Here is a 461,373-nt window from a genome sequence, read left to right on the forward strand (position 1 = left end):
TTTATTGCATTCGGAACAGCCGTCGCACAGGTCGCACTCTCCGCTCTTTTTATCGGAGCATCCGCACCCTTTTCGCTTGTTCCACCGGTAGATGGAAAACAGCGTGTAAACGAATGCCGCCGCGATGATGATTGCCGTAATGATTCCCTGCATATTTACCGTTTTTTATAGCCAGCTTCCTATCTGGTAAACGACAAAAGACAATAACCATGCTAAGCCCGTCGAATAGACGACCGAAAGCACGGCCCATTTGCGACCGGCTTCGCGGCGTATGGCTACGATGGCCGCGATGCAGGGGACGTAAAGCAGGATGAATAACATCAGCGTGTAGGCTACCAGCGGCGAGTAGACCGGTTGTCCCGCCTTGTCGCCTTGCGTGTATACCTGTTTTTGCAGGTTCTCGGCCAGCGAAGCGTCGTCGTCCCCGCTGTTGCTCAACACGGCCATCGTACTGACGACGATCTCCTTGGCCGCCAGTCCGCTGAACAGGCTGATTCCGATCTGCCAGTCGAAGCCGAGCGGCCGGATCGCCGGCTCGATGAAACGACCGATTTTTCCGATATAGGACTGCTTTTGGTGTTCGGCATGGCGGATGTCGTTCAGTTCCTGCAGTTTTGCTTGCTCGTCTTCGGGCGACAGGCCGGAAGAGGCTATTTCGGCCGCCACTCGGTCGTAATCGACCGAATATTCCACGTTGCGCGGATAGTATCCGAGGGCCCAGATGATGATTGACGCAGTCAGGATGACCGTTCCCATTTTCCGTAGGTACTGCGATCCTTTGCTCCACATGTGGCGGACTACGTTGCGGGTCGTCGGTATCCGGTACGGCGGAAGTTCCATAACGAACGGAGCCTCCGCCTTTGCGAACAGCAGTTTTTTGAACAGGATGGACGACCCGATGGCGATCAGGATGCCGATCAGGTAGATCGAGAACAGCACCAGTCCCTGGTTCGACGGGAAAAAGGCCGAGATCAGCAGGACGTAGACCGGCAGCCGGGCGCTGCACGACATGAACGGGATGATCAGCATGGTCATCAGCCGGTCTTTTCTGCTTTCGAGCGTGCGCGTGGCCATGATGGCCGGAACGTTGCAGCCGAAACCCATCAGCAGCGGAATGAACGATTTGCCGTGCAATCCGATCTTGTGCATCAGCTTGTCCATGATGAAAGCCGCCCGCGCCATATAGCCGGTGTCTTCCATCAGCGAGATGAAAAAGAACAGGATCAGGATGTTCGGCAGGAAGACGATCACGCCCCCCACTCCGCTGATGATCCCGTTGACGATCAGCTCGCGCAAAGGGCCTTCCCGCATGATTCCGCCGATGAAGTCCCCTAACCATTCGACGCCGGTTTCCAGCCATCCGGCCGGGACGCCGCCGAGCGAAAAGGTCGTTTGGAACATGATCCACATGATCAGCAGGAAAATCGGGAGTCCCCAGACCTTGTGGGTCATGATCCGGTCGACGCGGTCGTCGGGCCGGTTTTTACGCAGGTTGATGCCCTGGCAGGTCTCTTCGAGCGCTCCGGCGATGAACCCGAATTTGGCGTCCGTAATGATCGTTTCGACGCAGTCTTTGTACTGGCGTTCGAGTTTCTGCCGTTCATGTTCCGCCACGGCGCTTATCTCGGCGAAGTTGGCGGCCGGTTCGACCACTTCGTATCCGTTTTTATCGTTACAAAGCAGTTTGATCGCCAGATAGCGCGACGAATAGCGGGCAACCAGGTCGGTATTTTTCCAGATCTCGTCTTGCAGCAGCCGGATGCTGTGTTCGATGTCTTTCCCGTAATTGATGTGGATATGCCGCACGATCGGTTCGTTGTCTTCGAACACGTCGATCACGGTTTTGAACAGTTCCCGGATTCCTTCGCCGCGGGAGGCGACGGTCGGCACGATCGGGATTCCGATCATCCGGCCCAGATTACGGTAGTCCAGTTTCAGACCCGACTTTTCGAGCTCGTCGTACATGTTCAGCGCGATCACGACCTTCAAGTCCATGTCGATCAGTTGCGTGGTCAGGAACAGGTTGCGTTCGAGGTTCGAGGCGTCCAGCACGTTGATAACCACGTCGGGCATGGCGTCGAGAATGTGCCGGCGCACGTAAAGTTCTTCGGGCGTGTATTCGGTGATCGAATAGGTGCCAGGCAGGTCGAACAGGTTGAACGTGTAGCCGTCCTGCCGGAAAACGGCCTGTTTGGCGTCGACCGTCACGCCGCTGTAATTGCCGACCCGTTCGTGGGAGCCGGACGCGACGTTGAACAGCGATGTCTTGCCCGAATTCGGATTGCCGACCAGCGCGACGTTGATGGTTCGGCCCGTTACGTGCTGAAAACGGTTGACCGATTCGTCCCGGAACGTTCCGCCGGACGGAAGTCCCGACCCCGCCGTTCCGCCGCTCGGCAGCGAAACTTCGATCAGTTCCGCCTCGCTTTTGCGCAGGGCGATGCGGTAACCCATGATTTCGTATTCGATGGGATCCGACAGCGGGGCGTTTTTGATGACCCGCACCGTTTTGCCGCGAACGAATCCCATTTCTGTGATCCGGTTGCGAAAAGAGCCGTGTCCGAACACTTTGGTGATGACCCCTTCTTCCGACGTCTTCAGTTCCGACAGGCGTTTATTTATGATTTCTTTTTCCATTTATCGTCAGACCGGGAAATTTTTTCCGGGCAAAGGTACGCAACCGGAGGATTCCGGAAAATACCTGAAGCCGGGGAAAAAGGCTTCCCTCGTACCTCGAATCGGTTATGACTGCCGCTGCAAAGATAAAACAGTATCCCGGTTGTTCTACCGGACGAAACGGAAAAAGGCGAAAAAAGTGTATGTACGGAGCGCTCCGTATGCTCCGTAAAATGATAATAATACTCCGTAAAATGATTTTTCGGGACAAATCGTCGGGCCTTTCGGCAAAAAAATCGTATTATTGTATTTGGTAAGGCGTGTGGTTTTGCATGCCGCCGGAGATAACTTTAACCTAATTTTACTGAACGAAGAGATGAGTAAGAAACGTTTTGTCGGCCTGCTGTTGATCGGGGCCTTGTTGTTTGTTTCGCAGTCGCATGCCCAAGATGCGGTGCCGTTGTCCGTCGCGCCGAAAGAGTCGAAGGGTTTTGTGATGAAAGAGGTCGAAAAGGGAGTGTTCGAGGTGACGACCGCTCCGAACGACGCGGTGATTGAGTTCGCTCCGCTGAAAGAGCAGTTGCCGGAAGATGTGGCGGTGCTGAGTTTCGATTATTTCTGCGCTTCGGGCATGGAGTTCATGGTCGTGACGGTCAATAACGACCGGTCGCGCATCGAGGAGAACATGATCCGCCTGCCGATCGCCGAAGGATGGAGCACTTTCTCGGTCGATGTGTCCGATAAACTCAAACAGCTTAAAAGCCCCAATGATTTTCTGAGCTTGCTGATCGTTCCGAATGCGGCCAAACCGACCACCATGCGGATCAAGTCGCCGCGCCTGAGGGCTTATACCGAAAAAGAGATCGCTCAGAACCGGCAGAAAGCCGAACGGGAAGCACGCGAGAAAAGACTGAACCACGATATCGACGTTTACCTTAAGAAAGATCACCCGTGCCAGGTGACCGACGTGAAAGTGACCGACGAAGGCGTCGAAGTGGCCGGTAATATCAAAGGAATGCCGGGCGACGTTTATTTGTGCGAAGTGCCGATGTTCGGCGACCTGACCGATCTGACTTTCATTACCGAAAAGAAAATCGATAAGCCGACGAACTTCAAGCTGAAATTCGACCGCTATGCGCAGGTTGACGGGCGGCAGTACGACCGCCTCTATTCGCGCTGGGTGCTGGCCCAGAAGTCGCAGAAGGGATATCTGATCTGTTCGCACGGGCGTTATGCCGACGACGTGAAGGCTCAGTACGATCTGCCGCACGAGGTGGTGGCTACCAAAAAAGGGATCGGCGGTTTCCACGACGGTCCGTACGCTTCCGATGCGGACAGCCTGCAGGCGACCAGCATTACGGTCAATATATGGCTCGGCTTTATGCGCTTGACTCCGTCCGACAATTCGATTCCGTTCGAATACAACGGCAAAACTTATTATGCCGATAAGAAAACCATCGACGGATTCGACAAGACGCTGCAATTCGCGGCTTCGAAAAACATGATCGTCAGCGCGATCATTCTGGTGGCTCCGGAGCGCGCTTTTGCCGACAAAGCCGCCGGTAAACTGTTCGAACATCCGGATTTCGATCCGGCGGGTATCTATACGATGCCGAACATGACGACGCTCGAATCGCTGAACCTTTACGCCGCCGCGATCGATTTCCTCGCTTCGCGCTACAACCGCCCGGACAAGAAGTACGGCCGCATCCACCACTGGATCGCCCACAACGAAGTCGATGCCGGTTGGGTGTGGACCAATGCCGGGATCAAAACGCCGCTGCGGTTCATGGATATTTACGTCAAGTCGATGCGTTTGCTCTATTATACGGCTCGCAAATATAACCCGCATGCCGAAGTGTTGATTACGCTGACCCACTACTGGCAGTCGCGCCACAACGAGTATTGCTACCCGTCGGCCCAGTTGCTCGACCTGCTGCTCGATTACACCGAGGCCGAAGGCGATTTCAAATGGGGCGTGGCACACCATCCTTATCCGCAATCGTTGTTCGAACCGAAAGCGTGGCTCGATACCGAAGCGACGTTCGATTACAATACGCCGCTGATCACGTTCAAGAACCTCGAAGTGCTCGACGCATGGATCAAGCAGCCGCGCGCGCTCTATAAAGGCAAGGAGAAACGTACGCTTTATCTGTCTGAACAGAATCCCAATTCGAAAGATTACTCTGAAGAAGCGCTGCTGGAACAGGCTGCCGGAATGGCTTATGCGTTGAAGAAGCTCGAAGCCTGCGACGGAATCGACGCTTATCAGATGCACGGCTGGTTCGACCAGCGCGGCGAAGGAGGTCTCAGGATCGGTATCCGTCGCTTCCCGGACGATAAGGACGATCCGTCGGGACGCAAACCGGCCTGGTTCGTATTCCAGGCTTTCGGCACCGACCGGGAAGAAGAGGCATTCGAATTCGCTAAGAAAATCATCGGCATCGACAGTTGGGATCAGATTATTTACAAAGAACCGATCGCCATGCCGACCCAATCGAAATAGATTGTAATTGAATCATCCGCCGGTATCCTCGCCTATTTCGGGCGGGGATTCGGCGGATAAATAAGAATCCGGTTTTGATAAATTTGAATACGATGTTTACTGTTAAGATTTCGCGGGCGGCTCTGTTCGCGGCCTTCGGTCTGCTGTCGGGAAGCGTTTCCGCGCAAACGGCAGGTCAGGCTGCCGGATGCGGCGGCCGCGACCTGCAGGCCGATACGTGGGTGGCTACCGATGCGCTAGGACGGACGCTGCCCGGTTATGCGGAGTGCGGTCCGCGTAAAACGAACCGCACGGTGGCGATGTTCTATTTCGTAACCCACAACCAGAACGGGGCGAAAGACGGTCCTTATAACGTGACCGAGATACTGAAGGCCGATCCGGTGAACCCGAAATGGGGCGGCGGCGTCCATTACTGGGGAGAGCCGGAAGCGGGTTACTACATCATGAAGGACGAGTGGATCATCCGCCGTCATGCGCGGATGCTCTCCGACGCGGGTGTCGATCTGATCGTTCTCGACAATACGAACGACAATATTTACAAAGATGTTTTCGTCTTCATCGCCGAAGTGTTCCGCAAGATGCGTTCCGAGGGCGAGACCACGCCGCAGATCGCCTGCCTGGCCAGCCAGAATTCGGTGCAGCAGCTCTGGGATCAGATCTACAGCCGGGGGTTGTATGCCGATCTGTGGTTCCGCTGGAAAGGCAAGCCGTTGCTGATGTTCGGGCAGCATATCATCGGCGGGCGCCAGCAAATGGACGATGTCCGTTTCCCGAAAGAGATCCGGGATTTTTTCACGATCCGACAAAGCTGGGCGTGGACGACGCTCCGGTGGTACGACGACGGACATGACGAGTGGCCATGGGTGGACCATTATCCGCAGTCGGTCGGCTGGCACGAGTCGCCCGACCGGGCCGAGTACGTGCCGGTGGCATCCGCGCAGCATCCGCTGTCGAATATCGGACGGAGTTTCCGCGACGGCGTGGAGCCGGAACACGACCGGTACGATGCGACGACCGATACCGATAAGGGGCTTTATTTCGATCAGCAGTGGCAGCGTGCGTTGGAGGTCGATCCGGAATTTATATTCGTGACCGGCTGGAACGAATGGACGGCCGGACAGATGAACCGGACGAATCCGGATTACGCCGAGGAGATGAAGAAATGGGACTTTTTCCCCGGAGCCAAATGCGGCAAAGGCGGCCGCGAAGTCAAAATGGGCGAAGGCTATTTCATCGACCAGTACAACCAGGAGTTCAGCCGAGACATCGAACCGATGAAGGGCGGCCATACCGACAACTATTACTACCAGTTGATCGCCAATGTCCGGAAGTACAAAGGGGTTGCCAAGCCCGAACCGGCCGGCGAACCGGTAACGATCGACCTGAACGGCGGTTTCGACCAGTGGCGGCAGGTCAAAAAGACTTATTACGATCATGCGGGCGATACGTATCACCGCGACAGTCCGGGTAATTTCGCCGCCGGGCCGTATGTGAATGCGACTGGGCGCAACGACATTATCGAGTCGAAGGTGGCGCGTGACGATAAGTATGTCTATTTCTACGTAAAAACGGCGCAGCCGCTTACTCCGCATACCGATCCGTATTGGATGTTGCTGTTTATCGATACCGACAGGCAGCATGCGACCGGATGGGAAGGCTACGACCTGCTTGTTAACGACGGTTTCCGAAGCGGTAAGAGCATGGTCAAAACCTACGATAAGACCGGATGGAGGAAAAGCCGCGAAGCAGCCTATCGCTACCAGGGTAACGAGCTGATGGTGAGCGTTCCGCGTAGCTGTTTCGGGCCCGGAAAACTGGCTTTCGATTTCCATTGGGCCGACGGCATCCAAAAGTTGGGGGATATCGACGAGTTCCTGCTCAATGGCGATCAGGCCCCGTCGCGCCGCGCGAATTACCGGTATGAAGAGGATTAACGATAACTTGAAACGATATGAAAAGAATGTTTTTCCCGGCCGTTCTGGCGGCGTTGTCCGTCGCGGTTTTTACGGCCCGTAGCGCGACGGCTGCCGACGGCAGTCTGACTCCGCATTTCAAGCAGAGCAGCTATGTCAACGAGTCGGTGACGCTCGAAAACAAGTATGTCACGATGAATTTTTTCAAACGGATCAAAGGCTGGGGCTGGGGTGAAATTCTGACGCCCGAAGGCAAGCTGATGGCCGTGATGGATCATCTGGGCGAACTGATGATCCGCGACCAGGACATCCCGATGCGTTTCGAGGCCGATTCGGTGTCCCGGGTCAGGACGGACGACGGCGAAAGCCTCGTATTCAACGTCAAATCGGTGGTCGTGCGCGAGATGTTGAAAGGCACTTCGTTCGACAACTGGATGCACTATCCGTACGGCGAGCCGGCCATTACCGGAACGGTGACGATTACCGTCGCTCCGGATTCTCCTTTCGTCAAACTGAAATACGATCTGACGGCGACCGGTAATTACTACCTGCGCTACCTGCGCGGCCCGTGGCTGAAGGTGGGCGAATCGTCGTTCGGGACGAAGAAGGACGATGCGATCCTGCCGGGCGTGGACTGGGCGATCGGCGACGAGTGGACGAGCGGTTCTGACTTTTTCAAAGACCCGTGGGCGCTGCGCGTCGCCCCACACCCCAACAAGGTGTCTGTGCCGTTGATGGCGATCAGTTATGAGGGGGACGGTATCGGACTGGCATGGGACCCGAATGCGGTAGCGGCGCGTTGGTTCAACTACCGCACGCAGCATCCGCAGCCGGTGTTCGCCTCGCCGAATTTCGTCGATCGGATGAATAACCAGTTGATGGGACTGATGATTCCGGACGCTTCGGTCGAAGGACACGAGAACGAAATTTATTCGCAGATCGCGCCGGAACTGCGGATCGGCGAGAAGATCGAATTCGACGCCGAACTGTGGCTCAGCAAAGGGAACAGCGTCGACGTGGTAACCGATTGGGTGAAACGCCACGGCCTGCCCGAACCTTCGGCTCCGAAATGGGATTACCGCAAGGCGCTCGATCTGATGGCCGGCGCTTATAATACGAACCTGTGGCACGAGGGGCATGGTTTCGGCGTGGTGCAGCGCTCGATCGACGAAGCCGGCCCGAACGTTCCGGGATTTTTGAGGCGTTACATGAACGAGAATAAAAAATCGCAGGTAGTTAAAGAATTGCAGGCCAAGATCGAATCGTTACAGCCCAAAGAAGTTCCCATGGTTAAGATCGAAACGCCCGAACAGAAGAAGGCCCGCCAAGTAAAACATGGGGACGAAATTCTGGCAATCCAGCGTGCCGACGGTTCGTTCGCTTTCGAACCGGACGGACGACACTACCGCAAGGACGATTTCAAGGTAGCGACCTCTTTCGTAGAGCCGATGGGACTCGACGGGGCTACGGCGCTCGACATTACGATTCTGCCGGCGATGGAACTGTTGCAAATCGGGAAGGAAACCGGCGAACAGCGTTTCCTGGACGCGGGTAAAAAGGCGATCGACTTCTGCATGTCGATGACGCGCCCCGAGGGCGGCGACTTCTGGGAAACCCCGTTGCATGCGGCCAACCTGTTCGCCGCGGGACATGCCGCCATCGCCAACTACAAGGCGTTCGAGCAGTTCGGCGATCCGAAATACAAGGAAAAAGCGGTTTACTGGATGCGTACGATCCTGCCTTTCACGCACCTGTGGGAGCCGGAGGAGATTCCGATGCTGTACAATACCAAACCGGTGCTCAGTTCGAGCGACTGGTACTTCGCCAACTGGGTGCGCGACCATGTGCAGTGGGAGGTGCTCGCCGTGTTCGCTCAGTCGATTGCCAACGGCATCCGCTGGGAGGAGGTCGATCCGGAGATCGACTGGATGAAGTTCCACCGCGGTATTACCAATGCGGCGATCCGTTGGATGAATGTGCATACCGACGACAACTGGCGTCCGCACAATATTCCGGAGACGTACGACCGTTACAAAGAGGGTGCGTTCGACTATTGTTTCCCCGATACGCACAATGCGACGACGGGCAACTACGGCGGTATGTTTATTCCTCCTTCCGCTATCGCGGACAACATCTACTACCTGTTGGACCGCGAAGCCGAGGCGGCAAAAGGTAAAAAGTAGTTATTCGGAAAATTTCATTGCGGGAAGCCTGTTGAACGGCAGGCTCCCGCTTTTTTAATAAAATGCGAGATGAATTATCGTAAAATCGTATCGGCTGTCGCCTTGCTGTGGTGTACGGCCGGGTTTGCCGCCGGATCGGAACCGGCTGCCTGCGTACGGCCGATGATGGGAACCGGGGCGGCCGGATGCGTCGTGCCGGTGGCGGCAGCTCCGTTTGGAATGGTGCAGTTGGGGCCGGATACTTATTTCACCGCTTCCGGCTACCACTACGACCATCCGTTGATCTACGGTTTCAGCCACACCCATAAATCGGGCGGCGGCGGAACCGATTATCAGGACATCATGTTCTTTCCGGTTACGGATGCCGTATGGACGCAGCAGCAGGTTTGTCCCGACCGCGTCGGCAGCCGTTATTCGCACGAGCAGGAGTTTATCGAACCGGGGTATTACCGGATCAGGCTCGATTCGGACGTGGATGCCGAACTGACGGCTACGGCTCGCTGCGGGATGCACCGCTACACGTATCCGGAAGGGGCGATGCGGCAGTTGATCATCGACTTGAAACACGGCTGCGAGCATTCGACGACCATTTTCGCCGACGAAGATTTCGATACCGTCAAAATCTCGCGGCTGGAATGGGTCGACGACCGTACGGTGCGGGGATACCGGGTTTCGAACGGCTGGGCGCCGGAACAGCACGTCTATTTCTACGCCGAATTTTCAGAGCCGATCGTTTCGTGCCGTCTTTTCGATCATAAGCATTTTCGGGACGGCGTCCGTGAGTTGGAAGGTACCGACGTGCGGGCCGTGCTGCGTTTCGGAGGGAAGGCGGGAAAACCGGTCGTCGTCCGTGTGGGCATCTCCCCGGTCAGTATGGACGGCGCGCGGCAGAATCTGAGGGCCGAGATCAAAGGATGGAATTTCGATAAAGTCCGGAAAACGACTTATCGGGACTGGAACGAAGCCCTGTCGGCTGTCCGGATCGCCGATGCCGATTCGCCGCAGAAGGAGGTGTTTTATACGAGTCTCTATTTCGCGATGCTCTACCCGATGCTCTATTCCGATGTGACGGGCGAATACCGCAGTTCCGACTCGAAGGTATATAAGGGCGATTTCCGTTATTTCGCCGGCGTGCTGGGCCTTTGGGATACGTTCCGGGCGCAGAACCCGTTGATCGCGATTCTCAGGCCGGACGTGACCCGCGATCTGATGAAAACCTTGCTGGAGCACTACCGCCACTGCGGTCAACTGCCGATCTGGACGCTGGCCGGCGTCGAGAACATGTGCATGATCGGTTATCACTCGATGCCGCTGGTTGCCGACGCTTATTGCAAAGGGATTCGCGGTTACGATGCGGAAGCGCTTTACGAGGCGATGAAAGCGTCGGCCAACCGCGATACGTTCGGTTATTTTCTGAAAGCGTTCCGCGGGACGCGTTATTACAAGCAGTACGAGTACGTGCCGTGCGATCTGGAGGTGACTTCCGTTTCGAAGACCCTCGAATATTGCTACGACGACTGGTGCATCGCTCAGATGGCGCGGATGCTCGGGCACCGGGACGACTACGACTATTACATCGGCCGGGCCGGCTGGTATAAGAATCTTTTCGATCAGAATCTGAACTTTATGCGCGGCAGGAATTCCGACGGCAGTTGGCGGACGCCGTTCGATCCGTTCCATTCGAACCACTACCGGCCGGACGACGATTTCTGCGAAGGCACTTCGTGGCAGTGGACTTTCTTCGTGCCTCACGACGGCAAGGGGCTGATGAATCTGTTCGGCGGCCGCGATCCGTTCGTCGCCAAACTCGATTCGCTGTTTACGGTCAGCTCCGAGATACACGGCGACAACCCAGCGCCCGATATTACCGGCTTGATCGGACAGTATGCGCAAGGCAACGAGCCGGGGCATCACACCCTTTACATGTACAATTATGCCGGACAACCGTGGAAAGGGCAAAAACGGATCAGCGACGTGATCTACACGCTGTACGATACTTCTCCCGAAGGGATCTGCGGCAACGACGATACCGGTCAGATGTCGGCGTGGTACGTGATGAGTTCGATGGGGTTCTATCCCGTTACCCACGGTCGGGGCGTTTATTTTATCGGAACGCCGATTTTCGGGGAGATGTCGGTAAAGCATCCGAACGGGGTGTTGACGATCCGGGCGAACGGCGTATCGCGCGAAAATTGCTATATTCAGTCCGTAACGCTGAATGGCGCACCGTATTCGAAGAATTGGCTGCGACACGAAGACCTGTTCGGCGGCAATGCGACGCTGGCGTTCGAGATGGGGCCCGAACCGAATAAAAACTGGGGCAGTTCTCCGGAAGACCTGCCGCAGTCGATGTGCGACGAAACCTTTGAAAACTGACAGGGATGAGACGGATCAATTGTTTATTGGGAGTTTTGCTGTGCATTTTCGGCGCGCAGCAGGCATTCGGGTTCGCCCGGCCGGAGAAGGAGTATCGGATTTTCCAGTTTCCGCGGACGGCTATTCCGCGTATCGACGGCGATTTTTCGGATTGGGACATGGTGCCCGATTCCTATGCGATTGGATTGTCGGAGTTGTACGATACGCATGGCGGACGCGGTGAGAACCTCGATCCGAAGGAGTTCGACCTGACCGTCAAGGTCGGTTGGGTGAACGGGGAGAACCGGCTCTATTTCTATGTGGAGGCTTACGACGATAGCTGGGACTTTACCGATCCGGGTTTGCGGCAGGATATTTTCGAATTGGTGGTCGACGGCGACGCGTCCGGCGGTCCGTTTATCAAGGAAGACAACGGCAATATCAACAAGCTGCCGGTTGCTGACCTGCATTTCAAGGGACATGGCGCCCATGCGCAGAATTACCACATTTTCACGCCGGTGCAGCACGGGAAAGACTGGGCGATGGTATGGGGTTCTACGCCGTGGATCAAGGATTTCCCGTATGCCAACGTCGCGTACGACTATGATTTCGGGCCGGGTGAATCCGGTGTGCTGAAAATGGAGTTCTGGATCACGCCGTTCGATTACGCGGCGGTCGAAGGGCCCGGTCGTTCGGTCGTTTCGCAGTTGACCGAGAACGAGTTGATCGGAATGTCGTGGTGTATGATCGATTTCGATGTGGATCGGCCGAAAGCCGATCCGGTGATGTGTCTGTCGCACGATTTCCGGATGATCCGCGACGCTTCGTTCCTAAACGCTTTCCGGCTGATGCCGCTGGAAGAGACGCTGCGGCCGAAAATCGCTGCCGACTGGGCGTTTACCGAAGTCGACCGCGACCGGCGGATCGTGCTGTTCGAAGATCGTTCGACCGGAGAGATCGCCCGCCGGGAGTGGGACTTCGGCGATGGAACGAAATCCTCCGAGGAATATCCGCTGCACCGTTATGCCAAAGCCGGCGAATGGACGGTGACGCTGACCGTCGAAGGCCCGGACGGGCAAGACCGCCGCATCAAGGTGTGGGAGGTGGTGACTCGGTAAGGGCAGATTGCCGTACTATTCTATTGATAAACGGATCGGGGAAGTTCATCGAACTTCCCCGATCCGTTTATTTGAATATTTTTATTCAATTAGCTGATTTTGCCTTGATTATCGTTTGGAAGCGTCGCGCCGTGTTTTCTGCGGGCGCAATTGCAAAACCGGCATCGCCGTAAACCTGTATGTGACGCGAGGATTGGACATAGGATGGTTCAATATCGCTTGTTTCGAAGCAGTAAATGCAGCTCTTTGCGGCCGGTATTCGCATCGGTCTGTTCCTGTCGGATTTCGAAACCTTCCCGGAGGTAAAAGCGTACGGCCCGTTTGTTTTCGGCGTATACGCTCAGTTCCAGCGTCGGATATTGCGCTGCGGCCCATTGCAGCAGGCGGCGTCCGATACCTTGTCCCTGCCGGTCGGGATGGACGAATAGGGCCGCGACATAGTTTTCGACCAGCGAGACGAATCCGCAGACGCTTTCCGCCGATTCGTCCTGGTAGACGAACGTGCGGGAGTCGGGCAGGTAACGGGTTCTCATTTCGTCCAACTTCCCTTCCCAATAGCTGCGCGGCACGAAGTCGTGTGCCGCGACGGAGCTTCGCAGCCATATTTCTAGTACGGTGTCCGTATCTTCCGGTTCGAGCGGTCGTATCATGTTGCGGGAAAATGAAAAAGGTGTTCAACATGTTTTGTTGGACACCTTTTTTGTATAAATTCATAAAACGTCCGGCGAAACCGGCCGATGCCGCCGCCGGATCGGAAACGTCTATTTTGCAGAGTCCGTCGTCTGTGCCGGAGCGGCTGCGTCCTGTCCGGCTGCCGGCAATGCCTGCGGCATCAGGTTTTCGTTGCTTTCCAGCGATTGTTCCAGCGCTCTTTCGACGCCGCTTTTGCTCGACGAAATGCTGGCCGACGGCATGGTCATCGTTGCGATCAGGCTCAGTACTACGATGGAAATAGCCAGCCCCCAGGTGAATTTTTCGAGAAAGTCGGCGGTCTGACGCACGCCCATGACCTGGTTCGATGCTCCGAAATTGGCAGCCATGCCGCTTTTGGGGTTCTGAGCCAAAACGGCAAGAATTAACAGGATGCTTGCTATCAGGATCAATACGATGCAGAAAATATACATTACTAATATGGGTTTAAACGTTTATAATTGGTCAGTTAATCGGATTCGCTGTCGCCGAGCCCGGTAAGAATCTCGGCAAAATAAACACTTTTTTCCGGATATAGCAAACTTAATCTGGTATAAATTTCTCTGGCTTTGGAATAAAATCCCTGTTTTGCATAGATTTCGGCCAGTTCTTCGGAAATCAGGTCGGGGTCTTCGGTGACGGATTCCCGGGACAGATCCTCCCCGGGGAGCGTTCCCGTCGCCGGGGAACGGCGGGAAGGGGTTTCCTGCAGGAATTTTTCGATGACTTCGAACGGGTCCCGCGTAGCTGCCGTTTCGTTTTTTTTCAGTAAAAAATCCGGCAACGGCCGGAACTGTTGTCGCAACCGGAGAGCAGGCGTGATTGTTCCTCCCCGTTGCCATAGAAGTAGTTGCGCGGCGACGAACCACGGGTAGCGGCCGGCCGCCTCTTCGGGCGGATCGCAAAGGAGCGGAGCGGTTCGGGATGCCGTTTCGTCGTTCATCTGCAGGCGGATTACTGCCAATTCGATACGGCAGCGTTGAAAATATCTTCTACCAACTGATCCACGATTTCCGGAATCAGTGTAGGTTCGACTTCCTGCAACAGTTTGCTGCTCTCGTAGGTGGAGAAAGCCGAAAAAGTTTTGTCGAAGTTCAGGGACGGGTCGACAGCGTTGGTGAACCGTACCCGTACGGTGATCGTCAGGTTATTGAGTACTGCGTACTCATCCCCGGAAATGGCCGCCGGCGTCGACGCGTAATTCGTGATTTCGCCTTCGAAATTCAGGTCGCCGTTTTCGGGCACCTGGATCAGTTTCGTCTGGCGCGCGAAACGTTCCTGCAGCGCATCCGTTAGCGTCGAGCTGAGGATCGGGGCAACCAACAGCGCATTGTTCGGGAAGCGGGCGATGCTGATCGTTTTCATTTCGGGCGACAGCGAAGCCCCCGAAAAGGAGTAACTCACGCTGCACGTACCCAACAGTAGCGGGCATACGAGCAGGATGATGTATTTCAGTCTGTTTTTCATGGCGTTTTCCATTTCCCTGCCGGCCATTTCCGGGATTACGGGATTTCGTCGATTCCTAATTCTTTGATTTTCCGGTACAGCGTGCGTTCCGAGATGAAGAGTTCGCGGGCCGCGTCTCTGCGTTTCCCATTATGACGTTTCAAAGCCCGGATTATTGCCTCTTTCTGCGCTTTTTCTTTGGTCATCTCTTCCTTCGGGCCGTCGTCCACGACCTCTTCGGTGTCGGTGTAAAGCGCCTCGGCAGCCGGAGATTTGACGGCCGGTGCGATCGGGTAGCTGCCGCGAGGCAGCAACCCGGCGATATCGCTTTTGGGAGCGTCGTACGATTTCTCGGCCAGTAGTTCGGCGACCATTCGTTTCATTTCGCTCATGTCGCTGCGCAGATCGAACAGAATTTTGTACAGTAGTTCTCTTTCGGTATTCACCTCGCTGGCCGGGGCGCTGCCGCTCATGACCATCGGAATGGTGTTCGGCGCGGAATCCGGCAGGTATTTTTTGATGATCTCGCCGGTAATCAGACGGGTTTCCTCGACGGCGGAGATCTGTTCCGCCACGTTTTTCAGTTGCCGGATGTTGCCGGGCCAGCGGTAGTTCTCGAGCAGGTGCCGCGCCTCGTCGTCGAGGGTGATGACGGGCATCCGGTATTGCGTGGCAATATCCGTGGCGAACTTCCTGAATAGTAGCGTGATGTCTCCTTTGCGCTCCCTGAGCGGCGGGATGGTGATGGGCACCGTGTTCAGCCGGTAGTACAGGTCTTCCCGAAAGCGTCCGTTGGAGACCGCTTCGCGCAGGTTGATGTTGGTCGCGGCGACTACCCGCACATTGGTTTTGGCGGACTTCGACGCTCCCACCCGCATAAATTCGCCGGTTTGCAGTACCCGGAGCAGGCGCACCTGGGTCGTATGCGGCAGTTCCGCCACTTCGTCCAGGAAAATGGTTCCTCCGTCGGCTTCCTCGAAGTAGCCTTTCCTGCTTTCGGTAGCTCCGGTGAAGGCTCCCTTTTCGTGGCCGAAAAGTTCCGAATCGATCGTGCCTTCCGGAATGGCTCCGCAGTTCACGGCAATGTAGTTTCCGTGTTTGCGGGCGCTGTTCGCATGAATGATCTGCGGAAAGAACTCCTTGCCTACCCCGCTTTCGCCGGTCACCAGTACCGAAAGATCGGTCGAAGCGACCCGCAGGGCTATTTCGAGGGCGCAGTTCAGACTTTCGTCGTTACCGATGATCCCGAAGCGTTGTTTTATGGTCGTTAACTCCATTTTCGTTTAAGTAAGTAGCCTGTGCCGGATTGTCCGGAAAGGAGTGCCGGCGCAGGTGTTTTTCGTACGGACTAATCGTTGTCCGGAGCGGGCGCGCTTTGTACGGTCGCGGTATCGGTCTGTGCAGGCAGGATGATCGACTGGATGTCGGGGCCTTCGCGACTTACCAGAAAACCGAAGATCATCACGGCGAGCGCGATGATGGCGGTGATGATCGCGATGACGATAAAACCGTCCGCTTTCGATCTCTTTTGAACCGGCCGTCCGGGCTGCTGCGGCCTGCGCGGATAACCGGGCTGTTGCGGCCTCTGGTTCATCGGAGGCCGGTTGCCTGCGTTCGGCATCGGCGGTTGATAGGGCTGTTGCGGAGCGCGGTTGGGAACTTGCTGCGCCGGCGGCGTCTGCCGAACCGGATTGCCCGGATGCGGCGGCGTCTGTTGTTGTACGGGACGTTGTTGCGTCGGCTGCGGCACGGACCGTCTGGGCGGGATGCCGGATTGAGGTTGCGGCGCGGCAGCCGTCCGTTGCTCTGTCGCCGGCTTCTGCGGGACGGCCGGTTGCGGTTTTTCGACCGGAGGGATGGTCGTAGGCGCCGGGCGCTGTTGCCGTGCTGCTGCCGGAGGCGAGGATACGGGTGCGGCGGCAACCGGAGGGGGCGCAGGGATGGCCTGCGCTGCCTTTTGTCCGGAATCCAGGTAATAGATGCTGTTCGAATCGATTTTCAGGGTTCCGATACCTTCTATAATATAAGCGCCGCGCGCGGCGATGTTCTTTTTGATTTCGGCGGTAAATTCCTCGATCGCAGCCTGTGCGTCGCCCGGATTCAGGCCGTATGCCGAACCGATCAGTTGGATCAGCACCCCGTCGTCTTTTTTCAGGAACGGAACGAATGCAACGGTTCCGTCGTCCTTGTGGAGGAACGCGCCGAACTGAGGAACGACCAGTCTCTTGTTGGTTTTCAGGTAGTCCGCTATAATTTTGTTGACCATGGCTCGCAGTCGTTAGATTTGATTTCCAAAAATAGGGCTTTTTCGGAATAGAAACAACTCCCGGACGTATTTTCGTTCGTTCGGGATGGGTATTCGTCGGAAAAAAATAAAAGCGAAAATCAAAATAAATTCGGCCGAGTTGTTGTTTTTGTTGAAAAGAATTGTCTTCTTTGCGTCCTATAAGTTAAATGTAGCTTCGTTACTTCGCAGTTTATCGGATGAAGTAGCGGGGGCGGATTGGTCTTAAACAGGTTGTTTGAAGATGAAGAATAAGTATATCGATCTGATCGAGCAGACGTTCGAATTTCCTCAGGATGAGTTTTCCGTGGTCGACAACGAGCTGAATTTTCACGAAGTGCCGCTGATGGATGTGATCAAACAGTACGGGACGCCGCTGAAGGTGACCTATCTGCCCAAGATCACGTCGCAGATACAGCGGGCCAAGCGATTGTTCAATGTGGCGATGGCCAAAGTGGATTACCGGGGGAATTACAACTATTGCTATTGCACGAAAAGTTCCCACTTCTCATTCGTGCTGGAAGAGGCGCTGAAGAACGACATTAACCTCGAAACCTCGTCGGCTTATGACATTCATATCATCGACGCGCTGTACGACGGCGGGATTATCGACAAGAATATCTTTATCATCTGCAACGGTTTCAAGCGTCCGCAGTATGTCGAGAATATTGCGGCGCTGGTCAATAACGGTTTCGAAAATACGATTCCGATCGTCGATAACAAAGAGGAGCTCGATCTGCTGGACGCCGCTATTCACACCGAATGCAAGATCGGTATCCGGATCGCGTCGGAAGAGGAGCCGAAATTTGATTTTTATACTTCGCGTCTCGGTATTCGTTACAACGACATCGTGGAGTATTATAAGACCAAGATCCGCAGCAATAAGAAGTTCAAGCTGAAAATGCTTCACTTCTTTATCAATACCGGGATCAAAGATACGGCTTACTACTGGAACGAACTGAGCAAATGTCTGAGCGTTTACTGCGAGCTGAAAAAAATCTGCCCCGAACTCGATTCGCTGAACATCGGAGGGGGGTTCCCGATCAAAAATTCGCTGGGCTTCAATTATGATTACGAGTACATGACCGAGGAAATCGTCGCTCAGATCAAGAATATATGCAACCTGGCCGAGGTCGAGGAGCCGAACTTGTTTACCGAATTCGGGTCGTTCACGGTGGGCGAAAGCGGCGCGACCCTCTTTTCGATCATCAACCAGAAGCAGCAGAACGACCGGGAGAGCTGGTATATGATCGATAGTTCCTTTATGACCACGCTACCGGATATCTGGGGGATCAACCAGCGGTACATTCTGTTGGCTATCAATAATTGGGACAAGGAGTACCAGCGGGTGTTTCTCGGCGGCCTGACTTGCGACAGCGAGGATTATTACAACGGAGAGTCGCATTCCAACGCGATCTTTCTGCCGAAGCTGAACGGCGGACCGCAATACATCGGGTTTTTCCATACCGGAGCTTACCAGGAGTCGCTGGGCGGGTTCGGCGGAATCCAGCATTGCCTGATTCCGGCTCCGAAGCACATTATCATCGACCGCGAAAAGGGCGATAACGAGTATTACACCCGCCTGTTCGCCAAGGAGCAGAGTTACCGTTCGATGATGCGGATATTAGGGTATTAGCCGTCCTGGCGCATACGGGGTCAAAAGCAGGAGTCCGGTGCGCCTCTTTGTCCCGGAGAGGCGCTTCTGCGGGTCATCATCGAGATAAAACGATATGAATCATTTTTGAAAGGACGCAGAAATATACCTCGATGCCGATCGTTAGTTAATTTTTCCAACCGCTTTCTGATACTCCAGCCATCTCAGATAGCAGTTTATCCGTGCTTCCACCTGTGTCTGCATGGCTTGTTGCCACAAGGTCTGCGCTTCAAGATAGTCGGACAGCGTTTCCACGCCTTTCTCATATTGCAGTCGGCTCGCACGCAGGTTCTCCTCCGCTGAGACAACGGACGATTCCGCTAACCTCTTTTCAAGGAATGCTTCGTCAAGGTTGTTGAACGACTGGGTCATCTCAAGCGTAAGCCGTTCGTTAGTATCTTCGCGTTCGGCTTGAACCTGTGTGTATTGCGCCTTGGCTGATTTGATCTTGTTGGTGCGGTGTCCGAAATCGAAAATAGGTATGGAGACTTGCACGCCGACAAGAAAGTTCCAACTGTCGAGCAGTTTTCTCCCATTTAGCTCAATGCCGTTCAAGTAGCCGTATTGACCGACCAATCCCACTTGTGGCAGATGCTCGCTTCTTGCTACGGCGATTTTCTGTTTAGCCAATTCGTTTTGCTGTTCAAGCATCAAGTATTCGGGACGGTTGGATATGCCGTCGTCCTGCATATAACCGGCATTCGTTTCAGGTAAAGAGCTATCTGTTTCTATCTTGTCCGTCAATGGGCGACCTATGTAGTGGCACAGATTCATCATGGCAAGTCGATGCCCGTTTTCCGCACGGCGCAAGTCCAGTTCGCTTTCATTCAACTTTACCTTCACTTTCAGCACGTCGTTCTGCGATTTCATACCATGCTTGCGGGCACTTTCCACGGTACGCATCAGTTCCGTCAATAGCTCATTATAGGACTCCGCAACCAGCACCAGTTCTTTGGCGCGCACCACTCCGGCGTATGCACGTGACGTTTCCACGACCACTTCCGATTCCGTCAGTCTTTTGTTCTGCCGGGCTATTTCATCGCCGATCTTTGCCATGCGGTAGCTTGTCCGTATTTTCCCGCCCATGTAAACGGGCTGTTCCACTTTGACACCTCCGCTGTATATCCAGCCGAGGTCGTATGCAAGGTCGATGCCCGGAAACAAGGCAGACTGTCCTGTAGGGATTCCATCCGCACCTAATACAGGCAGTTGTCCCATACCGCTTGAATAGGAACCGTCGGCAGTAGAATAAAGAGCGTTTCCTGTCAATGATAATGACGGGAGAAACAGAGCCTTGGTACTGCGCTTTTCAAACAGGGAAGCCTGTAATTGCTGCTCGGAGACTTCCATCCTTTTATTGTTTTCTTTTGCCAACCGGATGCATTCATCCAGTGTCAGAACCGTTTGCGAATAGCATGCAAACGGTAATACGGCGAATATGTATATAAATAATCGTTTCATTTTATCTTGATTTTGAAGAACATGGCGTAAAGGATAGGCACAAAGAACAGCGTAGCCAGTGTGGAGAAGAGCAAGCCGCCCATGATGGTAGCAGCCATAGAGCCGAACATAGCGTCGCTCAACAGCGGTATCATGCCGAGAATGGTAGTAAGCGAAGCCATCATCACAGGACGCAAACGGCTTTCCGAACTGGATACAAGAGCTTCGGCCGGTGCGATGCCGGCACTTATCTGTTCCCCGATTTCATCCATCAGCACGATGCAATTTTTCATCATCATGCCGACCAGTCCCAATGCCCCGACAATGGCGCAGAACGTGAATGACTGTCCGCTTAGAAGCATGGCTCCGACGATACCGATGGCAAGCAATGGGACGCAGCAAAGTATGATTGCAGGCTTGCGGTAATCCTTGAACAGCATGATAAGGATGGCAATCATCAGGACGATACCCAACGGCACGTTTTTGAACAAGTAGTGCATGGTTTGCGTACTGGCATCTTTTTCGCCTTTCCATTGTAGTTGGTATCCTTCGGGAAGTTTTATCTGTTCGATCCTTTCGGCAATGGTTGCGCGTGCCTTTTCTGTTTCAATGCCAGGCGAAGGCGAACACATGACTGTCTGGGCACGCTGTCCATTGTAACGCGGAACGATGGGGTCTTCCCATTCCATGCTAATCCCCTTGCCGATTTGCTTCAACGGTGTCGTCTGCATGACCGATTCGATGAGGTCACTGCGGTCTGCCGTTCCTGATTTTATTTTCAGCAAAGCTTCTTCATCCAACACGCTGCTTATATTGGGCATCATTGAGAACAAAGGAACATTCTCCAGATTGTCCATTTTCTCTCCGTCCTCTCCTGTACATTTCAGATAAATCGTGTTCTTGTGTATGCCGTCATAGAAATTGCCAACGGGTATGCCTCCGGCTGCTGTCAGTACGGAAGTGGAAATATCTTGCCTGCTCAACCCGGAGCGGCGTGCGGACGATTGGTCGTAGTCTATCGTCAATAACGGCATGGACGGTTCCCAGTCTGTCGTGACCAAGCAGACTTCGGGGGTCTGTTCCATAATCATGCGTGCGGAATCCGCTAACGCATGGAGTACGGCAGGGTCGGGTCCTGTGAACAGGGCCTCGATGGGATACTTCTTGTACATGATGTTGTACTGTTTCAACTTGACGTAGGCATCGGGATACCGCTTCAGAAGTTCCCGTTGAATTTCATCCATGTTTTCCACCAGCGCGTCGGGGGACTCGAAGTCGATAATCAGTTCGCCGTACGACAATGAGGGCGTGGCGATGCTGCGTACCAGATTGTAACGGGCGGGCGTACCGCCGATGGCGGTCGTTACGTTGCGTATCTCCGGGCGGCTTTTCAAATAAACCCTGATTTCTTCCAACTCGCTCGCCACCTGTGTGGAGTTCGTACCTTCCGGCAGTTTGTATTCCATATAGAGCTGGTCGTACACCATGTCTGGGAAAAAGCCGTGGCGCATGAACCGATAGCCGTATGCGCTTAACAGGACGAGCGCGACCGCGATGAGCACAGAGGATACGCGATGACGCAGCCCGAAATTCAAGGCTGCACGCAGCCAGCCATATACCCGACCGTTGTATAACGATTCCTCTTTTTTGCCGGGCGCGTCGGCTTTCAGCCAACCGTTTGCCATCAAAGGCACATGCACGAGTGCCAGTATCCAACTCAACAACAACGACACGGCAAGGACGATGAACAGGTCTCTCACGTATACGCCCGCCGTATCGGGAGAAAGGAAGACGGGCAGGAAGGCAAGGATGGCAATCAAAGTTGCCCCCAGAAGCGGCATGGCCGTCCTTTTACCTATGGAAGTCATCGCTTCCATGCGCGGCTTGCCCCGTTTCAGGTCTATCAGGATGCCGTCAATTATCACGATGGCATTGTCTACCAGCATTCCCATTGCGAGAATAAAAGCAGCCAGCGATACCCGTTGCATGGAACCGTCCATCATGCCCAATAACAAGAATGAGCCGATAACCGTGACAATAAGGCTCGTGCCTATGATAACACCGCTTTTGAAGCCCATGACGAGCATCAATATCGCCACGACGATAACGACCGATTCTATCAGGTTGATGAAGAAAGTGGCAAGGGCATCTGTCACTCGTTCCGGCTGGTAGAACACGCGATGGTATTCTACTCCTGCCGGGAAATGCTCCGCTTTCAATTCCTCAAGCCGCCGTTCAACTTGTTTGCCTACTTTCACGATGTCCGTACCCGAAGCGGCGGCAACGGCAATGCCCAAAGACGGCTCGCCGTTATAAGCCATCGAGTTGCGTACCGGAGTGACATAGTCATTACCTACTTTGGCAATATCTCCCAAGCGGAGTTGGTCATCCTCATGGCCCTGTATAATCATATTGCGAATTTGCTCTACCTTGCGGAATTTGTCATTGACAGTCACGCGCACGCGTTTTGGCCCGTTGTCGTAATATCCGGTATAATAGATGCCATTCTGCCCTTGCAGCGTGGTGAGTACCTCCGCAGGCGAAACGCCCAATGTCGCCATACGTTCAGGCAGCATCTCAATGTTGATGCACTCCTCTCGTTCTCCGTATATAGTGACACGTCCCACGTCTTCAATGTTTGTCAACTCCCGCTGGATCAATCGGGCATAGTCGGATAGTTTGCGCTCGTCCGTTCCGTCACCGGTCAGGGCGTAGAACATGCCGTATACCAATCCGAAATCGTCTTGCACCTTGACCGACGTGCCTTCCGGAAGTCCGGCTCCGGCATCGGAAACTTTGCGCCGCAACATGTCCCAGCACTGCTCGATTTCGTTTTCCGGAACCGTGGTCTTCATTTCGACCTGGAGGATGGTTAAATCATTATACGACCAACTGCATACGTTGTTCACTTCACCGATGGTGCGTATGTTTTTTTCCAACGGTTCGGTGACTTCCATTTCCATCTCGTGTGCGGAAGCTCCGGGCCGGGTCGCCACGACCATCGCCATTTTCACCTTGATTTCCGGATCTTCCAGCTTGCTCATGTCGTATGCGGAATAGAGCCCGCCGACCAGCAAGACGACAATAAGAAAATAAACCAGTTTCTTGTTGTCGAAAGCCCATTTTCCTACATCCATCACAATAAGCCTCCTACATTCGTTTCAGATTCATCAGCCATAGGCTTTACCTTTTGGCTGTCCGTCAGTTTATGTACTCCAGCAGTCACGACAAGTTCCCCATCAGAAAGCCCTTGCGCAATGATTGCCTTGCCATTGGTATGGAGTTGCTTGACGGATACGGCACGTAATCTTATCACTCCGTCCTTCTTATTATAAACCCAGACGCAACTTTTCCCGTCTTTCTTGAATAATGCGGAAGACGGTATTTCCGTCTTCCCGCTCGCGGTATCGCTTATCACCATATCTACCATCGTATTCATTCCGGGCGAAGGCTGGGGCGACATGTCCTGCGGAATGGAAAGACGTACTGTGTACAATTGATTGGCATTGGCTTTCGGTGCTATGCTAATCAAGCGGAGCGGGACTTTCTGGTTCGGCATGAAATCAAATGAAGCATAGAACGATTCCATCTTGTTGCGATGAATATAAGTAGACGCCGGGATATTGATTTCTATTTCTTGCTTACCCCCTGATACAATCGTGACAATAGGCATACCTGCTGCCACGACCGTTGGCGGATCAAACAAGCGTTTCTGAATATACCCATTGAAAGGAGCATATATTTTTGTGTCAGCTAATTGGTTTTGGGCATTTTCATATTTTGCGGCAATCTGCTGTAAGCCAAATCGTGCCTTGTCATATGCATCGGCTGTGCTTACGCTGTCCGCATAGAGTGCTATTACACGTTCGGCTTCCGATTTTACGTTCATATACTCCGCCTTGATAGCGTCCAATTGCACTTGATAATCACGCGGGTCTATTTCCGCTACAAGCTGACCTTTGCTTACCCTGCTGCCTTCCTCGACATAGACGTTCATCAATGTTCCACTGATCTTGAAAGCCATGTTCACTTCTTCCGCAGCCTTCACACGTCCGGGAAATTCTTGAACCGATGTAGCACCGGCGTTTTCAACCATGAAGAGCCGGACATTTGCCGTGTCCGTTTCCTCCGTCTGCTTACTGTGGCACGAGCTGTTCAGCAATAACAGTCCCATGAACAGACATGTTATAACATAATTTTTTCTCATATATGAATTGTCCTTAATTGCGGCTATAAAATTATGCAAATCAAAAATGGCGCGCAAGAGCAAAATTGAGCGAAAATTGTATGATATGTTCGATTTACGGAAGATTCATAGCGAAATATGAGTTTGTTTTGTTTGTTTTTTTATCTTTGCCGAGGTTTAGATATACAAAATAAATGAGTACAATTGAAGATTCCAATATCGAGTTATTCGATATAGACAGCAAAAATATAAAGCAAAGAAATCCTTTCAGCTATCTTAATCAAAATGGATTCCTGCTTTGTAAAAGAGGAAAAATTTCTCTTATAATGGACGAACGGCTATACAATGTGGAAAAAGGCGATTTGTACATATATCCGGCATTCTCGCTGACACAAATCCATAGTGTCAGCGATGACCTACAGGGAGTGGCGGGAACGGCGGATTTCAATTTCATATTTTCCTCGCTCGATTCCATATCCGACACTCAAAGTCATATTTATATACGTTTCCATCCTCTTGTTTCTTTGACGGTTGAACAATTGCAACGTATAGAGGAAATCATTTGGTTTGTCCGTAAAAGGAAAAATATCCAGACCCAATTGGGGACACAAATCGTGTTATCGCTTGTTCAAGCCTTTTGTTACGAAGTGATAGATGCCTATATAACCAACAAATCGATGCAGTCTATGAAGCAGACTCGCAAGGACAAGACTTTCCAGAACTTTCTCGTTTCACTGTATCAGAATTTCCATATTCACAGAAATGTACAGTTTTATGCAAAGCAACAAGGCCTTACGCCCCGCTATTTCACGACATTAATTCATAAGGTATCGGGCAAGACACCATCTCAATGGATTACGACGTTCGTCATCATAGAAGCCAAACGTTTATTGTCCAATCCTAAGATAAGCATCAAGGAAACATCATGCAAATTACATTTTACCGACCAGTCTTTTTTCGGGCGCTATTTTAAGTTGTATGCAGGCTGTTCTCCGTCTGAATATAAAAACGCTACATTTAAGAGGAATTGTAGTATGGATTTGTAGATGTCCAAATATAAACCGATAGGTACAAGAAACAAGAATTTGCCGGCAAGAGTATTCAGCGAATGAGAATGACAACGGGCAGGTTTCGACGCCTGCCCGTTTCTTTGTTCGGTTCAGTTCAGAAGCCTGTCCTTTCGGTTTTGAGGAACAGCTCGAAGTCGGTGATGAATGCGGGAGCAAGCTCTTCCAAGGCAATGGCGCTGACTTTATAGCGTTCTTCGATGGAACTCCGCGAGGTGTTTATACACGGTGCAGTATTTCCAATAACTGTGCAGACTTTTGAGCTTGCCCGCCTGCTTCTGGTAATCCTCGTTGTGCTGACGGAATATCGCTAACAAGGTTTCATGGTTCATACCTAACGTCGAAAATCCTTTATCCGAACCGAAGTAGCGGGATAGTAATGCAACTCCGGTCTCACTTGGCTTTTCAAAGGTTTCGCTTGGCTTCTTTGTCCTCGCAGTCTGTGTTTTCTCTAAACCCTTTGTTTACAACCTTCTTGCCTCTTTCAGCCTACTATCTCGTTTTTTTCCGTACCTTTGTCCTAAATCACTAACCCGTTTGTATGCAGATTTTCCGAAAAGTTCTGGTCGTTTTTTTATTGCTGGGAACCGCCGCTGCCTTGCAGGCGCAGGAACTTTCTTCGCGGCAAACCGCAACGAACGATTCTCTGAAATTGCGAAGGGATGAAAAAGGAGGAGTCGCCGGTATGGCCGATCCGCAGAAAACTTCGGCGTCTTTCCCGTCCGTCAAGCAACTAACCGGATCGTTACAGCAAGAGTCGGCGTCCGATATCGATGCGTTTCAGGATACCGTCTCCCGTCACAAAAAGAATTTCATCGCCCGCATCATCGATTATTACGGCCGGTCGAACGTGGACCGCACCTTCGAAAAGAAGCTCGACTGGAGCATAGCGCCCGGTCCGAATTATTCATCGGACGTGGGTTTCGGTATCGGATTCCTGATAGCCGGCCTGTATCGGCTGGATCGAACGGATTCGACGACGATGCCTTCCAATTTTGCCGTTTACGGAAACGTAACGACCCAGAAGTTCGCCTTGCTGCGTGTCAGCGGCACCAATATTTTCAAGCAGAATCGTTATCGTGTCTCTTATTCCGGGGCGATGGTCTATTTTCCCGGCGCTTTTTACGGCGTGGGTTACGACGCCGGAAAAGCGGGATACGTGCAGGAGCTGACCACGACGATGTATAAAGTCCGTGCGAGCGGCGGCGTTCGGATCGCGCCGAAGGCTTACGCCGGGATGACTTTCAGTCTGGACTATACGGGAGCCAAATCGAAAAAGTCCTCCGCTACCGAACGGTCGTTCCTCTATTACGAATCGGTGGTGGATAAGGTGCTCCAGGAGTCGGGCGGTACGATCGGCGGGGCGCAGGAGGCTTACGACCGTCTCGACGCGCAGGAAAAAGCGGTTTTCAACGGTTATTCCTACGGAGACGGGAAACGGTTGTACGATGCGTGGCGCAACGGTTATTACGATCCCGCGAAAGCCGATCCGTTCGACAACTATGTCGGATCGACCGGCGAAAATCCCAATGCGATGAATGTCGGTTTGGGGGCCTTCTTGCAATACGATTCGCGCGATGTGCTGACCAGTCCGTACAAAGGTATTTTCTTTAATCTGGATATCAAATATTTCCCGAGATGGCTCGGCAATTCGCTGCATACGTTCGGGAAGATACAGGTTACCTTCGACTGGTATCGGAAAACGTGGAAAGGGTGCGTGTTGGCTTACGACCTTTACGGGAATTTTACGATGGGAGTGCCGTCCTGGCACATGTATTCGTCGCTGGGCGGCATGGAGCGCATGCGCGGTTATTACGAAGGGCGCTACCGCGACCGGAACTGCGTGATGACGCAGATCGAATTGCGCCAGCGGGTTTACCGTCGCCACGGGGTGGCCGCGTGGATCGGTGCGGGTAACGTTTGGGGCGTCGATTCTTTTGCCTGGAATCATACGCTTTGCAGTTTCGGCGTCGGTTACCGTTTCGAATTTAAAAAGCGGATGAACATCCGGTTGGATTACGGTTGGGGCGCACACGGCAATCCGAATTTCCACTGGGATAAAAAAAGGTGTACGGCTTTCCTGTTTACCGCATCGGAAGCATTCTGATCCGGCGGAATATGCGCGGGCGAGATTCGTAAATACGATCCCCGGGAAACGGAATCCTGTTTCCCGGGGATCGTCGGTATTGCGGCGCGGCGCGCCCGGCGGGACGACCGGTTTCCGTCTACGGAACGGAGTTATCGGCCCGCGTCTTTTTCCATTTCGGCAGTCAGCTTGGCTTTCCATTCGTCCGGCATTTCGAAAGAGTGCTGCTCGTCGAAATTGTAAGCCACCATGACGGCCGTGCATTCGGTCTTGATCTGTTCAGTCTCGGAGTTGATGAGCTGGTGGTGCAGCGTGAAGCTTTTGTTACCCACCCGGATGATTCGGGTGCGTACGGCGATCGGCTCGTCGCGGCGGGTCTGGACGAGGTAGTTCGTCTGGCTTGCAACGATGATCAGTCCGGCCGTTTTCCAGTACGGAGTCAGGCCGAGCACCTGCTTGTAAAAGTCGCACTTCCCGAGGTCGAAATAGTGCTGTTGATTGACGTTGTTGACGTGCCCCAGTACGTCGATGTCGGCGAAGCGCATTTGTATTTGTGTCTCTATCATAGGCTTTATGGTCTGATGATTTCAATTTCTCCGTTCACGCCGACCTTGACGATCGACGATGCTTTTCCGGTGGGACGACCTTCCCACGCGCGGTCGATCACCAGATCGACGCCGTCGACGATCTCCTTTGCGATTTCGCTGAACGACATTGGGGACGGTTTGCCCGAAATATTGGCCGAAGTAGAAACGAGCGGTCGATTCAGTTTGTGAATCAGTTTGTTGCAAAATTCGTGATCCGGAATACGGATTCCCAGCGTCCCTTCGTCCGGAATCAGATTCGGGGCGACGGCGCAGGCTCCGGGCAGGATCAGCGTCAGCGGTTTGTCGGCTACTTCGTACAACTGCCACGCCACTTCGGGCACTTTTTGGATGTATAGCGATACTTTGTCGATCTGGTCGAGCAGTACGAGCATACTCTTTTTGTTGACGCTCTGTTTGAGGTCGTAGATGCGCGCGACTGCCTGTTCGTTGGTCGCGTCGCATCCGATCCCCCAGACCGTATCGGTCGGATAGAGGATGACCCCCCCCCTTCGGAGGACTTCCAGCGCCTGATAAATCGGATCTTCAGCCATGTTTTACATAATTTGGAATCGCACAAAAGTACGCTTTTTTTTGTCTATTTTTAAAAAAGAGTATAGCTTTGTACCTCTAAAAAATGAAAACGAACAAAACATATTATGGGAAGAGCATTTGAGTATCGAAAAGCACGCAAACTGAAAAGATGGGGCAACATGGCCCGTACTTTTACCAAACTGGGAAAGGAAATCGCGATTGCCGTGAAGGCCGGAGGGCCTGATCCGGCGGGTAATACCCACCTCAGAGTGCTGATTCAGAATGCAAAAGCCGCCAATATGCCGAAAGAGAACGTCGAACGCGCGATCAAACGGGCCACGTCGAAAGAGATGGGCGACTACAAAGAGATGGTGTACGAAGGATACGCTCCGTTCGGGATCGCGATGATTGTCGAGACGGCGACCGACAATACGACGCGTACCGTAGCCAACGTTCGCAGTTATTTCAACAAGCTCGGCGGTTCGCTCGGGACTTCGGGATCGGTGTCGTTTATGTTCGATCACAAGTGCGTTTTCAAAACTCCGGTGAAAGAAGGGATGGATATCGAAGAGCTGGAACTCGAACTGATCGATTGCGGCGTGGACGAGGTGTTCGTCGATGGTGAGGAAGTGGTGATCTACGGGGCGTTCGAATCGTACGGAGCCATTCAGAAGTACCTGGAGGATAACGGTTACGAGATTATCAGCGGGGAGTTCGAGCGAATCCCGACCGACACGAAGGAGGTGACCGAGGAGCAGCGCGCTACGGTCGAGAAACTGATCGAGAAACTGGAAGAGGACGAAGATGTGGCGAACGTTTACCACAATATGAAAGAGGCCGAAGGCGGCGAGGAGGAGTAGCTTTCCGGTTTTGGCGAAAGAGACGACGAAAAACGGTTGCGGATTTCGATCCGCGACCGTTTTTTGTTGTGATTTTCAGTTTTTATGACCAACTTGCGGCAACCGGAGGATTTTCGCTTTTACGGATTTTTTGGAAGAAGCGGTACTTCGGTATTAACGGATCATACGATGAGGATGTCGAAAATAATCTCTTGTCTGGCGATGCTTTCGGTGACGGCATGCGCTTGCAGCCCTTTACAGGGAGAGAATGTGAAAAAGGTGGATATTTGCGTTTACGGCGGAACCTCGGCCGGCGTCATAGCCGCCTATACGGCCCGGCAGGCCGGGAAGAGCGTTCTGCTGATCGAGCCGGGGCGTCATCTGGGCGGAATGAGTTCCGGAGGGCTGGGATATACCGATATCGGGAACAAATACGTCATCCGGGGCCTGGCGCTCGATTTCTACCGTCGGCTGGGCCGGCATTACGGCAAGCTCGAACAATGGATTTTCGAACCGAAAGAAGCGGAAGCCGTTTTCAACGAGTACATCCGTCGGGCGGATGTGGAGGTGTGGTACGACAGCCGGATCGTCCGGGCGGCCAACCGGGGCGGAGTGATCCGGAATATCACGCTCGAAAACTCCGTTTCGCCGCGGTCGTCGCCCCGTAGAACGGTACGCGCAAAGGTATTTATCGATTGCAGTTACGAAGGGGATCTGATGGCGCGCGCCGGGGTTTCCTACACCGTCGGTCGGGAAGGTAATGAACGGTACGGCGAAACCTACAACGGGGCGCAGCGGATGAACGGCCACCAGTTTCCCGACGGGATCGACCCGTATATCGTCAGAGGGGACAGCGCCAGCGGATTGCTGTACGGCATCAATCCCGATCCGATCCTGCCCGACGGGACGGGGAACAAAAAAGTGCAGGCCTATAATTTCCGCATCGCGCTTACCGATCGTCCGGAGAACCGGGTTGAAATCACCCGCCCGGACAACTACGATCCGCAGCGGTACGAGTTGCTGGTACGGTTGAAGGAGAAGCTTCCGTGGAAAACGCCTTACGATGTTTTTATCTGGAGCAGAATGCCGAACGGCAAGACGGATATCAATAATTCCGGCGGTTTTTCGACCGACGTGATCGGTGAAAACTGGAACTATCCGGAAGCGGATTACCCGGAGCGCGAACGGATTCGAAAATTCCACGAGGACTACACGAAAGGGCTTCTCTATTTTATCGGACACGATCCGCGCGTCCCCGACTCCATCCGCCGGGAGATGCTGCGGTGGGGATACCCGAAGGACGAATATACGGATAACGGGCACTGGACGCACCAGATGTACGTACGCGAAGCGCGGCGTATGATCGGCCCCGTCGTGATGACCCAGCACCATTGCCTGGGCGAGGAGACGGTGACCGACGGCATCGGCTGGGCCGCCTATACGATGGATTCGCACAATTGCGACCGCCACGTCGTGAACGGCATGGTCAAGAACGAGGGTAATGTCGAGATCGGAGGGTTCGGCCCCTACCCCGTTTCGTACCGGGCCGTTACGCCGCGGGCCGAAGAAGCCCGGAACCTGCTGGTTCCGGTATGTCTGTCCGCATCGCACATCGCTTACGGTTCGATCCGCATGGAGCCGGTATTCATGGTGTTGGCGCAGTCGTCGGCCATAGCGGCCTGTCAGGCGATCGACCGGTGCGGAGGCTGCGTGCAGCGTGTCGACGTTGCGGCCGTGATGGATGAATTTGCGGGCAATCCGCTGGCGGATGGTAGCCAGCCCGAACTGTTCGTCGATAACAGCGATGCCGAAAACGTCGTCGTCAGCGGCGATTGGAAAACGGAGAAAAACGCCTGGTCGGCCTACGGGCCGGATTTCCTGTCGGACGATTCGAAGGGGACATCTCCCAAATCGTTGCGATACGTGCCGCGGCTTCCGGCCGGAAACGAATACGACATTTATGTCTACTTCCCGAAAGTGGGCGGAGCGACTACGCATACTTCGATCCGGGTTTTCGACGGAGCGCAGCGGTACGACCGGAGGATCCGGTCGTCGGACGTGGTCGTCGAAGGACAGACCGGCGGCGAATGGGTGCGTATCGGCCGCTATCGGCTGCCCGAAGGTAGGAAAGGGTATGTGGAGATTTCGAACGAAGAGGCGGACGGCATAGTCGTCGCGGATGCCGTATTGTTCATTCCGGCCCGGTCGGAGAACTGATCCCTTGCTTCCTAATAAAAACCGCGGCGCATCTGAAAAATAGATGCGCCGCGGTTTTGTTCGCCGGTAAGTTTACGCCAGGCCGTCCTCTTTTTTCTGGCGTTCGTAGGAGCCGATGATCAGCCGGATCGGCTGGTCGTGTCCGAAATAATTCCATACCCAGCCCCAGAATACTTTCAGCTTGCCCTGGATGCCGAGCAGGAACATGATGTGGATCGTCGACCAGACGACCCATGCGGCAAAACCGCCGAAACGGATCTTTTTCCATTCGACGAAAGCCCTGTTGCGGCCGACGGTTGCCATGACGCCGTAATTGCAGTAGCGGAACGGTTTCATCGGGCGTCCTTTGAGTCCGGCCAGCAGGTTTTTCCCCAGACGTTTTCCCTGGGAAATTCCGACGCGGGCCAGTTGCGGGTGTCCGTTCGGATACTCCGCGTCGTCGTGCATCGCGGCGATGTCGCCGATGGCGAAAACGTCGTCGTACTCTTTGACCCGGTTGAAAGCGTCCACGCCGATCCGTCCGCCGCGTTCTTTGGTTTGCTGTTCGAGGCCCGGAACGGCGCTGCACCGGATGCCGCTCGTCCAGATCAAGTTCTGGGTCGGGATGCTCTCCCCGTCGTCGAAGATCGCGCAGCCGTCGACATAATCGGTCACTTTTCGGTTCAGCATCACTTTGACGCCTTTGCTCTTCAGGGTTTTCAGCGCTTCAGCAGAGGTCTGTTCCGACATGGAAGAGAGCAGGCGTCCCAGTCCTTCGATCAGGTAGATGCTCATGTGCGACATGTCCAGCCGCGGGTAATCCCTCGGCATCACGTAACGTCTCATTTCGGATAGCGCTCCGGCGATTTCGACCCCCGAAGCGCCTCCGCCCACGATCACCACGTTCAGCCGCGAGATGCGTTCGGCGTCGGAAGAGGCCGTTACGGCGATCTCGAAATTGCGGAGTACCCGGTTGCGGATATTCAGCGCGTCGGTGATGTTGGACATTGCCAGTGCGGTGCGCTTGATGTTTTCGATCCCGAAAAAGTTCGGAACGCAGCCCGTGGAGATGACCAGGTAGTCGTAGCGGATGTCTCCGACCGTGGTGTACAATCGCTTTGCAGTCGCGTCGACGCGTTCGATATAGGCCATCCGGAAGTAGAAGTCGTTCCATCCGTGGAACATTTTCCGGAACGGGAATGCGATATCGCCGACATTCAGCGCCGAACTGGCCACCTGGTACAGCAGCGGCTTGAACATGTGGTAATTGTGTTTATCGACCAGCACGACCTGCATACCGCTGCGGCGCAGGGTACGGATCAATGCGAGGCCGGCGAATCCGCCGCCCACGATGACGATGCGTTTTTTGTCGGTATCGGGAATGTTCGATGACATAGTTTTGGTGTTTAACGTTTGACAATGGCGGTAACAACCTATCCGGCAAATAGAATACCGAAAATGCAAAATGAGCCGGTTTTATGAATAATTTACCGGGAAGGGACGGCCCTACCCGATTTTTTTCAGCCCGAGTTCGGCGGCCTGCCGTTCCATGTAGGCGTAAGCCTGGTCGTAGTCGTTGGCGATCACGCCGTCCAGAATGGCGTCTTTGATGGCGCTCTTCAACTCGCCGACCGCCCGGCAGGGTTTCAGTCCGTAAATCTGCATGATTAGCTCGCCCGAGATCGGTGGCTGGAAATTACGGATCCGGTCTTTCTCCTCGATTTCGCGCAGTTTGACTCGTACCAGCTCGAAATTTTGTAAGTAACGTTTGACCTTGGCGTCGTTGGCCGAAGTGATGTCGGCTTCGCAGAGGGTCATCAGGTCGTCGATGTCGTCGCCCGCTTCGAACAGCAGCCGCCGTACGGCCGAGTCGGTTACGACGTCTTCGGCGAGGATGATCGGCCGCAGGTGCAAAAAAACCAGTTTCTGGACATACTTCATCTTCTCGTTCATCGGCAGTTTCAACTCCCGGAAGATCGCCGCGACCATTTTCGATCCGACGACTTCGTGCCCGTGGAACGTCCATCCCGTTTTCGGGTCGTAGGCTTTGGTTCTCGGTTTGCCGATGTCGTGCAGCAGCGCCGCCCAACGCAGCCAGAGTTTGTCGGTATGACGGGCTATGTTGTCGAGCACTTTGAGCGTATGCACGAAGTTGTCTTTGTGGGCGTGTTTCCCGACCCGTTCGACGCCTTTAAGCCGCGACAATTCCGGAAAGATCAGCGGCAGTAACCCGCAGCGGTCGAACAGGTCGAATCCGATCGACGGAACCGGCGACAGTAGGATCTTGTTCAGTTCGGTTACGATGCGTTCTTTCGAGACGATCGAAATCCGCTCGCGGTTGCGTTCGATCGCGTCGAAAGTTTCCGGTTCGATGTCGAAACCCAGTTGGGCGGCGAAACGTACGGCCCGGATCATCCGCAACGGATCGTCCGAGAACGTCGTGTCCGGATCGCACGGGGTTCTGATCAGCAGTCGCTCCAAGTCGCCCGTTCCGTCGAACGGGTCGATCAACTGCCCGAACGTATCGCCGTTCAGCGAGAAAGCCATCGCATTGATCGTAAAGTCGCGCCGTAGCTGGTCGTCTTCGATCGTCCCGTTTTCGACGATCGGTTTGCGCGAGTCGGCACGGTAGGACTCCTTGCGGGCCCCGACGAACTCCACTTCCCACTTCCCGCAGCGCAGCATCGCAGTTCCGAAGTTCTTAAAGACCGATACCCGGCTGCCGATCTGTCGGCCCAGCGTTTCGGCCACGTCGATTCCGCTGCCGGTTACCACGACGTCGATATCGGTGCAGGGACGCCGCAAGAAGTAGTCGCGGACATAGCCGCCGATCACGAAGGCCTGTAAGCCTTTGGCGTCGGCGATCGCTCCGATTTGTTTGAAAAGGGGATGTCGCAGCGCGTCGTTCATCGTTACCGAAGTTGTTTCAGGTAGAGCTGGATCGTATTTTCGAACCCGAGGTAGATGGCGTCGGCGACCAGCGCATGGCCGATCGACACTTCGAGCAGGTTCGGAATGTTTTCAGCGAAATATTTCAGGTTTTCGAGGTTCAGGTCATGACCTCCGTTGACGCCGAGACCGCAGCGTGCCGCTTCGCGAGCCGTTTCGACGAACGGGGCGATCGCCGCTTCGCGGTCGGCGGCGTAGTTCTTCGCGTAGGGTTCGGTGTAAAGTTCCACGCGGTCGGCTCCGGCTTCGGCTGCGGCCGGGATCATTTCGGGCCGTGCGTCGACGAATATCGAGGTGCGAATGCCGGAGGCTTTGAACCGGGCGATCACTTCTTTCAGAAAGGCTTTGTGCGTGACGGTATCCCAGCCGGCGTTCGACGTGATCGCGTTGTGCGCGTCGGGCACCAGCGTTACTTGGGTCGGGCGGACATCGAGTACCAGATCGACGAAACGGTCGATCGGGTTTCCTTCGATGTTGAATTCGGTCGTAAGCACCGGTTTCAGGTCGTAAACGTCCCGGTAGCGGATGTGTCGTTCATCCGGCCGAGGGTGCACGGTGATCCCTTGGGCGCCGAATCGTTCGGCGTTCAGCGCCGCTTCGACGACGTTCGGAATGTCCCCCCCGCGGGAATTGCGCAGGGTGGCGATCTTATTTATGTTAACGCTTAGCTTTGTCATATTTTTCGCTATTTTTGTGGGCATAAAGTTACAACACTTTTTTGAGTAATTGGAAATCGGATGAATATAGTTTTGTACAGCCGTGCTCAGCCGTCTTTTTCGGCAGAGGATTTGGACTTGCTGATCAATGCGTTGGACGAAACCGGGATGTCCTACCGGATGAACAAAGACTTTGCCGGACTGATCGGGGCGAAGACCGGCCGGACGTTCGGTGCGGAGCAGATTTACCGGGACAGCGCCGGTATCGGGGACGACGCGCGCGTGATGGTCAGCTACGGCGGTGACGGGACTTTTCTGGATGCCGTGCGGTTGCTCGATAACCGTCCGGTCCCGATCGTCGGGATCAATTCGGGACGTCTGGGTTTTCTGGCGAATATAACGAAAGAAAACATGAAGCAGGCGTTCGCCGATATAAAGGCGGGCGACTACACGGTGGCTCCGCGTTCGCTGATCCATGCCGAGGGTGAGTTTACGCAGCAGCCCGGGTTTCCGTATGCGTTCAATGAGTTTACGATCCAGCGGCATGGGCCGAATATGATCTCGACCGAGGTGTATGTCAACGACGAGATGATCGCTACTTACTGGGGCGACGGCGTGTTGGTTTCCACGCCTTCCGGTTCGACGGCCTATTCGCTGAGCGTCGGCGGGCCGGTGGTGGCGCCCGATTGCCGGTGTTTTTTGATTTCGCCGATCGCGCCGCACAACCTGACGATGCGCTCGGTGGTGATTCCGGACAGCAGCGTGATTACGCTGAGGGTGTCGAGCCGTGAAACCGATTTTGCCGTTTCGCTTGACAATCAGAACTACACGGCGCCCAATGGAGTGACCTTCCGGGTGTCGAAGGCCGAAAAGTCGATTTTTTTGGTGCATTTCCAAAATATATCTTTTTACGATACGTTAAGAAATAAAATGATGTGGGGGATCGACAGCCGGGATCTGGTCAAATAGCGTCGACGCTTTCGGAATCCCGTTGTTATTTTGACGGAAATCCCGGTAATAGTGTTATATTTGCACTCTACATTTTAAAACGAACAGATGGATAATCTCGATCCGGAAAATATACCCCGACACGTGGCCATTATCATGGACGGCAACGGCCGGTGGGCGGAAGAACGCGGACAGGGGCGGGTATATGGCCACATCAACGGCGTGGAGAGTATGCGCAAAGCGATTCGCGCGGCTGTCCGTCGTGGAGTGAAGTTCCTGACCGTTTACGCCTTCTCTACCGAGAATTGGGGGCGTCCGAAAGAGGAGGTGCAGGCGCTGATGGAGTTGTTGTGCACGTCCCTGTCGAACGAAACCGCCGAACTGAAGAGTCAGGGCGTGCGGATGCGGTTCATCGGGGATGTGGAAGCGCTGGCCGAAGATGTGCGTGCGGCGATTGCGCGCAGCGAGAAAGAGACGCACCGGAACGAGAAACTGACCCTGGTCGTTGCGGTCAATTACAGTTCGCGGTGGGAGATTACCCGGATGGCGCAGAAAATAGCCGTGCAGGTACGCGACGAAGGATTGCAGATTCACGAAATTACGGATCGTACCGTGGCCGACAACCTGGTTACGGCGGGGATTCCCGATCCCGACCTGCTGATCCGTACCAGCGGAGAGCAACGCCTGAGTAATTTTTTGTTGTGGCAGTTGTCTTACAGCGAGTTGTATTTTACGGAAACCTATTGGCCCGATTTTGACGAGTCTGAATTCGATAAGGCGATCGCGGAGTATCAGAAGCGGGAGCGCAGATACGGAATATTGATGAAAAAATAACCCTTGTTACACCAGTACAGGAAAAAATGAGAAATAAATTAAGGAACCTGGCAATAGCTTTACTGTTTATATTGACAAATGTTTCCGTTTTTGCTCAACCCGACGACTCGACGAAGCAGACTCAAACTCCGCCGATGATTGATTTCAAATCTACTCCCAAAGCATATATTATCAATAATATAACCGTAAGCGGAGCCACCTACCGCGATCCGCAGTTCATTTCGGCCATGACCGGTCTGGTCAAGGGCGATACGATCATGTTGCCCAGCGAGTACATTTCCAATTCCATCAAGAAAATGTGGGGACAAGGAGTCTTCTCGGATATCCAGATGCTGGTGTCTCCCGTCGGCGATAGCGTGAATGTCGAAGTGGTGCTGAAAGACCGCCCCCGAGTGTATAATTGGAATGTGGAAGGTATCCGCAAGGGGCAGAAATCCGATTTGTTCGAAACCTTGAATCTGAAAAAGGGCCGTGAATTGTCCGATTTTATCCTGAACAGTTCGAAAGAGGCGATTCGAAAATATTTCCGGGAAAAAGGGTTTTATAATACGGAGGTGAGCTACCGCGTGGAAAACGACTCGACGCTGGAGAATGTGGTGAACGTGACGTTTGTGATCAACCGCAACCGACGGGTGAAGATCGGCGATATCGTCTTCGATGGGAACGAAGCGATTTCGGACAGGCAGTTGCGCGGCGCGATGAAAAAGACGCACCGCAAGAGCATCAACTTCCTGCGGGGAGCGAAACTGAAGGAGAAAGAGTATGAAACGGACAAAGAAAATGTAATCGACTATTACAATTCGAAGGGGTATCGCAACGCCACGATCATCAGCGATTCGATCTATCCGATCAGCGACAACCGGATCGGGATCGCGATCAAGGTGGAAGAGGGAAACAAATTCTACTACCGGAACGTAACCTGGACGGGTAACGACGTCTACGATACCAAACAGTTGAACGACATGCTGGGAATCCGCCGGGGAGAAACCTATGACAAAAAGTCGCTGTATAAACGGTTGGGAATCGGTAAGGAGGATAACCCGGAGGATATGTCTTCGGTGAACTCGCTGTATCAGAACAACGGTTATCTGTTCTCCAAGATCGATCCGGGCGAAGAGGTCGTCGGCGAGGATTCGATCGATATCAATGTCAAGATATACGAAGGTAAACAGGCCAAAATCAACGAAGTGGACGTGTCCGGAAACCGGAAGGTGAACGACAACGTGATTCGCCGCGAACTGTACGTGCGTCCCGGCGAATTGTACAACCGTTCGTTGCTGATGGCGACGATCCGGCAGTTGAACCAGATGGGGCATTTCGACCCCGAAAAGATGTTGCCGGACGTTCAACCGGTAGAAAATTCCACCGAACTGGTCGATATCGCGTTCCCGCTCGAAGAGGTGGCCAACGACAAATTCGAGATATCCGGCGGTTGGGGAAGCGGCATGTTCGTCGGTTCGATCGGCGTTCAGTTGAACAACATTGCGATCAAGAATTTCTTTAAGAAAGGTGCCTGGAGACCTTTCCCGCAGGGGCAGGGACAGTCGCTGGCCGTCCGGGCGCAGAGTAACGGTTCGTATTACAAGGCCTTCTCGGTGAACTTTACCGAGCCGTGGCTGGGCGGAAAGAAGCCGAATTCGTTTACGCTCGGACTCTTCTATTCCAACGAGACGAATGCTTACTACGCATGGCAGTCCGGCACCAAGCACTTCCGTACGATGGGCGTTTCGGTCGGCTGGGGACGGAGGCTCAAGTGGCCCGACAGGAACTTCTCGCTGTACCACGAGCTCAGCTACCAGGCCTATAATCTGAAAGACTGGACGTCGTTCATCGTGGAAAACGGCACTTCCAATATTATCGCGTTGAAAACCGTTTTCAGCCGCAATACGGTCGATTCGCCGATCTATCCGCGTACCGGTTCGGAGTTCTCCGTTTCGCTGGCTCTGACTCCCCCCTACTCGCTGTTTCAGAAAAATATCGATTATTCCGATCCCAATTTGCCGGATCGTAAACGGTATAAATGGATCGAATATCATAAATGGCAGCTCAAAGCGCAGTGGTTCTACCCGCTGACCAACAATAACAAGCTGGTGTTTATGGCCAAAGCCGAAATGGGTTACCTGGGATCGTACAACAAGAACAAACCTTCTCCGTTCGAAGGGTTCGATGTCGGCGGCGACGGTATGTCGGGGTATAATGTGTACGGTGTGGATATTATCGGACTGCGCGGATACGAGGATGGCGCCCTGACCCCCTATTCGTATACGACGGACGGACGAACCGATTATGCGCGGGCATACAATAAATATACGATGGAGATACGTTATCCCATTATACTGAAGCCGAATTCGAATATCTATGGTCTGGTATTTGCGGAAGGTGGAAACGCTTTCAGGTCGTGGCAGGAGTTCGATCCTTTCCTGATAAAACGTTCTGTGGGCGTGGGGCTTAGGATTTTTATGCCGATCGTCGGATTGCTGGGTATCGACTGGGGATACGGTTTCGACAGGGCCGTGGGAGCGAGCCACCGCAGCGGAAGCCAGGTGCATTTTATGATCGGTCAACAGTTCTAATTTAAATTATCAGGCTATGAAAAAGTTCGTGGTATTGTTTGCACTCGTATTCTGCGCGGCAAGCGGCGCATGGGCGCAAAGTTATGTATTCGTGAATTCCGAGACGATTTTCAAGTCGCAGGCCGACTACAATAGTGCGATCAAGCAACTGGACGATCTGTCCGCGGAATATCAGAAAAATATCGACGATGCGTATGCGGAGTTGGACGAGACGTTCAACAACTATGCTGCACAGCGGGGATATCTGTCCGAGACGAGCCGCCAGAACCGGGAGGAACAAATCGTCAACCGGGAAAAAGAGATTAAAAAATATCAGCAGGACGTTTTCGGTCCCGAAGGCGAGCTGATGAAAAAACGTATCGAGTTGATCAAACCGATCCAGGAGCGGGTTTTCGCCGCGATCAATAAGTACGCCGAAACCAACAATCTGGGAATGGTGGTCGACCGGGCGAATAATCAGACCCTGCTCTACTATCAGCCGGCGTTGGACAAAACCGATGAAATTATCAAAATGTTAAACAACAATTAAAACTTAATGTGAATTTTATGAAAACGATTCTCAAATTAACCTTGGTTGCGACGCTGTTGGTAGCGGGGAGCAGTGCTTACGCTCAGAAGTTCGGCTATATCAAGATGGACGACCTGATCTCTCTGATGCCGGAGAACGATTCGGCAATGGTCAAACTACAGGCTTTACAGAAAGAACTGTCGGAGCAATTGGAAGCCGTCCAGGTCGAATTCAATACGAAGGCGCTCGATTATCAGAAAAATGCCGCTACGCTTTCCGATGCGGTGAAAGAGATGAGGCAGAAGGAACTGGACGGCGTTCAGCAGCGTTACCAGGAACTGAGCCAGCTCGCTACGCAGCAATTTCAGAAAGCGCAGATGGATCTGTTCGATCCGGTGCTGAAGAAGGCGCAGGCTGCGATCGACAAAGTAAGCAAGGAAAACAGTTTCACGCTGGTGTTCAATACGGCCAACGAACCGCTGGCTTATTACAACGCGGCAACGGTAACCGACATCCTTCCTCTGTTGAAAAAGGAATTGAACCTGAAAGACAAGCCGACTACTCCGGTGACCGACGCGGCGGCGCCTACGGCTCCCGCGACCCCGGCAGCGAAATAACCGGATTTATAAAATACAAAAAGGCTCCTCGAAGAGGAGCCTTTTTTATGCCGGTATGCCGCGCGGCGGGTTATCTTACCCATTCGGTCCATTTACGGTCGTCGTCCGATCCGGATTTTACGATGGTTTCGATGAACTGCATGCCGCGGATTCCGTCGTTCACATCCGGAAAATCCGTCCATTCCGGCCGGGGCGCTTCCCCGCTCCGCCGGGCCCGCACGGTACGTGCGAAATTCCGGTAAATGTTCGCAAAGGCTTCGATGTAACCTTCGGGATGTCCGCCGGGCGTGCGGGTGTTGGCTTTTGCAGCGGCTCCCATGTAAGCATTCCCGGTACGTACGACCTCCATCGGTCGGTCGTTCCATTTGACGTACAGCGTATTCGGTTCCATCTGTGCCCATTCGATGCCGCCTTTTTCGCCATAGATCCGGATCGTCAGCGGATTTTCTTCACCGGCGGCTACCTGGGTTGCGACCAGCACGCCGGTGGCGCCTCCGTCGAAACGGAGCAGTGCCGCGCCGTCGTCGTCGAGCAGGCGTCCTTCCACGACTGTACGCAGGTCGGCGCAGAGCGATGTGCATCGCTGCCCGGAGATGTATTCGGCCAGTTGCAGGGCATGAGTGCCGATATCTCCCATCGTCCCCGCTTTTCCGGAGCGGGACGGATCGGTGCGCCATCCGGCGTTTGAGGCGGGGTCGAGTTCGACGCGCGTGGAGAGCCATCCCTGCGTATATTCGACGAATATTTTCCGGATTTTCCCGAAATCGCCGCGGGCGAAACGTTCGCGCGCTTCTTTGACGCCCGGATAACCGGAATAAGTATGGGTCAGCGCAAGGGTACGGCCGGTTTGTTCGACCTTGTCCCTGAGCCGGTAAGCTTCTTCGAGCGAAAAGGTGATCGGTTTGTCGAGTACGACGTCGAAGCCATGTTCCATAGCCATCGCGGCCGGCCCGAAATGCAGTTGGTTCGGAGTGACGATCGATACGAAATCCATGCGCCGTTCTTCCGGCAGCGCGGCTTCGCGCTCGATCATCTGTTGGTAAGAAGTGTATATCCGGTCGTCCGGTAAGAAATATTCCCGGCCGGAAGCCAGTGAAACTTCCGGTTTGCTGCTGAAGCATCCGCAAACCAGTTCGATCTGGTTGTCCATCAGCGCGGCGGCCCGGTGGATCGCACCGATAAAAGCGCCTTTCCCGCCGCCGATCATGCCCATTCTCAGTTTTCGGTTTATCATGATTGTGCTTTTAAGTTGGTTTGTAACAAAAATAGTAAAATATCCGGTTTATGCGGAATCCGTTCCCGAACGTGCCGCGTAAAAGTTACATTACAGTAATTTGCGGCTATAAAAAACGCCGGCTGAACAGCCGGCGTTTTTCGGGTATCGCTTGTTTTGCAGTCGTTATCTCTTTCTGGCCATTTGTTCCCGTTGTTTCATCATCTCTTCGTACCGTTGCTGGAACTTGCTCAACTTGCGCGGTTTTTTGGCATTTTCTTTCATCCGGTGGTGCAGTTTGTCCTCGTTTACGATGTAACGGAACGCATAGGTTTGCCCGATCGTAATGATGTTGCTGACCAGATAGTAGTAACTCAGGCCGCTGGAGTAATTATTGAACCAGAACAGCAGCATCAGCGGCATCAGGTACAGCATCATGAATTTCATGCCGGCCATCTGCGGGCCTGCTCCGGCCGTCTGCGCGTAGTTGATCTTCGACGAAATGAATACCGATACGGCCATCAGCAACGCGAACAGGCTGACATGGTCGCCGTAGAACGGAATGTTGAATGGCAGATGCAGGATGCTGTCGTACGACGAAAGGTCGTCGGCCCACAGGAACGATTTTCCGCGCAGTTCGATCGACGCCGGGAAAAAGCGGAACATGGCGATCAGGATCGGGAACTGGATCAGCATCGGAATACAGCCCCCCATCGGGTTGACTCCGGCACTTTTGTACAGCGCCATCATCGCCTGCTGTTTCTTCATCGCGTCTTCCTGTTTCGGGTACTTCTCGTTGAGCTTGTCCATTTCCGGTTTCAGCAGGCGCATTTTGGCGGTCGAAAGGTAGGACTTGTAGGTCAACGGCGAGATGATGATTTTGATGAAGATCGTCAGCAGCAAGATGATCAATCCGTAATTCGAAATGTATTTACCCAGGAAATCGAACGTCGGGATTACCAGCCAGCGGTTCACCCAACCGATGATCCAGCCTCCGAGCGGAACCAACTTTTGCAGGTGCAGGTCGTCGTATTTTTTCAGCGTCGAGTATTTGTTCGGGCCGAAATAGAAACTGAAATCGTAATGGTCTGTCTGCGGCGTATAAGGGACGGCCAGTTGCGTATGGAACGTTTTGATCTCGCGGGCGGTAGGCGCAAAGGTCGTGAATTTGACCGAGCCGTTCTGGAAATCGTCTCCGGCGATCAGGATCGACGAGAAGAACTGCTGCTTGAATGCCACCCATTTGATCTTGGAATTGATCGTCTCCTCTTTCGTTTCGTTGGAGATGCCGAGTTCCTCGATGCCGTCGTCGCCCGGGTAATTATAGGCGATCGTCGTGTAACGGTTCTCGTTTTCGAACCCTTTTTCGTTCTGGGGGCCGACATTCTGCCACGTGATTTCCATGTCGCCCTGGTTCGGCGACAAGATTTGCTGCATACCGACGAAACGCACGTCGAAGTCGATCATGTAGTTGTCCTTGCGGATCGTGTAAACGTAATCCACATAGGCGGCCGAATCCACCGGCAACCGCAGGACGAATTCCTTTTGCTCCTGCCCTGCCCCGAAAGTCAGGTCGGTCGCCTCGGCGGGGGTGAAGTAGTAATCCCCTGTTCGTATCTGGGCGTCGTTGTATCCCTGTTTGATGAAGAACGACAGATCGAATACCGAAGTCGTGTCGGCGAACAGCACCAGAGGCTGTCCCCCGTAGGTTTTGTAATCTTTCAACTCGACCGAAGCGACGCGTCCGCCTTTGTTCGAAAAGCGGATTTTCATCAGGTCGTTCTCGACCGTATAGAAAGTTTCGGTTCCTTTGGTCGCTTGAAAAAGAGAGCTCCCGAGGTGGCGTTCGAGGGCTTGTTCGGCTTGCGCCGTCCGGAGGCTGTCGCCCGCTGGCGAGTTCGTCACGGTGATCTTTTCCACTTTCTGCGTTTGCTGAACGGCTGCCGCATTGGCGGCGTTCAGCGAATCGACGAGCGTTTTGGCTTCGTCGAACTGCGACTGCTGTTTACTGTTGTACCACGAAAAACTGAAGAGTATGACACCGATGATCAGTAGGCCCAGTAGCGTTTTCTTATCCATGTTTTGACGTCTTCTGTTTTATTTACAACTGTTGCTTTCGCAATATTTTTCGGCAGCCTTTACGAACGATACGAACAGCGGATGCGGGTGCAGTGCCGTACTTTTATATTCGGGGTGGTACTGCACGCCGATAAACCACGGATGGTTTTCCAGTTCGACGATCTCGACCAGGTTCGTATCCGGATTTACGCCGACCGGTTTGAGGCCTGCTTGGACGAACTCGTCCAGGTAGTCGTTATTGAATTCGTAACGGTGGCGATGGCGTTCGACGATCTCGGCTTTCCCGTATGCCGCATAGACTTTCGTGCCTTTTTGCAGGGCGCAAGGGTATCCTCCCAGCCGCATTGTGCCGCCTTTTTCGGTCACGCCCTTCTGTTCTTCCATCAGGTCGATCACCGGATGCGTCGTGCTGTCCATCTCGGTCGAATTCGCATCGGCGTATCCGAGCACGTTGCGGGCGAATTCGATTACGCTGCACTGCATTCCAAGGCAGATCCCGAAGAACGGGATTTTCTGTTCGCGGGCGTAACGCACCGCTTCGATTTTTCCTTCGATGCCGCGGTGCCCGAAACCGGGCGCTACCAGAATGCCGCACATGCCTTTCAGTTGCGCGGCGATGTTCTCTTTGGTGATCTTTTCAGAATTTACGTATTGCAGTTTCACCTTCGTATGGTTTGCGGCCCCGGCGTGTATGAACGATTCGACGATCGATTTGTAGGCGTCAGGCAGTTCGGTGTATTTGCCGACCAACGCGATGTTGACCTTTTTCTGCGGATGCTTGACCTTTTCGACGAATTCGATCCAGGCTTTCAGGTCGGGCTCTCCGTTGTCCGGCAGCCGTAGTTTATCGAGCACCACCAGATCGAGTTTCTGGTTCAGCATCATCAGCGGCACTTCGTAAATCGTCGGTACGTCGATCGATTCGACGACCGCATTGACGTCCACGTTGCAAAACAGCGCCACTTTGCGCCGGATGTCGTTGGTCAGGTGCTTTTCGGTGCGCAGTACCAGCGCGTCGGGCTGCAGGCCGTTTTCGAGCAACTGCTTGACCGAATGCTGGGTCGGCTTGGTCTTGAGTTCGCCGGACGCGGCCATGTACGGAATCAGGGTCAGGTGCACGACCAGCGAGTTGTTCGCTCCCAGTTCGTAGCGGAGCTGCCGGACGGCTTCGATGTACGGCAGCGATTCGATGTCGCCGACCGTGCCGCCGATCTCGGTGATGATAACGTCGTATATTTTCTTGGCGCTCAGCAACTTGATTCGCCGTTTGATTTCGTCGGTGATGTGCGGGATGACCTGCACGGTCTTGCCGAGGAATTCGCCGCGCCGTTCTTTGTTGATAACGCTCTGGTAGATGCGTCCGGTGGTGACGTTGTTGGCCTGTGAAGTCGGGATGTTCGTGAAACGTTCGTAGTGCCCGAGGTCGAGGTCGGTCTCGGCGCCGTCTTCGGTGACGTAGCATTCTCCGTGTTCATAGGGATTCAGCGTTCCCGGATCGACGTTGATGTACGGATCCAGCTTCTGGATCGCTACTTTATAGCCCCGGGCTTGCAACAGCCGCGCGAGGGATGCGGAGATAATCCCCTTTCCCAGCGAAGAGGCGACGCCTCCGGTGACAAAGATAAATTTCGTTTTGTTCGTGTTACTCACAGCCATGTTTTTACTCTCCCTGCTTATCTATCATGTTAATCTTTTCAATCGTGGTTGCCATTTCCTCTTTCGCCTTGGCGATCTTCTCGTTGACGTCACGGATCATGGCCTCGGCGTTCTTGCTTTTCGAGAAGAAGCCGATGTTGTTTTCCAGCAGCGCGATGTCCGCTTCGAGTTGTTTCATCTTGTTGTACAGTCGTTCGCGTTCGTGGCGCAGGCGGCGGTCGTTGGCGTTGTCTGCCGCCAGGTTTTGGATTTTGCCTTTGAAGCGTTCCAGATGACGCTCTTTTTCATTGCCGCGCAACTTGGCGAAAGCGGCATCGACCAACTGACGCCATTCGTTTTGGATAGCCTCTTTTTGCCGGATCGGCACGAATCCGGTTTCGGCCCAACGGCGTTGCAGTTCTTTCAGTTTGTCGAAAGCCTTTTCCTGTCCGTCCGCGACGAAGTTTTTCATCTCTTCGATCAGCGCGCGTTTTTTCGTCAGGTTCTCTTCGTATTGGGTGTCGATCGTTGCGAAGTGGGCCGCCTTGCGCTCGAAAAAACGGTCGCAGGCCGTGCGGAACCGTTTCCACACCGCATCCGAATGGCGGCGTGCGACCGGCCCGATCTCTTTCCACCTTTTCTGTAGCGCGATCAGTTCGTCGGTGGCTTTTTTCCACTCCTCGCTGTCCTGAACGGCTTCGGCTGCAGCGCATATTTCGTTTTTCAGTTGCAGGTTGCTTTCCATCTCCATTTTCGTCTGGAGATAGAAATTCCGTTTGTTTTCGAAAAATTTATCGCATGCGTTGCGGAAGCGTTCGTAAATTTTGGTGTTGTCTTTTTTCGGGGCGAAACCGATCGTTTTCCATACTTTCTGGATTTCGATCAGTTGTTCCGAGGCTTTGTTCCACTCCTTGCGGGAGATCGGCGCAGCGGTGACCAGTTCCTCGGTCTTGACGCAAAGCTCGGTTTTCAGGTCGAGGTTTTTCTTTTGTTCCTCTTTCAGTTGGTCGAAATGTTCCTGATGCCGTTTGTTGATTTTCGAACTGGCTTCGCGGAAACGGTCCCACAACTGTTCCTTGTATTCGTTGGTCACAGGGCCTATTTCGCGCCACTGTTCGTGCAGCTTTTGTAATTTGTGGAACGCGGTAATGACCGAGTTCTCCAGCACCAGCGCTTCCGCCTCTTCGCACAGGGCGATTTTGGCTTCGTAATTCTTTTTCAGGTCGAGGTCGCGCAGTTCCTTGTTGATCTTGATGAAATTGTAGAAATTCTCGACGTGCAGGTTGTAAGTTTCCCACAGGTCTTTCATGACCGACTGCTGTACGAGCCCTGTCTCTTTCCAGCGCTGTTGCAGTTCGCGGAACGTGTTGAATGTCTGATTGAGCGTTTCGTTACTGTTGACCAGTTCTTTCAGTTCTTCGATGATCTGGAGTTTGGTCTGGTAGTTGGCTTCTTTTTCAGCGTCCAGCCGGGCGATGAACTCATTGCGTTTCTCGCGGTATTCGGCGAATAGCGTCTTGAACTGCTGTTCCGCTTCGTTTGCGGGCGGAACGAAATCTTCGCTATTGCCGCCCGATTCGACGAACAGCTTGCGCAACTGATCCACCTCGTTGCGGTAATTCTTATAGAAGGCTATTTTGATGGCTTCCACGTCTGCGCGGATCGTCTGTACGGGCTTCGTCCGCAGCAGCGTTTCGAAAATCGCGAGCAATTGTTCTTTGTTCTTCCCGGAATAGTCGACCGTCTCCGAAACGCGATCCCCGCCGGCGTTTTCTTCCGCAGGTTCTTCGTCTCCCAGATCGAATTCCGGAGCGTCGGCCGCCAGGGCCGCCTCTTCGTCCGAGAAGTCTACGACCGGATCGGCGGCGTTTTCCGGGGCCGGAGCCTGCGGGTCGGCCGGTGCGTCTTGCCGGTTCTTGCTTTCTTTTTCGACCGCCGGTTCGGCAGTCGGAGCGGTATCCGTCGTATCCTCAATGCCGGAAGCATTGACTTGTTCCTCGGGAACAGGCAGTTCGTTGTTTTCGGTAACCATCATCAAACGTTTTTAGATTCAGAAAAGTCCCGCTGCCAGCGGGCAGCTTTAAATTACAAAAGTATATGATTTTTCCTAAAAAACACAGTTCCCGTTCAAAAAGTTACCGGTATTCACGCCCTTTGCGGGAATATATAGCGAGCTTCTTAACTGTTTTTTAACAATAATTGCCTAAAATTGCATTTCCAAATTTTGCGATAACTCGAACTTTTATGGAATATGTTCATTTTCTGATCGATTTTGTGCTGCACATCGACGTGCATCTGGCGCAGATGGTCGCCCAGTACGGTGTATGGGTATACGCGATCCTGTTCGCGATCATTTTCTGCGAGACCGGCCTGGTCGTAACACCTTTTCTGCCCGGAGATTCGCTGCTGTTCGTAGGCGGCGCGCTGGCCGCTTTGCCGACCAACGAGTTGAATGTCCATTTGCTGGTGCTGGCGGTGGCTGTCGCCGCCGTGTCGGGAGATGCGGCCAATTACACGATCGGCCGTTTGTTCGGCGAAAAATTGTTCAGGAATCCGGATTCCCGGATTTTCAAACAGAGTTACCTGGAGAAAACGCACGCTTTTTATGAAAAATACGGCGGAAAAACGATTATTCTGGCACGGTTCGTTCCGATCGTAAGGACGTTCGCTCCGTTCGTGGCCGGCATGGGACACATGAGCTATCGGCATTTCGCCCTTTTCAATGTGGTCGGCGGGTGTGCCTGGGTGGCCGTTTTCTGTTACGCCGGATTTTTGTTCGGCGGACTGGACGTGGTGCAGGAAAATCTGAAGCTGTTGATCGTCGTGATCATCGTCGTTTCCATTTTGCCGGCTGTGATCGAGATATGGCGCAATAAACGTAAAAAAAAGTAAAATACATTTTCATTTCGTCGGTAAATGGCTACCTTTGTGTGATTTTGTTGCGGCCCCGGGCTGTCCTCTTTTTATCTCGACGGATGAGAAGAGCGTTTTTTTGCAGGGTATCCGGTCGCTCTCACCTCTTTACGGCCGGTTGTCGTTTCGGATGAAAACACAATTTAAATAATAATTGGTATTATGGAATTTGTCGATAAAATCAAACAGAAGGCGAAAAGCAACATCAAAACGATCGTCCTGCCGGAAGCCTACGAGGAACGCAACCTGAAGGCTGCCGACCGGATTATCAGCGAAGGGTTTGCCGATCTGATCCTGATCGGGAATCCGGATCAGATCCATCATCTGGCTTCGGAACTCTATCTGGAAAATATCGGGAAGGCGAAGATCGTCGATCCGCAAAACAATCCCGATAAGGAAAAGTACGTGGAACTGATGCTGAAGCTTCGGGCAGCCAAAGGATTGACCCGCGAACAGGCCGAAAAGCAGATCGCCGATCCGCTGTATTTGGGCGCCGTGATGGTGAAGGCCGGCGATGCGGACGGAGAGGTAGCCGGCGCGAACAATGCGACCGGCGACGTGTTGCGTCCCGCTTTTCAGTATGTTAAGACCATACCGGGGATCAGCGTCGTGTCCGGAGCGTTCATTATGATGCTGAAAGACCCGATGTTCGGGGAGAACGGGATGATGGTGTTCGCGGATTGTGCGGTGCATCCGAATCCTACGGCCGAAGAGTTGGCGCAGATCGCTGTGATGACCGGGCGGACGACCCGCGTGATCGCCGGTTTCGAACCGCGTATCGCGATGCTGAGTTTTTCGTCGAAAGGTTCGGCCAAACATGAAATGGTCGACAAGGTGGTGCGCGCGACCGAATTGGCCAAGGAGTTGGATCCGACGTTGATGATCGACGGGGAGTTGCAGGCCGACGCCGCGATCATTCCGGGTATCGGCGCGCAAAAAGCTCCCGGCAGCAAGATCGCCGGCAAAGCGAACGTACTGGTATTCCCGACGCTCGAAGTCGGCAACATCGCCTACAAGTTGGTGCAGCGCATGGCGCATGCCGAGGCGATCGGTCCGATCCTGCAGGGAATGGCCGCTCCGATCAACGACCTTTCGAGAGGGTGCTCGGTGGACGATATCGTCGGACTCGTCGCGATTACGGCATGCCAGGCGGGAGGAATGAAGTAATCTGAAGGTTAATATAAAGTGATATAAACTTATGAAAATCCTTGTTTTAAACTGTGGTAGTTCGTCGATCAAGTATCAGGTGATCGACATGAAGAGCGCCACGGAATATTCGCTGTTGGTGAAGGGCATTATCGAACGGATCGGTCTGTCCGACGCGATCCTGACGCATAAGCCGGTCGGAAAACCGGTTTACGAAGTGGTGCGGAGCATTCCGGATCATACGAGCGGGATCAGCCTGATCCTGGACGCGCTGGTCGATCCGGAGTACGGCGTACTGGAAAGCATCTCGGAGATCGCGGCGGTCGGTCACCGCGTGGCTCACGGCGGAGAGTATTTTAAGGACAGCGCTTTGGTGGACAAGTCCGTCAAGCAGAAGATCGAAGCTTGCTTCGACTTGGCTCCGTTGCATAATCCGGCCAATCTGAAGGGGATTCTCGCGATGGAAAACATCCTGCCGAACACGCCGCAGGTGGCCGTATTCGATACTTCGTTCCACCAGACGATGCCGGCCAAGAATTTTATGTACGCCCTCCCCTATAAATATTACGAGGATTACCGGGTGCGCCGTTACGGTTTCCACGGAACGAGTCACAAATATGTGGCCCAGACGGCTTGCAAGTTGACGGGGATCGATATGAATCGGTCGAAAATCGTGACTTGTCATATCGGTAGCGGAGCGTCGGTGGCGGCGATCCTGAACGGGGAGTCTTACGATACGTCGATGGGATTCACGCCGGTCGACGGCCTGATTATGGGAACCCGTTGCGGCAGCACCGATCCCGGCGCGCTGATTTATATCGCCGAGAAAGAAGGGATCAATCTGGATCGCCTGAGCGTGATGATCAATAAGGAGTCCGGAATGCTCGGCATTACCGGCGTTTCGTCCGATATGCGCGATATCCGCGCTGCGGCCGAGAGTGGGAATCCGCGGGCCGAACTGGCGATCGAAATGTTTGCGGCGCGGATCAAGAAGTTCGTCGGCGCGTATGCCGCGCTGATGGAGGGGATCGATATGATCGTCTTTACCGGGGGAATCGGCGAAAACGATCCGGGAACCCGGGAGCGCGTCAGCAAAGGGCTCGAATTCATGGGCGTGAAATTCGATCCCGAGGTGAACCGGGGCGTGCGCGGAAAAGACGTCGTGCTCTCTGCGCCGGATTCGCGCGTCAAGGTCGTTACGATCGCTACGAACGAAGAGTTGGTCATCGCTTCGGATACGTTCCGGTTGACCAAAAAACGCTCCGAATAATACGGTTGTTGCGGCGAATGCAAACGAATGTTCGAAAAGTTTTCCGGAATGAAAAAAACGGAAAACTTTTTGATGTTTCAAAGGATTGTTAAATTATGAAACGATGATAACGAAACTGGAAGAAATCATTCAGACCGTCCAGGGGCAGCCGCGTAAAAAACTGGCGGTAGCCTATGCGCAGGATTCGCACACGCTGGAGGCCGTTGGCGCGGCGGTGGATATGGGAATCGTCGAAGCGATCCTCGTCGGCGACCGCGACGAGATCGAGCGGGTTTGCATGGCGGACGAGATCGACCCGGAAAAGTTTTCGGTGATCGACCAGAAGAGCGATGTCGCCTGCGTGGCGACGGCCGTGAAAATGATCCATGACGGAATGGCCGATATTCTGATGAAAGGGCTGGTTTCTACCGACAAATACATGCGCGGGATTCTCGACAAGGAATTCGGGTTGCTTCCGCCCAAAGGGGTGTTGAGCCATGTGGCGGTGCTGGAGCTGCCGATGTATCACAAGTTGCTGCTGGTGTCGGACGTGGCGGTGATCCCCTACCCCGACCTGGATCAGAAGGTGCGGATCACCCGCTATCTGATCGAGGCGGCCCGGGCGCTGGGCGTTCAGAAACCCAAGGTCGCGGTGGTCGCTCCGAGCGAGCAGATGCTACCGAAAATCCAGTCGGCGGTCGATGCGGCGATCCTGTCCAAAATGGGCGACCGGGGACAGTTCGGAAATGCGTTGATCGACGGTCCGTTAGCGGTGGATGTGGCGCTGGTGAAGGAGGTAGCCCAGACCAAAGGGCTGTCGAGTCCGGTTGCAGGCGACGCCGACTGCCTGTTGTTCCCGACGCTGGATGCGGCGAATGCTTTCTTTAAGGCGGCAAACCAACTATGCCGCGCACCGCTGGCCGGGATGGTGGTCGGCACCAAATGTCCGTGCGTACTGACGTCCCGCGGCGATTCTCCGGCGTCGAAGCTCTATTCGATCGCAATGGCTGCGTTGTCCGTTAAAAAGTAAGAAGTGATGAAACAATACGGAATATTGGCGATCAACCCCGGTTCGACTTCTACGAAAATTGCGGTGTATCTCGATGAAACGGAGGCGATGAGCCGGACGATCCGTCACTCGGCGGAGGAGCTGCGGCCGTTCGCCCGCGTGACCGACCAGTTCGGTTTTCGCCGGGATCTGATTCTGAAAGTTCTGGAGGAGGAAGGTATTGCGCTGGACTCGCTGTCTGCGGTTATCGGGCGCGGGGGATTGGTCAAACCGATCGCTTCGGGCGTGTACGAGGTGAACGACGCGCTACGTCGGGATTTGATCCACGCTCCGCAGGGCGAGCACGCCTCGAACCTGGGCGGACTGCTGGCTGTCGAAATCGCGTCGCGGGTTCCGGATGCGAAGGCTTATATCGCCGATCCGGTCGTCGTGGACGAATTGGACGACGTAGCCCGCGTCTGCGGGCACGCGCTGTTTCGCCGGGTCTCTATTTTCCACGCTTTGAATCAAAAAGCCGTATCGCGGATTTATGCCGCGCGGGTCGGGAGAAAGTACGATGAACTGAACCTGATTGTCGCCCACCTGGGGGGCGGTATTTCGGTCGGCGCTCACCGGGGCGGACGGGTGATCGACGTGAATAACGCGTTGGACGGCGACGGCGCTTTTTCGCCCGAACGGTCGGGAACCCTACCGGCCGGACAGTTGGTGAAGCTCTGTTTCAGCGGACAATATACCGAGGCCCAGATCCGGCGAATGCTCTGCGGCAGCGGTGGTCTGGTTTCGTTGGAGGGCTCCAACAGCGTGCAGGAACTGCTCGAACGAGCGAAACAGGGCGACCGGGCCTGCGAACGGATCATCTACGCGATGGCTTACAACGTGGCCAAGGAGATCGGAGCTATGGCTGCCGTACTCGGCGGTCGGGTCGATGCGATTCTGATTACCGGCGGCATCGCGTACAGCGGCACGGTTTGCGACGCGATCCGCGAACGCGTTTCCTTTATCGCTCCGGTCGAGGTGATTCCCGGTGAAGACGAGATGGGAGCGCTGGCCGAAAATGCGCTGCGGGTATTGCGGGGCGAAGAGATGCCGAAGAAGTACGAATAAAACGTGCCGAAGAGATGTTTCCGGGACGTTTCGAAAGACCGGCAGCCGGCGCTGCCGGTTATTTTTTTGCCGGCGACAGTCGGGACGACCGGACGGAATCGGCCGGCTGTTCGACCGAAAACAGATCGCGGTCGGGCCATTTTTTTATTTTGCCCATCGCTTGTTTCATCATTGCGGCGATTTTCCGGGGAAAGCGGGAACCCGACCAGGAACTCGTGTTGGTGATGAATACCCAGGTGTAACCGTCGTGCTGCCGTTTGAGCATTGCGCTCGATCCGGACAGCGACCCGGTGCGCGACCAGTCGTCGCTTTCGGTGGTTCTCATCCAGCCGATCGGGTATTTCGATTTGTCTTTTTCGGTCATGTAGGCGATGGTTTCCGGTTTCAGGATGTCCGGCCGCGAATCGCCGGGGTCGATCGCCGTAATGAACTTCATCAGTTCCGCCGGAGAGGCTACCCAGCCTCCTGCCCCGCTCAGCACCTGCATGTCGCAGCCGCCGTAGCTGCGCGGAACCAACCGGCCGCTGCCGTCGAACGCTTCGGTCGGCTCGGCGTCGGAAGGCTCGTAATAGCGGACTTCGTTCGGGAATTTCTGTTCGTAGGACGAGCGGCCGATGTGCATGTCGTGGCATCCGGCGGGCGACAGAATGCTGTCCCGGATGAAACTCTCGTAAGGCAGTCCGCTCGCTTTTTCGATTACTTTGGTCAGTACCACGTAGCCGAGGTTCGAATAGAGGTTGCTGCTTCCCGGTTCGTAGCGCAGGCGGGTTTCGGCCGCATAACGCACCATGTCGTCGAATCCCACCGGCGGAGCGATGCCCAATTGTTTTGCGACGCTCACCGAGCAGAACAGCGGATCGCCGCTGCGGATCGAGTAGCCTCCCTGGTGGCGCAGCAGATGCTCGACGGTTATTTTTTCGATCCGTTTGTCCCGTATATTCCGAAACAGCGAATCATTCAGGATGCCGTCGGCGCCGAAGACCCGGTCGCCGAGCGAAAGCCGTCCTTGTTCGCAGAGTTTCATGATGCCGGTCGCCGTGATCAACTTGGAGAGGGATGCGATCCGGAAGATATGCCGGACGTCGGTACGGATGCCCTGTTCTTTGTCTGCCCAGCCGAATCCCTTGCTGTATAGTAGTTTGCCGTCTTTCATAATGGCGATCGACGCGCCGGTGATCTCCCATTGTTGCATGAAGCGTTCGACGATCCTCTCGAACTGCCGGGTCTCTTCGAGCTCCGAGTTGGAGTTGTCGAGCAGGTGGTTGATCCCTTCGGGTAGAATGATTTCCGGGATCGGGTTGTAAACGTTCCGCACGCTTTCGTGACAGCTCCGGTTCAGCGTGAAGACGGTCAGTATCAAACACAGCAATGCGTAAAAGTATCTGAATTTCACGGAGATCAGCTTGTTTTTTTGTTTTTATGATAACGGACGGCAGCAACGGCGACCAGCACGAGCACCCCTGCTCCCGCAGCCAGTACGATTTCCGGCGAAAAGCCTTCGCTCTTTCCGTAGGAGTGCAATCCCGACAGGTAATAATTCACACCGAAGAAAGTCATCAGCACCGTCGAAAAACCGACCACCGACATAACGTCGAAGACCAGCGGGTTCGTATTCAGCCGCGGAATAAAATGCAGGTGCGTCGTGACCGCGTAAACGATCATCGTGATCAGCGCCCAGGTCTCCTTCGGGTCCCAGCCCCAGTAACGGCCCCAGGACTCGTTGGCCCAGACGGCGCCGAAAAAGATGCCGGTGGTCAGCAGCACCAGCCCGACGAGCATCGCCATTTCGTTGATGATCCTCAGTTCCGCGAGGTTCTTTCCTGCGATCGTGGCGATCAGCGAAGCGATGCCGCAGGCCGCGCAGATACCGAAAAAACCGTAGCTGGCGGTAATGACCGACACGTGGATCATCAACCAGTAGGATTTCAGCACCGGTACCAGCGGGGTGATCTGCGGGTCGAGCCAGTTCAGGTTCGATACGAACAGGACGACCCCGCCGAGCAGCGCGGCCAGCGCGAGGGCCAGTTTCGACCGGCGGGCGAAAACGATTCCCGACAGTACGGTTGCCCAAGCGACGTAGACCATCGATTCGTAAGCGTTCGTCCAGGGGGCGTGGCCGCTGATGTAGCTGCGCAGTCCCAATCCGAACGTATGCAGTGCGAAAACGATGAATATGGCGATCGAAACGACCCGGGCGGCGAGCGTCGCTCGGCGTTTGTTCTTTCCGAACATCCCCCGTAGGGCCGTTACGAGCAGGATTCCCCCGAGGATCAGGTAGGCCCGGAACGAAATCCGGAAAATATCCGCCCGGTTGTACAGGATTTCGGCTTCGATCCGCAGCGGTTGCAGCGACGGCGTCCGTGCTTGCTGGTATTGCCGGATGGCGTCGAGCGCCCGTCCGGCGGCCTGCGGGTCGGTTTGGGTCAGCGCGTTGCGGAATGCCGCGAACAGCCTCGGCGTCTGAACCGTGTCGGCTTCCGTCCGGTCGTCGCCCGGCGATATCCACCGCTGCGATCCGGCGACCGGGAAGATCGGGAACATCTGCCCGTTCAGCAGGGCGTACAGGATATTGACCTTTTCGTCCAGTTTCAGCAGCGTTTGTTCCGGCTTCGTGCGGTGCGCGGGCGGTTTGGCGTAAATGGTTTCCACCTGTTTCTTCAGCCGGTAATCGCCCCGATCGTCGAACATCGCATCGAACGATACGTATTTGTCCGGAAAATACGCTTCTTCCGGAAGAGGATTCTGTCCGATGTAAAGGATCGGTTCGCGGCCCCATGTCTGCCGGTCGGTCAGGATGCCGGCCAGCACCTGGTTGGCATTCAGATTTCCGTAGCTGTCGCGGTGATACAGCTTGCGGAGAATCTCCGAAGCGTAACTGTCCACCGGTTCGATGCGTCCGTCGGAAGATTGCAATAGCAATCGTCCGAACCGTTCGGCGGTTTCGGGCGCGATGCCGCCGGGAGTGGCGGGGCGGGCTGCGGCGACGGCTACGACGGACGAGCCGGCGAACAGAACGACCAGCGTCGCTTTTCCCAATTTCGCGTAAAGCGTTCTGAAACGGGAGCCTTTCTGGCACAAGGCGACTATCAGTCCGGCGATCAGCAGAAAATAGCCGGCGTAAGAAACGGCCGTGCCGACCGGATCGTGGTTCACCGACAGAATCGTGCCCTGTTCGTCCGGGTCGTAGGACGATTGGTAAAGGCGGTATCCCCCTACCCGCGCGATGTTGTTCATGTAGATTTTCCGGTGCGAGACATCGTCCCGGTAGCGGATCGTCACGTCGCTTTCATACGAAGACGGGCTTTGCGAACCGTGGTAGCGATGAAGTGTGAACCGGTTCAGCGTAACCGAAAACGGCAACGTCTGCACTTTGCGGTCGGGAGTCATCATCCGCCGGGCGGTTTCTCCCTCGCGGATGTGCATGTAGCCTTCTTCGCCCCACATGTGCGTGATAAAAGCTCCGGCGAGGATGACGACGAATCCGTAATGCAGCAATAACGCTCCCCTCCGCCGCCGGCTCCAGAGGTTCAGCCTCCGGCCGATCAGCATAAAATTCACGCAGAGCAGTAATAGCAGCAGGTCGAACCACCAGGCGTTGTAAATGATGCCGCGGGCCGCCTGCAGGTTCATTCCGGCCTCGATCAGCGTGGCTCCGGCCATCGCGACGGCCAAGACCCCGAGTAGTACGAAAGCGGTGCTCCACCGTGTCAGCAGGATGCGGATGTCGTTCAACAGGTTCATAAGTCCGGGAAACAGATACTGTACAAAGATACATTCCCGGAAACAAAAAACGGCCGGTCGCTCGCATTAATTTGTTAAAATAGATGTAACTTTCAGATATTAAGGATCGGATGCGGCGTCGATCCGGGCCGGGATCAATTTTACCGCGCCGTTGAGTCCCTGCGGGACCGTTCGTCCCGGGACGCGTTCGGTTGCCGGTTTCCGGCCAGCCGGCCGTTTGTGCAAGGGCCGGCAGTGAAAGGATGCAGGCGAAAATAAGGATTGTCAGTTTGTTCATCGGAGCGGTCGGAAGTCGGCTAAACAAAACTCGGCAAAAAATCCGATATAAACAAGCTTCGGAGCGGCCGGCGTTATCGGTAACGTTGCAGGTTCTGCGAATTATTATTACTTTAGCAACCGAATCACGCTCCGATCATTAACTTTTAAAATTATTACGGAATGAAGAAGATTTTTCCTTTGTGCATGGCGCTGCTGGGCGCTGTGTCCTGTTGTAAAAAGACGCAGCCGGGAGAGCCGGCGCTCTACTCGGCGGCCGATTTCGACTCGACGATCGACGGTAAGGCGGTGTCGCTCTATACGCTGAAGAATGCCAACGGAATGGCAGCGCAGATCACCAATTACGGCGGGATTATCGTGGACGTATGGGTTCCGGCCAAAGACGGCGCTTTCAAGGACGTCGTGCTGGGGTACCCGAAGCTGGCCGATTATTTCGTGCCGGAAAATACGTTTGCCGGAGCCATCACCGGGCGTTATGCGAACCGGATCGCCAACGGGAAATTCACGCTCGACGGCAAAGAGTATTCGTTGGCTATCAACAACGGCCCGAATACGTTGCACGGGGGGATCGTCGGTTTCAGTAAAAAAGTGTGGGACGCCCGCACCTTTACCAACGATGCCGGCGAACAGGCGCTCGAACTGATCTATGTTTCTCCGGACGGAGAAGAGAATTTTCCGGGTACGCTGACTACGAAAGTGGTTTATACCGTGACCGTGGATAATCAGCTCCGGATCGACTATACGGCTACGACCGACGCTCCGACGGTGCTGAACCTGACCAACCACGCCTATTTCAACCTGCATGGCGGCGATCATAAGACCAGCGTGAACTCCCATCGGGTAACGATCAACGCCGACCGGTACACGCCGACCGATTCGACGCTGATTCCGACCGGCGAGATCGCTTCGCTGGACGGTTCGGCCCTCGATTTCCGTACCCCGACGACGATCGGCGAACGGGTGCTGGGCCCTGACAGCGCGTTTAATTACCGCGACGGTTACGACCACAATTACGTGATCCGCCGTTCGTCGCCCGACGTGGTCGAGGCAGCCGAGGTCTACGAGCCTTCGACCGGTATCGTAATGACTGTGCTGACCGACACTCCCGGCATTCAGTTCTTTACCGGGAAATCGCGCGTGCAGCAGGACGAGACGGCTCCGTTCTATCGTTCCGCATTCGCTTTGGAAGCCCAGAATTATCCGGACGCGCCGAATCATCCGGATTTTCCGTCGGCCGTGCTTCGCCCGGGCGAAACTTATCGCCAAACGACCGTTTACGGTTTTTCGGCGAGGTAGTTGTTCGATGATCATCCTGCGGAGGGAACCGGCAAAACGCCGGTTCCCTCCGCGTTTTTACGGATTCCGGTCGCCGTGCTTGTCGGAGACAGCTTTCGGACGGAATGAATCGCTGTTCGGTGAAAACGGATGGTCGGAATATTGATCGTTTTATAACAGAATATGAAAATGGATTTTTATTTCCCGGCAAAAACGTTAATTTTGTATCCCGTAAAAATCTAACCAAAATTATATAAACGATGAGCCAAGTAAAATTTTATTTGGGGGAAGACATTCCCTTGGAATTGCACAAAGTGCGCGTGGTACAGAAACTCCACCTGGTTCCGATCGAACGCCGCCTGGACGCGATCAAAGAGGCCGGTTTCAATACGTTCCGTCTGAGTACGCTGGATGTATATCTGGACATGCTGACCGACAGCGGAACCAATGCGATGAGCGACAATCAGGTGGCCTCTATGTTGCAGGCCGACGATGCGTATGCCGGTTCGCAGAGTTTTATCAAACTTCAAAAGGCGGTCGAAGACGTATTGGGTAAAAAATACCTGCTGCCGGTTCACCAGGGCCGTGCGGCCGAGAACGTCATTTGCCGGGCTTTTATTAAGAAGGGCGACATTATCCCGACCAACTACCATTTTACGACCGTGCTGGCGCATGTGCTCGAAAACGGAGGAAAGATCGAGGAATTGCTGCACGATCATGCGCTGGTGCTTCATTCCGACCATCCGTTCAAAGGGAACATGGATATCGAAAAACTCGAAGCCTGCATCCAAAAGCACGGCGTCGATAAAATTCCGTTCATCCGGATGGAAGCTTCCACGAACCTGATCGGCGGTCAGCCGTTCTCGATGAGCAACCTGATGGACGTTCGCCGCGTTGCGGACAAATACGGCATCATGCTGGTGCTGGATGCCAGTCTGCTCGGTGAAAACGCTTACCTGATCCAGCAGCGCGAGGAGCAGTGGAAGGAAAATTCGATGGCCGATATCATCAAGATGATGACCGGTTTGGCCGACCTGGTTTACTTCTCGGCCCGCAAGCTCAGTTCGTCGCGCGGCGGCGGCATCTGTACTAATCGCAAGGATTTGTACGGTAAGATGGAGGCGCTGATTCCGTTGTTCGAAGGATTCCTGACTTACGGCGGTATTTCGGTGCGCGAGATCGAGGCGATGGCCGTCGGTTTGCGCGAGACGCTCGACGAGACGATGATCAGCCAGAGTCCGTCGTTTATCAAATACCTAGTCGAATCGCTCGACAAGCTCGGTATTCCGGTAGTGACCCCTCCGGGCGTGTTGGGAGCCCACGTGGATGCGATGGCTTTCTGTCCGCACATTCCGCAGACCGAATACCCCGCCGGCGCGCTGGCAGCCGCGTTTTACCTGATTTCGGGTATCCGCGGAATGGAACGGGGGACCATATCGAGCGTCCGGGACGAGAACGGCGACGAGATCCTGGCCGACGTGGAACTGTTGCGTCTGGCCGTGCCGCGCCGCGTGTTCACGCTGTCGCAGGTCAAGTACGTGATCGACCGCCTGGCCTGGTTGTATGAAAACCGCGACATGATCGGCGGCCTGAAGTTCGTTTACGAACCGCCCGTACTGCGTTTCTTCATGGGAGGACTCGAACCGACCAGCGACTGGCCCGAAAAACTGATGATTAAATTCCGCAAGGATTTCGGCGAAAGCCTTTAGCGATAAGAAGTCATTCGCTTTTGGCCGGTGTCGGGGATTCCGGCGAAAAGTTTATAAACGAAAACGGAAGGGAAACGTTCCCTTCCGTTTTCGTTTTTGATTGTTAGTTGAGTTTTATCCAGGTGAGTTTGTGCCAGATTCCCTCGAAAGATTTGTTTGCTTTAAAGATTCTGTGCATTCAGCGCTTTGTGCTCCAAGTTTAGAACGTTTCCTATTTCGAGGAACGACGCGCCTTTGGCGGCCCCGAAACTTCCGCCGATCACGACGATCATATCCTCCTTACAAAGCCATTTCCGGTCTTCCAGGTAGTACAGCACGCCGAGTAGGAAACTTTCGTGGTTGATGGTCGGTTCGCGGTACATGGCGTGGATGCCGTAGGAGATTCCGAGCTGCCGCATCACGCTCTTGCGGTAGCAGACGGCGTACACCGGTTTCTCGCCGCGGAAGGCGGCCAGGTAACGTCCCGTGCGTCCCGAAAGCGTGTCGATGATGATGGCCCGGATCGGTAAGTTGATGCAGGCGCGCACGGCCGAACGCGAAAGCTGCGCGGTGATTTCGTTGTTGATGCGCACCAGGTTCATGTCGTAGTTCGGACTGTTCTGCGCCGTATCCTTTTCGATCTCGCGGGCCACGCGGGCCATCGTCTTCACCGCTTCGACCGGGTACTGACCGTTGGCTGTTTCACCGCTCAGCATCACGGCGTCCACGCGCTGGTAAATGGCATTGGCCACGTCGCTGATCTCGGCGCGCGTTGGACGCGGGTGTGTGATCATCGTATGCAGCATCTGGGTCGCAATGATGACCGGTTTTTTACTTTCGATGCACTTGCTGACCAGCAGGCGTTGGGCGACGGGAATCTGTTCGGCCGGAATTTCGACGCCCAGGTCGCCGCGGGCGACCATGATTCCGTAGGTCTCGTCCAGGATTTCGTCGATGTTGTCGACCCCTTCTTTGTTTTCGATTTTGGAGATGATCTTGATCGAACTGTTGCGTCTTTTGATCAACTCCTTGACGGCCAGCACGTCCTCTTTTTTGCGGACGAACGAGTGGGCGATGAAATCTACGTCCATGTCGATGGCCCAGTTGATGAACCGCGCGTCGCGTTCGGTGACCGATGGCAAGTCGATGGCCACGCCGGGGATGTTTACGCTTTTACGACCGTAGATGACTCCCCCGTTGCGCACTTCGCAGACCAGTTCGTCGCCGCGCTTTTCTCGGACGTACAGTTCCAGTTCCCCGTCGTCGACCAGGATTACCGAGCCGGCCGGCACGTCCCGGGAGATGTGCCCGTCGTTCAGATAGATCAGTTCGTTGTTCGACGGCAGGTCTTCCGACGTGCCCCTGAGCCGGACGATGTCGCCGGTCGAAACGGGAATACCCGCTTCGAATCCCGGAGCCATGCCCGTGATCCGGATCTCGGGCCCTTTCGTATCGATGATGATAGCGATCTGTTCCGACACTTTCCGCACGTTCTCGACAATCGTCGTGGCCCCTTCGGGCGTCAGGTGGGCCGAGTTGATCCGCGCGGCGTTCATGCCGGCTTCGTACAGGGCTCTGATAAATTCCGGTTCGCAATGTTTGTCCGAGATGGTGGCTATGATCTTTGTCTTTTTGTCCATGAGTAGGTGTCTTAAATAATCTGGTTTTATATTGAAAACGAATCGTCGGGGACCGTTAATTCAGGAAGCCGAGTATCCCCAGCCGGTAAGAGTCGAGTCCGAAACCCATCACCGATCCTTTGCATTTGGGGGCGATCAGCGAAACGTGGCGGAACTCTTCGCGGGCGAGGATGCAGGAAATGTGCACCTCGACGACCGGGATGCGGATTCCTCCGATGGCGTCGGCGATGGCGATCGACGTGTGGGTGTAGGCTCCGGCGTTCATTACGACCCCGTCGTAGGCCTCCTGCGCCGCGTGCAGCTTGTCGACCAACTCTCCTTCGATATTGGATTGGTAATAGTCGAGCGTGACGTCCGGAAACCGTGTTTTCAATTCGTCTAGGTAAGATTCGAAGGTTTGTTCTCCGTAGATGCCCTTTTCGCGTTGTCCCAGCAGGTTCAGGTTCGGGCCGTTAATAATCAGTAACTTCATCGGGATAAAAATTTTACGGATAGGATCAAAAACATTTTCTCAAATTCGGTACAAAAATACAACGGTAATTTGAATATTTAGCATATTTTTGTAATAATTTAACGAATTGATAACAAGCGCAGACGGATGGAATTGCGAGAATTGGGCGAGTTCGGTTGGATTGCGGGTATCCGCGAAAAGTTTCGGGGCGTCCCTTCCGGGGAAAGTCTCGGAATCGGGGACGACTGCGCCGTAATCCCGTGCGGAGACGGAGAAGCGTTGGTCGTTACGACCGATATGTTGATCGAAGACGTTCATTTTTTGCGTGCGGTGATTCCTCCTTACCTGCTGGGACGCAAATCGCTTGCCGTAAATCTCAGCGACGTCGCTTCGATGGGCGCCGTTCCGATCGCATCGTTTTTATCGATCGCTCTTCCGGGGGATGTCTCCGCCGGTTGGGCCGACCGTTTTACCGACGGTTACCGTAGCCTGTCGGAAGAGTTCGGGGTTCCGCTGTTGGGCGGGGATACCACCTCTTCGCAGGATCGAATTGCGATCAACGTGACGGCCATCGGGCGTATCGCCCGTGCGAAAGTCAAATATCGGAGCGGAGCCAGAGAAAACGATATAGTCTATGTGACAGGGTATTTAGGAGATTCGGCTCAAGGATTGCTCGATATTCGGTCGGGCGTATACGACTCGCCGTTCGTCGCCGTGCACCACGATCCGCATCCGTGCGTCAACGAAGGGATCTGGCTGGGGAACCAACCGGAAGTGCATGCGATGATGGATATTTCGGACGGACTCGCTTCCGACCTGCCTCATATTCTGGAAGAGTCGGAGACCGGCGCCGAGATTTCCATCGAGCGGATACCGACCCGTACGACCGTCGAGCTGGCCGTTACGGGCGGCGAAGATTACCAGTTGCTGCTGACCGTCGGAGCCGAAGCCGCCGACCGGATTGCGGCGGAGTACGTCCGGCATTTCGGGAAGCCGTTGTACGGGATCGGTCGGATACGATCCGGAGCGCCGGATATAATCTGGTCGGACAACGGGGAGGTCGTCCGACCGCAGTGGAAGGGATTTCGTCATTTTTGACCGATCGCCGGTACCGCGCGACGTCCTGTGTGTCGGCGGTCGGTTGTATCTGATCCGCGACGGACGGACTTTCCGGGTGCGGGAATGGGAAGACCTTGAGAAATTCGGTTACATTTCGGGACGGTGACGGAGGCGAATCCGCGGGGTTTTTCATAAATTTGCAGAATGAAAAAATACAAAAAAGTACTTTCGATAGCCGGCTCCGACAGCGGAGGGGGGGCCGGTATTCAGGCCGATATCAAGGCCATATCGGCCTGCGGCTGCTATGCGATGACGGCGATCACGGCCGTAACCGTTCAGAATACCGTAGGCGTACGGGGTTTTCATGTCGTTCCGGCGGAAGTGGTCGCCGGACAGATCGCGGCGGTGTTGGAGGATATCGGCGCCGACGCCGTAAAACTCGGCATGTTGCCGACTGACGAAATGATCGTTCCGATCGCGGAATCGCTGAAAAAATACCGGGTGCGCAGCGTGGTGATGGACCCGGTGATGGTGGCTACCTCGGGCGACCGTCTGATCAGCGAAGCCGCTGCGCAGGCGATCCGTCGGCATATTTTTCCGTTGGCGACGCTGGTGACGCCGAATGTTCCGGAAGCCGAATACATTACGGGGATGCCGATCCGTTCCGAGGCCGATTTTCCCGCCGCCGCCGCCGCGCTTCGCGATATGGGAGCCGGGGCCGTGCTGCTGAAAGCCGGGCATCTGGATGGAACGGAACTGACCGAATACCTTTTCGACGGCAACGGTTGCCATACCTTCCGTTACCCGCGAACCGACACGCCGAATACGCACGGCACCGGATGCACGCTGTCGTCGGCCGTCGCCGCTTTCCTGGCGCAGGACTATCCGCTCGAAGAGGCGGTGCTGTGTGCGGAAAACTATGTCCACGAGGCGATTGTCCGCGGCCGGGAGTATCGGCTCGGAAACGGACACGGGCCCGTACACCATTTTATCGTTTTTGGGAGTAGATTTCCGGAGGAATAACTATTTTTACAAAAAATTGCGCGCGTGGAATTTGTCGGTAAATTTTTTAAAGACAGGCGTCTGTGGCTGATCAGCATCGTGGTGTTCGGCCTGCTGATCGTCGTGTTCGACAAAAACAACCTGATCGAAGCGTGGCGGCTGAAACAGAAAATCAATGCGCTGGAGGTGCAGGAAACCTATTACCGGCAGAAGATTGCCGAGGACAGTACGGTGCTCGAGAACCTGAAAAACGACCGTTACCTGGAGCAGTACGCCCGCGAGCATTATCTGATGAAACGTAAAGAGGAGACGATCTATCTGGTACGGTGATTCTTAGGTTCCTGTCGCATGGGTCTAAAACAATATGCCGACAAGGGGGCTGCGAGATCCGAATTTTGCAGCCCCTTTGCTGTTTTTCCATCCGGAGTCGGGTCAGGGTATCCGCATGTATTTGTGGGTCTGCACGGAGATGTTCCAGCGCGGATGCGCTTTGGCGTATTCGACGATCTCGGCGATCATCCGGTCGTAACGGCTCCATTCGGGTTGCAGGTAGAGCATACACTCCGGCGTTACTTTCGCGGCGTTCTGTTCGGCCCACCGGAAATCGTCGGGCGTTTCGATGATGATTTTCAGTTCGCTGGCGCAGGCGAATACGCTGTCGACCGGAGGTTGCTGTTTCTTGGGCGACAGGCAGATCCAGTCGAACCGGCCGCTCAGCGGATGCGCTCCGGAGGTTTCGAGAAATATTTTGAGTCCGCGGGCCGCGAGTTGTTCGGTCAAGTAATCCAGCGGATACAGCGACGGTTCGCCGCCGGTAATGACGATCGCCTGCGCCGGGAAAGAGCAGGCGCGTTCGACGATCGAATCGACTTCCACGGGCGGGAAAAGCCGGGGATTCCACGTCATTTTCGCGTCGCACCACCGGCATCCGACGTCGCATCCGCCCAGTCGGATAAAATAGGCCGGTTTTCCGGTATGGAAACCTTCTCCCTGAACGGTGTAAAAATCTTCGACGAGCGGCAGTTTTCGTCCGCCGCAGAACAGGTCGTCGTGGTTATTCATGGTCGTCGGCGATTTCATAAATGTCTTTGTAGTTGCGTCCCAGTTGGTCGTAGTCGAGCCCGAAACCAACGATGAACTTGTCCGGAATAGACAGCGCGTAGTACTTCGGCGGCGTTTGTTTCCGGTAGCATTCCGGTTTGAAAAGCAGCGTCGCGACGGCGATGTCGGCCGCTCCCTGCTTTTTCAGCACGCCGGTCATGTATTCGATGCTGGCTCCGGTGTCGACGATGTCTTCGACGAGGATGACGTGCCTGCCCCGAATATCCTGCGAGAGGCCGATGAGCTCCCTGACGCGGCCGGTGGTTGCGGTTCCGCTGTAAGAAGCTATTTTGACGAACGAGACTTCGCAGTCGAACGAGATGTGACGCAGCAGTTCGCCCATGAACATGAACGATCCGTTGAGCACGCCGACGAACAGCGGCGTTCGTTTTTCCCGGTAGTCGCTGTTGATGCGTGCGGCCACCTCCGCGATGGCCTTTTGCAGTTGTTCGCAGGAGATCGAACGCCGGAATGTCTTGTCGTGAAGCCGTATCGTGTCCATCTGTTTCGTTTTGATCGGTAACGGAAAAAAATAACGTCCGGTTGCTGTGATCCGGAGGTTTGTTGTTTATCTTTGCAAAGATAATGAAGCGAATCAAAAATAATTTAAAAAGCGTGATAAAATGACACCGAAAGTCAGCATCATCATGGGCAGCACGTCGGATCTGAAGATCATGGAGGCCGCTGCCGAGTTTCTCGACCAGATGGAAGTTCCTTATGAAATCAATGCGCTGTCGGCCCACCGCGTTCCCGAAATGGTGGCCGAATTTGCGAAGAACGCCCATACCCGCGGCGTGAAAGTAATTATCGCCGGCGCCGGCGGAGCGGCCCATCTTCCGGGCGTGATCGCCGCCACTACCCCGCTGCCGGTGATCGGGATTCCGATCAAGTCGTCCAATTCGATCGACGGCTGGGACAGCATCCTTTCCATTTTGCAGATGCCTGCCGGGATACCGGTCGCTACGATGGCGCTGGACGGGGCCCGCAACGGCGCGATCCTGGCCGTTCAGATCCTGGCTGCGGGCGACGAGGAGCTGATGCGGAAATTCGTCGCTTTCAAAAGCGAGTTGGCCCAGAAGATCGGCAAGGCGAACCGGGAGCTCGCTCAGATCAAACGTCCGTTCAAGACGAATTAGGAGTCGCCGCCGGAAGGCGTTTGTTTCGTTCAAAATACGTTACCGGGCGAAAGTCCGGTAACGTATTTTTATCGGGATGCCTGCCGTCTTTTTCGCGTACCGGTCGTCCCGGATTAATCCCAGCCGTACCAGGTATTGTCCTCGTAATCGGTGACGGTCGCTTTTTGCGGCCGGTACCGGATCGGTTGCCGCTTGTCCTCGGTATTGATATGGAAGTAATTGGCGTTCAGCAGGCCGGTTCGTCCTACGGCGAAACCGAGCCGGATGTTGATCGTTCGGAAAATCAGGTGTTCGTTTTTGATGCGTACGCCGATGCCGATGGTCGAGTAGAATCCGTTTTTAAACAGATTGCCGTTGTAGCCGAGAATGCCGAGGTCGGCGAATCCGTACAACGCGAAACGAAACTGGTACAGGTGCCATGGGGTAAATACGACGGTTTCGGAATTGACCACGAGCCGGTTGTTGCCGTAAATTTCCTCTCCGAGTCCGCGCAGTTCGGCATTGTCTTCGAATCCGAACGATTCGCGGTATCCGTCCATTCGGTTCCATCCGCGGGTCAGGTTCACGTCGATGAACTGGCGGACGCGGTATCTTCCTTTGCCCATCAGGTTCGAAAACCAGTTCAGATTCGATACCAGGGCGGTGCGGTAAAACCGCCCGTCGCGGTTGTTCAGGTAGCTGCCGAGGGCGAAACTCCACCGCAGGTAGCCGAACGACGTGAAGTTACCGGCGCTGAACTTGCCGCCCAGGTACCACCGGTTGCCGAACTCGCCCCACGAAGGGCCACCCGTCAGCGAGAACTGGTAGCCGTAAGGGATATCCTCGTTGACTCCGTACCCGTAGATCAGGCTGGAGGTACGGAACTGCTCTTTGTAGAAACCGGTGTTGAACAGCACGAGGTTCTCGTTGTGGAAATAGGGATTCAGCGACTGCGATACTTCCGGCCGTTCCCGATGAAGCACCGTATTGTAATGCGCCGTGATAAAGAAACTGCTTTTCAGGTTTTTTATGTAAAAGGATTTACCGCCCCATACGCCCCATTTGGCCAGGGAGGTGTTGATCGTCGAATCCAACGGGTCGATGTCGATCGGTTCCCGGCGGTAGTAGCCGTATCCTCCGAGCGTGTAGTCCGACGGTCGGATGAACTCTTTTTTGAATTCGGCTCCGTAGTCGGAGTAGTTGAATCCTTTGCCGGCGATGATGCGCCCTTCGACGAAGCTGCCCAGGATATTCGGGTTCTCGTATTCGAACAGGTTGCCGCCGTAGCTCCAGTTTTTCCAATTGAAATAGGTCTTGACGCTCAGCTTGTTCCCCCACCCCAGAATGTTGTCGTCGTAGAGTTCGAAATAGGTGTTCCCGTCGCTTTGCGAATTCAGGTCGATGCCGATCGTCCAGCGATCGCGGGTCGTGACGATCAGGTCTACGACCGACGAGTCCGGCGTCGCGGGGATTACGCGGATGTTTGCGTCGGCGATGTAGCTGCGAGAGCGGATCAGTTGGCGGTTGTTGGTGACCAGTAGCGGATCGAAGCGGTCGCCCGGTTTGATAAACAGGTCGCGGCGAATCTTGCTCTCCTGCGTGATCCGGTGCATGGCGTTCGTCTTGCGTTCGCCCCATACTTTCGAATGGGGATTGAAGACGTTCTCGCGGACGATCCGGATATCGCCGATCTTCTTCCCGGCGAATTGTTCGAAATATTCCTGATCGGCTTTGGCGGCGCGCATTTCGGCTTCCTTGTCGCGCGGGGTTACGGAGATCGTCTGGTAAAGCAGGCGGGAGAAACGTCCTGTTTTTTTCTCCCGAGCCGGCAGCGTATCCTTGGAAGGCCGGCCAACGTCCGGGCGGCCCTGCGCTCGGAGCGACAGAACCAGCACGGTAACGCATATGACGGCAATCCTAACGTTCATTACATCGACGGTCTTAACCCTTAAAGTTAACGTAAATTCGATGAAAAAAATACGGGGACGGAAAGATTTTCTTTCCCCGCCCCCGTATTTTATCCGGATCGGTCGGTTACCGCACCAGTCCCGAGAATCCCATGAAAGCCATTGCCAGAATGCTCGCCGTGAGCAGCGCGATCGGCATTCCCTTCATGCCGGCCGGGACGTCTTCCAGTTCGAGCCGTTCGCGGAGTCCGGCAAAAAGCACCAGCGCCAGCGAAAAGCCGATGGCCGTCGCGGTCGCGAAAACGACGGATTCGCCGAGATTGTATTCCTTTTGTACCAGCAGGATGGCGATCCCCAGGACGGCGCAGTTCGTCGTGATCAGCGGCAGGAAGATGCCGAGCGCCTGGTAGAGCGCCGGGCTTACTTTTTTCAGGATGATCTCGACCATCTGTACCAGCGCGGCGATTACCAGAATAAAAACGATGGTCTGCATATACTGGATGCCGAGCGGGACGAGCACGTAGTACTGGATCAGGTAGGCGACGATCGACGAAATGGCCATCACGAACGTAACGGCGGCGCCCATGCCCAACGACGTGCCGACCCGGTTGGATACGCCCAGGAACGGGCAGATCCCGAGAAACTGCGACAGTACGACGTTGTTGACGAAGATCGAACTGATGATAATGATGAAGTATTCCATGACTATTTCGTTTTAGCCGTTAGCTTTTTGAAAATGGCCATCAGGTAGGCCAGTACCATGAAGGCTCCCGGGGCGAGGATGAACAGCAGTATTCCGTCTCCCTGGATGAATTTCAGGCCGAACACCGAGCCGTTGCCGAGCGCTTCGCGGACGGCTCCCAGCAGAGTTAGCGACAGCGTGAAGCCGAGTCCGATGCCGATCCCGTCCAGCGCCGAGTCCGCGACGTTGTTTTTCGAAGCGAACGCTTCGGCGCGTCCCAGGATGATGCAGTTGACGACGATCAGCGGGATGAATACGCCGAGCGTCGCGTAAAGATCGGGTACGTAGGCTTCCATGCAGAGTTGCACGACGGTGACGAACGAAGCGATTACGACGATAAACGCCGGAATGCGCACCTTGTCAGGGATCAGGTTCTTGATCAACGAAATGGCGACGTTCGAGCAGGTCAGTACGAACAGGGTCGCCACGCCCATGCCCAGCCCGTTGATCGCCGAGGTGGTGGTGCCGAGGGTCGGACACATTCCCAGCAACAGCACGAACGTCGGGTTTTCCTTTATCAGACCTTTGGTCAGGATTTGCAGTTTATTCATGGTTTCCGCTGTTTTGGATCGATTTGTAAACTTCGTAAGCCCGACTCACGGCGTCGCTGAAGGCGCGCGAAGAGATCGTCGAAGCGGTGATGGCGTCGACGTCCCCGCCGTCCTTGCGCACCGCCAGTTTGAAGTCTGCCGGATTTTTGCCTTCGAACTGCACGGCAAAGTCGGATTTGCTGCGTTCGATTTTGTTGCCCAGACCGGGCGTTTCGTTGTGCGAAAGCGTTTCAACGCGGTTGATCGTGCCGTCCTTCAGGAAGCCGACCATTAGTTTGATTTCTCCGCCGAAACCTGTGTTCGTGAAGGTTTCGACGGCATATCCTACCGTATCCTGCCCCTGCGTGGCGGTGTAGACGACGACTTCTTTCCCGTCTACCGTCTGCACCGTTTTGGCCGCTCCGGGATCGTTGTCGAAAGTCGGCAACACCAGCGCGATCGCTGCCGTGATTTTGGCTGCCTTGGCGCGGGCGATCGGCTCGGCGGTGATTTTATAGACAAACCCTACGGCTGAGGCCGACACCAGCGTGATGACCAGCAGCGTGACGACCATATTTTTCAATGAACTTTCCATACGGCTTTAACGGGTTTTGGCGGAAACGACTCCGAAGCGTTTCGGTTTTACGTATTTGTTGATCAGCGGCACGACCGCGTTCATAATCAGGATCGCGAACGACATGCCTTCCGGATAGGAACCCCAGGTGCGGATCAGCATCGTGATGATTCCGATGCCGGCTCCGTACAGCAACATCCCTTTGTGCGTCATCGGAGAGGTGACGTAATCGGTGGCCATAAAAACAGCTCCGAGCATCGCTCCTCCGGTCAGGATGTGGAACAACGGATTCATGTAGTGCGACGGGTCGGCCGCCCACAGGATTCCGCCGAACAGCGCCATCGACCCGAGCACGGCTACCGGCGTATGCCAGGTGATTACTTTCCGGCACAGCAGGTAGAAGAAGCCGAGCAGCAGCGCCAGCGCCGCGATTTCGCCGACCGATCCGGATTTGAAGCCGAGCAGCATGTCGTTGTACGACAGTTTTTCGGCGATGTCGGCAGTGGTCGAGCCTCCGGCCAGCGCCTCTTTTACATATCCCAGCAGCGTAGGTCCGGAAACGGCGTCGGTGGCGGTTTCGGCATTGATTTCCACTTGCGTCGTCGTGGCTCCGGACAGCGAATCTACGTGTGCCGGCGTGACGAAGCCTGTCATTTGCACCGGGAACGAGATCAACAGGAACACCCGTCCGACCAATGCCGGGTTGAACGGGTTGCAGCCCAGGCCGCCGAACGACATTTTGCCGACGCCGATCGCTACCAGCGCGCCAATGACGATCATCCAGACGGGTAGCGTACTGGGTAGGTTGAAACCGAGCAGCACGCCGGTGACGACGGCCGAATAGTTGCCGATCGTACAATCGCCTTTTAGCAGGTATTTCTGAATCAGATATTCGAATGCGACGCAGGCGGCGACGGATACTCCGGTTACGACCAGCGCGTCGACACCGTAGACGATGACCGATACGATGAAGGCGGGGATCAGCGCGATCAGCACGTCCCCCATCAGGCGTTTGGTCGAAAATGCCCCGTGGATATGCGGAGAAGGGGATACGACTAATTTTTTATCCATTTATTTTCAGTTCGGTTTTATTTTTTCTCCTGTGTTTTGCGTGCCCGGACGCGTTTGGCGACTTCCGTCTTGCCCAGGCGAATATAATCCAGCAGCGGCAGCATAGCCGGGCAGGTGTACGAGCACGAGCCGCACTCGATGCAGTCGGTTACGTGCGCGGCCTCCAGTTCGTCGAACCGTCCCATTTTTGCCAACTTGCTCATCAGGTACGGTTCGAGCCCCATTGTGCAGATGCTGACGCATTTGGCGCATTTGATACACCGTTGCGGCATTTTGCGTACGGCTCCTTTTTCGCGGATCAGCAGGATGCCCGAAGTACCTTTGGTGACCGGAGCGTCCAGGTTAGCGATGGCGCGGCCCATCATCGGCCCTCCGCCGACCACTTTGCCTGCGTCTTCCGGAAAACCGCCGCAATATTCGATCAGCGAGGCGATCGGGGTGCCGATCCTGACCCGCAGGTTCGACGGCCGAGCCAGGCAGCGGCCGGTCACGGTGACGATCCGTTCGATCAGCGGCTTGTTTTTCTGTACCGCTTCGTAAACGGCGAATGCGGTGCCCACGTTCTGTACGACGGCTCCGACGTCGATCGGAAGCCCGCCGGACGGTACCTCGCGGCCGGTGATCGCTTCGATCAGCTGTTTTTCGCCTCCCTGCGGATAGCGCACCCGCAGCGGTACGATTTCGATGTGCGGATATTCGACGGCCAGTTGCGTTAGACGTTCGATCGCGTCCGGCTTGTTGTTTTCGATTCCGATATAGGCTTTTTGCGTGCCGAGCGCTTTTGCGAGAATATCGACTCCCACCAGTATTTCGGCTCCTTTTTCGAGCATCAGCCGGTGGTCGGCCGTCAGGAACGGTTCGCATTCGACGCCGTTGACGATCAGCATTTCTGCCGTTTTGCCGGCCGGAACGGCCAGCTTGACATGGGTCGGGAACGTAGCTCCCCCCATGCCGACCAGACCGGCTTCGGTGATTTTTTTGAAGATCTCTTCTTTAGAAAGATCGCACGTTTTTACCAGGCGGTCGCTGCGGTCGATCGTGTCGATCCAAACATCGCCTTCGGCGCGGATCGAGATCGAGGGACGGCGAATGCCGCCCGTATCCGGAGTTGCATCGACGGCCACTACCGTACCCGATACCGGAGCGTGAATGTTCGACGAGACGAATCCTGCGGCCGTGCCGATCACCTGGCCGACCCGCACCGCGTCTCCTTTTTTGACGCAGGCCGCCGCCGGGGCGCCGATATGTTGCGACAACGGCACGACGGCGATTTCCGGCAGCGGGAAATCGGCGATTGCCTCGGCTTTGCTGATTTTATATTCCGGCGTGTGAATACCGCCTTTGCTGAATCCTTTTAACATGTCAGACTCCTTTTTTAAGCTTGTGTTGTCGGATTGTCGGCCGCTGTTTTCCGGGGCGGGAAATTGATTTCTCTAATTCCTCCGGTCGGGCATTCTGCGACGCATTTGCGGCACAGTCGGCACTTTTCGGCATCGATGTAGGCAAGATTGTTTTCCAGGGTAATGGCTTCGAACGGGCAGGTCCTGACGCACTTGCCGCAGCCGATACACGACACGGCGCATACTTTCCGTGAGACGGCCCCTTTGTCGCGGTTCACGCAACCGACGTAAATGCGGCGTCCTTTGACTCCTTTTTTACGCAGTTCGATGATGTTCCTCGGACAGGCTTTTACGCAGGCGCCGCAGGCCGTACACTTGGTTTCGTCCACTTCGGGCAGGCCCGTTTCCGGGTTGACGACGATGGCCCCGAACTGACAGGCCGCCACACAGTCCCCGTTGCCCAGGCATCCGTACGCGCATCCCGTTTCTCCGCCGTACAGCGCCGCTTCGACGGCGCACGACGGCGCTCCGTTGTAAACGTTCGTATGCGGGCGTTTGTCGCACGAGCCGCTGCAACGCACCACGGCGACCATCGGTTCCTGTTCGGCAACGGCTTTGCCCAGATACTCTGCGATTTTTTGCATCGTGTCGGCTCCGCCGGCCGTGCAATAGAGCGACGAAATATCGTCGTTTTTGACCAGCGCGTCGGCCAGGCCCCGACAACCCGGATAGCCGCATCCGCCGCAATTGGCTCCCGGCAGCATACCTTCGACGGCATCGATTCTCGGGTCTTCGTGAACTTTGAATTTTTGCGCCACAAAATAAAGAACTACGGCGGCTATTACTCCGATGACGCATAATGTCAGGATCGTAGATCCCAGAACTCCGCTTATCATAAACAATCAATTATATCTACACAACCGACAGCGTCCGCCCCGAGGCGAACGGGAGTCGCCTTCGGACGGCGGCCTTCGTCGGTTAAGTGTTCAGCTTTTTTATTTTAAAAACAATCTCTTTCGACAGTTTCGACCTGAACAGGTACAAAACCAGGTAATATATTCCGAGTATGCAAAGCGAAACCGTTCCTGCCACGACTTCGCGGGAACCGGTTTGCAAAAGGATCAACAGAGCGGTCAATACCAGCAGGAAAGGAAGCATGTAAGCGAAAAAGACGGCTTTCAAGCCCATTACCTGATCGGTGTGTACTTCGACAGCTTCCCCCTCTTCGAAAAAAGGGGCTTCGGGGGTTTCGACGACCAGTAACTTTTCGCGGCTCTCCCCCATTCCGCATTTGTTCCTGACCCGACAGGACGCACATGCGCTTTCGGCCAGAATCTTCACTTCGACCGTTGCGCCCGTGACCTTCGTAACTTTTGCCGGATGTGTGATAATCCCGTTCACGTCGTTTTCTCCCCGGATCGATTAATAACCGTATTTGTTGGTTAGCGGAAGCCGACGGTTGATGCGTAACGTACAGGTCGACAACCGCAGCGTCGGACACGACTGGTAGCGTTTGAATTCGCTTTTCAGAACCAGGTTGTATACCTTGTAGACGTCTTTCTCGTTGAATCCGGCGTTGATGATCTCTTCGCGGCTCTGTCCCTCTTCGATCATGCGGTACAGGATCGCGTCCAGGATGTCGTAAGGCGGCAGCGAATCGGAATCTTTCTGTTCGAGCCGGAGCTCCGCCGAAGGAGCCTTGACGATCGTGCTGACCGGGATGATCTGCCGGTCGCGGTTGATGTAACGCGCCAGGTCGTAAACTTCGCTTTTGTACAGGTCGCCGATGATGCTCAGGGCTCCTACCGTATCGCCGTACAAGGTTCCGTAACCGACTGCGATCTCGCTTTTATTGGAGGTCGCCAGCAGGATATTCCCGAATTTATTGGATATCGCCATCATCATCATGCCCCGGATGCGCGATTGCATGTTTTCCTCGGTCACATCGAACGGAAGTTCCCCGAAAACGGGGCCGAGCGTCGTAGTAAGCGCCGCGAACGTTTCGTTGATCGGGACGACCTGGTATTCGATACCGAGGTTTTCGGCCAGCGCCCGCGCGTCCTCGACCGAATGATCCGATGAAAACTGGGAGGGCATCAGCAGTACCCGCACGTTCTCGGGGCCGAGCGCCTCGGCGGCCAGCGATACGACGACCGCCGAATCAATACCTCCCGAAAGCCCCAAACATGCGGTTTTAAATCCGTTTTTGGCGAAATAATCCTGCAATCCCAGTTTGATCGCATGGTATACGTTGACGGTTTTATTCTGCTCGGGCAACCGCACCGGTTCGTGGTCGGCGTCCAGTTCGATGATTCGAAAATCCTCCGAAAAACTTTTCAACAGCGTAACGGCTTCTCCTCGGCTGTTGATGATCCCCGACGAACCGTCGTAAACGATGTCGGTTTGCGCGCCGACGTTGTTGACGAAAACGATGCTTTTGCCGGTCATAAAAGCCAACTGCCGGTAAAAATCGTATCTTTTCTCGATAATTCCGCGCGAGTACGGGCTGTTGCACAGGTTGATGATCAAGTCGGCATATTCGCCGTATTCTTGTTCCGTATGGATGTCCTCCCCCACGACGACGGCGACTTTTTTGCCGGCGATTTTTATGTATTCGCAACCTTTGGAAGGAGACAGGTAGCTCGATTCGTCCCGCGAACGAATCGTTTTTTTACCGATGTAACGTTTGATTTTTTTGTTCTCGATCAGAGCCGCTACGCTGATGGTCTTGTTCGAACACTGTACCGGCAGACCGATCAGCACCGATATGTTTTCGCAGTGGGATGCGATGTCGCGGAGCGTTTCTTCGCAGAGATCCAGAAACGAAACTTTGTTTAACAGGTCATATGCGGGTGCGCCGCTGATGGCCTGTTCCGCAAAAACGATCAGTTGCGCGGATTGGGATTTCGCCGAATCGATACACTCTACGATTTTTTTTCGGTTTGAATCGAAATCGCCGATTGTATAGTTTAACTGGGCGAGAGCTATTTTCATTACGTTTGTGGCCTTTAGTTTTAGTAGATGACGCAAAGATAAAACTTTTAGTCCAGAAGTAAAATTTAACTTGCCTATTGTTTTATTAAATTTTATCTCTATCTTTGCACCCGTCAAACGATAAACCGGTGCCATAGCTCAGTTGGTAGAGCAAAGGACTGAAAATCCTTGTGTCCCTCGTTCGATTCGTGGTGGCACCACTTTAAAATCAGGCAGTTGCAATGAAAATTTGTGACTGTCTTTTTTTTGTGTACCAAAAAAATGTACCAAATTCCTAATCTCTAACGAATCAATCAAACTTAACATACAAATATACTAATTATTTGTTTTTCAAACAAATATATTTTTCAAGTCGGTCTTTCGATCTGTGCAGAATGATGTTATTGGAATACACCCAAAATACGGTACGGTTGGGCGTATCGAAGTCCAAACGTATCGGATAATTATCCAATGCGGTTCGGTACTTTTCAAAAATGATTTGCGGATTATCACTGCGTAATACACGATCGGTTCATACATCGTCAGGTTCGCCTCATATTCGATACTTCGTAGAATTCGGCTGTTAATTCTCAATAAACCGCTTAAATTCGACTGAGTTATATTTCAATCCTTTACATAAAAAGATGCGATAATTATATTCGCTTTCTTTACTTGCATACTTGTTTTCGACAATACCGATTTCTTCAACATATTTAAAATATTCGCCCCAGTGTTGTTCGAGCCAGTTTGACTCGCCGATTGCAATGATGACCGCTCCTTTGTCAAATTCAGGCATCCACTCAAATGAACTGTGAAGTGAAAAAGCCTGGGGCAACCCGTATTTTTTCCCGAGTAAGTTCATCGCTCCCGCCATTGAATAATGCCGCCCCAAAATAAAACATTTCTCTTGTTCTTCGGAAGGCAATTCTATATACGTTTTGTTCACGACATTTAATATCCGGGTCCATATTTCGGTTGAATAATAATTATCAAAAGCAAGGGGTATTTTACCGTCTTTGTTTGGTTTTTTATGGTATAGTTCGATAAATCTCTGGAGCTTGATAATAGGGATTCCTTGAGGCAAGAGGTAAACGCCTGTTAATCCGAGTACGGTGAGGTATGCGTAGATTATCCATTTTCTTTTCTGCAATAATCGCTCGAAAAAGACCGTGCCTAACGGAATCGCCCCGATTACGACAGGGAAAAAATAATACCATTTTCCTTTTGCGCAAAACAAGAAAACAAACGAACAGCATAACGCAAAGGAAATTAATTTGTATTGTTTGAATTTGGAAATAAACGGAATCGCGAACAGTCCGGGAAGCCAGAATATCATTGTGAAGGGATTTGAAAAAAGAAAAAGCTTCTTTAATTCCCCGCCCATTGAAAGTCGGTTTAGCTGACTGTCGTATAATTGGGAAAAATGAGTGATCGCCGGAAACTGATTTTTTATTTGCCAGCAGAGGTTCGGTGTGATTAACGCAAGGAATATTAGCAATCCGATCCATAAACTCTTTTTCAGAAAAATATCTCTCCGAAAGATTAACGACGAAGTAAGCATCCCTGCGAACAGAAAAACAATGCTGTATTTTGTCAAAAATCCCAATGCTCCGAATATGCAAAACCAAATTAGGTATCTGGCATTTTGACTTTGGCAATAACTCGCTGAACAGTAAATGCAAATAATCCAAAATAACTGATCGAATGCGGTGGGCAAAAAAAGAAACCGGGTTCCTGCTATTCCGGGAGATAACAGGATGCATAACAAGGTGGCCAATACGGCTAACCATTTGCCTCCCAGTTTGATTGTCGTCAAACCGCAGAACAGAACCGCCATTGCGGAAGCCGCAAGGTTGAATAGATGATTGATAAATACGGAATCGGTGTTAAACAGATTTTGTATCCAGGCAAACGCGGCGATCATCGGGGGAAAATCCGAATAGCCCCAGGCGGGGTGTCTTCCCGCTTCGATGTGTAGAAATTCGTCGCTGAAAAATCCGGAATTGGACAAAGCTGTCAATTGAAGAACGAGCCCGATCGCTATGAAAACGGCTATTACGGTATATTCAGGTGGATACTTTCTAAAAAACATAATCGTACTCCTCATTTTTATTTTTTGTCTTTTGCCGTGTCGAAATCATATTCCGCTTTGCGAGAAAACTTGCCTGCCGGTAAGGAGTATCCTGCGTTGATAATGAGAATCGGTTATGCCAAAACCGTTACCCTACTCTCCCCGCAGAAGGATCGAATCATTGCTGATCTGATATTTCTTTACGATCGTACCGATTATTATCTTTGGTGCGGAGTCCGAAAGGAAGACGGGGAGGCCCCTTTGACGGCTTTCCCGTTGTAAAAAACTTTCCAGGCGTCTTTGCCATATCCCCTGCCCAGATTCTCGAACGACGATGCGGAGGCGTTGGGTATGGGTTTTCCTCTGTAAAAAACCTTCCAACTGTCTTTCCCATAACCGCCGCCGAGGTTTTCGAATGAAGACGAGGAGGCATTTTCTATTTTTCTGCCCCGGTAAAATACTTGCCAGTCGTCTTTGGCATAGCCGTCGCCGAAACTTCGGAATGAAGAGGGGGAAGCGCCTTCGATTTCAAGGCCCTGATAAAATACTTTCCACGCATCTTTTCCGTATCCGCTCCCGAGGTCTTCGAACGATGACGAGGAAGCTCCCTCTACTTCATACCCGCGATAAAAAACCGTCCAACTGTCTTTCGTATAGGTTCCGTTACCTCGACCCCGTTCCTGAAACGGGGCGTTTTCCGTCGCGGCGAACGACGGCTCCTGCAATCGGTATTCGATAACCGACGGTTTACCGCTCTGTGCGATAACTAATAATGCGAAGGACAAAACGATTCTTTTCATGGACGATCCGGCTCTTTCGGCAAATATAAGTAAGATCGGTCGATATGTCGCGATTCTCCGGTCGAAAAAGGCGGAAGTTTGTTGTCGAAGCTAAAAATTATCCGGGAGGGATTTAAGATCGTTTCTTAAATCCCTCCCGGATTGAAATTTATTTTGGGTGCGTCGGCTTGATTACTTGGCTTTGTTGACCTTTTGGTACCCTGGACGGCCGACAGCGGATCGCCGTAAACGCGTGCTACGGTTACATCGCTTTTCTACGGCGTTATGTAATTTTTCAAATCGAGGCGGAAATGTCGTTCCGAATGATTACATTTGTAAACGCGTTTACGGTAGAAAGTGTTCTCGGGTGTAAGCGTCGTCGTGAACCATGTATCAAAAGGCTTTATTCGTCCTGACATATTTGTTTTTTTCGTTCGTAGTCGGAAACGTTACCGAAAAAGGGGGAGGTTCTTCGGAATTCTCCGCCGTTTTTGCGTATGCGGAGACGGCGTGCTTCGATTCGTGCGATGTTTCGGTCTGTCCGCCCGCGACGGATGCGCAGGCGGTTTCGACGGATAAGTGTCTTTTTGCGGGCGCGGAATATTCCGGGGCGGAGATTTCGAAATATCCGGTACGGACGCTTGCCTGCCCTACTCCGCAATTGTCCGTTCCTGCGGAACGGCGGAAACGTGTCGCCGCGGAATACCTGTCTTTTATCCGGAACGCCTTTCCGGATTATATCCATACATTGGGCTGTATGCGGGTTTAATGCCCGTTTTCATCGGAATGACCGTGCCGGTTCGGTGCGGTATAGCTATGCCTATTCATCCAAGCTACTAAATAATACCTAATGGAAAACAAAAATTACATGGCCGACGAAGTGCGGGGAAATACCGGCGTAAATGTCGCCCGTTGCTATCAGTGCGGCAAATGCTCGGCCGGATGCGCGACGGCCCCGGAGATGGACTATCCGCCGAGCCTCGTGTTGCGGATGTTGCAGACGCGCAGCGCAGAGAACGACCGGAAGGTGCTCGGTTCGAACACGATATGGCTCTGCCTGAACTGCGAGAATTGCATTGCGCGTTGTCCGCAGCAGATCGACATTCCGCGTATGATGGACTACCTGCGCGAAGAGTCGTTGCGGGCGGGATGCGTCGGCGAAAAGGCGAAACCGGTCGTGGCCTTCCACCGGGCGTTCCTCGACTCGGTGAAATACACCGGACGGCTGTACGAGGTGGGACTGATCGCGGGATTCAAGGCCCGGACGATGCGGCTCGCACAAGACCTGCCCCTGGTGCCGGACATGCTGGCGAAAGGCAAGCTGAGCCTGCTGCCCGAGCAGGTGAAAAACAAAAAGGCGATCCGGCATATTTTCGACGAGGCCGGTAAAGCCGGTAAAAAACTTTAAACCGGGAATGCAGATGAAAATAGGTTTCTATCCGGGATGTTCGCTCAAAGGCACTTCCCGCGAATACAACGAATCGGTCGCGGCCCTTGCCAAAGCGTTTTCGCTCGAACTGGAAGAGGTGCAGGACTGGAATTGCTGCGGGGCCACTGCGGCCCACTCGATGAACCGGACGCTCGCGCTGTTGCTGCCGGCCCGCATCCTTGCGCTGGCCGAACAACAGGGACTCGATGAGGTGGTCGTGCCGTGCGCTTCATGTTATAATCGGCTCAGTACGGTACAGTACGAACTGGCCGAAGACGAGGCGTTGCGCAACGAAATCGCCGATACGATCCGGATGCCCTATACGGGCAGCGTCCGGATATTGAATGTCGTGCAGATGATCGAAAAGTATATTCAGGGAGAACTCGCGGCGCGGATCGTGCAGCCGTTCGACCGCCAAGTGGCGTGCTACTACGGTTGCCTGCTGGTACGTCCGCACGGGGTGTTGCAATTCGATCGTCTGGAAGACCCGCAGAGCCTCGACGCGCTGATGAAACTGGTCGGGGCCCAGCCGGTCGACTGGGGATTCAAGACCGAATGCTGCGGCGCCGGGTTTTCGGTGTCGCGTACCGATATCGTGGGACGGCTTTCCGGGGAGATCGTCCGCGACGCCGCCGACCGGGGTGCTCAGGCGATCATCGTGGCCTGTCCGATGTGCCATTCGAACCTCGATATGCGCCGGCAGGCGATCGACAGCTACCTCAGGCGCCGGATCGATGTTCCGGTGCTGTACGTTACGCAGGCCATCGGTCTGGCCGTCGGGCTCAGTCCCAGGGAGCTGGGCATCGAACGCCATTTCGTTCCCGTCACCTTCTAACTAACTGAAAATCCGAAAATGTCTAAAATAGGAGTTTTTATTTGCCATTGCGGCGAAAATATCGGGGCTACGATCGACTGTGAAAAGGTGGCGGCCGAAGCCGCGAAGTTCGACGGAGTCGCATTTGCCACCGATTATAAGTATATGTGTTCCGATCCGGGACAGTCGCTGATCCGCAAGGCCATCGAGGAGCAAAAACTCGACGGCGTGGTGGTGGCCGCCTGTTCGCCCCGGATGCACGAGCCGACGTTCCGGCGGGCCTGTTCCGAAGCGGGGCTGAACCCTTACCTGTGCGAGATGGCCAACCTGCGCGAGCATTGCTCGTGGGTGCACGAAAAAGGAGAACCCACGACTGCGAAAGCGATCGACATCGTTCGCGGGCTGGTCGAGAAAGTGAAACGCAACAAGCCGTTGAAGCCGATCGAAGTGCCGATTACCAAGAAGGCGCTGGTGATCGGCGGCGGCATCGCCGGAATACAGGCCGCGCTGGATATCGCCAACTGCGGTCATCAAGTGATCTTGGTCGAGAAAGAGCCGTCGATCGGCGGCCACATGTCGCAGTTGTCGGAGACGTTCCCGACGCTCGACTGTTCGCAGTGTATCCTGACGCCGCGGATGGTGGAGGTCGCGCAACACCCGAACATCAAGCTGTACACTTATGCCGAACTCGAACATCTGGACGGGTTTATCGGCAATTTCAAGGCGACGATCCGGTTGAAAGCCAAAAGCGTCGACGAAAAGATCTGTACCGGCTGCGGCCTGTGTACGACCAAATGCCCGCAAAAGCGGATCCCGAGCGAATTCAATGCCGGACTCGGCCTTCGCACGGCGATCTACGTCCCGTTCCCGCAGGCCGTGCCGAACAAACCGGTGATCGACAAAAAGCACTGCAACTATTACAAACGCGGCAAGTGCAAGATATGCGAGAAGACCTGCCCTACCGGGGCGATCTGTTTCGACAAGGAAGATGAGTTCGTTACCGAGGATATCGGCGCAGTGGTGGTCGCTACCGGGTTCAACGTGCTGGGTACGGAATTTTTTCCGGAATACGGTTACGGACGGTACAAAGACGTCATTACCGGACTGCAGTTCGAGCGGCTGGCTTCGGCTTCCGGGCCTACGTCGGGCGAGATACGCCGTCCGTCGGACGGAACGATGCCGAAAAAGATCGTGTTCATCGCCTGCGCCGGATCGCGCGATCCGGCCAAAGGGATTCACTATTGCTCGAAAATCTGCTGCATGTATACGGCCAAGCACGCGATGCTGTACCAGCACAAAGTGCACGGCGGGGAGTCCTACGTCTTTTACATGGATATCCGGGCCGCCGGCAAGAATTACGAGGAGTTCGTGCGCCGCGCGATTGAGGACGACGGCGTAAACTACGTGCGCGGACGCGTGGCCCGCGTTTATGAAAAAGACGGCAAGTTGATCGTCAAGGGCGTCGATACGCTGATGGGGGCCAAACCCGTCGAGATCGAGGCCGATATGGTCGTGCTCGCTACCGCCGGGGTGTCCAACGAGGGCGCGGAAGAACTGGCGCAGCGGCTGCACGTATCCTACGATCCGTACAAATTTTTTGCGGAAGCGCATCCGAAACTGAAACCGGTCGAAACCAATACGGCCGGAATTTACGTAGCCGGAGCCTGCCAGGCGCCGCGCGACATTCCCGAAACGGTCAGCATGGCCTCGGGGGCGGCGGCGAAAGTGGCCGCGCTGTTCTCGTCGGACAAGTTGGTACGCGAGCCGCTGATCGCGGTGGTGAACCGGATGGCGCCGCCGGTGTACAGTACCTGCGTAGGTTGTTTCATGTGCCAGACGGCTTGTCCGTACCAGGCTATCGAGCGGGAGGAGATCAAGGACCGCGGCGGCAACGTCGTCAAGACCGTGGCCCGCGTCAATCCGGGCCTGTGTCAGGGATGCGGAACCTGCGTCGCGTTCTGCCGCTCGAAATCAATCGATATTCAGGGATACTCGAACGACCAGATGTACGCCGAGGTGATGGCGCTGCTGCACACGCAGGGGGCCTGAACGGACGGATCGTCACAATGCAAATACGATAAACAATGAACGAAAATAAAACAGAATTCGAACCCAATATCGTGGCCTTCGTCTGCAACTGGTGTACCTACGCCGGGGCCGACCTGACCGGAACCAGCCGGCTGAAGTACGCCACGAACGTCAAGATCGTGCGTTTCCCGTGTACCGGGCGCATCGACTTCATGCTGCTGCTGAAGGCTTTTGCCGGCGGCGCGGACGGCATCATCGTTTCGGGCTGCCATCCGAACGACTGCCACTATACGTCCGGGAACTTCCACGCCCGCCGGCGTTGGATCGTTTTCCGGGGATTGCTCGACTTTATGGGCATCGACGTGCGCCGCATCCGCTACTCGTGGGTGTCGGCCGCCGAAGGGGGCAAGTGGGCCGACCTGGTCAACGACACGGTGCGCGAAATCCGCGAACTGGGGCCGTATACGAGGTATCGGGAAGTAGCCGATTATATCGAAAAGGAGGAAAGCCATGGATAAATTGACCGAAAAAGCTGCAGCCTTGCTGCGGGAGGGCGCTGCGACGCTCGTGATAGGCTACGGGGAGGACAAGGGCAACAAGACCCGTCCGCTGTTTTGCCACACGCCCGAAGAGGCGGCGCGCCTCGTTTACGACGGCCGCTGCATCCATAACCTGGCCGTCTACCTGACCAAACCCGAACTGCTCGGCGCGGGCCGCACGGCGGTAGTCGCCACGATCCCGGTGCTGCGGTCGATCCTGCAACTGGCTGCCGAAAACCAGTTGTCCGAGGATAAGCTGCTGGTACTTACCGTAGCCGACGGCGAGGTGATGCAATTCGATACGTTCGCCGCGGTAGAAAGTTACCTGACCGGTTTCGATTTCAAACTCGGAGAGAAGGAACGGGAACTGATCGGCCGGCTCGAAGGAATGTCCCGGGAAGAACGCTGGGAATTTTGGAAAGAGCAGCTCGAACCGTGTTTCAAGTGTTACGCCTGTCGTGCGGCCTGCCCGCTGTGTTACTGTACGCGTTGCGTGGTGGAGATCAACTGCCCGCAGTGGGTGCAACCCTGGGCCGGAACGCTGCCGAATATCGAATGGCACATCAACCGCGCGATGCACATGGCCGGACGCTGTACCGGGTGCGGGGCCTGCGGCGAAGCCTGCCCGCTGGGGATTCCGATCCACCTGCTGACGCAAAAGTTGCTCGAAGACGTGGACGCCGAATTCGGTGCGAAGTCCGGAACCCTCGGTCAGAAAGGCAATGCGCTGTCGACGTTCGATCCGTCGGACAAGGAAAATTTCATTCGTTAAACGAGAATCATGGAGAAATTACATATCACACCCGAAAATATCGCCCGCTGGCTCGAACAACTGATCGGCAGCGGACGGTCGGTATACGCTCCGGTAAGAACCGGAGCGCGGGTCGATTTTAAAAAGATCGCCCGGCCGGAGGAAGTGGCCTCGGATTACGTACAAACGACGCAGTCGGTCAAAAAGGTTGTTTTCCCGAGGACGGAGGAGTTGTTCTCCTATCGGAAGGAGGGAAAACAGGTTTCCGTGCGGCAACCCGATTTGCAGGCGATTCCCGAAACGGTCGTCTGGAAAATCCGTCCGTGCGATGCGGCCGGATTCGCCTCGTTGTCGGGCATATTCAACTGGGATTACAAGGACGGTTCCTATAATGCGCGCGCCGAGCGGCTGACGCTCATCAGTTTCAGCTGTGCGACGAGCGACGAATATTGTTTCTGCACGTCGGTCGGGGGAGGGCCGGGAAGTACGACGGGAAGCGACATTCAGCTTACGTTGCTGCCCGACGGCGGCGCGCTGGTCGAAGTGTTGACCCCGAAAGGAGAACGGCTCGCAGCCGAAGCGTCGTCGCTGTTTGCGTCGGCCGACGGCATTTCGAAGGAAGAGTATCTGGCCCGCGTCGAAAAGCGTTTCGATGCGCAACAGCTCCGCGAGAAACTGGATCAGGCGTTCGACAGCCCGGTTTGGAAACGGCAGTCCGAGCGTTGTCTCGGCTGCGGGGCCTGCGCGTTCGTCTGTCCGACCTGCGCCTGTTTCGACATTCAGGAGGATGCGCGCGGGGCAACCGGCCGGCGGGTGCGCTGCTGGGATTCGTGCGGCTTCTCGCTTTTCACGCTGCATACGTCGGGACATAACCCGCGTCCGGTGCAAAGCGCCCGCTGGCGCCAGCGAGTACTGCATAAATTCTCGTACATGCCCGAACGGATCGGACAGACCGGCTGTACCGGTTGCGGACGCTGCTCGCGGGCCTGCCCGGTAAACATGAACCTGCTCGAACATTTACAATCCATTTAGCCGCCATGACTCAATCCAATCTATACCTTCCGTACCTGATGGAGATCGAGAAGATCACCGTCGAAGCCCCGGGCGTCAGGACGTTCCGGTTGAAATTTCGTAACGAGCAGGAGGCTGCCGCATTCGACTTCCGGGCGGGGCAGTTCGGCGAATACTCGGTATTCGGCGAAGGGGAATCCACGTTCTGCATCGCTTCGTCCCCTACCCGCAAAGGGTATATCGAATGTACGTTCCGCCAGGCCGGACGCGTGACCACGGGCCTGTCGAAGCTCGAAGAGGGCGATACCGTCGGCTTCCGGGGACCGTTCGGCAACGTTTTCCCGCTCGACGAGTGGAAAGGTAAAAACCTGCTGTTCATCGCCGGCGGCATCGCGCTGCCGCCGATGCGCTGCGTGATCTGGAACGCGCTCGACACCCGCGAAAATTTCGGCGACGTGACCATTTTGTACGGGGCCAAATCGGTCGGCGACCTGGTCTATAAACACGAACTGGACGAATGGGCGGCGCGTCCGGACGTCCGCCTCGTCACGACGGTCGATCCGGGCGGCGAGACTGCCGACTGGAAAGGCCGCGTGGGCTTCGTACCGTCCGTGCTCGAACAGATCGCTCCGTCGAGCGACAATACGATCGCAATCGTTTGCGGACCGCCGGTAATGATTAAATTCACGTTTCCGGTGCTCGAAAAGCTCGGGTTTGCCGACGACCGGATCTACACGACGCTCGAAAATCGGATGAAATGCGGCGTCGGCAAATGCGGTCGCTGCAATGTCGGCAAGCTGTACGTGTGCAAGGACGGCCCGGTGTTTACGAAAGCGCAACTGAATGGGCTGCCGCCTGAATATTAGAAATAGTTTGTGAGTTTTCTTTATTCGGAATGTTGCGAATCGGACTGAAAAAAATGCATGATAGGCAGTTTCGCGATTTTATGCAGGATATTTGCTCTTATTAGCAAAGTTACTACAAAAAAGTGAAATGCGGAAAGATATAGTGATAGAATTGAGTTACAAGGGTTTTAGTTAAAGTGGCGATAATTCGTGAAGCCATTACAATCCTTGCCGAAGCCAAATCTTGACGCCGCAACGTTACTTGTTCGTAACCATGTCCGAAAATGCGACAAACGGGTACGAATGGCGAAACAAGACACTATGTTATAGTGAGTTACCCACAACTCACGTAACAAATACGGTTACGGAAAAAAGATTGCGCCGTTCCTCCCCGTTTTGCGTACCGACACCGGACTCTTCACCAACTAATTTTGAAATCCAAAAATTAAGAACGATGAAGAGTACATTTTCAGTAATCTACTACCTCAAGCGTCAGGTAGTGAAAAAGGACGGGACGGTTCCCGTCATGGGACGCATCACGGTGGACGGCAGCCAGACGCAGTTCAGTTGCAAGTTGAGTGTCGATCCGAAGCTGTGGGACACCAAAGGGGGACGTGTCACGGGCAGAAGCGCGGCGGCACTCGAAACGAACCGTATGCTTGACAAGATGCGGGTGCGCATCAACAGACACTATCAGGAAATCATGGAGCGTGACAACTTCGTCACGGCGGAGAAGGTAAAGAACGCCTTTCTCGGACTGGAACACCGCTACCACACGCTGATGCAGGTGTTCCGTCGGCACAACGAGAACTATGAGAAACAGGTGGAAGCAGGCATGAAAGCAAAAGGTACACTGGAAAAGTACCGTGTCGTTTACAAGCACCTGCAAGAGTTCCTCGACATCCGCTACCATGTGAAGGACATCGCCCTAAAAGAGCTTACTCCCGCTTTCATCTCCGACTTCGAGATGTTCCTGCGCACGGACAAGCACTGCTGCACCAATACCGTGTGGCTGTACGTCTGCCCGCTACGGACAATGGTGTTCATAGCCATCAACAACGAGTGGCTGACACGCGACCCGTTCCGCGAGTATGAAATCAAGAAGGAGGAAACGACACGCAGTTTCCTGACCAAAGACGAAATACGCCTGCTGATGGAGGGGAAACTGAAAAACGCCAAACAGGAACTGTACCGCGACCTCTACCTGTTCTGTGCGTTCACCGGATTGTCGTTCGCGGATATGCGCAACCTCACGGAAGAGAATATCCGTACCTATTTCGACGAACACGAGTGGATAAACATCAACCGCAAGAAAACGGGCGTGGTGTCCAACATCCGCCTGCTTGACATCGCCAACCGCATAATCGGCAAATACCGTGGGCTATGCGAGAACGGCAGGATATTCCCCGTTCCGCATTATAACACGTGCCTTGCCGGTATCCGTGCCGTCGCCAAGCGTTGCGGCATCACCAAGCATATCACGTGGCATCAAAGCCGCCACACGGCAGCCACGACAGTTTTCCTTTCCAACGGCGTACCCATCGAAACGGTCAGCTCCATGCTTGGACACAAGAGCATAAAGACGACGCAGATTTACGCGAAGATAACCAAAGAAAAACTCAATCAGGATATGGAAAACCTTGCCGCAAGGTTAAACAACGTCGAGGAATTTGCAGGTTGCACCATCTAAAAAAGAGGAGCCATGAAACGTGACATAATCATCATAGAGGACAAGGCGGTCAGCGTAACCGGTAACGATGTGTGGATGACCGCCACCGAAATAGCCGGACTGTTCCATACGACCGTCCCGGCAGTGAACGCCGTCATCAAAGCCGTCCGCAAGTCTGACGTGCTGAACGACTACAAGGTGTGCCGCTACATGCAGCTTGAAAACGGGCTGTACGCGGACGTGTACGCGCCTGAAATCATTATTCTGATTGCTTTTCGGCTGAACACCTACAACACCTACCTGTTCCGCATGTGGCTGGTAGGAAAGGTTCTCTCACAAGAGAAGCGGCAAACATACGTGATGTTTATACAGAACGGAAAAACTGCGTACTGTTGAAGATATCAAATGAAAATTATACGAAAGAATTTCTATATGGATCCTTATCTAAATAGCCATATCATATCTCAAAAAATATAGAGGTAATAATATGGCTATTATTTAATTCTTTTGATTTGTCGTTATGCAACGAATTCCGTTCATAAAATGTTTTAATATATATTTGTCAAATGAATGGAGATTAGGTATTTTTTGTTCAAGGTATTCAATTCCTATCGTGTTAAATTCCTGTATAACGATTGTAATCTCTTTAGAATCGTCTTCAAGATTTATAAGACCTGCATTTTGTATCTTTTTACTAATCATCCTCGGTAATCCGTATTCTTCAAGTTGAAATACAATTTTAGGTAAAAAGGCATTTGATGCTTTATATACAAAATTGGCGATATTTGAGGAATTAGGATAAAGTTCTTGACGTATAATATTAATTACCGCAATAATAGATGAGAGATTAAAGGATACATATCTTTCAAATGTAAATATATCCTCATATGTAATACCATAATCTTTTACTGTGTTATATAGCTCTTTTATAGTCATTTTCCATCCATTACTACATGCACATGCATAATACCGTAAATGTCCTTTTCGATGATATTCCAAAATTTCTATGATATCTCCTAAAGCATCCCTCCATTCCCATGTATTATTGTTTTGTAAAGCATCGCAATTTGTTGGCCAATTGGAATCAGTTTTCAATTTTTCCGCAATTATCTTTAACATTGATGGTTTACAACTTCTGATTTGTGGTATTCTTTCAATTCTATGCCAAATATCCGTTCCAAGAAGTTCTATCATTTCATCTTGATATCGTTGAATTTTTACATATTGTTCATTATTCAATTTTATACCGGGGTCATTTCCATCAAGTTTTTTTACTACATCATCAGGAAACTCTAATCTCAATTTAGTATTTTCTTGACTTGGTGGCTCTTCAAGCATATAGACACGACCTACAAAATAACGAAACATTCTGCCTGCGCGTCCAATGATGTTGCGAAAGGTAAAATAATCAATCTTATGAGCCCCGTTCTTATTTGACCATAAAACGACACTCTCTGCTTGAGTATTTACTCCTTCAATTATAGACGAGGTCGATACCAAATAATCTAACCCATTCTGTTCTTCAAATAGTTTTATTTGAATTTGACTAAGAGAACGATGTAGCTGACCATTATGAATACCAATACCATGTTTGACTAAATCTTTAAGAATATACTTTTCTCCATAATTGCATTCCAGCCAATCAGAAAAATTAGCAAGCAGTTCAGAGTCTTTATTATATAAATTTCTGTTAAGAATTGTTGTTACTTCTTCAATTCCCTTATATGTGCCGGTATATATCAAAGCTTTACCTATACCTGTATTTATTAATTCAATAAGTTTACGTGTCTTAAAACTCTGTTTATCTTCATTCTTTGGTCTGCTTTTATATAACCGCCATGCATGCGTTACAACGGTCTTAAAATCCATACGCAGAAATGTCATCCCTTCAGTGAATACATTTTCTTCTATTTCATGGATATTTGGGGCAAGATAATATCTTTGTTTAGCTTTCTTTCCGAGTTCTACCATTGAACTGAGTAAAGTGGAGCTTCTTTCAAGATCAAAATTTGTACTTGCCTTATAAAACTCATCAACGATTAGAATATCAATTGAAGGAAGTTTATCTATATAGGCAAAAGCTCTTTCTTGCGGAAATACCAATATGTTTTTCTCCGCAAGTTCTACATCTGTTGTTGTAATTATTTTATATTGATGAGAGAATTTTCGGCAAATTCGTCTTCTTGTTTCATCTGCAAGAGCAACCGTAGGTACTAATATTACAACATTAATTGGTTGTTTAATCGCAATAAATGCATCAATAACAAAACTTTTACCAAAACTTGTAGGAGCACTCACCGCAACGCTTTTCCCTTCTAATAACTTCTTTAATACCTGTGATTGAGCAGTATGTAAGACACAAGGTTTTCTTTCTCCAATATTAACTTTAAAAACTTCACATACAAACCGATCTTCCCAAGATGCAGTATATGTATCAATATACGGTAAAAGCCCCACTTCACGAATAAGATGGTTGACTAATTCCATATATGAATTATTGTTAGTACCATTAATCTCATGAAGTAATGTAATTACTTTGGATCTTGCATTACTTATATCACCAGCATTTAGAACATTACTTATATCTAAACATGTATTATATATATCATTCGTCTGCATCATTTTTGAGATTTTTTGCTTGTGAAATAAACCAGTTTACTATTTTTGTTTTATCAGGAACAGGAAAAAGAATCAAATGAAAGTTTATTTCCGAATACTTATGAACAGAACTAAGCTTGTTGATCTGCTTCTTAAAAAACGAATGAGCACGATCTCTATGAAAAGAAATAATACTATTTTTATACTCATCACTCATTTCAGTAGTACTTGCTGTTATCTGGCATTCATGTAATAAAAGAATAGGTATATGTAGTTTGGGTTTTATTTCGTCAATGGAAGTATTCTCATCGAAACATTCTTTTATCTTTTTAAGTAATGTTTGGTTTTCAATTTGTTTATCAAGTTCATTGAGATTGGTCATTATTCCGCATTCCTTTTTCATAATAGGTTTGCGCAACATTTGTTCAACAGAATTTATTGGTTCGTATAATCGCGCATCCTCAAGAGAATTATAAAATTTAGCTTCTCCTAACCAAAGTTGAAAGCCTCCATTTGGGTCAATTACAATGTGTACAGAATCAGAGCCCTTTGCATTATCATTATCATTCTGTTTATAAAAAATTTTAGGTATTGCAGATAAGGCTTTATAATGGTTCTTCATTATGCCATATAGAATAATTTCCGCTATTTCACTTCCCTTTCCATTCTGCTCTTTGTCAACAAGTCGTAAATGTTTGGCAGCCTCAATAAGCCTACCGTAATCATTATCTATTAATTTCTCTCGTTCTTGTGCAGACAAAGCTGTTTCTGCAATATTACTGAAAACAAATTCTTTGAATTGACGATATCTCCAACTGCCATCTTCAAAGCCATTAGCAACTGATAATAACCTGTCATTATGATCTGGATTTATTTCTTGCTTTTTTGTATTAAAATTAACAAAACAATCATCAACTAATATATCAAAATTCCAAATTTTATTGCTCATACACTTTATTTACATGCTTAAAAATGGTGAAACATCTATATTCCTTTAGATACTATTTTTTTGTATGACAAATAAGTTCATGAACATCAACATCAAGCAAATTTGCAATACGAACAAATGTGTACAAATCAGGTTGAGAATGATTATTACACCATTTAGATACTGTTGCAGGATCTTTCTGTAATTGTTTTGCCAACCATTTGCTCATAACTCCTTTTTCTGATAGTACATTTTTAATGTTGTTTAAAATTGCCATTACAATTAATTTTTAGATTGCGTTAAATGCAAAGTTACAACTTTTTATTAACTATATGAATTTCTAACGATAGAAATTGGTTGGATCAATCAAAAAACTGGTTTTAAGGTCATTAAAACACCCAAGTATATAAAAAGTAAACGGGCAGCACCACAAAATGTCGCCCGTTTCCTTTTTCATGTTGGCCGCCTCACTCCAGCGGCTTGCGGTAGTTCGCTTCCAGCACCTCGCGCAGCCCCGTTTCCGGGTAAAGCACCTTCCCTCCCAAAAGTATGAAGGACAACACGCGGTTGTTGCGGTATTCCTGCAAGGTGCGTCGGCTGACACGGAGCAGTTCCGCCACCTCACCGTCAGTCAGGTAACGTTCCCCGTCCAGCGGAGGGCGGTAACTTTCCAGAAATACAGACAGCCATTTCGAGCCTTTGCGCATATCCTGCATCACAGAGGCTATCGGCTCGTCTTCCATCGTAAAAACATCGTTGGTCTCGTTCATCATAACTTCGGATTCAGTGGGTGAATAAATCAAATCATCTGCCGTGCGAATAGAGCGTGCCGATAAGCGGTATCAACCTCTTAACCTCCTCCGGCTTGTAATAGAACCTGCGGTTTATCTGCGAGTAGCCGATAAGCCGCCTGTCGCGCAGCGTCTGCAACGTGCGCGGGCTTATTCTCAACTGCCCGCAGACCTCCTCGCCCGTGAGCCATCTTTCCATGCGCCCCGTGTCGCTTTTGCGCCTTAGGGCGGCGACCTTCTCCGAGAGTGCGCCGAATGCCGCCACCATCATCTCGAAAGTCTTTTTCTCGATAGATACTATTTCCATATTCATGCAATTATCGGTTTGCCCGCAAAGGTAACGATGCAGCCCTTAACACGTACCGTTTTCCGCTGAAAGGCTGCCTGTTGCACCGTTTGACCGGGTTACGGAGCCATCTTCCGTAAAAATCTTACGTGAGTCACGTAGTGAGTTGTTAAAGCCCCTTTTGTTTATTGCCGAATTTTGTCGCAGAAACATAGAGCAAGCCGAGTGTAGAGCGTCAAACTTGCTTGAACGGTATGCCGAGGCGCAGCCTATGTTCATGAAAATAAACAAAAATAAAGGACTGAATATGAAAGTGATAACGATGGAAAGTTCTGCCTTCCGGTCATTGACGGAACAGATAGCGGAGATTGCGGCACACGTCCGTGCCGCCTCCGGCGACAAGAAAGCGGCATCGCCCGACAGGTTGCTCACCACACGCGAGGCGGCGCACCTGCTTAACGTGAGTACCCGCACCCTCCAGCGTATGCGCAGCGAGCAACGCATCGGTTATGTCGTGCTTCGCGGTAAATGCCGCTACCGGCAGTCGGAAATAGACCGCCTGCTTGAAGCGTGTGCCGTCAACGAGGACGCGGCGACACCGCAGGAATTGAAACGCAACCACACGCTGCGCACTGGCGGCAAACCAAAAGGAAGGAGGACATAGGTCATGGAACTGCTCACACGAAACAACTTCGAGGGCTGGATGCAGAAGCTGATGGAACGGCTCGACCGTCAGGACGAACTGCTGCTGGCGATGAAGGCTGAGGGGAAACAGCCTACTATCACGGAAAGCATCCGCCTTTTCGACAATCAGGATTTGTGCATGCTGCTCCAGATAAGCAAGCGCACACTGCAACGCTACCGCAGTGTCGGCGCATTGCCCTACAAGACACTGGGCAAGAAAACCTATTACAGCGAGGAGGATGTGCTGACATTCCTTTCCAACCATATCAAGGACTTCAAAAAAGAAGATATAGCCTTCTACAAGGCTCGTATCCATAATTTCTTTCATAAATAACCCATTAAAACATTTTTCAAATGGCAAAGAAAAAAGACGAAAAGGACGTGCTGGTAGTCCGTGACGAGAAGACGGGCGAGATCAGCGTGGTAGCCGGGCTGAATGCAGACGACACACCCAAGCGTACCCCTGCGAAAGCTGAGAACGCGCAGAGTTTCCTGCAATTCGACCGACACGGCGACGTGCTGGACAACTTCTTCAAGAACTTCTTCCGGCAGTGCAAGGAACCCAGCCGCTTCGGTTTCTACCGCATCGCGGCAGACCAAGTGGATTCCATGCTTGGCGTGATGAAAGACCTGCTTCAGCATCCGTACCAGAACAAACAAATCCTTGCACCGCACAAAATCGACACCTTCCCTTATCAACAGCAGGTGCAGGAAGAGATGGCGGCACAAAAGACAGAGAAACAAGAACCTCAAAAACAGGAAAACATGGAACAACAGAAAGAACAGCAGGAAAGCCCGCAACAGACGCAGGGCAGACAGGGCTACCAACCCATCAACGAGAGCAAAATCAACTGGCAGGAGCTGGAGGACAGATGGGGCGTGAAGCGTGACGACCTTGAAAAGTCCGGAGACCTTACGAAGATGCTCCACTACGGCAAGTCCGACTTGGTAAAGGTCAAGCCCACCTTCGGCGGCGAATCATTCGAGCTGGACGCCCGCCTCTCCTTCAAGAAGGACGGCGAGGGAAATGTCAGCCTCGTGCCGCACTTCATCCGCAAGGAGCAGAAGTTAGATGAGTACAAGGAACACAAATTCTCCGACGATGACCGGAAGAACCTGCGCGAAACGGGCAACCTCGGCAGGGTCGTGGACATTGTGGACAGGGAAACGGGCGAAATCATCCCCTCCTACATCAGCATCGACCGCAAGACGAATGAAATCACGGACATTCCGGCAAACAAGGTGCGCATCCCGGAGCGCATCGGCAAGACGGAAATCACCAAACAGGAGCAGGACATGCTCCGCGCCGGACTGCCCGTGCGCGACAAGCTCATCGAGCGCAACGACGGCAGGAAGTTCGTCACCACCCTTCAAGTGAACGTGGAGCAGCGCGGCGTGGAGTTCGTGCCGGGAACCGGAAGGTCGCCCCGTACCGCACAGACGCAGGAAGCCAAAGGTGACACCTCGAAAAGTCAGGCGCAAGGCGGGGAAAATGCCGCACAGACCAAGAAGGAGCAACGCCGCAACACGTGGATGAACGAGGACGGCAGCATCCGCCCCATCAGCAAATGGAGCGGCGTGAACTTCACCGACAAGCAGAAAGCCGACTACGTGGCGGGTAAAGCCGTGAAACTGGAGAACGTGACCGACAAGCAGGGCTTCCATGCCACGATGTATATCAAGTTCAACCCGGAGAAGGGCCGCCCGTACCGCTACGAAACGAACCCCGACAACGCCCAGCAGGTCGCCCCGTCCAACGAGAGCCGCACACAGGTGGCGGTGAACAACGAGGGCAAAACCAACGAGGCGACAAAGAACCTGAAAGAGCCTTTGCAGAAAGGTCAGACCGCCCCAAAGGACGACCGCCAGCAACAGCAGCAGGAGAAGCCGAAAAAGAAGAACAACAAAGGCATGAAAATGTAATCCCGTGTCCGCCACTGAATCCAAAATAAAATCCAAAGTATCAACAAAAAAGCAAGAAAACATGAAGACAATCATTGCAGAAAAGCCCTCCGTGGCACGTGAAATCGCCCGCATCGTGGGCGCGACAAAGAGAGAGGAAGGATATTTCGAAGGAGGCGGCTATGCCGTGACATGGGCATTCGGACACCTCGTTCAGCTTGCCATGCCCGACGGCTACGGCGTGCGCGGATTTGTCCGTGACAACCTCCCGATTATTCCCGACACATTCACGCTCGTCCCCCGTCAGGTCAGGACGGAGAAAGGTTACAAGCCCGACAGCGGCGTGGTGTCGCAGATAAAAGTCATCAAAAGACTGTTCGACACAAGCGAACAAATCATCGTGGCGACCGATGCCGGACGCGAGGGAGAGCTTATCTTCCGCTACCTCTACCACTATACGGGTTGCACCACTCCTTTCGTGCGTCTGTGGATCAGCTCGCTCACCGACAAGGCTATCCGTGAGGGACTGCGCAACCTCGAAGACGGCAGCAGGTACGACAACCTATACCTCGCCGCCAAAGCGCGGAGCGAATCCGACTGGCTCGTGGGCATCAACGGCACTCAGGCGTTATCCATAGCCGCCGGACATGGCACGTATTCGGTGGGGCGTGTGCAGACACCCACGCTGGCGATGGTGTGTGAACGCTATTGGGAGAACCGCCGTTTTACGTCCGAAGCATTCTGGCAGCTCCATATCGCAACAGACGGTTGCGACGGCGAGGTCGTGAAACTCTCATCCTCCGAGAAATGGAAGTCGAAAGAACCGGCAACGGAGCTATATAATAAGGTAAAGGCGGCAGGCAGCGCAACGGTAACGAAAGCAGAGCGTAAGGAGAAGACGGAGGAAACTCCCTTGCTGTACGACCTGACCACGCTCCAAAAAGAAGCCAACGCCAAGCACGGCTTCACGGCGGAACAGACGCTTGAAATCGCGCAGAAGCTCTACGAGAAGAAGTTGATAACCTATCCGAGAACGGGAAGCCGCTACATCCCCGAAGACGTGTTCGCTGAAATCCCCAAGCTACTCGCCTTTATCGGCACGCAGCCCGAATGGAAAGACAAGGTGCGGGCAAAAGCCATCCCGACACGCCGTAGCGTGGATGACGGCAAGGTAACAGACCACCATGCCCTGCTCGTCACGGGAGAGAAACCGCTCTTCCTCTCCAAAGAGGACAGCACCATTTATCAGATGATTGCCGGACGAATGATAGAGGCATTCTCCGAAAAATGCGTCAAGGACGTGACTGCTGTCACGGCAGAATGTGCCGGAGTGGAGTTCACCGTGAAAGGCAGTGTCGTGAAGCAAGCCGGATGGCGTGCCGTCTATGGCGAGGAAAAGGAGGAAACTACCATCCCCGGCTGGCAGGATGGCGACACGCTCACGCTGAAAGCCACCTCCATCACCGAAGGAAAGACCAAACCCAAGCCGCTGCATACCGAAGCCACCCTGCTCTCGGCAATGGAAACAGCGGGCAAGGAAATTGAGGACGACGCGCTGCGGCAGGCGATGAAGGACTGCGGCATCGGCACTCCCGCCACACGAGCGTCCATCATCGAAACGCTTTTCAAGCGCGGTTACATGGAACGCTGCAAGAAGTCGCTTGTTCCCACCGAAAAGGGACTCGCCCTCAATTCCGTGGTGAAGACGATGCGCATCGCCGATGTAGCCATGACGGGCGAATGGGAAAAGGAACTGGCACGTATCGAGCGCGGGGAACTGCCCGCCGACACTTTCCGCAAGGAGATAGAGGCGTACACACGGGAAATCACCTCCGAACTGCTCTCGTGCGACAAGCTCTTCGGCAGCCGTGATTCCGGCTGCGCGTGTCCCAAGTGCGGCACGGGCAGGATGCGGTTCTACGGCAAGGTGGTACGTTGCGACAACACGGAGTGCGGACTGCCCGTGTTCCGGCAGAAAGCGGGACGCACCCTGTCCGACGACGAAATCAAAGACCTGCTCACCGACGGGCACACCAAGCCGCTCAAAGGCTTCAAGAGCAAGCAGGGCAAGAACTTCGATGCCATAGTCGCCTTTGACGGGGAATATAACACGACGTTCGTGTTCCCGGAAAAGAAATGCAAGTCTTCCTATCCGAAAAAAAGGAAATAATCACTAACTTTTGATAAGTTAGGCTGCATCTCAACAATAGAAACAAACAAGTTTTTTTCGTATTGTCTTCGATTTGCACTAACTTTGCCACTTGTTCAGAGTAATGAATTGTTCTTCGATACCGGATTACACTCATACTTTGGATTTAGTGGTGGCACTCGGAGGGATACCGAGTGCCTTTTTCTTCCTTTTTCCAATCAATTATCCCGTTAAATATCAATCCACTAAACTCCAAAGTAATGAACAACAAGAAGAAAAACGAGGGTCAGACCGACTTTTCCTATTACGGTCTGTACCTGCTGGACTACCTCCGCACGAACAAGTTTGAACAGGCGACTGACACCGCTTTCATACGGGAACGGGCCGACCGTGCCGCCGAAACGTATGAAAAGGCGCGGCTCGAAGGCTATCCCGCCGATGGCGCGCAAGAGCAGGCGATGGACACGCTGCTGCGCGGGCTGCGCTATTCCCGGTACGCCATTCTCCGTGAAGTCGTGGAGAGCGAGTTTTTCGACGAAGTGCCGGAAGAGAAACAAGAAGCCTTTATTCTGAAACTCATGCCGCTTGTCGGCAACGTGTTCTCCGTCTATGACCTTTCGGACGACAACTTCGCCCTGTCTTCCGATTACGACCTGCTCTACACGGAGCTGACGGGGGCAACCGTCCTTTACATCGGGGAATATGGCGTTTAACCGCAAACAGAAACTGCGGGACAACATCGAGGCGATACGGACGGCATTCATCCTTGACAGGGAAAACAGGACAGCGACAACCGAAGAGCGTGCCATACTTCAAAGGTACTGCGGTTTCGGCGGTCTGAAATGTATCCTCAACCCTGCAAAGGAACTGACGGATGCCGTCCGGTGGGCGAAATCCGACCTCGAACTGTTCGCCCCGACAGTGGAGTTGCACAGGCTTATCCGTGAGAACAGCAAGGACGAAACAGAGTACAAGCGGTTTGTGGATTCGCTGAAAGCGTCCGTGCTGACCGCTTTCTACACCCCCAAAGAGATAACCGACACCATCGCGGACGTGCTGGCAGATTACAGCGTCCGCCCCGCCCGTATGCTCGAACCGTCGGCGGGGGTTGGCGTGTTCGTGGATTCCATGCTGCGGCACAACCCCAATGCGGATGTGATGGCTTTCGAGAAGGATCTGCTCACGGGTACAATCCTGAGGCATCTCTATCCCGGCAAGAAAACGCGCACCTGCGGTTTTGAGAAAATCGAAAGACCGTTCAACAATTATTTCGACTTGGCGGTGTCCAACATTCCGTTCGGAGACATAGCCGTGTTCGACCCTGAGTTTCAGCGGAGCGACTCATTCGGCAGACGCTCCGCCCAGAAAGCCATCCACAACTATTTCTTTCTCAAAGGACTGGATGCCGTGCGTGACGGCGGTATCGTGGCGTTCATCACCTCGCAAGGGGTATTGAACAGCACCAAGACCTCCGTGCGTAACGAGCTGTTCAGTAAGGCTGATCTGGTATCCGCGATACGCCTGCCCAACAACCTGTTCACGGACAACGCGGGGACAGAAGTGGGCAGTGACCTGATTGTCCTGCAAAAGAACCTCAGCAAGAAGGAAATGTCGCAGGACGAGCGGCTGATGACCGTAATACAGACGGACACGAAAACCGACCTGACCGACAACGCCTATTTCATCCACCACCCGGAACGCATCGTGCATACGACGGCGAAACTTGACACCGACCCATACGGGAAGCCCGCTATGGTCTATCTGCACGAGGGCAAGGCAGCAGGCATCGCCGGGGATTTGCACCGTATGCTCGACGAGGATTTCCATTACAGGCTCGCCATGCGTCTGTATTCGGGTTCAATCCGGCAGTCGGGAACGGAAGAAAAAGTTACCGTTCAAAAGGAGGTGGAGCGTACTGCCATAAAGATGGAAACAACATCTTCGATGCAGGCGGTGGAAACTCCGACGGAGAAACCGCAACCCACAGAGGAAAAGCCGGAGATAGAGCCACGTCCGAAATATTCTGACGGTGTGCAGCTATCCTTGCTCGATCTCTGGGGGATGACGGAAGAAGTCAGCCAACAACCGAAAACCGCCAAAAAGAAAAAGGAGGCGAAAAAGGAAAGCTCGGCAAGGCGCGTTCTACCCAAGCCACAGGTGCATGTCACACAAAATGTTACGGCTGTGCCGACGGCTACCACCCCTAAGACTGTAACAGAGAACAAGGAGGCTAAAACGGAGAACACCGCCAAGCCTGCCGACCCGGACGACATCTATGCCACGTTGGACTGGGATACCAATCCTCCCATCAACGGCTTCTACGAGATGATGATGGATTTGACGCCGGAACGCAGGAAGGAACTTCGGGAACTGGCAAGGCAGCATAACGAGAAACAAGCGGCGGCGGAAAAGATGGAAGTGAAAGCCGTGCCGGACACTCCCCGTGAGCAACCACGGCAGGAGGAAACACAGCCGGAAGCAGTCACCGCACCTGCCGTTACAGATACCCCACCGGAAGCGGTGGCGACCTCCCTTTTCCCCGACATCGAAGCGGAGAAGCCGAAGGAAGAAGTCGTGGACCTTTCGCCGCGTGCCTACCACCGCACGCCGGAGATGCACCTGCGCGAAGGGTCGCTGGTGGCTGACAGGGGGCGTCATAACATCGGCTACCTGAAGGACATCACGCCATACGGGGCGACATTCCAGCCGCTCGACCTGAAAGGCTACCAGAAGGAGAAGGCGTTACAGTATGTTTTACTCCGTGACGCCTACGAGCGGCTGTACCGCTATGAATCGAACCTGCATGAAGCAAATGTCCCGTGGCGAGAGCATCTAAACACCTGTTACGATGAGTTTGTCATGCGCTACGGCAACCTCAACGCCAAGCAGAACGTGAAGTTAGTGATGATGGACGCGGGCGGGCGTGACATCCTTTCGCTGGAACGGGCGGAGAACGGGAAGTTTGTCAAGGCGGACATCTTCGAGCGTCCCGTTTCCTTCTCCGTGGAGAGCCATGCCAACGTCGGCTCACCCGAAGAAGCACTGTCCGCGTCGCTCAACAAGTTCGGCACTGTCGATCTCGACTATATGCGGGAGATAACCGACAGTACGGCGGAGGATTTGCTCACAGCCCTGCAAGGGCGCATCTATTACAATCCGCTCGTAACCGGTTACGAGATTAAGGACCGCTTTATTGCCGGAAACGTGATAGAGAAAGCGGAACGCATAGAGGCTTGGATGGGCGAAAACCCCGAAAGTGAACGTATGCCGGAGGTGAAGCAGGCGTTGGAGGCTCTGAAAGATGCCGAACCGCCGCGCATCGCTTTTGAAGACCTTGATTTCAATTTCGGGGAACGCTGGATTCCGACGGGTGTCTATGCCGCCTACATGAGCCGGCTGTTCGACACGGAGGTGAAAATCGCCTACTCTGCAAGCATGGACGAGTTTTCGGTGGCGTGCGGCTACCGCACCATGAAAATCACGGACGAGTTTCTGGTGAAGGGGTATTACCGTAACTATGACGGCATGCACCTTCTGAAACACGCCCTGCACAACACCTGTCCCGACATGATGAAGTCCATCGGCAGGGACGAGCATGGCAACGACATCAAGGTGCGCGACAGCGAGGGAATACAGCTCGCCAACGCCAAGATTGACGAGATACGAAACGGCTTCTCCGAATGGCTCGAAGAGCAGTCGCCACAGTTCAAGGAGCGGCTGACGACGATGTATAACCGCAAGTTCAACTGTTTCGTGCGCCCGAAGTATGACGGCTCGCATCAGACTTTTCCCGACCTCAATCTGAAAGGGCTGGCAAGCCGGGGCATCAGGAGCGTCTATCCCTCGCAGATGGATTGCGTCTGGATGCTGAAACAGAACGGCGGCGGAATTTGTGACCACGAGGTTGGAACCGGCAAGACGCTGATAATGTGCATCGCCGCGCATGAAATGAAGCGTCTGAACTTGGCGCACAAGCCGATGATTATCGGGCTGAAAGCCAATGTTGCGGAGATTGCCGCCACCTATCAAGCGGCATATCCCAACGCGAGGATTCTGTACGCTTCGGAGAAAGACTTTTCGACCGCCAACCGCGTGCGTTTCTTCAACAACATCAAGAACAACGACTACGATTGTGTCATTATGTCGCACGACCAGTTCGGCAAGATACCGCAGTCGCCGGAGTTGCAGCAGCGCATCCTGCAAGCGGAGCTTGACACGGTGGAGGAAAACCTCGAAGTGCTGCGCCAGCAGGGAAAGAACGTATCGCGGGCGATGCTGAAAGGTCTGGAGAAGCGCAAGCATAACCTTGAAGCGAAATTGGAGAAGGTGGAACACGCCATAAAGTCACGCACGGACGACGTGGTGGACTTCAAGCAGATGGGCATCGACCACATTTTCATTGATGAATCGCACCAGTTCAAGAATCTGACTTTCAACACGCGCCACGACCGTGTGGCGGGATTGGGGAACAGCGAGGGAAGCCAGAAGGCACTGAACATGCTCTTTGCTATCCGCACCATACAGGAGCGCACGGGCAAGGACTTGGGGGCGACCTTCCTCTCCGGCACGACTATCAGCAACTCGCTGACTGAGCTGTACCTGCTGTTCAAGTACCTGCGCCCGAAGGAGCTGGAACGGCAGGACATTCGATGTTTTGATGCGTGGTCGGCGATATTTGCCAAGAAGACAACGGATTTTGAGTTCAACGTGACGAACAACGTGGTGCAGAAGGAGCGTTTCCGCTACTTCATCAAAGTGCCGGAGCTTGCCGCCTTCTATAATGAAATCACGGACTACCGCACGGCGGAGGATGTGGGCGTGGACCGTCCCAACAAAAACGAGATACTGCACCACATACCGCCCACGCCGGAGCAGGAGGACTTCATACAGAAGCTGATGCAATTCGCCAAGACGGGCGACGCCACCCTGTTGGGCAGACTGCCGCTTTCGGAAACGGAGGAAAAGGCGAAGATGCTTATCGCCACGGACTATGCCCGGAAGATGGCACTCGACATGCGCATGATAGACCCGCATTACGAAGACCACCCCGACAACAAGGCGAGCCACTGTGCCAAAATAATCGCGGAGTATTATCAAAAATACGACGCGCAGAAAGGCACGCAGTTCGTTTTCTCTGACTTGGGGACTTACCAGCCGGGCGATGGGTGGAACGTCTATTCGGAAATCAAGCGCAAACTGACGGAGGACTACGGCATACCGCCAAGCGAGGTGCGCTTCATTCAGGAGTGCAAGACCGACAAGGCTCGGAAGGCGGTGATAGATGCCATGAACGCCGGGACGGTGCGTGTGCTGTTCGGCTCCACCTCCATGCTCGGAACGGGTGTGAACGCACAGAAACGGTGTGTGGCAATTCATCATCTTGATACGCCGTGGCGACCGTCCGACCTGCAACAGCGTGACGGACGGGGAGTTAGAGCAGGCAACGAGATAGCCAAGCATTTCGCCGGGAACAACGTGGACGTAATAATCTACGCGGTGGAAAAATCACTGGACAGTTACAAGTTCAACCTCCTGCACTGCAAGCAGACTTTCATCAGCCAGCTTAAAAGCGGTGCTATGGAAGCGCGTACCATCGACGAGGGGGCAATGGACGAGAAATCGGGCATGAACTTCTCGGAATATATGGCGTTGCTATCCGGCAACACCGACCTGCTGGACAAGGCGAAACTGGAAAAACGTATCGCCTCGCTCGAAGGGGAACGCAAGTCGTTCAACAAGGGCAAGCGTGATTCGGAGTTCAAGCTGGAATCGAAGACCCGCGAGCTGGGCAACAACACAGCTTTCATAGATGCCATGACGGAGGACTGGAACCGCTTCCTCTCTGTGGTGCAGACCGACAAGGAGGGCAATCACCTTAATATAATAAAGGTGGACGGAGTGGATTCCGCCGATGAGAAAGTCATCGGAAAGCGTTTGCAGGAGATAGCCAAGAATGCCACGACCGGAGGGTTGTACACGCAGGTTGGAGAGTTTTACGGTTTCCCGATAAAGGTGGTCAGCGAAAGGATACTCAAAGAGGGATTGGAGTTTACCGACAACCGCTTCGTGGTCGAGGGGAACTACAAGTACACCTACAACAACGGGCATCTGGCGCTGGCTGACCCGTTGGCCGCCGCCCGCAACTTCCTCAACGCGATTGAGAGAATCCCCTCCATCATCGACCAGTATAAAGCGAAGAATGAGGTCTTGGAACGTGAGATACCGCAGTTGCAGGAGATAGCAGGCAAGGTGTGGAAGAAGGAGGAAGAACTGAAACAGTTGAAGTCCGAACTTGCCGCCCTTGACCGCAAGATACAGCTGGAACTTGCGCCGCCTACACCCGAAATCACCGAAAAGGAGCATGAAGGGCAACAGGTCAAACCGGAAGCGAAAGGTGTGCGAAACGGTATCAGGCAATATCCCGAAGATACATCACCGCAAATACGCAATCCATCGGAAAGTATTATCGCCAATCACACCATAACTGGGCATCCGGGGCTGTATGCCAAGGAGGAAACCCGGTCCAAAGGATTGAAAATATAACCTTAGGAATTTTATCTGAAGTATTAATAAGGGCTATCCCAAAAGGTCTAAAAGTAAATTTTATCCTTTCTGCAAGTATCTGTAGGATGGCAACTGCATTTTTTTTCTTTTTGGGCAGCCCTTATTAAAATTTATTCTTATTTTAGGTTATATACATTCATGTCCATTTATGTAAAAAATCCTGCTGACCTTGTTTATGTCTTGTCAGTCACCATTTGCAAAACCATATTTGACCCTCAAAGAGGCTGAATTTGATAAGCAACTTGCTACATACTCATAATAAGGAGCTAAATAGAACACGAATGGGAAATACTCAAATGCCAAACTAAAGAAGATATTGGCCAAAATAAACGTTATACCGAGAGAGAAACTTGATTTTTTTCAACTTCCTAAAACGTTGTTGTTCAAACATTTCTACTTATTTGTACTTACCAGTTGAACCTACGCTTCCCTAATAAAATGTCTATGGTAAAAAGTTAAAAAATCCTCCCACTTTTGTTAGATATATTTTTTTGTGTAATTTTGTAATCGTTATGCGGCAGTAATAATATACATATTAATACGAGTTAGTAATCCTGTAGTTCTCACATGCTACGAGGAGGTATTAAAAGGTGCGTTTCGACAATGCATCTATTGTAGTATATTATTGCTTAATCCAAATGAATATTATAAATTTAGGAATTCTTGCTCACATTGATGCAGGAAAAACTTCCGTAACCGAGAATCTGCTGTTTGCCAGTGGAGCAACGGAAAAGTGCGGCCGTGTGGATAATGGTGACACCATAACAGACTCTATGGATATAGAGAAACGTAGAGGAATTACTGTTCGGGCTTCTACGACATCTATTATCTGGAATGGAGTGAAATGCAATATCATTGACACTCCGGGACACATGGATTTTATTGCGGAAGTGGAGCGGACATTCAAAATGCTTGATGGAGCAGTCCTCATCTTATCCGCAAAGGAAGGCATACAAGCGCAAACAAAGTTGCTGTTCAATACTTTACAAAAACTGCAAATCCCGACAATTATATTTATCAATAAAATTGACCGTGACGGTGTGAATTTAGAGCGTTTGTATCTGGATATAAAAACAAATCTGTCTCAAGATGTCCTGTTTATGCAAACTGTTGTCGATGGATTGGTTTATCCGATTTGCTCCCAAACATATATAAAGGAAGAATACAAAGAATTTGTATGCAACCATGACGACAATATATTAGAACGATATTTGGCGGATAGCGAAATTTCACCGGCTGATTATTGGAATACGATAATCGATCTTGTGGCAAAAGCCAAAGTCTATCCGGTACTACATGGATCAGCAATGTTCAATATCGGTATCAATGAGTTGTTGGACGCCATCTCTTCTTTTATACTTCCTCCAGAATCAGTCTCAAACAGACTTTCAGCTTATCTCTATAAGATAGAGCATGACCCCAAAGGACATAAAAGAAGTTTTCTAAAAATAATTGACGGAAGTCTGAGACTTCGAGACATTGTAAGAATCAACGATTCGGAAAAATTCATCAAGATTAAAAATCTAAAGACTATTTATCAGGGCAGAGAGATAAATGTTGATGAAGTGGGGGCCAATGATATCGCGATTGTAGAAGATATGGAAGATTTTCGAATCGGAGATTATTTAGGTACTAAACCTTGTTTGATTCAAGGGTTATCTCATCAGCATCCCGCTCTCAAATCCTCCGTCCGGCCAGACAGGTCCGAAGAGAGAAGCAAGGTGATATCCGCTCTGAATACATTGTGGATTGAAGACCCGTCTTTGTCCTTTTCCATAAACTCATATAGTGATGAATTGGAAATCTCGTTATATGGTTTGACACAAAAGGAAATCATACAGACATTGCTGGAAGAACGATTTTCCGTAAAGGTCCATTTTGATGAGATCAAGACTATCTACAAAGAACGACCTGTAAAAAAGGTCAATAAGATTATTCAGATCGAAGTGCCACCCAACCCTTACTGGGCCACAATAGGGCTGACGCTTGAACCCTTGCCGTTAGGGACAGGGTTGCAAATCGAAAGTGACATCTCCTATGGTTATCTGAACCATTCTTTTCAAAATGCCGTTTTTGAAGGGATTCGTATGTCTTGCCAATCTGGTTTACATGGATGGGAAGTGACTGATCTGAAAGTAACTTTTACTCAAGCCGAGTATTATAGCCCGGTAAGTACACCTGCTGATTTCAGACAGCTGACCCCTTATGTCTTCAGGCTGGCCTTGCAACAGTCAGGTGTGGACATTCTCGAACCGATGCTCTATTTTGAGTTGCAGATACCCCAAGCGGCAAGTTCCAAAGCTATTACAGATTTGCAAAAAATGATGTCTGAGATTGAAGACATCAGTTGCAATAATGAGTGGTGTCATATTAAAGGGAAAGTTCCATTAAATACAAGTAAAGACTACGCCTCAGAAGTAAGTTCATACACTAAGGGCTTAGGCGTTTTTATGGTCAAGCCATGCGGGTATCAAATAACAAAAGGCGATTATTCTGATAATATCCGCATGAACGAAAAAGATAAACTTTTATTCATGTTCCAAAAATCAATGTCATCAAAATAATGGAGCGGTCAGGAAATTTCTATAAGGCAATACAGTTGGGATATATACTTATCTCCATTCTTATCGGATGTATGGCATATAATAGCCTCTATGAATGGCAGGAGATAGAAGCATTAGAACTTGGCAATAAAAAAATAGACGAGCTCCGAAAAGAAATAAACAATATCAATATTCAAATGATAAAATTTTCTCTATTGGGTGAAACAATACTGGAATGGAACGATAAAGATATCGAGCATTACCATGCACGGCGTATGGCAATGGACAGTATGCTCTGCCGTTTCAAGGCCACCTATCCAGCAGAGCGCATCGATAGTGTGCGCAGTCTTTTAGAGGATAAGGAACGACAGATGTTCCAGATAGTCCGGTTAATGGATGAACAACAATCTATTAACAAGAAGATAGCCAATCAAATTCCGGTTATTGTGCAGAAAAGTGTGCAGGAACAGTCCAAAAAGCCAAAACGAAAAGGTTTCTTGGGCATCTTTGGCAAAAAAGAGGGAACGAAGCCAACGACAACAACGACTACGCTCCGTTCATCCAATAGAAACATGGTCAACGAACAGAAAGCGCAGAGCCGTCGATTGTCAGAACAAGCCGATAGTCTTGCTGCCCGTAATGCAGAACTTAACAGACAACTGCAAGGATTGATTTGCCAAATCGAAAAGAAGGTACAATCTGATTTACAAAATAGAGAAAGCGAGATAACAGCGATGCGTAAAAAATCATTTATGCAGATAGGCGGCTTGATGGGATTTGTTCTTTTGCTGTTGGTCATTTCCTATATCATCATACACCGTGATGCAAAGAACATTAAACGATACAAACGCAAGACAACGGATTTGATCGAGCAATTGGAACAGTCCGTGCAACAAAATGAGGTACTCATAACCTCCCGAAAGAAAGCGGTACATACTATTACCCATGAGTTGCGTACACCACTGACGGCAATAACTGGCTATACCGAACTTTTGCGGAAAGAATGCAATAGCGGTAATAATGGGCAATATATCCGAAATATACTGCAATCCTCCGACCGTATGCGGGATATGCTCAACACTTTGCTTGACTTCTTCCGCCTGGACAACGGCAAGGAACAGCCCCGTCTGTCACCCTGCCGGATTTCTGCAATCACGCACACACTTGAAACGGAGTTCATTCCTGTTGCAGTGAACAAAGGGGGTTGTCCTTGTCCGTGAAGACTGGACACGATGCCATTGTATTGACCGACAAAGAGCGAATAATACAAATCGGGAATAACCTGCTGTCAAACGCAGTCAAGTTCACAGAAGAAGGCGGTGTTTCTTTGATTACTGAATATGATAATGGAGTTCTGACACTGGTCGTTGAAGATACAGGTACAGGCATGACAGAAGAGGAACAGAAACAAGCGTTCGGTGCGTTTGAACGTCTATCAAATGCCGCCGCAAAGGAGGGTTTCGGGCTTGGGCTTGCCATAATGCGTAATATTGTGTCGATGCTTGGCGGAACAATCCGTTTGGACAGCAAGAAAGGGAAAGGCAGTCGTTTCACAGTTGAAATTTCTATGCAGGAAGCTGAAGAACAGCTTGGATATACAAGCAATACACCTGTTTATCATAACAATAAATTCCATGATGTTGTCGCCATTGACAATGATGAGGTATTACTTCTGATGCTGAAAGAGATGTACTCCCAAGAAGGAATACACTGCGACACTTGCACCGATGCTGCGGAACTGATGGAAATGATACGCCAGAAAGAATACAGCCTGTTGCTGACAGACTTGAATATGCCCGGTATAAACGGTTTCGAATTACTGGAACTGTTGCGTTCGTCCAACGTGGGCAATTCACCAACAATCCCGGTGGTTGTGGCAACCGCTTCGGGCAGTTGTAACAAAGGGGAACTATTGGCAAAAGGCTTTGCCGGATGCCTGTTCAAGCCGTTCTCCATATCGGAGTTGATGGAGGTTTCCGACAGGTGTGCCATAAAAGAAACACCGGACGGGAAACCGGATTTTTCAGCTTTGCTGTCTTACGGCAATGAAGCCGTTATGCTGGAAAAGTTGATGACGGAAACTGAAAAAGAGATGCAGACAATACGGGAAGCGGCAACAGAAAAAGACCTGCAAAAGCTGGATTCCCTGACACACCACCTGCGCAGCTCGTGGGAGGTGCTACGTGCCGACCAACCGCTAAATGTACTTTACAGATTGCTTCATGGCGATGTACTCCCGGATGGTGAAGCGTTAAGCCATGCCGTGACTGCCGTGCTGGATAAGGGAGCGGAAATAATCCGGTTGGCAGAAGAGGAAAGGAGAAAATACGAAGATGGATAAGACAACAATAATTGTGGTAGAAGACAATATCGTGTACTGCGAGTTTGTCTGCAACATGCTGGCGCGGGAGGGCTACCGCACCGTGAAGGCTTACCACCTCTCAACCGCGAAGAAACATCTACAACAGGCGACAGATAATGACATCGTGGTTGCCGACCTGCGCCTGCCTGACGGTAACGGCATTGACCTTTTGCGCTGGATGCGAAAGGAGGGAAAGATGCAGCCCTTCATCATTATGACCGACTACGCCGAAGTTAATACCGCCGTGGAAAGCATGAAACTCGGCTCGATAGACTATATTCCCAAACAGCTTGTGGAGGATAAACTTGTCCCCCTGATCCGTTCCATACTGAAAGAACGTCAGGCAGGACAACGCCGTATGCCTGTGTTCGCCCGTGACGGTTCCGCATTTCAGAAAATCATGCACCGTATAAGGCTGGTAGCCGCTACCGATATGAGCGTGATGATATTCGGAGAGAACGGCACGGGTAAGGAACATATTGCCCACCACCTGCACGACAAGAGCAAGCGGGCAGTCAAGCCATTCGTGGCGGTGGACTGCGGTTCACTCACCAAAGAGCTTGCGCCCTCGGCCTTCTTCGGACACGTCAAGGGAGCGTTTACAGGAGCAGATTGTGCCAAGAAAGGATATTTCCATGAGGCGGAAGGCGGCACGCTGTTTCTGGACGAGGTAGGAAACCTCGCGTTGGAAACCCAACAGATGTTGCTCCGCGCCATACAGGAGAGGCGGTATCGCCCGGTCGGAGACAAGGCAGACAGGAGTTTCAATGTCCGCATCATCGCCGCCACCAACGAGGATCTGGAAGCGGCAGTGAGTGAAAAGCGTTTTCGGCAGGATCTTCTGTACCGCCTGCACGACTTCGGGATAACCGTTCCTCCGTTGCGTGACTGTCAGGAAGACATCATGCCGCTGGCAGAGTTCTTCCGTGATATGGCAAACAGAGAGCTGGAGTGTAGCGTGAGCGGGTTCAGTTCCGAAGCACGTAAAGCGTTGCTGACACACGCATGGCCGGGCAACGTGCGGGAACTTCGGCAGAAAGTTATGGGTGCTGTATTGCAGGCGCAGGAAGGTGTTGTCATGAAAGAGCATCTGGAACTTGCCGTGACGAAACCGACCTCTACTGTCAACTTCGCCCTGCGCAATGACGCGGAGGATAAGGAGCGGATATTGCGTGCGTTGAAACAGGCAAACGGCAACCGGAGTGTCGCCGCCGAACTGCTCGGAATAGGCAGGACAACACTATACAGCAAACTTGAAGAGTATGGACTTAAATATAAATTCAAGCAATCATAGCCTGTAATTCACTGAATTTGGCTATCTTTGCATAACATTTGAGAAAAACGGCGATTGGCAGGAGCTTTTCGCCGCCAACATATAGGATAAGACCGCAAGGCGTTTCAAGCGAAAATCTGGTAAATTGGAACTACGGAGACGATTGCGTGATGCTTATGCTATGCTTACGCATAGCGTGCATTCACGTACTCTCCGTAAAGGCTTTACCAGAGCCATCGCTTGAAGGTAGTGTGAATTGCACGCTACTTTTTTGCCCTTGCCTAATGAAAGGTAACGATTATGGGTAAAGTTCAGATTCTCGCCGTACTGACGATGGACGGATGTCTTTCTTCAGAGTTATATTATAAAGCACATCAGGATTTGTGCCTTGACCGTTGCGGTCTTGATGAAATCAGGAAGAACGCCCTTTACCGCGTGACACCAGACTATTCCATTTCAATGCTGCACGAATGGAGAAAAGACGGCACAAACATCCGTTACCTCGCGGAAGCCACACCGGACACGGCAGACTATATAAACGGACTACTGCGTATGCACGCTGTGGATGAAATCATACTATACACCGTTCCTTTCATATCCGGAAGCGGACGACATTTTTTTAAGTCGGCTCTGCCAGAGCAACACTGGACGCTTTCCTCTTTGAAAAGTTTTCCCAACGGTGTATGCCGCATTATCTACATCCTTGATAAAAAAGCAAGATAGCCAAAATGTGCGGCAAGCATACATTTTTATTTTCAAGAATAGAATAAATGTTCTGATTACAAACAATTTAAGTCGGAGATAATTTGTCCCTGTGAAAAAATATTGAATTTTATACCACTGAAATACAACACTTTGTAAAATTGAGCGTTGGATTTTTTGTTTTCTGCCGCGTTTTTTGCCAATTATATTCATGTGCGCATACCGAAAACAGAGTGTAAAATTTCAAAATTGACAGGACATGAATTATTTTTTATTGGCGGAAACCGAGTTCTTCCGCCGGATAAACGAAGCCGGAGACTGCAATATGGAAAAAGCATACACGGCTTTCGCCACCCAAGTAATAGAACTGTGCAACGGCGGCATGGACATGAACCTTACCGTCATCGCGCTTGCCTACATCGAAATCGAGTTGCAGCACCATCCGGTGCGTAATCTGTCAGAAGAAAGAAGAGAGATTGCCGCCTACGTCAGCAAGGCTCTGTCTTTCGTAAGAAAGATGCAGAAATTCCTTGCCACGCCCCAAGTGCCACCACTAATATCCGCCAACAACGCAACAGAAACCACCGCCAGCCTTCTTTGGACGGGCAACGCCATCGACCTCGTGGAACTTATCTACGGCATAGACGAGATGGGCTGTATCAACAACGGCAATATGCCGCTAAAACAGCTCGCCCCGATTCTCTACAAGATATTCGGTATTGAGTCGAAGGATTGCTACCGCTTCTATACCGACATCAAACGTCGGAAAAACGAAAGCCGTACCTATTTCCTCGACAAGATGCAGGAGAAACTGAACGAGAGAATGCTGCGCGATGAAGAGCTGGAACGTATGAGAAGATAAAATCAGGTATAAGCGGGAGAATGGTATCATGCTGTTCTCCCGTTTGAGTAAAATCTATACGAAAAAGGGCGTTTTCGGCGCGCTATTGCCCCGAATTTCAGCGAAAAACGCTATCTTTGTACAATTGTTACGAATTGAATATGAACATAGACAACCTCGATATAGTAAAACAACTGATAGCCGAAAAGGAAAACGGGCAGGTGGAGTTCAAGGAAACCACCGGGCAGTTGGAGCGCGGCATGGAAACGCTCTGCGCTTTCCTTAACAGCGAAGGTGGCACGGTGTTGTTCGGTGTGACCGACAAAGGAAAGATCATCGGGCAGGAAGTGAGCGACAAGACGAAGCGTGATATTGCGGAAGCCATCCGGCGTTTTGAACCATTTGCCACACTCGAAGTTTCGTATATCAGTATCCAAAATACAGACAAGAGTGTGATAGCCTTGTCTGCGGACAGCCAACGTTATATGCGTCCGTTCTCCTATAAGGGACGGGCTTATCTTCGATTGGAGAGCGTGACATCCTCCATGCCGCAAGACGTATATAACCAACTGCTTATGCAGCGAGGTGGGAAATACGCTTGGGAGGCGATGACGAATCCCGACATCAAAGTTACTGACCTTGATGAACATGCCATTATGGGAGCGGTACGTGGAGGCATCCGGTGCGGTCGCCTACCCGAAGCCACCATAAGGGAGGATTTGCCGACCATACTCGAAAAATTCAACCTGTTACATGACGGAAAACTGAATAATGCTTCCGCAGTCTTGTTCGGTCGTGATTTTTACTTCTATCCCCAGTGCCTGCTTCGGTTGGCGCGTTTCAAAGGAACTACAAAAGACGAGTTTATAGACAATCAGCGTACCACTGGCAATATCTACACACTGCTGGACACTGCAATGTCGTTCTTTTTCAAGCATCTTTCCCTTTCGGGCAAAGTTGAAGGCTTGTATCGGGAGGAAGAGCTTGAGATTCCTTACAAGGCATTGAGGGAATGCTGCACAAATGCCCTTTGCCACCGCTCATACCACCGTCCCGGCAGTTCGGTAGGAATTGCCATCTATGATGACCGTGTGGAGATTGAGAACAGTGGAACTTTTCCGCCGGATATAACAATGGAAAAGTTATTGAGCGGGCATAATTCAGAACCTCAAAACCTGATTATTGCGAATGTTCTGTATAAAAGCGAGGTTCTGGAAAGCTGGGGACGAGGCATCGGGCTTATGATAAGCGAATGCCGGCGTGTCGGCATTCCCGATCCGGAGTTTCATACAGATGGAAATAGTGTATGGGTTATTTTCCGCTATACCCGAAAAACTGTGGGGCACGACCCGACAATTACCCGACAGTTACCCCACAGTCACCCCACAGTTACCCCACAGGTGGAAAAGGTGTTGTCTGCAATCGGCACACAGACACTTTCAACCAAAGAGATTATGTGTGTGATAGGATTAAAGGACAAAAGTAATTTTTTAGAACTATATCTGTATCCAGCCATAAGGCAGAATTTGGTAGAGCCTATTTACCCGGAAAATCCGAAACATCCCCGGCAGAAATATCGTCTTACCGATAAAGGAAAAGAACTGTTGATATAATAACGGGGTATGGTGGCGAAAAAGAAGAAACAACAGGGGCATTACTGTCGGATTTGTAGCGAGTACAAAGCCAACGAGCAATTCAGCGGCAAAGGACACTCGCGGCATATCTGCAAGGAATGCCGGTCGCTTCCCGATGATGTGAAGGCGGACATGGTGCGCTGTAACGAGGTGGAACGAGCCGTTTTCAAATGCCCGATGAGCCGTCAGGACTGGGAACTGCTGGAAAAATATGCCAAGAAGTACAAGGACAAGGAATCCGGGCAGTTCGCGCAGGATATGTTGGACATGAAACGGGGCAATCAGACACCGGACGAGGATATGGAAGAGGATGATGTTTTAATAGAAGGCATCTATGAAGAGGAAACCATACCATTTGCCGAACTGGAGGATGACATCCGTTATCAGTTGGAAGAATTGTTGGCGGACAACATCAACGAGTTCATGATACACAAGAATTACATTCCCGAAGGCAAGGAACTGAAAGACATCAACGAATGGGTCATGAAAGAAACCCGTGACACCTTTTTTATAAAGGTTATTCCCGATGCCGCTTATGACAGTCTGGTGGAAGAAACGATCAACAGGCTTGTGAAGGAATGGAAAGAGGACGGATTTGAGATAAAGACCTATTCCGCATCGCTGGTCGTCATGGAAACGGAACGGCTGCTTATCCGCAGGATAACCCGTAAGGATATGGACGCACTCCTTGCCATAATGGGAAAGCCGGAAGTCATGTACGCTTGGGAACACGGCTTTACCAAAAAGGACGTGCGCAAATGGATAAACAGGCAACTCATCCGATACCGCAAGGACGGGTTCGGATATTTTGCCGTCATACTGAAAGAAAGCGGCGCATTGATAGGACAAGCCGGTCTGATGAATAGTACCCTAAACGGGAACGAGACTGTCGAGCTTGGCTATATACTCGATAACACATACTGGCATAACGGTTACGGTACGGAAGCCGCCCGCGCGTGTTTGGAATACGCCTTTGGAGAGCTGGAACTGAAAACTGTCTGTTGCAGTATCCGACCGGAAAACGTGGCATCCATCCGTGTGGTTGAAAGGCTGGGAATGACCTTGTGCGACAACCATACAATAATATACAACGAAAAAGAAATGCCGCATCAGATATATGTGGCAACCAATAGTAAATCCTATATCTTATAAGCGAAATCACTCAACAATGAAAACAAATAATATTAATTTATTTTGCGATATAGTTACTCAAAGGTCAGGAGAACATTCTTGCGCTATAAATATTTTGTTGCAACAACAATTATATGGGCAGGTAATATCTATTCTGCGTCAAGAATTAGATTCTATGGTAAGAGTTATGTTTTTGTTGTCAATTAGCGACTTAAACCTTAGAGAGCATTTTATAAACCAAACTTTGGAGGGAATAAAATGGTCTTATCCCAATACAAAGAAAGTCGTGACCGATAAACAAATGGTGGATTTAGCTGATAAATTTTATGGCTGGCCTTTTTTTGTTTATAAATTAGGATGCGCTTTTATTCATCTTTCAGCAATGGTATATTATAAAAACAGTAATCCATTTTTGCTTTTATCTGTTTCAGAAAGAAATGACATCACAAGGTTTTTACATCAATATCATAGTTTCCCGTTAGAGTTGGAATTGAATTTGGAAAATATCATCCCATATCTTGATAAAGTATTTAATAAAGTTTCAAGTAACTTAGCATGTTACATTGAAGATTTACGTCAAAATAAACTTTTGGAGGAATATTAAAATAAGGGAGGATTTTAGCTATCCTCCCTTATTTTAATAGGTTACTTCTGCTGCAACAGATGCTTCAGGTTGTCATCGCCCGCGATGCGCTCCAATTCCTCCTGAACAATCTGCTTCACCTCCTCCTTGATGCGCCGGTAATTTGCCTGCACCGTTTCCTTCATGCGGTCGTTGCCGTCTGCGTCAGTGAAATCGGTAATAACGGGGATTTTCTTGTAGGCACTTTCCTCCCGTTTTACCTTATCGGCATCCACCACAATCTCGCAGTGGAAAATCTTCTGTTCGATACGCTCGTTGAAGTTGTCGGACACCGAACCGACAAACATTCCCTGCGTCAAACCGGAAATCTTGCTGGGCGGGATAAGCGCGTCCATCTGCGTGTTAATGGAGGTGGAAACATCCTGCCGGTTGATGGAGATAGACTGCCGTTTCTGCAACACCTTACCGAATCGTTCCGATAGTGTCTTTGCCGTTTCACCTACCACCTGCCCGGAGAAAATGTTACCGACCGTATTCATCACCACTTTCGCCTCCTTATCACCGTAGTCGCGCACCAGCTGGCTGAAATCCTGAAATCCCAGACACACGGCAACCTTGTTGCTTCGGGCGGTAGCTATAAGATTGTCCAACCCTTTGAAATATATCGTCGGCAGCTCGTCTATGATGACCGACGACTTCAGCATCCCCTTCTTATTGATGAGCTTCACGATGCGGGAGTTATACAATCCGAGAGCCGCCCCGTAGATATTCTGACGGTCGGGATTGTTGCCCACGCATAGGATTTTCGGCTCTTCGGGATTGTTGATGTCCAGCGTAAACTCGCTGTCCGACATCACCCAATAGAGCTGCGGTGAAATCATCCTCGAAAGCGGAATTTTTGCCGACGCTATCTGCCCCATGAGCTGCTCCGCAGCCCCTCCGAGCCACGCATCCATGAACGGGGAAAGGTAGTTCTCCAGTTCGGGATAGGAAGTCAGTATCGGAAAAATATCCTCGTAGCGGCGGTTCAAAAATTCGATGGCATGGGGAAACGTGCAATATTTCCCGTTCTGATAGATTTTAAGATACCATATAATACTGGCGAACAAAATGATAGGTGATTCCACAAAGAAGTCACCCTGCTTTTGCACCCACGTTTTATTGAGGTTGAGCATTATTGTATAGGCACTCTCGTAGGCGTCCGTAATATCTTCCATAAAATCCGGGTGAATGGGATTGCACCGATGAGAGCGTCGCGGGTCGTCGAAGTTGATCACATAGAACTTCGGCTTCACCTTGTAGCCGTCAGGGTGGTTCAGCAGATGATTGTAGGCAATGGTGGACAAGTCGCTGAATTTGAAGTCATACACGTACATCAAGAAGCCCTTTTCAATCTGTTGCTTGATAAAATTGTTTACCACGGCGTATGACTTGCCGCTGCCCGGCGTACCCAACACGATGGACGCACGGAAGGGATTCACCACATTGATCCAACCGTTGTTCCAACGCTTTTTGTAATAGAAGCGTGTCGGCAAATTGACCGAATACTCGCTTTCGATGAGTCTTGTTTCCTGCATGAAACTCTCGTTCTCGTTGTTGAAAACATCCTCCATCAAATTGTGTTTCAACAGACGGCTCATCCACAGACCTCCCATCAACAGGCAGACATAGCCCGTACCGATGGTAAGGACATACAGCCCCATCACCGCCTCAATCGGAAGCGGCAGAGCCAGTATCCACCAGTTTAGGAAAAACAGCACGGACCCGGCGGCGAGTGCCGTCCATATTCTTCCCCAAGTGATTTTCTCTCCCTTGACCCCCTTTGTACCCAGACAGGACAGGGCAAGCAGCAGGACGGCAAACAGCTTTGTGTACAGTATGGAATGGAACAGCCCCGCCGTGCGGTCGAAGTTCAGAAGGATTCTGTCCACCACACCGATGTTCACGCCCCACAGCCGGATGACTTCGTAACAGAACCAGTACACGTTCATAACCACTAAAATAATACTCACGGCACGCAGAAAATCCATGATTTTCGCCAATGCCCTCAAATCGTCTTCTTGTTGTGACATACATTGATTTTTTAATTGTTGATACTCCGATTACAAACCCAAGCCCTTGCGCTTTTTCTTCTTTTTGCGCTTCATCGCCCGGATGAAAGCCTTTTCCTCAGCATCTACCGCCGGACCTTCGGGAGTGAGCAAGCCCATTCCGCCCGATACGTCTTCACGGTCGTATGCGGTCTGTCCGTATGCCTTGTCCGCAGCATCCATAGGGATGGATAACGGTATCGGCGGTTGTCCGGCGTATGGCAGGGTGAAGTGTTCCTGCAAGGCATTCGCCGAAAGCTCCTTGCCCATGCGAGAGCCGTTCAGTACACATCCTGTGCGGTGGTCGATAAACGTCGCTCCATAGATACGCCCTTCATCCGTGTAGCGCAGTACGGTGTCGATGCCCTTCTCTTTGAGTTGGGATACAAATTTGTCCTTGTCATAAGTGCCTTGCAGCACGGAAAGAACGGTGCGTTTCGTCATGTCGGCGAGCTTCCTGTCCTTAATCTCTGATTTGGAACGGATAAATTTTCTCTGTACGGCTTCATAACCTGCGGACTTCCCGAAAAGCGAGGACTTGAACGGGTTGCCCACCTTGTTACCCTTGTCGTCCGTGACGGAATAAACCAGCCCGTGATACTCCCGTCCGCGCACGTTGCCTCTCGCTTCCTCCACCGTCATATTATATAAGGAAAGGAGCGCACGGTATTCGCCCATCGTCTGAAAACGGTACTGCCCGTTCAGAGCCTTCACAGTGCCAGCCACCTGCTTCTTCACATCACCTGCCGATGCGTCCACCTTGCTTAGCGGCGTGTCAAGCCGGCGGTTCCTGCGCTCCGCGCCGTGCAGCCCGTATTTCTTCTCCAGCTCACGGGTGATTTGTTTGCTACGATAGTAGTTGTTCTTGTCGCTGATACATTTCCCGTTATCGTCCACCCGCACCGTCACGATGTGCAGGTGGTGGCGGTCGATGTCCTCGTGCTTGAAAACAAGATAAGGCTGGTTGCCGAAACCGAGTTTTTCCAGATACTCGCGGGCTATATCCTGCAATTCCGCATCGGTCAACACATCCTCCGGATGTGGGTTGAGCGAAATATGCACCACCGGCTTCTCCACCTTCATCTGTGGCGGCATGAAGGTGAGAAAACCCTCCATCGCCTTGTTGATGTCCACCTTTCCCGAACCGTCATTGTAGATGCGGTTGGTCGTAAGCAACCGCCCCTGCGCCTCGTTAATCTTCTCCCCGTTATAGGCAATCGCGCCGTACAACGAGTTTCCTACACTGATTTTTGCGACCATTTCGCCTCCATTTCCCTTGAAAGTTCCACAATCCGGCGGCTCAGTTTCACGAGTTCGACGGTGTGTTGCTCTAATTTGTAGAGCAACGCCATCGCCTTTTTCTCTGAAAAATGCAGCCTCAGTTCCTTCACGACTTGGTTGTAATTCGTACCCACGGCGCGGAACTGCGCATGAAAATCCGATAGCTTGGTGTAATAGTCCACCAGCGTCTTGTCCACCTTCAGCACCTTGAACGGCTGTCCGAAGAAGTGCGCTTTGAGGAAAACCGACCGTGCATAGACACCCGATTTTCCGAACATGGCGAGGAAACGATTGTGTTCCTCCTCGTTGAAACGGACGGTGTAACGGTACACCGCCGGATCAAGTTTGGGATTTCTCCCTGCTTTGCTTTTCCTTTTCTCTTTCATATTACTTTGGATTTAGCGGATTGACGGCATAAGCCGCCGCTTCGGATCACAGCACCGCAGTTCTGAAAGGCTTTCCGACTTCGGAGGGAAAGCCCGCCCCCTGCAAGGGCAAGGCGTTTTCCGGGATGCTCAAAATATTTTGAGCGGCTGAAAACATACCTTGCTATGTTCAGGTGAACATAAAAATCCGTCGGGGACGGATTGGGGGAATGCCTTTCAAACTCCGGGCTGCGCCACCTGCGGCGAACCCTGCCGTTCGGGGGCAAAGTTACGCCCTTAAAGCGGTATCGGACAGAGGCTTGACCCGGTCAATGGCTGCCAACCGGCGCAACATGCTGCCACTTGCCGGAGAAGTGATACAAGTTCCGGAATATACTTGTTTATTTGCAGCATGATTCAAGAAACGAACGATTTGAAGATATGGAAAAAGGAACTTTCAGATACCCGGCAAACCGCTTAGGCGGACATTTGCAAAACCGAATATCCGCACTGCCGGATACCCGGTTTTACAACAACGCGGTGATTCACGGATTCAATGACTTCATGACGCAATGCCGTCATTCACCGGTTATCCGAATCCCGGCTTCACCGTTGAAACGGATACGTGACGGACCGCCCGGATAATGATTCGCGGACGCGGATATATACGTCACCGCTTCCATACAGGAACAGGAAAACAATTCATCAACCATTAAAAGCAATAGAACCATGAGTAATGAAATCTTCGTTGCATTCGCAACACAAAAGGGAGGCATCGGCAAATCCACCGTCACGGCTCTTGCCGCCAACTACCTCCACAACGTGAAGGGCTACAATGTCGCCGTCATAGACTGCGACGACCCGCAACACAGCATCCACGGTCTGCGTGAACGTGAAACGAAACTTATTGACGAGAGCCTCTATTTCAAGGCTCTCGCGTGCGACCACTTCCGCAAGGTCAGGAAGAACGCCTACCCGGTCATCAAGAGTAACTCACAGGACGCCCTCGACGATGCCGACAGGATGCTCGTCAGCGAGGAGGTGAAACCCGACATCGTGTTCTTCGACATGCCGGGCACGCTCCGTAGCGACGGCGTTGTCAAGACGCTCTCCCAGATGGACTACATCTTCACGCCCATGAGTGCCGACCGCTTCGTCGTGGAAAGTACCCTGCAATTCGCCGCGATGTTCCGTGACAACCTAATGACGACGGGACAGGCGAAAACAAAAGGTCTTCACCTGTTCTGGACGATGGTGGACGGCAGGGAGAAAAACGGGCTGTACGACCTGTATGAAGATGTGATTGCCGAAATGGGACTGTCGGTCTTGTCCACACGCCTGCCCGACAGCAAGAAATTCCGGCGCGACCTCTCGGAAGAACGCAAGGGCGTTTTCCGCTCGACCATCTTCCCGATGGACACGTCCCTGCTGAAAGGGAGCGGCATCCGTGAGTTCTCGGAAGAAATTGTCAGCATCATCAAACCGCGATGAACATGGGCAGCAGGAAAGTGAACACCGAAGGCATTGACGAGGAACTGTTGATAGCCTCTATCGGCAGGCGCAAGCAGGACGGAACCCTGTACCGCGCGCAGGAGCCGCCCGCGCCGGCCCCCGAAGAAGAAAGCGTTCCCGAATCGGAACAGCCGTCCGCACCGTCACCGGCAAAGGAGAAACCGCTGAAAGACAGCGGACGCCGCAAACGGCAGGAGGACGACTACACCGGACTGTTCCTGCGCCGCAACGAGATAAAGACACGCCAGTGCGTCTATATCAGCCGCGACGTACACAGCAAGATTCTTAAAATCGTTAACGACATCGCCGGGCGGGAAATCTCGGTAGGCGGCTACGTGGACACCGTGCTGCGCCAGCATCTGGAACAGCACAAGGAGAAAATAAACGAACTGTACAGGAAACAACGTGAAGACTTAATATGAATATGGATATGAATCAGGAAAAGAACCAGAAAAACAGAAATCCGCATCATGACGGCGGAAGTATGCTTGCCCAAGTGCAGGCGAGTGTGGAAATCCTGTCGCCCGTGCCGGTAGGCTGCAAATGCGGCGAAAAGGACTATGAACGGCTTTTCATCCGTGAACCCGAAGTGAAGGCGCGGGAGGGGAAGATGGCGTATGTGCGCCCGGAGTACCACGACCGCATCATGCGCATCACCCGTGTGATCGGGCATGACCGGCTGTCGCTGTCCGCCTACATCGACCATGTGCTTACGCACCACTTCAACCAGTGCGAGGAGGCGATAAAGAGCCTTTACGCCCGGAATTACAATTCAGTATTTTAACCGTCAAAAAGAAACAGACATGAAAAGAAAAAAGAATGACTATCGCGCCTTCCTGAAAAAATCAGGCATCAAGGCGAGAGAGGGAAAGCAAGTGTACATCAGTTTGGCAAACCACAGCGTGATAACCGAAATCACCTATTTATTAGGTAAAGGAAATCTGACCATCGCCGACTATCTGGACAATGTGCTTAACGAACATTTCCAGACACACCGTGCCGAAATCAACCGTATGTTGGACTCAGTCCCCAAAGTAGAGCTATGAGCATGACGATGATTCTCCTGACTGTATCGGTGGGCTGTAACCTGTGGTTCCTGTTCCTGCTGCTCTACGACCGCATCATGGAAACGAAGCTCGTCCGCTTCCTTAGAGGCATTGCCGGACTGTGGAGGTCGTTGGGCGGCACGACGGTAAAGCAGGAAACAGTACGGGAAACACCAGCCGCAGAAAAACCGGACATCATCGGCAAGAGCCGTTTCAGGATGGCATCGACCCGGACAACCGCTGCCATACCGGCGCAAGAAGCTGCCACTTCGGAAAAAGGCATTGGGCTGGCGGAAGAAGACGCTACTTTTGACGACGGAAACGCGGAAGCCGTGTACCGTCCGGCACAAGTCCCGGAAGAGAAGCTCGACGAAACCTTCACGAGCATGCAGCCTTCGGAACTGGAGTTCGGAGAGGACGAACCGGAAGAGAATGGTCCGGATCTGCCACGGGCTTCAGGCAACAGCTTCGACGAGATAGACGATGCCGTCAAGACCGCCAAGAATCCGCAGGCGACAACGGCGGAACAGGACCGGGCAGCAAAGGTCTTCACCGACATGGAAGGGACGGAACTGTACGAGAAACTGATGGCAGGCTCGACAGAACTGAGCATCCGCATCAAGGGGCTTATTGAAATCCGGCTGAAGAAACCGGACAAGGAATTTACCGTCCCCGACAATATCGAGGATTTCGACATCCGGAAGTATGTGTAACGAAAGACGATAGAAAAAATGAAAACGTAAGACAACATCACACCACGCGGCACGGCGGTACAAGGTACGGCCCGTCCGCAACGGACCCTCCCAAGTCCGTGGAAACAAAGGGAGAACCCACTAAACCAAAGTAAAGTAATCAAGTATCAACCGCCCGAAAAAGGACCATCCACCCTTTGGACGGCACAAAACAAGAACAGTTTATGAACAAGAACATCAGACAAAAGTTCATCATCTCTGCGGCACTTCTGGTTGCCGCAACCGCCTCCGCCTTCGCGCAGGGAAACGGCATGGCGGGCATCAACGAAGCCACCTCTATGGTGAGTTCCTATTTCGATCCGGGAGTGAAACTGATTTACGCCGTCGGTGCTGTAATCGGTCTTATCGGAGGCGTAAAAGTGTACGGAAAATTCTCGTCCGGCGACCCCGACACCTCGAAGACCGCCGCAAGCTGGTTCGGAGCGTGCATTTTCCTGATTGTCGCCGCGACTATCCTGCGTTCATTCTTCCTTTAATAAACAATGTATGGCTGAATACCCGATAAACAAGGGTATCGGCCGTCCGGTCGAGTTCAAGGGTCTGAAAGCCCAGTACCTCTTCATTTTCTGCGGAGGTCTGCTGGCTCTCTTCATCCTGTTCGTCATCCTCTACATGGTCGGCATCGACCAGTGGGTATGTATCGGCTTCGGCGTGGCATCGTCCTCCGTCCTCGTATGGCAGACCTTCGCGCTGAACGCACGGTACGGCGAACACGGGCTTATGAAGCTGGGAGCGGCACGGAGCCATCCCCGATACCTTATCAACCGGCGGCGGATCACCCGATTATTCAAAAGGCAACGAAAGGAAGAAACGACATGAGAAATACATCCAAAATGACAACACTGGAAAACAGGTTCCCCCTGCTGGCGGTGGAGCAAGGCTGCATCATTTCCAAAGACGCCGACATCACGGTGGCTTTCGAGGTGGAACTGCCGGAGCTTTACACCGTGACGGGCGCGGAGTACGAGGCGATACACGGCTGCTGGTGCAAGGCTATCAAGGTGCTGCCGGACTTCTGCGTCGTCCACAAGCAGGACTGGTTCATCAAGGAACGCTACAAGCCGGAACTGCAAAAGGAGGACATGAGCTTCCTGAGCCGCTCCAACGAGCGTCACTTCAACGAGCGTCCGTACCTGAAGCACACCTGCTACCTCTACCTGACCAAGACGACGAAGGAGCGCAACCGGATGCAGAGCAACTTCAGCACGCTGTGCCGGGGGCATATCATCCCGAAGGAACTGGACAAGGAAACCGCCGGGAAGTTCATGGAGGCCGCCGAACAGTTCGAGCGCATCATGAACGACAGCGGCTTTGTCAGGCTGCGCCGGCTCTCCACCGACGAGATTGTCGGCACGGAGAAGTCCGCCGGGCTGATAGAGCGTTACTTCTCGCTTATGCCCGAAGGGAATGCGACCTTGCAGGACATCGACCTCTCGGCAAGGGAAATGCGCATCGGCGACAACCGCCTGTGCCTGCATACACTCTCCGATGCGGAGGATATGCCCGGAAAGGTGGTTACCGACATCCGCTATGAGAAACTCTCCACCGACCGCTCGGACTGCCGCCTCTCCTTCGCCTCCCCGGTGGGGCTGCTGCTCTCCTGCAACCACATCTACAACCAGTATGTGATTATCGACAACAGCGAGGAAAACTTGCAGAAGTTCGAGAAGTCCGCAAGGAACATGCAGTCGCTCTCCCGCTATTCGAGGAGCAACAGCATCAACCGCGAATGGATAGACCAGTACCTGAACGAAGCCCATTCCTACGGGCTGACCTCGGTACGGGCGCACTTCAACGTCATGGCGTGGAGCGACGACGCGGAGGAGCTGAAGCACATAAAGAACGACGTGGGCAGCCAGCTGGCAAGCATGGAGTGCGTGCCGCGCCACAACACCATCGACTGCCCGACGCTCTACTGGGCGGCGATGCCCGGCAACGCGGCGGACTTTCCTGCCGAGGAAAGTTTCCATACGTTCATCGAGCAGGCGGTATGCCTCTTTACGGAGGAAACCAACTACCGCAGCTCGCTCTCGCCCTTCGGCATCAAGATGGTGGACAGGCTCACGGGGAAGCCCCTGCACCTCGACATCAGCGACCTGCCGATGAAGCGCGGCATCACCACCAACCGCAACAAGTTCGTGCTGGGACCGAGCGGTTCGGGCAAGTCGTTCTTCATGAACCACCTCGTGAGGCAGTATTGGGAACAGGGCGCGCACGTGGTGCTGGTGGACACGGGAAACTCCTATCAGGGCTTGTGCGAAATGATACGGCGCAAGACAAACGGCGCGGACGGCGTGTATTTCACCTATACGGAGGAGAAACCGATTTCGTTCAACCCGTTCTACACCGACGACTACGTGTACGACGTGGAGAAGAAGGACAGCATCAAGACGCTGCTGCTGACGCTCTGGAAGTCGGAGGACGACAAGGTGACGAAGACCGAGAGCGGCGAGCTGGGCAGCGCGGTGAACGCCTACATCGAACGCATCAGGGCTGACCGGAGCATCGTCCCCTCGTTCAACACCTTCTACGAGTACATGCGCGACGACTACCGCCGCGAGCTGGCACAGCGTGACATCAAGGTGGAGAAGTCCGACTTCAACATCGACAACATGCTTACCACCATGCGGCAGTATTACCGGGGCGGACGCTACGACTTCCTGCTCAACTCCACGGAGAACATCGACCTGCTCGGCAAGCGGTTCATCGTCTTCGAGATTGACAGTATTAAGGAAAATCGCGAGCTTTTCCCGGTGGTGACCATCATCATCATGGAAGCCTTCATTAACAAGATGCGCCGTCTGAAAGGCGTGCGTAAATTGCTGATAGTGGAAGAGGCTTGGAAGGCTCTCTCTTCAGCGAACATGGCTGAGTACCTGCGCTATATGTACAAGACCGTGCGCAAGTATTTCGGCGAGGCGATCGTGGTGACGCAGGAGGTGGACGACATCATTTCCTCGCCCGTGGTCAAGGAGAGCATCATCAACAACTCCGACTGCAAGATACTCCTTGACCAAAGGAAATATATGAACAAGTTTGATGCCATACAGTCCCTTTTAGGTCTGACGGAGAAGGAGAAGTCGCAGATACTCTCCATCAACATGGCAATCAACCCGAACCGCAATTACAAGGAAGTGTGGATCGGACTGGGCGGCACGCAGTCGGCTGTCTATGCCACCGAAGTGAGCGCGGAGGAATATCTGGCGTACACCACCGAAGAAACGGAGAAGGTGGAGGTTTACCGTCTGGCGGAAAAGCTGGGCGGCGACATCGAAGCCGCCATCCGGCAGCTTGCCGAAAGACGGAGAAACAAGGAATAGGCAATAAGTAAAACAGATTCATCAACTAAAAACAGAAAATGCGTATGAGTATATCAAGAACGAAAATGCTGCAAGTCAGCAAGTGTCTGATCGGGCTGGCGGTCATGGTGCTGCAATCCTGCGAAACCGTGGACAACCGCCGCGACCTGCTTTGCGGGAACTGGGAGAGCGTGGAGGGGAAGCCCGACGTGCTTATCTACAAGGAGGGTGAAGCCTACAAGGTGACGGTGTTCAAGCGGAGCGGCATCCGCCGCAGACTGAAGCCGGAAACCTACCTCTTGCAGGAGGAGAACGGCAACCTTTTCATGAACACCGGCTTCCGCATCGACGTGTCCTACAACGAGGCGACGGACGTCCTGACCTTCTCGCCGAACGGGGACTACGTGCGTGTGACCCCGAAACCGGACCATCCGACAAGCGGAGAATAAATAATGAAACCCACTAAAATCCAAAGTAACATGAGAACAAGAATGACACTTATTATCTGCCTGTGCCTGTTTGCAGCCGGCAGGGCAAGCGCACAGTGGGCGGTGATAGACCCGTCCAACATCGCGCAGAGCATCGTGAACACCTCGAAGAACGTGGTGCATACCTCGACCACCGCCCAGAATATGGTGAAGAACTTTCAGGAAACGGTGAAAATCTATGAGCAGGGCAAGAAGTATTACGATGCCCTCAAATCCGTGAACAACCTGGTGAAAGATGCCCGCAAGGTGCAGCAGACCATCCTGATGGTGGGCGACATCACCGACATCTACGTGACCAGCTTCCAGAAGATGCTGCGCGACGACAGCTTCACGGTGGAGGAGCTGGGAGCCATCGCCTTCGGCTACACGAAGCTCTTGGAGGAGAGCAACGACGTGCTGACGGAGTTGAAAAATGTGGTGAACATCACCACGCTCTCCATGACGGACAAGGAGCGCATGGACGTGGTGGAACGCTGTCACTCCAAGATGAAGCGTTACCGCAACCTCGTGAGCTACTACACCAACAAGAACATCGGTGTGAGCTACCTGCGGGCAAAGAAGAGGAACGACCTCGACCGCATCATGGGGCTGTACGGCAGTATGAACGAAAGATACTGGTAGCCTATGGAGTTCGACAACCTTCATCAGATCCTGCGCTCGCTCTACGGGCAGATGATGCCCTTGTGCGGTGACATGGCGGGCGTGGCGAAAGGGATAGCCGGGCTGGGCGCGCTGTTCTACGTGGCATATCGTGTATGGCAATCACTGGCGAGAGCCGAACCGATAGACGTATTCCCCATGCTCCGCCCGTTCGCCATCGGTCTGTGTATCATGTTCTTCCCCACGGTGGTGCTTGGCACGGTGAACAGCGTCCTCTCGCCCGTGGTGCAGGGCACGGCGAAACTGCTGGAAACGCAGACGCTGGACATGAACCGGTACCGTGAGCAGAAGGACAGGCTGGAATACGAGGCGATGGTGCGCAACCCCGAAACCGCCTACCTCGTGTCAAACGAGGAGTACGACAAGCAGCTGGAGGAACTGGGCTGGTCGCCCGCCGACATGGTGACGATGGCGAAAATGTACCTCGACCGGAAGATGTACGAAATAAAGAAAGGCATCCGCGACTTCTTCCGCGAGATACTGGAACTGATGTTCCAAGCCGCCGCCCTCGTGATAGACACCATCCGCACCTTCTTCCTCGTGGTGCTGGCGATACTCGGTCCGATAGCCTTCGCCATCTCGGTGTGGGACGGCTTCCAAAGCACGCTCACGCAGTGGTTCTGCCGCTACATACAGGTCTATCTGTGGCTTCCCGTGTCGGACATATTCAGCACGATACTCGCCAAGATTCAGGTGTTGATGCTCCAGAGCGACATCGAGCGTATGCAGACTGACCCCAACTTCTCTCTGGATTCCAGCGACGGGGTGTATATCGTGTTCATGATAATCGGCATCATCGGCTACTTCACCATTCCAACGGTGGCGGGCTGGATCATCCAAGCCGGGGGCATGGGCGGCTACGGGCGCAACGTGAACCAGATGGCGGGACGCGCCGGAGGCATGGCGGGCAGCGTGGCGGGCGCCACCGCAGGCAACGCCGTGGGACGCATCGGCAAGCTGCTGAAATAATCAACTGACAATTAAAAACGAATAAACAACAATGGAATTCAAGTCACTCAAAAACATCGAATCATCGTTCAGGCAGATACGCCTGTTCGGTATCGTCTTCCTCTCGCTGTGCGCCGTGATAACGGTATGGAGCGTGTGGAGTTCCTACCGCTTCGCGGAGCGGCAACGTGAGAAGATCTACGTGCTGGACAACGGCAAGTCGCTGATGCTGGCTCTCTCGCAGGACCTGTCGCAGAACCGTCCGGCAGAAGCAAGGGAGCATGTGCGCCGCTTCCACGAGCTTTTCTTCACGCTCTCGCCCGAAAAGAGCGCGATAGAACACAACGTGAAGCGTGCCCTGCTATTAGCGGACAGGAGCGTGTACAACTACTATTCGGACTTCGCCGAGAAGGGGTACTACAACCGCATCATCGCCGGGAACATCAACCAAGTGCTGAAGGTGGACAGCGTGGTGTGCGACTTCAACGGCTATCCTTACCGTGCCGTGACCTACGCCACGCAGAAGATCATCCGGCAGAGCAACGTCACCGAGCGCAGCCTCGTGACCACATGCCGCCTCTTGAACTCGTCCCGTTCGGACGACAACCCCAACGGGTTCACCATCGAGGGTTTCACCATCATCGAGAACAAGGATTTACAAACCATCAAACGCTAACAGGCATGAAAGGAATCGGAAAATCGCTGTGGAGGGTCTATTGGAAACTCCACGACAAAAAGAAAATGCTGGTGGCAAGGCTCAAAGGGTATCTGGACGGCTTGCCGCCGAAGACACGCAGGCGTGTCGTGCTGGCAATGCTCGCCGCATTCGCCGCGCTTGCCCTCTACACCTTCGGCAAAGCCGTCCATGACATCGGCAGGAATGACGGCAGCCGTATGGTGACAGACCATGCCGGACAGGTGGAACTGTCCTTGAAGCCTGAAGTGAGTGACAATTTTACACCTTATTATAATAATATGTATGGAACAGACGAAGAATGAACCTAAAAACGAGAACAAGGCGGCTCCCGACAACGGGAAACCGAAGAAGGTGCGCAAGCCGCTGACCGAAGCCCAACGGCTGAAACGTCAGAAGATGATAGTGCTGCCCGCTATGGTGCTGGTATTCCTCGGTGCAATGTGGCTGATATTCGCACCGTCCTCCGGCAAGGAGCAGGAGCCGGGAACGGGCGGCTACAACATCGAAATGCCCGACGCGGACAAGGCGAACCGCCGGATTATCGGCGACAAGGCGAAAGCCTACGAACAGGGGGCGATGGAAGAACGGCAGGAGAACCGCGACCGTGCCATGCAGCAGTTGGGCGACCTGTTCGACCGCGAAACAGTGGAAGCGGACAATGGCAGTGACTTCGACCTTGCCAATCCCGGTGGAACGGAAGAGGCGGTGAAGCCCGCACCGAAAACCATCCAATCCTCCGCAGCCGCCTACCGCGACCTCAATGCCACGCTCGGTAACTTCTACGAGCAGCCGGAGAACGACAACGCGGAGATGGACGAACTGCTGGAGCGTATCGCATCGCTGGAATCGGAACTGGAAAGCGAGAAAGGCAAGGCGTCCGCTATGGATGAGCAGGTGGCACTTATGGAAAAGTCCTATGAGCTGGCGGCGAAATACATGGGCGGTCAGAACGGCGGCAAGCCGGAACCGGTGCAGGCGGCTGAGCCTTACCCCGTGCAGAAAGCCGGAAAGAACACGGCGAAACCCGTCAGGCAGGTAGTGCATCAGGTGGTGTCCTCGCTTGGACAACCGATGAGTAACGCCGAGTTTGTCGCCTCCTTCTCGCAGGAGCGTAACCGCAATTTCAACACGGCGGTGGGCGTCACGACCGTATCGGACAGGAACACCATATCGGCGTGCGTCTATGGGGCGCAAAGCGTGACCGACGGGCAGGCGGTAAGATTACGGCTGCTGGAGCCGATGGCGGTGGCTGACAAAATCATCCCCCGTAATGCGGTGGTGGTCGGCACGGCAAAGATTCAGGGCGAACGGCTTGATATTGAAATTACTTCGCTGGAGTACACAGGTACGATCATCTCGGTGGAACTGGCGGTGTATGACACGGACGGGCAGCCCGGCATCTTCATCCCCAACTCGATGGAAATGAACGCTGTCAGGGAGGTTGCCGCAAACATGGGCGGCTCGCTGGGGAGCAGCATCAATATCTCCACCAATGCAGGGGCGCAGCTCGCCTCCGACTTGGGCAAGGGGCTGATACAAGGCACGAGCCAGTATATCGCCAAGAAGATGCGCACGGTGAAAGTGCATCTGAAAGCCGGGTACAGGGTCATGCTCTATCAGGAGATAGACTGAAAACAGAATACAGAAAAAGTAACAACAACCAATGTTTAATTTACCACTAAAATCCAAAGTAATATGAGAAAAGTAATCATCATGTTTGCCCTCGCTATGGGCATCGCTACTGCCAACGCGCAGGAGAACGTGACCGTTGGAACGGACAACGGCAGTGTAGAACAGCCGACGACAGAACAGCCGACCTTGACAAAGGAGGTCTATCCGCAGAAGGAGGCGGACGGCGACCTGTACCACGGGCTGACAAGAAAGCTGGGATTTGACCGCATGGTCCCCCCGCACGGTTTGGAAGTGACCTACGACAAGACCGTCCACGTCATTTTCCCCTCGGAAGTGCGCTATGTCGATTTAGGCTCGCCCGACCTGATTGCGGGCAAAGCCGACGGAGCCGAGAACGTCATCCGCGTGAAGGCTACCGTGAGGGACTTTCCGAACGAAACCAACATGTCCGTAATCACGGAAGACGGAAATTTTTACACCTTCAACGTGAAGTACGCCGCCGAACCGCTGCTGCTCAACGTGGAGATGTGCGATTTCATCCATGACGGCTCGGCGGTGAACCGCCCGAACAACGCGCAGGAAATCTATCTGAAGGAGCTGGGCAGCGAAAGCCCGATGCTGGTGCGCCTTATCATGAAGTCCATCCACAGGCAGAACAAGCGCGAGGTGAAGCACATCGGCTGCAAGCGTTTCGGCATCCAGTACCTGCTGAAAGGCATCTACACGCATAACGGGCTTCTGTATTTCCACACGGAAATCAAGAACCAGAGCAACATTCCTTTCGACGTGGACTACATAACGTGGAAAATCGTGGACAAGAAGGTAGCGAAGCGTACCGCCGTGCAGGAGCAGATCGTCCTGCCGCTCCGCGCGCAGAACTACGCCACGCTCGTGCCGGGCAGGAAGAGCGAGCGCACGGTCTTCACGATGGCAAAGTTCACCATCCCCGACGGCAAGTGCCTCGTGGTGGAGCTGAACGAGAAGAACGGCGGTCGCCACCAGTCCTTCGTGATTGAGAACGAGGACTTGGTACGAGCCAATACCATCAACGAACTTCAAGTGCGCTGACTATGAAGAAGTACCTTTTTATGATTATCGCGTCGCTTGCCCTGTTCACAGGGCGGGCGAACGCCCAGCGGTGCCTGCCGAAGATGCAAGGCATCGAGGTCAGGGCAAACATGGCGGACGGCTTCAATCCCGGCGGCAACGACGGCGGGTACAGCTTCGGGGCGGCTCTCTCCACCTACACGAAGAAAGGTAACAGATGGGTGTTCGGCGGCGAGTACCTGCTGAAGAACAACCCCTACAAGGACGCAAAGATACCCGTGGCACAGTTCACGGCAGAGGGCGGCTACTACTTCAAGATACTGTCCGACGCGCGTAAAACCGTGTTCGTCTATGCGGGTGCTTCGGCTCTTGCCGGGTATGAATCGGTGAACTGGGGCGAGAAGGTGCTGCCTGACGGCTCCACGCTCCATGACCGTGACGCCTTCATCTACGGCGGTGCGCTGACGCTGGACGTGGAGTTTTACGTGGCTGACCGTATCGCCCTGCTCGCCAACCTCCGGGAGCGTTGTCTGTGGGGTGGCGACACGAGAAAGTTCCATTGCCAATTCGGGGCGGGCATCAAGATAATCATCAACTGACGCACCGCATGGAGCATACGGACATCGACATGATAAGGCGGATTCCGTTGGCAGACTTTCTCGCGCGGTTGGGGCACGAGCCTGTACGGAGAAGCGGAAACGAGCTTTGGTATCGTGCGCCGTACCGCAATGAGCGCACACCCTCTTTCCGTGTGAACGTGGCGAAACAGCTCTGGTACGACTTCGGTTTGGGCAAGGGTGGCGACATCTTTACGCTTGCCGGGGAGTTTGCGCAAAGCGTGGATTTTATGGAACAGGCGAGGTTTATAGCGAAAGCCGCAAATATGGTGGTTGATAGGTCGGCTTTTCCGACCTATCAACCGAAGCCTGCCGAACCTGCCTTTGAAGGAGTGGAAGCCGTCCCGTTGCTCCGCTCACCGCTGACGGACTATCTGGCGGAACGGGGCATACCTTATGCCGTTGCATTCCACCATTGTTTCCGCCTGAACTATGGCGTGCGTGGAAAGCGGTATTTCGCAATAGGCTTTCCAAACATGGCTGGCGGCTATGAGGTACGCAGCCGCCATTTCAAGGGTTGCATACCACCGAAAGATGTGTCACTGGTAAAGCTGGAAAATACCGCTGCCGACGTGTGCAGCGTGTTCGAGGGATTTATGGATTTCCTTTCTGCTGCCACACTCGGCATAGTCGGCAATGGCGACAGTCTTGTGCTGAACTCCGTTTCCAACGTGGAAAAGGCGATGAAGCATCTGGACGCTTACGGACGCATCAACTGTTTCCTTGACCGTGACGAAGCCGGACGGAGGACGCTTGACGTTCTTGGCAAACGCTATGGCAGACGTGCCTGTGACCGTTCAGCCCTCTATGACGGTTGCAAGGACTTGAACGAGTATCTGCAACTGACAACGAAAAAAGAAATGAACAATAACTTAAAAATCAAATTGAAATGAACATACTGAACAACAAGAACCGAAGAAAATCCATCTTCAAGGCGTTGGCACTCTGCCTGTTCGCCGCCGTGTCGCTCACGCTCGTGTCGTGTGACGACGACATGGACATCCAGCAATCCTATCCCTTCACGGTGGAAACCATGCCCGTGCCGAACAAGGTGACGAAGGGGCAGACGGTGGAAATCCGCTGTGAGCTGAAAAAGACGGGCGACTTCGCCAACACCCTCTATACCATCCGGTATTTCCAGTTCGAGGGGGAAGGTACATTGAAAATGGACAACGGCATTACGTTCCTGCCCAACGACCGCTACCTGCTCGAAAACGAGAAGTTCCGGCTGTACTACACGGCAGAGGGCGACGAGGCGCACAACTTCATCGTGGTGGTGGTGGACAATTTCAAAAATTCCTATGAATTGGAATTTGACTTCAATAATCGGAACGGTAAGGACGACATTCAGACCGTCATCCCTATGGGCAATTTCAAACCTCTGCCAAGATGATGCGTGTATTCATGGCTATCCTCTGTTCGCTGCTGGCGGTCTGTTCCGTGTCCGCACAGATCAGCCGCCAAGAGGGAACGGACAGACAGGCGGCAATCTACCGCCTGCCACTCATGGAGCGGGCTGTGCGCTGCACGAAATATTTTGAGGGCTGGCACTCGGAAAAGCACCACCCATATGTGGGCTGGGGGCATCAGGTGCAGCCGGGGGAAAGGTATTCGGCACGCACCATGACGAAGCGGCAGGCGGACGCGCTTCTGCGGAAAGACTTGCGGAAGTTCTGCGCCATGTTCCGCAAGTTTGGGCGTGACAGTCTGCTACTTGCCACACTCGCCTACAATGTCGGTCCATACCGGCTTTTGGGGAGCGGGAAGATACCCAAAAGCACGCTGATCCGAAAGTTGGAGGCGGGCGACCGGAACATTTATCGGGAATATATCGCTTTCTGCAACTACAAAGGTAAACGGCACGCCATGCTGCTCAAACGGAGGAAGGCGGAATTTGCGCTGCTGTATGTTCCATGATATGGCAAGTGCCTGACAAAAGAAAATCCGATGAAGCTGCCTGCTTCATCGGATTTTCCGCTTTCATTTCATACATTCGGTATTGTTCCCATGTCGATTACCTCACCGTCCCTGCAATGTTCGATGATGCCGGGTGAAAATCCCATGCTTCCGATTGCGATATGACGGATATACTCCGCATACTCCCGACCTTGAAAATTCTTTCCCGTCAGGTTTTTGAAAATCATCTTCATGCCTGTTCCGTCATCGCTGTGCAAGATGATTTTTCCGTTCTGTCTGATTGCTTCCATGATTAAAACTTGTTTTTGTAAATATTATCGAAGATTAGACAAGGTTTCTTTGCTACTTTCTTTGTCCGCCATCATGCTCACCGAAAGAAAGTAGGGCGGCTTTTGCCGCCCACCCCTCAAAATCGGGTGTAAAGCCCCGTTACCATCGTGAACATTTCTTCCAGCATATCGCAATATATCCCCTTGTGCGTTTCGATGTCCTTCGTCTTGCACTCGAATGTCTTTTTGCTGAACGTCCTGCGGTAGAAACGCATATTGTAGAGGTCTGCCCCTCCGTCATAGATGATGTCAAGGCGGTTGGCACTTGTCTTGTTCCTCGCAAGGCTCATGCGCAAGCCGTTGCCCATGTCTATGAAGTCCTTGCTTCCAGTCATGGCGGCAAAGCGTCTGCCGCCTATCTGCTCCAAAATTGTCTTCGCTATCATATACGCTGTCTTTTAGGGTTTATATGTTGGCGGTGCGGACACCGCCAACTTGTTCAACATTCTGTTATCTCGGCAATGGGTGTGTTTCGTTTCAACCATTCCATCAGGCACTCCATATTGTACTCGCTTGTGATGACTGCCGTATGGCTGTCAATGGCGGTAAACCTGCTACTTTCATAGTCATCTATCCACTTTTTTAGGGTATCAACTCCCCACGCTTCGGCATCGTCAAAGATGCCGTCCAATACTTTGATAGGCTCGCTGAACTTCACTATCAGCGTTTGGTAGGCTGCGTTCATCGTCTGTCCTCCTTTCCTCCCTTTGCCGTGAGCCACTTGTCCCGTGCGGCTCGGCACTCGTCCAACGTGGGTTTGACACAAGAGAACAACTCTCCGTTTGTGGGATGGCGGTAGTCGTACTGCACAAGTGTCCGCTTGCGTCTGCCGATACCTAATTGGAAACGCTCGTATTTCTCCGTACCTGCTTCGGTGCAGGTGCTTATTCCGTTGATGGTCATTCGTGTTGCCATAATCGTTGATTTTAGAGTGGTTAAAAATGTACTGACAAAACTCTGTTGCGCATCACCATTTCGGGGTCACTCGTATAGCGTTGGTGCAGGTAGAAATGGTGGGAGCCGAAGCCGTAAAGGAAAAACCTGTCAAGTTCGTGCTTCTCGGCAAAGTCCTTGACGCTTGCCCTTAACTGCTCCTCACTCGTTGCCAGAGTGAGGAGGTTTACAAATTCAAGGAACATTGTGGGGATTTTATCGTCCCACAGACAAATCATGCTTTCAATTCTTACTTCCATACTATTGGGTATTATAGGTTTATACTATGCCGCTTCCATTCGTTGGCGGATAAGGTTCACGTTGCTGTTCACAAGGTTTACAATGCGGTCGTGGTATTCGGTGTTCTCGTTGCATAAGCCACGGCACTGCACCACCTCCAAAGTTTTCAGTGATACCTCTATCGTTTCTATGCGTCTGCCGTCAATGGTCGCTGAAAGGATAAGAGAATTTTCCCGATTGTGGTAGCCACCCACGCAATGGTGCATCATACGTCCTTCCTCTATCATTTCCTCCACGCTCTCTATGACCTTGATACGGATAAGGTTGTCGGAGAACACAAGTCCGAAGAAGATACCTTTGGCTTTTAGATAGTTCTTCTCGTCCTCAATCGCCTTTTGCCGTTGCTGTTCCGTCCGCTCACGTTCCCTTTGTCGGTTACGCTTCGCCACCAACTTGTCGTGTTCGGCTTTGAGGTCGGCAGGGCAAACGTACTTCGGGCTGTTCGTGTCCTTGCCGAAATGACGCAGGAGGTCTATCGTGTCACGCCACATAGAGCCGTTGGCAATGGTGTAGCCATTTCGGATACATATCTTCAAGGATGCCCAATACTCTACGATATTGAAAGAGTGGTATATATAGTAACGCAACATGGGATATTGCCCTGCCTTCAACAGCGTTTCGGCTCGGCAGTCGGAAAGTATGGCTTTGAAAAGGTCGTAAGGCAGGATGTTGTGATAATCACCCTTGAAGCCGTTGCGTTTCACTTCGGGTATGAAACGCTGTCGGGGGTAGGTGCATACCGGATTTATGTCGTATGCCCGAAATTCTCCATTCTTGCGTACCTCCATGTCGCTGTATTCATTCCATAGGTCGTAATAGAACAAGGACATGCCACGCAATCGGGCAACGGTCGTTGTCTTGCCGTCGGGGGCAATCCACCTCTGCACCACTTCAAAGATGGAATATTCGGCTGTCTGCCCTGCCTTGTATCGTGACTTGACGGAAAAGAAGCGTATCACTTGGTATTGCTTGCAGGTGGTGACGATGGAGAAATACTCCATATCGCTGAAAACACTCTTTCGGGTGCGTAATGTTTCCAACTCCATGCCGCAACGGGGGCAGGTGCATCCGCAAATGGTATCTGCAAGGTCGTGGTCGCTTTTCCACGAATGTCCGCACTCGGTGCAGATGTTCGTGCCGTCTGCCCTTTTGATGGCGTAATGCTTGAAGCAATGGCGGAAAGCGTATGCCCTTTGTTCTTCGGTCAATCCCGGTAGTCGCTTGCTCAAACGTGCGACTTCCTGCTGTATGCGTGTTCTCGGTTTCATAATCAGAAGTCAAATAGTGATGGTTCAACTTTGGTTTCTTTCTTCGCTGTTGGCTTGTTGCGGTTCTGCAACTTGCGGAGTTCCTCGTCTTGGTATTGTCGGATAGCGTTCTGCCGTGCTTCCGCCTTTTCCTCCGCTGTGAGTTCCACCACATGGTTCACGGCTACCTTGCATTGGATAGGTTCGCCCACCTCTACCTCGTTCTCGTCATAGTAGTGGACGGCTTGTCCGTATATCTCTCCGTCCGTGAAGCCGTTGCAACCGCTTTTCTGCACATAGTTCAGAATGTAGGTCACGCAATCGTCTATGTTCTTGGCTGGGTTGCGGTAGTTCTTCGCAAAGAGCGCATCTTCGGCTGCACGCTGCTCCAAGTACATCTGTATCGTTCTTTTGAAATGTTCTGTTCCTTTCATATCGCTGTCGTTTTATCAGTTATACATTTTTCCGTTTCCCAAAAACTCGTAGTCGTTGGCTGCGCAACTCTCCTCGAAACTCTCCTCGCTGCACTGAAATTCCATATCGTCACGGCACGACTTGAAGAAGCTGTTAAGACACTTGTCCATAAGGTCGTACAGAGTGGTTCGGGTATCGGGGGCTTTCAGAAAGTCGTAGATGGGTCGCAGGATGTCCTCGTCTGCGCAATAGCCTGTCAGTACGCAACAATTATCCGTGAATACACGGCTTTTGCGCCTTTTCTTGTAATTGCCTTTTAGGTAGTAGGTTCTCGGCTTGAATAGGGTATGCCAATAGTTATTGACGATGTATTTCAGAAGCCGTATGCCGCAGAGTTCCTCTTCCTCTCCGCTGTAACGTGAGGTGAAGCGGTAGGAATAACGGCACGTGTCGTAACTCCAATCGTTAACTTTGACCTTGAACACACTCTCAAATGCTTCCAGCGTGTTGCGGTTGTCACTCTCCCAACCGTATTCAAAGGTGCGCAGCCATTCATTGTATGCGGTATCTCTCGCTGCTGCGGAGAGTTCGGCTAATTGGAAAAGGTCGTATGTCCTTGTTATCGTTCTCATATCGCTGTCGTTTTAGATGGTCTGTTTCAGTATCTCTCTCCAATAGGTCGGCTGCACTTCGCTCAAAAGGAAGTCTGTAAAGTCCCTCCGTGCGTCCTTGTTCAGTTCTCGGTAGAGTTCACGGAACACGGATATGTTGCCGTTGATGTACGTTTCCACCATGTACTCGAAGATGTTGTCCACCTCGTAGTATCTGCACTGCTGCGCTGCTGTCTTGCTGTTTCTCTTTGCCATATCGGTAAGGATTAAAGGGTGAATAACCAAAGGATGAAGCCGAAGAAGACGATTGTGGAAAGGATAGCCATGATTACGCCTATCGTTACTCGGAACACTCCGTTTACAATTTCTCTGATGATACCCCAAAGGATGCCGAACACCCCGAAGGCGGTGCGCACCATTAAGCCGCATATCGCAAGCCCTATGTACTGTGCCATTTGTCTGAAATCTGCCGTTGCCGTCATATCTTCGCTGTTTTGATTTTTTTGTTTTAATGCGGATTCAAGAGCTGAGGGAGTTGAGTTTCAAACTATCTTATCTGCCTCTCGTTTATCCGACATTTTTTTTATGCGTCTTTCTGTCGCATCGGTCGTTTTCGTTTCGGGTGCTTAAAAAGGCAGGGATTAGGGGATGCAAGGTTTTTCGCGGAAATACTACCCGCAGGGCTGGAGATTTCCGCAGAAAACAGGAGGCTTGACCTTGCATTCCCGTCCAATCCCGGAATTACCTTTGCGCCCAGAACGGAAATGACTGCCTGATGCGGCTCACTGAAAGACGCGAAAATGGAGGTAAACGGAAGTGGAGGCAGATTGGACAGGAAAACTTCAAAAGAGAAATCCGTAAAAAAGGGATAATGCCAAAAAGAAAAGGGACACTGCCGGAAGCGTGAAACCGGGCAAACCACCGGCAAGGAAGTATGATTTTATATGTCTGGCCGAGCGTGTCCGGTCTGACGGATAAAATCATTCTTCCCGGTTTGCCTGCCGTGTATGACGGCTTGTTCCATTTACGGATCGGGCGGTCATGCGCGGCTTTCCGCTTACGGCTCAAAGGAACAGCAAAAAAGAAAAATCGTCAGAAACCCGTAAAAGCACCTCTCTGGCATAAGCGCAAAAGAAATGGGCCTTGCATCATCAGTCTAAACTTCTGTTTAGGCGTGAGGCAAAGCCCTTTTCTCCGCTTATGCGGTAGTCGACATACGTTCGTCCAAAATCTCTTTGGGCGATGGTGTGCCGACGGACAAAACCGCTTTTACGGAAAAACTTATATGTGAGGATAAAAAATCAGGAGATTTATTTCTAAATCTCCCGTTTAATTTCTATTTTTGCATACGAAGAGTTCTTTGAAGGTTACGCAACGCGCAGAAGGATGATGCAGTAGATAACTAACTAATTCGTAACCTATTACTATCATGAGCAATTAACCTACGCTCATTTCCAATAAATTACACTCTTTTCGTAACTTCTCGATGCAAATATCCTGCATTTTTACCGATTGGCGTGGGATAGCGTTGCGGCATCGTTTATCGAAGAGAATCGCTCTCCTTTAGAAAAGTCAATACGGCGTTTTGCATGTCTTCGCTGTTTTCGAGAAACGGCATATGGCCGACGTTGCTTCTCCGCAGGATCATGTTCGGGAAATGTACGTTCCGGTAGTGTTTAGGTCCGACGCTCCAGTCCGTGTTGCCATAAAAAAACAGGACGGGTACTTGAATTTCAGCCGTGGCAGGTCTATAGTCCCGGTAATATTCCGGAAATACAACGGCGTTATTGCTAAAAAAACTATTGCCGAAATCGTTGTTGAAAGAGGGAATTTCCTGATACGACCGATTCATCTTTGCATCGCTCTCCGGCGAAGCGTAAAATATTTTCCACCGGAGTTTTTTTTCTTCGAGTTTTCCGGCGGCGATCGTCAATTTTTCCATATTTGAAAGAGAATCGTTTTTCAAAAAAGCGCACTCTTTTTTCCCGAGTAGTTTTCCGGCTTTTTTTAGCCATCCGTTTTCGAAGCTGTCATCGATACACAACGTGCAGTTCAGCATGACCATCCCTTCGATTGCACCGGGATACCGTTCTGTATATCCCATTTGCAGGATTCCTCCGAACGAATGCCCCAGTGTGAACCAACGGTCGATATGCAGGATTTGGCGCACCTGTTCGAAATCCTCGGCCATCCTTTTCATCGAATAATCTCCGTTGGAAGGACTGGTCGAACGTCCGGTTCCCCGTTGGTCGAGATAGATCATCGTAAAATGCCGTTCGAAGAATTCTCCGGAAAATTTTTCAAGCCAATAAGAACCCGATCCGGGACCGCCGTGCAAATAAAGCAAATGCGGCCCGTGTCCTTTTATTTTCACGTAAAGTTGTACGCTATCGGTCGTCGTAACGATCAATTCTTTCCCCTGAAGTCGTATAAATCCGGTCAGGGCGACAAGCAGCAATAAGAGGTTTTTCATAGGTCGAGTTTAATTTACCGGAATAATATACGATATTATTTTTTATTTCGCAAGCCGGGATAAAAAAATATTTATTTCGCCCTGCCGTGCCTCCGGCAGGCGAGCGGTCTTTTTCGTTGAAAATTGTTAACTTTGCGATTGAGATTTTGAGGAGGATGAGAATAGATAAATCGGTTCGGGTAGCGTTGGTGGTGGCCATTGCGTTTTTCATGCAGTTTCTCGACACCACGGCGGTCAATACGGCTATTCCGGCCATGGCGCGCGCCTTCGGGACGGATGTAATCCATTTGAGTACGGGCATCACTTCGTACCTGATCGCGCTGGCGATCTTTATTCCGGTCAGCGGTTGGATCGCCGACCGGTTCGGGACGCGCAACGTGTTCTGCGCGGCGATCGTGTTTTTTATCCTCTCCTCGACGCTGTGCGGGACGTCGCAGTCGCTGTTGCAGTTCGTGATCTACCGGGTGATGCAGGGGATGGCCGGGGCGATGATGTCGCCGGTGGGCCGCCTGGCCGTGCTGAAAACGTCGTCCAAAGAGAACCTGCCCGTCGCGATGAATTACATCACGATTCCGGCGCTGGTCGCGCCGATCGTCGGCCCGCTGGTCGGCGGCTATCTGACGACTTTCCTTACGTGGCGGTGGATTTTCTACCTGAACGTTCCGATCAGCATCGCGTGCGTTCTGCTCGCCTGGCGTTATATCCCGTCCGAGAAGCGCGGCGAGGGTTCCCGCAAACCGTTCGACGCTCCGGGGTTCGTCCTGAGCGGCCTGGCGCTGGCCGGATTCATGTACGGCGTGGAGCTGTTCAGCAAAGAAGGACTTTCGTATTACGTGCCGCTGGGGCTTATCGGCGGAAGTCTCATTATACTGTTCGCCAACGTGTTTTATTCGAAACGGATCGACAATCCGCTGATCGACTATTCGGTGATGAAGTACAAAAGCTACCGGATCACGATCTACGCCGGTTCGGTTTCGCGGATGGTGATCGGCGTGTTCCCGTACCTGGTTCCGCTGATGTTCCAGGTCGGGTTCGGGCTCAGTCCGTTCGAGGCGGGACTGCTGTTCCTGTCTACGATGGTCGGCAACCTGTCGATGAAGTCGGCTACCGTGTGGGTCATCCGCAGTTTCCGTTTCCGCAACGTGCTGATCGTAAACGGCTGCCTCGTAGCCCTGTTCACTTTTCTGACGGCCCTGCTGCTGCCGACCACGCCGGTATGGATTATCGTGCTGACGCTGTTCCTGTCGGGACTCGTGCGCTCGATGCAGTTCAGTTCGCTGACGACGCTCGCTTTCGCCGATATTCCCGAACACGATATGACCTCGGCCAATACGCTGTACAGTACGATCCAGCAGATGTCGATCGGGATGGGGATCGCCATCGGCGCCGTCGCGCTGCGCTTTTCGAACGTACTGAACGGCGGCGTGCCGGGACAATACACGATCCCGGATTTCCGGCTGGCGTTCTTTTTCGTCACGGCGATCGGGTTCCTGCATCTGTTCGGTTACCTCGGGCTCTCGCCCGACGCCGGCAACGCGGTGCGGATCAAAAAAGACCATTCGGCGGACGATGCTTCCGGCGCGGCCGGACGGGGAACCGCTCCCGGCCGGTAGTCTGTCCCCTACTCTTTCGTGCGTGTTCGCCGGATCATTTCATACGGACGGAATGCCGTGTTTCCACGCATACTCCCTGGCGGCCGGTACGGTGATCGGGTAATTGACGAAGTTGAACACGGCGAACGGGGGCACCTCGATCCGCTTTTCGCGGAGTCGCGCGACGATTCGCAGGATCTCCTGGTACAGCAGGAAATTCCGGTTGACCGTGGCGGCGGGAGTGTGAAATTCGCGTTCGAGCATTTCGGCGTACGACCGGTCGTGGCGTTCGTGGGCGCGGGCGAAGACTTCGTACGGCATCGTCTCGTTCGGTCCGGCCGAGCCGTCTGCCATTCTAATCAGCAATTCTTTCGGGCCGGGCGCAATCCATGTCTGCAACAGTTCTGCGGGAATCTCGTTCGCTCCGATATCCATGACCGGGCGTGTGTGCAGAAAGTCGATGCTCAGTTCGAGGTGGTACGCGGCATGGGGCGACAACAACCAGCTTTCATTCTTTTCTTTCATGGCGGCATTCGGATAAATGGGTTGTATTATAATGGCGTATTAATGACGTAAGGCGAGTGCATCTCCGTGCCGCCATTGCGGACAACCGGACATGCGCGTTTCGAAAGGCGTGAAATTGTGTCGGAAAAGGAATATTCAAATATTGAAAAATGTCGGAAAGACAGTCCGACGGAATGATTGCAAAGTGCGAATCAGCGACAGTATTTGTCGCATAAGAAGGGAAATGGAATGTTTTGTCAGTTATTGCCACAGCCGTCCTTTGTTAGTCCGACAGCCATGCAAAATAAAATCGAAGCATGGACTTCATCGGCTCATTAGGTCGGAAGGTAGTGGAATACCATAGCGCGTAACAAACCTCCATCCATGCTCCGAAGAGTATGGTAGCCTGTTTCCCGCGCTGTTAAAAATTTTCCACTTTTTCCGACCAAACGCAGGCGCAATATGTCTTTTATCGAATTTCAATCATTTCGATTACTGCAAACATAGCAAAATTTTACGAAATAGACGAATAAAGTATTTTGTATATAATTTTTATTTTGTGATGATTAAAATGCACTATCAAATTCTCAAAAAACGAAACAAAAAACTTCGCTTAGCAAGCGAAGTTTTATATTGAAATATATTGAAAAAGGACATGAATCCCGACTGTTGATCGGAAGGCAGTGGAAGCCCCAGCACAGACAAGTCGGGTTCATGCCCAGAGAATGCAGCATGAACCTTCCCTTGTCCCGCGCCGTTAAAAATTCCACTTTTCCGACCAAACGCAGGGGATTTACGAAAAAATGAACGTCTCGCGTTATTTCGCAGTAAATCCAGTACAAATATAGTAATTTGTTCATGCTTATTCAAATAGATACGTTATTTTTATAACATATCCGTTCAAAAAATCCAAAGAACTTCTTTGTCCGATAAAGGACACGACAATTACCTCTCGGATCGACCGGGAATCGCATTATTAGTTTGGATGTGTGGAAAAGCACGGGCCGCAACAGTCCGTGCCGGGCGAAGGGACGGACTATTCGGTGCGGTTCGTGCGCCGCTCGGCACACCTGTCACAATCTGCAATAGTCTCCATAATCATTCAATTCGTAAAATGATAACGCTGCAAACATACGGATTATTCTACAAACAGCAATATTTGTCGGTTAGGTTTATGAAAAACTCGAAGTCTGCCGAAAAGTCGCTACTTTTATACCGATTAAAACGGCGCCGTAATGAAAGCGATGAGCCTGAAAGAACTGATATATATAATTTTTCCGAATAATGATGTATAAATCATTATAAAATACATCCGTGTTTGAGTTCCTTTGTTTTATGAAGAAACAGTGGCGTAATGATGTGCTTATCGAGGAGATAGCCCGTAGGCTGAAAGATCTGCGAATCGGAAGGGGGTTGTCTCAGGAAACGGTCTATTTCAATACCGGAATCCATATAGGAAAAATTGAGACGGAGAAGTATAATATTACGGTCAGCACCCTGTCGAAATTATGCGATTATTATCAAATCACTTTAGAAGAATTTTTTAAAGGGATTTAGCCATAAGCATAGTGTTTAATCAGTAACATCGTTCAATCATGAGCACTCCGAGACGTGACAATCAATTCCTTGCGACCATTGTGTGGAGATTGAAAGAAATCCGCAACGGCCGGGGTGTGTCCCAACAGCGGGTTACGATGGATACGGGAGTAAATATCAGTAGGATAGAATCAGGGAATCGGATGCCTTCGATTTATTCGTTAGCTATTCTTTGCAAGTATTACGAAGTTTCGATGGAAGAGTTTTTCAAAAATATTGATTTGAAAAATAAGCCTTGGGAATAAAGATAGCTGAACGCTTGAAGGACGTTCGCATAAAGAAGGGCCTTACCCAGGAGAACGTGCGTTTCGATCTGAATATGAACATAGGCCGTATCGAGATTGCAGAAAATTGCATATCGCTCCCTACCCTGAAAAAGTTGTGTAATTATTACGGTATTACTTTCGAGGAGTTTTTCAGAGGAATTTAGCCTGCCTTTAAAATTTGAATCTACAAAAACGTATTCGGCGAGTATAATTGCCGTTCCTTGCTGAAATAATTGACTTTATATTTTGCCTGCGCCGGGTGGCGCCGAACCTTTTATTGCCGGGAAATCGTTATTTTTGTACCGACTGAAACGATGCCTTTATGAAAGCGATGAGTTTGGAAGAACTGACTAAGGAACAACTCGAAGAATTGGTGCGGATCTATGCCCGCAACCTGTTGGCGCTCGACGGCGTGTGGTTTCAGTCCGTCGAACGCGGACGGGGCATGGACGAGGCGATGGCGCACGACTGTGCGGTGTGGCGGCGTTTCACCGAGACGGAAGCCCGCCGTATCAAAACGTTTCTCGGTCTGCCCGAACGGCCGGGACTCGACGGGCTGGAACAAGCCCTCGCGTTTCGTTTCGCCGCGCTGGCCAACCGCCGGACGGAGTGTCGCCGAGCGGGTGATGCGCTGGAGTTCCGCGTGGTGGACTGCCGGGTGCAGTCGGCTCGCACCCGCAGGGGGTTGCCGTTGCATCCGTGCAAACCGGTCGGCGAAAACGAGTACGCCTATTTCGCCCGCGTGATCGACGATCGGATCGGATGCGAGGCCGTGAGTTGTTTTCCGGATATGACCGAGCCGGACTGCGCCTGCGCGTGGCGGTTCCGGCTCGAAAAGGAGTAACGGCGGAAGACGGGCGTATGCGCTGCGGTTTGGAACATTTTATGTATGGTGTTATAGATCAATGTCGAGTAAAAAAGTTCGGGCGGACCGGGGAAAATAGCCCGGTTTATCGTATTTTTACGGAATTAAAATCAGGATGGTATGGAAGTAATGCTGAGCGTTCGTGCGGAGAGTTGCATCCGGTGCGGTAAATGTGTGCGGGTGTGCCCGTCGAAAATTTTTACGCAGCCGGCCTCCGGCGGCGAGATCGGATTGCAAGGGATCGGGTCGTGTATCGTGTGCGGGCATTGCGTGGCCGTCTGCCCGACCGGTTCGGTCGAGCACGGGGATTTTCCGCCGCAGAAGGTGCATCCGGTCGATCGGGAATTGCTGCCCTCGCCCGAACAGGTGATGCTGCTGTGCAAGGCGCGGCGGTCGAACCGGGCCTTTACCGCGAAGCCGGTGCCGGAAGAGACGCTCGACCGGATTCTCGAGGCCGCCCACCGCGCCCCGACCGCCAGCAACCTGCAACGGGTGGCGTTTACGCTGGTGACCGATCCCGAAAAACTGCACGCGATCAGCGCGTTTACCGTCGGCGTATTCGCTTCGATTCTCAGAAAACTCGAAAATCCGCTGCTGAAGCCGGTGCTGAAACGGATTGCGCCGCAGCTATACGGCTACGTGCCGCATTTTAAGCGTCTGATCTCGGAGTTCGACAAGGGGAACGACCTGATCCTGCGCGGGGCTACCGCCGTGATCCTGATCCATACGCCTTCGGAAAGCCGCTTCGGATGCCAGGACGCCAACCTCGCCTATCAGAACGGTTCGCTGATGGCCGAGAGTCTCGGCGTCGCCCAGTTCTACACCGGTTTCGTCTGTTCGGCCGTCGAACAAGACCGGAACAGGCGGCTGGCCAAAATGCTCGGCATATCCGGGAAGATACACGCCGGTATGGCGCTCGGCATACCGGCGTTCCGCTATCCGAACTACATCGACCGCAAGGATATAAATGTAACCAAATTGTGATTCATGGCTTCGTTTCTGAATTCGCTGCGTACTAAATTCGGCCTCGGCAAACATCATCCCCGGCTCGGCGGCCTCGAAATACTGAAATACATCGGGCCCGGTTTGTTGGTGACCGTCGGGTTCATCGATCCGGGCAACTGGGCTTCGAACCTGGCCGCGGGCGCCGACTACGGCTATGCGCTGCTGTGGATGGTCACGCTGTCGACCGTGATGCTGATCGTCCTGCAACACAACGTGGCCCACCTGGGGATCGCCACCGGGCTTTGCTTGTCGGAGGCTGCCACCGTTTACCTGAAGCCGGCCGTGTCGCGCACCGTGCTGGGGTCGGCCGTGCTCGCGTCGATCTCCACGTCGCTGGCCGAAATTCTGGGCGGGGCGATCGCGTTGCAGATGCTGTTCGGCATTCCGGTGCGGATCGGGGCGCTGATGGTGCTGATTTTCGTAATCGTCATGCTGTTTACCAACAGTTACCGGCTGATCGAGAAGTGGATCATCGCGTTCGTGTCGATCATCGGGCTGTCGTTTATTTACGAACTGTCGCTGACGACGATCGACTGGCCCGCGGCCGCTTGGGCGTGGGTTACGCCGACCATTCCGGAGGGGTCGATGGTGATTATCATGAGCGTGCTGGGGGCCGTGGTGATGCCGCACAACCTGTTCCTGCACTCCGAGATCATCCAGAGCCGGCAGTGGAACCTTTCCGACGACGCGGTGATCAAAAAACAGCTCCGGTACGAATATGCCGATACGATCCTGTCGATGCTGATCGGCTGGGCGATCAACAGCGCGATGATCCTACTGGCCGCCGCGACGTTCTTCGTGTCCAAAACACCCGTCGAAGAGTTGCAGCAGGCCGATTCGCTGCTGCGCCCGCTGCTCGGAAGCAATGCGACGGTGATCTTCGCCGTGGCGCTGCTGTTCGCCGGGATCGCTTCGACGATTACGTCGGGTATGGCGGCCGGTTCCATTTTCGCCGGGATCTTCAAGGAGCCCTACGATATCAAGGACAGCCACTCGCGGCTCGGCGTGATCATTTCGCTCGTCGTCGCGTTCCTGATCATCCTGGTGATTACCAATCCGTTCCGGGGACTGATCTATTCGCAGATGATCCTCAGTATCCAGCTGCCGTTCACCGTTTTCCTGCAGGTTTACCTGACTTCTTCCGAACGGGTGATGGGCAAGTATAAAAATTCGACGTTCACCAAATACCTGCTTTATGCGATCGGCGGCGTGGTGACGCTGCTGAACGTGATGCTGCTGGTCAGCATGTTCTGACGGCGTTTTCCGGCGTTGGTATGTTAATTGTTACGGCAGCACGTAACAATTAATCGATTTCGTATGAATACAATCGCCGCATTTTTCGTAGGGTCGGGCATCGTTTCGGCAGTCGTGATCGCGTCGGATCTTCCGCGCCGGAAGCAGTCCATGAAGATAATGAACAGCGTGTGGATACTGACCGGGCTCTGGGGCGGATTTTTCGCATTGTGGGCTTATTTCCGGTTCGGGCGCGCGAAACGCTTCGCGCCGGTGGCCGCTCCGATGCGGATGGAGGCGCCGGATGCCGGTTCGATGCCGATGGGAAATAAAGCGGAGACGCACATGCCGATGGATATGGGCCGCGACCGTCCGAAGTGGCAGTCCGTCGTGCTGTCGACGCTGCACTGCGGCGCCGGATGTACGTTGGCCGACCTGATCGGGGAAAGCTTTCTGTATTTCGTGCCGGTCGCGATCGGCGGCAGCGCGGTTGTCGGCGGTTGGGCGCTGGATTATGCGTTGGCGCTCTGTATCGGGGTTTATTTTCAGTACGCGGCAATCCGGAGTATGCAAATGCTGCCGAGAAAGCAGGCGGTCGTCCATGCGCTGAAGGCCGATTTTCTGTCGTTGACCGCGTGGCAGGCCGGCATGTACGCGTGGATGGCCGTCGTTATCTGGGTGCTGTTCCGGGAAACCGGATTGTCGAAAATGTCGTGGACGTTCTGGTTTATGATGCAGACGGCCATGTTCGTCGGTTTTTTGGCAGCTCTGCCGATGAACGTATGGCTGATCCGCAAAGGCGTTAAAAAGGGCATGTAGTCGGGCCGTACGGTTCGGATGCTCCTCTGTTTTAATCGGATGCGTATTTTTCCAGGATGCGGTTCGCTTCCGGAAGGTAGGAGCTGCCGAAAAGGTTCAGGTGGTTCAACAGATGGTATAGCCGGTAGATCCCTTCGCGGTACTCCCAGCGGGGTTTCAACGGATATTCCTGCTCATAGGCCCGGTAAAAGGCCGGAGGGAAACCGCCGAACAGCCGCGTCATCGCCAGATCGGCTTCGCGGTGTCCGTAATAAACGGCCGGATCGATCAGCACGACCTCGCCGGAAACGGCGTCGCATAGGAAATTACCCGCCCACAGATCGCCGTGGAGCAGGCACGGCGGCTCCTCGCAGCCCTGCAAGATATCCGCGATTTTCGATTCCAACCGGGCGAAATTTCTGCGGAGTCCGGTCGTGGCATAGCCGTTCCGTTCGGCCAGCTCGTACTGGTAGCGCAGGCGTTTGTTCAGGTAAAATGCGGTCCAATTCGACCGTTCGGCGCCGTGCGGAAGATTGATCTGCGGATTGAGTCCGATGTAGTTGTTCCGCCGGAATCCGAAATATGCCGTCCGGCGACGGTGCAGCCGGGCCAGTCTGCGCCCGAAATCTTCGAAAAAATCGTTTCCGCCGGCGCTGTTCGGGACGTATTCGGTCAGCAGGTGATCCGTTCCGACGGACAGGACTTTCGGGGTGCGGAAGATTCCGGTTTCCGACAATTCTTTCAGTCCTTCGGCTTCGCATACATAGCTTTCGGAGGGCGCGCCGCTTTTGAGAAAGTATTCCGCGCCCGATTTCGTACGGATCTTTCCGGTGCCGGAGACGGCGCTCGTTATCGGGTCGCCGATCGCTGTTTCGAGAACGGTTTTCAGGTTCGTATTCATAGGCGTAATCGGTTTTTAGGGAATCCTGCCGGGAATTGTGGCCATAAATATACTTGTTTCGAAATTAAAATCGAAAGACGTTCTTCGTTGGACGGAATTTTTTATAACTTTATCCGCCTGAATCATAGCTTGTTTATAAACATATCGAACGGACGGAAGTTATGCGGGTGCGCGATTTGGCGGTTTTTCTGGTGAAAACGACGACGGTTTTGTTGTCGGTCGCTGTCTTTTTCATCGTATTCCGGGTGCGGAAAGATACGCCGTTGATCGCGGTCGCCGAAAAAGAACAGGCGCTCTTTTGGCTGATGCCGTGTCTGACTTTTTTTGTCCTGTTATGGTTTTGTATGGCCCGGGAGAAACGGGTACGGTGGACGGTCGCGGATCTTCTGGCGTGCGTGCTGCTGGCGTACGTCGTTTTTCGTTCCGGTTCCCGGACGGAGTACGCATGGGCTGTACCGGTAGCGCTGGGATGCCTTTACCTGAACCTGCGGATCGTGTTTTCGCTGTCCCGCGGGGTCGTGCCCGTATTGGTGCTGGCGTTGCTATCGACCGGGATTGCCGAGGCTGTTACCGGATTGATGCAGTTGTACGGAATGACTTCGTCGAATCATTCGCTGTTCGGCATGACCGGATCGTTTTTCAATCCGGGCCCCTACTCCAACTACCTCGCCGTGATCGTTCCCGTGGCGTTTTATTACGTGCTGACTCTGCGTGCCGTTCCGGCCGTTCTGTCGGCGTCGAAAGGGCGCGCGAGATTCGTACGGTTGTCGAATCCGGATACGCTGATCTATTACGCATCCTGGCTTTTCTTGCTGCTGGCTCTGGTTGTCTTGCCGGCGACCCGGGGGCGGATTGCGTGGCTGGCGGTGCTGGGGAGCGGTTTGGTTGCGGTATGCCGCGAGACGCCCGCGCCGGCATATATCCGAAAGTTTTACCGACGCAGGAAGTTTCTGTTTGCAACGATTGGTTCGGCCGTGCTCGTTCTGGTCGTCGTGTCGCTGGTCGGGTTGTACCGGTACAAAAAGGATTCGGCCGGCGGCCGGTGGCTGATCTGGAACGTGTCGGCGCAGTTGATCCGTGAAAATCCCGCATTCGGCGTGGGAACGGGCTGCTTTGCCGGGGCGTACGGGAATGCGCAAGAAGCCAGCTTCGTTTCCGGGGCGATGACTGAAGATCAGGTGCGCGTAGCCGGGGCTCCGGATTATGCTTTCAACGATTTTTTGCAGATTACGGTCGAAACGGGAGCGGCCGGAGCCTTGCTGTTTCTGTCGGTGGTCGTTTTGTCTTTCCGGGGATTGGCGCGCCGGCGGGACGGGTTGCTGTACGGCTTGACGAGCCTGATGATCGTTTCGTTGGCTTCTTATCCGCTGAATCTGCTCCCCTTCTGTATTTTGCTTGTGTTTTTTATCGCGGCGGCTCAGGACGATGGTCGTTCGGGAAGACGATTTCCGGCGGTCGTCTCCGTCGCGCTGCTTTCGGGCGCGTTCGCGTGGTCGTGCTGCGCCGTATCCGGAGCGGAAAAGCGATACCGGGCTTTGCAGGATTGGAAGCTGTTGCAAGGGGCCTATCAGTTGCAGGATTACCGGTTCGTTGCGGGGGAGTACGAAGAACTGTATCCGGAACTTTGCGACGAGCCCCGTTTCCTGTTCGAATACGGGCATGCGCTGAATAAGTCGGAACGCTATTTTCTGAGCGATTGGGCGCTGCGCCGGGGTGCGCGTTTCAGCGGCGATCCGATGTTCTGGAACGTGATGGGAAATAACAGCAAGGCGCGGGGAGATGTCGTTGCCGCCGAACGGTATTACCAGAAGGCCTACCGTCGGCTACCGAACCGTTTGTATCCGCTGTACCTGCTGGCAAAGCTCTATTTCGAGACGGGGCAGGACGATAAAGCCCGCGAAATGGCCGACCGGGTGTTGTCGTTCGACCCCAAGGTTCCCTCCACGGCTGTGCGGGAGATGAAGGGGGAAATCCGGCGGCTGCAAAATCGGGAGCTTTCGGAGACGGATTCGTCCGTTTCGTCCGAAATGTATGGAAAATAGTCCGGACGGCATGGAGTATCGGTCGGAATGTATTAATTTCGAATAACAAAAAATTGTTTTAATGATCCTGAACGATGGTGCGGAATGCGTTTTTAAAGGAACCCGATCGGGTGTGCGTCAAAAACGGTCGGCAGTTCGGGATGCGAGAATGTAAAAGATGATGTTAAATAAACAAAAGATAGCGAAGGCCGTCAATGCGGTTTCCGTGTGCGTATTGGCGTTTTTCGGGTTGGTGCTGCTCTATTTCGGCACACGCGTTTTCGTGTGCGACAAATATCCGGTTTCGACGACGTCGATGACTCCGACGATCATTCCCGGCGATCAGATTCTGGTCAATAAGCTGGTTTTCGGCGCGCGAATTTATAAAAACCTAAAGTTTCTCCAAGGCGATTCGCTCGAAACGTTCCGGATTCCCGGATTCAGGAAAATCAGGCACAACGACGTCGTCGTTTTCAATTTCCCGTTCGGGAACGACGACTGGCAAAAGATCGAGTTTCGGATCAACCGGGTCTTTGCCAAACGCTGTCTCGGTCTGCCGGGCGATACGCTCTCTGTCGTGAACGGCTTTTACCGTAACCCGGCCTGTCGCGATACGCTGGGGTATTATGACAACGAAGCGGCTTTCTCGGCCACGCCCGACTCCCTGATCGATCCGGTCATCCTACGGTCGGCTCCGTTCGACGAGAAGTACGGCTGGACGACGAAGAATTTCGGGCCGCTGTATATTCCCCGCAAGGGGGATCGCATCCGGCTGGATGCCCGGAATCATGTGCTGTACCGGCTGGCGGTCGGATACGAGACGGGGAAGCGCCTTGAAGTGCGCGACAGCGTTCTGTATCTCGGCGACTTTCCCGTCGATGAATATACGTTCACGGAAAATTATTATTTCATGGGCGGCGACAATGTGGCCAACTCGCAGGATTCGCGTTATTTCGGATTCATTCCGGAAAAGTTTATCGTCGGCGTCGCTACGCGGATCGCCTATTCGCGGGACAAAGCGACCGGGAAGTTGCGGTGGAACCGGCTGATGAAAGCGCTTTGATTTTAGAACTTATTGATAGCATGTTATGATGGTAAAACGTATTTTGGTTATCCTGTTAAGCTGCTTTGCGGTCGTTTCCTGCAAAACGGCGCGGATCAAAAAGGAATTGAAGGAATTTACCGGGCAGCAAATCGTGCTGCCCGACAGCCTGCGGAGTACGGTGAACGGCCGGGACACCACGCTGACCGACTTTATGGGCGCCGAAACGAAGCTGGTGGTATTTTACGATTCGGTGGTCTGCTCTTCCTGCCGGATCAACAGGATGTACGAATGGCAGGAAGTGATCGCCACATCGATCGGACTGAAGCATAAGTTCAATGCGATATTTATATTTTCGCCCAAACGGGGAACCGAATCCCAGCTTATTACTTCGCTGAAAGCGGCCCAGTTGGATTATCCGGTATTTCTCGATAGCAGAGGTTTGTTTTTAAAACGGAATCCCCGCATTCCGTCCGGGGAAATGTATCATACTTTCTTGCTCGACCGGCAGAACCGGGTGGTTTTGGTCGGCAATCCGATCGGAAACGAGCGGCTGTGGGAGCTTTATAAAAAGGAGATCCGGGAACAGGCCAAGCACGACTAAGCAGGTCGACTTAAACAATAAATTATTAGCAATGATCCTGCCGGTTTGCACGAAAAAACGTTGAAACTGACAAAAAAAGATCAAAAAAGTAACAAAGGAAGGGATTTTCGGATTCCTTTTTTTGTACTTTTACAAGAAAGCGGCGGACTGCCGATCCAAGACCGTATGATTTTTATGAAAAGAAACACGATTTCGTTGTTGATCGTTGTCGGGGTGTTATTTTCGACGGGAGGGTATGCTCAGAGCCTGAACCGCAAAATGACCCTGACCGACGTTATTTATACCGCGCACGAACAATCGCCCAGCGCATTGGTGGCCAAACATAATTTTCTGGGGAACTACTGGGCGTACCGTTCTTATAAAGCGCAGTTTCTGCCGTCGCTGAACCTGGGGGCGACGCTGGGCAATTTCAACCGGTCGCTGATGGCGCTTCAGAATTCCGAGACGGGAAATATCAAATACGTCGAGAACAACAACATGCGTAACAACCTGACGCTTTCGCTGGATCAGAATATCGCGTTGACGGGAGGTAAAGTATCCGTATTCACACAGTTGAACCGGCTGGATCAGTATGCGCCGGAACGGAACATAACATATAATTCGCAGCCGATCAACATCACTTACATCCAGCCGTTGCGGGCTTTCAATTCGCTGAAATGGCAGAAGAAGACCCAACCGAAAGAGTACGAAAAGGCCAAGCGGAGTTACCTCGAAACGATGGAGGATATTACCGTTACGGCTACTTCGCTGTTTTTCAATGCGCTGTTGTCGCAGCGGAACCTTGAAAGGGCCCAGAAAAATTATCAGAATACCGAAACGCTTTACCGGATTGCCAAGGAACGTTTCGAACTTGGGAAAGTGACCAAGAGCGAATTGCTGCAGCTCGAACTACGGCTGCTGAACGACGGCCTGTCGATCAATCAGAGTCAGTTGAACCTGGATATGAACCAGTTGAAACTGAAATCGTACCTCGGATACAACGAAAGCGTGCAACTGGAGCTGGTGCTGCCTGATTCGATTCCCGAACTCGCGCTGAATGTAAGCGAGGTGGTCGATCTCTCCTATGCCAATTCTTCTTTCGGACTCAGTCAGGAACTTTCCGTGTTGTACGCCGAACAGTCCGTCGCCGAAGCCAAGGCGAACCGGGGACTTTCGGCCACGCTCAGCGCCCAGTTCGGACTGACTCAGCAGAATGAAAGCTTTAAATATGCTTACAAAAATCCGATGGATCAGGAGATTATTAGTCTGGGTCTGAGCCTGCCGATTATGGATTGGGGGCTGGGTAAAGGACGGGTCAAAACCGCCAAATCGCGTGAAAATGTGGTACGCACCCAGACCAATCAGGAAGACACGGAGCACCGCCAGGATATTATGATCAAAGTGGTGCAGTTCAACAACCAGATCCGACAGTGTAAAATATCGGCCATGGCCGACAGCGTGGCCGAACAGCGTTACGAAATGGTGATGGAGCGTTTTATCAACGGAACGGCCGACGTGACCGACCTCAATACGGCTCAGAGCGAAAAGGACGAAGCGGCGAACCGTTACATTCAGGAATTGAACAATTACTGGTCGTATTACTATAATATACGCAGGCTGACCCTGTTCGATTATATCAGCAGGACGAACATATCGGCCGAGTTCGATAAGATCGTCGGGAAATAACGGACGGGGAAATTCACAGTAAAGATTTTAAATCGGAGTTGATAATGAAACTTTATTTTTTGCCGCTTTGCGTGGCGGCGATCCTTTGGGGGTGCGGGCACGACAAAGAGAAGAAACGGGAAGATTCGGAAGCGGCCAAGGCCGAATACGTGGCCGAACGGAATGTCGTCGATACGGTCGTGCTGCGGCCGCGGAATTTCAATAAACAAATCGTCGGCAACGGGAAGTTGCGGGCCGTGACCAAGAGCGTGCTTCGTTTCGCGACGGCCGGAGATATTTCCGAAGTCTGCGTTGCGAACGGACAGTCCGTGCGGCAGGGCGAGGTGATCGCCCGACTCGATCCGCGTTCGGCGCAGTTGCGACTCGAACAGGCGCATCAGACGCTCGATAAGGCCGAGATCGACCGGGTCGACGCGTTGATCAGCTTCGGGTACTCGGACACGACCGACGTGCCGAAAGAGCGCCGTCGTGTAGCCGATATCCGTTCGGGGTATGCCTCAGCCGTCAACAGCCTGAAACAGGCCGAGATCGACCTGATGAATACGACCCTGAAAGCTCCTTTTGCGGGGAAGATAGCGAACCTGCAGTCGAAAGTTTACGAAAAGCCGAACGATCCGTTCTGTACGCTGATCGACGACCGGACGTTCGACGTCGATTTCAACCTGCTGGAATCGGAGGTTGGCTTCGTGGCTGTCGGGCAGACTGTGAAAACGGCGTCGTTCAACCGGCCGGATCACTATTACGACGGCGTCGTAACGCAGATCAATCCGCTGGTAGACGACAAAGGACAGATCAACGTGCGGGCCAAGGTGAACAATACGGACGGGAAGTTGCTCGAAGGGATGAACGTTACGGTGCTGGTCGAGAATCTGGTGCGGGGACAGTTGGCCGTACCGAAAAGCGCCGTGGTGATCCGGGACAACCAGGAGGTGCTGTTTCGCCTGGGGCCGGAGAACAAAGCGATGTGGACTTATGTGAACGTGGTGATGTCGAACAGCGATTCGCACGTGGTCGCCCCGAACCTGGACAAGGGCGCCGAACTGAATGCTGGGGATGTGATCATTACTTCGGGTAATCTGAACCTGGCGGACGGTTCCCAGGTGGAAGTACGCAAACCGTAGGTTGAATTTCGTTTCCCGCCGGCGGTGGTTCGGCTGAGAAACAGGACGGAAGCGCATTCGTGTCGATGTTCGTCCGTTTAAAATGATTTTTTTATGATCAAACGCCTGATAGAACGCCCGGTCGCCGTCACGATGACCTTGATTGCCGTCCTCGTGCTCGGTTTCGTTTCGATCGGTATGTTGCCCGTTTCGCTGATGCCGGATATTCAGATACCGCAGATCACGGTGCGGGTGGTCGACGATAACGCTTCGGCCCGCGAATTGGATGCGACGATCGTTAAACCGTTGAAAAACCAATTGATGCAGGTTTCGCACCTGCGGGACATCACGACCGAAGCCAGGAATGGGACGGGAACGATTTTCATGCAGTTCGACCCCGGTTCGGACATCAATTACCTGTTCATCGAGACCAACGAAAAGATCGACCGGGCGATGAGTTCGTTGCCCCGCGACATGGAACGCCCGAAGGTGGTCAAAGCGAGCGCGACGGATATTCCGGCTTTCTTCATCAACATGAGCCTAACCGACGAGGACGATGACGGCGTCGTCGCATCGTCGCGCGAGCTGTTTCCCGTTTCGCCGAAATTCATGGAATTGAGCCGTTTCGCCGGGCAGGTGATCGCCAAACGGATCGAGCAGATCCCGCAGGTGGCCATGGTGGACGTCAGCGGACTCTCCTACCCCGAACTGTTGATCGTCCCCGACCGCAAAAAGCTCGAGTCGCTCGGAATCAGCGAGCAAACGCTCGAAAACGCCCTGCAACGCAACAACATCAAATTGGGAAATTTGACCATCCGGGAGGGGGAATACCAGTACGACATCCGGTTCGAATCGGACATTCTTTCCAAAAAGGATATTGAGAACGTGTACCTGAATATCCATGACCGGTTGTACCAGTTCAAAGATCTGGCGACGGTCATCGAGCATCCGCAACGGCGGCAGGGCATGGTGCGTTCCGATTCTCATAATGCGGTTTCGATGGCCGTCATCAAGCAGTCGGACGCGCAGATGAGCGATCTGCGGGCCGAGATCAACGGCTTGATGCAGCATTTCCGGAACGAGTATCCGCACGTACAGTTCACCGTTACCCGGGACCAGACGCAGTTGCTCGAATATTCGATCGGCAACCTGCGCAACGACATCATCGTGGGCGCTCTGCTGGCTTGTCTGATCATTTTCCTGTTCATGCAGGATTTCCGGACGCCGGTGCTGGTGACGATCACCATTCCGCTGGCGTTGATCGTGTCGTTGCTGTTCTTCCACCTGCTGGGTATCACGATCAATATCGTTTCGCTGTCGGGATTGGTGCTGGGGATCGGTATGATGGTGGACAATTCGATCGTCGTCATCGACAACATTTCGCAGCATTGGGACCGCGGCGAACCGCTGAAAGAAGCCGTGCCGGCCGCTACGAACGAAGTCTTCGGGCCGATGCTGAGCTCTGTGCTGACGACCTGCTCGGTATTCGTGCCGTTGATTTTTCTCAGCGGGATCGCCGGCTCGCTATTCTACGACCAGGCTATGGCCGTTGCGATCGGACTGTTTTCGTCGCTGATGGTTTCGGTGCTCGTCATTCCGGTCTATTATTATCTTTTTTATCGCAAAAGCCCTTTCCGCCCGACGAACCGTTACCTGGAAAAACTGGCTGTCGTGGATTTCCGAGGCGGGTACGAGCGGATACTGAAGTGGTTTTTCAGACACCAGCGATTCGTATGGATCTCGTTTATCGCCGTTTTCCCGGCATTGTGGTTCGTCTATACCGAGATCGATAAAGAGAAGTTGCCGCCGCTGACCCAGGACGACATGCTGATGAGCATCGACTGGAACAGCCGGATTTCGCCCGAGGACAACGACCGGCGTACCGACGCGCTGATGAGCGAAGTCGCCGATCTGGCGGCCCAGCGTACGGCAATGACCGGAATCCAGCAGTTCATCTTGTCGCATACCCGCGAGCTGAGCGCTTCCGAAGCGTTGGTGTATGTCCGGGCGAAAAGTCCGGATCATCTGCCGCAGATCAAAGAGCGGCTTGAAAAGCGTCTCAAGGAACAGTATCCGGACGCGATGTTTCATTTCGAAATGGCGGGTAATATCTTCGATATGATCTTCTCCGAAACCGAACCTCCGCTGGTCGCCCGGCTGAAACCGACCAACGGGCGGGCGCCCGATCCGGATAAACTGAACGCGCTGCTGGGGGAACTGAGCCGCGCCCTGCCCGACATTTATATCGAACCGGCCGTCTGGCAGGAACACGTGTTGTTCGTGGTGAAACCCCGCGTCATGGCACTGTACGGCATCGATTACAACACGGTTTTCAGCGCGCTGAAGAAAGCCACGAACCAAAACCGACTCTTTACGATCAACGAAGGGACTTTCTCGATCCCGGTGGTCAGCGGCAACCGGTCGCAATTGTCGGCGGATATTCTGGAAACGAAAGTGACCAACGGCGCCGGCATCGACATCCCGCTCTCGATGCTGGTCGGCGAGACCCGAAGCCGCGATTTGAAAAACATCATCTCCGGTACCGAAGGCGATTTCTATCCGGTGAATATCGAAGCTTCGGATCGGCAGATTCCGCAGTTGATGAGTACGATCCGCACGGTGGTGCAGCAGAATGACGATTTCGACGTCGGTTTCTCGGGGAGTTACTTTTCGAACCGGACGATGATCGGCGAACTGATCGTCGTGCTGACCGTCGCTTTCCTGCTGTTGTTTTTTATCCTGGCTGCGCAATTCGAATCGCTGGTTCAGCCGCTGATCATCCTGTCCGAGATTCTGGTGGATATATTCGGCGCCCTGCTGATACTGTGGCTGCTCGGCGCCAGCATCAACCTGATGTCGCTGATCGGACTCGTGGTGATGTGCGGCGTTGTGATCAACGACTCGATCCTGAAAGTCGATACGATCAACAAACTGCGTAAGAACGGATATTCGTTGATCCGCGCGATCATGGAGGGCGGTTCGCGGCGCATCAAGCCGATCGTGATGACGAGTCTGACGACGATCCTTGCGGTGCTGCCGTTCCTGTACCGCGGCGACATGGGTTCCGACCTGCAGTACCCGCTGTCGTTGACGCTGATCAGCGGAATGATAGTCGGCACGGTGGTCAGCGTATTCTATGTTCCGGTGTTCTATTACACGATTTATAAAAGCAAGAAGAAACGATGACGGATTCCGGTGGAAATATTTTTTCGCGGATACCGTCCTATTCCGTCATTCTGATCATGATCGTGATGGTCGTGATCGGCGCCGGGATCATGCCGTTGCTCAATATCCAATATACGCCTTCCTCGAAGCAGAATAGCCTGAGCGTCAACTTCCGATGGAACGGGGCGTCGGCCCGGGTGATCGAAACCGAGGTGACGTCGAAAATCGAAGGCGTGCTGGCGGCCGTCAAAGGGGTCGATCACGTCAGCTCGGTGTCTTACCGGGAGGGAGGCAGAGTCATCGTATCGTTCAAAAAAAATGTCAACGTCGATGTGCTCCGATTCGAGATCGCGTCGCTGATGAGGCAAATTTATCCGAAATTACCCGAGGGCGTCTCCTACCCTTCGCTGTCGTCCGCCCCGTCCGGAGAACAGCTCTCCCCGGTGCTGATCTACACGTTGAACGCGGGCGTCCCCAGTCAGCAGATCCAGCAGTATGCCGAAGAGAACATCGTCAAGGAACTGGCCCGGATCAAAGGGGTTGGCAACATCGGTTTTTCAGGAGCTACGCCTTTCTATGTCGAAGTTTGTTTCGACCCGGATAAATTGGATAATTTCGGGATTTCGATCGACGAGCTGCACAACGGAATCAGTGCGGGGTTGGAACGCCAGGATATCGTCGGCAACATCGTCCAAGAAGACCGGCAGGGGGAAGTGAACGAAATCACCGTGATGCTCGGCAGCGGCGGCAGCCGGGTCGATTTCGAGTCGATTCCGATCAAAAATATCGACGGTACGATCGTATCGTTGGGCGATCTGGCTTCGGTGGCCTACAAAGAGCAGTTGCCGGCTTTCTATTTCAGAATCAACGGACTGAATACGATCAACCTGTCGGTGACTCCCGAAAAATACGTCAACACGATCGACCTGTCCAAACGAGTCAGGGAGCGGATGGAACAATTGGGACGAACTTTCCCTGACGGATATTCGGCGACGCTCAGCTACGATTCGTCGGACTATATCAAGGGCGAGTTGCGCAAGATCGTGTTCCGGACGGTGCTTTCGGTGATTATTCTGCTGTTGTTCGTTTTTCTGGTCAGCAGGAAATTACGCTACCTGTTCATCATCGTGGTAACGCTGGCGGCGAATATTTTCATCGCGTTCATTTTCTATTATTTTCTGAATCTGGAGATTCACCTCTACTCGCTGGCGGGAATTACCGTGTCGTTGGGGATTATCATCGACACTTCGATTATCATGATCGACCATTACGGCTATTACCGTGACCGGAAGGCGTTTATCGCCATTCTTGCGGCCGTGATGACTACGGTCGGTTCGCTCGCCATCGTATTTTTTCTTCCCGAGCAGCAGCGGGTGAACCTGGTCGATTTCTCGGCCGTGATGATCGTCAACCTGATGATCTCGATCGTCGTGGCGCTGATTTTCGTGCCGGCGTTGATGGACAAACTGCCGATCGCTCCGCGCAAGCGTAAAAACACCCGGCGGAAGATGAGGCGATTGCTGAGGTTCAACCGTATTTACGGGAGATACATTCTGTTCGGCAAACGACATAAATGGATCTTTATCGTCGTTATGATCTTGGGATTCGGGTTGCCGGTTCACCTGCTGCCCGAGCGGATCAAGACCGACCCGAATCAAGAAGACAAGTGGTGGCCGAAGACATATAACAAGACGATCGGCAGCGTATGGTATCAGGAAAACATGAAGTCGATCGTCGAGAAGTCGCTCGGCGGGAGTCTGCGGTTCTTTATGAAGAACATGTCGGGAGGGAATTATTACCGGGAGCCGCAGCGGACGACGCTGAGCATCCGAGCGGCGATGCCGGAAGGATGTACCGTGCAGCAGCTCAACGATATCATGAAGATGATGGAAAACTTCCTGAGCCAGTTCGACGAGATCGACATGTTCAAGACGAGTATTTACGGGTACAACGACGGTTCGATCGAAGTTACGTTTAAGAAAGATGCGGAGCATACCGGTTTTCCTCTTTTCCTGAAAAATACGGTAATCAGCCAGGCCATCAACTACGGCGGAGCTACATGGGGAGTCTACGGGATCGACCAGAACGGGTTCAACAATAACGTCTATTCGGGCTATAAGTCGCACCGGATCACGCTCACCGGCTACAATTACGATCAGTTGTACCGTTATGCGGAGGACGTCGTAAAGCAGATATCGAAAAACAAGCGCGTGGGCGATCCGGGGATTTACGGGCAGGTCAGATGGGGCAACAACCTGTCGCGTAACGAGTTTTACATCGCCTTCCATCCCGACCGGATCGCGCTGAACGGTATCGACCTGTACAGCCTGTACAATTCGATGCGGCAAAAGCTGTACAACGGGAACGTCGGTTCCTATTTCGACGGGGAGTCCAGCCTGCCTGTGGCGTTGGTGTCTTCGCAGCGCGACCGTTTCGACGTATGGCGTCTGTCTAACGAATACCTGCGGGTGAACGGGCAGAACGCGCGGTTTTCCGAGTTCGGCGATATCGCCAAACGGCGCACCGGAAACGACATTTACAAGGATAACCAGCAGTACCGGCTGATCGTTGCCTATGATTTCGTCGGGCCGTACGAACTGGCCGAGAAGACGACCCGCACGGAAGTGGAACGTCTCAACGACGAAGTGTTGCCGATCGGTTTCAAAGCCGAGACGGACAGCTACAACTGGGGCGGCGGCGGACCCGGCGCCAATCGCCAGTATTGGTTGATCCTACTGGTAATCACGATCATCTATTTCTGCTGCGCGGTGCTTTTCGAGTCGCTGACCGAACCGCTGATTATTCTGTCGCTGATCCCGATTTCGTTTATCGGGGTGTTCCTGACGTTCGGGATTACGGGATATACGTTCGACCAGGGCGGTTTCGCCGCTTTCGTACTGCTGTGCGGAACCGTCGTGAACGCCGGGATCTATATCATCAACCACTACAATCTGACCTGCAAGGTCGGGAACGGAGTCTCGATGCACAATTTCCTGAAAGCGTACAATCATAAGATCATTCCCATTTCGCTGACGATCCTCTCGTCGGTGCTGGGATTGATTCCGTTTCTTTACGACGGCGAGTCCGAAGTATTCTGGTTCGCCTTCGCCGTCGGCACGATGGGCGGCATGTTGTTCTCGGTGATCGCGCTGGTATTCTTCCTGCCGTTGTTCGTTCCGGTCGGCCTCAGGCAGCGGCGCAAGCGGCGTAAAAAGCTTGCCGCTACCGCTGCTTGACGAGTTCCGTGATCTCCCGTCCGAAAACTGCTTCGGTTTCCGGTTGCGCGATGTTTTTTTGGGGGGATAATCTATGTGTAGATAATCCGTATCTTACGTCTTGTTATCGAGACTGTCGTTTGAGGTGGTAGACGATCAGTACGGGATTGTCGTTTTCGCTGATTTTCGCGGCGATTCGTTGCAGTTCGTCGCTTTGTCTTCCGTTGTTTTTGCAGATGGTTTCGGCGTTGTCGCGAAAACTCGACGGAGTCATGACCGAGACGAAATAGTCGTCCGCTCCGTAACAAGCCGTGTGCGGAATGAATGGAAAGCCGTTCAGTCGTTCCGCATTGTAACCGTCGGCTACGTAGGTTCCTCGCTTAGCCTGCTTATCCCACAAAATCGATCCGCCGAGGTATTCGAACAGGATATACCGGTCGTTTTCGACCAGCCCGCGGATATACCGGAAATTCCGTTCGGCGGCCCGTTGCCTGATCTCTTCGAAATCGGTCTCCTTCTTTCCCGACTTGTAACTTTTCCCTTCGTTGAAATAGGTGATAACGTAGCAAGGCTCCCACGTGCCGTTCCGGTATCGAAGGATGGTATCGCTCAGCGGCAGCATCACGTGGTATGCATCGCCGTCGCGGCCGACCGGATTGGACGAATAGGAACTGTTGCCATGCCAAGTCAGTCGGGTTTTGCGGTACGGCTTCTGTTTTTTCAGGTTTGCCGGGTAGGTGGCGAGCAGATCCCGGCGGATCGGATTGATTCCGTAGCAGGCTATCACGGTGTTCGAATCGGCGGGACAAAGTCGTTTGGCATTATTCAAAGTCGAATCCATATCGGTTTCTGTGTCGGGTATATATTGGCCGTCGAGTCCGTAACGGAAAACTTTTCGTTTGGCTTGATCGACGATAACTGCTTCTTGAGAATAAGGATCGACATACCAGGTCTGTAGTCCAAGGTATTCGCCAGGGCCGCGTCCCGGTCTTCCGATCCGGTTCAGGTATTTCCCCCGGTTATCGAAAACGAGGATTTCAGGCATAAATCCGACAACCGACGAGGTGACGAAAAATTTGTCGTCGTAGCATTGTATGTCGATAATATTGCTCAACAGACTGCTGTCGCCGGTTTCGAGCGGGATAAAATCGCAGGATTCGATCAGAGAGTCGAGTTGTTCGATGGTTGCCGAAGTTACATTTTCTTTCGAAATATATTCGCCGTTGTAAACGATCGGTCGGTTGTCAGAAGTACAACCGGTTAGCAATAAAGATGATAAAAGATATAAAATTCTGTGTTTTAAGTTCATGGTTATAGTTATTCGTTTATAAGGAAAGAAGCTGCCGGAAAAATCCGACAGCTTGCAAAAAAAAAAGTGATCCTATCGGAAGCCATCATTAATAATATGGTAGCCGGCTTGGGATGGGTCGCAGCAACTTCCCAAATTATAACGCTGACAAGAAGAAGTTTCATAACCGATAGTATAAGTCATACCTTCTAAATATCTACCATCGAATAAAACTCCTCTTGAAAATTTAAGTTGACCTGTTTGTTGACATACTACGGTTTCAGTTGTCGTACCGGGATCTTTGTCCAGAATGGCATTGGCAACCATCCCTGCACATTCCCAGCCTGGATATTCTCCTGCTGATATGGCTTCGATATTGGCTGCCAATAAATCGGTTGTCGCTGCGGCATTTTTCATACACAGCGAAGTCGTTACGGTTCCCGCCAACAGTAGGGCGCCCACGAAAATCAATCGTTTCTTCATGATTTTTGAAATTTAAATAAGTTAATAAATGAATTAATTTATCCTCTCCTTGGAATTGGATCGGATGGTTTATTTATTTATAATCTGATATTTACATACTTTTCCGTCGGGCGTTATTCCTTCGATAGCGATATCGTATTGCTGGTTTTTATGATCGTTTGAGTAGAATTCGATTTGGGCGGTGCCGTCCGGGCCGATTTGCAGATAAGGGTTCCAGTACAGCGTAGTACGGATATCGGGTTTTTCGTCGGCGATCTTTTCGGGTGTGTCGTATATCGGACTGTAGAACTCGACGCTTTCGGCATAACCGATTGTGCGGTACATTTTTATTTCGGATCTAATAGCAGAAACCCCTTCTTTTAGGATGATTTCTATGTGGTACGGATACTCTCCTATCATTGCTGTTTCTGTTTTGTGTATATGGTTGATATATAGGACATCATCAACGGTGTAGTCAGTTAAATCACTCAAAGCGCATCCCTTTCCGTTAAGCGATAATGAAACGGGAGCATAAAACATATCAAAAGCCAACTCTTGAGGTATTGGCAACCCTTTTCTTTTTACAAACAAATCCCCCCCCACCCTTACAACCGAAGGCAGGAACACTATATAATTATACAGGGACATTGGTTTGTACTTAGCGAGCGCGGTTGTATCGTATAGCGTACCGTAACTGTTCGCCTTTGGTTTTCTAGGGTCCACAGCCCTTACGACTGCCCCCGGGAGTTCGTATACCTTCTCTCCGTTCAAATCGAGAAGACCTTTTTTCGTATTTTCGAGATAGCGGTTCATTGCGTTTTTTTCCGTTTCCGGTTCGAAAGGATTCTTTCTCAGGAAGGCAGGTCTCGGATAGGATTCTTCGATGGCAACCGCCTGCACGGGCTTTCCCCTCCTGGTCTTCGCCGTCACCATGAACAGGGTGGTGTCCCGGAAGTCGAGCCCGTCGATCAGGAAGTTTCCCCGTTCGTCTGCGACCGCGGTTCCGAACACGTTTTCTCTGTTAAGGGCTACGGCGGTCACCCTGGCCAGCGGCGCGTCCTTTCCCATCATTCCGGTCACGTGTCCCGCGATGAACTGCCCGTGCTCGCAAAACCGCTCGGGCCTGAACGCGGCGGTGTCTGCGATCTTCGCGAAGTCGAACCTTCTCCACCCGCGCGTACGCATGAGCAGATCCCTGTGATGCCTGGTCGCAGGGGATTCGTCGCGGAAGTAATACCCCGGATTGCGGACATATCCTCGTATATCGGAAGTCATCAGCAGGTTCGCGCGAATGTCCTCTCCGAGCGAATCGGTCGCGACGGTTTTCCTGTCCGTCACGCTGACCGAGCAGTCTGCCCCCAGCGGCGTCGAGTCAGCCGCAGTCAGCCTGATCCGGATAACGACTTTCTGCCTGGGCTCGTAGCGCGGTTTGTCGGAGGCCGCCTCCCACCTTTCCCGGTCGTGCGGATGGGCCACGAACAGGATTCGCTCGCTGCGCGTCCTGAGCGAGCTGTCGATCAGCACGAGGTGGAGTATTCCCTCGGGTATCGAATCGGTCTTCCACCGTCCGGTCGGATTCATCGGGTTCAGGTTTTGTATTCCGATGCATTTTCCACGGACGTGCGCGACGACGGTCATGGGTTCGAACTCCTTGTCCGGATCTCGGTTTACCCGGTAACGGACTTCGTCCGGGGTCTGCACGGCCGCGAGCGCATACCCGTCGTCGTCGACTTCAGGGAGCTCTACGCGCAGCGTATCCCCCGTGCGCGCCGCCACGGTCGCAACGTAGCGTTCCCCTGTCTTCGGGATGATCAGAAACGATCCCATTCCGTCGTGCTCGCTGGCGAATCGGGCGACGGTATCCCCGTCCTTAGTCGTTACGACGCCTTCGACCTCGGCCGTGCGTGCGTCCGATCGTTCGGCCCTGAAAGCGACGATCTGCGGCACGCCGGGCACGAGGTCTCCCCCTTCAGGCATAAACTTTACGGCCACGCGCACGGAGTCCTCGGGAAAGAAGAACTCTTTTTTGAAGAAGAGCTCGCCCTGGTCTATCGCGGTGCTTACGTACCCTCCTTGCCGTATGGAATCGGGCGGCAGGTCTACGAATACGGCTCCTGTTACGGTGGTTTTCTGCTGCGCTCCGGATATTCGTTTGCCATTGCGGTCGAACACCTCGAACCGGACGTTTACGTCCGGATAGGGTTCGCTGTCCGGGCCGGTGAATCGCACGATGGCCTGGGGGGTTCCGTTTTTGGGATCGGTGTATGTTACCGCGGCGTTTACGCGTCCGGATAGGGAGTTTCCGATGCGGATGTTCCTTTGGAAGAAGAATGCGGGGTCGAAGTTCGTCATCCATCCGGTGTATGCCCGGAGCGTATAATCCCCTGCAGGGAATACGTGTGGAATCTCGAAGTTGTTGGCGAAACCGCACGAATCCCGCTTTATTTTCTTTGCGAGCACGGTTTTTCCTTTCCGGTCTACGATGTCTACGTATATGAAGTTGGACAGGGTGTCCGTCCTGTGCTCGGTCGCATCCACGAGGTATGCCTTGAACCAAATTTTGTCTCCGGCCCCGTAGTAGGGTTTGTCCAGATGAAGCCACAACTTCTCCTGATGGCGGGCACGCTCCGCCTGGAGAAAATCGACGATACGAAACGGAATCTCTGTCGGATCGGCGGCCCGCAACGGGATCGACGAAAGAATCGATAATAAAATTAAGAAAGATCGGAGAGTTGTTTTCATATTTCGCATAATTATTTTTATATTCATAGTGAAGTTAATTAATATTACGGAATATTGCAAAGCGCTTCTATGAAATTGCGTATTTCGACACGAGGGTGCTGTATAAACAAAAAAAGCCTGCATGAATCGCACATGCAGGCCCTGTTCCCGAACAGATAAACTATCGGACGTTATAAGCCGGGTTAGAGCAGTTGGAATTTGTAGAGTTTTGCGCCGTCGTCGGCGATGCTGACGCCGTAGACGACATTCTCGTCTTCTTGATAATAGATTTTGGTCAACGGTTTGTCCGATTCGTAGCAGGCGACCGGATTGCCGTTCCAGTCGAAGACCATCAGGTAGTCGCAGTCGTCGACGCCGGCCCGGTGTTTCTCAATGGATTTACCCGAATAGATGGCGCAGAAACGGTCGTTCCCCGCCGATACGTCGTAAAATCCGTTTTTGTTGGTGCGGCGTATGCTGACTACCTCGCCTTCGATCACGACGTCCGCATAATGGAAATCGAGGCTGCATACGTTGACGATCGAGTCGTTGCGGATCGCGCTGATGTCGATCAGCCCGCCGTTGTAGTTGACGTAGACGAGACGCCGGTGGTCGGGGCTGATGGCGAGCCGACCGCTGAGACAGATCCTGCTTTTGATGTGGTTGTCCAGTTTCCGGTACTCTTCCCGCACCGGGTATTCGCCGAAAAACCGGACGCTGCTGTCGGCCGTATTATAATACAGGTACATTCCGCCGTCGACACATCCCGTGAAGATAACGCACCGGTCACCCCCGACGGCTGAAATATAGGGACCGTATTCTTTCGGAGCAGGGAAAAAACGCTGGACGGAATCTCCGTTTGACGAGATTTCGATCACATAACGCTTGTTGCTTTCGACGGCCGTAATTTTCCCGTCTCCGGATGGAGAGAAAGCCGACATTTGCAGTACTTCGCCCGGCCCGTTGCCTTTCCGCAGCAGCACTTTCCGAGTGTTGTCTCTCAGATCGACCGAAATAACGACGTCCTTCGACCCCTGACACTGTACGAAAACCACCGAATCCCGTACGGCGATGGCTTTCGGCAGGAAAGCCTCGCAGCTATCCAAATCGAGCACTTCGGTTCCTGTAATCGGCATAACGGAACCGAAATACTCGACGGGGCTTCCCGGAAGCCTTTTATCGTTTTGACAGGCGGAAAATAAGGATGCGCACAGACCGGCGCAGACGAGGGTACGCAAGGTGATCATTTGTTTCGCATGCCTTCTGTAGCTGAGTCCGGTTCACTTCCTGTCCCATGTATTATGCAATAACCAGACACATTTTCACATTCTCCGGAACCACCGCTCTCCGAATCGGCCAAAGCCTCTATATTTTTATGGAGCAGATTAACTGTTTCCGTGCTCTCATCCGACGAAAAAACGAAATAGGATACGACGGATACTACTAAGAACAGACTAACGATAGCTAAATACCAAGTTTTTTTCATTTTTTATTAAAATTGCACTACAAAAGTGCCTAAGACTCTGATCTTTTTTATTCCTTTTTTGTTCCTTTTTTATGCCGTTCGGAATTTATATTATTACATTTGTCCTCACAGATATTATCTAATAACTTAAATATATGAAAATAAGGTTAAGAATAAGTTTAGTCGTGGCTATTATTGCCGTTGTGGGATTACTGTACCTGCAATATGTTTGGATTCAAAAGTTATATTTGATTGAACAAAATCGTATTCGAATTACAGCACTCTCCGTGTTGGATGTTGTAATGGCAGATGAACTTGTAACAAGCAGTCTTGAATGGCAAAAACGGTATTTTGACAGAGGCAAAACCCTTCCTCATTCTACGATTTCTTATGATATTGAGGGTTTGGAAATTGTTGTGATTCGAGAAGGGTTTCCTAAAATCAGAAAAAAGTATGATTCGAGAGATGAATTTTTCCGTTTTCAGCGATGGAATTTAGCCAGATACCATTTCAGCGGAATGAACCTTTCTCGATTGGATTCTGCCTATGCAAAACATTTGGCAAAGTACGATATCAAACTGCCGTATGTTATCGAAAAGATAGACTGTGCGACGCAGAAGCCTATCGGGGGCGACTGTCAGTCGGGAGGTCAGCAAGAATTACGGGCTCGTGACCGATTCGCTGCCGTTGGGGATCGACGGCAAGGCCGCGCTGGTCGTCCGTTTCGACAATTCGTATTCGGCGATGTTCCGCCATATGCAGCGTTTTCTGGTGTCGTCCATCGAGATCGTCGTAATTCTCATTCTGATCCTGTACTTCTTGATCTATACGATATTTTATCAGAAACGGGTGTCCGAACAACTCAAGAACATGTCGCACGAGATGAGGAATCCGATCGCGTTCTTACAGCGGGTGCTGGATTCACTGCCCGATGCCCAGCGGCGGAGCAGGCTCGTGAAGGTCGGCGAATTCAAAATCACGCTGGCCAATCTAATGCTCGATAAGTTGTTGACGATCAAGAAAGCGAGAATCGACATACATCCCGAAGAGTTCAGCGTCCGGCAGTTGCTCGACAACGTGATGATGCAGTACGAACTGATGCTGGAACCGACCGGCAAAATCAAGTTGGAGTACGAGACGACGCAGGAGTTGATCACTGCCGACAAACTGTGTTTTCTGAACGCGATCGTCAATCTGGTGGACAATGCGATCAAGTATTCGTCGGGAGCTCCCGACATATTCGTGCGGTGCTTCACGGCCGGCGATTACTTGTGCGTTTCGGTGACCGATCACGGCGTCGGCATTCCGAAGAAATACCTCAAACGGATCTTCCGGCGCGAGTTCCGCATCCCGAAAGGCAAGACGGTACGGTGCACCGGATTCGGTATCGGCCTGAGCTACATTAAGATGATTGCCAAAGCCCACAAAGGTAAGATCACGGTCAGCAGTATTTACAAAAAAGGTAGTACCTTTACGCTATCGATACCCAAAAATAGATAAGGATTATGGATTCTCAAATTGCCAGTTATTCGTTATTGTATGCGGAAGACGACCAATGGTTGGCGGAACCGATTATCGCCAGTTTGCAAAAGGACGGGTATGAAGTGATCTATGCTCACGACGGTTTCGATGCGCTGGCCAAATACAGACGGTTGCATCCCGACATCATTTTGCTCGACATACGAATGCCCGGACTGGACGGATACGAGGTCGCCAAGGAAATCCGGAAGGAAGACCCCGGAGTGCCGATTTTGTTCCTGACCGTTCTGTCCGATCCGAAAGATGCGATCAAGGGATTGAGCGTCGGCGCAGACGATTACATCCGCAAGAGCGTTGCGGTGGAGGAATTGAAAGCCCGTCTGATTTCGAAACTGCGGAACCAGCGTCCGAAGTTGAAACGGATTCTCGATATCACACCGCGCACGACGCTCAATACGATCAGTCACGAGATTACCATCGACGGCGCCGTTCACAAGCTGACGCAGAAAGAATACGAGTTGATTTACCACTTCTGCCATCACATGAACGTGATTCACGAAAGACCGGCGTTGGAAGATCTGCTGTGGCCGGGAAATACGAACGGAAACAATTACCTGAATAAATGCATTTCGAGCGTCCGCGGGATTTTGCGCCGCGACGATGCGATCCAGATAATTACTTACAACCGGGCCGGTGTGATGTTCTGCATCAAGGATTCCGAAGAGACGGAGGAAAAGCAGGAAGGTTGTCTACAGGAATAATCGGTCTGCGGATATAAAATAAACGATACGGACGACCGCGCGGTCGTCCGTATCGTTTATTTCGAATCGTTCGGTTTAATATTCCTCTTCGTTGAAGAAAAAGTCGTCTTTGCTCGGGTAATCGGGCCAGATATCTTCGATGCTTTCGTAGATCTCGCCTTCGTCCTCGATCTCTTCGAGATTTTCGATGACTTCCAGCGGGGCACCCGAACGCGTAGCGTAATCGATCAATTCGTCTTTAGTGGCAGGCCACGGAGCATCTTCCAGTTTCGACGCCAATTCTAATGTCCAGTACATGATCGTATGAGTTTTTGGTTATATATTCGGATTTTAGTTTGCAAAATTAAAAAAAAATTCATTTATCGTACACCCAGAGTATTTCTTTTACGTTAAAATCTTCGGTGAGCCTGCGGCCGAGGACGTAAAAGTAGTCCGATAAACGATTGATATACTGTCTAATGTATTCGTTCACAGTGTATTGTTCAGACAGGGTCAGGACGATCCGTTCCGTTCGGCGGCAAATCGTGCGGCAAATGTGGCACAGCGATACGGCCGGGTGTCCGCCGGGCAGCGTGAATTTCGCGATCGCCGGCAGCGTAGACTGCATGGCGTCGATCCGGTTTTCGAGAAACAGCGCTTTTTCGGGGCCGAATTCCGGCAGGTATTTAGGCGCTTCGCCTTCGGTCGCCAGGTGAGAGGCAGCCCGCATCAGATGGTCGAGCACCGCCAGCAGGTCGTCCCGGTAAGGCGACAGGCGGGGCGTGTCGTCCAGATTGTCGCGCAGGTAGGCGGTAAAGGACATCAGTTCGTCCACGGTGCCGTATGCCTCGAGGCGGGGGTGATTTTTGGGAACCCGCTGGCCTCCGACCAGGGAAGTGGTTCCTTTGTCTCCTTTTTTCGTGTACACTTTCATCGTTCGGAATGTTTAATAGGTTATATGCGGTAGTGTTGGGGCGGAAGTTTGGGGTTGAAAAAGTAAATCGTCATGACGCGCCGGTCTACGCTGACGCACGGGTAATGCTGCCAGATCTGTTGCGCGAAGCGCCAGTGGCGCGCGCTCCGGTGCGGAGACAGGATGACCATGCAACCTTTGTCTTCCGAGACCCGGTGCGCCGTCGCCGCGATGGTTTCCAACGTCACGTCCGGAAGCAGTATGCAAAGGTTGCGCCCGGATGCCGGTTTCGGAGGGCCTACGTTCGGGATCAGCGTAAAACTGTCCAGCCGGCAATGCGTGTAAAGGTTCTGGATTTTCACCGCGTGCCGGTGCCCTACCCGCTTGCTGCGCAGTGCGTCGTAAAGCGTCGTATCGCAACCGGTAATCCGGTCTTTCATAAATACGTTCCGGACAATGCCGTACATGAACGGCGAATGGATGCCGTGTCCTCGCCAATGGCGGACATGGATGTGCGCCCTGACCCGGAAGTAGCCTCTGAAAAGGCGTTGTTTTATCTTTTTAATACCGTTCATAGCCTTTATTTATTTCCGAGCATCTGTCCGGCCAGATGTCCGGTCGAATAGGCGATCTGCAGGTTGTATCCGCCCGTATCGGCGTCGATGTCGAGTAATTCGCCCGCGAAATAGAGCCCTTTTACCAGACGCGATTGCATCGTTTGCGGATCGACCTCTGCGGTCGAGACGCCGCCGGCGGTGACAATGGCCTCCTCGAACGGGCGATAGTCGCTGATCGGCAGCCGGAAAAGTTTCAGTTGCCCGACGATTTTATCGAGTTCCGGAGCTTTTACGGCATTTAGCGGCAGCCGTTCGGGTATTTGCAGACTGGCTGCGAACGGACGGATCAATTGTGCGGGAAGCAATTTGCGCAACAGACTGCTCAGCGGCGCCTGCGGGCCGAGTGTTTCGGCTTCCCGGGCGATCCGTTCTCTCAACTGGGTCGGGTTCAGCGCCGGTTTCAGATCGAGGTCGACGGCGACTCGCTGTCCGTCGATTAGCGCGTCCACGGCCTGACGGCTCATCCGCAGGGTCACAGGGCCGCTGACGAAAGGGGTGAATTCGAGTTCGCCGAATTCCTGTTGAACGTAGCGGTCGTCGATCGCCAGGCGGGCGGATATGTTTTTCAGGCGCAAACCTTTCAGACTCTCCGCAAACGGGAGCGACGTTTCGAGCGGAGTCAGCGACGGCCGGATTTCGACGATGGCGTGGCCGAGCCGGTGCGCCAGCAGGTAGCCGTCGCCCGTGGAGCCGGTAGCCGGATAAGAAGCGCCTCCCGTGGCGAGCAATACGCAGGAGGCCGTCACCCGTTCCGAGTCGTTTCGGGCCGTGCTTAGCGTAACTCCCGAAACCCGGCCTCCCGCGGTGTGCACTTCGGTCACCCGGGTATGGCATACGATCTGCGCTCCCTGTTCCCTGCTCCACCGCACATGGGCGTCGGCAATGTCCCAGGCGCGTCCGCTGGCGGGGAAAACCCGTTCTCCGCGTTCGATGGTCAGCGGAACGCCGATCCGTTCGAAAAAAGAGACTGTTTCCCGGTTGCCGAACCGTGCCAGCGCAGGGGCGAAAAAGTCGGAAGAGCTGCGGACTTTTTGCAGGAATTCCTCCGGCCGCCGCATGTTGGTCAGGTTGCAGCGGCCTTTGCCGGTGATCCGGACTTTCCGCTGCGGCTTTTCCATCTTTTCGCAGACCAGGACGCTGAATCCGGCCTGTGCGGCTATCCCCGCAGCCATGATCCCGGCGGCCCCTCCGCCCGCTATGATAAGGTCGAAATTCCTCAATTCCGTAAAATTTTCCACAAAGATAAAAATTTCGGAGTGTTTCTTTCCGGTTCCCGAAAAAATCCGTAGATTTGCGATCCCCAATAGCTCTAAGGAAGATGTTAAGCAGAAGATTATTAAGGATTAAGATTGTCAAAGCTCTTTATTCGCATTTTAAGTCGGAGTCGGACTCCCTGATCGTTTCGGAAAAAAATCTGCTGTTCAGCATCGATAAGACCTACGAGCTTTACCATCAGTTGCTGTGGCTCGTCGTAGACGTGGCGAATTACGCCGAAAACCGGATCGAACTCGGGCGCCGCAAAAAACTGCCTACCCCCGAAGAATTGAATCCGAATACCCGATTCGTCGATAACCGCGTGATCGCGGCGATCCGGGACAGCGAAGAGCTGACCGATTACCTGCAGCGTAAAAAGCTGGGATGGGTGCAGTATCCCGAACTGATCAAGAAGCTCTATATACTGTTGACCGACAGCGATTTCTATCGACAGTACATGAACGGTTCGACGGGGTCTTTCAAAGGAGACGCCGCTCTGGTCGAAAAGTTTTATACCCGGATCGTTTGCGAGTGCGAGGCGCTGGAAGAGGTGATCGAGGAGCAATCTATTTTCTGGACGGACGATGTCGATTTTGCGACGATCATGGTGCTGCGCACGTTGTCGGACATGCGGGAGGGCCGACAGGAACTGCCGTTGCTACCCCAGTATAAGAGCGACGACGACAGGGAGTACGTCCGGGAGCTTTTCCGACATGCGCTGGTGCACTTCAGAGAATACGCCGAATACATCGGCCGTTATACCAGCAATTGGGAAGTGGAGCGGATCGCATTCATGGACAACGTGATCATGGTGGCCGCGATGTCCGAGCTGATCGCTTTCCCGTCGATTCCCGTAAAGGTTACCCTGGACGAATTCATCGAAATAGCCAAATATTACAGTACGCCGGGCAGCAGTACGTTCATCAACGGCGTGCTGGACAAGGTGGTCGAAGCGCTTACGGCCGAAAAGCGCATCCAAAAGACGGGACGCGGATTGCTGGACAAATAGCCGTGAATGGCACTCATATTGCTTCCGTTCTCATGCGGAAACCGATCGTCGTGGAAAAACAGTTTTTGATCATAGGTTTGTTATGCTTCGCTTGTTCCTGCGGAACGGGCGGCAAGAAGGTCGTCCCGGACAAAGCCGGTGCGACTGTGATCGCGTTGACCGATTCCGTAAGAACGGATACGGTCGATTTGGGGCGGATTCACGCCGGGGAAGTTATCCGCAGGGATTTGTCGCTGCGTAACGGGAGCGATCGTCCGATGATCATTCTGTCGGCGGCGACCAACTGCGGATGCACGACGGTTGATTTCGAACGGGAACCGGTGCAGCCCGGCGCGGAGGCGGGATTCGTTTTCGAATTCGACAGCAAAGGCTTCTCCGGATACCAGCTCAAACACATCACCCTGCGTACCACGCTGTCCAAACAGCCTTTTACGCTGGTCATCATCGGGGAAGTCGAATGATTTTCCGGATAAATAAAGCTGAATTTGTTCCGGAATAAGGTTGCGAAATTCCGAGAATCCGTTAACTTTGCAGAAAACTTTTAATATTGATTATTATGAATTTGACAACAATTATGCTCCAGGCTCCGGCTGCCGGAGGATCGGGCGCGTCTCTGCTGATTATGATGGTGCTGATTTTTGCGGTGATGTATTTTTTCATGATACGTCCGCAGCAGAAACGGCAGAAAGAGCTGGTGAAATTCCGTAACGCACTCGAAAAAGGACAAAAAATCATCACCGCCGGCGGAATCTACGGTACGGTCAAGGAGGTGAAAGACGTATATGTGTTGGTCGAAGTCGACAACAACGTGACGATTCGCGTCGACAAAAATATGGTGATGCGCGATCCGGCCGATCTGGCTCAGCAGGGCAAATAAGCGGGTTTTCCGTATAAAATACAAAAAAGCAGGGGATTCCCTGCTTTTTTTGTAAAGAGCGATGACGGAATCGTGATTCTTGCGAAGGGGCGTTTCATGCGATCGCCTGCCGTTGTCCAGCCAATAAAAACAGGGAGGCAACCGTTCGTTGCCTCCCTGAAAAGCAGATTTCGAAATCCTATTCCATTTCGATCATCAGCGCGTGATTCGGAATATTGTCTCCTTCCTTCACGTCGATCTTTTTCACTTTGCCGGCGAAAGTGGCTTTGATGTTGTTGTTCATTTTCATTGCTTTGAAAACGATCAGCAGATCGCCGACTTTCACTGCCTGTCCCTCGGCTACGCATACCTTCACGACCGTTCCCGGGATGGAGGATTTGATGTGCTTCGGGTTCTCCGGCTCCCACGGCTTACGTGCCAGATGCTTTTTGGTAAGCGTCGTCTGGAACGTTCCGTGCATGGTTTCCAACGTATCGTAATGATTTTTTTCCATACTTACCGGGGTTTAGAACGGAGGATTGCCGTGCTTTTTGTTGGGCTGCGAACGGTTCTTATGAGCCGATACCTTCAACGCGTGTTCGATGAACATGCGGGTTTCGGCCGGGGCGATCACCGAGTCGATGTAGCCCTTCGCCGCCGCAACGTACGGATTGGCGAATTTCTCCTTATATTCCTGAATTTTCAGTTTACGCATTTCGGCCGGATTTTCGGCGCCGACGATGTCTTTCTTGAAGATGATGTTGGCGGCGCCTTCGGGACCCATCACGGCGATTTCGGCCAGCGGCCATGCGAATACGAAGTCGGCGCGCAGGTGGCGCGACCCCATGGCGATATAACCGCCGCCGTAGGCTTTACGCAGCACGACGGTGATCGACGGAACGGTCGCCTCGCTGTACGCGTACAGCATCTTGGCGCCGTGGCGGATTACGCCGGCATGCTCCTGGTCCACACCCGGCAGGTAGCCCGGCAGGTCTTCGAGCGTTACGATCGGAATATTGAAGCAGTCGCAGAAACGGATAAAGCGGGCGGCCTTGTCCGAAGAGTCGCAGTCGAGCACGCCGGCCATCACCAGCGGCTGGTTTGCGATGAAACCGACCGTTTCGCCGGCGACGCGTCCGAAACCGACCACGATGTTGGCTGCGAACAGTTCCATCACTTCGAGGAATTCGCTCTCGTCGACCAACGCCTTGATTACGTCGCGCACGTCGTACGGTACGGTCGGGTCGTTCGGAACGATCGACGTGATGTCGTACTGCGGCAGCGGAGCCGCCGGAGCGATCTTTTCGGCTTTGGTCGTGTTGTTCATCGGGATCATCGAGATCAGCTTGCGGATCTGGACGAAGCACTCTTCCTCGCTCGTGGCGAAAAAATGAGCGTTGCCGGTCATTTCGCTGTGTACGCGCGCGCCGCCGAGTTCCTCCATCGAGATCTCTTCGCCGAGCACGGTTTTGATTACTTCGGGGCCGGTGATAAACATTTTCGAAATATTTTCGACCACGAATACGAAGTCGGTCAGCGCGGGCGAATAAACGGCGCCGCCGGCGCAGGGACCCAGGATCACCGAAATCTGCGGGATCACGCCGCTGGACAGCGTATTGCGGAAGAAAATCTCCCCGTAGCCGGCCAGCGCGTTGACCCCTTCCTGAATACGCGCTCCGCCGGAGTCGTTGATTCCGATCAACGGAATGCGCATGTTCAGGGCATAGTCCATGATTTTGGTGATCTTACGTGCATGCATGAAGCCGAGCGAACCGCCGGCAACCGTAAAGTCTTGTGCGAATATGGCGATCGGTTGGCCGCAGATCATTCCGGTGCCGATAATCACGCCGTCACCCGGAAGCGATTTGTCCTGCATACCGAAATCCCGGCCGTCGTGTTCCACGAAAATGTCGTATTCATGGAACGATCCCTCGTCCAGCAATGCGATGATACGCTCACGCGCGGTGAGTTTTCCCATCGCCTTTTGCTTTTCTATGGCTTTGGCTCCGCCGCCATAAAAAATTTTCTCTTTCCGATGCTGGAGTTCGAGAACTTTTTCATCCTCTACTGACATAGAATAATTGATTAGGTTAATACTGTAAAGTCTCTTTCAAAATAAACCAATTCGTATGTTTGGGCGTGGCAAGTTTACGAATTTTTTTCCCAAATCGAAAACTTATCCCCGCTTTTCGCATTCGCTCAGATCATATCTTCCTGATATACAAACATTCCTTCGAATGCCGGCAGATCCGGCGTCCGCTCTTCGAAAATTCCGTAGACGGCAGATCCCGAACCGGACATGGAAGCATAAAGAGCCCCGGCCCGATAGAGTTCTTCTTTGATCGCCGCGATCGTCGGATGAATGCGGAAAACGGATGTCTCGAAGTCGTTGACGATGCGTCCTTTCCATTGCCGGAGCGGCAGCCCGAACAAATCGCCGAGCCGGCTTTCGGGCCGTGCGGGCGCGACGCCTGCGTAGGCTTCGGCCGTACTGACCGATTCGTCCGGTTTGACGATGACCAGCCTGTGTCCGATCGGCGAACCCGCTACGGGAGCGAGGATTTCTCCCCGGCCGGTAACGAGCGTCGGCCGGCCGTCGATAAAGAACGGAACGTCGCTTCCCACCTGCGCCGCCAAACGGATCATCTGTTCGGCCGTCAGCGGAACGCCGAACAGTTCGGCCAGCCCTTTGATCGTAAGAGCGGCGTCGGCCGAACCTCCGCCGAGACCCGCCCCCATCGGGATCGTCTTGTGTAGGTGCATTCGCACGCCGCCGATCGGACAGGCTTCGCGGAATGCCCGGTAAGCCCGGACGCAGATATTGCGTTCGGGATCGACGCCCGTTTCCAGTCCCGACGAAGTGAACGAAATATCGTCCGTCGCATCCGGCAGTATTTCGAGGGCGTCGCACAGTCCTCGCACCGGGTACATGACGGTTTCGATATCGTGATAGCCGTCGGTCCGTTTCGCAACGACGCGCAGGCCGATGTTGATCTTACAGTTCGGAAAAAGTAGCATATCCAGACATTTTGGGGTAAAAATAGGGAAAAGTATCCGGAAACGGGCATTTCGTCCGCCGTTTTTCCTACGGAATTTAGCTATCTTTGTAACACGATTGTCGTACTATGCAGTTTCGTACACCTATAAATATAACACCGTGCGGTTTCCGAATCGGGTATGCGCAGCGGGGATTGTTGCTCGGCTCCTGTTTTGCGGAAAATATCGGGATGCGGATGAAACGTTATAAGTTGCCCGTCGTCTTCAATCCGTTCGGAATCCTGTTCAATCCGGCTTCCGTGGCCCGGACGCTGACCCGTCTCGATTCGGGGAAGCTTTACGAAGCGAACGACCTGACCCGAAGCGGCGACCTGTGGGTCAGTTTCGATCATCACGGTTCGCTGGCTTCGGTCGACCGGGACGAAGCGTTGAAAACGATCAATCAGGCGGTACAGTCCGGCGCCCGGGCGCTGCGCGAGGCGGGATATCTGATCCTGACGTTGGGTACGGCATGGGTTTACCAACTCCGGGAGACCGGAGAAATCGTTTGCAACTGTCACAAACGACCGTCCGGCGAATTTTTACGGCGGCGATTGTCGGTCGACGAAGTGGTCGGGGGGTTCGTCCCGTTGCTGGAAGGGCCTTTGAAAGACAAGCCGGTAATCTGGACGGTCAGCCCGGTGCGTCATCTGGGAGACGGCCTGCCTGAGAACGCGCTGAGCAAATCGACGCTGATCGTGGCCATTCACCGGTTGATCGAACGTTATCCGCAGTGTTGTTATTTTCCGGCTTTCGAAATCATGACGGACGACCTGAGGGATTATCGTTTTTATGAAAAGGACATGGCCCACCCTTCGGAAGTAGCGGTCGATTATATCTGGGAACAGTTCTGCTGCGCGGCGCTCGATCCTTCCTGCACGGGGGTGTTCCGGAAGATCGATGCGCTGAATCGAGCGCTCGCACACCGTCCCTTGAACCCGGAAAACCCGGCCTATCGAGCCTTCCGGCATCAGAAAGCCGCGGAAGTCCGCGCATTGCAGCAGGCGTATCCGGATCTCGATTTTTCCCGCGAATTAAATTTTTTCGAGTCATGAAACGCAGCCTGACATGTCCGCAGTGCGGCGCCAGGGTGCGCATACCCTGGTTCTGGGCGATCGGGATCGAAGGAATTTTCCGTTGCCGGCAGTGCCGGTTGCCGTTCAAGACCGGTTACAAGACGGGCGCTATCCTGTCGGCGGTTTCGCTGAGCCTGAGCATGGCGCTCGTACAACTGATGGTATACGTATTCAGCATCTATTCAATGATTTTTTTCGCGCTGCTGCTGATTCCGTTGTGGATTTTTATCGCATTTCACCTGCGCCGCGCATATATGATCCGCAAAATAAAAAGAAGGATTAAATCGGTTGAAAAACAGAGCGTTGATTCTTCCGAAGCGTCCGGCTTCGAATAAACGCCGCATTCGTGCGTAAGACAGCGTATCCGATTCGGAAACTTTTTATACTTTTGTGAGTCTAAACGATTTTCCGGAGATGAAATTAAACCGATTTTTTATTCCCGCCTGCCTGATCCTGTTGGTTCATACCGGTGCCGCCGCCCAGAGCGTCGGAAAACCCAAATTAGTGATCAATATCGTTATCAGCCAGATGCGGTACGAATACCTGGAACGTTTCCGCGATAATTTCTCGGAAAACGGCTTCCGCACCTACCTCGACAGCGGGGTCAACTTCACCAATGCCCGTTGCAATTACATGCAGACCAATACGGTCGCCGGACTCGCCACGCTTTCGACGGGCACCAATCCGGCCGGGCACGGAGTCGCGTCGGAAAGTTGGTACAACTATACGACCAACGACAGCATTAACCTGATTGCGGACGACAAAGTGAAGGGATTGGATTGCGAAGAGGGCGAAAACCGCTTTTCTCCGTTGAACCTGACTGCCGCCACGTTGGGAGACCGCCTGCATGAAAGCGATCCGAAATCGAAAGTCGTGGCCGTTGCCGAAGATCCTTATTCGGCCGTAATCAGCGGCGGTTCGACCGGGAGCGCTTTCTGGCTCGATCCGGGAAAGGGGCAATGGGTGTCGAGCAGCTATTATTTCGAGAACCTGCCTTTCTGGGTCAAGAAATACAACGAAAAACGTTTCGCGTCGAGCCTGCTCGACCGGGAGTGGGTGCCCGACAAATCGTTCGCCGCATATAAGAATACCGATACGACCGTGCTCAATTTCAGCGCCCGGCCGTCCGGTTTCAAGAATTTCTTCCGCAGCATCTTGAAGATATTTAAAAAAGAACCCGAAAAGTACGATCTGGCCTCGCTGCTCTATACGCCGTTCGGCAACATGTTGGTGACCGATTTCGCGCGCGAAGCGATCATCCTGGAAGAACTGGGCAAGGACGACCATACCGATCTGCTGACCGTTTGCTACGATTCGCCCCGGTTGATATGCGAGTATTTCGGACCGCAGTCCATCGAAGTGGAGGATATGTATTACAAGCTCGACCGGGAAATCGGCGAGCTGACGGGCTTCGTACAGGCGCAGTTCAAGCCGGGAGAGGTCGTGCTGGTGCTCACTTCCGACCACGGGAGCAGCAATACTTACCGGGAGCAGAGCCGGATCCCCGGGGGACAGTTCAACGTCGATCAGTTCAAGCTGATCATGAACGGTTTCCTCAGCGCTCAGTACGAACCGGGCAACTGGATTCTCGGATACAGCAGCAGGCAGTTGTACCTAAATCGAGAAATGATCTATAAGTACGGATTCAATCTGGCGGAAGTCCAGGCGCGCGCGGCAGCGTTCGCCCTGCAGTTCCGGGGCGTATCCGGCGCGCTGACCTCGACCGATCTGCAGAGCGGCGCGTTCGGGAGAGGATACGGCGAAAAAATTCAGAACAGTTTCTACCCGAAGCGGTCGGGCGACGTTGTGATCAACTTGATGCCGGGCTGGATCGAACAGCGCGAGCACGCCGTATCGTTGTCCGGATCGCTTTATGAATACGATACGCACATTCCGTTGCTGTTTCTGGGTAGCGGCGTTCCGGCGGCGGCTGTGGAACGGGATGTGGAGTTGTCCGACGTCGCGCCTACCCTGGCACGCATCATGCAAATTCCGCTTCCGGACGCCGTAACGGGAAAAGTGCTCGAAGAAGTTGTTAAATAGTTTGAAGAGATGACGATTAACGAAATGCAGGACGAGATCGTCGAAGAGTTTTCCGTATTCGACGAGTGGCTCGACAAATACGAGTACCTGATCGAACTGAGCCGGGAGCTGCCGGCGATCGACGAGAAGCACCGGGTCGAACAGTATCTGATAAAAGGATGTCAATCCAGGGTGTGGGTCGACGCCGAGTTGAAGGACGACGGACGGATCTATTTCACCGCCGACAGCGACGCGATTATTACCAAAGGGATCATCGCGCTGCTGATCCGGGTGATGAACGGCCGGACGCCGGATGAGATCATCGACGCGGATCTTTATTTCATCGACCGGATCGGGTTGCGCGAGAACCTGTCCCCTACCCGGGCGAACGGGTTGCTGGCGATGATAAAGCAGATGAAACTGTACGCGCTGGCGTACAAAAGCAAAATGTAAGTCAACCGTTATGACGACACCTCAGGATATCATGCGGATGGAACAGGATATCGTTCTGACGCTGAAAAATATTTACGATCCGGAAATCCCGGTCAACATTTACGACTTGGGGCTGGTTTACGAAATCGACGTCGAGCCGGACGGAACGGCTAATATCCGAATGACGCTGACGGCTCCGAACTGTCCGATGGCGGATCAGTTGCTCGAAGAGGTCAATGAAAATGTCGCCAAAGTGGAAGGAATCACTTCCGTCAACGTCATTCTGACGTTCGATCCGCCTTGGGATCGCAGCATGATGTCGGAAGAAACCCTGCTCGATCTGGGCTTAATGTAAACCGGCGTTATGGCATCGTCCGCAGGCAAAATCGAAGAACTGATCCGATTGGTCTGGTGCAGGCAGCTCTACACCGGCGTCGGGGGGCCTACGTTCGGCGTCATCGGGCACGGCAGGGCCAATCCCGACGAAGGGATGGAGTTGCTGGACGTTCGGTTCGAATTGGACGGAACGGTTTATCGTGGTCCCGCAGCGATCCATGAATACGCTTCGGACTGGTATAAGCATGCCCATCACGAAGACCCCGGTTACGATCACTGCGTGTTGAACCTGGTCGTTCACGACGACGCAGTTATCTGTCGCGCCGACGGTTCGGTGATTCCCAACGCGGCGATCGTTTTCCCGCGGGAACTGGCCGAATGCTACGAACGGTTGCTTGGCGAAAGCGGTTCATACAGGTGCGGCGCCTTGTTGGCCGGAATGCCGGAGGTAAAGCGGTACAACCTGCTTACGGAATTGACCTGCGAGCGTCTCGAGCGTAAATACGACGAGTTTCTGCAACGTTACCGGCAGGCGGATAACAACTGGAACGAAGCGTTTTACGTTTCGCTGTTCAGGGCGGTCGGGGCCGGGTCCAACCGCGAATCCTATGAGCGACTGGCGCGAACGGTATCTTTTACGCAAATCTGTCGGGTGCGGGAGTCCGTCGCGTCGGCCGAAGCCCTGTTGTTGGGTGCGGCCGGATTGCTGGAGGCGGAGCCTTCGGACGACTATTCCGATAAACTGCGATACGAATTCAAACATCTGAGCCGGCGTTTCGGGATCGTTCCGATGCACCGCAACGCATGGAACCTCCGCTCGGGACGTCCCGATCAGAAACCGGTGTTGCGTATTGCCGAACTGGCCGCGCTGCTGGTTTCCGGCGAGTTTTTTTTCTCCCGTTTGGTCAATTGCAAAACGCAGCGCGACATCCGGCAGGTCTTTTCGGCCTCCGCTTCGGAATACTGGACGACTCATTACTGTTTCGGGCAGCCTTCGGGACGCAGTGTGAAACGGTTCGGCGATATGATGCTGGATAACCTCGGTATCAATCTGGTCGTCCCGATGATTTTCGCATACGGCAAAATCACCGGAAACGAAGAGCTGAAAGAGAGGGCGATCGGGATTCTGGAGGAGATCCGCGCAGAAAACCATATCCGGATCGTCAGGGAGTGGAAAACGCACGGCGTCGCCGCCGACAACGCTTTTTTCTCGCAGGGGTTGCTCGAACTGACCCGGGAATATTGCGAGAAAAAACGTTGCGCGTACTGTAATATCGGGAGAATCGTGCTGTGTTCTCAATAAAAAACATTAAATTTACGCGTTATTTTTCAACGTCTTAATCAATAAGAAAGGAATATGAGTGTAGTAACCGGATTAATTAAATTGTTTTTCGGAACGAAGAGCGAGAAAGACCGCAAGGCGATTCAACCCTATGTAGACAAGATCAAAGCGATATATCCGTCCATCGAACAACTTACCGTCGATGAATTGCGAGCGAGAAGCGCCGGCCTGAAAGCCGCCATCGCCGAATATATCAGCGCAGAGGAACAGCAGATCGCCGAACTGAAAGTGCAGCTTGAGAACCTGGACACCTCTTTGGACGACAAGGAGCGCATCTCGAAACAGATCGATACGCTGACCGAAGAGATCGACCGCAAGATCGAGGAGAAACTCGACGAAATCATGCCGGAGGCTTTCTCCATTATGAAGGAGACCGCCCGCCGGTTCAAAGAGAACGAGGAGATCGTCGTGACGGCGACCGATTTCGACCGGGAGCTGGCCGCCGCCGGCAAGGATTTCATCCGGATCGACGGCGACAAGGCCGTTTACAGCAATTCGTGGGTAGCCGGAGGGAACAAGATCGTGTGGGATATGGTGCATTACGATTGCCAGCTTTTCGGCGGCGTCGTGCTGCATAAAGGAAATATCGCCGAAATGGCGACCGGCGAAGGTAAGACGCTGGTGGCGACGCTGCCCGTGTTCTTGAACGCGCTGGCCGGGAAGGGCGTGCACGTGGTGACCGTCAACGATTACCTGGCGCGCCGCGACTCCGAATGGATGGGGCCGCTGTATCAGTTCCACGGATTGTCGGTGGATTGCATCGACCGACATCAGCCCAATTCGAAAGCGCGCCGCAAGGCTTATATGTCCGATATTACGTTCGGGACGAACAACGAGTTCGGTTTCGACTACCTGCGCGACAACATGGCGTTCTCGCCGGACGACCTGGTGCAGCGCAAGCACCACTATGCGATCGTCGATGAGGTCGACTCGGTGTTGATCGACGATGCGCGGACGCCGCTGATCATTTCTGGGCCGGTTCCCAAAGGAGACGACCAGATGTTCGAGCAATACCGCGGGGCGGTCGAGAACCTGTTCAATCTGCAACGGAATCAGGTGACTCAGCTCGTCGCCGATGCGAAGAAGCTGATTGCGGAGGGTAAAACCGAAGAAGGGGGTATTCTGCTTTACCGGGCCCATAAAGCGCTGCCGAAGTACAAGCCGCTGATCAAATACCTCAGCGAACACGGTATCAAGGCGCTGATGCAGAAGACTGAAAATATTTACATGCAGGATAATAACCGGCGTATGCCGGAAATCGTCGACGACCTGTTTTTCGTGATCGACGAAAAACTCAATTCGGTCGAGCTGCAGGATAAGGGGCAGGAAGTGCTGTCGAAAAGCGTCAACGAGGAGAAATTTTTCGTGCTGCCCGATATGGGTTCCATCGTCGCCGACATCGAGAAAAGCGATATGAGCCCCGAAGAAAAGGCGGCGAAAAAGGACGAGGTGCTGAACGACTATGCGATCCGTTCGGAACGTCTTCATACGGTCAGTCAGTTGTTGAAGGCTTACAGCATGTTCGAAAAGGATGTCGAATACGTGGTGATCGACAACAAGGTGAAGATCGTCGACGAACAGACGGGGCGTATCATGGAAGGCCGCCGTTATTCGGACGGGCTGCACCAAGCTATCGAAGCGAAAGAGCGCGTGAAGGTCGAAGCTGCCACGCAGACGTTCGCGACCGTTACGTTGCAGAATTATTTCCGTATGTACCACAAGTTGGCCGGTATGACCGGTACGGCCGAAACCGAAGCCAGCGAACTCTGGAATATCTACAAGCTGGATGTCATCGTCATTCCGACCAACCGTCCGGTGATCCGCGACGACAAGGACGACGTAATCTATAAAACCAAGCGGGAGAAATATGCCGCCGTTATCGAAGAGATAGCCAAATTGGTCGAGGCCGGACGTCCGGTGCTGGTAGGCACTACTTCGGTCGAGATTTCCGAGTTGCTGAGCCGTATGCTGAAACTGCGCGGGATCAAGCACAATGTTCTAAATGCCAAGCAGCACCAGCTTGAGGCGCAGGTTGTGGCCGAAGCCGGACGCAAAGGACAGGTGACCATCGCCACCAACATGGCCGGTCGCGGTACCGACATCAAGCTGACCGACGAAGTGAAGGCCGCCGGCGGTCTGGCAATCATCGGTACCGAACGGCACGAGTCACGCCGGGTCGACCGTCAGTTGCGCGGACGTGCCGGACGTCAGGGAGACCCCGGTTCGTCGCTGTTCTTCGTATCGCTGGAAGATAACCTGATGCGGCTGTTCGGTTCGGAACGGATCGCCGGACTGATGGACAGAATGGGATTGAAGGAAGGCGAAGTGATCCAAGCCGGTATGATGTCGCGGGCGATCGAACGCGCGCAACGTAAGGTAGAGGAGAACAACTTCGGTATCCGTAAGCACCTGCTCGAATACGACGATGTGATGAACGCCCAGCGCGAAGTGATTTATACCCGCCGCCGCCATGCCGTTTACGGCGAGCGGATCGAGGTCGATCTGAACAACATCATGGTCGATTTCGCCGAAAGTTTCGTCGAGACGTACGGCGACGGCGAATACGAGGACTTCAAGTTCGAGATGATCCGCCAGGTGGCCGTGCAGCCTTCGTTCAACGAGAACGAGTTCGAAGAGGCCAAGAAAAAGCGCGAGGTGTTGGCCGGTATGGTCGTTAAGGATTTCCAGGACGCCTATGCCCGTCGCATGGCGAGCATTGCGGCGACTACCTATCCGGTTATCAAAAACGTGTACGAAAAGAACGCCGCTCAGTACGAGAATATCTACGTTCCGGTGTCCGATGGACGTCGTGTGTTCAATGTGCCGGTAGACCTTAAAAAAGCTTATGACAGCGAAGGCAAGGAGGTATTCAAGCATTTCAGCAAGGTGATCATGCTGGTCATCATCGACGAAGACTGGAAAGAGCACCTACGCGAAATGGACGATCTGCGCCAGAGCGTCCGGAATGCTTCGTACGAGCAGAAAGACCCGTTGTTGATCTACAAGTTCGAGTCTTACAACTTGTTCAGCAAGATGCTGGAAAAAGGGAATCGCGAAATTCTTTCGACGTTGTTCAAAGCTTTCGTTCCCGTCAAGGAAAATCCGGACGTGACCAAGCAGCAAATGCCGCAGCCCAAAACGGATCTGTCTCAGTTGCAGACCTCGCGGAACGAGGCGGCCGCAGCCGCCGGTTCCAGGGAGAAAAGCAAGCCTGCTCCCGTGCATGTCGAGAAGAAGGTGGGACGAAACGATCCGTGCCCCTGCGGCAGCGGGAAGAAATACAAACACTGCCACGGCAAGATGGAAGCCTAAGCGCGCTTCCTTATTACGAACAGAGACGATCCCCTTTGGGGTCGTCTCTGCTTTTATATGGCCGAATCGGGAAGTTTTCCCGCAAAACGGGCGGCACTTTACAAAAGGGGCCGCCCGTTTTCGAAGTATGTTTCGTTATTGCCTGTCCGATAAAAATCGTTTGAACGTATCGAAGTCGGACGGAAGTCTTACCGATAGTTTCTGCCCTTTCATGAATTCGGCCAGCCGCTGCGGAACGGCAACAGGCTGCCCGATGATCGGCTCTACCGTATCTTTGAATTTGGCCGGATGCGCCGTTTCGAGGAAGACGCCCGTTTCGCCCGCTTGCAGTCCCTCTTTCAATGCCTGATAACCGCAGGCTCCGTGCGGGTCGAGCAGGTATCCGGTTCGTTTCAGCGTGTCGGCCAGGATCGAACGGATCCGGTCGTCGCTGTACCGTGCGCCGCTGATGTCGGCCCGGATCGCGTCGATCGACTGGCCGTACAGATCCAGCACGCGCACGAAATTACTCGGATCGCCCACGTCCATCGCATTGGCCAGCGTAGCGACCGACGGCCGCGGCGTGTAAACGCCCGTAATCAGGTATTGCAGGAAAATGTCGTTGCTGTTGTTGGCCGCGATGAAACGTTTTACCGGCAATCCCATCCGTTTGGCGAACAGGCCGGCCGTGATGTTGCCGAAATTACCGCTCGGAACGCTGACTACGATCTCCCCGTTCTCCCCTGCCCTGCGCATCTGCGCGTAAGCGTTGAAGTAGTAGAATGCCTGCGGCAGGAAGCGGGCTACGTTGATCGAATTGGCCGAAGTCAGCCGGAAACGTTCGTTCAGTTCCCGATCGAGGAAAGCGCTTTTGACCAGCCGTTGGCAGTCGTCGAACGTGCCGTCGATCTCAAGGGCCGTAATGTTCCGGCCGAGCGTCGTAAACTGTTTTTCCTGGATCTCGCTGACCTTGCCTTTCGGGTAGAGCACCACGACGTCGATGCCCTCCACGCCGAGGAAACCGTTGGCCACGGCGCTGCCGGTATCGCCCGACGTGGCGACCAGCACGCTCACCCGACCGTTGTCGCGACCGATAAAGTGGGACAGCATTCGGGCCATGAAACGGGCTCCGACGTCTTTGAATGCCAGAGTCGGCCCGTGAAACAGTTCGAGCGAATAAATTCCAGGTTCGACCCGGACGACCGGCGTTTCGAAACTCAACGTATCGCAGACGATCTTTCGCAGCGTTTCATGCTCGATGTCGTCTCCGAAAAACGCCTCCGCTACACGGCAGGCGATCTCGTGGAACGACATGGATGCGATTCCATCGTAAAACGAACGGGGCAGTTTTTCAATTTGTTCGGGCATGTAGAGTCCCTTGTCGGGAGCCAGGCCTCGGACGACCGCTTCGCCGAGCGTAACTTCCGGCGCCGTATGGTTCGTGCTGTAATATTTCATCGTTTTTTTGCTTTTACCGACGGCCCGCTGGCCGCTTTTCGTACTATTTTCTTAAAATGAATCGTTCCATGAACTGATCGCCCGAAAGGTCGCCATAGCTGCCTTTCCGGGCTGCGAATTCGTCGAACGCCTGCACCTCGTCGCCCGGTTCGTTCGTCCGGTAGATCGTGAACGGGATCGGTTTCGACGTGTGGGTGCGGAGCGCGCACGGAGTCGGGTGATCCGGCAGGATGGCGATCGAAACCGGCTCGTCCCAGGTCGAAACGGCGTCGAGGATCGGTTTGACGATGCGCCGGTCGAGGTATTCGATCGTTTTCATCTTCAGCGCGACATCGCCCTCGTGCCCCGCTTCGTCGCTGGCTTCGATGTGCAAAAATACGAAATCGTGCGTGCGGAGCGCTTCGATGGCAGCCTGCGCTTTCCCCTCGTAATTCGTATTGTAAAGCCCCGTAGCGCCTTCGACATCGATCGATTCGAGGCCGGCATAGACGCCGATTCCTTTAATCAGGTCTACCGCCGAAATCACTACGCCGCTGCCGATTCCGTAACGCTGCATCAGCGTCTGCATCTGCGGGCGATAGCCCGGCGACCATGGCCAGATGCTGTTCGCCGGATCTTTTCCGGCCGCTTTGCGGGCCAGGTTGACCGGATGGTTTTCCAGCAATGTCATCGAACGTTCGATCAGTTCGTTCAACTGCCGAGCGGTCGGCTCTCCGTCGGTGTCGGCGGCCCTGACCAAAACGTCTTTGTAAGGAGTGCCCGGCACGTCGTGCGGAGGCGTCGTAACGATGCGTTTGCTTCCTCCCTTGATTTTCAGCAGGTGCCGATATGAAACTCCCGGAAAGAAGTTGACGTCCTCGCCGCCGAGTTCTTTTTGCAGGAAGGCGATCAGTTCGGCGGCTTCCGCATTCGAGATGTGTCCGGCCGAATGGTTTTTGATTTTTCCGTCCTCGATCGTAATCAGGTTGCAGCGCATGGCCATCTCCCCGTCTTCGATCTTGACTCCCATACTGGCGGCTTCCAGCGAGCCGCGTCCCTCGAAAACTTTCGGAACGTCGTAGCCGAGTACCGACAAATTGGCGATTTCGCTGCCCGGAGCGAATCCGGCAGGAACCGTAGCGAGCATTCCGCTGCGACCGTGCGCCGCCACCCAATCGATGGCCGGTTTGGAAACCGCTTGCAGCGGAGTTTTGTTTTCCAGGGCTTCGATCGGCTCGTCGGCCATGCCGTCGCCCAAGACAATGATGTATTTCATATGTCGTATTTTAAAATTTCAAATCATTCGGGGCTAATGAACTCCGTCGAAACGGACATCAACCGGACGTCTTTCAGCGTTACGAATCCGAACCGGAACCCTTCCTGCGGCAGCGGTGCCGTGAAAGTCCCCTTTTCGCGGTTCAACGTCCCCCCGACCGTGTGCCATACCCGGTGCGCGTTGTCCGACAGCGTATCGTTCGTATAGTAAAACTCGGCCGAATAGGGAAATATGCCTGTGCGGAACGAAACCCGCAGACTGTCGTCCAGGCTTACGTCCGTTATCCGGATCGGCGGATATCCGTCGCCGACCGCGCTTTCGAAAAAACACCGGATTTCGGCCGGTTCCCACCCTTCGTAATGTCCGTGCCGCATACCGGGACGGATGCAAACTTCGCGGAAATGTTGCGGAATCAGGCGGCAGCTTTTCTGGTACTGGGGCACATCGAAAGCGGTATCGGTGTTTCCGTTGACCATCAGCATCGGGATGCCGACGTACGGGAGATACACGGACGGGTCCAGATCGCGCATCCACCGTGCTTTTCCGTCGGCCGACAGTTTGCTCATGCCGTAGTCGAAGAATTTCAGTTCGTCCATGTATCCGCATCCGTACACCGGCGCCGCGGCTTTGAAGCGGTTATCGAGCGCGGCGACGATACAGGTCAGGTAACCGCCCCAACTGATGCCCGTCAGGCACGTCTTGTCCGCGTCCACCTGTTTCATGGAAAGTAGCAGCGAGTGCGCCAGAATTGCGGACGAGACGGCGTGATAAGTCCACGAACGTTTCATGTCTCCGTTTTCTGCCTGCATGAATACGGCTTCGTCGTCGCCGAGATTCGGCCCTCCGTCGGGCAGCGGCCGGATCTCCGGCCCGTTGCCGCACAGATCGATCGCAATGGCGGCATACCCTTCGGCCGCCCATTTTTCGACCCATTGTCGGAAAGCCCATCCGGCGCCTCCGTGAAGCAGTACGACGCCCGCATACTTCTTTTTCCCGTGCGGGCGGTTCGCTAGTAAATCGGGGTCGGAGTAATAAGCGAAAACCCGGGTCGGTTTGCCCTGATAATCGACGCTGCGCAACAGCAACGAACGCACCCCGTCGCCGGGCGCATCGTCCAGCCACTCGACTTGCGGAACCCGACTCAACAGGGCGAGGTCCCACAGCCGGTTAACCTCGCCCACCGGTTCGTTGTCGATAACAGGAACCGTTTTTCCCCCCGCAAGGCCCGTGCTCAAGCACCCCAGCAGCAATATGGTAAAAAACGCTTTCATGTCGGCTCGTCGTTTTCGTGATCGTTTTAATCCCGGCGTATCATTAACGCCGACGTATCGGCATCGATGCAATCGGGGGCGGGAGTTACATGGAAATTGGCGGCGATCCGGCACACCACATCCGTAGACGGCGCGCAGCGCATACCGCCGGCGGCCATTGCCTTCAGGTAGATACCCGCCGCCTTGTCGGCCATGTGGATCAGGCCGAACGCCGCGTCCAGGTTGCGTCCCCGGGCGAATACCCCGTGATGCTGCCACATGGCCATCGACCGTTTGCGGAAGGCTGCGGCCGTAGCGTCGGCGATTTCGTCGCCGCCGGCCATCATCCACGGGATGAATTCGATGCCCTGCGGAAATCCGACGACGCACTCCACATGCGACTGCCAAAGCAGTTTGCTGAGCAACGGGGTCGTCAGCTCATGCAGGTAAGTGAGCGCGATCAGGTTCGGCGTGTGAGTATGGATCACGACGTGATCCGCTCCCTCCGAGACCTCTTTGGCTACGCTGTGCGATTTCAAGTGGGCTGGCAGTTCGCTGGTGGGCCGTCCTTCCGGTTCGAATCCCCACAGTACCCGGTAGTTCTCCCCCTTGGAATCCATTTCGATCACGCCCAGGTTTTTTTCGGGAGCGATGCTGATATTCCTCAAAAAACGGGTAGTCCCCGAAAACATGAATTTTTCGCCGGCCAGGTTCGGCAGCGAAACGCGCGCCGGGGTCCAGTCCGATTTGACCGCGAGTGGTAGGCCCGCCATCTTGTCGGGTTCCAGACGCTGACTGATATTGCCGCCGTTGGCTTCGCACCAGCCCAGAAACCACATGTCGGAACTGGTTTTTATCACTTCCTTTATGAATATCAGATCATTCGTCGTCTTCATATCATTCTTCGTATTTCTATTTATTCAGTACTGCGGAAACCGGTTTGCCCGTTTCGTCGAACTTCGGTATTTTCCAGTATCCGTATCCGATGTGCCGGGGCGTATGCCCGATCGAATTTCCTTTGATGGCGTCGTAAACCAGCAGTAGGGTTTCGTCGTCGACCCTGAGCACCGAAGGGAAACCGATCGCTCCGGTCGCCCATCCGTCTTTGGTGCACTTCGCATCCACGACTACGGCACTGTTGCGGTCATCCCAGTGATCGACGTCTTTCGTCCAGTACACGACGTTGCAATCGGTCGCGTTGTACTGCTGGTTGAATTGGTTGGTGAACAGAAAATGGTAACCCGAAACGGGGTCGAAATAGTAATTCGCATTTTCGGGGGCCGTCTTGTTCTGACGGTCGTTGGGAATCCTTTCCCAGCTCGCCGGCACGCCGGCGAATCCGCCCGGGATCTCGATCAGGGGTCCCAGTATCGGCTTGTCGACCCGCCATCCTTGCGGATTCGGATCGCCGTCCCAATCCTGCACCGCTTCGAGGTCGTTCGAACGGACAATCGCAATGTTGGCCCCGCAGGTCGCGAACATCATGTATTTCAGGTTGACCGTATCTTTTTTGCCCTGCCATTTCGGGTTTACGATCACGGGGCCCGGAACGGTGATCCCCTGCGGGAAAGAGCCGTTAGTGCCTTTGTAGAAAAGCACCGATTTCTCTTTCCCCGGTTCCCTGTTGATTTGTTTCCATTCGCCTTCGATTCCTTTCGGGCCTTTGGTTTCGGCTTTCGCCAGACAACTCGAATAATAGACGGCCGGCGTCCCTACGTCGTCCCCGATCGGGGCGGCTCCGTCCGCCCCCAGGTAGTAGGCGTACCAATACTTCGTGTCCCGGTCGTAATAGAGCCATGCGCTCGATGCGCTCCAAAAGTCCTTGTAGCCCTTTTCGGCGCCTTGCGGATCGTCGTCGACGCCGCATTTGAGTTTCGGCCCCAGCCGTTCCCAGTTTTTCAGATCCTTGCTTTTGGCCAGGTGGGTACGCCACAGGTGATTCTCCGCATCCGTATCGCCCGGCTGATGTCCCTCGTGCGTAGCGGCCCCATCGTAAAACAGGTAATAGGTGTCCCCGACCTTGTAGATATTGGGTTCGCGCATACCCCGACCGTCCGATTCGTAATACCGCTCGCCGGGCTCGCTCGGCGAAATAAGGATTCCCCGGTCGTCGATAGGCATCCGGTAAGTGGCCACCGCATGCTGCCCGAACGAAACGCCCGGCATCAGCGCCCATACGAATAAAAGAAAACGGAAATTACTCATCATCTGTTGCTCTGTTTACCGGATATTCGCAATGCTGATAATGTCCGCGAAGACGCCTGCGGCAGTCACTCCGGCTCCGGCTCCGTATCCTTTGATCTGCATCGGATACTCCTTATAGCGTTCGGTTGTCAGCAGGATTACGTTGTTGCTGCCGGCCAGGTGGTAGAACGGGCTTTCGCTGTCTACCTCGCGCAATCCCACTTCGGTCTTGCCGTTTTCCATCGTGGCGATGAAACGCCAGCGCTTACCGCTCGCTTCGAGCTTTTTGCGGCGCTGTTCGAATTCGGCGTCGATCTCGGGAATTTTACGCCAGAAATCCTCGACCGATCCTTCGAAATATTTTTCGGGGATGAACAGGTGCTTTTTCACGTCGGCTTGTTCGACTCGGTACCCGGCTTCGCGGGAGAGAATCACCAGTTTGCGGATTACGTCCATGCCGCTCAGGTCGATCCGCGGGTCGGGTTCGGCATAACCGGCTTCCTGTGCCATTTTGATCGCTTTGCTCATCGGCACGGTCGCGCTCATCTCGTTGAAAATATAATTTAGCGTTCCGGAAACCACCGCTTCGATTTTCAGGATGCGGTCGCCGCTGTTGATCAGATCGCTGATCGTATTGATGATCGGCAGGCCCGCTCCGACATTCGTTTCGAATAGGAACTTGACTCCCCGTTTACGGGCAATCGATTTGAGTTCGTGGTAACGGTCGTATTCGGACGACGCCGCGGTCTTGTTGGCGGCCACGACCGAAACGTTGTGCTCCAGCAGATCCTTGTAGATATCCGCAACCTCGGCGCTGGCCGTGCAGTCCACGAAAACGGAGTTGAAAATATTCATCGACAGGATCGCATCCCGGAATGCCGCCGGCGTCGAGACGTTTTCCGAACGCCGGAGTTCGTCGCGATAGGTCTTCAGGTCGAGACCGTCGCGGTCGACGATATACCGTTTGGAGTTGGTCGCGCCGACCACCCGGATCTGCAAGGAATTTTCCTTCATCAGCTTGGCCTGCTGCAGGCGGATCTGTTCCAGCAAGTTGCTTCCGATCAGTCCCACTCCGGCGATAAAGATATTCAACACCTGGTAATCGGACAGGAAGAACGAATCGTGAAGCACGTTCAACGTCTTGCGCAAGCTGTCGAGCGACACCACGAACGAAATGTTGGTTTCCGAAGCCCCCTGCGCGCAGGCGATCACATTGATCCCGCTGCGGCCGAGCGTGCCGAACAGTTTTCCGGCGATACCCGGCGTGTGTTTCATATTTTCGCCGACGATCGCGATCGTGGCGAGATTCGGTTCTTTTTTGATCTTATTGATTTCCCCCAGCGCGATTTCCTGCGCGAACTCTTCAGTCAGCACTTCCATCGCGAGATCCGCGTCGTCGTTGCGCACGCCGATCGAGGTCGTATTTTCGGACGCCGCCTGCGAGACGAGGAATACGCTGATTCCCGATTTGGCGAGCGTTTTGAAAATCCGGTAGTTGACGCCGATAACGCCGACCATGCCCAAGCCCTGGATCGTGATCAGGCAGGTGTCGTTGATCGACGAAATCCCTTTGATCGCCCGGCTGGCATCCCCCGACGACTCCCGGGAAATGGCCGTGCCTTTCGAATCCAGGTTGAACGTATTGCGGATCACGATCGGAATATTTTTGTGGTAAGCCGGGAAGATCGTCGGCGGATAGATCACCTTCGCTCCGAAATTGCATAGCTCCATCGCTTCGACGTAACTCAGGTGCTCGATCACGTACGCATCGTTGATAACCTTCGGGTCGGCGGTCATAAAGCCGTCCACGTCCGTCCATATCTCCAGCGCGGACGCTTTCAGCGTCGATGCGAGGATGGCCGCCGTATAGTCCGATCCGCCTCGGCCGAGATTCGTCGCGTCGCCGTTGGCCAGGTCGGTTGCGATGAAACCGGGGACGATCGCCACGTGAGGCATCTTTTCGAAACGGCGTTCGATCAATTTTTCGGTGGATGCGAAATCGACCACATGGCGGTTGAACAGCGGTTTGGTTTTGATGAATTCCCGCGCGTCGTACCGAACCGAACCGGCAACCGCGCCGCATACGATCTCCGACGAAAGCCGTTCTCCGTAGCTGAGGATCATGTCGGTCGTTTTCGGGGAGAGATCCCGGATCAGGTAAACCCCTTTGAAAATATTCCTCAGTTCGTCCAGCAGTTCATCCAGCCGGTTTTGAACTCCCGGCCGGTTTTCGGGCAGCACGATCTTTTCGACGAGTTCGTTGTGGCGGGCGATCATGGCCGTACACTGGGGCATATAAGCTTCGTCGCCGGCAGCAGCCAGACGAGCCGTAAGCAACAGTTGATCCGTTATGCCTCCCAAGGCCGATACCACTACGATCACATCCTCGGAACAGGATTCCACGATTTTCTTTACTTGCGATAGCCCTTTTTCGGAACCGACCGAAGTCCCGCCAAATTTCAATACTTTCATCGGTTTATTTTTCATAAATTACGTTTAGTCTTTCGGCACCAACCGGACGATCCGCCTTTTTGCCGTTCGGCGAGCCTTCCGGCGCGGAAAATTTCTCCGCGCTTTTCAACCTGCAATAATAGGGAAAAAAACCGCAAAAACCTAATTTCGACACCGATCCGGGGGCATTTTATCGGTTTGTTTCGTGTGCCGAAGGCTCGTTTACTGGGGCTCCGGTTTGCAGCGACAGCTCCGCAACGAAACGGCGTTCCCCGGGAAAGCCTCGGGAGCCGTCGCTGCGAACCGGTATGCAAATTATAGCGAGCGGATGTTACCGGAATATTTAATTTGTGCGACATTTCCGAAAAGCAATGCATTTTCGGTTTTTTATTGTACTTTTGGAACCGCAAAACCAAAAACAAGTTTTATGAAGTTGAAAGATGTTCTGGCCATCTCGGGTCAGGGAGGATTGTTCAAGTTCGTGGCGCAGAGCCGCAACGGCATCATCGTCGAATCGCTGGCCGACGGAACGCGCACCTGCGCCCCGGCGACCGCAAGGGTCAGCTCGCTCGGAGAGATCGCTATTTTCACCGACGGGGAAGACATGCCGTTGGCCGAGGTTTTCCAAAAGATTTATGAGAAATGCGAAGGTAAGCAGACGATCGATCCCAAGTCTCCCGCCGAAGCGCTGAAAAAATATTTTGCCGAAGTGCTGCCCGAATACGATCGCAGCCGGGTTCATGTTTCCGACATGAAAAAAATGGCGACGTGGTATAACCTGCTGGTCGCTTCGGGAATGACCGAATTCAAAACCGGGAACGAAGAGTCTCAAGAAGAATCCGGCGAAAACGGCCAACAATCGTAACGCGGCACACCCGGATGTTATAAAACGAAAACGGATCTCGTCGAGATCCGTTTTCGTTTTTTGTCGAGTGTTCACTTCCCCGTTTCTCGGGCATATTTTTCGTTGTATTCCCGGATCAGGCCGAATAGGTACTGTCCCCGAGGCTCCGTCGCCGTGAAACTATGTTCGACATCTCCTCTCAACGCGAAATTCCACAGCAGGGTGAGTTGTATTCCCGCGTCCAGGAAAGCGTCGTAATACTTGCGGTAAGCCTCTTCGGACTGCAACACGCCTGCGAATTCGCCGACCACATATGCTTTGTTGAGCGTTCGTGCGGCATACATCGCTTCCCGGAGCTGCCGGTCGAGCGACACCTTTCCGCAGTCGGAAAATTTTCGGCCGGTTTCGTAAACGTGTTCGGTTACGGTATTGATCGGATACGGATTGAACAGGTTCGTAATCGCACGGTACTGTCCGGTATCGTCCGTATCCCAGGAGTTTTCGACGTACTGATGGTACTGGGAAGGCCTGAGGGTCGCGTTGCCCGACAGGATCATCCGCGAGTCGGGATCCTTCGCCCGGACGATATCGGCGAAAGTACGGAATGCGAAATGAATGTCGTCCCCTTTCGTCCAATTGGCGGGATCTTCCGTATCGAACCGCTCCTGCCAGTTCGGCAGGTCGGCCTGCAAATTCAGTTCGTTGCCGAATTCCCAACCGAAAATACTCTTGTATTCCCGCAGAGCCGTTACGACGTCCTCGGTGTACCGCATGAGGAAACCGACTGTCCGGCTACCTGCTTTTCCCCAGCAGCGGTAAGGTTCGCCGTAGTAGAGCGAAACGGCCGAGTAGTTCCAGAAAAAGCTCGGGATCAGGCCGATTTCGCACTGCTGGGCATAAGCGGCGACTTTGCGAAGCGCAGCCAGGTAGTCGTCCCGGTGATCCGTATAGGCGGGGAGTTCCTCGCTGTAAAAGACGCCGCAATTGAAACGGACGACGCCGACGCCCTGTTCTTTCAGTATATCCAGCGAAGCGTAGGCGTCGGTAAGGTCGATTCCGCCGTCTTTCAGGCAATACGAAAAAAGGCCGTAGCAGTTCACTCCGGTAGCATGGTATTCCCGGCCGGCCAGGCAAATGACCGCTTCCGAAACGGCATTTACGCCCGTTGCGGGCACATTTTTTACATAGAGTCCTTTGCGGACGCTTTCGTTGTTCCAGTAACGGGTTTGCAGGTCGGAAATACCGGCTCCCTTGTCGGACGGACGATTGCAGCCTGCGGTCGACAGTACGGACAGCAGCAGTAGGGCGGATCGAAAAAATCGTTTCATAAATTCGGGTTTGGATTGCACCGGCAAAAGTAATATCCCGGTCGGAAAATAAAAAATTTAACCCGTATTTTACCGGTAAAGGCCGGCGGTTCGCACCGTCGGCCTTTACGTTTTGTCCGGAATGATCCCGGTCGGTTACCGGATGTCGACGACCAGCGGAGCGGCGAGTCTGGCGGATTCGTTTTTCACCTCTTCGAACCACGCTTTCGCATCTTCCGTACCGGCTTTGCTCCAGCCTGCGCCGGTGTAATAGGTGAACGGTTCGTTCGCTTTTACGGACGTAAGCGCCAGCAAGTGACCGCAGTTCTCGACGCTCTGCGCGATGCCCTCGGGAAATACTACGCCGATGCCGGTATTTCCGTCGTTACCGGCCGCCGGTTCCCAATAGGCGATGCAATGTCCGTCCTGCATCCGTTCGCCTCCGTCCCGCAGTACGATGCCCGCTGCCGCTTCCATCGACCGGTCGTAGATCTCGGTCACCCGGTTGAAGCGGGTGTTGGCATCCAGCGAGATGATCCGCTTTTCGGTTACCGGCCGGTCGCCGACCCGGTACGGAGCGTAGGTCAGTTCGAACGTGATCCGGATCGGGCCGTTGTCCAGAATCCTGGATTCGACGAAATTGTTTCCGAGCCAGACCGTATCGTTCAGGTAAGGAGCCATCGCTCCGGCGCCGAGCGTCCGGCCTACTTTGTAGCAGTCGAGCCCTTCTCCGTGGTCGGTGTGGTAATCGCCGTTTTTATACCATTTATCCACGACCAGGTCGCGCGTGCGTTTTTGCCAGATGTCGATCCCGTTGCTGATCTCGCCGGTTGCCTGCAGGGCCGGACCGTACATACGGAAACCGATCAGGTTGTTTTCCCAGGCGAAATCGTCCATTCGTTCGGGCACCAGTCGCCCGAATACCTGCGGTGTCGGCGGAGCCGGACGACCTTTGCGGATCTGGTATTTTTCCGAAGCGTCGCCGATCAGAGATATCTGGAAAATCAGGCTCTGCGGCGTTTCTTCGCCGAGCGTCACGGCCTGGCACGGCAGCGTATCCCCGTCGGGCGTCAGTACCACGACTTCCTGCGGCGCGACGCCCGGCAGCGCGGATTCGACTTTTGCCCAGGGAATTTCCACCGTTTCGTAAATTCGTTCCAGACCGGTCGGATTCGTTACCTCGACGACCAATTCCCGCGTGCACGACGCCCATGTCAGCGCGCACGATGCGACAGCCAATAAAATCAGTTTCATATGCGATATCATTTTAGTTTTCATTGGCGGCCCGCCCCAGCGAAGCCAGGATACCGCCGTCGACATACAGAATGTGTCCATTTACAAAATCCGACGCCCGCGATGCGAGGAACACGGCCGCTCCGGCCAGGTCCTCCGGATCGCCCCAGCGCGATGCCGGGGTGCGGCTGACGATGAATTCGTTGAACGGATTACCGTTCACGCGGATCGGCGCCGTCTGTTCGGTCGCGAAATAGCCGGGGCCGATGCCGTTGACCTGGATGTTGTGTTTCGCCCATTCGGTTGCCAGATTTTTCGTCAGCATTTTCAATCCTCCTTTGGCCGCGGCGTAAGCCGTTACGCTGCTGCGCCCGACCTCGCTCATCATCGAACACATGTTGACGATCTTGCCGTGTCCGCGGCGGATCATTCCGGCGGCGACCGCCCGCGACATCAGAAAAGGCGACGTCAGGTCGGTCGCAATTACCTCGTTCCACTCCGGCAACGTCATTTCCAGCGCCGGAATCCGCTTGATAATCCCCGCATTGTTGACCAGGATATCGATCGGGCCCGCTTCCCGTTCGATCCGGGCGACACCTTCGGCGACGGCCTGCTCGTCGGTCACGTCGAACAAATAGCCTTTTGCGTCGATTCCTTTGTTCTCATATGTTTTCAGCGCCTTGTCGAGCCGGTCGGCCGAATGTCCGTTGACCGCCAGCGTAGCCCCGGCTCCTGCCAGCGCCGTCGCCACTGCCATGCCAAGACCGTGTGTGGCTCCGGTTACCAGCGCCACACGTCCTTCCAGGGAGAAAAGTTTTCGTATATCCATCGCTTCGTTATTTTAGATCGGTTACGGCGCAGGTGTCCATATCCCCGTAATCGAGGTTTTCGCCGGCCATGCCCCAAATGAACGTATAGTTATGGGTCGCGCAGGCCGAATGGATCGACCAGGCCGGGGAGATCACCGCCTGGTGCTTCCGCATCCAGATGTGGCGGGTCTGTTGCGGCTGCCCCATAAAATGGCATACGGCCGCGTCCGCCGGAAGTTCGAAATAAAAATAGGCTTCCATGCGCCGGTTGTGCGTATGGGCCGGCATCGTGTTCCACACGCTGCCCGGTTCGAGTTCGGTCATTCCCATTTGCAACTGACAGGTCGGAAGCACCTGTTTGACAATCAGTTTATTGATCGTACGCGCGTTCGAATCTTCGAGCGAGCCCATTTTGGCGACGACCGCGTCGGACTTGGTTACTTTCCGATCGGGATAGTTCCGGTGGGCCGGTGCGGAATTGATGTAGAACAGGGCCGGTGCGGAAGCGTCCGCAGAACGAAACGTTACCGTCCGGTCGCCGCTGCCGAGGTAGAGAGCCTCCTTGTAATTCAGTTCGAACGTGTTGTCGCCGGCTTGTACCGTGCCTTTTCCGCCGACGTTGATGATCCCGAGTTCACGGCGATGCAGGAAAAAGGGAGCTTTCAGCGGGTCGATCGGCGTCAGTTCGAGCGGTCGGCCGACTGGCATGATCCCTCCGACGATCAGTCGGTCGTAAGCCGAATAGACGAGCCGGATATCGTCCGGTTCGAACAGTTTTTCGATCAGGAATTCCCTGCGGAGCCTGTCGGTGTCGTACCCCTTCGCATCGTCCGGGTGTGCGGCATAGCGTTCTTCGTATTGCATATCGTTTTTCAAATAATAAATTTGTTATTCGGTTCTTTTCCGTTGCGAGGATTCGCGGACGATCAGTTTAGGGGGAATCACGATGTCCATGTAAGGCCCTCCGTCGAGTTTATCCAGCAGCATCTGCGCGGCGGCGCTTCCCATCCGGTAACCGAATTGTTCGACCGAAGTGAAACTGGGGGTGATCAGCTCGCAGAACGGTTCGTTGGCAAATCCGGCCAGCGCCATGTCGTCCGGGACGCGGAGTCCGTGTTCGCGCAGCGACCGGTAGGCCCCGAGAGCTGCATAATCGCCGGCGAAGAAGACGGCTTCGGGCAGCGTCTCCCCGGCGGCAAACAGTCGTTCCATCGCTTTATAGCCTCCTTCTTCGGTCGTCGCACCTTCGGCGATCCAGTCGGAGAGCGGTTCGATTCCGTGACGGCGCAGCGCGTCCTCGTAACCCGTCCTCCGGTTTTTCCAAATGCTGACGCGTTGCGATCCGGCATAGTGATAAATCCGGCGGTATCCCTGTCCGATCAAGTGCTCGACCGTATCGAAGGCCCCTTTGTAATCGTCCAGCAAAACGGTGCCCGCGTCCAGCCCGGGAGCGTAACGGTCGAAAAGCACCAGCGGCATACCGTAACGGGATAATGCCCGGTAATGCGTATAATCCCCGGCGCCCGATGCCAACGAGGCGATCACGCCGTCCACCTTGCCGTGCAGAAAACTGTTCAGTATCCGCACTTCCCGTTCCGGATCGTTCCGGGACTGGTAGATCATCACGTCGTATCCCCGCTGCGAAGCGGCTTCCTCGATGCCGTCGATCGCCACGGAGAAAAAATTTCGGCTGACCATCGGCACCACGACCCCGATCGTTCGGGTGCTGCCCCGCTGCAAGTTGACGGCGAATACATTGGGTTTGTAGCCCATTTCTTCGGCCGTTTTCCGGATCCGGTCGCGCATTTCGACGCTGATCGCGGGGTTATCCTGCAGCGCCCTCGATACCGTGGAAGTCGAAACCCCCAGCTTCCGCGCGATGTCGTAAATCGATATTTTTTTCGTCTTCATAAACGGTTTCTTCGCTTCTTTCGTGCAACCGATTGCAAATATAATCATTCCTTTTTACAGATCGTATCTTTCCCCGAATTTATTTGCGCTACACGCTTTGTTGTTACTATGCTTTCCCGATATTTCCCACCGGAACGGTTTGCTTTTCCGGAAAAAACGCTTTACATTTGTGCAAACGGTTGCATTGGCGGCCGAACAGTTGTAAAACCGAAAATCTGACCTGAAACTATGAAAAAGAACAAATGGGTGCCGCTGCTCGGCATCGCGGCTCTGCTGTCGGTGAATGGCGCATGCTGCAAAAGCAAATCGCCGCGAATCGATGTGAAAAAATATACGGAATCGGCGGCGCGGCAAACGGCCGGACTGTATGACAAACTGATGGCTACCGGCGAACGCAAATCCCCGCAAAATTTCCAGAACGGGGTGAACCGTTACTGCGCTTATGAAGGGTGGATCAGCGGTTTCTTCCCCGGTTCGCTGTGGTTTCTGTACGAGCTGACCGGTGATCCGCAGTGGAAAACGCGCGCGTCGGAACAGACCGAACGACTCGAACGGATCAAAAACCTGACTTCGGATCACGACATCGGATTCCGAATGGGATGCAGTTACGGCAACGGTTACCGAATCACCGGCGATCCGGCATACCGGGACGTGCTGATTCAGTCGGCGCGTTCGCTGGCGACGCGGTTTCAACCCGAGGCCGGCGTGATTATGTCGTGGAACCCGAACAAACGCTGGAAATGCCCGGTTATCATCGATAACATGATGAATCTCGAACTGCTGTTCAACGCTGCGATTTACAGCGGCGATTCGAGTTTTTATAAAATTGCGGTGTCGCATGCCGATAAAACGCTCGAAAACCACTACCGCGCCGACCACAGCTCTTTTCACGTCGTCGACTACGATCCGCAGACGGGAGCCGTGCGGATGAAAAATACGGCGCAGGGATATGCCGACGGTTCGGCCTGGGCGCGCGGACAGGCATGGGGACTATACGGATTCGTGATCTGCTACCGGTTCACCGGAGACGAACGTTATTTACAGCAGGCAGAAGCGATTGCCGACTTTATTCTGAATCATCCGCGCCTGCCGGAAGACATGATCCCCTATTGGGATTTCGACGCTCCGAACATTCCGGACGAACCGCGCGACGCTTCGGCCGGAGCCATCGCCGCTTCGGCTCTGTACGAACTCGCTTTGTACAGCGACCCGAAGTATGCCGACGCGGCCGACCGGATGCTGGCTTCGCTCTCATCGGACAGTTATACGGCCCCTGTCGGGGAAAACGGAAATTTTATCCTGATGCATTCGGTGGGTAGCAAACCGGCAAATTCGGAGGTAGATGTTCCGATCGTTTATGCTGATTATTATTATCTTGAAGCGATTTACCGACACCGGCAGTTCAAGAAGTTGAAAAAGCATTTATGGGACGGGCGCCTACCTGCTTTGGGGAAATAATTGACATTTGTAAATGTTTAGGGACAGGTTTTCCGCCTACGGAAGATTCGGTTCCGGTACACAAACAACAGGAATTAATGAATAAAAAATCTCGATGGCTGGCGTGGTTCGTCGCGATCGCAGCGACCGCCGGCCTGTGATCGGATACCATGAAATACGACGGTAACAATCAACTTTTTATTGCCCGGTTCGAAGGCGGCGTTTGGAAACGGATGCGACTGATCCGCTGGAATTGCCGTTGGCACATTCAGGGCTGGGATTCCAGGCCGACCGAACTGGGCATCGGCACCCCGAAGGTTGCCGAAGACAGAAAAATCGCTTTCGGATACGATCATATCCGGGAAAGGAAAAGCCGGGTGCTGATCGACGGGAAAAGCCTGCAGCCGGTCGGAACCCGGGAGGTTTCGGATCGGGTTTCGGCGCAACTTCGTGCCGTCGCGTCTTCGTTCCCGGGTATGCGGGTACATACGCTTCTGCGCGACAATCACCTATTGCGCTGGGAGACGTCGCCGACAAACAACGACCGCAAGCCTGCGGCGATTCCGCTGCCTTCGGAGTTGGTGCTCTATAAAATTCGTTAAAATTCAAAATCGTCCAAAATGAATGCGAAAGGTATCGTACTTGTAGTCGTAATTTCTTTCTTTGCAACGTTATCCGGCGCCGATAATAAAGTTTCGATAGATATCGGGAAACTTCCTCCGCATCCGCGCATTCTGTTATGCAAAGGGGCCGAGAAAGCTTTGAAAAAACAAGCGAAACTGCCGGTATGGAACGGGTTGTACGAATCCATTTTGCAGGCATGCGATACGATGCTCGGGCTTCCCGTCAACGAACGGGTCGTCGTGGGACGGCGTTTGCTGGCAACCTCCCGTGAAAACCTGCGGCGCATCCTTTTCCTCGGATTTGCCTACCGGATGACCGGTGAAAAGAGGTATTCCGACCGGGCCGAGGCCGAAATGCTGAAAGCGGCTTCATTCTCGGACTGGAATCCGTCCCACTTTCTGGATGTGGCCGAAATGACCGCCGCCCTGGCGATCGGTTACGACTGGCTCTATCCGAAACTGTCCGAAACATCGCGGCGAACGATCCGTACCGCAATTCTCGAAAAGGGACTGAAACCTTCGTTCGGGAAAGAGCACGACGCGATCCTGAACGCGCCGACCAATTGGAATCAGGTGTGCCATTGCGGCATGGCTTACGGGGCGCTGGCGGTCGCCGAGACGGAACCCGACCTGGCCCGGCGGACGATCGAACGCGCTGTCGAAAAAGTACGTATCCCGATGCGCCATTACGCGCCGGACGGGGCTTATCCGGAAGGATACGCTTACTGGGAATACGGAACTTCTTTCAATGTATTGCTCATCAGCGCTATGGAGAATGCTTTCGGGACGGACTTCGGGTTGTGCGATGCTCCCGGTTTTCTGGAGTCCGGGAAATTCATGCTGCACATGGTCACTCCGCAGTTGCGTTCGTTCTGTTATTCCGATTGCAGCACCGACGCAGGATTGCTCCCGGCTCTGTTTTGGTTTTACCGAAAAACGGGAGACGCATCGATTCTTTGCAATCAGGGCTGGTTATTACAGGCGGACAGCCGCAAAAATCACCTGCAAGACCGGCTGCTCCCGTTGCTGTTCGTCTGGGGGCAGGGAGCGTCGCTCGACAAACCGACCGTGCCGGAAACCCTATATTGGAAAGGCGGCGGCGATAATCCCGTTTTCTTAATGCGTTCCGGCTGGAACGATCCGGACGCTCTGTATGTGGGGGTTAAAATGGGAACGCCGGGAGCCAGTCATGCCCACATGGATGTCGGCAGTTTTATTTTCGAGGCCGACGGGGTGCGCTGGGCGATCGATATGGGCGGAGAGGATTACGACCGGCTCGAAAAACGCGGGGTGGATCTGTGGAACGGAGCGCAAGGGTCGCAGCGATGGGAAGTTTTTAGATATAATAATAAAGCGCATAATACGCTTACGTTTAATGATAAACCGCAGTCGATTAAAGGAAAAGTGCAGATAAAGGATTGGCGCGATTCGGCTCGGCTCCGTTACGTTGCGATGGATCTGACTCCGGTTTACGAAGGTCAGGTGCGGTATGCGGAGCGGGCCGTAGCGATGGTGGACGACTCTTATGCGGTTATCGAAGACCGAGTGGAGCCGGGACTCTATTATACCCGGATGCGCTGGACGCTCGTCACGGAAGCCACGCCCCGGATTTTGTCGGACAGCGTTCTGTTGCTGGAAAAGGAGGGGAAGCGGTGCTACGTGCGGATCGCTTCGCAGACGCCCGTCCGGTGGATAATCCGCCCGGCCGTTTCGGAAAATACTTACGATTCTCCGAATCCGGGCGTTACGATCGTCGCATTCGATACGGATCTGACATTGCGGCAAGCACAGCGGATATGCGTGTTTCTGATGCCCGGCGAAATGAAGGAGACGGCATATACTTCTGTCTTATAGTTTACTGAAAATAAGCATTGTATCCAATCTGAACGAATCCGATACGTTAGGCGGCGCAACTACATTCCGGAATGCGGCAATTCCAGATGCAGGATCGGATAGGGTCTGCCGGAACCGTCGGTTTCGCTACGGGAAACGTATCGGAATCCCAGGCGGGCGTAAAAACCCGCCGCCTGTTCGTTTTGCTCGTTGACGTCCACACGGGTAACGTGCAGGCGGTCGATTGCATATTCTACCAAATGCCGACCCAGGCCCATCTCCCGGAAGGCGGGATCGACGAACAGCATTTCGATTTTACGTTCGGATACCCCCATGAAAGCCACGATCGCGCCGTCGTTCCCGCGCAAGCCGTACAGTTCGACGCTTTTCAGGTATTCGTTCCGGATCAGCGGTTTCAGGTAGCGGATATACGCCTCGTCCAAAAAGTGATGCGTAGCGCGCACCGATGCTTCCCAGAGTGCTGTCAAGGCGTCGAAATCGGTGGCGGCGGGACGAAAAAATGTCGGATCCATCGGAAGATGCGGTTTGGATTATTCGACTGAAATGCCGATCATTACGGTCGTTTGATCGGTATGATTCCAGACGGCGTGCGCAATGCAGCCCGGTACCCGACACGATTCGGTTGGATTCAGAATCCGTTCGGAATCGCCCAATCGGATGCGGACTTGACCGCTGGTTACGATAAACAGATGGTCGTGCCGATGAGTATGCATTTCAACGGGGCCTCCGCCGCCCGGTTCGAGGTAAGCGATCGCGGCGTCGATTATTTTCCCTTCCCTGCCGAACAGTTTTTTCGCCCGGAAAAGAAGGTGGTCGGCAGGAGTGATAAAATCTTTTAAATCATTGAAATCCATCAGTTCGATTCATTTAACGATTCATTCTGGTCAGCACGAGGGCCGACCGGCACAGGTTGTAGATGCGGATGTATGGCCGCGTACTGCCGTCGCTGTCGGTCTGCGAAAAACTGAACGCTTTCACAGCCGGGTCGATCCGGCCGTAACCGCCGAATTCGGGAGCGTCGGAAGTCAGTACGATCCGGTAACGGCCCGGTTCCGGAACCGGGATCGCATAGTCGGGAATACTGTTCCGAGGGTGCCAGTTGAATACGAAAACCGTTGTCCCGTGACTGAATGCGAGTGTTTGGTTCGCCGTATCCATTAGGTGGTTATAAGCGTACCCGCTGCCGAGGATGTCGTATTTCCGCACCAGTTTCAGCATGGCCCGGTCGAAAGCGCCCAAGTAACTGTAACGCAGAAATCCGTTCTCGGCAAGACTCCACAGACGCCGCGCGTGAGCATAGCTCCAGCCGTTCCCTTCACGCGGGAAATCGATCCATTCGGGATGTCCGAATTCGTTGCCCATAAAATTCAAATAGGCCTGTCCCGCCAGCGAGATCGTAAAAAGCCGGATCATCTTGTGCAGCGCCATGCCGCGGTCGATCACGACGTTCTGTGCGGCGCGGTTCATATCGGTGTACATCTGCTTGTTCATCAGCCGGAACGCAATGGTCTGGTCGCCGACCAATGCCTGGTCGTGCGACTCGCAGTAGGCCACCGTTTTGACATAAGGCAGCCGGTCGGTCATCATGTTCCACATCTGCCAGATGTCCCACTGTTCGTCAGGCACTTCTTTCAGCAGTTTGATCCAGAAGTCGGGCACGGCCATGCCGAGCCGGTAGTCGAACCCTACCCCGCCCTCTTCGGCCGCGGCGCACATGCCGGGCATACCGCTGACGTCCTCGGCAATCGTGACGGCGTGCGGATACAGGTCGTGGATCAACCGGTTGGCCAGCGTCAGGTAACATAGCGCCTCTTCGTTGACCTCCGGGCTGAAATATTTCTCGCGGCTGTCGAACTCCGTATAACCGTGGTGATAATAGATCATCGACGTGACCCCGTCGAAACGGAACCCGTCGAAATGAAACTCCGTCAGCCAGTATTTGATGTTGGAGAGCAGGAAATGACGCACTTGCTCCTTGCCGTAATCGAACAGCTTCGAATCCCAGTACGGATGATCGCCGGCTTTGCCGGCCGGCGAATAGAGGTGATCCGTGCCGTCGAGCTCGTTTAGCCCTTCGTTGATATTTTTCACGTAATGCGAATGTACCAGATCCATAATCACCGCCAACCCCATCGTATGCGCCTTGCGCACCAGGGCTTTCAGTTCTTCCGGAGTGCCGAAGCGCGACGACGGGGCGAAAAAATTGCTGACATGGTATCCGAAACTGCCGTAATAGGGGTGTTCGGCGACCGCCATCAATTGAATCGTGTTGTAGCCCGCTTTTTTGATATGCGGCAGGATCGTTTTGATAAATTCGCAGTATGTGCCGACTCCTTCCTTTTCCTGGGCCATCCCGACATGGCACTCGTAAATCAGCAGACTGCCTACGGAGGCGATATCGAACGAATCGCCGCGCCAGTCGAACGGCTCGGCGGGAGCCCATAATTGCCCCGTGTAATCTTTGGTATGTTCGTCCTGCACGACCCGCCGGATGTACGACGGAATGCGTTCGAGCCAGCCGTTGTCGCCATGCACCAGCATTTTGACCTTCGAACCGTGTACCAGGCGTTCCCCATAGGTCTCGTCCGGCAAAAAGACGCTCCACACGCCGCAGCCATCCTTTTTCAGCGGTAACTGCGTGCGCTGCCAGCCGTTGAAGTCGCCGAACAGGTACACATCCTTCGCGCCGGGCAGCCATTCGCGGAACCACCAGCCCCGCAGCGCGTCGTCATACTGAAATCCGAAATAAAAATAGCCGTTGGCATACTCGGTCAGCGAACCGCATTCCTTCCCGATGGCGGACAGCCGCTCCCGGTAACGGTCGTAACGCCGCAGCATATCCTCCGCATTGGGCTCAAGCCACGGATCCTTTTTCACGATCGGTAATTGCACTATGGTTTCAGTCTTCATAATTACGGTCTGTTTCCACGTTAAAGTTAATCAAAATCCGACGAAGGGCAAATCAAACGAAAAATTTGCCCTATCTTTGCGTATCCGGACATACGGCTCCGGAGACCGGCAGGGCTGCCGGCGCCAACCTAAACCACTGATGTATTATGTTTAAAAACCACCCTAAGGGATTGCTTCCCGCTGCGCTGGCCAATATGGGCGAGCGCTTCGGATTTTATACCATGATGGCGATCCTCACGCTGTTTTTGATGTCCAAATTCGGACTCGACAAAACCAATGCCGGACTGATCTACTCGGTATTCTATTTTTCGATCTACATTCTCGCCTTCGTCGGCGGGCTGATCGCCGATAAGACCCGGAATTACAAGGGAACCATTCTGGTCGGGCTGATCGTTATGGCGCTGGGATACCTGCTGATCGCCGTCCCTACGCCGACTCCGGTCCGGAACGTACCGTTGTTCCTGACCGTCACCTGTGTCGGCCTGTTTACGATCGCCTTCGGCAACGGTCTGTTCAAAGGCAACTTACAGGCTCTGGTAGGACAGATGTACGATAACGAGAAATACGAAAAAATGCGGGATTCGGGGTTTTCGCTGTTCTACATGTTTATCAACGTCGGAGCTATTTTCGCGCCGCTCGCCGCCGTGGGCATGAGAAACGGCTGGTTGTCCTCGCAGGGATTCCTGTACGACCCGGATCTGCCGGAGTTGTGCCACGGTTTCCTGAGAAACTCGCTTTCGCCGGAAGCTACGGCGCGGTTTCAGGAGCTCGCCGCAACGGTCAGCAAAAACAGCGCTCCGACCGACATGACCGCATTTGCCGACGGGTATCTGGGCGCTTTCGCCACCGGATTCCATTTTGCTTTCGGGATCGCTATTTTCGCCATGTTGATTTCGCTGGTCATTTACCTGGCCAACAAACGGAAGCTGCCCGACCCCCGCAAATTGACCGCTTCCGGAGCGACTTCCGACCCGCATACGGTGCGTATGGCCGCCGCCGAAGTGAAAAAACGGATATGGGCTTTGATCGCCGTTTATGCGGTCGTTATTTTCTTCTGGTTCTCTTTTCACCAGAACGGGCTGACGCTTACTTTTTTCGCAAAAGATTACACGCTGCTGAAAATCGGTTCGCTCGATCTTTCCGCAGAGATATTTCAGTCGATGAATCCGTTTTTCGTCGTATTTCTGACGCCTGCGGTGCTGGCGTTTTTCGGATGGATGCGGGCCAACGGCCGGGAACCGTCCACGCCGGCTAAGATCGCCATCGGGATGGGAATCGCCGCAACGGCCTACCTGGTCATGATGCTCGGCTCGCTGAATCTTCCGTCGGCGGCCGAGGTCGAAGCGATGGGAGGACTGCCCGATTCGGAAAGCGTCACCCCGTTTCTGCTGATCGGCACTTACCTGATACTGACGATCGCCGAACTATTCATCAGTCCGCTCGGCATATCGTTCGTGTCGAAGGTGGCTCCGCCGCAATACCAGGGATTGATGCAGGGCGGGTGGCTCGGTGCCACGGCCATAGGCAATCAACTGCTGTTTATCGGGGCCGTTCTTTACCAGACGATCCCGATCTGGCTCACCTGGGGAATGTTCGTGGTCGTTTGCCTGATCTCGATGATCGTGATGTTCTCGATGCTGAAATGGCTGAACCGGATCACCAAACAATAGAGTTTAAACTTCCGAATAACCATAAAGCTACGAACTCATGAAAATGACAAAGTATTTGTCGCTGCTGCTCGGCATTCTGCCGACAGCGCCGCTTTGCGCGCAATGGGAACTGAACGAGGCGGACGGTTACCGGCTGATTGTTGTCACCGACCGCCCGGATGCCTTGTATGCCCGGGGGGATGAGATCCGTTTCATCGTCACGCTCGAAAAGGACGGCGCTCCCGTTAGCGGCGACCGGGTGGCGTGGTGCGTCACCAAAGACACCTGGGATCCGAAAACCGAGGGACAAGTGGCGATGCGGGACGGGAAAGCGGTGCTGGGCGGCAACGTATTGCATGAACCCGGTTTTTTCCAGTGCATGGCGCGTTACGCGACGCCTCAGGGAACCGAACTGCATGCGATGGCCGGCGCGGCCGTCGATCCGGAGCAGATCGCGCCCAGTATGCCGGAGCCTAAGGATTTTATGAGCTATTGGAAACGCGAGATAAAGAAGCAAGCCAAAATACCGATGAACATCCGGGTGACCCGGGTGCCGTATCCGGAGGATCCGTCGGTCGAAATGTTCGACATTCAGGCCGACTGCCAGGCCGGAAACTTTTCCGCCTGCTATGCTTACCCGAAAGGGGCTGCGGACAAATCCCTGCCCGCGCTGGTCACGCTGAACGGGGCCGGAGTGAAAAGCTCGCGGCTGTACTGGGCGGCCTACTGGGCTAAGGACGGGTTGTGCGTCCTCGACTTTAACGTGCACGGGCTGCCGAACGGTCGGCCGGACTCCTATTACCGCCAATTGGAGGAAGGCGAATTGCATAACTATTTTTTGTTCGGACGCGACGACCGCAATACGATGTTTTTCCACGAAATGATCATGCGTCTGCTGCGAGCCATCGACGTAATCACCGTCCAACCGCAGTGGGACGGCGAGAACCTGATCGTGCAGGGTTGCAGCCAGGGCGGAGCGCAGGCGATCATCGCCGGAGCCCTCGATCCCCGGGTAGACCTGGTTTGTTCTGAAATTCCGGGGATGTGCGACCATACCGGTATGCTGGTCGGCCGGGTCAGTTGCTGGCCGAAGCTGGTTACGAATACTCCGAACGGGAAACCCGATCCGAAACGGCTGGAAGCGGCGCGCTATTACGACCTTGTCAACTTCGCTCGTCACGTCAAGGTTCCCACGTACGTGACGGTAGGCATGATCGATTCGGTGTGTCCGCCGACGACGGTTTATGCGATGTTCAACCAACTGCCGTGCGACAGGCATATTCAGCAGTTGCCTCTGGGACACGTTCAATCCGGAGAGGGCGAGAACAATTCGCGCAGGGCGATGCAGGAATTCCTCCGCAGGAAGCGCGAATAAGGATGCGGTCACTGTAAACCGATCGGAAAGGCCCGGAAATTCTCCGCGCCTTTTTCCGTTTTGCCGGCCGCCCGTTCGACGGGGATAATTTTTTGCTATCTTTGAAGTTAAATTTGCGAGACGATTTATGATCAGACTTACTTTTTTAGGAACGGGGACTTCTCAGGGCGTGCCGGTTATTTCGTGCGGCTGCTGGGTCTGCCGTTCCGACGACAGCCGCGACAAACGGTTGAGAACATCGGCCCTCGTGGAAACCGGCCGGACTACCCTGCTAATCGATGCTGGGCCGGATTTCCGGCAGCAGATGCTCCGCGAATCGGTCGGTAAGCTCGACGGCATCCTGCTGACACACGAACACAAAGATCATATAGCCGGGCTGGACGACGTGCGCGCTTTCAATTACGTTACCGGCAAGCCAGTCGATATTTATGCCGAAGAGCGGGTGCAACGGCGGGTGAAACAGGATTTCGACTATGCGTTTTCCGAAAACCCCTACCCGGGGGTTCCCGAGATCCGGCTGCATACGATTCTGCCGGACGCTCCGTTTCGGATCGGCGACGCCGAAATCGTTCCGATCCGCGGCATACATTATAAGTTGCCCGTTTTCGGATTCCGGATCGGCCGGCTCGCCTACCTGACCGACATGAACCGCATCGACGACCGCGAGCTCAAAAAGATCGAAGGAGTGGATACGCTGGTTATCAACGCCCTGCGAAAAGAACATCACCTGTCGCATTTCACGCTGGACGAAGCGTTGCATATCTGTTATCGGGTGTCGCCCCGTGCCGCCTACCTGACCCATATTTCCCACCAAATGGGCCGTCATGCGACCGAGGAAAGGGCATTGCCGGAAGGGGTGCATTTCGCCTACGACGGACTGACGGTCGAGATACCCGATTAACCGCATGGAAAGACTGTTATTGATTACGCCGCCGTTTACCCAGGTCAACTGTCCCTATCCGGCAACGGCTTACCTGAAAGGATACCTGGAACGGAAAGGTTTCCCGGTCGATCAGTTCGACCTGTCGATCGAACTGATCGGCGCGATCTTCACGAAAGAATTCCTGCAACGGCTTTTCGATCGTTATCCCGGCAGCGAGGACGAAAATATTCGGCTGATTTACCGGATGCGGGAGCGCTACACGGCGACCGTGGACGCCGTAACGGATTTTCTGCGGGGAAAGGACGGCACGCTGGCCACCCGGATCTGTACCGGAGAGTATCTGCCGCAAGCCGCCCGGTTTGGGGCCGTCGAGGACCTCGGCGATTATTTCGGAACGCTCGGCACGACCGAATGCGCCCGGTTTCTTTGTACGCTTTACATGCAGGATATCAGCGACTTCATCCGCGCGACGGTTACCGGAAATTTTGAGATCGTCCGTTACGGCGAACGGATTTCGCTGGCAATCGAATCGTTCGCGCAATTGGAGGCCGAACTGGCGCTTCCGCCGAATCCGATCGAAGAACGGATGAACGAATTATTAGGCGAGAGGATCGAAGTCCTGCGACCGTCTTTCGTCGGATTCACGGTGCCGTTTCCAGGTTGCCTGCTCGCCACGTTGCGCTGCGCCCAATTTATCCGCAACCGCTATCCCGGGATCCGGATTATCGTCGGCGGAGGATATCCGACGACCGAACTGCGCAGTATGAGCGACAAAAAGATTTTCGACTACGTCGATTATGTGATTCTGGACGACGGGGAAGCGGCGCTCGAAAGAATCCTCGTTTCCGGAGAGCTGTTGCATACTTATACGAGAGAAGGGTATCACGACGGAGACGAAACGATTACGCACCTGCAACGCGGTTGTCCCGATTTTGCCGACCTGCCGCACGACCGTTACCTGTCGCTGTTGGAGGTGACCAATCCGATGCATCGTCTGTGGAGCGACGGCCGCTGGAACAAAATGATGATCGCGCACGGTTGTTATTGGGGGAAATGTGCGTTCTGCGATACTTCGCTCGATTATATCCGCCGGTACGACAGCGTTCCGGCCGAATGTTTCGTGGACTGGATGGAGCAGGTAATCGCTCAGACGGGCAGTCGCGGCTTCCATTTCGTCGACGAAGCCGCCCCGCCCCGGTTGCTGAAAGAGATTTCGATCGAAATCCTGCGCAGGCGGCTGAACGTCGTCTGGTGGACGAACGTGCGCTTCGAGAAGAGTTTTACCGGCGATCTGTGCCAACTGATGGCCGCAGCGGGTTGCATCGCGGTGTCGGGCGGCCTGGAGGTCGCTTCGAACCGTTTGCTGAAGATGATGAACAAAGGCGTCGATATCGAACAGGCGACCCTTGCCATGCGGAATTTATGCGACGCAGGAATCCTGGTGCACACGTACCTGATGTACGGTTTCCCGACCGAGACACTGCAGGAAAGCGTCGATTCGTTGGAAGTCGTGCGGCAGTTGTTTCGCGCCGAACTGGTGCATTCGGCATTCTGGCACCGTTATGCGATGACCGTCCACAGCCCGAGCGGGCGGAATCCCGAAGAGTACGGAGTCAAACGGCGCAACGCCCATGTGCATCTGTTTGCCAATAACGAAGTGGCGTTCGTCGAAAACCGGGGATACAACATCCGCCAGGTAGGAGAAGCGCTGAACGAAGCGTTGGCGAATTACATGTACGGCAGCGGCATCGACCGGCCGGTGCACAAATGGTTTGCCGGGAAAGTGCCTCCCGCGACGGTGGACGCGACCCTGGTCGCCGACCAACTGATTAAACCCGACGCCGCCAGACTATACAACGAAAAAGCGCGGATAATCTGGATCGGCCTGCCGCCGGAACGCAGCGAAGAAGGGATTGCGCTGTACGGAGCCTCCGGTGCCAAAGTCGTCCGGTTCAAACCGCACGAGACCGCTTTTCTGTTGCGAATCATGTCGCTTGCTGCAGATCTGTCGCAGACCGTTACGTTCGGACAGGCCTCCAAACTTTTCGGTACGTATAGCGACGAATCGTTCGTCGCATTCTACCTGTCGAAAAAGTGGGATATATTGCGCTCGTTCGGACTGCTTCAGGTGTAGATTGCAAACGGCATTTTTTTATATAAAGAATTTGTTTATGTAAAATAGATTAATACGATGAATTTTAAAGATAAAGTAGTAATTATTACCGGGGCGTCGTCCGGAATCGGATATGCGCTGGTTTATGAATTCGCTTCGCACGGCGCAAAAATCGCGCTCGGAGCGAGATCGGAAGGGAAGTTGGCCCGGATCGCCGAAGATTTGGAGACGCGCGGAACGGAAGCCGTTTATGAGGCGACCGACGTGACCCGGGAAGCGGATTGCAGACGGCTGATCGAACGGACGGTCGAACGATTCGGCCGGATCGACATTTTGATCTGTAATGCGGGGATCTCGATGCGCGCGTTGTTCGACGACGTCGACCTGGATGTACTTCGTCAGTTGATGGACGTCAATTTTTGGGGAGCCGTTTACTGCACCAAATATGCCCTACCCTATCTGCAAGCCTCGAAGGGATCGATCGTCGGCGTATCGTCGGTGGCCGGTATCCACGGCCTGCCGGGACGCACGGGCTATTCGGCTTCGAAATACGCGATGACGGGATTTATGGAGACCATCCGTATTGAAAACCTGAAAAAAGGCGTGCACGTAATGATCGCGGCCCCCGGCTTCACGGCGTCGAATGTCCGCTTCTCGGCATTGACGGCCGACGGATCGGCTCAGGGCGAATCTCCGCGCGAGGAAGAGAAGATGATGAGCGCGGCCGAAGTCGCGCACCGGATCGTTCGGGGAATCAGCCGTCGCAAACGCACCCTGTTGATGGAATTCAACGGAAGGGCTACGATGTTGATTAAAAAATTTGCGCCCGGATTGCTGGATAAGCTCTATTACAACCACATGGCCAAAGAGCCGGACTCTCCGTTCAAATGACGGACGGTAGTTATCGACAGGTTGTAAACATTCTGTCGACCGATTTCGATAAAACTACAAACAACAAAAGAGCGCTTATAAACATAAAGCGCTCTTTTGTTTATAGTTTGTCAACTTGTTTTCAACAATGAGAATAGGATCGCGGACAGCCGCGAATCGCATTGTCCGCAACAGCGACAGAAGGTTAACGTTTCAATAACGGTTTCAGGAATTGTCCCGTATAGCTTTTCTTAACGGAGGCGACCTGTTCCGGCGTTCCGGTTGCGATCAGGCGCCCGCCTCCGGAACCGCCCTCCTGGCCGATGTCGATCAGGTAGTCCGAGACCTTGACCACATCCAGGTTATGTTCGATCACAATCACGGTGTTCCCTTTGTCTACCAGCTTGTTCAGTACGTCCAGCAATACGCGCACATCTTCGAAATGAAGCCCGGTAGTCGGCTCGTCCAGAATGTAGAGCGTCCGGCCGGTATCGCGTTTGGCCAGTTCGGTCGACAGCTTGATCCGCTGGCTTTCGCCGCCGGACAGCGTCGTACAGGGCTGGCCGAGCCGCAGGTATCCGAGGCCCACGTCCTGGATTGCTTTCAGTTTCATGTGAATCGACGGGATCGCTTCGAAAAATGCGGCCGCCTGGTTGATCGTCATGTTCAGCACGTCGTCGATGTTCTTCCCTTTATATTTTACTTCGAGCGTCTCGCGGTTGTAGCGGTGTCCGCCGCAGACGTTGCACTTGACGTAGACGTCGGGCAGAAAATTCATCTCGATCGTTTGTACGCCGGCTCCTCGGCAGGCTTCGCAACGGCCCCCTTTCACGTTGAACGAGAAACGTCCGGCTTTGAATCCGCGGATCTGGGCGTCGGGAGTCGATTCGAACAATTTGCGGATATCGCCGAAGACGTTCGAATAGGTCGCCGGATTGCTGCGCGGCGTCCGCCCGATCGGCGATTGGTCGACGACGATCAGTTTGTCGATGTGCTCAATACCCTCGATCCGGTCGTGTTCGAGCGGCTGTTCATAGGAGTTGTAGAGTTCACGGGCAATGGCATACCGCAGCGTGGCGTTTACCAGCGAGGATTTGCCGCTGCCGCTGACCCCCGTCACGCAGATCATCTCGCCGAGCGGAAAATCGACGGTTATATTTTTCAGGTTATTTCCCCTCGCCCCGTGTACCACGATGTGTTTTCCATTCCCCGTGCGGCGTTTTTCGGGCAGTTCGATCCGCCGGCGGCCGGTCAGGTAATCGGCCGTGATTCCGCCGGACTCCATAACCTGTTGCAACGTTCCGGATACCACGACCTCTCCGCCGCGGACACCGGCTCGCGGCCCTACGTCCACGACCCAGTCGGCATTGCGGATCATGTCTTCGTCGTGTTCCACGACAATTACCGAATTCCCCGCGTCGCGCAATGCCTTCAGACTGTTGATCAGTTTGATATTGTCGCGCTGATGCAATCCGATGCTCGGTTCGTCGAGGATGTAAAGCACGTTGACCAGTTTCGACCCGATCTGAGTCGCCAGTCGGATCCGCTGGCTCTCCCCGCCGGACAGCGAACGCGAACTGCGGTTCAGCGACAGGTAGCCCAGTCCGACGTCCAGCAGAAAACGAAGTCGTTCGCGGATCTCTTTCAGGATTTCGTGTGCGATCTGCTCCTGTTTTTTCGAAAGGCGTTTTTCGATGCCTTCCATCCAGAGGGCGAATTCCTCGATACTGAGCGCCGACAATTCGGCGATGTTTTTTCCGTCGATTTTGAAATAGAGCGCTTCCTTGCGTAGCCGGCTGCCTCCGCAGACGCTGCATACGCGCCGGACGACGAATTGTTCCTTCCATTTGTCCCCTTTGCTGGACGCAGAATCGTCGCGCTGCTTCTCTATATAATCCGCTACGCCTTCCCACGAAACCATGTAATTGCCCGTACCGCCCAATTCGCGCGCATCGATTCGCAACGGTTCGCTGTCTCCGTACAACACGGCATTCAGCGCCTCCTCGTTCAGCGATTCGATCGGATCGTCGATCGTAAAGTCGTATTTCCGTCCCAGGGCTTCCAATTCGGCGAAAAGCAGGTTGTTGCGGTAGCGCCCCAACGGTTCGACCCCGCCGTCGCGGATCGATTTGCCGCCGTCGGGAACGATCCGCTCCATATCGAACACGGCCTCTTCGCCCAGCCCGTTGCAGTGCGGGCAGGCCCCTTGCGGCGAATTGAACGAAAAAGAGTGCGGAGCCGGCTCGTTGAACGCGATTCCGCTGGTGGGGCACATCAGGTGCCGGCTGTAAAACCGGACGTTATCGTCGTCGTAATCGTACACCATCATCGTGCCCTTCCCTTGCTGCATCGCCTCCTGCAAGCTTTTCAGCAAACGGCTGCGGACATCCGGTTTCACGACGAGCCGGTCGACGACCAGTTCAACGTAGTGGATCTTATAACGATCGAGTCGCAACCCCGCGAAAATTTCTCGGATTTCGCCGTCGACCCGGGCATACAGATAGCCTTTTTTAGCCAATCCTTCGAACAATTCCCGGTAATGTCCTTTGCGACCGCGCACCAGCGGAGTCAACAAGGCGATTTTCCGACCGTCGAAGTTCCGAAGGATCAGATTGCCGATCTGATCGTCGGTATGGTGTACCATCTTTTCGCCCGTTACCGGAGAATAGGCATCCGACGCGCGGGCGAACAGCAGCCGTAGGAAGTCGTTGATTTCGGTTACCGTTCCGACCGTCGAACGCGGATTTTTGTTCGTAGTCTTTTGCTCGATGGAGATCACGGGACTCAGCCCGGTGATCTTGTCCACATCGGGACGCTCCATCGTTCCGACGAACTGCCGCGCATAGGTCGACAGCGTTTCCAGATAGCGGCGCTGTCCTTCGGCATAGATCGTATCGAAAGCCAGCGACGATTTCCCTGAGCCCGAAAGCCCCGTTATGACGGTCAGCGAATCGCGGGGAATCTCCACATCCACGTTTTTCAGGTTGTGTACCCGCGCTCCGTATATTTTTATCGTATTGTTCTCAGACATTGTATTTTCTTCACGCCCCGCGTCCGGATTAATCGTCGGTACGGAATCCTCCGTTGGGCACCTTGATAACGAAACTGCGGCGCGCTTTATTATCGTAATCGTAATCGCGTATCCAGTGGTTCAGTTCCCGCAACATCTTGTAGGTCGTCCCGTTGCTGCGCGCTACGGCGGACCAGTCGATGGCCGCATTGTCCACGGTGACCTCGTGGTAATCGGTCAACGGCTGATAATAGTCCTCCCGTGCGATCCGGTATCCGTAGGTTTCCGGGTCGGAAGCGATCAGTTTGAAAGCGAGTACCCGGAAAACATACCGCATGGTCTCGTCGGGCAGAAACAGGTCGTAATAGGAATTCACGCCCTGTTTTTCGAGACGCCTGGAGACGCCGGCTATCCCCGCGTTGAACGATGCCGCCGCCAGCGTCCAACTGCCGAGACGGGCTTTCGCATCCGCCAAATACTTGCAGGCGGCTTCGGTCGCCCGTTCGATATGGTAACGTTCGTCGACGCCGCCGGACATGAACAGTCCGGCCGATTTGGCATAAGGAGGCATCAATTGCCACAGTCCGGCGGCCCCGGCTCCGGAACGGACATCCGGATCCAGTCCGCTTTCGGCCATGCAGAGGTATTTGAAATCGTCCGGGATACCGTATTTTTTCAGGATCGGTTCGATCACCGGAAAGTAGCGCGTCGTCGCCAGCAGCGTTTGCGTCGTCCGCGAGTGCAGGTACATCGTCGTCAGCACTTCGCGCAGCAGGCTCTCACGGGTATCGTAATTTCCGAGCGGCACCGGCTCGCCGGCAAAATTCAATTCGCGGGGAAGCGACGGAACGACGACCGGAGCGCACGGATCGGTCGTCGCAGGCATCAGCGGAGGTTGGGCGCAAGCCGCTACGGAAACCGTCAGCAGGAGCGTACAGATAACGTATTTCATAGGTGTTCGATTTCTGATTAACATACAAAGATACGAAAATATTCGCTACCGGAAGCCCCGGCGAAGCCGCGCAATCCCGATTTAACGGTAACGCCGGCAAGTTTATTGAGCTAAAAAAGATGATATGTGCCGGAAATAACTTATTTTTACGAAAAATAATTTCCATCATGTTAGTAGCAGGTCATTATTATACGCTCAAAGTCAATCGGATTTCGGACTACGGACTCTATCTCGCGGACGAAGACGGGAACGAAGTGCTGTTGCCGAATCGTTACGTATCCGTCGATTACAAACCCGGGATTTCGCTGGAAGTTTTCATTTACCACGATTCGGAAGACCGGTTGGTGGCTACGACCGAACGCCCGCTGGCGACGGTCGGCCAGACGGCCTGCCTGAAAGTGGTCGATAAAACGGTTCACGGAGCATTTCTGGACTGGGGGCTCCCGGCCAAAGACCTGTTCCTGCCCAACCGGAATCAGTCGTCGCGCCTGGATATCGGGAAAAAGTATCCGGTCTACCTCTATACGGATAACATTACCGGACGCGTCGTTGCGACGACTTACCTGAAAGGATTTATCAACAACGTCGAGCTGACGGTATCCCCGCGCGAGGAAGTCGATATCCTGATAGCCACCGAGACTCCGATCGGATTCCGCGTCGTGATCAACGACCGGCATTGGGGTATGATCTACCGCAACCAGATTTTCCAGCCCGTAGCGGTCGGCGATCGAATGAAAGCTTACATCGTTCGCATTACCGACGACAATCGGGTTGACCTCGCCTTGCAGGGCCAGGGGTACGACGAAGTTAAAAAATCGGCCGAGCGGCTGTTGGAGATCCTGCGTAAAAACGGAAATGCGCTGCCGGTGAATGACGACAGTAAACCCGAAAAGATCCGGCAACTTACTCAGATGAGCAAAAAAACGTTCAAGCGCAGCGCCGGTTACCTGATGAAACAGGGGAAGATCGCCATGGACGGACAACAGATCCGTCTGACCGAATCCGACTGACGGGCGGGTTTACAATAAATCTATTTTAAAAATCGTTAATTATAACGGTATTTTTAGTCCATTTGGATAATTCGGAATTGTCGGAGGCATGACAAATGAACTGGGTCTCGATGCTGTTGCACGCCTTGTTGAATTTGCACACCATAACAGGCTTTTTTCCGTCGTTTCCGGGATTCGGCTTAGACTGCAGCAGTACGTTGTACTTCAGCGTGCGATCGTCATCCCGGACTATAACGGCGCTCGCCATGTCATTACCGGACGGCAAATGATAAATTTCCAAAATGACATATCTTTCCATAACCGCAAAACCGATTTACAACCGGCGCCCCTCCGGTTTTTTGCAACAAAAGAAAAGCGTGGGCCTGTAGACTTATTCAAGCTGATAAGGTTCTGGCAAACCTGCGAATGTTAAATAAGCAACAGCCCACGCTATACTTAACAGTATAGGACGTGAGAGAATTTTGCTTATTCTCCATTCTTTTGAATTTACCAGATTCTATCAACGAGAATAAAGCCTAACACTTTCCGTGTTCAAACAAGCTCGTCGCCCGAAAGCAACGAGACAAAATTAACATTTTTTTCAAACACTCCGTGCAAAATTCCTTTTTTTGGGCTGTTGCTATAATAAACACATAGCGAAAAAGTAAATTTGGGTAAAACGTAGCGAATTAGCTGATACAGCGTTCGTTACGCTTTGTTTTTCTATGGGACAGAGCCAACGAAATACCACCTCGAAGCCAAACAGCGCAGAAGTTCAGTTACCACCTCATTACCCCCGTAACGGGTGTGAATTTCTTGCTAAATGGTTCTGTTTCTGCGATTTGCGTAATTTTGCATAGCAGTCGGTAACTCACTAATAACTAATTTTGTAACCAAAAAAAGGAGTGAGTTATGCGTAGTACATTCAAGGTATTATTTTACGTGAAGAAAGGCAGCGAGAAGCCGAACGGCAACCTGCCTTTAATGTGCCGTATCACGGTGGACGGCGAGATTAAACAGTTCAGTTGCAAGATGGACGTTCCCCCACGGCTGTGGGACGTGAAGAACAACCGTGCTTCGGGCAAGAGCGTCGAAGCGCAGAGAATCAACCTTGCGGTAGATAAAATCCGTGTGGAAGTAAACCGCCGCTATCAAGAGTTAATGCAGACGGACGGTTATGTTACCGCCGCCAAACTCAAAGACGCCTATCTCGGTATCGGCGTCAAGCAGGAAACTTTGCTGAAGCTGTTCGAGCAGCACAACGCCGAGTTCGAGAAGAAAGTCGGGCACAGCAGGGCGCAGGGTACATTTACCCGTTATCGGACGGTCTGCAACCATATTCGGGAGTTCCTGCCCCATACCTACAAGCGTGAGGATATTCCATTAAAGGAACTCAACCTCACGTTCATCAACGACTTCGAGTATTTTCTGCGCACGGAGAAGAAATGCCGCACCAATACCGTGTGGGGCTACATGATTGTGTTGAAACACATCGTTTCCATAGCGAGGAACGACGGGCGTTTGCCCTTTAATCCCTTTGCGGGATATATCAACTCTCCCGAAAGCGTGGACAGGGGCTACCTCACCCAAACGGAGATACAGACGCTCATGAACGCACCGATGAAGAACGCCACCCACGAGCTTGTACGGGACTTGTTCGTCTTTTCTGTTTTCACGGGTTTGGCGTATTCGGACGTGAAGAACCTCACCGCCGACCGCCTGCAAACATTCTTCGACGGCAACCTGTGGATAATCACCCGAAGAAAGAAGACCAACACCGAATCGAACATCCGCCTTTTGGACGTTCCCAAGCGTATCATCGAGAAGTACAAGGGGCTGGCAAGGGACGGTCATGTTTTCCCCGTTCCGAACAACGGCAGTTGTAACAAGATACTCAAAGATATAGGCAGACAATGCGGCTTCAAGGTACGCTTGACCTACCATGTCGCACGCCACACGAACGCCACGACCGTACTTCTGTCGCACGGCGTACCCATCGAAACGGTGAGCCGCCTTTTGGGGCACACGAACATAAAGACCACCCAAATTTACGCCAAAATCACCGCCCAGAAGATAAGCCAAGACATGGAAACCTTGTCGCACAAGTTGGAAGATATGGAGAAGAATATCTGCCGAGCCATCTAATTAAGAACAGAATACCGATGAAAGAAGAAAGGAACATTATCACGATGGACGGGCAGGGCAATATCTCCCTGCCGAGCGATATAGGCGCAACCGCCATGACCGAGCGGGAAATCTGCGAACTGTTCGGGGTTATCGCCCCGACGGTTAGGGCAGGGATAAAGGCACTCTGCAAAAGCGGAGTTTTATCTATATATGACATAAAGCACATTATCCGCCTATCGGACAAATACAGCGCGGAGGTTTACAACCTCGAAACGATAGCCGCCCTCGCTTTCCGTGTCGAATCGTTCGGGGCGGCGAAAGTCCGCAGGGCATTATTAGAGAGGATTATACACGGGCGAAAAGAGAAAACGACGGTATTCGTGTCGGTTGTTTCGGACGGCAAGCCCAACAGCCGTTGGAAAGCATGATGATATACCAACATACCAACATGCAAACGTACCAGCATACCAGCATGCAAACATGCAAACCTATCACTATGGTGATATATATTGCAGGGTCTATTTCTCTTTTCAGAGGAAAGCGGAGCAATCGTTTTCGTTTACAAAGGCAAAGCAAGCACGGGGCTTTACGTCGGCTAAAAGGTCAGGCGGCTGCGCCGTTTCCCAATAAATCTTCCTCTCGCTTCGCTGCGAGCGTATTTATCGGGAAAACCTTGTATCCGACCGCCCCGTGCAAAAGAGCCTTTGAAAACGGAAACGACCGCCCCGCCACCCACCGACCGAAAGGAAAAAAATAAGGTGGGGTTACGGGCAAGCAGGCGGCAGGGACAGCCATAGCCGAAAGGCAGACGGGCAGGCAGACGGCACGCCGCAGGGTATTTACGGAGAAAATACCGTAGCTTATTAGGGAATTTTCCGAGCCGCAATACTACGTATCGCTGAAAATTCCCCAATAAGGCAAGGGGTAAGCCCCTCTGCACACCCCATCGGGGACGGCATTTGCCGCCCCGAAGATACGAAAAATCATTGTTTCACAAGTCAAGGAAGAAAGGAAAAATATATGGGTTTCGTAGTTTTACACATGGAAAAGGCGCACGGCAGCGACAGCGGAACGACCGCACATATCGAGCGTTTCATCATACCGAAGAACGCCGACCCCACACGCACGCACCTAAACCGCAGGCTTATCGAATACCCCGACGGGATAAAAGACCGTTCGGCGGCTATACAGCAGAGATTAGAAGAAGCGGGGCTGACACGCAAAATCGGAAGCAACCAAGTACGGGCAATCCGCATCAACGTATCGGGAACGCACGAGGACATGAAGCGGATAGAGGAAGAGGGGCGTTTGGACGAGTGGTGCGCCGACAATCTGAAATACTTCGCCGACACGTTCGGAAAGGAGAACATCGTGGCGGCTCACCTGCACAGGGACGAGGAAACGCCGCACATACACGTTACACTCGTCCCCATCGTCAAGGGAGAGCGCAAGCGCAGGAAAAGGGAGGAACAGACGAAGAAGCGATACCGCAAGAAGCCGACCGACACCGTGAGGCTGTGCGCAGACGATATTATGACACGGCTGAAATTGAAGTCCTACCAAGATACCTATGCCGTGGCGATGGCGAAATACGGGCTGCAAAGGGGCATAGACGGCTCGAAAGCTCGCCACAAGTCCACGCAGCAGTATTATCGGGATATACAGAAACTCTCCGACGACCTCAAAGCGGAAGTGGTGGATTTGCAGCAGCAGAAAGAAACGGCACAGGAGGAACTAAGACGGGCGAAAAAAGAAATACAGACCGAGAAGCTGAAAGGGGCGGCAACCACCGCAGCCGCCAACATCGCCGAGAGCGTCGGTTCTCTTTTCGGCAGTAACAAGGTCAAGACGCTGGAAAGGGAGAACACCGCCCTGCATAAGGAGGTAGCCGACCACGAGGAAACCATCGAAGCCCTGCAAGATAGGATACAGACCATGCAGGCAGACCACAGCAGGGAGATACGGGAAATGCAGCAAAAGCACGGCAGGGAGATAGCCGACAAGGACACAAGGCACAAGCAGGAAATATCGTTTCTGAAAACGGTAATCGCAAGGGCGGCAGCATGGTTTCCCTATTTCCGTGAAATGCTCCGTATCGAAAACCTCTGCCGCCTTGTCGGGTTCGATGAAAGGCAGACCGCAACGCTCGTCAAGGGAAAGCCGTTGGAGTATGCAGGGGAACTCTACTCGGAGGAACACGGACGGAAATTCACGACCGAAAGGGCAGGTTTCCAAGTGCTGAAAGACCCCACGGACGGGACTAAATTGGTTCTTGCCATCGACCGAAAGCCCATTGCCGAGTGGTTCAAGGAACAGTTCGAGAAGTTAAGGCAGAACATACGCCGACCTATACAACCGCAAAGGAAAGGCAAGGGATTCAAGCTATAAATGTTAAATCCTGCCCGATTTGCCGAAAAAAGTGCGGTACGCTGTTCGTGGTGTACTGCACTTTTTTTATATTTGTTCGCAAGGTGATATACTTGAAGAAAATAACAGCCGATTTCGCTGTTAGCACAATGTTATGCGGCAGCTTAAAAGACGACACCAAACCAGAAAAATCATCTTGACAACCACCCGACTTTGAACTACGAAGGATGAAATTTTTCAGGGACAACTTCCAGCATTTCCAAAAAACAGTTTACCCATTGACTTGGAGACAAACAAACAATTTGAGCATTAAGGTTTAAACCGAATTTTTCCGAAATTGACCTGACCTGACTTTTCCTGAAAATCGACTTTAAAGCTGTTTTTACAGATAAATCAGGTTTCTCTAACAGACAGGAAATAAATGCTAAGTATTTGGCTTTAAACTTAAAATCAAAAAATAACTGTTTTCTTTTAATGTTTAACAGGGCTGATTTGACAGTTGGCGGTGGAAAGAAACTTTCAGGACCTACCTCATAGACAAGTTTCAAATCAAAAAAAGTATGATAGAAAACGGTATATGGATTGTAAAGCTTCCTCGAAAATAACTTTTGTGTAGGTTCTAACTGAAGGACAATGGAACCTCCCAGAAAATTTCCAAGACTCTCAAACATCAGGATTTTGAAAATATCGGAAGTAATGCCATAAGGAATATTTGACACCTCTTTGAAAGGAAATTTCGGAACTGCAAAATTCCTAAAATCACAACCGACAACTTGAACATTTCGGGCATCAGAAAATAATTTTCGTAAATGTTCAACCAAAGCTGTGTCGTTTTCAATAGCAACAACATTGTTGGCGATTTTTAATAAATGAACAGTAAGAAACCCCTTGCCTGCCCCAATATCTAAAACCGTATCCTGATTACTTATATTTGCTTGTCTTATTGCATCTTTTATTAGCACTTTATCAATAGTAAAGTGCTGACCCGTAAAACGAACGGGCAATTTCTTTTTTGTCATTAGTAACTTCTTACAGGTGAATACTTGACTGCAAATTTAGTAACTTTGCAGCAGAAATTAACGAGAAAGAAGAGAAAATGAAAACCGACCGCATAACATCACCTATACGCAAGCAGGGGTTTCGTGCTTCGTAGGACAGTTAAGTGGTAAATTTAAAGTTCAGTTCTTCGTAGGAAGTTCAGTGGTTAAAATCCCTGCCTGCGTATAGCTGAGAACCGTTATCAACCTCGAAAAGCAAAAATACAATGAATAGAATATTAACACTATACCTCTTTTTGCTATTGTGTGGCACGGCTTCCGCACAACAAATAGTAAAATGGGACGATTTACAGACTATAACGGATAACGCACGGCGCACGGTCTATTATGAAAAAGGCAGTAAACAGCCGTTGCAGGGAGAATATCGCATTATACGAGGGCTTGACGAGGAGCGTGTTAAACTTTCCGACGGCATAATAAACGGTGATTATCTCCGCTATCGTGATGGGGTACTGCGTGAATCGGGCATATATGCCAAAGGAAAGCGCAACGGCATATTCACGGAGTATTACCAAGATGGCGTTACTCCCCGAAAAGAAACACCCATGCAGCAAGGCAAGATAGACGGAACTGTAAAGACCTATTTTCGTAACGGCAAAATAGAAATCGAAAAGGAGTATAGGCAGAGTGTGGAGAGCGGACGGGAACGCCGCTTTGACAGCAAGACGGGTGAGCAGATTTTTGAATCTCATTATATAGACGGCAAAAAAGAGGGTGAGGAATGGGAAATATTCGAGGATGGGCGCACGCTTCGCAGCAGGACTACACGACACTACCGTAACGGAAAACTTGACGGCTTTTATCGTGTGGAATCGACACGGGACGGAAAACCCTATATAACCATCGAGGGGCAATACACCGACGGCGAGAAATCGGGACGTTGGAAACAGTACAACGCCACCGATGACACAACCCATGAATGGGATGAATGATTTTCTTTTTTCGCAAGTTGATTTTATAAAATTGCCACCGAAAGTTCGTACTTTCGGAAAAAGATGTTATATTTGCAAATGAAAGAGTTATTTGACAGCATAGCAACGCAAAACGCTGAAATTCGCACAGTTGCTAAATCGTTACTTCTATTTCTCAAATAATTCGCTAAAAGTTTATTTCTCAATCGGTTAAGTCAAACCGAGAAAAATCTATAATAAAAATAGCACAATCTTTCGAAAAATCCGCTATTTTATATTTATAAGATCATTGTAAATTAAATAAATATTGTCCGATATTTTGTTAAACTGAATCCTCGATTTTCCCGAAACGGCTCTTCCCGCCAGTCAACGGCCTCATTGTATTATTTGTCAGCCGGTTGCCCGGGCGATACCGGATGCTTCCTTTCCGTCGAAAACGAATACGGAAAATCTTCCGGGGCGATTCCCCGCTTTTTATTCGGAACGCGATCCATCTTCACCTGCAATTTACCTCCCCGCAGCAGATTGCCGTGGGTAAGGTAATTTTTCGTATATTTTTCTCCGTTCAGCGACGCGGAGCGGATGTAACGGTTCCCGGGGCCGTTCTCCGGCGCCTCGATCGTGAACAACTTCCCGTTTTCGAATCGGAGCACCGCCTTGCGGAACAACGGCGCTCCCATTACATACTGGTCGGTACCCGGACAGACCGGATAAAAACCGAGGGCGGAAAAGACATACCAAGCCGAAGTTTGCCCGTTATCCTCGTCTCCGCAGTAGCCGTCCGCCCGGCTGTTGTACAAACGGTTCATCACCTCGCGGAGCCAGTACTGCGCCTTCCACGGCTGGCCGGCATAATCGTACAGGTAGATCATGTGCTGCACCGGCTGATTGCCGTGAGCGTAGTTTCCCATATTCATCACCTGCATCTCCCGGATCTCGTGGATAATTCCGCCGTAATAGCTGTCGTCGAACAGCGGCGGAACGTTGAATACCGAATCCAGCATCTGCACGAAACCGTCCGGACCGCCCATCAGATCGACCAACCCCTGCGGGTCGTGAAAAACGCTCCAGGTATAGTGCCAACTGTTCCCTTCCGTGAAAGCGTCGCCCCACTTCAGCGGCGAGAACGGGCTCATAAACGCCCCGTTGCGGTTGCGGCCGCGCATCAGACGGGTCTCCGGATCGAACAGGTTCCGGTAATTCATCGCCCGCTTCTCGTACAACTCGACTTCTGACCGGGGCTTTCCCAATGCTGCGGCCAGTCGCGAAATGCACCAGTCGTCGTAAGCATATTCAAGCGTGCGCGCGGCGCTTTCATTGATTTTGACATCGTAGGGAACGTATCCCAGGCGGTTGTAATATTCGTATCCGAGGCGTCCGGTAGAAGACACTTTCGGATGAACGGCCTGCGTGCCATGCACCAACCCTTCGTACAGCATTTCCGCATCCCCGACCTTCACGCCTTTGAGGTAAGCGTCCGTTAGTACGGAAGCCGAATTGTTCCCCACCATGCAGCCGCGGTGACCGGGACTCGCCCACTCCGGGAAAAAACCGCTCTCGCGGTAGGTGTTCAGCAATCCTTCCTGCATCTCCCGACTCTGCGACGGATACATCAGGTTCAGCAGCGGAAACAGGCTGCGGAACGTATCCCAAAAACCGGTATCCGTGTACAGGTAGCCGGGCAACACCTTCCCGTTGTACGGACTGTAATGAACGACCGTTCCCCGCGCGTCGATCTCGTAAAATTTCCGCGGAAACAGCAGCGACCGGTACAGGCAGGAATAGAACGTGCTCAGTTGGTCGTCGCTGCCGCCCTCTACGTATATGCGGCTCATCGCTTCGTTCCAGGCCGATTTCCCCTGCGCGACGATCCGGTCGAACGAGTTACGGCCGAGTTCCTGCAGGTTCAGCTGCGCTTGCTCGAAACTGATAAAAGAAGAGGCTACCCGCGCATGCACGACCTCTCCGCGCCGGGTGCCGAATCCGATGACGGCTCCCGTATGATCGCCGGTTTGCTCCGAAGCATCGGTCATCGAACCGTTGACGACCGTTTTGCAGAACGTGAACGGCTTGTCGAAAACGATAACAAAGTAGTTCTTGAAATTTTTCGGAACGCCGCCGCTGTTGCGGGTCGTATAGCCGATGATCTTGTTCTCCTCGGGAATGACGCGCACGAAGGAACCCCGGTCGAAAGCATCGACGACTACGTACGAGTCCCCTTTCGGAAACGTAAAACGGAACATGGCGGCCCGGTCGGTCGGGGTGATTTCCGTCGTTACGTCGTAATCCGCCAGATAAACGCTATAATAGTACGGCTTGGCCGTTTCGGCTTTGTGCGAAAACCAGCTTGCCCGTTTGTTCTCATCGAATTCGGGGCGGCCGGTCAGGGGCATCAGCGAGAACTGTCCGTAATCGTTGATCCACGGACTGGGCTGGTGCGTCTGTTTGAATCCCCGGATCTTATCGGCCGTGTAAACATAAATCCAGCCGTTTCCCATTTTGCCGGTCTGGGGCGTCCAGAAGTTCATGCCCCACGGCCTGGCGATCGCCGGATAGGTATTGCCGGTCGACAGTTCGTAAGTAGACTGCGTTCCGATCAGCGGATTGGCGTATTCTACCGGATCGAAAGCGCGCTCCTCGCCACGGGTGTGCATCGTAACAAGCACGGCCGTCGCCGTGAGGCACAATATCTTCGTTATCTTCATATCGTTATTACTTTTTGTCCGGCACGGAAAACGTCGCCGTGGCGCAGTCCGTCCGGCTCATCAATCTCGTCTTTGAATACGCCGTCGGCATTCGCTTCGCGCACGATAGTTTCTTTTTCGTACCGGAGCGCTACGTACTCCGGTCTGCTGCCGGTATCAAATATAGGATATTTTTCCGAAATAACACAATCGAACACGGCCGACTGTCGTTCGAAATCTTTCTGCCTTTTTACGGAACGGCTCGTTTTACGCCCTTTAAAAACGAAAACGGATCGCGGATTCGGCCGGTACGGAACATAATTTGCACAGGCGTACCGAAAACGACTCGATGCAAAAAGGAAGACAGGAAGCGTTTAGCGGCGGGGTGCTGTTTGCGAGCGCCGTTGCCTTCCGGATGCGGGAACGCGCCCTGATCCGGTCGCCGTGACGCTGAACAACGGCAGGAAAAAAGCGCTCTACCAACTCAGTATCGCGGCGATCTTCGTCCATATCGCGATCTCGATCGGCTGCTACGTCGTCGTAGCGGCCGTCTGGCGGTTCCGGCGAAAAAACTGGAACGGTCGATTGAAAAATAATGTTACCGAATCGCCCTTTCGCAAACGAAGCGAATCTAAAATCGTCCGTCGAACGGAATACGTAAAAAGGACGCTGAAAAGCGTCCTTTTTATGACCGTGAGCTGTTTACGAGACTTGAACTCGTGACCTCTTCCTTACCAAGGAAGTGCTCTACCACTGAGCTAAAACAGCAATATTTCATATCGAAACCTCGGGTGCGGCACCTTTGGTTTTGCGGGGACAAAAGTAATATTTATTTTTAAAATACCAAAACTTAGCCCGAATTATGTACGAAGAAATTCGATTACCGCCGACATTGCCGTTCTTTCCGGAGCGGAACGCTGAGCCCGAAGTACAGATTGGCCGCGGAAGCTTTGATCGGAATGAACTGCGGATTCACCTTGGTAAACATATAATCGCTGCCGACAAAGAAGTTGATCCACGACGGGCTGAAGTTAAGCGCGAAACCGAACGTCTTGAAAGCGCTGTGAACGAACGAATAGCTGACCGTCGCGGCGAACCAGTCGATCGGACGATAATTGACCGAAGCGGTCAGTTCGGTATAGATTTTCGGCTTGTAGATGCGGGTGCTGGAAAGCAGGCCGAAGCCGACCCGGTTCTGCGCTACGGAATACTCGGCGCCCACGTTGATCGTACTGCGCAGCAATGTAGTGCGACTCCGCGAAGGGGTCTCCGAAAAATGAAACAGGTTTTGCAGGTTGCCGGTCAGGTCGTCCATCTGGTCGCTCATCGAGTTGTCCGGCTGATCGTCTCCGATCGGCAGGTCGAAACCGTCGAAATCGAAATCGCCCTTTGCCGCGCCGTTGACCGTCGAGCGTTTGCTCCACGTAATGAATCCGAAATCGATCACCGCTCCGGAAACCGTAAAATTGTCCAGTACTTTAAAGGTCGCTCCGAAATCGATGGCGCTTCCGTAACCGGCCGCTCCGGGCGAATGATAGTCGAACCCGTCGATGTATTCCCGGTCGTTCTTGTCGGTGCTGAATTTCGGGCGCAGCCCCTGTACCGAAGCGGACATATACCCTTCCGAAGTAATCCGCCATGCGTCCCCGTTCATAACGGCGTGCAGATTATTGAAATAGACGTCCGCATTGCCGGCTCCGACCAAGAACTTATATTTTCCGCCGATCGTCCAACGACCGTTCAGCGGGTGCGAGTATCCGACCGATACATCTACGTAAAAGTCGGCATATACGTGCAGTTTCTTGATATCGTAAGTCGTTCCTTCCAGCCCCGAGCCGTATTTCATGAATTCGAACAGCGATTTGGGAACGTTGCCGCTGACGGTTCCCTTGACTCCGATACCGATCGTCCAGAAACCGTGCCCGGAAAACCAGCCGGCCGAAACGATCTCGGTCGCTATGTCGGCATTCAACTGGTTGTTCGTCTTAAGTCTGCGCAGGAAAGATTCAGCAGGAACCGACGGGTCCATAAAAGTCACCAGGCGTCCGTCTGTCCGGTAAAACAGATCGCCCAGAGCCATGCCGTTCGAGGCGTACATCGCCGAAACGGAACCCGCGGCCGGGATGGCAACGAATCCCCGGACCGGACGGAAGGCCGGATTCATCGAGGTTCTCAGCGTAGCCTTGTCCATAAAATATGCGGTGCGCAGTTGCTGTGCCGCAGCCGTCAGAAAACCGCACGACAAGCAGGCGAGCAATAGGAATTTCTTCATAATCGGGTCGGGAGTTTATAACCTCTTTCGGTTGTCTTATTCGTTGGTGGTGATATTGATTCCTCCGCTCTTGCGAAGTTTCAGCGTCAGCTTGGCCTGCTGATCCGGTCGCAGGTGCCGTCCGGCCAGCGCGTCGTCGCAATAAGCTTCGAGCCGGATGCGGAGGTTACGGGCATTTTTCATTTTAGGCATGTCCGCTTCTGTAATGACGAACGATACATCGCTGACTTCGCCGTCGGTTCCCAGACCGCCGCCCTTGACCTTTTGCGGCTCGAAATCGATTCCGACCGGAACGTCCGCCGCATCCGTAACGATCAGGTTCATATCGAAATTCAGCGGCAGGGAGTTGGTCACACGACCGTAAATTTCGGCCGAGCCGCCGGAAAACAGGTAATCGATCAGATCCGCGTCGAATACTTCGTCGACCGTCTGATCGGTCTGTCCTCGGAAATCGGCGGCGGGAGCGAGCGGAATCTCGGCCGTGTAGGCGATCCGGGCGAAAGCGTCTTTCGGATAGAAGCAGGCGCGCGAATCGGTCAAGTCGGTATCCGTGCGTACCTCCGTACGAATCGCTATATCGTCCGGAGAGATCCGGATCAGATCGTTGACCGGACATGCCGTGAATGTATATTCCGCCGGAACGTCACGGTCGGAAGCGCCGAGCCAGATGTTGCTGACGGCGGTTTGTCCGTAAGCGCCGGGAGCATTCATCGTGATGCGGTCGACCGTAACCGACTCCGTAGCGCCGGAGCGATCGTTGACCGAAGTCATCGCGAACGATGCCCGTAGCGGGATCCCGATGTTGCTCTGCGCCGTCAGCCGGATGCGCGGATCGGCAAAGCTCAGCACGTTGTCGTCGCCGTCGAACAGGTCGTCGAGTCCTTCGGTCGCGATATCAACCTGTCCCGCCGTAAAATTATCGTCGATCAATCCGTAAATCACCCGGAAGTCGGGCGACGAGATCCCCCCTGAAATTCGGAGCCCGGGACTCCCCGAAACGGACAGCGAAGAACCCTTTTTGATCCGGAGCGAAGCGTTATACGCGATCCGGTCGTCCGCGCCGACGACCGCTTTTTGCAACAGGAGGCGTACCGTTTTCTGGCTGCCGGCCAGTTCCCGCATCGGGATCGTACAAGTATATTCGGAACCGGTGAAACTGCCATCCTGCCCGGTTTCGGCAGCCAGGCGGTATCCTTCCGGGAAAGATGCGCGGAACACCATTTCGGCATCTCCGCCGTCGAGCCGAAGGTTGTCGACGGAAAGTTCCAGTCCGAGGCGCGACGCCCCGTTGCGGTTATCGAACAGAACGGAATCGAGCCGGGCGATATCGTCCGTCGTCAGGTTGAGTTCGACGGCGGATTCGCCGAGTTCGATCTCGGCATCCTCCGGATAATCGTGGGGATGTTTTCCCGGGACGAGCGGAATGTCGAGCCGGGATTCCGGAAATTCGGAATCCCCGAAACCCACTCCGCCGGGCATATCCACGTCGATCCCGCCGGAATACCGCGCCACGTAATTTCCGGCGTCGTCGATCGTGATCTCGTCGTTATCCCCGACGTTGATAATATCTCCCGCAGAAATAACTCCCGTCCCGAGCGGCAGGGTCAGGTCGTTTCCGATCGTAATATCGTCCGTATCCAGATCGGACAGATCGTATTGCTTGTCGATACACGAATATTGCCCCGCGAAAATTGCAAGAACAGCAATTCTGCAGGCTCCTCGTAGTATATTTACCATGTCGTTCGGGATTAGCGTATGTAACAGGATACGAAAAAACCGCTCTATGAGCGGCCCTGTGAAATCAGAGCGGAAGACGAGATTCGAACCCGCGACCCTTAGCTTGGAAGGCTAATGCTCTACCGACTGAGCTACTTCCGCAAAATCATGCCGGTATACACCGGATTACGTGTGGGCGGAGATGGATTCGAACCACCGAAGTCGAAAGACAGCAGATTTACAGTCTGCCCCATTTGGCCACTCTGGTATCCGCCCGTTTTATAAGAACCGTTTCGAAAAACCGCCGCCGTTTTCCCGGCCCGGCGGGCACAAAAGTAAAAACGATTTTTGAATTCTGCAACGACCATACGCTGTTTATCGAACTTTTATACGTATTTTATCGTTTCGCAGCACGTTTCGCCGCATCTATAAATCTTGCAATAAGCCATTTAGGCACCTAATCGCATTCCCGGACAAAATGAAATCCGGAAATCCGCGCCGAAGCGGATTTCCGGATTCCGGAGGTCGTGTCGATAAATGCGTTATATTTGTACCTGTCAAAAATCGCAGACATGATTTATCGAAGCAAGGCCCCGCTACGAATCGGCTTCGCCGGCGGAGGAACGGATGTCAGTCCCTATTCGGATATTTACGGCGGAGCCGTCCTGAACGCGACGATCTCCCTCTATGCTCGCGCCAGCATCGAACCGCTGTCCGAACGGAAAATCGTCTTGCAGACGCTCGATCAGGGACTCGCCTCCGAATACGGCCTGCACGGGGATCTGCCGATCGACGGAAATATGGATCTGCTGAAAGCCGTCTGCAATCATTTCCGCAGCCGTCACCGGATCGACGGGGGATTCCGCTTGTGCACCTATGTGGACGCTCCGGCCGGATCGGGACTCGGATCGTCGTCGACGCTGGCGGTAGCCATTGCCGGTGCATTCGTAGAGTGGCTCAGGCTGCCGTTGGGCAGTTACGATATCGCCAGTCTGGCCTACCGGATCGAACGGGGCGAACTGGGGATGGCCGGCGGAAAGCAGGATCAGTACGCCGCCACGTTCGGAGGCTTCAATTACATGGAATTTTTCAAGGACGATAAAGTGATCGTCAATCCGCTCCGGGTGGACAAGGCTTGCACGAACGAACTGGAGAACAATCTGTTACTTTTTTACACATCGCAAAGCAGGATCTCCGCCAGAATCATCGAAGAGCAGCAGCGCAACGTGACGAACAACGACAGGGACTCCGTCGGGGCGATGCATGTCATCAAAGAGCAGGCGACCGAAATGAAGGAAGCGCTGCTGACCGGACGGATCGACCGGATCGGGGAGTTGCTGCACGAAGGGTTCGTCTACAAAAAAAAGATGGCCTCTTCGATATCGAACCCGCTGATCGACCGGATCTACGAAACGGCGCTCGAAGCCGGCGCGCTGGGCGGCAAGGTACTCGGAGCCGGCGGCGGCGGGTTCATGGTCTTCTATTGCCCGGATTTCAAGCGCTACCAGGTCATGCAGTCGCTCGCCCCGTTCAACGGGATTTTCAAAACTTATCAATTCGTAAAAGACGGTTTATTTACATGGAGTATATGAGTATGGAACAACGCGAAGGAATCGTACTGGCGGGAGGCCTCGGAACGCGCCTGCGCAGCGTGGTCAGCGATCTGCCCAAATGCATGGCGCCCGTGGCAGGACGTCCGTTTTTATACTATTTGTTAAAATATATGGAAGTCCGGCGCTTTACGCGCGTGGTACTCGCCCTCGGCTACATGCACGAATCGGTACAGCGGTGGCTCGCCGGCGAAAAATGGGATTTTGAGATACGCTGCTCGCTGGAGGAAACTCCTCTGGGAACGGGCGGAGCCGTCCGGCAGGCGCTGAGCCGGACGGACGGAGACGAAGTCTATATCCTGAACGGGGACACGTTCTTCGACGTCGATACGGACGAAATGGCCCGCGTACACCGGGCGAGCGGAGCCGCCGCGACGATCGCGCTGAAACCGATGACCGATTTCTCGCGTTACGGCGTAGTCGAAACCGCTCCGCAGGGGAGGATCGTCGCGTTCCGCGAAAAAAAATACTGCCCGCGCGGACAGATCAACGGCGGCGTCTACCTGGTCGACAAAAAATCGGGACTGCTGGACTTCCCGTCCGAACGGTTCTCGTTCGAAACGGATATTTTGCAGCAACGAGTGCGGGATTGTCTGCTCACCGGATATGCGAGCGACGGTTATTTCATCGACATCGGCATTCCTGAAGATTACGAAAAAGCCGATACGGATTTCAAAACGCTGTTTCCGCGATGACCGTGCAAACCGCTTTCGACACGCTGTTTCTGGATAGGGACGGGGTCATCAACGTACTGCGTCCGCACGATTACGTCAAATCGTGGGACGAATTCGAATTTACCGATGGAGCGATCGAAGCGCTGAGGATGCTGAGTCCGCTTTTCCGGCATATCGTCGTCGTCACCAATCAGCGCGGCGTCGGGAAAGGAGTGATGACCGAAGAGGCCCTGCGGACGATCCACCGGAGAATGATCGAAGCGGTCGCCGCCGGCGGAGGCCGGATCGACGCCGTTTACTACTGTGCCGACCGGAACGAAGACAGCCCGAACCGGAAGCCGAATACCGGTATGGCCTTGCAAGCCCGCAGGGACTTTCCGGACATCGATTTTTCGAAGACCATACTGGTCGGCGACAGCGGCAGCGACATGGAGTTCGGCCGGAGAATCGGAGCCCGAACGGTGCTGATACATCCGGACGATCCCGCCGCGGCGCTCGGATCCTTGTACGATTTTTCGCTGCGGTACTGCGAAGAACACGGTTCTGGAGTTTAAAAAACGCGAAACCGCTCGGATCATACCGCAGCCGAATCTCTCCTGCGGTCGAATTACGGAGAAGCAGATATTCCGAACGAGCAAAAACATTGTCGATCCGGATCTTATGCGTACATTTGTTCCGTAAACGAATCCGATCCATAACAGCCCCTTTGCATGAAACCGATCCTGAAGACTCTTTTGATCCTGTTCGCGTTATCGCTGCCGACGCAGCGGCTCGACGCTCAGATCTACGCGAAACTGAACGGCCTTTACGCCCTGGTGGGCGTTATCAATCCGGCCGTGGAATTCACCGTTTCTCCGAAATCGACTTTCCAGACCGAAATCGTTTTTTCTCCCTGGAAATACGTCAACGACCACGGTGTCGACAAGCCGATGAAATTCGGAATTCTCATGACCGAATACCGCCGCTATTTCAAGCAACACAACTGGGGCTGGTATCTCGGCGCCAACATGGGTATGATGGGATTCAAAATGTCGAAACCGCAGTTTTCGGACGGCTGGTTCCTCGAAAACCGGTACAGCAAAGGGTACGGGATGATGATCGGTATCTGCGGCGGCTTCGAATACCAGTTCGCCGACCGTTGGCTGCTGGACGCCTATTTCGGATGGTCATACATGCTAAGCTGGTACAACGGTTATAGCCTCGACGGCACGATCGACCTGTATCCCCACCGTCCCGTACAACTCGAAAAGCCCGATCCGTTCAATGGCTCGCACGAGTGGCTGCCGAACAAGATCGGGGTGTCGATCGGATTCATGATCTTCAACCCGGCGCGCCGGGGACGCACGGGAAGTTCCTGCGCCGTAAGATAGTTATTCCGTTTTCGGCTTTCTGAACCGGAATCCGTTGATCAAACCGGATATCCCGTAAACCATGCTGGTAATGCCGAACAGAATGAACGCCGTTTCGGCGACGCTGAACGGGTCGAACAGGATGACGATTCCGCAGATCAGGATCAGTACCGGCACCACGTAGAAGAAACCGGGCACCTGCGTCCACCGGCGGGCCGAAGCCAGCGATGCGATTTGCTGAATCCCGGCTATCACCAGCAGCGCTCCGAGCACATACATCAGGATGTTGACGAAAAAGGCGGGCATCACGATCAGCCACAGCCCGAACAGCGCGCTTCCGGCGCCTTCGATCGGGAACGCCGCATCGGGATAACGTTCTTTATCGCGCATCAGATAACCGATCATCGCGATCAGGCCCGGCACCAGGAACAGCACGCCGATTACGATGACCAGATAATTGATCGTGGCGGCCGGCCACAAAACCAGAATCAGTCCCAGCACGATGGCGAAGATGCTCCGCAGGGCCGGATTATTGACGACTTTCATAATTTTTTCGGTTTTATCAGATTGTTGAAACGAATATACTGCCAATCATGGAGATAATCAAGGGATCGGTCGGTTTTTCGTATCAATAGATCGGTTTTTTACAAAAATGTTTTTGATTTTTTAAAACTATTCCTACCTTTGAACCGTAAACAGAAACGAAAATGAAAGCATTCCGTTTGAATAATTGGTGGTGGCGCATCCTACAACTTCCTCAGTCGTAAGGTTGCGGACTCGCGTATCTGTTCAAAACGAAACCAAAGATAACAAAGAGCCCTGTCGTACTTACGACAGGGCTCTTTCCGTATGACGACTAAAACAAAATCATAAAAACGAAACCGATGAAAACATTTCAAGTAGACGAAAACGGCTATTACGGCAGGTTCGGCGGGGCTTACGTTCCCGAAATTCTTTACCGATGCGTAAAAAACCTGCAAGACAACTACCTGACCGTTATGCAGTCGGAAGCGTTCCGCCGCGAATTCGATCAACTGCTGCGCGACTATGTCGGTCGCCCTTCCCCGCTCTATTTCGCACAGCGCCTGTCCGAACGGTACGGCTGCAGGATCTACCTCAAACGCGAAGACCTGAACCATACCGGAGCGCACAAGATCAACAATACGATCGGACAGATCCTGATCGCGCAACAGATGGGCAAAACCCGTATCATCGCCGAAACGGGTGCAGGGCAGCACGGTGTGGCTACCGCTACGGTCTGCGCGCTGAAAAACATGCGGTGCATCGTCTACATGGGCAAGACCGACGTAGAACGTCAGTATACGAATGTGCAGAAAATGAAAATGTTGGGCGCCGAAGTGCGCCCGGTCACTTCGGGCAACATGACGCTGAAGGACGCCACGAACGAGGCAATCCGCGACTGGTGCTGCCACCCGACCGACACGCACTACATCATCGGCTCGACGGTCGGCCCTCACCCTTACCCCGATATGGTGGCCCGGCTACAATCGGTCATCAGCGAGGAGATCCGCAAACAACTGCAGCAGCAGGAATGCCGCGACTATCCGGACTACCTGATAGCCTGTGTCGGCGGCGGCAGCAATGCGGCCGGAACAATTTACCACTACATCGACGACCGGCGCGTGAAGATCGTACTGGCCGAGGCCGGTGGAAAAGGCGTCGACTCGGGATTGTCGGCTGCAACCATTCATTTAGGCGAAGAGGGTATTATTCATGGGGCCAGAACACTGGTCATGCAGAACGAGGACGGACAGATCGAAGAGCCCTACTCGATCTCGGCCGGATTGGATTATCCGGGCATCGGTCCGGTTCACGCGAACCTCGCCGCGCAAAAGCGGGCGACCGTGCTGGCTGTCAACGACGACGAAGCGCTGTATGCCGCATTCGAACTGACGCGTCTGGAAGGTATCATCCCGGCCCTGGAATCGGCCCACGCGCTGGGCGCGTTGCCGAAAATGCATTTCAAACCGGAAGACGTCGTCGTGTTGACCGTATCCGGCCGGGGCGACAAAGATATCGAAACCTATATCAAACAAATGAAAAACGATGAAAACATTTCGTTATAAAACCGCCTGCAAGCAGGTTCTGGGGGATCTGCATACGCCGGTAAGCATCTACCTGAAAGTCCGCGACATCTATCCGCAGTCGGCCCTGCTGGAGAGTTCCGATTTCCATGCCGGCGAAAATTCGCTCTCTTATATCGCGCTGTGTCCGCTGGCCAGCTTCGGCGTGAACGGCGATGTTTGTACGATGTTTTTCCCCGACCGCACGGTATTCCGCGAGCCGGTCGGCGAATCGCTCTCCGTGACCGACGCGCTGAACGCATTCCTGAAAAAATTCCGGATCGAAGGCGAACAGGCCGAACGCTGCGGCCTGTTCGGATACACGGCATTCGACGCCGTCAAATACTTCGAGAAGATCCCGGTGATCGAAAGCCACGACGCGCAGAACGATGCGCCGGACATAATGTATATCCTTTATAAATACTTATTAGTATTCAATCATTTCAAGAATGAATTGATGTTGATCGAGCTACTCTCGGACGGCGAAAATACGCGTCTGCACGAAATCGAAAGCGTGATCGGCAACCGCAATTTCGCTTCCTACGACTTCTCGTTGCGAGGGAAAGAATACAGCACGATCACCGACGAGCAATACCAGGAATTCGTTCGCAGGGGAGTCGCCCACTGCCGCCGCGGAGACGTTTTCCAGATCGTACTGTCGCGGCGATTCGTGCAGCCGTATGCCGGGGACGACTTCAAAGTCTACCGCGCGCTGCGCAGCGTCAACCCGTCGCCCTACCTTTTCTATTTCAATTTCGGAGGGTTTCGCATTTTCGGATCGTCGCCGGAAACCCACTGCAAAGTGCAGAACGGCCGCGCCAGTATCGATCCGATCGCCGGTACGACCCGGCGCACCGGCGACGCGCTGAAAGACAAGCAACTGGCCGACGCGCTGCTGCGGGATCCGAAGGAGAACGCCGAACACGTGATGCTCGTCGATCTCGCCCGCAACGACCTGAGCCGCAACGCCGTAAACGTGAAAGTAGATTTCTATAAGGAGCCGCAATATTACAGCCACGTGATCCATCTGGTTTCGCGCGTCAGCGGCGTGATCGAACCGGACAGCAACCCGGTTCAAACATTCGTCGACACCTTCCCCGCCGGCACGCTGAGCGGCGCGCCGAAAGTCCGCGCCATGCAGTTGATCTCCGAGATCGAACCGCACAGCCGGGGCGCCTACGGCGGCTGCATCGGATTTATCGGACTGGACGGCAACTTGAACCAGGCGATCACGATCCGCACGCTGGTCAGCCGCAACAACGAACTATGGTATCAGGCCGGAGCCGGGATCGTCGCACAGAGTATCCCGGAAAACGAGCTGCAGGAGGTGAATAACAAACTCCGCGCGCTGAAAAATGCGATCGATATCGCCGTCAACCTTAAAAACTAATGCCATGAAAATACTTTTGTTCGACAATTACGACTCGTTTACTTACAACCTGTTGCATATCCTGAAAGAGTTCGGCGCGGACACGGAGGTTTTCCGCAACGACCGGATTACGCTCGATGAGGTCGCGCGATTCGACAAGATCATCCTGTCGCCGGGACCCGGCATTCCGCAGGAGGCCGGCATCCTGCTGCCGCTGATCGAACGTTATGCCGCCGAAAAAAGCATTCTCGGGGTCTGCCTCGGCGAGCAGGCGATCGGCCAGGCATTCGGCGGGACGCTCGAAAACCTCGAAAACGTCTATCACGGAGTGCAGACCCCGATCAGGCTGCTGGCCGCCGATTATATCTTCGACGGACTGGAATCGGAAATGCAGGTAGGACGCTACCACTCGTGGGTCGTACGACGCGACACGCTGCCGGACTGTCTCGAAGTGACGGCCGAAGACGCCGACGGACGGATCATGGGATTGCGCCACACACGCTACGACGTGCACGGCGTGCAGTTTCACCCCGAATCGGTGCTTACGCCGCGGGGCTGTGCGATCATCGAAAATTTCATTCGTCATTAATCATCTGATATAAAGCCATGAAAGAGATCCTATATAAACTTTTCGAACACCAATATCTGGGACGAAAAGAAGCGCGGGAGATCCTGCAGGGAATCACGCAGGGCAAATACAACGACGCGCAGATCGCCTCGTTGATTACGGTATTTCTAATGCGCAGTATTTCGGTCGAGGAACTGATCGGATTCCGCGAAGCGTTGCTGGAAATGCGGATTCCGGTCGACCTGAACGAATTCGGGCCGATCGACATCGTCGGAACCGGCGGCGACGGCAAGAACACGTTCAACGTTTCGACCTGCGCCTGTTTCGTCGTGGCGGGAGCCGGCTATCCGGTCGTCAAACACGGCAATTACGGCGCGACATCGGTCAGCGGAGCGAGCAACGTGATGGAACAGCACGACGTGAAATTTACGGCCGATAACGATTCCCTGCGTCGGTCGCTCGAACGGTGCAACATCGCTTACCTGCACGCCCCGCTGTTCAATCGGGCGCTGAAAGCCGTCGCCCCGATCCGCAAGGCGCTCGGCGTTCGCACCTTTTTCAACATGCTGGGCCCGTTAGTCAACCCGGTGATGCCGACATACCAGTTGCTCGGAGTCTACAACCTGCCGTTGCTGCGCCTGTACAATTACACGTATCAGGAGAGCGGGACGCAATTCGCCGTCGTGCACAGCCTCGACGGATACGACGAGATTTCGCTGACGTCGGATTTCAAAGTGGCCATGCCGGACAGCGAAAAGCTCTATTCGCCCGAAGAACTCGGATTCGCGCGCTGTCGGGAAGCCGACCTGTACGGCGGCGACACTCCGGAAGAAGCCGCCGCCATTTTCGATCGGGTATTACAGGGCACGGCTACGCCGGCGCAGTCCAATTGCGTAATTGCAAACGCGGCCTTCGCGATCCGGGTAATGCGTCCCGAAAAGTCGATCGATACCTGCATCGCCGAAGCCCGCGAGTCGCTCGCGGCGGGAAAAGCCCTGCATACATTCGAAAAATTCGTCGAACTGAACAGCTAATACGATGAAAGACATCTTACAGGAGATTATTGCAGCCAAACGGATTGCCGTGGAACAACTCAAACGGACGGCCGACCGGAGCGCATTGGAACGTAAAATAGACGAGAACCGTTCGCACAGGTCGATGCGCGAAGCGCTCGCGGCATCGACCTCGGGCATCATCGCCGAATTCAAACGGCGGTCCCCATCGAAAGGATGGATTAACCGGGAGGCCGATGTCCGCACGGTCGCGTCCGATTACCAGGCCAACGGAGCCGCCGCCCTGTCGATCCTAACCGATACGCCCTATTTCGGAGGTTCGGCCGAAGACCTGATCGCAGCCCGTCCGCAGATCGACATTCCGATTCTGCGTAAGGATTTTACGATCGACGAATTTCAGCTTTACGAGAGCCGGGCGATCGGGGCCGACGCGGTATTGCTGATCGCAGCGGCGCTACCGCTCGCCCGTTGCCGGGAACTGGCGGCGACAGCGCATCGGCTAGGACTGGAAGTATTACTTGAGATACACAGCGAAAAGGAGCTGGATTACATCTCGGACGAAGTCGATATGATCGGCGTCAACAACCGCAATTTAGGTACGTTCGACACTCGCGTCGGGAACTCGTTCCGGCTGGCAGGACAGCTACCGCAAGACCGGCTGTTGGTGTCCGAAAGCGGAATTTCGGATCCGGAAACCGTGAAGAAACTGCGCGAAGCGGGTTTCCGGGGCTTCCTGATCGGCGAGAATTTCATGAAAACTGCCGACCCCGGATACGGACTCGACACATTTATTAAAACTTTAAATCTATAAAACCATGATCTTTAAGGTGTGCGGAATGCGCGATCCGGAAAATATCCGGCGGATCGACCTAAGCGGGGCCGACTGGATGGGATTCGTTTTTTATCCCCCGTCGCCGCGTCGGGTGGAAAGCCTGCCCGCATTCATGCCGGAATACGCCCGGCGGGTCGGAGTTTTCGTTGACGAGCCCGTGGAAAATATTCAGGTACGCGCAAAGGAGTTCGGACTGGATTACCTGCAACTGCACGGTTCGGAATCGCCCGACGACTGCCTCCGACTGCAAGATCGGGGACTCCGTGTTATCAAAGCGTTCCGGATCGGGACGGCGGGCGACCTCGAAGCGACCGCCGCTTACGAAGCCGCCTGTTCCTACTTCCTTTTCGATACGAAAACCCCGGCCTACGGCGGTTCCGGAAAAACTTTCGACTGGACGGTACTCGACGCTTACCGCGGCCAAACGCCGTTCCTGCTCAGCGGCGGCATCGGCCCGGAACACGTCCGGGCTTTGAAGGCGTTCCGTCACGACCGGCTGGTCGGATACGACCTAAACAGCCGATTCGAACAGGCTCCGGGTATCAAAGACGTCGAAAAAATAACGCGATTTATTCAGGATATGAAATGTAAAAAATAAGAAAACATGAACAGAATCAATCGACTTTTCAGCCATGCGGATAAAAAACTGTTATCCGTCTATTTTTGCGCCGGCTACCCTACCGCCGACAGCACCGCCGGGATTATCCGCGCCCTCGAAAACAGGGGAATCGACCTGATCGAAATCGGCATCCCGTTCAGCGATCCGATGGCCGACGGAGAAGTGATCCAGCACGCAGCCACGCAGGCTCTTCGGAACGGCATGAGCCTGAAACGATTGTTCGGGCAGCTTTCGGACATCCGGAAAACCGTCGAAATCCCGTTGATCCTGATGGGTTATCTGAACCCGGTGCTTCGGTTCGGGTTCGAAAACTTTTGCCGGAAATGCGTCGAATACGGCATCGACGGATGCATCATCCCCGACCTGCCGTTCCAGGAGTATCAGCAGCATTACCGCAGCATCGCCGAACGCTACGGCCTCAAAGTGATCATGTTGATCACACCGGAGACCAGCGACGAACGTATCCGGCTGATCGACAGCAATACGGACGGCTTCATCTACATGGTTTCATCGAGCGCCACGACCGGAGCGCAACAGGACTTCGACGCCCGGAAACAGGATTATTTCCGCCGGATCGACGCAATGCGGCTGCGTAACCCGCGGATGATCGGATTCGGAATTTCGAACCGTGCGACGCTGCAAGCCGCTTACGACCATGCGTCCGGCGCCATTGTCGGCAGTAAATTCGTTTCGCTGCTCGGCGAGACGAATACGCCGGAGCAAGCGATCGAACGCCTGCTGGAAACACTCGAAAAATAAACGATCCGGGAAGCGAACGATCAGCCGTGCGACGGAACTTTTGTTCGCGCGGCCGATCGTTTCACCCGTTCGTACAGGTGCGCGATCTCCGTACGGGCGAACACGTGCTCCGTCAGTGCATCCAACGCTGCAAATGCCACGGGCGTAATAGGCACTGTTTTCGACGCAGCGGAAACACTGTTCTAAAGGATTTCGAGCAACCGATCCGGCTCGTCGATGATGTATTTCGCGCCGTGTTCCTCAAGTTCCGCGCGCGGACGGAATCCCCACGTAACGCCGACCGAACGCAATCCGCTGTTGGCCGCGGTCAACATATCGACTTTGGAATCGCCCACATAAAGGGTTTCCGTTTTTTTGCAGCCCGTTTCGCAAAGAATGTCGAACACGATGGTCGGATCGGGTTTCGGCTCGATTCCTTCCCGTTGGCCAAGCACGACGCAAAACGTACCCGCCGGGAAATAACGGTCGATCAGTTTGGCGGTGGCCGCCTGATATTTGTTCGACGCGACGGCCATACGGACGCCCCGTTCCGCGATTTTCCCCACCAGCGATTCGATCCCCGGATAGGGCCGGGTACGATCGGTATTGTGTTCCGAGTAATAGTCCACGAAATCCCGCCGCACCCGCATGACGGTCTCTTCGTCTCGCGCCGCTTCGGGCAGGGCGCGTTCGACCAGCCGGGTAATGCCGTTGCCGACGAAATAACGGTATGCCGAACGTTCATGCGCCGGATAGCCGTTCTGTTGCAGCGCATGGTTCGTAGCGGCAGCCAGATCGTCGATCGTATCGAGCAGCGTCCCGTCAAGGTCGAATATAACCAGTTTGGTATCCATGAAAATCAGATTTATCCTGCAAAAGTAGCCTTTTGCAGAGAGCTATCCTAACGATCCGGCGAAAAACAGCCTTCCGGATCAGAACGGATACCCGATCGCCACGTGGAATCCGAGTCCGTCCTTGAATTTCGAAATGTTGTAATACCCCGGCTTGTCGGGATTCGGATAAGGGGTGTGCAGCGCAATGCCGAGATCGGCGCGCAATACCAGGTAGCTGATGTCGTAACGGAGCCCGAACCCGGTTCCGAGCGCGATCTCGTTGAAGAAACCGCGCCATTTGAGCACGCCGCCCGGACGGTTCGGATCGTTTTTGAGCAGCCAGATATTCCCGGCATCCAGAAATACGGCTCCGCCCAGCCGCCCCATAATCCCGAAACGGAATTCCACATTGGCTTCCAGCTTGAAATCGCCGGTCTGGTCGAGATAACTGTTGCGGTCGTTCTGGGCCGGATGATAACTGCCGGGGCCGATCGAACGGATCGTAAACGCCCGGATGCTGTTGGCCCCGCCGATATAAAATTGTTCGCTGTACGGCATGACGCTCGAATTGCCGTAGGCATACCCGGCTCCGACCAGAAAACGGTAAGCGAGCCAGTTGTTCTTATCGCCGAGCTTCTGGTAAAACTTCACCTCGTTCACATCTTTGATAAACTGCGAGAACTGGTTATTGAACAGCCGTTTGGTTCCGTGCTGACCGCAGGCTTCCCAAATCGCGTACAGCAGGTTGCCCGCCGAGGTGACGGTGTTCTGCCAGAAAAAACGGTTGCGCCGGTACGTCCGGTCGTACGTGTAGGAATAGCTCATCGCCGGAATAAACTGATCTCTGAAACTCAATGCGATGGCCGGGTTCTCGTCCATCGTCTGGTCGAACGATTCGGTCGTATGGAGCAGGTTGTTGTACGAGAGCTTCAGCAGCGAAAGGGAGTGGTAGCTGTACGGCGAAGTCTGGAAATTATAACCTATCGACCCGCTGAAAGAGATCAACTGGAAGAACTTCGGCCGGTTCATCAAATCGACGCCCAACTGGAAAGATGTGCTGGACGGATAGCGGCTGCCTTTGGTGATAAACCGCGGCAGCAGCAACCGTTGCACATTCAGCGTAGCGTTCAGGCCGAATTCGTACGAATTGAGCAACGACGTTTTGGCGCCGCCCGAGTTTTTATTGCCGGTTTCCCATTCGTAGTTGCCGTTCAGCCGCAACGAGAGTATCTCGCCGCCCCGGAACAGGTTGTTGTTGCTGACTTTGAAGGCCAGTCCCGGGCCCAGGAAGCTGTTCGACTTCGAAGTGACGTTCATCTCCAGTTCCGCTTCGAGCGGATAATCGAATCCGGCAGACAAATAGACGTTCAGCGTATCTTTGCCGTCCAGCGAGTCCAGCGGCGTGACGCCGAGGTTCACCGAACGGAAAATGCCGAGTTTATTCAGGTTGGACAACGTCGTATTCTGAGCGTTCACCGTAAACAGGTCGCCCGTTTTCATCGTAATGGATTTCGCCAGCAACTTCGGCCGGATCTTCAGCGGTTTCTGGTAAACGACCGTCTGGCCGGGCAAGTGCAGCGTGTCGGGCGCTCCGCCGCGGATATTTTGCAGCGATACGGTGATGCGTCCCACCCGGTACGGAACCAGCGCCGGGGCCGGAATCCCGGGAGTCAGCCTCATCCGCAGATCGACGCGGTTTTTCTGTTGCGTCGTATCGGCTTGATAATCGATGTATTCCGGTCGGAAATAATAATAACCACGATTTCGCAACACGTTCGTAATCCGGGTTCGTTCGGCCGACAGCGTATCGGTATTGTACTGCGCGCCCACGCGTAGCAGCGAGGTGCTTTCGAGGCTGTCGACCAAACGAGCCATCCCTTCCTGTACCTGCGGATAGCGAATTTCCATGTAGACCGAAGGCTGTCCGACCCGGATCGAATAGCTGATTTTCGCCTTTTTCGGATTACGGCGCGGCAGCAGTTCGTAACCCGCGTCCGCATCGAAATAGCCGTAATTGCCCAGCACGTCGTCGACATATTTCGTCCGGATTTCGGGCTGCACTTTCGAAACCAGCACAGGCTGTTTCGAGAGCTTCCGGTACAGCCAATATTTAAACCCCTTCTCTTTGGGCGTGTAAAGATGGTTGTAAGCCCATAAACCGACCGGGAGCGGAGTGCGTATATACGGGGAGTATAACGGATTGTTCGGTTTTACCGAAAGCGGAGCTTTAATGGCCGATTCTACGGTCGAAGAGAGCTCTACGCCCGAATCGGGACGGATCGCTATCTTCTTGACGCCGGTGTACAACACCTCGTCCTGCCCCAGCCGACTGGTCGTCGAACAACCGGCGGCCGAAAGCGCGACGGCGATCCCGATGATTCCGTAACGAACGATTCTATTCATGGGGCGACTGTTTTGGAGGGGTTTGCGGCTGAACTTTATTGCGCATGATGCGGAACAGGTCGCCGAGTTTGAGCATCTTCTTTCGGATGACAAAACCCACGCCGGTTTCGGTGATCTCGCCTTCCAGAATACTTTCGTACCCGGTATGCCTGAATATTTTCAGGAACATGTTGTCGCGTTTGGTCAACTGGTACTCCAGCGCCACGTCGTCGATCAGGTTCTCTTTCAGGTTCTCGGTCGGATCGGCGTCGGTGCTGAACTTGCCGCCGATCACCGCCTTCACGCGGTTGTTGAACAGACTTTTCGAAAGCTGGTACGAGTAATCCGTCCGGGAATTGACGCCGCCGGAGGCCGCGTCGTCGTAGGTATCGATTCCGAAACTCAGGTCGACTCCCTTCAGGCTGTTCGAGGCCCACTGGTTCAGTTCCTTTTCGATGAACGAATTCAGCGGATTCGCCGAATTGACCTTAGCCGTCGTGCCGGGGCCGGAATACGTATTGTACACCAACAGACTCATCGCCTGCGTAGCCCGTTGTTCGGCGGTCAGCGACGAAAGCTGGTTCTGGATCGTCAGGTCTTCCGGAGCCGACAGGTCGAACGTCACGGAAAGGTTTTCGAGCGTATTGCGGATATTGATGCTGATGTTGAAATTGACCGGACGACTGGAACCCTGTCCGTCGTCGGCCGTAACGCTGGTGCGTACCGTTTCGACGGCCGTGATGTTCAATGTCGGGTCGGCGATCTGGCCGATCCACTCGACGTAACTGCCCTGCGTAATCTTGAAAATTTTCTGGGAGATCACGGGCGGATTGTAACGGACGGTTCCGCCGGTCACTACGTATTTCCCCGAAAAACGGCTGTCGCCGAGACGGTTCATCGAATAGGTCAGGTTTCCGCCTCCCTGCAGGTCGACACGATTCTCCCCGTCCGCCGAAAGGTTGACGGCCATCCGCACCGAATTGTCGACATTGACATTCATCAGGACGTCCATTCCGGCGATATCGAGCACGGGCACCGGCCTGTCCTGCCGTTGAGACACGGTATCGCTGAACGAAACGAACGTAACCATGTTCTGGGCGCGGTTTTTCAGTTCGGGCGGCGCATCCTGCATGACGTAATTGACCTCCGTTCCGCGCAGCAGGTCGACGCTGCCCCGGATCATCAGGTCGTCGATTTCCCCTTTCACCGTGGCCTCCATATCCATATAACCCTGCCCGTATACCATCGACCCTCTGTTCTTCGCGACGTTGATAAACTGGAAATCGGTCGCGGCGATCCGCAAATCCGTCGTAATGTCGGCGAAATCCGCAATGTCCACTTCGCCGTCGATCGTCAGCGGTTTTTTATTCGGGGCGATGATCCGGTAACCCGTAAAACGCACCCGGCTGCTGTCGATCACAATTTTTTCCGTTCCCAACCCGAAAGTCGTACCGATCATAGGCACCTGCACCTGTGTTCCGGCGAAGTGAAGCGCCCCGTCGATCTTGGGTTTTGCGGAAGTTCCGGCCAGGGTCAGTTTGCCTTGCAGCGCACCGGAAAGACGCACGGCGTCTGGCGGCAGGAACGCATTGGCCGGAGCGAGCGGCAGGCCGGGAATCGACACGGTCAGTCCGAGCGGATTCTCCGTATCCCCGCCGCGGTACACGCCGTCCACGCTCAGCGCTTCGGCGCCGTCCAACGAGAGTTTCGCGGAGAGTTGCTGCTGTCGCTGTTCTCCCTGTCCGTAACGGAAGGCCAGCTCGGCGTTTCCGATCCGTTGGTTTTCATACCCCAATTCGGCCAGCGAAACGGAGCCGTTCGCTCCGAACGCACCGCTGCCGACGCGCAGCGACAGATCCGCTCCGAACGTCCCGCTGAAGGGAGGGGCTCCGAGGAACAGTTTCAGCGTCGATGCGATGTCGATCCCCGCGACATGCAACGTTACGGCCCCCGGCTCCGCGCCGGCATCCGACCGAACGGCGAACTGCTGTCCGTCGCGCGTCAGCGAAAAATCGGCGAACAGTTCCCGGTTCAGCCGGTAAGCGATGTAATTGTCCGGATTGACCTGCCAACGGTTGAAACCGAGCATCGGATTTTCGAGCATCCGCACGGCGATCGTACTGTCTTCGAGCGACGCCTTCAGCCCGAAATCGAACCCGCTTTTCCCCTCCCTGTTTTTCTGCAGGAATTTTACCAGCGCCACGTTATCCAGAATATTGCCGTAAACGGCGATCATCGCCGCGTCGTCCATCCGTCCGGGATTGTTCGCCATCCGCAGCAGGTAGTTCAACTGCCTGCCCCGCTGCATCACGCCGAACGTCAGCGTATCCAGCAGCAGATCGCCCGACGCGAACCGGTCGACGCGCAGCCGGGTCGTAAACGGCGTGCTGTCGCCGGACGCGACGTTCAGCGACATCCCGGAAAAACTCATGCCCCGCATCTTCAAAAAGCCGTTCACGACATTGTTCGCGCCGGCGCTACCGGTCAGCCGGAACGGCGGCAGCTGCCGTGCGACCAGCTCCATATCGAGACTCCCCAGCCGAAGCTGCTCCGAAATCAACGCAACCGCACGTCCCGCCTGCTCCGCCAGCGAATCGACCGGAACCGGAGCTGCGAAATCGAGCCGGAAATCGCCCGACTGCACCGCCGCCGCTACCTTTTCGGCAGCTATTTCCGCCGAAACCGACGTTTTGCGAATACGGTTTTCGCGCCATTTGTCCCACAGCACGATTTGGTCGGCGGTCGCTTCGACCCTGCGCGTCCGGGCCGAATCGGACGAAGCGGCCAGATCGAGGGCCACGGATATCGCCGTCTTTTCCGGCGAAAGGTTCATTCGGTACAGGTTGCAGGTATCGACCGTACCCCGCACCGTTACGGCCTGCTGCGTCTGCGTCAGCAGGCCTTCGATATCCAGTCCGAATTTCAGCGCCTCGCTCTCGCCGGTCAGACGGCCTATCAAACGGTGATCCCGCAGCGAAGCATCCAGCGCGATGCCGCCGTAATCGTAACTTCGGTAAATAAAACGGTCGATCCGCACGGCGGCTTCGGCTACGGTCGATGTATGCAACGGATCGAAACCCGAACCGTCGGCCGCCACCCGCATCGTCAGTACGCCCAGCGAATCGTTCGGCAGAAAACGGCCGACCGGGAAACTGTCGCAGATCAGTTCGGCATTATAAAGCTGCTTTTTACCGTTGAATTCCCCCTTTACGGTCGCCGTTCCCGAACCTATCGCAAACGCCGCTACCGGATAAAACGTTCCCTGCCGCATCCGCAGCGAACCTTCCAGCGCCATCTGTTCCGGAATCCGGAGCCGGCGGCGCAGCGCGGTGTCGGGCAGCAGATCCGTCAGAAACTCCAGTCGGCTGAAACTTCCCTTGAAACGGCACAGCCCTTCGATGCGGGACGGATCGGTCGCCGAAGCGACGTCGGCATTCAGGGTAAGCAGCACGTTCCCGGGAACCGCGATCCGGCTGTCTGCGCGCAAGCGTCCGAGGGTTCCCGCGAAATCGCCGGACAGTTCGAGCGAACGCGTCGACAACATCTGTCGTATATTCTTATCCGCAACGGGCAAGACCGCCTGTAACTCGCGCAACGCCACCTTTGCCTCCAACCGCAGGTTTACGCGCGCGTCCGGAGCGAGCGCCAGCGCCGAAGCGTCGGCCCGCAGATCGACATGCAACGACGACTGTCCGGTCGTCAAGCTGAAATCCGACAGAGCGACCTGCGTGCTGTCCATCGAAAAAGCGCCGCTCAAATCGGCTACCTGCAATCCGCTCCGTTCGACGGCCGAAAAACGGCCGATCCCGATCCGTACCGCAGCGCCCCGGTTATAAATCGAGTCGGCCGACAGATTCAACTGCGTCAAGACAAGGTGGTCGAAATCCAGGCCTTCTTTCGGCGCACCCTGCAAGGCGCCGTACGTCACGGCATTGTCGGATAACCGCAACCGGTTCACCGCGATCGTCCACGGTTCCGTAACCGAATCTGTCGCGGCCGTGCGGACGGTGTCCTGCACCGCCGCGATTTTCGTCGTATCGGTCAGAAAGGAATAACTCCCCCCGTCCAATACGATTTCCGTTACAGCCACCTGCTGCCGCGACAAATCCACCAGGCAGTCGGCCAGATTTCCCTGTTTCAGCAATACGTCGAGTTCGGTAATGCGGGGCTTCGTTTCCATCGAAAAAGCGATGTCGTCCAGCGCGAGTTTACTTACCCGTATTTTCCAGGCAACCGGCTTTCCTTCAGCCGTCGCCGAGGTATCCGACGGGCCCTCTCCGATCGACAGCCGGACGGTTCCTTTTTCCAATTCGATTCCGGAGATATCCGCTACGGAGCCTTTCAGATCGATCCGGTCGGCAGCCAGACTGAAATGCCCGACACGGGCGTACAGACCGAACTGCGCCAGCGAATCGGCATAATTCACCGTCGTCCCGTCGAACCCGAAACGATGTACGACGACTTCGCCGCGCAGCAACGGCCACAGGGCGACGTCCGCCTCGAGCCGGGTACAGTAGGCCATCGTATCCAACACCGGGGTAGACACCATCACGTCGTCGACGACCAGCCGCAGCGGAAACGACAGGCGTATCTGGCGTACGGACAGGCGCATTTCGGTATTCCGGGCCACGTAAGACTCGGCCTGCCGACGGATAAAATTCTGGATGCCGGGAATATAAAGCAGAAAAGGCAGGACGATCAGCAGAACCAGTCCGCATAAAACGACACGGAACGTATATTTTATAATCTTTTTAAACATCTTATACGGCGGAAACAGGTGCTCCTTAACTAACAATAATTTAGCCAATCCGGAACCAAAACTACAAAATTTTTGCGGGAAAGCGTACGACCCGCAGCAATTCGGCCCGACAATGCCGGATTTCATGAAAAAATCGCTAATTTTGGACGCTAAATCAACGAAGAGAAGACGACCATGAAAGAGGAAGCAGCCCAACTACTACTGTATTGCCCTGACAAACAGGGTATTTTGGCAGAAGTTACGGACTTTATCACGGTAAACAAAGGCAATATCATTTACCTCGACCAATACGTAGACCATGCCGAAAACGTGTTTTTCATGCGTATAAGCTGGGATCTGGACGGTTTTCTGATTCCGAAAGAGAAGATCGAGGACTATTTTAATACGCTCTATGCGCAAAAATACCAGATGACCTTCCGGCTCTATTTTTCGGGCACGAAGCCGAAGATGGCGATCTTCGTTTCGAAAATGTCGCACTGCCTGTACGATATGCTCGCCCGCTACACGGCCGGAGAGTGGAACGTAGAGATCCCGCTGATTATCAGCAATCACCCCGAACTGGAACACATCGGCCGACGTTTCGATATCCCGTTCTACGTTTTCCCGATCAACAAGGAGAACAAGGAGGAGCAGGAACGCGCCGAAATGGAGCTGCTGGCCAAACATCAGGTCAACTTCATCGTGCTGGCGCGTTACATGCAGATCATTTCGGAACGGATGATCGAAGCCTTCCCGAACCGGATCATCAATATCCACCATTCGTTTCTGCCTGCGTTTATCGGGGCGAAACCGTATCATGCGGCTTTCGAACGCGGCGTAAAGATCATCGGGGCGACCAGCCACTATGTCACTACCGAACTGGACGCCGGCCCGATCATCGAACAGGAGATCGTTCGCATCACGCACAAGGATACGATCGCCGATCTGGTCAACAAAGGGAAAGATCTCGAAAAGATCGTCCTGTCGAGGGCCGTCCAAAAGCACATCGAACGCAAAGTGCTGGTCTACAAAAATAAAACCGTTATATTCAACTGATCGGTTCCGACCGACGAAAAGCGGCGCATCCTTTCGGATACGCCGCTTTTTTATCGTCTTCTCTTTGAATTATTCCCTGTCGAATACGTTGATTTGCAGTTTGGCATAGGCACGGGCCGTTTTTTCGCGCGCTTCCTCGACGGTTTTGCCCCGCGCCAGCAACACCGCCATGCGCCGGCGCCCGTCGATTTCGGATTTGCCGAAAATACGCATCTGGGTGTCAGGTTCCGACAGCACGTTTTCGAGGTTCGCAAACTCCATCCGGTTGCTATCTCCCTCGACTACGACGGCACGGGAAGCCGACGGACCGTGAAACGCGATATTCGGCACGGGAAGCCCCAGGATCGCCCGTACATGCAGCGCAAACTCGGAGAGATCCTGCGAAATCATCGTTACCATTCCCGTATCGTGCGGCCGGGGCGATACTTCGCTGAAGATCACCCGGTCGCCCTGCACGAAAAGTTCCACGCCGAAAAGGCCCCGTCCGCCCAATGCGTCGGTAATCCGGCGGGCGATCTCTTCGGCCTGCTTCCTTACGGCGGCCGTCATCGGCTGCGGCTGCCACGACTCTCGGTAGTCGCCGTCCTGTTGATAGTGCCCGATCGGCTCGAGAAAAGAAGTTCCCCCGCAATGGCGCACCGTCAGCAGCGTAATCTCGTAATCGAACTTTACGAATCCCTCGACGATCACTTTCCCGGCTCCCGCCCGGCCGCCCCGCTGCGCATTGCGCCAACCGCAATCGATATCCTCTTCGCTGCGGACGACGCTCTGCCCGTGTCCGGACGAACTCATGATCGGCTTGACCACGCACGGAAAGCCGATCTCGCCGACAGCCTGCGCGAACTCTTCGCGGGTCGCCGCGAAACGATACGGCGAAGTCGGCAACCGCAGGGTCTCGGCGGCAAGCCGGCGAATCCCCTCCCGGTCCATCGTCAGCATCGCGGCCCGCGCGGTGGGCACCACGCGGTAGCCTTCCTTTTCCAATTCGAGCAGCACGTCGGTCGCAACGGCTTCGATCTCCGGAATGATATAATCCGGCTTCTCTCGCTCGACGATCTCCCGCAACCGGGCCCCGTCCAGCATCGAAACCACGTACGACCGGTGCGCGACCTGCATGGCCGGCGCGTCCGGATAGCGATCAAGCGCCACGACTTCCACCCCGTAACGTTGCAGTTCGACGGCAACCTCTTTGCCCAGTTCTCCCGACCCGCAAAGCAACGCTTTTTTACCGATCGGCGACAACGTCGTTCCAATACTTACCATGTCATTCCTTTTTGGGAGCAAAGGTAATAAAATACCTTCGAAACGAATCGGCGGATTTCGGATACCGATATAATTCTTATATTTGCATTCGGAATCGATTCAATCTAATTTATGGAAGAAACACAATCATCCGGTACGACCGCGGAAGAGATCGACCTGCTCGATTTGATGAAAAAAATCTGGGCTCGGCGGATATTCGTCCTGAAGGCCGCCGGCATCGGCGCGATCGCAGGACTGATTATCGCATTCAGCATCCCGAAAGAGTACACGACGACCGTAAAAATGGCCCCCGAAGGAATCAACGCGACCAAAGGCGGGGGGATGGCGGATTTGGCAGCTCTGGCCGGTTTCGACCTGAGTTCCGGAAGCGGCAACAATGTGGACGGGATCAACCTGATGCTGTATCCCGACGTCGTCAACAGCACCCCTTTTATGGTGGATCTGAGTCAGATTCCCGTACAGGGAAAGAAAATGCCGGCAACGATGTCGCTCTACGATTACGTCGACACCCAATTATCTTCGCCCTGGTGGAAGTACCTGTTGGCCGTACCGGGAAAAATCATCGGATGGATTTCTTTTGCGGAAAAAGAAGAAGAAGCAAACGGCATAAATCCCTACGCGCTCACCCAACAGCAAAGCGAAGTGCTGAAAAAACAGAATGAGCGGATCAATATTTCGGTCGACAAAAAAACGGGGGTCATAACCGCTTCGGCGACCATGCAGGATCCGTTGGTGACAGCCGCCGTCGCCGACTCGATGGTCAACAAACTACAGGAATACATCCTGACGTACCGCACCGAAAAAGCCGTGCGCGACCTCGCCTTCACCCGAAACCTTTTCGACGAGGCGAAACAGAAATATTACGACGCGCAGCGCAAATACGCGATTGCGGCCGACGCCAACAAACACATCGCCAAACAGACGGCACAGGTGGAACTCGATCGTTTACAGAACGAACAACAACTGGCTTTCGGCGTTTACAACCAACTGGCCCAGCAACTCGAAACGGCCAAAATCAAGGTGCAAGAGCAAACCCCCTGCGTAACGATCATCGAACCGGCGACCGTTCCGGTGAAAAAATCGAACACCAGCAAGGTAATCATTCTGATCGCATTCGTATTTCTGGGAGCCTGTGCGGGGATCGGAAAAATTCTTGTCAAAGATCTTTTCCTAAAAAAGACGACGCAGGCATAATTATTCTTCCCGACTACGAAAACTCCGGCACGAACTTGCCGGAGTTTTTTATTTTTCCGGGATTTTACTTTTAAATCGTCAAAATTTATTATAACTTGCAGTATAATACAGAAATTTAAAATCCGATCTTATGAAACGTTTTTTTGCATTATCTCTCATGTTGTTGCTGTGCGCGCCGGGGGCGTTCGCACAATCGGCCGACGATCTGATGGTAGAACAGGCTGTAAACCAACTTATCAGTAGAAAAACAATCACTTTCGTAGCGAACCGAATCCTGACCTCGGGAGGCAACCAATCCATGCTGACTCAATTGAACTCCATGACCGTAAACAAGGATTCGCTGACCGTTTCTCTACCCTATATCGGCAAAGAAGGATCGAGCGGCAATACGGGCGGCAATCCGCTGCAATTCACGACTACGGATTTTACCTACAAAGTAGAGGTGACCAAAAAGAAGGATAAAATCATTACGATGGAGGTGAAATCGCCCGGAAGCGACCGGTTCACGTTCATGTTGACGATCAGCAAAGGCATCATGGCCAAACTGACGATAACGAGTTCGTCGCGTTCTCCGATGAATTTTTCGGGATACATTCAAGAGCCGGGAACCATGGTCGGGGAATAGCCCGTCGGTTCCGCATCCACACAACGACGGGGGCATTCGGAAAATGCCCCCGTTTTTTACTGACTGCGACAGATCTTTCGACTCTCTTTTCATAGCGACGTTACCCGAATTACGGGAAGACCTACCCCGATTACGGTTTGATGGGTTCCGCTTATTCAACTTACCGGCAAAATGTTTTACTTTACAACGAGAAATAAAACAAAATCCAAAACTGTTTTAATTTTAACGACTTAAAATCAACCGGCTATGAAAAAACTATTCCTGTTACTCGCCCTCTCGTTTTGGGCCGCAGGTCTTTCCGCACAGAAAAAGCAGTCGGCGGAAGACGTCAAAATCATGCAGGCCATCAACCAACTGATCAGCACGAAAGCCTTCACATTTCACGCCAACAAGATTCTGTCTTCCAACGCTGCGAACCAAGCGTCTTTCCTGACGCATATGAACACGTTGCAGGTAACCAAAGATTCGGTAGTCGTCCGGTTGCCTTACGTCGGACAGGCTTTCACCTCCTCCGATTTCGGGAACAACAAAAATCCGTTGAGTTTCACTTCCAAAGATTTCACCTACGACCTGCAAAGCAACAAGCGGGGCGACCGCATCATTACGATGGACGTGAAATCGCCTCACGGGTCGGATCGGCTCACCTTTACGATCGTCGTAGGCCAAGGTATCAATGCCAAGCTGATCGTCAATCAGATCAGCCGTTCGACCATGCAATTTTCCGGTTATATTCAGGGAAACGAGACGCCTGAAAACAACTGAAACTAACTGAATAACAATTTAAAGGTCGTTTCGCCGGGACGGGAGCATTTCAACGAGATGCTCCCGTTGTGCAGGCGCATGATCTGTCGCGACACGCTCAAACCGATCCCCGACCCGTTTTCTTTCGTCGTAAAGAACGGCATGAAAATGTTGGCCGCGACTTCGGGCGGGATACCGCATCCGTTGTCCGTCACCGAAAGCGTGATTTCGCCGGATTCGCTGCCCGTCGCCGCAATCCGGATCGTCCCGTCCGTCCGGCCTTGCAAAGCGTGAACCGCATTTTTCAGCAGGTTCAGCACGACCTGCCCGATCATATCCTCGTCGGCATACAACAGCAGCTCTTCAGGCTCTACCCCGATACGTATATCGAGTGCCCGGTCGGCCGTATCATGGCGGATCAGCGTAACGATGCGTTCCAAAAAAGGCAGGACGTAAAACGACCGGAGCCGCGGCGCCGGAATCCGAGTCACACGCCGATAAGACTCCACGAACCCGATCAATCCTTTGCCGGTTGAACCGATCGCTTCGATCCCTTCCCGCACCTTCTCGTTCATCGAACCTTCCATTTTCAGCAACGTATCGCTCAAGGAGGTGATCGGCGTAATGGAATTCATGATTTCGTGGGTCAGCACCCGGATCAGCCGTATCCACGATTCGGTCTCTTTTTCGTCCAGTTCGTTGTTGATGTCGTTGACCGCCACGATCCGAAGCGACATATCACGCACCTTCATCGCCGAGACGTTGATCGCAAGATGGACGACGCCGCGTTCGTTGGAAAAAGAAGTTTGTTTTTTCTCCCCGGCTTTCAGGTTGAAAAACAAATCGCGTAGCGAACCGTCGATCACCGCCAGCCGGTTAACGTGGTTCAGTCGCGGCAATCCGAACAACTGTAAAGCGGCCTGATTGATCTGATAAACGTTCCCCGCATCGTTAATAACGATCACCCCCGTATGAATGCTGTTCATTATCAGCTCGTAGTACTTTTCCTGTTCGACGGCCTGCGTGCGGGCCTTCACCAGAATATTCTTGATCCGGTTCAGCGAAAGGTTCAGCAAGTTGTCGCTGACCGGCCCTTCGTACTCGGTAAACTTAAAGGCATAGTCGCCGTTTTCGATGGAATTGAACATGAAGGTCATTTTACGGATACTCTGAAAATGAAAACGGAACAGTCCGGCGATTCCCCAAACCAACAACGCGAAGCCCAGCAACAGCATGAAAAATTTCCCGGACAGAATGCCCAGGGTAATCAGCGCGGCCGATCCCAACAGCAGTACCAACAATCCGCAGAGTTTATAAACCGAGCCTTTGAACATACCGTTACAGTTCGTATTTCTTAATCTTGTTGTATAGCGTCTGGCGGGTAATCCCCAACTGAGCCGCGACGGCGGACATGTTGCCGTCGTTTATCCGGATGGCCCGGACGATCATGTCCCGTTCCATCTGCTCCAGAGTCGAAACGGCAGGCTGAGCGGCCGAAACCTGCGGCGATGCCATCAGCAGATTGTCCTCCGCGATATTTTCCGTTTCGCAGACGATCACCGCTTTTTCAACGGTATGCTGCAATTCTCGGATATTTCCGGGCCATGGATAGTCCCTCAGTTTCTTCTGGGCGCCGGTGTCGATTCCGAGCCCCTGTTTGTGATATTTCGCCGCATACCTCGACAGAAACATTTCGGCGAGCGGCAGGATATCTTCTTTTCGTTCGCGCAGCGACGGGATCTCGATATGAATCGTATTGATCCGGTACAACAGGTCTTCGCGGAACTGCTTCTGCGTCACCATTTCCGGCAGGTTTCGATTCGTCGCGCAGATCAGGCGGATGTCGGTCGGGACAGACAGGTTGCTTCCGACCCGGACGATGCTGCGACTCTGGATGGCCGACAACAGTTTCGCCTGCAAATGGTACGATAGGTTGCCGATCTCGTCCAGAAACAGCGTTCCGCCCCGCGCAATTTCGAATTTGCCGATCCGATCGGTGCGGGCGTCGGTAAAAGCGCCTTTGACATGACCGAACAACTCGCTTTCGAACAGCGATTCGGTCAGCGCGCCCATATCGACCGTGACCATCAATTCGGCGGCCCGCGAGGAGAGGCGGTGTATTTCACGCGCCAACACCTCTTTCCCGGTCCCGTTCTCCCCGGTTATCAGGACATTGGCATCGGTCACCGCCACTTTGTCCACCAGCAAGCGAACCTGTCGCATAGACTGCGAAGCGCCCCAGAACATCGGTGCTGCGGAAGAGAGTTCCTGCCGCATTCCTTTCAGAAATTTGACTTCTTTTTTCGATTTTCCGAGGTTGTAGGCCGAAAGCAGCGTGGCGATCAGCTTGTCGTTTTCCCAGGGCTTTACGACAAAATCGGCAGCGCCTTCCTTGATTGCACGGACAGCCAGGTCGATATCGGCGTAAGCTGTAAACACGACGACTTGGATGTTGGCATCCGCCTTTTTGATCTGCGACAACCAGTAGATCCCTTCGTTCCCGGTATTGATTCCGGCCGAGAAATTCATATCCAGCAGCACCACGTCCACGCGTTCGTTCCACAACGTCCCGGCGATCCGATTCGGCGAGGAAATCAGGATTACTTTGTCAAAATACTTATCGAGCAATAATCCGAGCGCCTTCAGTATGCCCTTGTTATCGTCGACGACCAATACCGTCCCCTGCTTAACCATGAAATACGGATTTTTTTTAATCGATCTCTAAAGATAAAGCAATATTTCCGGTTTCCGACAGGATTTGTCAAGAAAAAAGACATCCGTGTAAAATAAATAGACACACAAACAAAAGTAGACACCGGACAAAAACCTGACAAACAAACGGTTTCGGGGAAAGGTACGATTTTGGTATTTTATTATATAATAAAACACACAAACCAAACGGCCGATGAAAAAATCGCTTTTTACCATTATACTGTCTGTTTTCTTTACATATTCGTTCGCGCAGGGAGAAACATGGTCGCTGGAGCGCTGCATGCAATATGCCATCGCGAACAGCCCGAGCGCCAAACGGCAGCAATACAGCAACGACAATTACAAACAGGACTATATCAACGCCATTGCGAACATGCTGCCGTCGATCAGCGGCAGCGTGAGCGCTACGCCCAATTTCGGCCGTTCGATCAACGACGACAACGTCTACGTCAACAACTCTTCGTTTAACAATGCCTATTCGCTCTCGGCGTCGATGCCGATCTTCAACGGATTCGCCACGATCAACGCCGTCCGGTCGAGCAAGATCGGACGGCTACTGGGCAAGGAGTATCAACAACAGGTACACGACGATATCTCGCTGTCGGTGATGGAACGCTATTTCAACGTGATTCTTTACATGGGACTGGTCACCATTGCGGAAGAACAACTGCAGGAGAGCGGCCAAAACCTGTTCAAAGCGCGCGAACTCGAAAAGCTCGGACTGCGAAGCAGCGCCGACGTAGCGCAGGTCGAAGCGCAGGTAGCCACGAACGACGCCAACCTGATCAACCAGCAGAATAACCTGACCAACGCATGGACATTGCTGAAAAACGTCATGAACTACCCCCTGGAAGACTCGCTACGAATCGACACGGCGATCAACATGATCGACGACGTTCCGCAGGAATCCGCAAGCGAAGTGTTCGTCACGGCGCGAACTCTGCATCCGTCGATCCGGATAGCGGACTATCAACTCCGGCAAAGTAAGCTGAACTATGCCATGAGCCGGGGACGCCTCTTGCCGTCGGTCAGCCTGTCGGCCGAGTACCATACCAATTATTATAGCGATAAACAGTCCACTCCGGCGCCGTTCAGCTACCAGTTCCGAAACAAAAGAGGCGGATACATTTCGGCGACGCTGAGCATCCCCATTTTCAACGGTCTGGCGCGGCGTACCAACGTCAACCGGAACCTGAACAATCTTCGCATCACCGAACAAAACAACGCGGAAACGCTGCGTGCGCTGCAAAGTTCGATCAAGCAAGCCGTAGACCGCTGCAACGGACTCGCCAAGGAGTACCTGCAAGCCGCCAAACAGGTCAGCGCGACCACGCTGGCGCACCGGGCCGTCCAGCGTAAATACGACGAAGGACTGCTCAGTTCGCTCGAACTGCAAACCAGCGCCACGCAGGTGCAGCAGGCAAAATCCTACCTGCTGGACGTCAAACTGCAGTACGTCATCCAATACCGGCTGATCCGCTATTACCAGGGAATCCCGCTGATCGAACAGGTTCACTAAACACGCTCCGAAATCGAAAATCAATAAAAACGACAATCATCTATGGACATCCAACTCAAGCAAAAAAAAGGTCTCAAGAAAAAACATATTCCCTACATCCTGGGAGGAGTATTGCTCCTCTTCATCCTGTGGCTGATTCTCGGCGACCACTCTTCGACGCTGGTGATCGACAGCCGCACGATCACCGTCGGGACGGCCAGAAACGACCTTTTCAACGATTATATCCGGGTCAACGGCACCGTGCAGCCGATCACGATCCTGCAACTCTCCCCGCTGGAGGGCGGCGTGGTCGAAAAGCGGAACATCGAAGAGGGCAACACGGTCAAAGAGGGAGACGTGATCCTGACGCTGAGCAACCAAAACCTGAGCGCTTCGGTACTGGAAAGCGAGTCCCAGTTGGCCGACCGGGTGAACGCCCTGCGGAACGCACAGATCCAAATGGAACAGGATCGGCTGAACCAGCAAAAAGAGCAATTCGCGACCGACCTCGACATCCAGCGAAAAAAACGGCAGTACCAACAAAAAGAAAAGCTGTACAACGAAAAGCTGATCGCCAGGGAGGAATACCTGCAAGCCAAAGAAGACTACGAGCTGGTCGAGCGCAGCCGAGAACTGATTATCGAACGCCAGAAGCAGGATTCGCTGGCCCGTGCCGTACAGATCGATCACCTGAAAGAAAACGTTGAGAACATGAACAAAAACATGGAGTTGATCCGCCAGCGGGTGGAAAACCTGAAAGTAAAGTCTCCGATCAACGGCGAACTGGTGCAACTGAACGTCGAACTGGGACAGTCGATCGGCGCGGGTCAAAAAGTCGGGCAAATCAACGACCTTTCCGACTTTAAAATCCAAGCGACGCCCGACGAGCACTACCTCGATAAAGTGCATCCCGGCCTGGACGCCAAATTCGAACGGCAGGGAGTCGAATTCGGTCTGAAAGTCTCGAAGGTCTACCCGGAAGTGCAGGGCGGACAATTCAAGATCGATTTCCATTTCGAAGGCGAGCGCCCCGACAACATCTGGTCGGGACAGACCTATTACATCAACCTCGAACTCGGACAACCCGTCCAAGCGCTGCTGATCCCGCGCGGGGCATTCTACCAGAGCACCGGAGGCAGTTGGATATTCGTCCTGTCGGCAGACGGTAAAAAAGCTTTCCGACGCAAAATCAAGATCGGACGGCAAAATCCGCAGTTCTACGAAGTGACCGAAGGGCTCGACCCGGACGAAAAGGTAATCGTTTCGAGTTACGAAACCTATGGCGACAACGACGTGCTGATCCTTCGATAGCCCCGTCATATTACACAGAAACTGTCAAACCGAAGAATCCGCATGAAGCGACTGATCTACACTTTCCGGTACCTGACCCGAAACCGGGGCAACAACCTGATCCGTATCCTGTCCATGACGCTCGGGCTGGTCGTAGGCGCTATTCTGCTGTCGCAGGTAGCTTTCGACACCTCTTTCGACCGTTTTTATCCGGATGCCGACCGCATTTACCAGGCCCGGTTCGTATGGGTCGGCGAAAATGAAGACGACGTGGCCGACGGGTTGTTCGGAGAGCCCTGGTCCGTTCTGCGCGACGAGCTGCCGAGAACGGTCTCAGGCACGATGTTTTTCCCCCAACGCAATTTACGTCCCTTTTATTACGAGGATCATCCTCACGTTTTCCAAGGACTGTACCACGCCGATTCCGTATTTTTCGATTTTTTCGGAGTGAAACTGACTCAAGGGGATCTCCGCAGCGGATTCCTGAGCGACCGGAATATTTTCCTATCCGGAAGCTGTGCGGAACGGATGTTCGGCGGGCGAAATCCGGTCGGGGAAATCGTCTTTTACGACAAGTCCGCCCCTTACACCGTGGCGGGCGTGTTCGAGGATTTTCCGAAAAACAGCACACTGAGTTTCGATGCGCTGATTCCGCTGAGGAACATCGCCCCGTTCACGGACATCAACGGATGGCGGCCGAATATGAAATGGGGCGGCACCGACTGTTTCAGGGGATACGTAAAACTGGTTCCGGGAGCCAACCCCGATTCGGTCAATGCAGATTTACGGAAAATCTGCAGGAAATACGCAGATACGGACGAGGTCTTTTACAGACTGTATCCGGTAACGCAACTGCACCGGGACAATGCCGACGTCCGTCATCATGTCTTCATCCGGAGCCTGCTGGCTTTCATCGTGCTGCTCGTCGCGGCGATGAATTACGCGCTGGCTTCGATCTCGTCGCTGGCCACCCGCGCCCGGACAATGGCAATGTACAAATGCAACGGCAACACCTCTTCCGGCATTTTCGGCATGATGCTTTCGGAGACCGCGATCCTGATCCTGTTGTCGATGCTGCTGGCCGTTCTTCTCGTTTTTTCATTCAGGCAACCGATCCAGCAAATCATAACCACCCCTTTCAGCGCTATTTTCACGGCCGGCAATCTGACCAAAACGCTGGCAGTCATCATCCCGCTGTTCCTGATCGCCGGCGTCATCCCGGCCAAAATATTCTCGTCGATCCCGGTCGCGCTGGCATTCCGTAACTATGCGCTAAACAAACGGCTGTGGAAACAATTCCTGCTTTTCATCCAGTTCGGATGCGCGGCCCTGATGATCACGTTGCTGGCGATCGTCGTCAGGCAATACCGCCTGGTGCTTCATAAAGATCTGGGGTTCCGTTACGAGAATCTCGTCTTTGTCCGGTTTCCGGGACTCGACCCGGCACAGGCCGACATGCTGAAACACCAGCTCGGGAAGCTCCCGGCCGTGCAGGTTGTGTGTTTCGCGTCGGGTCTGCCCGGATATGAATGTTCGGGAGACAACATCTCGGAAGAGGCCACCGGCAGGGGCGTGCATATTTTCGCCTACGGCGTCGACTCCGACTTTATCCCGGCAATGGAGATCCGGGTGGCATCGGGCCGTAATTTCGGCGCCGACCCGGCCGGCAATGAAATCATTGTCAACGAAGAGTTGGTCGAAAAAATGCAATGGACCGACAGCCCGATCGGGAAAACGGTACTCTTGTTCCAAACTCCGCGCACGATCGTCGGAGTGGTCGAAAACTTCTACAACCAGCCGCTGATCCGGGAACCGAACTCCGTCATACACCCTTCCGTGCTGATGCCGGCGACGGGGAGCCCGATCCTGATCGCAAAACTCGACGGGATTACCCCGGAAAAACTCTCCGAAATTCGCAAACTCCTGACGAATCTGTTCCCCTCGACGGATATTACCGTCGATATCTACCGGGAAGTCATCCGGGCGCAATACGAAAACGAGTTGCACTTTCGCAACACGGTATTCGTCGGCGTGATCGTCACGCTGCTGATCTCGTTGATCGGCTTGGTCGGTTATACGAACAATGAAATCCAGCGCCGCAGCAAGGAAATCGCCATCCGCAAAGTCAACGGAGCGACCGCGAGCAGCATCGTCCGGCTGATCGCCCGCGACCTGCAATGGATCACATTGGCGGCGCTGGTCGCCGGATTCGCGGGAGCGTATTTGATCGGGGGCAACTGGTTGCTTCGATTCGCGACAAAGACGCCGTTGAACATCGGACTGTTCGCCGGATGCGGCTTGACCGTTTGCGCGATCATCGCCGTAACGGTCATCCTAAAAACACGGCGGACAGCCTGCGAAAACCCGGTAAAATCCATTAAAAAAGAATAATCCGAAAAACATCTAAACCCCGAACGATTATGAAAACGCTCTCCTATGCCTTCAAATACCTGCTCAAACTGCGTGGAAACAATGTAATCAAGCTGATATCCATCACAATGGGGTTGTTTCTCGGATGGGTGTTCCTGGCAAAAATCGTCTATGTGGAATCTTACAACAAATCGTTCCCCGACGCAGAACGGATCTACCGTGTGGACGAACGTGTAACCCTGCCCGACCGGGAGATCAGGGCCGGATACATATCGGCGCCCGTCGCCCCGGCCCTGAAAGACGAATTCCCGGAAATCGAAACCGCTACGGTCATCTGCCGGCATTTCCCTTTGCTGACACACGGCGAACATCCTTTCGAGATAAACATAGCCTGTACAGACACGGCGTTTTTCGACTTGTTCAGTATCGAAGTCCTGTCCGGCGATCCGGAGCAGGCTCTTCAGGATCCGGACAACCTGTTCCTTTCCCGAAAAACGGCGCGACGGATCTTCGGCGAAGCCGACCCGATCGGACAAATGCTGGAGGAAGCGACCGGAACCCATTACCGGGTAGCCGGGATATTCGAGGATCTGCCGGATAATACGGATGTAAGATGTGAAGGAATCGTTTCGTTCGACAACGTAAAAAAAATGCGCCGGAATTCGGGATGGGGCGGCGGAGACAGTTATACGGGGTACGTAAGGCTCGTTCCCCAAGCCGTTCCCGATTCGATAGAACCGCGGATCATGGACGTACTGCAAAAGTATTACGATTATGCCGGCGATGCCGCGCAAGGGTTCAAGATCGAATATTTTTTCAATCCGATGACCGACATTTACGCGCAACAACCCGACGTTAAAAACGCAACGCAACTGCTGATCCTGCTCGCCGTTGCGATCCTGTTCGTATCGGCGCTGAATTACGTCCTGTCGAACTTTTCTTCCCTCCCGGAACGAGGCCGGACCATGGCGATGCACAAATGTAACGGAGCCCGCAAATCGGACATCTTCAGCATCATGATGAGCGAAACGTCCCTATTGATCCTGATTTCGTTCCTGTTCGTCATCGCTTTGCTGTTCGGTTTGCGGGACACCATCCAGAAAATGGTCGGAGCGACTCCGAAAATGCTTTTCTCCGGATATAATCTCAGGTATATCATCCCGATAGTCGCCGGAGTATTCCTGCTGGCAGGGCTGGTACCGGCGAATCTGCTCGCAAGAATTCCCGTCACGACCGCCTACCGGCGCTATTCGCCGAGCAACCGGTTGTGGAAGCAGGCATTACTGCTGATCCAGTTTACTGCGGTAACACTGCTGATTTCGCTGCTGGTCACGGTGGCCAGGCAATACGACCTGATGCTGCGGGAAAATCCGGGATACAATACGAAAAACATGCTTCATACCGAGGCTCTGGCGGGCAGAAACATCCAACAGTACGAAACCGCCAGGCAGGAATTGTTGTCGCTGCCTTTCGTGACCGGAATCGGAGCGGGATGCCACCCGCTCGAAGGAGGGTATTCCGGAAACCCTGTTCAGGACGATCAGAAAAACAATCTCTTCGTCACGCGTCTTGACGTGATTTCACCGGACTACATACCCACGATGGGTATCCAACTGAAGCAAGGCGAAAACTTTGAAAATATGCCCACCGAGGGACAGGTGATCGTCAACGAAGAGTTCGTGCGAAAAATGGGCTGGCAGGGCAATCCGGTCGGGAACAGTTTTTTCTTCGGCAGCCCGACCCCTTGCACCGTCATCGGCGTGGTCCGGGATTTCCGGACGTCGACACTGCGCGCCGGCATCGAACCGCTGGCCCTGTTCTGTATGAACGACCAGAACGGCATAGAAGACATTCAGATCCGCGTCGATGCGATCACGCCGGAAAATATCGCGTCATTGACCGCAAAGCTGAAAACCCTGGCGCCGGAACAGGATATCCGGATCTGGGCTTACGACGACCTGACGCTCAATGCCTATTACAACGAAAGAATGTTGCGCAACATGATATTCGTCGGCGTATTCATTACGCTGGCAATAAGCCTGATCGGGCTGCTCGGCTTCATCAACGACGAAATCCGCCGCCGCAGCAAGGAGATCGCCATCCGCAAAGTGAACGGAGCGACTCCGGGCAGCGTCGTCCGGCTGATAGCATCCGATCTGAAATACACCGTATGCGCCGGCATCGTAGCGGGGCTCGGCCTGTCCTTCCTGCAAGGCAGACACTGGCTGGAACGCTTCGCCGTTAAAGTACCGCTGAGTTTGTGGATCTACATCGTTTGCGGGATAGCCGTCGCCGGGCTGATCTGTGCAATCACCGTCCTGAAAATCCGCAAAACGGCCAACGAAAACCCGGTCAATTCGATCAAAAAAGAGTAACCTTTCACAATAGATCACCCGATGATTTTTTTTAAAAACTTTCTCTACCTGCTACGGCATCACAAAGCGGCCGCCCTGCTGAACCTCGCAGGACTGACCGTCGCGCTCGCCTCGTTCATGCTAATCGTCATGCAGGTCGACTACGACCTGGGCTATGACCGGCAGTACGAAAACGCCGACCGGATTTTCCGGATCGAACGCAGTTCGGCAGCGGACAACGCCACCGTCTTTTCACCCTGGATCGGCAACGACTTTTCGACCGTCGAACAAATGACCGCATCCGTTCCGGACATCGCAGGGGAAGGCGGACTGAGATGGTTTTCAAACAATGTTTTCGACGAGTCGGAGACACGGTTTCCGATCCGGTGCATACAGGTCACGGAAAACTGGCCGGAGGTATTCGGTTTCCGGTATGTCGGGGGAGATCCGGACAGGCTTTCCGAACCGGGCACAGCCGTCGTTCCGGAAAGTTTTGCAAAAACGGCCTTTCCGGACGGCGACGCCGTCGGCAAAACGCTGATTCCGGAAAATTACGAAAAACCGCTACAAATCGTCGCCGTTTACCGGGATTTTCCGAAGAATTCATCCGTAAAAAACGATGTCTACACGGTTCGTCCGCTCGAAACTACCATCTCCGACATCATGTATTATATCGTGGCGAACGATGCCGGACACAAAGCGAAAATAGAGGCCGATCTGACCCGGAAAATCCGGGAGACCGACGGCGATTCGACGAAACGTATCCGGCTCCATAACCTGCACGACGTATATTATGCGACGGACTGCATCAGCGACTCCCACGAAAAAGGCAGTCGCGCGACCACCTTGTCGCTGATCGCCGCCGCCATTCTGATTCTCGGGATCGCCGCCATCAATTCGGTCAATTTCGCGATCGCACTGATACCGACCCGCGTACGAAGCCTGAACGCTCGTAAGATTTTCGGATGCAAAACTTCCGTATTACGGCGCAATCTGATCGCCGAAACTGTCGGGACAACGCTGGTTGCATTTTTACTGGCGCTGTGCATCGTACAATGGCTGTCTCCGCTGTCGGCGAATCTGCTGAACGGAATCGCTTCGCCGAGCGAGAATCCGGCTGCGATCTGGATCTCGCTGGCCGCCGCTTCGACAACCGGGATACTTTCGGGACTTTACCCGGCTTTTTACAGCACCTCGTTCAATCCGGCCCTCGCGATCCAGGGAAATTTCGGAAATACCCGTACCGGGAAACGGCTGCGCACCGTGCTGATTGCAACACAGTTCATGGTCACTATCGGCTTTATCGCAGCGGCCCTGCTCATTCACCGGCAAGACAGGTTTCTGAAAAGCCACGATCTCGGCTTCCGGCAACAAAACATCCTGATAACGACCGTATCGTCGAAAACGAGCGAACAACCGGACGCATACGCCGGCATGCTGAAAAGCCATCCCGCCATCGCTGACGTCACCTTCTCGTTCGGCCAACTCGTCGACCGCACCCCTCCGATGCGGCTTTCGTCCGTTTACAAAAATCGAACAAGCAAATTCTGCGTCTATTGCGTAGCGTCCAATTTCTTGTCGTTCATGGGAATGGAGATTGCCGAAGGGCGCGACTTCCGGGAAACCGACCGTCTGAAAGAAAACAATACGTTCATTTTCAATCAAACGGCCGAAAGAAAATACGGCATAGAACCGAACAGCACGATCCACGGTTTCACCGCCCGGGACGACATCGCAGGGATTGTCCGGGACTTCAACTACCAGCCGTTGCAATACGCGATCGAACCGGCCGCCTTTTGCCTGTTCGGAATCAATGACTGCATTCCGCTGAACGTCGTTTACGTGAAAGTCAACGGAGGCGATCTGGCGGCCGTCATCGGGCACATCCGGGAAACGGGCGGGAAATTCGACATCCGAAACCGGGCTCAGGACATCGTTTTCATGGATCAAGCGATCGGCAACCTGTATCGGAAAGAAGCCCTTTTTTCGAAACAGATCGCCCTGTTCAGCCTGCTGTCGATCCTCATATCGGTCGTCGGAGTCTTCGGCCTCGTGCTGTTCGACATGCAGTACCGCCGCAAAGAGATCGGGCTGCGGAAAGTACACGGCGCCACCTCAGGAGAAATCCTGCGCATGTTCAATGCCGGATACATACGGATAATTCTGATCTGTTTCGCCGTCGCGACGCCGATAACGTGGTACGCGGGCGACAAGTGGCTGGAACGGTTCGCTTACCGGACTCCGATCGATCCGTGGATATTCGGCACGGCCCTATCGCTCGTGCTGTCGATTACCGTCGCGACCATTTCGCTATTGTGCTACCGTACCGCCCGTGAAAACCCGGCCGACTCGATCCGGAAAGAATAATTATCACAAAACGATACAAAGTCATGAAAATCTTGTTACGAAACTTAGTCAACCTGTTCGCCCGGAACAAAACAGCCGCCCTGCTGAACATAGCCGGACTTACCGTTGCGTTCGCTTCGTTCATGCTCATCATGATGCAGGTATGGTATGAACTCGGATACGACCGATGCTACCCGAATGCCAACCGGATATACGGGCTCTGTTTTCAAGTACCGCAATCCGGCGATCTGGGCACCGTGCTGCCCCGGCCGCTGGCCGAAAAACTGCTCCGGTCATCAGCCGGAATCGAAACGGGCGGATGCCTATCGTATCAACACGGAGATCCCAACGTTCCGTTCTTTCGGCCCGAACGAGGGCCGGAGTCGGCTATCGCCGCCGGTTTTTCGCTCGTTTCGCGATCCTGGTTGGATGTCTTCGGATTCGAAACGCTTTCCGGCGACCTAAACGCCTTTTCCGAACCCAACGCGGCGATTATTCCCCATTCGCTGGCCGTAAAGCTTTTCGGCAGCGAAAACCCGGTCGGGCAAACCATTGCCAAGTCGGAAGGATACCGGGAGGCCGCCCAATTTACGATCGTCGCCGTATACCGTGATTTTCCGAAAAACGCCTCGTTGAAAAACGATGTCTATACCGACCTGAAGGAGCGGCTGCTCCAAGATTTCAACAACTGTTCGACCCCTTATTTCGTCCGGGTAAAACAGAATGCCGACATCCGCCGAATCGAACAGGATCTGCTACCCCTCGTATGGAATTATGCGAAAACGTATGACGAAGACTCGACAAGAAGCCAACGGCTACGGCTCGTCGGATTGAACGACCTCTATTTCTTCAACGAAACGATCTCCCAGGAAGGGGGAAACCGCAACACCACCTATTCGCTGCTGACGGTTGCCCTGCTGATCCTGCTGATCGCGGTTATCAACTTCATTAATTTCACGATCGCACAGGCTCCGGCGCGCATGCGCAGTATCAATACGCAAAAAGTATTCGGATGCCGCTCCCGGCAGTTGCGGATCAATCTGATCGCCGAAGCGGTCTGCCTGACGGCAGTCTCGTTCCTGCTGGCCGTACTCACCGTTCACGCACTGGAAGAAACGAACCTATCTTCGCTGATTACCGGAGGAATCTCGCCCGGCGACTATCCCGGCCTGATCCCGATTTCTGCGGGAATCGCACTGCTGACCGGTTTTATCGCAGGAATCTATCCCGCTTTTTACATTACATCCTTGCAACCCGCCCTGGCGCTGAAGGGGACGTTCTCCGTCTCCCGGCCGGGTAAAAAACTACGCGTCGTCCTTATTGCGGTTCAGTTCTCCATCTCGATGATACTAATTATCGTTGCGCTGGCGGTTCATATTCAAAACCGCTATATTCGACAATTCGACATCGGGTTGCCGCGCGAAAATATCGTAACGTTCGATCTGGGCCCGTTAGCGGGCAGATCGGCCGACCCGTTGATCCATAAGCTGAAAAGCAATCCGGACATCGCCGACGTAACCCTCAGCCGCACTTTTATCGTCAGCAAAGGCGGAACGTTTTGCAACCGCCTTTATAAAAACGATGAAATCGGTTTCCGACTCATGGGGGTTGCGCCGAATTTTTGTTCTTTCATGGGAATGCACCTGGTCGAAGGACGGGATTTCACGGAGACCGACCAGCAGAGGGACGCTCCCGCCCTTATTTTCAACCGAACGGCAAAAAAACTTTATGACATAACCGTCCCCGACTGGCTGGAACATTCCGGAGAAATCGTCGGCATCGTCGAAGATTACCACGATAAACCGTTGCATTACTCCATCGAACCGATAGCTCTGATCGTATACGATCGTTCGTCGCCGTTGTACTGCATGTACGTCAAAATAAACAATCCCGATCCCGGACCGGCTATCGCTTTCATCAGGGAAGCCTACCGGACACTCAGTCCGCAGAGGCAGGTTCCCGACGTAAAATTCATGGAAGAACAACTGGGCAACCTGTATCAGAAGGAACGAAACCTTTCGGAAATGATTTTCCTGTTCAGCCTGGTGTCGGTATCGCTTGCGATCACCGGGGTTTTCGGAGTCATCCATTTCGAAACCTCCAGCCGGCGCAAGGAGATCGCTCTACGTAAAGTGTACGGTTCCCAAACCGGCGAAATTCTTCGGATGTTTAACAAAACCTACATCCGCATCGTATTGATATGCTTTGCGGTCGCGGCGCCTGCGGCCTATATCGTCGTAAAACGATGGCTCGAAAGCTTCACCTATAAAACACCGATCCCTAGTTGGATCTTCCTCATGGCGCCGGCTATCGTGCTGATTATCGTCGTCGCCGTCATCACGCTGCGCTGCTACAAAACCGCGACGGACAATCCTATAAAATCGATCCGAACCGAATAACGAAAAACGAATAAGCTATGCATACGCTGAAAAACCTGATTTTGCCATTTAAAAAGTACAAAGTCGCCGCCATACTCAACATCATCGGACTGTCGGTAGCTTTCGCCTCGTTCACGATCATTACGACACAGGTGAAGTACGACTTTTCGTTCGACCGGCATTACAAAAACAAAGACCGGATTTTCAGGCTCGAAACCCGTTCTTTCGACGGCAATGTCCACAACGCGGTGGTAAGCCGGCCGATGGCAAAACCGTTGGGTTCGATTCCCGAAGTGGAACGACAAGGCTTGTTCACCGGCGGCCCGGAGCTTGCCGTCTATGATAAAAATGCCGGAAAAAACGCGCAGCAAGGCCCTTTCCGCATCTATTCCGCCGAGCCCGGCGCGCTGGACGTACTGGAATTCGAATACGTCCGGGGAAATGCGCAACGTTTTCGCGAACCGAACACGGTATTGATCTCCGAAACGGTCGCCACCGCCCTCTACGGAACGGAAGATCCCGTAGGGCGCAGTCTGATCCTCGCGCTGGATACCGAAGCCCCGCAGGAGATCATCGGAGTCTACAAAGATTTCCCGAAAAACGGATCGGTGGAAACCGGCAGCATCGTCCGTTTTATCGGGGATGCGGATATTAACGCCAACAACGAAAGCTACGTCTATTATATCCGGCTGAATGCTCCGCAAAACAGGGGAAAAGTCGAAGCGGAACTGTGGAACTTCAACAAACATTCCGATATCTTCAAACAGATTAAAGAAGATTCGACCATTTTCCGACTGAGCCCGATCTCCGAAATCCATTATTTGAAAAACGTCCGGTTCGATCCTACTCCTAAAAGCAGTCGCACAACGGTCTGGTCGTTACTGGCCATCGCCGTGCTGATCATCGGGATCGCCATTGTCAATTTCGTCAATTTTTCCATCGCGCTCACGCCGGTTCGCCTGCGCAGCATCAATACACAGAAAGTGTTTGGCAATACCAACGGAGCCATCCGCTGCAACCTGATCGGGGAAGCCATGGGGATCGCCCTCCTTTCGCTACTTCTGTCGCTGATCGTCGTAAAGCTCTTCGCTGGCTCCGCATACGCCTCGTTCATCGAGAGTTGCACAAAAATCGGATCCGATCTGCAAATCCTGGCGATAACGGCCGTCGTCGCCATCGTTACCGGTCTGCTGTCGGGCATTTATCCTGCATTTTACGCGACTTCGCGGCCCCCAATCCTGGCGATCAAAGGCTCTTTTGCTCTTTCGCCGAAAGGGAAGCGCGTGCGGACGCTGCTCATCGCGTTCCAATTCGTCATTTCGATCGTCCTGATTGTTTTCTCCATTTCGATCCACGTTCAAAACCGCTACATGCAACGGTTCAATATGGGATTCGAGCGCGACAACATCTTGATCCAGCAGTGGATCGGAAGCAGGATAGCCTCGCAAAAGGATGCGTTCGCCGACAAGCTGAAAAGCAATCCGGCAATCGTCGACGTTACGTTCTCCAGCGGAAAAATCGTGGATCTCAACAAATCCCGCTGGGGTCAAACGTATAAAGGGGAACTGATTGCCCCGAATATTTTTCCGGTAGCGCCGAACTTCCTGTCGTTCATGGGAATCGGAATTACGGAAGGACGCGACTTTATTGCGGACGACAACCGGAAATCCAACTTTACCGTCATATTCAACCAAACGGCCCAACGCCAGTACGGACTGACAGTCGGAGAACGATTCGGAGAGTGGGACATAGCAGGCATCGCCCGGGATTTCAACTTCAAGCCGCTGCAATACGGTATCGAACCGATCGCTTTCGCCGTATTCGGCGACCATCCGATTGCGAAGAGCTGGCAGACAGGCACCCTGTACGTTAAAGTCAACCCGGCGAATCTTTCCGCCACCTTGAAGTTTATCCGGGAAACCATACAAGAATTCGATCCGGATGCGGAAGAAAATCTCGTATTTCTGGACGATTCAATCGGACAACTGTATCAGAAAGAACGGAACCTCTCGACCCTGATTTTGCTGTTCAGCCTACTGTCGATGCTGATCTCGGTCGTCGGCATATTCGGTCTCGTGCTGTTCGAAACACAGTACCGGCGTAAGGAGATCGGCATCCGGAAAATCCACGGCGCGACCGTCGGCGAAATCCTCCGAATATTTAACGGCACTTATGTCCGGATCGTACTGGCCTGCTTCGTTGTCGCGACACCGGTCGCTTATTACGGAGTAAAACGATGGCTCGAAAATTTCGCTTACCGAACGCCGATCCATAGTTGGATCTTCCTCGCCGCGCTGATCGTCGTACTAAGCGTCGTCGTCGCGATCATCACGCTTCGCTGCTACAAAACAGCGACGGACAATCCTATAAAATCGATTAAAACCGAATAACCAAACTACAAACGCTTGCCAATCATGACACCTTTGAAAAATTTCTTCCACGTACTGAAAAAGTACAAAATCGCTTCGCTGCTCAACGTCATTGGGTTGAGTATCGCATTCGCCTCGTTCATGATTATCATGACGCAGGTAAAATACGATCTGTCGTTCGACCGGCATTACAAAAATGCGGATCGGATATTCCGGGTCGAAAATCAGGCAATGACCGAAAACGGAAAGTATAGCGCCAACACCTCCCGCCTGGTGGCGGAAAAGGTGTTCGCAGCAGAACCCGAAATCGAAAAAACGGGACTGATCCAAAGTTATCAACAGCTCGACATCTACGACCAGAGTCTCGGGAAAGACTCCCGTCAGGGCCCTTTCCACTTTTATACCGCCGAACCCGACGCGCTGGATATATTGGAATTCGAATTCGTTCACGGCAGTCCGCAGCGTTTTTCGGAATCCGGGACGGTATTGATCTCGGAACAGGTCGCCACAGCGATTTACGGCGACCAAAACCCGGTCGGACGCAGCCTTATTTTCGACAAGGACACGGAGCACCCGGTAGAGATCGTCGGAGTTTATAAAAACTTTCCGCAAAACGCGACGATAAGATCCAACAGCATCGTCCGGTTTATCGGCCAGGAAAATGCCGGCAACGGCAACAACTGGAATTACGTCTATTACATCCGGCTGAACGCAAGGGAAAATGCCGAGCAAGTCATGCAGGCCATGAACAAAAAGTATCAGGAGTTCGTCGGTACGGGAAATTCGGTTCCGGACAACTTTTTCCGGCTCACTCCGATCACCGAAACCCATTTTACACAAAGCGTCAGCTACAGTCCGACGGATACGGGCAACCGCGCGACGGTCTACTCCCTGATGAGTATCGGCGTTCTGATTATCCTGATCGCTATGATCAACTTCGTCAATTTCTCCACTTCGCTTATTCCGACCCGTATCCGCAGCATCAACGTCCAGAAAGTGCTGGGCGGATCGAACGCCGCCATCCGACGGAACATGATTGCGGAATCGGCGGGACTCGCGGTCGTCTCGTTTTTCGTTGCGCTGCTGATCGTTCATGCATTCTCCGGAACGCCGCTGGCATCCGACATCAGCGCCCCGTGCGACGTCGGAGCCGATATGCCGATTCTGTGGGGCACGGCGCTTATCGCCGTCGCGACCGGAATCCTGTCCGGAATATACCCGGCTTTTTACAGCACCTCGTTCGCTCCGGCGCTCGTAGTGAAAGGCGTTTTCGGGCTTACCCCGAAAGGACGCCGTTTGCGCACGGTACTGATATCGGTACAGTACGCGATATCGATCACATTGATCATCGTCACACTGTCGATACACAGACAAAACCGTTACATGCAAAAATCCGATATGGGGTTCCAACGTGAAAATATCCTGACCACATGGGTGCCCCGTGAAATAGCCGACAAAAGAAAAACCCTGGCCGACAAGCTGACGAGCAATCCCGCCATCACGGACGTGACTTTCGCCGCCGGACCGTTTGTCGCAAAAGGACGGATGCGCTGGGGACGTAGTTACAAAGGAAAAGGCATTACTTATGACGCCTATCCGGTAGCTTCGAATTTTTTACGTTTCATGGGAATCCGGATTACGAACGGACGCGATTTCAACGAAAACGATGATTTAAAACCGGAAATATCTCAAATATTCAACGAAACGTCTCAGCGGAAAGACAGCATCACAGTCGGCGAAAAGATGGAGGACGGAACAAATATCGTAGGCATCGCCAGAGATTTCAATTTTCAACCGCTGCAATACGGCATCAATCCGTTCGCATTCGTCACGTTCGGGACAACCGAATGGGGCGCGTGGACTCCGCTGCGCTATCTGTTCGTCAAGACCAACGGAACGGATATTCCCGCCGTCGCGGATTTCATCAGGAAATCCGTCAAAGAGCTGGTTCCGGACAGCCAGCTCGACATCAGATTCATGGACGAAGAGATCGGAAATCAATACTACAAAGAACAAAAACTGTCGAATTTACTCACCTTGTTCAGCCTGCTGTCGATCTTGATCTCGATCGTAGGGGTATTCGGCCTCGTGCTGTTCGAAACCCAGTACCGTCGCAAAGAGATCGGGATTCGGAAGATCCACGGCGCGACTGTCGGCGAGATCCTCCGGATGTTCAACAAAATTTACGTGCGCATCGTACTGGCGTGTTTCGTTGTCGCCGTACCGATAGCTTACTGCATCGTCGACCGGTGGCTCGAAAACTTCGCCTACAAAGCTCCGGTCGAAATCTGGATTTATCTCGCGGCGCTGGCGATCGTGCTGGGAACCACCGTCGCCACCGTACTGATCCAGACGTACCGGGCCGCCACGGACAATCCCGTCCGGTCGTTGAAAAAACATTAATTATTTTCCGAACATTCATAATCATCCATTCTTTTTAAAAATTACTGCTATGTTGAAAGTTGAAGAACTGAGCAAGAGCTTCCGTACGGAAGAGATCGAAACCATCGCTCTGAACAAGGTTTCGTTCGAAGTCACCGAAGGCGAATTCATTGCGGTCATGGGGCCGTCCGGCTGCGGCAAATCGACGCTGTTGAACATCCTCGGGCTGCTGGACAACCCTACCTCGGGCAAATACTACCTGCTCGGAAAGGAAGTCGGAACCCTGAAGGAAAAAGACCGCACGCTGTACCGCAAAGGCAAAATCGGTTTCGTTTTCCAAAGTTTCAACCTGATCGACGAACTGAACGTCTACGAGAACGTCGAACTGCCTTTGATCTACCTGCGCGTCAAAGCCGCCCAGCGCAAAAAAATGGTCAACGAGATCCTCGACCGGATGAATATCAGCCACCGCGCCCGCCACTTTCCCCAACAGCTTTCCGGAGGTCAGCAGCAGCGCGTCGCCATCGCCCGCGCCGTCGTTTCGAACCCGAAGCTGATCCTCGCCGATGAGCCCACCGGCAACCTCGACTCGAAGAACGGCAAAGAGGTCATGGATCTGCTGACCGAACTGAACAAGGAGGGCACGACCGTCGTAATGGTAACCCACTCGCAGCACGACTCCTCCTACGCATCGCGCACGATCGACCTGTTCGACGGCGAGATCGTAACCGACGTGAAAGCCTTCCTGTAATCCCTCCGCAGGCAAAACGACCGTTCCGGTTAGATAATAAGCGAAGTTGCCGACATGGTTCGGCAACTTTTTTCGCTATACAAAGCTTTGGAATGCAGATACTTACATAACAACCATTCCGATTCGTTATCGGAAATAAGAATTTTGCATGACTATTGATCCGCTGAAAAAACTACTTTTATGTTATGAAACTCTAAAACCGAATCGATATGAAATTTCTGACAAACGAAAAACTGACCATCGTCGGAGCGGCCGGGATGATCGGCTCGAACATGGTGCAAACCGCGATCATGATGGGACTGACCCCGAACATCTGCGCCTACGACCCCTATGCCCCGGCATTGGAAGGAGTCGCCGAAGAGATGTACCACTGCGGATTCGAGGGCGTCAACCTAACCTATACCAGCGATATCCGCAAAGCGCTCGACGGAGCGGGATACGTCGTTTCTTCGGGCGGGGCCGCCCGCAAAGCGGGCATGACGCGCGAAGACCTGCTGAAAGGCAACGCCGAGATCGCCGCGCAGTTCGGCAAAGACCTCCGCAACTATTGTCCCGACGTGAAGCATGTGGTCGTGGTGTTTAATCCGGCCGACATTACCGGACTGATTACGCTGCTCTACTCCGGCTTGAAGCCTTCGCAGGTCAGCACGCTGGCCGCACTGGACAGCACGCGGCTGCAAATCGCGCTGGCGCAGCATTTCGGCATCGCGCAAGACCGGGTAACCGGTTCGCGCACTTACGGAGGACACGGCGAACAGATGGCCGTATTCGCTTCCACCGCGAAAGTGGACGGCAAACCGCTGACCGAACTGATCGGCACGGCGGCGCTGACCGACGAACAATGGGCCGCCCTGCGGCAGCACGTGATTCAGGGCGGCAAGCGTATCATCGAACTGCGCGGACGTTCTTCGTTCCAAAGTCCCGCCTACCTGTCGATCGAAATGATCCGCGCGGCCATGGGCGGAACTCCGTTCCGTTGGCCGGCCGGCGTCTACGTCCCGGACGGCGATCAGGGGCCGGTCATGATGGCGATGGAGACCACGATCGACCGCGACGGCGTGCGCTATAAAGTCCCGCACGGCACAGCCGGGGAGACCGAATCGCTGCACGCCAGCTATCTGCACTTGGTCAAGCTGCGCGACGAGGTGATCGGCATGGGTATTCTGCCGCCGGTATCCGAATGGGGAAATCTCAACCCGCACCTTCGATAAATCCGGTACGAAACGCCGCGCATATACCCGAAAACGATACCGGCACCGTCCGGTATCGTTTTTTTTTCATACCTTTATCAAATCAATTCAAACCCAAAACTTAACGATATGAAACGTAAAGTGATATCCGCCGCGCTATTATCCCTGCTGATCGTCGGGGAAACCGCTGCGGCGCGCAAGCCCTCCGCGACTTTCAAAAGAGCGCCGGAGCCGACCGTTCAGACCCACGTCGACGGCTACCTCGGCGGACGCATCGACGCCTGCATCCGCGTCCGCGTGATGAGCGAGGACGAAAACCTACTGGTCGCCCCGTTCCGGCAACGGAACGAGACTAACCGCTGGCAATCCGAATTCTGGGGCAAATGGACGCTCGGCGCCATCGGAGCCTACCGATACAACCGCGACCCGCAGTTGTTGCAGAAGATCGGCAACGGCGTGAGCGGTCTGCTCTCGACCCAGTCCGAGGACGGATACATCGGCAATTACGCGCCGGAAGCGCAACTGACCAACTGGGACGTATGGGGGCAGAAATACACGTTGCTCGGTCTGCTTGCCTATTACGACCTGACCGGAGACAAAAAAGCGATCGAAGGAGCCTGCAAGCTGGCCGACCGCCTGATGACCGTGATTCCGGCGAAAAAAGAGATCGAGATGGCCGGCATCTACCGGGGACTGCCGCCCAGCTCGATCCTCGAACCGATCGTCTATCTATATAACCGTACGGGGAACGGCAAGTACCTCGACTTCGCCAAATACATCGTCGGCCGTTGGGAAACCGACAAAGGTCCGCAGTTGATCGGCAAAGCGCTGGCCGGGGTTCCGGTGGCGGAGCGCTTCCCGTTCAAAAGCGGCTGGGAAACCTGGTGTTCGTGGGACAACGGGCAAAAAGCCTATGAAATGATGTCTTGTTACGACGGTCTGCTCGAACTGTACAAGATCACGAAAAATCCCGACTACCTGAAGGCCGTCGAGGCGACCGTGCGGAACATCATCGACGAGGAGATCAATATCGCCGGCTCGGGCAGCGCATTCGAATGTTTCTATCACGGGAAACGGCTGCAGACCGACCCGGCTTACCATACGATGGAAACCTGCGTTACGATGACATGGATGAAGCTCTGCCAAAACCTGCTCGATTTGACCAAAAATCCGCTTTATGCCGACCAAATCGAAAAAACGACGTACAACGCGCTGCTCGCAGCGCTGAAAGAGGACGCCGGGCAAATCGCCAAATACAGTCCGCTCGAAGGCGTGCGTTCGGCCGGCGAACATCAGTGCGGCATGCATGTGAACTGCTGCAATTCGAACGGTCCGCGGGCATTCGCGATGATCCCGACCGCTGCCGTCCTTTCCAGCAACGACAGTCTGTTCGTCAACCTGTACGGTCCGTCGACCACCAAAGCTTCGTTGGGTAAAAACGAAATCTCGCTGGAACAGACGACCGCCTATCCCGAAGATGGCGACATCGAAATCGCCGTGAACGCGCCGAGGAACCTCGAATTCGCAGTCGCCGTGCGAATTCCCGCCTGGAGCAAGGTCAGCCGGGTCGCCGTGAACGGCGAATCGATCGGAGACGTCCGGCCCGGAACCTACGTCACCGTCAGAAGACGCTGGGAACCGGGCGACAAGATTTCCGTAAATCTGGATATGCGCGGACGGCTCGTCGAACTGAACGGTTACCAGGCTATCGAGCGCGGGCCGATCGTTCTGGCGCGGGATTCCCGGTTCGACGACGGATTCGTGGACGAAGCCTCCGTCATCCAAGCCAATGCAGACGGCTATGTGGAACTGATGCCCGTAACGGAAGCGGACAAACCCGAAAAGATGTGGATGGTCTATACGGCCCCGCTGGTGCTGGGTACCGACCTGGAAGGCGATTTTTATAAACCCAGGCAGATCCGGTTCTGCGATTTCGCTTCGGCCGGCAACACCTGGGACAGACGGATTCGTTACCGCGTATGGCTGAAAAAAACGTATAACGTCATTCTGGCTCCGCAACAGTAAACCCTTCAGCCGCGCTTTTGGCCGCAGGAGACCTCGCTACGACCGGAGTCCCGTCAACCGAAAATAAAAAAACCGACCGTATCCCGGCCGGTTTTTTATTGCGGACACTGCACAAGATTACTGTCCTTTCAGGAATCGGTCGATGTTTTCGGCGGCCCTGCGCCCCGACGCGATCGCGCGGACAACCAACGATGCGCCCATAGAGGCATCCCCGGCGGCAAAAACTTTTCCGACCGTAGTTCTGTTCGCATCGTCGACCGCAATGTTCTTGCGCGCATCGAGCCCGACTCCCAGATCGCCGACCAGCCCGTCGAGTTCGGGATGAACGAATCCCATCGCCAGCAATACGATATCGGCCTCTATGACCTCCGTTTCCCCGGTATGTTTCAGCGTCATCTTTCCCGCATCGTCCTTTTCCCATTCGACGCGTTCGGTCTCGACGCCGATCAGCACGCCGTCTTTCCCGATAAAGCGGTTCGTTGCGAGATTCCAACGGCGTTCGCAGCCTTCCTCATGCGACGAGGAGGTTTTCAACACCTGCGGATACATCGGCCACGGAGTATCCGGATTGCTGCCTACCGGCGGCTTGGGCATGATCTCGATCTGGGTAACCCCGACGGCGCCTTGACGGATGGACGTGCCGACACAATCCGATCCGGTATCGCCGCCGCCGATCACCAATACCCGTTTTCCCTGTGCGGAAATCCGCTCGTTCTGCGGAATCTGTGCGCCGGCATTCACCCGATTTTGCTGTTGCAACAGCTCCAGCGCGAAATACACCCCTTTCAGGTCGCGCCCCTCCACCGGAAGATCTCGCGGCACCCCGGCGCCGATCGTCACGCAAACGGCATCGAACTTTTCGAGTAATTCTTTAGTTTTAAAATCTTTACCTACACAAACAGAAGGTTTAAACTCGATCCCCTCCTCAGCCAGCAGCTTCAATCTCCGGTCGATAATTTTCTTACCGAGTTTGAAGTCCGGAATCCCCAACCGCAACAGTCCGCCGATAAACTCATTTTTTTCGAACACCGTTACACGGTGCCCGCGCCGGTTCAGCCTGTTCGCGCAAGCCAGTCCCGAAGGTCCCGATCCGACGACCGCCACCCGCTTTCCGGTACGCCTGCGCGGCGGGCGCGCCGTAACGTACCCTTCGGCAAAAGCACGTTCCACGATCGACACTTCATTTTCCCGGATAGTCACCGGTGCGTCGTGCAGTTTCAGTACGCAGGATTTTTCGCACAACGCCGGACACACGCGCCCGGTAAACTCAGGGAAGTCGTCCGTCTCGGCCAGCGAACGGTAAGCCTCCTCCCAGCGACCGCGCCAGGCCAGATCCTGCCATTCGCCCTGGCGGTTACCCAGCGGACAGGCCCAGTGGCAAAACGGCACCCCGCAGTCCATGCAGCGCGAAGCCTGCAGGCGGCGGTCTTCGATATTGAGCGTCTGCTCGACTTCGGCATAATCGTATATCCGGTCGTGCAACGGGCGGTACCCCGCCTCTTTACGACCTATGGTCAAAAATGCTTTCGGATTTCCCATGATTGTTCGTTTTTCAGCGGTTTAATAATCTTTTTCCATCTCGGCGATCTTGCGGTCGAGCGCGGCCATGCGCTGCGCATGGAGCACTTTTTTGTATTCGATCGGCATCACCTTGATAAACTGGCCGACGTATTCGCTCCAGTCGTCGATCATCGTTTTGGCGAGCGGGCTGCCCGTATGGTAATAGTGCGAACTGATCAGCGCATGCAATTCCTTGCTGTCGGCCGTCTCTTCGATCAACGACAATTCGACCATCTCCATGTTGCAGAAGAAGTCGAAATTGCCGAGACGGTTCCACACGTAAGCGATTCCGCCGCTCATGCCCGCCGCAAAGTTTCGTCCGGTCGTACCGAGCACTACGGCGCGGCCGCCGGTCATGTATTCGCAACAGTGATCTCCCACCCCTTCGACAACGGCCGTCGCGCCGCTGTTACGGACGCAGAAACGCTCGCCGACCTGCCCGTTGATATACACTTCGCCCGCCGTCGCGCCGTAGAGCAGCGTATTGCCGGCAATGATGTTCTCGTGGGGCAGGAAAGTCGAGTTTTTCGGCGGCACCAAAACGATTTTTCCGCCGGAAAGCCCTTTGCCGAGGTAGTCGTTGGCGTCTCCCTCCAAGCGAAACGTCACGCCCCGGCACAGGAACGCTCCGAAACTCTGCCCGGCAGAACCGCGGAAAGTCACGCTGACCGTATTCTCGGGCAACGCTTCGCTGCCGTATTTCGAAGTGATCTGTCCCGAAAGCATCGCTCCGACCGAACGGTCCGTATTGTAAATCGGGAAACTCAGGTGCACCGGCATTTTCGAATCGATGGCCGGAGACGCCATCCCGATGATCGAACGGTCCTTGACCTTTTCGATCTTATGATCCTGCACGGTCGTCCGACGGACGTCGTTCGTTCCGGCTTCGGCCGGACGGTACAGGATCCTCGACAAATCCACTTTCGAAATTTTGGTTCCCGGTTCGAACTTTTTCGGCTCGATCAGGTCGGTGCGACCGATAATGTCGTCCAACCGCGCGTATCCGAGTTCGGCCAACGTTTCGCGGACATCTTCGGCCAGAAAGTTAAAGAAATTGACCAGGTACTCGTAACGCCCGCGGAAATGTTCCCGCAGCCGTTCGTCCTGCGTAGCCACGCCGACCGGACAAGTGTTCATATGGCACTTGCGCATCATCACGCACCCCAGTACGATCAACGCGCTCGTAGCGAATCCGAACTCCTCGGCCCCGAGCAGCGCGGCGATCACCACGTCGCGGCCGGTTTTCAACTGGCCGTCGGTCTGCAGCGTGACTTTACCGCGCAGACCGTTCAGCACGAGGGTTTGCTGTACGTCGGCCAAGCCGATTTCGGTCGGCAGGCCGGCATGTTTCACCGAGCTGACCGGACTGGCTCCGGTACCGCCTTCGCCGCCGCTGACCAGGATCATATCGGCTTTCGCTTTAGCGACTCCGGCCGCAATGGTGCCGATTCCGCTTTCGGAAACCAATTTCACGCTGATCCGCGCGCGCGGATTGACATTCTTCAGGTCGAAAATCAATTGCGCCAGGTCCTCGATCGAATAAATATCGTGGTGCGGAGGCGGCGAGATCAGCGAAATGCCGGGGATCGAATGCCGCGTCCGGGCGATCATCTCGTCGACTTTGTAACCGGGGAGTTGTCCGCCCTCGCCGGGCTTGGCCCCCTGGGCGACCTTGATCTGGATCTCGTCGGCATTGACCAGGTATTCGGCATGGACGCCGAAACGTCCCGAAGCCACCTGTTTGATCGCGCTGCGGGCGATCGTACCGTCCGTATTGGGACGGTAACGCCGCGCGTCCTCGCCGCCTTCGCCGGTATTGCTTTTGCCTCCGATCTTATTCATCGCGATCGCGATCGCCTCGTGCGCCTCGCGGCTGAGCGAACCGAACGACATCGCACCGGTTACGAAACGCTTCATGATCTCCGTCGCCGGCTCCACGAGCGACAGGTCGATCGGATTGCGTTTCAATTCCATCAAATCGCGCAGAAACATCGGCGACGGTTTTTCGTTGACAAGTCGCGTATACTCCTTGAATTTCTTGTAACTGCCCAGCCGCGTGGCCAGTTGCAGCGTAGAGATCGTCTCCGGATTCCACGCATGCCGCTCGCCGTCCTTACGATAGGCGTAATTGCCGAAATTCTCCAGCGGCGCATCCTCGTCGTACAGCTCCCCGAAACCGTGCGCATGAGCGGTCAGCGTATCGACGGCGAGGTCTTCCAAGTCGGCCCCGCCGATCTTCGAGGTCATCCCCCGGAAATACCGTTTCAGCAATCCGTCCGACAGTCCCACCGCTTCGAAGATCTCCGCGCCGCGGTAACTGCGGATCGTCGAAATCCCCATCTTGGAGATAATTTTCAGTAATCCTTTATTTAACGCTTTGACGTAATGTTTTTCGGCCGTTTCGTAGTCCAACTGAATATCGCCTTGGGCAACCAGCCGGTCGAGCACGGCGAAAGCCATATACGGATTGACGGCGCTGGCCCCGAATCCGATCAGCAACGCCATATGCATCACTTCGCGCGCCTCGGCGGTTTCGACGATCAGCGCGATCTGAGCCCGCTTGCGCCGGTCGTTCAGGTAGTGGTGCACGGCCGACAGAGCCAGCAGCGACGGGATCGGAGCATGTTCGACGTCGACGCCCCGATCGCTCAGAATCACATAATTGTAACCGTCGTCGACCGCTTTTTCCGCCATTCCGCAAAGTCGGTCAACCGCGTCCGCAAGCCCCTGTCCGCCGTCTGCCGGGCCGAACAGCATCGGCAAGGTCAGCGTCCGAAATCCTTTGTAACGCAGATTATTCAAAATATCCAGTTCGGCATTGGTCAGGATCGGACTCGGCAGTTTGACCACTTTGCAGTGTTCGGCCGACGGGTGCAAGATATTTCCGCCGACCGCGCCGATGTAACTGGCGATCGACATGACCAGTTCTTCGCGGATCGGATCGATCGGCGGATTGGTCACCTGCGCGAACTGCTGCCGGAAATAGTTGAACAACCGCTGCGGTTTGGCCGACAGAATGGCCAGTGGCGTGTCGTTGCCCATCGAACCGAGCGGTTCGAAACCGTTTTCGCCCATCGGCTTGATAAGCTTCTCGACGTCCTCCCGGTTGTACCCGAACACGCGCAGCATCCGGTCGTACTGTTCGACCGAATGTTTCACCTGCCGGCCCGAAGTAATCTGGTTCAGCACGACCCGGTTCCGTCCGAGCCACTCTTTGTACGGATGTTCGGCGGCGAGCTGTTCCTTGATTTCCGGATCGTAACGGATTTCGCCCTTCTCGGTGTCGATCATCAGGATTTTACCGGGACGCAAACGACCCTTTTCGCGGATCTCCGAAGCTTCGACGGCAAACGTCCCGGTCTCCGAAGCGACCACCATCATGTCGTTCTTGGTAATAAAGTAACGGGCCGGGCGCAGGCCGTTACGGTCAAGCATACCGCCGGCATAACGGCCGTCCGAAAAAAGCAACGTCGCCGGGCCGTCCCAAGGCTCCATGAAAATACTGTGGTATTCGTAAAAAGCCTTCAGTTCGGCGGATATCGGATTTTTATCGTTATAGCTTTCCGGAATCAACATCGCCAGCGCATGGGGTAACGTCATGCCGCTCTGAACGAAAAATTCCAGTACGTTGTCCAACGAAGCGCTGTCGCTCATTCCCCGCTGCACGACGGGCCCCAGCTCTTCGAGCGGACAGAGCAGGTCGGGATGCAGCACGCCCTCGCGGCTCTCCATCCAGCTCCGGTTACCGCGGATCGTATTGATCTCGCCGTTGTGCCCCAACAGGCGAAACGGCTGCGCGAGACTCCAGGTCGGAAACGTATTGGTCGAAAAACGCGAATGCACCAAAGCCAGGCCGCTGGTAAAATACGGATTGACCAGATCGGGGAAATAATAGCGTAACTGTACCGACGACAACATCCCTTTGTAGACCAGCGTACGGGTAGACAGGCTGACCACATAGCACGCCTCCTTCTGTTCCAGGTCGCTTTCGAGCCACTCTTTCTCGATCTTTTTGCGGACGATATAGAGCTTGCGCTCCAGGGTCGACGCGCCCGGATCGCCCGTTACGAAGACCTGTTTAATCACAGGTTCCGTGTCGCGGGCCGCCCGGCCCAGCACGTCGTCGTTCACCGGAACGTCGCGCACGTGCATCAGGTTAAGTCCCTCGGCCTGTACGTTTCGTTTGACGATCCCCAGAGCCGCCGTCTGACCGGCTTTGTCGCGCGGTAAGAAAACGAGTCCGGTTCCGTAATGCCCCTTTTCGGGAACCGGAATGCCCTGCAAGAGAATAAATTCATGGGGAATCTGCACCAGGATGCCGGCTCCGTCGCCGGTTTTGTTATCGGCCCCTTCGGCTCCGCGGTGCATCATGTGTTCGAGTACCTGGAGACCGTTTTCGACAATGTCGTGGGTCTTATTCCCCTTGATATTGACAACCAGTCCGACGCCGCACGCGTCGCGTTCGTTATCGGGATCGTATAACCCCTGTCGGCGGGGCGCAACGTTTATTTTTCGATTCTGTTTCATGCCTTTTGTCTGTAATTGCGCCGCAGCGTTTTTTCACAACCACCGCAGCGCGGATTAAAAACCACTAGCGTACGAATAGCAACTCCCTGTATTTCGGCAGCGGCCACATTTCGTTGTCGACCACCTCTTCGAGTTTGTCGGCGTGGTAACGGATCTCATCGAATGCCACAGCCACCGTATCGTGATAGGCAATCGCCTTTTTCCGTTCGCTGGCGATTTTGTTGGCCACTTTGCGAGCTTCGATCATCTTTTCGGTCAACGTCTGGATCTTCTCCATGTGAACGGAGATCTTCTCGATCAGCGCCATGTCCTGGCCAGCCACGCTTCCGAATTTATCGGCGCCGAACAACTCTTTCATTTTAAAAGCCTTGTCCAGCAGCATTCCCTGGTAGCGCGAAGCGACCGGAAGAATGTGATTCATCACCAGATCTCCCAACACGCGGGCTTCGATCTGGATCTTTTTCGTATAGGTCTCCCACTTCACCTCGGCACGCGCATGCAACTCTTTCGACGAAAGCACCCCCATCCGAACGAACATCTCGGCATGGGTCGGCGCAACGAACTGGTCGATGATCTCCGGAACGGAAACCGCGCAGTCCAGACCGCGCCTCAGAGCTTCCTCTTTCCACTCGTCGGTATAACCGTTGCCGTCGAAATGAACCGCGGCGGACTCCCTGACGTAAGCCTTCAGCACGGACAGAATCGCCTGCTCTTTGGGTTCGCCTTTGCCGACACGGGTGTCGACGGCCTCCTTGAATTCGGCCAACTGATCGGCTACGGCGGTATTCAATACGGTCATCGCGCCGCCGCAGTTATCCGAAGAGCCTACGGCGCGGAACTCGAAACGGTTGCCCGTAAAGGCGAACGGAGACGTCCGGTTGCGGTCGGTATTGTCGATCAGCAATTCCGGAATATGATCGATTCCTCCCATCCGGAAACCGCACTTGTCGTCGAATTCGATCGTATCGTCGCACGAACTGGAGGCCAGTTTGTCAAGCACCGCCGAAATCTGGCGGCCGAGGAACACCGAAATGATCGCCGGGGGCGCTTCGTTCGCACCCAGCCGGTGGGCATTCGTCGCGCTCGCGATACTGGCCTTCAGTAATCCGTTCCGCTTGTAAACGGCCATCATCACATTGACCAGAAACGTGATGAACTGCAGGTTATCCTGCGGCGTTTTGCCCGGGGAGAGCAGGTTGACGCCGGTATCGGTTCCGAGCGACCAGTTGTTGTGTTTGCCCGAACCGTTGATTCCTTTAAACGGCTTTTCGTGCAGGATCACCCGGAAACAGTGGCGGCGCGCCACCTTTTTCATAATCGACATCAGCAGCAGGTTATGGTCGTTGGCCAGGTTGGTCTCTTCGAAAATCGGGGCAAGCTCGAACTGGTTCGGAGCCACCTCGTTGTGACGCGTTTTGGCCGGAATGCCGAGTTTCCAGCACTCGTATTCGAGATCTTTCATAAACGCCATCACCCGGGTCGGAATGGCTCCGAAATAATGGTCTTCCAACTGCTGGTTTTTGGCGCTCTCGTGCCCCATCAGCGTACGACCGGTCAGCACCATGTCCGGACGAGCCGCATAAAGGCCCTCGTCGACGAGAAAGTACTCCTGCTCCCATCCCAGGTAGGAGTACACTTTCGACACCGTCGGATCGAAGTAGCGGCACACCTCCGTAGCGGCTCTATCGACGGCCTGCAGCGACCGAAGCAAGGGTACCTTGTAGTCGAGCGCTTCCCCGGTATAGGCGATAAAAATCGTCGGGATACAGAGCGTCGTATCGACGATGAAAGCCGGCGAAGTCGCATCCCAAGCCGAATAACCGCGCGCTTCGAACGTATTGCGGATACCGCCGCTCGGAAAGCTCGATGCATCGGGCTCCTGCTGAATCAGCAGCTTCCCGGAAAACTCCTCGATCACCCCGCCCTTGCCGTCGTACTCGACAAAAGCGTCGTGTTTTTCGGCCGTACCGCCCGTAAGCGGCTGAAACCAGTGCGTATAGTGCGTGGCGCCCATGTCCATCGCCCACTGTTTCATACCCGATGCGACGCTGTCTGCAATTTCGCGGCTCAGCGCTTTACCGTGCTTCATCGTCTCGAACAGCGCCTCGTATGTTTTTTTCGGCAGGTACTTGCGCATTTTGTCTTCATTGAAAACATACATTCCGAAATATTCGGAAGCCCGTTCCGCCGGCGCGGGCATACAAACGGCCTTGCGTTTGATCGCCTCTTCCACTACTTTAAATCTAAGTTCTGACATGGCTTTATAAATTTAAGTATTAGAAACTTTTCCGTCTCTCAAATCATTTTTTACTTCAGATAGATATTGTGCTTGCGGCACGTCTCTACCATCTCTTCGGGCCAGATACTGGCCTGCACTTCGCCGATATGCGCGCAGCGCAGCAGGAACATGCATAACCGCGACTGGCCGATCCCTCCGCCAATCGACAACGGAATACGGTCTTCGAGCAGCGCTTTGTGAAATTCCAAATCGGCGCGCTCGGGACACCCCTCGAGTTCCAACTGACGCAATAAAGCCGTTTTGTCGACCCGGATACCCATGCTTGAAACTTCGAAAGCGGATTCGAGCACCGGGTTCCACAGGATAATGTCGCCGTTCAACCCTTTATACCCTCCGTCGGACGGGGTTGTCCAGTCGTCGTAATCCGGAGCCCGGCCGTCGTGTTTTTTGCCGTCGGACAGTTTGCCGCCGATGCCGATCACGAAGATCGCCCCGTATTTGCGGGCCGCTTCCGTCTCGCGTTCCCGAGGAGACAGCGACGGATACATTTTCAACAGGTCTTCGCTTTGGATGAACCGGATGGTCTCCGGAAGGATCGGCGTGATGTGCGGATAGATCTCATACACTTCGCGTTCCATGCGGCGAACTACACCGTAAATTTTAGTAACGATCTCTTTCAGGAAATCGAGGTTGCGCTGTTCGGCCGTCACGGTGCGTTCCCAATCCCACTGATCCACGTAGATCGAATGCAAGTTATCCAGCTCTTCGTCGGCGCGGATGGCGTTCATGTCGGTATAAAGACCGTAACCGGGAGCGATGCCGTAAGCTCCGAGTTTCATTCGTTTCCACTTGGCCAGCGAATGCACCACCTCGGCGCGGCGTTCACCCATATCTTTGATCGGGAACGAAACCGGCCGTTCGACGCCGTTCAGGTCGTCGTTGATTCCCGTCCCGGACAGCACGAAAAGCGGCGCGGTGACCCGGCGCAAATCCAGTTCGGCCGCCAGCGATTTCTGAAAGCGGGTTTTAATCGTCTTGATGGCCTGTTCCATCATCTCCGGAACGAGTTTGGCCTTGTACTGTTTTACCATGTAAAGTGACATATGCTTGAATTTTAACGTTTTTTCTTTTTTCGATATCCCGGCGGCCGGTTCGCCGCCGGGGCATCTTGCAACCAACTTAAACTTAAACCTCTATTACGCTACATCCAACGATGTCTAACTGTTGTAAGCGCTCTCGCCGTGTTCGTAGATATCGAGTCCCTCCTCTTCCACGCGGGCGTCAACACGCAGACCGACCAATTTGTCGACGATCTTGAACAGAATATAGGTCATTGCGGCGCTGAAAACGACGGATACCGCCGTAGCCACTACCTGCACCCACAACTGATGCCAGTCGCCGTAAAGCGCTCCTTCCACACCGCCTTCGCCGCTGATATACCGCGTAGCGAAAACTCCGGTAAGAATAGAACCCACGATACCGCCCATGCCGTGTACGCCGAATGCGTCGAGGGCGTCGTCGTATTTGAATTTCGGTTTGACGACGGCCACCATGAAAAAGCAAACGACCGAGGAAAGAAGCCCGATGCAAACGGCTCCAAGAACGCTTACGGTGCCTGCGGCAGGCGTAATGGCAACCAGTCCGGCCACCGCTCCGGTACACACGCCGACCGTCGTCGGCTTTTTGTTGTGCACCCAGTCGATCAGCATCCACGTCATCGCCGCCACGCAAGTGGCCAAGTGCGTCACCAGAAAAGCGTTGGCCGCGATACCGTCGGCCTGCAGACCGCTTCCGGCATTGAAACCGAACCAGCCGAGCCACAGAAAAGCCGTTCCCATGAATACGAAAGTAACGTTGTGCGGGCTCATCGGCTGTCCGACCCGGTAGCCTCTTCTCTTACCGAGCAGCACGGCCATTACCAGTGCGGAAATACCGGCATTGATATGCACGACCGTTCCGCCCGCAAAGTCGATGGCCCCCATTTCCTGCAGCCATCCGCCGCCCCATACCCAGTGCGCCATCGGGTTGTACACCAAGATGCTCCACAGGATCGTGAAGAGCATAAAGCCCGAAAATTTGATCCGTTCGGCAAAAGCGCCCAGTATCAAAGCCGGCGTGATCACGGCAAACATACACTGGAAAACCACGAAAATGATTTCGGGAATGTTGCCCGTAGTCAGCGCCGACGGCGTTACGCCGTTCAGCATCACTTTATCGAAACCGCCGATCACGCTGCCTGCGGCAGTCCCGCAAAGAGAGGTTCCGAATACGAAACTGTAACCGAATGCCACCCACAGAATACTAATTACGCCGACGATAAGCAAGCACTGCATAATGATGCTCAGTACGTTTTTCTGGCGCACCAGCCCGCCGTAAAACAGGGCGATACCGGGAATGGTCATTAACAGGACGAGAATGGTAGCGACGATCATCCACGCCGTGTTGCCGCTGTCCACCGCAGGGACGGCGACTTGTGTAATATCTTCTATATAATCCATGACTCAAAATTCTTTGTCGTTATACTTCGTGTTCGTTCAATAACAAGCCCTCGAAAAAACTATTTCTCCAGCTCCGCATTGTAAAGGGCGATATCGCCCCTTTCACCGGTACGGATGCGGATGGCGTCGTCGATGGGAATGACGAATATGCGCCCGTCGCCGATCTCGCCGGTAAAAGCCGATTTAAGAAGGGCCTGCACCGTCTTTTCCACATTCTTATCGCGCAGAACAATCGATATCAGTATCCGCTCGATGGAACTGGTATCATACACCACTCCGCGGTAGATACGGGCCTGGCGGGACTTTCCGATCCCTCGAACGTCGTAATAAGAGAACCACTCGATGTCTGCTGCGAGCAAAGCTTCCTTCACTTCCTCGAACTTGGTCTTACGAATAATTGCCTCGATCTTTTTCATTTTGCTTGGATTTTATGGTGAATGAACTAAAAAGATATCCCGAATACGAGACTCGCATCATCGGTCGCCGGCGAAGCGACGGCCTGCACGAAGACCGGCAGCGAATAAGAATCCGTAATCCGGACCGTTTTGGAGGCTTTCAGCGAAATATTCGAAACCTGAAACCCTTTGTCGCCCCATCGCGGAGTCAGCCATGCCGGAGCGTCCCACGGCGCCACGCCGACTGCACAGGTCAGATCGACGCCTTTGATCCGGAAATCGTAACCGAGTTCGATATAGGTCGAAAACTTCCGCTCGCCGTCCACTTTGTCGAGATTCCCGGCGAACATCGTGCTCCAGGAGACGTGCAACGGAAACTTTTTGCCGAAATGATAGCCCAGCGTCCCCTCAAACAGGTGCGTATTCAGATAATCGGAATAGAAAGGAGCGCCCTGTCCGGCCCACCAGTAATCGGTGACTCCGACCGAAAAACCGCCGACCGAATAACCGGCCGAAAGATCCAGCTCCTTGAAACCTTCCCGCAAGCTGGTCGAGCCCCAGGCTCCGATGGAAAATCCTTTATAAGCCAATCCGAGCGAAGGCTGAACACTCGCCCCCGATCCTATCTGATAGACCCCCCTCCACACATATCCGCTCACGAGGTCCGCTCCCACGTTCACCACCACTCCGGACTGGGCTTTTAAAGACGGCGCGCAAGTCGAAAACACTATCGCCGCCAACATCATACGTACAATGGATAAATTCTTTTTCATAGCCTTTCATTTAAATGGATCAACAACTCATTTCTTTTCCCGGACTCCGATCCGTTTCGACGAATCGGACCGTTTTGTCAGATTTTCCGTTCAATCCCCATACGGGGATTTTCTGCCAACGAAAAATAATAAGTAAAATCCTCAGGCTTCATAACCACAAATTCAATCGTTTGATGCAAATATAGTATTTTTAAATTCTATAATGCAAATTTTATGGGGTATATTTTAATATAAATACTTATTTTAAAACATATACCCCCAAAATACACACACAAATCACAAATAATTTAAATTACGATTTAAAACAATAATTCTATTAAACGCATAATTATCTCGTCAAAATCCGGTAAAAACACGTAATATCCCTGCCTGAAACCCGGATTTAATAAAAAACAGTAACCTAAAATTACGACTCGGCATAAATTCGATCTTTTTCGGACACCCCCTCACATTTCGGGGGATTATTTCCACAAAATCGTTTTTGAACCGCCAAGCGTCAAAATTCACAACCCTGTAACTTCAAAAAGGACATAATAAGAAAAAAAAGGACTTAAAAAGAGTACCCCTTCCTGCAAAACAATACTACCGTCAATAAGCGGTATGTTTTTTGACAGAATAACGGTAAACTCTAAACGTATGAAAGCGAATAAATCTACCTTTCTGATTCTGATTTTATCCGGAGCCCTGTTGTTGGGCTGCAAACGAAAGCGAGAGACGCAGACGCCGCCGCTCGAACTACCGGTGGCCGAAGCGACGACGAGCGATATTCCGATATGGATGGACTTCGTAGGCCAGACCTACGGAAAATCGGACATCACGATACAGGCGCGCGTAAGCGGATTTTTGCGCGGAATCTATTTCAGAGAAGGGACATTCGTACACAAGGGAGACTTGCTCTACGTGATCGAACCGGCCCCTTACGCCGCGCAAACGGCTCAGCGGCAGGCCTCGGTCAGCCAGGCCGAAGCGGAACTGACCAATGCCCGGCAGAATTACGAACGCGTGAAACCGCTCGCAACCATCAACGCTGCCAGCAAAAGCGACCTAGACGCCGCCGTCTCGCGGCTATCGGCAGCCCAGGCGGCTCTGAAAGCAGCTCAGGCTGCATTGAAATACACCGAAATCGAACAAAGTTACACGCAGGTACTCTCCCCCGTAAACGGCATTATCGGACAGACAAAAGCCCGCACCGGAGACTACGTAGGCCCCGGATCGCAATATGCGGTACTGAACACCGTCTCGCAGGTCGATACGATACGCGTGGTATTCTTCATCCCGGAAGACACCTATTTCGATCTGATACGTCGGGGCAGGGCCGATTTCAGCGAAATCATGCTGACGATCTCGGACAACATCGCCTATCCGCACCGGGGGCACTTCGATTTTATCGGACGGGCCGTCGAGCAGGGCACCGGATCGCTGAACGCACAGGTTTCGTTCCCGAATCCGGATACGCTGTTGCGCCCCGGGCAGTTCGCCCGCATCCGCACCGTCGTCGACACGCTGCGGTCGGCGCTGCTGATCCCGCAACAAGCGGTAATGCGCACGCAGGGCATCAGCAGCGTCTATGCGCTCGATTCGGCCGGACGGGCGAAACAGCGCATCGTATCCCTCGGCAATACCTATAATAATATGTGGGTAGTCAACTCCGGACTCGACTCCGGAGCGCGCGTCGTCACTTCGGGTTTCCACAAAGTTCGTGAAGGAGCGGTCGTAGAGCCGATGACCGTCGCCGATTCACTCCAAAAATAGAAAACTATGGGAAACTTTTTCGTAAGACGTCCGATATTCGCCATGGTCATCGCCATCATGATCGTAGTGCTGGGACTGATCGCCATCAAAAGCATGCCGATCGAGCAATACCCTGACATCACGCCGCCCGTGGTCGAAGTGACGGCTCAGTATCAGGGAGCCGACGCGCTCACGGTCGAGCAGAGCGTTGCCACGCCGATCGAAGAGAGCGTTAACGGAGTGAGCGACATGATCTACATGCAGTCGACCAACTCGAACGACGGCAGCATGTCGTTACAGGTGTCCTTCGGCGTAGGAAGCAACCCGGACATGAGCACCGTATTCACTCAGAACCGCGTCTCGTCGGCCACGCCGATGCTACCGCAGCCGGTGATCCAACAGGGCGTCACCACGCAAAAAACCATGACGAGTTTCATCATGGTGCTATCGCTGTTCTCCGACGGCCGGTACGACGAGAATTTCCTGGCCAATTACGCGATCATCAACATGAAAGACCCGATCTCGCGGATCAACGGCGTCGGCAGCGTCCAGGTGCTCGGCGGCGGTCCTTACGCGATGCGGATATGGGTCAAACCGGATAAGATGGATTACCTCGGCATCACGGTCGGCGATATTTCGGCGGCGATCGGCCAGCAAAGCCAGGTCGTTCCCGGCGGTCAGCTCGGAGCCGAACCGAACGACGGCTCTCCGGAATTCACCTATACGGTACGGATGCCGGGCCAGTACAGTACGGCCGAAGAGTTCGAACGGATCGTGCTGCGGGCCAATCCGGACGGTTCGCTGGTGCGACTCCGGGACGTCGCGCGGGTAGAACTCGGCGTACAATCTTACAGCACGACGGCCTCCTTCCAGGAACATCCGGCCTGTTTGCTGCTGATCAACCAGTCGCCGGGCAGCAATGCCGTCGAGGTCGGCAGGCAGGTCAACTCGCTGATGAAAGACCTCGCGAAATCGTTCCCGGACGGCGTACAGTACAACACGGTAGTCGACTCGACGCATACGATCGTGCTCGGCATCCAGGATATCGTCACGACGCTGCTGTTGGCGCTGCTGCTCGTCGTGCTGGTCATCTATCTTTTTCTGCAAAACATCCGGGCCACGATCGTGCCGCTGATTGCGATTCCGGTCTCGCTGATCGGAGCCTTTATGGTCTTCCCGCTGTTCGGATTCTCAATCAACGTCTTTTCGCTGCTCGGACTGGTACTCGCGATCGGGCTGGTAGTCGACGACGCCATCGTAGTCGTCGAAGCCGTCCAGGTGAATATCGAAAAAGGCATGAACGGCCGGGACGCCACGATCGCGGCGATGAAGACCGTCGCTTCGCCGATCATTGCGACGACGTCGGTGTTGATGGCCGTATTTCTGCCGGTCGGACTGATGCCGGGCGCAGCCGGGAAACTCTACGGACAATTCGCCATCACGATCGCCATCAGCGTTTGCCTGTCGGGGATCAACGCGCTGTCGCTGAGTCCGGCGCTCTGTTCGCTGCTGCTGCGTCCCAAGAAAGAGGGCCAGACGGACAACCGGTTTTTCCGGTGGTTCAACCGCCGTTTTACCAGCGGCGTCGACGGCTATCTGAAAACCAGCGGCGTGATCGTCCGACACAGCGCGCGAACGCTGCTGTTCATCGGCATTTCGGCGGCGGCCGTCGTCATCCTGATGAAGCAGATCCCGACCGGATTCCTACCGGACGAAGACCAGGGCTACCTGATTACCAACATCCAACTGCCCAACGCCGCTTCGCTGACGCGCACCGAAGCGGTCATCAAGCAGATCAACGACGTTCTCGACAAAAACGACAATGTCCAGTCGGTCACCTCGGCCGCCGGATTCAGCCTGCTGGCCGGCACGCAATCGCCGAATAGCGGTCTGATATTTATCCGGTTGAAAGACTGGAACAAACGCAAGATGACCGCAGCGCAAATCACCGAAGCGTTGAACATGGAACTTTACGAAGAGATCGACGCTGCCGAAGTCTTTACGTTCGGACCGCCGTCGATTCCCGGCCTGGGACCGAGTTCGGGCTTTACGATCATGATCCAGGACAAGGGCGGCAACACGCCGCAATACCTGGCCGAATACACCGGAAAATTCATCGAAGAGGCCAAGAAGCGCCCCGAAATCGCCAGCATCAGCACGATGTTCCAGGCCGACGTGCCTCAAAAGGCGATCTCGATCGACAACGACAAAGTACTGAGCGCGGGAGTTTCGCTGGACGAACTGCATACGCAGGTGTCGGCCTATCTCGGCGGCATGTACGTCAACAACTTCAACCGTTTCGGCCGGATGTACCAAACCTATATCCAGGCCGAAAGCGAGTACCGGCTGAACGAATCGAAGATCAGCCAGTTCTATCTGACGAACAACCGGGGTGAAAGCGTCCCGCTGTCGGCCTTCATCACGGTGCGCGACACGACCGGGCCGCAGTTCACGAACCGCTTCAACCTCTACCGCTCGGCCGGAGTGACGGGACTGCCTTCGACGAAATACTCGACCGACGAAGCGAGGACCGCCCTCGCGGAAGTCGCCGACGAGGTGCTTCCGGACGACATGGGCTACGCATGGAGCAACATGTCGTACCAGGAAGCCCACAACAGCGGCGCGGGAATCGTATTCCTCTATGCGGTGATCTTCGTTTTTTTGATTCTCGCCGCGCTGTACGAAAGCTGGAGCCTGCCGTTGAGCATCCTGCTCGGCATCCCGTTCGCGCTGCTCGGAGCGATGGGCTTCACTTACCTGGCGCACCTGTTCGACCCGATATACGTCAACGACATCTTCATGCAGGTGTCGCTGATCATGCTGATCGGACTGGCGGCCAAAAACGCGATCCTGATCGTGGAATACGCCCGCGACAAATTCAGCGAAGGCATGAACCTGCAACAGGCGGCTCTCGAAGGAGCCAAACTGCGGGTGCGGCCGGTCATCATGACCGCCGTAGCGTTCCTGATGGGCGTACTACCGCTGATCTTCGCGACCGGCAGCAATGCCGTCGCGCGCAACATCATGGGGCTGGCGCTGTTCGGCGGCATGCTGATCGCCACGCTGATCGGACTGTTCGCTTACCCCGGGTTGTTCGTGCTGATCGGAAAATGGGGACGTTACGAAGAAAAACGAAATCAAAAAGCCGCGACGGAAAACAGTCCGGCCGTAAAATAAATCATGATGCGATTCGATATGAACAAACGATATTTTATCCGGATATTCCCGCTGATCGTCCTTTTTGCGGGCAGTTGCACGGTCGGTCCGAAATTCAAAGCGCCGGTCGTCGAAACCCCGCCGAGATACATGGGAGCGGCCGGCACCGCCGCAACGGATCTCTACTGGTGGCAACTGTTCGACGACACGACGCTGACGAGGCTGATCGCGACGGCAATCGAGAACAACCGCAACGTCGAAATCGCCTTCTCCCGGGTCGAACAGGCGCGGCTGACGCTGAAGGAGACCCGCGCCGGTCTGTGGCCGTCGGTAAGCTACGGCGTCACCGGACAGTACGGTACGGAATCTTTCATCGGGCTGAAAAGCGACAAACCGGTGGAAACCTATATCATCAAACCGAGCATCTCCTGGGAACTGGATCTGTTCGGCAAAATCAGGCGGATGAGCGAAGCCGACCGCGCGCAACTGCTGGCGACCGACCGGGCGGCGCAAGGCGTGTTGGTTTCGCTGGTAGCCGAGGTGGCATCGACCTATTTTTCCTACCTGCAGTACGAATATGCCGGTGAAACCGCCCGACAGACCAGCATTTCCCGCGAAGCGACCTACGCGCTGCAGCAACAAAGCTATGCGATCGGCTCGATCGACGAGCTGCAACTGCGCCAGGGAGAAGCGGCCTATGCCACGGCCGCCGCGGCGAATGCCCAGTACGAACGCGCCAGCGAGCAGGCGTTACACGCCCTCAGCCTGTTGCTGGGACAAAATCCCTCGCAGGTCGTCGGCAAACACACTCCGCTGGTCGACCTCCGCATTCCGGCCGAAGTGCCCGCCGGTTTGCCGTCCGACCTGCTCGCCCGTCGGCCCGACATGGTCGAAGCTTACTATCAGGTGATGGCTGCCAACGCTCAGATCGGCGTGGCGCAGGCGATGCGTTTTCCGAGCATCGCGCTGACCGGAAACGGCGGCGTATTCAGCGAGGAATTCAAAAAGCTGTTCGATCACAATGCTTGGATGTGGTCGGCGGCAGGAGGGATTACGGGGCCGGTTTTCAATTTCGGAGCCAACAAACGCAGGGTACAGATCATGCGCGAGAAACACCGCGAGGCAATTATGAATTACGAGCAATGTTTTCTGCAGGCGCTCCGGGAGGTCGAAGACGCGCTGACAGCCGTCCGCACTTACCGTACCCAACTCGAATCGATGCTGACATTGGTAACGGCTGCCGAAAAAGCCGACCGGCTGTCGCAGCAGCAGTACGCCGCCGGACAGATCAGTTACTTGGACGTTCTGGAAACGCAACGAACATTATTCGACGCGCAATCCGATTACGCGGAGACGCTCAGCGCAACGATGAGCAGCTACGCCACGCTTTACAAAGCGCTCGGAGGCGGCATCATGTCGCCGGAAGAATCGGCAGAAAAGAGCGCCGCAACTCAGTAAGCGATCCCGACCGCTTTCGCCCACGGGGTTTCCTTATAGGATTCTTGCAGAAGTTGCAACGCGGACAGGTCGCGCGGAACGTACGTGGAAAGTCCGCAGAAAGTATTCAGCTTGACGCACATATTAAAGGGTCCTACTCCCGGACCGGAATAGGCGCTGAAAACGTACTCGGTATGATCTTCGTAAACCACCGTTTTGCGAAGTTGCCCGGCGAACGCGGCATAAAGAGCGGCATCTCCGCCGATTTTGGAATAATAGTCCAGCAGATCGTGAAAAACGTGGGTCTGCATCCGCTCCAAATACTGAACCTGCGACACATCCGCCGAAGCGGGCGAAGCGGAGGCGTAAAACGCTTTGGCAGCCGCAGCCAGCGCGTCCAGTTCGTCGGTTTTAATCAGACCGACCGAGGCATAGGGCCACGTAGACGACGATTGCCGGTAGTAATCGACGAACAGTCGGCAGACCTCTTCGAACCGCGGCGTATCCGCGAACAGTTCCGGCAAAATCGCATCGTACGAAAAACCGGACGAAAGGATCTCCGTCGGAGAAGCGATGATGTATTTGGCGGCATTCCGCAGTTCGTACAACGCCTCGACACTCCCCATAAAGCAGGCGTCGAACAGCAGGAAGTCGAATTCCCGATCCCGGGGCAACGCCCCGGCCAGATCGGAAATGTCGATATAATTGGCGCCGTCCTGAGCGAACCATTTGGTAAGGGGCGCATTCGGATCTTTCCGCCACAGATCGTCCGCCGAATAGCTTTTCGGAATCACTCCGGCAGGCGCCCAGCCCAATCCGTGCGACCACAGCACCAGCCCGTAGGATTCGGCCGGATACAGCGCTTTGGTACGCGCGATCACCCGGCTCAGCACCGACGTCGATGCGGAATTCTCTTTCGCATACTCCTCGACGACCGTCTTTTTGCCTCCCGACTCGATCTTCAACAATTGGGGAGTACCTCCCTGCGGATCGATATAGACGATCAGGTTCCCGTCGATCGACTCCATTCCGACAAGCATCTGATCGACATTTTGCCAGGCGGAGTTCACCAAATTATTATCGGCGGCCATATAGACCAGGATCGTCCGCCCGCTCTTTACAGGCGGCGGATCGATTTTTCCTCCATCTTCATTCTTTCCGCAGGAGAAAAACAGACAGGCTATCAGCCCTAAAACCGAAAAGTAAAATTTTCCCATCGAATCCGTATTATTGTTCGTTATCAAACCTACCAGGAACGTCCGGCTCCGCCGCCGCCCGACATTCCGCCTCCGAAACCGCCGAAACCTCCGCCTCCGAAACTGCCTCCGCCACGCGACCCGCCGCCCAGGAAAATCGGGGGGAACCACCCTCCCCCGCCGCGGCTGCCGTTGCCTCCATGCCCTCCTCCCTTGCGGCCGGCGGCAAACAAAAAGAAAAGCACCAGAATCGCTACCAGCCCGACGGCGACTCCGCCGCCTTCGTCTCGACCGGCATACTGATCGGCCGTGAATTCCCCGCGGGAAAGTTGCATCAGTACGTTCGTCGCCTTGTCCAACCCGTCATAAACGCTTCCCCGGCGAAACTCCGGGATCATCTCCTGATCCAAAATCCGCCCGGCGGTAATATCCGGGATCACCCCTTCCAGGCCGTATCCCACCGAAATGTAGGCTTCGCCCCGGGAATCGGGTTGCGACGGCTTGACCAGAATCAGAATCCCGTTATCCTTGCCTTTGCGTCCGACTCCCCACTTGTCGTGCAGCCGCTGCGCATAGTCGGCCGGAGCGTAACCGTCCAGATCGTCCACCGTAACGACGGTAATCTGCGTCGAAGTCTCGCGGTCGAAATCCGCCAGCTTTTGTTCCAGCGACCGGCGCTGCGCCTCGTCGAGCAATCCGGCGAAATCGTTGACCAAGCGCGGCGGCGACATCTGATCGGGCAACTGCTGCGCGACGAGCGGCAGCGAAAGCAAAGCCGCGCCGCACCAGCAGGCAAAGATCCTTAACAGCGATCTCATCGATATGCGACCCGTTAAAATTCGACTTTAGGAGCGACTTCCGAGCCGGGTTGCGCTTCGAAATAACCGATCGGGGCGAATCCGAACATCCCGGCCAGCAGGTTGCGCGGAAACATTTTGATATAGGTGTTGAACTGCTGCGCGGCATCGTTGAATTTGCGCCGTTCGACGGCAATCCGGTTTTCCGTCCCTTCGAGCTGCGTCTGCAAATCCAGGAAGTTCTGGTTGGCTTTCAGGTCGGGATAACTCTCGGAGATAGCCATCAACCGACTGAGCGCCGACGAAAGCTCGCCTTGCGCCTGATCGAAACGGGCCATAGCGGCGGCATCGTTCACGTCGATCCGGGTCTGCGTCGCTTTCGCACGCGCTTCGACTACCTGTTCCAGCGTATTCTGTTCGTGGGCGGCGTAACCCTTTACGGTGCTCACCAAATTCGGAATCAGGTCGGCGCGACGCTGATACTGATTCTCAATGTTGCCCAACTGCGCCGTAGCGGCTTCGCTGCGGCTGACCATATCGTTGTAACTTCCTTTCAACCATGAATAAGCGCCCAGCACAACGACTGCCACGACCGCCAAAATAATCCATCCTTTACGTTTCATTCTCTGTCTTCTTAATAACTGTTTTTACTCAACCTTCTCCACACTGGGCGCCGCCCGCCTTTTCAACGGCAGTCCGTTGAATTCCCATCCGCTACTGCGCTTTTCGGGCTCCTTGTCGGGCCGCTGCCAATAGATCCGCCCGAAATCGAAATAATATCCTTTAACTCCTTTCTCCTTCACCAGCAGCGGCGTATAAGCCACCGTCCGACTGATCACGCGCTCCTTGCCGCAAATGATATTCTCGCTGGCCAGAAAATCGCGCACATGCGAAAAATAGATGATGTGCCACGGCGACTCCTCGCTCAGTCCGGTTCCCGAAGACTTGATCGCATTCAGCACCCCCTGCAACCGGTAATAGTTGATCCGCTCGTTCAGCGTATCTCCGATCCCGCCGTAAGCGTAAATCAGGAAATTGATCGCTCCCGGATCGAACGGCTCTTTTTTCAACACCTCGTTCCCGTAGGCGATAACCCGCCGGTAGTCCGCCTCGTTCAGCGAATCGGCCTCCAGAATTTGCAGGATCTTGTCGCGGGCCGCCGGCGTCTCGAACGGCTTGTATTCCGGACGCCATACGAAACCGTAGTACAAATAACGGTAGTCGGTATCCGTCAGAGTCGTATCGCCGGTCAGATAACGGGTGAAAAGCGTCGGGTAATAGTAAGGGGAAGCGCTGTTGATCGTTTCCCGGAGGATCGCGTCGTTATCCGGGGCCTGTGTCCGCACCGTATCCTGCTGCGCCGCAGCGGACAAAACCCCTGCAAACATCAACACCGCCAAAGAGAAAACAATTCGTCTCATATCTTTATATTTCACCCTTAATAAACGCTAAAAATATAAAAATATTTGACGCGGACGAAATTTAGGGCTTATTCGGTCGGCCCGCGAAGCGGTCAACGGAGTTCGTACGCTTTCAGCAGGCCGTCGATCTTGGAGACCAACCGGTCGCTGGCAGGCACCAGCGGCAGGCGCAAATAATTGCCGATCACGCCCAGACAACTCAGCGCAGCTTTGATACCGGTCGGATTCCCCTCTTCGAACAGGGAATCGACCGCCTCCATCATCTGAAGGTGCAGCGAAGCCGCTTCTTTCACGCGGCCGTCGAGAGCCAAATGCGCCATCCGGCAAAATTTCTCAGGGAAAGCCTGAGCTGCGACGGAGATGATCCCGTCCCCGCCCAGCGCCACCATCGGCAGGGTCAGGTTATCGTCGCCGGAAACCACGGCGAATCCCTCCGGCCGGTCGCGCAGGATATAAGCCGCCTGCGACAGGCATCCGCTGGCCTCCTTGACCGCGACGACGTTCGGACAATCGTGCGCCAGGCGCAGCACGGTTTCGGCTTTCATGTTGACGCCGGTACGTCCCGGCACGTTGTACAGCACCACTCCGCACGGAGCCGCAGCGGCAACCGCCTTGTAATGCTGATAAATACCCTCCTGCGAAGGCTTATTATAATAAGGAGTGACCGTAAGGATCGCATCGATCCCGGTAAAATCGGTTTTGCGGATCGAAGCCACCACTTCGGCCGTATTGTTACCGCCCATTCCGAGCACGACCGGCAGGCGTCCGTTATTCTTCCGAACCACGCAACTGACGACCGCCTCTTTCTCGTCGGCAGTCAGCGTAGGCGTTTCGGCCGTCGTTCCGAGCACGACCAGGTAATCGGCCCCGCCGGCAGTCACCCGTTCAACCAGCGCTTCCAATGCGCCGAAATCGACCGATCCGTCTTCCGAAAACGGGGTTATCAGGGCGATCCCCACGCCTCTCATGTTAGGTTTCATCGTGAAATGTTAATTTTCGGACAAATTTAATATTTTTTACCCGAACAAGGTGCGCTGCTTCGAATTATTTTCCGAGGGTTCTTCTTTTTTCTCGGACGACGATTGTTCCGCAACGGGAATTTCATCGTGTTCCTTCTCCCCGACGGCTTCTCCGGCAATAATCCGTTCGAAATCGGCCTCGCCGATAATTTTGACGCCCAGCTTATTGGCTTTGGTCAATTTCGCCGGGCCGATGTTGCTGCCGGCCAGCAGGTAATCGGTAGTGGACGAAACGGTCCCCAGGTTCTTGCCGCCGTGCGCCTCGATCAGTTGTTTCAACTGATCGCGCGAATGTCTTTCGAACGTCCCCGAAATGACGATCTTTTTACCGTCTAAACGATCCGAAAGACGCGCCGATTCCTCGGCTTCGAAATGCAGGCCGCTCGCCTTCAGCCGTTCCAAAATATCCAGGTTCGCCGGATCGAGAAAGTAATCCCGCACGCTGACAGCGATCCGCTCGCCGATATCCTCCGCCGTAGCCAGCTCCTCGGGCGTAGCCGCGGCAAGCGCATCGAGGCTCTTGAACTGCGCGGCGAGCGTTTTGGCGGTCGTCTCGCCGACGAAGCGAATCCCGATCGCGAACAATACCCGATGAAAGGGAACGTTCAACGACTCCCGGATACTGTTTAAAATATTGTCGGCGGATTTTTCGCCCAGACGCGGCAAATCGACCAGGTCCTCGCGTTTCAGCCGGTACAGATCGGCGATATCGGCGACCAGCCCCGAATCGTACAACAGTTGCACCGTCTCCTCGCCGAGACCGTCGATATTCATCGCCTTACGCGAAATGAAATGCACGATACGGCCGACGATCTGCGGCGGACAATGGCTTGGGTTCGGACAGTAATGGCGCGCCTCGCCTTCGTATTTGACCAATTCCGTTCCGCATTCCGGACAGTGCGTGATGAACTTGAACGGCTCGCTGCCGGCCGGACGTTCGGACAGATCAACGCCGGTAATTTTCGGAATAATTTCGCCGCCCTTTTCCACATAGACCATATCGCCGAGCCGGATATCGAGCAGCGCGATCTGTTCGGCATTGTGCAGCGAAGCCCGTTTGACGGTTGTACCGGCCAACGGCACCGGATCGAGGTTGGCGACCGGCGTCACCGCCCCGGTACGCCCGACCTGAAAATCGACCGACAACAGCCGGGTGCGGGCCTGCTCCGCTTTGAATTTATAGGCTACGGCCCAGCGCGGAGCCTTGGCGGTATAACCGAGCCGATTCTGATCGGCGAAACGGTTCACTTTGATTACCACGCCGTCCGTAGCGAACGGCAGGTCGTAACGCGCCTTATCCCAATGACGGATAAAAGCGTCTATCTCGTCGATCGAACGGCACAGGCTGATCTGATCGGATACCTTAAATCCCCAACGTCGGGCCGCCTGCAAACTTTCGTAATGGGTTTCGAACGGCAGCTTGTCGCCGACCAGCGCATACAGCGTGCAGTCGAGCTCGCGGCGGGCGGTTTCGGCCGAGCTCTGTTGTTTGAGCGACCCGGCGGCGGCATTGCGCGGATTGGCGAACGGCGTCTCCCCGATGTCTTCCCGCTCCCGGTTCAGTCGTTCGAACGAGCGGAACGGCATCAGCACCTCGCCGCGAATTTCGAAAAAGGACGGGTAATCGTCCCCGGCAAGCCGCAGCGGCACGGTGCGGATCGTCCTTACGTTCGCCGTCACGTCGTCGCCGCGCGTCCCGTCGCCGCGCGTCACGGCCTGCGACAAGCGACCGTCCTGATAAGTCAGGCTGATCGCCGTGCCGTCGAATTTCAGCTCGCATACGTATTCCACAGGTTCCACCTCCTTGCGGATGCGAACATCGAATTCGTGCAGCTCGTCGAGCGAATAGGTATTCGACAGCGACAACATCGGATAACGGTGTTCCACGGTGCGAAACTCATTGGTCGCATCGCTGCCGACGCGATGCGTCGGCGAATTGGGATCGTCGAACTCCGGGTAGGCTTTTTCGAGCTCCTGCAACTCGCGTAACAGGGCGTCGAATTCGTAATCGCCGATCAACGGATCATTCAGTACGTAATACCGGTAATTGTGATCATTGATTTGTTCGCGAAGTTGTTCGATTTTCTGCCGCATAATAGTACCGATTTAATATAAAAGGCATTACTTTTGTGCCGCCTACGGGAAAGCCGTGACAAAACTAATAAAAAACAAACACAAAAACCAGACCCCAAACGGCAACGTTTCGGAGTAAAAAACAGGCCATACGGACAATTTGCAGTTTTTTTGGGATGTTCGTGTTTTGATTTACAAATTTTGCTTATACTTGCAGAAAATTTTTGGGAAACAATGACGGAAAAGAAACAAAAGAAGCGAGTTGCTATCAGTTACAAGAACCTTTCGCCTGAATTGCGGGATGAGGTGAAGAAGCAATATCCGAACGGATATACCGATCACATGATCCGCATCGACAAAGGCCCCGGGGATTTTTTCTACGCGATCGTATTGGAAACCGAAGACACTTCTTACCTGATCAAAGTGGACGTCAAAGTGGACGATCAGGTCGAAGAGGACGACAAAGACTTCTTCGGGGACGACGAGATTAAGGACGACGATGAAATCATCGACACCGATATGGCGGATATGGACGACGAAGAGTAAGCGCTTATCTAAATAAAACTTAAACAATCAGGGCTGCACCGGAAGGATGCAGCCCTGATCTATTTTTTATCCGGCGGAACGGATTATTCGTTCCACTCCAGAATCTTGTAGAAATCGAAAGCTTCCGGATTCGGCACGTATTTTTTGGCGGCTTCGTAATCGGCCGGCGTGACGTAGTTCAGGATGTTTTTGATGACCATCGTAAACTTGTCCGAATTGATATCGACCAAACGCGGCGGAATCTTGCCGGTTTCGGGATCCTGCAGGTCTTTCAGGTACAGCGGAGAAATCTGTCCGGCGGGATCGGCATACACCATACAGCCGGTCTTGCCTTCGCTGAACAACTTATAAGTCCCCATACCCAGCAGCGAACAGTAAACCAGGTCGTAAGCGACCGGAGTCTGGCAGCGCACCTCGTAACCGATTTCGACCGGACGGGATTTCACCTTAATTTTCAGTTCGCCCAATTTCTTTTCGAGCATTTCATTGAATATGTGAGCTTTCGACACTTTGCCGAGTTCGGGATGCCCGTGGTCGTCATACGAAAAATGAATCCCCGATTTTTTGATTTCGGCATCGCTCAGCGAGTGGAACACGCCCTCCGAGATCATCGCCACGCCGTAATCGAGACCCATGATCTTGCGCTTGATAATCGACGAAACGACGAGGTTCACGATCTTTTCGACGGTGATCTCGGTTTTGTTGAACATTTCGGGGATCACGATCATCGGATAGTGGCAGGCCGTGCCGATACCGAACGCCAGGTGTCCGGCGGAACGTCCCATAGCAGCCACGACGAACCAGTTTCCGCTGGTGCGCGCGTCGGTATAGACCGTGCGGCCGATGATCGAGCCCATGTCCTTGGCCGACTGGTAGCCGAACGTCGGCGAGCCGGCCGGCAGCGGCAGGTCGTTGTCGATCGTTTTCGGAACATGGATGTTGGCGATCGGATACTTTTTGGCTGCCAAGAATTTGGCGATGCGGTTCGCAGTCGAAGCCGTATCGTCGCCTCCGACGGTCACCAGCAACTTAACGTTGTTTTTGACGAACAGGTCGAGGTTGAAATCTTCTTCGAAGTTTTTGTCCGACGGTTTGAAACGACTCATCGTCAGGAACGATCCGCCGCGGTTGAAGATGTCGTCGGCCAGCAGGAAGTCGATCTCGGTGATTTTCGGCGTGTCGGTGAACAGAGCGGAATATCCGCCGTGCAGTCCGAGCACCCGGTATCCTTTCTGTAAAAACGTTTTTGCCACGCTACCGACCACAGTGTTCATTCCGGGAGCAGGCCCCCCGCCCGTCAAAATTGCAATTGCATCCATTTCTTTTATTTTAAAGTTTAAGTTCTATCGGTTCCGGCCCTTGCGCCGGATGTTTTTTCGTTTGAGCGATCCAAAAATACAATTTATTTTTAATATTTTTTAACAATTTTTGAGATTTATTACCGCATTTACCGCTTTTTTAACACGACGCTACGGCAGTACCACACCCTACCCGAGCAACCGGGCGGCCATCGCCGCAGCCAACGCATCGCAGGCCGCCTCTTTTCCGGGCTCGGGATGCCCCATGATCTCCGCGGCGGGCGCGACCACCTCCCACCCGATCTCTTCGGCGAAAGCATTCAGATTTTTGACGCCCCCTCCGTTCCAACTGTACGTACCGAAAATACCGAGCAATCTCTCCTTAACGCCCATATGCAGCAACTCGCGCGTCAGGTTCTCCATCAGCGGAAACATCTGCAGGTTGTAGGCGCAGCTTCCGAGCACCACCCCCTTATAGCGCCAGATATCGTTGATAAGGTATGAAATATGCGTTTTCGACACATCGTGGACGCGGACCTTTTTCACGCCGGCTTCGGCGATCCGACGGGCGATGTAATCGGCCATTTGCGCCGTATTGCCATACATCGACGCATAGATGACCACGACGCCGTCCTCGCCCTGATAGCTGCTCCAGCGATCGTACAGGCCGATCACCTTGCACGGATCGGTACGCCACACCAATCCGTGCAGCGGGCAGATCGTACGGATCGGATAGTCGCGCAATTTGGCGAGCGCCTTTTGCACCATCGGGCTGTACTTGCCGACGATGTTCGAATAATAGCGGCGCATCTCGTCCTCGTAGAAAGCGAAATCGGTCTGGTCGTCGTACACCCCTCCGTCGAGCGCCCCGAACATACCGAACGCATCGCCCGAAAAAAGCACGCCGTCGGTCTGGTCGAACGTCATCATCGTTTCGGGCCAGTGCACCCACGGCGTAAACACGAACTTCAGGTTGTGATATCCGAGCGACAGCGTGTCGCCGTCCTTCACCTCGATCAGGTTGTCCCGTTTGCCGAAATAGGCTTCCAACACCCGGAAAGTTTTACAGTTACCGACGATTTTCACATCCGGGTAACGCTGCACCAGGTTTTCGATCTCGCCCGAATGATCGAGTTCCATATGGTGGATGATCAGGTAATCGAGCGGACGCCCATCGAGCGACTCGGACACCCAGTCCGCATACGAACGGTCGCTGCCGCTCTCGACGGTATCCATCAGCGCGCACTTTTCGTCCCGAATCAGGTACGAATTGTAGGACACTCCGTTGGGCAATGGCCAGATATTTTCAAAAAGTTGTTTGCGGCGATCGTTGACGCTCGTCCAATAAATCCGTTCGCCGATGCGTTGTTTACAATTCATAATCTAACTCTCCTCTTTTATCTTGTCCGTAAACGTTTCGTAATACAGTCTGCGGGCAGCGCGCCCGCGTTCCGTCCGGGGAAACACAACAATCCGTCCTCCATGCACGTTTTATACCCGAGCGGGCAGCGCCCGAATTTTATTTTAATTACCTTTGCAAAGGTAAAAATTATTTAGAAATCGAAAACATGAACCGCTGTCTGTTCCCGGTGCTTGCGGCCATTCTGCTGTTGACGAACCTGAAAGCCCCGGCACAGGTAATGACCGAGTACGGCCCGGTGCAAACGAAAGTCGTGGACGGGGATACGATCACGACGGTTTACCTGAAACCGGCGTTCGTCTTCAAACGCGCGGCCGACGAGAGACGGTGGTCGCGACTAATCTACAATCTGAAGGTCGTCTACCCGATCGCGCTCGAAGCCAATGCGACGTTGCACGCCATGGAACAGCGCATGGACAGCATGAAAACGAAGCGCGAAAAACAGGAATTCGTCAAAGCGATGGAACGCGCGCTGAAAAGGAAATACACTCCCGTTCTGAAAAACATGACCCTATCGCAAGGAAAGCTGCTGATCAAACTGATCGACCGGGAGACCGACCAGACCTCCTACGACCTGGTCAAACAACTGCGCGGCGGATTCCGCGCATTTTTCTGGCAAAGCATCGCGCGCCTGTTCGGCGCGAACCTGAAAGACACCTATGACGCCGAAGGCGACGACCAGATCATCGAAGAGCTGATCATGCTGTACGAAGCGGGATTGCTTTAAACCGATCCATAAACTCCCCCCGAAAACATTCAATATTCGACCTTATCGGGCTTTTCCCGCCACAGGCGGAATGCCTCGAGCGCTTCGCGGCGCAACAGACTCTCGCCCGGAATGCTGCGCCGCGACGGGGCGAGGACGACTTCGTCGTAGATAAACGCATCCCCGAAACCGATCTCTGCGGCATCCTTCCGGTTGTTGCCGTAATAAATCCGGGATATCCCGGCCCAGTAAGCAGCGCTCAGGCACATCGGGCACGGTTCGCAGGAGGTATAGAGTTCGCAACCTTCGAGCCGGAACACCTTCATCGCGGAACAGGCCGCGCGGATAGCCGTCATTTCGGCATGCGCCGTCGGATCGTTCAGCAGAGTCACTGAATTGGAACCCCGAGCAACGATCTTTCCGTCTTTCACGATCACTGCGCCGAAAGGCCCGCCGCCTTGCCGAACGCTTTCGCAGGACAGGCTGATAGCCTCCCGCATAAAATCTTCTTTCGTCATCTTCCTGTTTCTTTAATTACACGACACGTTCCGCCGGATATTGTCGTTCTTTCACTCCCCGTACAAATAGTATTTCCGCGACAACGTCCTGAACGGAGCGACATCCTTGTACCAATAGGCCCGGATATCTTCGAAACGGTTGCGCGCCGCAAAAGTCTTGCGCACGTAATCGCTGCCGGTCACCTGGTCCATCATCCGAAAACGCGCCGTATCGGCATTGGCCAGCACTGCGCGATCGGGATAGAGCCGGGCGATCTCCTGCATCACGTAAAACTGAATATCGGTCAGCGGCGCATCGGGGTACTTCGTAAGATGTACCTGCACGCCATGCAACTGCTTTCCCTGTCCGACCGAGTAAAACGGTTTGACATGGATCGGTCTGAAAATCACCCCTGGTAACTTCAGTGCGTTCAGGCTGTCGGCAAACTGCTCGGCATCGATCCATTCGGCGGCGAACATCTGGAACGGAATCGTGTACCCGACCCCGATCGACAGGTAGCCGAAATCGCCCACAATTCCGGAAGCCGGATAAAAAAAGGCCGTTTCCGCCTGCGGAATATGCGGCGACGACGGAATCCACTGCAACCCGGTGTCCTCGTACACCATATCCCGCTTCCAGCCCTCCATCGCGACAACGTGCAGGTTGCACGGCTTACCGATCATCCCTTCGCCGTTGAGCAGCATCGCCAATTCGCCGCAGGTCAACCCATAAACATACGGGATGCGGTACTGGCTGACGAAGCTGAAAAAACCGTCTTGCACCAGCGGCCCTTCAACCTTCCGTCCTCCGAGCGGATTGGGCCGGTCGAGCACGACGAATTCGATACCGTTCTCGGCGGCGGCGGCCATCGCTTCGCCCATCGTGCTGATGTAGGTGAACGACCGGCAGCCGATGTCCTGGATGTCGTACACCAGCACGTCGATCCCCCGCAGCATCTCCGGCGTCGGTTTCCGCGTCTTGCCGTACAGCGAATAGACAGGCAGTCCGGTCACGGGATCGGTCTGGTTGCCAACGTGATCGCCGGCATGCGCATCGCCGCGCACGCCGTGCTCCGGCCCGAACAGGGCCACCAACTCGACATTCGGCGCTTCGTTCAAAATATCGACCGTCGACCGCAGTCCGTCGTCGACTCCGGTAGGATTCGTAATCAACCCGACGCGCTTGCCCTCGAGCAGTTCGAACCGCTGCGCTTTCAACACCTCTATTCCCGTCTTGACGACGATCGGGCGAGCGACGCCCGTTCCGGCCAGCAACAGCGCCAGGCCGATCAACAAACTCTTTTTCATCCGTTATCGTTTTCTTTTCTCCTTCCGTAATCCGGATCGATCTTCAGCAGCGACACCGCAACGACCGGCACGACGCTGCACAGCATGACCCATACGAAGAAGTGATTGTAGCCGAGCTGTTCTTGCAGCCAGCCGGCGAACATACCGGGAATCATCATCCCCAGCGCCATAAAACCGGTGCAGATCGCATAATGCGCCGTCTTCTGCGGTCCGTCGGCATAGTACATCAGGTAGAGCATATAAGCCGTAAAGCCGAACCCGTAGCCGAACTGTTCGATAAAAACGCAGGCGTTGATCGCCAGCAGGTTCGACGTTTGCGAGAAGCTCAAGTAGACGAACGTGACGCAGGTCAGCAACATACTGAACGTCATCGGCCATATCCATTTTTTCAGGCCGCCGCGGGCCGCCGCCACACCGCCGATAATCCCGCCGAGCGTCAGTCCGATAATCCCGATCGTACCGTATACCAGTCCGACCTCGCCGGTGGTAAGCCCCAGCCCGCCGGCCTCCTTCGGGTCGAGTAGAAACGGGTTGATCAGTTTCAGCAGCTGGGCTTCCGAAAAACGGAACGTCAGCATAAAAAAGATCGCGGCCGCAGCCTGCGGCTTTTTAAAGAACGATACGAAAGTGGCCGAAAACTGCCGCAGGATATCGCGCGGCGTCGATCGGGCGGAAGCCCGGTCGGAACCGGGTCTCGGCAAAGCGAAGCGATGCCACAGGCCGAACAGCACGAACAGGCCCGCCAATACGAAAAAAGTGACCGACCAGGCGAACGGGATATTGCCCGAAAGCCCTTTATATTCGGCCGAACTGGATTGTTCCAGTTTCGGATCGGCTTGGAAAACGATGTAGGCCGGTCGGTTCCAGTTGGTTTCGTCGAACGTCAGCCGGTCGCCGTGGACGAGCGAAACGCTCCTGTCCCCCCGGTTCATCGACGTGTTCAGCACAACCTCCCGTCCCGGCTCCGGACAGCCGGAAAGCGAAACCGCCGCAACCGCGATGTCACCGGAGAAGCCGCTAACGACCGCCGCCTCGCGCCGTTCGCCGAAACGACGCCGGATCCAGCCGCCCAGCGGTTCCGAAACGTGAATGGTCCACCATCCGGCCTCCGCGACGTTTCGCACCGCCGTACCCGGCTGCTCTCCGGAAGTCAGAAATCCGTTGGCGCGATTTTGCGCTTCGACCAGTTGCAACCAACGCTTAAGGCTATCCTGCGGGATTCCGGCCGTACTTATCGTCACCGGCCCGGGCGCCGTCAAAAAATGCAGCTCTCCGGAGTGTCCGGACGGCACGGCAGCCGTCTCGGGCAAACGAAACTCCGTCCGCGACTGTCCGGGTTGGACTTTCACATCGATTCTCAGCGGCTCCGTCCCGGTCGCGCTTTCGATCAGTCCGGCCAGAATAATCAGCAGCCCCTGCCCCATGATGGTCGCTACCCGGTAAAACGTACTGCGCACCCCGACATACAACGCCTGCCGGTTCGTATCCAACGCCAGCATGTAGAAACCGTCGGCGGCAATGTCATGCGTCGCCGAGCTGAACGCCATCAGCCAGAAAAAAGCCAGCGTGGCCTGGAAAAAGAACGGAGCGGGAATCGTGAACGCAATCCCGGCAAACCCCGCCCCCAGCAGCAATTGCATCGTAACGATCCACCAGCGCTTGGTTTTCAGCAAATCGACGAACGGACTCCAGAACGGTTTTATGACCCAAGGCAGGTAAAGCCAACTGGTGTACAGCGCGATATCGGTATTGGATACCCCCATCCGCTTGTACAGGATTACCGAAATGGTCATCACCGCCACGTACGGCAACCCCTCGGCAAGGTACAGCGTGGGAATCCATGCCCACGGCGATCTTTTCAGGTTCTTCATCTCTTTTCGATCAACGGACGGCACTCCGAGGCCGCTCCGAATCAATAATATTTTTCAACGGCGGCGCCCCGGTAATAGTGCAGCAGAATCCGGTCGTAAGCGAATCCCCGGTGTCCCATCACCGCCGCGCCGATCTGACACAGCCCTACGCCGTGCCCCCAACCGGCTCCGCGCAATATAAAACCCTCCGCCGTTTTCTCCACGACGAAAGCCGAACTGTACAGGTGCGACTCCGAAAGGACGCGCCGTATTTCGAGCTCTTTACCGATAGTCACGGCTCCCTGCGTACCGACGATCCGAAGCTTCACCAACCGGCCCGAAGCGCCGCGCTGCACGGGAATCAGTTCCCGAATCGCCCCCAGGTCGATCCCCAACCGACGGCGCACCAGATCGGACAGTTTCCACGGCGTATATTCTACCCGCCATCGGTAGAAATCCGAAGTTTCGCAGTCGTACCCGTTCAATACCTGTCCGAGAATCCCCGGATCGGACGTATTGCAAAAAGCCTCGGCAGACGCCCCGATCCACCGCGCAGCTTCGTCCTCCCGCGTCAGGTCGGGCGCCGGAGGATCGCCGTCGCAATCCCGCACTCTCGACAGGTAAGGATAATCGCGCTCCTCCCAACAATTGCGGAACTCTTCGGTAACCCCGCCGCAACACTTCGAAAAACGGGCGTCGCAAATTTCCCCTCCGTAGGTCAGCACTTCGCCGCAGGTATCGGCGACCGCCCGACGTACCGCGGCCGCATGTTCGTAAGTACGGGTAATCCCCTGATAACGCTGACAGTGATCGTCGGCGCAAACATCGAAAAGCGAATGATCCTCCCGGTCGTACCAGCGGATTCGTTCTTCATCGTCGGAACGGACAATGCACTTGGACTCCGCCACAGCAGGCTTCGCCTGCCGCCGAACGATCTGCGCCAGCAACCAACTGCGCGAAATCACCGCATGGGCTTTCAGAAGTTCGGGCGATGCGGAAGCGTTCATCTCCGACGCAATCACGCTTACGAGATACTCTTCTACGCCGATACGGTTGACAGCCGTAACCCGTCCGTCGTCCGCGATCAGTTCCAATGCGCCGCGGAATACCTGGTCTTCAGTCCGCTGCCAGTGAAAACCAATCCCGATCACCACCTCTTTCAGCGTAAAAGAAGCATCTGCCCCGCACGGTTCGAACCGCAAACGCCCGTAAGACGCTCCGTCCCATCGCACCCGGTCGCCGTCGGCCGAAACCCGGTTTTCTCCCGCAACCGTCTTTCCCGCCGCCGTATAGTCGCCATGCAGCACGAAACCGATCCGTTGCGCCGTCAGTATCCCGACGCTTACCTGCGGTTGCCGATTCATCCGATATTCAATTTACCGACAATCCGCTGCAACGCACTGTCGTCGATACATACTTCATTAAAAATCGCACGGATATTCTCCGCCGTAATCTTCACGAAATCATCCTTGCGCGGAACGATCATCACGCCGGCCAGATCGACCGAAGCCGGACTGACCAACAGATCGGTCGCTCCTTCGCCGTAAAAGCAGGCTGGCCGGTGCTTCGTACGCGGAAAAACGCAACTCGTCCATCCGTCGCTGTCGTACCACGTCAGCACGTTCATCATCGGTTCCGCATCCGCCGGCAATACCTCCAATGCCTCGTACAATTTCCCGAAGCAGGCGGCCGCAGCCGACGCGTCGGCGGAACGGATCACGAATCCGCCGCGCAGGTAATCGCGGATCGCATACGCTGCTGCCCCGGACGCTTCGAGAACCTTTTCGGTCGCAAAACGTCCGACTTCGGCCTCCAACGGCATCGCGCCTTTGCCTACCGCCTGAAAATGAGCATGGTCTGGAGCCGAGGCTCCGCACCGCGGGCCGTTGTAAAAGACGACCTCCCGGTCGAAGCAGCGCGCCAAAGCCAGCATATCCCCATAACGATCCGCGATCGACTGCGGCACGTGTTCCGCCGCAGGAATCGTAAAATGTCGGGCGAAAATCGGATACGGATTTACCAATACCCGATAACCGTCCCCCCAGGGTAATCCCCGCTGTTCGGGCGGTTGATTTTCCGAACATAAAAAACATTTTCGGGCAACGACGGACGCCGCATCGACCTTTGCGGCCGACGAAACGATCCGCGCCGGATTGAACTGCACCCGAATCGAAAAACCGTCCAGATCGAACGTCTTGGTTTCAATCCGCCGCAGCGCTTCGAAATTCCGCCGGGCAAACTCCCATTCCGCGAGTTGACTTTCGAAAAACGCGTTCAATTCATCGGCTCCAGGACAATTCATTTTTATACAATCGGTTACAATCCGTTATTTCACTTGCTTATTCATATTCAAGGCGATGCGGGCCCGCAGTTCCCACGTCCGCAGGCGGTCCTTGTAAACATTGTTCCGGTTCGTCCGGACGATGTCGAGCGAAGCGTCGGAATTGTCGTCCCAGCGACGGCACAGATAAAGCACGTCGTATATCCGGCCGATCCGGTATTCGCGCGAAAAGCGCAGCCCGAGCGCGTAATCCTCCCCATAACTGGTATTCGGCACTTTCAGTTCGCGCAGCAGCGGCGTATAAAACGCGCGCGGAGCTCCCAGACCATTGATCCGTAACGCATTGTTCCGCCCGTTCTCAAGCGTCCATTCCCGGTGGTCGATCACCCCCGGCGGGATCGGTTTCATCTCGAAATCGGTCAGCATATAAGTTCCCACGACCATCGCGCACCGCTGGCTGTAAAAGGCGTCGACGATTTTCTGCAACGTATGTTCGTCGGCATATACGTCGTCGCTGTCGAGCTGCACGGCAAACCGGCCGCATCCGGGATGATTCACCCCGACATTCCAACAACCGCCGATCCCGAGGTCGTCCCGTTGCGGAACGATATGGATCAGCCGCCCGTCCGCTGCAAAGCGGTCGATCGCTTCGGTCGTGCCGTCGGTCGAATGATTGTCGATCACGATCAGATTGAATTTAAATCCGGCCTGCTGCTTCAGCACCGAAGCGATCGCATCTGCGATCGTCCGTACCCGGTTGCGTACCGGAATGATTACCGAAGCCTCGCATTCGAAACCGTCTGCGGCGAACTCCAGTTCCCGGAACGTCGGCTCCAGATAAGCCCCCACCCGTTTCAGATGGTCGGTACACGCCTGTTCCATTTCCATCTGCGCGTCCCGGTTTTTCGGATCGACATAGCTAAATAAAGAATTCATATCACCAGACTCATCATCCTTTAAATCAGAATATAGATATTCGTTAATATGCACCAACAAGTCCCGACAGGAAACCCTCAGGCGCAGGTCGTAAAGCCCGGCGAAACGGTAATCGCGTTCCATCTGTCCTACGGCTCGTTTCAGCGCGTCCGTCCGGTACAGCAAAACCGGCCCGAAATCGAAATCGTCGCGCAGGCTGCCCGCCTGGCAATCGATCACCGGGTGTTCGCTGCGGCGACCGTTCCGCACTTCGTAATAATCGGCGTAAACCAGCCCGGCATTCGTATCCCGCGCAACTTGCAGCATCCGGTCGAGAGCGAACATTCCCATCCGCAATACGGCATTGCCGGTATAGATCAACGTATAATCCCCAGAGGACGCTTCGGCGATCTTCCGGAGCGTCGCCGAAGCGCACAACGGCCCGCCGATCCGGTTTTCGCACTCATCGGCCGGATCGTTCTCCGACCCGTCCACCCAGAAAATTTTGTCTACCGCCTCTTCCCGGCGCAACCCGTCCGTTACGCTTTTCGCCTGCTCCGTACCCATACCGGGCAGAAAACAATCCACACGTATTTTCATCGCAATCTGCTTCTTGAACTTAGCAGAACAAAGATAGGACAAAATCCGCACGATCCCAACCGGCAGACTCTTTTTTACGGCCCCGTTCGTTTCGCTATTTTACCCGGATCAGATTCAACCCGTCGCGGATCGGCAGGATCACGTTTTCCACGCGGTCGTCCTGCAATACCCGGTCGTTGAACTCTCGGATCGCCCATGTATGCCGGTCGCCGACAGGTACGGTTTCGGCCACTTTCCCGTACCAGAGGATGTTGTCGGCCAGAAGATAGCTGCCGCTGCGCACCAGATGCGACAGGGCCATATCATAATACTGCGGGTATTCGCGTTTATCGCCGTCGATAAAAATCAGATCGAATACGCCGAGCGACGGAGCGATATCGAGCGCGGAACCGATGTGCAGCGTAATGCGGCCGGAAAGCCCGCTGCGGATGAAATATTTCGATGCGATCGGTTCCAGTTCGTCGTTCGCTTCGATCGTATGCAGCTCGCCGCCTTCGCCGAGCCCGCGCGCCATGCAGATCGCCGAATAGCCGGTAAAGGTACCGATCTCCAGGATCCGCTGCGGACGGATCATCCGCACGACCATCTCCAGCAACCGCCCCTGCAAATGACCCGAAATCATCCGGGGTTGCACCACGCGCAGGTGGGTCTCCCGGTCGAGTTCGGCCAGTAGCGGATCTTCGGGGGTAACGTGCCGCTCGATATATCGTTCCAGATCGTCCATATCTACCGGTACATGAGCATCGAAAGGTTCTGTGTCCCGTAAATCTCGTTGGCCACCGCGACGATTTCGTCCCGCGTGACGGTGCCGATCTTCTCGCGGATCGTCTCCATCGCATCGATATTATTGTAAACCAGAAAACTGCGCGCGGCACTCAACATATAGCTCTCGTTGTTCTCCATCGCGATCGTAATCTGGCCGAGGTACTGTTTTTTGGCGATATGCAACAGGCGGTCGCTCAACTTTCCGCTGCGGATTTTCGTCAGTTCGAGGTCGATCAGTTCGAGGCATTCGTCGGCCCGTTCCTTGTCGGTTCCGAAATAGATCGTCGCAAGACCCGTATCGCTGAACGGGGTGAACCCCGCTTCGATATTATAAGCCAAGCCGTTGCGCTCCCTTACGGCCAGGTTCAGCAGCGAATTGGCCGACGGGCCGCCGAGTAGGTTCGTCAGTAGCGACAGCACCACGCGCCGTTCGTCGTTCAGGTTGTAGGCCCGGCCGCCGAGAATGCAATGAGCCTGATAGCATTTCCGGTGGAGCTCTTTCGAAAAGGATGCGACCGGAACGACCGCATCGCGCGTAAAACCGCGCAGCGACTCCCCCATCCCGCCGAAATAACGGTCGCACGTATCCTTGAAACGCTTTGCCGAGACATTGCCGATCACCGAAAAAACCATCTGATCGGTATTGTAAGTACGCGCCACGAAACGCAGCAAATCGTCCCGCGTATACTTCATCAACGCGCTTTTACATCCCAGGATATTGTGGCCGAGCGACGAACCGACGAAGATCATATCCTCGAAATCGTCGAAAATCCGGTCGGAAGGCGAATCTTTGTACGAGTTGATTTCATCGACGATCACCTCTTTCTCCTTCTCCAACTCGCGCTGCGGGAAAGTCGAATGAAAAACGATATCGGCGATCAGCTCCGCCGCCTTGGCAAAATCGCCGCGCAGCGTGGTAGCGTGCACCACCGTCTCCTCCTTCGTCGTATAGGCGTTCAATTCGCCGCCGAGATTCTCGAGCCGACAATTGATATGGAACGCCTTGCGGTGGGTCGTTCCTTTGAAAAACGCATGTTCGAGCAGGTGGGCGAGCCCCTGTTCGGACATTTCTTCGTCCCGGCTGCCGGTATTGACCGTCAGCGCACAGTTGACGACCGCCGAACGCACCTGTTTATGAATGCAGCGAATCCCGTTAGGCAGGGTATAGCAGGTAAATTCCATCGTCATTTTTTTGTCTTCGCAGCCCCCCGCCGCGAATTTTCGGCCAAAGATAGGAATTTTCCGGTATAACTTTCGCGGCACGTCATCAGATCGGCGGGCGTTCCTTCGAAAACCACCCTGCCGCCGCGCTCGCCGGCCTCGGGCCCGAGGTCGATCACCCAGTCGGCCGATCGAATCACGTCCATGTTATGCTCGACGATCACCACCGTATGTCCCCGGGCCAGCAGGGCGTCGAAAGCCCCCAGCAGCTTGCGGATATCGTGGAAATGCAGCCCGGTGGTCGGCTCGTCAAAAATGAACAGGATCGGGCCTCCGGCATTTTCCTTGATCAGGAACGACGCCAGTTTGACGCGCTGGCTCTCCCCGCCGGACAGCGTCGACGACGACTGCCCGAGTTTGACATAGCCCAGTCCCACATCCTGCAACGTCTTCAGTTTCTCGATAATCTTTTTATTGATCGCATCCTTGTCCTGATAGGCTGCGAACAGGTCTACGGCAGCATCGACCGTCAGTTCGAGAATATCGTAAATCGAATGACCGTGATACTTCACCTCCAGCACCTCGTCCTTGAACCGTTTGCCGCCGCAGCTTTCGCACACCAGTTCGACGTCGGCCATAAACTGCATACCGACCTTGATGACGCCTTCGCCTTGACACTCCTCGCACCGGCCTCCCGCCATGTTGAACGAAAAGTGCGACGGAGTCAGTCCATTATGCTTCGCATAAGGCTGATCGGCAAACAGTTTACGAATATCATCGTAAGCTTTTAAATAGGTGACCGGATTCGATCTAAGCGATTTCCCGATCGGGTTCTGGTCGATGATCTCGACCCCTTTCAATCGCTTCAGATCGCCGCCGAGCCGCTCGAAATCGCCCGGCTTCATCCCCGTTTCATAAAGTTCCCGACGGATCGCCGGATAAAGGATTTCGCGAACGAGCGACGATTTACCGCTGCCGCTAACCCCGGTTACGCAGGTCATCACGCCGAGCGGGAATTTCACGTCGATCCCTTTCAGGTTGTTTTCCCGGGCTCCGATCACCTCGACGTAGCTATTCCAGCGACGCTTGTTCGCAGGCGGTTCGATCCGTTCGACGCCAGTCAGGTATTTCGCCGTCAGACTGTCCTTCGCAGAAGCCAGTCGATCGATACCGCCCTGAAACATCACCTCGCCGCCCTGGTAACCGGCCAGCGGTCCGATATCGATGATCGTATCGGCCGCCCGGATAATCTCTTCCTCGTGCTCGACGACGATCACCGTATTGCCCAAATCGCGCAGTTTTTTCAGCACGGCGATCAGCCGGTTCGTATCGCGCGGATGCAGACCGATACTCGGTTCGTCGAGGATATACAACGATCCTACCAGACTGCTGCCAAGCGAAGTAGCCAGATTGATCCGCTGGCTCTCGCCGCCGGACAGCGTCGACGACAGCCGGTCGAGGGTCAGGTAGCCGAGACCGACCTCATTGAGGTATTCGAGCCGGTTGCGGATTTCGGTCAGCACCCGCGCAGCGGTTTTCCCGTCGCGGTCGTCGAGCCGCAAACCGTCGAAAAAACGTTGCAGTTCGTCGACCGGCATCGTCACCAGCTCGCCGATATGCTTTCCGCCAACCTGCACGTAGAACGCCTCCTTACGCAACCGCCCGCCGCCGCAGTCGGGACAAACGGTCTTGCCGGTATAGCGAGAAAGCATCACCCGGTACTGGATCTTGTAACGTTCTCCCTCCAAGAATTTGAAAAATTCGTCGAGTCCGTGGAAAAACTCATTGCCTTTCCATAGCAGCCTCTTCTCTTCGCGCGTAAGTTCGTGGAACGGACGATGGATCGGAAAGTCGAATTTCGGGGCATTGATTACCAACTGGTCGCGCCACCACTTCATCGTCTCGCCGCGCCAACATGCGATCGCATCCTGATAAATGCTTTTGTTCTTGTCCGGCACGACCAGATCCTCGTCGATCCCGATTACCTTACCGTATCCTTCGCAGCGCGGACAGGCGCCGATCGGATTATTAAAACTGAACATATGTTCCGACGGATGCTCGAAAACGATGCCGTCCAACTCGAAACGGGACGAAAACGACTCGACACGGTCGCCGTCCGCTTGCTGAACGATCACGTCGCACACGCCGTCGCCCTGCAAAAATGCGGTAGCCACCGAATCGCCCAAGCGACTGAACGTCTCCTCGTCATCGGTAGCTTTCGCCCGGTCGACCACGATCCGCAAGTCGGCGCGTCCGGCGTAATCGTCCGCCTGCGCGATAATATCCTCGATAAAAAGCGACTGTCCGTCGATATAAAGCCGTTGCAAGCCCTCCTTGACCAACAGCGTCAGTTTCTCGATCAATCCCTGTCCTTCGGCCGTTTTCAGCGGAGCAGCGACCAGCACGCGGGTTCCGGACGGCAGCGCGGCGATGTAGTTGACTACGTCGGCCACCGTATGCGAACGTACCTCGCGTCCCGACACCGGCGAATAGGTACGCCCGATACGGCCGAACAGCAGTTTCAGGTAGTCGTAAATTTCGGTCGACGTACCGACCGTCGATCGCGGATTGCGCGTATTGACCTTTTGCTCGATGGCGATGGCCGGCGCGATCCCCGTAATGAAATCGACGTCCGGCTTGTTGATCTTACCCAGAAACTGCCGCGCATAGGCCGACAGGCTCTCGACGTAGCGCCGCTGCCCCTCGGCGAAAATGGTGTCGAACGCGAGCGTGGATTTGCCCGATCCCGACAATCCCGTAATGACAACCAACTGATTGTGCGGAATTTTAACCTCGATATTCTTCAGATTGTGCACCCGCGCGCCTTTGACATGAATATATTTTTCCTCTTTCGGATTCTGCATTCTAAAAAAATTAATCGCTAAAGATAACGATTTTTCAGCAAAAATTGATACACGACACCGGACTCTATCATCGCCGTATTCGGAAAAACAATGACAGAAGAGTATTTGAAAACAATATTTTGTAACTTTACATGACCAACTAATCATTTCTGAATCCGTGAAAATTCCCCTGCTGCTCTTCCTGTCCATATTACTTTCCGGACTCCGGGCCGTCTATGCCGACACGCCCTTGACAGCCAAAGTAGACAAACGCGTCGAATTACTGGGCATCGTCGCCCGGCTGGCCGAATATCCCGAATATTGCCGGAATGACAACGCCCCCTACATCGCCGACATACACGCGCATTTCGACCGGTACAAAACACATCCGCTGATCGAACTGATGCGACGGCTAAAAAAAGAAAATTCGATCGGTTACGACGCAGTGGTCCGTATGGCCCTTCATCTCGGACAGCCCCCCGGTCTGAAGCCGATCGTTCCTTTTACAAACCGGATTCCGGAAGAAAGATGGAGCAAGGAAAATGCGGAAAAATTCATCGACCTATTACGACAATTTTATGCAGAAACTCGTTGCGGTGATTTTTTCGATTCACAGCATACACGGTACGAGCACGCCGAAAAAGCGTACAACAAACAACTAAGGCACATTGACTTGAAATGGTTTCCCGCATACTACGGCATAAATTCTGAAGACACGTTCCACCTGATCGTCGGGCTCGGCAACGGCAGCAATTGCTACGGGCTATCCATTGACCGGCCCGACCGTACACGGGATATTTTTTCGATCATGGGCGCATGGATGTTCGACGCGGACGGCAATCCCGTATTCACGCCGGAAATGCTCCCGACGGTCGTGCATGAATTCGGCCATTCGTTCGCAAACGCACACATCAGACGGCATGAAAACGATCTCGGGGAAGCGGCAGGGCGAATATTCGGTCAGGTATCGGAAGCGATGAAACGGCAAGCTTACGCCAACAGCACGATCATGCTTTCCGAATCGCTGGTCAGAGTCTCCGTCATCCGCTACCTGCTCAATCACGGGGATACGACGGCCGCGACACGACAGGTCAAGCAGGATATCGCGCAGGGGTTTCTGTGGATGTCCAAATTGTCGCGTCTGCTGACAACCTACGAAAAACAACGGAACGCCTATCCGACCATGGAAAGCTTCATGCCGCGCATCGTGGAATTTTTCAACAACACGGCCGATCAGATCGACCGGTGGCCCCGTTTCGTCTCGATCGAAGAGTTCGAAAACGGCGACAATCAGGTCGATCCCGATCTGAAAACGCTGACCATTCGTTTCGACCGGCCGATGTCCGGAGGATATGGTTTCGGATACGGGCCTTTGGGACAGGAACATTTCCCGCTGAAAAAGGTCAACGGGTATCCGAACGACCGAACGATTACTATCGACATCGCGCTAAAACCAAATTTCGAATATCAAATAAACTTACTGAGCATCGGATTTTTTTCTACCGAAGGATGGCCGATCAAAAACACGCTGATCCGTTTCAAAACCGGATCGAAAAAATAAAAAACGCGGAGCACTTCCCGCGTTCGCATAAAAAATCAATCCGTTCTATTTTCCGATCTCGGTTTGCTCCTGGTGCGTGATCTTTTCGCAGTATCGGCAGCGGAGCGCGATTTCGTCCCCGTTACGGATCACCAGGAACGAGGTTTCGACCGGTTCGTTGTTGGTGACGCACTTCGGATTGGCGCATTTCACGAATCCCCGGATCGTCTCCGGAATCGTAACGGCATGCTTTTCGACCACCTTGAAGTCCCGGATGATATTGACGACCGCCATCGGCGCGACGATCGCGATCCGGTTGATCTCCTCCTGTTTGCAGAAACGGTCGTTGATTTTGATGATCGCCTTGGTTCCCATGCGTTTGCTTTCGAGGTTCGTTCCGAACGTAATCCGGTGATTCTCGTTTTCGAGTCCCAGTATTCTGATAATTTTAAAAAGATTGCTGGCCGGAATATGGTCGATGACCGTTCCGTTTTCGATAGCTGTAACTTCCAGCCTTCCTTCTCCCGTATTTTTCATGATTGCGATAAACTATAAAATAAACGGTTATTCGACGGCGCCCAACAGGTAACTGATGATAGCCATGCGGGTATAGACGCCGTTCTCGGTCTGTTTGAAATAGTAGGCTTTCGGATTGCCGTCCACGTCGGTGTCGATCTCCCCGACGCGCGGCAGCGGATGCAGGATGCGCATGTTGGGTTTGGTATTTTCCAGCATACTGTTTTTGAGGATATAAACGTTCTTCACGCGTTCGTACTCCATCGGATCGGAGAAACGTTCGCGCTGCACGCGGGTCATGTAGACGATATCGGCGTCGCCGAGCGCCTTTTCGATGCTGCGGGTTTCGGTGTAAGGAATCCCTTTTCCGCGTAAGAACAGCTTGTATTCGTCGGGCATTTTCAGCTCGTCCGGAGCGACGAACGTGAACGTCGGGTTGAAGAACGACAGCGCTTCGAGCAGCGAATGCACCGTCCGGCCGTATTTCAGGTCGCCGATCATCACGATATTGATATTTTCGAGCGTACCCTGCGTTTTCTTGATCGAATAAAGGTCGAGCAGCGTCTGACTCGGATGCTGGTTGGCCCCGTCTCCGGCATTGACCACCGGCACGCGCGAAATCTCGCTGGCATAACGGGCCGCACCTTCGATCGAATGACGCATCACGATCATATCGCAGTAGTTCGAGATCGTCATGATCGTATCGTGGAAAGTTTCGCCTTTCGAAACGCTGGTATTCGAAGTCCCCGAAAAACCGATCACCCGGCCCCCGAGACGATTGATCGCGCTTTCGAAACTCAGCCGCGTCCGTGTCGATGGTTCGAAAAACAGCGACGCGAATACCTTCCCGGCCAGCACCTGTCGGTGCGGATCGGCCTCGAAACGGGCGGCCAGATCCATAATCTTCAGAATTTCATCGCACGAAAAATCGGTGATCGAAACAAGACTTTTCTTTCCCATAGAACTCTATTTTTACTTTAAATCAATGCTCATACTCTCCACGTTCCGCAATCGTTCGAGCAACTGTTGCGACCGGCTTCGACGGATCGAAAGCGTCATCGTGCACGCGTTGTCGAACTGCTGGCCGAGCACCTCCGGCTGCATCTCTTTGACGATCCGCATCACGTCGTTCATCGCCAGGTAGCCGAACCCGATCCGCAACACGGTATTCACCGTACGCTGCACCACTTCGGCCGCATCCAGAACCGCCGCCGCCGACTCTTTATAAGCGGCGATCAATCCGGGCACGCCCAATTTGGTTCCGCCGAAATAACGTACCACGACCACCAGCGCATCGGTCACCTGCCGCGACAACAACTGCCCCAGAATCGGCCGTCCAGCCGTCGAAGATGGTTCCCCGTCGTCGTTCATCCGCACGTTTTCGCCTTCCGGCCCCAGGCGCCATGCATAGCAATGGTGCGTCGCATCGTAATAGCGCTTACGCAACCCGTCCAGCGCATCGCGGATCTGCCGCTCGTCGGTCACCGGCCAGGCATAGGCCAAAAACTTGCTTCCCTTGTCCTTATAGATGGCTTCGGCCGGGGCCGCGATCGTATAATAGCTGTCGTCGGCGGGTTCCATCGTCGGTCTATTTCACTTTTGAAAAAATCCGGTTCCAGCGGATATTGGCCGGAAAACTTTTATCCTTATCGAGCGACATCCACACGAACGACGGTTTTCCGACGATATGATCCTCCGGAACGAACCCCCAATAACGGGAATCCAGCGAATTGTGCCGATTGTCCCCCATCATGAAGTAGTAGTCCATCGCGAACGTGTATTTGTCGGCCGGCGTACCGTTGATATAAATTCGCCCGTCTTTGATTTCCAGCTTATTCCCTTCGTAAGTTTCGATGATCCGCCGGTACAGCGGCAGGTTCTCGACGGTCAGATCGACCGTCGAGCCTTTGCTCGGAATCCACAGCGGCCCGAAATTATCGACGTTCCACGGATAGTTTTCGCTCTGTGGGAAAATATCGGGATCGGCCCCCTCGCCCTCCCTTTTGATTATCGCCGTCACGTTCCCCATCGAACGCATCCGCCGCGCATTTTCAGCGGTCAGCGGCAATTCCACATACGCGTAGTTAGCCGCATCGTAGTGAATATCGTCCTTGGCAACGCCCATGTCTTCGAACACGTCGGGATTGACCGGCGTACCGTTCGTTACAACCGTATAATTGTACTGTTTACCCGGAATATCCGCCTGCGGCTGTCCGTTGATCCACATTTCGGAGTGTTCGATAAAAATCGTATCGCCGGGCAGTCCGACCGCCCGTTTGACATAGTTTTCGCGCTTGTCGACCGGACGGACGACGATCCCCTCGTCCATCAGCATCTGGCGGCCGCGCCGGTCGCCGTAACGACGTTGGTACTGCCGCAAAGCGTTATAATAGCTGTCCGACGGATAAGCCAGACTTACCGTATCTCCTTCCGGAAAGTTGAATACGACCGGATCGTTGCGTTTTACGTTTCCGAATCCTTTCAGTCGGTGGTACGGCCACTTGATCCATTCGACGAACGACTTTTTGGTCTGAGAAAACGGCATCGTATTGTGCACCAGCGGCATCGAAATCGGCGTATTCGGGATGCGCGGACCGTAGGCCGTCTTGCTGACGCAGAGATAGTCGCCGACCAGCATACTCTTTTCCATCGACGGCGTCGGAATCACGTACATCTCGAAGACGAAGATCCGGATCAGCGTAGCCACGACCGTCGCGAACAGAATCGCTTCGACCCACTCGGAAGTCTTGCGGTAGGTCTTGTTGGTTCGCTTGCGTTCCTTGTGCTTCCGCCAGAACAAGCGGTACATCGTCTTCGATATATAAATATCGTAAATCACGACCAGTCCCAGCAACAACCACAGGTTGCCCGTCCAGACCACGAACCACAGCAGGTAAATGACCGATACCACGCCGAATTTTACCCAGCGGTTACCCCAAATCGTTTTCAGTTTGTTCAGAAATTTATTCACAGTCGGCCGGTTAATCGATTCCCATTAGATCCTTCATGGTGAAAATACCCCGCTTGCCGCAGATGAATTCGGCGGCGAGCACGGCTCCGGTAGCCAATCCTTTGCGGCTCTTGGCACTGTGCGTAATGGCGATCAGGTCGGCATCCGACTCGTAGGTAACGGTATGAATCCCGGGAACGACGCTGCGGCGTACGGAGGTGATCTCCAACTCGGCGGGCTCGGTCGTCGTACCGCATATCCATTTCTTTTTGCGGGTCAGGTTCCCGAGAATTCCTTCGGCCAGCGTGATCGCCGTTCCGCTCGGAGCATCCTTTTTCTGCGTGTGATGGGTTTCTTCGACCGTCACGTCGTATTCCGGAAAACGCTCCATCAGTTCGGCCAGTCGGCGGTTCACCGCGAAAAACACGTTGACGCCGACGCTGTAATTCGAAGCGTAGAAGAACGTGCCCTTCCGCTCGTTGCACAGCTTTTCGACTTCGGCGTACCGGTCGAGCCATCCGGTCGTACCGCACACCACCGGCACGCCGGCTTCCAGGCAGGTTACGATGTTCTGAAAAGCGGTATGGGGAGTGGTGAATTCGATAGCGACATCCGCTTTCCGAAGGTTTTCGGCATTCAGATCGCCGGCGTTGTCGATGTCGATAATCAGCGTAACGGTATGGCCCCGGGAGATCAGGATCTGTTCGATTTCCTTTCCCATCTTGCCGTAGCCTATCAATGCAATCTTCATAATACGTACGAATGTTTTCGCAAATTTACGCTAATTTTTAAATAATCCTTTACCCGGCGCCGCATAAAACGCAAAATACTTCTTTCGGCAGGCGACGCCGAGCGGACGGTCGCCCCTGCCGAAAACAAAGAACCGCGGGAAATGGACCGTTTCGATCAAGGTTCGAAAACGAGGCGGTCGAATCCGACGGTTCCGGCGGGAATATGTTCCCCGTAACGGACCATTTCGAATGCGAGCGTATTGATTCCCTTACTAATAACATGCCGGCCGAGCGAAATCGGAACGACATGCGGTTTCGGCGCATTGAGATCCAATTCCCGAACAACAGCCGTACCGTTGACCTCGATCCCGACCACTCCGTAACCCGGCGAAGCCGTACACATCAACGTGAGGTCGAACTCGCCGTCCAACACGCTTTCGAACGAGAGCGTCAACCGGTTGCCCGGCCGATTGCAGTGCCAGTAAAGCTGGGCATTGTTGCTCCAGATATCCCGGTACGGAATCCCGTGATGATGGTAATTCAGCAGATCTTCCGGACTTTTGCTCACGACGGCCATATGTTCGGCCTCGACCGTTATCTCCATTTTCTGCGAAACGAGGTCTTCCCTGTGCAGCGATACTTTGCGGGCGGCCTCCTTCTCGTTCGGTTCGACCAAGCTGCGCCCGCCCGGACGCAGGTACCAGTAAGTCGTCGGAGCGTAATCGACGACGGCCCGCAGGTGATGCCAGAGCTCCATATCGAACCGCAGCGAAGTACGGAACGGAATCCCGTCCAGCACCCGCAGCCGGGTATTCTGCACGAATCCGGCGCTATCCGCGCCGGCGCCTTCCGGCTGGGCGATGAACGGATGGTCGGTAATACGCTCGCGCCGTCCCCAGGCGTAACCGTAATAGTCCTCGCTTCCGGTTCCCAAATGCGACGGGAACGTCTCTCCGTCCACATAGACTTTTTCGTCGCCTTCGCCCCACCAGGCGTATTCGGTATTGAACAGCGTCAGGCCGTCGCCGACATAAACGCCTTGTCCGTCCAGCGCGACGAAGCGGAGATCGGACGGACCGCCGGTATCGTCCGTATTCTGATGCTTGTCCCGTCCGGTCGAAACAGCTCCGTACTGATGCCACGAAGCCCCGAAATGCATCGACCGGTCGTCCCATTTCCACGGAGCGTAGCGTACCCGACCGTCGCATAGGCGCACCGGCTGCGTTCCCAGATTATGGAACGTAATCTCGCACTTGTGTCGGAAAGGCATGACCCAGTAGGCGTCCATCCGTCCGGACGGCTCCGCATACGCGTACCACGTATTGGTATAGAGCGGCAGATAACCGATCCCGTAGAAATCCCCGACCGGACACCATACCGTTCGTTCTCCGTCGAAACGGATCTCAAGCACGGTCGAACGCAACGCCTGCTGCCGTGCGGCCGCATCGAGACGCACGGACAGTTGCCGGACGGCCTTTTCGCCCTCTATCGTGAAAGTTTTACGGTCGCCGGGAGCCAGCGTTCCGTCCAGCGGGATTTCCCGCAGTTTCAGTTCGTCCAATCCCCGATCCCGGTCGCTCAGCTTCCGCCGGACTTCCGATAGCAGCGTCCGGTTCCTACGAAGTTCCTCCGCGGAAAAACTGACAACGCGCGTTCCCGGCTCGTAACTCCGGTAATTGATGTTGTAAAAAACCCCTTCGTGACCGGGCTGAATACCGCCTTTGTCGGAAAAATCGATCATGGAGCTCTGGTAAGTGATTTTACAGCCTTCGGCAAACGGAATTGGGAGGTAAAGGTTCAACCCCCGGTGCATCGAGTCGGTAAGCGTCGACACGCCCATCGACAACGGGGCCCCGACCAGGCCGGCGCCGCCGATCAGGCTGCGGGCCCGGCCCTCGACGACCGGTTCGCTGTCGCCGTCCAGGTAAATACGCAGGATACCTTCGCCGGAACCCGCTCCCGAAAAAGTCATCCAAAAACGGACGACGGCACCGGGACCGTCGGCGTCGAGCATCACGTATTCCGTTCCGTGCGGGGTCGTCTCCTGCCGGATAAAATTGGTGCAGTCCCCGTTGCCGAACCAGCCCGGCTGATCCGGCGTTTTCGTGGCGGGATCGGTGCTGCTGGCCTGACGGCAGGCGAACGCAGGAGACGGCCACCGGGCGATCTCGTCGCGGTCGGTCATTTCGCGCAGCAAAGTTCCGAGCGAAACTTCCGGAGAAGCGGGTTTCGCCGCTGTAAATAACAGCAGCAATCCAGCAAGCAACATACGATTTTTTTTCATAGAGTCAGAATTAGTCGATTCAGTCGGATTTAAAGGTAATAAAGTTTTTTCGAACCGCTCTGCATTTTCTGAAAAAGGCATCGAACCAACCGGACGAACGACTCTGTTTCGTAAAACGGCGCAGGAAAATTTATGTATTTCAAACGGACAAAATTTTTACATTTCGCCGAAAATGCTATCTTTGTAAACCTAAAGCGACAACCGTGCGTTACTTTCTACAACTCTCCTACCTCGGCAAGGCATACAACGGCTGGCAGATCCAGCCCAACGCCCCGTCCGTGCAGCAAACCCTGCAACAAAGCCTCGGCACGCTGCTCCGTCGCCCGGTCGAAACCGTAGGCGCCGGGCGCACCGACACGGGAGTGCACGCCTCTTTCTACGTCGTCCATTTCGACACGGAAGCACCGATCGCCGATCCGGAAGATTTCTGCTACCACCTGAATGCGCTGTTGCCGTACGACATCGCCGTGCAACGACTGCGACGGGTGCGGAACGACGCACACGCCCGGTTCGACGCATTGGAACGGGAGTACAAATATTACATTTCACCGCGTAAAAACCCGTTCAACCGCGACACCGCGTACCAATTGGCTTGGCCGCTCGATCTGTGCCGCATGAACGAAGCCGCAGCCCTGCTGCCGGGAGAACAGGATTTCACCAGTTTTTGCAAGCTGCACTCGGACAATAAAACGAACCTGTGCCGCATCGCCCGCGCCGGATGGCAGCGGCAGGACGACGGGTTGCTGGTATTCACCATTGCGGCGGACCGCTTCCTGCGCAACATGGTACGCGCCGTAGTCGGCACGCTGCTCGACGTCGGCCGAGGCAAGCTGACTGCGGAAGATTTCCGCAGCGTGATCGCCGGGCGCGACCGCTCGCTGGCGAGCAGCTCGGCCCCGCCGCAGGGGCTTTTTCTGAGCCGGGTGACCTATCCGGAAACGATCTACATTTCAGACGATACGAACTAATCTTATAACCGCTATGAAAACTAAAATTCAGGAACTATTCAAAAAAATGTACGGCGACGGAGCGTCGTTCTTCGCTTCGCCCGGACGCGTCAACCTGATCGGCGAACATACCGACTACAACCTGGGATTCGTGTTGCCCGGTGCTATCGACAAGGCAATCTACGTTGGCGTCAAACCCAACGACGGACAGAAGTGCCGGATCCATTCGGTCGATTACGACCAGTCGATCGAAATGGATCTGCACGGCGAAAAACCGGCACAACAGTGGGCCCGCTACATCTACGGCGTAGTGCAGGAGATGGAGAAACGCGGGGCGCTGATCCGTCCGTTCGACATGACTTTCGGCGGGGACGTCCCGCTCGGCGCGGGACTTTCGTCGTCGGCCGCGCTCGAAAGCGCAGTGGGCTTCGCGCTCAACACGGTCTACAACCTCGGTTTTTCGCGCGAACAACTGGCCAAAATCGGCCAGATGACCGAACACAACTATGTAGGCGTGCGCTGCGGGATCATGGATCAGTTCGCCTCGCTGTTCGGCGATCACGGGAAGGTGATCCGGCTGGACTGCCGTTCGCTGGAATACAAACTCGAACCGTTCGATCCGACAGGCTGCAAAGTCGTGCTGTTCGATACGCAGGTAAAACATTCGCTCGCCTCGTCGGAATACAACGTGCGCCGCGCACAGTGCGAGGCAGGCGTCGCCGTGATATTGAAACACGTGGGCGGCATCGAGTCGCTACGCGACGTAACGCTCGAAATGCTGAACACCTACAAAAACGAAATGGACGACGTGGTTTACCGCCGCTGCAGCTTCGTCATCAACGAAAACCAGCGGGTGCTCGACGCCTGCGACGCACTCGAAAAGGGGGACTACGCGACTTTCGGCGAAAAAATGAACGGTTCGCACGACGGACTGAGCAAATGGTACGAAGTGAGCTGCGAGGAACTCGATTTTCTGGCGGATCTCGGACACCGCAACAGCGGCGTGCTCGGCGCGCGGATGATGGGCGGCGGCTTCGGCGGCTGCACGATCAACCTGGTGAGGGATGCCGCTTATGCCGATTACTTGGCCGAAGTCACCGACAAATTCACGCACCGCTTCGGCAAGGCGCCCCGCATTATCGAAGTCAACATTTCCCAGGGAGCGCATCAGATCCGATAACGATACCGATGAACGAAAGAGCCCGGAAGCGATCGCTTCCGGGCTCTTTCGTTTCCCCGTCACACGCTAAAACTGCAGTTTCACGCCGGCGAGCATATTGATGCCCAGATCGCGGTATTGATTGTAACGGTAAATCCGCTGGTTGGCCAGGTTACGCCCTTCGAGGAACACGCCGATCCTCTTCGAAATGTTGTATTCGGCGCCGAAATATACGTCGAATTGCATATCCACATGAGTCCGGCCCAGTCCGGCAGACGCGCTCGCCCCGTCCGTATACATAAACAAGATGTCGAAATCGCGCGGTCCGTACACGTCCACTCCGGCCTTGAGCAGCAATTTATCCCGGTAATTGTATTTCAGAGCGAGTCCGGCCGTCAGGTTCGGCAACCCGATATGGGCGCTCTGATCTTCGATTTTTTTCACGTCGTAACCCCGGTACTGCAAATTGAACAGCAAGCCGAACGCGCCGGAAATACGTCCTTCCAACTCGGCCCCGATCGTCCACATCGTCACGTCGCGCTGCGACACTCCGAACACGTTTCCCTGGTAAAGAGCCTGATACACATTCGCCCCGTCCCCCAGCAACATCAGGTAGGCATTCAATCCGTAATTCATGTTCAGATAGCGCGAAACGCCGCCGAACACATGGTACGCGAACGACGACGAAACGCCGCCCCGGATACCGATCCGACCGTTGTATTCGCTGGTATTACGCCCCGTAACGCCCTGCAACACGTAAGGATTCCAAGTCACCGTATTACGGTAACCGTAGTTCAAGTACTCGCCGTCGATCTTCAGATAAGGAGTAAAACCGTCCGAAGCGCGCCATTTGAGTTCGAACAGCGGGAAGAAGGCGCTTTCGCTGCGATCCCCGTCGTTGTCGAGCACGTAATTGGCCCCCAGCGCAAATTCCAGCTTTCCGCCCTGCAAACGGTACATCGGCCGTACCGTCAGGATATTATCCTTGTAACCGTCCAACTCGCCGCTGCCTTTATAAACATCGTAACCGGCGTGCAGAGTCACCCCATGCCGCTGCCCAAAACGTTTTCCCAGATCGAGAAACGTCTTCACATCGGCCTCCTTCATGTCGAAACGATCCTGAAAATAAGCTCCCTCGGCGCCGAAACGGATATTGAAATAGGAAAGGTCTTCGAATGCATGTCCGAAATAGATTTTCCCGTGCACGGTCGAAAAGTTCTGCCGCAGGGCCGATGCCGAAGCGTCGATATTCCGTCCGGTAAAGTTTTCCAACGTCCAGGTCGTATCGTACCCGTAGCGGCTGATCTTATCGTAATCGTACCCCAGTTCGCCGCCGATCCCGAAACGGCCGAAACGACGCTCGCCGTACGCCCCGATCCGGTTGAACGTCTGCCCGGCCGGAGTCTTGATCCCGTTGTCGTTCTTGCGATCGCTCCAACTGCCGTAATGGTTGACCAGTACGCCCCACTTGCCGTTGACGTTCTTCGTAGACGAAAAATAAGCGTCCACCACGCTCTGGAACGGAACGCCGACGCCGACTTTCAGGTACAACGGGCGATCCTGCCGGTAGTTGTCCAGACTGACCGACACCGGTTTAATCGGCGTCACTTCGAACCCGTAGCTGATCGGGTTCGGATGAACCTTGTAAGTCACCTCGGGACGCAGCGCCACCGTATCGTTCATATCGGGTTTAACATTCAGTTTCGATGCTTCGTTCACGGTCGGTTCGTAATCGCGCGTCACTTCCATCTGGCGGTTCAGATCCCCTTCTTCGGGCTTCTGCGCCCAGGCGGGACATGCGGCCACCGCCGCTGCGATCAGTATGATTGTTTTTTTCATCACTCTCTGTCGGTTACTTTAAAATCTATTTCAATGCGTCCATTTTCTGCTGCGCCTCGGCTACGACGCCGTCATTCTTGTCGGAATAGCCGTCCACGATACTTTTATAGGTGGCTTTGGCCTGGAACGCGTCGTTCTGCTTGACGTAAATGTCGCCGAGAATCAGAAAGGCCTTTCCCATCCAGTACTCGTACGGCAGGTTCTTTTCGGAGAACGCGAACACTTCCTTCTCGGCCTCTTTCAGTTTGTTCTGCTTGAACAGGATCGAAACGATCTGGTAACGCGCCTCGGCCGCATCCCGCGTACGGGCGTCGATCATCTTGCGGTAGTGCGCCAGCGCCCCGTTGTCGTCCCCGGCGGCTTGTAGCGCGCGGCCTTTCAAGAAATTGGCCGTATGCGCCAGATCGTCGGTCAGGTGGGAAGAAGCCAGCACTTCGTCGGCGGCATTGCCCGCGGCAGTCATATCCCCGGACGCCACGACCGCTTTCAGGTAGCCGTCCAACGCTTCGGAAGCCACGTTCTTCTGCGGCGCGATCACGCTCAGCCGCTTATATGACTCGGCTGCGGCCGCATAATTTTTATCCTCCATCTGCATGGCTGCGGCTTTCTGCAGCGCCAGCGATTGGTAACGGTTGCTCGGCATGTTGCCGACCTCCTCGAAAGCCGCCAACGCCCCCGCACGGTTTCCTGCCTGCAGCGAACAGTCGCCGAGCGCATACAGCGCATCCGCCCGATAAACCCCTTGCGGATACTGGCGCAGGTAATTGTCCATCAACGGAAGCGCCCGCGTATAATCCCGGCTCTGGTAAACCCGGTTGGCCGCCATGAACGAAAGCGAATCGCGCTCGACGACCGTCACGTTCGTCTCGATACCGCTCTGTTTGGCAAAAGCGAAATAGGTATCGACATCGTTCTTGTCGACATAAATATTCTTGATACCGATCATCGCATCCTTCACCTGCGGCGAAGAGGGATAGTTGTCGACCACCTTCTTGTAGTATTTCAACGCTTCGTCGTTTTTGCCGAGATTTTGGTAAATCAGTCCCAACTCGGACAGGGCGCTCACGGCGAACGGCGACTGCGGATAACCGTCCACCAGGCGTTTCAGTACGGCGGCGCCGTCGTTGAAGCGTTCACGGCGCACGTAGGTGCGCCCCAACTCGAACATCGCGTCGTCGACGTAGTCGCTCTTGCCGTCGCCGATAATCGCGATCAGCGACTCGACCTTGCGGTCGTACTTGTCAACCAGACCGAGCATCACGGCCCGCTGGAACCGGGCGTAATCGGCCCCGACCGTGGACAGGCTGATCGCCTTGTCGTAATTTTCGATCGCCTTGTAGTACTCGCGTTGGGCGAAAGCGATGTCACCCAACCGGTTGAAAGCGTCCGCCCGCAAATCGTCCTTGGCGGGATAAGCGTTCAGGAAACTATTGAACCTCGCGGCGGCCTTGTCCCACTGCTTGGCATTGAAATAACAGTATCCCAAGTTGTATTGCGCCATCCGGTTCTCTCGCTCGTTACTCGGAGAAAGCGCCACATAAGCCTCGTAGAGCGGCTGCGCTTTGGCGTAATCCCCTTTGCGGACATAGGTTTCGGCCCGCCAGAATTTGGTCAGCGCCGTATACTTGGCCGTATATCTATTGGCGTCGGCCACATCGAGCAATTCGAGCGTCCGGTCGTAGTCGCCGGCCTCGAAACACTCCAGCGCACGGAAATAAGCGATCTTCTGCAACGCCATCTTCACGTTGTTGTCCGGATCGGGCAACTGGCGGATCGCCTCGTAAGCCGCATTGTAGTTGCGGGAATTGAAATAGGCAGCCAACAGGATCTCGCGCGCCTCGTTGATCCGAGGCGAATCGGGAAACTCCTTGATATAATTATCCAACGTGGTGATCGCTTCGTTGAAAATACCGCCGCCCAATTCGTACTGCAACTTTCCGTAGTTGAACATGGCCTCTTCGCGGATCGCCTGGTCGAAATCGTCCGAAGCGGCCAGCGCGAAAGCGCTCATCGCTTTTTTCTTGTCCCCCATCTGCAGGTAAGCGTCGCCGAGGTGGAAGCTGGCGTTCTGAGCCAGTTCGTCGCCGCCCGAAGCGACCTGCGTGAGCCGGTCGATCGCTTTCGGATAGTCGCGGTCGACGTAATTGCAGTAACCGGCCAGGTAAAGCTCCTCGCGCCCCATCTCACCGCCCAATTTGGCGTAATTGTCCATATAGGCCAGCGCCTTCGGATAGTCGCCCAGGTGGAAATAAGCTTCGCTGACGATCCGCGAAATCTCTTGTTGACGGGCTTCGGTCGCCTTGGCCAGCAACGGAATCCCGTTAGCCACCACGTAGTCGTAATTGTTCTCCCGGAACTCGATCTGCAACAGGTAAAACGGAATGATCGGTTCGTAAGCCGGATTGTCCGCGATCGACGCGAACTCCCGCTTGGCCGCCTGCAGATCGCCGCGGGAATAGTCGATATAAGCGATGTAATACGTGGCGTGCGGCTTATACTGCGGATCGGTATTGCAGTTCTTGAAATAGCCGTAGGCCTTGTCGGTGTCCCCGCACATGTAGGCGGCATATCCCGTCCGGAAATTATATTCGTCGAAACGCGAAAAGTCGAGCTCATAGGGATCGACCTGTTGGTACTGCGCATAGGCGGCCTGGTAATCGCCCTCCTCGTGCAACAGCGTGCCGAGCGAAAACCGGATGTCGTTCGCATAGATCGAACCCGGATACTCCAGAATGAAACGGTCGAGCATCTCGCGGGCGTTTCCCTGCCGCATCTCGGCGGCGCACAAAGCTATGTAATAAGCCGCCCGCTCCGAAAACCCGACATCGTCGGCACCTGCGCCGCGGGCCGCCTTCTCGAACTCGGTCTGCGCAGCGGAGTATTTCTGTTTTTCGTAAAGGGCTATACCCTTATCGTAATGGGATTGCGCCTCGCGCGGCGCGGCTTCTATCTGAGAAACAGGAGCCGCCAGCAACAACAGCGCGGCCCCGAAACTCAACATTTTTTTTCTCATATCGGTTCTTGTTATCAGCTCGGCAAAGTTAACAAAATTTATCAATAGCCTTCCCGGCGACAGGCTAAAATATACAGTAAAATCGCCGATCGTGCGGAATCCGGTTCTTTCGGACGATCAGCGTTTTTCGGCGGCCCGCAGTTTGGCGCTCCGCGAACGCGGGTTCCGTTCGGTCTCTTCGGCGGACGGAACGATCGCCTTGCGTACGACCAGTTCCCAGGGCGTCCGGGGCCGTCCGTAAAAATCCTTCTCCGGTTTGCCCGTGAAATTTCCGCTACGCATGAAATTTTTGACGAGCCGGTCTTCGAGCGAATGATAAGTGATCACCACCAACCGTCCCCCGGGACGCAGTACGCGGAGCGCCTGTTCGAGCATCATCTCCAGCGCATCCATCTCGCCGTTCACCTCGATGCGGATCGCCTGGAACAGCTTGGCCAGAAACTTACTGTCCGCCCCGCGCGGGGTTACCGGCGCAACCGCTTCGATCAGGTCGCTGATCGAAGCGAGCGGCCGCTCGCGGCGCACCCGCTCGATGCATCCTGCGATCCGGTGCGGAGCGTCCAGTTCGCCGTAATCCCGGAAAATCCGGATCAATTTTCCCGTTTCGTAACGGTTCACTACGTCCGCAGCCGAAAGCCGGGCACGCTGATTCATCCGCATGTCGAGCGGAGCGTCGAAACGGAACGAGAATCCGCGCTGCCGCGTATCGAAATGGTGCGACGACACGCCCAGATCGGCCAGCACCCCGTCCACCTGTTCGTATCCGTGCAGGCGCAATTGCCCCCGCATGAAACGGAAATTCGATTCTATGAACGTGAAGCGGGCGTCGTCGGGGACGTTGCGGCGGGCGTCGCTATCCTGGTCGAACCCCAGCAGGCGCCCCTTTGCGGAAAGCCGCTCCAGAATCCCGCGCGAATGCCCGCCGCCGCCGAAAGTCAGATCGACATACATTCCGTCGGGACGTATGTTTAGCAAATCGATACTTTCGGCGAACAGCACCGGCACATGGTAGGACTCCATAACGACAAGTTAAAATTTCGCGGATAAAAGTACAAAATTTACCCGAAATCGTTCCAATGAACCGGGAATATCTTAATTTTGCGCAAAATCAACCCAACGTGATGTCCGACGAGAAAACGCTTACCGTCGATCTGGAGAAAGTGATCCGGGATAAAAATCCGGCGCTGGCGCGTTTGTTACCGCGCTTCGTAGTGGCCTATCTGAAACGCACGATCCACCAGGACGAAATCAACCGTATTTTGCAGGCTTATTCGCACCTCGAACCGATCCCGTTCATCCGCGCGGCGCTGGCGGATATGGGTATCCGTTACCGGGCGGTCGGGCTCGAAAAGCTGCCGCGCGAAGGACGCTACCTGTTCGCTTCGAACCATCCGTTCGGCGGCATGGACGGCATGATGCTGTGCGACGAACTGGAGCGCCATTTCGGATCGGTCAAAATCATCGTCAACGACCTGTTGATGCACCTCACGCCGCTCAATCCGCTCTTCATCCCGGTCAACAAGCACGGCCGGCAGAAGGCGCAGTACGCCGAACTGTTCCGGCAAAACCTGCAAAGCGGCGTGCAGGTCGCCACGTTCCCGGCCGGGCTCTGCTCGCGCCGGCACCGGGGCGTCGTGCGGGATTGCCCGTGGCGACCCAGTTTCGTCAAAAACGCGATCGAAAGCCGCCGCGACGTCGTTCCGGTCTATTTCGAAGGGGAACTGTCGTCTTTTTTTTACAACCTGTCCAACTTCCGCACCGCCGTGGGCATCCGGGCCAATCTCGAAATGCTCTACCTGCCCGACGAGATGTTCCGCCAGCGAGGAAAAGATTTCCGCATCCGCTTCGGAAAACCGGTGCCGTGGCAGCGGCTCGACGACGGGAAGCCCGCGAAAGTATGGGCGGAACGGCTCCGGGAATACGTATATAAACTTAAAAACGAACAAAAAAACGGCTAAATATTACTTTGTCGATTTGTTTTTATATTTTTGCTCATCCAATCAAAACACCCGATGAAACCACTGATCGACCCCGTCCCGACCGATTTGATAGAAGCAGAATTGACCCGGGAACGCTTTCTGCGCCCGACCAATAACGGAGACAATGAAATATACGTCGTCACAGCCGGCGACAGCCCGAACGTAATGCGGGAAATCGGACGGCTCAGGGAAGTGTCGTTCCGCGACGGCGGAGGCGGCACGGGAGCCGACACGGACATCGACGAATACGACCTCGATCCGGAAGGATACCGGCAGTTGATCGTCTGGGATCCGAAACAAAAGGAGATCGTCGGCGGATACCGCTTCATCATTTCGCATTCGTCGCATCCGAAATGCATGTCGACGGAACACTATTTTCGTTTCACGGACAAATTCCGCGAGGAATACCTGCCCTACACGATCGAATTGGGACGGTCGTTCGTACAGCCCCATTACCAGGGCTCGCGCAGCAACCCGAAAGGGCTTTACTCGCTCGACAACCTGTGGGACGGACTGGGAGCGCTGGTCGTGAACAATCCGGACATGCGCTACTTTTTCGGCAAAGTCACCATGTACGGCTCGTACGACAAAGAAGCCCGCAACATCCTGCTCTATTTCCTGCGCAAACATTTCCCGGATCGCGAAAACCTGGTCGAGGCCATTCACCCGATCGTCCTCGATTTCGACGTCGAAAAGATGGAAGCGCTGTTCTGCGGCGGCAGCTATGCGGAAGACTACAAAACGTTGATCCGCGAGATCCGCAATTACCGTGAAAACATCCCGCCGCTGATCAACTCGTACATGAGCCTTTCGCCATCGATGCGCGTTTTCGGAACGGTCGTCAACCCCGATTTCGGGAATGTCGAGGAGACCGGGATACTGATTACGATCAGCGACATTTATCCCAAAAAATCGGAGCGGCATTTCAAAATAAGGAAATAGCTCGTCCAGAACGTGTTGTATCCCCCAAAAGCGCAAAATCCAGAAAAAAAGCAATTTCCGTGGAAATCATTGCTTTTATGGAAAAAATTGGCTTATTTTGTAACGTTTAATTAATCCTATCGGTAGTAATGGCAGACAATCGACCCAAGAAAATATTGGTTGCGGAAGATACGGACAGTAACTTTCTGCTGGTGTCCATCATCTTAAGGAAAGAGTATACCGTTTTACGGGCATACAACGGCATCGAAGCCATCGACGTTTACAAAAAAGAGCAGCCCGACCTGATCCTGATGGACATCAAAATGCCGGAGATGGACGGACTGGAAGCATCCCGCGCAATCCGGGATATCGATCCGGAAATCCCGATCATCGCACTTACTGCCAACGCTTTCGACAGCGACAAGCAAAAAGCGATCGACGCAGGCTGTAACGACTACATGGCCAAGCCCATCGTCGTGGGACAGTTGACCGCAATGATCAAAAAATACATCTAAGCCGATTTTCCGACGTCATCGGGCGGGTCTGCGATCAGGCCCGCTTTGCTTTTTCCCACGCGCCCGAACCCGATCCCCGTTTTTTCCGCAAATAGCAGAAACCGCGGATCACGTTCACGTTCATAAAAAGGAAATAATACGGCACGAACAAGTACTTGTTGCGGATCGCCCGGGTCGCCAGGTAATATCCTCCGAGGGCGGCGGCGTAAAACGCCAGTTGCAACGCCAGGAACGTAATGTACAACGGCGATCCGCTAAAGGCCAGCGCCGCATTGACCGGCAACAGCAAAAAAAGCAGCAGCGGAGTGAGCGACCAACGCAGCACCCGGTGCGATAAGAACATGAAACTGACCACGCCGTAACGAAAGACATTCAGCAGCGGTCGCAGACGTCCGATCGACTGCAGGCCGCCGGCGCAAATACGCACCTTGCGCTTCTGCTCTTCCTTCATGTCGGACGAAGCGCCTTCGATGGCATAGGCCGTATCGCAATAAGCGATGCGGTATCCTTTCTGCACGATCCGCAGCGAGAGGACGAAATCGTCCAGCAGCGTATCGTTCTCCATCCGCTCGAAGAGGCCGCGCCGCACGGCAAACAACTCGCCGGCCGCCCCCATCGCGGAGTACAGCCGCCAGTCGAGCCGCTTCAGCGCCGACTCGTATTTCCAGTAAAGGCCTTCGCCTCCGGCAGCCGCGCCGTCGAGCCGCCGCACGGCGATCCGCTTTTCGCCGGCCACGCATCCCACCGTCGGGTCGGAAAAGCAGCGCACGATCTCACGTATCGCCTCCCGGTTCAACATCGTATTGGCATCGGTAAACACCACCAGCGACGTTTCGACGAATTCGATCCCGCGATTCAACGCCGCCGTTTTCCCCTGACGTTCGGGCTGAAAAAATACCTCGACCTCCGGGTAGGCCTCCAGTCTCCGGTTCGTCGAATCGTCGCTTCCGTCCGTCACCCAAACCACTTTCAACCGATCGGCCGGGTAATCTAACGACCGGGTATTCGCCATCTTCTCGTCCACGACCCGTTCTTCGTTGTAAGCGGCAACGAACAGAGTCACTTCCGGCAATTCGTCCGGCATCCGCGGCTCCTTCCGGGGACGGAACGTCTCCTTAACCTTTACCAGCACCCACAACACGATGCCATAACCGATATAAGTATAAAAAACGACGAATACCGAAATCCAGAATACGATCTCCAATGCTTTCATAATCCGACCGATTTATAAACGTCCAACGTCTGTTCCGCCGTCTTTCGCCACGAAAATTGTTTTACCCGCTCCAACCCGTAAGCCCGCTGGCGTTCGTACAGTTGCGGATCGTCCAGCAACCGCCGCACTGCTCCGGCGATCTGCGTCTCGTCCGTCGGATCGACCAGCACGGCCCCGCTCCCAGCGACCTCGGGCATCGCCGAAGTGTCGGAAGTAACGACCGGCGTTCCGCAGGCCATCGCCTCCAGCATCGGGATTCCGAAGCTCTCGCGCAACGACGTATAAAGAAAAATCTTCGCTCCGCAATATACCGACGGCAGGTCGCCGTTGGGAATGTAACCGGGCAGGCGCAGCAGCGGTTTGACGTCGGAAATCTGCTGCTCCTTCAATATTCCGTCAATCACGTTTTCGGGAATATCCGCTACCAGCAGCGGCAGCGGACGCTCTGTCTGCCGGGCATACAGGGCATAGGCGCGGAGCGTGCGCGCCGTATTTTTCTTCGGATCGGTATTGCCGAGAAAAAACAGGTATTCTTTCTCCGGTAGGTATTTGCGAGTCACCTCGTACGGAGATTCGACCGGACGAAAATGACTTCCGTACCCGTTGTAAACGGCAACCAACCGGTCGCCGCCGATCTGCAGTGCACTCCCGATCCGCTCGCGCTCGTAGTTCGACACGGTGATGATCCGGCGGCATTTCGGCAGAACACGCGGGACGACGAAGCGCCTGTAATACCACCCCATGTTCTGATACCACGAAGGACTGGAACCGGAACGTTTCTCCAAGAAAATAATATCGTGCAGGGTAAGCACCAGCGGAACGTCGCACCGCAGCGGCGCCGTATTGCCGGTACAATGCAGGATGTCGGGCCCGATCCGGCGCACCGCTTCCGGCAGGCAGACCTGTTCCCAAAGCGGATAGAGCGGAGCGTTTACCGTCACGATATGCATATTCTCGCTCTCCTCGAGGCAGCGGTCTTCGCCCGCGTTGACGAGGATGAAATATTCGTTTTCACGATCTATCTTCTGCAATTCCCGGATCACTTCCAGCGCGACGAAATCCATCCCATGCTTATTCACGCGGAAAATGCGCTGGGCTTCGATAGCTATTTTCATGGTATTGTACCGATTAATTCACATTCAGTTCCCCTGCAAATCCGTTTGCAGCTCTCAGCCGGACGTTCCGCTTCCTGGCGATACAGGGTCGTTCCACGACCCAGTAAAACACCGAAGCGACCAGAATCGTCAGCGGGAAGAAAACCAGAGCATGCGTAAAATAGTTCGCCACGTAACTTTCCGACCACATCAGATGCTGTCCGAATACTTTACCGAACAAGTAGAACATCGGATAGTGCAACAAATAGAACGAATAGCTCATGCCGCCCAGGACATAAACGGCCTTATGGGTCAGCATCCGGTTCAGCAAACGGCTTTTGAATACGGCGACCAGGAAAACGAAACAGCAGACCGTAAAGGCAGTGCGGTTCGGGGCGTAGGTCGTCCACAACATACCGAAAAAGACGGCCGCAGCGACCGCATCCCATACGTATGACTTCCGAAGCAGGAAATCATTATGACGCAAATAGATAAAAGCCAGCAGAAACCCGGAAAGGAACAGCGGCAGGAATACGAACACCGTCCGGTCGAGATGCAACCGCGCGATATCGTCCAGGAACAAAGCCCGTACGACGATGGCCGCCGCCGCGAGTCCCAGCAGTTTCACCAGCATGAGCGAATGGTTCGAAAATATAAAACCGATCAGAAAAGGCGCGATCAGATAGAACTGCACTTCCGCCTCCAGGCTCCAGGTGACCGGATTGAACGGAGCCCATGCCCCGTAAATCAGCGTATGCACATAAGCCACGGCGCTGAACAGGTGCGGGGATTCGCCGGCCAGCGACAAACGGTTGGCTACGACATAAAGCGTATAAAATATCACGCAAGAGAGCCGGAACGGCCAGCCGATCCGGGAAAACCGACGCCGGTAATAAACCTTTAGCTCCGTTTTTTTTTCGTGATACATGTAATGCCGCAGAAAAGGCAAGGAGATCACGAAACCGCTGATGGCAAAAAAGATCTCGACCCCGAACCCGAACCGGTTGATAAACCAGTCCCATGAAAAAAAGTCCGAAATCCCGGCGTTGAAGTTCCGGCCGACGCTCCGGCTGACATAATTATTCAAATGCAGCATGAATACCGTCAGGATGGCCAGAAAACGCAGACCGTCGATCTCCTTGATAAACAATTTCGGATCGACGGGGCGCTTGATTTTCTCCAGGATGGACTGTTTCCCTTTATTCTGCATAAATATCTGCCAAACAGCATTTAACGACACCGGTTTCGCTCGACGCACCCCTCCGATAACCGATTGTCAAAATAAACACATTATCCCGGATATTCCAAGCCGTTTGCAGCATTTATTTATCGGAGCGTACGAATATCCGGCAACAGAAATACCCTATTTACCGCGTGTGCGGAAAACCGCGGCGACCGAAACGGAATAAATCCGGCTTAAATTTCGCGCTCCCCCTCCGAAAATCGCTAAAAACACTATATTTGCGATTCATTCATCGCCGCGCCATGGGGAAAAAAGCCGTCGGAACATTTATGAAACTGACCTTCAATCTGGTCATCTGCCTGGTATCGCTGATTACGATGGCCGGATATTTCGTACCGTACGCCGACCCGGCCGTTTACCCGTCGATGCCGTTTTTGGGTCTGGCGATCCCCGCCCTGCTGATCCTCTGCGCGCTGTTCATTATCTGGCTGATCTTCAAACGACAATTCATATGGCTGCTGTTCCCCATTCTGGCGATCGCAGCGAACTACCGGTATCTGAACGGTATGTTCCAGTACTCGCCCCCGGCGTCCGCCGCAGGCAAAACGATGAAAATTATGACGCTGAATGCGGGAGCCGTCCATCAAGAAGTGCGTCTGATTCTGGACGACATCCTGTTGCATGCCCGCGAGGAGGAAGTTGATATCATCTGTTTTCAGGAATTCAACGGCATCCGGGGGATGCCCGGTCTGGATTCTCTGTTCGGCGCTTACCCGTACCGGAGCGAACCGGACAGAGGCGACGGTAAACTGCTCCTGGCCGTATTCAGCAAATATCCGATCACGGACTGGCAGATAATCCCGTTCGAGAATAGCTGCAACGACGGCTTGTGGTGCGACCTTTCGATCGACGGCCGACCCGTCCGAATCGTAAACGTGCACATGCAGACGACCAGCATCACGCAGAGCCGGGCGCTCATCGAGGGCATCAAGGAGAATTACGTCATCGGAGACCTGCACGGCGTCAACCAGCTGCAAAACACCATACAAAGCAATTTCGTGAAACGAGCCGAGCAGGCCCGCCAGGTACATGCCATCGTACAATCGACCCGCTCCCCGCTGATCCTCTGCGGCGACTTCAACGACACGCCGGTATCCTATACCTACCAAACGATCCGGGGAGACCTGCTGAAAGACGGTTTCAAAAGTTGCGGAAACGGGTACGGATATACGTTCCACGGCTTTTTCGACCTGCTGCGCATCGACTTCATCCTATACTCTCAGGGAATCCATCCGGTCAGCTACTATTCGCTGCCGCAGGAATGGAGCGACCACAATCCCGTTTTCATGGGATTTACGCTCGCCGAATAGCGCCGCCGCACGGGTTCGGTCATTCGAAACGGATTTAAATTCCGAACCGGCACTCCGCGGAGGAGACACTTTCCGCACCATTTCCGGCGTCCGTTTGTTCAGGAAAAACGCACGTAAGGTTCACCTGATCTCATAACCTATCGAATCCACTATAATTCGGTTCCCATCCAGCCTTTCAGCGGACAAGGTTCGACTCGTCGTCCCGGTAACGATCCTTTTTCGTAAAATAACTTCCCATACCCTTGAGATACTTGACAATCCGCACCCGGAAACTGTTCAGGAACGAACCGTCGGCGCCGACCGTCCCGTAACCGGTCACCGCACGGGCTTTCCGGCTGCGTACGAAACCGATCCTGCCGTATTGCTTTAAGCCCAATGCCATCGACCCATCCTCGCCTCGGATAATATCCACCCGGTATCCCACTTTCCGGCCGTAGTCGGCATTGTAGGCGAACACCAACCCCCGGACGCTCAGTTCCGGCCGTTTGAACGACTGCATCCACAGGTGCGTATCGCGCATAAACTCGTAAATTTTAAGGCCCAGCCACGGGTGACCTTCGTCCGGCATGTAACTCCACAGCGACGAAACGGCGACGATCCCCGGTCTTTGCAACGCATCCGCCATCGCCTGCACATACCCCGGCGGATACATCGTGTCGGAATCGATGCAAATGTAATATTTCCCTTGGGCATATTGTAGTCCGCACCGGCGGGCATATCCGCAACTATGTTGCAGTTCGGTATGATACGGAATTCCGGACGCTTCGAAAACATCCGCCGTGCGGTCGGCCGAATCGTTATTCACGCCGATGATCTCCATCGGATATTCGCACACGCTTTCCGAAAGCGACCACAGGCATGCCGGCAGGTGCTTCTCTTCGTTATAGGCGATCACCACGACCGAAACCAGCGGCTCGTCGCTCTGCAATGTCCGAAGCCGGTTGCGGATTCCGTCCATAACCTCGGCAGGCACACCCGCGTACGGTTTTCCGTAAACGGACAGATATTTTTCGTACCATTTCATATTTCCGGCATGATCCTTTACGAAGTCACCTCATCGAAAAGCTGTCTCCATTGCTGCATAATGGTGTCGATATCGAACCGCCGCACATGTTCCCTCGCCCGGCTCCCCATCCGTTTGCGCAGTTCGTCCCGTTCGATCAACAGGCATATCTTTTCGGCCAGGTCCTCCACATCCCCGTTTTTCGCCAGCAGTCCGTCCTCGCCGTCACGGATAATATCCTTCGGCCCGCAGGGACAGGCGAACGCAACCGGAGGTACTCCGCAGGCCATCGCTTCGGCCACGACCAGCCCGAACCCTTCGAAACGCGAAGAAAGCACAAAAACGGAACTTTCGCAAAACCTACCGACCACATCGTCGGTAACGCCTTCCAAACGGCAGGTTCGCCGTAATCCGGCCTCTTCGACCATCCGCGCATAAATCGTCGGATCCCCTCCCCCGTAAATTCGCAACGTCCAGTCCGGATGACGGACCGCCACCCGTTTCCACGCTTCGATCAAAAGGTCGAATCCCTTCTGCCACGTATAACGGCCGACGGCAATCGCTTGTTTGGCCGTACACGGAGAAACACGGTCCGGTCCCGGATAGAACGGCAACGGATTGTGGATCGTCGTGACATTATCCAACTCCGTCCACAGCGCCTCGTCTTCGCGGGTCAGCACCACGAATTTTTTCAATTTTTTCAACTCCCGGATCAACTGCGCGTTCCAGTATTTTTTGACCGCATCCCGGACGAAACCGGGAAGCATCCGGTTGTTGAAGTCGCGGTAATTGGAACGGTTGAAGTGGATCTCCCCGATTTTCACGCTGCCGTCCGGAACGGTATTCAGGAAATTGATGTCCCGGCGCAACAACGAAACCGTAATATCCGGCTTCAACTCGCATAACGTCGAGGTCAGCATTTTTTTGAACTTCCGCAGTCGCTTCCGGTAATAAACCAGCCGCCGATGCAACGGCAAACCGTACATCCGGTCGAAGTTCAAATCGAAATTGATCGTTTTGACCTTCGGCGAAAGTGGATAATAGAACGGCTTGTCCTTCTCTTCGGTCAGGATCACCGTCACGTCGTAACCGAACTCGTCGGCCAGGTAGTTGGCCTTGAGCGTCAGTACCCGTTCCATGCCGCTCGGAAAATGGAGCCCGGGAATCAGATATACGATTTTTTTTGCCATTTATGCCGTCTTTAACGATTCGTCGAGCACTTTGCGCATCTGATTCTCCCACGAAAGAAACCGCACGGACTCCCGGATCTCCGCGGCAGAGAAACGGCGTCCGGAACAAAAGGCCACCAATGCGCCGACGTCCAGCGGCGACTCGTCGGCCGGCGCTTTCAACACATAAGGCATCCGCTCGAAATCGCTGTCGCACTCGGAATAAACGAACGGGATTCCCCGAACCGCATACTCCCTGTTCTTCAAAGTTTTGATATATGAGATTCCGCTACGATGCCGCCCGAGACTGCCGACGGCCATATCGGCCCGGTCGAACTCCCGATCCAGCGCTTCTCCGAACAGCGGGCCGGTAAAACGCACCCATCGTTCCAATCCGTTCTGCCGAACGGTCCGGCGCAGTTCGTCGAGCGTCTCAGCCCGGCCGCGGCCCACAATGCTCAGGTACACGTCGGCCGGGCGCTGTTTGCAAGCATAATAAGCCGCCATCCCCCGTACCAAACGGTCGAACCCGTGCCAGAAACTGATATCGGCCACGGCAACCAGATGCACTTCGCCGCGAACCGGATCGTGTTCCCGGCGGACCGGAATGCGTTCGAAACTGACCCCGTTGGATATGCGAATCGCCCGCTGTCCGAAAATCGAGCTTAAATCACTGAATGTCACCACGGCGCGTAATTGGCGGGCCAGCGCGCGCCGGTAAATACGGTCGATCGCCAGTTCCGTTTTTTCTTTCAGCCCCAGCGTCCGGTACTCCTGATCGTAGGGATAAGTCGGAATTTCCATCACCATCGCGATGCCGGCCCGGCGTACACGCCGGGCCATCCGAATCGTAAACGGATTGGCGTTATGATCGGAACGCATGTAAACGAAATCGAAACCGTCCTCTACGATGTAACGGGCAAGCGAACCGTAACGCCATCTTTTTTTTAATTTCCCGACGATCCCGGCGCCGAGATCCTCCACGACCCGGTCGCCGCCCATGCGTTTCCAGCGTCCCCGTTCGTCCACAGCGAGCGAACCGAGCTCGACCTGATGACCGAGTATCCGCAACGCCTCGATCTGATAGCCGATCTTCTTACTGATTCCGTTGAACGCATCGAAACCGTGGAATACGAGGAACAGGATTTTCATGACGGATTACCTTTACGTTTGAATTTGGCCAAAATATCATATTCCCCGCTAACCTGCAGGTACACAAACAAAGTTAATAAAAAAACGGCCCCTTTCGCCAGGATGCTGACAAGTTCCGGAGAATCTTTCGTCAGGGCCGTCGTCGCTCCCAGCAACAGCACGAGTATCCCGCTTACCGCCAGCGGCGAAACGAGCTGTCGGCAGAACCCCGACAGGCGGCTTTTCGCGAACGTCACCCGGTACATCATCCAGTAACACTGCACGAAATTGATCGTAAACGTCACGCAAATGCACCATGCGACCGCCTCCAACGATCGAAAAACGAAAATCCCGACCAGAATGCCAGCCACGTTGAGCATCGCCGAAAACGCCCCGCTGACAAAAAGGCTCCGCGTATCGTTAGCCGCCTGGAAAATCCCGCCGGACGACGCCAGCACGATCTGTACGCCGACCGAAAGAGACAGAATCCGGAAGACCGGCACCGACGGCATCCACTGCGATCCGAAAATAATCAGCACGACTTCCTGAGCGGCGAACCACAGAAAAACCGACAGCGGGAAACCGATGAAAGCCAGCAAGCGGACAATCTTCTCATACGACGTGCGCACCCGCTGCAAATCGTGCTGGAACTCTGAAAATACCGGATGCATGACCGGACTGATCACATGCGTGATGTTTTGCAGCGGCAGCATCATCAGTCGGTACGATTTCTCGTAATACCCCAACGGAGTCATCCCCATATACTTACCGATCAGCAGTTTGTCCAGGTTCCGGCTGAAATAGTTGATCGCGTTGAACAGGAACTGGTAAGCCGAAAAACTGAATATCTTCCGGATCGCATCCAGCCCGAAGGTCGGCCGCAGCCGCTGCGGGTAGGCCCGGTACGAAAGGACGAACAGCAGGACGCTCGACAAAATCGGATTGACGATCAGCGCGTACAAACCGGCGCCGCACAGCGCCGCTACGATCGAAACCGCTCCGCCTCCGACCTGAACGACCAGATTCCGCACAGCCAGGAAACGGAAACGTTTCGCCTTGTGCAGCAGAGCGTTTGGCACGATATTGACCGAAGCGAACAGCAGGTTGACCGACAGCCACTGACACAGGCTTTTCAGGATACTTTTTTCATAATACGCGGCAATCGGCCACGATGCGGCGAAAAACAGTACGGCCAACAACACGCCCGTCCACACCGTGAACGAGTAAATCTTCGACAGATCTCCGTCGGTCAGGATCTTGTTCTGTATCACGGCAGCCCCGACTCCCAGATCGCTGAATATGCCGAAAAAACTGATAATTACGGTCGCCACCGCTACGACACCGAAATCCTCCGGCGGAATCAGGCGCGCCAGTACGCCGGCGATCACCAGCGAGACGATCAGGCCCGAATACCGGGCGACCGCCGTATAGAATACCCCCGAAAACAAATCTTTCTTTAGCGACATGCCCCGTTCCCTTCAGCGTTTGAACAAAAATACGAATAAGGTTCTCACTTTCACGTAACCGAAATAGGGAAACCCGGCCCGGACGACCCGCCATTTGTCACGCAGCGGCAGCGCATGGGCTTTCCAGATCACCGGATCGACGATATAGGAGAACCACAGCCCGACCAACCGCTTGTCGCCCGGATGCGAGCGTTTCCAAAAGCGCATCTCACGGAACGCCGTGAAATACCCCTCCATATTGCGCCGGGAAATCCGGTTCGTCATAATCGAACCCTCGCGGACCCGACGCTTGAAAAAAGCGCGCTCGATACAGCCGACTCGCGCGGCATACAGATACAGCATCGGCGTATAAAGTTCGTCCTCGTGCAGCATGTCCGGGTAAAAACGGAGTCCGGATTCCCGCAGCAGACCGAGACGAACGAAACTCAAACAGGCCGAAGGCAGGTAACGCCCTTCGCGCAGCAACAGAGCCAGCAGCTCCCGGCCATCGTAGACACGATCCCGCATTCCCTGCGTTCGTTCGTACCGGATCCCCGGAATATCCGCCCCTTCGTCGGAAAACGCCTCTGCGTCGAAAATCACGAAATCGAGACGCTGTTCCGTACATTTCCGATAACATGTCTCCAAAGCGTCTTTCTCCAGCAGGTCGTCGCTGTCCATAAAATAAACGAACTCGCCGGAGGCCCGTGCGATCCCGGCATTCCGCGCCAGGGACAATCCCCGGTTCGGTTGCGAAACGAGAACGATCCGGCCGTCCTCGTCCGCGGCCCGGCGGACGATCTCCGCACTGCAATCCGTCGAACCGTCGTCGATCACGATGATCTCGATTTCGCAACAAGTTTGATTCCGGATGCTCTGCAACGTAGCCTCCAGATACTTTTCCGTATTATAAACCGGAATCACGACGCTTACTTTCGGCTTACCTTTCTCCATTTCGTTTTCCATTCCGAACGGATCCACAGGCCCTTCGGTCAATTTTTTTTCCACAAACCGGCCTCCCGGTCGTAATACTTTACGATCCGCGCCGGATTTCCGGCCGCCACACAACACTCCGGGACGTTTTTCGTCACAACGGCACCGGCTGCAACGACGCTGTGAGAACCGATACTGACCCCGGCCAGAATCACGGCGTTGGCTCCGATCCATACGTCGTCGGCGATCACGACTTCCGACGTCGAAACGCCCTGCGCCGCAATCGGAGCGCAAATATTTTCGAAATTATGATTCAGCCCCGACACGGTAATTCCTTGGGCCAGATTGACGTCGTCGCCGATACGCACCGGCCCGATGATCGTATTGCCCAGTCCGATGCGGCTCCGGTCGCCGATACGCACCGCGCCGACCGCATTGTTGACCGTACTGAAATCCTCGATCACCGAACGCGCGCCGAGCGAAAACGGATTGAACGGAACGATATCCAACCGCGCGCTGCGGCAGACGACCGAGCCTTTCCCGCGTTCGGTATAAAACCGCCGGAACAGGCGCAACCATCCCCGCGGCCGAGTTTTGACCGGATGCACCATCGCATTCAGCAGGCGGCGCTTAAGCTCCGGATTCTGCTTTATTTTCTCTTTCAAACTCATAATAATCAGTTTACGACAGATTCGTCACCGTGTTCGGTATGAATAAAACGCTTGTTTACGCCCCGCAACCGGAAGAGGTTCAGCACCATCCCGGCGGCCAAGCCAGGCGCCTTCCGCAGCGCCCCGCTCAGTTGCCTGTCCGCATGGGAATCCGGGATCGCCATCGCCACCGCCAACCCGATCAGCCACAGCAGGATTCCCCATTTAATCCCCCAAACGGGATCGGCCGCCGTAAACAGTACCCCGAAAAAAAGAATGCCGGCAATCAGCACCGCCCTCGGCAGCAGCATCCACTGGAACAACTTGTCGGCGTAATCGAAATTACCGCCGGCAATCGCCCCGGGCAGGTCGCGAAGGCCTTTCGCCAACGCGCCGAACTGCGCCGCCAGCCAACGCCTGCGCTGGTTGCCGAACGCCTCTCCGCGCTGGGTTTTCTCGTCGTAGACCGGAACGTCCGGCAGGTAATGAATATATATTCCCTGCTTCAACAACAGGGCTTCCAACTCTTTGTCCTCGCCGGCCGTACACGTTTTGCGGATATTATCGCGAAACCATCCGTAATCGAAAGCCATCCCCGAACCGGTCAGCGCCGACGAAAGCCCGCTGCGGATATGCCCGGCCCGGAATACCGCATTGTTGATCTCCTCGCTGACGGCGTCGAGAACGGCCGTCGGCGTATTGCGGTTTTTGGCCTGACGATGCGCTTGGACGGCCCGCGTACCCGTCTCGAACGTTTCGTTCAGCCGTCGCAGGAAATCGGGCTGCACCGTATTGTCGGCATCCATCACTACCGCGACGTCGTACCGTTTCCGATCCAGCTTATCGACGGCGAACGTAAGCGCCCGGGCCTTCGAACTGTTTTCGAAATCCGCTTCGAGCAGCGTTACCGGCAGTCCGGACAACCGCTCGTTCGTCCGATCCTGCATCCGATCCGAAATCACGACCACTTCGTAGAAATCGGCCGGATAATCCTGCCGCAAAAAAGACTCCACAGCCTCTACGATCACACGGTCTTCCTTGTAGGCCGGAAAAAACACGGCGAAACGCCGCTTGCTGCGGACTGGCCGCCGCACGGCGCTCCACGGTCGCAGCATCCCGCCCTTCCAGGCGAAAAACAGCAGATACGCGACCTGCACTGCAAACACGATCCACAACAGGATATCGGCCCAACCGGCTATTTCGTACAAAACCGCCATGACATAAAATTATAAGATTTTCCAAAAGTCCCGCCACCCCCTCAGCACCGCCGAGACGTTCCGCCGGTCGCCTTTCAACGTCGCCGAAAGGCACGCTTTCGGAACCGCCACCGCCGTCTGATAGAGGATCGAAAGCCACCTGTACGCTCCCTTCAGGTTTCGCCGCGCGAATAGCAGCCGGTTGCGGGTCAGGTAATAAGTCCGCAGCGGACTGTTCTGTCCGGCGGAGCGGCTTTCGCGATGAAATACGGTGGCTTTCGGCTCGTACCACAACAGGTATCCGGCCTGCGCGATCCGAACGCACCAGTCCAGCTCTTCATAGTAGAGGAAATACGCCTCCGGCATCGGTCCGACCCGTTCTACCGTCTCCCGGCGGAACATCATGGCGGCGCCGTGACAATACGGAGTGACATGCGAAGCCTGATATTGTCCCCGATCGGGTTCTCCAAAACCGATCAGCGAATTTCGCAACGTAATGCGGCTGAGCGGAGTATACCCGGCGAACTGAATATCGCGCAGAGAATCGGCAAAACGGATCTTCGGGGAGACGCATCCGATCCGGGAATCGTTTTCCAACACGGCGATCAACTCCCGCAGCGAACCGTCCTCGACGAAGGCGTCGTTGTTCAGCAACAGCAGATAATCGCCCCTCGCCGCTCCGATCCCGAGGTTATTTCCTCCGGCGAATCCGAGATTCCGCTCGCTACGAATCAACACCAGCCGCTCCTCGTCCGGAAAATGCCGGCGGATAGCTTCCGCTTCGTCCGTACGCGAAGCATTGTCGACGACGATCGCCTCGAACGGAATATCCGCCAGATATTTTCTCAGGGAGTCGATCAGCGCTACCGTATCCCCGTATCCGTTATAATTGACGGTAATGACCGACAGCTCAGGCTTCGTCCCCATGCGACAGTTCCTTTTGTTTCCTTGCGGCCAATTCCCGGTCGTACCAGCAACCGGCGAATACGAACGCTTCGCAGATATAGACCATCGGTCCGTTCGGAAAATTCATGATCTCGTTGGCATAACACCCCGCCATCATTCCCCCGGCCCCGGCCAGCAGGGCTCCCAGCAACCCCTTCAACTGCGGATCCCGTATCCGGAACATGATCCGCCACGCCCCGACCCCGAGAATCAAAGCATGCAGAACCAAGTACAGCACAGCGCCTACGGCTCCGGTTTCGACCCATACCATCACATACCACGAGTCGGTCGCAATCCACGACGTAACGGCCGTGTCGTCGAAACGGCTCGCCTTGCCTCCGCCCAACCCGAGCCCGACCCCGAAAGGCTTATCGGCCATAACCCTCCGCAGCCTTTCCTGATTTTCGAGCCGCACCTGGAAAGAAGCGTCTTCGGTCGGATTGAATGCGGAACGTATCCGATAAATCATGACATTGCCGTCCCCGATATGCGTAAATTTAAAAAAGCCGAACAGGATGGCCAACGTCACGACACCGGCCAACAAGATCCGTTTGTTCTTCGTGGTCAGAATATACAGCGCGTAACCTACGAACGGCACGATCACCGCGCTGCGGGTACCCGACAGTCCGAAACCGTAAGCGGCGGCGACAGCGACAGCCAGATAGTAAAACCGCAGCCCCCCCCGGACGTAAACCGAGGCGATCGAAAATACGACCATCGAAAACACCATTCCCGAACCGAAATTCGCCGCATCGGTGAAAAAAGAAAAATAACGGGTTCCCGACCAGATGATGTGCGTACTGGCTCCGCCTTCCTGATACAAAAAAATCTTCTCGGCGGTATCGAATCCGACCGTTTTCTGCCACAGCGCCTTGCATACGGCCGTCAGAGTAAGCAACGAAAAGACGAACAGGAAAATCTTCAGGTCGCGGTACCTGCGGAAAATAATCGGCACCGCGAATACCAGCAGCAAAGGGATAAAAGCGTACAAGTTGATCGCAATCATCCAAGCGTCGAAATGAGCGCTCGGCAGGAAAGCGAGCACCGTACAGTACACGAACCAAATCGTCCAGTAAAGGGTAAGTTGATTGAATCCCCTGCGCCACTCCACCTTTCCGAGCCATTGGCTGACGAACAATACCACCAACAACAATACGGAGAATCCCATCATCAGCATACCGCCTTTCAGGTCGACGTAACGGGTCAGACCGAGGATGTAATAATTGACGGCGATATAAAGCCACAGCGTGGCATACGGTCTCAGTGCGAAAGCGAAACCCAGCAGCGCGAAAATCGGCAACAGCATGAATGCAACGCCCTGTACCGTTCCCGCACGCACCAGCAATTCGTTTACGACCAGTACGCCAAGCAGCAGGACGACGATCACGAAAAAGCGAGGACGCTCTTTTATCGCACCGGACGATTTCATTGCGGCATTTTCTGTTTAAACTCCCGATTCGTTCTTTTTCGTATCCCGAGCGGTAAGCCCGAGCTGGGAAAGCCGGTAAAGCCAGCGACGGAAACGGGAATAAGGCGGCAACAGCCCCGTGAAATCTTCCGTAACGTCCCAGGCCGTCTGATTCAACACCAGGAACAACGGAGTTTCCCCGCTCTGCTCGCCCACTTTCTCGAAGACTTCCTGATCGATGGTTGTCCACGTCCTGTCCGAACGGGCGATCATCAGGTTCAGGTTCGCACTTTCCAACAACGGGGACGGCACGCTCTCCTCGGTCAGCGGCTGGTGAACGACCAGCACGATCATCGCGTCGCCCACCTGACAGTAATCCGTCAAATTGTTCGCCAACAAGTAAGATTCGCTCCGGCAATTGAATTCTTCGCGGTAGGACAGCAGGCCTACCTTCAAACCCGACTTTTGCCAATAGTCGCGCAGGTATTGCGCTACGAAATGCTTGCCGTCGCCTTCTTCGGTACTCAGTATATTGATAACAACCGGTTTTTCCCGTCCGAAATAGGGTACGAGGGCTTTAGCCAAGCAATGCATGGCAATCTCTTTGGCCTGCTGATTGAACGGACGGTAACGCCGTGAATTCCGCGGCATGACGCCGAGCACCTTACGGCCGGTAATACGCTCCGCCCGGATGCGGTCGCGCAGCGTGCGGTCGACCAACTCCAGAAACAGAAAATAAGCCACTACGAAAATCGCCGTGCAAACAAAGGCCAGCAGCACCATCATCTTCCGCTTGTGCGGCAGCGGAGATATCGGATAAGACGGTTCATCGGTCACTTTCAGCGTATTGGTCGTCATCTGCAACTGCCTCAACCGCAGGATGGCCGAATTCAAACCTTCCAACAACGAAAGGTAAGTCCTTTCGGTAAAGTCGATTTCACGCTCCTTCGATTTGATCGTGGAACCGATCGGAGCGTAATACGTATATTTTTCGTTCAACTCCCGCCGCCATTTTTCCATCACCTCCTTCTGCGCTTTCGCCTTGGATAATTCCAACGTCTGCGCCAGCCAATCCTGAACGAACCGATCGCTCACGATGCCTTCTTTCGAATACTTGTTTTCATTGATGGTTTTGGTCAATTCGGAGACGCTCCGCTCTTCGGCTTTCAGGGCTTTTTTCAGTGTAGCGAGTTTCTCCAGATTAGCCTCGTTTTTCTGCCCGAAAGCATCTATATTGGTAATCTGCGTCTGCAACTCGGAGATGAGCTTCAACTTCTCCATAAACGCCGAATTACTACGCATATTATTGATATTCATATCAATCCGACCTTCCAACTGCGAAACGGCCGCATCCGCCTTCGCATAGTTCATCAGCACGTCCTGATACTGGATCTCGAACTCTTTGTTGATCGAAGCGACCTCTTTGGTTTCGTCGGTATAATTGATTACCCGTTTTTCGACATTGTAACTGGTCAGCTCGTCTTCGGCGGCTTTCAACTTCGTACCGGCTTCGGCCAGCTCCCTGCGGAAATAAGCGATCGCATCGTTCGTTTCGCCGAAACGCAACGCCTGGTACTGATCGAAAAACTCCTTGACCAGGATCAGTACCGTATTGTAAGTGATCCCCGGATCGCTGTTCTGATACGAAAGTTTCAGCATGTCGCTGGAAGCGATCCGGTCGACGCGGATCTGTTCCAAATCCTTATATCCGAAATATCGGCTGGCTTCCCACATGAACAGGCCGTACAAATGATCTCGGTTGTCGGGTTTCATGTTGTCGAAGAAATTCTCCACCGTCTTGTCTTCGTCGCCTTTTACGATCAAATCCAACACATATTTGGGCGTACGGTCCATCAACCAGCGGTAAGTGTCCGCATTGATGTACGTATTGTTTTTCATCGAATCGCCGTTCATCAGGCAGCGGGCGTACAACCGCATCGATACCCGGCGCAACGTGGCCTCGCTCTTGAGGATATCCATCATATTAACGATCGTGCTGTTTTTCGTATTCCAGTCGGCCTCGCGGACTGACGCCTGCTCGATATCGTACCCCGACACGACGCCCGTATAAACGGTCGTACGCACCTCGTAGTAACGGGCGATATCGCGGGTCTTCCAGATCATATAGCAAGCCGCCAGCACGGGCAGCAGGATCAGCCAGAAACGAATCCGGTAAAAGAACCGGAGAATATACAGCACGTATTTCATAATTTATTTTTTCGAAATGATTTCGGTATTCGACAGAATCTCCAGTTGCAACAGCAAACCGTACAGTTCCGAACGCACATTCTCGTATTCGGTGATGGCCTTAATCTGACGTTCCTTTTCGACATTGATTTCCGACGCTCCGATTTTACTGTTGATAAAATCGTTCTGGCTGATGGCATACTGAGCATCGGCAAATACCCTTTTCTCGGTCGTCGCCTTCAGAATAGGCATGTAACTGAGCACTTTCGAGTAGATCGTTGCGATGGTTACCCGCCGCTCCTCGATCGCGCTCTGCCGTTCGTATTCGACCTTTTCCACCTGTTTGCGCTGACGTTTCACGCTTCCCCGCAAATCGAACAACTTTTCCAGCGGAATCGAAACCGATGCGCCCAGGTTGTAATTGGACTGCGACTGCCGGGAATAGTTTTGCGGAATCGGCATACCGCTCTCATCGTAAAGATGACTGCTCATCGTCCCGTTGCCGTAATAATAATTGGCATTGACGTTCAGAAAAGAGAGGAAATTCCGTTTCTCGCGTTTCAACTGCAACTCCTCGAATTCTTTCTGTTTTTCCAGCGCCAGCACGCCGGGGTTCTGCTCCGCATTGGCATAGAGCTGCTCCAGCGACGGCAGAACGACCTTGCCCAACTCATAGCCCGAAGGCCCGAAACCGGCCAGGTCGTCGATCGTATCCGTGGCGGCGGCGCTCGCCGGAACCGCTCCATCCAAACTATCAGGTTGCTGGGCCGTAACCGCCCCGCAACACAAAATCGCGGTCAGCGCGATCAAACCCGAAACTCTTTTCGACATACTATACATTTTCTTTTTGTACGAACGCTGATATCGTTTTTAAGATTATCCGGAAATCCATCCCGAACGAAAAATCCCGGGCATATTCGATGTCCAGTTTCTTCCGCTCTTCGGCGGACATACTGCCCGAATCGCCCCGCTTCTCTACCTGCCATAACCCGGTCAGCCCGGCCGGAGCCATAAAACGGTCGATATATTCGTCGCTGGTCAGCCGTTCGGCTTCGTACAACGGCAGCGGACGGTTCCCCACAACGGACATATCTCCTTTCAGGATATTGATCAATTGCGGAAGTTCGTCGATGCTGTATTTGCGAATGAACCGCCCGACCCGCGTAATCCGCGGATCGTTTTCCAGTTTCACGAATGCATTTTCCTGTTCATAGCTTTTCTGGTCGATGTATTCCTTTTCTAAAATCACCTCGTCATCGGAAACCAACACCACGTCGTCGTCGCCGACCAAAAAATCTCCGGAAATATTCAATTTTCCGCCGTCCTCATCGGTCGTCTTCTCGAATTTATACTGGTTCAACTGCTCGTAATGCTTCAATTGCTTTTCAGCCCCCGCATACATCGACCGGAATTTCAGGAAATCGAATACCCGGTAGTTGCTTCCCACCCTCTTGGAACGATAAACCGCCGCGCCTTTGCTTTCCAGTCGGATTGCCAGCATCGTCAGCAGCAGCAACGGCGACAGCGACAGCAAAGCGACCGACGAGAAACAGATGTCGAAAAGCCTTTTCCATAAAGGCAGGCGAAAATGGCAGATCGCTTCCTGCGACGCTTTCTCCCTTTTTCCGAGAATCATCTCCCGGGTCTGCTGTATAAACGAAAGCCGGCTTACGAACTGTTCTTTCGGAATATGCCGGAGCATGGTATCGTTCACGCCCGCTTTCAGGTATCCGCTCCTCTCGTCCGGCGTCAGTTCATTTCCTATCAGAATCAGGTAAACATTCCCGCGGGTTTTCCGAAAAGCCCTGATCGCGGACAAATCCCTGTCTATCGTCGTTTTTTCCCAAAGAACGACGATTTCGCTTTTCGAATCGCCTGATCCGACCTGTTGCAGGGAATTACTGCCGTCGGCCGCTTCACGAAACGAATACCCGTCGGCAATATCGCGAAAATACTCTTTCAATACGGAATCCGGTCCGACAAAAAGCAGATCGAACTCTTTACTCATTTTCGATGATCTTCCGGATTCTGATTTTCAACTCCATGGGATTAAACGGTTTGACGATATAATCGGAAGCGCCCACTTCCAGCAGGCGTATCCGTTCGGAGGTGCTTTCCTCGCTCGACAGAATAATCACAGGGAAAGATTTGAACAGCTCGTTGTTCTTGACATATTCCAGAAACTCATCGCCGCGCATAACCGGCATCCGAATGTCCGAAATTATCAGATCGGGCTTATTCCCCTCCTGTAGCCACTGAATCCCCTTCAATGCATTGTCGAAATAAACGACATCGTATTCGCCGGATAAATAAACCGCCACCACTTTCGCTATGGACTCCTTATCGTCCAAAAGCAAAATCGTTTTCTTCATAACTTCCGATTTTAAAATCGCAATATTCCCGGCGGAGCGCAACATACCCGAATCCGTCAGACAAATGTAAATAAATTATTTAATAATCGTTCTTTTTTTAATCCTATAAGGTAATTTAAACCAAAAATAAGAACCTTTGCCCGTTTTCGACTCGGCTCCGATGCGACCGCCCAGTTGCTCGATCAAACTTTTACAGATAGGCAGTCCCAATCCGGTTCCCTGAATAAAACTGTTCAACTTCACGAACCGGTCGAAAACATGACCGAGCTGCTCTTTGGAAATCCCGACGCCGGTATCGCGGACATAAAACACCACATCGTTCTTATGCGGCACGAGTCCCGCATGAATACTGCCCTTCGAAGTAAACTTGGCGGCATTGTTGATAAAATTCACCAGCACCTGGGCAATCCGATTCTTGTCGCTGTGTACGACGCATTCCGCCGCCGGTTCGTCGAAAATCAGCTCTACGCCGGGCTGCGTTTTCATCCGTAGCGACATAACGATTTCACGGCATAGCCTGTTGCACGGCACGTCCGCATAATTGAATTCGAAAACGCCCGCTTCGATCTTCGACAGATCGAGAATATCCGAGACCAACTGCAACAACAAATCGCTGTTATCCTGCACGATCTGCATATAATGCTCCCGGTCTTCCTTCTCGAAAGCTTCCTGACTCAGTAACATCTGGGAGAAACCGACGATCGCATTCAACGGAGTGCGGATCTCATGGCTCATGTTCGCCAGGAACGCGGATTTCAACCGATCCATTTTTTCCGCTTTCTCTTTGGCCACGATCAGGCTTTGCTGGGTCTCCTTGATCTGGGTAATGTCGATATTCACCCCGATCACCTCGGTCGACCCGTCGGCAAGGGAGTTTACGATCATGTCGATGCGCAGCCACCGCCATTTCCTGTCGGCGGGCCCTTTGACCCGGACTTCCCGCTGGTAAGAATCGACTCTACGGTTCCGGGCCGCAGCGAAGAACGCATACATGTGTTTGCGATCCTCCCGGTGCACATAGCGGAATCCCCGGCCGGCCACCTCCCGCACGCTCGAATGGACCGGCTCGCCCAGATTTCGGAACCACTGCGGAATGGCCGTTCCAGTCTGCGTATCGAAATTGTATTTTCCATACCCCACTTTCGCGAAATCGGCAATCAGCGAGAAGATATGCTCGAAATCGTGGATCCGGTTCTGGATATTGACCGTATCGGTGTTATCGATCACGATGCACAGATGGTAAAGCAGGCGGTTGCCGCCGTCATAAAGCGGAACATACTTGGCGACGATATCCTTACGGGTATCCCGGTCTTCGAAAGACGTATTGTAATAATCGCTGAGCAGACCGAACCGGTAGTCCAGCCGGAAATCGACCGGTTGCCTGTTCCGAATCTTCTCTTTCACCTGCTCCGGCACCAGCGGGTTGTCCATAATATTGATTCCCAATACCTCGTCCGGCCGGACGCCGAAAATCTCGCAATCTTTCGGATTGATACTTCTCAGACTGCCTTCCGGATCGTACAGTTCGATCCCGACCGGAATGTTCCGGAACAAGTTATCGAGCATTCGTTCGTGCTGCTTGGATTCTTCATTGGCTTTTACGGTTTCCGTCTCGTCTTTCAGCAGGGTAATCACCTCGTCGGGACCGGATAAATAATCGATCTCCTTGCAGTGCACTCCCGTCCGTTCGATATAACGATCGCGCTTGTACTGTAATTTTTGCTCCGGAGAAGTCGACCGGATGATCGACAGGCTGGTGTTCACCTCCTCCTGAGAAAGTATATCCGAAGCCCGGAGACCGGCCAGTTCCTCGCAGGCAAGACCGATCAGTTTTTCAGCCATCTGGTTGGCGTATTCGAACCGGCAGTCCGTAACTTTGCCGGAACCGTCGCGCACCAAACGGCTGCGCAAGAATCCGATCGGCATGTGACTGTACAGCTCCTTATAATACAAACTTTCCCGTTCCGCCTTTTTTCGACTGTAATAAAGCCCTATGCAAATGGAAATGATGTTGGCCAGAAAGGAGAACCACTGGTAATCCTCCCGGCTCCAGTTACGGGACTCCCGCACCATATCGATCCCCATGTATCCGTAAACGGATTCCGTAGACATCATAGGCACCACCATCAACGACCGAATGTTCTGTGCGTCAAGAATATTTCTTTCCTGAACGATCTGCGGCGGAAGATCGTCCAGCGTATTGAGAATAATCGGCCGTTTGTTCAGAACCTGCCCGCTCCACCACGGACTCTCTTCCAAAGGCATCTTCTGCAACATGTCGATCTGCGGCGAAGTGCCTTCGGCGACTGCTTCGTAAACGCAACTATGATATTTTTCCGACTCGTTCAGTTCGAAAATATAGGCCCGGTCGGCATGGAAACGCTTCAAAAGCTCTTTCAGGATATTTTCGCATACATGTTTCAGATCCTTTGTCTTGAGGAAAGAGAACAACAAACGGGATATATGCTTTTGCTGCTGCAATATATCGTTGACCTGCCGTCTGCTTGCTTCACCTCCCTTCGGCAACAACAACACCGAGAAAAGCGCCTTTCCGCCGTGTTCCCCGGCATACGCGCACCTCACCCACTGTTCCCCGGCCGAAACGGCGATCGGAAATTCAATCGCCGTTTTCGAATCGCCGTGATCGGACAGCAACACACTGGCGTCCACTCGGCTTCTGAAATCCGTCCGGACCAACTGCAAAAAATCATTCTGGCTCAACGTATCATTCGATAGATCAAGAGCATCCCCCAGCAATGAAGAAAAATGGCAACGCCCTCCTCCGGACTCTTTTTCGATCCATCCCACCTGCGCCGCGTCCAGCAGACACTGCATTTTCCGAATATCCAAATTATCTTCCGACAATTCCATAGCGCGAAATAACCTACAATCCGAATTTAAAGATACTTGTTAAACAACCGTTCGACTTGTTCCCGGCTCCAGGGAACAGCCATGAAATCATCGTAACAGTCCGTCGGCGCAGAATTGCCGAATGCGACGACCGGAACCCCGGGAGATACCTCTTTAATGATTCCGGCGACCTCGGCGCAGTTTATATCCGTCACGGCGACATTCAACAAAACCAACTGGGGGCGGTACTGCTCGAACAACGTAACCGCCTCTACGCCGCTGTCGGCCCGTACGAAAAAGATCCCGTCTCCGAAAGTATCGCACAGCAGATCGAAATCCGACGGCTCGCTCTCCACGACCAGCACCGTCACGGTACCGGAAACAGCCTTCCGTGCCCCGGCTTTCCGGACAGACGTTTTCAGCCTGCCCGGATTTCCCGAACCGACACGCTCGTTCACCGGCGGAACATATGGAATCGTAAATACGAACTTCGTGCCTCTTCCTATCGCCGACTCCACGCCGATCCGTCCGCCCATCTTTTCGATCAATACTTTACAGATAGGCAGGCCGAGTCCCGTTCCCTGAGCGAAATCGTTTCCTTTGACGAACCGGTCGAAAATCTTATCCTGCTTGTCGGTCTCGATCCCCGATCCCGTATCTTCCACATAACAGACGATATTCGGTCCGTCGAGCCGGTACCCGAACGTCACACGCCCGGAATCTGTAAATTTGAACGCATTGGTAATCAGGTTCGCAAAAACCTGGAACAGGCGGTTCGGATCGGTACGGGTCACCAGATTCGGACTCGATCCGTCGAACGAGAAAATCACATTGCCCGGACAACGGAACAGGTTGGCATTGAGCAACTCCCCGCACAGCACCCGCATATTGACCGGCTTGGACGACAGTTCCAGCATCCCCGCCTCGATCTTCGACATGTCCAGGATCTCATTGATCAGCGACAACAACCGTTCGTTGTTGGTCTCTACGATCTTATACATTCCGCGGCGTTCTTCCATATCCTGAGTCTCCGCAATGATATTCGAAAATCCGACGATCGCATTCAGCGGAGTCCGGATCTCGTGGCTCATATTGGCCAGGAACGCCGACTTCAGGCGTCCCGACTCTTCGGCTTTCTCTTTGGCCTCTACGAGTTCTTTCTCCAAAGCGACACGGGAAGTAATATCCCAAAACACACCGATAATCAAAGGCGTGCCGTCTTTCTTCTCTGAATAGATACGCACCTCCTCGTACGTGACAGGAGAACCGGAGGCTCCGCCGACCTGCCCGGTACGTTCGATCTTCGTCCGGTCGGAAACAAGCTGCAGGTCTTCATTTCGGATGGCTTCGGCTTTGCTGCGGCCGAATATCTCAAAATCGTTCTTTCCGATCACGTCCTCGCGGCCGGACCGCAGGAAATCGAATGCCGACCGGTTGCAGAACAGGTACTTGAAATCATCGGCGACGTCCTTGACATACAGGCCGACCGGAATATTATTGATAATCGAATTGGTCAGGTATTGCAGACTGTTGATCTCGTCTTCCCGCTTCAGACGTTCGGAGATATCCCGGGCGAACACCCAGATCAATTCCTGGTGCAACTGATTCTCAATCAAGTAAGAGTAATTCTCGAAAGTCATCGCCTCTCCCTGACCGTCCGACACCCTGTCCTGCGTAAAATTCCAACTGCCGCCGTTTTCCCGGAGACTCCTGAGCCAATCGCCCCATTGCGTCTTGTCTACCAGCGTTTTATTCAGGTCGAACACCTTCTCGCCGATGACATCCCGTGAGCGATCGCTCACGTTATGTTCCAGAAACGTTTTATTGGCGAATGCCAACGAACCGTCGGATTCGACGGCGAAAACATCCTCAGAAACGGAATCGATAGCCTGCCGCAACATCTCGATGCGCGTCTGTCCGGTAATCAGATCCGTAACATTCTGCACATAACCTTCCCACAGATAGCCTCCGTCGGAAGGCCGGCAACTGATCGGCTCGACCCGCAGCACCACATCCCCGTACTGGTAATGCATCATATACTGGATACTCTCTTGCCGACGGCCGGCGTCCAACCCCCGGATATATTCCTTGACCTTTTCCACGTCCGTCACAGACATCCGAGAAAAATATTCGGCCATATCCATCTCCCGGTATTCGCCCGGTTGGAACATAGGATCGGCATACCCCTTCGATTCGAGCCGCTGCTTTTTCGAATCGTACTTCCACACGCCGATCCCGGCGAGCCTTTTCAGATCTTCCACCTTTTGTTCCTCCTGCCGCAGCAGTCGCTCGTGCTTATTGATATAATAGGAAATATTCCTCAGCCGGATCATAGCGTGGAAGTCGTCGTATCGGCTCATCGAAATCACATAATAAACGGACAATTCCCCCGTTTCCCCCGCACATTCGTAAAGATCTTCGCAAAATCCTTTCCGTCCGCTCCACAAGGTTGAAAATCCGGCGCGCAACGAGCCCGAAGCCGAAGCCGGAAAAAGGTCGAAAATATTCTCCCCCACCATCCGATTGCTCAGATAGCGGTCTTCGGTCTGGAGCTGGGCATGCACACACATCCCGCCCCGATCGACCAGCAATAAATTTCCCGAGCACAATCCACGATCCCTGGACGGACATTGTATCTCAAATCTAAACGTTTCCATCGACAACCTTTTAAGCCTCGCCACCATACCGACCTCGCAAAGATAAAAGAATATCGCAATATAATGACACGAAATTGAAAAAACCCAATTCCCATTTTTTCAATATTCCAAATGACCGATCCCCGCACATTCAACACCTTAATTTTTATCGTCATATCAGACCTTCGGAAAACGCCGTTTTCCATATAATTTTATTAACATTTAAAAAATACAATCGTTCAGACAGAAGAAAAAATAATAACTTTGTCGTCAATTCGGACGTTCATCCGTCCATTCCGGCCTGCTTGCTCCGGGGCGCCATCCGGGTCAACCATGCAGTGTAACGATTTTAGGCAATTTAAATTCGCTCTGTTTTTATGAAAAGAATATTGGTTACGGGAGGCGCAGGTTTTATCGGATCGCATTTGTGCGTTCGACTGCTCAACGAAGGTTGTCAGGTTGTCTGCCTGGATAATTTTCTCACCGGATCGCCGAAGAACATCCAACACCTGACCGCCAATCCGAATTTCCAAATGGCGGAACAGGATATTACGACCCCTTATTGTCCGGACGGTCCGATCGACGAGATCTACAATCTGGCCTGCCCGGCTTCGCCTATACATTACCAGTACAATCCGATCAAGACACTGAAAACGAACGTACTCGGCGCGATCAACATGCTGGATCTGGCCATTAAGAAACGCTCGAAGCTGCTACAAGCATCTACCAGCGAAGTCTACGGAGACCCGGCCGTGCATCCCCAACCCGAAACGTACTGGGGGAATGTCAACCCGATCGGGCCGCGTTCATGCTACGACGAAGGCAAGCGTTGCGCGGAAACGCTGTGCATGGATTACTACCGGCAATACCGGATTCCGATTAAAATCGTTCGCATATTCAATACCTACGGCCCGAACATGTGTCTCAACGACGGACGCGTAATCTCGAATTTCACCATACAGGCACTGATGAACCAGGACATTACGGTCTACGGAGACGGCTCTCAAACCCGCAGTTTTCTCTATATCGACGATCTCGTCGAAGGCCTGGTGCGCACGATGGCGACGGACGATGATTTTACAGGCCCGGTCAACCTGGGAAATCCGCGCGAATTCACGATCCGCCAACTGGCGACGCTCGTACTGGAGATCACGCGGTCGAAGGCGAGCGTCATCCTCAAACCGCTGCCGGCCGACGACCCGCAGCGCAGAAAACCGGACATTACGACCGCGCAGGAAAACCTCGGATGGAGTCCCACCATACTCCTCGAACAGGGACTGGTAAAAATGATGAAATATTTCAAAGAGGAATTGAAAATCAAATAACCGGACCGGAAGCCCTACTTAAACTGATTTTCAATGGATACAAGCCTGGATTTCAACGCTGCGGAATATAAAATTCTGATCGTGGACGACGTCGTATCGAACGTGTTGCTCCTGAAAGTGCTCCTAAAGAACCTGAACTACCAAATCGCCACCGCGAACGACGGCCTGCAAGCGCTATCGGCCGTAGAGACGGAAAAGCCGGATCTGATCCTGCTGGATGTCATGATGCCCGGTCTGAACGGATTCGAGGTCGCCGAAAAGTTGAAAGAGAATCCGGAAACAAGAGACATCCCGATCATCTTTCTGACCGCGCTGAACGCTACGTCCGACGTCGTCCGGGGTTTCAAAGCCGGGGCCAACGACTTCATATCGAAACCTTTCCACAAAGAGGAACTGCTGATCCGGGTATCCCATCAGATCTCGCTGATCGCCGCCAGGCGGATCATCATCCGGCAAACCGAAGAGCTGCAGCGCACGATATCGGGACGGGATAAACTGTACTCGGTCATCGCGCACGACCTGCGCTCGCCGATCGGTTCGATCAAAATGGTTCTGAACATGCTGCTGCTGAACCTTCCGGCTTCGTCGATCGGAAAGGATATGCACGAAATGCTGAACATGGCCAACCGCATGACCGAAGAGGTCTTCTCGTTGCTGGACAACCTGCTAAAATGGACGAAAAGCCAGATCGGACGGCTGAATGTCGTCTATCAGCAATTCGACCTCGTCCCGATCATACAAGGGGGCATCGAAATATTCTCGATCGCGGCCGAACTGAAAAACATCCGGCTCCGGGTCGAAATTCCCGACACGCTGGAAGTGTACGCCGACTGCGACATGATGAAAACCGTCATCCGGAACCTGATCAGCAACGCGATGAAATTCACGCCAGAAGGGGGCGACATCACGATTCGCGTCCGGCAGGATGATGCACAGGCGGCGATCGTCGAAGTGTCCGACAGCGGATGCGGCATCAGCAAGGAGAATCAGGCCAAACTGATGAAACCGAGCACTCATTTCAGCACGTTTGGCACCAAAAACGAAGAAGGATCGGGACTCGGCCTGCTGTTGTGCCAGGATTTTGCGACGAAGAACGGAGGACGCCTCTGGTTCGAATCGGAAGAAGGCAAAGGCTCGACGTTCAGTTTCTCGATCCCGTTGCAGAAAACGGAATAAACGACAAACTGTACCGTATCGAAAAAGGAGGGAAAATTTCCCTCCTTTTTCGATATTCTAACCGGATTTATTTCATTTCCGAACCGAAACGTTCTCCGGCTTTCCGGACGACCTTCCCGACTCCGTCCCGTTCGCCTCGAAAGAAATCTTCCGATAGCATCCACCGATATTCCGGCACAGCCAAGGTCAACGGACGGCTATCAGCTTGTAAGCGCCACCCTTCACTTCGAAACTCAGGTGCAGGTCGCTGGGCTGTTTTTTGATGAAACGAACCACTTTATTGCGTACCGGACTGCCGTTCTTCCAGACGGTCGTCCCGTTGATCTTCACTTCGCGCACGCCCTGTTTCGGAGCACCGATCACCCCTTCGTACTCTTTCGGAAACTCCGTATCCAACACAAATACGTTCGGACTGGATTCGAAAGCCGACGTTACCCGGCCGATCGGAGTGACCACCGAAGCTTTCGCCCACGACAGGCCGGACGGCAACGGCAACACCCCGACCTTGTTGTAAGCCACGTCCATCGGACGGATACCGCAAACATACCGGTAAGCCACCGTCAGGCCTCCCCCGCTCCACGCGTGGTTGACGCTGCCGCCGCCGAATCCTTCGCTACCGATCCCCCACCCCTCGAAAAGCGTGGTGAAATAGTCGTTCCGCACCATATTCGAAAAACGGCGGTTATGTCGTGCAAAACCTTCGTCGCCGTTCCCCATCTGCATCAGGGCTTCGAAAACGTATTTTTCCATATAGGGGCTCGCGTTCTCCTGCGAACGAAATACGTTCAGGATAGCCGGATATTTGTCCGGATCGGCCAGCCCGGATACGACCGCCAACGCATGAACGCGGTCATCGGTCGCTTTTTTGTACTCCGGATCGCGGTACTCCTTACCGTTCCAGAAATGACTGTTGAACGCCTGCTTCAGCGCCGCCATCTCTTCGGTATACGACCGGGCGTCGGCCGCATGGCCGAGCACTTCGGCCGCATTGCGCATCCCTTTGATCATCAAGTAATACCACGCATTTTGCAACGGCAGAATGTCGATATTGTCGCCCCAATCGCCCCAATTCCATCCGCCGTCGCGCAGCAATACGGTTCCTTTGGGGCCCTTTTTCCATAGGGCGATGTAACGCTGTACGGCCGGATACACTTCGGCGAGCGTCTCCTTATCGCCCGTATACCAATAGTAGTTCCACAACCCGTAGTAACCCAGCGAAGCCATCACCTGGCCCGGCAGTTCCTTGTCCCAATTCGACGACGGAACGGGGGCATAAATCACGCCGTCGGGCTTCTGCCATCCGGCAAGATTATGGAGCCATTTGCGGGTCAGTCGGTTGGCCGACTCGGACAGGGCGTAAAACGCCTCTCCGGATTCATTGACCACATCTCCCGTCCACTGCGAACGCTCGCGGTCGGGACAATCCATGTAGGTATCGCGCATCGTAATATACAGCGTGCGCACGGCTTTGGTCAGGAAACGGTTGAACTCCGGATCGGAGCATTCGAACGTACCGACGAATTCGGTATCGTAACCGCTCTCGCGGAACTTCAGCTCCATCACCTCCGCATCGGCAGGCACTACGTAGTAAACCCGGTGTCCGTTCGTCCACCCTTTGTTCTCGTAGTCCTGCACGCCGTCGCGGGCGATGTATTCGCAGCGCAGGTAATTATCCCCGCCGTTGTATTTCAAATAGTTATCGGTAAATATCTGCACTTTATCCCCGGACGAGGCCTTCAGTTTGATATAAGGCGTGATCTGTGCATTGTAAGGCAGCGTACAAACGATCGTATCGCCGTTGCGAACCTGAGACGGGTAGTCCTGCAACTCGCCCACCTTCCACAGCGGAATCGGCCGCAACACCAGCTTGTTCCATGGCCGGCTGCCTGCGGTTCCGTTTTCGACGGCCTGCGGCATCTCGTCGGCATTGAAGTCCGGCTGGTGCCATGCCCGTCCCGCCTTGCGGGCGTCGTACCGGATATTGGACTCGGCGAGCCGCATGTTCGGATCGGGAGGCGGACAGGTTCCGTAAGCCGGATTCGCCTCGCATTTCCACGAATCGTCGCTCAGGATATCGAACGAAGGGGTCTGGCAATCGAACAACAACCCGGCTTTCCCGCTGTCGTTATGCGAAAACGACGGCCGGCCGAAGTACCACAGCAACACGGCGATCGTATTCTCGCCGCGTTTTAGGTAAGGAGCAATCTCCACCTCATCGTAATAGGTATCGAGCGGATTGGGGCCCCGTTTCAGTCCGCCTTCGAAGACCACCGGCTTCCCGTTGATCCATAGCCAGTATTTGCTGTCCGCCCCGATCCGTGCGATCACGGAAGTCGGTACGTTCGGCAGGTTCACCTCTTTGCGGAAATTAAGCCAGGTGTTCGGCTGCTCCCGGGTAGTCCCCGAACTGATCCATTTGGCTTTCCATTCGACATTCTGTTCGGAACTCTTCGCCGTCGCACGGTATCCGCACAACGACAACAGCAGGCCCATCACGATGGACAACACTTTCAGATTCATGGCTATTTATAGGTATGAGTTAAATCTCTGCTACAAATCGGGCTGCTCGTCGGACTCCAAATTCTCCACCTCCTCGGGCGTAAGTTTTCGCACGTTCTTGGCAACGTCCTGCTTCTGGGGATTTTGCTCGACGGTAAATTCCACCTTGTCTCCGACGGAGAGATCGCTGAACTCGCCGACCACGTCCTGATAATGGAAAAACAGGTTGTTGTTGGGATACTTGATAAACCCGAACCCGTTTTTCAGGCTCAGCACTTCGCTGACCTCGTACGATTTGGTTCGCTCGGTCTGCTGTCGGGAAGGATCCACCGGAACAAACAGGTCGTTAATCAGCGGATTGTTCTGCTCGATCCCGTAATCGATCACGTCGTGCATCGCGACCGGATAAGTCGCCATCGACAACAGTTCGTGCGAAGTTTTGGTAATCATCCGCACCCCTTCGTCGGTAGTATACTCGAAATCCCAGCTCAGCAGCATGACCCGCACGCCGAAGGACATCAATTTGCGCAGCAGAGGCGTATAATCCGTATCGGCGACGATCAACACGACGATATCCAGCCGCCGCATCATCACCAGTTCGAAAGCCTCCAGCGACAGCCATACGTCTATCCCTCGCTCCTCGCGTTTTCCGAGCAGGTTGCGCAGGGGCAGGTAATGCGGATGTATGCCCTCGGCCATCAGGATATCGTCGAAAACGCGGTCATTGTACAATTGGTTGCCGCGCTGAGCCGCATCCGCAGCGTTCAGGCGCCCCCTGAAATAGTGCGCTTCGGCAATCTGACACTGCAACGGTTCGACCCCTTCCTCCTCGGCGACGCGATGCTGGATAAAACGGTGCAATCCTCCCAACGAAAGGCGCCGTTTCATGTGATGAATATAATTGTAATAATTCGATGCGTGCAACAAAAAATTCCCGTCGTAAAAAATGCCGATCCTACGGGATTCAAAAGGTGATATCATACCATTTATCTTTTCTCAATATTTGTTCTATAAATCAGTAAAAACCATTTATTTACACGCAAATTACCGGGATTGCGTATGAATTAAGATTTTCAAAATTATAATAATTTATTGAAAATACAATCTCCGATTCATTTTTTATCATTTCACAGTCCGCATACCGAATTCCTTTTTTGCAAAATGAAGCATACAGGTGTTTGTAATAATCGGTATAAAGTTTAACTTTGAAAAAAATTTCGCCGTCCGCTACGGACGCACATCCGGCGGCCCGTCCGGCCCGGACAAGTCCGTCGGCAACGGAATGAATCGCCTAAAGTACTGTAAAGATGGATATTCGGAAATTGATTGAAGAGATTGACAGCATCCGGCAAATTGCCGAAACGTGGAAGGAAACGGACAAAACGCCCGAAATCGAAAAAGGGATCGTACTCGATAAACTGAAAAAACTTTACGAAATGCTACTGCTGCTGCCGCAGCCGACGCCGACCGTTGCGGAGACGGAATGTGCTATTCGCGCGGAGGAAGACACGGCAGCGCCCGCCGCAGTGCCGATCCCGGCGGCGGAACCCGTCATCGGGAACGAAATCGTTCCGGAAACGGTAAACGTCCCGCCGATCGTAGAACCGGCCGCGCCGCCGGCCGCGGAAATCGAAACGACGGTCTCCGTCGAACAGCAGCTTTTCGGAGACGAGCAGACCGTCCGTCCGCGCATGGACAAACAGGTGATCCTGTCGTTGTACGGGGACGCTCCGACGCAGCCGACCCACCCGCATAACTCGACGCCGCAGGCACGCTCCTACGAGGCTCCGCATCCGGCCCCGCCCGTTGCTGCGCCGGAACCGGCCGGACAAAACGGCCCGGCTTCCGATACGGCCGCCCACAAAAAAGTGCTCGGCGAAACTTTCGCCAACGGAAACGGAGTCGCGATGAACGAAGTGCTCGGAAAACAAACGGCACACGCCGACGTGGCTTCCAAACTACAATCGCAGAGCATCAGCGGCGACCTGCGCCAATGTATCGGGATCAACGACCGCTTCATGCTGATCCGCAGCCTGTTCAACGGGAATGCCGACCAGTATGCGGCGGCCATCGCGCAACTGAACGCCTTTACCGACCTGAACGACGCGCTGCTGTACATTCAGGAAAACTATCAGTGGGATCCGGACAGCGAAGGAGTGCGGCTGCTCGTGGATCTGCTGGAACGTAAACTGGGTTGATGCCGATGGCCAGGCTGTATCTCGTCCCGACCCCGATCGGAAACATGGATGATATCACGCTGCGGGCGGTCAAAGTCCTCTCGTCGGTCGATGTGATCCTGGCCGAGGACACCCGAACTTCCCAGGTATTACTAAAACATCTGGGAATCGAGAAAAAGATGTGGAGCCACCATAAGTTCAACGAACACGCCGCCGTCGAAGCGGTCGCGCAGACGATCGTCGGCGGACAAAACATAGCGCTGATCTCCGACGCAGGCACGCCCGGCATCTCCGATCCCGGTTTCCTACTGGTACGCACCTGCATCGAACACGGCATCGACGTAGAAACATTGCCCGGCGCTACGGCATTCGTTCCGGCGCTGATCGACAGCGGATTCCCGTGCGACCGGTTCTGTTTCGAAGGCTTCCTGCCCCCTAAGAAGGGCCGCTCCAAACGGTTGCAACAATTGGCGACCGAAGAACGCACGATGATTTTCTACGAATCGCCTTACCGGCTGGTAAAAACGCTGGAGCAGTTCGCGGAACTGTTCGGCGGCGACCGTCCCGCATCCGTATCGCGCGAACTAACCAAAAAATTCGAAGAAACCGTACGCGGCTCCCTCGCCGAACTGACCCGCCGTTTTTCGGAACGCGAGCCCAAAGGCGAAATCGTCCTGATCGTCGCCGGCAAGCCGCGCCGGGAACGCACGGACGACAGGAGCAATCACGAGACAGAATAAAATATCTTAGGAAAGAACCATGAGCAACCGTTCCCCGCACCACTTGTCCGAAGCCCTCCGCAGCTTTCTCCGCAGCCGGTTCGATCTCAGCGCCGACAAGGCTTCCGAGGAAGAGGTGGTCGACAACATCCGCAAGGGCGTGGAGTTCAAGGGCACGAACCTATGGGTGCTGATTTTCGCCACGTTCGTCGCTTCGCTGGGACTCAACGTCAACTCGACGGCCGTTATCATCGGAGCCATGCTGATCTCGCCGCTGATGGGGCCGATCATGGGCATGGGACTGTCCGTCGGGATCAACGATTTCGAGTTGCTGAAACGCTCGCTGCGCAACTTCGGTTTCATGGTGCTGGCCAGCATTTTCACCTCGACGCTCTACTTTTTCATTTCGCCGCTCAGCGGGGCCCAGAGCGAACTGTTGGCACGCACGACACCGACGACCTACGACGTGCTGATCGCCTTTTTCGGCGGCCTGGCCGGAATCGTCGCCCAATCGCGCAAGGACCGTACGTCTACGGTCATCCCCGGCGTAGCCATCGCTACGGCGCTGATGCCGCCGCTGTGTACGGCCGGATTCGGATTAGCCACCCTGCAATTCAAATACTTCATCGGAGCGTTCTATCTGTTCTTTATCAATACGGTCTTCATCGCGATCGCCACGTTCATCGTCGTGCGCTTTCTGCACTACTCGAAAAAGGAGTTCGTCGACAAAAACCGCGAAATGCGGGTCAGACGCTCGATCCTGCTGATCGTGTTGGTCACGATCATCCCGAGCGTAGTGATCGGCTACCGGATCGTCAAACGCAGCCTTTTCGAAAACGACGTAAAACGATACGTGAATACGGTATTCCAGTTCCCGAAAACGAAGGTCATCGAACATACCGGCATTTACCGGCCCGACAACGGGGAGAGTTACGTGGAGATTTACCTGATCGGCGAACCGATCTCGGACGAAATGATCGAAAACGCACGACTGCAAATGCCGCAGTACAACCTGCGGGACGTCCGTCTGGTCGTCCGCCAAAGCGGCGAAACGGACAACCTGAATTTTTCGACGCTGCAAACCGGTTATCAGGAACTGCTATCCGAAAAAAACATTCGGATCAGGGAACTGGAAACGAAACTGTCGGCCTTTGCGACCGACACGCTGGCCGTCCGGGACATCACGGTCGAAATGCGCACGCTGGTGCCCGATCTGCACGACGTAACGCTTTCGAAAGCGGTGCGTTACAATACGGACAAAACGCCGGCCGACACGCTGGTGCTCTGCGTCATGCATCTGAACAAAGGAAAAAAACTCGCAGCCGGAGAACGGGAACGGATCGAGCAATGGCTGCGGGTACGAACCAAAACGGACAGTTTAAAACTATATACGGAATAAAATGCTGGATTACCGAGCAATATGCCTCAGCGCATGCGACCTGGCGCGCGAAGCGGGCGCCTACATCGCCGAACAGCGCAAAAGTTTCACGTTCGCGGACGTGGAGTTCAAAGGCGCGCAGAACCTGGTCTCATATGTCGACAAGCAGACCGAAAAGATGATCGTCGAACGGCTTCGCGAACTGACTCCCGACGCAGGATTCATCACCGAAGAAGGGACCGTGACCGCCGCCGTCGAAGGACAGCCGCTCAAATGGATCGTCGATCCGCTGGACGGCACGACCAATTTCGTGCACGATTTCTCGCCGTATTGCGTCAGCATCGCGCTGATGGACGAAGACGAGCTGACGGCGGGCGTGATTTACGAAGTGACCCGGGACGAACTGTTTTACGCCTGGCGCGGATCGTACGCCTATCTGAACGGGCAGCGCATCCGGGTTTCGGCGACCGACAAACTCGAAAACGCGCTGATCGCCATCGGATTCTCCTACGCGGCGCTGAACAAGACCGACGGGTTCGTGGACAGCCTCGTCCATTTTCAAAACACCACCAATGGAATCCGACGCGTAGGATCGGCCGCCGCAGACCTCGCTTATGTGGCCTGCGGACGCTGCGACGCTTTTTACCATACGGGACTCTCCCCGTGGGACGTAGCCGCAGGCGTTCTGATTGCCCGGCAGGCCGGAGCGCGGATCACCGACTATGCAGGCGGAGACGACTACCTGTTCGGACGGCAGATTATCGCTTGCACGCCGAACATTTACGAAGACTTCAAGCAAAAAGTACGATGACTACGGGCGGCAGGATACAATATGCGTTGCTGATGGGCGCATGCCGGATAACGGGCATGTTCCCGAACCGGCTGTTGTATCATGCGCTGGCCCCTTTCATCTGTTTCGTCCTGCACCGGATCGTCCGCTACCGGCTGACCGTCGTGCGCACGAACCTGTCGAACTCATTCCCGGAAAAAAGCGCAGCGGAACTCCGTGAGATCGAAACGAAATTCTACCGCCACCTGTCCGAAGTCTTCGTGGACACGATCAAACTCGCGACGATCTCGCGCAAGGAGATCCTCGAACGGATGGTTTACCGCGACGTGGAAGCGCAGGAAGAGGCCATGCGCGGACGCAACTGGATCTCGGCGATGTCCCACTACGGATCGTGGGAACTGACGATCAACTACGCCTGCCACAGCGACCACCGGGTACTGGCCGTCTACCGCCCGCTGCACAGCGAGGCGTTCGACCTCTTCTACCACAAAGCCCGATCCCGTTTCGGCACGCAGCCGGTTCCGATGAACAACATCCTGCAGGAAACGCTGAAATCCAAACGCAAAGGGGCCCGGCCGGTCAGTGTCGCGCTGATCGCCGACCAGACGCCGCCTTGGCACGAAATCAAGCACTGGTACCGGTTCCTGGGACAGGACACGCCATTTTTTTCGGGCGTGGAAAAAATGGCGTTGCGGTTGAAAATGCCGGTCTACTTCATGTATGTCCGCAAAACCTCGCCGCAGCATTACGAAGCGGAACTGCAACGAATCTACGACGGCGAAGAAGCGGTCGCTCCGCACGAAATCACCGAACGCTACATCAGCCGGCTCGAGGCGATGATTCGGGAAACGCCCGAATTGTGGATGTGGTCGCACCGGCGGTGGAAGCATAAAAAACCCGCGGATTACGACATCACCCATTCCGAAAAAGAAACCGAAGCCCGATAACCCGCCTATGAAACCGGTCAAAGTCGTTATCCTAAACTGGAACGGCCGTTCGCACCTCGAACGGTTCCTTCCGGTGCTGGTCGCCCGTACCCCCGGCGCAGACATCGTCGTCGCCGACAACGGATCGACGGACGATTCGGCGGATTTCATCCGGGCGCGGTTTCCGCAGGTTGAACTGCTGTTGCTGGATCGGAATTACGGCTTTGCCGAAGGATACAACCGGGCCCTGGCCCGGATCGAAGCCGACTACTGCGTCCTGCTCAATTCGGACGTCGAGGTGACCGAAGGATGGCTCGCTCCGCTGGTGGAACTGCTCGAACGGGACTCGGCGGCGGCGGCCGTCGCTCCCAAGATCCGTTCCTACGCCAATCCCGGCAAATTCGAATACGCCGGGGCCGCCGGCGGCTTCATCGATTTTTTGGGCTATCCGTTCTGCCGCGGGCGAATCCTCGACACGATCGAGTCCGACCGGGGGCAATACGACGCCCCGCGCGAAGTGTTTTGGGCGTCGGGAGCGTGTATGCTGGTGCGCAGCGAAGTATTCCGACGACTCGGCGGCTTCGACGGCGATTTTTTCGCCCACATGGAGGAGATCGACTTCTGCTGGCGGGCGCAACTGGCCGGATACCGGATCCGGGTCGAACCGCGCAGCACGGTGTTCCATGTCGGCGGCGGAACGTTGCCGAACAACAGTCCGCAGAAAATTTACCTGAATTTCCGTAACAATCTCTGCATGTTGTTCAAGAATCTGTCGCCCGGCACTTTCTGGCCGGTACTGTTCTCCCGGATGGTACTGGACGGTATGGCGGCGCTCGTGTTCCTCGTTCAGGGCCACCCCGACTTCTTTAAAAAAGTATTCCGGGCCCACATCGATTTTCACAGGCAGCGGAAATCGCTGCACGAAAAAAGACGTGCGATCCAACGGCACCGCGTCGCGCGCCCACACGGTATCCTGCGCAACAGCATCATCCTACTGCACGCCTTCGGCTACCGCACTTTCGACAAAGTCATGCGGTAGACCATGCTTATTCCCAGGTAAATTTCCTGCCGGAAATCCGCCTGCTTCCTATGCGCCAACCGTTAAGAGATTTCGGTCGAAATCGTCGAAACTGCGAATCACCCGGGCGACGCCGTCCAGTCGCGCCAGCACCGCAGGGTCCGTCGCCCCGGAATCCATTGCCACGATGTATCCGGCGCCGGCCCGCCGGGCGGCTTCGATCCCCGAAACGGCATCTTCGACGACCACGCAGCGAGACGGAGCAAGCCCGATCGTGCGAGCCGCTTTCAGGTAAATGTCCGGATTCGGCTTACCGGGCAGTGTTCCGTCGTCATAGACGATCTTTTCCGGATCGAACCAACGCTCCAAACCGAAACTACGGATGAAGAAGGTCACGTTGACGATCTCCGAAGCCGTCGCGATCGTACGGGGGATTCGACGCTCTTTGATCCAATCCAGCAATTCGACCGCTCCCGGAGCCAGGTGAAAACGCTCCCGGTCTTTCAAACACAGTTCCCGGTAAATCTCCTCTTTCTCGGCCATCAGCCGCAGCACTTCGTCGTCGGGCACGTCGCGTTCGAGCAAGTATTCGAAAATCGACTTGCCGCTGCGGCCGTGCATACGCCGCTGCATCTCCTGTTTCCCGAACGCCCGCCCGCGCAAACGCATCGAAATAATCTCCCACGACTCTTCCTGCTTGTCCGAATCGAAAAAAAGCGTGCCGTTGAAATCGAAAATGATCCCCGAATAGCCCGTTTTCATTTTTTCACCTTCTGTAATTGCCTTTAAATACGGTTTTGTTCCCCTTGCCGTCGGCCACAGTCAGCACCAGGACATGCGTCGTTTCCCGACTCCAACGGCCGTCGTCGAAATAGTGCGTCAGCGTAGCGGTCTTCGGGTCGTATTCGAACAAAGCCCATTTGCCGTCGATGGTCGCACTGTAAGAACCGATCCCCGAAAAATCGTCCGATATCTTAAACGACAGCGTTTTGCGAGACGCGAAGTCGTTGCCGCTCTTGAACTGCGGCGTAATCCGCGGAGCGACCGTGTCCACCGCAATGTAATACGTTCCGAAACTGCGCGTCTCGGTCGTCACGCGCCCCTCTTTCCAGGCTCCGCCGGCGGCGCTGCGACCGCCGTCGCGTCCGACCGTCGCAAGCAACGCTTTGCTACGCAGTTCCGCGGGCAGTTCCGACGCGTCGATGCTGACCGTCACCGCGCCCTGCAACGGCACGTCCGGCGTATGGATCGCATACAGCGGCGAGTAGGCGTATCTCTGCTTCGGCTTTTCCGAAAGATCCAACAGAATCGATTCGTAAAGCGCGCCCCGGGGAACCGACAGCGACAGGCCGCCTTGCTGATGGCGAAAATCTTTCGTCCAGTCGACCGGAATCCCGTCCGGAACGACCTGAGGCGCCGACAACCCCCGAACGACCCGGAAAGCGAGCCGCGACGCATTGCCGCAATCGTCCGTCAGTTCGATCCCGACCTCGTGACGACCGTCGTCGTCGAGCGTCAGCAAGCCGTTTCGCACCGTCTTACGGTACACCGGCAGGCGGTTGTTCGGCAATTTGTAAAGCCGGTAAACCCCGTTGCGCGTAGCGCGGGACTGCGGATAGAGCGCCGCCGCGTAACAATAGCGCCCCACGTCGAACCCGATCCGATCGACGACCATCGAAAAAGCCGGCTTACCGTCGTAAGTCACGTCGAAAGCGTAAACGCCCATCGGGTTGTCGGTGCCGTTCTTCTTCTCCTCGGCCTCGACGGCAAAATACCCGTTGCGGGCGACACGCAACGCGGCCGTATCGAGCAGCGTATAATTTCCCCGCGCATCGCGGCGCACCGAAAGTTTCCAGCGCACCGTATGTACCGGAACACCCTGAACCGTGTCGACCCCGATGTAATAAAGCACGACCGGTTTCGGCGGAATCGTATCCCTAACCTGCAACATGCCGCGCGCAAGCAGGTTCAGCGGACGCTGCGAATCGGTTTCGCGCACTTCCAGATGCAGGTGCGGGCCGCCCGAAGAACCCCGGTTGCCCGACAGGGCGATCTGTTCGCCCTGCTTGAAAACGAATTTGCCGGCAGGCGGCGTAACATCCACAGCGAACGATTTGCGAACATACTGTATCTCATGGATATACCGCTCGATCGAGTCCGAAAAACGTTCCAGGTGACCGTAAACGCTCGTCGTGCCATTCGGATGATTTATGTAAAGGGCCTTGCCGAATCCGGACGGACTGACGGCGATGCGGACGACCGTGCCGTCGGCAATCGCACGGATCGGCTTGTTGATTACGCCCTGGGTCTTGACGTCGATGCCCGAATGGAAATGGTTGCCGCGCAACTCGCCGTAATTGGCCGACAACAGCACCGGAAAAGAGACCGGCGAAACGAACCCGAACTCGGTAGCCATCGCCGGATGCGGCGTATACTGAGCCGGCAACGCGCCGGCATAACAGACTGCCGCCGACAAAACAATCCATTTTTTAATCCTGCTCAATTTGCTATTTCTCATCTTCAATCATTTTTTACATATTCCCCGTCGCCAACCAGCCGGTCGACCAAATCGCCCACCGTTTCGAAATCGAAACCGAGTCCGACGCCATAACGCAACAACTTGCCGCGCAATTCGTAACCGTTGCGGGCCCGGATCGCTTGCATCTTCCGGCGCAATTGCTCTTCGAGCTTACCGCGCATAAACTGCGGATCGACCTGACGAAGGGCCTCTTCGATCAACATTTCGGGAATCTGTTTCGCCCGCAACGCCGCGCGGATCTTGTAAACGCCCCAACGGCTCAGACCGGTCTTTTCCCGGACATAGGCCTCGGCGTAGCGCCGTTCGTCAATAAACCTTTCGCGCAGCAGCGTATCGACGATCCGCTGCCGGTCAGCCTCCGCAACGCCCCACCGAACAAGCGACCGACGGGCGTCCGACACGGCTACTTCGCTTTTGGCGCAACGGTACATCAGCATCCTCAAAGCCTGTTCCGGCGTTTTCGTTCTTTTTACTTCCATACGGCCTCCGTTATTCTCGGCTTTCCGAACAGGTCGGCCGTCAGTTTCACATCCGCATAACCGAGCGAGCCGAGCAGCGCGGTCACTTCGTCCCCGAAACGCTCGTTGATCTCGAACCAAAGCGCTCCGCCGGGCGCCAGCAAACTCCTCCCCCGTTCGGCGATTACGCGGTAAAACAGCAACGGATCGTCATCGCCGACGAACAGCGCGCGGTGCGGCTCGTGCTTCAGTATGTTCGGACGCATCCCGGCTTTCTCGCCGAGGGTCACATAAGGCGGATTGCTGACCACCAGATCGAATCGCCCCCCGGGTTGCCGCGTCAGGATGTCGCAGCATTCGAAACGGACGCGGCCGCCGCAAAGGCTTCCGTTTCGCCCGGCGACGGCCAGCACCGTCTCGGAAACGTCGATCCCCGTCACTTCGGCGTCGGGCAGTTCCGCCGCAAGCGTCACGGCGATGCAACCGCTTCCCGTCCCGACGTCGAGAATCCGCATTCCGCTGCGTCCTTTGTATCGGTCGACGATGCGACGCACCATCTCCTCGGTCTCCGGACGCGGAATCAGCACCCCTTCGCGGACGGCGAACTTCCTGCCGAGAAAATAGGCGAACCCGGCAATATACTGGGCCGGGCGACAGTCGCGTATCTCGGCCAGGATGTCGGGCAGGTCTTCCCGGTCGGGACAAGGAGCGTCCGGCTCGACGATCACATCGGTAAACCGCATACCCAGCCGTCCTTCGCAAACGAACGCTGCGAACGCCCTCGCCTCCCGCCGGTCGTAAACGCCGGCGGCGGCATCGTATATACAGTCCCACAATTCGCGTCGGGTCATAGTCGCTCTTTTGACGCAAAGATACAAAAACCGGCTGCGCCGGAAAACAAAAAATCCGGTCGGCGGCCAGGTTTTTCACTCTTTTTCTTCATTCGGAACCATAATATGCTAAATTTGTACGTTCCTTTAAAAGTGAAACCAAATGACGTTAAACACAGATCGGATCCATGAGAAACAAACTGATGCTTCCGTTGCTGGCATGTACCCTTTTGAGTATGAATAGTTGCGGAAATAAAAACAACGACGACAGCGTATCGCTCGATTACGAGAAATACGTCCTCGCGAACGGCCTCGAGGTCGTTCTTCACCACGATGACTCCGACCCGGTAGTGTCGGTGGCCATCCAGTATCACGTAGGCAGCAACCGCGAAAAGCCGGGCAAAACCGGTTTCGCGCACTTCTTCGAACACATGCTGTTCCAGCGCTCCGAAAACCTGCCGCGCAACGCCTTTTTCCAAAAAATCGACGCGATGGGCGGAACGTTCAACGGCGGCACGAGCAACGACGGCACCGTCTACTACGAAACCGTCCCGCGCGATGCGTTGGAAAAAGTGCTGTGGATGGAGTCCGACCGGATGGGCTATTTCATCAACACGGTGACCGAAGGCGGACTGAAACGCGAAATCGACGTCGTATCGAACGAAAAACGACAGGGCGAAAACGCTCCGTACGGACTGGCTTTCGACCTGGTGTTCAAAAACCTGTTCCCCGAAGGACATCCGTACAGTTGGACGGTGATCGGCGAAATTCCCGATTTGAGAAGCGCGACCGTCGAAGACGTCAAGGAGTTCTACGAACGGTATTACCTTCCGGGCAACGCCACGTTGGTCGTCGCCGGCGATTTCGACCCGGCTCAGACCAAAGCGCTGATCGAAAAATATTTCGGGGAGATTCCCGCCCGGCCCGTTCCGGAGGCCCCGAAAACATGGAACGTCGAACTCGACGCGACGCGCAAAATTTCTTACGAGGACACGTTCTGCAATGCGCCGATGCTGATTCTCGCCTACCCGGGCGTCGAAGCCTACCACCGGGACGGTTATGCGCTCGACTTTTTGACGAACTTGCTCGCCGGAGATAAAAAATCCCCGCTGTACAAAGTACTCGTCGAGGAGCGCAAACTGGCGCCCGAAGTGGAGATGTTCAACTACCAGCTCGAAATATCAGGCATGATCGTATTCGACGCCAAGACATTCCCCGGCGTAAAACTGGACGACGTGAAGGCCGCTTACGACGAAGCGCTGGCGCGTTTCGAGCGGGACGGCATCGACCCGAAAGACCTCGAACGGTATAAGATCACCGAAGAGACACGCACCTACAACCGGCTGACTTCGACCAACGGCAAGGCGCTCGCCATGGCGCACGACAACGTATTCGGCGGAACGCCCGACCGGATGCTAAAAGAACTCGACGCTTACCGCTCCGTAACGGCGGACGACGTAATGCGCGTCTACGAAAAATACGTCAAAGGCCGCAACCTACTCGCCGTCAGTATCTACCCGGAAGGAGAAGCCTCTCTGGCGCTGACCGGATCGACACAGATAGCACCCGAGCAGGAGACGATCGGCGAGCAGCAGATGAACGCCGAATCGGGAGCCGTCGCAGACGATCCGTACGAAAAAACGCCGTCGCGGTTCGACCGCAGCGTCGAACCGGACCTGCTGCCTAACACGCCCGAACTGAAAATCCCGGAAATATGGAGCGCAGTGCTCGGCAACGGAATGACGGTCAAAGGGATCGAATATTGCGAACTGCCGCTCGTGAATTTCACGATCGAACTGAACGACGGTATGCTGCTCGACGATCCGGACAAGGTGGGAGTCGCCTACCTGACCGCACAGATGCTCAACGAAGGCACCGCTTCGCGGACGCCCGAAGAACTCGAAGACGCGATCGGGCAACTCGGCGCCCAGATCCGGGTCGCCGCCGCGCGCGAATCGATGACCGTCTCCGGAAATTGCCTGAAGCGGAACTTTTCGCAGGTCATGGCGCTGGTCGGAGAAATGCTGCTGTCGCCGCGCTGGGACGAGAAATCGTTCGCCGTGGTCAAAGAGCGGGCGCTCGACAACATCCGCCAGCGCAGTACCGAACCCAAAGCGATCGCATCGGACGTATTCAACAAAGTCATTTTCGGAGCGAACAACATTCTTTCGAACAACGTGACCGGAACCGAGGCGTCCGTACAGACGATCACGCTGGACGACCTGAAAGCGTTCTATGCGGCCCACTTCACGCCAAAAGCGGCCCGAATGAGCTTCGTCGGAGGACTGACCCGCCCGGAAGTCGAACGGGCGCTGGCTCCGCTGACCGAAAAATGGGAAGCGACAGCGGTCAGCATACCGCTGATCGACGGTAATGCGGCGCGACCGGCCGCCAAGGTCTTTTTTGCGGACTACCCCGGCGCCCGCCAGTCCTACGTTATCGTCGGATCGAAAGCCATGCCCATCGCCGATCCGGACGCCTACCCGGCCGTGATCGTCAACGACAAACTCGGCGAATCGGCGGGCAGTCTGCTGTTCGAAATCCTGCGCCTGCAGCACGGATATACTTACGGGGCCTATTCAGGGTTTTCACAAGGCAACCTGATCAACACGTTCCAGGCGTGGTCGAGCGTACAGGCGACCGTCACGCAGGAATCGCTGACCTTGCTGCGCGACATTCTGAAAAACTACGGGACGGATTACTCGCAGCAGTGGCTCGACCATTCGAAAGAAGCCATGCTGCGCACGATGAACGGCGCCCTCGAAACGCCTAACGCACAGCTAAACATGCTGCGCACGATCGTGCTGTTCGGCCTGCCGGACGATTACGTCAAACAGCGCGAAAACACGCTGAAAACGTTTACGCTCGACCAGGCGAAAACCGTGATCGGAAAGTACCTGAACTTCGACGACATGACCGTCGTCGTCGTGGGCGACGCCAAAACGCAGTTGGAAGGGGTGAAATCCCTCGGACTGGGCGATCCGGTGCTGGTCGATTTCAGCGGACGGCCGATCCGGTAAACGCTCCCTTTACCAAACGACGAAGCCGTTCCCATTGCGGAAACGGCTTCGTCGTTTTCGTAACCCCGGATCAATACCCGATCGTAAAACGTTCGCGGTGGTGCATCTCTTTCTCCAGTTCATCGATCATCGCCACGGCATAGTCCTCTACCGATATCCGGCTCTCTCCGGAAACGCTACGGATCAGGTCGTCCTTGCCCAGCCTGAATTTTCGGGTGCGTTCGCCCGGAACGAGGTTGGCGGCCGGACTGAAAAAGACCCAATCCAGCTCCTTTTCCGGGATCAGGTACGAATAGTAGACCTCGGCCAGTCCCTTGACGCCCGGAGCGAACGCTTCCGGAACACCCCGGTCCATCACGCGCACCCCCGGCGCAACGTACAGGCTTCCGGCCCCGCCGACGATCAGCAACCGACGGACGCCGGCTTCCTTCACGCTCCGGATAATAAGCGGGTAAACCCGCAACGTTTCCCGATAGATATCCGGGTTCCGCCAACCCGGATTGTACGCGCTGATCACGGCATCGCTGCCGGAAACCGCTCCTGCAAGGAATTGCCGGTCGGAAACGTCGCCGGAGACGACTTCGAGTTCGGGTCGGCGGACGGTCATTTTCTCGGGATGGCGCACGATCGCCGTCACCCGGAATCCCCTTTCCAGCGCTTCGCTCAAAATGGCCGAACCGACGAATCCGCTCGCACCGATAATCACAACTTTTTTCATAATCATTCCGTTTTTTCGAAGTATAACGAGATAAACCGCTTCGAACGCGACTTTCCCGGCCGCAGGCGGTTCCCCTTTCGCTACGGAATACCAAATGTTTGCCAAAATGAAAAAAACAGGGAAAATTCCGGAATTTCGTCCGGCCCGGAACGAGAATTACCGGCCGACCGATCCGAAAAACAACCGCCGGATCGCATAGGCCAACGTCACCTGGTGATAGTCGTATTGCGAGGCCAGTCGTTTCCGGTAAGGGGCGATGTGCCGGCTCAGGTATCCCGGAAGCACGGAAAACGGAGCCAGCAACCGCTCGATCGGAATATCGCCGTACAGGTCGTGCAATCCCTCGTTGATCCGGAATTTGCGCGTATAACCGGTCGCACGCAGCAACCGCGACAGGACGGACGGCGGGACGGCTTCGATGATCCGGCGGCTCAACGGTTTGGACGCACGCGGCGGACAAAGTTCGTTTTCGAACGGGATACCCTTCAGCTTCGCATCCAACCAACCGTGTTTCTCGCCGTAAAAAAAGAAGCTCCGGTTCAGTTTGGCCGGCACGTCCATATCCTGCCAAAAAGCGGTCAGGTCGTTATCCCACCACGGAGTGCGCCATCCGTAACCGAAAAATTCGTATACCCTCAGGCTGTGCATGATAAACTTGGCCTGCCGCTCTTGCCAGTCGAAACATTCCGGAAAACCGTTCGACGAAACGCCCGTATCGTTCAGTATCCGCCCGATTTCGCGTTGCAGCGCACGATCCGGCCGCCGGGAACCCCAATTAGAGAAATGCCTCTGCACGGCTTCCGCCGCCTGTGTCGACGTCTGGATAGCGCAAACCTGCGGGGTCAGGTGGCTGCCCGCCAGAAAATCGAGCGTATGTCCCGGAACGAACAGATCGCCGCGCTGTAGAATGCCGCGCCGGCCGAGTTCGTAAACAGCCGCGAAATCCTGCGTATGAGGCATACTCGACGCGCAACAGGACGCGAAACGGAAATACCGATCGAGCAATCCCTGCTCCCGGATCGCATCGAACAGTCCGCGCGTATACTCTACGAAATGCCATTCGTACCCGAACGCTTCGGCCACTTCGCGACTCAGGCGAGACTGCGGGTTTTCCGGAACGCCGTACGAATAGCAAACGACGTTACGGATACCGGCCTTATACAAATAATTGACAATCAAACGGGAGTCATGTCCCCCGCTCAACGGGACGATCCAGTTTCGCACGTCGGGGGCGCTCTCGGTCATCCGCCGGATCGCCTGCGCGAAAAGCGTATCCGCTGTCCGTACCCCTTCCGCCGGGTCGGGCGTCACGTTCATTTTCGGATCGTAAAGGAAATAGCGTTCGGATTCCGTCTCCGCATCCCGCAGGCGGACTATCTCGGCAGCCTGCACGGCAAAAATGTCCCGGAACACCGTCCGCTGTCCAATGACGAAACCCGACAGAAGAAACTGCTCCATTGCCCCGGAATCGATTTCCGGTTGCATTCCGGTATCTTCCATCGCCCGCAGCAGGTCGTCCGTCACCAGCCATGCGTCCCGGAACCGGGTCCGGCACAACGGAAAAGAACGAAGTCGGTCGGTCGCCGCACACAATGCGCCGTCCCGCTGTAAGACGATGGCAAAACAGCCGTTCAACTCCCGAACGAACTCCCCGAAGGCGCCGGCATCCGCAGCCGCGGAAGCGACCAGTCTACAGAAAGCGGCCCCTTCGTAAACGGCATCCCGGTAACGGACATTTCCCTTCACGCAAACCATACCGGCGTCATGCTGCTCGGTAAACCAGTCCAGGCCGTAAAGCAAGATACGATTTTTCGTAGCGGAGACGGTTCGCATTTCCGGTCAGTTTACCGAAGGCAGGAACGAATATTCGCGCGAATACTCCATCATCTGACCGGCATAGTCGTCGGTATATTCGACATTGACGTCGACGATCTCCCCGTTTTCCATGACCGGTTGGTAAACCGGATTGACAAAGCCGCTGTAAGGCGCCAGACCGAGCTTTTGATAACGGTCGAGCACTTCTTTATGCAACTCGGGATCGATCTGCACAGCGTAGGTTTCGACCAACTCCCGGCCGCTCTCGAAATCGCCGGTGCTCTTGATCCGCTGGATCTCCTTCAGCAGTTCGCCGAAAAGCCCCCTCAATTTCTGATAATCGTTCACCACGATATAGGTTTTCCCGTCTTTCACCGCTTTTTCGACGACCCGCTCGTCTTTGCCTTTCTCATAGCACCACTCGGCGATCAGCTTCCGATTGCGCATGTGCGCCTCCTCGACCGTCTTGCCCGGCTCGATCCGCGCGAACTGGGTCATCATTCCGTTCATCATGTAAACGGCATACTCCGTCTTGGCCACGTCGAACGACGGAACGAGTCCCAGTTCGACCATTTTCGGATCGCCCAGATAGTACAGCGCGAACAGGTCGGCGCGCGCCTCTTCCAGCGTCGAAGAGTAATTTTTCAGTTCGTCGCCCTTCACGCCCGGCGCCAGTTGTCCCGAACCGTGTCCGAGGCACTCGTGCAGATCGGTATGCAAGTCGTCGGCCAGCGAGCCGTACTTTTTATGTAGTTCGATCGTCTCCGAATCGAATATGAACTCTTCGTCGAAACCGTTACCCTTGGCAGCCTCCGCATAAGCGGACGTGATATTGCCGACGGTCACCGATTTGGAACCGTGATCGCGGCGGATCCAGTCTGCATTCGGCAGGTTGACGCCGATCGGCGTGGCCGGATAACAGTCGCCGCCAAGTATGGCGGCGGTAATTACCTTTGCCGAAACGCCTTTCACCTCTTTTTTCCGGAACTGTTCGTCGACCGGGGAATGATCCTCGAACCACTGGGCGGCTTCGCAGATGATCTTCGTCCGTTCGGTCGCATCCTCGTCCCGGAAGTTCACCATGCTCTCCCACGAACCGCGATACCCCAGCGGATCGCCGTAACTCTCGATAAAACCGTTCACGAAATCGACTTTAGAGGCCGTATCCCCGACCCACAAGATGCTGTACTTATCGAATTGCTTCAGATCGCCGCTCTTATAAAAAGCGATCAGCGCATCGATCGTTTCCTTCTGACGGCCCACAGCCACCTCCGAAGCCTTCTGCAACCAGTAAACGATCTTTTCGATCGCCGGAGAATACATGCCTCCCACTTTCCAAACCTGCTCCACTAACCGTCCGTCGCCGCCTTTGACCAACTTGCTGTTCAATCCGTAGGAAACCGGCGTCCGGTCGTTCGGGTCCATCCGGGCGGCATAAAACTCCTCGACCTCTTGCTGGGAGACCCCTTCGTAATAATTGTTGGCCGACGCCCGGATAATATCTTCTCCGGCAGCGAGATTCACCCGTTTGGGCATCACCTCCGGGTCGAAAACGACCGGTTTGATCTCGGCTATCACCCGTTCCACGGAACCGAAATCCATCGGAAAATCCGTTTTCGGCGTACCGGCTACCAACTCGTCGAAATAGGCCTCGGTAAATTCCGGCCGAAACTTGTCGGTCGAATAATGATGGTGGATGCCGTTGGCGAACCACACTTTCTTAAGGTATTTCTCGAACTGCTTGAAACGCGGATCTTTCCGATCGCCGGCATATCCCTGATAGATGGCTTCCAGCGTACGGCGGATCCGCAGGTTGTAACGCCCGTTCTGGTCGAACAAAATGTCGCGCCCGCTCAGAGCGGCCTGACTCAGGTAATAGATCAGCAACTTCTCGTTCAGGGCAAGCGTATCGAACCCCGGAACCCGGTATTTCAGCACCCGGATGTCGTCGAAGCGGTCCGCCACCCAATTGAATTTTTCTTCGGTTATCTTTTTCCGGCATCCCCCGACGCCCGCAGCAAGTATCGTCATAAGTAAAACAGTAAAGATTCTTTTCATAAAAGAAAACTTAGGTTCTTCGCAAAGTTACAACCTTTTTCCCGAAAAAATTAGATTATTATAAGCAATTTTCTACCTTTGTGCCGTTAAAATAAAGGCGGTAATATCGCCTGAAAAAACGATTTCGATGAAAGTTTTCACAAGGAACGCAGCGCTTTCCGACGAACTGAAACGGCACCCGGGCACGTGCGGTTTCGTCCCGACGATGGGAGCGTTGCACAACGGGCACTTGTCGCTGGTCGAACAGTGCCGGCGGGAATGCGACACGGTCGTCGTCAGCATTTTCGTCAATCCGACCCAGTTCAACGACCCGAACGATTTGAAAAACTACCCGCGAACCGTGGAAGCCGACCTGGCACTGCTCGAAAAAGCGGGCGCCGACTTCGCGCTGACCCCTTCGGTAGAAGACATTTATCCGGAAAAAGACACGCGAGTATTCGATTTCGGGCTGCTGGACAAGGTGATGGAAGGCGCGCACCGACCGGGGCATTTCAACGGCGTAGCCCAAGTGGTGAGCCGCCTGTTCGACATCGTCCGCTGCGACAAGGCCTATTTCGGTGAAAAGGATTTCCAGCAGATCGCCGTGATTCGGGAATTGGTACGTCAGTGCGACTACCCGCTGCAAATCGTCGCATGTCCGATTGTCCGCGACACCGACGGACTGGCGCTCAGTTCGCGCAACGCGCTGCTGACACCCGCACACCGGGCCGCCGCGCCGCTGATCTACAAAGCTCTGAAGGAAGGGGTCGAAAGCGCGCGCAGCATGTCGGTGGACGAAATGAAACGCCGGGTCGTCGAACGGATCGACGCCGACCCGCTGCTGCAAGTCGAATATTTCGAAGTGGTCAACGCCGATACGCTGGAAGGGATCGACCGGTGGAGCAACACGTTCCCGATGCGCGGCTGCATCGCCGTCCAGGCCGGCAACGTGCGGCTGATCGACAATATCGCGATCTTGTAACAGGATGGTATATAAACGCTTATAATAACACGCAAACGACTGCGGCCTAAGAAAATCGCACGAGGCCGATAAAAGATTGGGGATTTAAATATATTTGTTAAATTTGCCGATCGGTAACATGTTTTTATCAGGAGAACTGCGGCCTACGCCGCACTAACTAATTGGGGAACAAAGCAATGCAGATAGAGGTATTCAAGTCCAAGATACACCGGGTGACCATAACCGAGGCCAACCTCAGTTATGTGGGGAGTATCACCATCGACGAGGATTTGCTGGATGCTGCCAATATGATCGCCGGGGAGAAAGTTCAGATCGTGAACGTCAACAACGGGGAACGTCTCGAAACTTATATCATCAAAGGGGAGCGCGGCAGCGGAGCCGTGTGCCTGAACGGGCCGGCGGCGCGCCGTTGCGTAGTCGGCGACGTAGTGATCATCATCTCGTACGCGCTGATGGACTTCGAAGAAGCCAAAACGTTCAAGCCGTGGGTCGTTTTTCCCGACACGGAGACCAACAGGCTGATCAAATAGGTTTCCGGCGAAAACGCCTGTTCGGCACAGACCGATTCCGACATACGCCGTCTGCATGAATTTCGTGTGCAGAAAAGGAGTATCGTCGGTTTTTGTTTGCCGTTTTTTCGTTAACTTTGGATACTGAAACGTTACAGGAAATATCATGTCGATTGCCGAAAAAATCACCGGGCTCCGCGCGGCGCTGCCGCAACACGTGGAACTGATCGCCGTATCGAAAACCTATCCGCCGTCAGCCGTTCTGGAAGCCTACCGGGCCGGGCAACGCGCTTTCGGAGAAAACCGCCCGCAGGAACTCGTCGAGAAGTACCATGCCCTGCCGAAGGACATCCGATGGCATCAGATCGGCGGCCTGCAATCCAATAAAGTCAAATACATCGCCCCGTTTGTCGCGATGATCCATTCGGTGGAATCGGCGAAACTGCTGGACGTGATCCAGAAAGAAGCGGTCAAAAACGACCGGACGATCGATGTCCTGCTCGAAATACGCATCGCACGGGAAGCGTCGAAACACGGATGGAGCGAGAAAGACCTGATCGACTACCTGCAAACGGGCGCCTACCGGAACCTGAACTCCGTTCGTTTCCGGGGACTTATGGGCGTCGCGACCCATACCGAGGATCAAGAGACGATCCGCGCCGAATTCACCCGTCTGCACGAATTGTTCGTCAGGTTGGGAAACGAGTATTTCGACCGCGATTTCGATACGCTTTCGATGGGCATGACCTCCGATTATCCGATCGCCGTCTCATGCGGCAGCACGATGGTGCGTATCGGAAGCTACATCTTCGGAGCGCGCAACTACCTATAAGACAAAAATGTCATAAAAACATCCGGATTCAAAGCTACTTGATCCGCAGACGCCGGCCGAGCTTCAGCACGGTTTTCGGAGTGATGTTATTCAGGCGGCATATCTGACTGACCGAAACGCCGTATTTAAGCGCCAGCCGACCGAGAATATCGCCCTGTTTGATCGTATGGTAAACGGCGTTGCTGGAACTGACGGTCGCCGTTTTAGTCTGTTGCTCCTCCTTTTTCTGGGCGGCGGCGATCCGTTCCAGAATGTCGCCGGAGGCAGTATCCCCTTCCGCAGAAGCCAGCAACGGAAAGTCGTCGTCGTCCTCTTCCAGAATTTCCGAAGCGCGGGAATGAATGTTGAAGAACTGTTTTTCGAGGGCGAAAGTCTGGTATTTCAACTGCCCCGTCTGGAAATCGACGATAAATTCGGGATCGAAGGTCTGATCGCAGTAACGCATTTCGAAATGCAGATGCGGTCCCCGGCTGCGCCCGGTCGAACCGCAGAATCCGATTACCTGCCCGCATTTAACGTAATCGTTCACCTTGACATTGAGCTTCGAAAGATGAGCATGCCAGGTTTCCAGGCCATTTTCATGCCGGACGATCACCAGATTCCCGAAACCGCCCGTATTGTACTTCGCATAACGAATTTTGCCGTCGAACGCGGCGTAAATCGGTTCGCCGATCTTCAGCGGAATATCCACGCCGTTGTGGTTGCGGCGGCCGCGCGGGCCGTATTTCGACAGCACCGAGCCGACTACCGGAGCTTTGAATCCGGACAGATCCTTTACCAGATTCAGATCCACCACCGACGGTAGATCCTCGTAAGCGATGCTTTTATAAGCGAAAACCTGCGAGGTATCCCAATACTGCATATAGACCGGCAGCGAATCTCGCACTTTCAGCGCGGGACGGTAGTAACGCCAGGTATTATTGCTGAAAATAATGATCCGGGTTTCGGGATCGTCGGTCGCCAGCGTATCCAACGGCTGCTGCGGCAGATCTTCGATGTGCAACGTCGCCGGAACGACCGGACGGCGCCTGCGCGATTGGCCGTGGAGCGTGGCTGCGGTCAAAACAAATAACAGGGATACCGTTATCAGATATCTGAAATTCATGCTCGTTCGGAATTATATCGTTACAAAACTAACAATAATTTCCGACAATTCGGCATTTTTCGAAAGGCTGATACCCTCCGTGCGCGAGAAAGCCGTTCCTCTCCCTCAGCGGACTCCGGAACAAAAGGTCAGCTCCCGGCAGTTCAGGCCACCATTTCGGGCACCCGGATAATCTCCATGCCCTTCTGTATGGCCGCTTCGTTAGCGGGGATCAGCGACGCCATCCGTTCCGGCAGCGATTTGGCCAGTCCCCGGAAAACGTTGTCGAGCGATACGACCGGCTTCACTTTCAGGTAGCCGCCCAGGATCATCGTATTGAAAACGCGTATGTTGCCCAGCCGGGCAGCCTCTTCGGTCGCCGGAATCGCATACACCCGGATATCCTTGCGCTGCGGTGGGCGCACCACCCCGTTCGGATCGTAAATCAGCACGCCGCCCGGCTTGACACGCGGTTCAAACTTATCCATGCTCTGCTGGTTCAGGATGATCGCCGTATCGTAATCGTGTACGATCGGCGAACTGATCTGCCGGTCGCTCAGGATCACCGTCACATTGGCAGTTCCGCCGCGCATTTCCGGGCCGTAAGACGGCATCCAGCTCACTTCGAGTCCCTGCATCACGCCCGAGTAGGCGAGAATTTTGCCCATCGACAGCACGCCCTGTCCGCCGAAACCGGCTATGATAATCTCTTCTTTAAACATATCTCTACGATTAAACGCGTTCGGTAAACAAATTATTATCCTTTGATATCCCCCAGCGGATACAGCGGCAACATGTTCTGCTCCATCCACCGGTTCGCCTCGGTCGGCGACATTTTCCAGCCCGAATTGCAGGTCGCTACGAATTCGACGAACGACAGCCCTTTCCGCTGCATCGAATTCTCGAAGGCCTTACGCAACGCCTTTTTCGCTTTACGGACGGCACCGGGGGTGTGGACGCTCTGCCGCGTCAAGTAGCACACCCCGTCGAGATGCGCCAACATATCGGCCACCTTGAACGGGTAACCGTGCAACTGCGGATCGCGTCCTTCGGGAGTCGTCACGGTCTTCATGCCAAGCAGCGTCGTCGGAGCCATCTGCCCGCCGGTCATGCCGTAGATCGCATTGTTGACATAGATGATCGTGATGTTCTCGCCGCGGTTGCACGCGTGGATCGTCTCGCCGGTTCCGATCGCGGCCAGGTCGCCGTCGCCCTGGTACGTAAAGACCAGCTTCGACGGATTCAGCCGTTTGATCGCCGTAGCTACCGCCGCCGCGCGCCCGTGCGCCGCTTGCACCCAATCGATATCGACGTAGTCGTACGCCAGCACCGCGCAGCCCACCGGCGTAATGCCGATCGCGTCGTGCTCGACCTGCATTTCGTCGATCACTTCGGCGACCAGTTTGTGGATCGTTCCGTGGCTGCACCCCGGACAGAAGTGCATCACGGCATCGGTCAGCAGCCGGGGCTTCGCATAGACCCGGTTTTCCGGGATCAATTTTATTTCAGATTCAGCCATAAACTTCTACTTTAACGAAAAATTCTTTTTCAGCGCCTCCAGCACCTCGCTCGGCGAATGCACCACGCCGCCCGTGCGCCCGAAATGGAATACCGGAACGCGACACCGGGCGGCCAACTGCACGTCCTCGATCATCTGCCCGGTGCTCATTTCGACCGACAGGAAACCTTTGACGCGCTGCGACAGTTCGTCGATCGCTCCGGTCGGGAACGGATAGAGCGTAACCGGCCGTAGCAGTCCGACTTTCAGTCCCTCCTCGCGAGCCAGCTCGACCGTTTTCTGGGAAATACGCGCGGAAGACCCGTAAGCGACCAATACGTAATCGGCATCGTCGCACTGCACGGCCTCGTAGCGCACCTCGTTTTCGCGGATCGTCCGGTACTTTTCGGACAGTTTCAGGTTGAACCGCTCCTGGCGCAGCGGATCGAGTTCGACGGACGTAACGATGTTCCGTTTGCGGTCGGCCGGCTTGCCGGTCGTAGCCCAGCCGCCCCAGTGTTCGGCAATATAGGCGTCGCTCCAGCGCGGCCGGGGTTCGGTCAGCATCACTTTCTCCATCATCTGGCCGATCACGCCGTCCGACAGAATCATTACCGGATTGCGGTACTTGAACGCCAGTTCAAAACCCAGCGGTACGAAATCGTACATCTCCTGCACCGAATTGGGAGCCAGCACGATCAGGTGGTAGTCGCCGTGGCCGCCGCCCTTGACTGCCTGAAAATAGTCGGCCTGCGACGGCTGGATCGTCCCGAGCCCCGGCCCGCCGCGCGATACGTTCACCACCACGCACGGCAGTTCGGCGCCGGCCAGGTAACTGAGCCCCTCGCACATCAGGCTGATACCCGGACTCGACGACGAGGCCATCACCCGCCTACCGCAGGCCGCGCCGCCGTAAAGCATGTTCACCGCCGCCACTTCGCTCTCGGCCTGCAACACGACCATACCGGTCGTCTCCCACGGCCGCATCGCGGTCAGCGTTTCCAGTATTTCGGACTGGGGCGTGATCGGATAACCGAAATAGCCGTCGCAACCGCAGCGCACGGCGGCTTCGGCCACCACTTCGTTCCCTTTCATCAATCGTATCTCTTCCATACCTCCTTCCTTATAAATCAAACTCCCGGATTTTTTGCCGGTAAACCGTAATACAACAGTCGGGACATACCAGCGCGCACGACGCGCAACCGGTACAGGCGTCCGGATCGACCATCCGCGCGTAATTATATCCCTTCGCATTCACTTCGGCCGCCAGATCGAGCACCCGCATCGGACACGCCTCGACACACACCCGGCAACCCTTGCAACGGTCGCGCTCGATCACTACGGTTCCTTTGATTTTAGCCATATCCAATTTTTAATTTCAGTCAAAAATAGTACGCCGGACTGCAAAACGGAGACGCTTTCCGGACTTTGCTACGACACCAAAAATGACGCTGCGGCAGGGTTTCCCGCTTGCACTCAGCCGGGTACCGAACAAAAAAACAGGAGGCTTAACGCCCCCTGTTTTCGGTAAAAAAGTATTTTCAGCCCGATTATTCCAACGAATGGATCACCAGTCCCGAACGCAGTTTCGGTTCGAACCAAGTCGTTTTCGGAGGCATGATATTGCCCGTATCGGCGATGTCGATCAGTTGCTTCATCGACACCGGATAGAGGGCGAAAGCCACCTGCATTTCACCGCTGTCGACGCGGCGCTGCAACTCGCCCAACCCGCGGATACCGCCGACGAAGTCGATCCGCTTGTCGGTGCGCAGGTCTTTGATGCCGAGCAGTTCGTCGAGCACGAGGTTCGACAGGATCGTCACGTCGAGCACGCCGATCGGATCGTTATCGTCGTACGTCCCGGCCTTGGCCGTCAGGCTGTACCAGCGGCCGCCAAGGTACATCGCGAAATTATGCAACTCGGTCGGATGATAGATTTCCGTACCTTTGTCCTCCACTGCAAAACTTTTCTCGAGCGCCGCGAGCAACTGCCCGGGCGTCAAGCCGTTCAGATCTTTTACGAGGCGGTTGTAATCGATGATCTTCAATTGACTGTCCGGAAAAATAACGGCCAGAAAAAAACAATACTCCTCGTCTCCGGTATGCGCCGGATTGGTCTTCATCTTCTCCTGCCCGACCCGCGCGGCGGCGGCCGTACGGTGATGCCCGTCGGCCACGTACAACGCCGGAATTTGTTCGAAAATCTCGGTAATCCGTCGCTGCACGGCCGGATCGTCGATCACCCAGAACTGATGGCGAAACCCGTCGGCTGCAGTGAAATCGTATTCGGCCGCGTTGTTTTCCACCACTCCGCGCACGATCATATCCATCTCGGTATCGGCCGGATACGAGAAGAATACCGGTTCGATATTGGCATTCTGATTGCGCACGTGGATCATCCGGTCTTCTTCTTTGTCGGGACGGGTCAGTTCGTGCTTTTTAATCTTACCGGTCAGGTAATCGTCGAAATGACAGGCGGCTACCAGCCCGTACTGCGTCCGTCCGTCCATCGTCTGGGCATAGACGTAATATTTCTCCGTATCGTCCTGCACGAGCCACCCTTTTTCACGCCATTTCTTGAAATTCTCGACAGCTTTATCGTAAACCTCGGCGCAATGTTCGTCGGCGATCGGGCTGAAATCGATCTCCGGTTTGATGATGTGCAGCAACGATTTTTCGGTCGCTTCCTTGCTCGCCTCCTCCGAATTGAGCACGTCGTACGGGCGCGACGCCACCTCGGCGGCATACTCCTTCGGCGGGCGAATCCCTTTGAACGGTTTTATTCTTACCATGAAATCACTATTTACAATTAATCCTCAATTCAATAAGACAAAAAGCCCCCGCACACTGCCGGGGGCCCTGTTGTTAAAATTCAGGTCTATTTGTTGACCTGGAAACGACGGTTGCCGTTCTTCAGGAAATCAACCACCTGATTAGCGGCGGCAAGCCCCGCGTTGACATTCGCTTCGGCAGTCTCGGCTCCCATCTTTTTCGCCGTTGCGAAAACCCGTTTACCGAACTTTTCGGCCAGTTGCGGCTGCGCATCGGCGGCAATGTCGGTGATGTATTTCAGGTCGGGGCGTTCTTCGAGCGCCTGCATCAAGCCGGCCTCGTCGATCACCTCCTTACGCGCCGTATTGACCAACGTAGCGCCCTTGGGCATCGAGGTCAGCAACTTGTAACCGATCGACTTCCGAGTCTGATCGGTAGCCGGAATGTGCAGCGAAAGAAAGTCGGACGAAGCATACAGCTTTTCGACCGAATCCGCCACTTCCACGCCGTCGGCTTTGAAAACGTCGGCCGGGACGAACGGGTCGAAAGCGCACACCTTCATGCCCAACGCCTTGCCGTAACGGGCCACGATGCGGCCGACGTTGCCGTAAGCCTGGATTCCGAGCCGTTTGCCGCTGATCTCCGATCCGGTGCCGGGGGTGAACTGATTGCGCGCCATAAAAACCATCATGCCCACGACCAATTCGGCCACGGCGTTCGAGTTCTGCCCCGGGGTATTCATCACGACGATCCCTTTGGCGGTGCAGGCGGCCAGGTCGACGTTGTCGTAACCGGCACCGGCGCGAACGACGATTTTCAGTTTCTCGGCGGCGGCGACTACTTCGGCCGTCACTTTGTCGCTGCGGATAATCAGCCCGTCGGCATCTTTCACGGCCGCCAGCAGGTCGGCCTTGTCCGCATATTTTTCCAGCAAGGCCAGTTCGTAACCCGCCCCTTCAATGATTTCGCGTATTCCGTCGACCGCCGCTTTCGCAAACGGCTTTTCGGTAGCTACCAATATCTTCATAGTTTCTACATTAATTAACGATTGAAAAAACACGGCCTTTTTCGCCAACGTAGGTCGTAATGTCGTAACAAGGCCCATAACTTTCGTTTTTACCGATTATTTTACGTGCATTTTTTCGAATTCCCGCATACAGTCTACCAACGCCTGAACGCTTTCGATCGGCAGCGCATTGTAGATCGACGCACGGAAACCGCCCACCAGACGGTGTCCCTTGATGCCGACCATGCCTTTGCCTTTGGCGAATTCGAGGAATTCGGGAGCCAGGTCGGCGTATTTTTCCTGCATCACGAAGCAAACGTTCATCAGCGAACGGTCTTCCTTCACGGCCGTACCGACGAATACCTTGCTGTTGTCGATCGCGTCGTACAGCAGCTCAGCTTTCGCCCGGTTACGTTTCTGAATCTCTTTCACGCCGCCGATCGACTTCAACCACTTCAGGGTTTCTTTCACGACGTAGATCGCGAATACCGGGGGCGTATTGAACATCGAATCGTTGGCGATGTGGTTGCGGTAATCGACCATCGACGGAAGCGGACGGGACACCTTGCCGAGCAGGTCTTCGCGAACGATCACGAACGTCACCCCGGCGGGACCGATGTTCTTCTGCGCGCCGCCGTAAATCATGCCGTATTTCGAAACGTCCACCGGACGGCTCAGGATATCGGAACTCATGTCTGCGATCACCGGCACCGGCGAGTCGATATCGGTGTGGTATTCGGTACCGTAGATCGTATTGTTGGTCGTAATGTGCAGGTAATCCAAATCGGTCGGGATCGCATATCCTTTCGGAATATAAGTAAAGTTTTTATCCTCGGACGAGGCGAGCACCTGCACTTCGCCGAAATTTTTGGCTTCCTTGATCGCTTTTTTGGCCCATACGCCGGTGTTCACGTATCCGGCCTTCTTTTCGAGGAAATTGTACGGCACTTCGAAAAACTGCGTGCTGGCGCCGCCGCCCAAAAAGAGGATCTTATAGTTGTCGGGAATATTCAGCAATTCGCGGAACAGGGCCATGGCTTCGTTGTTGACAGCCTCGAAGTCTTTGGTACGGTGCGAAATCTCCAGCAACGACAATCCGGAACCCTCAAAATCCAAAATAGCTTTTGCCGCATTCTCAATCGCCACGCGCGGAAGAATCGAAGGACCTGCATTGAAATTGTGTTTTTTCATAGTTTTAAGACATATTAAGTTTAGTATTCGGAATCGGAATTAACAGGTTCCAAAGTTATTAAATTATTTCCAAAACACGCAAAAAAAACGTATTTTTAATCGGCTTGCGAGCTCTTTTATTTTTTTTAACCCATTTTTAAGCTACTTTTGCAGACCTCATCTAACAACGCATCCCGATGATAAAATCCATGACCGGTTACGGCAAAGCCGAAGCCGTCCTCAATCACAAAAAGATAACCGTCGAAATCCGTTCGCTGAACAGCAAGCAGCTCGACCTGACGGTAAAGGTTCCGGCCGTCTACCGGCAAAGCGAATACGAAATCCGCAACCGGATCGGCAAGCGGCTCCAGCGGGGAAAGATCGACGCCTACGTCTCTTACGAAATAACCGGCGACAGCGTCCCGGTCAACATCGACCGGAAGACCTTTACGGCTTATTTCGGGCAAATCCGCGAAATCGCCGCCGAAAACGGGATCGACTGGAACGGAAGCGCGCTGGACGCCGCCGTCGTACCCGCCGTCTTGCGGCTGCCCGAAGTGATCCAGAACGACCAGCAGACCGTTTCGGAAGCGGAAACCCAAGCGCTGAAACGGTGCGTCGAAGAGGCGGTCGACCACATGGAACAGTTCCGTATTCAGGAAGGCACGATCCTGATCGCCGACCTGTTGCGCCGAATCGACCGGATCGAACAGCTCAAAGAGGAGATCGTCCCGTTCGAAAAGGCGCGCGCCGAGACGATCAAAACGCGCATCCGCGAAAACATCGAATCGCTCGGCATCCCGTTCGACGCGAACCGGCTCGAACAGGAGATGATCTATTATATTGAGAAACTGGATATCACCGAGGAGAAAGTACGACTTCAGAACCATTGCAAATATTTCCGCGAAGTAGCCCGCGGCGAAGAGGCTCCCGGCCGCAAGCTCGGCTTCATCGCGCAGGAACTCGGCCGCGAGATCAACACGCTCGGGTCGAAAGCCAACGAAGCCACGATCCAGAAAAAGGTCGTCGAAATGAAGGACGAACTCGAAAAAATCAAGGAGCAGGTACTCAATATCCTTTAACCATCGCTCCACAATCCCGGTTACGGCCGGTTGCTCCAAACCGGAATCGTGTCCCGGCTGAAAACGACGGGAGTCAGGCCGGTATCGACATTCAACCAGGTCGTATACGGAGTATTCGCGGGTTTGGCGGCATAGTCCTCGACGGCAACGGTATGTCCGTCGGCAGTAGCTACCCGGGCATAAAACCAATGTCCCGGCCGTTTTTCGAAAGCCAGTGCGTCGAACGATTCCGGAGTGAACCGGTATTTCACCGCTTCTTCGGAAGGCTTTGCTACGGAAAGCAATACCGGACCGTAATAAACCGACGTACGACCGGCCATGTTTCCGTCCCCGACCCAGTAGTGGACGCGCATATCCAAATCGAGTTCCACGACGTCGCCCGACCTCCACTTTCGCTCCAACCGGTAATAATGTCCCGGAGTTACGCCGCTGCACGGTACGCCGTTCATCCTCACCGAGGCCCGGGACGACCACACGGGGATTCGCAGGTTCAGTCCGAAACGTTCGGCGCGGCCGGGATCGAGCGTAATCCGTACGGAACCGCTTTTCGGGTAATCGGTTTGCTGCACGATTCCGATCGGATGCCCTTTCGGCGTAAGCGTCCGGACGTTCGACTGTCCGTAATAATTCAAATAAATATCCCGGTCGTCGTTCAGCACGCCCCACTGGGTAAACTGGCTCAGGCCCCGGTTGCCGCTCGCCTGGCAACAGTTCATTTCGCGCCCTCCCTCATAACTGTGGGGCGCCAGTTCGATCTGCGAACTGACACGCTGCCCGTCGGACGAGTTCATGTAGACGAACTCCTTGTCGCCCAACTGACTCCCCAGCGTAGCGTTGAAATACGAAAGCTCCAGTTCGTCGGCCACGTAGGAATTTTTACTCAACTTCAGGTACTCGGTCGAAAAAGTCATCCAAGCCACCGTATTGCAGGTTTCGCTGCCCGCGCCGTAAATATCGCCGGTAGCGCCCTCGCCGGTTCCGAAACTACCGGTATTGTGGCGGTCGTGGCTCACGATCCCCCACCACAACGACTCCATCGCGTCGGCATAATCCCGGTTGCCGGTTACTCGGTAGAGAACGGCCAGCGTGGTCAGCGTATAGAGGCTTTCCCAGCGCTTCTGCGCCGAATAACAGAAAGGGGTCCCGGCCAGGGACGACTCAAGCCAGTTGCAGGACAACGTACTGTTCGTATAAAAATCATGGTAAGGAAGCGTCCATTCGGTACGGACAATGTATTCGGCCGCTTGCAGATAGCGCGGATCGCGGGTCTGTTCGTACAGCAGGGCGAACATGTGGCTCGCGGCAAAATTGCATTCTCCCCAATTCTGCGAGGCGAAGGTCCGCTTACCCTGGATGAAATAATCGTACAGGCAATCGGCCGCCCGGCAGACGACCTCCAACGCCTGTCGGTCGCCGGTCACCCGGTACCATTGATACAGTCCGTACAGGCAGTGGTAATGCCCCCAGGTATCCCATTTTTCAGGAGGATTGTCGAAACGCTCCCGGTCGGACCAGGGGCCCAGGTATCCGTCGCTGCGCTGGGAACGCGCCAGCAGTTCCGTCATCCGCCGACCGACGGTCAGCGTAGCCGGGTTCCGGGTAGCCAGGTAGGTCTGCGCCACGCCCGCAAGTATCTTACCGGGAAATTCACCGTGCCACATGCACTTGAACAACGTATTCGAATCGGGACGCAGGAACGCGCCGAACAGGTCGGGATTGTTTTCCAGCAGCGGAACGAGCCACGTCTTTTCGTTCGCAGACAACCGTTCGCCGACATGTCCTCCGACTTCGAAAGAGAGCGCCTCGTTACGCAGGATATTGGGCATCTCTTCGCCCGAAGCGGAAAAAACGGCGCAAAAAAATGCCGAACAAAACAAATGACGCAGGTATTTCATAGCAAAATAAAAAACGGGTTAAGAAAACGGTCTTTTTACAAAGATAGACGCGCTATACGAAAAAACAACCCGTTCCGCAGCAATTCCACAGATTCCGGAGCGCGAGATACGGTTTTTTTGACTTTTCGGTCAAAAGTAACTACATTTGTTTCCGAAAATCCGGCAGAAAGTTTTCTGTCGAAATCCATCGAATCCATCAGCCGGCGTTTCGGAATCGGACGTCGCGCCAACACAACTCAGGACACATGCAAACAGTCTCCGGAAAAGTACTGATTTTCTCCGCCCCGTCGGGATCGGGCAAATCGACGATCATAGGCCGTCTGCTGGAACGCTTCCCGCAGCTCGAATTTTCGATCTCGGCGACCAGCCGCGCGCCGCGCGGGACGGAAGCCGACGGACGCGAATACTATTTTCTGAGTAACGACGACTTCAAGGCGCGGGCCGCCGCCGGGGAGTTCGTCGAATGGGAAGAAGTCTATGCCGGAACGTGCTACGGCACGCTGCGCAGCGAACTGAAACGTATCTGGGACAAAGGACACGTGATCGTGTTCGACGTGGACGTCAAAGGCGGCGTCAACCTGAAACGGATTTTCGGCGCGCAGGCGCTGTCGGTATTCGTCATGCCGCCGTCGGTCGACGAACTGCAACGGCGGCTCGAAGGACGCGGCACCGACTCGCCCGAAACGATCGCCCGCCGCGTGGCGAAAGCCGAACAGGAACTCGCCTTCGCGCCGCAGTTCGACCGGGTGGTCGTCAACGACTGCTTGGCTACCGCCGTCGCCGAGGCGGAGCGGATCACCGAAGCGTTCATCGGATAACGGGCCGTTCCATGCAGGCGGAAACGATACTCTATTTCGGGTCGTTCAACCCGGTGCACCGGGGGCACGTGGCCGTGGCCGATGCCGTATTGGAATCGACGGAAGCCGAAGCGCTTTGGTTCGTCGTATCGCCGCAAAACCCGTTTAAAGCGGGCAAAGAACTCGCCCCCGAAACCGACCGAATCGAAATGGCGCGCATCGCGCTGCAAAGTGCCGTCCATAGCGACCGCATGGCCGTCTCGGACATCGAATTCCGGCTGCCGAAGCCGAACCGCACGATCCGTACGCTCGAAAAACTACGCACGGAATATCCCGGCCGGAAGTTCAGCCTGCTGATCGGCAGCGACAACATGGCCGGTTTCCCGAAATGGGTGCATTCCCAAGAGATTCTCGACAGATACCGGGTGCTGGTCTATCCGCGTCCGGGTTATCCGACACCGGAATCCGCCCGGTCGGACGGCTTTACGATCTTAACGAATCTCAAAGAACTGCCGCAGGCGGCGACCGACGTCCGGACACGGATCGCACGGGGGGAAAACCCCGGAGCGGAACTGCCCGGCGGCGTGTGGGAATATATCAAAAAACACCGGCTTTATGGATATTCCGCAGGAACTGACCGATGAAATAACAGCGCTGAACAGCGCCATCGAGCAGCGGCCCGACGACGCGAGGCTATTGATCCGGCGCGGCAAATTGCTACACCGAACCGGACGATTCGACTGCGCGCTGAACGATTTCCTACGCGCGAAGCGACTCTGTCCGGACAACCCCGAAGCGGACGCCTACATTGCGCTATTGCGCGAAATTTTCGCCTTCCGTCACTTCGATTTGTACAATCCGTAACCGGAGTTCCGGGCGAAAACATTATCTTTGCGTCGTTTCAACTCAAACCCGGATTTTATGAAAAACATCGCACTGATCGCCGGAGGAGAATCGTCCGAATGGCAGATCGCACTCGAAGGAGCCTCGCTGGTCGAACAAAATCTCGACCGCACCAAATACAACGTCTACAAAATCATCCTGCACGACGGCCGCTGGAACTACATGGACGAGGACGGCGTCGTCTCGGAACTGGATCGCAACGACTTCACGATCGAAGTAAAAGGCGAAAAGATCAGACCGGACTATGCGCTGATCCTGATTCACGGCACCCCCGGCGAGGACGGACGCCTGCAGGGATACCTCGACATGATGAAAGTCCCCTACTCTTCGTGCGGATTCGTCACATCGGTCATCACGTTCGACAAATCGGCCTGCAAACGGGCTCTCGCCGGAACAGGCATCGACCTGGCGCGGGAAATTCTGGTCGGCAGGAATACGAAAATCGACCCGGCTGCCGTTGCCGGCGAACTGGGCCTGCCGCTGTTCGTCAAACCGAACGCCAGCGGCAGCAGTTTCGGCGTAACGAAAGTCAAAAGCGCGGATCAAATCCTGCCGGCGGTCGAGAAGGCATTCGCCGAGAGCGATCACGTGCTGATCGAAGAGTATATCCAAGGACGCGAAATCAGTTGCGGCGTATTGATCGCCGGCGGCCGGGAATACCTGTTCCCGATCACCGAACTGGTATGCGAAACCGAATTTTTCGATTACGACGCCAAATACAAGGGCCTTTCGAAAGAGATCACCCCGGCCCCGCTCGACGCGGAGATCGTCCGCAAAGTGAACGCGATGACCCTGTCGGCCTATAAAACGCTCAACTGCCGCGGCGTGGTGCGGATCGATTTCATCGTCAAGGGAGACCGCCCCTACCTGATCGAAGTCAACACGATTCCGGGCATGAGCGCGCACAGCATCATTCCCCAGCAAGCGCAGGCGATGGGCATGACCGTCGGGCAACTGTACGACCTAATTATCGAAGACACTTCAAAACAGGCAGAATGATCCAGATCGACGACAAAATCGTCAGCACCGACCTGCTGACCGAAAAATTTTGCTGCGATCCGTCCCGCTGCAAAGGCGCCTGCTGCGTGGAAGGCAACGCCGGGGCTCCGCTCGAAGCCGAAGAGATCGAAATCCTCGAACGCGAATACGAAACCTACAAACCCTACCTGAAACCGGAAGGGATCGCCGCCATCGAACGACAGGGATTCATGGTCGTCGACCGCGACGGCGACTACACCACCCCGCTGATCGGCGACGCCGAATGCGCCTTCTCGTTCGAGGAGAACGGGATCACGCTGTGCGCCATCGAGCGGGCGTACAACGAAGGTCGCACCGGATTCGTCAAACCGATCTCGTGCCACCTCTACCCGATCCGGGTCGCCGTATTCGGCAACGGATCGGTCGGCCTGAATTACCACCGCTGGAACATCTGCAAAAGCGCCTGCCTGCAAGGCCGCCAATACGGCGTTCCGGTTTATCGCGCGTTGCGCACGGCGATCGTGCGCCGTTTCGGAGAACCGTTTTTCCAGGCGCTCGAAGAAGCGGAATCCCTGCTGAACCGACAGAACGATAAAAAATAACCGCCCAACGACCATATAAATATAAATAAAAAGCGTATAAATATTTGAATTAGTTTTTTTATTGTTTAATTTTATGAACGGGTTTCTAAATTCGTTCATTATGAAAAGTCTCTCCCGGCTGTTCGTGTCGGTCTGCCTGATGCTGGCGACTGATCTTTTCGCACAGATATCGGATTCGTCCGATCCTACCGACGATCTTTTACCGTCCATCGAGTCGTTTTTCCAGCGCACGGCACGCCAGCATCAGGAGAAGTTGTGGCTTCATCTGGACAAACCCTACTACGGGGCCGGAGACAAAATTTGGTTCAAGGCATACCTCGTGGATGCGACCGAGCACAGGACGGACACCCTGTCCAACTTCATATACGTAGACATCGTAGACCGGAAAGGAAAAACCGTGCTCACAAAGAAAATAAAGCGGGATTCGTGCGGTTTCGCCAACAACTTCGAGATTCCACACGTATTCCCCGCAGGGGATTATACGCTCCGGGCATACACCGGATGGATGACGAACTTCGACCCCGCATTCTTCTTCCAAAGGAACATCCGCATCGGAAACTCCCTATCCGGACGCGTAAACGCCGCGGTAACATACACCGATCCCAAAAACGGAACCCCCCAGGCCATCGTGCGATTCACCGGCCCGGACAACGAACCCTATCCGGACGTAAACGTCCGGTTCGAGGTGTTCGACCGCAATGGCAAACGAATATCCGGAGCGCAGCAGAAAACCACCGTAACAGGAGCCGTATTCGTAGACCTGCCGCCCGATTCCATACGGCAAGGAGGGTACGTAAGCACCGCGATAGACCAGGGCGAGCTCTTCTTCAAAAAAGAGTTCTTCTTTCCCGAGGACTCCGTGCGCGTGGCCGTAAAGTTTATGCCTGAAGGGGGAGACCTCGTGCCCGGCGTGCCGCAGATCGTCGCTTTCAGGGCCGAACGATCGGACGCACGCACGGCCGAGGTCGAAGGCGTCGTAACGACTAAGGACGGGGATACCGTCGCCCGATTCGCCAGCGAGCACGACGGAATGGGATCGTTTCTGATCATCCCGAAGACAGGGGAACGCTACGTTGCGACCGTGGCGGCGCGCACGGGGGATACGCTGCGCGTAGAGCTCCCTGAAGTCGACGACGACGGGTATGCGCTCGCGGCCGTGCAGACCCCGGACGAAGTCCGTTACCGGGTAAACCGAGATCCGGACAAGGAGTTCGAACCCATGACCGTCGTCGCGCACGTCCGTGGAAAATGCATCGGAATACAAAACCTGAACCCGATGAATCCGACCGGACGGTGGAAGACCGATTCGATACCCGAGGGAATACTCCACCTCGTGCTGATCGACAGCTCGCTCAGGACGCGCAGCGAGCGAATCCTGTTCGTGGCCCATCCGCACGACCGGGAAAGGTGGGAGGCGGCCTCCGACAAACCGCGCTACGAGCCCAGGCAGAAGGTCGTTATCCGGATCAGGCTGACTGCGGCTGACTCGACGCCGCTGGGGGCAGACTGCTCGGTCAGCGTGACGGACAGGAAAACCGTCGCGACCGATTCGCTCGGAGAGGACATTCGCGCGAACCTGCTGATGACTTCCGACATACGAGGATATGTCCGCAATCCGGGGTATTACTTCCGCGACGAATCCCCTGCGACCAGGCATCACAGGGATCTGCTCATGCGTACGCGCGGGTGGAGAAGGTTCGACTTCGCGAAGATCGCAGACACCGCCGCGTTCAGGCCCGAGCGGTTTTGCGAGCACGGGCAGTTCATCGCAGGACACGTGACCGGAATGATGGGAAAGGACGCGCCGCTGGCCAGGGTGACCGCCGTAGCCCTTAACAGAGAAAACGTGTTCGGAACCGCGGTCGCAGACGAACGGGGAAACTTCCTGATCGACGGGCTCGACTTCCGGGACACCACCCTGTTCATGGTGACGGCGAAGACCAGGAGGGGAAAGCCCGTGCAGGCGGTTGCCATCGAAGAATCCTATCCGAGACCTGCCTTCTTGAGAAAGAATCCTTTCGAACCGGAAACGGAAAAAAACGCAATGAACCGCTATCTCGAAAATACGAAAAAAGGTCTTCTCGATTTGAACGGAGAAAAGGTATACGAACTCCCGGGGGCAGTCGTAAGGGCTGTGGACCCTAGAAAACCAAAGGCGAACAGTTACGGTACGCTATACGATACAACCGCGCTCGCTAAGTACAAACCAATGTCCCTGTATAACTACATGATGTTCTTGCCGGGAGTGGTAAGGGTGGGGGGAGGTTTGTTTGTAAAAAGAAAAGGGTTGCCAAATCCATTAGATCCCAAAGTTGATTTCAGTAAACTTTATGCTCCTGTTACTTTATCGCTTAATGGGACGAGTTGTTCTATAAGCGATTTAGCTCACTATATAATTGATGACGTTTTGTATATCAGCAATGTAAGGACAACAGAAATAATGTCTTTATCCGGTAGCGGCGAATGTCAAAATCATATAGAGATAATTTTAAAAGAAGGTGTTTCGACGGTCGGCTCTGAGATTAAAATGTATCGCACGATCGGTTATGCCGAAAGCGTCGAGTTCTACAGTCCGATATACGACACACCCGAAAAGATCGCCGACGAAAAACCCGATATCCGGACGACGCTGTACTGGAACCCTTATCTGCAAATCGGCCCGGACGGCACCGCCCAAATCGAATTTTACTCAAACGATCATAAAAACCAGCAATACGATATCGCTATCGAAGGAATAACGCCCGACGGAAAAACATGCCGCTACCGAAAAGATATATCCGCCCGGTAAATACGACGGCGGCATTTTCTGTTTCCTACACGAATACGCAAGCGTCGATTCGCTGAAAACCGCGCAGCAGATCGGCTACGGGCATACGCTTTTTACCGGCCACCTGCAGTTCGTCGAGAAAAACGTATCCGTCCGCACAGGCTACTTTCAGAAAGGTTTTTCTGTCGGAAAGGATCGTTCCGGGAGCGCACCCCGCTCCCGCATCCGGATCGGGATGAGCACGGTAAATCTTGACGGCAAGCGGAGCCGCATCGTCCCTGCGGAGTTCGCTCCATGCGACCGGATAGGGACTCAGTCCGCGGATCAGGTTAAACACCGTCCGGCGGTCGGATTTCCAGTCGATCCGACAGGTGTCTTTGAATATTTTCGGCGCCTCCCGGATTTCGGCAGGCGCTATGTCATCCTGTCCGACAGGTACGATGTCTCCCGCCGCGATCTTTTCGACCGTCTCGACGACCAAATCCGTCCCCGCGACCATCAGTTTGTCATGCAAGGTTCCTGCGCACTCGTCCGGCCCGATCGGGACACGGCTCCGGCACAGGATATCTCCTTTGTCTATCTCGTGGTTCAGCATAAAGGTAGTGACGCCGCTCTCCGTCTCGCCGTTGATAATCGCCCAGTTGATCGGCGCGGCCCCCCGGTACTGCGGCAACAACGACGCATGCAGGTTAAACGTCCCCAGCGCAGGCATCGACCAAATAATCTCGGGCAGCATCCGGAAAGCGATCACGATTCCCAGGTCGGGCCGCAACGCCCGGAACGTCTCGACGAACTGCGGATCTTTCAATTTTTCGGGCTGCAAAACCGGCAACCCGACTTCCACGGCATACCGCTTGACGGCCGACTGCTGCAAATGTAGCCCGCGGCCTGCCGGTTTGTCGGGCATCGTCACGACGCCGACGACGTGATAACCCGTTTCCACCAATCTCCGCAACGGGGCCACCGCAAAATCGGGGGTACCCATATAAACGATACGCAGTTTCTTGCTGTCCATATCTCTAAATATCCCGTTAAGCTACGATCTCGATCCGGTTGCCGTCGGGGTCGCAAACGACGCTCTCGAAGTATCCGTCCCCGGTCTGCCTCGGTTCGCCGGCGATCCGATACCCGTCCCGCCGCAACCGTTCGGTCAGGCTGCACACCGCTTCGCGGCTGCCGACGCCGAACGCGACGTGACAAAAGCCGGTATGCTCGCCTTCGTCCGAATCCCGGATATCCGTCCTCCGCATCAGTTCCAACGCGACGACGCCGTCGAAACGGACGAAAAAAGACTCGAATCCCTTGGCCGGATTACGGTATACGGGGCCGCTCTCCCCGTCGAAATAACGCACGTAAAAATCCCGCAGTTCTTCCAGACGGTTCGTCCAAAGCGCTATATGAGCAACAGCTATTCCCATTAGACCACAGCGTATTATCCGTTATTACTTAAACAATCCGAGCCGGTGCCCCATCACCTGCTCTTTGGTGCGAAGGTATTTTTCGTCGTACGGATTCGGAGCGATCACGATCGGAACATTCTCGACGATTCGCAGGCCGTAGCCTTCCAGCCCGGCGCGTTTCTGCGGATTGTTGGTCATCAGCCGCATGTTCCGGATACCGATCTCGCGCAGAATGCTGGCTCCGACTCCGTAATCGCGCTCGTCGACCCCGAAACCCAGTTTGACATTGGCTTCGGCGGTATCGTACCCTTCTTCCTGCAATTTATAGGCTTTCATTTTATTGAAAAAGCCGATTCCCCGGCCCTCCTGATTCAGATAGACGACTGCGCCTTTTCCTTCCTGCTCGACCATTTTCATCGCTTCGTGCAACTGGGCTCCGCAATCGCAGCGGCACGAACCGAAAATATCACCCGTCACGCACGAAGAATGCACGCGCACCAGCACCGGTTCGTCCGGCTCCCACTCCCCTTTGATCAAGGCCACATGATCCAGCCCGTTGCTCGTCTGGCGGAACGGGATCAGCTTGAAATGTCCCCATGCCGTCGGCATATCCACCATTTCGCCCCGCTCGACGATCGATTCGGTTTTCAGGCGGTAAGCGATGATATCGGCGATCGAAACGATCTTCAGGCCGAATTGCTGAGCGATTTTCCGCAAATCGCCCAGACGGGCCATCGTACCGTCTTCGTTCATGATCTCGATCAGCGCGCCGCCGGGAGTCAGTCCGGCCATCCGCGTCAGGTCGATCACCGCTTCGGTATGACCCGGACGGCGGAGCACCCCTTTGTTACGCGCCCGGAGCGGGAAAATATGCCCCGGACGGCCCAGATCGGACGCCTTGGTGGCAGGATCGACCAGCGCCCGCACCGTAGCCGCGCGGTCGGTCGCAGCCACGCCGGTCGTACAACCGTGTCCGAGCAAATCGACCGACACCGTGAAAGGCGTACCGAGCAGCGACGTATTGTTGGCAACCTGCATCTCCAGATCCAGTTCCCGACAGCGGTCTTCGGTCAACGGAGCGCACAACACGCCGCGGCCGTTGTGAAGCATGAAATTGACGATCTCCGGGGTGATCTTTTCGCCGGCGACGATAAAATCGCCTTCGTTCTCCCGATCCTCGTCATCGACCACGATGACGACTTTGCCCGCGCGGATATCTTCGATCGCTTCGTCCACACTGCTGAGAATCTTTTCGTTGTTTTGTTCTTGTGACATGATATTTCGATTTTGTATTTTTAATTTTCGGTTTTCGTACGGTTACCGGTTCTCCGGCTGCATACGCCGTTTTCGCGGGAATATCCGTTTAAAAAATCCGCGGATTCTCCGGGTGTGGGCGAGGTACCATTCGGCGTTGAACAGGTTCGAATCGTTGGTCGCTTTATAGGTCAGGTAGACGGAGATCGGCAACAGGATAAATGTGGCGATCCACATCCCGATAAAAGAGTTCCACGAGCCCTCGCGCGCCATCTTCTCGCCGGTGATCGTAATGATGTAATAGATTACGAAGAAACCGACCGATACGACGACCGGCATCCCCAGCCCTCCCTTACGGATGATCGCTCCCAAAGGCGCTCCGATCAGGAAAAAGATCATGATCGAAACCGGCAGGGCCATTTTTTTATGCCACTCGACCTTAAATTTGTAGAGCTGCGTGAGGGCGTCTTTCGAGGTTACCTCGTCAAACGAGTAGAAACTGCGGGAGTTGCGCGCTTTGTTGAGCGCCTCGTTGTAAATCCGTTGCCGGTCTTTCAGACCCATGCTGTCGATGTGCGCATTCAGGTAAACGGGCCGCCCGTGCAACGGAGCGATCGAATCGGTGCCGAGACCCTGGTCGAAAGGAAAAATGAAGGTGGTGATCAGCGGCTGGTAGGAGGCGCTGGCCGCCGCCGCGCTGACTTTCTCCAGCGAGTCGATCCCGGCCGAAAGTTCTTTCGTATTTTTGGTCTGGCTGTTGTTGAACAGCGACATGTCGGTTCGGGAAAAATCGAAACCCGACATCGGGATCACCATGTTGTAAACGTCGAAATAACGGCGTTCCAGCGTATTATCTTTCATCCACTGGTAGTTGCGCACCTCTTCGTGCATCTCGCCGTTATACAGCGTGGCCAGTAGGAAACGCTTGTCGTCGGACAGCGAAATGTAGCCGGAGTCGGCTACGATCGTCCCCATCTTACCGTTTATATTGGTATTGCGCGTATCGTAGATCAGGATATCGGTCAGCAGCTTCGTCTTCGGGTCCTGGTGGTCGACCCGGATGCTCATGTCGTTGTCGAGATTGAAAAAGAGCCCGTCCTTGAACTCGATGACCTGTTTCTGCTGCCGGATGTCGTAGATCAGCGCCGACATCTTCCGCATCGCCATCGGCACCAGATTGTTGGCGACGAAAAAACTGCCGACGGCGACGAAAAAGACCAGTACGATCAGCGGCCGCATGATCCTCGGCAGCGATACGCCGGCGGATTTCAGCGCGAGCAGTTCGTAATTCTCGCCCATATTGCCCATCGTCATCACGGCGGCGAACAGCGTCGCCAGCGGCAGTACCATCGGTATCAGCGTGATGGCGGCGTACATCATCAGCTCCATAATCACGCCCATGCCGAGCCCCTTGCCGACCAGTTCGTCGATATAGCGCCACATGAACTGCATGATAAAAACGAACAGGACGATGAAGAAGGTGAGCACCATCGGCCCTACGTACGATTTCAATATGAGCTTATGTACCGTTTTCATCCCGCTTCCGCATAAAGTCACGCAAAGGTAATAGTTTTACAATAATAAGCGTAAGGGTCAGTATAAATATTGTAGACGCGCCCGACGGAATATCGCCCTTGTAGCTGACATAAAGCCCGGCGAACGAACCGAGCACGCCGATCGCCGAAGCCCCGGCCATGATCCGTCCGAACGAGCGGGTCAGCTGGTTGGCGATCACCGCGGGCATGGTCAGCAGCGAGATCAGCAGAACGATCCCCACCACGCGGATCGAAATGACGATCGTCACGGCGATCAGCGCCGACATCAGGTAACCGATCAACCGCGTCGGCATATTCTGGCTGCGGGCATACTCCCGGTCGAAAGCCACGTACAAGATCGGCCGGTACCAGACGGCGAAAACGATCACGATCGCCAGGTCGACGATCCCCATCCAGATCAGGTCGGAGGAGGTGACGCTCAGTATATTCCCGAACAGGAAACTCATCAGGTTCGGAGCGTATCCCGGCGTCAGGTATACGAAGATGATCCCGACGGCCATGCCGAGCGACCAGATCAGGCCGATCGCCGAATCCTCGCGGATCCGTTTGCCGGCCGTAAAGGCTTCGATCCCGAACGCCGACAGCACCGCGAAACAGAACGCGCCGGCAATCGGATTCAGCCCGAAATAGTAGGCGATCCCGATCCCGCCGAACGACGAATGGGTGATCCCGCCGCTGAGGAAAACCAGCCGGCGGCACACCACGTACGTACCGACCATGCCGCAGGCCAGACCGCACAACAGGCAGGCGAGCGTCGCATGGGTCAGAAACCTGTATTGAAAAAGTTCGTAAAAGAAATCCATAAACCGTCGATCGAACCGCAAAGCTACGCGTTTTTTTCGGGAATTCTTCCACAATGCGGCATAAGCGGCAAAAATTAGGCGGCGGTTTTGTACCTTTGCGCCGGTATCGAAATACAACGCCATGTCATCCGCTAAAAAAGTAGGTTTTTACACATTGGGCTGCAAGCTCAATTTCTCCGAGACGTCGACCATCGCCCGCGAATTCGAAGCGGGCGGCTTCGTACGCGCCCGGCAAGGGGAAACCGCCGACGTATATGTCGTCAACAGCTGTTCGGTCACTGAACATGCCGACAAAAAGTGCCGCAACATCGTGCGCCGGATCGTCCGGACGAATCCCGATGCCATCGTCGCGGTCACCGGATGCTACGCCCAGCTACGGCCGCAGGATCTGGCCGCCATCGACGGGGTCGACCTGGTGATCGGCAACAACGACAAAGGCTCGATCTACGAACGGGTATCCGCACTCGGCGCCAAACGCAAAGCATCGGTACACACCTGCGAAGCCGGCGAGCTGACGAACTTTTTCGCCGCGTTCTCGACCGGCGACCGCACCCGCTCGTTCCTGAAAGTACAGGACGGGTGCAATTACCATTGCAGCTACTGCACGATTCCGCTGGCGCGCGGCGCCAGCCGCAACCTCCCTATTGCCGATCTCGCGGCCGAAGCGCAGCGAATCGCCGCGCAGGGTCAACGCGAAATCGTACTGACAGGTATCAACACCGGCGATTTCGGCCGAACGACCGGCGAACCGTTCATCGACCTGCTGCGGGCCCTCGACCGGGTCGAAGGCATCGATCGCTACCGCATTTCGTCGATCGAGCCGAACCTGCTGACCGACGAGGTCATCGCTTTCACAGCGGCTTCGAAACGATTCCAGCCGCATTTTCACATTCCGATCCAGAGCGGAAGCGACCGCATCCTGGCGCTGATGCGCCGCCGGTACAACACGGCGCAGTTCGCCGACCGGATCGCTGCGGTGCGCCGCGCCGTGCCGGACGTATTCCTCGGTATCGACGTGATCGTCGGATTCCCGGGCGAAACGGACGAAGACTTCGCCGACACCTACCGTTTCCTCGAACGTCTCGCCCCGGCATTCCTGCACGTTTTCCCCTACTCCGCGCGTCCCGACACCCCCGCCGCCGGATTCCCGAACCGGGTTCCGCCGCCGGTCGTCGAACGACGGGCCGCCGAGCTCGGCGCGCTGTCGGAACGTTTGCACCGCGCTTTTTACGAAAAGCAGGTCGGAACGCAAGCGCGAGTATTGTGGGAGAGCACGCGTCGCAACGGATATATGTACGGATACACAGGCAACTACGTCAAAGTCCGCACGCCGTTCGACCGTGCGCTAATCAATACGATCACGCCGGTGAAACTGACTGCGACGGACGGTGAAGAGGTAATGGATGCGGCGATTCTCAGCCGGGAATAGCGTAAGTACGCCAAATTGTTTATATTTGTAATCTTGAACAACGACAATCGGGCATGGGTTTGAAAAACAAAATACGGTTGGGCTTCCTTTCGTTGGCCCTGCTGCTTTTCTTTTCGGGAATCATTTCCTACTTCGAGCTCAGCAGGCTGAGCCATTCGACGCACAGCATGCTGGGAGCCAGCTTCCGCAACATGGAACTGTCGAAAACGATGCTGGACGCCGTGCAGGATCAGAACACCGCACTGCTGCAGATGATCGTCTCGGGCAGCCGCAACAGCGACTCGATGCTGATCGTCGGCCGGCAAAAATTCGACTCGTCGATGCGCGAAGCCAACGTGCTGATCCGCGACCTACAGGGGTTCGACTCGATCTACGCCGCCAACGTCGCCTACAACCGGATCGTCGACGCCTACCTCAGCGACAGTCTGCACAAAAACAGCGTCGGCTGGTACGTCAACATCTACGAAACGTCGTATGCCGACCTGACCACGTCGATCAAAAATTTCATGGTCTCCTCGCAGCGCATCATGGACGTCAAAGCCCAGCGGCTCGAAGACAACGCCTACCGCGCTACGATGCCGGGCTTCATCGCGCTGCTGATCGGCATTCTGATCGTCGTGGTATTTTTCTATTTCATCAACCTGTACTACATCTCCCCGGTGCTGAAAATCACCGACGCGCTGAAAAATTACCTGAATTCGAAAATCCCGTTCAAGGTGAACGTCGAGGGCCGGGATGAAATGTTCCGGCTGAAGGAATCCATCGAAAAACTGATCGATCAGCAAAAAAGCAAACGAAACGAATAGTCGGACATGCGGTTGAACATCGTACTCAGATACATCGGTCTCATCTTGCTGCTGAACGCGGCGTTCCTGCTGCTGTCGGCTTGCGTTTCGCTGCTGAACGGCATGGATACCGCTTTCTACCCGCTGTTGCAGAGTTTCCTGCTGACGGCGATCCTCGGAGCCTTTCCGCTGATCTTCGTGCAAGGCGGCGAACAGATATCGAGCTCCGAAGGCTATGGCGTGGTGGTCGGGGCGTGGCTGATGTCGTGCCTGATGTGTATGCTGCCCTACATGCTCTGGGGCGGCGAATTCACGCTGGCCGACGCATGGTTCGAAAGCGTTTCGGGCTTCACGACGACCGGGTCTACGTCGCTAAGCAACGTCGAAGCGCTACCCAAAGGACTGCTGTTCTGGAGGGCGTCGACACACTGGCTGGGAGGCGTCGGGGTCGTGATGTTCGTCCTGGTCGTGCTGCCGTCGATGGGCTCGACCAAGATGCGACTTTCGAGCGTCGAACTGTCGTCGATGGCCAAGGACAATTTCCGGTACCGCACCCAGAAAACGCTGCAAATCCTGATCGTCGTTTACGTCGGATTGACGCTGATCCAGACCGTGCTGCTGAAGATCGTCGGGATGGGCTGGTTCGACGCGGTCTGCAACTCGTTCTCGACCATCGCTACCGGCGGATTCTGCACCCGCAATTCGAGCATCGCGTCGTTCAACAACGCCGGGGTCGAATTCATCGTGATGTTCTTCATGCTGGTCTCCGGACTGCATTTCGGCCTGATATACGGCACGCTGACCGGCAAGAACAACAACATCTTCAAATCGGAAATCAGCAAATACTACATTTTCTCGACACTCGCGGGAGGCGTCGTCATTGCGATCAGCCTGTGGCTGACGGACATCTATCCGAATATATGGATTTCACTAAGATACAGCCTATTCCAGATTATATCGGTCGCTTCGACCACCGGTTTCGCCACGGCCGACTCGTCGGTATGGACGCCGCTTGCCATCGTCGTGCTGATGCTGTTCACAATCCAGTGCGCCTGCGCCGGGTCGACCGCAGGCGGCATCAAATGCGACCGTATTCTACTGTCGTTCAAAGCGATGAAAGCCGCCATCATTCAGCGGCAACATCCGAACGCCATCATCCGGGTGAAACTCAATGGAGTGATCCAGGAGAACAATACGGTCAACATGGCGATGCTTTTTATCGTACTGTACCTGATGCTGCTGGGGATCGGAACGGTCGCGGTAGCCGCTTTCGGCATCGATCTTGAAACCAGCTTCAGCATGACGGTAGCCAGCATGGCGAATGCAGGAGCCGGGTTCGGGCAGGTCGGTTCGATGGGCAACTACCACGAGATGCCGGGGATGGTGAAATTCATCGCCACGATCATGATGCTGCTGGGACGGTTCGAAATTTTCGGATTCATCCAGCTTTTCTTTTTGAACAAGTGGAAATGACGCCGGGCCGCACGTCCGTGTCGTTAAAAAATATATTTTTGCAGTTAGATTGATATTGCCATGTACAGACTGAGTCAGCTATTTGTTACGTTGTTTGCGGTTGCCCTCTCGACCGGACTGCAAGGACAGCAGGTCACGGCGCGCGTAGCGGGACTGGAAAGCAATGCGAAATACATGTCCCTGCTCGAACAGGAACAGCGTCTGCACCGAACCGAAGATTCGGTCGTGCAGGTCATCAACGACACGCGCAAACTTTTTACCGCCGAAACCACCGATTCGGAAAAAGAACAGCTCGGAACCAAAATCCTGCAACTCGAAAAAGAACTCTTCGAAATCCGGAACCAGCAGGGAGTCACGGCCAATGAAATCGGAGCGATCGAGCAGGACTTCATCCTAAAGAATCTGAACGGCACGGCCGAAAATCCGGCGGCAGCCGGCACTCCGGCTCCGGCGGGCGGAAAACAAACTCCGAATCTGGTCTACAACGTCTACTTCAAAGAAAACCTGTCGGAGCAGGATTACAAAGCGCTGCGGCACGCGCAGGAACTCGAACCGCTGCCGCTGAAACTGCTGGGAACCTATCTGGAAAACTATCGGAAAGCAGACTCGCTGGCAACCCTGTACGACACGACCGCCAACAAAACGCTGGCCGAAGAGACCTATGCGCAACTGGAATCGATCGGATCGCTGAACCGGGCGCTCAGCGACTCGCTGTCGCATGTCTGGAATTACATTTACGACAACAAGACCTACGCTTACAACTACCTGCTCGACAAGATGGGCAAGAACGAGATGCTGGACAAATTCGGCACGCAATTCCGCAACAACCGCCAGCAAATCGCCGCGATGCAGGACAGCGTAGCCTCGGAAACCGTTTACGGCTACCCGCTGAACAAACGGCTGCTGCTCGGCTACGAGGAGGCCCTGGCCGGAATCCTCGGATACACGGCGGCCCGGGACTCGGTGAACAAACAGGCCGAAATTTTCGGCAAACTGCACTACGACCTGCCGAAAATAGCTCCTAAAGAGCGTATTTTCATCGAATACGCCGATATCGAACGGGCCAGCCCGTCGAAATACAACGCCTCGAACCCGATCCCGGAAATGGAAGTATACCGACAGGGAACCGTATACCGCATCCAACTGGGCGCTTTCACCCAGAAGCAAGCGGTTTCGCTCTTCAAGGGAGTCTATCCGCTGTGTTACGAGAAGAGCGAAGACGGGAAATTCCGCTACTTCGCCGGGGCGTTCCGCGATGCGGCCGCCGCCGACGCCGGACTGGCCAAGCTGAAAAGCATGGGATTCCGCAAACCGGAAATCGTCGTATGGCGTGACGGCCGCTTCGAAATTCCCGGTGAAACGGGCGGCGAAGGAACGGCCGGCGAGCTTTCCACCCTGTACCGCGTAGAGATCGCCGGGCAGGGCGAAACCATTAGCGAGGCGATCAAAGAAGTGACCGACAGCCAGGCGGCCGGCAAGGAACTCTCGCGCGCCACGAACGACGACGGATCTTACCTCTATTCGATCGGGAATTTCGACAGCAAGGAAGCCGCCGATTCGCTGTGCCGGGCTATCAATGCAGTCTCGCAGGGTAGCGCGACCGTATTAGCCCTCGACTATTAGCGACCGGTTCCGCGCCCCCTAAAAACGATGCCTTCCCCGGTAAAAAACGGAAGGCATTTGTTTTTCACCTTATTTTCGACCGGTTCTTTTGCAGGTTTCCAAAAAATCCGTACCTTGGAAAAGAATTTCCCGTCCGGGATAAAATCTGATAAAAACAGGCTTATGTGGTTAATCGTCGCGCTGATCGTCGTGGGCGTACTGTTGCTGGTAGCGGAACTGGTACTGCTGCCGGGAATCAGCGTCGCCGGGATCGGAGCATTCGTCGCATTTCTGGCGGCCGCATTTTACGGTTTCATGCAATACGGCGTAATGGGCGGCGCACTGATCCTCGCAACGATCGTGATCCTCTGCGTCATCGCGGTAGTCGTTTCGCTCAGAGCCAATACATGGCGCCGTTTCTCGCTGAAAGCGACCGTGGACAGCACGTCTACCCCTACCCCCGAACAGCAGGACATCCATGTCGGACAACGGGGCGAAACGCTGACCCGACTCGCTCCGATGGGTAAAGTGCAGCTCGGCGAAGTGACCATCGAAGCAAAATCCGTGGACGCCTACATCGACCCGCACCAGGCGATCGAAGTGATCGGCTACGACAATACCGCCGTCATCGTAAGGCGGGTCGATTCCGCGGCCGGATACCGGGGAACATTTTCCGAACCGCTCGATTAAAAACACAAAAACACTAAAAATATGACTATGGAAGGATTTGGTATTTGGGTGATTGCGTTCGTCGCGCTCGTTCTGTTATGGTTCATTTTATACTTTATTCCGATCGGGCTATGGTTTTCGGCCCTCGTATCGGGAGTACGCATCAGTCTGCTGCAACTGGTGCTGATGCGGTTCCGCAAGGTGCCGCCCTCGGTCATCGTCAACCAGATGATCGCCGGAACCAAAGCGGGTCTGCATCTGACCTCCAACGACCTGGAAGCGCACTTCCTGGCGGGCGGCAACGTGCCCAACGTCGTGACGGCTCTGATCTCGGCGCAAAAAGCCAACATTACGCTCGACTTCCGGATGGCGGCGGCCATCGACCTGGCCGGCCGTAACGTGGCGGAAGCCGTACAGATGTCGGTCAACCCGAAAGTGATCAACACCCCTCCGGTAGCGGCCGTAGCCAAAGACGGCATCCAACTGATCGCCAAAGCCCGCGTAACGGTACGGGCGAATATCAAACAACTGGTCGGAGGCGCCGGCGAGGACACCGTGCTGGCCCGCGTGGGCGAAGGGATCGTATCGTCGATCGGTTCGTCGACGTCGCACAAGACCGTGCTTGAGAATCCGGATTTCATCTCGCGGGTAGTACTCGAAAAGGGACTGGATGCGGGAACCGCCTTCGAAATTCTGTCGATCGACATCGCCGATATCGACGTGGGCAAGAACATCGGCGCTTTCTTGCAGATGGACCAGGCCAATGCCGACAAGAACATCGCGCAGGCCAAAGCCGAAGAGAAACGGGCGATGGCCGTAGCGCTGGAACAAGAGATGAAAGCCAAAGCGCAGGAAGCGCGGGCCAAAGTCATCCTGGCCGAGGCTGAAATCCCGATGGCGATCGCGGAAGCCTTCCGCAACGGCAATCTCGGCGTGATGGATTACTACAAAATACAGAACATCCAGGCCGACACCCACATGCGCGAAGGGATCGTGAAGCCGGATAAAAAATAACATCCGGCCGTACACCGGTATGAAAACTCCGCGAAGAGGATCTCTTCGCGGAGTTTTTCGTTATCCCCGCCTCTATTTGTTTTTTCAGGCGGAAATCCCTAACATTGCAACGTCCGAATCGTTTCCGGATCTGAAACCAGAATACGAAAAACATGAATCCATCCGAAAAATACTGGCTGACACGCCTGGAAAGTTGTGCGAAAGCGCTGACTAAAAACGGATTCTCGGCAATCGTCGTAGACCGGATCGAAGATGCGGCAAACGCGGCGGCGGAGATCATCGAAAAGCTGGCTCCCCGTACGATAGGTTATGCCGATTCGCGCACCATGCACCGCAGCGGAATCCTGAACGTCATCCGGCAGGACGACCGGCGCACGCTGATCGACGGATTCGACCCGTCGAAAGAACGCGCCGAGAATCTCCTGACCAGACGGCAGGCCCTGCTGTCCGATCTGTTTTTGACCGGAGCGAATGCCGTGACAGAAAAGGGGGAATTGGTATGGCTGGATATGATCGGCAACCGCATCGCGGCGGTCGCATTCGGGCCAGAACACGTCCTGTTGTTCATCGGGCGGAACAAGTTGACTCCCGACCTCGAATCGGCCCGCCAGCGGATCAAGACCCTCGCCGCCCCGATGAACGCCCTCGCTCATGCGACATTCAAAACGCCCTGCCGGACGACCGCCCGGTGTCACGACTGCAACAGTCCCGACCGGATTTGCAACGGCTGGTTGATCCTCGAAAAGTGTTTTCCGAAAGAGCGGATCGCCGTCATCCTGATCAACGAGGATCTGGGCTATTAGCAAACCGGCGACTACATCTCCTCACGGGCATAATCCACGGCCCTGTTCAACAGAGCGATGAAAGGCATCGTCGCGCGGAACTCGCGGGCAACGCTTTCGACCAGATCCGCCTGCAACATAAAACGGTCGTCGACGAACTTTTCCAAATAGACGTCCTTCAGTTTCAGGTATTCGACATACGGACTGTCGGACGGAAAACCGGCCGGCGCCCGTTTCAGCCGGTTCTCCGCGTTCAACGAAAAACCGGACGCTCCCCGGACAGCGGCGGCGAAACGTTCCCCGTTATCGAAGATCTCGTCCCGGACGCTTTTCAACACGTTCGGTTCCGGCATATACAATCCGGCCGAAAGCAGGTGACCGCCGATCAGCCCGTCGCCCTGCGGCTCCACATGGAAATAATAACCGGCATACCCCGACTTTTTCCCGCGAGGACAAAAATAAGCCCCGAAATGGGTTTTGTAGGGTTCTTTGTTCGGACTGAACCGCGTATCCCGGTAAATCCGATAAGTGCAGTCCTTCACCGCAAGCCCAGCGACCGAAGGATCGAAAGCGGCGATCGCGTCGATCAGCCGGGCGACCAAACCGTCGAACCGGGCCTTTACGTCGCGGTACCAAAGCTTGTTCGCTTCGAACCATTCCCGGTTGTTATGGCGCCTCAACTGTTCCAGAAACCGTATGATATCTTCCATGCCTATCCGAATTGAGTAAGGATACAAAGATAACGAAATATCCGGACGGTCGCGGAACTACACATAAATATCCGGCTCCTTCCGCACGGAATAAGCTTTCACGAATTTCCGGCGGACGATTTTATACAGCAATCCCCCGAAACGGCGGGCGCGGGCCGGACATACGACGATGCAGCGGCCGCAGGCGATACACTTCTGCGGATCCGTTTGCCGGGGACGGCCGGCAGGAATGGCCTGTACGGGGCATCGTTCGACGCATACGCCGCACCCCGTGCACTTGCGGCCGCCCGTCGGTCGCAACGGCACTTTCCCCGGCGTTTTATAAGGACGGCCGCCCGGAGGCACGACTTCCTGCAAAGAGGCGGAATCGGCCGCAGAATCGATTTTCCGACGGAACTGCCGAACGAATGCGGCGATCCGCCGTATGTCTTCCTCATCCGGACGATTCGTTCCGACCTGCGGAAATATGGAGTGTTGCGCGACGAACGCGGCGGCGGCGGCGACCCTGAATCCGTTTTCTCCGACAACATCGGTCAGTTCGAGCAACGCATCGTCGTAATCCCGGTTGCCGTAAACGCATACGACGACGGCAGGCGTCCCGTTTCCCCGGAACTTGCGGAGCGCCGGCAGCGCGGATGCGGGAATGCGTCCGGAATAGACGGGCATACCCACTACCAGCAGGTCGCCGTCGTCCATCGTTACTTCCGCCCCGGGCGCGCTCCGGGTAATGTCGTACTCCGTCTTCCGTCCTTCGATTTGCGCGGCGATCTGTCTCATGACCTTCCGGGTCGTATAAGTCGCGCTGAAATATACCAGGTGAATATTTTCCGTCCTCACATTCTTACGATTTATTGATAACAAACGCTTTCTATACGTACGGGGCCCAGCAGCCCGGATGTCTGCAACGGCGACGACGGGGTCCACGGATTGTGCGGAGACCACGTCGGACGTTCGCCGGCGGGCAACGCGCTGTCGCCGATCAGACGGTTGACCCAGGTATTGACGACCTCGATTTCCAGATCGTTCCCGCCCTCTTTTACGAAGTCGGTTACGTCCAGCCGGTACGGATAAGTCCACACCCCTCCGACGTCGCGTCCGTTCAGCCTGACCCGGGCCATCGCGGCGACGTACCCCAGGTCGAGCAACAACCGCCGGGAAGGATCGGCCGCCTGCCAGGTAAACCGGTTCTTATACGAAGCCGTTCCCGAATAGAACCGGATCCGGTCGTCGTCGCTGAGCGCCCAGTCGGTCAGGGAATCCATCGTTACGGACTCTCCGGGTCCGCGCCGGGCGGCGTCGAAAGCCACCGTCCAGGGAGCGGTTATCTCGACGACCGGAACCGGCTCCGGATAGTTGACTCCCCCGCGGGAAGCGTCCGACGCCTGCGCAGGCTCACGGAAAACGACGAACGCGCTTTCGTAAGGCTCCAGCTTCAACGGAACCGAAACGCTCCTGTCCGAAACCGTAAACTCGGGAAGCGGGCGCATCGCACCCGAAACGGGAAGCCACAGCTCCGGTCGAAGCCCCCTAACGCGAAAACCGGCCTCGAACGCAACCGGACGGGCGGATTGGTTCGCCACGAAATAGATATCCGTCTCCCCCACCCTGCGATGCCCGTATACGATATCGCGGCAATCGGTTTTCAGATCCGGCGGGCAGTCGACATAGGCCAGGGCCTCCTCCATGCTCATGCCGGACAACACCGCTCCTTTGCCGTACCGCCGGGACTTCCGGGTCACTCCGTCCACCTCCGCCCACATTTCGGAAGCGAGCGCACGCACCAGCAGGTCGGCGCCGGGCTGTCCCTGCAAGCTGGGCGAACGGTCGGGACACGGGCCGAGCACGACGGCCCCGTCCCTTACCAACCGGGCGATCTTCGTCAGCAGTTCCGGCCGCATGGTTTCGAGTTCGGGAAGCACCAGCAATCTGTACTGCGTTCCGTGCGGCAGAGTCAGCAACCCGTCGCGCACAGACGCCCGGTCGCGCAGCACCTCCCCGTTGATATAGTCGAACTGATAACCGGCAGGTAACGCGGGATCGGCGACGCCGGTCATCTTCGGAGCGTCCTCGCCGACAAAATAGGCCACGTCGGCTATATTCAGCCCCTGTTGCAACATGAAATTGCAGCGACGCAGGTACTCGATAAAAGTATTCAACTGGGGATACCACGTGTTGTTGCGGTTGAATTCGTTTCCGTAAGCGGCATTCACGCCCGGAAGCCGGCCGTCGTCGAGCTGCGAGATGAACAGCGTCAGCAGGGTGCTGTTGATCCCTTCGGCGAAAAAACGGTCGCAACGCTGTTTCATATTGGCCGGATAACGGCTGAAAGCCGCCCCCGCACATGTAAACGACTCGGCATACACCCTGGACTTGCCGTAAATATGCGCGCAGGACGAAGCCGCCCGGTTCTCGATATCGCCCAGTTCGCCCTCGCTCCAAAACTCGCCGGCCACGTCGTCCGACTGTCCGCCGTACTGCAGGAACTCGCCCGGAAATCCCCAGTGCCCGTAATTTTCGAGCCATGTGGTAAGCCCGTGTTCGTGACAGACTTCGCGCATGCCGCCTACATATTCGTACGACACGGCGTCGGCCACCATCCTGCGCACATCCCACAGAAAACGATCCGAAGTTTCGGCGCTTCCGACCACGACGCCTTCGAACACCGGCAAAAACGGCACCGGATCGTATCCGTAACATTTTTCGAACCGGGCGATGAAATCGTCCGTAAAATTCTGCCCGCCGGTTTCGTAACTATCCTGCACCACCACTTTGAACGACCGGCGGTCGGCCTCCGGAATCCGCTCGAGAATCTTACCGATAAAAGCGTCGAAATGGGTACGGACATGCTCCCTGTTCATTTTGTCGATCTCCAGCCCCGTAGCCTCCGGGGCGGCGGGACTGTTCGTAACGCCCGTGGAAGCCATTCCGGTGCGCAGGATCGCCCACTCCCCGGCCGGGACGTCCCATGTCAACATTCCGTCCCCGGATACGAACTCCGTGATATCCCGCACGGCGGCAGGATCGACCGCCAGCGAAGGATCGTCCGTTTCGGCCGGAGCGGGCCAAAGGTAGTCCTCCCAGTACGGCAGAGGAGTCTGGTGCATTTTAGCCAGACTTTTTTCGCTGTAACGTTCGACCCGCGCCGCTGCCGAAAGTTCCACCTCGCGCAGGGCGGCGGGTCCGCCGGCATTATCGACCGAAAGGCGGAACGCCCGGGAAGACGTGGCCGGGAAAGAGATCGTAACGGGAGCATAAACATCGAACCCGACATTGGGCATTTCGTTGAACCGACTGATATCGAACTCCGCCACCGGCCGGTAGTCGCTCCCGTCCAAAGCCTCGAGGACGGCATTCGCTACGATCGGGCGGTGTTCCGGACGTACGGTGATGCTGCGGGCGGTAAAAAGCTCCGGCGACTCGAAAACGATCGCGGTTTTCCCGACGGGGAGCCGGACGGACGTAAGCGTATCCCCGTCGGCCAACCGTCCGATACCGGGCAAAGCCGGTACGGAACGCACCGTTCCGGACGCGCCGTTCAGCAGCACTCCGTCGTTTTTCGGCACCGGATAGGCGATCACGCGCACGTCCTGAATCATCCCTTCGGGCTTCGGCAACCTGCCCGAAAACTTCGAAGGGCCCTCGACCCGCACCTGCGAACTGCACAGATAACGCATCGACTCTTCCGGCTTCACCCAGGGACCGCCGGACTGACTCCACCCCGGAGAGTTGAAAATGCCGATCTCCATATCCAGTTCCGTTGCGGTCTTGAGGGCCGTATGCAATATCTCCCACCACGGCTCGCTCATCAGCTCGACCGGCCCGTAAGGAACGTCGTCGTGACCGATGTTGCCGATATAGGCGCGGTCGATTCCGGCTGCTTTCATCGATCGCAGGTCTTCGGCTACACCTTCTTTCGATACGTTCCCGGAAATCCAATACCAATACGTACTGATTTTTACCGAATCGGGCGGGGCGACGAATCCCCGTTCGAGCATGGACGAAGCAACGGTTCCCGCATCGCTGCGGCAACCCGTTAAAAACACGGCGGCGATCAACATCAGCCGCGCTCCGAATAGAGTGTGGGACATAGTTTAGTAGTTTTTTCTGTTTACCGGAATTCATCCGTATTCCGAACCGGCACAAGCCGCTCGGGCGCATAATCGACGATCGGGCAACGGGTCATCTTTTCATGATTCGGGATCGACGGACAAAACATGCGTCCCCGTTCGACAAAGCACATTCAAATATAGTGTAAATATCGGTACGAAAATCATTTGCCCGTACCGACAACGAAGCTTTTATCGGTAATCCGTCCGAATTTCGCCGTTTCCGCCGCCGGAAAGGACGCGAGCGGAATGCAGGACGCACATAATTCCGCCGATTCGACAATATTCGGTTCCGCATTCGCGACGAACCGAAAATAATATTATTTTTGTAGAATACTTAATCTAAACAAAATGAAGGAAAAAGTACTCGTTGCGCTCTGTTTTTTTTTGATTGTCGGAGGAAAACTGTCTTCACAAACCGAAAATAAAACGACCGGCTCCTTTACCATCGAATGGGAAGGGGGAACCGGAACGGGAAGCATTTCGGCTACGAACGGGAAAATCGCCCGGATCGAAGCCGTAAAAGGGAATGTCCGGATCGACGGGAACGCCTACCGCATCCGGAACGCTTCCGGAGCTCGGCTGGAATGCTTCGTCGACAGCGCCGATACGAAAATCGGACCGGAGGCGACTCTGATCCACGTCGAAGCTCCGCAGGGTTCCTTCTCCTTTTTCCTGAGGGACGTAAACCGGAATACGCCGATCTACATTCCGAATTACAAAGTAACGGTACTCCCGGCCGGAGACGGCCGTTGTTATGCGGAGGTCGAGCGAGAGATCCTTTCCCGAAAAAGCCGTACCAAGATCGAACGGATCGAAACCGAGCCGGAAGTCTCTTTCGAAACCGCGGCGGCACGCGCCCGCCGGTCGAACGTTCCGATCTGGCTCGGCATGGGAAGAGACATCCGCATGTTCGAAATATCGGAAGAGCTGCCGGACGGCACATTAGAGGACAAACTGATCCGTCCGATTTTCTCTTCTTCCCCCGTCGTACTGCCGGAAACGGCCCCTTCGGCGCTCTACTACCGGTACGCGCTGGGACGCGGCGTGGGAGTCATGGATAACATCGCCCGGCATCTGGACGAGGGCGTACTTCCCATTTACCACTCCGAACTCACGGACGACGATGTCCGTTACCACAGCGTATCGTTCGTGTCGCTCGAAAAGTCGGAGTTGAACGCCGGCAACGTGCAGGGAACCCACTTCCTGATCTCGGACAGCCGTTCCGGAGGGAGGGTATTTACCGAAACGCAGCAGAAACAGTTGGCCGACATACAGGCCGCGATCCCGCCCGCCGACGAGGAAGCCGTCCTCTACATCCGGACGGAAATCGAAAACGAAGGAGCCGTTCCCCGCTACGCCTGGATCAAGGCCCCCCGCCCGGCAATGCCCACCAACAATCTGTATATCGGAGCGGCTTATCAATTCGACCGGGAAAAAGGATTTTCATTTTTCTCGGAGGACCGGGTATTCTGTATTTCCACAATCAAAGGGAAACCGCTGTGTAACGAGGAACTCGCCGTACTGCTCCAACCCGGGGAACGGATCGAAGTGAACTTTTACATTCCGCACGAACCCGTCTCCCGACAGCGGGCCGAAGAACTGGCCGCACAGTCGTTCGAAAAACGCTACGAAGCGTGCAAGGCCTATTGGAACGGGAAACTGGAGCGCGCCGCCCGTATCCATGTCCCGGAAAAAAGGATCGACGAGATGGTCCGCGCGGGCCTGCTGCATTTGGACCTGGTGACTTTCGGGCAGGAGCCGGACGGGACGCTGGCCGCTAACGTGGGCGTTTACTCTCCGATCGGAACGGAAAGCGCCCCGATCATTCAATTTTACGCCTCGATGGGGTTGAACGACCTGGCCCGGCGGGCATTGAACTACTTTATCGAAACCCAGCAGGAGAATGGAAAAATCGAGAATTACAACGGCTATATGGTCGAAACGGGGGCCGTTTTGTGGTCGGTGGGCGAATACTTCCGCTACACCCGGGACAAGGAATGGATCGGGGAAATCAAACCGGCCTTGCTGAAAGCCTGCCGCTACCTGACCGAATGGAGAAACCGCAGTAAAAAGGACAGCCTCAGAGGACGCGGATACGGCATGATCGACGGAAAGGTCGCCGATCCGGAAGACTATTTCCACCAATTCATGCTGAACGGCTACGGTTACCTCGGCATGAAACGCATGGGAGAAGTATTCGAAGCCATCGGAGCGGAAGAAGCCGAAAGCCTGCAGAAGGAAGCGGCCGACTGGAGAAACGACATCCGCGAATCGCTCGAACGGACGATGGCTCTTTCGCCGGTCGTTCCGCTGGGAGACGGAACGTGGAGCCCGACCGCGCCTCCCTGGACGGAAGCTCCGGGACCGCGCCTGCTGTACCAACAGGCCGAATGTTTCCGCTCTCACGGCACCTTTACCGTCCCGGATGCCATGCTGGGGCCGATGTACCTGGTTTTTTGCGAGGTAATCGACCCGGCAGAGCCCGTTTCGAATCTGTTGTTGAAATATCACAGCGAACTGATGTTCCAGGAAAATTCGACTTTCAGCCAACCGTATTACAGCCGTCACAACTGGTTGCAAGCGAAAAAAGGAATGGTAAAACCTTTCCTAAGCACCTATTACCACACCATGGCCCCCTACGCCGATCCGGGAACCTATACGTTCTGGGAGCATCTCTACAAACTGAGTCCCCACAAGACCCACGAAGAAGCCAACTTCCTGATGGAAACCCGCTGGATGCTTTATATGGAGGATGCGGATACGCTGAATCTCTTCCGGGTAATTCCGCGCCGGTGGATGGCGGACGGCGATCGAATCGAACTGAGCGGCGTGCAAAGCTATTTCGGGCCGCTGAACGTCCGGGCGGTATCGAACGTCCGCAACAACCGGATCGAAGCCAGCGTTCGATGCGACCCGGCCCGGAAACCCGCCTGCGTGAAAATCAGGCTGCCGCATCCCGAAGGGAAAAAACCCGTGCGGGTAACGGGCGGCACATATAACGCGGACGACGAAACGGTCGTCGTCCGCCCTTTCGACGGAGAGACTGAAATACGGCTCGAATTCTAAACATTCGGATTCCCGAGAATCCGAATGCGGACGACACGCCTTACGCTCCCACGAAGATCGCCTGCCGGATCGCCGACGCCGCGTCGGTGCGAAATACGAAAATCTTTCGTAAATTCGCGTCGTTGTTTTTCGTATCGATGAAAAATCTTGTGGGCAGATACCTGTTGTTCGTGACCGGGCTTTATTTCCTGGCCGCCGGAATCGTGCTGATCCTGCGTTCGTCGTTGGGGACAACCCCGATATCGAGCGTGAACTACGTGTTGAGCCTCAACAGCGCGCTGACGTTGGGAACCTGGACATTCGTGATAAACATGCTGCTTATCGCCGGACAGTTCTGGTTTATTCGCGACCGCATGACGCGACGCGACACGGTCGAAATCCTGTTACAGATGCCTTTTTCGTTGCTTTTCGGGCTGTTCATCGATTTCAACATGGTCCTGACGCAACATCTGCTGCCGCCGAACTACGCAGCGGCGATCGTACTGCTGTTGGCCGGCTGTATCGTGCAGTCGATCGGCGTCGTACTGGAGATCAAACCCCGCGTGGTCATGATGAGCGCCGAAGGATTCGTCAACTACGCCTCGCGGCGCTATAATACGGATTTCGGAAAATTCAAAGTCGCTTTCGACATCTCGCTCGTAACGGTTGCCACGCTGCTGTCGCTCCTGCTGGCACGGCGCATCGAAGGCGTGCGCGAAGGAACACTGATCGCCGCTTGCAGCACGGGATACATCGTCAGTTTTCTGAACCGCAGGATACTCACGCGGGCGACGCTCCGCCGCGTACTGCCGATCAAAGGAATATAGCCGTCGCTTCGGAGAACGCCGCCGAAAATTCGACATCTCGAATTTTATTCGTATTTTTATCCGCGATAGGCCGACTGTCGGCAGCCGGACATCCGGAATATCCGACGTACAATAAAACGAAGCCCAGTATGCAAAAACCTTATCGACTGCTTTTACCCGTCCTCCTTTTTTTCTGCATTGCCGGCCCGAAAGCCGCTTATCCGAAAATCCCGGCGGAACCGGCGCTACAAACGGAACCGGAACGCGCCGTGAACGTCGAAGGGAAAGACGCGGCCCTGACGGAACGGGATTTCCTGTTCGGCGACGACCGTCCTTTCAAACAGTGCCATGCATCCACGCTGGTAGGACTCGACGACGGCAATTTCCTGGTAGCATGGTTCGGCGGAGACAAGGAGAGCGCGGACAACGTAGCCATATGGCTGTCCAAAGGCAAGCCGGGCAACTGGTCGGCGCCTCGCCGAGTCGCGAAAATCCGCGACGACGCCCACTGGAACCCGGTGCTGTTCCGCGACGGGAAGGGAAAAGTTTATCTTTTTTTCAAAGTGGGGAAAAAAATAACCGAATGGGAGACATGGTGGACGACTTCGTCGGACGACGGAACGACCTGGTCGAAACCCGTCGAACTCGTCAAAGGCGACCGGGGAGGCCGGGGCCCTGTTCGCAATAAGCCCATCGTCCTATCGAACGGCGTATGGCTGGCCGGCGCATCGTTCGAAAGCGAGACGGGCGACAAACACTGGGACGTATTCGTCGACCGCAGCAGCAACAACGGCAGAACATGGAAGGCGACGCCCTTTCTGGAACTGGACCGCAGCAATTTCAGGGGACACGGGGTCATCCAGCCCACGCTCTGGGAATCGGAGCCGGGAATCGTCCACATGCTCGTACGCAGTAGCAACGCCCGCATCTACCGGAGCGACTCGAAAGACTACGGAAAATCCTGGTGTCCGCTCTACCCGACCGACATGCCGAACAACAACAGCGGCATCGACCTGATAAAACTCCCGGACGGCGTGCTGGTTCTGGCATACAATCCGGTCGGCGGCGATGCGGGGTCGAGGTCGCTGCTCAACTTGGCCGTATCGTTCGACAACGGCAAAACGTGGCCGAAGACAATCGCGCTCGAAAACGACAATCCGCCGGCGGAGTATTCCTACCCGGCGATTATCGCCCACGGAGACCGTGTGGCGGTCACTTACACGTGGAACCGGCAACGCATCGTTTTTTGGGAGTTCGCAAACGATGCTCTGGAGGCCCGATAATCATTTACCCATGAAAAAACTATTGTTATCCGCCCTGCTGCTACTGACCGGCAGCCTATTTGCGAACGAGCGCATAGCCCGCCTCCGCTGCGAAGAGATGACCGACCCGATCGGGATCGACGTATTGCAGCCGCGGCTGAGCTGGGAACTCGAATCCGACCGGCGGGGCGTGCTTCAGACGGCTTACCGGATCCTCGTCGCTACGGACAAGACTCTGCTCGACCGCGACCAGGGCGACATGTGGGATTCGGGAGAGATCGAAAGCGACGCGACGTCGGGGATAAAATATGCGGGAAAGCCGCTGCAGCGCAACAGCTATTACTACTGGAAGGTAAAAGCAAATACCAACAAAGGAGAAACGGCATGGAGCGAACCGGCGCTATGGCAGGTCGGGCTTCTTCAATTCCAAGACTGGGTCGGCCAATGGATCGGTTTCGACCGCCGCTTCCCGTGGGACGGCGATCCGCAAGGTTCGCGACTCTCCGCACGCTACTTCCGCAAAGAGTTCGACTGCGACAAGGAGATCCGTTCGGCGACGGCTTATATCATCGGGCTCGGATTTTACGAACTTCGCATCAACGGCCGAAAAATAGGCGACCGGGTACTGGCTCCCGTACAGACCGAATTTACCAAAAACGTAAAGTACAATGCATTCGACGTAACGGACGCGCTGAAACGCGGCCGCAACGCGATCGGCATAGTCCTCGGGAACGGTATGTATTTCACGATGCAGCAGTTCCAGCAAGCGTTCAAAATAAAAAACTTCGGCTATCCGAAAGTACTGTTCAACCTGGCGATCACCTACGCCGACGGCTCCTCGAGAGTGATCTTCACGAACGACTCGTGGAAGGGAACGGCCGACGGCCCCATCCGGGCCAACAACCTGTACGACGGCGAAGAGTACGACGCGACCCGGGAGTTTCCGGGCTGGGACGCGCCGGGATTCGACGACGGCGGATGGCTGCAGGCCGAGTTCGTCCAGGAGCCGGGCGGAACCTACGAGGCGCAAACGACCGACCCGATGAAGGTCGTAAAAGAACTCGCCCCCGTCTCCGTAACGGAGAAAACGGACGGCCGGTTCATCGTCGATTTCGGGCAAAACCTGACGGGATGGATGCGTTTCAGCGTCCGCGGAGCGCGCGGACAGACTGTCCGGCTGAGATACGCCGAATCGCTCGACGAAAACGGAGAGCTATTCACGGCCAACCTCCGGAGCGCCAAAGCCGAAGGGTTGTACACCCTGCGGGGCGGCGAACGAGAAACCTACGAACCGGCTTTTACGTACTACGGTTTCCGATTCGTCGAAGTCTCCGGTTATCCCGGACAATGCGACCCGTCCGATTTCACGGCCTGCATGGTCTCCGACGATATGCGTACGGTAGGCAGTTTCAAAACCTCGGACGAGTTGCTCAACAGGATCTACCGCAATGCCTGGTGGGGCATTGCGGGCAACTACAAGGGAATGCCGGTGGATTGTCCGCAGCGCAACGAAAAACAGCCGTGGCTGGGCGACCGGGGAGTAGCCGCTCTGGGAGAGAATTTCGTGTTCGACAATGCAAAGCTCTATCGCAAGTTGCTCGACGACCTGAAAAGGGCGCAGAAAGCGGACGGTTCGCTGCCGGACCTGGCGCCCGACTTCTGGCGCTATTTCAGCGACAACATGACCTGGCCCGGAGTCATGCTGATCATAGCGGACATGCTTTATACCCAGACGGGAGACCTCTCCGCCGTATCGGATCATTACGATGCCATGAAGAAATGGCTGGCCTACATGAAAGGGCGTTACATGACCGCGGAGTATATCGTCAGCAGGGACGTCTACGGCGACTGGTGCGCGCCTCCCTCTACGGCCGAGGCCGGGAAAGGATTGAGCGGGAACGTAAAAAAACCGAACCCGCTCCTATCCACGGCATACTATTATCATTTCACCGGACTGATGCAAAAATTCGCCGAACTGACCGGCAGGCCGCAGGATAAAGCCTATTACGCCGAGCTGGGCGAAAACATCAAAAACGGATTCAACCGCAGGTTCTACCGTTCCGAGGACGGCTATTACGACAATGGGGAACTCACATCCAACCTGTTGCCGGTAGCGTTCGGAATGGTGCCGGCGGAAGAACTGCCCCGCGTGACCGCTTACGTCGGCAACCTCGTCGAGGTGAAGAATCGGGGCCACCTGAGTACGGGCGTCATCGGCACCCAATGGCTGATGAAAACGCTTTCGGGCATCGGCCGTCCGGATCTCGCGCTCGGCATCGCCCTCAAAAAGACCTACCCGAGTTGGGGTTATATGATAACGCATGGCGCCACGACGATCTGGGAGCTCTGGAATTTCGATACGGCCGCACCCGATATGAATTCGCAAAACCACGTGATGATGCTCGGCGACCTGCTGGTATGGTTTTACGAGAACCTTGCAGGCATCCGAACCGATCCCGCGAAACCGGCCTTCCGGCGGATCGTCATGAATCCCGACTTTCCCGAAGGACTCGACTTCGTCGAAGCGTCCCACCATTCGGTTTCCGGAAAAATAGAGAGCAGGTGGCGGCGGACGAAGCGCAAAAAAACGGAATGGAATATCCGGATACCGGCCAATTGCAGCGCCGAGGTGCACTTCCCCGCAGCGGCGAGGGAAAAGATCACCGAATCGGGACATACCGTCGCGGCGGACGACGAAAACATCAGGTATCGGGGCACCGTAAACGGCAAACAGGTGTTCGAAGTGCTGTCCGGCGAATATAGCTTCGTATTTTAACCCGATTTACAAACGACGATCAATCAAAATCGCCTGAGGCCGATGGCCTCAGGCGATTTTGATCCGCATACCGGAAAAAATAAATACGAATATTTTGCCCACTGAGCGGAACCGCCCTCAAGTCGGATATACAAGCCGGCCCGTTCGGGACGCCCTCATGTCACCGGCATTTTACGCTGTTCCCGATAAACTTTTTTGTAACGATCGGTCATAAGTTCGCTCGTAAACAGGGCATATGCCCGTTTGCGGGCCGCTTGTCCGAAAGAATCCCGAAGTTCCGGGTGCCGGATCAGGGTCATCATATTTTTCGCCAAAGCCTGCGGATCACGCGGATTGCATAACAGTCCGGTTTCTCCGTCCGAAACGACCTCGGGAATACCTTCCACGTTGGTCGCAACTACCGGAAGCCCGTAATGGGCGGCTTCGACGAAAATCAATCCGAAAGATTCGTAGATCGAAGACATCGCAAAAATATCGTGCGAAACATAGAACGATGAAACATCTTGCTGCCATCCGGCCAAATCGATACTGGCCGTCAAACCATTGTCTCGGATAAAACGCTTGCACTCCCCGTATTTTTCGCCGTCTCCGACCATAGTAAACTTTGCGTCGGGGTATTCCCCGATAAGGATTTTCGCCGCTTCGAGAAAAGTCAGAGGGTCTTTCGGCGTATCCAGCCTGCCGACAAAAAGAATCCGGGGCGTCGTTCCTTTCTGAGAAACCGGAAGATGTCCCGGATAAGCGGAAAAATCTATCCCGTTATAAACGGTCGAAACTTTACGGGCGCACCATTTGAAATATTTGCTGTAATAACGGTTGACCAGGATGATTCTGTCGCAAAACAACGACGCAAACATCTCGCATCCCCAGTAAAACAGCCACCGGGGAAGCCCGACGAATTTATGAAAGGCCAGTCCGTGCACGGTATGTATTACCCGCGGCGTACGGGCCAACGTCGCCGCTATGCGCCCGACCACACCCGGTTTCGTGGAATGGGTATGTACGATGTCAAATCTTTCCCGCCGGCATAACCGATAAATCTCCCGGACAGCTCCGATATCCGACAATCCGATCGCTCGCTTCATTTTATTCGAGTAGATAACCCGAACGCCGGCTCTCCGGAATTCTCTTTCACACTGCTCCCGATCGCCGACGTCCGTCGAATCGCTGAAAAGTATCCATTTGTCATACTGGCTATCGGGCAGACTCTTCATAATCTCCAGAGATACGCGTTGTACGCCGGATAATTTCGGAAGCACCTGAATGTGCAGAATTTTTGTTTTCATAATTGATATATGCACCGAACAGTCCTATACGGGCAGCAACAACGCGGCGCCGATACAGGACTATCCTGTATTATTTGTTCGATTGAATTTTAAAGCCGAATGTAAACAGGGACAATAACTAGCGAAACAGAATACCGAAAGTCATAACAGAGATTCAATCGGCAACCTGCGCATCCTACAGCGCACTCAGATTTTGATTCACACGCTTTACGATCTCCAGATAACGGTAACCGTTTTTCAAGTCGGGTTCAAGATAAGCGCCTTCCGACCATTCGTTCCATGCATTGAAAAACACATAAGGAGAGTCGTGCTCCCGCGCCTTTTTCATGAGTTCGGTCAGGTTGTTTTCCATGGAGTCGAAAGAGAGCCCCCGGTATATTTTTGCCTTGTTTTTGTAGCGGGCCGTATTATCCCAGTCAAAAAACGCCGTTTCATAAATATCGACAGACTCTTTGAATTCGGGACAATAAGCATTTTTTAAAATCACCTCCCACAATTCATTCGCATCGATGATTTGATAGCTGCGTATACTTTGATTGATTTTACGCAAATAATTTTGAATGCTTTCCGGGAGTTTGCGCAGCCAGTAAAAACGATCCGTTAGATTCTGATGTTTGAAATGTTTCGAACCGAAGGCTTCCCGTGGCTGCGTTTTTAACAAACCATCATACGATTTTAGAAAATCGCAGGAAGGATATTGGTGTCCTTTGACGGCCATCAGGTATAAACCGGGCAGGCCGCTTTCTTCCGCCCATTTACGCCAGTATCCGAACATTTCCTGCGTATTCGCAATAATAAACGGCTGATAAATCAACAATAAAGGCTTATTGTCGATGCGGATTGCCCGCTCGTCTTTGAAAAACGGCAACAGGTAATCGAAATGCCTGCGCCACAGATCTACATTGTCCGTATGATTCTGTTGTATCAATACCGCTTCGGGATGTCCTATCCATGCCCGTGTCCAGGTCTCGTTGGCCCAGGTCAGACAAAACGGAATATCAATCTGCTTATGTTCCAGAAAAGTCTCCAGCGGCTTCTCCAGCATCAATTTACCGTCGAACCAATAATGATAAAAAGAAAATCCTCCGACACCGTATTCCGAAGCCAGCCGAGCCTGTTTGGCAAGCGTCTCTTTATCACAGGGGTTGTAATAGTTTCCATCTATGGGGATACGGGGTTGATAGTGTCCGTTAAACAGCGGTTTTGCATTTTGCACCAGTTGCCAATCATGAAATCCGGCCCCCCACCACACGTCGTTTTCCGGAATAGCGTGAAACTGAGGGAAATAAAATGCAATAAGTTTCGGAATAGTCATAATATGTCTTTTATCGTTAGTTCAAACTGATGATTGAGATTTAGAAGGCGGACTTTATCATATCCGTTAGAAGACAGCCTGTTGCGAAGCCCTTCCTCCTGTAATGCTTCCAAACACTTATACAATTCGTCTTCGTCGGACGGGTCGAAAAACAGGCACTCTTCTCCGGTCAGTATCTCGTGCAAACCGGTTTCCGTCGTCGTAATGACCGCTTTCCGCTGGCTCATGGCTTCCAAAACAGTCAATCCCCACGATTCGTTCAGCGAAGGCTGGACAAGCATATCGATATCGGCAAAAAAGCCGGACACATCGTTTTGAAAAGCCCGGAACTCGGTAAACGTCTCTACATGAAGCGTACGGGCCAAATCCTGCAATTCATGCAGGCAAGGCCCGCTTCCGCATATCAGCAAATAAGGAGGATCCTGCGGATGAGAAGTATGCAACCGCGCATAAGACCGCACGAGCGCAGCGACGTTCTTCCCCGGAATCAAAGCCCCCAGATAACCGATCGTGAGAGCCGTTCCTGTTTTCTTCGAAACCGTTAAAGGCAGCTCTTTCAACGGAGGATAAGCAATCCTGTAAACGGGGAAATCGCACGCTAATTTTTGACTCCATAACCTACGGCACCGTTCGGTCACGAATACGGGAGTGATATTGGATGCCGTAAACAGTTTTCGATAGGTCGAAATCATCCAGCGGGGGAGGTAATCGGTATGTGCATTGGGCTGCTCATGAATATGCCACAGACAGCGTTTCCCCGTAATGTAAGCGACCCATGCTCCGGGGAAATTAACAGCGCTGTTCACATAAATCCGATCGGTCTTGCGGAACAGGCAGACAGCGATAAGCCACAAAATCGTCGGAAGGCTGTACAGGAGAACAATCAATGTCTTTAATGAGCCCGAAGCTATATTCCGGTAAGGCAATGCGCAACATCGCCTTACGGTTTCCGAACGAAGCGCTGTTCTGAAAAGGGAACCCGTTCCCAGCGGGTAATATACATCCGTTTCATACCGGGAAGAATCCGACAACACGTTGTTGATCGCGTGCGCCAGCACGGTCTCCGCCCCTCCCATATAACCCGAATGCGCGACGATGAGGAGCCGGGTTTTAGTCATTATTTTCACGATTCATCAATTCGTACAAACGCTCCTCGCCGTTACTGGGGAGCTTAAAGATTTTATGCACGATGTAATTCTGGTACGGCGAAAAAGTCGGGATCGAAAAGAAATAATTCTGACATTGATACCAGTTGACAAAAACGAAAACTACAAAGGTCAACTGCCGGATCAATTTCCGGGATACGATCTCGAATAACAGCGGAAATCCCATCGTCATGCCCAACGACATGTAAAAGCCCAATCGCATATCCAGTTCGACGGATTCCCACAATACGTTTCTGAGCAGCACAAAAAGGAAAAGCAGATTCAATATAATATTGAAATAAGGAAAACGTTCCGCCAGTTTATTTCGGTTATATACGATGACAAAGAGTATGGCCAGGTAGAAGAATACTTTAATATTGATCGGCCAGGGTTCTATATCGGAAGTCGTATAATACAATACCTTGTATAGTATATTCGACGAGAAAAGCGGTGAAATCAGATATTCGGTTATCCAACCTATAATCGGCAACTGCAAACCGATTACCAGCAATCCTGCCACGGACGTTCCCACGATCAGCCGGGACGATATTTTTTTATTCAAAAAGAAATATAACGGATAAACGATGATCACCGACACATGAAAAGTCGCAGCTAACAGGATACAAAGCGTATAACGCCAAAACTGGCGCCTGTAAATATATCGAAGCGCCACGAAAAATACATTCAATGCGATGGCCTGTCTCAATCCGCTCATATCCATTTGAAAATAGATGAAAGCGAAGTAAGTCAACAATCCGAGGTATTTATAATCGGGCAGATAATCTTCGAATGAACGGAATAACAGTAAAGTCGTACAGAAAGAGATAAACAGAAACATGTAATTGACATCCACTCCCAACGAAATGAATATGGAATTAATAAACAGATACCCCGGTTCGATCATCGGCACATCGAACGTACCCGTATGCAATAAATGGCTGAGATCGGAGGAACTGTCGAAAATCCGGACATACGCCAGGTAATCCGTCCCCGTTTCATACCTCCATCCGGCCGTAAACCAGAAAAAGATAAACAACAAAAATTGCAATCCCCGTTTAGTTTCCGGAGACAAACGACCGTGCAGCGAGAGGCTGCAGCATACGACGATAAATAAGAAAAAAATGAGGTAGTACATCCGAATAAATGCCGCTCTATCGATTACGGCAAGCGTTCGCCATGCGGCCGATGCTTTTGATCAATCTTATGGGGAGAACGTACAGCCTGCCCCGAATTCCCCGGAACCGACGTCGACAGACGACTTCGAGGCATATATGCCGGGCACTATTTACGCTCCCAGCCAATAGTCGAATTTTAGGGATATGTCGTTCCCCGTTTGTTTCAAATAATCGTTGATCGCCCGGATGTCCAGCGGGTCGAGTAAAATATCGAGTGAATTTTTATAAATCCTTTCGGTCAGATGCACCGCCGACAGCGTATCGAAGATACGATCGTTCATCCGCGTAAAAGACCCGGCCAACGGAATGACGACGAACGGTTTATTGAAAATAATACTGAACACCATTCCATGGAACGAATTGGTGACGACGTACCGGGCATTCCGGATCAGACTGAGCCACTCGTCCACATTGGGATAGATTTTGTCGTATGCGTCCTGCCGTCCCTGACTTGCGACGTATTTCACCTCGATATGCCGGCTTCGAGCCCAAGCATAAACTTCGGCCACATCGAAATCGATTTCATTGCCGAGCAGGTAAAGCAGCAGGTAATCCTGCGAATATAGGCACGGGGCGGCTATCGACGAATAATCGTGCACGGACAACAGCAAAGTAGGATCGGGTACCAATGAAGCGTCGCTGCGTCCCAACTCCCTGCATATTTCCACGCCCTGTCGCTCCCGCAATGCCAGTACGTCGAACCCGGATATGTACCGTTTAATCTTTTTCCGGAGGCTCCCGGCGAGTTTCATACCGCCGAACGACGGCGCATAAGCAATTTTTTTGCAACCTTCCGGCACGAACATCAGGTAATAGACCGGATCGACCGATCCCCAGACCTGATCGCTTCCGGCGATGTATGCATCCGCCCCGGGCGGATCGGTGAAAATATCATATTGATCATAGACTCTCGAAGTGACCGCAATAAAGCGCTCTTTGAATGTCGAAAAATGACGCGGATGGGCAGCATTCTCCTGCCTCACGATCCGGTTCATTTCTTTAAATCGCTGCGAAAAACGGAATTCCTTCCGACGGAATAACCGTAGCGAGATTTTCCTGACGATTCTACACGGAAGAGACAAAACCCATTTCAGGTTTATTTTCCGTCCGGGCGCATATCTTATCAGAAAAGCATCGTGCCCTTTATCCCGCAGAAAACGCTGAAGAGCATAACACTGAAGTATTTGACCGTAATTATCCTCGCTGTTCCAGAAAGTTACGATTCCAATTTTCATATTCTGCAAATATTCTTATGAGACAAAAAGCCAATAGTTACCGGCCCAGCGTTTTTTTGATGAAACTTTTTTGTTTTTCGCTCATAACCGATCGTGCGAAATCCACCAACTTCCCTGTCGTATTCTGTTCGACGGAGCGAATGGCGCGAAGGGCATCGCTCTCGTCCCCGCTGTCGGTAAACACTTCGAAAAGCATCGGCCGGGCGGCCGGTTCAGGAGAGAGGAACCGCTCGTACAGCGCTTCGAATTCATTTTTGTCCGAAGCGCACATGTATTCGAATCCGAGATCTTCCGCATAGTGCCGGATCAATGCCTGCGATTTGTTGCCAAAATGCCCTGCCGCTGCGATATAAGGATCGGCTTCGTCTCCGAAAAGAGCTCCAGGATGGTCATACTGACGAAATTCGGTTCCCCGGCCGTTATTGATTATCAAAATCCGGACATTGTTGCCGACATGACGATTTCCGACCGCATTCATATCGTAGAAAAACGCAAGATCGCCGAAAATACCGAAACAAAGTCGGGTCGGGTCGGCCAACGAAGCCCCGATCAGCGAAGAGACGCCGCCGTCGATCCCGAACCCGCCGACGTTCGAATCGGAAAACACGGACTTCGGTATTTCGAAGAAATTCCACGATCGCAGCGTATTCAGAATGCCGAAATGCAACACGGAGTTCTCCGGAAGAAGAGGCGCCATTTTATACGCCGTCCAAACATTCGAAAAGGGCAAATTCTGCGGAATAGCGTCGTAAACTTTTTGATAAAGCGCCCGACAGTTTTTCAGATATTCATCGGAATGCCTATCGGATACACCGGCATAATGCCCGAAAAAATTCTGCTCGGACATTTCGAATACATAACGCAGTTTATGAAAGGTATCGCGGATCTCGCCGTCCTCGCTGACGCGCCATACAGTCCGAGCCGAAGGATAGTAAGACGCGGATACCTCTCCGATATGAATCAGCAAATCGACGCTGTTGGTTTCGGTTGTAAGCATCTTTTGATTCTGCACCAACGAATAAAGAACCCTGTATCTCCCTTTGTAATTACTCGTATGATCGCAGAAAACGACGGCATCGTGCGCCTCGCAGAATCGATCGACCGCCTCGGTCTGCTCCGAAGTCCATTTCGGATGGGAACCGACGAAAACGGCAACTTTACCTTCAGGAAATTCCGGAAACCGGTCTCCTGCACAAATCCTGTCGATCACGCGGACGGACGGCAGTTCCTTCACCGAATAATCCCTGCTGTAAGTGGTCGCCAAATTGATATGCGCCGGACCGCCGCCGCGATGCTTGAGGGCCAGGATCGCCTTATTGGCATTTATTTCGCAACTCCACGCTTCTTCCTCGTCCCTTACGGCCGGAAGCGAAACGCTTACATGAACGATATCGTTGAGCGGTCTGCTGCGATCGATTACCTGAGGTATATGATGCCCGACCCTGCCTTCGTACTGCGTCGACGTGATCGCCAGTACGGGCAACTTCCGGTAAAAGGCTTCGGTCAGCCCAGGAAGGTAATTTCTCGAAGCTGTAGCGCCCGTACAGCTCAAGACGACCGGCTCGCCGGACTCTGCCGCCAGACCGCACGCCATATAGGCCGCCGAACGCTCATCGACCGAAGAATAGATCTCGAAATAGGGATCCTGCTGTATCGAAGCGACGAACGTTATGTTCGTAGCGCCCGGAGATGCTATGATTTTACGGATGTTATTAGCTTTCAACAGAGCGATCACGATCTGCGCATTGCGTTCGGAGGTGTAATACTTTTCCATGATATTTGTCTGACGATTATCGAAAAAAGGATCAATTACCGTTTGATAAGTTTTCGTATGAGTTCAAATAAATTACGGGGCATATACCTTGCCGCCAGATACGCCAAGCGGAATTTTACGGACGGAATCTCACGAAGCGGAGTCCGTTCGCCCGTGATTCTGTCGCAACGGGCTTCCGCCGTCCAAACGATCTGCGCGAACCGCGGATTCCGAACAAAACGTTCCAGACAGAACCGCAATCCGTCGGCCGGTTTCGTAAAACCGGCCGTGTCGCAGAACCGGTCGATTTGCGTATTGTCGAATTTGCGATCATACCATCTGTCATATCGCACCTGATATTGCGTTTCCGGATTTTTCAGGTTGGGAGCCGCGTCAGGCATCACCACTCCGGGACGTGTCCCCAGATGAGTTTCAAGTACATCGAGGTATATTCCCAGCACATCGCTCCATCTGATCGCCTCCGCAGCAGTAACATGAAACGCACGGCCGTTAGCCGCCGGTTTTCCGGCAACAGCGGCTATACCGCACGCCACATCGTAACCATAGGTCAACGTAGTCATTTTTTCCGCGATATCTTTCGGAAAAACGATTTTTCTACCGTTCATAGCCCGGTATAGCCACTGCTCTTTTTCCAGTACGCCCAGTTGCAACCGTATTTCGCTGTAAGTTATATAAGGGCGGACGATCACCCAGTTCGTTTTTCCGGACTGCGACAGTAAATTTTCTTCGCGGGCCTTTGCAAGGGCGTATTCGTCGGTTCGCAGGTAAACTTCATCGTTTACGGTATCCAACAACCTCGGCGAGGTTTCGACGATCGGCTCGTTCGATCCGGCATAAACCCGGGCCGAACTCAAAAAAACATATTGTTTGCATACCGACAACAAGAAATCCACGCGCTCCCTGAATTCGTCGGGCGTATAAACCATAAAATCCACGATGCAGTCCCACTTCGCCCCCACAGGGACAAGCGATCGGACAAAGCCGATATCATGGGCATTTCCCCGTACGTACCGTATACAACCGTTTTCGACGGAGGGAAATTCTTTGCGGGTGGTAACCGTCAGTTCATTCGCAGGATCGGCCGCAAGGATCCCGACCAGGTGCGATCCCATGGCGCCGGTACCTCCCATAATTAAAATCCGCATACTTTTTCAGACATTTTACCGGCCTGTCAATTCGGAATGAAATAATCCGGACATGTATTCTACAAGGAGTCTCCGCCGAGAATTTCTTCTTAAAAAATACCGAAATGAAGAACCATTCAGCAGACGCCTGTCTACGAGGCATCAACCGGACTACTCAGAGCCGTACTATTTTGCGAATAGGCTTTATGAACAGGTCGCGTTCATACTGATTCATTGAGAACCGATAGATACAGGGAAAATATATCAACGAAAAAACAACCGCAACACACAGGAAAGAGAGTACGCTGTCTACCGATACGTATTTCAACAAGATGAACGCGCCGACAGTAATGATCAACGGAGCGACACTCATCCGCGCGATCTCCGTCCAGAAAAGCGGTATATCCAAATGAATTTTGCGCTTATAATAGATATTCAACAGGATGCCATGTCCCAGCACGACCGCTACGGAAGTTACCGCCGCCACACCGAAAGCTCCGAACTGTCTGGCTGCCGGGATGGCCGCAGCCAGACTCGCCGCGGAAACCGCCAGAATAAGGATCGACCTGTATTTCATTTCATTCCTCGCCTGAAGAATCGTAATTCCCAGATTCTGAATCATCGGAATCAGGGTCGAAGCAAAAAACATCAACGCGATAACATAAGTTTCGTCATACCCTTCGCCGGCCCACAACGCGATAAACGGCCGCCCCAACAGAATAAAAGCAGACAGGACATATGCCAGTACGATGTACTGGATACGTCCGATACGAATAAACAGATCGGATACGGTCTGCTCCGACGCGCCGGTAGTGATCATTGCCGTAACTTTGGGTAGGAAAACGCCGGATATCGAGGTCGAAAACGAATAGTACATATCTTTCAGGTAAATCGCTACGGCAAAAACGGCCACGGCTGCGGTGCCGACGGTGGCTCCCAACACAAACTGCCCCGTACCCCAGTAAATGCGGTCCATAATCGCATTCAGAAATATCCAAAACGAATAAACGGTCACTTCCCGGAGAAACCCCCAGCGAAAACGTCCGAAAACGATCCGTATCCCGATTTTGCGACGACAGTAATAATAATTCAACAACAGTGTAACGAGATTGAACAGCGTTTGCACGACTACCATCGCTACGGCCCGATACCCCATTTTCAACAAACAGATCATCACGACGGTGTTAAGCAAGATGCGGACGATCTGAACGACTTTCTGAAAAATAAAATCTTCGTAAGCCGTAACAACGGCTCCGAAAATACTCAGAGGAAAAGTGACGGCCAAATTAAAAATCAAAATGATCATCAACACCTTAGCCCGTTCGACCTCAACGACGGTCATCGTATCTCCGAACAATGCTTCGACATTGAAATACAGTCCCAAGCCGGCTCCGAATGCAAGTATACCGATCACCGAATAGAGGATCAGAAACATTCCGAACATGGCGTATTGCTCCTGCTGTCTGCCTTCCGCGCGAAATTTAGCCGTATAACGGATAATAGCATTTCCAAAGCCGAAATCCATGATCGTCAGATAGGCGATCACAGACGCCACGAGCGAATAAAGACCGTATTCGCTCTGCCCCATCATCCGCAGCATATAGGGCGTATAAAGCAGCCCGACCAGCGAGTTCAGCCCGATCACTACGTAATTTAGAACGGCTCCGGCTTTCAGTTGATTTACGACCATCGGATTTTACCCATTACTATGTCCGAAAAATAAATCTTTTGTAACAGATATTGCATCCAGCACCGACGCATAAAGCGAGGAGACATTCTCGAAACACACCCAATATCATATCCCTATAAGGCCGGTACGAATGTCTCGTACCGCCCGAAAGACACGGGATTACCCCAATACGTACAGGCAAATTCATTCGGCCTCCTGCATTATTTCATGCTGCACCCTGTCCATAATATCGGAGCAACATTGCTCGACGGCGTAACTGGTAGCAAGATACCATGTATCGGTACGAGTCTCGACAGTATTCGCCACCCCTTCGATCAATCCGGCAATCCGCTTCGGCAGGTCGTGCTCACAAGGGAACGCACCGGAAATCCGCAACAGATCATACCATGCCGTCAACAACGGAAGTTGTTCGGCGACAGCGTTCTCAGGAAGAACCAAACGTTTCTTATAATAGTTATACGCACGCAACACCGCATCGTGAAAACGATCGTCCCGGAAAGCATCGCTATAATTTTGCAGCAACTCGATCCTACGTACGGCTATTTCCTGAGGAAGTCTTCTCCAGCAACCCTTCGTATCCAGTTCGCCGACCCATTGCCCGCACTTTGCTCGGTAAAACGGGTAATAATCCAATTCCGTATTATCACCCATAACATTTCCCAACTCATAAGCTATACAGCGCAGTACATCCAACTCCTGTCCTGGATCGGGATCTTTCAAATAACTGTCTAAAAGTCGGTAATATAATCCGCTACATTCTTCGTCTTTTTTTCCGTAAACGCCCCATGCGGATTCTTTAACCAGGCGATACATCCGGCACAAACCGTTAACCGAGGTACGATCCATGATCTGATAAAGAATGTCCATCTTGCGGATAATTTTATTGCAATTCAAATAATCACAAGACGACGCAACACAACACAACATACTAATCGACAAATACATACGAAGAAGAGCATCGATACGTACTTCGCTTTGTCCTTTTATGCGGTGATTACACAAAAACGGAAGCAATACCTGTAAATCTGTTTCGGTCATGGAAATTCCGGTTATGGCTGTTAAAATAAGAGATGAACGGGATGAAACGACCGCTGTCTATTCGGATAAAATTTCGATCAGATCGGGATTGACTTCAACCGCGACAGCCAAAGTATTGGGCAACTCTATCACCAGCCGTTTGGCCTTTGCGCCTTTTACCTTCATAAATATGCCTTCAATTCCATCAAACGGCCCTCCGTGAATTCGGATTCGGGTTCCTTTATCGATATTCAACTCCTGAGGCGTAAAATAAATGGGACGTTCCGATCCTTTCACCGCATTGATAAACTGTTCCATCTGGCTGTCGGGAATAATAAGAGGTTCTGCCTGTCTGCCGCCCCGGCGGTACCGATATTGGAAATAATTATCGGCTTCCAAAAAAGGAGCTAAAACTTTTTCGGTAGAATGAACGAACAGCAAATCCCATATTACAGGAACGTAAGCGCGTATTTTCTTACCATTTCGATTTTTAATCTCGCAACGCATAGGAACGAATGTTTCGACAGAAGCTTTATCGAGACGGTCCCGCGTATCCGATTTGCGATTATACAGAAAACGCATTACATACCAAACGAGTCGTTCTTCCTCCATGCATTGTGACATTCGAATTCTCTCTGCTTTCAGGCTTAATCATCGCTAAATTTGAGCTATGGACATAACTCTGAATCCCCTAATATCACCTATATCACTAATACTAAGGTCATTGGAAACTAAAATTCTAAATACGCACTTTCGTATCAGTATCGTTTCTTTGTAAGAGACGGCACTTTATGGGTACAAATATTGGAAATATAAATCTAACGGCCAAATATTCCATCATCATTTATAGCTATTTCGCGCGTTTTTATGTATTACTAACACATTGATTTATATAATTATATACGTGACTTTCAAATCGCAACAGCATTTACTCCGGAAAAGTTCGGAATACGTTATCGAATCGACGATCCCATTGCCCAATTTATATATCTCTTATCCTGAATGATGTATAAACGCTACTCTCTCATTGTTTATTACACTTGTTTACAGTATTTTATTATTCCATGCCGTCTCTTACAAAGAAACATCCTAAACCTATAAATTACCAACAGCGATCCGCAACAAAGAAAACATTGATACCCAGCCCTTGGGGATCATCCTGCATCTCTTTCGTATAGATTCCGGGATTCGCTTTTAAAGCTATTTTTCGCATTCGGTTATCGAAAACGAGCCGCCGCCATTATAATGATTTTGGAGGAAAATACCGGAAAAATTCTCCGGTTCCGAATAAACGGTTATCTTTGCAAGAAACATCAGATGATATGATGAAAGAGCGACCGGATTCGGTCATACGGAAAAGATCGCTGGCCGAAGAGTTGGCCGAACGGCTCCGCCAACGGATTACGGACGGGCAATTCGAGGTAGGCGAAAAACTGCCGGCCGAGCCGGAACTGATGCGTATTTTCGGCGTCGGCCGTTCGACGGTGCGCGAAGCTGTGAAGATACTGGTTAACATGGGGTTCCTGAAAGTGCAACAAGGAGCCGGGACGTTTGTCGAGAGCCGGGCGGCGGCGGACGACCCGATGGCGCAACGTCTCCGCCGTGCCGACATCCGCGACCTGGACGAAGTGCGGAGAATACTGGAGGTCGCCATCGTCGAGCGGGCTGCCGGACGGCGTACGGAGCAGGATATCGAAAAGATCGAAAGATTCCTTGCGGAACGCGGCGCGACGGCAGCGGCGGGGCGGTTGGAGGCGTGTATCGAAGCGGATATCCGGTTTCATGTCGCTTTGGCGGAAGCTACGCACAACGAGATTTTGTACGAACTCTACCGGTCGGCGACCATCCACCTGCAAAAAGGTTTCGAACACATTTACGTCGATACGGGCTATTTTCTCGCATCGCAGCCTACGCACGAACGGTTGGTACGGGATATAATCGCCCGGGATGCCCGGAAGGCGCTGCATACGATCGGCATTATCCTGAAAGAACCGTAACCCATGAATACGAACTCCTCCTGCGCGCGGCCGCTCCGTAATCCGATGAACCGGACAGTTTATCCGATCCTGTTGATGGTTTGCACCACTCATCTGCTCAACGACATGATGCAGTCCGTCATTCCGGCGGTCTATCCGCTTCTCAAAGAGAAATTCGGCTTTACATTCGCACAAATCGGCGTCATCACGCTGGTTTTTCAGATGACTTCGTCGCTTTTGCAGCCTTTCGCCGGACGTCTGGCGGACCGTCATCCGAGGCCCTACTCGCTAGCCGTAGGGATGTGTTTCACGCTGGCCGGACTGCTCGCGCTGTCCGTAGCCCCCGGCTTTGTCTTTATTTTGGCGGCGGTCGGCCTGATCGGCTGCGGTTCGTCGGTTTTCCATCCTGAATCCTCGCGGGTAGCGCAGCTCGCCTCGGGCGGGCGCAAAGGACTGGCACAGTCGATCTTTCAGGTCGGCGGCAACGCGGGAAGCGCTATGGGGCCGTTGTTGGCGGCTTTGATCGTGATTCCGTTCGGTCAGGCTTCGATCGGCTGGTTCGCATTGGCCGCGCTGCTGGCTATTTTCATACTTATTAAGATCGGGAACTGGTACAAACGGCGGCTGGCCGTAGCGGCACGCAAGACCGTCGCAACGGCGGCGGCGCCGGCTCACGGACTTACGAAGCGAAAAATCCGGGCCGCGCTCATTATCCTGGGCGTATTGGTATTTTCGAAATATTTTTACATCGCCTGTATGACCAACTATTTCACGTTCTTTTTGATGGATAAATTTTCGATGTCGGTACAGGGGGCGCAGTACTGTCTTTTCGCATTTCTGGCGGCTTCGGCGGTCGGAACATTCTTCGGCGGGCCGCTGGGCGACCGCATCGGACGGAAATACGTGATCTGGGGTTCCATTCTGGGGGCCGCTCCCTTCACGCTGATGCTTCCCTATGCCAACCTGGCCTGCACCATCGTACTGGCGGTCGTGATCGGCCTTGTCATCTCGTCGGCGTTTTCGGCGATTCTGGTCTATGCGACCGACCTGATGCCGGGAAAGGTCGGCATGATCGCCGGAGTATTTTTCGGACTGATGTTCGGGCTGGGGGGACTCGGTTCCGCCTTTTTCGGCTGGCTGGCGGACAAAACCAGCATCGAGTATATTTTTCAGATCAGTACGTTGTTGCCTTTGCTGGGTGTAATAACGGGCTTTCTGCCTAATATCGAATCGAAGAAAACCAATAAATAAATCAGCGATGCAGTACACTTTTAAATACCGGTCGCCCCTCGGCGGGATCACGATCGCAGCCGACGACGAAGGCCTGACGGGGCTGTGGTTCGACGGGCAGAAATATTTTGCCGACACGCTGTCGGCCCGGCACGAAGAGAAAATGCTGCCGGTATTCGGGCAGGTCAGGGAATGGTTGGACTGTTATTTCGGCGGCGGCATCCCCGGTTTTACGCCGCCGGTGCACCTACAAGGTTCGCCGTTTCGGCTCGCCGTCTGGGACGTGCTGCGGCAAATCCCGTACGGGGAAACCGTCACTTACGGGGAGATCGCCCGGGAGATCGCCCGGCGACAGGGAGTACGGAACGTATCGGCGCAGGCCGTAGGCGGCGCCGTGGGGCACAATCCCGTCAGCATCGTCGTGCCCTGCCACCGCGTCGTCGGGAGCAACGGAAGCCTGACGGGTTATGCGGGCGGCATTACGCGGAAAGTGCGGCTTCTGAATCTCGAACGGGCGGAAATGTCGGGATTGTTCGTTCCGAAAAAAGGGACCGCATTGTAGGCGGCCGGCCGCTGTCGCGTCTTCTCGTTTAGCCGATGTCCGTCAGGTTGACGAACTTACCGTGCAGCCTGCGCCGCTCGATGAGCAGTTTCAACTGTTTTTGACGTTTGGGAGTGATCCAGCGGCGTGCAAAAATGTTCGGGATGGCCACGCCGATAGCGATGCAAAGGATCATAAGCGAGGCCTGGATGGCATTGTTCATCGCTACGGTGACTTCGCCCACCACGCCGCGCATATCGATGAAAGCAAACAGCGCCCGATACATCAGCACGCCCGGGATCATCGGGATGACGCTGGGAATCGATAGGCAATGGTGAGGGGTGTGGAACCAATGCACCGCCCGCGTTACGATGATGCTGATAAGGGCCGAGCCGACCAAAGAACCGATCACCGGTCCCATGTCCAGTCCGATATTGTGGTTGCTCGGGCCAAGATTGACAAAGTTGCGGGAGCAAACGGCGATGACGCCTCCTACGGCCACCACCCAGAGCAACCGGCGCGGGATATTGAAGATCATCGAAAATCCTACGGCCGATATGGCGGCCGCTACGGCGAATTCGAAATAGGTGTGATGCGGCGTCATGCTCAGATCCTTCACGAAGTTGTCGATCCCGCAGACGTGGATGGCCAGCGCGATGCCGAACGACATGGCGACCACGATGAGCAATGTATTGACGGCCCGTGTGATACCCACCTGCACGTAGTTATCCAGCATGTCGCTTACAAAATTAATCAGCGGGACGCCGGGGACGATGAAAAGAGCGCAGGCCATCAGCGGATGCCACGGCGTATCGGAATGGAGAACGGCATGGAGCGGTCCGGGCAGTGCGAGCGTCGATATGAACGTGGAAACCCATGCCAGCAACGTTGAGACGAAGGCGGCGACGGCAATATTCATAAAGTGATTGGAACCCAGATCATTGAGCACCGCACGCAAACGGAACCCCAGGATAGCGGCCACCGAAGCGTAGAAGAAGGCCGGCCAGTCGCAACCGAACTGGATGCAGAACCCGCCGCAGGCGAATCCCGCGCCGACGGCTACCTGCCAGGGGGTGTAGTTACGTTTGCGGGTACGGATTTTTTCCAGCTCCTCCTCGTATTTTTCCAGCGAATAATCCTCGCGGATGGCTCTCCAGGAGAGTTTGCTGACGGCGGAAATAGCAGTCATGTTGATGCCGTGTTTTTCGCAACTCTGGAATTTGGAAAACGAATGTTCTTCGTCGCCCAGGTTTACCATCAGCATGTTGTAGTTGATGTAAATATGCAGGTGTTCGTCGGGCAGTCCCAGGTAGGCCGCCGTGCGTTTCATGTTGCGCATGATGCGGCTCGTGTCCGCCGCGCTTTCCATCAATAGCTTGCCCGTACGCAGCAGCAGGTCGAGCTTCCGGTGCAAAAGTTTTTCCGAATACTGTGATGTCTTTTCCATAACCGCCTCTCTTTACATCCGACAAACCGGCATTGCCGTGCCGGTGTTCAAAAGTTCCACTACGACGCTGACATACTTTCTCATCCGTATATTTCTCAAAACGAGGATAATTTTTTTCGCTATTTTTCTAAACCCACGAGCAAAAACAGCCTTTTACGAACGGCAGGTCTTCTGACTGACTCCCGCTTTGAAACCTTCCCGGCCCCTTTCGAAACCAGTGGTATCGTATGATCAAAGCGTAAACGGAGCTTCACAGCAGCGGGACTGTCCGGGATTTTCACCCGATTCCCTTTTAATCCGGACGACAGAAAAGCGCCCCCGGAACCGATTCCGAGGCAAAGATAAGTTTTTAAAATTAATTAAAATAGATCCGCCGCGATATTTTAGGGCAACCTGCGAACTTTTTCGGGCGAGAAAGGCAAATAAAAAACTCCCTTCGGGAAGAGCGTTTTTCGAGGTTTGCGCGCCGGGACGGTCGCCGGAAAAGGTCATTCGGATTTGCCGATATATTCTTTGACGACCTCCCCGAAGATTTTAAGTCCTTTCTCGATCCGGTCTCCGGGTATATTGGAATAATTGATCCTGAGGATATTCTCTTTATGCTCGTTCGGAAAAAAGAGCCGCCCGGAACGAAAGCTATTTTTTTTCGAGGCATTTGTTTAAAATTTCGCGCGCCGAAATCCCTGTCGGAAGTTCGATCCAGATAAATAGTCCGCCTTCGGGCCGAATGAATCTTATGTTCGCGGGGAAGTAACGTTCGATGGATCCGACCGCAACGTCCCTGCGCCTTTTGTACACTTCGACTATCTTTCCGATATGCCGGTCGATGTCGTACCGTTGTAGATACCGGACGATGGTCATCTGGGCCATCGTATTGCAGGTCGGTTCCCTGTTTGACCAACCAGGACGTACTTGCGGATGATGTCCTTGTCTCCGGCGATCCAGCCGATCCGGAATCCGGGGCAGAAAATTTTAGAAAAACGTCCCGTGCACGGGACGTTGCCGGTCGTGTCGAAAGACTTTACCGACGGCAAAGACGCTCCTTCGAATCTTAGCTCGCCGTACGGATTGTCTTCCTGTACCGCGACGCCGTATTTCGAGGGCAGTCCGGCCAGTTTCTTGCGTCTTTCCAGGCTCCACGTTTTTCCATCCGTTCATTTTCAATCCATCCGACTTCCGAGCAGGTTCTTAACACTCTTTTGCCCTCATCTGTAAAGGATTCATTCAACAGTGTCCATTAATTTTACACACCCGGATCGAACCACACAACATAAAATCCTGTATTACAAACATTAGCACATCGCGGCATTATTTTCGAACATTGCTGTATCGATTGAAAAAGCACTCCGCCGGATCCAAAGCGGAAAAATAAAAACCGACGACCAATATGAGGGATCTGAACATCGCCATACGCTCGCTCTTCAAAAGGGGACGGCATAACGTAACAAAAATCGTCTCGCTGAGTATCGGATTGGCCATCGGTCTGGTACTGATTGCCAAGATCTATTTCGAACAATCCTACGACTCGTTTTATCCGAATGCGGATAGGATCTATCGTTTGACGGGCTACACGAGCAACGAAAACGAGTCGAAGGTCAGCGAATCCGTTTCGGCAATCGTCGCTCCGACCATGAAAGAGGAAGTACCGGGCATCGAAGCCGCAACCCGGCTGACCCATATCGGCGGAGACAGGAACAAATTCATAACGTCCGATAAGCGGCGCTACTCGATCGGCGGCATCCTGATGGCCGACAGTTGCCTGTTCGACGTGCTGCCGCGTCCGGTACTGTCGGGCGATCCGAAAAAGGTATTGGCCCGGCCCGGCTATGCGATGATTTCGCGCTCGTTCGCCGAAAAGCTCGGAGGAATCGACCGGGCAGAAGGCACGGTCATCGCTTCCGACAACAAACCGGAGATGACGCTGACCATCGGAGGCGTATTCGAAGATCCGCCGGAAAACTCGCACTTGCGCTACGACGTATTGGTCACATTGGAGGAAGCGGACGACGGAGGCTTCCTGGCCTGGTTCGGCCGCCACTACCTAACCTATGTGCTTCTGTCCCCCGGCGTCACGCCCGAAACCCTGCGTCCGGCCATCGACCGGATGCAACAAAAACACATCGTCCCCCAAGCCCTGCAAAATGCCGGCGTCGACCGATTGGCATTTTTCCTGAAACCTATAAGGGAAGTGCATACCGGCGAAGCCAATATCCGGAACATGACCGTCATGTTGGCGATCCTCGCTTTCGCGCTGCTGTTCACGGCCGTGATGAATTATATCCTGATTGCGATCTCGGCGATCGTGAACCGTAGCAAAGAAATCGCCCTGACTAAATCGTACGGCGCATCCGGGACCGACATCCACCGTATGACGATGTCGGAAACGCTGGTACATATGATTCTTTCGCTCACTCTGGCCGTCCTGCTGATCCTCGCGTGCCGGGACACCGTCGAAGGATTGCTGAACGTTTCGCTTGCCGCCTTGTTCTTCTCCAAAGGAGCTTTCATCCTGTCGGGCATTTGCGCCATTGTATTTTTCGTAACCGGGTTCGTCCCCGGCATGCTGTTCGCCCGCATTCCGGTAGCGTCCGCCTTCCGCAATTTCAAGGAAAACCAGCGGCATTGGAAGCAGGGATTGCTGTTCATGGAATTTACGGCCTCGGCGCTGCTGGTTTCGCTGCTGATCGTAATCGGCGAACAACACCGGCATATGCTGAACAGCGATCCGGGATACTCGTACGATCGCCTGGCTTACTGCGCGGTCACCGATCTGGATTCGACGGCTCGAACGATGTTGACCGACGAAATCGAAAAACTTCCGGAAGTGGAACAAGTGTCTTCCTGCATAAGACTGCCGTTCGGCCAAATGCCGGGCGGCGCGGCGATGTTACCCGGCACGGACCAGACCTGTTTCGAGATCGCCGATCATTTCCGCGTCGGCGACGGATTTCTGGCCCTGATGGAAATTCCGGTCGTCGAAGGACGTTCGTTTACGGAAGAAGTATCCCATTCCAATGAAATTATGGTAAGCCGCTCTTTCGTCGATCGGATGAAGGATTTCGCGGATTGGCCCGACGGTGCGGTCGGCAAGCGGATCTCGATCACGGGGCACGAGCAGAGAGACTTTACGATCTGCGGCGTATACGAGAATTACCGCATCGGATCGTTGGCCGGCAACCTGGACGATCGGCCCTCCGTCATGCTCTACGGCCGCCAGGATCGGCGCATTCCGTCGAGATACCTGCTCGTGAAGTTTCGCAGGATGACGGCGCAAGCCGTAGAAAAAGCGGATTCCAGATTGCAAGAATTGATGCCGGATGCGGAACTGGAGCTGACGCTTTACTCCTCGAGAATAGCCGGACTGTACGAGAGTTCGCGTATGCTTTGGATCTATGTTACGATCGGAGGTCTGATTACGGTAATCATCTCGCTGATCGGCCTAATCGGTTATACGAATGATGAGATCAACCGCCGCCGCAAGGAAATAGCCATCCGCAAGATAAACGGCGCATCGGTACGAACCATTCTCCGGATTTTCCTCGGGGACATTCTGAGGATAACCCTCCCGGCAGCCCTGCTGGGTTGCGGCATTTCCTACTTCGTTTCGGAATACTGGCAACGGCAATTTGCCGAGAAAGTTCCGCAGAACCCTTTGTTTTTTATCGCGGGCGGCCTGAGCGTTTGCATCATCGTCACCGCCTGCGTGGTTTACCGCACCTGGAAAGTAGCCAACGAGAATCCGGTCAACAACCTGAAGTCGGAATAAACCAGGTTACGTACCCCGGTCTTTTCCTGCTTTTCCTTTCGGGGGCCTAAAAAGAAAAAATCCTTACATATCATGGATACATAAGGATTTTTCTGTCTTTTGCAGCCTCTTTATCAAGGCTTTAAGAGCGGAAAACGAGACTCGAACTCGCGACCCTCAGCTTGGGAAGCTGATGCTCTACCAACTGAGCTATTTCCGCATTGAGCGTTGCAAATATCCGTTTTTTTATCCGTTTTAGCAAGTATTTTCAGACAAAAACAACGCATTTTCTCAAAAAACGGTAAACCGGCTGTCGGCATCCCCGTTTACGAACCGTCGGCGCCGGTACGGACAGCCCGGAAGAAACCGCTTTTCCCGGAGCGAAACGTCAATCCATTTTCAGCACGGCGAGGAACGCTTCCTGCGGAACTTCTACGTTACCGACTTGGCGCATCCGCTTCTTCCCCTTTTTCTGCTTTTCGAGCAGTTTGCGCTTGCGGCTGATATCGCCGCCGTAACACTTGGCCGTCACATCCTTGCGAACCGCTTTGACCGTCTCGCGGGCGATGATCTTAGCGCCAATGGCAGCCTGTATAGCGATATCGAACTGTTGACGCGGAATCAACTCTTTGAGCTTCTCGCACATCCTTCGGCCGAAATCGTAAGCATGATCGACGTAGGTCAGCGACGACAGCGCGTCGACCGGCTCGCCGTTCAGCAGAATGTCGAGTTTGGCCAGCTTGCTCGGTTTGTAACCGGTCTGGTGATAATCGAACGATGCGTAACCGCGCGAAATGCTTTTCAACTTATCGTAAAAATCGAACACGATTTCGGCCAGCGGCATGTCGAAATTAACCTCGACACGATCCTGCGTGATGAAAACCTGGTTGAGCAGCGTTCCCCGCTTGTCGATACAGAGTTTGATAACGCTGCCGAGAAACTCGGCTTTCGTAATGATCTGAGCGAGAATATAGGGCTCTTCGATCGAACTGATCAGCGTAGGTTCGGGCAGCCCCGACGGATTGTGCACATCGATCACTTCGCCCTTACTGGTATGCACCTTGTACGACACGTTCGGCACGGTCGTGATGACGTCCATATTGAATTCGCGATACAGACGCTCCTGAATAATCTCCATATGCAGCAACCCCAGGAAACCGCAGCGGAAACCGAACCCGAGGGCCAGCGACGATTCGGGCTCGTAAGTCAGCGAGGCGTCGTTCAAGTTCAGTTTTTCGAGCGAAGCGCGCAGATCTTCGTACTGGTCGGTCTCGACCGGGTAGAGTCCCGCAAAAACCATCGGTTTCACATCCTCGAACCCGGCGATGGCTTCCTTGCACGGATTGGCGATCGCAGTGATCGTATCGCCGACCTTGACGTCGGCAGAGGTTTTGATCCCGGAAATAATATATCCCACGTCGCCGGTACTCATCATGTCGCGCGGAGCCATCTTGAGTTTCAGTACGCCCACTTCGTCGGCCGAATATTCGCTGCCGGTATTGAACAGCTTGACACGCTCGCCCTTGCGCAGCGAGCCGTTGAAAATCCGATAATAGGCGATGATGCCTCGAAACGGATTGAACACCGAGTCGAAAATCAGCGCCTGCAGCGGAGCCTGCGGATCGCCTTGCGGAGCCGGAATACGCTCGATAATGGCTCCGAGCACCTCTTCGACGCCCTGTCCGGTCTTGCCCGAAGCGGCCAGAATGCTGTCGGGATCGCACCCGAGCAGGTCGACGATCTGGTCCTTCACCTCGTCGACCATCGCAGCGTCCATGTCGATCTTATTCAGCACCGGAATAATCTCCAGATCGTGCTCCAGCGCAAGATACAGGTTCGAAATGGTCTGAGCCTGAATCCCCTGCGTAGCATCGACCACCAGCAACGCCCCCTCGCACGATGCGATCGCACGCGATACCTCGTACGAGAAATCGACGTGCCCCGGAGTATCGATCAGGTTCAGCACGTACTTCTCGCCCCGATAGGCATACTCCATCTGGATCGCATGGCTCTTGATGGTGATCCCCTTCTCCCGCTCCAGTTCCATATCGTCGAGCACCTGCGCCTGCAACTCGCGCGCGGTCAGCGTCTTGGTCATCTCCAGCAAACGGTCCGCCAACGTGCTTTTACCGTGGTCGATATGGGCTATGATACAAAAATTCCGGATATTCTTCATACATTCTTTTTAAAGCTACGCAAAGTTAGTTATTTTTGCGAATCCTGAAAAAAACACCCTTATGATTCGTCCGCAAACCGTTTCCCGATACGCCTCGATGGTCAAGTTCAGCCATACGATTTTCGCCATGCCGTTCGCGCTGGTCGGCTACGCCTATGCGCTGCAAACGACCGATGCGGAATTTTCGCTGCTGCTGCTCGTAAAGGTACTGCTGGCAATGGTGTTCGCCCGCAACACGGCGATGGGATTCAACCGGTATGCCGACCGGCGGATCGACGCGCTGAACCCGCGCACCCGCAACCGGGAGATCCCGGCGGGCGTGATCACCCCGCGCCGGGCGCTGATCTTCGTGATCGTCAACGCGGCGCTGTTCCTGGCCGTCGCGCTGTGGATCAACCGGCTGGCTTTTTTCCTCTCGCCGGCAGCACTGCTGGTGCTGATCGGATACAGTTTTACAAAACGTTTTACGGCCTGGTGTCACATCGTGCTGGGCGTCGCGCTCGGAATCGCTCCGGTGGGCGCTTACATCGCGGTAACGGGCGAAATAGCCGTCTTCCCCGTCCTGCTGACCGGACTGGTCATCACCTGGTGCGGCGGGTTCGACGTGATCTACGCCCTGCAGGACGTCGAGTTCGACCGCAGTCATTCGCTGCACTCGATCCCGGCGCGTTTCGGCGTACGGGGAGGCATCCTGATCAGCATTCTGCTGCACCTGATCAGCGTTTACGCGGTCGTCGTCGCCGGACTGTATTACGGGGGCGGCACGCTGTACTGGATCGGCGCGGGACTGTTCGTCGGATTGCTGATCTTCCAACACCTGCTGGTGTCTCCGAAGAACCTCTCCCGGATCGGTCTGGCATTCGGAACGACGAACGGCATTGCCAGCGTCTGCTACGCCGCTTTCACGATCGCCGACCTGTGTTTCTAAAACGCTTCTGCCGGAAACATACGCCGGCCGACGGCAAATAAACGAGCCGGCCGGACAAAACCTGTCCGTTCCGAGAACTCCCGAACGAAAGGATCGTCCGCGCCTTTCCCGTAGAATCGTCGCATTCCGATCTTCCCCGGCAAGTCTATGGGCAGAGACATCTGCAAAGGAGAAAAAACCGATGCAACGCATATCCCGCCTCCGCGGCCCGACCTTTGTTTCCCGAGTATCCCCCCCCGAACGAACCTACAAAAAACGAGGCGGAAAGCCGTATCGACTTCCCGCCCGTTTCTATATGGTTATTCTTCTTTTCTATCGCAGCGAAATCTCGCTGGAACCGATCATATGCCCGTCGGTATAGATCTTGACCTGGTATTTTCCGCTGGTAATCCCCGGCCCGTTATAGAAGAGACTTACATTCAGATCATTGTTCTGGTAATCTACCGAACGCATCGCCGAATAGGTGATCGAACTGCCTTCGAAATCGAACAGCGCGTTGCTACCGTTCACCAGCGGATAGCCGTCGGGGCCGATGATCTGCGTATAAACGTTCCGCTCGCCCGGCGTGGAGAGTTCGTTGCCTACCAGCACCAGATCGACCCGGAGCCGTTCCGCGCGGTTCGCACGCGACACTTCGCGGTCGGACTTACTGAGCGCCACGAGGCGTATGTCGCGCGCCCGGATTACGGAACCCTGCCGCACCTTCGTCGACAACTCCTGCGATTTCTCCTCGGCCGACTCGGCGCGCAGGCGGTAATCCAGGATTTTCTTTCGGATCGAGCTGTTTTCGCTGACCAACTTTTTATTGATCGTATTGAGCGAGTCGATCTGACGGATGTACCCGGTCATCACCTCGCGCATATAGGTCATTTTTTTCTCGTATTCGCGGATTTTCGCATAGCTCAGACGGCGCTCCTTCTGCAGGGTCTGCAACAGCGAATCGGCTTTCTGCCGTTCGCCCTCGTAATGAACCGAAAGCGTATCGTTCAGCGTTTTCAACGTGTCATAATCGTTCAGCAGCGAAGTGAGCTGACTGGTCAGCGTATCCCGTTCGATGGCGAAATCCTCTTGCATCTGCTTGACCTGCATAAAGTAGATCGCCGACAGCGCCACCAGGATCACCGCCATGATGATAATCATGATCTTCAATCCTTTGACCGACTTGTTCGGGCCGCCGCCGTCGTATCCAGGATCGTAATTGTTGTTGTAATCGTAATTCGGGCCTCCGTAGTTCTGGTTGCCATAGTTTTGGTTACCGTAGTTCTGATTCCCGTAACCCTGGTTATTGTACGGCTGCTGTTGATTGTAATCTTCCATAACGTCAAAAGATATCTTTCAGTTGCAAATATAATAACTTTTTAATTTATTTTGCTATCCAGCGGGTATTTAAGATTTTCGTACTTCAGCAGCCGCGCCCGGATCGAACCGACGCGGATCGGCGACTCGACGTAAACCGGAATCCGGTTGCGGTCGTCGGTGATCCACAGCGTGAACTCGTTGCCGTCCTCGAACGACTCGCCGGTCGAAGTGGCCATCTGGCAGCGGAACTTCAGCGTCCGGAATTTCCCGGTACCGCGGACATTCTTGTTCTCGCGTCCGAGCAACTTGTAACGGATCACGCGGATCGTATCCTCCAACACAAGGTTCATCGTCCCGGCTCCGCCGGCCTTCTCCAACTCGCTCAGATCCGACCCGCGCAGATTGAAAAAAAGCGCCAGCGCATCGTAACTGCCGTCGATGAGCTTCAGTTGTTTGTGGTTGCTGTTCTCGTTCTTATGGTTCCGGAAGGTATTGTTCACCACGTATTGATCCCAGTCGTAAACAAAACTGCTGGAATAGCGGTACTTGCCTTCGCGGATCTCGGTCTGCAACTCCAGCGGACGCAGCGTTACGGAATCCAGAATACTGACATACTGATCGTTCAAATCGAAAAACCAACGGTAAAACGGATAGGTCTTGCCGAGCGCATCGACCTGAAAAGCCTGCTGCCCCTTGTAATCCTTCGAAGACGTGGCGATAATCACTTCGGCCACGTCGGTCATCACGAACGACACTTTGTAACTCACCGCATATTCCAACCGTTCGCCGTCGCCGAACGCCCTGCCGTCGAACGCATCCTGCGCCCGAAGCTGAACGGCCATCGCTACGGCCGACACAAACAGATAAAAAAATCGTCTCATAACATTTTCCCCACGGTTCAATTCTCCGTAACCGGATCCGCAATCACCCGACTGCGCGTACTCCGTCCTAAAAATAACGGATAATCGCGCCGAAAGTTATGAAATCATGCTGAAATCCGTCTCTTTTTTCGAAACATATTTTGCCGCCAATTCGCATAACAGCTTGTTTTGCGGCTTCGCAAGCTCAGGATCGTCGGCCAGCACCCGTTCGGCCGCATCGCGCGCCAACGTCAGGATCTGCCCGTCCTTCCCCAGCGACGCTATCTTCAAATCAAAGGCCAAACCGCTTTGCAGCGTCCCGGAAAGATCGCCGGGACCGCGCAATTGCAAGTCCATCTCGGCCAATTCGAAACCGTCCGTCGTCCGCACCATCGCCGCGAGCCGCTTGCGCGAATCGGACGATAGTTTGTCGCCGCTCATCAGAATGCAGTACGACTGTTCGCCGCCGCGTCCGACACGCCCGCGCAACTGGTGCAACTGCGACAGTCCGAACCGCTCGGCGCTCTCGATCACCATGATCGACGCATTGGGCACGTCGACGCCGACCTCGATCACCGACGTGGCGATCATGATGTGCGCGACGCCCTGCTTGAACAGGTTCATGCCGTAGTCCTTGTCGGCCGGCTTCATCTTGCCGTGCACGACCACCGTCACGTACTCCGGCGGCGGGAACGCCTGCGTAATACCGGCATAACCGTCCTCAAGGTCTTTATAATCCATTTTTTCGGATTCCTTGATCAGCGGATAGACGATGTAGACCTGACGGCCTTTTTTAATCTCGTTGCGGATGAAACCGAACACCTGCAACCGGTGCGCATCGCGGTAGTGCAGTGTCCGGATCGGCTTGCGGCCCGGCGGCAGTTCGTCGATCACCGACACGTCCAGGTCGCCGTACAATGTCATCGCCAGCGTACGCGGGATCGGCGTGGCGGTCATTACCAGCACGTGCGGCGGCCGGCGGTTTTTGTTCCACAGCCGCGCCCGCTGCTCGACGCCGAAACGGTGTTGCTCGTCGATCACCACGAACCCGAGGTTTTTGAACTGCACCGTATCCTCGATCAGCGCATGGGTCCCGACCAGAATATGCACGTCGCCGGAAAGCAGGTCTTCGGCCAACGCCGTCCGCTCGCTTTTCCGGGTCGATCCGGTCAGCAACTCCACCCGCACGCCGAGTCCGTCGAGCATCCGCAACAGCGTGGCATGATGCTGCGTCGCGAGAATCTCGGTCGGCGCCATCAGGCAGGCCTGAAAACCGTTGTCGCATGCCAGAAGCATACTCATCAGCGCGACGAGCGTTTTGCCGCTGCCCACGTCGCCCTGCAGCAACCGGTTCATCTGGTGGCCGGTGACGGTATCCTGCCGGATTTCGCGGATTACCCGCTTCTGCGCTCCGGTCAGCGGGAACGGCAGTTTTTCGTTGTAAAAACCGTTAAAAAAGCGACCGACCGCCGGAAACAGAAACCCGTCGTTACGGGCTTTCCGACCGCGTTGCTCACGGAGTATATTCAGTTGGATGCCGAACAGTTCTTCGAACTTCAGCCGGTATTCGGCCGCCCGCAACGCCTGCTGCGAAGTCGGAAAATGGATGTTGTACAGCGCGTCGCGCAACGGCACCAACCCGTAACGGCTCATCACGTCCCCGGGCAGCGTCTCGCGCAGATGTCCCTCGACCTGCGGCCACAGATTGCACATCAGCGTATAGATCGCCTTCGTGCCCAGTTGCCCGTTGTTCAGCTTTTCGGTCGTACTGTACACTCCCTGCACTTCGGCATGGAAACGGTTCGCCTGTTCGAGCACGGATTCCACCTCGGGATGCACGAGGTTCAGCGCGCCGTTGAAAAAAGCGGGCCGTCCGAAAATAATGTATTCGCGCCCCGCTTCGAGCCGTTTTTCGATCCAGTTGATCCCTTTGAACCACACCAGTTCGGCCGTACCGCTACCGTCGGCAACGACGGCGATAAAACGCTTCTTCGGCCCGGAACCTACATGCTGGAAACCGGTGATGCGTGCCCGGAGTTGGATATAAGTCAGCGAATCGTCGGCGATCTCGCCGATGCGCCAGATGCGGCTGCGGTCGATGTAACGGAACGGAAAGTAGTAGAGCAGGTCGCCGAGCGTGCGGATACCGAGCTCCTTTTGCAGCAGCAGGGCGCGCCGCTCCCCCACTCCGGTGAGAAACTTGACGTCGTTGTCGAGAATATAACCCATCTTCCGTCGCGAATTTGGATCAAAGATACCGAATCTGCGGCAGAGTTTCGTAACTTTGCGAAAAATTTAAACGCTACATGGAGAAATTTTGCGATTCGCTGACCCGGTACAGCCGGCGGGAAACCGTTGCCGTTCAGATAGGAAACACCGCTATCGGAGGCGACAACCCGATCCGTATCCAGTCGATGACCAATACCGACACGAACGACACCGCCGCTTCGGTCGCGCAGACCGAACGGATCGCCGCCGCCGGCGGCGAAATCGTACGCCTGACGGCGCAGGGCCGCCGCGAGGCCGAAAACCTCGGCGCCATCCGCGCCGAACTCGACCGGCGCGGATGCCGTGTTCCGCTGGTGGCCGACATCCATTTTCTGCCGTCGGCGGCGCTCGTCGCGGCGGAGCATGTCGAGAAAATACGGATCAACCCCGGCAACTTCAACGACAAGGGCGGTCAGTTCGACGAACTGCTGGCCATCTGCAAAAGACGGGGAGCCGCGCTGCGTATCGGCGTCAACCACGGTTCGCTGGCCCCGGCCGTCATGGAGCGCTACGGCGATACGCCCGAGGGAATGGTCGCCTCGGCGATGGAATTCTTACGCCGCTGCCGCGCGGCGGCGTTCGACCGGGTGGTGCTATCGGTCAAATCGAGCAACGTCCGCGTGATGGTGCAGGCCTACCGGATGTTGGCGGCGGCCATGCGCGCCGAGGAGATGCGCTATCCGCTGCACCTGGGCGTCACCGAAGCGGGCAACGACCGCGAAGGACGGATCAAGTCGGCTGCGGGCATCGGCGCGCTGCTGGCCGACGGGCTCGGCGACACGATCCGCGTTTCGCTGACCGAAGCCCCCGAACGCGAGATTCCGGTGGCGCGGATGCTGGCGGACTATTTCGCCGGCCGCGAAAACCATGCGCCGATCCCTGCCGTAGACGAATCCCTGTATTCGCCTTACAGCTACCGCAAACGCCCGTCCGAAAAAATCGGCGGTATCGGCGGCGACGCACAGGTTGCGATCTGGAGCGAAATCCCGGCCGCCGTCCGCGAAACGCTGTTCGAAGCCGATATCCGGACGGTCGACCGGATTCCCCGGGGACGCATCGTGCTGCTGAAAACAAACAACCTCAACGGCATCGCCGAGCAGCGGGCCGCGCTGCTGACGATGGCCGGACGCGGGCTGACCAACCCGGTCATTATCCAACGCACGTACGACGAAAGCGATCCGGAAGTTTTACAAATCAAAGCGGCGGCCGATCTCGGCCCGCTGTTCCTGGACGGATTCGGCGACGCCATTCGGATCGAGAACCTCAATCCGGCCATCCCGCAGAGCGAAATCGACGCACTGAGCCTCGACATCTTGCAAACGGCGCGGGTACGCATTTCGAAACCCGAATACATCGCCTGCCCGAGCTGCGGACGGACATTATACAACATCGAAAAAACGCTGGCCGCGATCAAAGCGCGCACCGGACACCTGGTCGGCGTGAAGATCGGCGTGATGGGGTGCATCGTCAACGGACCCGGCGAAATGGCCGACGCCGACTACGGTTACGTAGGCTCCGGCCCCGGACGGATCACGCTGTACAAAGGCCGCGAAGTGGTACGCCGCAACATCCCCGAAGAGCAGGCCATCGACGCGCTGCTCGAACTGATCGAGAAGTCGCAAATGGAACGTTGATTCCCCCTTACTTTTTTTGCGGCTCGAAGACTTTGAACAAAGCGCGGTCCTTGCGCAGGGCCGCCTGTTTTACTTTATCAGCAAAAGATTTCATATTATCGGGAAACTGCTTACAGTCGAGCAATTCGACACACCGGTCGAACCTGCCGATTTCGCGGCACAATTCGGCTTTGAAAAGACGGTCTTTGTCCCGCGTCGAATCAAGTTCGTCGATAAATTTCGACGCATAAAGAACAAATACATTGCGTAACCGATCGTACGAAGCCTTATCTCCGCTGCGGAGAAAATCGTTATAAGTATGCCAGATACCCCAGTAAGCTATTTTTTTGTCCCCGATCAACGGAAACGCTCTTACCCACTGACTAAAATTAAGCGCTTTCGTATACTCTTTTTCGACCTTGTCGGCCTGCTGCCGTGAAAGCTCGCAATGATTGTCTTTCGGATAGAAAAATTCTCCGCACGCCGGACACTGCACAAACGACGGCACCGACGGCAGCATCGGCGCATCGAGCTTCCCATCCGACCATAGCGTCGAATTAAACGTATTGCCCGAACTCCAACTAATTTCGCACCAAATACGACCGCACTTCGGAC

At 54.2% G+C, this 461,373-nt stretch carries 373 protein-coding genes, 5 tRNA genes, 4 pseudogenes and 1 riboswitch (2 of these 383 running past the window's edge); of the genes and pseudogenes, 184 read left to right on the top strand and 198 right to left on the bottom strand.

Going from position 1 to position 461,373, the window contains the following annotated elements:
• Together GFH31_RS00550 and feoB are read right to left on the bottom strand one after the other, a co-directional pair.
• On the bottom strand, positions 1-153 hold the 5' portion of the coding sequence (locus GFH31_RS00550; protein WP_055204170.1) for a hypothetical protein. The gene continues 27 nt to the left of window position 1, outside the view; only the first 153 of its 180 coding nucleotides appear in the window; it begins with the start codon at positions 151-153; the stop codon falls past the left edge of the window.
• Positions 154-165: 12 nt separating this feature from the next.
• Complete coding sequence (gene feoB, locus GFH31_RS00555; protein WP_118457453.1) at positions 166-2,637, bottom strand: ferrous iron transport protein B; 2,472 nt, start codon at positions 2,635-2,637, stop codon at positions 166-168.
• A 355-nt stretch (positions 2,638-2,992) separates the two neighbouring features.
• Here feoB and GFH31_RS00560 point away from each other — a divergent pair, with 355 nt between their 5' ends.
• The 5 genes from GFH31_RS00560 to GFH31_RS00580 all read left to right on the top strand — a co-directional run bounded on the left by GFH31_RS00560 (position 2,993) and on the right by GFH31_RS00580 (position 12,691).
• Complete coding sequence (locus GFH31_RS00560; protein WP_118656594.1) at positions 2,993-5,122, top strand: DUF5722 domain-containing protein; 2,130 nt, start codon at positions 2,993-2,995, stop codon at positions 5,120-5,122.
• A 92-nt stretch (positions 5,123-5,214) separates the two neighbouring features.
• Positions 5,215-7,056: a hypothetical protein gene (locus GFH31_RS00565; RefSeq protein WP_118457449.1), complete on the top strand. Its 1,842-nt coding sequence runs from the start codon at positions 5,215-5,217 to the stop codon at positions 7,054-7,056.
• 17 nt (positions 7,057-7,073) lie between these two features.
• The gene (locus GFH31_RS00570) at positions 7,074-9,218 is read left to right on the top strand and encodes a hypothetical protein (RefSeq protein ID WP_153498054.1); all 2,145 of its coding nucleotides are present in this window, start codon (positions 7,074-7,076) and stop codon (positions 9,216-9,218) included.
• Between the two features lie 69 nt (positions 9,219-9,287).
• Entirely contained in the window at positions 9,288-11,594 is a 2,307-nt protein-coding gene (locus GFH31_RS00575) for a GH92 family glycosyl hydrolase (protein WP_055204180.1), read from the top strand.
• 5 nt (positions 11,595-11,599) lie between these two features.
• On the top strand, positions 11,600-12,691 hold the full coding sequence (locus tag GFH31_RS00580; protein ID WP_228385774.1) for a PKD domain-containing protein: 1,092 nt from the start codon (positions 11,600-11,602) through the stop codon (positions 12,689-12,691).
• A 209-nt stretch (positions 12,692-12,900) separates the two neighbouring features.
• Here GFH31_RS00580 and GFH31_RS00585 read toward each other — a convergent pair whose 3' ends face one another.
• From GFH31_RS00585 to GFH31_RS00610, 6 genes are all read right to left on the bottom strand, one after another.
• A complete protein-coding gene (locus tag GFH31_RS00585) occupies positions 12,901-13,341 on the bottom strand; it encodes an N-acetyltransferase (protein ID WP_101570626.1) in 441 nt (146 codons plus the stop codon).
• A gap of 111 nt (positions 13,342-13,452) precedes the next feature.
• Positions 13,453-13,815 (bottom strand): preprotein translocase subunit SecG, encoded by a 363-nt coding sequence (secG, locus tag GFH31_RS00590; protein WP_055204184.1) that lies wholly within the window; start codon positions 13,813-13,815, stop codon positions 13,453-13,455.
• Between the two features lie 35 nt (positions 13,816-13,850).
• Positions 13,851-14,324, bottom strand: coding sequence for a hypothetical protein (locus GFH31_RS00595; RefSeq protein ID WP_145996483.1), 474 nt, complete (start codon positions 14,322-14,324; stop codon positions 13,851-13,853).
• An 11-nt stretch (positions 14,325-14,335) separates the two neighbouring features.
• Complete coding sequence (locus GFH31_RS00600) at positions 14,336-14,848, bottom strand: LptE family protein (RefSeq protein ID WP_055204553.1); 513 nt, start codon at positions 14,846-14,848, stop codon at positions 14,336-14,338.
• 35 nt (positions 14,849-14,883) lie between these two features.
• Entirely contained in the window at positions 14,884-16,104 is a 1,221-nt protein-coding gene (locus GFH31_RS00605) for a sigma-54 interaction domain-containing protein (protein WP_101570622.1), read from the bottom strand.
• Between the two features lie 71 nt (positions 16,105-16,175).
• Positions 16,176-17,093, bottom strand: a complete 918-nt coding sequence (locus GFH31_RS00610) for a hypothetical protein (protein WP_153498055.1) — start codon at positions 17,091-17,093, stop codon at positions 16,176-16,178.
• 262 nt (positions 17,094-17,355) lie between these two features.
• Between GFH31_RS00610 and GFH31_RS00615 the strand changes: the two genes are divergently transcribed.
• Positions 17,356-18,747: a decarboxylase gene (locus GFH31_RS00615; protein ID WP_055204192.1), complete on the top strand. Its 1,392-nt coding sequence runs from the start codon at positions 17,356-17,358 to the stop codon at positions 18,745-18,747.
• 141 nt (positions 18,748-18,888) lie between these two features.
• On the opposite strand, the gene GFH31_RS00620 is transcribed toward GFH31_RS00615, so the two are convergent.
• The 3 genes from GFH31_RS00620 to GFH31_RS00630 are packed head-to-tail and all read right to left on the bottom strand — an operon-like array spanning position 18,889 to position 24,379.
• Positions 18,889-20,226: a TolC family protein gene (locus GFH31_RS00620; protein WP_118656604.1), complete on the bottom strand. Its 1,338-nt coding sequence runs from the start codon at positions 20,224-20,226 to the stop codon at positions 18,889-18,891.
• Positions 20,223-23,342 (bottom strand): efflux RND transporter permease subunit, encoded by a 3,120-nt coding sequence (locus GFH31_RS00625; protein ID WP_118457438.1) that lies wholly within the window; start codon positions 23,340-23,342, stop codon positions 20,223-20,225. The genes GFH31_RS00620 and GFH31_RS00625 overlap by 4 nt, the downstream gene beginning before the upstream one ends.
• Entirely contained in the window at positions 23,342-24,379 is a 1,038-nt protein-coding gene (locus tag GFH31_RS00630) for an efflux RND transporter periplasmic adaptor subunit (protein WP_118457436.1), read from the bottom strand. Before GFH31_RS00630 ends, GFH31_RS00625 begins: the two co-directional genes overlap by 1 nt.
• A 206-nt stretch (positions 24,380-24,585) precedes the next feature.
• On the opposite strand from GFH31_RS00630, the gene GFH31_RS00635 reads away from it, so the two are divergent.
• Positions 24,586-25,437, top strand: coding sequence for an AraC family transcriptional regulator (locus GFH31_RS00635; protein ID WP_101570612.1), 852 nt, complete (start codon positions 24,586-24,588; stop codon positions 25,435-25,437).
• Between the two features lie 130 nt (positions 25,438-25,567).
• Here the strand turns inward: GFH31_RS00635 and GFH31_RS12835 are convergent.
• A pseudogene (locus GFH31_RS12835) lies at positions 25,568-25,796 on the bottom strand (phage integrase SAM-like domain-containing protein); the annotation flags it as partial.
• Positions 25,797-25,999: 203 nt separating this feature from the next.
• On the opposite strand from GFH31_RS12835, the gene GFH31_RS00645 reads away from it, so the two are divergent.
• Positions 26,000-27,565, top strand: a complete 1,566-nt coding sequence (locus GFH31_RS00645; protein WP_153498057.1) for a hypothetical protein — start codon at positions 26,000-26,002, stop codon at positions 27,563-27,565.
• 131 nt (positions 27,566-27,696) lie between these two features.
• Here the strand turns inward: GFH31_RS00645 and GFH31_RS00650 are convergent, their stop codons facing one another.
• Together GFH31_RS00650 and GFH31_RS00655 are read right to left on the bottom strand one after the other, a co-directional pair.
• Positions 27,697-28,110 carry an acyl-CoA thioesterase gene (locus GFH31_RS00650; RefSeq protein WP_101570608.1) on the bottom strand — a complete coding sequence of 138 codons (414 nt, stop codon included), beginning with the start codon at positions 28,108-28,110 and terminating at the stop codon, positions 27,697-27,699.
• Between the two features lie 5 nt (positions 28,111-28,115).
• A complete protein-coding gene (locus GFH31_RS00655) occupies positions 28,116-28,682 on the bottom strand; it encodes an L-threonylcarbamoyladenylate synthase (protein WP_101570606.1) in 567 nt (188 codons plus the stop codon).
• Positions 28,683-28,787: 105 nt separating this feature from the next.
• On the opposite strand from GFH31_RS00655, the gene GFH31_RS00660 reads away from it, so the two are divergent.
• Together GFH31_RS00660 and GFH31_RS00665 are read left to right on the top strand one after the other, a co-directional pair.
• Positions 28,788-29,522, top strand: a complete 735-nt coding sequence (locus GFH31_RS00660; RefSeq protein ID WP_055204200.1) for a YebC/PmpR family DNA-binding transcriptional regulator — start codon at positions 28,788-28,790, stop codon at positions 29,520-29,522.
• A gap of 174 nt (positions 29,523-29,696) precedes the next feature.
• On the top strand, positions 29,697-31,718 hold the full coding sequence (locus GFH31_RS00665) for an FAD-dependent oxidoreductase (RefSeq protein ID WP_153498058.1): 2,022 nt from the start codon (positions 29,697-29,699) through the stop codon (positions 31,716-31,718).
• A gap of 72 nt (positions 31,719-31,790) precedes the next feature.
• On the opposite strand, the gene GFH31_RS00670 is transcribed toward GFH31_RS00665, so the two are convergent.
• The 3 genes from GFH31_RS00670 to GFH31_RS00680 all read right to left on the bottom strand — a co-directional run bounded on the left by GFH31_RS00670 (position 31,791) and on the right by GFH31_RS00680 (position 35,323).
• Entirely contained in the window at positions 31,791-33,092 is a 1,302-nt protein-coding gene (locus GFH31_RS00670; RefSeq protein WP_118457429.1) for an NAD(P)/FAD-dependent oxidoreductase, read from the bottom strand.
• 111 nt (positions 33,093-33,203) lie between these two features.
• Positions 33,204-34,607 carry a CCA tRNA nucleotidyltransferase gene (locus GFH31_RS00675; protein WP_055204207.1) on the bottom strand — a complete coding sequence of 468 codons (1,404 nt, stop codon included), beginning with the start codon at positions 34,605-34,607 and terminating at the stop codon, positions 33,204-33,206.
• 2 nt (positions 34,608-34,609) lie between these two features.
• A complete protein-coding gene (locus tag GFH31_RS00680) occupies positions 34,610-35,323 on the bottom strand; it encodes a pyridoxine 5'-phosphate synthase (protein ID WP_118656618.1) in 714 nt (237 codons plus the stop codon).
• A 60-nt stretch (positions 35,324-35,383) separates the two neighbouring features.
• Here GFH31_RS00680 and GFH31_RS00685 point away from each other — a divergent pair, with 60 nt between their 5' ends.
• The 5 genes from GFH31_RS00685 (at position 35,384) to GFH31_RS00705 (ending at position 40,782) form a co-directional block, all read left to right on the top strand.
• On the top strand, positions 35,384-36,271 hold the full coding sequence (locus GFH31_RS00685) for an NAD(+)/NADH kinase (RefSeq protein ID WP_055204211.1): 888 nt from the start codon (positions 35,384-35,386) through the stop codon (positions 36,269-36,271).
• A gap of 87 nt (positions 36,272-36,358) precedes the next feature.
• The gene (locus GFH31_RS00690; protein ID WP_101570598.1) at positions 36,359-37,084 is read left to right on the top strand and encodes an isoprenyl transferase; all 726 of its coding nucleotides are present in this window, start codon (positions 36,359-36,361) and stop codon (positions 37,082-37,084) included.
• A 134-nt stretch (positions 37,085-37,218) separates the two neighbouring features.
• On the top strand, positions 37,219-39,657 hold the full coding sequence (locus GFH31_RS00695) for an outer membrane protein assembly factor (RefSeq protein ID WP_153498059.1): 2,439 nt from the start codon (positions 37,219-37,221) through the stop codon (positions 39,655-39,657).
• Between the two features lie 16 nt (positions 39,658-39,673).
• Positions 39,674-40,186: an OmpH family outer membrane protein gene (locus tag GFH31_RS00700; RefSeq protein WP_101570594.1), complete on the top strand. Its 513-nt coding sequence runs from the start codon at positions 39,674-39,676 to the stop codon at positions 40,184-40,186.
• 17 nt (positions 40,187-40,203) lie between these two features.
• Complete coding sequence (locus GFH31_RS00705; protein WP_070103301.1) at positions 40,204-40,782, top strand: OmpH family outer membrane protein; 579 nt, start codon at positions 40,204-40,206, stop codon at positions 40,780-40,782.
• A gap of 70 nt (positions 40,783-40,852) precedes the next feature.
• Here GFH31_RS00705 and GFH31_RS00710 read toward each other — a convergent pair whose 3' ends face one another.
• The 4 genes from GFH31_RS00710 to GFH31_RS00725 all read right to left on the bottom strand — a co-directional run bounded on the left by GFH31_RS00710 (position 40,853) and on the right by GFH31_RS00725 (position 47,741).
• Positions 40,853-42,016, bottom strand: a complete 1,164-nt coding sequence (locus GFH31_RS00710; protein WP_118457427.1) for a Gfo/Idh/MocA family protein — start codon at positions 42,014-42,016, stop codon at positions 40,853-40,855.
• 165 nt (positions 42,017-42,181) lie between these two features.
• Complete coding sequence (gene yidC / locus GFH31_RS00715) at positions 42,182-44,074, bottom strand: membrane protein insertase YidC (RefSeq protein WP_101570588.1); 1,893 nt, start codon at positions 44,072-44,074, stop codon at positions 42,182-42,184.
• Between the two features lie 18 nt (positions 44,075-44,092).
• Positions 44,093-45,730, bottom strand: a complete 1,638-nt coding sequence (locus GFH31_RS00720) for a CTP synthase (protein WP_055204223.1) — start codon at positions 45,728-45,730, stop codon at positions 44,093-44,095.
• A gap of 4 nt (positions 45,731-45,734) precedes the next feature.
• Positions 45,735-47,741 carry a DUF349 domain-containing protein gene (locus tag GFH31_RS00725; RefSeq protein WP_055204224.1) on the bottom strand — a complete coding sequence of 669 codons (2,007 nt, stop codon included), beginning with the start codon at positions 47,739-47,741 and terminating at the stop codon, positions 45,735-45,737.
• A 212-nt stretch (positions 47,742-47,953) separates the two neighbouring features.
• On the opposite strand from GFH31_RS00725, the gene GFH31_RS00730 reads away from it, so the two are divergent.
• From GFH31_RS00730 to buk, 5 genes are all read left to right on the top strand, one after another.
• A complete protein-coding gene (locus GFH31_RS00730) occupies positions 47,954-48,601 on the top strand; it encodes a DedA family protein (protein ID WP_055204226.1) in 648 nt (215 codons plus the stop codon).
• Positions 48,602-48,784: 183 nt separating this feature from the next.
• Complete coding sequence (gene pta, locus GFH31_RS00735; RefSeq protein WP_055204228.1) at positions 48,785-49,789, top strand: phosphate acetyltransferase; 1,005 nt, start codon at positions 48,785-48,787, stop codon at positions 49,787-49,789.
• 31 nt (positions 49,790-49,820) lie between these two features.
• Positions 49,821-51,038: an acetate/propionate family kinase gene (locus GFH31_RS00740; RefSeq protein ID WP_055204229.1), complete on the top strand. Its 1,218-nt coding sequence runs from the start codon at positions 49,821-49,823 to the stop codon at positions 51,036-51,038.
• A 103-nt stretch (positions 51,039-51,141) separates the two neighbouring features.
• Entirely contained in the window at positions 51,142-52,047 is a 906-nt protein-coding gene (locus GFH31_RS00745; protein ID WP_101571571.1) for a phosphate acyltransferase, read from the top strand.
• 6 nt (positions 52,048-52,053) lie between these two features.
• Positions 52,054-53,130 (top strand): butyrate kinase, encoded by a 1,077-nt coding sequence (buk, locus tag GFH31_RS00750; RefSeq protein WP_118457423.1) that lies wholly within the window; start codon positions 52,054-52,056, stop codon positions 53,128-53,130.
• 58 nt (positions 53,131-53,188) lie between these two features.
• On the opposite strand, the gene GFH31_RS00755 is transcribed toward buk, so the two are convergent.
• Both GFH31_RS00755 and ccsA read right to left on the bottom strand, forming a co-directional pair.
• A complete protein-coding gene (locus tag GFH31_RS00755) occupies positions 53,189-54,523 on the bottom strand; it encodes a serine hydrolase domain-containing protein (RefSeq protein WP_228385775.1) in 1,335 nt (444 codons plus the stop codon).
• A 5-nt stretch (positions 54,524-54,528) separates the two neighbouring features.
• Positions 54,529-56,871: a cytochrome c biogenesis protein CcsA gene (ccsA, locus tag GFH31_RS00760; protein ID WP_153498060.1), complete on the bottom strand. Its 2,343-nt coding sequence runs from the start codon at positions 56,869-56,871 to the stop codon at positions 54,529-54,531.
• 438 nt (positions 56,872-57,309) lie between these two features.
• On the opposite strand from ccsA, the gene GFH31_RS00765 reads away from it, so the two are divergent.
• Together GFH31_RS00765 and GFH31_RS00770 are read left to right on the top strand one after the other, a co-directional pair.
• Positions 57,310-58,443, top strand: coding sequence for an aldose epimerase family protein (locus GFH31_RS00765; protein WP_118656620.1), 1,134 nt, complete (start codon positions 57,310-57,312; stop codon positions 58,441-58,443).
• A 239-nt stretch (positions 58,444-58,682) separates the two neighbouring features.
• Positions 58,683-60,131 carry a tryptophanase gene (locus tag GFH31_RS00770; RefSeq protein WP_101570574.1) on the top strand — a complete coding sequence of 483 codons (1,449 nt, stop codon included), beginning with the start codon at positions 58,683-58,685 and terminating at the stop codon, positions 60,129-60,131.
• Between the two features lie 161 nt (positions 60,132-60,292).
• Here the strand turns inward: GFH31_RS00770 and pyk are convergent, their stop codons facing one another.
• Positions 60,293-61,750, bottom strand: coding sequence for a pyruvate kinase (pyk, locus tag GFH31_RS00775; RefSeq protein WP_101570572.1), 1,458 nt, complete (start codon positions 61,748-61,750; stop codon positions 60,293-60,295).
• Positions 61,751-61,805: 55 nt separating this feature from the next.
• Positions 61,806-62,222, bottom strand: coding sequence for a type II 3-dehydroquinate dehydratase (gene aroQ, locus GFH31_RS00780; RefSeq protein ID WP_055204244.1), 417 nt, complete (start codon positions 62,220-62,222; stop codon positions 61,806-61,808).
• A gap of 126 nt (positions 62,223-62,348) precedes the next feature.
• Between aroQ and thiL the strand changes: the two genes are divergently transcribed.
• The 3 genes from thiL (at position 62,349) to GFH31_RS00795 (ending at position 64,592) form a co-directional block, all read left to right on the top strand.
• Entirely contained in the window at positions 62,349-63,299 is a 951-nt protein-coding gene (thiL, locus tag GFH31_RS00785; protein WP_172970766.1) for a thiamine-phosphate kinase, read from the top strand.
• A 165-nt stretch (positions 63,300-63,464) separates the two neighbouring features.
• Positions 63,465-64,283 carry a bifunctional hydroxymethylpyrimidine kinase/phosphomethylpyrimidine kinase gene (gene thiD / locus GFH31_RS00790; RefSeq protein ID WP_153498061.1) on the top strand — a complete coding sequence of 273 codons (819 nt, stop codon included), beginning with the start codon at positions 63,465-63,467 and terminating at the stop codon, positions 64,281-64,283.
• 24 nt (positions 64,284-64,307) lie between these two features.
• Positions 64,308-64,592 carry an FtsB family cell division protein gene (locus GFH31_RS00795; protein WP_055204248.1) on the top strand — a complete coding sequence of 95 codons (285 nt, stop codon included), beginning with the start codon at positions 64,308-64,310 and terminating at the stop codon, positions 64,590-64,592.
• Between the two features lie 102 nt (positions 64,593-64,694).
• On the opposite strand, the gene GFH31_RS00800 is transcribed toward GFH31_RS00795, so the two are convergent.
• Both GFH31_RS00800 and hpt read right to left on the bottom strand, forming a co-directional pair.
• Complete coding sequence (locus GFH31_RS00800; protein WP_055204250.1) at positions 64,695-65,324, bottom strand: 7-carboxy-7-deazaguanine synthase QueE; 630 nt, start codon at positions 65,322-65,324, stop codon at positions 64,695-64,697.
• Complete coding sequence (hpt, locus tag GFH31_RS00805; protein ID WP_153498062.1) at positions 65,317-65,865, bottom strand: hypoxanthine phosphoribosyltransferase; 549 nt, start codon at positions 65,863-65,865, stop codon at positions 65,317-65,319. The genes GFH31_RS00800 and hpt overlap by 8 nt, the downstream gene beginning before the upstream one ends.
• Positions 65,866-65,986: 121 nt before the next feature.
• On the opposite strand from hpt, the gene purE reads away from it, so the two are divergent.
• Positions 65,987-66,499 (top strand): 5-(carboxyamino)imidazole ribonucleotide mutase, encoded by a 513-nt coding sequence (purE, locus tag GFH31_RS00810; RefSeq protein ID WP_055204254.1) that lies wholly within the window; start codon positions 65,987-65,989, stop codon positions 66,497-66,499.
• Positions 66,500-66,612: 113 nt separating this feature from the next.
• Here purE and GFH31_RS00815 read toward each other — a convergent pair whose 3' ends face one another.
• The 9 genes from GFH31_RS00815 to GFH31_RS00855 all read right to left on the bottom strand — a co-directional run bounded on the left by GFH31_RS00815 (position 66,613) and on the right by GFH31_RS00855 (position 75,636).
• Positions 66,613-68,406 carry a hypothetical protein gene (locus GFH31_RS00815; protein ID WP_118457413.1) on the bottom strand — a complete coding sequence of 598 codons (1,794 nt, stop codon included), beginning with the start codon at positions 68,404-68,406 and terminating at the stop codon, positions 66,613-66,615.
• Positions 68,407-68,512: 106 nt separating this feature from the next.
• Positions 68,513-69,088: an electron transport complex subunit RsxA gene (gene rsxA, locus GFH31_RS00820; RefSeq protein WP_055204258.1), complete on the bottom strand. Its 576-nt coding sequence runs from the start codon at positions 69,086-69,088 to the stop codon at positions 68,513-68,515.
• 2 nt (positions 69,089-69,090) lie between these two features.
• Positions 69,091-69,678 carry an RnfABCDGE type electron transport complex subunit E gene (locus tag GFH31_RS00825; protein WP_118457412.1) on the bottom strand — a complete coding sequence of 196 codons (588 nt, stop codon included), beginning with the start codon at positions 69,676-69,678 and terminating at the stop codon, positions 69,091-69,093.
• Entirely contained in the window at positions 69,671-70,252 is a 582-nt protein-coding gene (locus tag GFH31_RS00830; RefSeq protein WP_101570561.1) for an RnfABCDGE type electron transport complex subunit G, read from the bottom strand. The genes GFH31_RS00825 and GFH31_RS00830 overlap by 8 nt, the downstream gene beginning before the upstream one ends.
• 6 nt (positions 70,253-70,258) lie before the next feature.
• On the bottom strand, positions 70,259-71,302 hold the full coding sequence (locus tag GFH31_RS00835; RefSeq protein ID WP_055204264.1) for an RnfABCDGE type electron transport complex subunit D: 1,044 nt from the start codon (positions 71,300-71,302) through the stop codon (positions 70,259-70,261).
• Positions 71,303-71,319: 17 nt separating this feature from the next.
• Positions 71,320-72,663, bottom strand: a complete 1,344-nt coding sequence (gene rsxC / locus GFH31_RS00840; protein ID WP_101570560.1) for an electron transport complex subunit RsxC — start codon at positions 72,661-72,663, stop codon at positions 71,320-71,322.
• A 14-nt stretch (positions 72,664-72,677) separates the two neighbouring features.
• Positions 72,678-73,538 carry a Fe-S cluster domain-containing protein gene (locus GFH31_RS00845; protein ID WP_101570558.1) on the bottom strand — a complete coding sequence of 287 codons (861 nt, stop codon included), beginning with the start codon at positions 73,536-73,538 and terminating at the stop codon, positions 72,678-72,680.
• 82 nt (positions 73,539-73,620) lie between these two features.
• Entirely contained in the window at positions 73,621-74,043 is a 423-nt protein-coding gene (locus GFH31_RS00850) for a SoxR reducing system RseC family protein (RefSeq protein WP_153498063.1), read from the bottom strand.
• 21 nt (positions 74,044-74,064) lie between these two features.
• Entirely contained in the window at positions 74,065-75,636 is a 1,572-nt protein-coding gene (locus GFH31_RS00855; RefSeq protein WP_118656630.1) for an NAD+ synthase, read from the bottom strand.
• Positions 75,637-75,763: 127 nt separating this feature from the next.
• Between GFH31_RS00855 and GFH31_RS00860 the strand changes: the two genes are divergently transcribed.
• A tRNA-Phe gene (locus GFH31_RS00860) sits at positions 75,764-75,836 on the top strand.
• Between the two features lie 362 nt (positions 75,837-76,198).
• Here the strand turns inward: GFH31_RS00860 and GFH31_RS00865 are convergent.
• On the bottom strand, positions 76,199-77,707 hold the full coding sequence (locus GFH31_RS00865; protein ID WP_172970767.1) for an ArnT family glycosyltransferase: 1,509 nt from the start codon (positions 77,705-77,707) through the stop codon (positions 76,199-76,201).
• 197 nt (positions 77,708-77,904) lie between these two features.
• A complete protein-coding gene (locus GFH31_RS00870) occupies positions 77,905-78,486 on the bottom strand; it encodes a DKNYY domain-containing protein (RefSeq protein ID WP_101570551.1) in 582 nt (193 codons plus the stop codon).
• Between the two features lie 829 nt (positions 78,487-79,315).
• Between GFH31_RS00870 and GFH31_RS00875 the strand changes: the two genes are divergently transcribed.
• The 9 genes from GFH31_RS00875 to GFH31_RS00920 all read left to right on the top strand — a co-directional run bounded on the left by GFH31_RS00875 (position 79,316) and on the right by GFH31_RS00920 (position 87,947).
• The gene (locus tag GFH31_RS00875) at positions 79,316-79,873 is read left to right on the top strand and encodes a 4Fe-4S dicluster domain-containing protein (RefSeq protein ID WP_101570546.1); all 558 of its coding nucleotides are present in this window, start codon (positions 79,316-79,318) and stop codon (positions 79,871-79,873) included.
• Between the two features lie 13 nt (positions 79,874-79,886).
• Positions 79,887-80,729 (top strand): CoB--CoM heterodisulfide reductase iron-sulfur subunit B family protein, encoded by an 843-nt coding sequence (locus GFH31_RS00880; RefSeq protein ID WP_101571567.1) that lies wholly within the window; start codon positions 79,887-79,889, stop codon positions 80,727-80,729.
• A gap of 18 nt (positions 80,730-80,747) precedes the next feature.
• The gene (locus GFH31_RS00885; protein WP_153498065.1) at positions 80,748-82,757 is read left to right on the top strand and encodes a CoB--CoM heterodisulfide reductase iron-sulfur subunit A family protein; all 2,010 of its coding nucleotides are present in this window, start codon (positions 80,748-80,750) and stop codon (positions 82,755-82,757) included.
• Positions 82,758-82,792: 35 nt separating this feature from the next.
• Positions 82,793-83,254, top strand: coding sequence for a hydrogenase iron-sulfur subunit (locus GFH31_RS00890; protein WP_153498066.1), 462 nt, complete (start codon positions 82,793-82,795; stop codon positions 83,252-83,254).
• Positions 83,247-84,047 carry a 4Fe-4S dicluster domain-containing protein gene (locus tag GFH31_RS00895; protein ID WP_153498067.1) on the top strand — a complete coding sequence of 267 codons (801 nt, stop codon included), beginning with the start codon at positions 83,247-83,249 and terminating at the stop codon, positions 84,045-84,047. Before GFH31_RS00890 ends, GFH31_RS00895 begins: the two co-directional genes overlap by 8 nt.
• Positions 84,048-84,056: 9 nt before the next feature.
• Entirely contained in the window at positions 84,057-85,058 is a 1,002-nt protein-coding gene (locus GFH31_RS00900) for a 4Fe-4S dicluster domain-containing protein (protein ID WP_118458908.1), read from the top strand.
• 5 nt (positions 85,059-85,063) lie between these two features.
• Positions 85,064-85,903 (top strand): FAD/NAD(P)-binding protein, encoded by an 840-nt coding sequence (locus GFH31_RS00905; RefSeq protein ID WP_153498068.1) that lies wholly within the window; start codon positions 85,064-85,066, stop codon positions 85,901-85,903.
• Positions 85,904-86,336: 433 nt separating this feature from the next.
• Complete coding sequence (locus tag GFH31_RS00915; protein WP_002561011.1) at positions 86,337-87,572, top strand: site-specific integrase; 1,236 nt, start codon at positions 86,337-86,339, stop codon at positions 87,570-87,572.
• A 12-nt stretch (positions 87,573-87,584) separates the two neighbouring features.
• Positions 87,585-87,947, top strand: a complete 363-nt coding sequence (locus GFH31_RS00920) for a hypothetical protein (RefSeq protein WP_002561010.1) — start codon at positions 87,585-87,587, stop codon at positions 87,945-87,947.
• Between the two features lie 102 nt (positions 87,948-88,049).
• On the opposite strand, the gene GFH31_RS00925 is transcribed toward GFH31_RS00920, so the two are convergent.
• From GFH31_RS00925 to GFH31_RS00945, 5 genes are all read right to left on the bottom strand, one after another.
• Positions 88,050-90,173, bottom strand: a complete 2,124-nt coding sequence (locus GFH31_RS00925) for a DEAD/DEAH box helicase (RefSeq protein WP_004355287.1) — start codon at positions 90,171-90,173, stop codon at positions 88,050-88,052.
• Positions 90,157-91,098, bottom strand: a complete 942-nt coding sequence (locus tag GFH31_RS00930; protein ID WP_002561007.1) for a DUF1837 domain-containing protein — start codon at positions 91,096-91,098, stop codon at positions 90,157-90,159. The genes GFH31_RS00925 and GFH31_RS00930 overlap by 17 nt, the downstream gene beginning before the upstream one ends.
• Positions 91,099-91,150: 52 nt before the next feature.
• The gene (locus GFH31_RS00935; protein ID WP_002561006.1) at positions 91,151-91,354 is read right to left on the bottom strand and encodes a helix-turn-helix transcriptional regulator; all 204 of its coding nucleotides are present in this window, start codon (positions 91,352-91,354) and stop codon (positions 91,151-91,153) included.
• A gap of 190 nt (positions 91,355-91,544) precedes the next feature.
• Positions 91,545-91,850 (bottom strand): helix-turn-helix domain-containing protein, encoded by a 306-nt coding sequence (locus tag GFH31_RS00940; RefSeq protein WP_002561005.1) that lies wholly within the window; start codon positions 91,848-91,850, stop codon positions 91,545-91,547.
• 31 nt (positions 91,851-91,881) lie between these two features.
• On the bottom strand, positions 91,882-92,181 hold the full coding sequence (locus GFH31_RS00945) for a helix-turn-helix domain-containing protein (RefSeq protein WP_019131010.1): 300 nt from the start codon (positions 92,179-92,181) through the stop codon (positions 91,882-91,884).
• A gap of 280 nt (positions 92,182-92,461) precedes the next feature.
• On the opposite strand from GFH31_RS00945, the gene GFH31_RS00955 reads away from it, so the two are divergent.
• The 14 genes and pseudogenes from GFH31_RS00955 to GFH31_RS01020 all read left to right on the top strand — a co-directional run bounded on the left by GFH31_RS00955 (position 92,462) and on the right by GFH31_RS01020 (position 114,543).
• Positions 92,462-92,818, top strand: coding sequence for a helix-turn-helix domain-containing protein (locus tag GFH31_RS00955; protein ID WP_002561004.1), 357 nt, complete (start codon positions 92,462-92,464; stop codon positions 92,816-92,818).
• A 3-nt stretch (positions 92,819-92,821) separates the two neighbouring features.
• Positions 92,822-93,172, top strand: coding sequence for a helix-turn-helix domain-containing protein (locus GFH31_RS00960; RefSeq protein ID WP_004291454.1), 351 nt, complete (start codon positions 92,822-92,824; stop codon positions 93,170-93,172).
• Between the two features lie 20 nt (positions 93,173-93,192).
• Positions 93,193-94,761 (top strand): DUF3945 domain-containing protein, encoded by a 1,569-nt coding sequence (locus tag GFH31_RS00965; protein ID WP_002561002.1) that lies wholly within the window; start codon positions 93,193-93,195, stop codon positions 94,759-94,761.
• Between the two features lie 61 nt (positions 94,762-94,822).
• Positions 94,823-96,910: a type IA DNA topoisomerase gene (gene topB, locus GFH31_RS00970; protein WP_002561001.1), complete on the top strand. Its 2,088-nt coding sequence runs from the start codon at positions 94,823-94,825 to the stop codon at positions 96,908-96,910.
• A 239-nt stretch (positions 96,911-97,149) separates the two neighbouring features.
• A complete protein-coding gene (locus GFH31_RS00975) occupies positions 97,150-97,602 on the top strand; it encodes a DUF1896 domain-containing protein (RefSeq protein WP_002561000.1) in 453 nt (150 codons plus the stop codon).
• Positions 97,592-103,432: an N-6 DNA methylase gene (locus GFH31_RS00980; protein ID WP_002560999.1), complete on the top strand. Its 5,841-nt coding sequence runs from the start codon at positions 97,592-97,594 to the stop codon at positions 103,430-103,432. The genes GFH31_RS00975 and GFH31_RS00980 overlap by 11 nt, the downstream gene beginning before the upstream one ends.
• A gap of 659 nt (positions 103,433-104,091) precedes the next feature.
• A complete protein-coding gene (gene tet(Q) / locus GFH31_RS00985; RefSeq protein WP_002560998.1) occupies positions 104,092-106,017 on the top strand; it encodes a tetracycline resistance ribosomal protection protein Tet(Q) in 1,926 nt (641 codons plus the stop codon).
• A pseudogene (locus GFH31_RS00990) lies at positions 106,017-108,337 on the top strand (ATP-binding protein). The gene tet(Q) and the pseudogene GFH31_RS00990 overlap by 1 nt, the downstream one beginning before the upstream one ends.
• A complete protein-coding gene (locus GFH31_RS00995; RefSeq protein WP_002560996.1) occupies positions 108,330-109,652 on the top strand; it encodes a sigma-54-dependent transcriptional regulator in 1,323 nt (440 codons plus the stop codon). The pseudogene GFH31_RS00990 and the gene GFH31_RS00995 overlap by 8 nt, the downstream one beginning before the upstream one ends.
• Before the next feature lie 279 nt (positions 109,653-109,931).
• Positions 109,932-110,354 (top strand): dihydrofolate reductase family protein, encoded by a 423-nt coding sequence (locus tag GFH31_RS01000; protein WP_002560995.1) that lies wholly within the window; start codon positions 109,932-109,934, stop codon positions 110,352-110,354.
• Positions 110,355-110,592: 238 nt separating this feature from the next.
• Positions 110,593-111,195 carry an RteC domain-containing protein gene (locus GFH31_RS01005; RefSeq protein ID WP_002560994.1) on the top strand — a complete coding sequence of 201 codons (603 nt, stop codon included), beginning with the start codon at positions 110,593-110,595 and terminating at the stop codon, positions 111,193-111,195.
• Positions 111,196-111,335: 140 nt separating this feature from the next.
• On the top strand, positions 111,336-112,787 hold the full coding sequence (locus GFH31_RS01010; RefSeq protein WP_002560993.1) for an ATP-binding protein: 1,452 nt from the start codon (positions 111,336-111,338) through the stop codon (positions 112,785-112,787).
• A gap of 9 nt (positions 112,788-112,796) precedes the next feature.
• Positions 112,797-113,960: a GNAT family N-acetyltransferase gene (locus GFH31_RS01015; protein ID WP_002560992.1), complete on the top strand. Its 1,164-nt coding sequence runs from the start codon at positions 112,797-112,799 to the stop codon at positions 113,958-113,960.
• 16 nt (positions 113,961-113,976) lie between these two features.
• Entirely contained in the window at positions 113,977-114,543 is a 567-nt protein-coding gene (locus tag GFH31_RS01020) for a hypothetical protein (RefSeq protein WP_002560991.1), read from the top strand.
• 41 nt (positions 114,544-114,584) lie between these two features.
• Here the strand turns inward: GFH31_RS01020 and mobC are convergent, their stop codons facing one another.
• Genes mobC through mobA form a run of 3 tightly spaced genes read right to left on the bottom strand, consistent with a single transcriptional unit; the run spans position 114,585 to position 118,279 of the window.
• The gene (gene mobC / locus GFH31_RS01025) at positions 114,585-116,594 is read right to left on the bottom strand and encodes a conjugal transfer protein MobC (RefSeq protein WP_002560990.1); all 2,010 of its coding nucleotides are present in this window, start codon (positions 116,592-116,594) and stop codon (positions 114,585-114,587) included.
• 30 nt (positions 116,595-116,624) lie between these two features.
• A complete protein-coding gene (gene mobB / locus GFH31_RS01030; protein ID WP_002560989.1) occupies positions 116,625-117,872 on the bottom strand; it encodes a conjugal transfer protein MobB in 1,248 nt (415 codons plus the stop codon).
• Complete coding sequence (mobA, locus tag GFH31_RS01035) at positions 117,851-118,279, bottom strand: conjugal transfer protein MobA (protein WP_002560988.1); 429 nt, start codon at positions 118,277-118,279, stop codon at positions 117,851-117,853. Before mobA ends, mobB begins: the two co-directional genes overlap by 22 nt.
• A gap of 420 nt (positions 118,280-118,699) precedes the next feature.
• Here mobA and GFH31_RS01045 point away from each other — a divergent pair.
• The 19 genes and pseudogenes from GFH31_RS01045 (at position 118,700) to GFH31_RS01135 (ending at position 132,873) form a co-directional block, all read left to right on the top strand.
• Positions 118,700-119,749 (top strand): annotated as a pseudogene (locus GFH31_RS01045) (ParA family protein).
• Positions 119,750-119,751: 2 nt separating this feature from the next.
• Entirely contained in the window at positions 119,752-120,192 is a 441-nt protein-coding gene (locus tag GFH31_RS01050; RefSeq protein ID WP_025069040.1) for a DUF3408 domain-containing protein, read from the top strand.
• Positions 120,193-120,200: 8 nt separating this feature from the next.
• Positions 120,201-120,554 (top strand): DUF3408 domain-containing protein, encoded by a 354-nt coding sequence (locus GFH31_RS01055; RefSeq protein WP_025069039.1) that lies wholly within the window; start codon positions 120,201-120,203, stop codon positions 120,552-120,554.
• On the top strand, positions 120,541-120,816 hold the full coding sequence (locus tag GFH31_RS01060) for a DUF3408 domain-containing protein (RefSeq protein WP_224263059.1): 276 nt from the start codon (positions 120,541-120,543) through the stop codon (positions 120,814-120,816). The genes GFH31_RS01055 and GFH31_RS01060 overlap by 14 nt, the downstream gene beginning before the upstream one ends.
• On the top strand, positions 120,813-121,529 hold the full coding sequence (locus GFH31_RS01065) for a conjugal transfer protein TraD (protein ID WP_117754270.1): 717 nt from the start codon (positions 120,813-120,815) through the stop codon (positions 121,527-121,529). The genes GFH31_RS01060 and GFH31_RS01065 overlap by 4 nt, the downstream gene beginning before the upstream one ends.
• 203 nt (positions 121,530-121,732) lie before the next feature.
• Positions 121,733-122,044 carry a DUF4134 domain-containing protein gene (locus GFH31_RS01070; protein WP_008782546.1) on the top strand — a complete coding sequence of 104 codons (312 nt, stop codon included), beginning with the start codon at positions 121,733-121,735 and terminating at the stop codon, positions 122,042-122,044.
• 10 nt (positions 122,045-122,054) lie between these two features.
• A complete protein-coding gene (locus tag GFH31_RS01075; RefSeq protein ID WP_117754269.1) occupies positions 122,055-122,387 on the top strand; it encodes a DUF4133 domain-containing protein in 333 nt (110 codons plus the stop codon).
• Positions 122,384-124,888, top strand: coding sequence for a TraG family conjugative transposon ATPase (locus GFH31_RS01080; protein WP_117754268.1), 2,505 nt, complete (start codon positions 122,384-122,386; stop codon positions 124,886-124,888). Before GFH31_RS01075 ends, GFH31_RS01080 begins: the two co-directional genes overlap by 4 nt.
• 44 nt (positions 124,889-124,932) lie before the next feature.
• Complete coding sequence (locus tag GFH31_RS01085; protein WP_117754274.1) at positions 124,933-125,316, top strand: DUF3876 domain-containing protein; 384 nt, start codon at positions 124,933-124,935, stop codon at positions 125,314-125,316.
• A 30-nt stretch (positions 125,317-125,346) separates the two neighbouring features.
• Positions 125,347-125,976: a DUF4141 domain-containing protein gene (locus GFH31_RS01090; RefSeq protein WP_057098481.1), complete on the top strand. Its 630-nt coding sequence runs from the start codon at positions 125,347-125,349 to the stop codon at positions 125,974-125,976.
• Positions 125,977-125,979: 3 nt separating this feature from the next.
• Positions 125,980-126,984, top strand: coding sequence for a conjugative transposon protein TraJ (gene traJ, locus GFH31_RS01095; protein ID WP_018667415.1), 1,005 nt, complete (start codon positions 125,980-125,982; stop codon positions 126,982-126,984).
• 31 nt (positions 126,985-127,015) lie between these two features.
• Positions 127,016-127,639: a conjugative transposon protein TraK gene (gene traK / locus GFH31_RS01100; protein WP_018667416.1), complete on the top strand. Its 624-nt coding sequence runs from the start codon at positions 127,016-127,018 to the stop codon at positions 127,637-127,639.
• Between the two features lie 5 nt (positions 127,640-127,644).
• Positions 127,645-127,962 carry a TraL conjugative transposon family protein gene (locus GFH31_RS01105; RefSeq protein ID WP_018667417.1) on the top strand — a complete coding sequence of 106 codons (318 nt, stop codon included), beginning with the start codon at positions 127,645-127,647 and terminating at the stop codon, positions 127,960-127,962.
• Positions 127,943-129,292 carry a conjugative transposon protein TraM gene (gene traM / locus GFH31_RS01110; protein WP_117754267.1) on the top strand — a complete coding sequence of 450 codons (1,350 nt, stop codon included), beginning with the start codon at positions 127,943-127,945 and terminating at the stop codon, positions 129,290-129,292. Before GFH31_RS01105 ends, traM begins: the two co-directional genes overlap by 20 nt.
• A 63-nt stretch (positions 129,293-129,355) precedes the next feature.
• Positions 129,356-130,360: a conjugative transposon protein TraN gene (gene traN / locus GFH31_RS01115; RefSeq protein WP_018667419.1), complete on the top strand. Its 1,005-nt coding sequence runs from the start codon at positions 129,356-129,358 to the stop codon at positions 130,358-130,360.
• Between the two features lie 2 nt (positions 130,361-130,362).
• Positions 130,363-130,938, top strand: a complete 576-nt coding sequence (locus GFH31_RS01120) for a conjugal transfer protein TraO (protein WP_018667420.1) — start codon at positions 130,363-130,365, stop codon at positions 130,936-130,938.
• A gap of 8 nt (positions 130,939-130,946) precedes the next feature.
• On the top strand, positions 130,947-131,849 hold the full coding sequence (locus GFH31_RS01125; protein WP_065538003.1) for a toprim domain-containing protein: 903 nt from the start codon (positions 130,947-130,949) through the stop codon (positions 131,847-131,849).
• Positions 131,846-132,349 (top strand): DUF3872 domain-containing protein, encoded by a 504-nt coding sequence (locus GFH31_RS01130; RefSeq protein WP_065538002.1) that lies wholly within the window; start codon positions 131,846-131,848, stop codon positions 132,347-132,349. The genes GFH31_RS01125 and GFH31_RS01130 overlap by 4 nt, the downstream gene beginning before the upstream one ends.
• A complete protein-coding gene (locus GFH31_RS01135; RefSeq protein WP_117754266.1) occupies positions 132,346-132,873 on the top strand; it encodes a glycoside hydrolase family protein in 528 nt (175 codons plus the stop codon). Before GFH31_RS01130 ends, GFH31_RS01135 begins: the two co-directional genes overlap by 4 nt.
• 68 nt (positions 132,874-132,941) lie before the next feature.
• Here GFH31_RS01135 and GFH31_RS01140 read toward each other — a convergent pair whose 3' ends face one another.
• The 11 genes from GFH31_RS01140 to GFH31_RS01195 form a co-directional block, all read right to left on the bottom strand.
• Positions 132,942-133,163 carry a hypothetical protein gene (locus GFH31_RS01140; protein WP_018667424.1) on the bottom strand — a complete coding sequence of 74 codons (222 nt, stop codon included), beginning with the start codon at positions 133,161-133,163 and terminating at the stop codon, positions 132,942-132,944.
• A 116-nt stretch (positions 133,164-133,279) separates the two neighbouring features.
• Positions 133,280-133,588: a hypothetical protein gene (locus GFH31_RS01145; RefSeq protein ID WP_018667425.1), complete on the bottom strand. Its 309-nt coding sequence runs from the start codon at positions 133,586-133,588 to the stop codon at positions 133,280-133,282.
• A gap of 53 nt (positions 133,589-133,641) precedes the next feature.
• A complete protein-coding gene (locus GFH31_RS01150; RefSeq protein WP_018667426.1) occupies positions 133,642-133,887 on the bottom strand; it encodes a DUF6956 domain-containing protein in 246 nt (81 codons plus the stop codon).
• Complete coding sequence (locus GFH31_RS01155; RefSeq protein ID WP_025069036.1) at positions 133,884-134,117, bottom strand: DUF3873 domain-containing protein; 234 nt, start codon at positions 134,115-134,117, stop codon at positions 133,884-133,886. Before GFH31_RS01155 ends, GFH31_RS01150 begins: the two co-directional genes overlap by 4 nt.
• Positions 134,118-134,137: 20 nt before the next feature.
• The gene (locus tag GFH31_RS01160; RefSeq protein ID WP_057098472.1) at positions 134,138-134,395 is read right to left on the bottom strand and encodes a hypothetical protein; all 258 of its coding nucleotides are present in this window, start codon (positions 134,393-134,395) and stop codon (positions 134,138-134,140) included.
• Positions 134,396-134,419: 24 nt separating this feature from the next.
• Complete coding sequence (locus tag GFH31_RS01165; RefSeq protein WP_018667429.1) at positions 134,420-135,703, bottom strand: PcfJ domain-containing protein; 1,284 nt, start codon at positions 135,701-135,703, stop codon at positions 134,420-134,422.
• A 2-nt stretch (positions 135,704-135,705) separates the two neighbouring features.
• The gene (locus GFH31_RS01170; RefSeq protein ID WP_024988513.1) at positions 135,706-136,116 is read right to left on the bottom strand and encodes a PcfK-like family protein; all 411 of its coding nucleotides are present in this window, start codon (positions 136,114-136,116) and stop codon (positions 135,706-135,708) included.
• A gap of 15 nt (positions 136,117-136,131) precedes the next feature.
• Positions 136,132-136,728 carry a hypothetical protein gene (locus GFH31_RS01175; RefSeq protein ID WP_117754265.1) on the bottom strand — a complete coding sequence of 199 codons (597 nt, stop codon included), beginning with the start codon at positions 136,726-136,728 and terminating at the stop codon, positions 136,132-136,134.
• A 12-nt stretch (positions 136,729-136,740) separates the two neighbouring features.
• Positions 136,741-136,962, bottom strand: a complete 222-nt coding sequence (locus tag GFH31_RS01180; protein ID WP_117754264.1) for a hypothetical protein — start codon at positions 136,960-136,962, stop codon at positions 136,741-136,743.
• 11 nt (positions 136,963-136,973) lie between these two features.
• Positions 136,974-137,189 carry a hypothetical protein gene (locus tag GFH31_RS01185; RefSeq protein ID WP_117754273.1) on the bottom strand — a complete coding sequence of 72 codons (216 nt, stop codon included), beginning with the start codon at positions 137,187-137,189 and terminating at the stop codon, positions 136,974-136,976.
• 1,058 nt (positions 137,190-138,247) lie between these two features.
• Positions 138,248-139,180, bottom strand: a complete 933-nt coding sequence (locus tag GFH31_RS01195) for an alpha/beta fold hydrolase (protein WP_118458904.1) — start codon at positions 139,178-139,180, stop codon at positions 138,248-138,250.
• A gap of 155 nt (positions 139,181-139,335) precedes the next feature.
• Here GFH31_RS01195 and GFH31_RS01200 point away from each other — a divergent pair, with 155 nt between their 5' ends.
• Entirely contained in the window at positions 139,336-140,793 is a 1,458-nt protein-coding gene (locus GFH31_RS01200; protein ID WP_055204463.1) for a DHA2 family efflux MFS transporter permease subunit, read from the top strand.
• A gap of 39 nt (positions 140,794-140,832) precedes the next feature.
• Here GFH31_RS01200 and GFH31_RS01205 read toward each other — a convergent pair whose 3' ends face one another.
• On the bottom strand, positions 140,833-141,297 hold the full coding sequence (locus tag GFH31_RS01205; RefSeq protein ID WP_055204465.1) for a hypothetical protein: 465 nt from the start codon (positions 141,295-141,297) through the stop codon (positions 140,833-140,835).
• A gap of 1,314 nt (positions 141,298-142,611) precedes the next feature.
• On the opposite strand from GFH31_RS01205, the gene GFH31_RS01210 reads away from it, so the two are divergent.
• The 7 genes from GFH31_RS01210 to GFH31_RS01240 all read left to right on the top strand — a co-directional run bounded on the left by GFH31_RS01210 (position 142,612) and on the right by GFH31_RS01240 (position 147,060).
• The gene (locus GFH31_RS01210; RefSeq protein WP_153498070.1) at positions 142,612-142,833 is read left to right on the top strand and encodes a helix-turn-helix domain-containing protein; all 222 of its coding nucleotides are present in this window, start codon (positions 142,612-142,614) and stop codon (positions 142,831-142,833) included.
• A gap of 38 nt (positions 142,834-142,871) precedes the next feature.
• Positions 142,872-143,117, top strand: a complete 246-nt coding sequence (locus GFH31_RS13005; protein ID WP_101570528.1) for a helix-turn-helix domain-containing protein — start codon at positions 142,872-142,874, stop codon at positions 143,115-143,117.
• Between the two features lie 14 nt (positions 143,118-143,131).
• Positions 143,132-143,302, top strand: a complete 171-nt coding sequence (locus GFH31_RS01220; protein ID WP_228385817.1) for a helix-turn-helix domain-containing protein — start codon at positions 143,132-143,134, stop codon at positions 143,300-143,302.
• A gap of 158 nt (positions 143,303-143,460) precedes the next feature.
• A complete protein-coding gene (locus GFH31_RS01225) occupies positions 143,461-143,982 on the top strand; it encodes a DUF6125 family protein (RefSeq protein WP_055204469.1) in 522 nt (173 codons plus the stop codon).
• A gap of 141 nt (positions 143,983-144,123) precedes the next feature.
• The gene (locus GFH31_RS01230) at positions 144,124-144,987 is read left to right on the top strand and encodes a nitroreductase family protein (protein ID WP_153498071.1); all 864 of its coding nucleotides are present in this window, start codon (positions 144,124-144,126) and stop codon (positions 144,985-144,987) included.
• Between the two features lie 3 nt (positions 144,988-144,990).
• Entirely contained in the window at positions 144,991-146,262 is a 1,272-nt protein-coding gene (locus GFH31_RS01235) for an Nramp family divalent metal transporter (RefSeq protein ID WP_055204473.1), read from the top strand.
• A 63-nt stretch (positions 146,263-146,325) separates the two neighbouring features.
• Positions 146,326-147,060, top strand: a complete 735-nt coding sequence (locus tag GFH31_RS01240) for a DUF4396 domain-containing protein (RefSeq protein WP_118656648.1) — start codon at positions 146,326-146,328, stop codon at positions 147,058-147,060.
• Positions 147,061-147,091: 31 nt separating this feature from the next.
• Here the strand turns inward: GFH31_RS01240 and GFH31_RS01245 are convergent, their stop codons facing one another.
• Positions 147,092-147,940, bottom strand: a complete 849-nt coding sequence (locus GFH31_RS01245; protein ID WP_101570520.1) for a fructosamine kinase family protein — start codon at positions 147,938-147,940, stop codon at positions 147,092-147,094.
• Positions 147,941-148,101: 161 nt separating this feature from the next.
• Between GFH31_RS01245 and GFH31_RS01250 the strand changes: the two genes are divergently transcribed.
• The 7 genes from GFH31_RS01250 to GFH31_RS01280 all read left to right on the top strand — a co-directional run bounded on the left by GFH31_RS01250 (position 148,102) and on the right by GFH31_RS01280 (position 160,773).
• On the top strand, positions 148,102-149,982 hold the full coding sequence (locus tag GFH31_RS01250) for an O-antigen ligase family protein (protein WP_153498072.1): 1,881 nt from the start codon (positions 148,102-148,104) through the stop codon (positions 149,980-149,982).
• Between the two features lie 157 nt (positions 149,983-150,139).
• Positions 150,140-151,024 carry a signal peptidase I gene (gene lepB, locus GFH31_RS01255; protein ID WP_055204481.1) on the top strand — a complete coding sequence of 295 codons (885 nt, stop codon included), beginning with the start codon at positions 150,140-150,142 and terminating at the stop codon, positions 151,022-151,024.
• 25 nt (positions 151,025-151,049) lie between these two features.
• Complete coding sequence (locus GFH31_RS01260) at positions 151,050-151,607, top strand: hypothetical protein (RefSeq protein WP_153498073.1); 558 nt, start codon at positions 151,050-151,052, stop codon at positions 151,605-151,607.
• A gap of 174 nt (positions 151,608-151,781) precedes the next feature.
• Complete coding sequence (locus tag GFH31_RS01265; protein WP_172970768.1) at positions 151,782-153,272, top strand: TolC family protein; 1,491 nt, start codon at positions 151,782-151,784, stop codon at positions 153,270-153,272.
• Positions 153,273-153,316: 44 nt separating this feature from the next.
• A complete protein-coding gene (locus GFH31_RS01270) occupies positions 153,317-154,393 on the top strand; it encodes an efflux RND transporter periplasmic adaptor subunit (protein ID WP_101570512.1) in 1,077 nt (358 codons plus the stop codon).
• Between the two features lie 93 nt (positions 154,394-154,486).
• Positions 154,487-157,558: an efflux RND transporter permease subunit gene (locus GFH31_RS01275; protein ID WP_153498074.1), complete on the top strand. Its 3,072-nt coding sequence runs from the start codon at positions 154,487-154,489 to the stop codon at positions 157,556-157,558.
• Positions 157,555-160,773 carry an efflux RND transporter permease subunit gene (locus tag GFH31_RS01280; protein WP_153498075.1) on the top strand — a complete coding sequence of 1,073 codons (3,219 nt, stop codon included), beginning with the start codon at positions 157,555-157,557 and terminating at the stop codon, positions 160,771-160,773. Before GFH31_RS01275 ends, GFH31_RS01280 begins: the two co-directional genes overlap by 4 nt.
• Before the next feature lie 103 nt (positions 160,774-160,876).
• On the opposite strand, the gene GFH31_RS01285 is transcribed toward GFH31_RS01280, so the two are convergent.
• From GFH31_RS01285 to GFH31_RS13010, 5 genes are all read right to left on the bottom strand, one after another.
• A complete protein-coding gene (locus tag GFH31_RS01285; protein WP_153498076.1) occupies positions 160,877-162,061 on the bottom strand; it encodes a 6-bladed beta-propeller in 1,185 nt (394 codons plus the stop codon).
• Between the two features lie 72 nt (positions 162,062-162,133).
• On the bottom strand, positions 162,134-162,523 hold the full coding sequence (locus GFH31_RS01290; protein ID WP_153498077.1) for a hypothetical protein: 390 nt from the start codon (positions 162,521-162,523) through the stop codon (positions 162,134-162,136).
• A gap of 69 nt (positions 162,524-162,592) precedes the next feature.
• Positions 162,593-165,244, bottom strand: a complete 2,652-nt coding sequence (locus tag GFH31_RS01295) for a hypothetical protein (RefSeq protein WP_153518029.1) — start codon at positions 165,242-165,244, stop codon at positions 162,593-162,595.
• 182 nt (positions 165,245-165,426) lie between these two features.
• On the bottom strand, positions 165,427-166,359 hold the full coding sequence (locus GFH31_RS01300) for a BF3164 family lipoprotein (RefSeq protein ID WP_172970816.1): 933 nt from the start codon (positions 166,357-166,359) through the stop codon (positions 165,427-165,429).
• A 107-nt stretch (positions 166,360-166,466) separates the two neighbouring features.
• The gene (locus GFH31_RS13010; protein WP_118656853.1) at positions 166,467-166,709 is read right to left on the bottom strand and encodes an NVEALA domain-containing protein; all 243 of its coding nucleotides are present in this window, start codon (positions 166,707-166,709) and stop codon (positions 166,467-166,469) included.
• A 585-nt stretch (positions 166,710-167,294) separates the two neighbouring features.
• Between GFH31_RS13010 and GFH31_RS01310 the strand changes: the two genes are divergently transcribed.
• Together GFH31_RS01310 and GFH31_RS01315 are read left to right on the top strand one after the other, a co-directional pair.
• Complete coding sequence (locus GFH31_RS01310) at positions 167,295-168,188, top strand: sensor histidine kinase (protein WP_153498414.1); 894 nt, start codon at positions 167,295-167,297, stop codon at positions 168,186-168,188.
• 5 nt (positions 168,189-168,193) lie between these two features.
• Positions 168,194-168,928 (top strand): response regulator transcription factor, encoded by a 735-nt coding sequence (locus tag GFH31_RS01315; protein ID WP_101573180.1) that lies wholly within the window; start codon positions 168,194-168,196, stop codon positions 168,926-168,928.
• A 75-nt stretch (positions 168,929-169,003) separates the two neighbouring features.
• Here GFH31_RS01315 and GFH31_RS01320 read toward each other — a convergent pair whose 3' ends face one another.
• From GFH31_RS01320 to GFH31_RS01335, 4 genes are read right to left on the bottom strand one after another with little or no spacing between them, the layout of a single operon-like run.
• Positions 169,004-169,225, bottom strand: coding sequence for a DUF2795 domain-containing protein (locus GFH31_RS01320; protein WP_055206276.1), 222 nt, complete (start codon positions 169,223-169,225; stop codon positions 169,004-169,006).
• Positions 169,226-169,283: 58 nt separating this feature from the next.
• Positions 169,284-169,841, bottom strand: coding sequence for a cob(I)yrinic acid a,c-diamide adenosyltransferase (locus GFH31_RS01325; protein WP_101573182.1), 558 nt, complete (start codon positions 169,839-169,841; stop codon positions 169,284-169,286).
• Positions 169,842-169,861: 20 nt separating this feature from the next.
• On the bottom strand, positions 169,862-170,395 hold the full coding sequence (locus tag GFH31_RS01330; RefSeq protein WP_153498413.1) for a histidine kinase: 534 nt from the start codon (positions 170,393-170,395) through the stop codon (positions 169,862-169,864).
• Between the two features lie 5 nt (positions 170,396-170,400).
• Positions 170,401-171,675, bottom strand: coding sequence for an NAD(P)/FAD-dependent oxidoreductase (locus GFH31_RS01335; RefSeq protein WP_101573429.1), 1,275 nt, complete (start codon positions 171,673-171,675; stop codon positions 170,401-170,403).
• 80 nt (positions 171,676-171,755) lie between these two features.
• On the opposite strand from GFH31_RS01335, the gene GFH31_RS01340 reads away from it, so the two are divergent.
• From GFH31_RS01340 to yajC, 3 genes are all read left to right on the top strand, one after another.
• On the top strand, positions 171,756-172,700 hold the full coding sequence (locus tag GFH31_RS01340) for a transcription antitermination protein NusB (protein WP_153498412.1): 945 nt from the start codon (positions 171,756-171,758) through the stop codon (positions 172,698-172,700).
• A gap of 32 nt (positions 172,701-172,732) precedes the next feature.
• On the top strand, positions 172,733-173,161 hold the full coding sequence (locus tag GFH31_RS01345) for a DUF1573 domain-containing protein (RefSeq protein ID WP_153498411.1): 429 nt from the start codon (positions 172,733-172,735) through the stop codon (positions 173,159-173,161).
• A gap of 95 nt (positions 173,162-173,256) precedes the next feature.
• Positions 173,257-173,577, top strand: a complete 321-nt coding sequence (yajC, locus tag GFH31_RS01350) for a preprotein translocase subunit YajC (RefSeq protein WP_055206285.1) — start codon at positions 173,257-173,259, stop codon at positions 173,575-173,577.
• A gap of 178 nt (positions 173,578-173,755) precedes the next feature.
• On the opposite strand, the gene GFH31_RS01355 is transcribed toward yajC, so the two are convergent.
• From GFH31_RS01355 to ispE, 3 genes are all read right to left on the bottom strand, one after another.
• On the bottom strand, positions 173,756-174,070 hold the full coding sequence (locus GFH31_RS01355; protein WP_055206287.1) for a biotin/lipoyl-containing protein: 315 nt from the start codon (positions 174,068-174,070) through the stop codon (positions 173,756-173,758).
• A 12-nt stretch (positions 174,071-174,082) separates the two neighbouring features.
• Positions 174,083-175,630 (bottom strand): acyl-CoA carboxylase subunit beta, encoded by a 1,548-nt coding sequence (locus tag GFH31_RS01360; protein ID WP_055206289.1) that lies wholly within the window; start codon positions 175,628-175,630, stop codon positions 174,083-174,085.
• Between the two features lie 125 nt (positions 175,631-175,755).
• Positions 175,756-176,574, bottom strand: a complete 819-nt coding sequence (ispE, locus tag GFH31_RS01365; RefSeq protein WP_101573188.1) for a 4-(cytidine 5'-diphospho)-2-C-methyl-D-erythritol kinase — start codon at positions 176,572-176,574, stop codon at positions 175,756-175,758.
• A gap of 107 nt (positions 176,575-176,681) precedes the next feature.
• On the opposite strand from ispE, the gene GFH31_RS01370 reads away from it, so the two are divergent.
• From GFH31_RS01370 to secA, 7 genes are all read left to right on the top strand, one after another.
• Positions 176,682-177,647, top strand: coding sequence for a GSCFA domain-containing protein (locus GFH31_RS01370; protein WP_118457284.1), 966 nt, complete (start codon positions 176,682-176,684; stop codon positions 177,645-177,647).
• Complete coding sequence (locus tag GFH31_RS01375; RefSeq protein WP_153498410.1) at positions 177,644-178,003, top strand: hypothetical protein; 360 nt, start codon at positions 177,644-177,646, stop codon at positions 178,001-178,003. The genes GFH31_RS01370 and GFH31_RS01375 overlap by 4 nt, the downstream gene beginning before the upstream one ends.
• Before the next feature lie 79 nt (positions 178,004-178,082).
• Positions 178,083-179,711 (top strand): alkaline phosphatase family protein, encoded by a 1,629-nt coding sequence (locus GFH31_RS01380; RefSeq protein WP_101573192.1) that lies wholly within the window; start codon positions 178,083-178,085, stop codon positions 179,709-179,711.
• Between the two features lie 9 nt (positions 179,712-179,720).
• On the top strand, positions 179,721-180,143 hold the full coding sequence (locus GFH31_RS01385; RefSeq protein WP_101573194.1) for a SufE family protein: 423 nt from the start codon (positions 179,721-179,723) through the stop codon (positions 180,141-180,143).
• Between the two features lie 10 nt (positions 180,144-180,153).
• Positions 180,154-180,477 (top strand): iron-sulfur cluster assembly protein, encoded by a 324-nt coding sequence (locus GFH31_RS01390; protein WP_055206301.1) that lies wholly within the window; start codon positions 180,154-180,156, stop codon positions 180,475-180,477.
• 9 nt (positions 180,478-180,486) lie between these two features.
• Positions 180,487-181,761 (top strand): DUF2851 family protein, encoded by a 1,275-nt coding sequence (locus tag GFH31_RS01395; RefSeq protein WP_153498409.1) that lies wholly within the window; start codon positions 180,487-180,489, stop codon positions 181,759-181,761.
• Positions 181,762-181,815: 54 nt separating this feature from the next.
• Positions 181,816-185,112, top strand: a complete 3,297-nt coding sequence (gene secA, locus GFH31_RS01400) for a preprotein translocase subunit SecA (RefSeq protein WP_055206305.1) — start codon at positions 181,816-181,818, stop codon at positions 185,110-185,112.
• A 135-nt stretch (positions 185,113-185,247) separates the two neighbouring features.
• Here the strand turns inward: secA and thrC are convergent, their stop codons facing one another.
• From thrC to thrA, 6 genes are read right to left on the bottom strand one after another with little or no spacing between them, the layout of a single operon-like run.
• Positions 185,248-186,549, bottom strand: a complete 1,302-nt coding sequence (gene thrC / locus GFH31_RS01405) for a threonine synthase (RefSeq protein ID WP_153498408.1) — start codon at positions 186,547-186,549, stop codon at positions 185,248-185,250.
• 43 nt (positions 186,550-186,592) lie between these two features.
• Positions 186,593-187,804 carry a cofactor-independent phosphoglycerate mutase gene (locus tag GFH31_RS01410; RefSeq protein ID WP_101573200.1) on the bottom strand — a complete coding sequence of 404 codons (1,212 nt, stop codon included), beginning with the start codon at positions 187,802-187,804 and terminating at the stop codon, positions 186,593-186,595.
• 23 nt (positions 187,805-187,827) lie between these two features.
• Positions 187,828-189,075 carry an alpha/beta hydrolase family protein gene (locus GFH31_RS01415; protein WP_055206311.1) on the bottom strand — a complete coding sequence of 416 codons (1,248 nt, stop codon included), beginning with the start codon at positions 189,073-189,075 and terminating at the stop codon, positions 187,828-187,830.
• A 26-nt stretch (positions 189,076-189,101) separates the two neighbouring features.
• On the bottom strand, positions 189,102-189,950 hold the full coding sequence (rhaD, locus tag GFH31_RS01420) for a rhamnulose-1-phosphate aldolase (RefSeq protein WP_153498407.1): 849 nt from the start codon (positions 189,948-189,950) through the stop codon (positions 189,102-189,104).
• A 16-nt stretch (positions 189,951-189,966) separates the two neighbouring features.
• Positions 189,967-191,262, bottom strand: coding sequence for a hypothetical protein (locus GFH31_RS01425; RefSeq protein ID WP_118656866.1), 1,296 nt, complete (start codon positions 191,260-191,262; stop codon positions 189,967-189,969).
• A gap of 12 nt (positions 191,263-191,274) precedes the next feature.
• Positions 191,275-193,710 carry a bifunctional aspartate kinase/homoserine dehydrogenase I gene (gene thrA, locus GFH31_RS01430; protein WP_153498417.1) on the bottom strand — a complete coding sequence of 812 codons (2,436 nt, stop codon included), beginning with the start codon at positions 193,708-193,710 and terminating at the stop codon, positions 191,275-191,277.
• Between the two features lie 406 nt (positions 193,711-194,116).
• Between thrA and GFH31_RS01435 the strand changes: the two genes are divergently transcribed.
• Entirely contained in the window at positions 194,117-194,554 is a 438-nt protein-coding gene (locus tag GFH31_RS01435) for a DUF5606 domain-containing protein (RefSeq protein ID WP_101573208.1), read from the top strand.
• A 71-nt stretch (positions 194,555-194,625) separates the two neighbouring features.
• Here the strand turns inward: GFH31_RS01435 and GFH31_RS01440 are convergent, their stop codons facing one another.
• The 5 genes from GFH31_RS01440 to GFH31_RS01460 all read right to left on the bottom strand — a co-directional run bounded on the left by GFH31_RS01440 (position 194,626) and on the right by GFH31_RS01460 (position 199,841).
• Entirely contained in the window at positions 194,626-195,861 is a 1,236-nt protein-coding gene (locus GFH31_RS01440) for a cellulase family glycosylhydrolase (protein ID WP_153498406.1), read from the bottom strand.
• Positions 195,862-195,996: 135 nt separating this feature from the next.
• A complete protein-coding gene (locus GFH31_RS01445) occupies positions 195,997-197,094 on the bottom strand; it encodes a DUF4861 family protein (RefSeq protein ID WP_172970814.1) in 1,098 nt (365 codons plus the stop codon).
• 13 nt (positions 197,095-197,107) lie between these two features.
• Positions 197,108-197,902 (bottom strand): gluconate 5-dehydrogenase, encoded by a 795-nt coding sequence (locus GFH31_RS01450; RefSeq protein ID WP_101573215.1) that lies wholly within the window; start codon positions 197,900-197,902, stop codon positions 197,108-197,110.
• A gap of 7 nt (positions 197,903-197,909) precedes the next feature.
• On the bottom strand, positions 197,910-198,746 hold the full coding sequence (kduI, locus tag GFH31_RS01455) for a 5-dehydro-4-deoxy-D-glucuronate isomerase (protein ID WP_055206364.1): 837 nt from the start codon (positions 198,744-198,746) through the stop codon (positions 197,910-197,912).
• Positions 198,747-198,770: 24 nt separating this feature from the next.
• Positions 198,771-199,841 carry a LacI family DNA-binding transcriptional regulator gene (locus GFH31_RS01460; RefSeq protein WP_228385776.1) on the bottom strand — a complete coding sequence of 357 codons (1,071 nt, stop codon included), beginning with the start codon at positions 199,839-199,841 and terminating at the stop codon, positions 198,771-198,773.
• Between the two features lie 180 nt (positions 199,842-200,021).
• On the opposite strand from GFH31_RS01460, the gene GFH31_RS01465 reads away from it, so the two are divergent.
• From GFH31_RS01465 to GFH31_RS01475, 3 genes are all read left to right on the top strand, one after another.
• Entirely contained in the window at positions 200,022-201,251 is a 1,230-nt protein-coding gene (locus tag GFH31_RS01465; protein WP_153498405.1) for a glycoside hydrolase family 88 protein, read from the top strand.
• 149 nt (positions 201,252-201,400) lie between these two features.
• Positions 201,401-201,832: a hypothetical protein gene (locus GFH31_RS01470; protein WP_101573219.1), complete on the top strand. Its 432-nt coding sequence runs from the start codon at positions 201,401-201,403 to the stop codon at positions 201,830-201,832.
• An 18-nt stretch (positions 201,833-201,850) separates the two neighbouring features.
• The gene (locus GFH31_RS01475) at positions 201,851-203,707 is read left to right on the top strand and encodes a heparinase II/III family protein (RefSeq protein ID WP_101573221.1); all 1,857 of its coding nucleotides are present in this window, start codon (positions 201,851-201,853) and stop codon (positions 203,705-203,707) included.
• A 59-nt stretch (positions 203,708-203,766) separates the two neighbouring features.
• Here GFH31_RS01475 and GFH31_RS01480 read toward each other — a convergent pair whose 3' ends face one another.
• From GFH31_RS01480 to GFH31_RS01490, 3 genes are read right to left on the bottom strand one after another with little or no spacing between them, the layout of a single operon-like run.
• Entirely contained in the window at positions 203,767-204,219 is a 453-nt protein-coding gene (locus GFH31_RS01480) for a GNAT family N-acetyltransferase (RefSeq protein WP_101573223.1), read from the bottom strand.
• An 18-nt stretch (positions 204,220-204,237) separates the two neighbouring features.
• Positions 204,238-204,561, bottom strand: a complete 324-nt coding sequence (locus GFH31_RS01485) for a cupin domain-containing protein (RefSeq protein WP_101573225.1) — start codon at positions 204,559-204,561, stop codon at positions 204,238-204,240.
• A gap of 13 nt (positions 204,562-204,574) precedes the next feature.
• Complete coding sequence (locus GFH31_RS01490) at positions 204,575-206,617, bottom strand: alpha-amylase family glycosyl hydrolase (protein ID WP_153498404.1); 2,043 nt, start codon at positions 206,615-206,617, stop codon at positions 204,575-204,577.
• A 146-nt stretch (positions 206,618-206,763) separates the two neighbouring features.
• On the opposite strand from GFH31_RS01490, the gene GFH31_RS01495 reads away from it, so the two are divergent.
• The 5 genes from GFH31_RS01495 to GFH31_RS01515 all read left to right on the top strand — a co-directional run bounded on the left by GFH31_RS01495 (position 206,764) and on the right by GFH31_RS01515 (position 213,528).
• Positions 206,764-208,287 carry a peptide MFS transporter gene (locus tag GFH31_RS01495; RefSeq protein ID WP_153498403.1) on the top strand — a complete coding sequence of 508 codons (1,524 nt, stop codon included), beginning with the start codon at positions 206,764-206,766 and terminating at the stop codon, positions 208,285-208,287.
• A gap of 43 nt (positions 208,288-208,330) precedes the next feature.
• On the top strand, positions 208,331-209,641 hold the full coding sequence (locus GFH31_RS01500; RefSeq protein WP_172970813.1) for an acetylxylan esterase: 1,311 nt from the start codon (positions 208,331-208,333) through the stop codon (positions 209,639-209,641).
• A gap of 127 nt (positions 209,642-209,768) precedes the next feature.
• The gene (locus GFH31_RS01505; protein WP_153498401.1) at positions 209,769-210,542 is read left to right on the top strand and encodes an MBL fold metallo-hydrolase; all 774 of its coding nucleotides are present in this window, start codon (positions 209,769-209,771) and stop codon (positions 210,540-210,542) included.
• A 4-nt stretch (positions 210,543-210,546) separates the two neighbouring features.
• Entirely contained in the window at positions 210,547-212,658 is a 2,112-nt protein-coding gene (locus GFH31_RS01510) for a B12-binding domain-containing radical SAM protein (RefSeq protein ID WP_118457268.1), read from the top strand.
• A gap of 57 nt (positions 212,659-212,715) precedes the next feature.
• A complete protein-coding gene (locus tag GFH31_RS01515) occupies positions 212,716-213,528 on the top strand; it encodes an SDR family oxidoreductase (protein ID WP_118656876.1) in 813 nt (270 codons plus the stop codon).
• Between the two features lie 184 nt (positions 213,529-213,712).
• On the opposite strand, the gene uvrA (GFH31_RS01520) is transcribed toward GFH31_RS01515, so the two are convergent.
• Positions 213,713-216,538, bottom strand: coding sequence for an excinuclease ABC subunit UvrA (gene uvrA, locus GFH31_RS01520; RefSeq protein ID WP_153498400.1), 2,826 nt, complete (start codon positions 216,536-216,538; stop codon positions 213,713-213,715).
• 28 nt (positions 216,539-216,566) lie between these two features.
• On the bottom strand, positions 216,567-217,469 hold the full coding sequence (locus GFH31_RS01525) for a lytic transglycosylase domain-containing protein (protein ID WP_101573237.1): 903 nt from the start codon (positions 217,467-217,469) through the stop codon (positions 216,567-216,569).
• Between the two features lie 167 nt (positions 217,470-217,636).
• On the opposite strand from GFH31_RS01525, the gene GFH31_RS01530 reads away from it, so the two are divergent.
• Positions 217,637-218,479, top strand: a complete 843-nt coding sequence (locus GFH31_RS01530; protein ID WP_153498399.1) for a S1 RNA-binding domain-containing protein — start codon at positions 217,637-217,639, stop codon at positions 218,477-218,479.
• Between the two features lie 25 nt (positions 218,480-218,504).
• Here GFH31_RS01530 and GFH31_RS12790 read toward each other — a convergent pair whose 3' ends face one another.
• Positions 218,505-218,777, bottom strand: coding sequence for a hypothetical protein (locus GFH31_RS12790; RefSeq protein ID WP_101573241.1), 273 nt, complete (start codon positions 218,775-218,777; stop codon positions 218,505-218,507).
• Between the two features lie 593 nt (positions 218,778-219,370).
• On the opposite strand from GFH31_RS12790, the gene GFH31_RS01540 reads away from it, so the two are divergent.
• From GFH31_RS01540 to mobV, 3 genes are all read left to right on the top strand, one after another.
• Positions 219,371-220,603 (top strand): site-specific integrase, encoded by a 1,233-nt coding sequence (locus GFH31_RS01540; RefSeq protein WP_004293706.1) that lies wholly within the window; start codon positions 219,371-219,373, stop codon positions 220,601-220,603.
• A gap of 17 nt (positions 220,604-220,620) precedes the next feature.
• Positions 220,621-221,013, top strand: a complete 393-nt coding sequence (locus GFH31_RS01545; protein ID WP_004293707.1) for a hypothetical protein — start codon at positions 220,621-220,623, stop codon at positions 221,011-221,013.
• Positions 221,014-221,605: 592 nt separating this feature from the next.
• Positions 221,606-222,973, top strand: a complete 1,368-nt coding sequence (mobV, locus tag GFH31_RS01550; RefSeq protein WP_008999098.1) for a MobV family relaxase — start codon at positions 221,606-221,608, stop codon at positions 222,971-222,973.
• Positions 222,974-223,170: 197 nt separating this feature from the next.
• Here mobV and erm(F) read toward each other — a convergent pair whose 3' ends face one another.
• Complete coding sequence (gene erm(F) / locus GFH31_RS01555) at positions 223,171-223,971, bottom strand: 23S rRNA (adenine(2058)-N(6))-methyltransferase Erm(F) (protein ID WP_153498398.1); 801 nt, start codon at positions 223,969-223,971, stop codon at positions 223,171-223,173.
• A gap of 245 nt (positions 223,972-224,216) precedes the next feature.
• Between erm(F) and GFH31_RS01560 the strand changes: the two genes are divergently transcribed.
• Positions 224,217-224,942 carry a toxin-antitoxin system YwqK family antitoxin gene (locus GFH31_RS01560; protein WP_004293712.1) on the top strand — a complete coding sequence of 242 codons (726 nt, stop codon included), beginning with the start codon at positions 224,217-224,219 and terminating at the stop codon, positions 224,940-224,942.
• A 362-nt stretch (positions 224,943-225,304) separates the two neighbouring features.
• Here GFH31_RS01560 and GFH31_RS01565 read toward each other — a convergent pair whose 3' ends face one another.
• The 6 genes from GFH31_RS01565 to GFH31_RS01590 form a co-directional block, all read right to left on the bottom strand.
• Positions 225,305-227,626, bottom strand: a complete 2,322-nt coding sequence (locus GFH31_RS01565; RefSeq protein WP_101573243.1) for a GH92 family glycosyl hydrolase — start codon at positions 227,624-227,626, stop codon at positions 225,305-225,307.
• Positions 227,627-228,301: 675 nt separating this feature from the next.
• Positions 228,302-228,373: transfer RNA gene (locus tag GFH31_RS01570), tRNA-Thr, on the bottom strand.
• 112 nt (positions 228,374-228,485) lie between these two features.
• Positions 228,486-229,877 carry a DUF5723 family protein gene (locus GFH31_RS01575; protein WP_070103357.1) on the bottom strand — a complete coding sequence of 464 codons (1,392 nt, stop codon included), beginning with the start codon at positions 229,875-229,877 and terminating at the stop codon, positions 228,486-228,488.
• A gap of 36 nt (positions 229,878-229,913) precedes the next feature.
• Positions 229,914-231,614 carry a DUF4621 domain-containing protein gene (locus GFH31_RS01580; RefSeq protein ID WP_118457260.1) on the bottom strand — a complete coding sequence of 567 codons (1,701 nt, stop codon included), beginning with the start codon at positions 231,612-231,614 and terminating at the stop codon, positions 229,914-229,916.
• Positions 231,615-231,682: 68 nt separating this feature from the next.
• Positions 231,683-231,755 (bottom strand) — tRNA-Gly (locus GFH31_RS01585).
• A 31-nt stretch (positions 231,756-231,786) separates the two neighbouring features.
• Positions 231,787-231,869: transfer RNA gene (locus GFH31_RS01590), tRNA-Tyr, on the bottom strand.
• 296 nt (positions 231,870-232,165) lie between these two features.
• On the opposite strand from GFH31_RS01590, the gene GFH31_RS01595 reads away from it, so the two are divergent.
• From GFH31_RS01595 to GFH31_RS01610, 4 genes are all read left to right on the top strand, one after another.
• Complete coding sequence (locus tag GFH31_RS01595) at positions 232,166-233,185, top strand: dehydrogenase (protein ID WP_153498397.1); 1,020 nt, start codon at positions 232,166-232,168, stop codon at positions 233,183-233,185.
• A complete protein-coding gene (locus tag GFH31_RS01600; protein ID WP_228385777.1) occupies positions 233,173-233,898 on the top strand; it encodes a nucleotidyltransferase family protein in 726 nt (241 codons plus the stop codon). Before GFH31_RS01595 ends, GFH31_RS01600 begins: the two co-directional genes overlap by 13 nt.
• Positions 233,895-234,431 carry a D-glycero-alpha-D-manno-heptose-1,7-bisphosphate 7-phosphatase gene (locus tag GFH31_RS01605; RefSeq protein WP_118457258.1) on the top strand — a complete coding sequence of 179 codons (537 nt, stop codon included), beginning with the start codon at positions 233,895-233,897 and terminating at the stop codon, positions 234,429-234,431. The genes GFH31_RS01600 and GFH31_RS01605 overlap by 4 nt, the downstream gene beginning before the upstream one ends.
• A gap of 156 nt (positions 234,432-234,587) precedes the next feature.
• Positions 234,588-235,247 carry a DUF3575 domain-containing protein gene (locus tag GFH31_RS01610; RefSeq protein WP_153498396.1) on the top strand — a complete coding sequence of 220 codons (660 nt, stop codon included), beginning with the start codon at positions 234,588-234,590 and terminating at the stop codon, positions 235,245-235,247.
• Here GFH31_RS01610 and GFH31_RS01615 read toward each other — a convergent pair whose 3' ends face one another.
• Positions 235,248-235,772 carry an HdeD family acid-resistance protein gene (locus tag GFH31_RS01615; RefSeq protein WP_055205923.1) on the bottom strand — a complete coding sequence of 175 codons (525 nt, stop codon included), beginning with the start codon at positions 235,770-235,772 and terminating at the stop codon, positions 235,248-235,250. It lies immediately after the preceding gene.
• 338 nt (positions 235,773-236,110) lie between these two features.
• On the opposite strand from GFH31_RS01615, the gene trpB reads away from it, so the two are divergent.
• Genes trpB through trpA form a run of 7 tightly spaced genes read left to right on the top strand, consistent with a single transcriptional unit; the run spans position 236,111 to position 242,470 of the window.
• Entirely contained in the window at positions 236,111-237,313 is a 1,203-nt protein-coding gene (trpB, locus tag GFH31_RS01620) for a tryptophan synthase subunit beta (RefSeq protein WP_055205925.1), read from the top strand.
• The gene (locus tag GFH31_RS01625; RefSeq protein WP_153498395.1) at positions 237,294-238,700 is read left to right on the top strand and encodes an anthranilate synthase component I family protein; all 1,407 of its coding nucleotides are present in this window, start codon (positions 237,294-237,296) and stop codon (positions 238,698-238,700) included. The genes trpB and GFH31_RS01625 overlap by 20 nt, the downstream gene beginning before the upstream one ends.
• Before the next feature lie 4 nt (positions 238,701-238,704).
• The gene (locus GFH31_RS01630) at positions 238,705-239,268 is read left to right on the top strand and encodes an anthranilate synthase component II (protein WP_055205929.1); all 564 of its coding nucleotides are present in this window, start codon (positions 238,705-238,707) and stop codon (positions 239,266-239,268) included.
• 17 nt (positions 239,269-239,285) lie between these two features.
• On the top strand, positions 239,286-240,281 hold the full coding sequence (gene trpD, locus GFH31_RS01635; protein ID WP_153498394.1) for an anthranilate phosphoribosyltransferase: 996 nt from the start codon (positions 239,286-239,288) through the stop codon (positions 240,279-240,281).
• Positions 240,282-240,285: 4 nt separating this feature from the next.
• Positions 240,286-241,071: an indole-3-glycerol phosphate synthase TrpC gene (trpC, locus tag GFH31_RS01640; RefSeq protein ID WP_101573259.1), complete on the top strand. Its 786-nt coding sequence runs from the start codon at positions 240,286-240,288 to the stop codon at positions 241,069-241,071.
• Positions 241,072-241,075: 4 nt separating this feature from the next.
• Entirely contained in the window at positions 241,076-241,690 is a 615-nt protein-coding gene (locus tag GFH31_RS01645) for a phosphoribosylanthranilate isomerase (protein ID WP_101573261.1), read from the top strand.
• Positions 241,691-241,696: 6 nt separating this feature from the next.
• A complete protein-coding gene (gene trpA, locus GFH31_RS01650) occupies positions 241,697-242,470 on the top strand; it encodes a tryptophan synthase subunit alpha (RefSeq protein WP_153498393.1) in 774 nt (257 codons plus the stop codon).
• Positions 242,471-242,490: 20 nt separating this feature from the next.
• Here trpA and GFH31_RS12915 read toward each other — a convergent pair whose 3' ends face one another.
• From GFH31_RS12915 to GFH31_RS01665, 4 genes are all read right to left on the bottom strand, one after another.
• Positions 242,491-242,625, bottom strand: coding sequence for a hypothetical protein (locus GFH31_RS12915; protein ID WP_259335481.1), 135 nt, complete (start codon positions 242,623-242,625; stop codon positions 242,491-242,493).
• Between the two features lie 27 nt (positions 242,626-242,652).
• Positions 242,653-243,303: an HAD family hydrolase gene (locus GFH31_RS01655; RefSeq protein WP_055205939.1), complete on the bottom strand. Its 651-nt coding sequence runs from the start codon at positions 243,301-243,303 to the stop codon at positions 242,653-242,655.
• Positions 243,304-243,381: 78 nt separating this feature from the next.
• Positions 243,382-245,685, bottom strand: coding sequence for a BamA/TamA family outer membrane protein (locus GFH31_RS01660; protein ID WP_101573263.1), 2,304 nt, complete (start codon positions 245,683-245,685; stop codon positions 243,382-243,384).
• Positions 245,678-250,423, bottom strand: coding sequence for a translocation/assembly module TamB domain-containing protein (locus GFH31_RS01665; protein ID WP_153498392.1), 4,746 nt, complete (start codon positions 250,421-250,423; stop codon positions 245,678-245,680). Before GFH31_RS01665 ends, GFH31_RS01660 begins: the two co-directional genes overlap by 8 nt.
• A gap of 174 nt (positions 250,424-250,597) precedes the next feature.
• On the opposite strand from GFH31_RS01665, the gene purU reads away from it, so the two are divergent.
• On the top strand, positions 250,598-251,458 hold the full coding sequence (gene purU, locus GFH31_RS01670; RefSeq protein ID WP_055205943.1) for a formyltetrahydrofolate deformylase: 861 nt from the start codon (positions 250,598-250,600) through the stop codon (positions 251,456-251,458).
• A 69-nt stretch (positions 251,459-251,527) separates the two neighbouring features.
• Here purU and purT read toward each other — a convergent pair whose 3' ends face one another.
• Complete coding sequence (gene purT, locus GFH31_RS01675) at positions 251,528-252,721, bottom strand: formate-dependent phosphoribosylglycinamide formyltransferase (RefSeq protein ID WP_101573267.1); 1,194 nt, start codon at positions 252,719-252,721, stop codon at positions 251,528-251,530.
• Between the two features lie 111 nt (positions 252,722-252,832).
• On the opposite strand from purT, the gene GFH31_RS01680 reads away from it, so the two are divergent.
• The 3 genes from GFH31_RS01680 to GFH31_RS01690 all read left to right on the top strand — a co-directional run bounded on the left by GFH31_RS01680 (position 252,833) and on the right by GFH31_RS01690 (position 255,302).
• Complete coding sequence (locus tag GFH31_RS01680) at positions 252,833-253,915, top strand: Wzz/FepE/Etk N-terminal domain-containing protein (RefSeq protein ID WP_118457244.1); 1,083 nt, start codon at positions 252,833-252,835, stop codon at positions 253,913-253,915.
• Positions 253,916-254,045: 130 nt separating this feature from the next.
• Positions 254,046-254,540: a DUF4251 domain-containing protein gene (locus GFH31_RS01685; protein ID WP_101573271.1), complete on the top strand. Its 495-nt coding sequence runs from the start codon at positions 254,046-254,048 to the stop codon at positions 254,538-254,540.
• A 246-nt stretch (positions 254,541-254,786) separates the two neighbouring features.
• A complete protein-coding gene (locus tag GFH31_RS01690) occupies positions 254,787-255,302 on the top strand; it encodes a DUF4251 domain-containing protein (RefSeq protein WP_101573273.1) in 516 nt (171 codons plus the stop codon).
• Positions 255,303-255,304: 2 nt separating this feature from the next.
• Here the strand turns inward: GFH31_RS01690 and GFH31_RS01695 are convergent, their stop codons facing one another.
• Positions 255,305-256,615 carry a sensor histidine kinase gene (locus GFH31_RS01695; RefSeq protein WP_118457242.1) on the bottom strand — a complete coding sequence of 437 codons (1,311 nt, stop codon included), beginning with the start codon at positions 256,613-256,615 and terminating at the stop codon, positions 255,305-255,307.
• A gap of 4 nt (positions 256,616-256,619) precedes the next feature.
• Positions 256,620-257,975 (bottom strand): sigma-54-dependent transcriptional regulator, encoded by a 1,356-nt coding sequence (locus tag GFH31_RS01700; RefSeq protein ID WP_153498391.1) that lies wholly within the window; start codon positions 257,973-257,975, stop codon positions 256,620-256,622.
• Between the two features lie 211 nt (positions 257,976-258,186).
• On the opposite strand from GFH31_RS01700, the gene GFH31_RS01705 reads away from it, so the two are divergent.
• From GFH31_RS01705 to GFH31_RS01755, 11 genes are all read left to right on the top strand, one after another.
• Entirely contained in the window at positions 258,187-259,512 is a 1,326-nt protein-coding gene (locus GFH31_RS01705; protein WP_118457238.1) for a TolC family protein, read from the top strand.
• 42 nt (positions 259,513-259,554) lie between these two features.
• Positions 259,555-260,802, top strand: coding sequence for an efflux RND transporter periplasmic adaptor subunit (locus GFH31_RS01710; protein ID WP_153498390.1), 1,248 nt, complete (start codon positions 259,555-259,557; stop codon positions 260,800-260,802).
• Between the two features lie 42 nt (positions 260,803-260,844).
• Positions 260,845-263,172, top strand: coding sequence for an ABC transporter permease (locus GFH31_RS01715; protein ID WP_153498389.1), 2,328 nt, complete (start codon positions 260,845-260,847; stop codon positions 263,170-263,172).
• A gap of 29 nt (positions 263,173-263,201) precedes the next feature.
• Positions 263,202-265,526, top strand: a complete 2,325-nt coding sequence (locus GFH31_RS01720) for an ABC transporter permease (RefSeq protein WP_118656908.1) — start codon at positions 263,202-263,204, stop codon at positions 265,524-265,526.
• A gap of 21 nt (positions 265,527-265,547) precedes the next feature.
• The gene (locus GFH31_RS01725) at positions 265,548-267,872 is read left to right on the top strand and encodes an ABC transporter permease (protein ID WP_153498388.1); all 2,325 of its coding nucleotides are present in this window, start codon (positions 265,548-265,550) and stop codon (positions 267,870-267,872) included.
• Between the two features lie 23 nt (positions 267,873-267,895).
• On the top strand, positions 267,896-270,250 hold the full coding sequence (locus GFH31_RS01730; protein ID WP_153498387.1) for an ABC transporter permease: 2,355 nt from the start codon (positions 267,896-267,898) through the stop codon (positions 270,248-270,250).
• Positions 270,251-270,267: 17 nt separating this feature from the next.
• On the top strand, positions 270,268-272,619 hold the full coding sequence (locus GFH31_RS01735) for an ABC transporter permease (RefSeq protein ID WP_153498386.1): 2,352 nt from the start codon (positions 270,268-270,270) through the stop codon (positions 272,617-272,619).
• Between the two features lie 24 nt (positions 272,620-272,643).
• Positions 272,644-275,001: an ABC transporter permease gene (locus tag GFH31_RS01740; protein WP_153498385.1), complete on the top strand. Its 2,358-nt coding sequence runs from the start codon at positions 272,644-272,646 to the stop codon at positions 274,999-275,001.
• 49 nt (positions 275,002-275,050) lie between these two features.
• Positions 275,051-275,731, top strand: coding sequence for an ABC transporter ATP-binding protein (locus tag GFH31_RS01745; protein WP_101573296.1), 681 nt, complete (start codon positions 275,051-275,053; stop codon positions 275,729-275,731).
• Positions 275,732-275,940: 209 nt separating this feature from the next.
• Entirely contained in the window at positions 275,941-276,942 is a 1,002-nt protein-coding gene (locus GFH31_RS01750) for a malate dehydrogenase (RefSeq protein ID WP_101573298.1), read from the top strand.
• Between the two features lie 108 nt (positions 276,943-277,050).
• A complete protein-coding gene (locus GFH31_RS01755; protein WP_118656918.1) occupies positions 277,051-278,946 on the top strand; it encodes a glycoside hydrolase family 127 protein in 1,896 nt (631 codons plus the stop codon).
• A gap of 117 nt (positions 278,947-279,063) precedes the next feature.
• On the opposite strand, the gene GFH31_RS01760 is transcribed toward GFH31_RS01755, so the two are convergent.
• From GFH31_RS01760 to GFH31_RS01790, 7 genes are all read right to left on the bottom strand, one after another.
• On the bottom strand, positions 279,064-280,485 hold the full coding sequence (locus tag GFH31_RS01760) for a glutamate synthase subunit beta (protein ID WP_055205976.1): 1,422 nt from the start codon (positions 280,483-280,485) through the stop codon (positions 279,064-279,066).
• Positions 280,486-280,506: 21 nt separating this feature from the next.
• Positions 280,507-285,033: a glutamate synthase large subunit gene (gltB, locus tag GFH31_RS01765; protein ID WP_153498384.1), complete on the bottom strand. Its 4,527-nt coding sequence runs from the start codon at positions 285,031-285,033 to the stop codon at positions 280,507-280,509.
• A 64-nt stretch (positions 285,034-285,097) separates the two neighbouring features.
• Positions 285,098-287,290 carry a glutamine synthetase III gene (locus tag GFH31_RS01770; RefSeq protein WP_101573303.1) on the bottom strand — a complete coding sequence of 731 codons (2,193 nt, stop codon included), beginning with the start codon at positions 287,288-287,290 and terminating at the stop codon, positions 285,098-285,100.
• 50 nt (positions 287,291-287,340) lie between these two features.
• The gene (asnA, locus tag GFH31_RS01775) at positions 287,341-288,375 is read right to left on the bottom strand and encodes an aspartate--ammonia ligase (protein WP_101573435.1); all 1,035 of its coding nucleotides are present in this window, start codon (positions 288,373-288,375) and stop codon (positions 287,341-287,343) included.
• Positions 288,376-288,489: 114 nt separating this feature from the next.
• Positions 288,490-289,770 (bottom strand): ammonium transporter, encoded by a 1,281-nt coding sequence (locus GFH31_RS01780; protein ID WP_101573304.1) that lies wholly within the window; start codon positions 289,768-289,770, stop codon positions 288,490-288,492.
• A 59-nt stretch (positions 289,771-289,829) separates the two neighbouring features.
• Positions 289,830-290,186, bottom strand: coding sequence for a P-II family nitrogen regulator (locus tag GFH31_RS01785; RefSeq protein WP_055205988.1), 357 nt, complete (start codon positions 290,184-290,186; stop codon positions 289,830-289,832).
• A gap of 26 nt (positions 290,187-290,212) precedes the next feature.
• Positions 290,213-290,938, bottom strand: coding sequence for a TorF family putative porin (locus tag GFH31_RS01790; protein WP_118457223.1), 726 nt, complete (start codon positions 290,936-290,938; stop codon positions 290,213-290,215).
• A gap of 636 nt (positions 290,939-291,574) precedes the next feature.
• On the opposite strand from GFH31_RS01790, the gene GFH31_RS01795 reads away from it, so the two are divergent.
• From GFH31_RS01795 to GFH31_RS01805, 3 genes are read left to right on the top strand one after another with little or no spacing between them, the layout of a single operon-like run.
• Positions 291,575-292,690 (top strand): efflux RND transporter periplasmic adaptor subunit, encoded by a 1,116-nt coding sequence (locus tag GFH31_RS01795; RefSeq protein ID WP_101573308.1) that lies wholly within the window; start codon positions 291,575-291,577, stop codon positions 292,688-292,690.
• A 6-nt stretch (positions 292,691-292,696) separates the two neighbouring features.
• Entirely contained in the window at positions 292,697-295,846 is a 3,150-nt protein-coding gene (locus GFH31_RS01800; protein WP_118656922.1) for an efflux RND transporter permease subunit, read from the top strand.
• A gap of 3 nt (positions 295,847-295,849) precedes the next feature.
• Complete coding sequence (locus GFH31_RS01805) at positions 295,850-297,283, top strand: efflux transporter outer membrane subunit (RefSeq protein ID WP_118656924.1); 1,434 nt, start codon at positions 295,850-295,852, stop codon at positions 297,281-297,283.
• Here the strand turns inward: GFH31_RS01805 and GFH31_RS01810 are convergent.
• From GFH31_RS01810 to ligA, 6 genes are all read right to left on the bottom strand, one after another.
• Positions 297,277-298,479, bottom strand: coding sequence for a clostripain-related cysteine peptidase (locus GFH31_RS01810; RefSeq protein WP_145996569.1), 1,203 nt, complete (start codon positions 298,477-298,479; stop codon positions 297,277-297,279). The genes GFH31_RS01805 and GFH31_RS01810 overlap by 7 nt on opposite strands.
• A 29-nt stretch (positions 298,480-298,508) precedes the next feature.
• Positions 298,509-299,276 (bottom strand): TPM domain-containing protein, encoded by a 768-nt coding sequence (locus GFH31_RS01815; RefSeq protein ID WP_055205999.1) that lies wholly within the window; start codon positions 299,274-299,276, stop codon positions 298,509-298,511.
• Between the two features lie 14 nt (positions 299,277-299,290).
• Entirely contained in the window at positions 299,291-299,878 is a 588-nt protein-coding gene (locus GFH31_RS01820; protein ID WP_055206001.1) for a LemA family protein, read from the bottom strand.
• Positions 299,879-299,902: 24 nt separating this feature from the next.
• Positions 299,903-300,676, bottom strand: a complete 774-nt coding sequence (locus GFH31_RS01825; RefSeq protein WP_228385778.1) for a DUF4919 domain-containing protein — start codon at positions 300,674-300,676, stop codon at positions 299,903-299,905.
• 92 nt (positions 300,677-300,768) lie between these two features.
• Positions 300,769-301,656, bottom strand: coding sequence for a 4-hydroxy-tetrahydrodipicolinate synthase (dapA, locus tag GFH31_RS01830; protein ID WP_055206005.1), 888 nt, complete (start codon positions 301,654-301,656; stop codon positions 300,769-300,771).
• A gap of 36 nt (positions 301,657-301,692) precedes the next feature.
• A complete protein-coding gene (ligA, locus tag GFH31_RS01835) occupies positions 301,693-303,792 on the bottom strand; it encodes an NAD-dependent DNA ligase LigA (protein WP_153518030.1) in 2,100 nt (699 codons plus the stop codon).
• A gap of 210 nt (positions 303,793-304,002) precedes the next feature.
• On the opposite strand from ligA, the gene GFH31_RS01840 reads away from it, so the two are divergent.
• Positions 304,003-304,314, top strand: a complete 312-nt coding sequence (locus tag GFH31_RS01840; protein WP_055206083.1) for a hypothetical protein — start codon at positions 304,003-304,005, stop codon at positions 304,312-304,314.
• Positions 304,315-304,397: 83 nt separating this feature from the next.
• On the opposite strand, the gene GFH31_RS01845 is transcribed toward GFH31_RS01840, so the two are convergent.
• Positions 304,398-305,633 (bottom strand): 6-phosphofructokinase, encoded by a 1,236-nt coding sequence (locus GFH31_RS01845; RefSeq protein WP_101573320.1) that lies wholly within the window; start codon positions 305,631-305,633, stop codon positions 304,398-304,400.
• Between the two features lie 168 nt (positions 305,634-305,801).
• Positions 305,802-306,992, bottom strand: coding sequence for an FprA family A-type flavoprotein (locus tag GFH31_RS01850; RefSeq protein WP_055206087.1), 1,191 nt, complete (start codon positions 306,990-306,992; stop codon positions 305,802-305,804).
• Between the two features lie 188 nt (positions 306,993-307,180).
• On the opposite strand from GFH31_RS01850, the gene GFH31_RS01855 reads away from it, so the two are divergent.
• On the top strand, positions 307,181-307,759 hold the full coding sequence (locus GFH31_RS01855) for a DUF4294 domain-containing protein (RefSeq protein WP_055206089.1): 579 nt from the start codon (positions 307,181-307,183) through the stop codon (positions 307,757-307,759).
• Between the two features lie 29 nt (positions 307,760-307,788).
• Here GFH31_RS01855 and GFH31_RS01860 read toward each other — a convergent pair whose 3' ends face one another.
• From GFH31_RS01860 to uvrA (GFH31_RS01900), 9 genes are all read right to left on the bottom strand, one after another.
• Positions 307,789-308,256 (bottom strand): nucleoside deaminase, encoded by a 468-nt coding sequence (locus tag GFH31_RS01860; RefSeq protein ID WP_118457215.1) that lies wholly within the window; start codon positions 308,254-308,256, stop codon positions 307,789-307,791.
• Positions 308,257-308,307: 51 nt separating this feature from the next.
• Positions 308,308-309,543 (bottom strand): exo-beta-N-acetylmuramidase NamZ domain-containing protein, encoded by a 1,236-nt coding sequence (locus GFH31_RS01865; protein ID WP_055206093.1) that lies wholly within the window; start codon positions 309,541-309,543, stop codon positions 308,308-308,310.
• Positions 309,540-311,414 carry an MFS transporter gene (locus GFH31_RS01870; RefSeq protein ID WP_118656992.1) on the bottom strand — a complete coding sequence of 625 codons (1,875 nt, stop codon included), beginning with the start codon at positions 311,412-311,414 and terminating at the stop codon, positions 309,540-309,542. Before GFH31_RS01870 ends, GFH31_RS01865 begins: the two co-directional genes overlap by 4 nt.
• Positions 311,415-311,455: 41 nt before the next feature.
• Positions 311,456-312,757 carry a SpoIID/LytB domain-containing protein gene (locus GFH31_RS01875; RefSeq protein WP_153498382.1) on the bottom strand — a complete coding sequence of 434 codons (1,302 nt, stop codon included), beginning with the start codon at positions 312,755-312,757 and terminating at the stop codon, positions 311,456-311,458.
• Entirely contained in the window at positions 312,754-313,695 is a 942-nt protein-coding gene (locus GFH31_RS01880; protein ID WP_153498381.1) for a DUF4922 domain-containing protein, read from the bottom strand. The genes GFH31_RS01875 and GFH31_RS01880 overlap by 4 nt, the downstream gene beginning before the upstream one ends.
• A gap of 24 nt (positions 313,696-313,719) precedes the next feature.
• Positions 313,720-315,189, bottom strand: coding sequence for a glycosyltransferase family 2 protein (locus GFH31_RS01885; protein WP_153498380.1), 1,470 nt, complete (start codon positions 315,187-315,189; stop codon positions 313,720-313,722).
• A gap of 94 nt (positions 315,190-315,283) precedes the next feature.
• Complete coding sequence (locus GFH31_RS01890) at positions 315,284-315,913, bottom strand: O-methyltransferase (protein ID WP_055206102.1); 630 nt, start codon at positions 315,911-315,913, stop codon at positions 315,284-315,286.
• Between the two features lie 2 nt (positions 315,914-315,915).
• On the bottom strand, positions 315,916-317,136 hold the full coding sequence (locus tag GFH31_RS01895; protein WP_101573439.1) for a M16 family metallopeptidase: 1,221 nt from the start codon (positions 317,134-317,136) through the stop codon (positions 315,916-315,918).
• A gap of 2 nt (positions 317,137-317,138) precedes the next feature.
• Positions 317,139-319,979, bottom strand: coding sequence for an excinuclease ABC subunit UvrA (uvrA, locus tag GFH31_RS01900; RefSeq protein ID WP_153498379.1), 2,841 nt, complete (start codon positions 319,977-319,979; stop codon positions 317,139-317,141).
• 157 nt (positions 319,980-320,136) lie between these two features.
• Between uvrA (GFH31_RS01900) and GFH31_RS01905 the strand changes: the two genes are divergently transcribed.
• The gene (locus tag GFH31_RS01905; RefSeq protein ID WP_153498378.1) at positions 320,137-321,519 is read left to right on the top strand and encodes a DUF4932 domain-containing protein; all 1,383 of its coding nucleotides are present in this window, start codon (positions 320,137-320,139) and stop codon (positions 321,517-321,519) included.
• 45 nt (positions 321,520-321,564) lie between these two features.
• Here GFH31_RS01905 and pyrI read toward each other — a convergent pair whose 3' ends face one another.
• The 6 genes from pyrI to GFH31_RS01935 all read right to left on the bottom strand — a co-directional run bounded on the left by pyrI (position 321,565) and on the right by GFH31_RS01935 (position 327,979).
• Positions 321,565-322,035 carry an aspartate carbamoyltransferase regulatory subunit gene (pyrI, locus tag GFH31_RS01910; protein ID WP_055206108.1) on the bottom strand — a complete coding sequence of 157 codons (471 nt, stop codon included), beginning with the start codon at positions 322,033-322,035 and terminating at the stop codon, positions 321,565-321,567.
• A 27-nt stretch (positions 322,036-322,062) separates the two neighbouring features.
• On the bottom strand, positions 322,063-322,974 hold the full coding sequence (gene pyrB, locus GFH31_RS01915) for an aspartate carbamoyltransferase (RefSeq protein WP_055206109.1): 912 nt from the start codon (positions 322,972-322,974) through the stop codon (positions 322,063-322,065).
• Between the two features lie 12 nt (positions 322,975-322,986).
• Positions 322,987-323,595: an IMPACT family protein gene (locus GFH31_RS01920; protein ID WP_055206112.1), complete on the bottom strand. Its 609-nt coding sequence runs from the start codon at positions 323,593-323,595 to the stop codon at positions 322,987-322,989.
• Positions 323,596-323,602: 7 nt separating this feature from the next.
• Entirely contained in the window at positions 323,603-324,973 is a 1,371-nt protein-coding gene (lepB, locus tag GFH31_RS01925) for a signal peptidase I (protein ID WP_118657064.1), read from the bottom strand.
• A 22-nt stretch (positions 324,974-324,995) separates the two neighbouring features.
• The gene (gene dapB / locus GFH31_RS01930) at positions 324,996-325,715 is read right to left on the bottom strand and encodes a 4-hydroxy-tetrahydrodipicolinate reductase (protein WP_055206114.1); all 720 of its coding nucleotides are present in this window, start codon (positions 325,713-325,715) and stop codon (positions 324,996-324,998) included.
• A gap of 155 nt (positions 325,716-325,870) precedes the next feature.
• Positions 325,871-327,979, bottom strand: coding sequence for a glycoside hydrolase family 172 protein (locus tag GFH31_RS01935; protein WP_118657004.1), 2,109 nt, complete (start codon positions 327,977-327,979; stop codon positions 325,871-325,873).
• A gap of 203 nt (positions 327,980-328,182) precedes the next feature.
• Between GFH31_RS01935 and truA the strand changes: the two genes are divergently transcribed.
• Together truA and galK are read left to right on the top strand one after the other, a co-directional pair.
• Complete coding sequence (gene truA, locus GFH31_RS01940; protein WP_118457194.1) at positions 328,183-328,947, top strand: tRNA pseudouridine(38-40) synthase TruA; 765 nt, start codon at positions 328,183-328,185, stop codon at positions 328,945-328,947.
• A gap of 13 nt (positions 328,948-328,960) precedes the next feature.
• Positions 328,961-330,106 carry a galactokinase gene (gene galK / locus GFH31_RS01945; RefSeq protein ID WP_101573340.1) on the top strand — a complete coding sequence of 382 codons (1,146 nt, stop codon included), beginning with the start codon at positions 328,961-328,963 and terminating at the stop codon, positions 330,104-330,106.
• A gap of 66 nt (positions 330,107-330,172) precedes the next feature.
• Here the strand turns inward: galK and GFH31_RS01950 are convergent, their stop codons facing one another.
• The 3 genes from GFH31_RS01950 to rsmH all read right to left on the bottom strand — a co-directional run bounded on the left by GFH31_RS01950 (position 330,173) and on the right by rsmH (position 335,957).
• Positions 330,173-331,924 (bottom strand): hypothetical protein, encoded by a 1,752-nt coding sequence (locus GFH31_RS01950; RefSeq protein WP_101573342.1) that lies wholly within the window; start codon positions 331,922-331,924, stop codon positions 330,173-330,175.
• A gap of 25 nt (positions 331,925-331,949) precedes the next feature.
• A complete protein-coding gene (locus tag GFH31_RS01955; protein WP_153498375.1) occupies positions 331,950-334,937 on the bottom strand; it encodes a tetratricopeptide repeat protein in 2,988 nt (995 codons plus the stop codon).
• Positions 334,938-335,054: 117 nt separating this feature from the next.
• A complete protein-coding gene (gene rsmH / locus GFH31_RS01960; RefSeq protein WP_101573344.1) occupies positions 335,055-335,957 on the bottom strand; it encodes a 16S rRNA (cytosine(1402)-N(4))-methyltransferase RsmH in 903 nt (300 codons plus the stop codon).
• A gap of 101 nt (positions 335,958-336,058) precedes the next feature.
• On the opposite strand from rsmH, the gene GFH31_RS01965 reads away from it, so the two are divergent.
• From GFH31_RS01965 to GFH31_RS01975, 3 genes are all read left to right on the top strand, one after another.
• Positions 336,059-336,895, top strand: a complete 837-nt coding sequence (locus tag GFH31_RS01965) for a 1-acyl-sn-glycerol-3-phosphate acyltransferase (RefSeq protein ID WP_153498374.1) — start codon at positions 336,059-336,061, stop codon at positions 336,893-336,895.
• Positions 336,896-336,949: 54 nt separating this feature from the next.
• Positions 336,950-337,858, top strand: a complete 909-nt coding sequence (locus GFH31_RS01970; RefSeq protein WP_101573346.1) for a GNAT family N-acetyltransferase — start codon at positions 336,950-336,952, stop codon at positions 337,856-337,858.
• A gap of 128 nt (positions 337,859-337,986) precedes the next feature.
• Positions 337,987-338,352 carry a response regulator gene (locus tag GFH31_RS01975; protein WP_101573347.1) on the top strand — a complete coding sequence of 122 codons (366 nt, stop codon included), beginning with the start codon at positions 337,987-337,989 and terminating at the stop codon, positions 338,350-338,352.
• A 34-nt stretch (positions 338,353-338,386) separates the two neighbouring features.
• Here the strand turns inward: GFH31_RS01975 and GFH31_RS01980 are convergent, their stop codons facing one another.
• From GFH31_RS01980 to GFH31_RS01990, 3 genes are read right to left on the bottom strand one after another with little or no spacing between them, the layout of a single operon-like run.
• Entirely contained in the window at positions 338,387-339,565 is a 1,179-nt protein-coding gene (locus GFH31_RS01980; protein ID WP_101573349.1) for a glycosyltransferase family 2 protein, read from the bottom strand.
• Complete coding sequence (locus tag GFH31_RS01985) at positions 339,562-340,680, bottom strand: glycosyltransferase family 4 protein (RefSeq protein ID WP_055206132.1); 1,119 nt, start codon at positions 340,678-340,680, stop codon at positions 339,562-339,564. Before GFH31_RS01985 ends, GFH31_RS01980 begins: the two co-directional genes overlap by 4 nt.
• A 13-nt stretch (positions 340,681-340,693) precedes the next feature.
• Positions 340,694-341,869: an acyltransferase family protein gene (locus tag GFH31_RS01990; RefSeq protein ID WP_153498373.1), complete on the bottom strand. Its 1,176-nt coding sequence runs from the start codon at positions 341,867-341,869 to the stop codon at positions 340,694-340,696.
• Between the two features lie 302 nt (positions 341,870-342,171).
• On the opposite strand from GFH31_RS01990, the gene GFH31_RS01995 reads away from it, so the two are divergent.
• Positions 342,172-343,212, top strand: coding sequence for an endonuclease/exonuclease/phosphatase family protein (locus GFH31_RS01995; RefSeq protein WP_220452164.1), 1,041 nt, complete (start codon positions 342,172-342,174; stop codon positions 343,210-343,212).
• Positions 343,213-343,387: 175 nt separating this feature from the next.
• Here GFH31_RS01995 and GFH31_RS02000 read toward each other — a convergent pair whose 3' ends face one another.
• The 15 genes from GFH31_RS02000 to GFH31_RS02070 all read right to left on the bottom strand — a co-directional run bounded on the left by GFH31_RS02000 (position 343,388) and on the right by GFH31_RS02070 (position 363,158).
• The gene (locus GFH31_RS02000; protein WP_118657014.1) at positions 343,388-344,236 is read right to left on the bottom strand and encodes a glycosyltransferase family 2 protein; all 849 of its coding nucleotides are present in this window, start codon (positions 344,234-344,236) and stop codon (positions 343,388-343,390) included.
• Positions 344,237-344,253: 17 nt separating this feature from the next.
• Complete coding sequence (locus GFH31_RS02005) at positions 344,254-345,405, bottom strand: glycosyltransferase family 4 protein (RefSeq protein ID WP_118657016.1); 1,152 nt, start codon at positions 345,403-345,405, stop codon at positions 344,254-344,256.
• Positions 345,406-346,536: a glycosyltransferase family 4 protein gene (locus tag GFH31_RS02010; RefSeq protein ID WP_153498372.1), complete on the bottom strand. Its 1,131-nt coding sequence runs from the start codon at positions 346,534-346,536 to the stop codon at positions 345,406-345,408.
• Positions 346,533-347,981 carry a lipopolysaccharide biosynthesis protein gene (locus GFH31_RS02015; protein WP_153498371.1) on the bottom strand — a complete coding sequence of 483 codons (1,449 nt, stop codon included), beginning with the start codon at positions 347,979-347,981 and terminating at the stop codon, positions 346,533-346,535. The genes GFH31_RS02010 and GFH31_RS02015 overlap by 4 nt, the downstream gene beginning before the upstream one ends.
• Positions 347,982-347,993: 12 nt before the next feature.
• Positions 347,994-348,926: a glycosyltransferase family 2 protein gene (locus GFH31_RS02020; RefSeq protein ID WP_147387411.1), complete on the bottom strand. Its 933-nt coding sequence runs from the start codon at positions 348,924-348,926 to the stop codon at positions 347,994-347,996.
• Positions 348,927-348,952: 26 nt separating this feature from the next.
• Positions 348,953-349,564: an acyltransferase gene (locus tag GFH31_RS02025; RefSeq protein WP_055206146.1), complete on the bottom strand. Its 612-nt coding sequence runs from the start codon at positions 349,562-349,564 to the stop codon at positions 348,953-348,955.
• 5 nt (positions 349,565-349,569) lie between these two features.
• A complete protein-coding gene (locus tag GFH31_RS02030; protein WP_153498370.1) occupies positions 349,570-350,760 on the bottom strand; it encodes a glycosyltransferase in 1,191 nt (396 codons plus the stop codon).
• 9 nt (positions 350,761-350,769) lie between these two features.
• The gene (locus tag GFH31_RS02035; protein WP_153498369.1) at positions 350,770-351,666 is read right to left on the bottom strand and encodes a glycosyltransferase family 2 protein; all 897 of its coding nucleotides are present in this window, start codon (positions 351,664-351,666) and stop codon (positions 350,770-350,772) included.
• The gene (locus GFH31_RS02040) at positions 351,650-353,113 is read right to left on the bottom strand and encodes an O-antigen ligase family protein (RefSeq protein ID WP_153498368.1); all 1,464 of its coding nucleotides are present in this window, start codon (positions 353,111-353,113) and stop codon (positions 351,650-351,652) included. Before GFH31_RS02040 ends, GFH31_RS02035 begins: the two co-directional genes overlap by 17 nt.
• A 15-nt stretch (positions 353,114-353,128) precedes the next feature.
• Entirely contained in the window at positions 353,129-355,300 is a 2,172-nt protein-coding gene (locus tag GFH31_RS02045; protein WP_153498367.1) for a GumC family protein, read from the bottom strand.
• Positions 355,301-355,303: 3 nt separating this feature from the next.
• Entirely contained in the window at positions 355,304-356,110 is an 807-nt protein-coding gene (locus GFH31_RS02050) for a TolC family protein (protein ID WP_172970812.1), read from the bottom strand.
• A gap of 1 nt (position 356,111) precedes the next feature.
• Positions 356,112-357,287, bottom strand: a complete 1,176-nt coding sequence (locus GFH31_RS02055) for a sugar transferase (RefSeq protein ID WP_101573378.1) — start codon at positions 357,285-357,287, stop codon at positions 356,112-356,114.
• Entirely contained in the window at positions 357,280-357,651 is a 372-nt protein-coding gene (locus tag GFH31_RS02060; RefSeq protein WP_055206159.1) for a PleD family two-component system response regulator, read from the bottom strand. The genes GFH31_RS02055 and GFH31_RS02060 overlap by 8 nt, the downstream gene beginning before the upstream one ends.
• 75 nt (positions 357,652-357,726) lie before the next feature.
• On the bottom strand, positions 357,727-360,486 hold the full coding sequence (locus GFH31_RS02065) for an ATP-binding protein (RefSeq protein WP_172970811.1): 2,760 nt from the start codon (positions 360,484-360,486) through the stop codon (positions 357,727-357,729).
• Between the two features lie 62 nt (positions 360,487-360,548).
• Positions 360,549-363,158: an ATP-binding protein gene (locus GFH31_RS02070; RefSeq protein ID WP_172970810.1), complete on the bottom strand. Its 2,610-nt coding sequence runs from the start codon at positions 363,156-363,158 to the stop codon at positions 360,549-360,551.
• A 356-nt stretch (positions 363,159-363,514) separates the two neighbouring features.
• On the opposite strand from GFH31_RS02070, the gene GFH31_RS02075 reads away from it, so the two are divergent.
• On the top strand, positions 363,515-364,462 hold the full coding sequence (locus GFH31_RS02075; RefSeq protein ID WP_055206167.1) for a UDP-glucuronic acid decarboxylase family protein: 948 nt from the start codon (positions 363,515-363,517) through the stop codon (positions 364,460-364,462).
• 33 nt (positions 364,463-364,495) lie between these two features.
• On the top strand, positions 364,496-365,638 hold the full coding sequence (locus GFH31_RS02080; RefSeq protein ID WP_153498364.1) for a hybrid sensor histidine kinase/response regulator: 1,143 nt from the start codon (positions 364,496-364,498) through the stop codon (positions 365,636-365,638).
• A 186-nt stretch (positions 365,639-365,824) separates the two neighbouring features.
• Here the strand turns inward: GFH31_RS02080 and GFH31_RS02085 are convergent, their stop codons facing one another.
• A complete protein-coding gene (locus GFH31_RS02085; protein WP_153498363.1) occupies positions 365,825-368,158 on the bottom strand; it encodes an alpha-L-rhamnosidase C-terminal domain-containing protein in 2,334 nt (777 codons plus the stop codon).
• Positions 368,159-368,188: 30 nt separating this feature from the next.
• Positions 368,189-369,118: an NYN domain-containing protein gene (locus GFH31_RS02090; protein WP_055206171.1), complete on the bottom strand. Its 930-nt coding sequence runs from the start codon at positions 369,116-369,118 to the stop codon at positions 368,189-368,191.
• Positions 369,119-369,444: 326 nt separating this feature from the next.
• On the opposite strand from GFH31_RS02090, the gene GFH31_RS02095 reads away from it, so the two are divergent.
• Genes GFH31_RS02095 through GFH31_RS02120 form a run of 6 tightly spaced genes read left to right on the top strand, consistent with a single transcriptional unit; the run spans position 369,445 to position 375,166 of the window.
• A complete protein-coding gene (locus GFH31_RS02095; protein ID WP_101573387.1) occupies positions 369,445-370,335 on the top strand; it encodes a hypothetical protein in 891 nt (296 codons plus the stop codon).
• A gap of 5 nt (positions 370,336-370,340) precedes the next feature.
• Positions 370,341-371,054 carry a 16S rRNA (cytidine(1402)-2'-O)-methyltransferase gene (rsmI, locus tag GFH31_RS02100; RefSeq protein ID WP_101573447.1) on the top strand — a complete coding sequence of 238 codons (714 nt, stop codon included), beginning with the start codon at positions 370,341-370,343 and terminating at the stop codon, positions 371,052-371,054.
• A gap of 19 nt (positions 371,055-371,073) precedes the next feature.
• Positions 371,074-372,432: a TIGR00341 family protein gene (locus GFH31_RS02105; protein WP_101573389.1), complete on the top strand. Its 1,359-nt coding sequence runs from the start codon at positions 371,074-371,076 to the stop codon at positions 372,430-372,432.
• Position 372,433: 1 nt separating this feature from the next.
• Positions 372,434-373,222 (top strand): inositol monophosphatase family protein, encoded by a 789-nt coding sequence (locus tag GFH31_RS02110; protein ID WP_228385779.1) that lies wholly within the window; start codon positions 372,434-372,436, stop codon positions 373,220-373,222.
• A complete protein-coding gene (locus GFH31_RS02115) occupies positions 373,219-374,148 on the top strand; it encodes a lysophospholipid acyltransferase family protein (RefSeq protein WP_055206178.1) in 930 nt (309 codons plus the stop codon). The genes GFH31_RS02110 and GFH31_RS02115 overlap by 4 nt, the downstream gene beginning before the upstream one ends.
• Positions 374,149-374,155: 7 nt before the next feature.
• The gene (locus GFH31_RS02120) at positions 374,156-375,166 is read left to right on the top strand and encodes a glycosyltransferase family 2 protein (protein WP_118457158.1); all 1,011 of its coding nucleotides are present in this window, start codon (positions 374,156-374,158) and stop codon (positions 375,164-375,166) included.
• A 48-nt stretch (positions 375,167-375,214) separates the two neighbouring features.
• Here GFH31_RS02120 and GFH31_RS02125 read toward each other — a convergent pair whose 3' ends face one another.
• From GFH31_RS02125 to prmC, 4 genes are read right to left on the bottom strand one after another with little or no spacing between them, the layout of a single operon-like run.
• A complete protein-coding gene (locus GFH31_RS02125; RefSeq protein ID WP_118457156.1) occupies positions 375,215-375,907 on the bottom strand; it encodes an HAD family hydrolase in 693 nt (230 codons plus the stop codon).
• Positions 375,908-375,911: 4 nt separating this feature from the next.
• Entirely contained in the window at positions 375,912-377,663 is a 1,752-nt protein-coding gene (locus tag GFH31_RS02130; protein ID WP_153498362.1) for a M23 family metallopeptidase, read from the bottom strand.
• Between the two features lie 2 nt (positions 377,664-377,665).
• On the bottom strand, positions 377,666-378,163 hold the full coding sequence (locus tag GFH31_RS02135) for a regulatory protein RecX (protein ID WP_101573397.1): 498 nt from the start codon (positions 378,161-378,163) through the stop codon (positions 377,666-377,668).
• Positions 378,154-378,993, bottom strand: a complete 840-nt coding sequence (prmC, locus tag GFH31_RS02140) for a peptide chain release factor N(5)-glutamine methyltransferase (protein ID WP_101573399.1) — start codon at positions 378,991-378,993, stop codon at positions 378,154-378,156. The genes GFH31_RS02135 and prmC overlap by 10 nt, the downstream gene beginning before the upstream one ends.
• 167 nt (positions 378,994-379,160) lie before the next feature.
• Here prmC and GFH31_RS02145 point away from each other — a divergent pair, with 167 nt between their 5' ends.
• Positions 379,161-381,992 carry a M16 family metallopeptidase gene (locus GFH31_RS02145; RefSeq protein ID WP_153498361.1) on the top strand — a complete coding sequence of 944 codons (2,832 nt, stop codon included), beginning with the start codon at positions 379,161-379,163 and terminating at the stop codon, positions 381,990-381,992.
• A gap of 70 nt (positions 381,993-382,062) precedes the next feature.
• On the opposite strand, the gene GFH31_RS02150 is transcribed toward GFH31_RS02145, so the two are convergent.
• From GFH31_RS02150 to GFH31_RS02160, 3 genes are all read right to left on the bottom strand, one after another.
• Positions 382,063-382,710, bottom strand: a complete 648-nt coding sequence (locus GFH31_RS02150; RefSeq protein WP_101573451.1) for an NAD(P)-dependent oxidoreductase — start codon at positions 382,708-382,710, stop codon at positions 382,063-382,065.
• A gap of 156 nt (positions 382,711-382,866) precedes the next feature.
• Positions 382,867-384,543, bottom strand: a complete 1,677-nt coding sequence (locus GFH31_RS02155) for a hypothetical protein (protein ID WP_153498360.1) — start codon at positions 384,541-384,543, stop codon at positions 382,867-382,869.
• Between the two features lie 6 nt (positions 384,544-384,549).
• A complete protein-coding gene (locus GFH31_RS02160; protein ID WP_410488880.1) occupies positions 384,550-386,583 on the bottom strand; it encodes a dipeptidyl-peptidase 3 family protein in 2,034 nt (677 codons plus the stop codon).
• A gap of 127 nt (positions 386,584-386,710) precedes the next feature.
• Here GFH31_RS02160 and panC point away from each other — a divergent pair, with 127 nt between their 5' ends.
• The 3 genes from panC to GFH31_RS02175 all read left to right on the top strand — a co-directional run bounded on the left by panC (position 386,711) and on the right by GFH31_RS02175 (position 388,885).
• The gene (panC, locus tag GFH31_RS02165; protein ID WP_118457148.1) at positions 386,711-387,544 is read left to right on the top strand and encodes a pantoate--beta-alanine ligase; all 834 of its coding nucleotides are present in this window, start codon (positions 386,711-386,713) and stop codon (positions 387,542-387,544) included.
• A gap of 176 nt (positions 387,545-387,720) precedes the next feature.
• Positions 387,721-388,074, top strand: coding sequence for an aspartate 1-decarboxylase (panD, locus tag GFH31_RS02170; protein ID WP_055206200.1), 354 nt, complete (start codon positions 387,721-387,723; stop codon positions 388,072-388,074).
• Positions 388,075-388,219: 145 nt separating this feature from the next.
• Positions 388,220-388,885, top strand: coding sequence for a YggS family pyridoxal phosphate-dependent enzyme (locus GFH31_RS02175; RefSeq protein WP_055206201.1), 666 nt, complete (start codon positions 388,220-388,222; stop codon positions 388,883-388,885).
• Positions 388,886-388,919: 34 nt separating this feature from the next.
• Here GFH31_RS02175 and GFH31_RS02180 read toward each other — a convergent pair whose 3' ends face one another.
• From GFH31_RS02180 to serC, 8 genes are all read right to left on the bottom strand, one after another.
• Positions 388,920-389,990, bottom strand: a complete 1,071-nt coding sequence (locus GFH31_RS02180) for a peptidoglycan DD-metalloendopeptidase family protein (RefSeq protein ID WP_118457144.1) — start codon at positions 389,988-389,990, stop codon at positions 388,920-388,922.
• A gap of 143 nt (positions 389,991-390,133) precedes the next feature.
• The gene (locus GFH31_RS02185; RefSeq protein ID WP_055206205.1) at positions 390,134-390,691 is read right to left on the bottom strand and encodes a 2-oxoacid:acceptor oxidoreductase family protein; all 558 of its coding nucleotides are present in this window, start codon (positions 390,689-390,691) and stop codon (positions 390,134-390,136) included.
• A gap of 35 nt (positions 390,692-390,726) precedes the next feature.
• The gene (locus GFH31_RS02190) at positions 390,727-391,488 is read right to left on the bottom strand and encodes a thiamine pyrophosphate-dependent enzyme (RefSeq protein ID WP_055206208.1); all 762 of its coding nucleotides are present in this window, start codon (positions 391,486-391,488) and stop codon (positions 390,727-390,729) included.
• A 6-nt stretch (positions 391,489-391,494) separates the two neighbouring features.
• Positions 391,495-392,580: a 3-methyl-2-oxobutanoate dehydrogenase subunit VorB gene (locus GFH31_RS02195; RefSeq protein ID WP_153498359.1), complete on the bottom strand. Its 1,086-nt coding sequence runs from the start codon at positions 392,578-392,580 to the stop codon at positions 391,495-391,497.
• Positions 392,581-392,590: 10 nt separating this feature from the next.
• On the bottom strand, positions 392,591-392,830 hold the full coding sequence (locus GFH31_RS02200) for a ferredoxin family protein (RefSeq protein ID WP_153498358.1): 240 nt from the start codon (positions 392,828-392,830) through the stop codon (positions 392,591-392,593).
• A gap of 187 nt (positions 392,831-393,017) precedes the next feature.
• Complete coding sequence (locus GFH31_RS02205) at positions 393,018-394,259, bottom strand: DUF1015 domain-containing protein (protein WP_118457141.1); 1,242 nt, start codon at positions 394,257-394,259, stop codon at positions 393,018-393,020.
• 86 nt (positions 394,260-394,345) lie between these two features.
• Entirely contained in the window at positions 394,346-395,266 is a 921-nt protein-coding gene (locus GFH31_RS02210; RefSeq protein ID WP_055206214.1) for a 3-phosphoglycerate dehydrogenase, read from the bottom strand.
• Between the two features lie 96 nt (positions 395,267-395,362).
• Positions 395,363-396,436 (bottom strand): 3-phosphoserine/phosphohydroxythreonine transaminase, encoded by a 1,074-nt coding sequence (gene serC / locus GFH31_RS02215; RefSeq protein ID WP_101573416.1) that lies wholly within the window; start codon positions 396,434-396,436, stop codon positions 395,363-395,365.
• Positions 396,437-396,612: 176 nt separating this feature from the next.
• Between serC and GFH31_RS02220 the strand changes: the two genes are divergently transcribed.
• A complete protein-coding gene (locus tag GFH31_RS02220) occupies positions 396,613-397,497 on the top strand; it encodes a YicC/YloC family endoribonuclease (protein WP_228385780.1) in 885 nt (294 codons plus the stop codon).
• A 20-nt stretch (positions 397,498-397,517) separates the two neighbouring features.
• On the opposite strand, the gene GFH31_RS02225 is transcribed toward GFH31_RS02220, so the two are convergent.
• Positions 397,518-399,392 carry a beta-L-arabinofuranosidase domain-containing protein gene (locus GFH31_RS02225; protein WP_153498357.1) on the bottom strand — a complete coding sequence of 625 codons (1,875 nt, stop codon included), beginning with the start codon at positions 399,390-399,392 and terminating at the stop codon, positions 397,518-397,520.
• Positions 399,393-399,637: 245 nt separating this feature from the next.
• Here GFH31_RS02225 and gmk point away from each other — a divergent pair, with 245 nt between their 5' ends.
• From gmk to GFH31_RS02255, 6 genes are all read left to right on the top strand, one after another.
• Positions 399,638-400,210 (top strand): guanylate kinase, encoded by a 573-nt coding sequence (gene gmk / locus GFH31_RS02230; protein ID WP_101573422.1) that lies wholly within the window; start codon positions 399,638-399,640, stop codon positions 400,208-400,210.
• A gap of 11 nt (positions 400,211-400,221) precedes the next feature.
• The gene (gene nadD / locus GFH31_RS02235) at positions 400,222-400,833 is read left to right on the top strand and encodes a nicotinate (nicotinamide) nucleotide adenylyltransferase (protein WP_101573424.1); all 612 of its coding nucleotides are present in this window, start codon (positions 400,222-400,224) and stop codon (positions 400,831-400,833) included.
• Complete coding sequence (locus tag GFH31_RS02240) at positions 400,805-401,053, top strand: hypothetical protein (protein ID WP_125147261.1); 249 nt, start codon at positions 400,805-400,807, stop codon at positions 401,051-401,053. Before nadD ends, GFH31_RS02240 begins: the two co-directional genes overlap by 29 nt.
• Positions 401,054-401,110: 57 nt before the next feature.
• Positions 401,111-402,091: a D-alanine--D-alanine ligase gene (locus tag GFH31_RS02245; RefSeq protein WP_153498356.1), complete on the top strand. Its 981-nt coding sequence runs from the start codon at positions 401,111-401,113 to the stop codon at positions 402,089-402,091.
• Positions 402,088-402,672 (top strand): DUF3109 family protein, encoded by a 585-nt coding sequence (locus GFH31_RS02250; protein WP_055206227.1) that lies wholly within the window; start codon positions 402,088-402,090, stop codon positions 402,670-402,672. Before GFH31_RS02245 ends, GFH31_RS02250 begins: the two co-directional genes overlap by 4 nt.
• 100 nt (positions 402,673-402,772) lie before the next feature.
• Positions 402,773-405,460, top strand: a complete 2,688-nt coding sequence (locus GFH31_RS02255; RefSeq protein ID WP_153518032.1) for a hypothetical protein — start codon at positions 402,773-402,775, stop codon at positions 405,458-405,460.
• A gap of 25 nt (positions 405,461-405,485) precedes the next feature.
• Here GFH31_RS02255 and fmt read toward each other — a convergent pair whose 3' ends face one another.
• The 5 genes from fmt to GFH31_RS02280 are packed head-to-tail and all read right to left on the bottom strand — an operon-like array spanning position 405,486 to position 410,452.
• Positions 405,486-406,454 (bottom strand): methionyl-tRNA formyltransferase, encoded by a 969-nt coding sequence (gene fmt, locus GFH31_RS02260; protein WP_118657236.1) that lies wholly within the window; start codon positions 406,452-406,454, stop codon positions 405,486-405,488.
• 16 nt (positions 406,455-406,470) lie between these two features.
• Positions 406,471-406,857, bottom strand: coding sequence for a VOC family protein (locus tag GFH31_RS02265; RefSeq protein WP_153498284.1), 387 nt, complete (start codon positions 406,855-406,857; stop codon positions 406,471-406,473).
• 24 nt (positions 406,858-406,881) lie between these two features.
• Positions 406,882-408,114 (bottom strand): bifunctional 3,4-dihydroxy-2-butanone-4-phosphate synthase/GTP cyclohydrolase II, encoded by a 1,233-nt coding sequence (locus GFH31_RS02270; RefSeq protein ID WP_055205122.1) that lies wholly within the window; start codon positions 408,112-408,114, stop codon positions 406,882-406,884.
• Between the two features lie 42 nt (positions 408,115-408,156).
• A complete protein-coding gene (locus GFH31_RS02275) occupies positions 408,157-409,629 on the bottom strand; it encodes an LptF/LptG family permease (RefSeq protein WP_118657237.1) in 1,473 nt (490 codons plus the stop codon).
• The gene (locus GFH31_RS02280) at positions 409,613-410,452 is read right to left on the bottom strand and encodes a metal ABC transporter permease (RefSeq protein WP_118458930.1); all 840 of its coding nucleotides are present in this window, start codon (positions 410,450-410,452) and stop codon (positions 409,613-409,615) included. The genes GFH31_RS02275 and GFH31_RS02280 overlap by 17 nt, the downstream gene beginning before the upstream one ends.
• 121 nt (positions 410,453-410,573) lie before the next feature.
• Between GFH31_RS02280 and mtaB the strand changes: the two genes are divergently transcribed.
• The 7 genes from mtaB to GFH31_RS02315 all read left to right on the top strand — a co-directional run bounded on the left by mtaB (position 410,574) and on the right by GFH31_RS02315 (position 418,227).
• Positions 410,574-411,881, top strand: coding sequence for a tRNA (N(6)-L-threonylcarbamoyladenosine(37)-C(2))-methylthiotransferase MtaB (gene mtaB / locus GFH31_RS02285; RefSeq protein ID WP_118458925.1), 1,308 nt, complete (start codon positions 410,574-410,576; stop codon positions 411,879-411,881).
• Between the two features lie 53 nt (positions 411,882-411,934).
• Positions 411,935-412,687 carry a hypothetical protein gene (locus tag GFH31_RS02290; RefSeq protein ID WP_055205118.1) on the top strand — a complete coding sequence of 251 codons (753 nt, stop codon included), beginning with the start codon at positions 411,935-411,937 and terminating at the stop codon, positions 412,685-412,687.
• A gap of 6 nt (positions 412,688-412,693) precedes the next feature.
• Positions 412,694-414,139, top strand: a complete 1,446-nt coding sequence (locus tag GFH31_RS02295) for a TrkH family potassium uptake protein (protein ID WP_172970801.1) — start codon at positions 412,694-412,696, stop codon at positions 414,137-414,139.
• Between the two features lie 60 nt (positions 414,140-414,199).
• Positions 414,200-415,762, top strand: a complete 1,563-nt coding sequence (locus GFH31_RS02300) for a sporulation protein (protein WP_101574026.1) — start codon at positions 414,200-414,202, stop codon at positions 415,760-415,762.
• A gap of 162 nt (positions 415,763-415,924) precedes the next feature.
• Positions 415,925-416,431 carry an NfeD family protein gene (locus GFH31_RS02305; protein ID WP_055205169.1) on the top strand — a complete coding sequence of 169 codons (507 nt, stop codon included), beginning with the start codon at positions 415,925-415,927 and terminating at the stop codon, positions 416,429-416,431.
• 27 nt (positions 416,432-416,458) lie between these two features.
• The gene (gene floA / locus GFH31_RS02310) at positions 416,459-417,424 is read left to right on the top strand and encodes a flotillin-like protein FloA (RefSeq protein ID WP_101574024.1); all 966 of its coding nucleotides are present in this window, start codon (positions 416,459-416,461) and stop codon (positions 417,422-417,424) included.
• 152 nt (positions 417,425-417,576) lie between these two features.
• Positions 417,577-418,227 (top strand): lactate utilization protein, encoded by a 651-nt coding sequence (locus GFH31_RS02315; RefSeq protein ID WP_055205115.1) that lies wholly within the window; start codon positions 417,577-417,579, stop codon positions 418,225-418,227.
• A gap of 11 nt (positions 418,228-418,238) precedes the next feature.
• Here the strand turns inward: GFH31_RS02315 and GFH31_RS02320 are convergent, their stop codons facing one another.
• From GFH31_RS02320 to GFH31_RS02330, 3 genes are read right to left on the bottom strand one after another with little or no spacing between them, the layout of a single operon-like run.
• Positions 418,239-418,916 (bottom strand): DUF2461 domain-containing protein, encoded by a 678-nt coding sequence (locus GFH31_RS02320; RefSeq protein ID WP_101574022.1) that lies wholly within the window; start codon positions 418,914-418,916, stop codon positions 418,239-418,241.
• 57 nt (positions 418,917-418,973) lie between these two features.
• Positions 418,974-419,753, bottom strand: coding sequence for a 4Fe-4S binding protein (locus GFH31_RS02325; RefSeq protein WP_101574020.1), 780 nt, complete (start codon positions 419,751-419,753; stop codon positions 418,974-418,976).
• Positions 419,754-419,764: 11 nt separating this feature from the next.
• Positions 419,765-423,004, bottom strand: coding sequence for a glycosyl hydrolase (locus GFH31_RS02330; protein ID WP_153498283.1), 3,240 nt, complete (start codon positions 423,002-423,004; stop codon positions 419,765-419,767).
• A 369-nt stretch (positions 423,005-423,373) separates the two neighbouring features.
• Between GFH31_RS02330 and GFH31_RS02335 the strand changes: the two genes are divergently transcribed.
• The 4 genes from GFH31_RS02335 (at position 423,374) to GFH31_RS02350 (ending at position 430,914) form a co-directional block, all read left to right on the top strand.
• Positions 423,374-426,091, top strand: coding sequence for a hypothetical protein (locus GFH31_RS02335; RefSeq protein ID WP_153498282.1), 2,718 nt, complete (start codon positions 423,374-423,376; stop codon positions 426,089-426,091).
• Positions 426,092-426,228: 137 nt separating this feature from the next.
• Positions 426,229-426,897, top strand: coding sequence for a YczE/YyaS/YitT family protein (locus tag GFH31_RS02340; RefSeq protein WP_101574045.1), 669 nt, complete (start codon positions 426,229-426,231; stop codon positions 426,895-426,897).
• A 128-nt stretch (positions 426,898-427,025) separates the two neighbouring features.
• Entirely contained in the window at positions 427,026-428,159 is a 1,134-nt protein-coding gene (locus GFH31_RS02345; RefSeq protein ID WP_153498281.1) for a sialidase family protein, read from the top strand.
• A gap of 10 nt (positions 428,160-428,169) precedes the next feature.
• Complete coding sequence (locus GFH31_RS02350) at positions 428,170-430,914, top strand: alpha-L-rhamnosidase (protein ID WP_216645974.1); 2,745 nt, start codon at positions 428,170-428,172, stop codon at positions 430,912-430,914.
• Positions 430,915-431,069: 155 nt separating this feature from the next.
• Here GFH31_RS02350 and GFH31_RS02355 read toward each other — a convergent pair whose 3' ends face one another.
• From GFH31_RS02355 to GFH31_RS02400, 10 genes are all read right to left on the bottom strand, one after another.
• Complete coding sequence (locus tag GFH31_RS02355; protein WP_101574011.1) at positions 431,070-432,200, bottom strand: glycosyltransferase family 4 protein; 1,131 nt, start codon at positions 432,198-432,200, stop codon at positions 431,070-431,072.
• A gap of 175 nt (positions 432,201-432,375) precedes the next feature.
• Entirely contained in the window at positions 432,376-433,515 is a 1,140-nt protein-coding gene (locus GFH31_RS02360; protein ID WP_118458258.1) for a glycoside hydrolase family 99-like domain-containing protein, read from the bottom strand.
• Positions 433,512-434,633 carry a glycosyltransferase family 4 protein gene (locus GFH31_RS02365; protein ID WP_101574007.1) on the bottom strand — a complete coding sequence of 374 codons (1,122 nt, stop codon included), beginning with the start codon at positions 434,631-434,633 and terminating at the stop codon, positions 433,512-433,514. Before GFH31_RS02365 ends, GFH31_RS02360 begins: the two co-directional genes overlap by 4 nt.
• Positions 434,626-435,708, bottom strand: a complete 1,083-nt coding sequence (locus tag GFH31_RS02370; protein ID WP_180951586.1) for an EpsG family protein — start codon at positions 435,706-435,708, stop codon at positions 434,626-434,628. Before GFH31_RS02370 ends, GFH31_RS02365 begins: the two co-directional genes overlap by 8 nt.
• 237 nt (positions 435,709-435,945) lie before the next feature.
• Complete coding sequence (locus GFH31_RS02375; RefSeq protein WP_145996583.1) at positions 435,946-437,070, bottom strand: polysaccharide pyruvyl transferase family protein; 1,125 nt, start codon at positions 437,068-437,070, stop codon at positions 435,946-435,948.
• Positions 437,071-437,107: 37 nt separating this feature from the next.
• On the bottom strand, positions 437,108-438,844 hold the full coding sequence (locus tag GFH31_RS02380) for a thiamine pyrophosphate-binding protein (protein WP_101574002.1): 1,737 nt from the start codon (positions 438,842-438,844) through the stop codon (positions 437,108-437,110).
• A 35-nt stretch (positions 438,845-438,879) separates the two neighbouring features.
• A complete protein-coding gene (locus GFH31_RS02385) occupies positions 438,880-439,989 on the bottom strand; it encodes an NAD-dependent epimerase/dehydratase family protein (protein WP_101574001.1) in 1,110 nt (369 codons plus the stop codon).
• A 154-nt stretch (positions 439,990-440,143) separates the two neighbouring features.
• Complete coding sequence (locus tag GFH31_RS02390) at positions 440,144-441,658, bottom strand: oligosaccharide flippase family protein (RefSeq protein WP_118458262.1); 1,515 nt, start codon at positions 441,656-441,658, stop codon at positions 440,144-440,146.
• A 183-nt stretch (positions 441,659-441,841) separates the two neighbouring features.
• Positions 441,842-442,696, bottom strand: a complete 855-nt coding sequence (locus GFH31_RS02395) for a hypothetical protein (RefSeq protein ID WP_101573997.1) — start codon at positions 442,694-442,696, stop codon at positions 441,842-441,844.
• Between the two features lie 57 nt (positions 442,697-442,753).
• Entirely contained in the window at positions 442,754-443,287 is a 534-nt protein-coding gene (locus tag GFH31_RS02400; RefSeq protein ID WP_172970798.1) for a UpxY family transcription antiterminator, read from the bottom strand.
• Between the two features lie 710 nt (positions 443,288-443,997).
• On the opposite strand from GFH31_RS02400, the gene GFH31_RS02405 reads away from it, so the two are divergent.
• Genes GFH31_RS02405 through GFH31_RS02415 form a run of 3 tightly spaced genes read left to right on the top strand, consistent with a single transcriptional unit; the run spans position 443,998 to position 446,443 of the window.
• On the top strand, positions 443,998-444,672 hold the full coding sequence (locus tag GFH31_RS02405; protein ID WP_228385781.1) for a FadR/GntR family transcriptional regulator: 675 nt from the start codon (positions 443,998-444,000) through the stop codon (positions 444,670-444,672).
• Between the two features lie 45 nt (positions 444,673-444,717).
• Positions 444,718-445,902, top strand: a complete 1,185-nt coding sequence (locus tag GFH31_RS02410) for an MFS transporter (protein ID WP_101574042.1) — start codon at positions 444,718-444,720, stop codon at positions 445,900-445,902.
• Between the two features lie 7 nt (positions 445,903-445,909).
• Entirely contained in the window at positions 445,910-446,443 is a 534-nt protein-coding gene (locus GFH31_RS02415; protein WP_101573993.1) for a methylated-DNA--[protein]-cysteine S-methyltransferase, read from the top strand.
• A gap of 28 nt (positions 446,444-446,471) precedes the next feature.
• Here the strand turns inward: GFH31_RS02415 and GFH31_RS02420 are convergent, their stop codons facing one another.
• Positions 446,472-447,869, bottom strand: coding sequence for a threonine/serine exporter ThrE family protein (locus tag GFH31_RS02420; RefSeq protein WP_055205105.1), 1,398 nt, complete (start codon positions 447,867-447,869; stop codon positions 446,472-446,474).
• A gap of 143 nt (positions 447,870-448,012) precedes the next feature.
• Positions 448,013-448,213, bottom strand: a riboswitch (cobalamin riboswitch).
• Positions 448,214-448,357: 144 nt separating this feature from the next.
• Positions 448,358-449,017 (bottom strand): annotated as a pseudogene (locus GFH31_RS12940) (PLP-dependent aminotransferase family protein); the annotation flags it as partial.
• Between the two features lie 239 nt (positions 449,018-449,256).
• Between GFH31_RS12940 and GFH31_RS02430 the strand changes: the two are divergent.
• Positions 449,257-451,635 (top strand): ABC transporter permease, encoded by a 2,379-nt coding sequence (locus tag GFH31_RS02430; protein WP_055205103.1) that lies wholly within the window; start codon positions 449,257-449,259, stop codon positions 451,633-451,635.
• A 126-nt stretch (positions 451,636-451,761) separates the two neighbouring features.
• On the opposite strand, the gene GFH31_RS02435 is transcribed toward GFH31_RS02430, so the two are convergent.
• Both GFH31_RS02435 and lepA read right to left on the bottom strand, forming a co-directional pair.
• Positions 451,762-451,834: transfer RNA gene (locus GFH31_RS02435), tRNA-Gly, on the bottom strand.
• Between the two features lie 168 nt (positions 451,835-452,002).
• Entirely contained in the window at positions 452,003-453,790 is a 1,788-nt protein-coding gene (lepA, locus tag GFH31_RS02440; protein ID WP_101573965.1) for a translation elongation factor 4, read from the bottom strand.
• Positions 453,791-453,851: 61 nt separating this feature from the next.
• On the opposite strand from lepA, the gene GFH31_RS02445 reads away from it, so the two are divergent.
• A complete protein-coding gene (locus GFH31_RS02445; protein WP_055205101.1) occupies positions 453,852-454,718 on the top strand; it encodes a UbiA-like polyprenyltransferase in 867 nt (288 codons plus the stop codon).
• Positions 454,719-455,030: 312 nt separating this feature from the next.
• Here the strand turns inward: GFH31_RS02445 and GFH31_RS02450 are convergent, their stop codons facing one another.
• The 3 genes from GFH31_RS02450 to recG form a co-directional block, all read right to left on the bottom strand.
• On the bottom strand, positions 455,031-456,035 hold the full coding sequence (locus tag GFH31_RS02450; RefSeq protein ID WP_055205100.1) for a hypothetical protein: 1,005 nt from the start codon (positions 456,033-456,035) through the stop codon (positions 455,031-455,033).
• Positions 456,036-456,076: 41 nt separating this feature from the next.
• Complete coding sequence (locus tag GFH31_RS02455; RefSeq protein WP_070103329.1) at positions 456,077-456,898, bottom strand: DUF3108 domain-containing protein; 822 nt, start codon at positions 456,896-456,898, stop codon at positions 456,077-456,079.
• Positions 456,899-456,994: 96 nt separating this feature from the next.
• Positions 456,995-459,106 carry an ATP-dependent DNA helicase RecG gene (recG, locus tag GFH31_RS02460; RefSeq protein WP_118657244.1) on the bottom strand — a complete coding sequence of 704 codons (2,112 nt, stop codon included), beginning with the start codon at positions 459,104-459,106 and terminating at the stop codon, positions 456,995-456,997.
• 77 nt (positions 459,107-459,183) lie between these two features.
• On the opposite strand from recG, the gene ispG reads away from it, so the two are divergent.
• A complete protein-coding gene (gene ispG, locus GFH31_RS02465) occupies positions 459,184-460,779 on the top strand; it encodes a (E)-4-hydroxy-3-methylbut-2-enyl-diphosphate synthase (protein WP_153498279.1) in 1,596 nt (531 codons plus the stop codon).
• A 7-nt stretch (positions 460,780-460,786) separates the two neighbouring features.
• Here ispG and GFH31_RS02470 read toward each other — a convergent pair whose 3' ends face one another.
• A protein-coding gene (locus tag GFH31_RS02470; protein ID WP_153498278.1) for a hypothetical protein crosses the window boundary here: on the bottom strand, positions 460,787-461,373 show its 3' portion. The gene runs 115 nt beyond the window's last position; the window shows 587 of its 702 coding nt (coding positions 116-702); the start codon falls outside the window, past its right edge — the gene reads right to left on this strand; the stop codon is at positions 460,787-460,789.

The organism is Alistipes sp. dk3624 (assembly GCF_009557455.1).
GTDB lineage: Bacteria > Bacteroidota > Bacteroidia > Bacteroidales > Rikenellaceae > Alistipes_A > Alistipes_A hominis.

What these genes read in the sequence shown, in the direction of transcription:
- feoB (WP_118457453.1), bottom strand. Translation starts at nt 2,637, where the DNA reads ATGGAAAAAGAAATCATAAATAAACGCCTGTCGGAACTGAAGACGTCG.
- GFH31_RS00560 (WP_118656594.1), top strand. Translation starts at nt 2,993, where the DNA reads ATGAGTAAGAAACGTTTTGTCGGCCTGCTGTTGATCGGGGCCTTGTTG.
- GFH31_RS00565 (WP_118457449.1), top strand. Translation starts at nt 5,215, where the DNA reads ATGTTTACTGTTAAGATTTCGCGGGCGGCTCTGTTCGCGGCCTTCGGT.
- GFH31_RS00570 (WP_153498054.1), top strand. Translation starts at nt 7,074, where the DNA reads ATGAAAAGAATGTTTTTCCCGGCCGTTCTGGCGGCGTTGTCCGTCGCG.
- GFH31_RS00575 (WP_055204180.1), top strand. Translation starts at nt 9,288, where the DNA reads ATGAATTATCGTAAAATCGTATCGGCTGTCGCCTTGCTGTGGTGTACG.
- GFH31_RS00580 (WP_228385774.1), top strand. Translation starts at nt 11,600, where the DNA reads ATGAGACGGATCAATTGTTTATTGGGAGTTTTGCTGTGCATTTTCGGC.
- GFH31_RS00585 (WP_101570626.1), bottom strand. Translation starts at nt 13,341, where the DNA reads ATGATACGACCGCTCGAACCGGAAGATACGGACACCGTACTAGAAATA.
- secG (WP_055204184.1), bottom strand. Translation starts at nt 13,815, where the DNA reads ATGTATATTTTCTGCATCGTATTGATCCTGATAGCAAGCATCCTGTTA.
- GFH31_RS00595 (WP_145996483.1), bottom strand. Translation starts at nt 14,324, where the DNA reads ATGAACGACGAAACGGCATCCCGAACCGCTCCGCTCCTTTGCGATCCG.
- GFH31_RS00600 (WP_055204553.1), bottom strand. Translation starts at nt 14,848, where the DNA reads ATGAAAAACAGACTGAAATACATCATCCTGCTCGTATGCCCGCTACTG.
- GFH31_RS00605 (WP_101570622.1), bottom strand. Translation starts at nt 16,104, where the DNA reads ATGGAGTTAACGACCATAAAACAACGCTTCGGGATCATCGGTAACGAC.
- GFH31_RS00610 (WP_153498055.1), bottom strand. Translation starts at nt 17,093, where the DNA reads ATGGTCAACAAAATTATAGCGGACTACCTGAAAACCAACAAGAGACTG.
- GFH31_RS00615 (WP_055204192.1), top strand. Translation starts at nt 17,356, where the DNA reads ATGAAGAATAAGTATATCGATCTGATCGAGCAGACGTTCGAATTTCCT.
- GFH31_RS00620 (WP_118656604.1), bottom strand. Translation starts at nt 20,226, where the DNA reads ATGAAACGATTATTTATATACATATTCGCCGTATTACCGTTTGCATGC.
- GFH31_RS00625 (WP_118457438.1), bottom strand. Translation starts at nt 23,342, where the DNA reads ATGGATGTAGGAAAATGGGCTTTCGACAACAAGAAACTGGTTTATTTT.
- GFH31_RS00630 (WP_118457436.1), bottom strand. Translation starts at nt 24,379, where the DNA reads ATGGGACTGTTATTGCTGAACAGCTCGTGCCACAGTAAGCAGACGGAG.
- GFH31_RS00635 (WP_101570612.1), top strand. Translation starts at nt 24,586, where the DNA reads ATGAGTACAATTGAAGATTCCAATATCGAGTTATTCGATATAGACAGC.
- GFH31_RS00645 (WP_153498057.1), top strand. Translation starts at nt 26,000, where the DNA reads ATGCAGATTTTCCGAAAAGTTCTGGTCGTTTTTTTATTGCTGGGAACC.
- GFH31_RS00650 (WP_101570608.1), bottom strand. Translation starts at nt 28,110, where the DNA reads ATGATAGAGACACAAATACAAATGCGCTTCGCCGACATCGACGTACTG.
- GFH31_RS00655 (WP_101570606.1), bottom strand. Translation starts at nt 28,682, where the DNA reads ATGGCTGAAGATCCGATTTATCAGGCGCTGGAAGTCCTCCGAAGGGGG.
- GFH31_RS00660 (WP_055204200.1), top strand. Translation starts at nt 28,788, where the DNA reads ATGGGAAGAGCATTTGAGTATCGAAAAGCACGCAAACTGAAAAGATGG.
- GFH31_RS00665 (WP_153498058.1), top strand. Translation starts at nt 29,697, where the DNA reads ATGTCGAAAATAATCTCTTGTCTGGCGATGCTTTCGGTGACGGCATGC.
- GFH31_RS00670 (WP_118457429.1), bottom strand. Translation starts at nt 33,092, where the DNA reads ATGTCATCGAACATTCCCGATACCGACAAAAAACGCATCGTCATCGTG.
- GFH31_RS00675 (WP_055204207.1), bottom strand. Translation starts at nt 34,607, where the DNA reads ATGAACGACGCGCTGCGACATCCCCTTTTCAAACAAATCGGAGCGATC.
- GFH31_RS00680 (WP_118656618.1), bottom strand. Translation starts at nt 35,323, where the DNA reads ATGACAAAGCTAAGCGTTAACATAAATAAGATCGCCACCCTGCGCAAT.
- GFH31_RS00685 (WP_055204211.1), top strand. Translation starts at nt 35,384, where the DNA reads ATGAATATAGTTTTGTACAGCCGTGCTCAGCCGTCTTTTTCGGCAGAG.
- GFH31_RS00690 (WP_101570598.1), top strand. Translation starts at nt 36,359, where the DNA reads ATGGATAATCTCGATCCGGAAAATATACCCCGACACGTGGCCATTATC.
- GFH31_RS00695 (WP_153498059.1), top strand. Translation starts at nt 37,219, where the DNA reads ATGATTGATTTCAAATCTACTCCCAAAGCATATATTATCAATAATATA.
- GFH31_RS00700 (WP_101570594.1), top strand. Translation starts at nt 39,674, where the DNA reads ATGAAAAAGTTCGTGGTATTGTTTGCACTCGTATTCTGCGCGGCAAGC.
- GFH31_RS00705 (WP_070103301.1), top strand. Translation starts at nt 40,204, where the DNA reads ATGAAAACGATTCTCAAATTAACCTTGGTTGCGACGCTGTTGGTAGCG.
- GFH31_RS00710 (WP_118457427.1), bottom strand. Translation starts at nt 42,016, where the DNA reads ATGATAAACCGAAAACTGAGAATGGGCATGATCGGCGGCGGGAAAGGC.
- yidC (WP_101570588.1), bottom strand. Translation starts at nt 44,074, where the DNA reads ATGGATAAGAAAACGCTACTGGGCCTACTGATCATCGGTGTCATACTC.
- GFH31_RS00720 (WP_055204223.1), bottom strand. Translation starts at nt 45,730, where the DNA reads ATGGCTGTGAGTAACACGAACAAAACGAAATTTATCTTTGTCACCGGA.
- GFH31_RS00725 (WP_055204224.1), bottom strand. Translation starts at nt 47,741, where the DNA reads ATGGTTACCGAAAACAACGAACTGCCTGTTCCCGAGGAACAAGTCAAT.
- GFH31_RS00730 (WP_055204226.1), top strand. Translation starts at nt 47,954, where the DNA reads ATGGAATATGTTCATTTTCTGATCGATTTTGTGCTGCACATCGACGTG.
- pta (WP_055204228.1), top strand. Translation starts at nt 48,785, where the DNA reads ATGGAATTTGTCGATAAAATCAAACAGAAGGCGAAAAGCAACATCAAA.
- GFH31_RS00740 (WP_055204229.1), top strand. Translation starts at nt 49,821, where the DNA reads ATGAAAATCCTTGTTTTAAACTGTGGTAGTTCGTCGATCAAGTATCAG.
- GFH31_RS00745 (WP_101571571.1), top strand. Translation starts at nt 51,142, where the DNA reads ATGATAACGAAACTGGAAGAAATCATTCAGACCGTCCAGGGGCAGCCG.
- buk (WP_118457423.1), top strand. Translation starts at nt 52,054, where the DNA reads ATGAAACAATACGGAATATTGGCGATCAACCCCGGTTCGACTTCTACG.
- ccsA (WP_153498060.1), bottom strand. Translation starts at nt 56,871, where the DNA reads ATGAACCTGTTGAACGACATCCGCATCCTGCTGACACGGTGGAGCACC.
- GFH31_RS00765 (WP_118656620.1), top strand. Translation starts at nt 57,310, where the DNA reads ATGAAGAAGATTTTTCCTTTGTGCATGGCGCTGCTGGGCGCTGTGTCC.
- GFH31_RS00770 (WP_101570574.1), top strand. Translation starts at nt 58,683, where the DNA reads ATGAGCCAAGTAAAATTTTATTTGGGGGAAGACATTCCCTTGGAATTG.
- pyk (WP_101570572.1), bottom strand. Translation starts at nt 61,750, where the DNA reads ATGGACAAAAAGACAAAGATCATAGCCACCATCTCGGACAAACATTGC.
- aroQ (WP_055204244.1), bottom strand. Translation starts at nt 62,222, where the DNA reads ATGAAGTTACTGATTATTAACGGCCCGAACCTGAACCTGCTGGGACAA.
- thiL (WP_172970766.1), top strand. Translation starts at nt 62,349, where the DNA reads ATGGAATTGCGAGAATTGGGCGAGTTCGGTTGGATTGCGGGTATCCGC.
- thiD (WP_153498061.1), top strand. Translation starts at nt 63,465, where the DNA reads ATGAAAAAATACAAAAAAGTACTTTCGATAGCCGGCTCCGACAGCGGA.
- GFH31_RS00800 (WP_055204250.1), bottom strand. Translation starts at nt 65,324, where the DNA reads ATGAATAACCACGACGACCTGTTCTGCGGCGGACGAAAACTGCCGCTC.
- hpt (WP_153498062.1), bottom strand. Translation starts at nt 65,865, where the DNA reads ATGGACACGATACGGCTTCACGACAAGACATTCCGGCGTTCGATCTCC.
- purE (WP_055204254.1), top strand. Translation starts at nt 65,987, where the DNA reads ATGACACCGAAAGTCAGCATCATCATGGGCAGCACGTCGGATCTGAAG.
- GFH31_RS00815 (WP_118457413.1), bottom strand. Translation starts at nt 68,406, where the DNA reads ATGAACGTTAGGATTGCCGTCATATGCGTTACCGTGCTGGTTCTGTCG.
- rsxA (WP_055204258.1), bottom strand. Translation starts at nt 69,088, where the DNA reads ATGGAATACTTCATCATTATCATCAGTTCGATCTTCGTCAACAACGTC.
- GFH31_RS00825 (WP_118457412.1), bottom strand. Translation starts at nt 69,678, where the DNA reads ATGAATAAACTGCAAATCCTGACCAAAGGTCTGATAAAGGAAAACCCG.
- GFH31_RS00830 (WP_101570561.1), bottom strand. Translation starts at nt 70,252, where the DNA reads ATGGAAAGTTCATTGAAAAATATGGTCGTCACGCTGCTGGTCATCACG.
- GFH31_RS00835 (WP_055204264.1), bottom strand. Translation starts at nt 71,302, where the DNA reads ATGGATAAAAAATTAGTCGTATCCCCTTCTCCGCATATCCACGGGGCA.
- rsxC (WP_101570560.1), bottom strand. Translation starts at nt 72,663, where the DNA reads ATGTTAAAAGGATTCAGCAAAGGCGGTATTCACACGCCGGAATATAAA.
- GFH31_RS00845 (WP_101570558.1), bottom strand. Translation starts at nt 73,538, where the DNA reads ATGATAAGCGGAGTTCTGGGATCTACGATCCTGACATTATGCGTCATC.
- GFH31_RS00855 (WP_118656630.1), bottom strand. Translation starts at nt 75,636, where the DNA reads ATGAAAATAGCTCTCGCCCAGTTAAACTATACAATCGGCGATTTCGAT.
- GFH31_RS00865 (WP_172970767.1), bottom strand. Translation starts at nt 77,707, where the DNA reads ATGTTTTTTAGAAAGTATCCACCTGAATATACCGTAATAGCCGTTTTC.
- GFH31_RS00870 (WP_101570551.1), bottom strand. Translation starts at nt 78,486, where the DNA reads ATGAAAAGAATCGTTTTGTCCTTCGCATTATTAGTTATCGCACAGAGC.
- GFH31_RS00875 (WP_101570546.1), top strand. Translation starts at nt 79,316, where the DNA reads ATGGAAAACAAAAATTACATGGCCGACGAAGTGCGGGGAAATACCGGC.
- GFH31_RS00880 (WP_101571567.1), top strand. Translation starts at nt 79,887, where the DNA reads ATGAAAATAGGTTTCTATCCGGGATGTTCGCTCAAAGGCACTTCCCGC.
- GFH31_RS00885 (WP_153498065.1), top strand. Translation starts at nt 80,748, where the DNA reads ATGTCTAAAATAGGAGTTTTTATTTGCCATTGCGGCGAAAATATCGGG.
- GFH31_RS00890 (WP_153498066.1), top strand. Translation starts at nt 82,793, where the DNA reads ATGAACGAAAATAAAACAGAATTCGAACCCAATATCGTGGCCTTCGTC.
- GFH31_RS00895 (WP_153498067.1), top strand. Translation starts at nt 83,247, where the DNA reads ATGGATAAATTGACCGAAAAAGCTGCAGCCTTGCTGCGGGAGGGCGCT.
- GFH31_RS00900 (WP_118458908.1), top strand. Translation starts at nt 84,057, where the DNA reads ATGGAGAAATTACATATCACACCCGAAAATATCGCCCGCTGGCTCGAA.
- GFH31_RS00905 (WP_153498068.1), top strand. Translation starts at nt 85,064, where the DNA reads ATGACTCAATCCAATCTATACCTTCCGTACCTGATGGAGATCGAGAAG.
- GFH31_RS00915 (WP_002561011.1), top strand. Translation starts at nt 86,337, where the DNA reads ATGAAGAGTACATTTTCAGTAATCTACTACCTCAAGCGTCAGGTAGTG.
- GFH31_RS00920 (WP_002561010.1), top strand. Translation starts at nt 87,585, where the DNA reads ATGAAACGTGACATAATCATCATAGAGGACAAGGCGGTCAGCGTAACC.
- GFH31_RS00925 (WP_004355287.1), bottom strand. Translation starts at nt 90,173, where the DNA reads ATGATGCAGACGAATGATATATATAATACATGTTTAGATATAAGTAAT.
- GFH31_RS00930 (WP_002561007.1), bottom strand. Translation starts at nt 91,098, where the DNA reads ATGAGCAATAAAATTTGGAATTTTGATATATTAGTTGATGATTGTTTT.
- GFH31_RS00935 (WP_002561006.1), bottom strand. Translation starts at nt 91,354, where the DNA reads ATGGCAATTTTAAACAACATTAAAAATGTACTATCAGAAAAAGGAGTT.
- GFH31_RS00940 (WP_002561005.1), bottom strand. Translation starts at nt 91,850, where the DNA reads ATGATGAACGAGACCAACGATGTTTTTACGATGGAAGACGAGCCGATA.
- GFH31_RS00945 (WP_019131010.1), bottom strand. Translation starts at nt 92,181, where the DNA reads ATGAATATGGAAATAGTATCTATCGAGAAAAAGACTTTCGAGATGATG.
- GFH31_RS00955 (WP_002561004.1), top strand. Translation starts at nt 92,462, where the DNA reads ATGAAAGTGATAACGATGGAAAGTTCTGCCTTCCGGTCATTGACGGAA.
- GFH31_RS00960 (WP_004291454.1), top strand. Translation starts at nt 92,822, where the DNA reads ATGGAACTGCTCACACGAAACAACTTCGAGGGCTGGATGCAGAAGCTG.
- GFH31_RS00965 (WP_002561002.1), top strand. Translation starts at nt 93,193, where the DNA reads ATGGCAAAGAAAAAAGACGAAAAGGACGTGCTGGTAGTCCGTGACGAG.
- topB (WP_002561001.1), top strand. Translation starts at nt 94,823, where the DNA reads ATGAAGACAATCATTGCAGAAAAGCCCTCCGTGGCACGTGAAATCGCC.
- GFH31_RS00975 (WP_002561000.1), top strand. Translation starts at nt 97,150, where the DNA reads ATGAACAACAAGAAGAAAAACGAGGGTCAGACCGACTTTTCCTATTAC.
- GFH31_RS00980 (WP_002560999.1), top strand. Translation starts at nt 97,592, where the DNA reads ATGGCGTTTAACCGCAAACAGAAACTGCGGGACAACATCGAGGCGATA.
- GFH31_RS00995 (WP_002560996.1), top strand. Translation starts at nt 108,330, where the DNA reads ATGGATAAGACAACAATAATTGTGGTAGAAGACAATATCGTGTACTGC.
- GFH31_RS01000 (WP_002560995.1), top strand. Translation starts at nt 109,932, where the DNA reads ATGGGTAAAGTTCAGATTCTCGCCGTACTGACGATGGACGGATGTCTT.
- GFH31_RS01005 (WP_002560994.1), top strand. Translation starts at nt 110,593, where the DNA reads ATGAATTATTTTTTATTGGCGGAAACCGAGTTCTTCCGCCGGATAAAC.
- GFH31_RS01010 (WP_002560993.1), top strand. Translation starts at nt 111,336, where the DNA reads ATGAACATAGACAACCTCGATATAGTAAAACAACTGATAGCCGAAAAG.
- GFH31_RS01015 (WP_002560992.1), top strand. Translation starts at nt 112,797, where the DNA reads ATGGTGGCGAAAAAGAAGAAACAACAGGGGCATTACTGTCGGATTTGT.
- GFH31_RS01020 (WP_002560991.1), top strand. Translation starts at nt 113,977, where the DNA reads ATGAAAACAAATAATATTAATTTATTTTGCGATATAGTTACTCAAAGG.
- mobC (WP_002560990.1), bottom strand. Translation starts at nt 116,594, where the DNA reads ATGTCACAACAAGAAGACGATTTGAGGGCATTGGCGAAAATCATGGAT.
- mobB (WP_002560989.1), bottom strand. Translation starts at nt 117,872, where the DNA reads ATGGTCGCAAAAATCAGTGTAGGAAACTCGTTGTACGGCGCGATTGCC.
- mobA (WP_002560988.1), bottom strand. Translation starts at nt 118,279, where the DNA reads ATGAAAGAGAAAAGGAAAAGCAAAGCAGGGAGAAATCCCAAACTTGAT.
- GFH31_RS01050 (WP_025069040.1), top strand. Translation starts at nt 119,752, where the DNA reads ATGGGCAGCAGGAAAGTGAACACCGAAGGCATTGACGAGGAACTGTTG.
- GFH31_RS01055 (WP_025069039.1), top strand. Translation starts at nt 120,201, where the DNA reads ATGAATCAGGAAAAGAACCAGAAAAACAGAAATCCGCATCATGACGGC.
- GFH31_RS01065 (WP_117754270.1), top strand. Translation starts at nt 120,813, where the DNA reads ATGAGCATGACGATGATTCTCCTGACTGTATCGGTGGGCTGTAACCTG.
- GFH31_RS01070 (WP_008782546.1), top strand. Translation starts at nt 121,733, where the DNA reads ATGAACAAGAACATCAGACAAAAGTTCATCATCTCTGCGGCACTTCTG.
- GFH31_RS01075 (WP_117754269.1), top strand. Translation starts at nt 122,055, where the DNA reads ATGGCTGAATACCCGATAAACAAGGGTATCGGCCGTCCGGTCGAGTTC.
- GFH31_RS01080 (WP_117754268.1), top strand. Translation starts at nt 122,384, where the DNA reads ATGAGAAATACATCCAAAATGACAACACTGGAAAACAGGTTCCCCCTG.
- GFH31_RS01085 (WP_117754274.1), top strand. Translation starts at nt 124,933, where the DNA reads ATGAGTATATCAAGAACGAAAATGCTGCAAGTCAGCAAGTGTCTGATC.
- GFH31_RS01090 (WP_057098481.1), top strand. Translation starts at nt 125,347, where the DNA reads ATGAGAACAAGAATGACACTTATTATCTGCCTGTGCCTGTTTGCAGCC.
- traJ (WP_018667415.1), top strand. Translation starts at nt 125,980, where the DNA reads ATGGAGTTCGACAACCTTCATCAGATCCTGCGCTCGCTCTACGGGCAG.
- traK (WP_018667416.1), top strand. Translation starts at nt 127,016, where the DNA reads ATGGAATTCAAGTCACTCAAAAACATCGAATCATCGTTCAGGCAGATA.
- GFH31_RS01105 (WP_018667417.1), top strand. Translation starts at nt 127,645, where the DNA reads ATGAAAGGAATCGGAAAATCGCTGTGGAGGGTCTATTGGAAACTCCAC.
- traM (WP_117754267.1), top strand. Translation starts at nt 127,943, where the DNA reads ATGGAACAGACGAAGAATGAACCTAAAAACGAGAACAAGGCGGCTCCC.
- traN (WP_018667419.1), top strand. Translation starts at nt 129,356, where the DNA reads ATGAGAAAAGTAATCATCATGTTTGCCCTCGCTATGGGCATCGCTACT.
- GFH31_RS01120 (WP_018667420.1), top strand. Translation starts at nt 130,363, where the DNA reads ATGAAGAAGTACCTTTTTATGATTATCGCGTCGCTTGCCCTGTTCACA.
- GFH31_RS01125 (WP_065538003.1), top strand. Translation starts at nt 130,947, where the DNA reads ATGGAGCATACGGACATCGACATGATAAGGCGGATTCCGTTGGCAGAC.
- GFH31_RS01130 (WP_065538002.1), top strand. Translation starts at nt 131,846, where the DNA reads ATGAACATACTGAACAACAAGAACCGAAGAAAATCCATCTTCAAGGCG.
- GFH31_RS01135 (WP_117754266.1), top strand. Translation starts at nt 132,346, where the DNA reads ATGATGCGTGTATTCATGGCTATCCTCTGTTCGCTGCTGGCGGTCTGT.
- GFH31_RS01140 (WP_018667424.1), bottom strand. Translation starts at nt 133,163, where the DNA reads ATGGAAGCAATCAGACAGAACGGAAAAATCATCTTGCACAGCGATGAC.
- GFH31_RS01145 (WP_018667425.1), bottom strand. Translation starts at nt 133,588, where the DNA reads ATGATAGCGAAGACAATTTTGGAGCAGATAGGCGGCAGACGCTTTGCC.
- GFH31_RS01150 (WP_018667426.1), bottom strand. Translation starts at nt 133,887, where the DNA reads ATGAACGCAGCCTACCAAACGCTGATAGTGAAGTTCAGCGAGCCTATC.
- GFH31_RS01155 (WP_025069036.1), bottom strand. Translation starts at nt 134,117, where the DNA reads ATGGCAACACGAATGACCATCAACGGAATAAGCACCTGCACCGAAGCA.
- GFH31_RS01160 (WP_057098472.1), bottom strand. Translation starts at nt 134,395, where the DNA reads ATGGAAGTAAGAATTGAAAGCATGATTTGTCTGTGGGACGATAAAATC.
- GFH31_RS01165 (WP_018667429.1), bottom strand. Translation starts at nt 135,703, where the DNA reads ATGAAACCGAGAACACGCATACAGCAGGAAGTCGCACGTTTGAGCAAG.
- GFH31_RS01170 (WP_024988513.1), bottom strand. Translation starts at nt 136,116, where the DNA reads ATGAAAGGAACAGAACATTTCAAAAGAACGATACAGATGTACTTGGAG.
- GFH31_RS01175 (WP_117754265.1), bottom strand. Translation starts at nt 136,728, where the DNA reads ATGAGAACGATAACAAGGACATACGACCTTTTCCAATTAGCCGAACTC.
- GFH31_RS01180 (WP_117754264.1), bottom strand. Translation starts at nt 136,962, where the DNA reads ATGGCAAAGAGAAACAGCAAGACAGCAGCGCAGCAGTGCAGATACTAC.
- GFH31_RS01185 (WP_117754273.1), bottom strand. Translation starts at nt 137,189, where the DNA reads ATGACGGCAACGGCAGATTTCAGACAAATGGCACAGTACATAGGGCTT.
- GFH31_RS01195 (WP_118458904.1), bottom strand. Translation starts at nt 139,180, where the DNA reads ATGAAAAACCTCTTATTGCTGCTTGTCGCCCTGACCGGATTTATACGA.
- GFH31_RS01200 (WP_055204463.1), top strand. Translation starts at nt 139,336, where the DNA reads ATGAGAATAGATAAATCGGTTCGGGTAGCGTTGGTGGTGGCCATTGCG.
- GFH31_RS01205 (WP_055204465.1), bottom strand. Translation starts at nt 141,297, where the DNA reads ATGAAAGAAAAGAATGAAAGCTGGTTGTTGTCGCCCCATGCCGCGTAC.
- GFH31_RS01210 (WP_153498070.1), top strand. Translation starts at nt 142,612, where the DNA reads ATGAAGAAACAGTGGCGTAATGATGTGCTTATCGAGGAGATAGCCCGT.
- GFH31_RS13005 (WP_101570528.1), top strand. Translation starts at nt 142,872, where the DNA reads ATGAGCACTCCGAGACGTGACAATCAATTCCTTGCGACCATTGTGTGG.
- GFH31_RS01225 (WP_055204469.1), top strand. Translation starts at nt 143,461, where the DNA reads ATGAAAGCGATGAGTTTGGAAGAACTGACTAAGGAACAACTCGAAGAA.
- GFH31_RS01230 (WP_153498071.1), top strand. Translation starts at nt 144,124, where the DNA reads ATGGAAGTAATGCTGAGCGTTCGTGCGGAGAGTTGCATCCGGTGCGGT.
- GFH31_RS01235 (WP_055204473.1), top strand. Translation starts at nt 144,991, where the DNA reads ATGGCTTCGTTTCTGAATTCGCTGCGTACTAAATTCGGCCTCGGCAAA.
- GFH31_RS01240 (WP_118656648.1), top strand. Translation starts at nt 146,326, where the DNA reads ATGAATACAATCGCCGCATTTTTCGTAGGGTCGGGCATCGTTTCGGCA.
- GFH31_RS01245 (WP_101570520.1), bottom strand. Translation starts at nt 147,940, where the DNA reads ATGAATACGAACCTGAAAACCGTTCTCGAAACAGCGATCGGCGACCCG.
- GFH31_RS01250 (WP_153498072.1), top strand. Translation starts at nt 148,102, where the DNA reads ATGCGGGTGCGCGATTTGGCGGTTTTTCTGGTGAAAACGACGACGGTT.
- lepB (WP_055204481.1), top strand. Translation starts at nt 150,140, where the DNA reads ATGATGTTAAATAAACAAAAGATAGCGAAGGCCGTCAATGCGGTTTCC.
- GFH31_RS01260 (WP_153498073.1), top strand. Translation starts at nt 151,050, where the DNA reads ATGATGGTAAAACGTATTTTGGTTATCCTGTTAAGCTGCTTTGCGGTC.
- GFH31_RS01265 (WP_172970768.1), top strand. Translation starts at nt 151,782, where the DNA reads ATGAAAAGAAACACGATTTCGTTGTTGATCGTTGTCGGGGTGTTATTT.
- GFH31_RS01270 (WP_101570512.1), top strand. Translation starts at nt 153,317, where the DNA reads ATGAAACTTTATTTTTTGCCGCTTTGCGTGGCGGCGATCCTTTGGGGG.
- GFH31_RS01275 (WP_153498074.1), top strand. Translation starts at nt 154,487, where the DNA reads ATGATCAAACGCCTGATAGAACGCCCGGTCGCCGTCACGATGACCTTG.
- GFH31_RS01280 (WP_153498075.1), top strand. Translation starts at nt 157,555, where the DNA reads ATGACGGATTCCGGTGGAAATATTTTTTCGCGGATACCGTCCTATTCC.
- GFH31_RS01285 (WP_153498076.1), bottom strand. Translation starts at nt 162,061, where the DNA reads ATGAACTTAAAACACAGAATTTTATATCTTTTATCATCTTTATTGCTA.
- GFH31_RS01290 (WP_153498077.1), bottom strand. Translation starts at nt 162,523, where the DNA reads ATGAAGAAACGATTGATTTTCGTGGGCGCCCTACTGTTGGCGGGAACC.
- GFH31_RS01295 (WP_153518029.1), bottom strand. Translation starts at nt 165,244, where the DNA reads ATGAAAACAACTCTCCGATCTTTCTTAATTTTATTATCGATTCTTTCG.
- GFH31_RS01300 (WP_172970816.1), bottom strand. Translation starts at nt 166,359, where the DNA reads ATGCCGATTACAGGAACCGAAGTGCTCGATTTGGATAGCTGCGAGGCT.
- GFH31_RS13010 (WP_118656853.1), bottom strand. Translation starts at nt 166,709, where the DNA reads ATGAAAAAAACTTGGTATTTAGCTATCGTTAGTCTGTTCTTAGTAGTA.
- GFH31_RS01315 (WP_101573180.1), top strand. Translation starts at nt 168,194, where the DNA reads ATGGATTCTCAAATTGCCAGTTATTCGTTATTGTATGCGGAAGACGAC.
- GFH31_RS01320 (WP_055206276.1), bottom strand. Translation starts at nt 169,225, where the DNA reads ATGTACTGGACATTAGAATTGGCGTCGAAACTGGAAGATGCTCCGTGG.
- GFH31_RS01325 (WP_101573182.1), bottom strand. Translation starts at nt 169,841, where the DNA reads ATGAAAGTGTACACGAAAAAAGGAGACAAAGGAACCACTTCCCTGGTC.
- GFH31_RS01330 (WP_153498413.1), bottom strand. Translation starts at nt 170,395, where the DNA reads ATGAACGGTATTAAAAAGATAAAACAACGCCTTTTCAGAGGCTACTTC.
- GFH31_RS01340 (WP_153498412.1), top strand. Translation starts at nt 171,756, where the DNA reads ATGTTAAGCAGAAGATTATTAAGGATTAAGATTGTCAAAGCTCTTTAT.
- GFH31_RS01345 (WP_153498411.1), top strand. Translation starts at nt 172,733, where the DNA reads ATGCGGAAACCGATCGTCGTGGAAAAACAGTTTTTGATCATAGGTTTG.
- yajC (WP_055206285.1), top strand. Translation starts at nt 173,257, where the DNA reads ATGAATTTGACAACAATTATGCTCCAGGCTCCGGCTGCCGGAGGATCG.
- GFH31_RS01355 (WP_055206287.1), bottom strand. Translation starts at nt 174,070, where the DNA reads ATGGAAAAAAATCATTACGATACGTTGGAAACCATGCACGGAACGTTC.
- GFH31_RS01360 (WP_055206289.1), bottom strand. Translation starts at nt 175,630, where the DNA reads ATGTCAGTAGAGGATGAAAAAGTTCTCGAACTCCAGCATCGGAAAGAG.
- ispE (WP_101573188.1), bottom strand. Translation starts at nt 176,574, where the DNA reads ATGCTACTTTTTCCGAACTGTAAGATCAACATCGGCCTGCGCGTCGTT.
- GFH31_RS01370 (WP_118457284.1), top strand. Translation starts at nt 176,682, where the DNA reads ATGCAGTTTCGTACACCTATAAATATAACACCGTGCGGTTTCCGAATC.
- GFH31_RS01375 (WP_153498410.1), top strand. Translation starts at nt 177,644, where the DNA reads ATGAAACGCAGCCTGACATGTCCGCAGTGCGGCGCCAGGGTGCGCATA.
- GFH31_RS01380 (WP_101573192.1), top strand. Translation starts at nt 178,083, where the DNA reads ATGAAATTAAACCGATTTTTTATTCCCGCCTGCCTGATCCTGTTGGTT.
- GFH31_RS01385 (WP_101573194.1), top strand. Translation starts at nt 179,721, where the DNA reads ATGACGATTAACGAAATGCAGGACGAGATCGTCGAAGAGTTTTCCGTA.
- GFH31_RS01390 (WP_055206301.1), top strand. Translation starts at nt 180,154, where the DNA reads ATGACGACACCTCAGGATATCATGCGGATGGAACAGGATATCGTTCTG.
- GFH31_RS01395 (WP_153498409.1), top strand. Translation starts at nt 180,487, where the DNA reads ATGGCATCGTCCGCAGGCAAAATCGAAGAACTGATCCGATTGGTCTGG.
- secA (WP_055206305.1), top strand. Translation starts at nt 181,816, where the DNA reads ATGAGTGTAGTAACCGGATTAATTAAATTGTTTTTCGGAACGAAGAGC.
- thrC (WP_153498408.1), bottom strand. Translation starts at nt 186,549, where the DNA reads ATGAAATATTACAGCACGAACCATACGGCGCCGGAAGTTACGCTCGGC.
- GFH31_RS01410 (WP_101573200.1), bottom strand. Translation starts at nt 187,804, where the DNA reads ATGAAATACATCATTGTCTTGGGCGACGGCATGGCCGACGAGCCGATC.
- GFH31_RS01415 (WP_055206311.1), bottom strand. Translation starts at nt 189,075, where the DNA reads ATGAAAGCGTTTTTTACCATATTGCTGCTGGGGTGCTTGAGCACGGGC.
- rhaD (WP_153498407.1), bottom strand. Translation starts at nt 189,950, where the DNA reads ATGAAGACGACGAATGATCTGATATTCATAAAGGAAGTGATAAAAACC.
- GFH31_RS01425 (WP_118656866.1), bottom strand. Translation starts at nt 191,262, where the DNA reads ATGATGAGTAATTTCCGTTTTCTTTTATTCGTATGGGCGCTGATGCCG.
- thrA (WP_153498417.1), bottom strand. Translation starts at nt 193,710, where the DNA reads ATGAAAGTATTGAAATTTGGCGGGACTTCGGTCGGTTCCGAAAAAGGG.
- GFH31_RS01435 (WP_101573208.1), top strand. Translation starts at nt 194,117, where the DNA reads ATGAAGTTGAAAGATGTTCTGGCCATCTCGGGTCAGGGAGGATTGTTC.
- GFH31_RS01440 (WP_153498406.1), bottom strand. Translation starts at nt 195,861, where the DNA reads ATGAAACGATTTTTTCGATCCGCCCTACTGCTGCTGTCCGTACTGTCG.
- GFH31_RS01445 (WP_172970814.1), bottom strand. Translation starts at nt 197,094, where the DNA reads ATGAAACTGATTTTATTGGCTGTCGCATCGTGCGCGCTGACATGGGCG.
- GFH31_RS01450 (WP_101573215.1), bottom strand. Translation starts at nt 197,902, where the DNA reads ATGGATATACGAAAACTTTTCTCCCTGGAAGGACGTGTGGCGCTGGTA.
- kduI (WP_055206364.1), bottom strand. Translation starts at nt 198,746, where the DNA reads ATGCAATACGAAGAACGCTATGCCGCACACCCGGACGATGCGAAGGGG.
- GFH31_RS01460 (WP_228385776.1), bottom strand. Translation starts at nt 199,841, where the DNA reads ATGATTATATTTGCAATCGGTTGCACGAAAGAAGCGAAGAAACCGTTT.
- GFH31_RS01465 (WP_153498405.1), top strand. Translation starts at nt 200,022, where the DNA reads ATGAAAAAGAACAAATGGGTGCCGCTGCTCGGCATCGCGGCTCTGCTG.
- GFH31_RS01470 (WP_101573219.1), top strand. Translation starts at nt 201,401, where the DNA reads ATGAAATACGACGGTAACAATCAACTTTTTATTGCCCGGTTCGAAGGC.
- GFH31_RS01475 (WP_101573221.1), top strand. Translation starts at nt 201,851, where the DNA reads ATGAATGCGAAAGGTATCGTACTTGTAGTCGTAATTTCTTTCTTTGCA.
- GFH31_RS01480 (WP_101573223.1), bottom strand. Translation starts at nt 204,219, where the DNA reads ATGGATCCGACATTTTTTCGTCCCGCCGCCACCGATTTCGACGCCTTG.
- GFH31_RS01485 (WP_101573225.1), bottom strand. Translation starts at nt 204,561, where the DNA reads ATGGATTTCAATGATTTAAAAGATTTTATCACTCCTGCCGACCACCTT.
- GFH31_RS01490 (WP_153498404.1), bottom strand. Translation starts at nt 206,617, where the DNA reads ATGAAGACTGAAACCATAGTGCAATTACCGATCGTGAAAAAGGATCCG.
- GFH31_RS01495 (WP_153498403.1), top strand. Translation starts at nt 206,764, where the DNA reads ATGTTTAAAAACCACCCTAAGGGATTGCTTCCCGCTGCGCTGGCCAAT.
- GFH31_RS01500 (WP_172970813.1), top strand. Translation starts at nt 208,331, where the DNA reads ATGACAAAGTATTTGTCGCTGCTGCTCGGCATTCTGCCGACAGCGCCG.
- GFH31_RS01505 (WP_153498401.1), top strand. Translation starts at nt 209,769, where the DNA reads ATGATCAGACTTACTTTTTTAGGAACGGGGACTTCTCAGGGCGTGCCG.
- GFH31_RS01510 (WP_118457268.1), top strand. Translation starts at nt 210,547, where the DNA reads ATGGAAAGACTGTTATTGATTACGCCGCCGTTTACCCAGGTCAACTGT.
- GFH31_RS01515 (WP_118656876.1), top strand. Translation starts at nt 212,716, where the DNA reads ATGAATTTTAAAGATAAAGTAGTAATTATTACCGGGGCGTCGTCCGGA.
- uvrA (WP_153498400.1), bottom strand. Translation starts at nt 216,538, where the DNA reads ATGTCTGAGAACAATACGATAAAAATATACGGAGCGCGGGTACACAAC.
- GFH31_RS01525 (WP_101573237.1), bottom strand. Translation starts at nt 217,469, where the DNA reads ATGAAATACGTTATCTGTACGCTCCTGCTGACGGTTTCCGTAGCGGCT.
- GFH31_RS01530 (WP_153498399.1), top strand. Translation starts at nt 217,637, where the DNA reads ATGTTAGTAGCAGGTCATTATTATACGCTCAAAGTCAATCGGATTTCG.
- GFH31_RS12790 (WP_101573241.1), bottom strand. Translation starts at nt 218,777, where the DNA reads ATGGAAAGATATGTCATTTTGGAAATTTATCATTTGCCGTCCGGTAAT.
- GFH31_RS01540 (WP_004293706.1), top strand. Translation starts at nt 219,371, where the DNA reads ATGCGTAGTACATTCAAGGTATTATTTTACGTGAAGAAAGGCAGCGAG.
- GFH31_RS01545 (WP_004293707.1), top strand. Translation starts at nt 220,621, where the DNA reads ATGAAAGAAGAAAGGAACATTATCACGATGGACGGGCAGGGCAATATC.
- mobV (WP_008999098.1), top strand. Translation starts at nt 221,606, where the DNA reads ATGGGTTTCGTAGTTTTACACATGGAAAAGGCGCACGGCAGCGACAGC.
- GFH31_RS01560 (WP_004293712.1), top strand. Translation starts at nt 224,217, where the DNA reads ATGAATAGAATATTAACACTATACCTCTTTTTGCTATTGTGTGGCACG.
- GFH31_RS01565 (WP_101573243.1), bottom strand. Translation starts at nt 227,626, where the DNA reads ATGAAGATAACGAAGATATTGTGCCTCACGGCGACGGCCGTGCTTGTT.
- GFH31_RS01575 (WP_070103357.1), bottom strand. Translation starts at nt 229,877, where the DNA reads ATGAAGAAATTCCTATTGCTCGCCTGCTTGTCGTGCGGTTTTCTGACG.
- GFH31_RS01580 (WP_118457260.1), bottom strand. Translation starts at nt 231,614, where the DNA reads ATGGTAAATATACTACGAGGAGCCTGCAGAATTGCTGTTCTTGCAATT.
- GFH31_RS01595 (WP_153498397.1), top strand. Translation starts at nt 232,166, where the DNA reads ATGATTTATCGAAGCAAGGCCCCGCTACGAATCGGCTTCGCCGGCGGA.
- GFH31_RS01600 (WP_228385777.1), top strand. Translation starts at nt 233,173, where the DNA reads ATGGAGTATATGAGTATGGAACAACGCGAAGGAATCGTACTGGCGGGA.
- GFH31_RS01605 (WP_118457258.1), top strand. Translation starts at nt 233,895, where the DNA reads ATGACCGTGCAAACCGCTTTCGACACGCTGTTTCTGGATAGGGACGGG.
- GFH31_RS01610 (WP_153498396.1), top strand. Translation starts at nt 234,588, where the DNA reads ATGAAACCGATCCTGAAGACTCTTTTGATCCTGTTCGCGTTATCGCTG.
- GFH31_RS01615 (WP_055205923.1), bottom strand. Translation starts at nt 235,772, where the DNA reads ATGAAAGTCGTCAATAATCCGGCCCTGCGGAGCATCTTCGCCATCGTG.
- trpB (WP_055205925.1), top strand. Translation starts at nt 236,111, where the DNA reads ATGAAAACATTTCAAGTAGACGAAAACGGCTATTACGGCAGGTTCGGC.
- GFH31_RS01625 (WP_153498395.1), top strand. Translation starts at nt 237,294, where the DNA reads ATGAAAACATTTCGTTATAAAACCGCCTGCAAGCAGGTTCTGGGGGAT.
- GFH31_RS01630 (WP_055205929.1), top strand. Translation starts at nt 238,705, where the DNA reads ATGAAAATACTTTTGTTCGACAATTACGACTCGTTTACTTACAACCTG.
- trpD (WP_153498394.1), top strand. Translation starts at nt 239,286, where the DNA reads ATGAAAGAGATCCTATATAAACTTTTCGAACACCAATATCTGGGACGA.
- trpC (WP_101573259.1), top strand. Translation starts at nt 240,286, where the DNA reads ATGAAAGACATCTTACAGGAGATTATTGCAGCCAAACGGATTGCCGTG.
- GFH31_RS01645 (WP_101573261.1), top strand. Translation starts at nt 241,076, where the DNA reads ATGATCTTTAAGGTGTGCGGAATGCGCGATCCGGAAAATATCCGGCGG.
- trpA (WP_153498393.1), top strand. Translation starts at nt 241,697, where the DNA reads ATGAACAGAATCAATCGACTTTTCAGCCATGCGGATAAAAAACTGTTA.
- GFH31_RS01655 (WP_055205939.1), bottom strand. Translation starts at nt 243,303, where the DNA reads ATGGATACCAAACTGGTTATATTCGACCTTGACGGGACGCTGCTCGAT.
- GFH31_RS01660 (WP_101573263.1), bottom strand. Translation starts at nt 245,685, where the DNA reads ATGAATAGAATCGTTCGTTACGGAATCATCGGGATCGCCGTCGCGCTT.
- GFH31_RS01665 (WP_153498392.1), bottom strand. Translation starts at nt 250,423, where the DNA reads ATGTTTAAAAAGATTATAAAATATACGTTCCGTGTCGTTTTATGCGGA.
- purU (WP_055205943.1), top strand. Translation starts at nt 250,598, where the DNA reads ATGAAAGAGGAAGCAGCCCAACTACTACTGTATTGCCCTGACAAACAG.
- purT (WP_101573267.1), bottom strand. Translation starts at nt 252,721, where the DNA reads ATGGTAAGTATTGGAACGACGTTGTCGCCGATCGGTAAAAAAGCGTTG.
- GFH31_RS01680 (WP_118457244.1), top strand. Translation starts at nt 252,833, where the DNA reads ATGGAAGAAACACAATCATCCGGTACGACCGCGGAAGAGATCGACCTG.
- GFH31_RS01685 (WP_101573271.1), top strand. Translation starts at nt 254,046, where the DNA reads ATGAAACGTTTTTTTGCATTATCTCTCATGTTGTTGCTGTGCGCGCCG.
- GFH31_RS01690 (WP_101573273.1), top strand. Translation starts at nt 254,787, where the DNA reads ATGAAAAAACTATTCCTGTTACTCGCCCTCTCGTTTTGGGCCGCAGGT.
- GFH31_RS01695 (WP_118457242.1), bottom strand. Translation starts at nt 256,615, where the DNA reads ATGTTCAAAGGCTCGGTTTATAAACTCTGCGGATTGTTGGTACTGCTG.
- GFH31_RS01700 (WP_153498391.1), bottom strand. Translation starts at nt 257,975, where the DNA reads ATGGTTAAGCAGGGGACGGTATTGGTCGTCGACGATAACAAGGGCATA.
- GFH31_RS01705 (WP_118457238.1), top strand. Translation starts at nt 258,187, where the DNA reads ATGAAAAAATCGCTTTTTACCATTATACTGTCTGTTTTCTTTACATAT.
- GFH31_RS01710 (WP_153498390.1), top strand. Translation starts at nt 259,555, where the DNA reads ATGGACATCCAACTCAAGCAAAAAAAAGGTCTCAAGAAAAAACATATT.
- GFH31_RS01715 (WP_153498389.1), top strand. Translation starts at nt 260,845, where the DNA reads ATGAAGCGACTGATCTACACTTTCCGGTACCTGACCCGAAACCGGGGC.
- GFH31_RS01720 (WP_118656908.1), top strand. Translation starts at nt 263,202, where the DNA reads ATGAAAACGCTCTCCTATGCCTTCAAATACCTGCTCAAACTGCGTGGA.
- GFH31_RS01725 (WP_153498388.1), top strand. Translation starts at nt 265,548, where the DNA reads ATGATTTTTTTTAAAAACTTTCTCTACCTGCTACGGCATCACAAAGCG.
- GFH31_RS01730 (WP_153498387.1), top strand. Translation starts at nt 267,896, where the DNA reads ATGAAAATCTTGTTACGAAACTTAGTCAACCTGTTCGCCCGGAACAAA.
- GFH31_RS01735 (WP_153498386.1), top strand. Translation starts at nt 270,268, where the DNA reads ATGCATACGCTGAAAAACCTGATTTTGCCATTTAAAAAGTACAAAGTC.
- GFH31_RS01740 (WP_153498385.1), top strand. Translation starts at nt 272,644, where the DNA reads ATGACACCTTTGAAAAATTTCTTCCACGTACTGAAAAAGTACAAAATC.
- GFH31_RS01745 (WP_101573296.1), top strand. Translation starts at nt 275,051, where the DNA reads ATGTTGAAAGTTGAAGAACTGAGCAAGAGCTTCCGTACGGAAGAGATC.
- GFH31_RS01750 (WP_101573298.1), top strand. Translation starts at nt 275,941, where the DNA reads ATGAAATTTCTGACAAACGAAAAACTGACCATCGTCGGAGCGGCCGGG.
- GFH31_RS01755 (WP_118656918.1), top strand. Translation starts at nt 277,051, where the DNA reads ATGAAACGTAAAGTGATATCCGCCGCGCTATTATCCCTGCTGATCGTC.
- GFH31_RS01760 (WP_055205976.1), bottom strand. Translation starts at nt 280,485, where the DNA reads ATGGGAAATCCGAAAGCATTTTTGACCATAGGTCGTAAAGAGGCGGGG.
- gltB (WP_153498384.1), bottom strand. Translation starts at nt 285,033, where the DNA reads ATGAAACAGAATCGAAAAATAAACGTTGCGCCCCGCCGACAGGGGTTA.
- GFH31_RS01770 (WP_101573303.1), bottom strand. Translation starts at nt 287,290, where the DNA reads ATGTCAGAACTTAGATTTAAAGTAGTGGAAGAGGCGATCAAACGCAAG.
- asnA (WP_101573435.1), bottom strand. Translation starts at nt 288,375, where the DNA reads ATGTCACTTTACATGGTAAAACAGTACAAGGCCAAACTCGTTCCGGAG.
- GFH31_RS01780 (WP_101573304.1), bottom strand. Translation starts at nt 289,770, where the DNA reads ATGGATTATATAGAAGATATTACACAAGTCGCCGTCCCTGCGGTGGAC.
- GFH31_RS01785 (WP_055205988.1), bottom strand. Translation starts at nt 290,186, where the DNA reads ATGAAAAAGATCGAGGCAATTATTCGTAAGACCAAGTTCGAGGAAGTG.
- GFH31_RS01790 (WP_118457223.1), bottom strand. Translation starts at nt 290,938, where the DNA reads ATGAAAAAGAATTTATCCATTGTACGTATGATGTTGGCGGCGATAGTG.
- GFH31_RS01795 (WP_101573308.1), top strand. Translation starts at nt 291,575, where the DNA reads ATGAAAGCGAATAAATCTACCTTTCTGATTCTGATTTTATCCGGAGCC.
- GFH31_RS01800 (WP_118656922.1), top strand. Translation starts at nt 292,697, where the DNA reads ATGGGAAACTTTTTCGTAAGACGTCCGATATTCGCCATGGTCATCGCC.
- GFH31_RS01805 (WP_118656924.1), top strand. Translation starts at nt 295,850, where the DNA reads ATGATGCGATTCGATATGAACAAACGATATTTTATCCGGATATTCCCG.
- GFH31_RS01810 (WP_145996569.1), bottom strand. Translation starts at nt 298,479, where the DNA reads ATGGGAAAATTTTACTTTTCGGTTTTAGGGCTGATAGCCTGTCTGTTT.
- GFH31_RS01815 (WP_055205999.1), bottom strand. Translation starts at nt 299,276, where the DNA reads ATGAGATCGCTGTTAAGGATCTTTGCCTGCTGGTGCGGCGCGGCTTTG.
- GFH31_RS01820 (WP_055206001.1), bottom strand. Translation starts at nt 299,878, where the DNA reads ATGAAACGTAAAGGATGGATTATTTTGGCGGTCGTGGCAGTCGTTGTG.
- GFH31_RS01825 (WP_228385778.1), bottom strand. Translation starts at nt 300,676, where the DNA reads ATGAGACGAATTGTTTTCTCTTTGGCGGTGTTGATGTTTGCAGGGGTT.
- dapA (WP_055206005.1), bottom strand. Translation starts at nt 301,656, where the DNA reads ATGAAACCTAACATGAGAGGCGTGGGGATCGCCCTGATAACCCCGTTT.
- GFH31_RS01840 (WP_055206083.1), top strand. Translation starts at nt 304,003, where the DNA reads ATGACGGAAAAGAAACAAAAGAAGCGAGTTGCTATCAGTTACAAGAAC.
- GFH31_RS01845 (WP_101573320.1), bottom strand. Translation starts at nt 305,633, where the DNA reads ATGGATGCAATTGCAATTTTGACGGGCGGGGGGCCTGCTCCCGGAATG.
- GFH31_RS01850 (WP_055206087.1), bottom strand. Translation starts at nt 306,992, where the DNA reads ATGAATTGTAAACAACGCATCGGCGAACGGATTTATTGGACGAGCGTC.
- GFH31_RS01855 (WP_055206089.1), top strand. Translation starts at nt 307,181, where the DNA reads ATGAACCGCTGTCTGTTCCCGGTGCTTGCGGCCATTCTGCTGTTGACG.
- GFH31_RS01860 (WP_118457215.1), bottom strand. Translation starts at nt 308,256, where the DNA reads ATGACGAAAGAAGATTTTATGCGGGAGGCTATCAGCCTGTCCTGCGAA.
- GFH31_RS01865 (WP_055206093.1), bottom strand. Translation starts at nt 309,543, where the DNA reads ATGAAAAAGAGTTTGTTGATCGGCCTGGCGCTGTTGCTGGCCGGAACG.
- GFH31_RS01870 (WP_118656992.1), bottom strand. Translation starts at nt 311,414, where the DNA reads ATGAAGAACCTGAAAAGATCGCCGTGGGCATGGATTCCCACGCTGTAC.
- GFH31_RS01875 (WP_153498382.1), bottom strand. Translation starts at nt 312,757, where the DNA reads ATGAATCGGCAACCGCAGGTAAGCGTCGGGATACTGACGGCGCAACGG.
- GFH31_RS01880 (WP_153498381.1), bottom strand. Translation starts at nt 313,695, where the DNA reads ATGAATTGTCCTGGAGCCGATGAATTGAACGCGTTTTTCGAAAGTCAA.
- GFH31_RS01885 (WP_153498380.1), bottom strand. Translation starts at nt 315,189, where the DNA reads ATGAAAATACGTGTGGATTGTTTTCTGCCCGGTATGGGTACGGAGCAG.
- GFH31_RS01890 (WP_055206102.1), bottom strand. Translation starts at nt 315,913, where the DNA reads ATGGACGATCTGGAACGATATATCGAGCGGCACGTTACCCCCGAAGAT.
- GFH31_RS01895 (WP_101573439.1), bottom strand. Translation starts at nt 317,136, where the DNA reads ATGGAATTTACCTGCTATACCCTGCCTAACGGGATTCGCTGCATTCAT.
- uvrA (WP_153498379.1), bottom strand. Translation starts at nt 319,979, where the DNA reads ATGCAGAATCCGAAAGAGGAAAAATATATTCATGTCAAAGGCGCGCGG.
- pyrI (WP_055206108.1), bottom strand. Translation starts at nt 322,035, where the DNA reads ATGAAAAATACGGGAGAAGGAAGGCTGGAAGTTACAGCTATCGAAAAC.
- pyrB (WP_055206109.1), bottom strand. Translation starts at nt 322,974, where the DNA reads ATGGGAAAGAAAAGTCTTGTTTCGATCACCGATTTTTCGTGCGATGAA.
- GFH31_RS01920 (WP_055206112.1), bottom strand. Translation starts at nt 323,595, where the DNA reads ATGGAACCCGCCGACGACAGCTATTATACGATCGCGGCCCCGGCCGAA.
- dapB (WP_055206114.1), bottom strand. Translation starts at nt 325,715, where the DNA reads ATGAAGATTGCATTGATAGGCTACGGCAAGATGGGAAAGGAAATCGAA.
- GFH31_RS01935 (WP_118657004.1), bottom strand. Translation starts at nt 327,979, where the DNA reads ATGAAAAAAAATCGTATGTTGCTTGCTGGATTGCTGCTGTTATTTACA.
- galK (WP_101573340.1), top strand. Translation starts at nt 328,961, where the DNA reads ATGAAAACTAAAATTCAGGAACTATTCAAAAAAATGTACGGCGACGGA.
- GFH31_RS01950 (WP_101573342.1), bottom strand. Translation starts at nt 331,924, where the DNA reads ATGAAAAAAACAATCATACTGATCGCAGCGGCGGTGGCCGCATGTCCC.
- GFH31_RS01955 (WP_153498375.1), bottom strand. Translation starts at nt 334,937, where the DNA reads ATGAGAAAAAAAATGTTGAGTTTCGGGGCCGCGCTGTTGTTGCTGGCG.
- rsmH (WP_101573344.1), bottom strand. Translation starts at nt 335,957, where the DNA reads ATGGAGTCCTACCATGTGCCGGTGCTGTTCGCCGAAAGTATCGATTTG.
- GFH31_RS01965 (WP_153498374.1), top strand. Translation starts at nt 336,059, where the DNA reads ATGTCCGACGAGAAAACGCTTACCGTCGATCTGGAGAAAGTGATCCGG.
- GFH31_RS01970 (WP_101573346.1), top strand. Translation starts at nt 336,950, where the DNA reads ATGAAACCACTGATCGACCCCGTCCCGACCGATTTGATAGAAGCAGAA.
- GFH31_RS01975 (WP_101573347.1), top strand. Translation starts at nt 337,987, where the DNA reads ATGGCAGACAATCGACCCAAGAAAATATTGGTTGCGGAAGATACGGAC.
- GFH31_RS01980 (WP_101573349.1), bottom strand. Translation starts at nt 339,565, where the DNA reads ATGAAAGCATTGGAGATCGTATTCTGGATTTCGGTATTCGTCGTTTTT.
- GFH31_RS01985 (WP_055206132.1), bottom strand. Translation starts at nt 340,680, where the DNA reads ATGAAAATAGCTATCGAAGCCCAGCGCATTTTCCGCGTGAATAAGCAT.
- GFH31_RS01990 (WP_153498373.1), bottom strand. Translation starts at nt 341,869, where the DNA reads ATGCAGAATAAAGGGAAACAGTCCATCCTGGAGAAAATCAAGCGCCCC.
- GFH31_RS01995 (WP_220452164.1), top strand. Translation starts at nt 342,172, where the DNA reads ATGAAACTGACCTTCAATCTGGTCATCTGCCTGGTATCGCTGATTACG.
- GFH31_RS02000 (WP_118657014.1), bottom strand. Translation starts at nt 344,236, where the DNA reads ATGAAATGGTACGAAAAATATCTGTCCGTTTACGGAAAACCGTACGCG.
- GFH31_RS02005 (WP_118657016.1), bottom strand. Translation starts at nt 345,405, where the DNA reads ATGGCAAAAAAAATCGTATATCTGATTCCCGGGCTCCATTTTCCGAGC.
- GFH31_RS02010 (WP_153498372.1), bottom strand. Translation starts at nt 346,536, where the DNA reads ATGAAAATCCTGTTCCTCGTATTCCACGGTTTCGATGCGTTCAACGGA.
- GFH31_RS02015 (WP_153498371.1), bottom strand. Translation starts at nt 347,981, where the DNA reads ATGTCGCTAAAGAAAGATTTGTTTTCGGGGGTATTCTATACGGCGGTC.
- GFH31_RS02020 (WP_147387411.1), bottom strand. Translation starts at nt 348,926, where the DNA reads ATGGAAAACGAAATGGAGAAAGGTAAGCCGAAAGTAAGCGTCGTGATT.
- GFH31_RS02025 (WP_055206146.1), bottom strand. Translation starts at nt 349,564, where the DNA reads ATGAGTTTGAAAGAGAAAATAAAGCAGAATCCGGAGCTTAAGCGCCGC.
- GFH31_RS02030 (WP_153498370.1), bottom strand. Translation starts at nt 350,760, where the DNA reads ATGGCGGTTTTGTACGAAATAGCCGGTTGGGCCGATATCCTGTTGTGG.
- GFH31_RS02035 (WP_153498369.1), bottom strand. Translation starts at nt 351,666, where the DNA reads ATGGGGACGAAGCCTGAGCTGTCGGTCATTACCGTCAATTATAACGGA.
- GFH31_RS02040 (WP_153498368.1), bottom strand. Translation starts at nt 353,113, where the DNA reads ATGAAATCGTCCGGTGCGATAAAAGAGCGTCCTCGCTTTTTCGTGATC.
- GFH31_RS02045 (WP_153498367.1), bottom strand. Translation starts at nt 355,300, where the DNA reads ATGAAATACGTGCTGTATATTCTCCGGTTCTTTTACCGGATTCGTTTC.
- GFH31_RS02050 (WP_172970812.1), bottom strand. Translation starts at nt 356,110, where the DNA reads ATGTCGAAAAGAGTTTCGGGTTTGATCGCGCTGACCGCGATTTTGTGT.
- GFH31_RS02055 (WP_101573378.1), bottom strand. Translation starts at nt 357,287, where the DNA reads ATGAGTAAAGAGTTCGATCTGCTTTTTGTCGGACCGGATTCCGTATTG.
- GFH31_RS02060 (WP_055206159.1), bottom strand. Translation starts at nt 357,651, where the DNA reads ATGAAGAAAACGATTTTGCTTTTGGACGATAAGGAGTCCATAGCGAAA.
- GFH31_RS02065 (WP_172970811.1), bottom strand. Translation starts at nt 360,486, where the DNA reads ATGCAGTGTCTGCTGGACGCGGCGCAGGTGGGATGGATCGAAAAAGAG.
- GFH31_RS02070 (WP_172970810.1), bottom strand. Translation starts at nt 363,158, where the DNA reads ATGGAAACGTTTAGATTTGAGATACAATGTCCGTCCAGGGATCGTGGA.
- GFH31_RS02075 (WP_055206167.1), top strand. Translation starts at nt 363,515, where the DNA reads ATGAAAAGAATATTGGTTACGGGAGGCGCAGGTTTTATCGGATCGCAT.
- GFH31_RS02080 (WP_153498364.1), top strand. Translation starts at nt 364,496, where the DNA reads ATGGATACAAGCCTGGATTTCAACGCTGCGGAATATAAAATTCTGATC.
- GFH31_RS02085 (WP_153498363.1), bottom strand. Translation starts at nt 368,158, where the DNA reads ATGAATCTGAAAGTGTTGTCCATCGTGATGGGCCTGCTGTTGTCGTTG.
- GFH31_RS02090 (WP_055206171.1), bottom strand. Translation starts at nt 369,118, where the DNA reads ATGATATCACCTTTTGAATCCCGTAGGATCGGCATTTTTTACGACGGG.
- GFH31_RS02095 (WP_101573387.1), top strand. Translation starts at nt 369,445, where the DNA reads ATGGATATTCGGAAATTGATTGAAGAGATTGACAGCATCCGGCAAATT.
- rsmI (WP_101573447.1), top strand. Translation starts at nt 370,341, where the DNA reads ATGGCCAGGCTGTATCTCGTCCCGACCCCGATCGGAAACATGGATGAT.
- GFH31_RS02105 (WP_101573389.1), top strand. Translation starts at nt 371,074, where the DNA reads ATGAGCAACCGTTCCCCGCACCACTTGTCCGAAGCCCTCCGCAGCTTT.
- GFH31_RS02110 (WP_228385779.1), top strand. Translation starts at nt 372,434, where the DNA reads ATGCTGGATTACCGAGCAATATGCCTCAGCGCATGCGACCTGGCGCGC.
- GFH31_RS02115 (WP_055206178.1), top strand. Translation starts at nt 373,219, where the DNA reads ATGACTACGGGCGGCAGGATACAATATGCGTTGCTGATGGGCGCATGC.
- GFH31_RS02120 (WP_118457158.1), top strand. Translation starts at nt 374,156, where the DNA reads ATGAAACCGGTCAAAGTCGTTATCCTAAACTGGAACGGCCGTTCGCAC.
- GFH31_RS02125 (WP_118457156.1), bottom strand. Translation starts at nt 375,907, where the DNA reads ATGAAAACGGGCTATTCGGGGATCATTTTCGATTTCAACGGCACGCTT.
- GFH31_RS02130 (WP_153498362.1), bottom strand. Translation starts at nt 377,663, where the DNA reads ATGAGAAATAGCAAATTGAGCAGGATTAAAAAATGGATTGTTTTGTCG.
- GFH31_RS02135 (WP_101573397.1), bottom strand. Translation starts at nt 378,163, where the DNA reads ATGGAAGTAAAAAGAACGAAAACGCCGGAACAGGCTTTGAGGATGCTG.
- prmC (WP_101573399.1), bottom strand. Translation starts at nt 378,993, where the DNA reads ATGACCCGACGCGAATTGTGGGACTGTATATACGATGCCGCCGCCGGC.
- GFH31_RS02145 (WP_153498361.1), top strand. Translation starts at nt 379,161, where the DNA reads ATGAGAAACAAACTGATGCTTCCGTTGCTGGCATGTACCCTTTTGAGT.
- GFH31_RS02150 (WP_101573451.1), bottom strand. Translation starts at nt 382,710, where the DNA reads ATGAAAAAAGTTGTGATTATCGGTGCGAGCGGATTCGTCGGTTCGGCC.
- GFH31_RS02155 (WP_153498360.1), bottom strand. Translation starts at nt 384,543, where the DNA reads ATGCGAACCGTCTCCGCTACGAAAAATCGTATCTTGCTTTACGGCCTG.
- GFH31_RS02160 (WP_410488880.1), bottom strand. Translation starts at nt 386,583, where the DNA reads ATGAAAAGAATCTTTACTGTTTTACTTATGACGATACTTGCTGCGGGC.
- panC (WP_118457148.1), top strand. Translation starts at nt 386,711, where the DNA reads ATGAAAGTTTTCACAAGGAACGCAGCGCTTTCCGACGAACTGAAACGG.
- panD (WP_055206200.1), top strand. Translation starts at nt 387,721, where the DNA reads ATGCAGATAGAGGTATTCAAGTCCAAGATACACCGGGTGACCATAACC.
- GFH31_RS02175 (WP_055206201.1), top strand. Translation starts at nt 388,220, where the DNA reads ATGTCGATTGCCGAAAAAATCACCGGGCTCCGCGCGGCGCTGCCGCAA.
- GFH31_RS02180 (WP_118457144.1), bottom strand. Translation starts at nt 389,990, where the DNA reads ATGAATTTCAGATATCTGATAACGGTATCCCTGTTATTTGTTTTGACC.
- GFH31_RS02185 (WP_055206205.1), bottom strand. Translation starts at nt 390,691, where the DNA reads ATGTTTAAAGAAGAGATTATCATAGCCGGTTTCGGCGGACAGGGCGTG.
- GFH31_RS02190 (WP_055206208.1), bottom strand. Translation starts at nt 391,488, where the DNA reads ATGGCTGAATCTGAAATAAAATTGATCCCGGAAAACCGGGTCTATGCG.
- GFH31_RS02195 (WP_153498359.1), bottom strand. Translation starts at nt 392,580, where the DNA reads ATGGAAGAGATACGATTGATGAAAGGGAACGAAGTGGTGGCCGAAGCC.
- GFH31_RS02200 (WP_153498358.1), bottom strand. Translation starts at nt 392,830, where the DNA reads ATGGCTAAAATCAAAGGAACCGTAGTGATCGAGCGCGACCGTTGCAAG.
- GFH31_RS02205 (WP_118457141.1), bottom strand. Translation starts at nt 394,259, where the DNA reads ATGGTAAGAATAAAACCGTTCAAAGGGATTCGCCCGCCGAAGGAGTAT.
- GFH31_RS02210 (WP_055206214.1), bottom strand. Translation starts at nt 395,266, where the DNA reads ATGAAGATATTGGTAGCTACCGAAAAGCCGTTTGCGAAAGCGGCGGTC.
- serC (WP_101573416.1), bottom strand. Translation starts at nt 396,436, where the DNA reads ATGAAAAAACACAATTTCAATGCAGGTCCTTCGATTCTTCCGCGCGTG.
- GFH31_RS02220 (WP_228385780.1), top strand. Translation starts at nt 396,613, where the DNA reads ATGATAAAATCCATGACCGGTTACGGCAAAGCCGAAGCCGTCCTCAAT.
- GFH31_RS02225 (WP_153498357.1), bottom strand. Translation starts at nt 399,392, where the DNA reads ATGAAATACCTGCGTCATTTGTTTTGTTCGGCATTTTTTTGCGCCGTT.
- gmk (WP_101573422.1), top strand. Translation starts at nt 399,638, where the DNA reads ATGCAAACAGTCTCCGGAAAAGTACTGATTTTCTCCGCCCCGTCGGGA.
- nadD (WP_101573424.1), top strand. Translation starts at nt 400,222, where the DNA reads ATGCAGGCGGAAACGATACTCTATTTCGGGTCGTTCAACCCGGTGCAC.
- GFH31_RS02240 (WP_125147261.1), top strand. Translation starts at nt 400,805, where the DNA reads ATGGATATTCCGCAGGAACTGACCGATGAAATAACAGCGCTGAACAGC.
- GFH31_RS02245 (WP_153498356.1), top strand. Translation starts at nt 401,111, where the DNA reads ATGAAAAACATCGCACTGATCGCCGGAGGAGAATCGTCCGAATGGCAG.
- GFH31_RS02250 (WP_055206227.1), top strand. Translation starts at nt 402,088, where the DNA reads ATGATCCAGATCGACGACAAAATCGTCAGCACCGACCTGCTGACCGAA.
- GFH31_RS02255 (WP_153518032.1), top strand. Translation starts at nt 402,773, where the DNA reads ATGAAAAGTCTCTCCCGGCTGTTCGTGTCGGTCTGCCTGATGCTGGCG.
- fmt (WP_118657236.1), bottom strand. Translation starts at nt 406,454, where the DNA reads ATGGACAGCAAGAAACTGCGTATCGTTTATATGGGTACCCCCGATTTT.
- GFH31_RS02265 (WP_153498284.1), bottom strand. Translation starts at nt 406,857, where the DNA reads ATGGGAATAGCTGTTGCTCATATAGCGCTTTGGACGAACCGTCTGGAA.
- GFH31_RS02270 (WP_055205122.1), bottom strand. Translation starts at nt 408,114, where the DNA reads ATGTCACAAGAACAAAACAACGAAAAGATTCTCAGCAGTGTGGACGAA.
- GFH31_RS02275 (WP_118657237.1), bottom strand. Translation starts at nt 409,629, where the DNA reads ATGAAAACGGTACATAAGCTCATATTGAAATCGTACGTAGGGCCGATG.
- GFH31_RS02280 (WP_118458930.1), bottom strand. Translation starts at nt 410,452, where the DNA reads ATGGATTTCTTTTACGAACTTTTTCAATACAGGTTTCTGACCCATGCG.
- mtaB (WP_118458925.1), top strand. Translation starts at nt 410,574, where the DNA reads ATGTCATCCGCTAAAAAAGTAGGTTTTTACACATTGGGCTGCAAGCTC.
- GFH31_RS02290 (WP_055205118.1), top strand. Translation starts at nt 411,935, where the DNA reads ATGGGTTTGAAAAACAAAATACGGTTGGGCTTCCTTTCGTTGGCCCTG.
- GFH31_RS02295 (WP_172970801.1), top strand. Translation starts at nt 412,694, where the DNA reads ATGCGGTTGAACATCGTACTCAGATACATCGGTCTCATCTTGCTGCTG.
- GFH31_RS02300 (WP_101574026.1), top strand. Translation starts at nt 414,200, where the DNA reads ATGTACAGACTGAGTCAGCTATTTGTTACGTTGTTTGCGGTTGCCCTC.
- GFH31_RS02305 (WP_055205169.1), top strand. Translation starts at nt 415,925, where the DNA reads ATGTGGTTAATCGTCGCGCTGATCGTCGTGGGCGTACTGTTGCTGGTA.
- floA (WP_101574024.1), top strand. Translation starts at nt 416,459, where the DNA reads ATGGAAGGATTTGGTATTTGGGTGATTGCGTTCGTCGCGCTCGTTCTG.
- GFH31_RS02315 (WP_055205115.1), top strand. Translation starts at nt 417,577, where the DNA reads ATGAATCCATCCGAAAAATACTGGCTGACACGCCTGGAAAGTTGTGCG.
- GFH31_RS02320 (WP_101574022.1), bottom strand. Translation starts at nt 418,916, where the DNA reads ATGGAAGATATCATACGGTTTCTGGAACAGTTGAGGCGCCATAACAAC.
- GFH31_RS02330 (WP_153498283.1), bottom strand. Translation starts at nt 423,004, where the DNA reads ATGTCCCACACTCTATTCGGAGCGCGGCTGATGTTGATCGCCGCCGTG.
- GFH31_RS02335 (WP_153498282.1), top strand. Translation starts at nt 423,374, where the DNA reads ATGAAGGAAAAAGTACTCGTTGCGCTCTGTTTTTTTTTGATTGTCGGA.
- GFH31_RS02340 (WP_101574045.1), top strand. Translation starts at nt 426,229, where the DNA reads ATGAAAAATCTTGTGGGCAGATACCTGTTGTTCGTGACCGGGCTTTAT.
- GFH31_RS02345 (WP_153498281.1), top strand. Translation starts at nt 427,026, where the DNA reads ATGCAAAAACCTTATCGACTGCTTTTACCCGTCCTCCTTTTTTTCTGC.
- GFH31_RS02350 (WP_216645974.1), top strand. Translation starts at nt 428,170, where the DNA reads ATGAAAAAACTATTGTTATCCGCCCTGCTGCTACTGACCGGCAGCCTA.
- GFH31_RS02355 (WP_101574011.1), bottom strand. Translation starts at nt 432,200, where the DNA reads ATGAAAACAAAAATTCTGCACATTCAGGTGCTTCCGAAATTATCCGGC.
- GFH31_RS02360 (WP_118458258.1), bottom strand. Translation starts at nt 433,515, where the DNA reads ATGACTATTCCGAAACTTATTGCATTTTATTTCCCTCAGTTTCACGCT.
- GFH31_RS02365 (WP_101574007.1), bottom strand. Translation starts at nt 434,633, where the DNA reads ATGACTAAAACCCGGCTCCTCATCGTCGCGCATTCGGGTTATATGGGA.
- GFH31_RS02375 (WP_145996583.1), bottom strand. Translation starts at nt 437,070, where the DNA reads ATGAAAATTGGAATCGTAACTTTCTGGAACAGCGAGGATAATTACGGT.
- GFH31_RS02380 (WP_101574002.1), bottom strand. Translation starts at nt 438,844, where the DNA reads ATGGAAAAGTATTACACCTCCGAACGCAATGCGCAGATCGTGATCGCT.
- GFH31_RS02385 (WP_101574001.1), bottom strand. Translation starts at nt 439,989, where the DNA reads ATGCGGATTTTAATTATGGGAGGTACCGGCGCCATGGGATCGCACCTG.
- GFH31_RS02390 (WP_118458262.1), bottom strand. Translation starts at nt 441,658, where the DNA reads ATGGTCGTAAATCAACTGAAAGCCGGAGCCGTTCTAAATTACGTAGTG.
- GFH31_RS02395 (WP_101573997.1), bottom strand. Translation starts at nt 442,696, where the DNA reads ATGACCGAAACAGATTTACAGGTATTGCTTCCGTTTTTGTGTAATCAC.
- GFH31_RS02400 (WP_172970798.1), bottom strand. Translation starts at nt 443,287, where the DNA reads ATGGAGGAAGAACGACTCGTTTGGTATGTAATGCGTTTTCTGTATAAT.
- GFH31_RS02405 (WP_228385781.1), top strand. Translation starts at nt 443,998, where the DNA reads ATGATGAAAGAGCGACCGGATTCGGTCATACGGAAAAGATCGCTGGCC.
- GFH31_RS02410 (WP_101574042.1), top strand. Translation starts at nt 444,718, where the DNA reads ATGAACCGGACAGTTTATCCGATCCTGTTGATGGTTTGCACCACTCAT.
- GFH31_RS02415 (WP_101573993.1), top strand. Translation starts at nt 445,910, where the DNA reads ATGCAGTACACTTTTAAATACCGGTCGCCCCTCGGCGGGATCACGATC.
- GFH31_RS02420 (WP_055205105.1), bottom strand. Translation starts at nt 447,869, where the DNA reads ATGGAAAAGACATCACAGTATTCGGAAAAACTTTTGCACCGGAAGCTC.
- GFH31_RS02430 (WP_055205103.1), top strand. Translation starts at nt 449,257, where the DNA reads ATGAGGGATCTGAACATCGCCATACGCTCGCTCTTCAAAAGGGGACGG.
- lepA (WP_101573965.1), bottom strand. Translation starts at nt 453,790, where the DNA reads ATGAAGAATATCCGGAATTTTTGTATCATAGCCCATATCGACCACGGT.
- GFH31_RS02445 (WP_055205101.1), top strand. Translation starts at nt 453,852, where the DNA reads ATGATTCGTCCGCAAACCGTTTCCCGATACGCCTCGATGGTCAAGTTC.
- GFH31_RS02450 (WP_055205100.1), bottom strand. Translation starts at nt 456,035, where the DNA reads ATGGAAGATTACAATCAACAGCAGCCGTACAATAACCAGGGTTACGGG.
- GFH31_RS02455 (WP_070103329.1), bottom strand. Translation starts at nt 456,898, where the DNA reads ATGAGACGATTTTTTTATCTGTTTGTGTCGGCCGTAGCGATGGCCGTT.
- recG (WP_118657244.1), bottom strand. Translation starts at nt 459,106, where the DNA reads ATGGGTTATATTCTCGACAACGACGTCAAGTTTCTCACCGGAGTGGGG.
- ispG (WP_153498279.1), top strand. Translation starts at nt 459,184, where the DNA reads ATGGAGAAATTTTGCGATTCGCTGACCCGGTACAGCCGGCGGGAAACC.